We start from the raw sequence: 461,373 nt of genomic DNA on the forward strand, positions 1-461,373 counted from the left end.
ATAAACTTGCTTCTGCAGCCATTGAGGTTTGTCTGGCACTACAACAAATCGAAACGGCCATATCATCTTGGATGATTGCATAACATGGCTGTTTATATTCAAACTCTTCATAAGTATAAGGAAATTTCGCCTTTAACAACTCTTTGTTTGAATCAGTAATCTTTACAACATCTGTTAAAGATTGCTTTCTTAATTTCGGAAAAACATACGCTGGTCCAATCCACACACTGCTTAGTTGTTTATATTTATTTAAAATATTAAAGATTTCTGCTATTTCTATATTCGAACTTAATTGAATAGCCTGATCTAAATCATTTACCAAATTTCCATCTAAATCATTAGAATATCTAACTATTTTCCCGTACTTTGAAGTGCCAATATAAATACTTGGCGCATTATCATAAGGTAGTTCATTTATATGTGTTATTTGATTGAACTCATTGTGTTTATATAATACTTGAACATGACAATCTAAAAGCTCCATATCTGATAACAAATACATTCCTCCTAACATCGTATACAAATACCATTCATTATATTGGTGAGAAATTCCTTTATCTCATCACAAAAAAAGGATAGATCAACCAGAATTCTCTGATTGAGTCTATCCTTTTACGATTATCTCGCTACGACTGAAATTGTTCTTGTTGCACTTATATTCCCTTTAGAATCAATTGCATTTACAGAAACTTTAGTTCCAGCCTTTTGTTTTGGAATCGTTAATTTATATACCCCAGTACTATAAGACTTAGTTTTATAAACTTTACTTCCGATTTTCACCTGAATCGTTAAATATTTTTCAGCTGTTCCTTGGACAAGTGCTGATGTCGTATAAACTGCATTTACTTTTGGTAAATTTGGTCCGACTCTTGTCACACTTTTTATAGCTGCAGCACTGCTATTTCCAGAACTATCTTTTGCCGAAATCGATATTGATGTTCCAGCATTTGTAACAGGAATGGCAATTTTATAATTTCCATTTGAATAAGCTCTACCAGTATACGTATGTGTACCAATTTTCGCTGTAACAGTCGCATATGCTTCGCTTTTACCTGTGATATAAGCTGAATTATTATTAATTGTATTAACAACCGGTGTTGAAGGTGCTATTTTATCAACAACTTTAATCAATGTTGGATTACTAATAATACCATTGAATGTTGCTGTGATTGATAGGCTTGTTCCGGCTTTTTGTACTGGAATATTCACTAAAAACTTACCATCAGATCCTACTTCAGTTGTGCCAATTTGATCTCCGTTAGCACTCACTTTTATGACTGCACCTGGCTCAGAAGTTCCAGTTAATTGTTGATCTAGATTACTTACACTGCTAACTTTTGGTGCTGTCACTTTGAACCCTGTACGTGGTTGTTTTGTACTATACTGTGATGAAAGAGTTGTTCCTGGATAATAGAAGTTTACGATTTCCGAATAACTTTTACCCTGTTCACCCATATTTTTAGCACCGTATTGACTTAATCCAACCCCATGACCGTAACCTTTACCTTTGATAGAAATTGAACTAGATGATTCATTCATATCAGTCATTAAATAACTTTTTATATAGCTTAATCCAATTGCCGCCCTAATTTTAGATGCAGCAACATCTGTTAAATTTAAATGTTGAATTTTTATGTTTCCATTTGTATCTAATTCATCTTTTGCAATGAAATCTACACTTAAATTACCTTTTGTGACTCTACCACCTGATGATGGATTCGTTAAAGTTAATTTAGGTATTTTGACAATTTTAATTGTCTTACCTGAATAACCATTTGATTTCATCCATGTTTTAATATTCGTAGTAATCTGTTCATCTCGTTCACTAATCGTATTCCACCACGAATTTGAATCTTTTAAATCCTTGCCAGTTAAATCAATCTGTGTTTTGAATAGCGCAACTGACCAAGGTGTAGCACTATCATATGGATCATTTTTAATTGGAAAATATGGTAATGGTGAACTTCCCCAGGCATTTTCATTTGATTCAGTTTTTCCTCCATTACTCGATGAAAATACTGCATCGATTAACGAATTATTATATTTTAGTACTCGACTAAAAGTCTGATCAACAGCTTTTGAGCTATTTTCATTCCAAGTATATCCACCATAAACTTGGTAGCTAACTGTATCGTTAATCACTTTGTTTGCATTAACCTGTCTCATTGCATATGTTCTTGCAGAAATAGTTTGAGCCTTTAATGCTTCTAGATTCCATGAAGCAGGCATCTCAAATGGCACGACACCTTTCAGATAATCCTCCATTGGTAAAGTATTAATAGGACGAACATAATTGTTTTCATTAACAAATGAAAAATTTCCTAAATAACTTCTTCCATTAATAAGTAACGGAGATTCATATTGAAAAGGTACTAAATCAATACTTGTAAAATTTCCAAGCAATTCATCCCCTAAATAAAGGGCTACTCCATTAGACGTTATTTTTATTTTGTATTCAGTATTCGGTTGTAATCTGATACTTGAATTTTTTACAGCATAGCTATCTGTTGATTTCACTGTCACTTCATTTTTGTTTCCTAAATAATTAACTAACTTGACTGAAATTAGTGGTTCCATCTCTGCAGCGTTAACTTCAGAATTAAATGGAAATTGAGAAAAAATAATTGATAAAATTAAGCTAAAAGTAAATAATCTCTTCAAACCTTTTCTTCGCCTCTTCCTATGAAACTATCTTTTCCTAGTTTCTTTCTATTAATCTATTTATATGAAATTCCAAAATTATTGTAGCATATAAACAACTATGATTAAGTTTAATTAATATGATTGAAATATAATTGTAATGAATGTTTCAATCACATTAAAAAGAGCAAATAACGATTTATTTGCTCTTTTAACTATTACTTTTTTATTTAATTGTTACAGTACTTAAAGAAGGGACGAAATTAATCCATGTTTGACCTGGAGAAAATTCTATTTCTGTTCCTTCTAATGTAAATGGAATAATCCGGCCATCAACATTTTTCCATTGAATATTTTTATACTTACCATCAACTAAATAGTAGCCTTTTCCTCCACTTTTTAAGTCAACTGAACGACGTCCATATTTATCAATGAATTTGTGTGTAGATTCTACAATCAAAATATTTTTAATTTGTAGTTGCTTCCCATCAAGTGCATCCTTGGCAACTACACCATCTTGATATCGTTGGAAATGTTTATTCGCTTCAGTAAATTTATATGTTACATTATTATCCGGATTATAAGAGTACTTAATAAATACTTCATTTACACTATTCCAAGAACTATCAAAAGCGACTGGCTCTTGTGTAAAATCAAGTGGTGTTACTTTTTCAGTAAATGAATAATTTCTTTTTTCAACACCCTTTTCAATTCCTTCTTTTAAAATATAAGAGTTATGAGGTGCTTTCCTGCTTGGATCTCTCTTAAATAAAGTGCCATCATAAATTAAACCATTTAAAGAGTCAATCAATCCAGCGTCCATCATTTCTTTCGCTTTCGGACTATTACCATGACAAATAAATAATGCGTGATAACCGTTTGCTAAATCAATATAATAATCTCTTGCGCTACGAACTGGACCAATTTTAACGGGTATATTACTTTGAAATACAGCTAAAAATCTCGTGATATCACCTTCAGCCAAAACTTCATAGATAAGATCTGCTTTACCAAGACCACTCTGAGGTCTCGCTAAGTGAAAATTATTTACCATTACAGCTACCGGCCTTTGTTCACTTACCTGACTAATTGGTAAACCATTTAAAGGAGCAAATATCGTATCGATTTCTTCTTTATCAATAACTTCTTCATTTTTTGGTTCTTCTTTATTACCTTCATTTTTTACCGTCTTTACAGATTTCCCTTCGTGCTGACAACCAAATAAAAGTGTACTAATAGCGATGATACATAAGGTTTTTTTTAGCATTGTTATCCCCACATAATAAGCGTATTTTCTTAAATTGTATTAAAAAAAACTAAAAATAGATAGTGATTTATAAGAATTTTACAAAAATAAACCGATTGATACAGACAGATTTTTAGACTTTCTAATATAACCAATTCTAAAAGCAGAAGTAAGATAAATTATTGTTCTTAATTTACTGAATGATAAATATTGTATAAAGATAAATTTGATTTGAGGAGTTGACTTCCGATGATCGTAGTTCATTTTTATGATAAAAACGTTGAATTATTAAATCAACTGCGTAATAATGCCCCATCAGAGGGCGATCCCGTTGTTATTAAGGGTAGAAAAGGAACTATATTAAGTGTTCAGCCTATAAATGATAAACATGTTAATGTACTAGTTGAATTGGAAGTCATTAAGAAACCAACATTCACAAATGACCCGAAAAAGAAAAGAAGATAATATTCAAGTAAAGTAGTGGGGATCATAACCCACTATTTTTTTGAATTTATCTTCTTTTAGCATATCCATTTTTTATTTTCTTTTATTCTTCTTTTTTAGCTAGCCTTCAATTTAAAGAAATCACTCATATTTCCCGAAAGATCTTTTGCAGATACGGAAATATTTGTTCCTTTTTTAATAGGCATTGTCACTTTGATTTGATACTTTCCATATTTATCGGCTTTAGTCGTGTACGTTCTATTACCAACCTTCACAATAACTGTCGCATTTCCTTCTGCCTTACCAGTTATGATTTTTGAATTCGCACTAACCGTGTTAATTGTTGGAATATCAGGAGCTATTTCATCTTTTACCGTTACAGTTCCAGAAGCCGTGTACTGACCATTTTTACTAGTTGCAACGACAGTCAAATTTGTACCTGCCAATTGTAACGGTACATCAATAGCAAAATTCCCCGTCGTAGTAGCTTGACCGGTCGCGATGACTGTTTGGCCTGATAATACATTAATATTAGCCCCACCTTGCGTAAATCCATTTAGCTTTATATCTAAATTTGTAAATTTATTTACGAAAGGTGTTGTCATTGGTTTTGCTACATTATAAGTAGAACCATCTGACATTGAAATCGTGTATAGGTCTTCATTTAATGAAAACTGCGATACAGTATTTGGTGTAGAGCTAAGACTTGTAAAGTATTGAACATTATTTCCATTAGATTCAAAATCTAATTGTTTAAGTGGATACAGGTTATTAAACAGTGTTGATCCAAATCCTCTAATTGGGGATTTTTGTCCATAATATTCAACCAAATTTGATTGCACATGCTGTTTCATAGTCATTGAATTATTCAATAGAACAGTATTTGAATCAAGTGTTTGAGTTGGAACATTTTGACCTATATTAAAAACTTGATTTGTTTTATGATTAGCGTCAGATATGATTTCATCTTGAATTAATGTTACTTTCTTATTTTTCAAATATACAATTGTTCGATAAACTCGTACGCCGCTATAAATAGTATGTTCCCCCATGACAATAACATGTTCAGGCGTATCGATAAAATTCGTCATTTTTGCTTTACCTACATTACTTGAAGAAATAGGATATGACTTCCCATCAACTGTAACTACATTATGTGCAAAAGTCGATCGCAAGTATTTTTGATAAGCATCTTTTGTATCATAATTATATTTTCCGCTATCCGTAAATATTTCTTTCCCTTTTTGAGTAAGAATGAAAGATAAATCGTCGGCATGTTTATGTGTCGTACTAAAATTACTCGTTGTAAACAATAATGAAGTCGTATTTGCCCCCCATCCATCACGAATAACAGCTACGGAATTTGAAATATTACTAACTAATGAAGGCTGTTTTCCTTGTTTCCCTTTTGTCAGTACATATTCAAATTCAGGATCTAGTACTGAATAAGAAGTAGTTTTAGGTAATTTTGTTTGATCTGAATCTCCTAATCTAGGAATCGTAAAATTAGATAATACTAGTTTAGAAAACGCATTTTGTTCTTTTAAAAGAAATTGTGTAAGCTCAGCGTCCTCAGCGATTTTATTCATATCCTGAACAAGATTTAGGACGACTAAAAAGTATTGTGGGCTATGTTCCTTATGAAGGCCTTCTGGAGTAAAATCTCTCTTGATGTGGGTTTTTGTACGGTATACTGCATTACTCTTCCATTGAACACTAGTTGTTTCTTCTGGAAAATAAGAAGCTAACTCGAATAGTGAACGGTCTTGAAAGTAGCCATGATTTGTTTTTGAATTATAGTATTTAGAACTATTTAAGTAGGTACCGTGTTTTCTAAGAACTGTTTTTAAATACTGTTTACTCGAGTAAGTTACAATCGGTGAACTAATAAAATAATGATAGAAATACAATAAATTATTTGTCCTATTTGCTAGCGCATGCGCATTATATGTATATGAGTCTGTTGGTCTTGCTGGATTTCCATTTGCTTTCCAAAAGCTTTGAATTAAACTAAAGCCATAAGATAAATACTTAGGATCCTTTGTCACTTCATATGCATTTGTTAAGTAGCTTAATGTGTCTAAACTTTGATAATATAAACGCCATGTAGTGTTTTTGTAAGGGTCTTCTTTCCAATTAATCGCCTTATAAGGCTTATAAAAGGGATATTTTGGTGATACAAATATTTCTCCATTTAGTATGCGGTCGGCGTTAAGTACGGTATCCTTTGTAATACCACTTCTTTTTGTAAGAAAAATCTCTTTATCCACAATAGCAGCCGCATATGAATGAATTGAGCTGCCAATAAAAATAGCAACCGTTAACAATGCTATCGTAATCTTTTTCATAGTACCTCCAAAAAAATTAATCAATTAATCTATTAAGTATACAATGAAAAGTAAATAATCTTTTTTATTATTAAATTCTAAATATTACAAATATTTATTTTGCAACAAATACTATTCGCCAATTTACAACGATTTCTTCACACTCAAATCAAGAACAAAAAAAATCCAAACATTTTTAAAATGTTTGGATTTTTTGATTATATCGTTCCTTTTAGAAGAGACGCTACATTTCTAGCCGTTCTTTCGATATTGTTAAAAGCATTACCCATGATTTCTTCTATTGGTAATATTGCAGGGATTGTTGGGAAAATAGCGTCGATTCCATGATTATACAACTCTTCACTGCCATTTCCTAAACTCCCACATATTGCTATGACTTTTGCATTTGGTGGTGCACATGCAGCTGCTCCAACAGGGGCTTTACCAAAAACGGTTTGCCCATCCATTCTACCTTCTCCAACAATTACAATGTCAGCATCTTTACATACCTCTACGACATTTAAATGCTCGAGTACTAGCTCTATCCCTTTTTTTATGGATGCATTCGCAAATAACATCAGACCAGCTCCCATTCCGCCACCAGCGCCACTTCCAGGTATTGTTGCAACTTGCTTGCCTAAATAACTTTCAGCAAGCTTATAAAATTTCCCCATTGCTTGATCTAGTTCATCCAATTTATTAGCAGGAAGTCCTTTTTGTGGTCCAAATACATATGTTGCACCATTTTCGCCAATTAACGGATTCACAACATCTGCAGCAATTGTGATATTAACACCTGAAAGCTTAGGATTTCGATTGGTTGCTGACATAGAAGTAACTTTTAAAAGTGATTGTCCAGTCCCTTCAACTTCTCGACCATCTTGATCAAAGAATTGATATCCTAAAGCTGCTGCCATCCCAATACCACCGTCATTCGTCGAACTACCACCAACACCAATAATTAGTTCAGTAGCTCCTCGTTCAACAGCATATTCAATACATTGACCAACACCAAAAGAAGTTGTCTTGAAGGGATCTCGCTTTTCCTTTGGAACTAAATGAAGTCCACAAGCCTCTGCCATTTCAATATAAGCAATTCTACCATCATTCGAGAAGGCAATTTTAGCATGTACTTGCTCAAAAAGTGGACCGGTTACTGAAATAGTTTCTATCATCCCTTCTGTTGATGCAATTAATGCTTGAACTGTACCTTCACCACCGTCAGCAAGTGGTAATAAATGATAATCTGCATTTGGAAAAATAGATGAAAATCCTTTATGAATAGCTTCTGCCACTCCAGTTGCATCTAAACTTTCTTTAAAGGAATCAGGTAATATGACAACTTTCATTTATATTCCTCCCCCTTAAAGAGATGTTTTTAATTGATCTGTTAAGTTAAATTCTTCTCCATTTATTTCGATCGTTAGTGGAGGCCCTGATTGTTTAGTCACGGTGATTGATCTATGCGTTATTGTAAATGAAAGTACTGATCCTTGCCATTGAAACGGAAAAGATAACTTTTCCCATTCTGATGGTAATTTTGGGCTAATCTTTAAACGATTAATATCCATAGAGATATTTGCAAAACCGAAGATTGTTGCTAACCAATTTGCTCCAAGCGATGCAGCATGAAGTCCTTCATCAGATGACTTTGGATTAGGACCTAAATCAATTAAACATGCTTCTTGGAAAAAGCGATAAGAATTTTCTTGATCACCACAACGAGCAGCAACAATCGCATGAATTGCTTTACTTAATGAAGAATCATGAATGGTATGTTCTTCATAATATTGTAAATTCTTTTTCACAACCTCTTCCGGGAATAATTCCGGGAAAAGATACAATAGCATAACGACATCTGCTTGTTTTAAGATTTGCATTTCATTTACTTCTTGTCGAGAGTAATCAAGTAAGATCCCTTGACTACCTTGGCTTTGCTTATATGTTGTTAAATCAATTTCAGGTTTTGATAAGAACGTATCATCTTGAGGAATAATATTCTCATCATTTGGCTTAGGTAAGTATAATCTATTCAGAAAATCGGTCGCTTTCTGAATTAAATCAGTATCTACATCATTGAATTTTTCCATATACTGTAGCGCATGCTGCACATTGTAATACGCCATATAATTTGTATAAGCATTATTGTCAATATGCTCAGTATATTCATCTGGTCCTATCACATCTTTTATTGATAGCTGTCCATTATCTTCAGTAGCTCGACTGATCCAAAAACGTGCAGTTTCCTTTAATAATTCAAGACCTTCTTTTGCCATAAAACCTTCGTCTAATGTATTTTGGTAATACTGCACCACTGCATATGCAATATCAGCAACGATATGATGCTCTGCTAATGCTGATGCAACTTTTTGACGTTGACCCGTAATGATATTAATTGCAGCATATTCAGGAGTTTCTTCCTTACCTGTAAAGGCACTTTCCCATGGAAAAAGCGTCCCTTCGTATCCATTAGCAGCTGCTTTTTCTTTTGCTTCATTTATATGCAGATATCGATATCTTAGTAATTTTTTAGCTTTTTCTGGATCTGTGAATAAATGGAATGGTGCAATAAATATTTCTGTATCCCAGAAAACATGTCCTTTATATCCTTCACCAGTTAAACCTTTTGCCGCGACGCTAAAACGTTCATCATGGGCAGGTGTCATTACCTCAATATGATATAGCGAGAAATCGATCGCAAGTTGATCCATCTTTTCGTTCGTTGTAACGACAACTCGCTTTTGTTTCCAAAAATCCTGCCATTTAATCGTATTGCTATCTCTAAGATTGTCATAGCCTTCTGTTAAATATTTTTGAACTGTATTAACTGCTGCACTTGCCGGATCTTCACGTAACATATCATTAGAGGTATAAACTGAACTAATTTTTTCTAATGTAAAAGGCTGTTCAACAACAATTTCCTGCGTGATTGTACCCAATAATTGTCGATTTTTTGCCCCAAAGGAAATGTCACTTTCTTTTCCAAGTATGCAAGATGTTGCTACTGCAATTGTATGATTGCTTTCAGATGTTTTATAAATTCCCTGCATGATCCTTTTATCTAACACTCGTACATTTTCTTCATGTAGATGTTGTTTTCCGAAATTAGACCCTTGTGCATCTATTCCAGTGATGATTTTAATAGTAGCATTTCGATCTAAACTCACAACTTCTACTTTTGAAGCTAATAAATGTAAGTCATCCTTAGAAACAAATCGTTGAAATGTAAGCCTAAAACGTTCTCCACTTCTATTTTGCCATATTACTTCTCTTGTTAATTCTCCTGTTAACATGTTTAAACTACGATCATATGAAAGGACCGTTCCAGTTAACAATGAAAAGATTTCACCGTTTATTTCAATTTTCATCCCAATCACGTCAGGTAGATTTACAAGCTCGGTTGCTTCATTAGGAGTAAATTTATTATAAATACCAGCAATATACATGCCACGTGTTTGCTCTGCATAATGCTCTTCATGACTTGCACGTAGGCCAAGATATCCATTCCCTTGAGCCATTAAGCTTGCATATTTATTTATATAATGTAAATCAAATTGTTTTTCGTTTAATTCTTGTACTATATTCATAAAGTTACACTCTCACCTTTTTCAGCTGATTGATAAATTGCTTCTACTAGTTGTTGTATAGCATAACCTTGTTTTCCATCTGCTAACATGACATTCTTACCTAAACAACGATTAACAAAAGCACTCATACTTTTTGAATGGCGATCAGAATCTGCAGTCTCTCTTTTTAAAAGTGAAACAAGTTCTCCTTTTTCATCTGTATAAATCTCTGCTGGAAACATTATTGCACCAGCTTGATCTCCACAGAACTCGACATTCATTTCTGATTTTTCTTTTATATTTAAGGCAAAAGATGTTTCTAACTGTAACAAACTTCCATTCTCTAACTCAATATGTGAAAATAACGAGTCTTCTACTCCGAATTTGGTTGGATCCCATTTTCCGAAAGACCCTTCACTTTTCTTATTACCAATTTTTTGAAACGTTTTTGCAGTTACTTTTTTAATGTTTGGATAACCCAAAATGTAAAGGGCCGCATCAAGCATATGAATGCCTAAATCGATTAGTGGACCTCCACCTTGAATCTCTTTATTTGTAAAGCTTCCCCACCCAGGAATACCATTTCGTCTTAATGCCTTTACTTTTACAAAATAAATATCTCCAAGCATGCCTTCGTCTACTTTTTCTTTTAAAATGGTTACATCATCTGCGAACCGATGGTGAAAATCGTACGCAAGTACTTTTCCTTTTGCAATAGCCGTCTCATACATGATCCTTGCATCATCAGCTTTAATCGAAGGGGGTTTCTCACAAAATACATCGCAATCATTTTCTAATGCTTGCATGACATTTTCAAAGTGAAATAAATTTGGTGTACAAACACTGACTATATCTGGTTTCTCAATTGAATACATTTCTGCTGCATCCGTGTAATAGTTTGGAATGCCATTTCTTTCAGCGAAACTTTTTAATGATTCTTCATTTACACCACATACAGCTACAATTTCTAATTCATCTCTAGTTTTATAGTGAGCGACGTGTACGTTTTCTGCGATCTGTCCACCGCCAATAATAGCAACCTTTTTTTTCATCACTTTAATGCCTCTTTAATATGTTGTAGTGCTTTAATGTATTCTTCTTCTAAGTTATTTCCACGAACTCTACATTCAAATGTAACAAAACCTTCATAGCCGTCACTTTTTAATTGATCAAAGTGCTTTTTGAAATCTAATGCACCACTTCCTGGCTGGAAACGATGATTATCAGCAATATGAATATGTTCAACTAAATCTCTGTTTTGATGTAACGCTTCTGATATTCCATCTTCTTCAATATTCATATGATAAAAGTCTGCGATAATCTTTACGTTCTTTAACTGATTGTCTTCAATATATTTTCGTGCGTCTGCTAAAGTATTAATCATATGATCTTGATAACGATTTAAAGGTTCTAAGAAAATAGTAGTCCCAGTTTCCTCAGCAACTTTATCCAAGTATATTAAAGATTCAGTAACTGCTTTTCGATCACCTTCTAAACTTCTTGGCGATGACATTGGAGGCAAGCGGAATGTAAACATGCCCCATGCAGCAGGTACAACAATTCCTTTTCCACCGACTTCTTTTAAAGCGAATAATATATCTTTGATTTCATCTAAGCCTTTTAAACGTCGCTCTTCAATAAAATCACCAATCCAACCACTATATCCGCCACAAGCCGTTGTAACAGGTAAACCAGTTTCTGCGATTGCTACTTTTACTTCATCTAAATGATCAACTAAAAACTTACCATCTATTTCAAAGCCTTCAAATCCAGCCTTTTTTAAGTAGTTAAATTTTTCTTTAATATCTTCTGGGAAAAATGCTTGATTTTGAGTTCCTACTTTCATTGACTTTCACTCCTAAATGAAGGGGAGTGCATGAACACTCCCTTAAATTTCTCTCTTTTTATTCATATATTTTGCTTACACTTCTGATTTGTATTCCAAAATCATGCTGTTCTTATTTTGGAAAATGAACACCCATTTTAATGCTTAGTTCTGGTTTTTGGTCTACAAATTCCATATAAGACTCTGCTACTTCATTAAATGAAACAACTGGTTCAATTAAATCTTCGCAATTTAAATAACCATTCATTAATAATTCCCAACATGTATTTTCAATACGTTTTCTAGACCAACGTGGATAATCAGGATTCGGTTCACTACTACCACGAGAGAATACAATTTTTGCATTGTTAAAGTGAGCTTCACGACCAAGATTAAATCCTTCTGGGAAAGGTTTTGCAAAAGCAACGTAAGAAATTGTTCCTCCGTATGCAATACCTCTTAGAGCTGCTTGTAGCGCACCGGCATTCCCACTAGTTTCAATAATTGAATCCGCACCTAATTTATCAGTTAGTTTCTTAATTTCATAACCTAAATCACATTTTGTTGGATCGAAGCAATAGTCCGCACCATTCTTTAATGCTATATCACAACGATGACTAATTGGATCAACGCCGATTACAATACTAGCACCTGCTCTTTTTGCTAATTGAATCGCAATTTGACCAATTGCACCTAAACCAACGACTACTACAAAATCTCCTGCACGAACATTTGCATCACGTACGCCACTCATTGCAAATTGAGCTGGATCATAATAAACTGCATTCTTCCATGAAGATCCTTCTGGCATTTTACGTAGTTTATAGTTATCTACAGCATTTACAATAACCGTTTCCATTATTGGTCCATACGTACAAACTTGATCTCCAAGCTTGTACTCTGTAACGTCCGCTCCAATTTCACAAATACTGCCGACAACCATATTCCCTAGTTGAAACTCTCCAAAAACAATCCCACGTGCTGCACCTTCTGCTCGAGGCATAAACATTTTCCACTCTTCATTGAACTCTTCATCAATAAATGGACTAACTCCTCTAAAATCAACAACTTCTGTACCATGTTTTGGTGATGCGAATTCAACTTTAATTTTCACTTCATTTGCTTGTACTGGACGATCTTCATATTCCACTAACGCTGCTACTCTTGGTTCAACTGCTACTAATTTCTTCATCTATACTTCATCCTCTCAAGTAAACCTGTAAATTTTAACCTTTTACTCCGCCTTCAGTTAAGTTACCTTTAATAAAGCGCTCTGATAAAGCATACATTCCGACAACAGGTAATGCTGTTACTAAAGATGCTGCCATCATACGTCCCCATACATAATCTGGAGTACTAAATAAAGTATTTAATCCAATTGGTAAAGTAAAGTTTTCTGAACTCGATAAGAAAATTGATGCGAATAAATAATCATTCCATGCAATCATAAACGCGTATACAAATACTGAAACAATACCTGAAATTGATAATGGAATGATGATGTAGAAAATGATTTTTAAACGACTTAACCCGTCAATCATCGCCGCTTCTTCTAAATCTTCAGGAATTGTATCGAAATAACTCTTTAACATGAATATGGCCGTTGGTAATGTTTGAACGATCATCGTAATAATTAATGCCAGCCTAGTATCATATAGCCCTAAACCTGAAATGATTTTAAATAAAGGAACAACTAACAAAATGCCAGAGAACATGTAAACGGTATAAAAACTAGCATTAATTGTGACTCTTCCTTTGAACTTTAATTTTGATAAGGCATATGCTCCCAAAATACCGAATGCAACTGAAATTGAAGCTGCAATTAAAGCAACAATTAAACTATTTTTGAAATAGTTTATATACGGGAAAATTGTTGGATTAAAAATATCGATATAATGCTGAAATGTCCATACTTTTGGAAGTAATGTAGGACTCGTTGAAATTGCTTCTTTTGAACTCTTTAATGACGTCATCAGCATGATAAAGAATGGAAATAACATAACCCCTAAAAGTAAAATTAAACCAATATAGAAACCTGTTTTTTTCAATAATTTATTTTTCTTACTAGTTACTGCCATTTAAGTTCACCCTCTTTCTTGCTACGATAATTACAATAAATAGAATGATAAATAGGATTACAGAAATTGAACTTGCTTTACCTAAATCATTGAAAGCAAACGCCGTTTCGTATAAGTAAATCCCTAGAATATTTACTTTGTTTGTTAATAAGAAAACATCTGTAAACATGTAGAACATCCAAATAAAACGTAAAGTTAACACCGTTAATAATACAGGCATAATCGCGGGTAATGTGACAACTTTAAATTTTTGCCATAATGTAGCCCCATCAATATCTGCTGCTTCAAATAAAGACTTATCAATTGTTTGTAAGATCGCTAAGAACGAGATAAATGCATATGGGAAGTACTTCCATATCGCAAAAATAACGACTACTAAAAAGCTACTAACTGGGTTATCAAACCATAACGGTGCATTTTTAAAAATATGAAACACATCAGTACCTAAATAGTTAACAATTCCGTAGCTATTGTTAAACATATACTTCCATGCAAACACCAATGAAATCGAAGGTGTAACATAAGATAAAATAATTAAAGATCTTGCAGTTTTACGAAATTTAAACGGACGATTAAAGAATAAAGCGATTGCAAGTCCTAATCCAGTACTTCCAATAACTGTTAGAACTGTATACAAAATTGTCAGCCCTAGTGATTTATAAAACGCTGCATCTTTCATAATGTCTGAGTAGTTTTTAAAACCAACAAAATCTGCTGGTAATCTTGGATTAATTGGTTGATCGAAAAAGCTAATTTTTATATTAGATAACATCGGATATGCAACAAGCAGTAATACTAATAAAATAGCTGGTAAAAGAAGTACTAGCGCTAATTTAATATCCGATTTTTTTTTGGCAATCGTTTTCATAGGACCTCCTAAAGACAATCTAATCAATCATTTGATAGATGATTGTTGATAAAAGAAAAAGTTGTTTAAAAAGCAACTTAGCTTGCTTTTCAAGCGTTCGTTCTTCTTAAACAACTTCGGCATTCAAGAAATCATACTCTTATATACCTTGAATTGAATGAGTGATGATTTTTTATTTAAGTACTTCTTTTAATTTAGATTCTGCTACTTTAACAGCAGCATCTACACTTTGACCGCCAACTGTAATGGCATTAATTAGTTTAGCAACTGCTCCTGAGCTTGTTACATCACCCATTTTTAAGAAGTTCTTGTTATCCACAAGTCCGAAAACTTGAACATCTTCAAATGCACTTGCAATTTCCGTTGATAATTCACCGAATGAATTAACGACTTTATTTTCTTTGTACTCTGTGCTTTCAGTTACATCTTTATTTACTGGTTGAGAACCACCTGGAGACATTAATACTAATTTTGTATTGTTTTCAGGCTCTGCCATAAATTCTAAAAACTTCTCAGCAGCTGCTTTTTGATCATCTTCTAAACCTGAAGACACTGTGTAAGCAGAAACTGTTCCATATACTGCTTTAGATTTTTCAGTTGGAATAGCAAATCCAATATTATCAGTAGTGCCTTCTTCATATACTGAAGGAAGGATATATGTTGAATAGATAGCCATTGGTGTTGATCCGTTCATAAATGCATCTTTAACTTCAGTTACATCATTTGAACCTGGCATTGTATACCCTGATAATTCTTTATAGAAATTAAGTGCTTCTTTCATTTCTGGTGTATCTAATGCTAATTTGCCTTTTGCATTTAGCATATTTGCATTGTTAGATAATGCAAATTGAGAAAATGCCTGTTCAGAGAATCCACCTTCTACTGTTGGAATAGCAATACCGAATTTTTTATTTCCTTTATCCGTGAAAGCTTTTGCAACTTTTAAAATATCATCCCAATTTTTAGGCTCTTCAAAACCTTTGTCTGAAAGCATTTTTTTGTTATACCAAATACCTTGTACCCAACCACTAATTGGAACACCAGTAAAGTCTTTACCGTCTTCAGTTTTTAATAATTTTAAAGCACCTTCGTAATACTTATCTTCGCCCACTTTAGAGATAATCTTTTTAATAGATTCTTTATCAATTAATTCATCCTTGTCCATAACTTTTGCGTAGTCTTGGCCAACTTCGATCACTGCTGGAAGTTTTCCAGAGCTTGCTAACGTTACAACTTTCGTGTTGTAAGCATCCTCTTCTACAGGTACTTGTTTTACTTTTATACCTGGATTTGCTTTTTCAAATTTTGTAATTAAATCAGTGATGACAGCTAGACGTTCTTGTTCAACTGAAGAGTGCATAAATTCAATTGTTACTTTACCGTCTTCTTTTTTTCCACCACCGCAAGCTGTTAAGCCAATTGCTAACATTAAAACTAAGAACATACTTAAAGCTTTTTTCATTTGTTTCCCCTCCTAGTTTATTGGTTTTAACCAAAGGAACTGGTATGAATTCAAAGTGATGTTATCTTTAAATTCTTTAACTTCTCCAGTGATAATATTCATATATTTCCCATTCAAATTGCAGTTTACTTCTTCGCTCGATAAATTGTGAAGAATGAGTATGCTATCGTCTTGTTTTACACGCTTGATTGCAAAAATCTTTTCTCCTAAATCAAGTACCTCCATACTTACATTTGGATGGAACAATGATTCATCTTTACGAGCTTTTATCATTTTAGTTAGACCTGAAAACACTTTAAATCTAAGTGACTCTCCATTATTTAATTCTGTTAGGATTTCATCTAAATCGTATTTTTGACGATTAATCGATCGATTCATTCCAGTTTGTTCAACGCCTTTATAATCGTTTCTTGAACCTAGCATACTTTGAATGTAAACGGCTGGAACACCTGGGAAAGTTAATAGAATCGAATGTGCTAGCAAGAATCTTTTGACGCGCAAGTCATCACTATAAGATTGTTTATTTAATGCATCTAAGTAAGTTACATTAATTTCATATGGGCTTTCACTACCATCTGAATTCTTCTTATAATTTACTAATGCACCTTCTTGTTTTAAATCATTAACAAGTGATAAAATTTCTTCTTCCGCTATAATTCCTCTAATTGGATTTAATCCAATTCCATCATGTGAAGCTAGGAAATTGAAGAAAGTCGAATCTTTTCCAGAGCCACCCAGTTGTTTCGCCCAGTTTGTTAAAACGTTTCCATTTTCATTATGAAGTGAGTAAAGAACTAATGGTGGAAGTGGGAATTGATAAACCATATGCGCTTCATCATTTCCATTACCAAAATAAGAAATATTATCTAAGTGCGGTACATTCGTTTCAGTGATCATGACTGTACCTCTTGCAGCTTCGTCTAAAATATCGCGGAACAATTTAACGATTTCATGTGTTTTTTCAAGATGGATACATGACGTTCCTACTTCTTTCCACATATAACCAACCGCATCTAGTCTTACGTACTCTGCACCTTGCTCTAGATAGAATAGTAAAACATCAATCATATCTACTAATACTTGTGGATTACTAAAATTCAAATCAATTTGATCATCACTAAAAGTAGTCCATATATATTTTTCTTCGCCATTTGCTAATTTAAATTTTGAAAGTAACGGAAGAGCCCTTGGTCTTGTTACAGAGCTTAAGTCAATTGATGGATCCATTTCAATGAAGTAGTTATCATATTTAGGATTTCCTTTTAAATATTCTTGGAACCAATCGCTCTTAGCTGAAATATGGTTACATACATAATCAAACATGATTCTAGCTGAAGCTGATAAGTTTTCTACATTTGACCAATCCCCTAAAACAGGATTGACTTTTTTGTAATCAATAACTGAAAAACCATCGTCTGAAGAGTAAGGATAAAACGGTAAAATATGAACGATTTCAAACTTGTTTGCCAAATGCTCATCGAACATTTTTTTAAACGTTTCAAGCGTTGGGACACCAGTTTCACTAAATTGATCTCCATAAGTTATTAAAACAACGTCTGACTCATCCCAACCTTGTTTTCTTTGTCTCAAACCTTTATCTTTCGCTTCATTTAGCCTTTTTATAATCGCATTATAAATACTATTTATATCTTCATTTTCATAAATAAAAGTTAGTCTTTCTTTTAATTTATTCATACGATTCCTCCTTGTGGTATCGCTCCCACAATTTGATAAAAATGTTTATGGTACCGCTCCCAAATCAAATATATTATAGAAAGCGCTTACTGTCAATTTATAACTTTTAGAAAAAATACTATTTATTTTTAGTAAATAAATTTACTTTTTCAGAATAATAATTTGCAGAATTATTTTATTAAGGCATTATTTTTTTATTGCTACTTTTTGCAATTCTCCATATAATGAGTCCTAACAACGTATTGAATTTTTTTCTAAATGAATATATATAATTACTTATTAAAGTATTAACAAAAGTATTTTTACCGTATTATATTTAATTATACATTCAATGGACCTATTTATTATCAATATGTAAAAATAGATTACCTTCTATTTTATCAATATAGTTTCTTACGCAATAATTCCATTGTATTTAAGCAACATAAAGATTGTTTTTTTACCATTTTTATGGTAAAAATGGTAACGTTTTTATCGTTTATTATACAATGACATATGGAAAAATTAATATTTAGAGGAGAATACAAATTGGGCCCAACTATTTATGATATAGCTCGTGTAGCAAAAGTGTCTAAGTCCACTGTATCCCGAGTACTTAATAATAAAAGTAATATTTCAGAAGAAAGTCGAACGCGTGTGATGAAGGCAATTGAAGAATTAAATTACCAGCCTAGTAAATTAGCTAGAGCCCTTACATCATCCGGATTTGATGCAATAATGGTCATGTCCCGCTCTACTAAAACAACTGCCGGGAACACATTCTTCTCTGAAATTATTCACTCTATTTCTATGAGAGCAGAGGAAGAAAATTTTGATGTTATATTACAAACATCGAAAAATAGTAAAGATGAATTAGAAAAGTGTATTGCTAAAATACGTGGACGAATGATTAAGGGAATATTAATGTTAAGTTCGCCTGCAAACGAGGATTTCTTTAATGAACTAGACAAATATGACATACCGATTGTCGTAATTGGAAAACTTGAAGAAGACTTCCAAAATATTTATTCTGTTGATACTGACAACTTTAAGGATAGCTATGATTTAGTACAGCATTTGATTGACAATGGACATCGTGATATTGCATGTCTTCACTCATCATTGGACTATCATGTATCAATAGATCGTTTAGAGGGGTATAAAAAATGTTTAATGGATAATGGTATTCCACTTAGAACAGATCGAATCATTGATAGTGGTTATACGATGGAACAGGCTTATGATGCCTCAGAAAAATTATTAACATCTGATGAGCTTCCAACTGCAATTTTTGCGATAGATGACTTAAAAATCATAGGTTTATATAATACAGCTGCAAAACTAGGAATTTCAATTCCAAAAGATATATCCATAGTAGGATACAATAATGGCATTTTTTCACCACTACTATCACCACCTTTAACAGGTATTGAAGTCCCTATTATCAAATTAGGTGAAGTAGCTACTAACTTACTATTTTCAATCATTAAAAAGCAAGATGACCAGCAAAAACCCATTATTGTTCCTACAAAAATATTAGAGCAGAAATCAGTCACTACTATTCATTCATAATATAAAAAAAGGTTGCATATAAAAATGCAACCTTTCACTTTGTAAAATTTGCAGATAAAATACAAAAGCTAAGAGATTCTGACTGAATTGCAACCTATTTTACTGGTTATCTTTATATAATACTAAATTCGCATACTTTAAGAATCTGATTAATTTTATAAATACATAGAACATACCAATCAGAAAAACGATAAAGAAGAGTGGTCCAGCAGCAAAAGAAATATTTATTTCACTATTTCCATAAAACAAAATTCCCAAGAACGGAATGATTCCAATCACATTATAAAACATCATTAACTTTAATATTTTCTTTGATTTTATTTGGAGAGTAGCATCTTCAATTTTAATTGCCTCATGTTCAATCCCCTTAAATAAATAATAAACACAAAATAAATACAATGTTGTAATTGTTAAGGTAAAAATCAATGCAAATATTTTTTCATGTACAGCTTGGACATCATTTAATACATTGTTTAGTATTGATGAATGGTCAATAAAGGACTCTATGATTGAAAGGATAATTAATAATCTACTAGAATTCTTTACAAACGTAAAGTACTCACTAGACAGCGAATTAGCCAGACTATTTGCACCTAAATAAAAGAATATATATCCTATAAAATCAGGTAATACGTTCACATTTATCACATTAATATTAAAAAAGATAAAAATAAAACCAATAATCAATTGATTAAAACCCATGGAACCTCCTACTAATTAAACGTCGATTTTTTAGAGCCATACTGGTAGTATAATACTATATCTGGATGAGAGTAGGGATTTTTTGAGAAATACACATAAAATCATAAAAATATATACATTAATAACGGGAATCATTGCACTTTATATTTTATACACATATATAGATTTATCCTCTCAATCTACTATTATTACTAACTCAAAAACTTTTTCGATTGATCAGATAAGCCTTACAAAGCAACAGCAACTCTACGAAAAGAAACTATTAAACTTAGGTTTTTCGAAAAGTACAATTTCAGGTATGACAGATGAGGAAGTTCAACAATATGCTAGAATAAACGGTAAAATTGTTGATCAGATTGACCTATATTTAATCATTAAAGATGGAATTGAAGACCATATATCAAAAAAAGAATATCAAAACTATTTAACAAAACACAAAAACTATAATTTCTCATCTACTAAGCTTGAACGTATTAATTTAAAGCTAATTTACGAAGGCAATAATAAATTTATGTATATCACTGAGCACCATTTTGATTATAGTCCTACGAATCTATCTCCGATGAAAATCGAGCTTCAATATTATCCTAATTACACATTACTAAATACAGTCGGCAAACAATTTTATTGGACAGCATCAAGTTTTGATTCATCAAACGTTAAAAAGAGTAAAGTAAGTAATGCTAGTCAAAATGCGCCTATGCCAAATGGTACGGATGAAGAATTTGACTTTTTCGAGTCAGACTCACTTAGTACATTTTACTTTCCGAAATGGAAAAAACCGAACTTATTTGAAGATGTTGTAGGGTATCATTTCTTCACGATTTCTGAATTTGAAGTCCCAAAAGATATATTAATTGTCAGTGTCTTTATACAAGGTAACAATCCAAACTTATCTCAGCAATTACAATATGCATTTGAAGATAAATAACAATGAAACCATTCGGCAAAAATAATTAACTGGTTCAGTTTAAGCATTCAAAAAGATAATTAGATAAGTATAAAGAGGACCAAATCACATGATTTGGTCCTTTTGTTTTTATTGTGAAATCATATCACAGAAAACAACTTACTATTTGAAACTTGGCAACCCCTGCTCAAATACTAAGAAGTAACCTACAATTTTTGAATAAATATAAAATAGGTACTTAGAGTCTATTTAATACCACATGATGATTGGAACGGAAGGTGCTCGACTCCTATGGGAGATGCGGGACAGGTGAGACCCCGCAGGAGTGAATGCGACGAGGAGGCTCAGCGCACACCCCATGGAAAGCGAGCATCCTGAAGTGGAAATCAACGCCTTCTCTTTTTTAAAATTATAAAGTAGCGTCTCTTTGTCAAATAGACTCATAAGACAGCCCTTAAAATTCAAATTATATTGTTATTTTAGTTTTTAACATGTGATATTTTCATTTACTAAATTGCTGTGTTATTTAAAGTTTATATACTTATTTTTTTCCAAAGCTCAATTGCCAAGACACTCCAAATTGATCATTTACCCATGCAAATTTCTCGCTAAACGGATAAGCAGCTAAAGGCATTAATACCTCGCCATCTTGGCTTAATTTTTCAAATGCATTGTCTAATTCCTCTTCAGATTCACAAGTTACATAAAGTGATACAGAAGGTGTGAAGGTAAATTTATGCTTTACTGTACTATCAATACACATAAACTGTTGACCATTTAGTGTAAATGTAGCATGAATAACTTTTCCTTCAAACTCGCCCATATCTGCTCCATAGTGAGTAATATTGACTACTTCTGAATTATTAAATAAAGACATATAATAATTCATTGCTTCTTCAGCTTTACCTTCAAACATTAAGAAAGTCGTAATTTTTTGCATAGAAAACTCATACTCCTCTATTTTTATTTTACTATTCCACTTAATTTATCATTTAAAATTTTGAATACATTACTTATTGTTTCTTTTGGTACCTTACTAAATTGATCTCCTAGACTAATCTCACAATAACAGCAATTTTCGTCAATCGGTCTTAGATTACCTGTTATTCCAATATTAGTTTCCTCATAAACGTCAATTAATATTGATTTCACATTTTCGATTGGTGCTTCAAAATGTACATGGAACATATTAGACACAGGAATTGAAGGTAAAGTTGTCGTAGCTTTACATTCATTAAATAACCTAGCAAGCTCAATTGCATTTTCATAGTAAGTAGCCATTTTATGAATTCGCTTATCAAAATAATAATCAGCAGCAATAATATACGGATACAAACTGATTAAATCGCCACCATGGCGTCTTTTCCAAATCTTAGACTCCTCAATAAAGTCCTGATCTCCAGCAAGTATAGCCCCTGCTAGTCCACCAATTCCCTTATAAAAAGACACATAAACACTATCAAACAACTGACAAACTTCTGCTGCTGTCTTTTGATAGTATGGCAGTATTTCAAACAGTCTTGCGCCATCTAATTGCAGCTTAATTCCTTTCTCACGACAATATGTAGAAATCGATTCTAATACTTCAAAATCTGGCAATTGCCCACCAATCTCGCGTTGAGGTAATTCAATTAGTAAGCATGAAATATCTTCTTCTAATGATAAAACATCCTCTAACTCAATTAGTCTATTTTTATCCGCCAATAATATCGGCTCAATGTGATGTAATTCTTTTAATCCATCTTCCTCATGTATCTCCAAGTGACTCAGTGGATGATACGCAACTTTATGTATCCCATTTCGATCACACCATATTCTTAACGCTATTTGCTGAGCCATCGTACCACTCGGAAAAAATACCGCTGCATCTTTCCCTAAATAGGTAGCCATCTTTTCCTGAAAATCTTCAATGACTTTACCATTTCCATATACATCGCTTTCGTAATCTTCGTCATAACTACTTAGCGCCTCTTTTAACACCTGAAAATCTCTCGGTCCATGTCCAACTAATTGGTATTTTGTACGTTTAAAAGCTTCTAAAAATGCATTCTCAGTCATAGTAACTCTCCCTTTCATCTTGGGGAAACTAATTCTTTCCTACATATACGATTCTCCAAATTGATTACGAATTCCTTGCATTCAAACAACTAATATACTAAGTGATAAACCAAAAACCTTTCATTTTGATTGCGTTCATATAATCCCGGAATAATGATTTCTTTCTTCAATTCCAACGCAGTCTGGTATTCTAAAAAATAAATATATTCATCAGAGACATAATATAACACTACTTCAATTTCTCTTCTCGTTTTCTCTACTGATAACAATATATTTTTAATAATTTTCATGAAAATTTGTATAGAAAAAGGATTAAAAAAGTAAAAATGATTTTCTAAAGGTTGTATTTCATAATTCTCTGCCAAACAATGATAGAACTGAATTTTCTTATCATCTTTCTTTACATAATGTTTCTTATTTTGGATTGCCTCCAAATAAAACGTCTCATTCATTTCAATCCCAATAACTGACGAATTAAATAAGTAATGAATATAAAAATTTAATCGTCCCTTTCCACAACCGAAATCAACAATGCGATCGGTGCTTTTTAGTTCATACTGTTTGAATAAGATTTCTAGCGCAACATAAGGCGTAGGTTCATAACGATGATAATGCAAAGATTCATTAAACCCAACTTGCTCGCCTTCAGTTTTAATATTTAGTAATTCATCATAATACTTTTCTTTCATTTATTTCCTACCATCCAATTTCTTAAAATCTCTCTCTTTAAATCATAAAGGTTTTTAAGAAACTATCAAAGAGGAAAGAAAAAAAAGCGTGTTCATTAAACACGCTTTTTGATTATATAGAAAAGAATTATACTTTTAGACAGTTTGTAACGGCTTGTCTTTTACTGGTATTAATTTAAAATTACTACCGGCTCCAATATAAGATAATAATTGTAGATCCTCGTCTATGACTTTACCCACTACATTAACTTTCGGATCGCTCGGTAAATTGGTAAGTGTAATTTGCATTTCACCAGCATATCTACCATAAAGTTCATTGTCGATCGTTATTGATCCTCGTACTCGGTCAATTGTATTGTTAGGCAATAATTTTACATGACCAAATCTACCGTACAATCTAGATTCCATTGATCGAATTACGTCTCTAGCTGGGTCTTCTCGGTTCGTGTGAATTTCCTCTATACTTTTTAGAAGTGTTTGCTCTGATAGATCAGGTTTATAACGTAATGGAATATAATCCTTTGCTAAAGCTAGGTTTTCCATCGTTTCTTTCATTAAACTTATATCTCCAACAAGGACTTTATCGACATAGCAAGATTTAATTAATTCAAAATAGGCATGCAGTGGGATCGTTTCACGATGTTTCTCCAATGTTGGTAAGCCTTTATAAAGAGGACCTCTTTTTTCACTATCACCAGGAATAAAAGCCATAGTTGTAATACCACATTTTTTTAACCAACGGTTTTTCTCTATTAGATAACGCTTTGACAATCCTGTTTCTGGTCTAGGATAGAAATTATGCCACGCTTCCACATTTTCAATACACAAATCATTTTGTAGTAATGTCTCTAAAAATTCCTCGGTAATAGTACTAGCATTTAATGCTACTTTCATTTTTTTAGAAAGCTCCGAAATTTGTTTTTCTGATAAACCGTAATCAACTCTTAAACCAGCAACGCCCCAATTGACAAGTTCTGTTACAGAGGAGTAGTTTAAACCTAAGTACGATAACGATTTTGGTGAAATATCCGCAATTAGTTCCATTTGATGATCCTTAGCTTGTTGACCAAGTAGTTGTAAAAGCTCTTTATAAGTTGAAGGATCGTCTTCTGGTATATGAAGCGAAGTGAAAATAGATTGAAATCCACTTGCTTTTGCTGACTGGATCAATTGAAGATTCTTTTCTATATGATCTTTTGATAAATAGATTGAAATTCCAAGCATATGTTATCTCCCTTTCTATTAAAAAAAGGAGGTTTCGAAAAACCTCCTTTTTTGTTACAAGTTATCTGCCATTTCTTCTTTGAAACCGAACAAGTATGTGAAAATGAAACCAAAAGTGTATGCAATAACAATTCCAATAAAGTATAAGATATATTTATTATCTGCAATTAATGGAAGTAATGATAATCCTGATACACCTATACCTACTGAAGCTGTTTTCATTACAGCCTGGAATGCTCCACCAACTGCTGCACCAAGACAAGCAGTTAAGAATGGTCTACCTAATGGTAATGTTACCCCATATAGTAGTGGCTCGCCGATTCCTAAAAATCCAACTGGCAACGCACCTTTTATCACATTTTTTAAATTTTTATTTTTTGTTTTTACAAAAATCGCTATTGCTGCACCTACTTGGCCAGCACCAGCCATTGCTAAAATAGGAAGAATCGGAGTTACACCCATTGTATTAATAAATTCCATATGAATCGGTGTTAAACCATGATGTAGACCAACCATTACTAATGGTAAGAATGTTCCTGCCAACACAGCTCCTGCTATAGGTCCACCAATATCTAAAACACTGTTAATGCCACTTGTAATGCCATCTGATAAAATACCTGCTACTGGTTGAATTGCATATAGAGTTAATAATCCGACAATTAAAATAGTAATTAAAGGTGTTACAATAATATCAATTGCATTTGGCACAATTTTACGAACACGTTTTTCAATAACCGTCATTAGCCATGCAGCAAACATGACAGCAAACAAGCCGCCTCGACCAGGAATTAATGCTTCACCGAATATTTTAATCTCAGCTAGACCTGGATTAATAATTAATATCCCGGCGATTGCACCAAGTACTGGTGTACCACCAAATTCCTTTGCAGTATTTAGACCGACTAAAATACCTAAATATGCAAAGATACCACTACCAATCAGTAAAAGGATCTGCATCCAAGTTTGAGTTGGATCAACGCCTGCATTTTTAGCAAAGTTTGCAATTCCATTGATGATCCCAGAAGCAATTAAACCTGGAATCAGTGGAATGAAAATGCTTCCAATTTTACGTAGTATATTTTTAATTGGTGTATTATTTTTACCTTTAATTTCTGATTTTTTCTGTTCAGCTAGTCCATCGAACTTATTGTCTTCAGCAACTTCTCCAATTTTCAAACCCGTTTCTTTACTCATTTCATCCGCAACCTTATTTACAGTTCCAGGACCGACTACAATTTGTAAAGTATCATCCTCAATTACACCCATTACGCCATTAATCTTCTTAAGTAATGGGATATTTACTTTTTGGTCGTCCCTAAGTGTTAATCTTAATCGAGTCATACAATGAGCGACACTTTTAATATTATCTTTACCACCGATATGCTCAGCTATTTCTTTAGCTAAACGTTGTTCTTTGTTCATAAGTTCCCCTCCAGTTTCTTTATTTTTCTATTTACTAAACCGTTAAAGTTTTACGTACAAAACCATCTGCTTCTTTTAATTTCTGTAAAGCATCGTCATAATTACATTGAACTAAAATCATAACGATTGCAGCTTTCACATTTTTATTTGCTTGTTCATAGTATTTAGATGCAGTTTCATAATCGACATCTGTAGCTTCCATAATAATTCGCTTTGAACGTTCAATTAGTTTAATATTTGTTGATTGCATATCAACCATTAGGTTTTTATATACTTTACCAATCCCAATCATTGAAGCAGTAGAAATCATATTTAACACTAATTTTTGTGAAGTTCCCGCTTTTAATCGAGTTGATCCTGTTAAAATTTCGGGACCAGGCACTACTTCGATGCTAACTTCTGCAAATTTACTAATTTCAGAATTTTTATTACAAGCTACACTACCTGTACTTGCTCCAACTTCTTTTGCATATTTTAAACCACCAATTACATATGGTGTTCTACCACTTGCTGCAATTCCAATAACGATATCTTTATCATCTAATGAAACCTCTTTAAGATCGTTTACCGCGAAGTCTTCTCGATCCTCTGCACCTTCTACAGCAACTGTGAACGCTTTCAAACCACCTGCAATTAATCCTTGAACCATTTCTGTTTCTGTTCCAAATGTTGGTGGACATTCAACAGCATCCAATATACCTAATCGGCCACTTGTTCCAGCTCCGATATAAATTAATCTTCCTCCTTTTTTAAAAGATTCGATTACTTTTAAAACAAGACTTTCAATATTTTCTATTTCATTTCTTACAGCCGTTGGTACACTATGATCTTCCTCATTCATTGCAGTAAGAATTTGTTTTGTTGTCATCTCATCTAAATTAGATGTCTTATGATTCCTTTTCTCAGTTGATAAATTCTCTAACATCAAATCACCTTTCTTTCAAGAAAATGAAATTTCATTTCACACTTTTATTCTATTACTTTGAAATTAAATGTCAATGCTAATCATACATATTATGAAATTTTATTTCATTCTCATGTTTAATATACCTAAACCTCCTAATCTAGGATGCTCATTTTTTAGCATGGCATGCGGCAATCAGACTGAATTTAGTTTTAGTACTTTATCTACACGAAAAATAAAGAACTGTCATCACAACAGTTCTTTATTTTAGTTTCATATATTTTTTTATAGTGACCAGTTAATAAGTAACCCTGCTTGAGCTAACCCACCACCAAAACCATATAATAATACTTTATCTCCGCTTTGAAGTTTTCCATCAACAACCCCTTGATCTAGTGATAATGGAATTGTAGCTGATGATGTATTTCCGTAGTCCACTAAACTGTACAAGGTACGTTCAATTGGAAAATCACTTCTTTCACATATTGATTCGATCATTCTTAAATTCGCACTATGAGGTACAAACCAATCTACTTCGTTTAGTGATACAGCAGCATTTTCAACCACTTTAGTCATTCCTTTTGGCACTGAAGTAACCGCCCATTTATATACTTCACGACCATTTTGTACGATTTTATGACTATTGATTAACTCTTCTTCAAACATTTGATTCGATAAGTTTGTGCAATACAAGTGTTTACCTTTATCTCCTTCAGAACCTATATGTGAAGAAAGAAAACTAGGATTTTCTTCATCGTATTCTACTAGAACAGCTCCTGCACCATCTCCAAATAAAATACATGTAGTTCGATCTTCATAATCGGTAATTTTAGATAAAGTTTCTGCACCCACCACAAGAATTTTCTTATTTAATCCCGAAGTTACTAAACCATTTGCAATATACAATCCATAAGTAAATCCTGCACATGCAGCATTTAGGTCAATAGCTCCTGCATTCTTAATACCTAGTTTCGCTTGAATTACTGATGCTACGCTTGGTGTATTAAAATCCGGCGTTAATGTACAAACGATAATCATATCAACATCTTCTACTGTTTGATCATATCGTTCCATTAAATTTTTTACCGCCTTATAGCTTATATCACTAGTAAATTCATCTGGCTCTGCGATTCTACGTTCTTTTATTCCAGTTCGTTTTACAATCCATTCATCATTTGTTTCTACTATTTTTTCCAAATCATAGTTCGTAAGTTTCTTTTCTGGAACATACGAACCTATGGCAGTAATTCTAGCTTTTGATGTTAACATAGATTAGTCACCTCACTGATTTTTTTGTTTCACTTATTATAACACCAAATACTAGTAGTAGGTACTAATTTCGTTGAAAAATATTTACATAAATTTACTATATTTTTATGACTATTAAAATTGACTATCATTACGTAATGAAAACTCGACTGCATCTTCTGCATGAATTTTCGTTGTATCGTACACAGGGACACGACAATTCTCTTGAGAAATAAGAAGTGTAATTTCAGTACACCCAAGGATTACTGATTCTGCACCATGATCAATCAGCTTATCAATAATTTGTAAAAAAGCTTGCTTAGATTTTTCTTTAATGATCCCTAAACAAAGTTCCTCATATATAATGTCATGAATGATTTTACAATCTTCTGGTATAGGTACGATTACTTCAAGTCCAAATTGTTCAATCAGTCTACCTTTATAGAAATCCTGCTCCATTGTAAAAGCAGTACCTAGCAAAGCAACTTTTTTTCTTCCATCATTAACAATTAGTTTTGCTGTGGCATCCGCAATATGTAGTAGAGGAATAGAAATTGCAGCTTCTATTTCTTCAGCCATTTTATGCATAGTATTCGTACAAATGACAATACAATCCGCTCCGCTTATTTCGAGTTTACGCGCAATCTCTATCATAATTTCTGTAGCTTCTGCCCACTTTCCTTCATGTTGAAGAATCTTAATTTCTTCAAAGTCAACTGAGTACAATAAACTCTTTGCAGAATGATGTCCACCTAGCTTATCTTTTACAATTTGATTAATTATTTGATAATAAAGCAAAGATGATTCCCAGCTCATTCCTCCGATTAAACCAATTGTTTTCATAGGGGTTGCTCCTTCTCATATTTCTTTATTTATTATTTTCATTATTCGATTTCTATTAAAAATAACCTCTAACTTTTTATCGCTAGAGGTTGTCTTTTTATATACTATCGTCTCAATATGTTTGCTTCTTCACTAGATTCATGAAGTTTGCTAGAGACTTTATTTCCAATTTGATTAAAACTAATAATATATAAAGAATCAATAATGTTTAATTGTGCAGTTCTAGAAGCAATGCTTCCAATTCGATTGGCTTGCTCCATATCCGGTGTGCATAACTTAATATCTGCTTCTTTAAATAATGGAGATTTTCCCAACTTTGTAATGGCTAAAATCGTAGCTCCTTTTTTCTTAGCGAAGCGTGATAGTTCAAGTACATCTTTCGTTTGACCAGAGTTAGATATTGCAATAAATACATCTCCTTCTTCGAGATGTCCAACTATTGAAAGCATCATATGAAAGTCTAGATTCATTACCGAAAAGTAGCCTAATTTAGTAAATTTGTATGCACCGTCCATCGCAGAAACTGCGGAGCCTCCTACACCATAAAATAAGACTTTCTTTGCTTTTACGATGACGTCTGACGCTTTTTCTAGTTCTCTCTTATCAAGAGTTGAGACTGTAGTCTCGATCGCAGCTTTATTTACATATGTAACCTTATTAAATAAATCATATGGAGAATCTTTTTTTTCCATAACAGAAAAATCATTAATATTCATTTCAGCTACTGTTAAATCACGTACTAAGGCTAGTTTAAAAGCTTTAAAGCTTCCGATGCCGATCGTTTTACAAAACCTTACTACGCTCGCTTCACTTGAACCCGTATTGTTAGAAATATCTTTTGTTGTCAAATTTGGAACCATCTCAGCATGTTCCATGATATATATAGCAATCTTTTTTTCTGCTTGTGTAAACCGATCCATATGATTTTCAATTTTTGATAAAATTGTTAAATGCCTCATTTAAGAACACCTTTCTCTTCATTCCAAGTTATTTACTATTATGAACCAAAATTTCCTAAAATCATAATAATTTATGAAATAAGATTTCAGAATATTAGCATATGGATTTATCGTTTCAATCATGCTCCCCCAAATAGATGTATTGTTTGAGTAGTTAATTGTCAAAAAATTCCTACAAATGAATTTGTGTTTTCGTTCTTTTTTTTGTTAAAATAGAATTGAGTTTGTTGGAAATGATTAACATTCTAATTACTAAGGAGAGATTGACATGCCAATCGAAGTTTATCTTAATTTTAATGGAAATACACGTGATGCTGTAGAATTTTACGCTGAAGTTTTTGAAACAGAAAAGCCACAAATTATGACTTTTGGAGAAGCACCACAAAATCCAGACTATCCTCTTCCAGAAGAGTCTAAAAATTTAGTAATGCATGCAAGACTGGATCTTAATGGTAGCAGAGTAATGTTCTCTGATACGTTCCCTGGCAGACCTTTTGTTGAAGGAAACAATATAAACCTTTCTTTCCAAAGTAATAACGTTGAGGAAATCCAAGCTATCTATAATAAATTAAAAGAAGGTGGACAAGTTGGTATGGAGCTTCAAGAAACATTTTGGAGCAAATGCTACGGTAGCCTAACAGACAAATTTGGCATCCACTGGATGTTTAACCACGATAACGGCGAAGAAATGTAATTACATACATAAAAAGGATATGGAACCTTTCTTCTAGAAAAGTTCCATATCCTTTTATATTTAATATTAAAACTCAATGCTTTCTAAGTATAAACCACCAGGATCCGCTAAACTGCTTACTGAACCACGATCTTTTGAATGAATCATTCCACTAATTTCTTTAGCATCTCTTTTCCCAAGACCAACTTCAATCAGTGTACCAACAATTTTTCTGACCATATTGTATAAAAATCCATCTCCGCTAACTCTAATTTGAAGAAATCCATCTACTTTTTCAATTTCAATTGAATAAATGTTACGTACCATAGACTTTTTCTTAGATTTGGCGTTCGAAAAAGCAGTAAAATCATGTTCACCTAAAAAATGCTTCGCCGCTAACTCCATTTTGCTAATATCCAATGTTTCTTCAACGTGCATACTGAATCTTCGCATAAATGGGTTTGAATAATCCTCGTTCCAAATCTTATATAAATAGGTTTTGGCTTTTGAATTATATCGTGCATGGAATCGTTCTCCCTCAATTGATACATCAATTACACTTATATCTTGAGGTAAGTACCGATTTAAGTAATGTTTCATTTCTAACACAGGAATATTTTCAGCTATTTTAAAATTGGCAATCTGAGCAAATGCATGTACGCCTGCATCTGTTCTACTGCAACCGATTATTTCAATCGGTCTACCGATCATTTCTGATAATACATTTTCTATTTTCCCTTGAATTGTGCTCTCTCCACTACCTAGTCTTTGCCAACCTTTATATCTTCCACCATCATATTGAATGACTAATTTATAATTGTTCATTTATTTCTCCTTATCCTATGACAATATATATTCTACCATTGTTTCAATTTCACATTATAGAAATACATCGAACTCAATTACTTTCTACATCTCTTAACCAATGAAATAAATCGGCTTGTACTTTTATGTTAATCTTACCCGAGTTTTTATGAATCAAACCTTATCTATTCTATCTTAATAAAGGATTTTTTTATAGAGCACTTTTTAGTTATTCAAAATCGATATTTAAATTTATCATACTTTTATTATTTCCACGTCGCAAATGTAGCTTACCAAGAATACTAATAATGAATATAACTTATTAAATACCGGGGTGATTAAAATCGGCTTACTAAGAAAAGGGCTAACACAAGCTAACACGAACGAAAGAAACGATGAAAATGACAAACTCCGATCAAAACTCGAAAAGCAAATTGTTGCTGCAGAATGGCTTAAAGTTATTGCACAAGTTTTAGAAACGACGAGTGTAGAACAGCTATTTGCTCTAGATGAAACTCCAAATTCTCTAGATGGATTTGAAGGTAAAAATGAAATTTTGTCTGGGCTTTTAATTGGTACAATTGGACAGTTTGCAAGTGCGATTGGAGTCACTAAAGAATTATTCGCGACTGACCCAAATAGAATCATCAATATACAGAAGAATTTGCTTCTTGCTGATAATATACAATTGTTCGGTAGTATTATTGAGATATTAGGATCAGCAAAGGTTATTGATGATGAAATTCAGGGGGCAGCTGACATTACTTTTATTCCTTCTGATTAACCGTGACCAAAATATAAAAATTTGGTCTTTTTTATATATAAAGAATGATAAATAATCCGCTTCCATTTTGTGGATAAACAACCGACCCTCCTCGCTCGTATCTCACTTTAGGTCACTCGTCTCAATGAAAAAGATGATCCTTAATGATGGAAGGATCATCTTTTTTGTTTTTTTCATCTAATTGTTTAACTGATTTCCAATCTAGATGCCCTATACTTATGGCAGGCGAAGAACCACCTTGGCATATTAGCACAATTTAAGTCTGCAAATCAGTTAACTATTACTGAATTCATTCCTACTATATGGACGATCAAGATCAAATAACTTACGATATCTATCTTCATTCAAATAAAGCTCATTATGTGTTCCATTCATCATTATTTTACCTTTGTCTAAGAACAAAATATTATCTGCCATTTCAGCACCGATTAAATGATGGGTGATCCAAAGAACTGTCTTACCTTCTAACACATGAAAAATAGTATTGAGTAATTTTCTTTCTGTAATTGAATCTAAGCCAACAGTTGGTTCATCCAATATGACAACTGGCGTATTTTGAAGTAAGATTCTTGCTAAGGCGATTCGTTGACGTTCACCGCCTGAAAACCTCATACCCGTTTCGTGCATTGGCGTATCAAACCCATGTGGAAGTGATTCTATATAATCATGAAGCTCTACCATTTTAGCCACTCTTTTTACTTCTTCATTACTAGCTTTTGGATTCCCTAACCGTATATTGTTTAATACTGTTGTATCAAATAAATAAGGGTTTTGATTAAGTACTGACACAACCTTGGTTATGTTTTCTCCAAATAAATCACTCTTTATTTCATTAAGTGTAACGCTTCCCTCATTTGGTACTTCTACTCCTTCAATTAGTTTTAAAATGGTTGATTTCCCTGAGCCACTCGGGCCTAATAATGCTGTTTTTGTATTTGGTTCCAATTTAAATGATATCTGATGTAAGATACTTTCTCCCTTAAAATATTCAAACCTAACATCCTCAAACATTATATTTACTTGTTCACTAATTTCCCCGGTAAACGCTAGTGATGTAGATTCTATTTGATTTTCCTCAATACTCTCTAAACGATTAATTGAGTCATTGTATATAGTCATACTTGCAACTGAATTAGATAATGGAATAAATGCCTCAGTTAAAGGAAAAAGAACTAAAACGAATGCAGCGATTAGAGTTCTTGGAATATCCCCAACATGACTCTCATTTCCGACCCAATATAACATTAGTAAAACAAGGATCCCTACTATCATTTGAGCTAATAAATCTCGTTTTCTTCTAAAAGCTTTTTCTTGTAATTGAAGCTTTCTTAATACTTCATCACCATGCTCAAATTCTCGAATGTATTTTGATTGAAGGCCACTAAACATCCAATCACTAATCCCCATTACAGCATCGGTAAGACTTTTGTATAGAGTGTTCTTTTCACTTTTAATTTTTTGCGTTCTAGCTTTTTCCACTAGTAACGAAATAAAGGGAAGAATCACGATTAATACAAATGACACGAAACCTATTAATATTGCAAATGGAATGGAGAAAAACCCTAGAGCAATTATCGAAATTGCATAAATAAACAGTGCAGCCATTCCTGGAAATATTGTCTTTAAATAGATGTCCTGTAAATATTCTATATCATCAGCTAATATCCCTAAAATATCACCTGTTTTAAACTTTGATTTAATCTTAAGTGCAGAAGGTTCGAGAACACTAAATAACCTTGTTCTCATTTGAGATAAAATTTTTAAAATTGTATGATGCCCAATTAATCTTTCAATATATTTTGATACTGACCTTAAAATACCAAATGTTCGGACTGCAACAATTGGAACATATATCATTAGAATATTTTCTGGTTTCGTTGCCGCTTTTGAAATTAAAAAGCCTGACATAAACATAAGGGCAGCTGCCGAAAAAACAGTTACTGCGCTGATGACGATTACCACCAAAAATAAGCGTCGATTTTCTTTTATATATGGTAATACCCAACCATTTTTATTAAACATTCATTTTCCCTTCTAACTAGTAATTAAGTGATAGTAGTGCCCATTTTTAGTCATTAATTCTTTATGTGTACCAACTTCTATTAAATTACCTTCTTTCATAACTAGTATCAAATCCATATCCTTCATCCAATGAAGTCGATGTGTTGCTAAGAAGACTAATTTGTTTTCAAACAAAGTAAGCATTGTTTTTTTCAAATCAAACTCTGTTTCAATATCAAGGTGACTTGTGGGTTCATCTAGAAGTAGGATTTCCCTCTTTTCTAGAAATGCCCTCGCTAGTGCAATACGCTGGTTTTGACCACCGCTTAAACTCCTTCCACCTTCTCCAATTTTCTCTTCTAAACCGTTAGGTAATTCGTCTAATAATGTTGATAAACCAGCCTCTTCACATGCTTTTTTTACTTCTTCCATAGTCGCATTCGGATGATAAAAACGAATATTTTCGCTTAAAGTTTTAGAAAAAATATAGGGGTGTTGTGGAATATATAGTAATTGTTTTTGCCAATCTTTTAATTGCAAGTGTGAAAAGTCTTTACCTGAAATATTGATTTCGCCTTTTGAAGGTTCTAAAAATCCACCAATCAAATCAATAAGTGTCGATTTGCCCGAACCACTTTCACCAACAATTCCTATTTTCTGAAAGCCATTAAAACTCACGTTTATATCTTTCAATATGACTGGAGTATCTTTATCAATTTCTACCGTAATATCTTTTAATTTAAGAAAACTATGACTTTTCCAATCTTCAATCGTTGTATCTATAGAATCTGTAAATTCATGTTCCTCTAAAACAGCTTGCATCGCTTTACCAGCTTCTTGACCATTCAGAGTTGCATGATAATCCGTTCCAACTTCACGTACAGGTAAAAAATATTCAGGTGCAAGAATTAAAATTGTTAGTGCTGGACTAAAAAGAATTTCACCTTCAATTAATCGCAACCCTAAAAATACTGCAACTGTAGCAATTGAAAGCATCGTAAAAAGGTCGAGCGCAAATGACGATAAAAAAGCGACTTTTAAGGTACTCATCGTAGCTTTACGATAACGCTCACTCACATGATTAATTTGATGAATATGATTACGACTAATCCCTAAATATGTTAAAGTCTCTAGTCCTCTTAATGAGTCAGTAAAATGGTTTGATAAAAGTCGATATACCTTCCATTGTTTATCTGCTTTCTTCTTTGCGGCTAAGCCTAGTAAGATCATAAATACAATTAAAATTGGAAAAGTAACGATTAAAATAATGGCGGAAAGCTTATCAACGAAGAAAATATATAATACAACCAGTGGTGTAATAATTGCTAGGTTAATCATTTTAGCAGGAACAATTTCTAAATATTGTTTTAATTGAACTGATCCTTCCATTATTAATGTAACTATATTTCCAGTCCCATTTTTTTTAGTAAATCTAGGGCCGAGCTTAAAAAGCTTATCAAGAACTTTCATTTTTAATTCACTGACAGCAAGATCAGCAAAACGTTCAGAATACTTTTGTTTTATTGAATTGATAATATAACGACAAATAAAAGCGATAATGAAGAAAATAGTAGCGTAAAATATTTCGCTACTACTTTTCTCATTAAATAAACTGACAATTGCTTTTGAAAGCATATATGCTTGAACGATTATTGCAGTCCCTTGTACAACGGTTAACACGACTAATAGAATGAGTAATTTCGACATTCCATTATACTTAAGCAGATTTTTTCCCATTAATATGTCAAATCCTTCTCGTCTACACGTTTTCTAAACACATAATAACTCCAAATCTGGTATCCGAGTACAAATGGTAATAATGTACACGAAACAATTGTCATAACTTTTAATGAATACGGACCCGAAGATGCATTATAAACAGTTAAATCATATGCATTTTTTATGGAGCTCACCATCACTCTTGGAAACAATGCAGTAAATAAAGTACTAATTGTTAATGCAATACCTAAACCTGTCATTGCAAATGACCAACCATCTCTCTGTTTAGAGATAAAAAATGCCGCAAGTACATATGCTACAACGATGCATAAAATTAGTGGAACTGTAATATGAGCTCTAACTGTAAATAAATCAGTCTCAAAATATGATAAAACAGTAAATATGATTAGTGAAATAAGTACAGGTAAGATTAATTTACTAGCAAATGCTCGTGCACGAGACCTTAGATCTCCTACCGTTTTTAACGTTAAGAACAACACACCATGAAGTAAACATAATAGTGTAACTGTTACACCGCCAACTACTGAATAAGTATTTACATAGTCTGAAAAGCTAGCAGTTATATTCATATTTTTATCAATTGGCATTCCGCGTAGTATACTTGTAAATAAAACGCCAAATAAAAATGGTGGTAATAAACTTCCTAAAAAAATGACCCAATCCCATGTTTTTGCCCACTTAAGACTGTCAACCTTCCCTCTAAATTCAAATGCAACGCCACGACCAATTAAAGCAATCAATACGAATACAAATGGAATGTAGTACCCGCTAAACATTGTCGCATACCAGTGTGGAAAGGCTGCAAAAATTGCACCACCTGCAGTTAATAACCATACTTCATTCGCATCCCAAAACGGACCGATTGTATTAATTAAGATTCTTCTCTCTGTATCATTTTTAGCAAGTAACTTTGTAGATATACCTACGCCAAAATCGAAACCCTCTAAGAAAAAGAAGCCTATAAATAATATTGCTACAAGTAAAAACCATAATTCATTCAGTTCAATCATAGGATTGAAGCCTCCCTTGCAAATGGATCAACGTTTGATTCAATATCTATTTCACCGTGATCCGTTCCTTTCTTTATTTCCTTAACAAAGAGGTAAACTAAAACCGCTGCTAAAATTGCATACATTGTTGTAAATGTTGTTAAGGAGAAAATTAGTGATCCTTTTGTAACATTAGGTGAAACAGAAGCAGAAGTTGTCATTAATCCAAAGACTGTCCATGGTTGTCGTCCTACTTCCGTCATAATCCAACCAGCAGAGTTAGCAATAAACGGTAAAGATATTAAAAATATTGTAGCCTTTAGGAAGTAATTCTTTGACTCTAATTTCTTACGGTAGCTATATATTAAGCCCAAGCATGACATCAAAATCATTACCATACCTGCTCCAGCCATAATTCTAAAGCTCCAGAATGTCGTATTAACAGGTGGAATATAGTTACCTGGACCATATAATTTCTCATATTCGGCCTGCAATGTATTCATCCCAGGTACTTTACCTTCAAACTTTTCATAAGCAAGATAACTCAATAAGTAAGGAACCTCAACTTCATACTTATTTTCTTTATTTTTAGAATCAATTAATCCAAAAACCATCCAACCTGCTGGATCTCCACTATCTTCCCATAACCCCTCACTTGCAGCCATTTTCATTGGTTGAGACTCCATTAAATGCTTTGCCTGTGAATGACCACTAAACGCTATACCAATACCAGCAACTAAAGCAACGATCATTCCAAGGTTAAATGCCTTTTTAAATAATTCTGTTTCTTGCTTTTTTAATATTTTATATGCACTAACACCTGCAACAAATAATGAACCTGTCGCTAAGGCACCAGCAATAGTATGTGGAAACTCAACTATAAGTTGAGGATTTGTAATAAGGGCAAAGAAATCATTCATTTCTGCACGACCGTTATTAATCGTAAAACCTACAGGTTCTTGCATAAATGAATTTGCAGCCAATATCCAAAACGCAGACATTAACGTTCCAAAAAATACTAACCAAATACACATTAAATGTACTTTCTTATGAAGACGATCCCATCCAAATATCCAAATCCCTAGAAATGTCGATTCCATAAAAAATGCTAAAAGTGCTTCAATCGCTAAAGGTGCACCAAAAACATCACCTACAAAGCGTGAATACTCAGACCAATTCATGCCAAACTGGAATTCTTGAATAATACCTGTAACTACACCTACAGCAAAGTTAATTAAAAATAAGTGCCCAAAGAATTTCGTTAATTTTTTATAAGTTTCATTTTTACGATAAACGTACAATGTCTCTAGACATGCAACCATAAATGCTAAACCTATTGAAAGTGGTACAAATAAAAAGTGAAAAACCGTAGTCGAACCAAACTGCAATCGTGCAAGTTCTAACACGCTCACAATACTTCCTCCTTTATTATGAAACTTTTTCACAAAGTATCATAAGTTTAACTAAAATAATTAGAACAACGTTAGAGCAAATCATCTTCAATTTAGATCCTTTAACCACTTATGTTCTTATCTATAGTTTACTTCTGATATTTCGTCTTGCCTCAATATAATATGTCTACTTTTTGTCAGTTCGTTGTCTATTTTGTGACATTTTTCACAAATTTGTTGATATTTATAAATTTCCATATTGCTTAGCAATTAATCAATTAAACTTGTTGCTAGATTTTTTAAAAACATAAAAAGAACCACTCCACGATATGCGAAATGGTTTTTTATTCAGTTACTTTAAATTGTTAAACTTCAATTCAGAAAAAATCCATCCAATCTCTTCTCAATGTGCTGCTTTACTTTTAAATCTACCGCCTCTTACTTCAGCGATATCAGCAATTGCTAAAAATGCAGTTGGATCAATATCATCGACTAGATCCTTGATTTCTGCTTCTTCTAGTCGTGTAACAACACAAAAGATTACTTTTGTATCATCCCTAGAAAAAGCTCCTTCACCATTTATATATGTAACACCACGACCTAATCTTGATAGTATCGCTTCACCTATCTCAATACTTTTGTCACTAATAATCCAAACAGATTTTGATTGTTCTAAACCATCTACGACAATATCAATCGTTTTAAATGCAATAACATAGGCTAAAATTGAATACATTGCTCTATCCCATGTAAAAACATAACCTGCTGTTCCTAAAATAAATAGGTTGAAGATCAATATAATTTGACCGACTGAAAAAGGAATCTTTTGATTAATGATGATCGCCAGTATTTCAATTCCATCTAAGGCTCCACCATATCGAATTGCCAGTCCAACTCCAATACCAAGAATAATTCCTCCAAAAATTGTTGCAAGTAGTATATCGTCTGTAAATGGAGGTACAGGATGAAATCTTGACGTAAAATACGATAATACAATGATTCCGAAAATAGTTGAAAACGCAAAGGTTTTTCCTATTTGCTTATAACCTAAATAGAAAAAAGGAATATTTAAAACAAATATAAAAATTCCTAATGGTAAACCCGTTAGGTTTGAAATCATAATAGAAATTCCTGTAATACCTCCATCAATAACGTCATTAGGTACTAAAAAAATTTCTAATGCCACTGCTACGAGAATTGCCCCAACACACATTGCGATTGCATTCTTTAAAATCTTTACTTTTTTTGATTTTCGATTTGTAGGATTTATTTCTGTCATATACAGTTCCGTCCTGAGTATTTTTTTCTTTTCCAAATAAAACATATAGTTAATGTTCTCAAAAGTTCTCATTTTATTCTTTTCTAATTCTTGATCAATTAAAATCTCTTATAAAACTTCATTATGATATTTTAATAAAAGGCTCTGTTAAAAAAGAAGAATGCTGATTTCCATTCCAGGTACTTCGCTTTCCATGGGGCATGACCTTGAGCCTCCTCGGCAAGCCTCCGGGGTCTCAAGTTTCCCGCATCTCCCATAGGAGTCTTCGCACCTTCCATTCCAATTACTCTCGAACCGGCTATTCTCTTTTCATACTCTTAATATATTTAGCTAAAATCACCAATTAATATAAATAGAGCCTAAAAAAGAAAAACCTTAGTTAAGTTCTAAGGTTTTCTATCTTACTTAATCAAAATTTTCTATGACATTATTTAGTTTTTTAATTTGTTCCTCAACAGCTGTGTTTGCATTAATAAAGACTTGGTAGGTGTCGTTACCCCTTATGCCCACAAATTCATAACAAAGTATTTCTTGGTTTAACTTGTTTAATATGATGGCTTTTCTTTCCTCCATTATTTTCATATTAGAATTCACGCTTTTACGTGCTTCCTCAATCGAAATTCTAGGTTCTGGAATTTTTCTTTTCGTGTACGCTGCTAAATAGTTTTTAGCTGAAAATCCAACGATACTTCCATCATCTAACGCAATCTTCATTGTAATTAATTCCGGATAGATTCTTACACCATTAATATTTGAAACATACGTAAAAACACCAACTGTGTCATACTGTGAACTTTGGAAAAGCTCCATATTTGGATATTTATTTCTCTCTAAAAATTTCAATCCATTTAGAGAAGCTTTATTTAAATCAATTTTTTGCTTTCCGATTTCACGATTACTAATCACCCAAAGTGGATAGCCGCCTTTTTCCGTAATATCCATATAAGTTTCATTTTTCTGTTTTAGATCAGTAATTTCTAAACTATAATAATGATCCTCTAGCTTTTCTCCGGTATGACTAACTTTTATTTTCTCCGAACCATTTAATTCAAGAAACTTCCTCGCAATTTCTTTGGCTTGGCTTTTATTAATATTTTCACCTTTTACATTCGCAAGATTATTACGATTCACTTTGAAGTTTGTCAGAGCCGGGTCCATATTTGCATCCGAGTACGAAGCAACGCTACTTTCCACTGATTTAAATCCGTCAATTATGACATTATTTTTTGGATTTTGTTCTTTTGCGTATGCAAGCTCTACATCCATCCATCTTAATTTATCTTCAAAAACCAAATGCTGTACTTTTCTTAACTCACCTTGAATTTCTGCAGAATTTTCGTATAGCCTTTGAAGTGTATCATACTCTTTTTCACTTAATGGCTCCTTATCAAGATCACGAACAGCAGTCCGATAACTAAAATCACCAATATTACTTAAAAACTCTTCTGTTTTATTAATAGGTAATAATCTTAAAGGAAGTTGTCCTACATTTGAATGTGCTTGCGATGTGAGACCCCATACTTCTACTAGTGCAGGAGACAATGATGTTTTTGACTTCATTGCTAAAGTGTCACCAATCTTATCATGAAGTAAATCTACTTCATAAGTTAGTTCATGAAATGCTCGTTGATAATTATTTTCTGCCTGAATCTTAACGGCTCTTTTTTCATTGTGTTCTGAATAACCCCAAAAAGCTGTTCCAATTAGACCAATTGATAACACACCAATTAATATTCCTTTCAACATAGTACCTACCTCCTATCTACAAAAAATATGATTACCGATTGTTTTAATTTGTGGGCGACTCCAAATCCAAGCACTTGTTGCAGTTTTAGGATTAAAATAATAAAGTGCATTATCACTTGGATCCCATCCATTTACTGCATCTAATACAGCTTTCTTAGCAGTTTCATTTGGCGTTAAATAGATTTGACCGTCTGCTACTGCAGTGAACGCACCTGGTTCAAAAATTACACCTGAAACCGTGTTAGGGAAAGCTGAATTTCCAACTCGGTTTAATATGACCGCTGCTACTGCAACTTGCCCTATATATGGCTCACCTCGGGATTCCCCATACACTGCATTTGCCATTAACTGGATATCATTTTGTGAATACCCACTTGGTACGTTTGAACCAGCACTCGTGCCAGTTTTTTCATATTTTGTTGCTTTCACTAGCATTGCCTTTGTCTTCGCACCAGCAATCCCATCTACTGGAAGTCCAAAGTTATTTTGAAAGTTTCTTAGAGCCCAGTATGTGTTATAACCAAAAACACCATCTACTTTACTTGTATAATAGCCGTTATATTTTAGTCGTGATTGAAGTTCAATTACGTCTTCACCAACTGCGCCCATTTGGATCACTTGATTTGAAAAAGCACTTACCTTTACGATTTGATCATTGTCTAAAAAAAACAAAACGAAAATAATGAAATAAATCAACGGACCTTTTAAAAAAATTTGTTTCCGCATTTTATCCTCCTTAAAATTATGAGTCTATGTAAAAGTATTTTTTTCAAAACATTACCAATTTATGTAATTACCTTATAATGCTTTTGATTTTTCGGTGGAATTTAAAAAAATATACAAAAAAAGACCTCAATTTGCATCTTGAGATCTTGTTTATAATTAGGATGTTGATATAAATTCTTCAATTAAACTCTACTTATTTCATATATTCCTCTTTTAAGATACTGTATATTTCCAAGTCTACTATTCCTTTTCCTGACCATATTGTTGCTTGTCTAAGTGTACCTTCTTTTAAAAATCCATTTTTCTGTAAAACTTTTTTAGATAGTTCATTTTGTGGCATTACTTCTGCCTGAATTCTGTTTACGTTTCCTTCATTAAATAAAAATGCCAATAGTACACTTACCGCTTCTGTTGCAATTCCACAGCCCCAATATTCTTCAGCTAAATAATATCCTATTGTCACCATATTCACTTTTTGATTAAAATCTGATTCCTACTAACACATCGTTTGTAAATATTCCCCACTTAACTCTCGTTTTTTTACTGAAATCACGATCGAAATGTTCAATCATTTTTTTTACAGTTGCCTTATTATGCTTTGGAATAATACCACAGTACTTAAAAACAGCTTCATTATCATAAATTGCAAATAATGCTTCAAAATGGTCAACTTCGATTTTACATAATACGATTTTTTCTGATTTTAATACAGGTAGTTCATTAAAAATAACATTCATATTCATCTAGCACTCTCCACACCCAATAAAATGGTCATTTTGTTAAATACCATAAACTTCCATATAAATGATTATAATCGATTTTGAGTTTTAGGAGAGATAGAAGCACTTTAAGTTAGTTGACTTTGTCAACTAACCGTATTATATTATAGTTAATTGATATAAAATTCAAAATATTAAGGAGACTATCTATGGGTTCTATTCATTTTGTAGAGAAAATTCGTAAGTTTAACAGATTTTATGCAAATCAATTAGGTAAGATTGACCAGAAGATTTATCATAAACCTTTTCCTTTAACAGAAGCTCGGGTCATAACAGAAATTCATTATAGAAACGGTTGTACTGCAACGGAAATTCAAGAAAACTTAGGGATTGACCGTGGGTATTTGAGCCGTATTATTCAACGATTTGAAGATGAAAAAATTATGATCAAAAAGCAATCTACTAAAGACAAACGTCAATATAGTCTTTATTTAACCGAGCATGGTATCAATATTTATAATGACTTAGTTCAAAATGCAAACAGTGGTGTAGACACTATGATCAAAAACTTATCTGAGCAAAGCATTACTAAACTAGTTACTTCTATGGAAACAATTGAAACGATTTTCACAGAAAGTAGCTCTATCAAACCGAAAGTCAGTATTCGTCCTTTTTTACCTGGGGATTTAGGTAATGTTGCTTATCTACACGGAAAAATATATACGTCATCAACATTTCAATTTGGACAAATCTTTGAATATTACGTGATGAAGGGCCTAACAGATTTCCTCATAAATAATGATGGTGGAGAATTATGGGTCGCTGAAGTAAACGGAGAAATCGTAGGATCAATTGCGATTACTAAATTCAGTGATCAAATTGCACAACTTAGATGGTTTATTTTAGATGAAAACTATCAAGGAATGGGTATTGGGAAAAATCTAATTGAGACGGCCCTTGGCTTTTGTAGGGAACAGAAGTATGATCATGTATTTCTATGGACAGTTAGTACATTAGAAGCAGCTCGCCATCTCTATAAAAAGTATCAATTTACATTAACTGAAGAAAAACCTAATGATGAATGGACAGATACACTTTTAATTGAAGAAAGATGGGATTTAGATCTTACACATTGATTTATTTAAAATACCAAATTGGGCTACTCGCCCATTCGGTTTAGGTGGAGGAAACAATTCATTAGATAATCATTGTTGAGAAAAAGGCATTGCCCAGAAGCAATGCCTTTTTCTACTATGTATTAAAGAAAATTTAGCGTTATATATGATTTACTTGGATTCTCGGTACGTCAAATAAATGTATCCATACTCGTAAATAGCTGCACATCAATATCCTCAATTAGTGGAGATTTACGTCCAGAATATAACACCCATAATTCGTGTAGAGCACGTGTACATCCAACATAGAGTAGCTTTGCATCTTGTTTTGTGGCTTCGTAATGCTGTTCGTCTACATCCATAAGTAATACAGCATCAAATTCAAGTCCTTTCGCAAGGTATACCGGAACTACTGAAATGCCACCCTCATATTTGCGTTGTTTTGAGTGAATAAAGGTAGCAGTCATCCCTGATTCTGTCAGTGCGTCATGTAACAGAGCACACTCTTTTTCAGTACGACCAATGATCGCAATTGTATCCATTTTATTATGTTGAAACTGCTCGATGGTTTTAATAATCAAATTGGTCCGGTTCGTATCCTCTACTTGGATCATTTTTACTTTTTCGCCGCTCCTAAATACAGGATTAGCTAACCTAACAGGAATTTCTGCTTTTGAAATAATTTCATTAGCAAAGTGAATGATTTCCATTGTAGAACGATAGCTCCTGCTTAATTCGTAATATTTAACTTGATCATGATTGAAAATCTCTAAGAATTCGTCCCAACTTTTGATACCCTGATACTCATGAATGGCTTGCGATAAATCTCCCAAGATAGTAAATGAATTCCCTTGTGCCATCTGCTTTAATAATCCAATTTGAAAAGGTGAAAAATCCTGCGCTTCATCAATAATGACATGATGATATTTGTGCTGGGTTTCGATGCCATACAGACGGTTGTGAATATAGACAAGCGGAGCGAGATCCTCCAGGTCTACCACTTTCTTTTTGCAGTTCATTGTAGTCGTCTTCATAATCTCTGCCGGAATACTGTCTACAAGTGTTGATTTGTCAGTTAGTAGGGATTTATAGAATGAAAGAGCCGTATGCTTAGGCCATTGCTTCATATAGGAAGTTAGATACTGAGTTGCTTTTTTCTTTCGATCTTTTTTAATGTTCGTTTCTTCAATATTTTTGATCCCACCATCAATCCACTTTTTTATCCTCGCTACAATACGTTCTCTTCGTTTAGCCAATGGATAATGCGTGTATTCGTAACTAAACCATTGATGAAGTGTTTCTTTTTCGATTTTTATATTGTCCCATGGTTCAAAATCTCTGTCAGGAACAGCTGATGCTTCATATTTTTCTATGCAACGATCAATGTAGTCTTTAAAATGAATTGAGCCTTTCCACTTGCCAGGTGTATTTTCGTTTATTTTAGGACGGTCGACACCAGTAGTGAACCATTTATCCAGATTCTCTGAAGAATCTTTGGCAGCCACTTCATTGTCTAATATAGCTAAAGCCCAATCTGTAAATGTTGTTTGTTGAATACCACCTACTCCCAGCTCAGGAAGCACGTTAGAAATGTAATTGAGGAACATATTATTTGGTGCAAATATAATCATTTTTTCTGCACGTATCGTTTCACGATATTGATAAATTAGGTAAGCAAGACGATGCAGGGCAACGGTTGTTTTTCCGCTTCCGGCAACTCCTTGAATGATTAATGGAGTGTTTTTCGATGAACGAATAATATCATTTTGTTCGGATTGAATTGTTGAAACAATATCCTTTAAACGATTATCTTTGTTTTCGCTTAATCGATATAGTAGAAAATCATCAGTAACGGATTCATTTTGGCTGCCTTTTATATATGTATCTACAACGCGCTGGAGATTTTTTTTACGGATGACAATATTGCGCTTAAGATAAATTAAGCCTTCAATGATTCCTTCAGGAGAGTCGTAATAAGCGAGATCGTCTCCTCCTGTAAATGAGTAAAACATGCTAGCAACAGGTGCACGCCAATCAATAACCATCGGATCCTCGGTCTCTATGTCAGATACACCAATTTTTCCAATATAAAGTGGAACGGATTCCTTGCCTTCTTCTTGAAAATCCATTCGCCCAAAGTATGGCTCATTTATGGCTATCCGAAGGTTTCTACGATTTGTTTCTCGTATCCCTTCTAATACTTGTTCTGTTACATCACTCCCTGTATATATAGGGACACATTCAAGCTTAGTTAACTGCCGGTCAATTTCGTTCATAATTGTGTTTAACTGCTGAAGTTCTTCTTCATATGCTTGTGTTTCCATTTTTCCTAACCTCCCTACTTAAATAGAACACCGAATTTTCAGACGGAATGCAATTGTATCAAAGAGATGAGAGTAAAGTAAAGAGCTTATTAAAAGAAATAGTAAGAATAAAAGAATAAAAAGCTGCCGAAGCAACTCGTGATTCTTCATCTAGGCATTAGTTGAAGAAGAAATAATTATTTCTCTGTAAAAGGTTTCCAATTTTTATCTTTTTCATAAATAGAAGTTGGTTCACCTACTGAGTGAAAAAATGTTTTAGATACAAACTAAAACATACATCAAATACATTCCAGTCTATTTATATCTTTTCAATATTTTTCAAATTCAATAGTTTTGGAATTGTAGAGATATAGAAATGTAATGTGATTAATAAGATAAACTCAGAGTCCAAAATTAATATTCCCACAGTTCCGTATATTCCTCTAAAAAATAAAAAAGAATAAATAGCTACAGCTAATACAATAACTAAACTTAATGAAACGAAAACAAGTTTGGACTTAATCAATTTAAATAGTATTAAAATAAGTGTGCTCATAACTAGCGAAATACTTGGTACAAAAAATATAATTAATGAACCATCCATAAACAAAGGAAAATCAGTTTCAGGGCTTACTATAGTATAAGTTTTAAAAATCCCATATACTCCAATTAAAAAACTAAGTGCCAACCAGATTGGAAATATTCTTTTCACAATTCATTACTCCAAAGAAAACTAAAATTTTCTTTAATTTCTCTATTACTTAGCAAAAAATTTATTCCTCAAGCTATTGTGCTAAGCATGTGTTAGTCAATCTTTAAATAGTATAAATTAAAACTTTGGATTGCCGAATACACAAAAAGAATCGCTAAAATTAAGTATGTAATACTGTATCCTTTCTTTTTCAAAATATATTGTTCGATACAAAATAAGACGTTGATCAAAGCTATAATAATTTGGAAAAATGCGTTGTATAAATAATTTACACTACCTGAATGTAAGGAATAAACAAAGAATATAAATAGAGGAATTAACAAAATCAATTGTATTACGACAATTTTCTTTACCCTGTTTTTAAATAAGCTATTCCTAAGTTTGATAAAAATTGAATTCATAATAATCTCCTAAATATCATTTATATAATTTAATTAAATCACATTTGGCTACAAAACTATCACATAAGTTTGTAAATAATTTTCTTGTAAGAGTCTAGAGCAAACTAAAAAAGGATAGCCTTAGCTACCCTTAATCAACATATTTATTTTTCAACTGTTCCGAACCAATGCTCCCAATCACCATTAAAGCTAATGGCAAAAAATTGGTTAGAACTTTTGGTAAGCCCTCTGAAATGATTATATTTGTGTCAAAAAAATGATTTAGTCCTATAATAATTAGTTTTACTACTAATAATATTGTTCCTATTAGGACTACATTATCAAAGAACATTTTCCATTTCGGATACGCCAATTTCTTACTATCTCGAATTACTTTTTCTTTCAATTCATCGTCACTTCTCAACATTTCATCTATCGTAATACTGAATAGATCACTCAAATCAATAATAACTTCGATACTCGGATAGTTCTTACCAGTTTCCCATTTTGAAACTGATTGACGACTAACATGAATTTTTTCAGCAAGATCAGTTTGTGACCAACCTCTTTTTTCCCGTTCCTTTTTTAATCGTTCGCTAAAAATCATTTTATTCATCACCTTTCCTTATTTCCAGTATTGATGGAGTGCATAACAAAAGTAAAGATAGTTATAGGCGCAGCAAGGTGCAACCTATAGTTGCTTATAAAAAAACTAGCACTATCCGCATATTTTATTTGTCCTCATTTTTAAAAGTGCTGTACACAAAACACAGAAAAAATCTCCACTAATTTTGTGATTTATATTGTAAAACTCTATTTTATTATTTTAATACTACTTCCCCGTTTTTCACATCTGATCCATTATCAATAGTTCTTATTATACTAAACTCATAATTAGTTTTATGAAACTAAACAAAAAGACCACATACTAGATAAGTATGTGGTTAATAACCACTAGGGCTATTTTGTACAAAACAAATATTTTTATAGACCAAGATATTTCCCTAAAATCCCAAAAAAACCACCGTTAAACATTATGATTACTAAGGCTAATTTTATATTCATTGTCTTACGGGATATCCCAGGAATATTTTTTAGCACTAGAAAAATGAAACCAGCGATAATCCCTCCAGAGAGTCCATACATTAGTATATGTGAATAATGGAAGAATTCTGCGACAATCTCTGAGAGTAAGCTGGTATAAGCACTGAATACAATAAACGTAATAAACAGATCTAATCTCATTATATGAATCCCCAATCTTTAAATTTTTTTTCGCTTTACTCTTAGGAATAAATAATGGTGATCATAAAACATCCTGCGTTTAGACGATGTTCGATATAATATATTAATCTACCACCGAGTTGACATTTACATTCACTCCCCAAATGTATAGCTCTTTGTGATACGCTTAGATAAAAGGAAAAAAATGTCATTTTTATTATAACAATGTCTTTATATATAAGGGGGATCAATTTGAAATATTTAATTACGTTAATTGTCATCATCTCTACTTTTATAACGGGTTGTTCAAAGCAAATGGAAATTAAAGAACAAAATATAATTGTTGAAAAACTCATTGTTAAAGTAAATCATTATGAAGATTTTAAAGTTGTAAAGAATAATGAGAAAGTTAAAATGGTAAGAGAAATATTAAGTAAAGCTGATTGGGAACATGCAAAAGTTGATATGGTCCGTCCCGCTGATTACAGATTTATATTTCAATTTAAAAATCCAGATACTCAGGCAAAAGCAGTTTTATATGAGCTATGGATTAGTCCTAATAAAGATCAAGTAGAACTTGTTATAGATGCCGAAAGTAAATATGTTCAATTAGACAAGAAGAGTTCATCAGAAATTTTTAAAATCCTTACTGGTAGAAAGTTATAGCTTTAACAAATAGGAAGGATATAAAAAATCCACATAACTTCTTCCATTAACCTATCTGTTAAAATCAAAAAGGACTGCCAAAGCAGTCCATAGATTTCAAATAACTCATACAAAGTTTAATAGTTCATCTTATTCATAAATTTCATTTTTCCCTTTTGCCATGCTGCCGCATATTTTTTATGTATATTGACTATATTTAACTTCTTCCTTCTTTTCTTCAAAAGTATATTTCTTTTCAATAAATACTTGATGCCATAGCATGAATTGTAATACAGTCCATATTTTTCTACTATTATCTTTTTTATTTAGACAATGCTCTTCTAATAAAGTCATGATATAAAATTTATCAAATAAGTATTCTGTTTGACTTTCATGAATAAGGTTAATTGCCCAGTCATACAATCCGTTTTTTAGCCATTGACTGATTGGAACAGGAAATCCGAGTTTTTTTCGATTAATGACATGATTAGGAACGATTCCTCGCATTGCTTCTCTAAATAAATACTTTGTTGTGCCATTAGAAATCTTTAAAGAGACAGGTATTTTAGAGGCAACTTTAAATACTTCAGTATCTAAAAATGGAACTCGTAGTTCGACTGAGTTTGCCATTGTCATTTTATCGGCTTTTACTAATATATCTCCTCTTAGCCAAGTATGCATATCAATAAACTGCATTTGGTTGACGAGTGGTTCCTTCTTAACTAAGTTATAGTAAGGTTCTACTATTGAACTGTATTTCACTGAGTTGTCATGCTTTAAATAGATTTTCTTCTTTTCATTTTCTTCAAATATTTTTGCATTCCCAATATATCTTTCTTCCAAAGGGATGCATCCTCTTTCTATAAAGCTCTTTCCTCTCATTCCAATTGGCATAATAGTGGACAAATGTTTTAGCACACGTTTTAAGTTAGTTGGGAGATATTCAAACATTTTTAAAGAATCGGGTTCCTTATATATATTATAGCCACCAAATAATTCATCTGCCCCTTCTCCAGAAAGTATCACTGTTACATGTTTTCTAGCTTCCTTAGCTACAAAATACAGTGGTATTGCTGCTGGATCTGCTAAGGGGTCATCTAAATGCCAAATGATTTTTGGTAATTCTTCGATATATTCTTTTGGGGAAATAAACCGATGAATATTTTCAACATCTAATGCTAATGCTGACTCTTTTGCAACATCGATTTCACTGAAACCTTTATTCTCAAATCCTACAGAGAATGTTTTAAGTTTAGGATTTATTTGTCGAGCAATTGCAACGGTTGCAGTTGAATCAATACCCCCCGACAAAAATGCACCTACAGGAACATCACTTCTCATGTGCATAGCTACAGAATCTATTAGCACATCCCTTATCTCTTTGATCAAAACTTTCTTGGAATGAACTGCTTGAGCAAAGGATGGTTTCCAATAAGGTTTTATCATCATCTCTTGATACAGTTTTTTTATGAAATAAGTACCAGGTTCAATTTTCTTAACTTCGGAATAGATTGTACTTGGTTCTGGAACATATTGGAATGATAAGTAATGCTGTAATGCAATTTCATCTAATTTTAATAAGTTTCCATTCAAATCCTCTACTACTCTATCAATAACTTTACTTTCAGAGGAAAATACAATGTCATTTCCTGTTTCATAATAGTAGAGAGGTTTAATTCCAAATGGGTCTCGTGCTCCAAATAAGGTTAGTGTAATAGAATCCCATATTAAGAATGAGAACATTCCTCGAAGTTTTTGTAATACTTCTTCTTTCCACTCTATAAATCCATACAGTAATACCTCAGTATCAGAGTTCGTTTCAAAGTGATATCCCAATTTTTCAAGTTCTTTCTTTAACTGTTTATGGTTATAAATTTCTCCATTAAAAACAATCCAATATCTTTGATCTAAGGAATTTAATGGTTGGTGACCGTTTTCGATGTCTATAATACTCAATCGCTTAAATCCGAGTGATAAATATTCGTCATGATAATATCCTTCATCATCTGGTCCTCTATGATTCATTATTCTATTATATTCTTTAATTGATTTTCTATTAATTTTATCATTCCTACTTGAAGATAAAATTCCAATGAATCCACACATTATTATCTACCCCATTTATCATTCATATATTGCTCTATTTCTTAATAAGAGTAGTTTTTAAATGTTTCGAAACGATAAACAAATAAGGTAAAGTTGTAAACTTTATGAAACAAGTTGTGTCATTTCTATGACCGAAATATCGGTTTTATTTACTTTTCTAATAAAATAAAACTTTTTAGGTAGGAAAAATTTACTTTTAACTGAATAGGTTAATCTATTCGGACAAAAAATGCAGTCATTGGTTTCCATGCTTTAAGTTAGCTCATCTTATTAAAAAAGGAACTTTAGTAACTCCCTTTTATTCATTAATCTACTAATAAAATGAGAATAACTTACAACAAAAATGGATTTTATGATAGTTTTACAATATAATTTGACTATTCAGAATAAAATGAAATAAGAGAGTCTTACTCGATCCTTTTGATATGATTTTCTTTTTATTTCTAATAAACCTTTTATATAGGGAGTGATAGTTTTGGAATTAAACGATGTTTTACACGGGCACAAATCTATACGAGAATATGAAGATAAGGATGTCAGTCAAGAACTGTTGGAACAAATATTAGATGCTGGTATTCGCGCTTCTTCTAGTGGCAATATGCAATCTTATTCCGTTATTGTCACGAAAGACAAAGAACTGAAGAAAAAATTATATACCGCTCATATGGATCAATCAATGGTTATTGATGCTCCCATACTTTTAACTTTTTGTGCAGATTTTAATCGAATGAGAAAATGGCTTACACTGAATGATGCACCAGTACATTTTGATAATTTTATGAGTTTTATGATTGGTGCCATTGATGCGACTTTGGTAGCACAAAATTGTGCTTTGGCGGCAGAGAATGCTGGACTAGGACTTTGTTATATGGGCTCTACACTCGCAAATTGTAATCAGATTGGTGAGATCCTTAATTTACCACCAAATGTCGTGCCAATTGTGGGCTATTCCTTAGGCTATCCAAAAGAAAATCCTCCATTACGTGATCGACTTCCGCGTCATGGGTTAGTTCATTATGAACAGTACCATGATTATTCAAATGAAGAAATCCTTGAAATTTACAAGGAAAGAGATGAAAAGGGCTGGAAACGCTACATGGACATCCCTAAGCTAAAGGAAATGACAGAACAATTAGGGTTAAAGAATTTAGCTCAAATTTATACAATTGCCAAATATACGCAAGAATCTCATCATCAATTTTCGAAGACGGTTTTAGATTACTTGGAGAAACAGAATTATATGAATAATGAATGAAGAAAGTAAGAATTAAGTACATTCTCTATGAAAAAAGCCGATTTCCATAATTGGAAATCGACTTTTTGTTAGTTTAACTAAAATATCATAATCAATGCTGATGTGCATGCAATTTAGCAAAAATCCCATTCTCTTGTGAAAGTAGCTCTTTATGCGTACCATCTTCTGCAATTCCTTCATCAGTTATGACAAGAATACGATCAGCTTTTTTAATCGTACCTAAACGATGTGCAATAATAAGCGTTGTTCGATCTTTCGCTAGATCATTTAAAGCTTCTTGAATAATTGCTTCCGTTTCAGTATCAAGTGCTGAAGTAGCTTCATCTAATATTAAAATTGGCGGATTTTTTAAGAACATTCTAGCAATCGCCAACCTTTGCTTTTGACCACCAGAAAGCTTTAATCCTCTTTCACCTATTTGCGTTTCATACCCATCTGGTAATGAAGCAATTAAATCTGTCAGATGAGCTTTTCTAGCTGCTTCTTCTATTTCTTCCTGAGAAGCTCCTAATTTTCCATATGCAATATTTTCTCTCAGAGTACCTGTAAAAAGGAAAACATCTTGTTGTACTATACCAATATTTGAACGTAGTGATTTCTTTGTCATTTCACGAAGATCGATTCCATCAATTGAAATTGATCCTTCTAATACATCATAGAAACGTGGAATTAATGAACAAATTGTTGTTTTACCTGCCCCAGATGGACCAACAAAAGCGACTGTTTTCCCGGCTTCAATCGAAAATGAAATATTATTTAAGACCGTGCGTTTGTTTTCATAACCAAAAGTAACATTTTGGAAACGAATATCACCTTTTAATGAAGAAACTTCGATTGCATCTGGTACATCTTCAATATCTGGTTCTGAATCCATAAGTTCTGTAAATCGCTTAAACCCGGCCATTCCTTTTGGATATAACTCAAGAAGTGCACTGATTTTATCAATTGGCTTAAATAAGATGTTTAAATACAGTATGAAGGCAACTAACTCACCATAAGATAATATTCCTGTAAAACTAAGCCAAGCTCCAAAAACTAAGATGGCAAGCGTCATCAGTCGAGTTGAAACATATATTCCTAGTAGATTCCAGCTCATTACTTTATAAGCTTTCAATTTAGTTTTACGGAAAAATTGATTATTTTTGTTGAAACGCTTCATTTCGTATTGTTCATTTGTAAATGATTGGACAACTCTAACCCCTGAAACACTATCTTCCACTTGGGAATTTACATTTGCAATATTTCCATACATTTGACTCCAAGAAGCATTCATTTTCATGTTTGAATATGAAATCAACCATACAAGAAACGGTACAATGATGATGGCTACTAGTGCCAATTTCACATTAATTGCAAGCATAATCCAAAATGCACCGATAAACGTCATGATTGCAATGAATAAATCTTCAGGTCCATGATGCGCTAATTCTCCGATATCCATTAAGTCATTCGTAATACGGCTCATAATATGTCCTGTTTTTGTATTATCAAAGAAACGGAATGACTGACGCTGTACATGATTAAACAATTCACGACGCATGTCAGTCTCGATATTGATCCCTAACTTATGTCCCCAATAGTTAACAACAAATTGCATTCCCGAACTAATTAAATAGAGTGCAAGAAGTCCAACACTTACTGTAATGATTAAACTCCAATTTCCCTCAGGTAGAAGCCGATCAATAAACCACGAGACAGCAAGAGGAAATCCAAGTTCCATTAGTCCAACAAGTACCGCACAAAAAAAGTCTATATAAAATAGTTTTTTGTGTGGAATATAATATTTAAAAAATCGTTTTATCATAGAAATACTACACACCCCATCTCTGTTACATTTCATACTTTGGTAGATGATATTACATTATCACATGTAAAGTAAGTGTGCTATATAATCATCTAAAATGTGGAAATATGGAAAATTTAATATAGAGTGGGAAAAGTATTTTATATTAGAAGAAACCAGATTACGAGAATATTCATTGAGCTTGAAAAAAGCGTTGAAGATTCACTGTAGTATTCCAAATATATGTATCTGAGATGTAAACAAAAGCTTATGATTAAGCTATTTTTTCTTGTTAAAGAGATGTTTTATTTTATATACATTTTATTTATAATTACACTAACTATCGTGACAGGAGACAAACATCATGATCTTAGATGAATTAGCTACAAAAATAATTAATGAAGTTAAAAAACTAATCCATGAGGATATCATTATAATCAATACTAATGGAGTCATTATTGCAAGTACAGATCAAGCTCGCGCAGGTACTTTTCATGAGGGAGCATTGATTGCCATTAAGCAAAGAACAACTTTTATCATCACAACTGAAGATGAAAAACGATTAAAAGGTGTAAAGGCTGGAATCAATCTACCTGTCTTCTTTCAAAATGAAATCATCGGTGTAATTGGAATAACTGGTGAGCCAGATTTAATTTCGCCTTTTGGAGAAATGTTGAGACGAATGACCGAACTACTAATTAGTGAAAATTATTATACTGATCAAATCGAACTCACACAACGAGGGCTTGAAGCGTTCGTATTTGATTGGATCCAGCAAGACGAATGGGATGATTCTTTTTATGAGCGTGCACAAATGCTTAATATTGATTTAACGCTTCAAAGACAAATACTTATTTTTGAATGGGAGCATCAAAATAAGCTTTCAGATACAAGGCAAATTATTTTCGATTGGAATAACAGACAAACCGATGAATTATTTATTCGCTGGGGAAATAATCGTCTAGTTGTATTATGTAGAGTTGAGCAATCTTATACAAAATCGCAAAATCTTAATCTTGTCGAATCTATTCTGAATTACGTACAAAGTCGCTTACACTTAAAAATTGCGACTGGAGTAGGTCAACCAACCCAGCCTAAACAATTGGGTAAATCATATCATCAAGCAGTTCGGGCATTAAAAGTATCCAGTAAAACGAATTCAATAGTATTTGATGAAGATCTCACAATTGATTTGATTCTGCAAGATCTATCAAACGAAACGAAAAGTACTTTTATTGAAAGAACGATTGCACCTATCATTAACGAAAAAGAACTTTTTATTACAATTGAAGAATACATTAAACATAATCAATCATTAAAAAACACTGCACAATCATTGCATATTCATATCAATACACTACTTTATCGTCTGAATAAGATTACTGAATTAACCAACTTAAACCCAAGAGAAATCCACGATTTAAGCAAATTTTATATCGGAATTAACCTATTGGATGATTCTACAAAAAAACACCTATAACAGGTGTTTTTTCTATAGAAATCTCCATAGTAAGTACAACCTATTTCTATTTATACTTTAGATAAGATAATAGGGAGGGAATATTTATGGTGTCAAAAGAAATTGCTCAAAGGCTAATTGCAATTGTAGGTGAAGCAAACTTTGATGATTCTAAAATGGAAAGACTTGTTTATTCCTATGACGCAACACCGAATCTTCAATCCTTGCCGGATGCAATCATCAGTCCTCGTTCGACAAAAGAAGTATCGGAAATTATTAAAATCTGTAACGAAAACAAAATTCCAATTGTTCCTAGAGGTTCTGGTACAAATCTTTGTGGTGGCACATGTCCAACCAATGGTGGAATCGTTCTATTATTTAAGCATTTAAATAAGATACTTGAAATCGATGAAGAAAATTTAACGATTACTGTTCAACCAGGCGTGATTACACTTGATATGATCAATACAATAGAAGAAAAAGGATTGTTTTATCCACCAGATCCAAGCTCAATGAAAATTTCTACAATTGGTGGAAATATTAATGAAAATTCAGGTGGACTACGTGGCTTAAAGTATGGTGTAACAAGAGATTATGTCATTGCGCTTGAAATTGTTTTAGCAAATGGAGATATCATTAGAACTGGTGGAAAGCTCGCTAAAGATGTAGCTGGTTATGATTTTACTCGTTTATTTGTTGGCTCTGAAGGTACACTTGGGATTATTACTGAAGCTACTTTAAAATTAATTCCTATGCCTGAAACGAAAAAAACAATGCTAGCTCTTTACGACAGTTTAGAAGATGCTGCTAGAACAGTATCAAAGATTATTGCTAGTAAAATTATTCCAACCTCACTAGAATTTATGGACCAACCTACTTTAGAGGTTGTAGAAAATTTTGCTCAGATTGGCTTACCAACTGACGTGAAAGCAGTGCTATTAATTGAACAAGATGGTCCACAAGAAGTTGTTAACAGAGACATAGAACTGATAAAGAACATTTGTGAGAAAGAAAAATGCATCTCAGTGAGTGTGGCAAAAACTGAAGCCGAAGCAATTGCCTTAAGAACAGCTCGACGCTCAGCACTTTCGGCACTTGCTCAATTAAGACCAACAACTATATTAGAGGATGCAACAGTACCTCGATCAAAAATTGCAGAAATGGTTCAAGCAATAAATGCAATCGCGCAAAAGTATAACGTTAAAATTTGTACATTTGGCCATGCTGGTGACGGAAATCTACATCCTACCTGCCCGACTGATGCTCGCAACCATGAAGAAATGGAAAGAGTTGAAATGGCATTTGCTGAAATTTTTGAAAAAGCAATTGAATTAGGTGGAACCATTACTGGAGAGCATGGCGTCGGAATCGTAAAAGCACCCTATCTCGAATTAAAATTAGGAAAAGAAGGTATTCATGCTATGCTTGCTGTTAAAACGGCATTAGATCCTCATAATATTATGAATCCCGGAAAAGTATTTGCAAAAGATTCTAGAAAACGAATGGTGGTGTCAAAATGACAACACTACAAGAACAGCAAGAACTTCAAGAACAATTTAAAGTAAGAATGAATGAAGATGAGTTATTAAACTGTATGAGATGTGGATTTTGTTTACCAAGCTGTCCAACTTATATTGAATCGGGACAAAAAGAATCACATTCTCCTAGGGGTCGTATTGCACTAATGAAGGCAGTAACTGATGGCTTAATCGAACCTGATGAAGATGTTGAACGTACACTAGAACTTTGTCTAGGATGTCGAGCTTGTGAACCTGTTTGTCCGTCTGGTGTAAAATACGGTCATTTACTAGAAGAAGCAAGAGATATTATTGCACAACACAAAAAACATTCACTTCCTACTCGTGTTGTTCGTAAGTTTGTTTTCAAAGATTTATTTCCACACCAAAATCGCATGAGATTAGCAGTTGGACTTCTAGGTTTATATCAGCGAACAGGATTACAAAAAATTGTTAGAAAATCAGGTATGTTGAAGCTAATCCCTAATAATTTATCAGCAATGGAAAAAGTATTACCAACTGTTCCTTCAATGAAACAAATGAAATCACGCCCTGATTATTTACCAGCTATGCAATCGAAAATAAGCCGAGTAGCATTTTTCTCAGGTTGTTTAATGGATACTATGTTCTTAGAAACTAATAATGCCACTATGAAGCTTTTACAGTTAGCGGGCTGTGAGATTGTCATTCCAAATGATCAAGCATGTTGTGGCGCATTACATGGACATAGTGGTGAAAAAGACATTGCTAAGGAAATGGCTAAAAAAAATATTGCAGCTTTTGAAAACCTTGAAGTAGACTATATCATTACAAATGCAGGTGGTTGTGGTGGATTTCTTATTGATTATGATCACCTTTTAAAAGATGATCCAATGTGGAAGGACCGCGCATTATCATTTAAAAATAAATTAAAAGATATATCTCAAATTTTAGTAGAAGTAGATTTTCATAAAAAAGTAAAATTAAAGCTGCCTACTCAAATTATTACTTACCAAGATTCTTGTCACTTAAGAAATGTAATGAAAACTGCTTCCGCTCCAAGAATTCTTTTACAATCGATTGAAAACATTATTTATCATGAGATGAAGGATGCAGACCGTTGCTGTGGATCAGCCGGAATTTATAATATTGTTGAGTCGGAAATGTCTATGCAGATTCTAGACTATAAGATGGAACAAGTTAAACATTCACAAGCAACGACAATTGTTACAGCAAACCCAGGTTGCTTACTTCAAATGAAACTTGGTGTTGAAAGAGAACAACAAGCTCATAGAACTGAAGTCGTTCATATAGTTGATTTACTTTTACAAGCAACACAATATGATACTCAACAATAAAAAAACTCCTTTATAGTTGGTAACTATGAAGGAGTTTTTTTATCGTTTGTTTTAAATAAATAATAGTAGTCCGAGTTTAATCAACGTATTGAATTGTTTTATCTTATGCCTGAGTAGTAACGAACATAAATAGTATCTTACATCAAATTCATATCAGTTAAAATCATAAATATTGCTATTTTCATTTCATTTTTTGAATCTATTAAGTAAAGGTAATGAACCCAGAATGAAACGAAAAATTTTATGTAGATGTCGATTTTTGCCCGTAAATATTTTGTAAATTCAAACTAAAATGTATTTTGTTTTTAAAATTAGTGTGTTACGATTCACTTTGTGCTACTGGTTATTTTTACCAAAAAAGGGGGATACTTTCCATGTCTTGGTTTACAAAATGGGCCTTTAACAATAAAGCGGCCATATCTTTTTTATCAGTTCTCATTTTATTAGTTGGTGTCTTAAGCTATACCAAACTTCCAATGGAATTTTTACCAGCTGCAGACCAACCAGTTGTGTCAGTCATTGTAATGGGGCAAGGTACTGACTCAAAAACAATGGAAGAACAAGTAACAACTCCAATTGAGAACGCAGTGACTGGAGTAAAAGGTAAGAAACATATTTATTCAAGTACTAGTAACGGTTTTTCAAAAATTGATTTGTATTTTGAATCAGGTACAATCATGAAAGACGCAAAACAAGAGGTTCAAGAATCTTTAAGCAACATTAATTTACCTCAAGGTGTAAGTAAACCGACAATTGTTCAACTAAATACTTCTATGATTCCGATCGCTGACGTCTCTGTAACGTTCGACGATGGATTAACTCCAAATAATATCGATTTTGCAAATAAAAAATTAATTCCATTGTTTAAAGACATTAAAGGTGTAGCAAATGTTCAAACTTACGGAACAGAAAAATCATTCGTTTCTGTAAAAATTGATAATGCTAAAATGGCACAGAAGAAAGTATCTTTAGAAAGTGTTATGGGTATTCTTCGTGGTCAAAATTCAACGATATCAGTTGGAGAAAAAATTATTAATGAAAAAACTAGTAATATAAATGTTGTTGGAAAAATTGATCAACTCGACAAATTAAAGAATCTTTCAGTTGGTGAGAATGTAAAATTAAGTGAAATTGCCAATGTAGAAATAAAAAAGCCTGAACAAAATATTACAAGAGTCGATGGTCAGGACGGATTATTGTTAATTGTAACGAAAGATAGCCATTCAAACGCGGTAAGTATTACGAAGGAAGTAAGAGAAGCGACAAAAGAATTAAATAAGAAATATAATAACTTACATTCTTCAGTTATGATTGCAACTGCAGATATGGTAAAAACATCAGTTCATGCAATGATTAAAGAAGTATTACTAGGAGCATTGTTTGCAACGATCGTCATCATGATCTTCTTAAGAAATATTCGTTCTACACTGATTACTATTGTATCTATACCTCTTTCATTATGTTTAACATTATTTTTACTATCTCAATCTGGAATCACATTAAATGTTTTAACATTAGGCGGTGTAGCCGTAGCAGTTGGCCGACTAGTTGATGATAGTATCGTTGTTATTGAAAATATTTTTAGAAGAATGCAAAAGGAAAGTTTCTCAGTAGACATGATCATTGATGCTACGAAAGAAGTTGGAATCGCGATAACAGCATCTACTTTAACGACTGTTGCAGTATTTTTACCAATTGGGATCATCAGCACTGGTCTTGAAGATTTTGTACTGCCATTCGCCTTAACAATCACTTACTCATTATTAGCTTCATTACTTGTTGCACTGACTGTTGTGCCATTATTAGGTGCGTTCTTTCTTAAAAATGCTAAATTACCTGAACATAAGCCATCTGTTCGATATAAAAAATTACTTACTTGGTCGTTAAATCATAAATGGGTCGTAATCTTAGTCTCATTATTATTATTCGTAGGATCGATTGGTACTTATTTTGTAATGCCTAAAGGTGCTACAGATAACTCTTCTGCAGACTTTGTACAAACAACATTAACTTATCCTAGCGATACGCCAGTTGATACTGTAAAAGAAAATACACTTAAACTAGAGAAGTTCATCTTAGATCAAAAAGAAGTAAAAGGCGTTTTCACACAATTAGGTAGTAATGAAGATGCTGCAAAATATGGAGATGTCCGCTCTCCTACCCAAGCGATTTACTATATTACTTTAAAAGATAAAAAGGACACCGATCAGATCGTCAAAAAAATCAATGCTCAAAAGAATGGATATTCTGATGCAGAATTGCTTGCCGCAGCAACTACTATGTTTGGCGGTGCTAAAACACAAGTTACAATAGATATTGTTGGAAATGATCTAAACGCTCTAGAAAAAACGGCAAGTGAAATAAAAACGAAACTGGTAGATATAAATGGTGTTCAGAAAGTAACAACAAATCAAGAAGACAAAAAGACTGTCTATTCATTAGATGTCGATCCTACTAAAGGTAATGTCGAGCAATTATCTGGGCAACTATTTGCTATGCTAAATCGTACACCACTAGGAACAGTTTCGATTAATGACAAAACGACGAATGTATTTCTTGAACCGATTTTAGAACCAAAATCAAAGAACGATATAAATAATATCCCAGTCATGACGAAAACAGGTATGGTTCCCGTATCATCGATTGCTACTTTAAAAGAAGAAGAAAAACCTACTAATCTATTTCATAAAGATGGCGATACTTATTTAAGTGTAACAGCTGAAGTGAAGCCTAATAAACTATCAGAAATAAATCTAAATATAAACAAAGTTATTTTTGGAGATAAAAAAGCAAAAGGAATGGATATTCCAGATGATGTGAACATTTATATTGGAGGAGCACTTGCTCAGCAATCAGAAGACTTCTCAGATTTATATATGATCATGCTTGTTTCGATTGGATTAGTCTTCCTAATTATGATTATTACATTTAAAACATTCCGTGCCCCTATTGCTATTATGTGCTCATTACCATTAGCTGCTATTGGCGCTGTTCTTGGTCTAGTTATTAGCCGAATTGCTGTAGAACCAACAGCCCTATTAGGTGCACTTATGCTAATCGGTATTGTTGTTACAAATGCGATTGTATTATTAGATCGCGTAAAACAAAAAGAAAAGCACATGATTTTAAGAGAAGCAATCATAGATGCGGCGATTACACGTATGAAACCAATCGTAATGACTGCAGTCGCAACTGTGTGTGCGATGCTTCCACTATTATTTAAAAAAGCAGAAACTGGTAGTCTCGTATCTCAAAGTTTAGCAGTTGTTGTTGTTGGTGGGCTTACAGTCTCAACTCTATTAACATTAATTGTCATTCCAGTAGTATATGAATTATTACATTTTAGAAAATCAAAAAAACAACGTAACAATAAAGAAACAAATAAATCAGCTACTGTCTAAATTCACAAAAACCAGCTCTTTTATAGGGCTGGTTTTATTTTTTTTTATACTCAAATGCAGTCTAATAACAAAAAACAGCAAAAGAAACATGAACTAAATGCTTCTTTTACTATTGTCTATACTTATATATACTTTTCATATTTTGGTAGATTACGCTAAAACAAATTGGTTTGGAAGTCTAATAGAAGTTAGAATTTCAACCTCTGTAACCCTATCTTTTGCATATGAAGAGTTATTTAATACCTCGTGGTCAAGATACCCTGGATGGCACATAACTTCGACAGTCTGCCCATCTTGGACTTGTGTTACTATTTTCTCGAAATAGTCATAAGTCGCACCTTCACCATAGAATTCATGAAAAAATACATCACTAAATGGCGGTACACCTTCAATTGCATGATCTGAAACTCGCCTTACACTAAGGTTATACTTTTTTGATATTTTTTGAACAATAGGTAAAAATTTAGGTATAGTATGAACATGGTGATGACTATCGATATGCGTCAATGTCAGTCCTGATTCTAAAAATTTTTCAACCTGTGCTGTCCATTCTCTTTCAAGTTCTTCAAGTGATATATTTGATTCTAATATGTCTCGATTTTTTTTAAAGAATCCGGTTTGATCTACAAGAGTCGGTACATCTGGTAATATTGGTTTTCCACAAGTGAGAACTAGATGAATTCCAACTTTCAGATTAGGATTCTCTTTCGCTAAATCTATAGCGTGACTTACACCAGGCATATTCATCATCATCGTCGTAGAGTTTACGATTCCATTTTTATGAGCTTCAATAATCCCATAATTAATACCTTTTGAATAACCAAAGTCATCAGCATTTACAATTAGTTTAATCATCGAGTTTTCACCTCATTAAAAAATTGAGGTAAATGTGCTTTATGTGCTTCTAACATTTCATCAACAATTTGTTTTGCAACTTTATCTGAAGCAACTAGTGGGTTAATTGTTAACGCAAGGATTGCCTTGTTGTAATTCCCTTCAACGGCTGCTTCACAAGCAACTCGTTCGAATGATTTAATTTGTTGAACAAGTCCACGGACAGCAACAGGTAAATCTCCCATAACAATTGGTTTTGGTCCATCTTTCGTTATGACACAGCTAACTTCTACGGCCGAATCATTTGGAATGCTCGCAATCGAACCATTATTTTTGGTATTAACTGGCTGAATATCACCTTTATCATTATAAATTGATGAAATCAATCGAACTGCAGCATCACTATAATAAGCTCCTCCACGTTTTTCAAGTTGCGGTGGCTTAATTGAAAGATTCGGGTCCTTGTAAAGTTCAAATAAATCATCTTCCAATTTCTTAACGACTTCAGCACGTGTGCCATCAGTTTCTGCACTTTTAAGATCCTTAGCAACCATTTCCTGTGTTTTATAATAATAATTATGGTATGGACATGGTAGAACGCCTAATGCACTGATAAATTCTGGCTCCCAACCATATCCTTGAATATTCTTAACAAAGCTTGAATTTTCAGGATGAGTTAAGTATTCGATTACTTTGTCTTTTACACTCACTCCATCTACATATACATCTAATCCATAAACCATATGATTTAACCCGGCAAAATCAATACGAACACGTGAATGTTCTACGTCTAAAAGCTTTGCAATTCCCATTTCCATACCAATTGGAACATTACATAATCCAACTACTTTATGATGATCTGTATAACGCAGTACAGCTTCAGTTACCATGCCTGCAGGATTTGTAAAGTTAACAAGCCATGCATCTGGACAAAGCTCTTTCATATCCTTAACGATATCTAAAATAACTGGAATCGTCCGAAGACCTTTAAACAAACCTCCTGGGCCATTTGTTTCTTGACCAAGGACACCATATTTCAATGGAATTCTTTCGTCTTTAGCCCTTGCTTCGAGTAAACCAACACGGAATTGAGTTGTTACAAAATCTGCATCTTTTAATGCGGCTCTTCGATCTAGCGTTAAATGAACCTCCACGGGTAGCCCCGCTTTTTGAAACATTCGTTTAGCCAAATCACCTACAATTTCTAGCTTTTCTCTACCTTCCTCTACATCAACAAGCCAAAGCTCACGTAATGGTAGTTCATCATAACGTTTAATAAAACCTTCTACAAGCTCTGGTGTATAACTTGACCCTCCACCAATCGTGGTGATTTTAATTGATTTACTCATTATGTAACCTCCTTATGATTGACTATTCATATCCTTACGAAGATCTACTATTTCTCTTGCTAAATCTTTTAAAGTCATTGCTGTCATTAAATGATCTTGTGCATGGATTAGAATAATCGGAATGTCGAAATCCTCTCCTCCAGCTTCAGCTTGAATAAGCTGGGTCTGAAAATGATGTGCTTGACTAAATTCACGTTCGGCCTCTGAAAGCTTTTCCTGAGCCAATTCGAAATGTAAATCCTTTGCATCATATATAGCTTCCATTGCAAAGCTTCTAGCATTACCACTATGCAGTATTAATTGAAAGGAAAGGTTGTACAACTCTTCTTTTGTCACCTGAACTCCCGCCTCCTATTAGATTAAAAGATTCATAATGTCAATATCATGCCATAATGCACTCTCTTGAGACCGCTGAAAAACGCTTGTTTTCTAACTTGAATGGTGCAGTCCTCATCTATCTTCGCGACTAGAAAGACAAGCGATTTCATTCAGTCTGAAAATTTTATTTTGTTTAAACACCTAGAGCTTGCCATAGGGCAAGCTCCTGTATTTTATTTTTAGTTAGCTGCTGATTTTTCTGATTCAAAGTTTTGTTTATCCCACATTTTAAAGAATGGGTAGTAGATTGCAAATGAAATAGCAAGGTTAATTAATTGCATTGCAGCACCTCTCCAGTTACCACCAGTTGCAAGGTATCCACCAATAATAGGAGGAGTAGTCCATGGAATAGCAATTCCTGAAGTTTTTGGCGCAAAGCCTGTGGTCATTCCGATATAAGTTGTAACAACTAATGCCAATGGTGCTAAAATAAATGGGATTAATAACAGTGGATTCATTACAACAGGAGCACCAAAGGTAATTGGTTCATTAATATTGAAGATACCTGGTCCAATTGATAGCCTACCTAATTGCTTAGCATGCTGACTTCGAGCAAATAGTAACATCATGATAGCAAATGCAAATGTTGCGCCAGATCCGCCCATATAAATAAAGATATCAATAAACTGTTGAGTAATAACTTCTGGCATTTCTTTACCAGCTTGTAGAGCTAAACGGTTTGCATCAGTTGCTGCTAACCAAATCGGCCCCATAACTCCACCTACGATACTTGCACCATGTAATCCCGTTGACCATAAAAGTTGAATTAACAAAACAGCAATTAATCCACCAACTAAAGTCCCACCTAAAGCTCCTAACGGCTCTTGTAAAAGCTTTCCAACGACATTGTGTAAAGTTTCGAATGAAGTTTTTTCAATCAATAATCGAATAACCCATACAACAAGGATGACTAAAAATGCTGGAAATAACGCCACAAATGATTTACTTACACTTGGTGGTACACCATCTGGCATTTTAATAACAATATTTTTCTGGATAACCCAGCGATAAATTTCAGTTGAAAATAAAGCAATAATAATGGCAACGAACAATCCTTTACTACCTAAAAAGGCCATCGGTAATACGCCACCAACTTGAATTGCAGCATCTGCTCCCTCTGGCGTAAACATTGTAAAATAAGGAGTTGAAAGAATGAAAGCTGCAACTGAAACTGCACCCGCATTTAACGGATCCACCTTATAATGTTCCGCGAGTCGGTAAGCAATCCCGAATCCTGCAATTAGAGCCATAATATCAAAAGTAGCATTTACTGGATAAAGTAGCTTCGTTAACCAGTCAGCACCAAATGTATCTGCCATAAATTGTGGATAGCTATCTATTGGAATAAAGCCTAAAATCAAGAAAATAGATCCAACAATAATGAGAGGCATCGTTAAAATTAGTCCATCACGTAAAGCTTGTAAGTGTTTTTGACCCGCAATTTTGCCAGCAACTGGCATTACCTTCTCTTCTAACATTTGCGTAAATTTGGCCACACTAATCACCCCTATATTGAATTATGAACCTATTAGATTCTTTGCAAACTTTAAAACCTCCGCACCATTACACATCCCATAATGAACGGGATTAATGGCATCTACTGGAATTCCTTTTTCCTCACCGGTCTTTTTTAATTGAGGAAGTAGGTAACGAACTTGTGGCCCTACAAGTAGGACATCCGCATCATCAAGGTGATTTTTCACTTCATTTGCACTAACCGCCCAAATTTTAGCTTCAATTCCTTCTAATTTAGCAGCAGCCTCCATTTTGGTAACCAGCAAACTCGTTGACATCCCAGCTGCACAACATAATAATATGTTCATTCAATCCCCCCTTTCTCACACTTTAGAAAACACTTTCAAAAAGTAGCCAAATTATCATTCTCTTTCTATTCCTAGCAGAATAACTAGGTTTTAAATGACCCCTCTCTCTTTTGAAATTAATCTCAATAAATATATATTCACTTTTCTAAATATTAGGACAAATTAGAAATATTTTTTTGTTTCATTAACATATTTCAATAAAATCAATAAGAAACAATAATTAAAAAGTAAAAAAAGAGAAATCATTAAATGATTTCTCTTTTGCTAATTTATTTTACATCCGTTTATACATGCATCTGTTGATCTCTTTTCATTTTACGTGAAATTTCTTCGAATGCTCCTGAACCAAACACAACGCCAATTAAAATTAAGACAAATCCAATAACTTGTGTTAACACAATTTTCTCGCCTAAAAAGAGCGCTGCACCAATTAAAGAAAAGAACGGATTTAAGTTTATAAAGACAGAAGCTTCAGTTGTTCCAACTTCACCAAGTGCATAATTATAAAGCATATGACCAATCGCTGTTGCTATGATTGCAGACGAGAAGAAAACTGCCCATATTCCAGTTGAATGATGGAGCATGCTTGCCATTCCATTCGGTTCAACAATTTGACTGATTCCAAATAAAATAATTGATCCCATCACAAGCATATAACCTGTCATTAAGCGCGGGTCCAATGTTCTAGAAACCTTTTTAATTAAAACGAAGCTTGCAGCTTGAGCCAAAATTGCTAAGAATACATAGAAATCTCCGTGAGATATACCATGGAAGCCTTCACCGCTTTGTAAAACAATAAATGCAACACCAGCAAATCCAAATAGAACACCTAAAACCCTTACGAAAGTCAAAACACTACCCAAAAAGAAAACAGATAATAATGCTGTTAACAGTGGACCCATTCCTAGAATAAGTCCTCCATTAGAAGCTGAAGTTTGAGATAGTCCAATCGATAAAAAATAATGATGTGCAACAACATTAAGCAACATTGCAAAAAAGACGTATTTAAACTCCTTTTTTGTCAGTTTACGAACTTTTTTAAATAAAAATAGAATAATAAAGACACTGATTCCAGCTGTAAAAACACGAAATGCTGTCATCGTAACTGGCATAAAATTTGCCACTAAAATCTTTGTGGCAATAACATTTAATCCCCATACTACCATAATACAAAATAGGATGAGATAAATATGTTGCTTTTTCAACTTCTCCACTTCTTTCTATATAACGACTAATTAAAGAAAAAGAGAGAACACCAGAATGATGTTTCTCTCGCTTATTCAATGTTAAAAACGGACAGAAAAAATCTTAATTTTTCTGTCAGGAAATTTATTATACGTATCAATATAACACATTCCAAGCTCTCATGAATACGAATTCATCAATAAAATTAATTTTTTCTAGGAATATTTAATTTCCCGCACAAATATAAAATTAATTGTTTCAATTTGAAACACCTGTTAAATCATGTAAGTTTTTTCATATAATTAAAAATCAAAATTCATTGCAAACCAAAGAAAAAACCTAGAGGAACATTCCCTCTAGGCTTTGCTTCTTACTATATTTATTTTAATTAAATCCTACATTTCAATTTTCATTCACATGACCTATACAACCACAAGTCCATAATTGAATCTAATTCATCATTTAAATCCTGTCTTCTACAAAAAAGCTTATTAAGCTCTTCATAATCCATTTGCTCAGCTAACATTGCTAAATCTAATTCTTTAATTTTCGATTCAAGTCTTTCAATTTTAGCTAAAGTTTTAGCCTCGACTACTTCATCTTTAATTGGTTTATGATGAATTATGGGTTTCTTGTTTTTATCATTATTTTTTTGTGACTCTTTTGTCTCTTGTACCTGCTGTATTAATTGTTCCTTTTCATTTCTATAATCATCGTAGTTCCCAAGATAGCTTTTAAAAGTATTGCTCTCAACAGCTATCACTCGGTCTCCGATTTTGTTAATAAAATAGCGATCATGTGAAATAAAAAATATCGTTCCTTTAAAATCCTCAAGTGCTTCTTCAAATGTTTCGATTGATTTTATATCCAAGTGATTGGTAGGTTCATCAAGTATTAGTAAATTTATATCATGAAAAAGCAGCATTGCAAGCTTTAACCTAATTCTTTCACCGCCAGATAAGTTCTTTACTTTCTTGAAGACACTTTTCTTATAGAACATGAATTTTGATAGATACTCTCTTGCTTTACCTTCGACGATTGAATTATCTTCTCGAAAGCATTCAAGTACAGTGAATTCTTCATTTTTAAACGTTATTTTCTGTGGTAAATATGCCACCTTAACATTCGCACCTAACTCCACAACACCAGTATCAGGTTGCTCTTCACCTAAAAGCATCCGTAAAAATGTTGTTTTTCCACTTCCATTTGATCCGATGAGTCCAACTCTTTCACCAAATTGAACCATTAAATTTGTATCCTTAAAGATGACTTTATCTTCATAGCTTTTTGATAACCCTATCGCTTTAATTGTCTCCTTTCCTGATCGTTCCGTTGCTTTAAAATCTAATTTCATATTTTTCTTTTCAAATACCGGTTTGTCAATTCTGTCGATTTTATCGAGTTTCTTTTGTATACTGGCAGCTCTTTTAAAGAACTTGTTATTATCAGCTCTCATAGCCCAGTCTCTTAAATCTGTTACAGTCTTTTCCATGGCGTTAATCTTTTTTTGTTGTTCTCTAAAATGCTCAAATTGAATCCTCATATTTTCCTCTTTTTGACTAACAAAGGATGAATAATTCCCCTTATAGGAAATGGTTTCCATGTCCTCGACTTCTACAATTTTATTTACTACATTATCAAGAAAATATCGATCATGCGAAACGATTAGTACGATTCCTTTATAGTTCTTTAGATACCCCTCAAGCCATTCGATTGAATCCATATCCAAATGATTTGTTGGTTCATCAAGTAATAAAATATCAGGAACATTAATTAAGAGCTTCCCAAGCACTACTGTCGTTTTTTCTCCACCACTTAATAAATCAAAATTTTTATTTAAAAAGCTTTCACCGAATTTCAGACCTGTGCTAACCTTGCTTAATTTTTCTTCTCGTTCATATCCGCCCTTAATCTCAAACAGCTGAACTAAGTCACTATATTTATTTAGGGCTTTTTCCAAAGCTACATCTTCCAAATTCCGCATCTTTTCTTCCAATTCACGCATTTGTAACTCAATTGAATCAACTTCTTCAAACGCTAAGTTCAATACATCAACTACTTTTAAACCTTGAGGATAAACCGGCATTTGTTCAAGGTAAGCACATGTGGCGCCCCTAGACATGTTTATTAATCCTTCATCGTATCCATAACTCGAGGTTTGAGGATATCCAGGATAGTAATGCATGGGTTCAATTCCTGCGATTAATTTCAGAATTGTACTCTTACCGCTTCCATTTACCCCTACGATTCCAATCTTATCTCCTTCATAGGCTTCAAAACTTATATTTTTAAGAACAAGTGTAGCATCCATAAATTTTTTTATTCCATTTAATTTTAATTCAAACATACAAAATTCCTTCTTTCATCCATAATCTTGTTACGCCTTTTATGGACAAGATAAAGAAGAACTTCATTACTATTCAATTTTCAAAGCAAAAAAGACCATAAGAAGAGGATTACTTCTTACAGTCTTAACATTCTCATGAATATAATTTTTTTCACAGTATTTTAGCAAATCACGTGCGCATAAAAAAGCACACACTGATGCCGTATACTATAGACCAGGCTTATATATCGTTCCTGATTAGACATTTCTAAATAGAAATATCTCATAAAATTATAATCTCGATTTTAGTAAGTAAGTTATCTTCTAAATTGCCTTAATTCCATAAAGAGCATAACAAATAAACCTATATAAACAGGCTAATTTCCACTCATTACAAAATTCATATTAATTTTTAAATAAATTAATATTAGCAATTTGTTGGTTCCATAAACTTACTTCCCACCTCGAAATTTTTTATATTATCTCACTTTTCTATTTTTTTGTAAATAGGCGCTAAACAGTCATTTTCCAATTTGAGATCGCTAGCCAATATTCACGTTCTTTATAATCCGGTATTATTTTACCCACAAGTCTCCAAAAAGATCTGTCATGATTCATATGAACCATATGGCACATTTCATGAACGATTACATATTCAATCACATTTTGGGGTGCCATTGCAAGCCTCCAATTAAATGTTAATTGGCGATTCGAATCACATGTTCCCCAATTTTTTTTACTATCAGTGATACGAATAGCAGAAGGCTTTACTTTAAAATTACTTTGATAAAACTTGATGCCACTTTCTACTAATGTTTTACACTGCTGATAATAAAATCGTTTCAGAGCTTGCTTAATTTTTTCATCTTCAAGTTCCTTCACAAATATTCGTAACGTACCGTCTTCAAACTTTACGTAGTCTTGACCATTGGTTTCGTGTTGAAAAATTTGAATTGGATAGCTATTTCCTAAATAAAGAAACTTTTCACCATACTCATATTCTTTCTTTTGAGGTCCTTCGAAACGATCCTTCATCTCTTTTGAACTTTCTAAAATCCATGCCCATTTTTCTTCTATTAATTTAATTACGCTCTCTTCTATTGTCCCTTTTGGCGCACGAACTTCAACATTCCCATAAATATCTATATAAATCCCGATAGATTTACGCTTTTTGAAATTGATTTCAAAACTAATTGATTCACCTAAGTAAGTATGTATCATGACATCACCTTTAGTAACCGTTATTACCTTATTCTACAATCATTTATTACCAGTAAGTTAAAGAACTATTCTACTATTTCTGTATGAGCATCCTTATCTTCAATACAAAGATAGACTGCTCGTTGCTTTACTATTGTTCTATGAATAACTAATGCTGGGTTAATAAAGTTTCATTAGGTTATACAATTGCGGTCACTTTATCCTTAAAATCTATTAATCATACACCCTCTAATACCAAAAATAACTCATCTGGGTTTATAACACTGCATCCTTTAAAACGATTTTATTTTTTAAAATCCTATGAGTTTTAAAGTATGTGAATAAATAACATCCTATAATTACGATAACACTACCAATCCCTTGAATCCAGGACAGTTTTTCATCTAATATGAAAAACGCTAAAATGGCAGTGAAAATTGGATTGAAGTTTAAAAAAATACCCGCTGTGGTTGCACCTATTTTTTGAACACCAATATTCCAAAAAATCATGCATAGGACTGTCGAGATTACTCCTGTATATAGAATAGATCCAACAAATGCAGTATCAACTTTTGTAATCGTGAAATCACTAAGATTAAAAGGAATAAGAATGATCAATCCAAATAGCCCTGAATAAAAAGTAGCCATGATCGGCGATACGATTTTAGTTGCCCATCTACTACAAACTGAGTATAATCCCCAAATACACACTGCGATGAGCATAAACACGTCACCTACATTAAACTTCAATGAAAATATTAAATTTATATCACCTTTTGTCAGAACAAGTACTACTCCAAAAAATGATAAAAGCATAGAAAATAGTTGTAATACATTTAATCTCTCTTTTAAAAATACGGATGAAAAAATGGCGATTGAGATTGCATTTAAGGTTGAGATCAACCCTACATTAGTCGCAGATGTCTTTTCCAGAGCCCAAAATTGAAAAAGATTAAAAAGTGCAACACCTGTAATTCCCATTATAATTAATGGAAGGATAGCCTTACGCGGAGGAAAGAACTTCTTTTCTTTCCACAATACCAATGGTAAAAGAAACAAAATTGCAATTGCCCATCTTAAAGTTGTTAAAGTCATAGGAGAAGCATGACCAACAAGTGTTTTTCCAACTACAAAATTTCCTCCCCATATTAAACTAGTTAATAACAACAAAACCATATAAAATATCGGCACATCCCATTCCTCCACTCAAATTCTTTATCTATAATTCATTTAACCTAAATGAAACTTAATCTTTTAGTTACAATCTTTACATAATTTTATCATCACACTTGAATTGTTTTGTATAATGGTAAAAAATCAAAATAAAATAAAGTTTAGATATGTTATTATTGAATAAAATTAATTATTTATATAAAAATCGAGCCGATGACGGAATAATTGAAATGGAGTTGATGAAGGTGGAAACTTTCCAAAGTAAAGTGTTAGATGAAGTGGATTTAAAAATATTGGATAAGCTACAAACGGTATCACAAACTAGCAATACTGAACTTGCAAAGTATGTTAATTTGTCGCCACCTGCAACACATGCAAGAGTAAAGAGACTAGAAAGTGAAGGATATATAAAACAACAAGTCGCTATCTTAAATCAAGAAAAGCTTGGTTTTGATTTACTTTGTTTTATTTTTATTAACACAAATATCCATCAAGCAGATGAATTAGCTGTTCTGGAAAAAACATTAGAAGCGATGCCCGAAGTATTGGAGTGCCACTTATTAACTGGGGAGTATGACTATTTATTAAAAGTCGCCAATAAAGATCGAAAAGGCTTGGAGGGCTTTGTTCGAAAACTAAACAAACTTGGCATCACTAGAATTCAAACTAGTTTAGCTTTAAGAGAAATTAAATGTTCCACCACACTACCTTTAAATATAGGTGAAAAATAAATACTTACGATAAGTAACTGGGTTCATAAACTAGGGAAAAACTAAAAAAAGAACAGTTTTTATCAAAAGAAAAAGACATTGCTCAAGGGGCAATGTCTTTTCATCTTTTCTTAAATTAAAGCCGCGTTTGTCATTTTACTCATTATTAGCCCGCTGTGTCATAAATTTCTTTTCAACCTTTTTACCAACAAACCAAAGAATTAAAATAGCAAGCAAAACTAAAATCGTTTCCATAGGTTCTTCAATGAAATCATCTAAATCTTGCCCAATGAAACTAATGAGCAACAATGCAACCAGTTTACCCATAGTAAAACCAGATATATAAAAAATTGGTCTGATTTTAGACATGGATGCAAAAATATTAGTGATAAAAGAAGGGCAAAATGGGATACAAAACCAGAGGAATACTGGACCAAATCCACTATTATTCAACCATCCCATGCTAGTATTTTCTTTCTTTTTCTGAGGAATAAAGCTGTCAATCCACCTTGCACCAGTCTTTTTTAATAAGAAATACATTCCAGTAGTACCTAAAACACTACCCACGTATGTTGCTAAAAATCCCGTCCAAAACCCAAAAATATTAACGTTAGTGGCGCATATTGCTCCAAGTGGAATAATTCCCAAAAAAGAATCCACAAATGGAATCAGAAAAGCGATTAGAACACCTAGGTTTTCATGTATCCGTACGAAATGTTGTAATTGATGAAATGATATCCACTCGCCAATATGCAATTTCATTTAGGCTCTCCCTTCACTGAATCCATATTAATCATTTCTTTTCGTTACTAAACTAGTAAATTCCAAGATAATGATATTTCTAATTTTCTTTTTTATGCACCTCTCGAAAATTTTCTTTTATATAAAAAGAAGCACATTGTTATTGAATCGAAAGCACTCGAAAGGAATGATAGTTATTTTTCAAACAAATTTTTCCATCTTTTTTGCAAAAAAAAAGAACACTCCTTTTTTTATTTTACATTACAAATTTTACAATTGTATCCTTTTCTGTTCAATAATCAAATTTGGTAGATTTGTTGTTTACTAAACACATTCATATAAATGTGTCTGATAAATAGGTTCTAACATTTCAAACACGCCTGAAAGATCAGATCTTATGCAGAATGAAATAGCAATACAAAAAAAAGAGATGCGAATGACATCTCTAAAGTATCTACTATTTATTCTCCCTCTGAACCCAATCCGTCACCAAAATTAATATTTTATCTTTGGAAAAATGGCAAGTTTTATATAGTAATTCAATTCTTCTCCATATTATTAACCTGTTTCCAGGTTCGAACTAATCCATCTACAATTTCTTCAATAACTACCATATCTTTAAAATATCCTGTATGGCAGAATGGATTCCAACTAGTCAATAGTCCACCAATATTAACTTGTCTATCTTCAGTAACAGCATCACGATAGGTTTGATCAACGTCTCTTAAAGGATATCCTAACACATCATCTTTATCATAAAAATTAATCCACTCACCCTTCAAACCAGGATAGTATTGTTGAAGCTCTCTTGAAGGAATATTGATCGGGCGGTTAAAATTATGATACCGCAAACTCCAAAGTGGCAGCGCAGTCCCCAAAGAATAAAATAAGGTTAAAGTTTGTCCTTTTTCCAAAGGTGAGGATTCATTGACAATGCACGATACACTATTTCTTTTATATTGCAGATCATAGAAATAATTACTTGCAATAACTGAACCTAAGCTATGTGAAATGACGCATAAAGGAACATCATTTCCAGCTTTACTTGAGATTATATTTAAATGTTTACCGATTAATTCATGTACTCTTTCATAGTTTTGTCTAGAAGTCTCTACTTGTTGGTATGCAATAACATCACCTACATATTGTATAGTGAACTTTCTTAGTCCCTTAAAATCTAAATCGTTCGCCAAAACTACATTTTTATACAATTTATCCTCCCTTTCCTCAAAAACGGATGACCATTGTATAGGTTGAAATACTAGATAGGAGGAAGGGTCTGATATGATACATTCTAATTTTTGGGCGAATTTATTTTTAATCAAGACGATCATTTCATCAGCGAAGTCCTGCTTCTGATTCCCCATTCCATGAATAATTGCGATTCCCAGCTTCTTGTACATTTCTTCCCCCCTATTATGCTACTTGTCCACACTTTTAACTGATAAGCCCTTTTTAATATTTATATGATTAAGAAATAGAAATGTCATAATTGTTTTAGACGAGGAAAGACATTACATTATTAGAAGCTACCTCACGTCGTTCTATATTCAAATTGAGTTCTCTCTTTTCGAAGTGTTTCCTTCTTTTAAAAAACATAAATTTAAACCACAATATAAGAGAAAAGGTTTGGTTGGCTGAGTTCATCCTTCCCTTTTCTCTTTTTAAACGATAATTAGTGTGTCATTTCTGAAACTAACATGCTGTTTAGATTTTAAATATATCTCCACTAGAAACTTATATAATTAAACAACGCTTGAACCGATGCAGAAATTTTGATTTGACCTTCCTGAATAGGAGTCGTCGATGCACTCAATACAGCTGTTTGCATTGAGTATTGTGGTCTCAGTAATTGAACACTTTCTTCAACTATCCATTCCGGAACGCTATTGATGGTTAAACCTAGTGACTTAGCGATACTTTCCGCTTTGCTTTTTGCATTTAATGTTGCTTTTTGCAGAGCCTCAACATAGTAAGGTTCTGGATCTGAAACTTCAAAAGATACATTCCTCACAACATTTGCCCCATTTTCTGTCGCAACATCAATCACTTTTCCTACACTAGCAATGTCTTTAACAATAACCTTGAAAATATGGCTTACACGATATCCACGGAATATTTCTTGTGAATCTTGAAAATCAACAATACGATCGATTGAATATGAAGAAGTTTCAATATCCTGCTGATTGATTCCTATGTTTTTTAGTGCTTCAATGATTTGATTTGAAATGACAGCATTCTGTTGTTGGGCATTTTGTACTTTCATATCATCGACTATAACACCTAATAATAGAGACGACTGGTTAGGCTTTACAGTAACTTCTCCCTTACCAGTTACTCTAATTGAGTTATTTACACTATTATTATGACGAGTCGGATAAACTCTTTGATATTGAGGGTTTGAATAAGAATATCCCATACTTCTTGGAATTGAGTTTACTGATGAATAAATGTTAATCACTTCCTCTTATAAAATACATCTATGTTTCTGTGCCCAATTATTGTATGCCCTGTATTATTTTTAGGTGAATTTCATTACGCAAAAAAAAATTCCATCTCACTCGAGAGACTAGAACTTTCTTTTTTGAGCATAAACAATAAGAACTATCTCGTAAGACTTTTCGGTAAGGAAGTTTGTCAATTTCCACTCCAGGATGCTCGCTTTCCGCTTTCCGTGGGGCGTGCGCTGAGCCTCCTCGGCGCAATGCGCCTGTGGGGTCTCAGCTGTCCTGCTACTCCCACAGGAGTCGAGCACCTTCCGTTCCAATTGACTTCTTGAAAAACTATCTATTTTAAAATTAGAAAAACCGTATTCAGAAAGAAGAAAGTACTCTATTCCCACTATATATAAAACAAGACTTTTAATTTCCATTTAATACAATTCCTTTTTACTTTCTTCTCTAACCTTCCACAAGAGCTAAGTAATAACTGACTCTTCCATTGAATTCAACAATCAATATATCTTCTCTCTCTTTAGCGCTGTATATTTTTGCTCCTATTGGTAAGTTGTTTGCCATTCCATTTTTAAATGATTTATATGAAACGCTTGTAGATACTGAGGTAATTTTTCCTACTGATTTGTTCTTTGTCAATTTAAGTTCATTTACCCAATCAATATTGGTTTGATAAATTACCTTTTTCCATTGAAATATGTCAGCATGTCGATCAAGACGTAAAATTTCTTCTGCATTTGGATTTTTAGTGGTTACAGTTTTAGTTTCCGTATCGTCACAGCCAAATAAACTTAAAGAACAGATGATTCCAGTTAGAATGACTTTACACCTTTTCATATTGACGCCTCCCTTATATAGTAGATTTTATATAAATTTTCATTCTCCTTTAAAATCAAAGCTTAAAAAGTTCAAGAAAGATAAGCACCACACACTACATAAATTCAAACCCAATTTTATCAACAAACTAAAAAACCAAATCACTCTAAGATTTGGTTTCATCATTTCTATTCTATTTCTACTCTTTCTAATCAATAACGAACGAGTTATATACTTTGTTAACTTTCTCTATTCAATCCCCTAAGGTGAAGTAAAGAAAATTGCTGGGTCAAAAACGTTGGAGTATAAGGCATGTCATTTTGTAGCCAAGAAATTCAAGATGATGGTATTGTGAGTATATTAATAGAATTCCTTTTTACTGCATTTCGCTTTATACTCTTTTATGCATTACTTTAGAACAAAACAAATAATGCTTTTATCCTCATTAAAGTCCCAGTCCACAAAAATATCTACAACTGAGTCGTTAAAAATCTCTTCAAAGCGACCATCACGGTGTAGATATGACTTTTCAAGTTCATCCTTAGTGACCATCAGAGTCTGTTCAAACCCCTTCGCAATCAACGCCTTTTCAATTCTTACTAAAATTCCATCTCGTTTTACTAAGTAAATCTTTGGTGAAATAAAGTAGGCTTCTGTTTTTTCAGGTTTTTTTTGTACTAAAAAACTAATTCTATCAACTTCATTGATTAAAGGGTTCAAATCAATATTTGCACTTTGATTTGGGTCAACAATCTGAGTAATTTTGTTTTCAAATTCGACAGTAATCATACCTGTATTTTGAGAATAGTTCCAATCATGATAGAAGGATGCAATATCCTGTTCAAATTCCAATTCAAGAATCCCCTTTAATTGATTAATTACCGTATTCATGACGATAGAACGCGAAATATCAACATTATCACCATTTCCGTGCTCAAGCAAAGTAGATTCTAATGGAGACATAAATCCACGTATGTAAAAAACAAGAAACCTGTCATTTGCAAAAGCAAAACAGGATACAGGTCCTCGCCCAAAATTTTTTCTTAATAATTTACTAGTTAAGCTACTTATATCCATTAACTTTTGTTGCAGTGGTGATAATGACATCAATGCTTCAACCTCACTTTCGACAAAGGCAAAAAAATACTGCCTGACATTAGCTTGCCCGAGCAGTATCATCTTTATTTCTTTAATTAGTATATCCTTTGTTAAATATGAATATTAAATAACTTCTATTTCTATTAGGATCCCACATCATAAATAAATCTTCTATCGTTCGATTAAACATTTCTTCAAATAATTCTCGATGCTGATAATACCCTTTTTTTATCTCCCTAGCATTGGTAAATATTAATTCAGACTTACCCTTCTCAACTAGCAAATAATCTAGTGGATTCATGACGCCTTTAGATTCTATCGCACAGATATTTTGAGTATACTTAACGACCTTAAGCTCTCCTGGAATTTTATGAAACTTTGAGCCCACCTGTCGAACTAATTGAAATAACTTTCTCTCAAAACTGTCTTCTATCTTAACATCTGGATTAAAACTATTATTCACTAATAGTAAGATACCTGAATTAGAATGATAGTTCCAGTCTTGATAGAGGGTTTCAAAGGAATTTTCTAATATGTCTGATGCCTCCCTTAATAATTCTTCTGACAAGGTTGTAATGACTGTGGACCTGTATTTCGTTACTAAGTTATATTCTTGTTTGTTTGTTAAAATTTCCTCAGAAGGTGTCATAAAGTTACCAATATAAACATATAATCTGTTTGCTCGTAAAACCGCATAACAAGTTTCTGGACCTTTTCCAAATCCCCGCTTTATGATTTTACTAAAAATACTGCTAAGAGACACCAAATCTTCTTGTGTTGCAACCATTCAAATCCTCCTAATAAAAAATAAAAAGGCCTAACTTCACAAAAAGGAAGTTAGGCCACAGTTCAGACGACTAAAAAAATAGTTTCCACCATTTACCATTACATTTATTTAACGTTTATTTTATTTAAAATCATCATATTTACAGAATTAAATGACTAATGACTGCAAGACATTAGACAAATAATATATTACCACCATACTACATGGATAACAACAATTTTAAATGAAAAAATATGAAATACTAGCGATTCAATACGAACATACAGGCAATTTCACATGGACGGAGGATCCTTTTGCATCGCTTTCTATGTTTATATCTCCTTTGTGTTCTTTAATTATCTGTCGACTGACTAACATGCCAAGCCCTGTTCCATTTTCTTTTGTTGAAAAAAAAGGCTGGCCTATTTGTTTAAATATCTCTAGTGGAATACCGGGTCCTTGATCAATGATGCTGATATTAACTTGTCTACTATCAATGATGCTTCCATTTATTCGCAAAACTCCCCCATCAAGCATCGCCTCAATCGCATTTTTTATATAATTAATAAAAACTTGTTTTAATTGATTACTGTCACCTAGGATACACGTAGTTGTAAAATTGAACTCTTTTTCTATTTGAATATTGTTTAAGTTAGCTTGAGGAACCATTAATGTAATTACATGCTCTAATATATCTTGAAGATGTATTTTTTCATATTTTTGCTTTGTTGGTTTAGCAAGCACCATCAATTCTTTTAAGATGACTTCAATTCGATCTATCTCAGAAAAAATAATATCATAATAGAATTTATTACCATCGTTTTCTCCCATTAATAATTGTAAGAATCCTTTAATGGCTGTAATTGGATTTCGTATCTCATGGGCAATTCCAGCAGCTAACTGACCAGCAATCGCGTGTTTTTCAGACAAACGAGATAATTTATTAATTAGGGTATGATACTCTTTTTCACGTTCAATTGAAAGTTTATGTTTCTTTATAAACGTAATATCTTTTAGGACAAGATACGAACCGATAATATCCTTTTCAAAATAAATAGGCATAGCAGTAATATTAACATCAATAATCCTTCCTTCTTTTCCTTGTAACTGAGCATCAAAATTATCGAGTTTCTCCTGAGCTCTACATTTAAAAAAGGTATGTGTTTGATCTAAAAACTCTGTTACAAATAGCTTATGTAATGATGATTGTTGTAAATTTATACTTGAATAGCCCAAAAGTTGTTCACAATTTTCACTGGCAAATTCAATATTCCCTAGTAAATCAATTAATAAATATGCGTCATGATTTTTAGATAAGATGGAGAAGCCCTTATCCATTTTTGTATCTCTAAATTCGTTTAAAAGAACACTTTTCCGGTCGATTCCATGCGTATCGATAAGGAAGCCCCCCTCTTTTTATTTAAATGACATAAAAAAAGCCACAATAAGAGCAGATTAATCCTACTTCTTACTGTGGCTTTAAAATCTAGCATACTATTCTAGAATTCGTTACCGAAAAATATGAATTTATTAATACATTTTTTGATTTAGAATAGAGCATTGACCCTATATCCATATTAAATATAATATATTTTTAGAATTTTAGCAATAGTATATCGATAGACTCTTTTAAAATCAATCACTACATCTTTCAAAGCAGCATTATTCCACCCGATACACTTAACCAAGTCATCGAACTGAAAAACTACCATCACTAGAAATAACTTCTCCGGTAATCGCACGATACTGTTCAGATGCTAATAGTTGTGCGCGATTACTTGCTGTCTACCATAAGCCGCCTCCATCAGGTAAAAATTTGCACTAGAAACTGTAAAGAGTTATATTACCATTTTGTTTTTTGAATTCTTCAAGTTCTGCTTACGCTCCAAAAAATCCTTCTTGTATAAAACGTCGAGTAACCGCAACAGGCAATGAAAATGGGCAATGAATCTTAAATCGATTCATTGCCCATTTCTATTTACTGTTCTTCTTTGCCATCAAGATTCTTTGACTCAAATTGGTCCAACATTGCACGCACTTCGTCAGTTGTCTCTGTGTTCATTAATTGATTTCTTAGTTCACTTGCCCCTCGAAATCCACGGACATATATCTTAAAAAAGCGATGAAGAGCCTTGAACGAACGCTGTACCAAATTTGAATATTGATCATGTAGATCTAGATGCAATCTTAAGAGATCGAGCAATTCCTTACTACTATGATCCTTTGGCTCCTTTTCAAAGGCAAATGGATTATGGAAAATACCACGTCCAATCATAACCCCATCTATACCATATTGTTCAGCAAGCTTTAAGCCAGTTTGACGGTCAGGAATATCCCCATTGATCGTCAATAGTGTATTTGGTGCCACTTGGTCACGAAGTTTCTTTATCTCCGGGATTAGTTCCCAGTGAGCATCCACTTTGCTCATTTCATCTCTTGTACGCAGATGAATGGAAAGATTGGCAATGTCTTGTTTCAATATGTGAGTTAACCAGTCGCGCCATTCGTCTACCTCACTGAAACCAAGCCTAGTCTTTACACTTACAGGCAATCCACCTGCTTTTGCTGCTTGTATTAATTCAGCTGCAAGTTCTGGACGACGGATCAAGCCGCTTCCCTTCCCATGCTGTGTCACATTAGGTACAGGACAGCCCATATTGATATCCAATCCTCGAAATCCAAGTTCCGCCATACCAATACTCATTTGCCTAAAGAATTCAGGTTTATCTCCCCATATGTGGGCTACCATTGGTTGTTCATCTTCTGTAAAAGTCAAACGCCCACGCACGCTTTGTTTCCCCTCTGGGTGGCAATAACTCTCACTATTTGTAAACTCTGTAAAAAACACATCGGGTCTGGCTGCTTCACTCACTACATGACGAAAAACAACATCCGTTACATCTTCCATTGGCGCCAGTACAAAAAAAGGTCGTGGTAAATCACGCCAAAAATTACTACTCATATTTACATTCAAATCCTCTCATTTTGGGATACCAAGTTATCCTCTTATTCCAAAAGTAATAAAGTAAGAAATTTATGTTTCTAACTATTTTTTAACTGATTAATTAGTTGTATATCAATTGTCAATTAATGAAAGTGTTTCCTCCACTTTCATTCCCCATACGTTATAGTCATATTACTAGTATTAGTGGTACAGTATCACTGCTAGATCCTTTATTAATGAAATAAAAGGCAGCGCCCATAAGGGCTTGCTGCCTTACTTTAAAACAAGTTGAGCTACACATTCTACATGACTAGTGTGCGGAAACATATCAACAGGCTGTAAATATTTCACTTCATATGCTGAACTTAACACCTTTAAATCTCTAGCTAACGTTGAAGGATTACAAGATACGTAAACGAGTTTCTTAGGTTGTATCTTTAATACCGTCTTTAAAAATTCTTCATCACAGCCAGTTCTAGGCGGATCAGTTATGATTACATCTGGTTTCCATCCTTCTCTTAACCATTTCGGTAAAACTTGTTCTGCATGTCCAGCTTCGTAATGCGTATTTGTATAGCCGTGGCTTAAGGCATTTTGTTTCGCATCAATGATGGCTTCTTTTGTGATATCCATTCCGCGAATTTCTTTTGCGTCTTTTGCTAGCCATAGTCCAATTGTTCCTACGCCACAATAAGCGTCTACTACTTTTTCTGATCCGGTTAAAGCCGCTGCTTTTTTCACTTCATCGTATAGTTTTACAGTTTGTTCTGGATTCAACTGGAAAAATGCTCTAGCTGATAGTTCGAATGATAGATCACCAAGTTTTTCTTCGATGACTTCTTCTCCTGCTAAATAAACAGTTTCACGTCCAAAAATAACTGAAGTCATTTGATTGTTAATATTTTGCATTAAGCTTGTTACTTCTGGCATTCTCTTTTTAATTTCACTAATTAATTCAGCTTTTTGAGGAAATTCCTTTGCGCCAGTAACTAAAACTAATTGAATTTGACCAGTACGCAATCCAACTCTAGCTACAATCGTACGTATTACACCTTTATTTTTTCGTTCATTATAAACCGGAATATTTAATCGCGTTAAGATTTTCTTCACTTTTCCAGTTACTTTATTTAAATCTTCATGTTGAATTGGGCAATGGCCGATGTCTACAACATTATGCGAGTTTTGAGAATACAATCCAGCAATGATTTTGTTTTTTTCCAGTCCTGTTTGAAGCTGGCTTTTGTTACGGTAATTCCATGGATGATCCATTCCAATTGTTTCTCTAATTGGTGTTTTTTCTAATAAATCCTTCGCGTACTTTTCCATCGCTTGAACGACGATGTCTTTTTTATATCCAAGCTGACCTTCATATGAAGCATGTTGAATTTGACATCCACCACATTTATCATAAATTTTACAAGTCGGTTCTACTCGATCAGCTGATGCTTTTCGTATTCTTTGAATTTTACCCTCTGCAAAACCATTTCGTACATTTGTTACTTCAGCAACTACTTCTTCACCTGGTAAAGCACCTTTGATGAAAACAACTTGTCGCTTGAAATATCCAACACCTTCCCCATTAATACCAATCCGTTTAATTGTAATTGGGAAGCTTTGTCCAACCTCTAATTTATTTGTTAATTGATTACTCATTGTTTACAACTCCATTATTCTATGCTCTTCCAAAGATACAGTGCTGCATAGCTTCCATACGGTGAAGCTTGCTCTTTTACATATTCCATTATCTCTTTAGAAGGTTTTTCATCTAAATTTAACAGTTTTTGAAGTGCTATTTGAATACCTACATCTCCAACTGGAAAAATGTCTTTTCTACCTAAACCAAATAGGAGAAAGTTTTCGACCGTCCATGGTCCGACTCCTTTTAGTTTAAGTAACTCTTTTCCAATTTCTTCAGATGGTAGATCTCTATATTCTTCATGCCTTAAAGTTCCCTCACTCCAGGCTTTTGCGATTCCGATCATATATTCAGCTTTTCGAACGCTGAGCTGCAAATCCCTTAATTCTTCGAGTGTTAAAGATGCAATTTTTTCTGGAGAAGGAAAAAACCAAGCATTTTCAACTCGCTCTCCATACATTCGAACAAATCTCTTTGTTACTTGTATCGCAAAGCTTCGTTGAATTTGTTGATGAATAATACACGAAATCAAACATGCAAAAGGATCATTAGAAACGGTAATTGGTGTGTGTGCGAATTGGTCTATAAGAGGTGAAATGGTAGTCTGACTTAAATGATGGTGTAATTCTTCAAATTGAGTTTCCAATTGCAAAATAGTATAAACTTCTTCAAGAATTTTTTCTTTATTATGGTGCCCACTATTTATTTCAAACAATACTGGATCATCACTTATCCTTTTAACCTTTACAACTGCATAATCACCGTCAATATACAAAGGAATACTCAAGCGTTTCTCTGCCGAATGGACTGAGAAAGTAGGCTCATGTTCTAATCTTTTTAGAACTTCATCCCATTGATACGGTGTTTTTAATGCTACCTCTTCCTTCCACATATTCCGTTTCCTCCTTTAATACTCTGTTGAGTATTATAGCACAAGCTGAACAATCGAAGAAATTTCAGTATAAATAAAAAACTAATAAAAAAACTAGAGAATGCAATATCTAATTGAACGACAAAAAAAGCTTGGGGACTAACCAAGCTTTTTTGGGATTTAAGGGAATGTATTAGATGATATGTTTTTTATATAATGACTTATTTTGGAACATAAAAATATGGATTAAATCCGCTTCGTTCCATCATTAAATCATCCAAACTTCTAAAAGTGTAGCCTCTTTTATGTAAGGCGGTGATAACTTCATCCATTGCTTCTGCGTTATCCTTAGATACAGTATGCATTAAGATTACTGCTCCTGGATGAATGAGCTTCATTACATTATCATAAGCATATTTCCATCCACGTTGTTGATCGATTTTCCAATCTACATAAGCAAGAGACCAAAATATATTATCATACCCTGCTTTGTTAACAACTGCTAGTGTACGTTCACTAAAAATGCCTCGGGCAGGACGGAAATATTTCATATCGTCTCGTCCAGTTAATTCTTGATATGCCATTTTCACCTGTTCTAATTCCTGCAGAATCTTATCATCACTAATTGTTGTCATATCAGGGTGACTCCATGAATGATTACCGACAATATGACCTTCATTCACCATCCGCTTGACTAATTCCGGATTTGTTTTAATATAATGACCTGTAATAAAAAATGTTGCTGGTACATCATGCTTTTTCAACACATCTAAAAATTTTGGTGTAAAACCATTTTCATATCCATTATCAAAAGTTAAATAAATATCCTTTTTAGATGTATTGCCTAAATAGACCGAGCCGGTGTTTTCTAGCATCTTATTAAATGCTGCTCCGGCATCTGGAGGTACCTCATTCTTTGTACGAGCTATTCCCCAATGCTGTGGCGTATTACTATATGCAAACGTCGATAGTGGTGTTACCAAGAAAAAAGCGATACTTAAAGCAACATAGCTAACCAACTTTCTCAATTCATTCACCTCACTTTTTTGTAGTATTTGTAAATACGTTAGAAATATGAAAGAAATAAACTTTTTATCTTTGAAAACTAAATAGATGCTATTTCTTAGTCTCTACCAATACAAAAAAGCAATGTTATTCGATCGAATAACATTGCTTTTTATCAATATTTATTAAAATACTTTTTCAGCCATAGTTGCTAACTTTTGAAGAGAATCTTGATCAACTTCTTGATGCAATGAATTTCCATGAGAATCCATTGTTACAACCGCTTTAAAGTCTTCAACTTGAAGATGCCACATTGCCTCTGGAATACCAAATTCTAGTAAGTCGACACCTTTTACTTCTTTAATACATTGTGCGTAATATTGCGCTGCTCCACCAATTGCATTTAGATAAACACCACCATGCTCTCCTAATGCTTTTAATGTTTTTGCACCCATACCACCTTTACCAATTACTGCACGAATGCCAAATTTTTTCATGATATCACCTTGATATGGCTCCTCACGAATACTTGTTGTTGGTCCTGCAGCTTTAATTTGATAATTTCCGTCTGTGTCTTTTACAACTACAGGTCCACAGTGATAGATAATTTGACCATTTAAATCTACTGGAGAATCATGGTCATTTAAATGATGATGAATTGCGTCACGGCCAGTGTACATCATGCCACTAATAGAAACTACATCGCCAACTCGAAGCTCACGAATTTGTTCTTCAGTAATCGGAGCCACTAGTTTCACTTCACGTGGCTGTTCACCTGATTCATTCGCCTCATTAGTAAAGCTTATTTCTTCTCCATCACGATAAATCCATTCTGAAATTTCACCAGACTCCGCATTAATTTTCATACCTAAACGACGGAAAGCCCAACAATTATATGCTACAGATACAAAGAAACTTGCAGGTAGACGGTTGATTACACCAATTTTACAACCTAATAAAGTAGTTTCCCCACCAAAGCCCATCGTTCCGACACCAAGCTTATTTGCATTTTCTAAAATATATTCTTCCATTGCTTTAAGCTCTTCAATTGGATTCACGTCATCAGTTAAACGGAAGAGTTGATCCTTCGCAAGTTCGTACCCGCTCGTACGGTCTCCACCGATCCCTACTCCAATAAATCCTGCACTACAGCCTTGTCCTTGTGCTTGATATACACTGTGCAGAATACATTTACGAATTCCATCTAAATCACGACCTGCTTTACCAAGACCTTCTAATTCACAAGGAAGACTGTATTGAATGTTTTTATTTTCACATCCGCCCCCTTTTAAGATTAAGCGAATATCAATATAATCATTTTCATGTTGTTCGAATTTAATAACAGGTGTGCCTGGTCCTAAATTATTTCCACTGTTTTTACCAAACAACGAATCAACTGAATTTGGACGAAGCTTTCCGTCTTTTGTCGCTTGTTCCATTGCTGCAAAGATCGCTTTTTTTATTTCAAGTTGGTTTACACCAACTGGAGTTTTCACTTTAAATGTAGGCATACCTGTATCCTGACAAATCGGTGAAACGTCACCCTCAGCCATCATAATATTATTTGTAATCGTTTCCAATGCGATGGCACTTCTTGTACCAGCACTTTCATTAGCTTTTGCTTGTCGAATGGCTTTACGCACATCCTTCGGTAGGTTCGTTGATGTTTCGACAATTAACTGATATATACTTTCTTGTAACTGTTGCATACTGCTCCCCCTCAACCCTTTATAAAAAAGAAAGAATTTTCCCCTTTTCATTATAATACAATTTCTTATAAACGGTTGTATAAAACGTTCCATTCATGAAAAAAAGCCCATTGATATGGACTTTAATCTACTTGATTCACTTCACGACATTTACTCTCAATATCATCTAACACTGATAATAATTGGTCTAATTCATCTAAACTAATTTCTTCTGCTTCTAACGATTCAATTGTTTCCATAACTGAATGAAAACGTTCTTTAATGTATGATAATTGCTCAACTGAGTTTGCCACGAATCTACACTCCTCTTTTACATTTTACAACTTATTATACCCTTCTCTGTCTATATATCGTAGCATTTCGACATTTTTTTAAATTTATTTCTATACAATCCTCACTTTTCTTACTTATAATAGTTGAGGAAAAATCAATTTATACTATTTATCACTGATAGGTGCAAAAGCACCTGAAGGAGTTTTTTTATGAAAAATGTATTGCAACAAATTACACCTATTTATGATCCTTGGGAAGCATATATGGATGTAGAAGAGTATGGGAAAAACATACTAACAAATGTAGAATTTACAACCACAACCATCTGCAATATGAGATGTGAGCATTGTGCAGTAGGATATACATTACAACCAAAGGATCCTAATGCATTACCCATCGATTTAATACTACATCGTTTAGATGAAATTGAGCATTTACGTTGTATTAGTATTACTGGTGGAGAGCCGATGCTTTCAAATAAAATGGTTGATAACTATGTTGTACCATTATTAAAGTATGCTCATGAACGTGGTGTTCGCACACAGATTAATTCAAATCTTACATTAGATTTTGGACGTTATGAAAAAATAATTCCTTACTTAGACGTATTACATATTTCACATAACTGGGGAACAGTTGACGAATTTGTAGAAGCAGGATTTGCTATGATGGAACGTAAACCTACTTACGAACAACGTGCAAAACTATTTGATAATATGATTGAAAATAGCCGACGCCTAGTTGAAGCAGGCGTAATGGTTTCCGCTGAAACAATGTTAAATAAACGTACACTTCCTTATTTAGAAAAAATTCATCGTCAAATTGTAGAAGAGATGAAATGCCAACGTCATGAAGTACACCCTATGTATCCAAGCGATTTTGCAAGTAACTTAGAAGTACTAACTAAAGAGGAACTTCGAGAAGCAATTTCAACATTATTAAATGTACGCGACCAAGATACGTGGATGCTTTTTGGAACATTACCTTTTTATCCATGTAGTGATAACCAACAAGATTTAGAAATCATCCAGAAACTATATTCTAGTAAAAATGTTACATTACGTAATGACCCTGATGGACGCTCACGATTAAATGTAAATATATTTGATGGTAGCATTATCGTAACTGACTTTGGTGATGTGCCTCACTTAGGAAACATACAAGAAAATACATTACAACAAGCATATGATACTTGGTCAGCCTCAAAAACTGCTGCTGAATTAAGTTGTCACTGCCCAGCTGTTCAATGTCTTGGACCTAATATTCTTGTAAAAAATAGCTATTATCCAAATACAGATTTTACAATTAAAAAGACAAAGCTATCTAAATAATGAAAAAAGATTCCTTTTGGTAGAATGTGTTTCCACTACTTAAAAGGGATCTTTTTGTTTAGCGTTAAGAATCTTTGTTATCTTTTTATTTTTAATTTTTGTAATTGCTCAAAAATCAATGCAATAATCGTCCCAAAAACCAATCCATTACTAAAGATTGAAGCTAAAGTTGGCGATAGAGACGCGAATGAATCTAATGGTACAAACATTGCCCCAATGCCAATAAAAACAGAAACACTTACAATTTCATAAGCAATCTTTTTATTTTCAATAGCGTTTAACTCATTAAAGGCTAAAGTCAAAATGCTTGAAAACACAGGGAAAATTGCTGCATATCCAACTGCTTCTGGAATTGAAGATACAAAAGCGGTAAGAGGAGAAATTAGACTGATGATAATGATGATAATGGACCCATAAATAAACGGCATTTTTTTTGTTAATTTAGTGTTTTCAATAAAACCCGCAGTACCTGAAATCGGAACTGCACCAATAGCAGAAAATAAGCCCCCTAACAGATGGATCACCCCTGCCATTTTACCAGATGAATTGTATATATCTTCTTTAAAGCTAACACCTTGCTTTTTCATCACAATTTGTACAACCTTAATGGAAGCCAACATATTTGCTAACAATAAAAAAGTAATGACAATGATTAATACAATCATGTTTCCTTTAAAAGTTGGTTTTCCAAACGCAAATATTTCTGGTACTTTGAAAATAGAATCCACATGCTGAATCGAATTTGAAACGTCGAATACATAAAATAATACCCAACCTAAAATTAAACTAATCAGGATTGAAAACTGACCAAGCTTCGGGTGTTTTGATAAAAAGATTGAAAGAATAACGATAAAAGCTGACAAACCCAATACTTTTAAATTAACTGAGCTGTTCACTCTACTTAATCCATACATACCTTTTATGAATGAACCACTTAACTGAGCCACAAGTAAAATTAAATATGTACTGACAACGACAGGTGTTATCAAATTAGCGATTTTTTGAATAGAACCTAAAAAGCCTAATAGTAGGAAAATCAAACCGCTTAATAAAAATGCAAATTGTATAACTTGAAGTGTTTCAATATGTGACCCGTATAAAATAACCCCTAGACCTGCATATAGTGTGATTACACTCCACCATAACCCTGCTGGACCTTCTTGAATCGGTAATCTGTGACCTTTCCATGCTTGTAATATCCCAGCAATCCCCAGAACAAATAGTGTTCTTTGTACATATTCAACTGTTTCTATTCCGTTTAACCCGTACATGGAGGCAATTGAAATAGGAGCAACAATACTTCCTGCTAATATAAAAAGTGTCCATTGGACCGAAGATAAAATGTATTTCATTTTTTACACTCTCCCAATTAAAACTAAAAAAGAACAAACTTAAACTATAAAGTAGTAAGCCTGCCCTTCTTTTTTATGATCTATATTTTACTTTGGCTGAGACGTTGCAATATATCCAAACGAAACATAATCTTGTACTGGAATCCATGCACCGATTCCTTGAGAAACTACATTTTTAACTTGAAGTGTTTTTTTGTTCCCTTTTAAAATTAAGTAAACTTCTCCAAAGGTTACTTTACCTTTTTCATTTACAGCTGGAGCATATGTGTATAAATAACCAAGTTGTTTTGGTGGCACATTATACACTCTTTCGTTCTTTGTCCCAGCGCCAATCACCGTTTGAAACGCCAAAGGTAGCGTAGTTTTTTCTGAAGCTCTATGCATCATTAAATTGATGACATCGTCTGAATCACGTACTTTTGCAGTTAAGCCTCCACGAATAACATGTTGAGCGTTTTGATAATATTTAACGCGCTTATAGTTTTTTTCGCCACGATTATCAAGATAATTCGTATTTATTTTTTTGTACTGCCAATTTACAGTTGTTTCTTTTGATTCATAATTTAATGGCCATACTCCTAAAAAAATCTTTGCATTATATCCAACTGCAAACGGAGCTCTTCCGACTGAAGATTCATTAAACATACGAATCAGATTTGGATTTTCAATTTTTACATTGGAGGATTTAAGTAATTGCTTAGCAAATTCTCCTGGTTGTAACTCTGGTAAATCTTGAGAAGGATTTGGATAAGTATTTTCTTTCGACACATTTGCAGCAGAACCTGGGACATTTACTTCTCGTTTCGCCGCATCAGTATGTTGTAAATTTGTTAATAAAATAACTAAAAAAACTATATTTAACAGTATGAATGGCTTTATCCATTTAGACATATTCATGCCCCTTTCGGTATAAAGAAATTAATTTATTCTTAGCATGAACATATTTTGTAAATATATGTATTTGTGATTATTCACTTCTTCAAAATTACATGTCAAAAATTTGTTCTTACGTAGTAAGTTTTATATACAGTTTTTCGATTGGGATTCTAATTCGTTGCAAAATCGGACCAATACTAAACGTGATTAATAATGTTCCAATTCCAATCGGGCCATGTAACAGAAACGCAATGACTAAAGCAAATACTTCACCAATTGTCTTAGCTACTCCTAAACTAACACCAAATCGTTTATTTAAAGAGATCATTAAATCATCGATCGGACTTAAAGGAAATTTTGCTTGTAAATATATCGCAATACCTAATGTCATAGCGAAAATAGATAAAATTAATTGTAAATATCTTGTATATGTATTTGCAGCAAATATATGCTCCAGATCAATATATAACCATAAATCAAGAAACCTACCAATTAAAATAAATGTGATTGCAGCTAGCCAATCAGGTCTCTTCTTTTGTAAAAAAGCATTTACAAATAAAAGAATAGACGAATTAATAATAATCCATGTACCAACTGTTAACCCAAAAGTTGTCGATTCACCTACTGCTAATGCATCCCAAGCACTTGCCCCTTTTCCTGCTGTAATTGCTAAACTAATTCCCAATGTCAAAATTAATAACCCAATAACGTAAAATAATATCCTAGTTACTCTCAAGTATTACCACCTTCAATTCAATCTTTATAATAAATAGAAACCGATTCCCATAATAACATAGGCTCCTAAAAGTGTTAACCCTTCAAACCAGTTTGTGTCCCCATCATTCATTATTGCGATCGTTAAAAATACAGATGTTACCATTGAAACTAACTCGGGAATTGAGAAAATCAATGGCATTCTATGATCCATAAATAATGACAGTATAACTAATACCGGTGCGACAAACATAGCAATTTGAAGAGAGGATCCGACAGCTATTTCAACTGCTACCCCGACTCTATTTTTATAGGCCATAACAATTGCAGAAGCATGTTCTGCTGCATTACCTACAATAGCAACTACAATAATACCGATAAACAATTCTGTCCAGCCAAATTTTTCTCCAACTGTTGAAAAAGTATGAACTAAATTCTCAGAAACATATCCAACAGCTACTGTGGCAATCGCTAAAATAAAAATTGCTTTCCATTTTCCCCATTCGGCTGTTTCATGCTCCTCTATCTCTTCTTGTCCTTTCGTTACATATACCCCTCGGTGCGTAACAAGTTTAAAATATAAAGCTGCTAAATATAAAACCATTAAAATTATCGATACACCGACACTTAGTGTCATCGTATCTGCATTGTTCATTCGATCAGCAAAAATAGCCGGGATCACAAAAGCTAGTACAACTGCAAAAATTAATAAGCCTGAATTATGTCTAGCATCATACACATTAAAGCTTTGACGCTTGTACTTTAATCCCCCAACAAAAAATGAGAGCCCACCAACAAGCAACAAGTTTCCGATTACAGAACCTGTAAGGGAAGCTAATACAACCTCCACTAAACCTTCTCTCAATGCAAAAATAGCAATAATTAGTTCAACTGCATTTCCAAACGTCGCATTCAACAGTCCTCCTATACGTGGACCTGCTACAATTGCAAGACTCTCTGTAGCTCGACCCATAATACCTGCCAAAGCAACAATTGTCACACAATATATGACAAATAATATAATCTCATTCCAGTGCATGATACTCCCAAGAACAGATAGTGGAACACCGATAAATGAAATAATAAAAAACAAACGATGAGCCATATGTAACCTCCTAAAAAATATTGCTTACAACTATCATATGCAAAAGACACAAAAAAATAGGTTTAAATCAAAATCAATTAACAAAGACTTAAAAGAGAAGGCGGCTCACTTTGGTCAGATAAGCCTGATAGCAAGTTTCTAAAAAGATAAAATGTAAAGACGAATAAAAGCTGGTTATTAGATGCAATTTTATCTGTTTAACCCGTAGCTTGATCGTTGAAAGGAGTATTATGGTGATGCAAGAAAATATAATGAAGGTGCTAAAAGAAAAACAATTAGGAATTTTTACAACGATACGAGAGGACTTTCCACATAGTTGTTTTATGATTTTTTTCTTTAAAGGATTATCCCCTTATATCGCAACTCATAAAGAATCAAAAAAAGTAGACGATATAAAAAATAATCCCAATGTCCACCTACTAATCGGACATGATGGAAATCAATTAGACGATAATTTTGTAGAAATGTTTGCTAAAGCTGAAATAATAGAAAATGCAGATGCCAAAGAGAAGGTATGGACAGACGAATTATCTAAATGGATTAAAGGTCCAGATGACCCTAATTACATATTAATTCAAATGCACCCCGTTAAAGTTGGCTATGTAGATCAAGCAGGCGCGGAGCCAAACTTCATAACACTTTAACCAACGATAAAATGTATTTAAACCTTATCAACTACCGATAGGGTTTTTACTTTTTTTAAAACGCTCTTTTCTAAACTGGATTGTTGCTTTTAGAATTTGAGACGATAAAGACAAAAGTCTTGAAAGAGATTAAATAAAAAGGACATATGTCCTTTTTTTGTTTGTTCAATTATATTTTAATAAATATATCCTTTGGTGATCGATGGGAGAATTTATCATGCGTGAATTGGTAAACCAAGATTTATTAAAACATTATGTTACACAATATAAATTAGACGATATTTTCGAGAATCCAATCATTGAAGAAATGAAATTATTTCAATTTGATCAAGGCGATGTTATTTGTAGCAATGGACAGGTACTGGATCGTTTTTATATTTTGGTTGAAGGTAAATTAAAGATCTCTATCATTTTGCCGAACGGAAAGTCTTTATTGCTGCGGTTTAATAATCCGCTGGCGCTAATTGGGGATGTCGAATTTATCAATAACTCTGAAGTAAGAAGCAATGTTGAAGCCGTAAAAAGTAGTATATTGATTGGCATTCATAATAAATTACTACACGAAACTCAATCGAACAACCCAGACTTCTTAAAATTTCTACTTAAAAACGTAAGCTATAAATTATATACATTTTCTAATTCTTCTAGCTTAAATCTATTGTTCCCAGTCGAAAATCGTTTTGCGAGTTATCTTGCATCAACGCTATTAGACGATGCTGATTCATCGTTTGCAAATGAAATCAAATCATCTAAGCTTACTGAAATTGCTGAACTTTTAGGGACAAGCTATCGACATTTAAATAGAGTGGTAAATAAATTTTGTAAGGAAGAAATTATCGAACGTAAAAGAGGCAGTCTACTTGTAAAAAATAAAGAAAAACTCAAGTTGTTATCAAACGGGAGTATTTACGAATAACATGTAAATTTTATGGTCCTAGTATAGAAAATAGAGTAAACTTAGCCATTAAGCCTAAAAAGGAAGGATTATCTATAGAATTGAAGAATATGACTTATGTTTAGATTATCCCGCTTTGGAGGTTTTAAAATGGAAGAACAAATAATTGAGTGTCATGACATTACGCCGATATATCGTATTTTTGATATCGCAAAGGCGCAGGAGTTTTATATCCATTTTCTAGATTTCCAACTAGATTGGGAGCACCAGTACGAAGATCATTTCCCAATTTATATGCAAGTATCACGTGGTAATTGCGTGATTCATTTATCGGAACATCACGGTGATTGTAGCCCTGGCTCTGCAATTAGAGTAAAAGTAAATAACATTGAAGCACTACACTCAACTTTAAAAACGAAAAGCTATAAATATAATAAACCCGGTCTCGAAAAAACACCGCGGAATACAAAAGAAATAACAGTTATTGATCCTTTTTCAAATAAGATAACTTTTTTCGAAAGTTTGTAAATTCAGATTGAATCTCTATTTTTATACTTTTGTCTATACACTGAGACATTGACATTGTTCAATGTCTTTTCTAATTTACTTTCTTTTTATGAAATTTTTTATATAGGATAAAAAATAAACAAGCTCCTAAAATGGCACCACTCGAATCAATCAATACGTCTTGAATTAGTGGCGTTCGATCTGCCGTGAATGATTGATGGAATTCATCTGAAGCAGCATAAAGTATTGTTAACAATAGACCAATTATAAAGAATTTATGTTTATAAACACTTACTAGTCTTGTTGTAAAAAAAGCAAGTAAACAAAATACTGAAAAGTGGGCAATCTTTCGTATGAAGAACTCTACAAATCCTGCACTTCCTAGGTGTTCGATACTGATTTCTTTGCCAGCATATGTAAAATGTACAAAATCGAATTGCCCAACAAAATGATATATACCATTTAACTGATTTAATTGTGGCCTTATATCCTGATCTCCATACGGAGTCGATGATGAATAAAAAATACCACCTGCTATTAATAGAACGGGTAGCCAATAACGAATGAACTTATTTTCAAATAAAATGGTCCTCAACCCTTACTCTTATATTTTGAAGGCTATTTTCGAAAAGCCTATATATATTTATACACCTATAATAGTTCAAGTTTCTTTAATCGGTCAATTTCCGTTGTTTGATTTGCTTCATTTCACCTTGATAAATTTCATTGAAGTCCTTTATATCTTTTAATGAAAATGAGTGATACCGTTGATTTATCGATAAAACTATATGTATACTTAAATTTGGATATGATTAAATTTCAGTACTAGGAGTGAAAATGAATGCTCAATAAATATGAAAATATACATACTACTTTCGAAAAAATTGATGAAATTAACTTAACTAGTCGTACACCATTTATCCTTACTGTAAATTGGGATAATGTTAAATATGAGTTTTTAATTAGAGCGAACTCATCTTCAAATGAATTACTTGTATTTGGATCTGGTGCTTATGATCCGGCAAAAATGAAACCACCGATTTTCCAACGTCATTCATGGACTGAGCATTTTGATTCAAATATGATTTATTATAATGACCCAACTCTTTATTTAGGACAAATGAGTCTAGGTTGGGGACATGGTAATGATGATACATTTTTCTTAGAAAAAATAGCTAAAGTCATTGAAAAATTAATGACAAAAATGACTGTCAAAGCAGAGGATACATTATTCTACGGTTCTTCTGGTGGCGGGTTTATGTCAATGATACTCGCTGGATATATTAAAGGGTCAAAAGCATTAGTAAATAATCCACAAACGATTATTCCAAACTATTATCAAACACATGTTAATCGACTTTTAGAAGCTGCTCACCCCTCTCTACCAACTGAGGAATCAGCTAAAAAATACGTAACACGATTATATGTTCTAGAATTTTTCAAAGAGATTAATTATATGCCTTATATTTTTTACTTGCAAAATACAGCTTGTGACCATGACGTTGTAAAACACTTTATGCCATTTGTAAGAGGTCTTAATACATTAAAAGATACATTAACTTACAACCGTCTAACTGTAGAGATGTACTCTAATAAAGAACAAGGACATAATCCACTTGAATTAGAAGATACAATTTACTATATCAACAAGGTAAAAAATACAAAGTAAAAAATTACTTACAAAAAAACGCTTGGTACAATTGAAGTGCCCTCCAATTGTTAGATGTTGTCTAACAACAGGGGACTTCGATTCCAGGCGTTTTTACTTTTTTATTTAACATCAATAACAAATGTATAGGAAGCATCCCCATTAGACCAAGTAGCATTTACTTCAATGATGTACTTACCACTATTAGAAGGGAATGTAATTTTATTTCCTTCCATTGAGATGGATTTTCCCGACTGATCCCCTTCCCAAAAATTATATGTAAGCTGCGGTTTGGAATGGTTACTAAACACTATAGTTGCCTCTGAACCTTTTTCAACAGGTGATGCAATCAGTTCTTGTGCAATTTGATTAGGAGAAGCTGCATCAGCAATCGTTGCTTTTGTTGAAGTCCCCTCCTCAGTCGTCCAATGATATCCCCCTCTTTTTAATTCTATTTCTTTATTTTTTATTTTCGCTATCGCTTTGGGTGGTTCTGTATCAAATACTTTTGTACAACCTGCAACAATCATTAATAAGAGTACTAAAAAAATCATGTATGTTTTTTTCAATAGCCTACACCTCCTACACGATTAGACGTTGGTTTGCTGAAAAAAGTTTCACTAGAGCAACGATTTTTCGAAAAAGGTTTTTTTTAGTATGAAAAGAGTAGCTGGTTCGAGAGTAATTGGAATGGAAGGTGCGAAGACTCCTTCCTATGGGAGATGCGGGAAACTTGAGACCCCGGAGGCCAAGCAAGGTTGGCATGCTAAAACCACGACGTCCTGTCGTAACGCATGCATGATCCACATCGTGTGGACCCGGAGGCTCAGGGTCGTTACGCCCCATGGAAAGCGAAGTACCTGGAATGGAAATCAACATTCTTTTTTAACAGAACCTTCAAAAAGACAATATTAGAAAAGGAACCCTAAAAAGGATTCCTTCAAAATTAAACATTAACTAAATTATTTTCATCTAAAACATATTCATTGTAGATGCCTTCAAAATCTTGCTTCTCTGCGAATTTAGAAAAACGAATAATCTCTGGATCAATAGGGGTTAATTCGTCTTTGTATATATCCCAAATACTGCAAAGAATTTCAATGGATTCCATCGCATCAGTTTCTTTTATTTTTTTTAGTTTTACTAAATACCAATTTTTGAAGTAGTATTCAAAGCGTTTTTCCAAGTAATCATCTAGAACTTCATACTTTTTCAACGCTTCTATTCTTTGGTCTTCTAGGATTTTGAACTTTCTAAAGAAGTTTTTCGTAATTGTATTAACGGTCGAACCAGCAACTGCTGCATAGTAAATATGAATATCTAGGTTCATTAATTTTACATTTTGAGCATTTAATAATAATTCATGGAAGAATAGTGTATCCTGTCCTGCAGCACCAACTACCATTTGTAAATTATTATTCGTTATTAATGATTTTTGAACAAGTAACGCCTGGATACTTGCTGCTTTAAATGAAGAATCAACTAATACTTTTTTCGTGTTCCCTTTAATTTCATACTGTTGATTGTTTACATCCTTCACAGCATTTACATAATTCAAACGTACCTCGCGATCAGATACTCGATAAATATTGCCAACTACAAAGTCATAATTATTTTCTACTATTTCCTTGTATAATTTAGCATATCCATCATTAACAGCTTCATTATCAGGATCCAAGAAAGTGATATAATCAGTTGTACTCATTTCAACACCTTTATTACGTGGTCTTGAAGCCGTACCACTTCCACCATCATTATAGAAGTAAGTAGTGACGTTAGAATAGTCTCTTGCTATACGATTGATAATCATCGGTGTGTAAGAATCAGTAGAACCATCATCTACAATAATGATTTCCATATCGTCAAACATACTGCTTCTACGCAAGCTATAGAAACATTTATTTAATAAGTATTCGCCATTATTATAAGCTGGAATGATAACAGAGAACTTATATTGTTTAGTGCCTTTCTGAGCAACTTTAACTTTATTATTAAATTCAAAATGATCAACACTATAACCATTTTCAATTGCTTGTTCGCCATTCATTTCAAGTAAATTGTTTACGCTAAACAGTTCTGCCCAGAAAATTGTACGATACTTGTCCTTCATCGTAGAAACATAATCATGTTCAACACCATTTATAAGCGTTTCTCCATCGTAGAATCCTTCTTTTGTAATATAAGCACTGTTTGTATATTTAAAAGCATTGATCATATCCTCTAAATAATACTCATAATACTCTTTTTCTTCATGGAAAAATGCAACTAGATCATATTGAGACTTAATTGTTTCAGTAAAATCACTTGCTTTAAATAAATGTTTGTTTTCATACGTTTGATACTGAAACATTTCTTCAATTTTATCAGTTTTATCTTCAACTACTACTGCAACTGAACGTTCGTACGGTTTATGAGGAAAGCCAACAAATTGTAATAGTCTCTCTAATCTTTGGACAGTTGTCTCATGACTCATTACTTTTCGAATTCCCTGAACTTGGTGTTTATAAAGTTCATCAGTTGTATATCCATTTAAAATATGTCCAACTTCATTTGAGTCATGAACAATGAACACATTAGGGAACTTATTATTAATCGACATACTATAATTAGAAAGCATTAAGTTACCAAGTGCTTGCAATTCAAATACTCTGTTTGCAAACATTGTTGGGCTATATTTAACTGAGTTTAAGTTAAGCGACCAATCATATAACTTATGAATTCTCTGTAAATCTTCATGATTAATTGCAGGTGAAATATAATCTACATATTTTTTCGGGAAAAAATGTTGTTCTAAAAACAAATTATAATTTCGGTCAATTAGCTTTAATTTATATCCTGCATCGATTACACCATCAAAAATTGTTTGTGAATCTTTTTGTCTCTGTGGATATTTCAGATACCAAGATCCTGCAAAGAACACTTCTTTTTCTCTTCTACTTTTTCTAAATCCTACTGGATTATGGTACAGAGGATTTACACCGAATTTAAGAACATCCACATTTTGATTGTTGCAATCAGTCTTATAATTCTCTATTACTTCCTCTGCAGTCGTAAAGATGTAGTCAGCTTTTTGAGCAATTTCAATAAAGCGATCATAGTTAACAGGATCTTCTTTAGAATAAAATACACATTTAATACCATTTGATTTATATGTCTCAATAATTTGGAATAATTCATCTCTTAATGGACGGTTTTTTGCATTCGCAAGTCCCTTCCATTCATTATTTAATCCCTTCCAAGCTGAGGCAACAATAAATATATCTAATGTGTTTACATGCTCCATGTAATTATCTCTTGTAATATAAACGAAATTTGCAATACCGTTAAAGGAATTAAATAAAAACTCATCTGCGATAATCCCAATATTTGCATTAATTTGTGGATAGTATCTACTACCATTACTTACAGGAATTTTATCAATAATAGGTTTTACTTCATCATAATACCCAGTATCACTGTGTTCTTTTAGATACTTAATATATTCCCCTTTTTCCATTTCCGTCATTTTACGGTTAGTATTCGTGTTTGCCTTATTCGTTCCGCCTTTAAGCTTCTTTTTCAAGACCGGAATGATCTGTCCGTTATTAATTAATTGCACAGTTCTAATTGATTTTCTTACAACCTTTTTTAAGTTCATCAATAATGGACTATCCGTTTTCGGATCAATTTCAAGTGATCTCTTCACTTTTAGTTTGAAGTCAGAGCTCTTCTTTTGATTATCAGACAAAATTTCTCCCCCATTCAAATGGTTAATCAAGTTGTTGAGGTATTTTTATTTTTTCCTCTTTATTTTACTCTTATACAACAAAGCAAAGAGTGTATATTCATGTCTGTTTCTATAGTGATTATGAATTAATGTATTCAGCGATTATTTTGTCATACTCTTTAAGTTTACTTAGTTCATCAAATCTTGCAACTACTGGATAAGTAATCTTTACATAATCTTTATAATAATCCCAGATTTCACATGTAAGCTTTACAGATTCTAATGCTTCATTTTGTTTCACCAATTTTAATTTTTCTAAAATCCAGTCTTTAAAATAGGTCTCAAAGCGTTTTTCTGAATAAGCTTCCAATAAACCATGTTTGCTAAGGAAGTTAACACGAGGTTGTTGAACAATCATATATTTCCTAAAGAATTTAGAAGTAACTGTATTTACTACTGATCCTTCAACTTCTGCATAATAAATATGAATATCCTCGTTAACTAATTTAATTTTATTAGAATAAGTAACAAGTTCTTCAAAGAATAGAGAATCCTCTCCTGCAGCTCCTTCAACCATTAAAATATTATTGTCAGTAATTAATGATTTTTTAGCAATCAAAGCTTGGATACTTGCCACTTTAAAACCTGAATCCTCTAAAATTTTTGTCGTGTTTCCTTCAATCATCTCTTGACCGTCATTTACACTCTTCACTGCATTCACATAGTTCAAGCGCATTTCACGGTCCGAAACGCGATAAATATTTCCAACAACTAAGTCTACATCATTTGTTGTAATTTCTTTATATAATTTTGCATAACCGTCACAAACCGCTTCATTATCTGGATCTAAATAGATAACATAATCTGTAGTCATTAACTCAATCCCCTTATTTCTAGGACGTGAAGCACTACCACTTCCACCGTCATTAAAGAAGAAAGATTTTACATTATCATATTGTCTGCTTAGTCTTTTAACCATATTTAGCGTAAACTGGTCGGTTGAACCATCATCAATAAGCAAAATTTCCATTTCATTAAACATGCTGCTTCGCTTTAAACTCTGCATACATTTATTTAATAAAAATAATCCATTGTTATAAATTGGGATAATCATTGTTAGCTTATATGATTTATTTTTTTGTTCGCTTAAAGGTACAGGTTTTTCCTCAACTTCAAATGGATCAATACTGTAACCATTTTTTACGTCTATTGGATTGTCTAGCTTTAATAATGTCGAAGCCTTAAATGAGCTAGCCCAAAATAAAGTTAAATATTTATCCTTAACTTGATTCACGTAATTATGTTGGATTCCTTCTGTATGAAGATAAGAATCTTTCGTTATATAATCACAAAAAGTGTATTTAAAGCCATTCGCTAAATCTTCTAAATAAAACTCTCCATATTGGTATTCATCTTTAAAGAAGGCAATCATATCATACTGGGATTTTTTAGTTTCAGTTAACTCTGATTCTAATAATAAATCTTTATACGGATATGTTTGGTTACTGAACATACTTACAACATGTTCTGTTTTCTCTTCAGTGATGACTGCAATTCTTCTTTGAGGCATCTTTTCATCTAACTCTAACTTTGAACACAATTCATGAAAACGATCAAAAATCGTATCTTGTTTAAAGACGTTACGAACGCCAGCCATTTGATTTTCATAAATATCATTATCATTATAATTACTTAAGATTTCCTTAATTTCACTTTCCGAATATGCATTATAGACATTTGGAAATCGATTATGTATTTCAGAATGATAATTGGAAATTAGTGTGCTTCCGAGTGCCATGTAATGATGAAGATTACGATGGTACGAAAAGTATTTTTCTTTATTTTCATTATACAAAAAGATTGTCTGAAAAAACTTCAAATAGGAGTATTTATATTGTTCATTTATATTTGGTGCTAAATACTTTTGTAAGTCTTCTGGATAAACGTTAGATTCATTTTGGCTCAATTTCGTGTCATAAAGCACTACCTCATTTTGGCTTTTAACTGATCCGTTTATAAAGGTATTTAGAATTGTTTTTCGTTTCGTATTTTTAGGGTCCCAATATTCATATAAAGCAGACTTATTTTTATATTTGTGAAGTCTAGTCCCAATTGGATTATGGATTAGTGGGTTAATTCCCATTTTTAAAACATGTACATTTTGATTCATATTTTCAGACAAAATAGAATCTGCGTTTTTTTGCTGAATTGTAAAAACCGCGTCTACTTCCTTCATGACTAATTCAAGTCTCTTGTATAAGTCCGTATCATCTAAGGAATAAAAAACAACTTTTTTCGACTTACTTTTAAAATGCTGAATAATTTTAACTAATTTCTTACGAACCACATCTGATTTTGAACTTCCTAGTCCATTCCACTCTGCTGGTAAATTTTCTAAATCAAATGCAATTAATAATAAATCTGTTTCTTCAGAAATCGTTTGATAGTTTTGTTCCGTAACTCTTTTTGTTTTAGCCACTGGTTCATATGTATGAAAGAATGGATCATCTGAAAGAATTCCAAGCTTTACAGTATGTCTTAAATAATACTTACTACCATTACTCACTGGGAATTCCAGTAATAATTTTTTATGGTTACTATATGAATCACTTTTTAATGCTTCATTTTCATACTTTGCGTTAAATTCTTTTAACGTAAATCTAGGTTCAACTTTCACAGATGGTGAATTGAGTATCCATCTTTCTTCGAATCGTTTCTCTCTACTTTTTTCAAATATTGTACTTGTAGCTTTTTTTAGAATGTTTTTAGTTCTTCCAAAAATTGTATTACTCATCTTCTCACTCCTTTTTAAAACGGGTTAAGCAAGTAAGTAGCGATTTTATGAAAAAACACTCTAACTATTGACAAGCTGGTTGCTTGAATAAGTTCAATAGTTAAAGAGTGCAATTTCAGTACCATATATAAAAAAATTATCGTTAACTAGCCATGATGATATTTTGATACTTACGCTTTACTTTTTAAAAATATCAAAAAATCCTTTTTTTGTTTTAACATCATTTGTCATTAATAAACCATGATTGTTTTCTTTTAATTGTTCTGCTTTAAACTTTATGCGCTCTTCTGGTGTCATTTTTTGGTAATCAGCTAAGAATTTTTGATACTGTGCTGTTACTGGTAATACATCACCGTAATCTTTAATCTTACCATAATGAACCCATATCGCTTTTGTACAGAATGATTTAACTTGACCAAGTGAATGACTAATGAAGAAAATCGTTTTACCATTTTCTTTAAATTCATTCATTTTATCTAAACACTTTTGAGTAAATGTTGGATCCCCAACCGATAATGCTTCATCTATTACTAGAACATCAGGATCTATATTAATAGAAATTGCAAAACCTAATCGTGAACGCATTCCGCTCGAGTAGTTTTTAACTGGCTGATTAATAAACTTTCCAACTTCTGCAAATTCAATTACCTTTGGCGTTATTTCTTGAATTTGTTTTTTACTTAAGCCCATCATTAGGCCTTTTAGTTCGATGTTTTCTAATCCTGTTAATTGACCATTTAAACCTGCAGAAATTGCAATAAGAGAAGCAGTACCATTTACATATACGTCTCCTTCATTGGGCATCGTAACACCTGAAATTAGATTCGACATGGTACTTTTACCAGAACCATTTAATCCAATAATCCCAACAATTTCACCAGAATCAACTGAAAAAGATACATCACTTAAAGCGTAGTGGAAATCTCCACTTTCCTTTGAAGTAAATAAATCTTTTATTTTATCAATTTGTCTAGTGTACATCTTGTATTTTTTTGTTACATTTTTAAATTCAACTTTTGTACTCATAGGCATTCACCTTTACAGATAGTCCACAAAATTTCTTCTAAACTTAACATGTAATGTTGTTCCTAAAACTAACATTACTAATACTAAGCCCCAGAAATAAAGTGTTAATGGAGATAAGAAGATGCTAGTGTCATCATAAATTAATGCTGAACGATAGCCTTCTACTACATAATAAAATGGATTTAATTTCATTAAATTTAATAGAAACTCAGGAGCATTCGCACTTGGTTCCCATAAAACTGGTGTTAAATATAGTAACAATCTTGTTGTTTGTTGAATTAATAAATGAATGTCTCTCATCATTGTCGATAAAGTTGATGTAATAAAAGACAATGCTACTAAAAAACAAAAACTTGAAAAAATAAAGTAAAGTAATTCGAACAGGTGGATGTTACTAATTCCAACTGATAACGAAACAATCGCTAAACATAAAATCATTAATACTGCATGCGTATATAATTGAGCAACAATAACATATGTTGGCGTAATACTTAGAGGGAAATTCATCCGAGCAACTGTATTAATCCTTGCATAGATTGCATTAGAACCTTGCATGATAGATCCACTAATAAAGAACCATGGTATAAGTCCACATACCATCCATGTGAAATATGGAATGCCATGAACTGATGCACCCCCACGAATACCAAGACCAAAAGTTAGACCATATACAGCAATTTGGATAATTGGATTTAAAAATATCCATATACCGCCAAGAAAACTGTTTGCATAGAGCTTTTTAAGCTCATATGCAGACAGTCTACCTATCATATATACATTATTAAATTGTTCAGAGAATACGGTTTTTAACGAATTCATGCCATAACCTTTTTAGAATTTACTACTGTATATAAATTACCAAAGTTTACGAATTGCATTTTTCCCTCGTTTGTTTTCACGCAATTACGTGTATCAAATAATACTGGTTTTGCCATTTTTTCAGCTAACTCATCAGTATTCATTGTTTTAAATTCATCATGATCAGTAAGAACTAATAATAAGTGTGCGTCTGTTACCGCTTCGTCAGCTGATAATAATTTGAAAGTATCTGATTCAACATGTGGATCATGAACAGCACATTCTAAACCTTCGTTGCGAAGAATATCGATAATATCCATTGCTGGACTCTCACGCATATCATCAACGTTTCCTTTGTATGTTACACCAAACACAGCGATTTTTGGATTTTCAACTCCACTTACCATTTCTTTTACATTGCTAACTACGTACTCAGGCATTGAAACGTTAATACCACGAGCTAAGTTAATCATTTGAGCTTGTTCAGGTGCTTTTGCAACGATGAAGTAAGGGTCAACTGCTAAACAGTGTCCTCCAACACCAGGTCCTGGTGAATGTAAGTTAACACGTGGGTGTTTATTAGCCATTTGAATTACATCTAATACGTTGATTTCTAATACGTTACAAATTTTTGTTAACTCGTTTGCTAATGCAATGTTTACATCACGGAAAGTATTTTCCATTAATTTAGACATTTCAGCTGTTTTAGCATCAGTTTTAATGATTTCACCTTCAACAAATAAACCATAAACTTTAGCACCAGCTTCTGAACATGCCTCAGTAACACCACCAACGATACGGTTGTTATGAATTAATTCGTGTAAAATTTGACCTGGTAATACACGCTCAGGACAGTGTACTAAGAAAATATCTTCACCAACTGTAAAGCCAGCTGCTTCAACAAGTGGTTTAACATGATCATCCATACTACGTGGTGCGATTGTTGACTCAACAATAATCACATTACCTTTTTTAACAAATGGTAATACAGTTTCTGTTGCTTTCAGTACATAACTTAAGTCACATGATTTATACATATCGTCATTGTTAGGTGTTGGTACTGCGATAATGAAAGCATCAGCTTCTTCTGGAGTTAATGAAGCACGGAAGTTCCCTTTTTCTACTACATCTTTCACTACTTCGCCTAAACCTGGCTCTTCAATATGAATTTCACCATTATTTAATTTATTCACAACTTCTGGAAATAGGTCTACCCCTACAACTGTTGCTCCGTATTTAGCAAACATTGCTGATGTTGGTAATCCAATATATCCTAAGCCCATAGTACAAATTTTCATTTTAAATTCCCTCACATTCGATTTAGTTCATTGTCATAAAACGACAATTTTATGTGAAAATATAAGCATTTCGCCATATTACATTCTATCTCTAATCTACTTATACTTCAAATATTTTTATACTTAATTGTATTATGTTCATATAATTGTTAAATATCATGAATTAGTTTAACTTCCGATAAATGTCTATAAAGATTTTCTTTTCTTCATTCCAATTATATTTTTCACGAGCAACAAGACAATTTTGACTCATTTCATCCCTTAGCTCGGGGTGATCTAATAAATAATTTACCCCTTCTGCAATTGAATTAGGATCATGTGAATCAACACATATTCCTGTATTTTCAGCTTCTACAACTTTTTGTATTTCAGGGAAGCTACAAGCAATTGCTGGAACCCCACTCATCATATATTCAAAAAGCTTATTAGAAGAAGCAGAATAGTGGTTGAAATTAATATTATTTAATACTTGAAAACCTAGATACGCGTTTCGAGTATAGTTTAATAATTCATCTACCGGCACTTTTGAAATAAACTTTATACGATCATGTAATTTAAGATCGTCTACAAGTTTTAACAAATTGGGTTTTATTTTCCCATCACCGATAAAAACGACAATACCACGTTTAAATTGTGGCGTAGCCTGTACAATTTGTTCTAATCCTCTTCCTTTTTGTATTCCACCTTGATATAAAAGAATTGGTTCATCTTCTGAAATACCTACTAATTTATGTAGATTTACTGATTGATTCTTTTCAGGATGTGATACAAATGGATAGTTATGAATCACTTCAGGATAAGGGATATCGTAAAGTGCTTGAGTAAACTTAGCGCGAGTATCATTCTCATGAATCATAATATCAATGAACTTGATTAAAAACTTTTCAATTTTTCCAAAGATAGGATTTTCATAACCAGAACGACTTGATTGAACCTCATGTGAGTCATACACTAATTTCTTACGACGAAACAGTTTAGCACCTACAATTGCTTGCGGTAATGTATTTAAGTCATTTGCATGATAAATATCATAATTTTTACGTAAGCCGTATAATGTCATTTCTAATATTGAATAACCTCTTTTACTAGCAACTCTTACTACACGATGACTAAAGATCATCAATAACAATACAGTAACAATTGTAGCGATTGGAGAGGCATACAAGCATAGTAAAACTAAAACCAAAGATAAAATCTTAGTCACTAAATTAATAGTTGCAATTCCTTTTACAGCTTCAGCTATTGAAAACGGCCATCGTAAAATAAATGGTAAACGATCATTTACTCTGATGACGCTAAAACCTTCTTTTCTGTGTTCTTTTTTAGGTAAGTCTTTCATTTCAAAATTATGCAATGCAATTAAATCTACTTCGTACCCCGCTTCAACAAGTGCTGAGCATTCCCGTAATACACGTGCATCATTCGTAAAATGATTAAAGACAAATGCACAAACTTTTTTATTCATCGATGTCCTCCATCGCTTTTTCTAAAACAAGTATGTTCGTTTTCAAACGTAATTGTTCATATGCAAATTGATATCCATTTTGACCTAACTCTTGGCATAACTCATCATCTTTTGCTAGCTTCAAAATATTGTCAGCTAATTCGTCTACGCTATTTTCTTTTGAAACAATACCACAGTTTGATGTATGAATAATATCACTTGCATAACCAGAAACATCTCCAATTATCGGTTTTCTTACACACATATAATCGATAATTTTACCTGGCAAAACAGTTTTAAAAACATCCTTATCAACCAAACTTACATAAGCTATATCCGAATTTGCAACTAATCGTAATGTATCATTTCGCGATCTAGCTGATTGAAGATTAATATTGTTTAAATTCTTCTCTTTAATCACTTTTTCTAATTCATTCAAATGATAACCATACCCAACAATCGTAAATTGAATATTTGTTTCATCTTTTAACTTTTCTGCAACTTTTATTAACTTTTGGATATCTTGTGCTAATCCTAAATTCCCAGTATAAATAACAGTTTTTTTAGTATCATTAATCTTTTGCTCAACTTCAATACTGAGCTCTTCTTCAGTAAGCGAGTTAGGCATAAAGTATATTTTTTCTACTGGAACATTCTTATTTGTCATATAGTCAATAAAGCTTCTGCTATTTACAAAAATTTTAGTTGCTTTACGATATAATATGTCCTCAAGTTTAAAAGCAGTCGATAGTAGTAGTTTATTTGAAAACACTCCTACACCAATGATTGATTCAGGCCATAGGTCTCTAATATCAAGGATTAATGGTGCTTTCAATTTCCATTTTGCAATTAGTCCGGCCACTCCAACAAATATCGGTGGAGACGTGACAAAAACATAATCTACTTCTTTCTTATATCGAAGTATTTCGAGGATAAAACGAAACATAACCTCTAAATAAAGAAATAAACGTTTAATAATACTTGTTGAATGTTTTTTGACAAGAGGTTCAATTCGTATAACATCTTCCTCATTTAAATCACTGTCCCAAAATCGTTCATTTTCATATAATTCTTTACTGGGGTATCTAGGCTCTAAAGTTAAAACTTTTACATCATAACCTTTTGCATGCAACTCCAAATAAATATTTTTCATTCGGTTTGCTGCACTACCGATTTCAGGATAAAAATGTTGAGAAATTAAGAGTATTCGTTTCTTTGATGACATATCCGACAGCACCTCCTTTGCTTTGCAAAAGTCGAAAGTCTATCTTATTAGAAATCATATATTTACATTGTTCACCAAAATGCTACAAAACAAAATAATTTTAGCATAAATTGGGTAGATAATCCATTACCATTTGATTTCAAATGTAAATAGTTATTATGACAAAATTTAAAAACCAACCCACAATTAAGAACATGCAATTTGCTTTAACTAACAAATCTATTACTACTTTTTCATTATTTACCATGATTGGATTAATACTTGATAATTATGGTAAAATGTATAATAGATTGTAAGAATTACATAAATTGCAGCAAGTTAATTAGAGGAGATTCATTATGAAAAAAGTAGTTGTTACTGGTGGAGCTGGCTTTATCGGTTCTAACTTAGTACAAGCATATAAATCCCATGGATTTGAAGTAATAGTTGTGGATAATTTAACAACTGGCAAATTAGAAAATATACCAAATGACATAAAGTTCTATGAGATGGATATTCGTAACCCACAGTTTATAGAAATCATCTTGAAAGAACAACCGGATATCATAAATCATCATGCAGCACAAATTGACGTACAGTTCTCTATTCAAAATCCAATTGAAGATGCAAGTATCAATATCCTTGGTACGATTAACGTCCTTGAGTCATTAAGACAATTAAAAGAAATTAAAAACTGCAATTTAATTTACGCTTCTTCTGCAGCTGCTTATGGGAATCCATCGTATCTAGGAGTGGACGAAAAACATTCAACCAACCCAATTTCATTTTATGGCTCATCTAAACTATCACCAGAAATGTATATCAAAATATTTCATGATTTATATGCAATTCCATACTCCATTTTCCGATATGCGAATGTTTACGGTATTGGACAAGACCCTAAAGGTGAAGGTGGCGTCATCAGTATATTAGTCGATCGGATTGTAAACAATTCTCTTTTTACCTTATATGGTGATGGAGAACAAACAAGAGACTTCATATTCGTCCAGGATATCGTTAATGCAAATCTGATTGCTAGCGAGCATCCAATTAACGATACATGCAATATTAGTACAAATATACCGACTACCCTACATGATTTAATAAGAGTCGCTGAGGATGTCATTGAACGTAAAATTGAAATCGAATATGAAGAAGAACGACCTGGTGACATCAAATATAGTTATTTAACTTGTCAAAAAGCTGAATCACTTTTGTCATGGAAACCAAAATACACATTGCATGAAGGATTAAAAGCAACGATCAACCATTATAATAGTAGAAAAAAATAAAAAACAGGACATTGTCTACTCAATGTCCTGTTTTTTTACAGCTACACGTGTTACTTACTATAGTTTTTTAAGATTGCTTCTACGATGCGACGAGATGCCTCACCGTCTCCATATGGGTTAGATGCTTTTGACATTTTCGCATGTGCTTCACTATCTGAAAGAAGTTCGTCAGCTAAAGAGAAAATAACCTCTTCATCAGTTCCTGCAAGTTTTAATGTTCCAGCTTCGATACCTTCTGGACGTTCTGTCGTATCACGTAATACTAAAACAGGTACGCCTAATGAAGGTGCTTCTTCTTGAACACCACCTGAATCAGTTAAGATTAAATGAGATCTAGAAGCAAAATTGTGGAAATCAATTACATCTAATGGCTCGATTAAATGAATGCGCCCGTCTTCACCTAAGATTTCATTTGCAATTTCACGAACAACTGGATTCATATGAACTGGATAAACAACTTGAATGTCATTATGTTTTTCAACAAGGCGTTTAATTGCCTTAAACATATTACGCATTGGCTCTCCAAGGTTCTCACGACGATGAGCCGTCATTAATACTAAACGATCGTTTCCAACCGTATCAAGTACTGGATGTGAATACTCATCTTTTACTGTTGTTTTTAAAGCATCAATTGCAGTGTTACCAGTAATATATATTGTTTCTTCTTTTTTATTTTCTGCAATTAAGTTTTGTGCAGATTTAGTTGTCGGAGCAAAGTGTAAATCTGCCATTACGCCTGTTAATTGACGATTCATTTCCTCTGGGTACGGTGAGTATTTATCCCAAGTACGTAAACCAGCTTCCACATGACCAATCGCGATTTGATTATAAAACGCAGCAAGACTAGCAATAAAAGTTGTAGTCGTGTCACCATGTACTAAAACGATATCTGGCTTCACTTCTTGCATGATTTTATTTAATCCTTCTAATCCGCGAGTTGTTACGTCAATTAATGTTTGACGGTCCTTCATGATGTTTAAATCATAATCAGGTGTTATTTCAAAAATTTCTAGTACTTGATCAAGCATTTGACGATGCTGAGCAGTTACTGTCACAATTGATTCGATTTGTTCGGGATATTTTGCTAACTCAAGAACAAGTGGGGCCATTTTAATTGCCTCTGGTCTTGTCCCAAAAATTGTCATTACTTTTACTGTCATGTTCATTCTCCTTTTATGCAAAGAGTAAGTATTATGTAGTATATACTTACCTATCATAACTTACTTTGTTAAAAAATTACATTTTAAAAAAATTTTGTCTATTTTTATTCCTCATTATTACCAACAGATAAGTCTAAATGATTTCTAAGTTCCGCTATTACATAGTTACGTTCTTCATCTGGCACTTGTAAATAATAAATACCATCAATCTTAGTTCCCTTACCAGTAATTTGAATTTTATCAATATTACTTGCGGCCTCACGATAATCTTGTTGTATTGAAACCATTTCATTAAACGTTAAATTTGTAACGACATTCTCTTCAATTGCTTTTAAGATGTCTTGATAATTCCCTAAAGAAGATACACTTGCACCTTTTTTAATAACTGCTTCGATAACAAGACGTTGTCTTAATTGACGTCCAAAATCACCACGAGGGTCCATTTTCCTCATTCGTGCGAAGCTCAATGCTTCTTTCCCATTTAAGTGGATTGCACCTTTTTTAAAGTGAGTATTTTCGTACGTAAAATCTAAATCATTTACAACATCCACGCCATCTACTGCGTCTACAATGTCTCTAAACCCTTCCATATTAACTTCTAAATAGTAATCGATTGGTACATTTAAGAAATTTTCGACAGAATCTACCGTCATTTGTACTCCACCGAATGCATAAGCATGGTTTAATTTGTCTTGTTTCCCTTTACCAACGATTTCAGTTCGAGTGTCACGTGGAATACTTACCATCTTAGTCGTTTTCTTTTCTGGGTTAACTGTCAATAAGATCATAGAATCAGAACGGCCTTTATCACCTTTACGATGGTCTACACCCATTAATAGTATTGAAAAAGGTTGCTTCTTTTGAACACTAACTACCTCTTTACGTTTATCTGTTTTCTCTATATCCTTGTGAATTTTCTTTGATGTATTGTTAACATTATTGTAAATTGAGTAAGCATATATACCTACTCCAGCTGTAATAACAACTAAAATCAGTAAAAGACTTAATAACACTTTTTTAATTGTCGACATCTTTTTTTTCGAATGTTTTTCTTTTCTAGACAAGATGATTCTCCTTAAATTAAAATAATTTTAATATTTTGAACTATTGTCATTAACAATATTTTACTTTATCTGTCATAATCTGCATACTTTTATCTACAAAATTTAAAGTTATCAGATAAAATAAAACAACTCAATAAAATACGGTCATACACAATAGTACGACCGTATTGTAATTAAATCTTAATTTTATATTGAAAGTATTTAACGTTATCCAAATGTATCGGATCCCTTAAAAATATCACAATCTCGTATTCACCCTTTTGTGTTGGGTGATAATTCAATATTCTATTTGTCCCATACCATTGCTGATATAAGACTTCATTATTAAACTTTACATAATAAGCGATAGATAATTCTTCAAAATTTATATTTAGATCAACATTGTTTAGTTTATGAACAAACAAATCATTTTCATAAAGAACAACACTATCCTTCAGAATCACATCAAAAATGTCAGTTAAGTTTTTAGAATCCACTTCCTTAAAGATATGATCTAATTTTTGTAAGAATATTTCATAGTATTTATCTTCAAAATGATAAGGACTAAGTCCCCATCTATGGTCTACCGAACAATACAATTCTTCATTCGTCATATCTAGTACTATCATTTCATTAAAGTTTTCTTCAATAAATTGATAGTAATAATGTAAATATTTATTTTGTTTTTCAATTTGTTGTAGCTGATTCGAAAATTCACTAATCATTCCATCTTCATTTATATACTTTGTTTTCCATGCACCTTTGTGAATGATGATTTTATGAGCAGGAATATATTCTAATATAGTGTCGAAAAAAGCCTTAGCACTTTTTTCCCAAGTACTTAGTAAGTCTTCGTTTCGTACAATTTCTGTAAAATCATATTCATCGATTAGTCCTGACGCAACTAATTCATTTGATTTTGTAATGATACTATCATTTAATTTTAGTAAATTAAAACGTTCATCGATGAAATCAATCAGTATAAAATCAAATTTACTTTCACTTATTATTTGGAAAAAACTTTTTTCTATATCTTGTACAACACATTTTTTCTGAAAAGCAGATGTTAATTTGATTTTAGATTTATCTATTAGCAATGATTTAGACATCAAACTGATTAATGAAGTCCTAGCAAAGTAATGTGGAATTACATACTGATCGTTACTAAAATTAAATGCATCTCTTGTAATACAACTACCTAAAATAATTACATTCTTTTTCAAAGAGTTCGCCTACTTTTCATTTTTCAAGGAAAATATTCATCATTTGATTACACATATTAGTTAACGAGTAATTTTCCTTTACAAATGTTTTTAAATTATTATTAGTTGAGAAGTCATTTTCAGAAATGAAATTTATTGAATCTTCAATCGTCTCGAAAATATAATCTTTCGGGAAAACAACGTTTACACCTTCTCTTTTTAGTACCACTGGAAAAGCACCAGAAGCCATTCCTTCTATTGGAGCCATATGGAAACTTTCATAATCACTCACTGAAAGTACATATCCAATCTGTTTTAACCAGCTTGTTACATCTCCCCAACCTTCAAAATGCACGTTCTTTTTGAAGGGAGAGTTTTCTATCTTTCGAAACACTTCTTCATAAAACTCACGTTCAGCTTGATTATTCCAAACCCAACCGAATTCTTTTGGGTGTTTCCCTTTAATATATAATTGATATTTATTATTTCTTCTATATAATTCTTCAAAGATCTCGATTGCTCTATCTAATCGCTTTAATTTAGGAACAATTCCAATTATTCCTATGTTGTATTTAGCTTTTGATGATTTAACTTTCTCAAACTTTTCAGTTTGTACCCCGTTATATATAACCGTCATTTTTTCTCTAGGAATACTTGCAACACGATGAAACTCTTCATAAACATAAGGAGAAATAGCAATTATTTTATCAATTTTGTGATAATCAAATTGACTTGGATAAATTGTATTCATTTCAAATCTATGCATTCTTACAATTAACTTTTGATGTGGTTTTTTATGTTTTTGATACCACACAACATTGCCTAGGCCCCACTCACAAAAAAGAATATCAGCCCATTCGACTATTTCCAAGCTGGCTTGCTCGTCTTTAATCTCATGACCTTCCCATTTATCAATTTTCACCGACATATTTGGTGAGTGTTTAAAAAATTCTATAGCATCATTTAAAAATTTTAAATCATGCCCAATAAATGCTATTTTCATCCAAAATTACTCCTATATATTTATCTCGTCCAAAGTTTTTTTTGAAACATTACGTTTCTCTGCAAAGTTAAATTGATCAATATTAAAAAATCTCACACCATATTTAAACCAGTGTTTAAAATCACTATCGTTTTCTAAAGAGTTAATAAACATTTTAGGATTTATTAACTTTAATGATGTTTTGTTAATTAATGATGAATTAAATAAACCATTTGTTACAAAAGTATATGGTTGTCCATGATTTTTAACAATAATAGCATCATCAATATAAGTGGTCGTTAAATACAAATCTTTTAAATAATTTTCACCGTAATGATGACCGTATTGAACAGGAGCAACATGTGACGTATCAATTATTTGACCAATGTTTGAATAATGATGGATGTAATCAATTAAGAATGATTTAACTTGTCCATTATTATTTTTATTGAAAATCTCTAAATAGCCATCAAATATATCTAATAGTATGACTAACTTTTTATTTTCTAAAGATTGTTTATTAAAGATTGTCATCAGATTCTGATAATCCTCTTTACTTCTAACAATACCAATCATCGCTACTGAATCATCGCTCTTAGTATATGCAAAACCGATATCATCTAACATAGTTTGAATACGATTTTTATAGGTGTGATTTTCTAGTACATGGCGAAGTGATAATAGACGATTTTGATTAAAGAATTGCTCATCTTCAAAATAACGACTTATGATATCTTTCAATTCATCATAATTCGAAGAAGCAACAACTAAATCGCCAAACATATTATTTATTCCAAGTGATTCCGAACTAACAACAGGTGTATTACTAGCTAGTAATTCAAACACCCTTCTTGCAAACATTGTAGGTGAATCAATAATACTATTCACATTTAAAGCAATTTTATAGCCTTTATACGCTAAATCTATTTCATCACCTTTAAGTGTTCCAACAATGTGCTTTTTAAATTCTAATGGGAATTGGTTAGGAGAACTCGGGTTATTATAGTTTCGATCATAAATATCGATCCCATATTTACCTGAAATGCTAATCATATTATCCATAGCTTTTGTTCGTTCAGGGAATTTATCACCATAATATGCCCCAGCAAAAACTACTTTTTCAATTCTTTCAAATGATTCGATTGGATTGTGGTATTTTGGTTGTGCTGCAAATGGGAAAGAATATACATTCATTAACCCTTCTTGCTTATATAATTCTACTGAGTTTTGATCTGTCGTAAATACATAATCAAAATGTAAAGCTGTATTGATAAAAGCACTAAAATGGAATGGGTCCTCTTTATTCCAAAAGATTGTAGGAATATTATTTTCTTTGCACCAATAAACCAAATTAAGTAATTCTGAATTATCTCTCGGACCGCCAGTCCCAACTTTATTAGTCCAACTTCCATTATTACCTAACCATGCAGACTCACAAAAAAAGAGATCAGGTTGATTACTTTTTAGCTCTTCATACCAGTTCTCAGGTTTAATTTTCATAATATTAAATTCTGGTTCAAAACATCTTGTCGTAAATTCGTCAGCAATGAATGCTACATTTAAATCTTTAATTTTTTTCTTCTTTTTGCTTACATTCGATTTATGTTTCAGACTGGGCTTCTCTGCTAAGAACGTAATACTTTGCAGATTAAATTTACCTTTTCCACTAATTCTAATTGCTACCTTAATGTGATCGATATTATCTAAGACAATATTTTTCATATTGATTGTTTTATCAAATCTTGCTTTCGAAACATATCTAACACCATCTTTATAGATAGCAATGATATTAATTTCTACATTACATTTACCTTCAACGATTCCTATTGTTTTAATATGTCTATTTTTAACACTATTAGATACTAAAAAATCTAGCATTCTATCAATCTTGTCAGTATTTTTTAGGAACATATATTTAAACTCGTCATTTTTTAAAGTAGATGTAAACTGAACTCCTGTATCAGTTTTATCAACAGTTATGTTTTTTTCATTTGAAAAATCAGTTTTATCAAATACAAATTGTTCAAAAAAGTTAAAACTAATCCCTTTATAATCTGAATTCAAGTTATTTAATAAAATCTTCGAATTTTTCTTCAGTTCACCAAGACTGTTTAAATGTCTATCAATAAGTTCATTCAATCTATTCACCTACTTTTTAATTTTTCTACGCATGTCCCAATATTTAATGACAATATTTCCGAGCTTAGATTTCTTTAATTTATTGTATTTTTCATTTATTTTTTTTAATTCTTTTGTTTGTTTTATAATACTAGCTTGATAGTTTTCATTTTTCATTTCTAAATTGGAAATGACTTGATTAACTTCTAATAAAAACTCTTCTTGTTTAATAATGGTTTCTATATTTTGCAAAATATTTAATTCAAGGTCGTTTTCTAGTATTAGTATAGTGTTTTGCAAATCTACGATTTTATTTTCTAATAATTTTATTTCTGTTTCTTTAAAATTGATTTGCTTTAGCAAATCTTCTTTAACAGGTAAGTTATTTTGTTTTAACTTTTCTGTTAACATTTCACTACTTAAATTACTGACAACTACTTCTTTTAAATGATTTTTATTAATAGAAAGAGTGATATTATCTGTGTTACTCATGCTGCTAACTTCTCCCATTGTGTCACTCCTTATTCTTAGATATATATATAATTAAATGAGTTTATTCAATTTCTAATAAAGCCTTAATAAATAATAACATATCATTTTACCTATATCGAGATAATATTTATAAAAACGAACATGATAATATAACCAAAAAATGAATATGAGATTTTACCTACTTGAACAAATAAAAAAACTCACCATAATGGTGAGTTTTTTATTTAGTATAAATTTACTTTAATTATTTTATTTGTGCCGTCTTTAAAACGTAAATCGAAATTTAAAAAATTATTATCTCCCGTAACATAAAAATTACTAATTCCTTTACCATTTTCCGCATTCAAAATCGTTCTAAAATTAGCAACTTTATCTTTTGTAGAAAAACGTATTTGTTGAATTGGAATAGCTTTATTAAACACATTTGATTTATAACCCGCCAGTGGATTCTTAGATCCAATATATGACTGATATGTTGATTTATTGTCTAAATTGATGAGTTCAATCTGATTATTTTCAATTTTACTTGAAAGTAGAAATTGATTTTGAGCCTTCTGACTGAAATTCACATTTTCTCCAACATTAAATACTTTTGTATATGTATGTATCTTTTTTGAATTCATTTTGTCAAAAATTAAAATAGAATCTGTATTTTTCACATATAACATCACTCTGTTAATTGTAACTCCAGGATACAATTCATGTTTACCTACAACATATGAATAGTCGCTTTCTATATCTCCGTTTTGAATAACTGCTTGACCTATGTTCTCTTTCTTTATTTCATATGATTTATTATCAACAGTAATTGTATTATGGGCATACGTACTCGTCATATATTTTCGCATTGAATCATTTAATTCATAGTTGTATAAACCTGAATCAACGAAAAATTCAGTTTTACCTTTCATAAAAATGAATGATAGGTCATCTGCGTGTTTATGTACTGTTGAATGAAAAGCAGAAACAAAAAATAAATAAGATTGAAAATGATTTGATTCATTTCTAAAAACACTGATTCCGCTCTCTTTATACAATATATCTGTATATGGATTTGTTCCAATTGAACCATTTGATGCTAAGAATTTTAATTTATAGCCTCTTATATCATTTATATTATTATTAACAACATAACTATTTTTTGAATCACCATAAAGAGGAATCGTACCATTAGGCTGCAGAAGTGTTGCAAGTGAATCCTCTAACATGCCAATCTTATCTTCAACAAAAATCTTTGTATACTCTAAATCATCCAAAAGAGGCGAAATTTGTTTCAATAAATCCAGTACCACTATTTGATAACTGATACTATGCTCGTTAGTCACCCCTTCTTTTGTAATCAGTTTCTCGATATGTCTAATCAGTCTGTTCGTTGCAGTATCGTACCAAACTTTACTTTTCGATAATTCAGGGAAAAGTTTTGCAATTTCTAATAATGCTTGATCCTGGAAAATCCCGTGATTTGACTCCCAAACATAATTTTTTTGATCAGCTAAATAATTACCATGTTGTTCAATTAGAGACAAAACTTCATTATAAAATTTCTTATTATATATAGAAGAGTTTTGATATAGCTTTTCAAATTGAATTAAATAAACTGTCCTAATCGGTGTGCTATTTGTATACCATGCCCAAGGACTAGCAGCTTTTTTGGGATTTCCATTGTATTTCTTCCAACTACTAATAATTGATTCGGACTTTTTTAAATACTTAACATCATTTGTATACTCGTAGGCACTCAATAAATAACCAACATGCTCAAGACTGTGGAAAAATAGTTGCCATGTTCGATTATTATATGGGTTTTCCTTCCATGTTAAATCTTTTTGTAATTGATATACCGGGAATTGATTCCCTAAATAGATTTTATTCTCTAAAATTTGATTTGCATATGTAACAACTGTTTTTGATGGTTTTATTCTTTCTATGTATTTTATTGGTTCAGTAGTATTTTTCGATATTTCATTAGCTTTTAATGGCAAAGAGCCTGTCAATGAGATAATTGTAAAATAACTAATTAAGAACACGACCACTAACTTTTTTAATATCCCCATTTTTTCAACCCTTTCATCATTTCCTTATATGAGAATATCTCTACAATTCCATTAAAATTAACATGAAAGAAAGAAATACCTTTAAACTTATATCGTACCGACTATTGTACTTTACATAATTAATTTGGACTAATTCTCTGTTCACATTAACTTTATATATCTTTAAACGAAATTTAATGGAAATCAATTCTTTTGTAACGATTAAAATTTTTTATTTATTTTGATAAATTCTCCTAGCACTTTTTGAGTATTCTGTTATATAATAATTAGTAATTAAATATACTGTATTAATACAGAATAGGAAACAGAAAGAACAAAATAATAAGGAGTGTTGACAATGAGTAGAGAAGAGCGTAAAAACATGGTTCGTTTTTTAGAGCAAGCGAGAGGGCTATCATCTGAGGATTTAGTATTTATGACAGATGCAGATTTAGAACATATTTATAACTCAACTTACACATATATGTTACACCACGCGGAATAATAAATATTCATATAAAAACTAGGTAGATCCTGCAGCAGGATCTACCTAGTTTTTATTTAGGTTCTTCTAATAACCTTTTATTTTACAATAAACTTCTTTGTTAATGCTGTAAGAGACAGTGCTACTGTATTTAATTGCTGACTATTATTAAAGGTTAATTGCATTCGTTTCATTTGCTCATCTGAAGTATTCAACATTTCTTCAGCACTTGCTAATGTTTGTTGTGAAATTGAACCAAAATGTAATGTTGTTTCTTCCATTAAAGGAATTGTGTCTTTTAATTTTGATAGTTCCGTATGCATTTTTTCAATTTTATAGTTTATATCAGTAATTGTTGTTAATAAAGAATTAAATGCTAATCGAGATGCTTCAACTGTTTCTGTACTATTTTCTGTATCAATTGCAAGTAGATTAAATTCTTTTGTTGCATTTGACATCATATTGTTCATATTTGTTACTGATTCGGAAATATCCTCAGTAGCAGTTGAACACTGGCTAGCGAGATTTTGAACCTCACGTGCAACAACAGCGAAGCCTTTACCTGCATCCCCTGCTCTCGCTGCTTCAATTGAGGCATTTAATGCTAATAATTTCGTTTGATCTGCAATTGAACGAATCCATGTTACTACTTTTGTAATTTGCGAGCTATACCCAGAAACCTCATGAATCGTGCCGGCTACTTGCTTACACTTTTGTTGAATGTGTTGGAATGATTTTAATAATTCAGCTACATTTTCTTCGCCTTTTATGGCTGAATGATTCATATTCTTCGATGCATCCATTACTTTTTCCATTGTTTGTAATACACTAGAAGATTCGTCTTTCATATGAAGAAACATATTGCTATTATTAGTCGAACTAGCTGCCGTCTCTTCTGCACCCATTTTTACAATATTCATTGTTTCTAAAGAAGCCTTCGTATATTGAAATGAATGCTTTGCTGTATGTTGTAGCTCTTTACTAGTAGTCACTAAAGAAACTGTTGTAGCATCTATATTCGAAAGCATTTGACGCATTTGTTCAATCATACTTTTAAAGCTTTTTGTTAATGAAACGATTTCCGGGATATTTGAGTTAGTATCTACTTCAATCGTTAAATCTCCTGTTCGAACGACCCTCATTACATCCCTTAATTTTTCCAATGGCTTTATGATACTTCTCACTGCAAAGTATGTCATAACGATTGTCATCAAAATACAAATCAAAATTGACAACATAAAGATGTTTTTCATATCATCTAACATCCACATAAACGAACGATCATCAATTACAACTGCATAATATCCCTTTAGCTCACTAAGTTTTTCGAACGCATATGTATAAGACACTTCATGAAAATTTGTTTGGCCAACACCATGTTGACTTTTTTGAATCTCTTTCATTGCTTTATCAAGTATTTTTACGTCGCTATGTAAGTTGGCTTTATATGCCTTCACTTCTTTCGTTTCTTCTGATACAAAAAACGCTGATGCTTTTAATCCGTCTTGAGATAAATTTGCCATTTGATTCTTTACAACATTATTAATAGCTTTTTCAAAACCTTTCTCATCGCCAATATATCTATATTGAAGACTTTGAGAGATTTCTTTCATAATAGAAGCTTCTCGCTCAATTCTGCTATTCATTGTAGTAATAGTTGTTTCCTTGGCTTTTTGATAAGAAATAAAAGATACGACAGACATAGATAAAGTAATTAAAACAACAGTAAATAAAACTAAACGAGACTGAAGTGTAAATCGTTCAACAATCTTCTTTTTACGATTACTACTATCTTCCTTTTCTGTTCTTTGTTCATTCTCTTTTTTCACAATAACTTTTCTAAAAAAACTAAACAATGCTTCTTTTATTTTACGATTATCTTTTTTGTTTTGGTCTCGTTGAATGAATCTCTTTATAGTGTTTTTTACTGCGTCATTTTTCACCAATTCACACCACATTTCCTAATTTTATTACATAAACTCCTAATTTAAAGTATAATTTGACAATATTTACCTTATATAAATAAAGTGTAAAGTTAATGTGAATTTCAAAAAAAATGCCCCTATATATAGGAGCATTTTTTACTGGCTTATATACGAGCCCTTTCAATTAGAATAAACAGGCTCAAATCGATATCCTTTTCCTTTTATTGTTCTTATATATTTAGGAAAATTCGGGAGTTCTTCAATTTTAGATCGTAAACCATGGATATAAATATCAATCAGCCTTTTATTTTTATATACTGAGATGACTTCCATTAATTCTTCTCTAGTCACAATACGCCCTGCTTTTTTCACTAAATAGATCAAGATCGCAAATTCACTTGCATTTATGTCGACTCTATTTTTACTTCTATAAACTTCTTCTCTATTTACATAAATAGAAATGTTTCCAACATGTATAATTGTTTCTTTTTCTTCTATTTTATCTTGATAGCTCCTGCGCATAACAGCTTTAATTCTAGCTGATAAATCTCTAGGATGGATTGGATACTTAACATATTCATCTGCACCTGCTTCCATGCAAATTGCCGCTTCGAAAGTATCATATTGTTCTACTAATAATATAATGGGAACATTTGTGATCCGTCTGATTCTTAAAATCATAGGTATAAATTCATCTAAAACACGGCTTTTCTTTAAAATAAGACATCCCTTTAAAAATCCTAAATGTACCTCTTCTTTAAACTCCCTATATGGATAGGTACTTATTTTATACAAGTCAAATTGGTTACTTTGCAAAAGCGCACTTTCAATTTCATTTTTTTCCTGAACGATGACAACCTGCTCCACGCTTTTTCAACCCCTACTATTTTTTTGGAATAAACTATATTTTTATTTTTACAGTCATTGTAATGAATTCTTTTATAAAAAGGGGGACATTCATTATACATTTACAAATTCTTTACGTTCAGTTAAAAGCTAGTTAACTTTTGTGGAATATAGTAGGAAATGTAAGAAATAACAAACAACCACTTTTAGGGGGAAAACTTAAAATGAAATTGATCAAAAAACCTTTACTAGTATTATCAGCAGCAGCTCTTCTTTCATTAGCAGCTTGTGGAAATACAGATAAAACTGAAAGCGCGTCAGGTAAAAAGTTATCTGGAGATATCTTAATTGATGGTTCGTCAACAGTTGCTCCTATTATGGAAGCAGTATCTGAAGAATATACAGCAGCTCAACCAGATGTACATGCATCAGTTGGTATCAGTGGTACTGGTGGAGGATTTGAGAAATTTACAAAAGGTGAAACTGACTTAAGTAATGCATCTCGTCCAATCAAAGATGAAGAAGCTGCAATTGCAAAGGAAAATAACATTGATTATATTCAATTAGAATTAGCTTACGACGGTTTATCAGTAGTAGTAAGTAAGGATAATGATTTTGTAGATAAATTAACTGTAGAAGAGTTAGCAAAAATGTGGGCAGTAGATTCAAAAGTAAAAACTTGGAACGATGTAAACCCTGCTTGGCCAAAAGAAGAAATTAAGTTCTTTAGCCCAGGTACTGAATCAGGAACATTTGACTACTTTAAAGAAGCAATCTTAGACAAAGGTGATGTTCGTAAAGATACTCAAATGTCAGAAGATGATAACGTTCTAGTTACTGGTGTAGCTGGTGAGAAAAATGCGATTGGATTCTTCGGTCATGCTTACTATGAAGAAAACAAAGATAAATTAAAAGTTGTACCAGTTGTAAATCCTGAAACTGGTGAAGCTGTTGAACCAACTGAAGAAACAATTAAAGACGGTTCTTATGCGCCACTTTCACGTGAAATCTTCACTTATGTAAATAAAAAATCTTTAGAGCGTGCAGAAGTAATTGATTACCTAAAATTCGCAAACGAAAACGTACCAACATTAGCTGAAGAAGTTGGTTATGTACCTTTAGAAGATGAAAAATACGAAGATAACCTTAAAAAGTTAGACGAAGCTGCAAAAAAATAATTAAATTTAACTGAATTTAAGAGAGGTAAGGACCCGGATGAAGCCTTACCTCTTTCATTCTTGAAATTAGGGGGTTTTTAAAAATGTTAGTAACAAAAAAGATTTCGCCTGTTCAACAAGCGATTGCTGCCAATAAAAAGAAAAAAGTTTCAATGGATACAATCTTAGAAAAATTAATGCCAAAACTATTTTTAGTTTGTGCACTTGTTGCGATCTTTACAACATTTGGTATTGTTTTCACCTTACTTGCAGAAACAGTTCACTTCTTTGAAAAAGTATCGATTGTTGAATTTTTAACAAGTAAAGAATGGCATCCAACATTATCTGATCCAGATTATGGAATTTTACCACTTATATCAGGTACTTTATTAACGTCACTTATTGCAACGATTGTTGCTGTACCGATTGGTTTAACGTCAGCTATTTATTTAAGTGAATATGCTTCAGATAAAACACGACGAACAATTAAACCAATTCTTGAGGTATTAGCAGGCGTACCAACTATTGTTTATGGTTTTTTTGCATTAACATTTGTTACACCAATTTTAAAAGAAATCATTCCAACATTAGGTATTTACAATGCTTTAAGTCCAGGTCTAGTAATCGGTATTATGATTATCCCTATGATTACCTCTTTATCCGAGGATGCAATGAGTTCTGTTCCAAATTCACTACGTGAAGGTGCATATGGCTTAGGTTCAACAAAACTTGAAGTTTCTTTAAAAGTTGTCTTACCTGCAGCTATGTCAGGTGTAATCGCATCTTTTGTACTTGGAATTTCTCGCGCAATTGGAGAAACAATGATCGTATCTGTAGCTGGTGGTGCAAACCCAATTCTATCGTTTGATCCTACAAAAGCAGTACAAACGATGACTGCATTTATTGCACAAGTCAGTCAAGGTGATGTAGGTTACGGTTCGATTGGTTACTACAGTATTTACGCAGTAGGTACAACATTATTCATCTTTACATTAGTGATGAACGTAATTGCACATTTTATCTCGAAACGATTTAAAGAGGAGGTATAATCATGAATTTCATCGATCACAATAAAGTTTCTGCTAAAATTGGTAACCGATTAATAAAAAATAAAATAAGCTCACAAATTTTCTTCTTATCTACTATGTTTGGCTTATTCGTATTAGCAGTTTTACTTTACAGAATTGGTAGTCAAGGATTTTCATTTATAACACCGGATTTCTTCACAAACTTTGCTTCTCGTATACCTGAACGAGCAGGGATTAAAGCTGCACTTTATGGAACGATGTGGTTAATGGCAGTAGTCATTCCTGTTTCATTAGTTTTAGGTGTCGGAACAGCAATTTATTTAGAAGAATATGCAAAGAAAAACTTTTTAACTCGTTTTATTCAATTAAACATCTCAAATTTAGCAGGTGTGCCATCTATCGTATTCGGTTTATTAGGATTAACAGTTTTTGTTCGTTTATTTGGATTTGAACGCAGTATTTTAGCTGGTGGATTAACAATGTCACTTGTCATTCTTCCTGTTATTGTTGTTTCATCACAAGAAGCAATTCGTTCGGTACCTAACCAATTACGTGAAGCTTCATTTGCATTAGGTAGTACAAAATGGAAAACGATCTATCGCATTGTCTTCCCAACTGCATTGCCAGGTATATTAACTGGAAGTATATTAGCATTCTCACGTGCAATTGGTGAAACTGCTCCACTATTAGTGATTGGAGCCCTTTCTTATGTTGCATTCGTACCAACTGATATCTTCTCAGGATTCACAGTTATGCCAATTCAAATCTACAACTGGACTTCTCGTCCACAAGAAGCATTCCAATTTGTTGCAGCTGCAGGAATCATCGTGCTACTTGTTATGTTAATTGTTATGAATGGTGTTGCTGTATGGATTCGTAATAAATTCCAAAACAGATTCTAAATTTGCTCCCCCAGCAATTTTATAAATAAATAAAAACTCGGAGTCAATAAACTGATTCCGAGTTTTTTTATTAACCTAAGTCTACAATCGTTTTTCCATTAATAATTCGTTCACGAATTTGTTCACAAAGTTCATTTACTCTCTGTGAATGTTCTTCTTTACCTTCATATTTCATTTTTAATACATAATATAAAACATGATCTCTGCACTTTAAAAATGCAGGAATTCGACTATACCACTCTTCTTCTAAAACAAACTCAGTTTCATATCCCTTTCTAAGGATATCTAATTGTTTTTTAGCGTATGCAGAATTCTCTTCATAAGACTTTTTGCTTCCCCAAGCAGTATAGTAAAGGACAATCGCAATATCCGAAATAAAATAATTATATTGTAAATCGTCAAAATCAAAGGCAGTGATTTCTCCTTCTTCATTTACAAAAAAATTATGAAAGTGTAAATCACTATGGATTAATCCATACGCATATGTTTGTCTTGGATAATGACTCATTTCTTCTAATAGCGCTTTTGTATGTGGACCTAATTCTTCATGATTTAACATCACTTGAAGGTATGCTTCTTCATCCCAAGATTCTCTTGCGTTTGTAACTGGATAATTAACAGTTAAAGCATGTAATTTCCCTAGCGTTTTCCCTAATCTAAACATTAAATCGTCATTCCAAACGTTGGGGTTTGTTCGATCAACTAATTTTCCATCAGCCCATTCAAACATTGCTGCAAAAAAGCTAGTTCCATCACTAGCAATATGCTCTTCTACCAAATTCCCATTAAGTGATAATAAAGAGCCCGCGGCATTTGCACCATTTTCTCTTACATATTTTAAAAAGGTAAGCTCGGCTTCAATTTCATTTTTTTGACGATGCGAGGAGTGAGTTAGTCGCAATACCCTAGCTACTCCATCTTTTGTATGACCTTTAAAAATATAGTTTTCAAAATCACCTACCGGCTTCTCATCTACCTTGATTCCGAACCCTGATGCAGCATTATGTAATATTTCTTTCGTAAAAACTCTTTCTACAGTATGTTCCATTGTTTAATCCTCCAAAAAAACCTACTTTATGACTACTTTAATTAGTTCTAAATAATTAGGCTATATCCCTTCATTTTTTCTCTTTATTTATCAGAAAGTAATTAAGAGAAGTTGATTGGAGCAGAGTGCTCGACTTCCTTGGGAGTAGCGGGACAGATGAGACTCCGGAGGCGTGCCGAGGAGTCTCATCGCACGCCCCACGAAAAGCGAGCATCCTGGAGCGTAAATCAACATTCTTTTTTTAGTAGACTTTAAGTGGCGAAACTTTTTTCCTTCTTTAAAATATCTCTCTTTCTTTTACCTCAAATTCTTTTCGATATTCATTAGGAGTCATCCCTACCATTTTTTTAAATATTTTCCGAAAGTATTTATCGTCCTGGTATCCAATTTCTCCTGCTATTTCATATATTTTTAAGCGTGGAAATTTAAGTAATTCTTTTGCTTTATTCATTCTAATTCGTACGATATAATCTGATAAATTTTCACCGTAAATTTGTTTAAACTTACGCGAAATATATTCTCTACTTAAATAAAATTTCTCAGAAAACTCTTGAAGAGAGATTTCTTCTGAATAATGATTTTGTATATAATAAGCAATTTCTTCGATCGTATTAAGTTCTTTGGCTGGTCGTTCTATTTGATGTAAAAGTGAACTAACTCTTTCTCTTTGAGCTAGTAGGAAATCTTTTAGTTCAAAATGTCCTCGAATATTCCAATAAGCATCGATACTAATCTTATGTAAAGTTTGTATTGATTTTTTCGTAATCCATCTATTTAAAAATAACTCGAATTCCTGATGCCAATTTTCTAATTGAGCATATGAGAAATAATTGAATTCCTTTAGATGATTCACGATCCGATTTATAATTTCATCGAAAAATGAAATATCGTTTTTTTCCATCATTTTATCTAGTAATTTTAATAATTCGATAGCATTTAATCCTTTTTGTTCCTGTATGTTGGCTTTTAAATATACAGGGCATTCAATCATTTCAAGTAAATTGTATTCATGAATAATCTGCTTTGCTTCTAAATATGCTTCATGTAATTTTTCTACTTCGTACTGTCCACTATTTGAAATATGAAACGGAAAAGGAACAACTGTCATTAATATTTCTGATAGCCGTTTATTGAAATTTTCAATATGTTCCCCCCAATAGATCATACAGACCTCTTGTTTTGCATGAATATTTCTAAATGCGATACCCACATTCTTGTTTTGAAGAATTTCATTTACAACATTTAAAATAGCAAAATAACACAATTCCTCAGACCATATACCGATAAAAGCTTTTAAATTTCTTAATTTAATGACGGACACACGTGCAGATGTAATGGCTGTTTTCTCTACACCTGTTAGTAAATTCCCATCGTACTCGTTCCCAATAATGGCATTACTTAAATGTTGGTCTCGATAAAAAGGTAATATTTCATCCAATTTTCTTGTATGTTTGATTGATTCTCTACGTTGCTGTTCTTCTTTGTTCCATTCTTCAACGACTTTACTAATCGTTTCATTTAATGTGTCAGGATCGATTGGCTTTAATAAATAATCTGAAGCTCCATTTTGAATTGCTTCCCTCATAAACTGATAGTCTTCATATCCAGTTACAACAATGATTTTGCACTTTAATTTTTCTGACTTGATCCACTTTAATAATTCTCTTCCATCTAATTCGGGCATCATCATATCTGTAAAGATGATTTGTGGACGCTCACTAATGATAATGTCCTTAGCAATTCTTCCATTTTCAGCTTCAAATATTTCCGTTGTATTTATTTCATCCCAATTCGCTAATAATTTGATTCCTTCTCTTACATGGGTTTCATCATCAATAATTAACACTTTCATTTTCTATTGCTCCTCTATCTACATGTAGTGGCAAATAAATTGTGACAATAAAATGCTCATGCTGTTTACTCTCTATAAAAAACTTGCCTTTTTCGCCGTAATATAATTGGATTCGGTCATTAATATTCTTTAATCCAATACTTTCCTTTTGAGATTTCTCCTGATTCATCAGCGAAAACTGAATCTTCTCTAATTTTTTTTGATCCACTCCAACACCGTTATCCATTAACTTTATACACATCGTGTCAAAATCAAATTTACTAATCGAAATTTCTAGCATTCCTAAGTTTTGTTTCCGTTCAAAACCGTGCTTAAAATAATTTTCTACTAGTGGTTGTAACGTCATTTTCGGCATCCTTGTAAAATATAAATGTTCATCAACATTCAATTTAAATTCAAACTTCCCGTCATACCTTTCATTTTGTAGGGCTAGATAATCTTTAATATGATTAATTTCATCTACTACTCTGACGAAATCCTCGTTATTTCTCATGCTATATCTCATGATTTTTGAAAGTGATGTTAATAGCTTATATACTTTTTTTCCATCATTTTTCAAAGATAAAGTACCAATTGACTGCAATGAGTTGTATAAAAAATGTGGATTTATTTGTGACTGTAGTACTTTCAGTTGATTCGTTTTATTTTCTATTTGTAGTTTATACTCTTTTATGTATAAATCATTTATCTTCTCAATCATTGAAGTAAAGTGTTGACCCAGTTGTCCAAATTCATCATCACCAAGTGAATCAAAAGAAACAGCTAACTCTCCTTCTTCAATACGTTTTATATTCCGAATGAGTGTATGTATTGGGTTTGTAAATTTTACTGAAACGAGAATCGTAAGTACCGTAACAAAAAGTACAGAAATCGCACCAATTGTTATATTAATGATTAAAATTTTATTGGCATCTTGGTAAAGATTTGTATAAGGGATGCTCTTTATAATTGTCCATGTTTTCCCGCTGGCCTTAACTTGATCTGAAACGTAAACACCTTTGAAATGTTTGTTCTTACCTTCAAAATCATATTGGCCTTTCTCAACTTTCGTATTATTTATTTCCTTATACCAAGAATTGGTTAGCTTTTCCCCAATACGATTTCCGTTTGAGGAGTAAAATACACTTCCATCCTCGTCTAGTACATACAAATGCTCTCGATTTTTATCATATATACGATCAAAGATTTCTTTAATACGATCTAACCTAACATCAATTGAGAGAAAACCTAATAATTGATCTGTCGTAACATTCATCAAACGATAATGAAATGAAATGACTTGTTTAGCAGGTTTAACTCGAAAATCAGAAAGATCATTATAGCTTTTAATGTCATGTGTTGATTCAATTTCAACAAACTGTTCATCTTTCATTAGCGTCTTATAAATCGGGAAATCATTAAAGTTCAAGAGCTTACCTCTTCCGCTCACTTTTGCATTGTAGACTGAAAAATCATCTTTCCCCCGTTCGATATAAAGATGCATTTGTTCGATTTCTCTTCGGTTAAAATACAAGTTTAGTAGATTACGATTGATTTCAAATTGATTTTTGTCTATAAATTCTGTAGCGCCATTTTCTAATACTTCTAGATATGGACGGTTCGTGTAAATTGATAAAGGAATATTATTAATTTCCTCAAAGTAGTTTTTTAAATCACTTCCACTTTTGTTGATTAAAACATGATTATTTTTTACAAAACGATTAACAACTGAATTTTTTGTATAAATGTAAATAGATATGATTGAAATTCCAAATGGAATGATCGTAGCTGCTAAAAGAAAAATAATTAATTTAAAGCGTATTCCGCGTTTCAATATTTCACCACCTTATCTTCTATATTAAATTAAAAACTAAAAATTTAAAATAATTAGAAAAAAAGAAAGCTAATGATCCTACTCATCAGCTCTCTTTTTTATATTACTTCTTATATTTACTTTTCCATGTAGCATCAAATTCTTTTAGCATTTGCGTCGAACTAGATTGTTTTGCAATATACTTTTGAATTGAAGCTCCAAAATCATTCGTTGCACCATCTGGGAACTTGAACCAGTTCCAAGTTAATGTTTTACCAGCTGCAGAGTACTTTTGGATATCGTCTGCAATAGGTCCTAAGTTTGTACCTTTAATTGTTTTTAATGCAGGGATAAACTTGAATTTTTCAACGATGTACTTTTGTCCTGTTTTTGAAGTTACCATCCAGTTTAAGAACTTTTTAGCTTCAACTTTATTAGCAGAATTTTTATTTACAACCCAGTTATTTGGAACACCTACAGGTAATTTATCCATCGCTGCTTTATCGTTGTTAATTGGCATTGGTAAAACACCAATCTTCATGTTTTTCTTAATTCCATCAATTGTAGTTTGAGTCCAGTTACCTTGTTGCATCATAGCTGCTTCACCTTTTGCAAACTGTGTAACTTGTTTGTTGTAGTCTGTAGTTAATGGATTTTTATTACCATATTTAACAGTTAAATCTAGTAATTTAACCCACTCTTTAAACTTCTTATTATCTGAAATTTTTACTTTACCTGAATTTACATCTTTAATGAATTGATCAGGATTTGATTGTTGTGCAAATGGAATATTAAGTAAATGAATACCTAGGATCCACCACTCTGCATACCCTACAGAAAACGCTGTAATTCCTTTTGCTTTAAGCTTTTTACTAGCTGCTTCTAATTCAGAAATTGTTTTTGGCAAAGTTGTAATGCCAGCTTTTTTGAATAAATCTTTATTATAGATAAAACCATAACCTTCAGTATTCATTGGCATACCATAAAGTTTACCATTCATCGTCATAGGTTTTTCAGTACCTTTGTAAAGGTTTTTCACCCATGGTTCTTTTGATAAATCTTCTAATTTATCTTTCCATGTAACTGCTTCTTGGAATCCACCATTGTTAAAAATATCTGGCCCTTTTCCTTTCGCAAATTCCGCTTTAAGAGCTGCACCATAATCTGCTCCTCCACCAACAGTCGTTACTTTTACTGTTACGTTTGGATAAGCCTTATGGTAATCCTTTGCCATCGTTTCAAAATCTTTTGCAATTTCAGCTTTAAATTGGAAAACATTTAATGTAACTTTTTTACTACTTGTTGCTTGTGTTGTACTTTTTGCAAATGCGCCATTTGCACCGACTGAAGTTAATAGTACAAATGATGCTGATAGTGCAGCTACAGCTTTAATTGCTTTAATCTTCACTTTAAAACCCCCATTTTTTTAAAAAATATTATGAATACGTTTACATTATACTTGTAAAAGTTTTACTACATAGATAGTTAAAATTGACCTATTGGGTGGAAAAAATTGATGATATTTTCTAAGTCCAATATCACTTAATTGAACCACTCGTAATTCCTTTAATAATATGTTTTTGTGCTGCAAAGAAAAAGATTAGTAGAGGCGTAACCCCTAAAATTAAGCCAGCTAATGCTAAATGCCATTGCTTCATATAGGCACTGAAGAAATAGAAAGTAGATAAAGGAATGGTTCTTTGTTCCTCACCTAAGACTAGGGACGGCAATAAAAAGTCATTCCAGATCCATAGAGTATTTAAAATTACAATTGTGACTGTAATCGGTTTTAATAATGGGAAAACTACCTTCCAGAAAACCATAAAGGGCGAGCATCCATCAATAATTGCAGCTTCTTCTAATTCAATTGGAATTGTTTTAATAAAACCATGATATAAAAAGATAGATAAAGCAGAACCAAATCCTAAATACATCACAACCAATCCCCAATGACTTTCTATTAAATGTAATTTATCTCCCACTTTCATCAATGGAATCATGATTGATTGGAAAGGAATGACCATTGCTGATACTAATATAAAAAACAATACTGCTGATATTTTATTCTTTGTTCTAACAAGTTTGTATGCTGCCATTGAACAAAACACCACAATCACCAAGTTACTAGCAATTGTAATAATCAGTGAATTGAGAAGAGCTTTTCCAAAATGCATAATTTTCCATGCTTCTTTGTAATTCGAAATATCCAAGGACTTAGGTAAAGAAGATGTATTTGAAAGAATGTCCGCAAACGATTTGAACGAATTAACAATTACATAATAAAAAGGGACTAAGAATAACAATGCGATTAAGATAGCCAAAATTTCTAATGAAAATAGACTAAATGTATACTTTTCCTTTTTCATCACATCTCTACCTCCCTTTTCTTAGATAAATACACTTGAACAATCGTAATAACAGATACAACTACGAAAAACACAATTGCTTTTGCTTCTCCAATTCCGAAATTATTATTCGTAAATGCTTCTTTGTAGATATTATAAGCTAGCATTTCCGTCGATCCGAACGGGCCACCACCCGTCAAAGATAAATTCGTATCGAAAATTTTAAAAGACCAAGAGATTGTTAAAAATAAGCAAACAGTAACCGCTGGAGCAACCATCGGAATCGTAATTTTCTTTAAAACTTGAAATCTATTTGCTCCATCAATTTTAGCTGCCTCAATTAAATCATTTGGCACACCTTGCAATGCCGCTACGTAAATAACCATTATATAGCCTGCACCTTGCCAAACAGCGACTATGACGATTGCCCAAAATGCTCCATTAGCTGTCCCAAGCATCGCAGTCTCTAAAAATTTTAACTTTAATATACTTCCAAGCGAGATTAATCCCTGATTAAATATGAATTGCCAAATAAAGCCTAGTAATAAACCACCAATGAGATTTGGCATAAAAAAGATTGTTCGCAAAATATTCCGTGACTTTAATGCCTGCGTAACTAATAAAGCCAATCCAAACCCCACTATATTCGTTAAGATGACGGCAATTACAGTATATTTTGCTGTCAATTTAAAGGAAGCAATAAAAGCTAAATCATCCTTAAAAATATACTTATAGTTGTCTAAACCTACCATTTTTATATGTCCAGTAATTCCATTCCAATCAGTAAATGAATAATAGATACCCATTATAAAAGGAACCAATACAATTGCTATAAATACTAGATAAACAGGTCCTACAAAACTAAAAAAATTTAACGCTTTTTTTAATTTTTTTCCACCCGTTCTTTTCACCCTTTTATTACCTTCAATAACGGATTCACTTGAAACCTTGTTTGTTTCCAACATATAACCACCTCCAACTTCATCTTAATTTACCAACGAAATAGTGAAAACAGAATGGTTTGAACAATAGGGTGGAATATATTGACTAATATTTACTTTTCTATGAATCTACAAGAAATAGACTATTACAATATCGTTGATTAATAGCTCTTCTTAGCACATCATTAGCTACACGGAAAGTAGTTTCCTTGTGCGTAAGTCGACTAACACCCTTCTGAGTTAGTAAATAAATATGAAGTAAAAATCTTATATTGCAGTTTTCTGATCCCTTGATATTTCAGGTTGTATTTAAATCTGCTACATTATCAATCATTCTAAGGAGTAGTATTAGTACTTCAGGAAAAACAAATTTTATGACAATAGCCGAGAAAGATGGCAAATGCGGGTAAAGCAAATAGTAAAGGTATTTTCACAATTAAAATTGCACCCCAAAAAAAGGGTAGCAAACTAAGTGTATATTGTAAAAATGGGCTTGGGGCTTCTAGTTTCCCAACAATAACAATAGTAAAATAGTGTATAAAAAAATCTACCTTTTAAGGTAGATTTTTTTCATAACAATTAATCCAGACTTAACAAGTCTATTTTCTCTTTAAAATATTGCCAAAATTAACAGCTCTGTTACTACTTGCTTTATTAAATAATATTTATTTTAATAGTTAACTTGCCTTTTTTGTGTTATAAATTTGAATCCTTTTACCATTTTTTAATAAAAATGTAGTAAATTTGGGAATAACCTCGCTTTTTGTCATATATTATTTTAATATTATTGAAGATGAGGGAAATTATGAATTGGAATTATTTATTTTATGTAATATTTCTTTTCCTTATCTTCTTGATAATAAATAAAAAATAAAAGGAGGGAGAGATTAAGATGAAAGTTTTATTAAAAACTTCTGGGGGATTAACAAAGCAAGTTAAAGTGGGATTTAGTTGGACCACCTTCTTCTTCGGTTTTTTACCAGCGTTATTCCGTGGCGATCTAAAATGGGCTGTTATCATGCTTATAATTGAAGCTGTACTTGGGTCATTTACTTTAGGAATTGGTGCGTTCGTAGCCGGGATTGTGTTTTCATTTATTTATAATAAAATATACATAAGAGAACTAATTGAAAAAGGTTACCAACCTGCTAATGACGAATCAAGAGCTTTACTAGAAAATAGATTAATTATTTCTACAATTGCATAAACAAAAGGCTGACAAATAAATCATCTATTTTTTGTCAGCCTTTTTGTGAGATTGTTTTCGTTTTTATATTTATATATGATTACAGATTTATAACCTCTTAAGATGCACTCTTACTAATCTCAGTATTCTTCTGATCTCTTTGATAATTTACAATAATAATCCCCGCTGTTACCATCATCAAGCCAATAAATACTAGATAGGACAAAGCTTCATGAAGCATAAAGGAAGATAACATAACACCAAAAACAGGTACTAAAAATAAATACATTGAAACTTTACCAACCTGATTATATTTCATCACATTATTCCATAAAATAAAGCCCACAGATGATAAAAGTGATAAATAAAGTAACATACCAAAAGTTACTAAATTAAAATGAAACGGTAAAAACCCTGCAGCTATACCACCTATTAATAATAAGCCAAACGATCCCATCATCATTTGATAAGCAGTCAAATAAGCTACGTCCACCTTTTTTGCTGCTTCCTTTGCAAAAACATTTCCGTAACCGCCAAATGCCATCGCAATTAATAATAATATTTCACCTATACCTAAGTGCAACGAAAGTGTTCCTTTCGTTATATTTACAATAATTACACCAGCAAATCCAACTGTAACACCTAGTATTTTTTTGAATGATAATCGATCATTCTTATACATAAAATGTGCAGCTAGAAGTTGAAAGAACGAAGTAGTTCCTGCGATAATTGATCCTTGAACACCTGTTGAGTAACTTAGACCAATGTAAAATAGTACGTATTGTAAAAAAGTCTGAAACAGCCCTACTTTCCCAACAACTAGCACTGTACCCCGTTTAAATGTTAATTTACGACCGAGCAGCGTAAAAAATATTAATATTAAGATTGAAGCCAAGAAGAATCGATAGCCTGCAAATAGCATTTGCTCCCAAATATCAGTTTTCCCAATATCTAAATGTTCGTAACTAAGCTTAATAAATGGAAAAGCACTTCCCCATAAAAATGTTGTAATAATAGCTGAAGATATAACGCCAAATGGATGTGTAAAAAACTTTTTAGCTGTCACAGAATTCCCCTCCTTTTCTCTTCTATATTTGATACTAGAACGTTTATAGATCCTAATCCAATGTCAATCTTACTACATTTATAATTCTTTTTGATTAAATTTGCTTAATTTTTGACTTTTAAGCAAATAATTTCATCACACTTGTTGGAATATGGTAATATATATTTAATAAGAATTATTTTAATCTAGCCACATGATTCTTTTTCAACTTAGAAACTATATATTATGGAAATACCAACTTATAAAAGTATGCTGCTGTCCTAAGGACGGCAGCTTTCGTCGTTTTATAAGGGTAGTGAATTTGATTATTTTTCTCAATTGCATAAAAAGAAAGGGGTATTATTATGGAAGCAAGTACAAAAGTATCAAATATACAAAGTACATATGAAGCCGATCACGAAGCTTCATCTAATTTTCTTACAAAGCACGGTGAACTAATTGCCGCTTTAATTTCTGGGGTTTTAATATTAATTGCTTCATTCGTAAACGACAAGCATTCAACCTTCTCTATCTCGTTATATGTGTTGGCTTTTTGTATAGGAGGCTTCGCTAAAGCGAAAGAAGGTATTGAGGATACAATCGCTGAGAAAGAACTTAATGTTGAAATGCTAATGATTTTTGCAGCAATCGGTTCAGCTATTATCGGATATTGGACTGAAGGTGCCGTATTAATTTTTATCTTTGCTTTAAGTGGAGCACTTGAAACTTATACTTTAAACAAAACAAATCAAGAAATATCTTCTCTATTATCTTTACAACCTCAAACTGCCATTCGTATGAATGGAGAATTAGAAGAAGTTGTTAGCATAAAGAATTTAAATCTTGGTGATATGATTCTGATTAAGGCTGGGGAACGAATTCCAGCTGACGGTCAAATTATGAAAGGTGAAACATTAGTAGATGAATCAGCACTAACTGGAGAATCCATTCCGGTTGTTAAAACTTTAAAAGATGAAGTTTTCGCAGGTACAATTAATATTAAAGGTACTTTAGTTGTAGAAATTACGAAACATAGTGATGAAACACTTTTCCAAAAAATTATCAATCTTGTTCAAACAGCTCAAAGTGAAAAAACACCTTCTCAACAGTTTATTGATCAATTTGAAGGTGTCTACGTAAAAGGTGTTTTAGTCGCAGTATTCATTATGATGTTTTTACCTCATTTCCTTTTAGATTGGTCATGGACAACAACTTTTTATCGCGCAATGATTTTATTAGTAGTTGCATCACCTTGTGCATTAGTAGCATCGATTACACCTGCAGTGCTATCAGCAATTTCAAATGGTGCTAAGTCCGGTATCCTTGTTAAAGGTGGTATTCATTTAGAACGATTGGCCGTTTTAAAAGCAATTGCCTTTGATAAAACTGGAACTTTAACATTGGGAAAACCAGAAGTTACTGGATTTGAAATGATTAATAAAATGGACCGTGTTGAATTATTATCAATTATTGCTTCAATTGAACGTTATTCTACTCATCCACTTGCTGCAGCAATTGTTGATTATGCTACTAAACAAGGAGCTACTGTATCTACTTCTTTTGAACAGATTGATGATCATGCTGGTTTTGGTGTATCTGCAGTCGTAAATGGATCAACATATCGAGTTGGAAAAAAAGAATTTGTCACGGTAAAACATAATCCTTTTGTCCATTTTGAAGAACATGCTGAAAAAGAAGGAAATACTATTGTTTATGTAGGAACTGAAGACACTTTAATCGCAATCTTCTCTTTAAAAGATTTAGTACGAAGTGAAACAAAAAATGCATTAAAAACTTTAAATAAGTTAGGTGTCAAAACAGTTATGATTACTGGGGATTCAGAACAAACTGCAAAAGCTATTGCTGCTGAAAGCAAAATTAATGAATTCTTCGCTTCATGCTTACCTGATGAAAAAGTATCGATCGTTAAAAAACTGAAAGATCGTTATGGTCAAGTGGCGATGGTTGGTGATGGAATTAATGACGCTCCAGCCCTAGCTACTGCAAATGTCGGTATTGCAATGGGTGGCGGTACTGGTGTCGCATTAGAGACGGCCGATGTTGTATTAATGAAAAATGACTTAACAAAAATCTCAAAGGCCATTACATTATCAAAGCGTATGAATAAAATTGTTAAGCAAAACATCATTTTCTCATTAACAGTGATTACGTTTTTAATTTGTTCTAACTTTTTACAAATCATTGATTTACCTTACGGGGTTATCGGACATGAAGGTAGTACAATTTTAGTTATTTTAAATTCATTAAGATTATTGAGAAATTAATAATAAAAGCGCAAAGTACGATGATCTATACATTGTACTTTGCGCTTTTTTACTTAATGGTAATCGTTATGTCCGTTTGCTGAACCACTCGTTTTATGTTTTGGATGAGAACTACTTTTTTGTTTTTTGTTAGACTTATCATTATGGTTTTGTTTGTTATTACTCATGAACATTCCCTCCCTTATTTGAAGTCTTTTATAGTTTATCTAATCAATAAAAGACTACTCATGGAAGTTACGCCCAAAAATGTTAAACACGCATTTTTCTTTGCTTTAAATAGGCATTAATCTCTCCTCCAATTACTACGACCATGGCTGAAATATAAAACCAAATCATTAAAACAATTATGCCACCAAGGCTTCCGTAATGACCGGTGTAATCGCCGAAATTATCTACATAATATGCAAAACCAAACGACGAGATGATCCATCCAAGCGTTGCAAATAAAGAGCCAAAAAATACCTTTTTAACATGTACTACCTTACTTGGACCTATGGAATATAGGACGGTAAAAACTAGAAATAAAATAATAAAACTCAATGACCAACGGATAATACTCCAAGTATATAAAAATCGGTCAGAAATACCTAAAAACTCAAATAAGAACTCTGCAATAACTTTCCCAAACACTGGAATTAAAAGAGCAAATACGATTACAAACACCATAATTAAAGTTAATAAAATAGAAACTCCTCTTGTAACAAAGTAATTTCTTTTATCTTCTACGTCGTATGCATCGTTAAAAGCTCTAATAATTGCATTAATCGCATTAGACGATGCCCAGATTGTTGCAATTAACCCGAATGACAATACTCCACCGTGTGACTGTCCGATTATTAATTGTAAATTACTCCTTATAATCGCCATAGCATCTGGAGGAGCATATTGACTTAAAAATGCAAGAACTTCATCATTTGATATCGGTAAATAGATAATAACCTGCGTTAAAACCAATAGAAATGGAAAAAGAGATAGCATGAAGTAATATGCTAGCTCCGCTGAACGAGACACAATATCGTCTGCCATACACTTTTTCACTAAATCCCATACAAATGCTACAATCAAATTCTTTTTGCTAATCAAGTTTACACCTTCAATGTGTTTATTCTTTTGATGGAGTTGATGTAGATATACTCGATAATAAAACTGATTCAACTTTCTCTTCTACTTCTTCTGCATTCTCTTCATTAATGTCTTCAACACCTTCAAGAGTTGCAGCTAATTGCGCTTCTACTTCATCTTCCACTTTATCTTCAAATGGATCTACTCTTTTTTCTACAGGCTCATTAACAGCTTGCATCACATTTTCTACTTTCTCTTCTACTTCTTCTGCAGCGTCCCCAGATACTACCTTTGAAGCACCTTTAACCGTTTCAAACTTGTTGATTGTAGAGTCTTTAATTTCAATCCACTTATCTTTAACAAGTTGAACGTTATCTTCTAATTTTTCAACAGAATTCTGAACAACCTTCAGTTGAGAGCGAACTGCTCCTTTTACTAATTCTGGATCTTCTTTAATTTGATTTAATTTCTTCGTTACACTTTTACCTTTTCGTGAAATTTTTTCACGATTTTCTTTGTTCAGTAAAGTAACTCCTGCACCAATTGCGACTCCGACAAGAATATTGCGTAAAGCTTTGTTACGTTTTGACATTCTACATCCTCCTCTAAACAGTTAGTTGGTGTTGCTTTAAAATATGCTGAAGTAAATGTGAGCAGCCTTCCTCAACAATGTTATATACTTCATCAAAATTTCCCGTATAATACGGATCAGGTACTTCCTTCCATAATGAAGATGGTACGTAATCTGAAAGGAGTGATATTTCTCCTATAGAATTATTTCTTGCTAAATTCATTAAATCCTCTTTATTCTGTGCATCCATAGCAACAATATAACTAAAATATTTAAAGTCATTATCTGTCACTTTTCGAGCTTTCATACCATCGCAATTTATGCCTTTTTGACCTAGTAATTCCTTTGTTCCCTTGTGTGGTGGGTGACCAATATGCCAATCTCCAGTACCTGCAGAATCAATCACAAATTGTTTTTCTAACCCTTTTTCTGTCACTATCTGACGAAAAACAGCCTCTGCCATTGGCGAGCGACAAATGTTTCCTAAACAGACAAATAATACATGAATCATTTCGATGTCTCCTTCAAATTATTTACACTTTTTGCCAAAATTTAGCTGTTAGTTTCGATTTCATTCTACACTTTCTAATTTAAAAAGAAAAGGAAAGCTAAAGTGAATAATTTAACTTAAAATCAACAAGATTATACTCATAAAGAATATTTTCTAGTAAGTACACTGATAATTCATTGATTTAACCATAGCAATAGGGCTTACTTTCTTTTTATGCTTAAAATTTTTAACTTTAATCGTATAAAATGATTGTATTTTTAAAACACATTGACTATATTTAGTATTGACAACTAAATGTACGATGAACCACAAGGGGAGCCATGAGGCTGAGAGTGAATAGTATAACTATTCTTACCCTTCGAACCTGTTAGTTAATACTAACGTAGGGATGTGGCACGATGAAAAAGTAACCCTGGGATCATCATGCTACCAGTGTTACTTTTTTTATTTTTACCATTCCTCTCCCTAATTTACACTTCCTTTGAAAGAGTTATCCAAAACTCTATTCCAAAGTGCTTCATTTACAATGAGTGTTGTCAAAGAGAGATAAGGGGGAATCTTTTATGAGAAATTCAAAAATACAAATGATGGTTGAAATTGCTATGTGTGCAGCCTTAGCAATGGTTTTTGATTTACTGCCATTATTTAAAGCTCCACAAGGTGGATCTGTGTCGTTATCAATGCTTCCTGTTTTTTTAATCGCATTTCGATGGGGAATTAAACAAGGTTTAATAACTGGCTTATTACTTGCTGCACTACAATTAGTAACCAACTTTTATTTTGTTCATCCAATCCAAATATTATTAGATTACATCATTGCTTTTACTGGTCTAGGTTTAGCTGGTATTGTTTACAAACAAGTGAAAACTAATTTAACGAGTGGCAATAAAGTAGCTGTAACTATTTTTATTTTAGTAGGTACTTTTATTGGTTCACTAGTCCGTTTTATCTGTCACTATATTTCAGGAGTCGTGTTTTTTGGTTCATACGCTCCAAAAGGAACACCAGTATCATTATATTCTTTAGTTTATAATGCATGGTATATGGTTCCTTCATTTATCATTTGTGCAATCATTTTAATATTTTTACTTTCGACAGCTCCAGTTCTTGCAAATGTTAAAAAGAATCAAGCTGCTTAAGTTTCATCATTCATTTACTCATTACCCTACTCTTTCTTGAGTAGGGTTTTTTACTATTCTTGGCCGTTTTCAAAGCGAATTTGCAGGCAAAGAATAGATTCTACTGACTGACTGAAAACACTTGCCTCTCGAGTCGTAAAGCCTGATGAGTAGCGGGATTACCTTAAGGTAATGAGCACCGCAAGCAGGCGAAGCAACGAAGAAAGCGAGCGTTTGTCAGCAGTCTAAGTAAAATATTCATAAAATTATTGAACACTTTGTGAACTATAGTTATTTGCTCCAATCCTCCCTCATATAAATAAATACAGTAAAAAATATCAAAGGAGGTTTAAGCTTTGATTTATGACATCCTCATTTTCTTCATTTTTACGATTATTCTTTTAGGTGGTATTGGAGCATTTTTCATGCTATTAAAAAGTTCATTACAAGTGGACGATGAACATCTCATTGATGCTAAACCTCCCCATACTGAAAAAGGGGATCATTCTAATTGAAAAATTTGTAAAATCATTCATATAATGGATGGTTTTATTTTTTTTTGGAACATTATTTCCTATAAATCGTTAATTTTACTAATTGTTCACTTAGTTATCAAATATTACCATGACTATTTCTACTCAATATCATATATGATGGTTGTACATGATTATCGTAGACACCATGAACTCTTGACTTATCAGAGGAGGAATTTTAAATGGATACGCCCATCACAAAAACGACTGTAGATGTATTAAACAAACAATTAGCTGACTGGAATGTGTTATATGTAAAATTACATAACTATCACTGGTATGTTAAAGGAGGAGACTTCTTCACTTTACATGCTAAATTCGAGGAACTATACAACGAAGCGAGTATACATATTGATGAGCTAGCAGAGCGTGTATTAATAATTGGTGGAAAACCACTTGCTACTATGAGAGAATATTTAGATACTTCTGGGATTAACGAAGCTAACAAATTAGTGAAGGCAGAAGGAATGGTTCAAGATCTAATTCATGACTACCAATACTTAATAGAAGATTTAAAAGATGGCATGGAAATTACAGATTTTGAAAACGATTCTGTCACACATGATATGTTACTAGCAATTCGCGAACAACTTTCAAAACATGTTTGGATGTTAAATGCATTCTTAGGTTAATAAAAAACAGTGTATAACTTCATTGAATGATTCATCATTCTCTGTTGCTTACACTGTTTTTTCTATTATTACTTGTTTTCGTCTGTAAAAAAGATGGTTCTTTTCGTTTAAACAAACATTTGTTTAATTTATCTGGCCTCTTTCATATCCATTGTTAATATCGAATATATGACTTTTATTGGTTTTAAAAATCAAAAAACGATTGTAATGATACAACTTATAATGATTAGTGCAAAAGATTCTTACTGATTGAAAACAAAAATGCTATTTATCTCAATTTATTAATAGAATGTAAAGTATATTGTTCTATTCTATGAGTAAATCAACACATTCTAGTCGTAATTACCTACATGAACTAGGTGAAAGTGACTAGGGATTTCCACCTACCTATCCCATATATCCTATTATATTTTCCACAAAATTACATCAATAATCGACACGATTCTTCTTAATTCTCTATCACCTATTTATCACTTTATTTCCAATTACAACGAATTTCTTCTAACTAATTTAAGCTCTATTACTTCCTCTTCTTCCAGTATTCATCGCAAATTTTCAATGATTTTAATTATTACCCTCATCATTCCGACCCATTTTTTACCAAAGTCGAAATACAGAAAATAATGAAATTAGCTCAAAATACCTATAAGTTGTAGCAATTGTTTTAATATTGAAACATTTGCATAATATATATTATACTTATGAAAATTCTAAATAAACTAACAATTTCCTTACAATTACGCGAAAGGAGACTAATAATGTCAAAACCTCTTTTGGAAATTGAGCATTTAACAACATCATTTCGTATTAGTAATCAGTATTACCCAGCTGTAGATGATGTTTCGTTAACTGTTCACGAAAATGAAATATTAGCAATTGTTGGTGAATCTGGCTGCGGTAAAAGTGCTTTAGCTCTTTCAATTTTAGGCCTTCATCAAAATAAACGTACCAAGATGGAAGGTTCCATCAATTACAAGGGAAGCAACTTATTATCATTATCTGATAGTAATATGAATAAAATTCGAGGTAAAGAAATCGGAATGATTTTCCAAGAACCTCTTACTGCACTTAATCCATTAATGACAGTCGGTAAACAAATTGAAGAAAATTTGGATTACCATACAAACTTATCATCCTCACAAAAAAAAGAACGTGCTTTACAATTACTTGCTCAAGTTGGAATTCCAAAGCCTTCAATTACATATAAGCAATATCCACATGAACTTTCTGGTGGTATGAGGCAGAGGGTTATGATTTCTATTGCGATTGCCTGCAATCCATCGTTTATTATCGCGGACGAGCCTACGACTGCACTAGATGTAACGATTCAAGCACAAATATTGGATTTACTGAAAGAAATTCAAAAAGAAACAAAACTTGGTATTATCTTGATCACACATGATTTAAGTGTAGTTGCTGAGGTCGCTGATCGAGTAGCCGTAATGTATGCGGGTCAGATTATAGAAACGGGAACAGTTGAAGAAATTTTCAATCAACCTTTACACCCATATACTCGTTCTCTATTAAACTCTATACCTACTACTCATTCAAAAAATCAAAGACTTCATATTATCGAGGGTACTGTTCCACCTTTAGATAAATTACCAAGAACGGGTTGCCGTTTTAGTCACCGCATTCCGTGGATTCAATCTTATGCTCACGAGGAGCAACCAGGTTTACATGAAGTAACACCAAACCATTATGTCCGTTGTTCTTGTTATAAGCATTTTCATTTCAAGAATGAGAAAGGAGCACCGATTGTAAATGTCTCTATTAAAGGTTGAAGATCTAAAAGTACATTTTCCAATACGTGGTGGAGTTTTCAGAACAGTTGTTGATTATGTTAGAGCTGTAGATGGAATTTCATTTGAATTACGAGAAGGTGAAACATATGGTTTAATCGGTGAATCTGGTAGTGGTAAGTCGACTGCTGGTAAGGCGATTTTACAGTTAACAAAAGCAACTGGCGGAAGTATTGAGTTCGAGCAAAATGATCTAATTTCTTTAAGTAAAAAGCAAATGAGAGCATTTCGAAAAGAAATTCAAATGATTTTCCAGGATCCATACTCTTCATTAAATCCTAAGAAAAGAATCATAGATTTAGTTGCAGAGCCATTAAGAAATTTTGAAAAACTATCGCCTGATGAAGAGCGAGAAAAAGTACTTTACTATTTACAAAAGGTTGGATTACCTCCAGAAGCGCTTTTCAAATATCCACATGAGTTTTCCGGTGGACAGCGTCAACGAATTGGTATAGCTAGAGCTTTAACTTTACAACCAAAATTAATCGTTGCAGATGAGCCAGTTTCGGCCCTTGATGTTTCTGTACAAGCACAAGTACTAAACTTTTTACAGGACTTACAAGAGGAATTCAAATTAACTTATTTATTTATTGGTCATGACCTTGGTGTTATTCGTCATTTATGTGATCGAATTGGTGTTATGTATCGTGGAAGGCTTGTTGAAGAAGGAACAACAGAAGATATTTTATCTAACCCACAACATATTTATACAAGACGTCTGATTGCAGCCATTCCGGATATTCGCCCGGAAGTAAGAGCAGAAAAAATTAATGCAAGACAGGAAGTTCGAATTGAATATGAAAAGAACTCTTCTTCTTACTTTGATGCAAATGGCCGTCCTTTTGATTTAAAACCAATATCTGATACTCATCGAGTAGCACTTCCATAGAAAGGAGAAAGCTATATGTGGAAATTTTTACTTCGCAGAGTGCTCATTATGATTCCTCAAATGATTATTTTGAGTATATTAATTTTTGCACTCGCTAAAGCGATGCCAGGTGATGCTCTTACTGGTAAACAATTGGATCCAAAAGCATCTCCAGAACGTATCGCTGAGATTCGAAAGCAGATGGGATTAGATGATCCTGTGCAGGTTCAATATGTTAATTGGATAAAAAATGTAGTAAAAGGTGATTTTGGAATCTCTTACACGCATAAACTAGCTGTAACGGATGTTATCGGAGAACGAATTGGAAATACTGTATTACTTGCTCTTTGTGTTTTTATCCTTACATATATTTTAGCAATCCCACTCGGCATAATAAGTGGTCGATGGAATGATACCTGGGCAGACAAACTCGTCACCGGGTATAACTATATTGGTTTTGCAACACCATTATTTATCTTTGGACTTATCGTATTATTTATCTTTGGTTTTTATTTAGATTTATTCCCTACTGGCGGTAGTGTTGATCCGCAAATTGATAATGGAACTTTTGCTTATTATATGAGTAAACTTCAACATCTTGTCCTGCCTTCAATGGCCGGTGCCCTAATCTCTACAGTTGGAATTTCACAGTATTTACGTAGTGAAATTATAGATACGAAGGTCAAAGACTTTGTCAGAACAGCTAAGTCAAAAGGTGTTCCTGAATCTAAGATTTATTCAAGACATATTCTACGAAATTCATTTTTACCAATCGCTGCTTTTTTAGGTTATGAGATTACTGGTTTAATAGCTGGATCTATCTTTTTAGAATCAATTTTTGGTTACCCAGGAATTGGACAGCTCTTCATTAAATCTGTGATGCTTCGCGATTTTACAGTTGTAAACGCGCTTGTACTTATGACAAGCTTAGCAACATTATTTGGAACATTGATTTCTGACATCATATTAAGCATAGTTGATCCTCGTATTCGGATCGATTAAGGTAGGTGAAAATAATGGAATTGAAACTTGAAAATCAAAAACAACTAATAGAAAAATCAAAAAGTCCCTCTGGCTTTAGTGTCATCTGGTCAGAGTTCAAACGTGACCGAATGGCATTAGCGTCACTAATTATTTTGAGTCTAATCCTAATTACTGTTTATGGTGCATCGCTTATTTTAGACCAAGACCAAATTACGAAGGTAGACTTCCTATCAATCTATCAACCCCCTTCTTCACTACATTGGCTTGGTACTGATTATGGCGGACGTGATGTATTTGGACAATTAATTATTGGAACGAAAAACTCTTTTACAATCGGATTATTTATCACGATCATAACGAATATTCTAGGTTTATCATTAGGATTAATTGCTGGCTACTTTGGTGGTTTGGTTGATGGTATTGTCATGCGCATCATCGACTTTATCCTATCTCTGCCAACATTAATGTTAATCATAGTATTTGTAACTGTAGTACCAAAATTTACGATTCCTAATTTCGTGTTAATTATGAGTATTTTCTTATGGACAGGTAAAGCAAGGCTGATTCGCTCAAAAGTATTGTCTGAAAGTGAATTGGATTACATTGCAGCAGCGAAGGCTCTTGGAACACCTAACTGGAAGATCATATTAACTCATTTATTACCAAATGTAAGCTCACTGATTATTGTAGCATTTACCCTAAACTTAGCTGGAAATATCGGAATCGAATCTGGTCTTACCTTCTTAGGATTCGGATTACCTGAAAGCACTCCAAGCTTAGGTACACTCGTTGCATATGCAACAAACCCAGACGTTCTACAGAATAAATGGTGGATTTGGTTACCTGCATCGGGCATGATTTTAGTGCTCATGCTAAGTATAAATTTTATCGGTGAAGCGCTAAAGCGTGCAGCTGATGCAAGGCAAAGAAGAGGTTAAACAACTTTAAGGAGAGTGAAATTATGAAAAATGTAAAAAGCTTTTCAAAAGTATTAAGCGCAATGGCTGTTTCTATGTTAATCCTTTCAGCTTGTAAAGGTGGAGATGACAAGCCAACATCAGCTAAACCTACAGAAAAAGTAGAAACATCTGCATTTCCTGTAAAAGTAAAAAATGATAAAGAAGCAATTGCTGGTGGTGTGTTAAAGTATGGTTTAATTTCTGATACGCCATTTGAAGGTATTTTAAATACTGTATTTTATGAAGGTCAACCAGACTCTGAAGTATTACAGTTCTTTGATGAAGCACTACTTTCAACAGATGAGAACTATGTATATGATCAAGATGGTGCAGCTACATACGAGTTAAGTGAAGATAAAAAAGTAATCACTTTAAAAATTAAAGATAATGTAAAATGGCATGATGGTAATCCAGTAACTGCAGAAGATTTAGAATATGCTTACCTAGTAATTGGTAGCCCTAAATACACTGGTGTTCGTTACGATACACAAATGTCTATGATTGAAGGTATGGAAGAATATCACACAGGAAAAGCAAAAAACATTTCTGGTGTTAAAGTAATCGATCCACAAACGATCTCTATTACTTTTAAAGAAGCAAATCCATCAGTTCTAACTGGTTTATGGACTTACCCACTTCCTAAAAAATATCTAGGCGATGTGGCAATCGATAAATTAGTAGAATCTAAACAAATTCGTAAAGAACCAATCGGATTTGGTCCATTCAAAATTAAGAAAATCACTCCAGGTGAAGCTGTTGAATTCGAAGCATTTAAAGACTATTGGAATGGTGCACCAAAATTAGATGGCGTACTATTAAAAGTAGTTAACCCTACGATTGCAACTGCGTCATTAGAAAATGGTGATATTGATATTGCTTCAGTTTCTGCTGATCAATATGATAAAGCAAAATCATTAAAAAATATTCAGTTACTTGGTAGAACTGAGTTATCTTACTCTTATATTGGATTTAAATTAGGTCATTATGACGCGAAAAACGGTGTAAACGTAATGGATAATCCAAAATTCGCTGACAAACGTTTACGTCAGGCAATGGCTTATGCACTTGATAACAAATCAGTAGGTGAAAAACTTTATAAAGGGCTAAGATTCCCTGCAACATCTGTTATTCCACCTTCATTCCCGAAATACTTTGATAAAAACCTTAAAGGTTATGAATATGATCCTAAGAAAGCAAAATCTTTACTTGATGAAGCTGGCTACAAAGATGTAACTGGAGACGGATTACGTGAAGATCCAAACGGTAAAGAGTTCAAAATTAACTTTGCATCTATGAGTGGTGGCGATATCGCGGAACCATTAGCACAATTCTACTTACAAGCTTGGAAAGATGTTGGTTTAGATGTTCAATTATTAGATGGACGTTTACATGAATTCAACTCATTCTATGAAATGGTTGAAAAAGACGATCCAAAAATCGAAGTATTCGCAGCAGCTTGGGGAACTGGTTCTGATCCAGATCCATCTGGAATTTGGTCTAAAAATGCACCATTTAACTATGTTCGTTGGGTAAATGATGAAAATGATCAACTATTAAAAGATGGTATCTCTCCTAATTCTTTTGATGAAAACCACCGTCAAGAGGTATATAACAAATGGCAAGAGCTTGTAAGTGAAGAAGTACCATTAATCCCTACTCTATTCCGTTTTGGATTAGATGGAGTAAACAACCGAGTGAAAGGTTATGATATCACTCCTGGTCAAGGCTTCCAAGGTCATTTACAAGAAATCACTGTAACAAGTGAAGAATCAGAAAAAAATAAATAATCATGAAAAAAGGAAGAGTCGCTCTAAGCACTCTTCCTTTCTTTATAATTTTTAGACAAAGTACAAAAACTAAGAGATTCAGACTGATTGAAAACGTTTGTCTTTCGAGGCTCAGGAGCCGGATGAGGAACGGAGTTACCTTTGACGGTAATGAGTACCACAAGCAGGCGAAGCAACGAAGAAAGCAAGCGTTTGTCAACAGTCTGAAAAGGAAGAGTCGCTCTAAGCTACTCTTCCTTTCTTTATAACTTAACTAATCTTCTTATTTTCTTCAAGTTCAAACTTCTCAATTTTGTTCTTTGCCGAAAAATGATAATAGATTAAACAAATAATCATAAACGGTATACCACAGTATAAAGCAATTCGTTGTTCAGGAATAAACGCCAAGCTGACCATTACAACAACGTTAAGTACTAAAGCAACAATTGGTACCAATGGATAAAGTGGAGTTTTATATTTTAAATCCTCTACTTTTCCACCTTCTTGAATATATTTTTTTCTACCTAATAGATTTGATAAAGCAATGCTAGCCCAGATGAACACTGCTCCGAATCCAGCAATTGATAATAACCATAAATAAACTGTATCCTCTGCAAAAATTCCACATAATAGAGATAAACATCCAAATATCATACTGAAAATTAATGCGTTTAAAGGTACACCTTTTTTATTTAATTTACCTAAAGCTGGACTAACCATCCCTTTTTGAGCCATTGAATACATCATGCGTGAAGTTGCATATAATCCTGAGTTTGCAACAGATAATACCGCTGTGATAATAACAAAGTTCATAATATCTGCAGCATATGGAATGCCGATATTATCAAATACAACAACAAACGGGCTGTCTACTAAACCAGCTTTTTCCCATGGGAATAAACCTGCTAAAACGAACATTGATAAAATATAGAATACTAGAATTCTCCAAACAGTATTATTAATAGCCTTAGGAACTGCTTTTGCTGGATCTTCACTTTCACCAGCTGCAATACCTACTAGTTCACTTCCTTGGAACGAAAAGTTAACTGCAACCATCGTAACAATAATTGCTAGGATACCATTAGGGAATAAACCACCGTGGTCAGTAAAGTTTGTAAGCATCGGTGCCTTTGTACCTTCTACAGATACAATTCCAAACATTACAGCTGCACCTAAAATAATAAATACTACGATTGTAACTACTTTAATACTAGCAAACCAAAACTCTACTTCAGCGAAACTTTTAGTAGATAATGCATTAACTGCAAATAATAGTACACCAAACACTACACACCATATCCATGTAGATACATCTGGGAACCATCTCTTCATTAACATACTCACTGTAATAAGTTCTAAACCAATGGTCACTGACCAGTTTAACCATGACATCCAACCTACAACATAACCAGTTGATGGTGATACATATTTAGTAGCATATGTTTGATAAGATCCTGCATCAGGTAATCTTACTGCAAGCTCTCCAAGACATAGCATTGTTAAATACATTACTAGTCCACCTACTAAATAGGCAACGATTGCACCACCTGGCCCTGCTTCACTAATTGTTAAGCCAGATCCCATAAATAAACCTGTACCTATAATTCCCCCAAGCGCAATCATAAACAAATGTCTACTTTTTAGCTCTTTTTTTAACCCCTGTTCTTGTTGAAACATGAAAAATACCTCCCTTGACTGATAAATTGTTTCCATTTATTGAAATATTCTGATAGAAGTGGATATATTTTTCCTCTCATATTGGATAGAAGCAAGTTGACTCTATTCTATGAAGTACTCTATCGAATTTTTTCACAACAGTTGAAAGCGTATACATTATTATTCTCTCTAAATAATATTACAATTTAAAAAATATATTTTTTCATATTTTTTAAATTGTGTCAAATTTTGATAGATTAAGATAATAAGTGCCCCAGATGAAATATTCCCATCTGGAGCATAAATTAAGATTAAACCCAGCCACGGAAACGAGAAGCTTCCGCCATTTTACGAATACCAACCATGTAAGCCGCTAATCGCATATTTACTTGACGGTTTACTGAAGTTTGGTAAACACTATCAAATGAACGAACCATCTTATCACGTAACTTTTCTGCTACTTCTTCATCTGACCAATAATAGCCTTGATTGTTTTGAACCCACTCGAAATAAGAAACAGATACTCCACCAGCACTAGCTAATACGTCTGGAACTAATAAAATTCCACGCTCTGTTAATATTTTAGTAGCTTCTAACGTAGTCGGACCATTTGCAGCTTCCACTATAATCGAAGCTTGAATATTGTGAGCATTATCAATTGTAATTTGATTAGAAATTGCAGCCGGAACTAAAATATCACAAGGTTTCTCAAGTAATTCCTTATTTGATATAACATTTGTAAATAAGTTTGTAACTGTTCCGAAGCTATCTCTTCTATCTAATAAATACTCAATATCTAAACCATTTGAATCATATAATGCGCCAAGTGCATCTGAAATTCCAACTACCTTTGCACCAGCTTCAATCATAAATTTCGCTAAAAAGCTTCCCGCATTTCCGAATCCTTGAATAATGACACTAGCACCCTTTAATTCAAGACCTTTACGTTTAGCAGCTTCTTCGATACAGATTGTTACACCTTGAGCTGTAGCAGCTTCACGTCCTGCTGAACCACCTAACACAAGTGGTTTACCAGTAATAAATCCAGGTGAATCAAACTCTTGAATTCTACTATATTCATCCATCATCCATGCCATGATTTGAGGATTTGTGTAAACATCCGGAGCAGGAATATCTTTCGTTGGACCAACGATTTGACTTACTGCACGAACATATCCACGACTTAATCTCTCAAGTTCATATAATGACATTTTTCGTGGATCACAAATAATGCCACCTTTTCCACCACCATAAGGTAAATCAACAATTCCACATTTTAAGCTCATCCACATTGATAAAGCTTTAACTTCATCCTCATTTACCTCTGGATGGAAACGAATTCCACCTTTTGTAGGACCTACAGCATCATTATGTTGTGAACGATAGCCAGTGAAAATCTTCACTGAGCCATCATCCATTCGCACTGGAATTTGAACTGTTAAAAATCGTAAAGGTTCTTTTAATAATTCATAAAGTTCCTTTGAATAACCAAGTTTATGAAGTGCTTCAGAAATTACTTCTTGAGTAGACTCAATTAACTCTCTGCCTTCTTCTTTGATTTTCTTTTGAATTTCTAATTCTTTTTCATTTCCTGGGATAATAGTTGTCATTGTTCTCGCTCCATTTATACAGTGGCTTTATATTGGCTAAATACTTCGTTAATTTGCTGAATTGACCAGTCTAAATCTTCTTTTGAAATAATTAATGGTGGTGCAAAACGAATAACTGTATCATGTGTTTCTTTACATAATAAACCTTGTTTCTTCAATGCTTCACAATAAACACGTGCAGGTACATGAAGTTCAACACCAATAAATAATCCACGTCCTCTTACTTCTTTAATATGAGGATGATCAATTTCTTTTAATTTTTCCATAAAGTAATTTCCAAGCTCATTTGAACGTTCAGCTAATTTTTCTTCTTCTAGAACGTTTAAAGCTGCTACAGAAACTGCACAAGCTAATGGATTTCCACCAAACGTAGAACCGTGAGAACCTGGTTCAAATACACCTAAGATTGAACGATCAGCAGCCACACATGAAATTGGGAATACACCGCCTCCAAGTGCTTTACCTAAAATGTACATATCTGGAATAACTTCTTCCCAATCACATGCAAATGTTTTACCAGTACGGCATAAACCTGTTTGAATTTCATCAGCAATAAATAATACATTTTCTTGTTTACAAACTTCAGAAACTTCACGTAAGAAACCATCTCTAGGAATGTTAATTCCTGCTTCACCTTGAATTGGTTCAATTAATAGTGCAGCTGTATTTGGTGTAATTGCTGCTTTCAATGCTTCAATATCACCGTAAGGAATTAACTTAACTCCTGGTAAGAATGGGCCAAAGCCACGTTGGTAATCTTTTTCAGATGATAATGATACTGCAGCTAAAGTACGACCATGGAAGTTTCCAATACAAGCAATAATTTCTGCTTGGTTTTCTTCAACACCCTTTACATCATAAGCCCATCTTCTAGCAGCTTTTAAAGCAGTTTCTACAGCTTCTGCACCAGTATTCATAGGTAAGATCATTTCTTTGTTTGTTACCTTAGCAACCTTTTCATACCACTCACCCATGTTTTCACTATAGAAAGCACGAGAAGTTAATGTAACTTTATCAGCTTGATCTTTTAAAGCTTGGATAATTTTAGGGTGACGATGCCCTTGGTTTACAGAAGAGTAAGCACTTAACATGTCTAAATACTTATTACCCTCTGGATCTGTAACCCAAATACCTTCTGCTTTAGAAATAACTACTGGTAGTGGATGATAGTTATTTGCGCCGAATTGATTTGTTTGATCAATTATTTTTTGTGAGTAAGTTGTCATATGAGTTCCTCCATTATTTCTTATTAATTTTATTGTCTTACTTAATTATTTAGCAATTTCCATGCCAATTATGTCTAAAACTTCAAAATTCACAAAATGTACTCATTTAGATGCTTTTTCCATCATAAAACTGTTAACGTTTTCATAAAGCGCAAATTTTTTTTGCCTTAAAGTGCAAATTACATTAGAATATGCATATAATCTTTGCAGTGCAAAAAGATAAACTGTAAATTTTTGCATCAATTTTAAATCCAGTTTTAATCATATTAAAACCGTGGTTCTTTTCTAAGAGATCGTTATTTACTATAAGCAAATGCATAGCTAGAATACATCGTGCTTCATGCTGGATTGAATATCAAATCCTTTATTAGTTTCACAACCTTCTCTGCGAATGAAAAGAATCCAGTTTTTCGATCACTCCAAGAAAAGAGAGGTTTCAAATGAAAAAAGATAAAGATCCAAATTTAGTCGTCGATGAATTACTTCAACTAATATTAGAAGAAATTGACATCGGTATTCATGTAGTAAACCATGAGGGAAAAACGATTGTCTATAATCGAAAAATGATGGAAATTGAAATGATGAATGAAGAAGATGTACTTCACAAGAACCTATTAGATGTATTCACATTTCAAAACAATCAATCCAGCACTTTATTAGAAGCTCTTCAAAAAGGGAAAATACGCAAAAATATTAAACAATCATATTTTAATAATAGAGGAAAAGAAGTAACAACAATCAACGATACATATCCCATCATGAAAGATAATAAAATTGTTGGGGCAATTGAAATGGTTAGAGATGTAACCGAATTAAAACAATCAGTTCAAGATGGCATTATGCAAAATCGTAATACTCGATATACCTTTGAACAATTAATTGGTGAATCACCCTCATTTAAACTAATCATTGATGATGCGAAAAGATCAGCAAGAACTTCTTCTTCTGTTTTATTAATTGGAGAAACAGGAACAGGTAAAGAATTATTTGCACAAAGTATTCATAATGCTAGTCATCGATCCACTAAGCCTTTTATTTCACAAAACTGTGCTGCACTACCTGAAACTTTAATTGAAAGTATTCTATTCGGTACCAAAAAAGGAGCATTCACTGGAGCAATCGATAAACCTGGCTTATTTGAAGAAGCAAATGGCGGAACATTGCTTTTGGATGAAATCAATTCCCTTAGTCCTAATTTACAAGCGAAGTTACTTAGAGTACTTCAGGATCGAAAAGTCAGACGAATCGGTGATATGACTGAAAAAGAGCTTGATGTTCGTATTATTGCAACGATTAACGAAGACCCGATAGAAGCAATTGCTAATAACCACTTGCGAAAAGATTTATATTATCGTTTAAGTGTTGTATCACTTTTCCTCCCTCCTCTAAGAGAACGAAAAGAAGATATTCTTCTATTAGCAAATTTCTTTATTCAAAAATACAATCGACTATTTGGACATACAGTTACGAAGCTAGATGACCATGTAGCACAATTCTTTTTACAACATAACTGGCCTGGTAATATTCGCGAGCTAGAGCATATGATTGAGGGTGCAATGAATTTAGTTGAAGATGAAACAACTATTACCTCTTTTCATTTACCGACAAGATTTTTTAATGAAGTAAGTAGTATGAATAACAATCTAACTAAGCCCATGGATACATTACAGGTAAAAAAAACAAATAACGAGAACAAAGATAACCATTTTAATTTAAAAAGCACTTTATTAGATAAAGAAAAGCAACATATCTTAACGGTGCTAAGTGAGCAAAATGGGAATATTACAAAAGCTGCAAAAATATTAGGCATCTCTAGACAAAACTTACAGTACCGAATTCGTAAGTTTAATATTATAAATGAGAAATAATTTTTCTATTCATCTAAGGATGACAATTCGTAAAAATTCTATCGCCCAAACTTTCCGCGTCTGACCTGCATAGTGTAACTATGTAAGAGTTACGTTTATGAAAAAGGGGGTTTGAATAGATGTATAATGATTATCAATACCGCAGACCTTTCGGAGGCGGATTTGGTCGACCAGGTTTTGGCCGTCCTGGCTTCGGAATTGGACGTCCGTTTTACCCAGGATTCGTTGGAGGTTTAGCAACAGGTGCTTTATTAGGTACTTTAGCTGGAGGTTATGGATATGGCTACGGTTATGGATATCCGTCATACCCGTATTATCCTTATTGTCCTCCAGGTTATTATTGCTAGCACACTATTATCAAAAGAAACATAAAAAATATAAAAGAGAAGGAATATATCCTTCTCTCAGACTATTGACAAACGCTCGCTTTCTTCGTTGCTTCGCCTACTTGCGGTGCTCATTACCGTCAAAGGTAACTCCGCTCCTCATCCGGCTCCTGAGCCTCGAAAGACAAGCGTTTTCAATCAGTCTGAAACTCTTAGCTTAAATAATTTGTCTACAAACTGATTGAAGAAAACGTCCTTCTTTTTTTCATTTTATAATTGAATTGTTGAATAGCTCCCTACAATTTCTACAGAAAATCCAAGTGACTCTAATTCCTGTTTTACCCCAGGTAATAAAACATCATCATATCCCATTACGACATCTATAATGAAAAAATAATTACCTAATCCTGTTTTCATCGGACGAGACTCTATTTTGGAAAGATCTATTTGTCTCCATGCAAATGCCGATAATACTTGGTGAAGCGCACCAGCACGATTTTCCGGCATCATGATGACAAATGTAGCTTTTGTATGGTTTTTTTGAAAATAATTCGTTTCAACACTAGATTCTTCTTTTTGTAATACGATAAATCTAGTATGATTATACGAATTGGAATGAATATCACTAGCTACAATTTCTAGTCCATATTTCTTTGCTGCAAATTCGTTCGCAATGGCTGCGATACATTCCTGAGGTTGCTCGCTAACTAATTTTGCTGCAGCACTTGTAGAAGAAACTGGTTCTAATTTTGTATACTTATATTGATTATGTAAAAACGTGTGGCACTGAGCTAGAGCATGAGAATGAGAATAGATTACCTCAATATCTTTTGATCGATGAACCTGTCCTTTTGACATTAGTAAATGCTGTCTGATTGGTATGATAATTTCACCAACCATTTTTAATGGTTGTTCATGTACAAGATAATCTATTGTAGTCGTTACCGAACCTTCAACTGAATTCTCTATTGGTACAACCGCTAAATCTACTTCCCCTTCTGCTACGCTATCCATGCAGACAGGTATACTCGAATATGCTATATGTTCATCTGATGTAAAAACTGATTGAACTGCAACATGCGTGAAAGTTGCTTCCGGACCTAAATACGCTATCTTCATGCACTACACTCCTTTTAATTTTTAATTATACTAAAAAGATAATTTATTAAAAGTAAAATATTTTATATTTTCAATTAATATAAAAAAAAGCCATACACTTTAAAATGTACGGCATTTAGTATATTATAAACTACTTTTTCTAATCATTAATTTGGTTGAAACAACTACCTTTTTAGGAATCTTTCTGTTCATTAATCTTTCAAGTAAAAGATCAATTGCAGTTTCCCCCATAAGTTCTGAATATACTTTTACTGTACTTAAACTTGGAAAAAGATATTTTGAAAAAGTTAGATCATTCATTCCTATTATATTCACTCGGTCAGGAACTGCAATATTTGCTTCATGAAGCGCCCTTAGACATCCAATTGCCATCGTATCACATCCAACAAAAAATGCAGTTGGCAATTTCTCCCCATGATCTTGAATTGCTTTATTCATCAAATTAAATCCTTCTTCAGCTGAAAAATCACCTGTATACACATATTCCTTCTGAAACAAGCTTTTCTCTGCCAAGTAAGTTTTAAATATTTTTTCACGCGTAAACAAATCCTTAACGAAAGGGCGTTTATTACGTTCACGCCCACCAATATATCCAATATTTTGGTGTCCATGCGAAATAAAATGGTCTAATACCTTCTTTGTAGCACTTTCATAATCAGATACGACCGAATCATATATTTCTTCATTAGGGGATGAATCTACAAATATTATTTTTTTCGATATTTTTTTCAAAGTTTTAATTTGTTGCTCATCGAAATAACCTAATGCAACAATCCCTTGAAACTGTTCTTCCGCTAATCCTTTTTCAGTTCCTTGAAAGAACTTTGTAACATGAATTCCATGTTCTTCACATTTATTTTCAATACCGAATCGTATAGACATATAATGTAAATCATCTAATTCTTCATTCTCTGTATACCAATGAACGAGCGCGATCTTCGCTATATTCTTTTTTACTTTCGGTTTTTTTCTATACGATAGCTTTTCTGCAGTTTCAAAAACGCGCTGCTTCGTGTCATCACTTACAGATAACTCAGGATCATAGTTTAACACCCTTGAAACTGTAGCAATGGATACACCTGCTTTTTCTGCAATTTCTTTAATGGTCGTCATTTCTACTTTTCTCCTTGTACACTTCCGCTGACGTATTGTTATGATCAAACTTAAGTTATAATTCATGATGATCAATAAATGTTTGTGTTCATATAAAGTCTTATAGTTTGATATTGGTTTATTATCTTATATAGAAGTGTACCAGTCTTTCGCGAGATTTTTCAGGTGAAATATGGATATTTTTTTACATAATTATTATTTTGTGTAATTATTCACATTTTACATCCTGCTAAATCACTCTATTTTTTTTTAGGAAGGTTTTTAGTAAGGGAAAAGTCGTTAAGTGGGGGCTACCAAGAAAAAGTAAAATTGTGTTTAACTGTCATATATTATATCGATCTTGCACACTTTTTTCATCAATATAAAGATTTTATGATGACAGCTGTTAATGCTTCAATTGATGTAGATGACGATAATCCAACTTCATTAGGAATATTGCCACAAATTAATATATCCATACCGTGATGTATTCGATAGCCAGCTTCTTTTAAATAACGAATCGTGCTCTTAATATAATTCGTCCACCCATGAGGCTTCTCACCATCAAGCTCCTCTAATGAGAATTCAATGATCCCTAATTCTTCATAATTTAATGATACTAGTCTAATTTTATTCTTTTTATTTTTTGCGATTAAAACATACGTGCCAAAATTTTGATTTCCGTTATATTCTTTCGCATTTACTATTTCAATCAGTTCTTCATTGTGGCCAGATACAAAAAATATTCGATAATCGGAATCGTAATAACGCTTAAAAACTAATGCCAACTCATTAACATCCATTAACTTATCACTCCTTTAATCTACAAATATATTTTTATGATTGAAATACCTTGGTCAAGAAAATGGTTTTTTCAATCATTTGAAAAGGATAATAGAAAACAATCTTAGGATTATCCTACCCCCCATCAAGCTATTTTTCAATTAAAACTCTGTAATTTTTTACCTAATTTAACCATTATTTTACTTTGTTTATAGATCTGTCACATTTCGTTCTGTTTTGCTTCTTATAATAATTTTCACTTTTACGAATAATAGGCATTACCTTTATCCATCTCAATACAATTGCGAATGGATAGTAAAAAAAGAGTTATTTTTAGTACTAATTACCAAACAGTGAAAACTTCTAAATAATTAGTTGATTTAATTTCTGAGTGTCTAATAAACTGATAGAAAGGCATTAATTTTAGGAGGGAAACTAAATGTTTGGATTTGATACTGATTTAGATGCATTTAAGATCATTGCATTTGTCTTTCCAATTCTATTTATATTTGTTTTCGCCAGCATCTTTCTTACTCTTCTAAAAGTATTAAAACAATGGAATTATAATAATAAACAACCTAAGATAACTGTTCCGGCTACGCTAATTACAAAATCAACTAAGGTTATTCAGCATAAAAGAAATCAATATATCATGCCAAGTCCTACTTCTTACTCGCTAACATTTGAAGTTGAAAGTGGAGAAAGTATTGAGTTAAGTGTCGATGGTTTAATTTATGGTAAATTTATAGAAAACGAAACAGGTATTCTAACATACCAAGGCAACAGATTGATACATTTTGAACAGTAGTACATTCCATTACGAGGTGAAGCAATGAGAGTATTTGTTAGTGGGGCAACTGGCTTTTTGGGAAAGCATACGGTTAAGAGATTAAGTGAAATTGGATATGATGTAATCGCCTTTGGAAGGAACGAGCAAGCGGCAAATCTTTTTAAAACTATGGACAATGTCGTTTTTGTAAAAGGTGATTTAGAGGATAAGCAGTTATTAGCAAAATTAATAAAAGATGTCGATTTTGTTATTCACTGTGCTGCACTTGCAGCTCCATATGGACAATATGAACTTTTTTATAAAACAAATGTTGATGGAACACAAAATATTGTTGACGCCTCATTATCTTCAAACATAAAAAAATTTATTTATCTTTCTACACCAAGTGTCTACTTTACAAATGAAAGTCGCAAAAATGTGAGAGAAAATGATGAACTGCCTCAAAGTCATACCAATTATTACGCGAGTACGAAGCATATTGCCGATTTAATTGTTAAAGAAGCTGTGCTAAAAGGGTTACCTGCAATATCACTTAGACCTAGGCAAGTATTTGGACCATATGATCATACGATTTTTGGCAGACTAATAGATACAAATAAGAAACGTGGCGTCCCTCTAGTTAATAAAGGCAAGACCTTAATGGATTTTACATATGTTGATAATGTAGTAGACGTCATTATGTTAAGTTTAATGGCCGAGGATCAATTTATTGGAGAATTTTATAATATTACGAACGATCAACCAATCTACTTAATTGATGCACTTACATTGTTATATTCTTATTTAAATGAGGAGCTCAATACAAAGAAAATCTCTCCAAAGCTCCTTTCTTTTATCTCATCGAGTTCAGAAATGATAGCGAATATAACAGGTAAGCCACCTATTTTATCAAAACATGTTGCAAGCTTTTTAAGTTATGATTATACGCTCAATATCGATAAAATAAAAAATGATTTACAATATGCACCTAAGATTTCTTTATCAGAAGGTATGAGTCGATATGCCAAATGGTACATACAAGAAAATCAGTAAAAATACATAATAAGCATATGTGTTTTAAGTTCAAAGATGATCACAATAGTTAAAGTCATTTAAATTTACAATTTCTGTTCTAGCTATTACATTTCAATTAGAGCTATTAAAAATCTAAGGAGATAAAAAGATGACTTCTTTATTTTCTACATTTACGTTAAAAGGATTAGAATTAAAAAATAGAGTCGTATTGTCACCAATGGTTACAATCCGTGCGGAAGAAAAAACTGGAGAAGTAAATAATTGGCATCATGTACATTATCTTTCACGAATCATTGGCGGCGTTGGTCTTGTTATGCTAGAGTCTACAGCAATTGCATCAAATGGTATGACTCATCCTCGTGATTTAGGATTATATAATGATATTCAAGAAGAAAAGCTTACCAAACTCGTACAAGAATCTCATGCGCTTGGCGGAAAAATTGCCATCCAATTAAATCATTCTGGACGAAAAGCACCTGTTGGCGATAATCTCATTGCACCATCAGCAATTCCTTTTTATGAAGGTAATATTCCTCCAAAAGAGCTAACATATGATGAAATACAAGAAATGATTAATCACTTTAAAGATTCTACTGAACGTGCAGTTCGTGCAGGATTTGATGCAATTGAGCTTCATGCTGCACATGGTTATTTGGTTGAACAGTTTTTATCTCCATTAAGTAATCATCGTAATGATGAATATGGAGGTAGCTTTGAAAAGAGATTACGCTTTGCAACCGATGTAATTCATGCAATGAAAAGTGTAATGCCAGAGGATATGCCTTTAATAATGAGGGTATCTGCCACCGAATATGATCGTAATGGCTATGGAATAGAGGATATGGTTCAAATGTGTCAAGTGTTCAAAGAGCATGGTGTTGATATGATAGACGTATCTAGTGGTGGTGCTGTACCGTCTTTTCAACAAGAAGTATATCCAGGCTATCAATTACCACTTTCGAATGAAATAAAACAAAATGCGTTTATTCCAACAATTGCGGTTGGGAAGCTAGAAGAACCGCACTTAGCTGAGCATGCACTCCAAACAAATCAAGCAGACTTAATTGCAATTGCGAGAGGATTATTACGTAACCCTTACTGGGCAATTGATGCTGCATTGAAACTAGGCGCTAATCCGCCGATCGATCATTCATATACTAGCGCATATCCTGTATAATTTTATTTAATAGTTTAAGAATTATATAAAAAAGAAAAATAAGAAAAAGAAGATTACATAATAAAAATAATGTAACCTTCTTTCTTATTTTTTGGCATACAGTTGTTCGGAAATAATTTCGTTTTACTAATAGCTCTGAAACTAGCAATAAACTACTTTCGTTTTTGCAATATGGTCATGCAATGTCTTTCTATCTTTACGGAAAATCATAAATGAATCTACTAAATGAATAACCGTCATTCCTTCTGGTATAACCGGTAATTTGATACCACTCACTAAAAGAAAGATTGAACGCATTGTCATAATCTTAATATCTACATCTTCGCCTTCATCGGTAACGACTCTTATTCTTAATAATTTTTTCCCAATGGTTTGCCCGTTCCAAAAATAAGTGGGAATCACTATATCCAATACAATGATTGATACGATTAGAAAAATTGTATACAAAAATAAGGAAAAACTATCGAACATATAGTTCTTCAAAAATTCCTCATTAGTTAACCCAAATAGTAATAATCCTATTTTTGACAATGCAATACTTGCCATTCCATCAATCCATGATGCAAAAAACCTTCTTTTTCTACTCGATAATTCAAGATCCATATAAAGTTAACTCCTCCTTGTCGATCATACCCATAATACTGTTGAACCAAAGTAGATTAATCTATAAACACACTAAAAATGCTGAACTTAATTATGGTAAAAACGTATTACCATTAGAGAAAAACAGCACTTATAATGTAGAGTAATATACATCTGACAAGATCATTTTCATTATTTGATGAATTCATTATAACACTTCTTATTCTACCTAACTGCTTGTTAACACAATAAAAAAAGTCGCAAATGCGACTAATGATTAGATTTATTAATTATCTGAGTCTTCCCCAAAACCAATATACAAATTGTTCAATTTTAATAATAGAACGCCAATGTAGTCTTAATAAGTTTAAATCTTTGAAACTTGTCCACTTAGGAACCTCAATATTAGTGGATAATAGAAGCCCTCAGACTATTGATTCCATTCTCTAAATAAGCTTTTAAACAAGTTAACGTATATACCCAACCTTCTTTTTGTCCAATCATTTTAGCCACAACTTCTGGATCATCTTCTTTTAGACCTGATTCGATTACTTCAATGGTTGTATTTGTGTCAACTTCATTTAGCGTAATTGTAACAATTGTTTCTTGACCTTCTTCCCCCCATGAAAACACTATTTTTTTATTATCTTTGATTTCTATTACATTTATAGAACCTTCTGCATTGTACTCATCATACCTCAATGTAATTGTCATGTTTTGTTCCCATCTTTTTGAACTAGATGAAAACCAAAAATTTCCTATTTTTTCAGGGTCTACTATGGCTTCAAATACTTCATTAGTTGGCTTGTTAATTTTTAATTTAGTGATTATTTGAGTATTCATTTTAAACCATCCTTATATATATTTTGTTTATCTAGAATGTAGTATTCCAGGAACATAAATTCAATTTAAATCGGTTTTGTTTTTAGTTTCTGCTGCAAGCTTAATCCATTCTAATCGTCTATCCCAATCTGTCGCTAGCCTTGCCATCCACTCCGCTGTTGCTGATAGTTTTTCGGGTAATACTGAATATCTTACTTCCCTTCCAACGCGATCGGATGAAACGAGTTCAGCCCCGTTTAAGACTGTTAAGTGCTTGACTACTGCCTGACGGGAAACAGTTACCCTTTTTGCCAATGTCGTAGCTGTCGCCTGTCCCATTGTCGCAATAAGGTTAAGTAACTGACGGCGTGTTGGGTCTGCTAACGCAATCAGAACATCTTCGAAATCATTATTATTTGTGGATTCCATTTTATTTCTCCGCCTGCTTTCGCAACACTTCCAGTTGTTGAGCCCAACCTTTAACATTACCTTCAAAGAAATGTCTTCTTTCCTCTTCTGATGCCTCCAGACTAGCAAAGCCACTTTCAACTACACGAAGTAAAGTTCCTCCTTCCTTCGCTGATAATATAAATTCAACAAGTGTGGAATTCCCTTCTCGTGGTTCCTCTCCAGGGAAAGAACTTGCCCACCTGCAAGCAAGATATGTTGGTACTTCTGTATGTTCAATTAAAACCGGAAAAGAACCATATTTTGATGTTTCCGCTACAATACGTGATCCATCGACTTGTACTTTGTCAGGACCTGGTGCATCTCCAACCCACCATGCAGGTTGATTAACCAACTCCCATACCGTTTCAATTGATGCCTCAATGAAAATTTCTCTTTCTATTCGATCATTATTCATTTATTTTACCTCCTCTTTTACATATGCAACCTAATGGTAGCACATGATTCCTAAATGTGCAACTTCAAGGTTGCTTAAAATCCCAAAAAAATTACTCTCGGTTAAATTTAAATTTGAAAGCGACTAAATCCACTACCATTATTACCTTTTCATCAACTTAGTTATTCCATTAAAGCTCAAAGAAACCTATTTATAACATCGAGACTACAGTCAGTTAAATAAACAATATTGATATAATTCCTTAATTACACCTATTAGTAACCCCAAAAAAAGATGCTCTCCATTTCTACTTAAGAAAACAATGTTTTTTAAAAAACAAAAAAACTGCCGAAGCAGCTGTCTGAAATTGAACCAATTCATATTTTAGTTTTGAATGCTCCATATGATGGAACCATTCTCTTATCTCTACAGAAAATTTAGCTCCAACGCTCTAATTTTTTTAAGAATTTTTTTGTGTACATTTTATTAAGAAAGAACTTTTCAATTTTGTTCATATCTGAATCTTGAAACCTTTTTAAACTATGTGCATAAAATTCATCGAATGAAACATCTTTCTCCACCCATTCACCATTTTGATAACAATGGTGACAGAATTTTTCAGAAGGTGTCCCATCTTTTTCAGTTCCAAAGTCATTTGCCCCTTTCAGTGGCATACCACAGCTTTGACACAGGTTTGTTTTCGCCATTTTTAACTCCTCCAATTTTTAAAGTTTGATATATCGATTTTACTTACGTGTATAACCAAGATAGATGGCTTTGTTGTTCCAGTTCAAATTACTCTCACAATGACCTTCTTTTTCAAAAAAGGACACTAAATGGTGTCTTGTTATATATTTAAAGTACGATACTTTATGTGTCATGTCAAGCTTACCCTTGTTAAAAATTTTTTAGCCATGTACACCATTCACTTGAGAAAAGAAAATTAATACTGTTTGCGATTCAACTACGTGCAAAAAAAAGAGACTGCCGAAGCAGTCGATCGTTACTCTTTATTTGAGTTTACTAATGGTTTCCCTTCCTTATCTAACAATGGCGTAATACCTCCAGCATAGCCATCCCAACTAAACAAGTATTGAATTCCTGTTTCTCTATCCTCTAATATTTTATTCCCTGTCAGCTTACCTTCTTTATAAATTACTTTAAATCTTTTTTCTGATTCCTTTTCGAACATTTTATATACCCCCTACATTTTTGAATTACTCATGTCTGTTTTTATCTTCTATTGATTCCTTCTGATTCCTTCTAAAACTTAAACAGGCCAATCAAAAAAAGTCGCATTAGCGACTTTTGAGTGTGCAAAGCGAACTTGTGGCGCACGTATAAGCTATTACATTATTTTTTTATGTAGTGAAGCATAGCAAGTTGTCCTAATTTTTCTACTTTCGTTAATGAGTAATTTTGAGTAATATCATCCCCTGTATAAAGAGAGATTCCTTTTCCTAAAACAATAGGTGCAATGGCAAGTTGGAATTCATCAATTAAATTCTCTTTAAAAAACTCACGCGCTAAATAACCCCCACCAATTAACCATATATCTTTACCAGGTTTTTGTTTTAAATTGTTAATGAAAGTTTTGACGTCTTCATTAATAAATTGAGCATATTCATCTGATCCACTTAAAGAATTAGAAAAAACATAATTTTTATAATTACTGTAAGGATAATCTATATCAAATCCACGAATTACATCATATGTTCCTTTTCCCATAACAACAGTATCAATTCTTTCAAGCAATGAATTGTATCCAGAATCTCCTTCTACTTCTGTTTTTTCTAACCATTCTAATGTACCATCATTATTTGCAATATATCCGTCAATTGAAGTACCAATATATAAAATAATATTACGTTGTTTACTCATGCGAATCTCCCTTACTTTCTTAATTATCTGCGCACCGTTTCATAACTTAGCTTTTAGAATAAATACTAAATTAACTACAAACTTTATTACTCGCTCTGCTATTGTTTATTTTGCATTAGATAATTTGCCAAAAAGCGAAAGAATTAATTAGTCATGCTCTCATAACTTTATTAGGCATATATTAAATATTTAATCGTACACAGTCACAATTACGCCGTCCATATTATTACCCGAAATCTCATAATGCATTTGACTGTTTACATTAATCGATCTGCTTTGAGAAACTGGGTAATAGGTAATCTCGTATGATTTCCCATTTATTTTAGCAGAGATGTGTTTCTCTTCTTTTAGGTACTCTAAATATTCTTCTAAAGCAAAATTTTTTTCCTTCATAATCGCACTATGAGGGAAGCCTACATATCGGATATGCCACGGTTCAAATTGAATTCCTGTGACATTCGTTTTATCCTTTGGATAGCGTAGAACGAACCCGTATTTCCAAGCATTCTTCTCTATCCATTTTCCTTCAGCTGCTACAGCCATCTTCTCTTGAGTAGATCCTACATCAAGAGATAAGCCCAAGTTATGTTCACTATAGCCCGCTGGTAAGGCATAAGCAGAACCCATTTCTTGATAAAGTTTGTTTTGCTTCTCAAAGTCTCGATAGCCACTAGTTATGGAGAAATTACGAACCCCTTCATTTTCTGCAGCATTAATCATTTCTGAAAATTTATGCGCTATTTCCTCTGATAAATAGATATCGTTATCGATCACCCCAAAGTCCCTTGCCAATTCATTTTGATTAGATAAATTTATAACATCTGATTTAATACTTTCAGGGTGAACGGGATATTTACTGTTAACCAAAAGCAAGTTTCCCTGATAGATTTGTTCTTCTGCGATTTCTTTTTTGTAGGTGCTTTCGGAATTTCTATTCTCTATTTCATTGTACTCTGATTGATTATATTTTTGTATGACTACTCTCGGTTCAAAAAACGATTCAATTTTTATGAAAGGTAAAGTTAATAACATTAATAAAAACAATAAAAATCCCCACTTCTTCATTTTAACTAGCTTCCTCCTTATTCGTCTTTGCTTAAAAGAATAAGTAAAACTATTAAAAAAAAGAGTGGGGTAAATATTAAATTTTTCTTAAATCGTAAAATTGTCCTTCATTAAACTTCATTATTTATTTCACTTACCAGAGGTAAACGAACTTCAAATATAGTTTGTATTACGTTACTTTTAGCAGAAATTGATCCATTATGTTGCTCCACAATATTCTTTGCAATAAACAAGCCAAGACCTGTACCATCTTCTTGTTGAGTTCGTGCTTTGTCACCGGTATAAAACATATCAAAGAGATGCGGTAGCTCTTCTGGAGGGATCGTATTCCCGTAATTCACAACCTGAACAACCACTTCATCTCCATCAATAAATCCGTTTAAATCCACATATTGCCCTTCATTTCCATACCGTATTGCATTCGTCATCAGATTCTCGAACACACGGACAATCAAATCACCATCACCATAAATGGGTAAGTGGGTCGTACTATTCATTCGAGCAATTAAATGATTCTTTTCAAGTACAGGATACAATTCTTCCTTTAATTGATTCAGTAAGTCAGTTAAATTGATTCTCTTTTTTTCAACTGATATCATCCCATAATTCATTCTAGTGATCTCGAATAATTCATCAATTAACCTTTCTAATCGTTGAGATTTCGTAAAGGCAATTGTTAAGAAATGTCTTACTTGATCTTCCGTCAAACTTTTATCCTTTAGGATCAAATCTAAATATCCTAAAACAGAGGTAAGTGGGGTCCTTAAATCATGGGCTAAGTTTACGACAAGTTGTTCTTTACTGCTTTCTGAATAATCTCCTCGCAAAATCGCTTCTTCTAATTTTGCACTTGCCAAATTAATATCTTGAGCAATATCTCTAAACTCGTCATTTGAATGAATTTGTACCTTATGTTTAAAATCACCGCGAGCAAGGTTATGAATGCCGTTTGATATCTCTTTAAAATAAGTAGAGTAAGGCTTAGTAAGTAAAAAGAAGAACAGGAAAGATAGTAAGATAAATAGGATAAAAAAGATATTAAAGTCTCCGAATCTTCCTACCAAAATACGAAACTGTGCCATGGGATCTTCATAACGAACCATCACATGATAATAGAATTGAAGTCCTTTATAGAATAGATACGTTATGATTCCTGATAAAAACATACTTAAACCAAATAACAATACCATCTTTGAACGAAAACTGTGCATCATTTTAACCATTGAAGCTATACCCTACTCCCCATACCGTCTTGATCCATTTGTCTTTTCGTATATCTTCTTCAAGTTTTTTCCGAAGCGTACGTATATGAACCATAACTGTATTCCCACTTTCAAAATACGCTTCACCCCACACCTGTTGAAAAATATTTTCAACACTAAAAACTTTCTTCGGATGACTCGCTAATAAATATAAAATATCAAACTCTTTCGGGGTTAGCTCAATACTTACGCCATATTGCGTAACCGTACGTTGGTCAGGGGAAATAACTAATCCACCATATTCCAAACAGCTTTTATTTTCTGTTTTAGGCTGGTTTAGCTTCATAAAACGTCGGAGATGAGCATTTACACGAGCAACCAATTCGATTGGAGTGAATGGTTTAGTCATATAATCATCCGCTCCTATTACCAACCCCTGAACTTTATCAAAATCAGATGTTTTAGCACTTAAAAATATAATGGGCATATTATGCTTGTCACGAATAAGGCGTGTTACTTCATAACCATCCAACTTCGGCATCATAATATCCAAAATCAACAAATCGATTGACTGAGTTTCGACTATACGAACAGCCTCTTGTCCATCAAACACTTTCACAACATGATACCCTTCTTTTTCTAAATGGATCGCAATCAGATTTGCAATTTCCTCCTCATCATCAGCAATTAATATCGAAATATCTCTCATCTTTCCACTCCTAAGTAAAGTTAGCTATATATCAATTCTTATCTTATTTTTTATTATTTCATTTTTCAATTTCAAAATTATGAACTCACATTAACGGTTCAAATATTTACTAATAGACATTTATTTTTTCTTTATCTTACCATTTCTTATGTGAATGAACTGCCTTTACTTCAATCATATCATAATAGTTTTTCTCATATAAAAAAGAGGATATATGCTATGCATATATCCTCTTTTCATTCTGTCTTATTTTACCTTGCTAAGATAGCGGTAAATCGTTGCTTCAGATACTTTTAGTTTTTGAGCTAACTCACTTACTCCACCTTTTAAAAGGAATAGACCCGCTTCATTTAATTTTCGAACTACATCAAGTTTTTCATCAATTGATAATCTATCTGGAGACAAGTGATAGTCACTCAATACTTTCGTAATCATATTTTCTAGAACATCCTCAACAGTTTCATGAAGACTCTCAAAAACATCTGAGTTGTGTACCTTCAAAGGCTTTTGACCTTCATTTTGAAAACTAGTCATTATAAAATCATCTAAGTAAGATTTCACATTCTCTAGCACAGTTACATCAACATTTACACAAAGTACGCCAATAATCTCCCCGGTTTCATTTTTAATAAAATAACTAGAAGATCGACAAGTACGGTTGCCTTTTACACTTGCTTTATAATTAGTGATAAAATCAACTTCTTTATAAGCGCCCTCTTGCATTACTTTTAATACTAAGTCAGTAATTGGACCGCCTACTCTACGGCCACTGATTTCCCCATTTTCAATTGCAACAATAGAGTTTTCTGGGTTTGTTAAATCATGAAGTACAACTTCACAATGCTTCCCCATCACATTGGCAATAAATGTAACCATTGGGATATACATTTTTAATAATTCATTGTGACACTCATTTACTTGTCGCGATTGCTTAACTTCTACCTCACTCATTAACACATACCTTTAACTTTCTAACCGCTTGATCTAACCGTACCATAGCTTCTTCAATAGTTTTACGAGAGCAAGCATAATTTAATCTCATGAACCCTTTACCATTGGATCCAAAAACACGACCTTCATTGCATCCCAATTTTGCGTCTTTTACTAAAAATTTATTTAGTTCATCACATGTTAGGCCAAGATCTCTAAAGTCTAACCAACCTAAATAAGTTGCTTCTGTTACTTTCATTTTAACTTCTGGAATATGGTTCTTTAGATAATTGTGGATATACTCAGCATTACCTTTTAAATGAATAAGTAACTCATCTAACCACTCATCGCCTTCATTATAAGCAGCAATGACAGCTTCAATTCCAAATATATTTAAATTTTCTAAGCTTGCGCGAAGAATTGAATGGGTAAATTCTGTAAATAAGTCCGGATTCGGAATGACAGCTAATGAAGAAAATAACCCTGCGATATTAAACGTTTTGCTTGGTGACATGAACGTAATACTCATATTCGCAGCATCCTCGCTTATAGAGTAAAAAGGAATATGCGTGCCTTTTTCATACACTAAATCTGCGTGAATTTCATCAGCAATAATTATTATTTTATGCTTTTTACATACTTCAACTAATGCGTTTAGCTCTTCTCTTGACCACACTCTACCAACTGGATTTGCTGGACTACATAAAATAAGTAATTTTGTTTTACTCGTAATCTTCTTTTCTAAATCATCTAAATCCATGTAGTAGTAACCATCTTGTTCGATCAAAGGATTTTCGACTAAATTTCGGCCATTATTTTTCACGACACTAAAGAAAGGATAATAAACAGGTGGCTGAATAATGACTTCATCTCCAACCTTTGTGAATGCATCTATTGCTAAATTTAAAGCCGGAACAACACCAGGGACAGTCGTTAACCATTCACGATTAATCTTTGTACCAAAGCGCTTTGCACCCCAATTGATAGCAGCTTCAAAAAATTCCTCTGGAATATGCCCATATCCATAAATAGGGTGCTGTGCTCTTTTAGTAAGTGCCTCTACTATTGCTGGCGCACATGCTAAATCCATATCTGCGATCCATAGAGGAAGAACTTCTGTGCATCCAAATACCTGATCAATTGAATCCCACTTCGTACTGTTAGTATTCTTTCGGCTGATTTCTTCATTAAAATTAAATTTCACATTCATTCCCCCATTCACATATTTCTCTCTGATTCTATTTTATCTGAAAATACAACTAATGATAAGAATTTTTTATCACAATGATAATTTTTTATCTTACACGTCAGTAAAAATGAATTGTTGGTTGAATTAAATACTAGGATGCTCATTTTCCAACCAATTAAGATTAGCTTACAAGATTCACAGTTATAGGGACTTCACCGATTCAACTTCACCCACTTGATATAGTATACCCACGCCCATTAACTTTTTAATTAAACGTTTGTTTGATTTAAAAATCCTCTTTAAAATAAAAACAGGAAAGACATTATGTTCGTCCTTCCTGTTCTTCCTACTCATTTATGATGACAGTTTGAAACTCAAATAATTGATAAACATGATGTGTGATGGAGTATTCAAAAACTTTACCATCTGCTAGAAAAACAATTTGCTCTACTTCCATTACTGGGTCATGCTTATGAATATGTAAGTGCTGGATGTCTAGCGCATTCCCTTTAACCGCTCTTATGATTTTTTGAGCGCTTTTTATTTTTAAACCTAATTCTTCTTGGATGAATTGGTAAATAGATTTATTTACATGTTTCTCCGATAAACCTTGAATAACTGATATTGGCATATATATTTCTTCAAGGGCAAATGGTTTTCCGTCAATATAACGAACTCTCTTAATTTCGTATATAAAGCTGTTCGTTTCACAATTCAATAATGAAGCTAATTTTTCTGATGCCGGAATTACCTGAAATAATAAAACTTTAGAATTTACTCGTTTAGCTCCTACTTTTTGAGTTAAGCCAAAATGCTTTTTATCATTTCGATTTAATTGATGCACATTAAATAAAGGTGCTTCTTTTACAATCGTACCGTATCCACGTCTTTTTGCAATCAACCCTTCACTTACTAAAATGTCCATTGCCTTTTTAACTGTCATTTTACTACAATCATACTGCTCGGCTAATGTAAACTCGTCTGGAAGCATTTCACCTACTCCATACACTTGATTAGAAATTTTTTGCCGAATATCCTTAGCAATTTCGTTATATTTGCTCACTTCCAATGTTCACTCCTGTTTGTTGCATATAATGGTACAGTGCACCAATTAAATTTGAGTCATTTTCGAATGCACACTGTTCAACTGATATATCTAAGGTTGCATGCTTCCCTCTCATTGTTGCCAGTACTGCATTGAGTTGTTCAATTAATTCCTTACGGGCACTAATTGCTCCACCAATCAATATTTTCTCTGGATCAATTACATACGCTACATTAAAAATACCTACAGCTAAGTATTTAATAAATTTTCCAACCTCTATTTTAACTTCTTCATCACCACGATCAAAAAGTTCAAATACCTTTTTACCGTTAAGTGTTTTCCAGTCTATCCCTTTGCGTATTGCAACTGCATGAACTAAACTCGTCGTTGAAGCAACCTCGCTCCAGTTTCTGCCTAATGTTTCGGACATATAGTCCTTAACAAGCATACAACCAAATTCACCTGCATGGAGATTTTTCCCTCTACGCACTTTTTTATTTAGGACAACAACTCCACCAATACCAGTTCCAATTACAATACAAATAAAGTCATTTACGTCTTTTGCTGAACCAATCCATGCTTCGGCTAATCCTGCACAATTTGCATCATTTTCTAGTTCAACACGTAATCCTGTGCTTTCAAACAATAAATCTTTAATATTTGGACCATGAATATATGGAATGGCACTTGCCCCAGCGATGATACCAGTTTCTACATCTACTGCACCTGGCATACTTAATGCGATCCCTTCAATCTTTACTTTACGATTATATTCTTTTACTATTTTCGTCACTTCAGAGATAAAATTTTCAATTCCTTCTCTTGGTGTCGGGACAGAACTTTTTTCAACAAATCTGCCATCCTCTTTCATTAATGCATATTTTATTGCTGAACCGCCCAAATCAATGACTGCATAATGTTTCATTGTTTTGCTCTCCCTTTAAATAAGCTTATTAATCTTCAATAACAAGTTCATTACTTTCAGCAACTTGTTTAAACCAAAGTCCACTTTTCTTAATCGTGCGTTCAAAATGATTATTTAAATCTACTCGATAAAATCCATACCTGTTTTTGTATGCATTTAACCATGACCAATTATCCATAAAAGTCCATAGGTGATAACCAAAGCAATTTGAACCTTCGCTGATCCCTTTATGCAACCACTTTAAATGTTCACTAATAAACTCAATACGATAATCATCTTGCACAATTCCATTTTCATCCAAGAAACGCTCTTCATCTTGAACGCCCATTCCATTCTCAGATACATACCATGGGATATTGTTATAATTGTCTCTTAAGTTAATTGCGATATCATAAAGAGCTTTTTCATAGATTTCCCAACCACGGTAAATATTCATTTTCTTTCCTGGCATATCATAATTATCAAAAAATGACTCTGGCATAATTGGTTTTGATGGATCAACAGCAGTTTCTTTTGCTTTAATTCGACGTGGACTATAATAATTAACACCTAGAAAATCAACTGTATTTTCTTTCATTAGTCTGTGATCTTCAGGATTAGTAACAGGTAGTAAGTTATTTTCTTTTATTAATGAAATTAATTCTTCTGGATAAGTGCCTTTTATTGAGGGATCTAATAAGCTTCTGTTAAAGAGTAAATCTGCAATATTCGCTGCTTTCACATCATCTTGGTTTTGAGCATCTCTTGGGTAAGATGGTGTCAAATTAATTACAATTCCGATTTGCCCATTTTCTACTTTCACTTTACGAAACTCTCTAATGGCCATAGCACTTGAAATCATTGTATTGTAAGCAACTTGGACTGCACGCTTCATATCTACTATACAAGGATAGTGGAATTGATACAGATAACCACCTTCAACAGGAACGATTGGTTCATTATGAGTCGCCCATTTTTTCACTCTATCTCCAAACAACTCAAAACAAATACGAGCAAAACGACTATACGCTTCAACAACTTCGCGACTTTCCCACCCACCGATTTCCTGCATAGCAAAAGGCATGTCAAAATGGTATAAGCCTATAATTGGTTCGATATTCTGATTAATTAACTCATCTATTAAAGATTGATAGAAAGCGACTGCCTCTTCATTCACTACACCGTTACCATCAGGAATTAAACGTGACCATGAAATCGAAGTACGATAAGAATTAAAGCCAATTTCCTTCATTCTTTGAATATCTTCTTTATATGTAACATAAAAGTTAGACGCTTTTGTTGGACCAACTTGATTATAAAAACGATTTGGCTCTATTTCATACCAATGGTCCCAAATATTTTTACCTTTTCCACCTTCAAATGCAGCGCCCTCAATTTGAGTAGCAGAGGTAGCAGCTCCCCATAAAAATCCCTTTTCAAATGAATATTTCATCTTGATCACTCCTAATTTAGTCATCTTTCTTTCTACTATTATATTTGAGTGACGAATTAAAAGTATATACTTTTAAAAATTAAAGTATACTTATTTACTTTTCTACCATTTTCATCTCTTTAATATTCAATGACCATAAATCAGTATTTAGAATCGTTTCCGACTCCGTTATGTTTAGCCTTTTAGTAAATAAAGGACCATCTACTACAAATGTGTGGTACTCTCCGCCTTCACCCATAACGCATATTTCTTTTTGAATGAGTAGCTCTTTCAGTTCTTCAGTTACTGTTTGTCCAACAATGTTAGCCTCAAAATGCGACTCTCTTGCTCTACAGATAATCGCTTTATAGTTACTATTTAGCCATTCATCTAACAAGATTAATGATTCATTTTTATGAATCCAAACTGGAAATAGTGACTTTAACCCGCTTTTTATTGCGATTTCTTCATTCCATTTTTTATCTTCATCTACATATAAAGTACCGAATGCTACAGCAGTAATCTCTAATTCTTCCTTCATTTCCCTTAATCCATTTATAATTGATTGTTCATAATCACCAGCTGAATCTATCATAATAAGTGGTATCCCCAGTGCATCTGCCTGCATTTGTAAAAAAGGAAGTGGTGTACCGTGAGCATGATTTCGACCATCTTTTTTAGAAACCATTGAAAATAAACAAGCGACTTCTTGATTGCTTTCTATTAATCTATGTAATGCCAAACAGCAATCCTTTCCTCCACTCCATGAGATTGCAATTCTTTCAGCCATTTCACCATACCCCTTTTCACTTTTATATAATCTTGTATAATTAACTCTTGTATAATTAACTCTTGTATAATTAACTCTTGTATAATTAACTTAGAAACGTTTGAGGTGACTTCATGGATGCTTTAATTTATTTTATCATTGCAAGCTTCATTGCTACGACAGGGATTAGCTTTGTTGTACGTAACGCTTTAAAGAATATAGCAGTAAAACCAGATGAGAGTGCTAGTTTTCAATCAAAAATGTTTATTGGCGTAGCCGTTGTTGAAGCACTACCAATCTTGTTCATCATACTAGGCTATAACGGGATAGAATCTTCTACAATGAACAGTACATTACCTGCTATCTTAATTCTAATTGTAGCGGCTATTAATGCTTTTCTAATTAGAAGACAAAGTAAAGAATTACTAATTAATCATTCAACAAAAGAAGAAGCAAAGCCTCTTATTTCAGCTCTTGAAAAGATTAGCTATGCTTTAGTAACCGCCATTCCAATCGTAGGAATTGTTGCTTGTTTAATAAAATAAAACCTCCGATTTGGAGGTTTTATTTTATTAAACTTTTTACATACATCATGCCTTTTAATCCATAATCAAACCATTGCTTATGATCATATGGAATCTCAACCCATTCTTTCATCGGTTTACCACCCATCGGATCAAAGTTTTGTGTTCCTACTACTTTTAATGCTTCTTCAACATCCTCTTTTTTTAACTTTACGACAAGATTTGGTTCATTATAAAACGCAAAAATTTTCCCTTGTACTTTTAAACCTTTATGTCCAAAGATACTTCCTTTTGTTGCATCATAATCGTTGATGAATTCAGAACGAAGACTTTCAAAATGCTCAATTGTACCTGACACGATTCCTTACCTCCTTAATCATTTCAAACTATTAGTTAAAACAACCCTACCATTTCCTTAATATACCCTGTATAAATGCCATAACGAGAACTTATTAATCTTTATAACTTTTCAATATTAGCCAGAAAATATTGGTGAACTATAATAAGAGTATCACCAAATTATGCCATATGTAAGGAGGTATCTTGTATGTCCATTAATTTTCATGAAGAGCAAAATAAACTTAGTTATACCACCAGATTAGCAGATCAATCTTGGATTGATTTTATAAAGAATCATATTGATGTGAACGGTAAACAGGTTGTTGATATCGGCTGTGGAGGTGGTATTTATTCTAAAGCTTTGGCTATGTTAGGTGCTAAAGTAACCGCTGTAGATTTTTCAGAGGAAATGTTAAAGGGAGCCACTGAAAATTGTAAAGAACTCGAGAACATTACATTTTTACAAGGAAATGCCTACCATACAAATCTTACATCATCCAGCTTCGATATTATTTTACAAAGAGCTTTAATTCATCACTTGAATGATTTAGATGCATGTTTTAAAGAAGCAAATCGATTATTAAAAAAGAATGGTTTGCTCATTATTCAAGATAGAACCCCGGAGGATTGCTTACTACCTGGAGACCCTCACCACATTAGAGGTTACTTCTTTGAACAGTTTCCCAAACTGGAAAGCATAGAATCTTCACGAAGATATCCTTCGCAAAAAGTGATACAGGCTTTGGAATCGAATAGCTTTTATATCAAAACAGTAGAAAAACTCTGGGAAGCTAGACGACATTATCAAAACTTTGAACAATTAAGTAATGATCTACACCAAAGAACTGGGCGTTCCATACTTCATGAACTAACTAATGATGAGCTTAGTATGTTAATTCAAACTATACAAAGCAAATTGGATCATCAAACAGCTATCATTGAAAAGGACCGTTGGACAATATGGATTGCGATAAAGAAATAAGAAAAAAGGTAAGTACAATACTTGGTACTTACCTTCAGACTGCATATCTTAGTTTTAGTACTTCCCCTACAGCCTGAAGAAAGTACAATAAATCATATTTACCTTTTCTGAATGAGTTTTAATCTTTTATTTTCAGGCTGCTTAATCCAGTTCCGAACACCTTTTCCTGCAAATGGTTCATCATGATATCTTGGGATGATATGAAAATGACAATGAGGAATCGTTTGATTTGAAACCTTACCAACATTCCATCCTAAAGTATATCCATCTGGCGAGAATTGTTCATTTAAATAATCTTTTGCACTTTGTAACAATTCATAAGTACCGTTCCATTCTTCTAATGTTAAATCAAAAGTAGTCATACGATGTTTTTTAGGAACGATTACTCCACAACCTTCTAAAACGTCCTGCTCCAAATTATGTTGTAAAAAATAACATGTTTCATTTTCGAAAATGATGTTTTGTTCACGATCCTGTAGTGGATTACAAAACGGACAATTTACATCGTATGGCATTCTTTTCCCCCAACAATCATTCTTTATTAGCTTTACTTTGGTTTCACTATTTCTACTTTAGGTAATTTAATCGTTACTTTTGTTCCTTCATTTATTTTACTTGAAAAAGTGATGGTTCCATTCATGGCTTCTATAATACGAACTGAAACAGTTGTTCCTACTCCAGTGCCTTTTTCTTTCGTAGAATAAAATAAGGTTCCGATACGTGAAAGTTGTTCCTTGGTCATACCTTTACCATTGTCTTGAATGGTTATGACTGCTTTGTAACCATCATCATATAGTTTTGTATGGACATAACCGCCAGATTCTGTTGCCTCAATTGCATTTTTAATCAGATTAATCAGTGCCTGTTTTAATTGATTTTTATCAGTATGTAAATAAGGTTCAACTAAAATTTCACCTTTTAATTTTACATTTTGCTTCAATGCCAACGGCTCTAATAATGTTACGACATCTGAAACACTTTCTTTCAAATTCACTACTTCAACTTTATCAAATTGAGGCTTAGCAAAGTTTAAATAATCATTGATAATTCCTTCTGCCCTACCTAACTCGCTTAATACTAATGGCAAATACTCGCCAGTTTGCTTATCTTTATTTTGTTGCATTAACTGGAGGAAACCTTTTACGACCGTAAGTGGATTTCTTACTTCATGTGCAATAGATGCAGCCATTTCACTTAATGTGTTCAACTTCTCAGCACGCTGAATCTCTCTTTGCAAAAGCTTTTTTTCTATTAATATCTCATTTAGCTTTGCAGCTAGCGTGATCGCAACTAATTCAATTAATATAAATACTAAAATTAAACCAAATAGACGATAATCCGTTTTAAAGCTGACATTATTTAGAATTAAATATGTAAATAAAATGCAAAATTGAACAAGTGCTGGCCAAAATCCTATGGCCGCTGTTAATATAATTCTTTGCTTTGGTTTGAATTTCCAAAACCATCTTGATAATCCGAGTGCCCCTAATGATGACAATGTAATACTAACAATTCCAAAGAGAATTGCATCTCCACCTAACATGAGTCTTGCTAATAGGATTGATAAAAACGTTAACATACCCCATCTAAAACCACAGTATAGGAAAGCAATCGCTAAAGGTATATAACGCAAATCCCAAAATAGCCCATATGCGGGATACGGAAACGCCATACAAAGAAAGCCTGCCACTGCTTGAAACATACCAAAAAGATAAATTTTATCCTTATAACCATGATTTTCATAAATAATACTGTAAATTAATATTGGACTTAATATGATTAAGACATGTAATAAAAGTTTTTCAACTAACATGATTTTAGTCCTCGCTGATTGAAGTTTTTACACTATATGATAACAATCTTAATATTACGACAAAATTTCTAAATATCCTTTAATATTCGATAAAATCCCTAATATTTCCATATTATGTAATTCTCCATTTAATGTAAACGATAAGTTGAATATTTTCGGGACTTTGCTCACATAAAAGATGAGTTTATTTATTTAAACATTTATACTATAAATGCAAATAAAAAAAGTAATGAAAGGATTATTTATGAATAGAAGAGTCATTATCAATCTTGTGATCGTTACCTTTTTCTTTTTATTGATAAATTTTTATTTAGGAATTCACGGTTGGATTTATATAAATACAATATCAAAGCACGAATTACATACAGTAAGTAAACTAATATATTGGTCCATCTTTTGGTTAATTACTTTTGCCTATATTTTATCAAGGGTATTAAAAAAGCATCTCCCAAGACCTATTTTTAAGTTTTTACATCATATAGGTGCTTACTGGCTAGCTGTTATTTACTATTTAATCTTTATATTATTGATTTCTGATTTAATCGGTTGGTTGTTGTTAACATTTACGTCTCTCTCTTCAGAAAAACTAATTATAAGTTTAGGGACGACTGTCATACTCTCCATAGTTTTTCTGATTGTAAAAGGAAGAAGAAATGCATTAAATACACAATTCATTCATTATGATATTCACGTAGAAAAATCAAATTTACATTCGAAAGCACTTTCGATTGTTTTAGTATCTGATTTACATTTAAGCACACTCGTAACAAATAAAAGATTAGCGTTCTTAATCGATGAGATTAATAAACTATCTCCTGATTTAGTTTTAATCGCAGGCGATATCATCGATGAAGACATTACGCCATTTGTTGAAGAAAATATGGTGGAGACTTTTAAAAAATTAAAGCCATCAATAGGCACTTACGCTGTACCTGGAAATCATGATTATTACGGTGGCCATTTAGATTTACTTGTTGATCATTTAAATGACGCAGGGATTCATATTCTTTTAGACGAAAAAGAACTAGTTGAAAATAGTTTTTATATTGTTGGCCGAAAAGACTTAGCAAGTAAAAATAGGTTAGAATTACATGATTTATTCAAAGATATAGATCATACAAAACCAATTATCTTATTAGATCACCAGCCTTATCGATTAGATATTCCAACAAACTTAGGCGTAGACCTACAAGTATCAGGTCATACGCATCGCGGACAATTTAAGCCAAATCACCTTATTACACGTAAGCTTTACGAATTAGATTGGGGCTATTTGCAAAAGAATCTATCACACTTTGTCGTTTCTTCTGGATTCGGTACATGGGGTCCACCAATTCGTACAGGTAATCCATCTGAAATTGTCACAATTAACGTTACTTTTCAAGAAAGTAGTAATTGAAAAGAGCCTGAATATCTGAGCTGTTGTACTTTGTCTACAAATTGAAAGCACCTTTAAAGGTGCTTTTTTTTATATAAACAATATTCTTTTAGATATATTATGAGAATTTTCTTAGCTCATTCTTTGAAGTGATTCATAATAACCATTAGCTAGGAGCATGTTTTATACAAATATATTACAATTTTCTTATAAATTACGTTAATTTTAACTATAAATAATATTCTGAAAAGTGTAAAATGTTAAAGTATGAGTTTCTATTTTAGAATGGAGATTAAATGATGAAAAATACAGAGTACTACAATAATAGAAGTCGTCGAATTTATATTTTCTTCATGGCTACAATTGTTACACTGCTTACAATCGGAATAATTCTGTCTCCACTAACATTTAAGGAGCAACCTGTAGAGCTTATTACTCAAATTATCTTAATGTGTATTGTTATTTATGCTTTAATACATTTTGTAAAAACGGACAATACATTTTCAAAGGTTTTATTTACAACAATCGCTTCTTTATACGTGTATATAAAATTTTGGACCTACCCTGAAACATCAACAATGTATAGTTTTGTAGCGATTATTCCTATTTTTACAATCTTTTTATATAATCGTGTTGCATTTTATATCGGTTGGATATTAAATGTAATAATTGGTCCAACATTTGTTCTTTTTATCATTTTTACAAGTTTAAAAGATCGATTTACTTATATTGCTTTAGATCCAGTTGGAAATATTTTAGAGTTTTTAGCTATTCAGTTCATACTTTTATTTGTATTCTTGCAAACTGAAACGAAAGTTATTGAATTAGAAACATATCATAATGAAATTCAACAAGCGAAGCAACTAAATTCAATCGGGCAATTAGCCGCAACAATTGCTCATGAGATTCGTAATCCAATTACGGTTGTTAAAGGGTTTGTTCAACTTTTACAAAAAAAGAAATCTATGACTTCTGATGATGAATTCTATATTGAAACAATGCTAAAAGAATTAGAATACGCCCAAATTATTATTAATGATTATTTGTCTCTTGCAAAGCCACAAACCGAAACAATTCAAAAAGTAGAAATAAACCAAGAAATACTGAATATCACAGATTTATTGGCTTCAATGGCAAATAGCCAAAATATAGGGTTTCAGCTAAATTTAAATGAAATACTCACTACAAAAATTAATCCAATTGAGTTTAAACAAGTTCTAGTTAACTTAGTTAAAAATGCAATTGAATCAATGATTGAGCCTGGGTATATTACAATTAATTTAACCCGAGAAAATGACTATGCACTAATTGAAATGATTGATACTGGAATTGGGATGTCTCCTGAAACGATTGAAAAACTAGGAACACCTTTTTATTCTTTAAAAGAAAGAGGAACCGGAATCGGTTTAACAGTTTGTTATAATATCATCGAAAAATTTAAGGGGAGTATTGAGGTGTATAGTAAGGAAGGTAAAGGAACAACTTTTAGAATCTACTTACCAATTCACATTCTCGAATAACATCAAAAGCTCACTGAAAAGTGAGCTTTTGGTTTGTAAACTCTTAAAAATCCTTCGCCACTTGTGTCGCTTTTTGAATTGCTTGCTCTTTAATTTCAGCAGCACGATCAGGGAATGCATTTTGACCTTCTACAAAAATACCATTAAAGTCAGTAATACCGAAGAAACTCATAATGATACCAATATATCTGTGCCCCATCTCCATACCAGCTGCAGGACCTTCTGAATAAACCCCACCACTTGCTTGAATATGCAATGCTTTTTTACCGCCTAATAATCCTTGAGGACCATTTTCCGTATATTTAAATGTTTTTCCAGCAACACATACCGCGTCAATATAGCTTTTCATAACTGGTGGAAAAGAAAAGTTCCACATTGGCGTTACAAATACATATTTATCTGCCTCTACAAATTGAGTCACAATTTCATTTAATCTGCCAACCTTTGATTGTTCTCCAGAGGATAAAGTATCAAATCCTCCGCCAGATTGAAGTTTTCCCCAGCCAGAAAATACTTCTGCATCAATATTCGGAATTTGTTCATTATAAAGATCGATATGTACTACTTGATCATCAGGATGAGATGCTTTATAGCTGTCGATAAATGCACTTCCAACTGCCATACTATATGATGTAGTTTTATCATGTGGATGTGCTGTGATATACAAAACTGTTGCCATATAAATTTCCACCTTCCAATTTTTTTTGATTATCATAAGCAAATTTAAAACACTATACTATCTTTTGCATAAATAAAAATTCAATACTTCATTGATGAAAAAAAAACCATATCTCTTAACTAAGAGATATGGTTTTAGTTTCTTACATATTATTTCTTAAAAATACCAAATGGCTTACCAACTGGTAAAAACTCTCTACCAAAATGAACATTTAATACTGCTGCAGCTGAACCATAAAATGACATAATTGCTATACCTAATTCACTATAAGCAGCAAATGTATGTGTTGCATGTTCCATAATTCCTAAAGTGCTTAATGAAAGTCCGATAAATAAACAATCAATCAGTACAAAAATAATAAATAATACCTTATGAGTTTCCATTGCACCAATCGTCATAAAGATAGAGAAAATTAAATAACCAATAAATGCAAAACCTAATTGTTTTACATCAGCTGCTTTCGCTAATGTTTCACCAAAGCATCCTAATTGAATTAACCAAGTAGTGCCTACTGCAAGCCAGAAAAATGCATAGCCGCCAAATGCAGTAGCGCCGAATGTATTATTATGTTTAAAATCCTGAATACTTGCAAATAGTTGTGCAATCGCACCTAAGAATATCGCCCATGGTAAGACTAAAGAAACACCATCAGTAATACCTAACTTTTGTGTTGAAGCTACTAACGTAACCATTGCTAATCCAAATAAACCGATTGCTGATGGATCAGCTGTTGTTATTTTAACTTGCTGAATATTATCTTTCATTAATGTAAATCCTCCTAAATTTTTAAACAGACTAAACTATACTACTATAAAATTTGTGATATTAATATAACTTTTTTTTCATAACAGAACGATTCAATAAAAAAAGCACTTTCTTTTAAAAAAAGAAAGCGCTTTGCTTTATTATTTCTTATGTCTTGTGGCATATCCACATCTTTTACATAAATCTTCAACTGCACATCTTCTAGAAAATCCATCATAAATCGCTCTTGCACGTTCAGAATTTAATATATCCTCTAAAGACGTTTCATAAATATTACCTAATGGGATTTTCCCTTCACTATCTAGGCAACAAGGTACCACAGTTCCGTCAACTAATACGCCAATTTGATCCCTTAAGCCGTAACAGAAAACATTTTCATCGATAATATCGTTACCCATATCTGGCCACTGGAATTTTTCAGCCATATTTAAATACACATTATTACGTAATTTAATATTATGCGTTTCCTGTAATCTTTCACTTAAAGAAAAATCTAAGTTTAATTTTTCTTCTAATAAATTTAAGATATCGATATTTAATGTATTACTTGCCTTCAATTCTTCGCTATCCATATTCCATAATCTAATCGCACAAATCATATCACTTTTTTCATTTGCTTCATTAATGAAATTTGTAATATTTTCTACATAATCATGCAAATCCTTTGTTAAATCATTTGCCTCAAAGCTATGAAGTGAGAAATTGATTTGTCTTAATCCTTTAGATTCAATTAATAAATCTTTTACTTTATTAATTAACGTACCATTTGTCGTTAAATTCACTTTCAAACCATTCTCATGGCTAATATCTAAAAATCGTCCTAGCTGCTTATTTAAAAATGGCTCACCCATCAAATGAAAATAAATATGATCTGTATATGGTTTGACTGAATTAACAACATGTGTAAATGCTTTTTCATCCAAAAACTTTAAAGGGCGTTCTAACGTTGGGCTTGGACAAAAATTACATTTTAAATTACAAATATTCGTAATCTCTATATAAACCTTCTTAAATTTTCTCATTGAGCTCTCCTACTATTTGTTGATTATTTTATCTATATTCACGAATATCTTACTATCGTATAAAAATATCATACATTCTATCATACTACATTCTAATAAATATTGATAATTCAACATCCTGTACAATTTTTGCCAATCGAACAGAAAAAAATAGCCCCTTAGTTTCAACTAAGGGTTAGTTGTTTTGAACGCAACAAGTTCGAATCGTTTTGGATTAAAAAAGGAAAATATACCCATTTAGAATTTTCCATTTCGAAGTATAATCTTCCTAGTGACAAAATGTTACAATTTTCTTAATTTTTTATGTATAATAGGAGGATTTTATGAAAAAATTAGTTTCAATTGTTTGCGCAAGTTTGATTTCTCTTAGTATCTTGCCCATTCAAAGTAAGGCAGTTGTACAAAAAAAATTACCTGCGAAAGATGTATTAAATCTTGCTCTTCCATCAGAAGTATATCTAGACTCAACAATCACAACTGATAAAGCATCATTTGATGTGCTTGATGATGTGATGGAGGGATTATTCGTACTAGATAGCAAAAATGAAATAAAACCAGGTTTAGTAGTCAATTATAAAGTAAGTTCAGATTTAAAAACATATACTTTTTCACTTAGAAAGTCAAAGTGGTCAGATGGTACTCAAGTTACAGCTCATGATTTTGTTTACGCATGGCATAAAGTAGTTAACCCTAGAACGGCAGCAGAATATAATTTCCTAATGAGTTCGATAAAAAACGGAGACAAAATTATTGATGGAAAATTATCAGCTGATAAATTAGGCGTAAAAGCAATTGATAACCAAACACTTCAAGTTCAACTAGAAAATCCTACACCTTACTTTCTTTCGTTACTTGCATTCCCAACATTCTATCCACAAAAAGAGAGTTTCTCTAAAAAACATTCAGAAGACTATGGGGTAGCAGCATCAACAACTTTATATAATGGCCCATTTATTGTAAAAACTTGGAACTATAACAAATCAATTAAACTAGTTAAAAATTCATTTTATTGGGATCAAAAAGCAGTAAAGATAAAAGAAGTAAACTTATCAATTATTCCGGATGAAAAAACAATGTACTCTATGTATTCAAAAGGTAAGTTAGATCGAATTACACTGAGCAGTACACTTTACTCAACAGTTAAAAATAGAAAAGAGTTAAAGCAACAATTGGAACAAACTAGTTTTTATTTAAAAACGAATTTGAAAAATAAAGTATTAAACAACCATGATGTCCGAAAAGCACTTGCCTTAACGCTAGATAAATCAAAATTATCAGAAGGGACGTTTAATTCTCCATTAAATACATTGGTTCCTAAAGGCTTTAGTTATAATAAGGGGATTGATTTTTCTAGTATTAACCAATCAATTTTATTAAAAGATTCCCAAAAAGCGAAAGAATATTGGTACAAAGGTAAATCACAACTAAATCAAGAAACAATAAAATTGAACTTAATTGTAAGCGACTCTTCACTGAGCATCTTATATGGAAAGCGAATAAAACAGCAATTAGAATCAAATTTAGAGAACTTAGTCATCAATGTAAAGGCTGTACCATTTTATCAACTTTTAGATATGGATACTATGAAAGAGTATGATTTGATAATCTATGGCTGGGGGCCAGATTATGTGGATAGTTCTACATTTTTAAACTTGTTTACATCCAATAGTGCATTTAATTCATCAGGGTATTCTAATTCGACCTATGATAATTACCTTGATCTAGCAAACAAAGAAACTGATTTGGATGTGCGTTGGACATACTTCTTAAATGCTGAAAAGCAATTGTTAGATGATACCGTCATTATCCCTCTTTACCAAAGAGGCAATGGTGTTCTCCAAAGTTCGAAACTTAAAGGTATCTATACCGTTCCATTTATGAATACGACTACATTGAAATGGGCTGTAAAAAGCTAAATATTTGGCTAATGAGTTAGAAAAGCTTCCTTAAGTTAATAAGGGAGCTTTTTTATATTAGGTAAGTAGTCATTTTTTTGAATACATACTTAATCTTCTACAAACCTTACATGATACCAATGATCTAACCAAGTGTGCCAGAACCTACGTTTAATTCAACCCAGCCATTTTATTTCATGTTTACTTCAAAGAAAAATTATACAATACATTATAACTATATCCTTGAAGGTACTCAACATCCAGATAATATGTACCTTTTGCTAAATTTAAGCTACCAATTTTAACAAAGGCTTCATCCCCTACTTTCGTAGTAAATGTTTTCACTATTTTCCCTTTACTGTTTAATACTTTCACTTTGAAAGCTGTATCTTCAAGGCGTTTAAAGTTAAATGCTACTGTTTTACTCTTTGCTACATTAAACTTATAAAAGTCTTTATCTGTCTTTTGGTTTAATAAGCCATGATAAACAGTATTTGAACTAATTAGATTTGCCTGTTTGACAGAGTTATTTGCTTCTTTTTCAACACAGAAAATGAGTCCATATAGAGGACTCATTCAGGGCTGAACATTATATTGAAATATATAAAAAATATTGGTATAAAGTCTATTTTAATAAAAATTGATATAATACGTTTTCACTTTCGCCTTCGTAATATTCAACATCTAAATAATAGCTACCTTTTGCTAGTCTTATCTCACCTAGTTTTACGATTGATTCATTCCCTTTTTTAGTTGTATAAGTTTTAACGACTCTGCCTTTACTATTGATCAAATGAATCTTAAATGCAGTCTTTTCAAGACGATTAAAATAAATGCTTACATACTTAGTCGTAGAAGCATAAAATTTAAAAATATCTTTATCTGATTTCTCGGTTAATAACCCGTGATATTGTATATTTGCACTAATTGAATTTGCTTGTTTAAGCGTGTTATTTGACTCTTTTTCAAATTTTATACTTTCAATAAACGTTGTCACAAATCCGTATTTCTCATTTGAATAAACTCTACTATCACCTGAAACGGAAATATAATATGTTCCTGGCTTTAACTGTTTCGTAAATATTGATGAAAACGAGTATTGATCACTTGCTTTTACAACCTTGGCTTCGATCAAATGTCCTTTTTCATCTAAAAGTCTATAATTTAGATCTGATTTAACTGCAGCTGTGCCTTTTATGTTAATCAAACCTATATTGTTTGTCTTAAAACGAAATAAGTCACTCGTATCTAATTGATCAGTATAGCCGAGGTAGTATTGCCCAATTTTAATCGGAGTCGCTGTTTCGATCGTGTTATTTGTTTCAAACTCTACATCATCACCATAAAAACGCATCACATGTAATTGGTAAGGTAATTCTGTACCTGTTCCCTCATACACAAAAACCTTAATATAGTAATTTCCTTTTACTAATCCTTGACCAAATAATTCCTCTATTTTAACACCTTTATCCGCATAGTACGTTTCATACTCCTTACCACTTGCATCGTATAAGGTAACACCGATTTCAACTGAAGGATTTTGTTGCATACTAAAATACAATTCTCCATTTTTTTGCATATTGATTGAATAGTATTTTGCATCTCTTTGTTGGTTTAAAACACCCGATGTATATGACTCTGACAACTCATCTGAACTGTCAAAACTTAGTGGAATAGCGTTTAGGAATGTATCTGTATAGATTGATTCAGCTTTCGTCCAGCCAGAATTTACGCTGAAAAAAATAAAAAGTGCAATGATTAATGCGATTATTTTTTTTAACACTTTTATTCCCCCTAAGTTTCACTTACTTTTTTTAAAATTGGATTTAGTCTTGTAATATTTGGATAAAACTTATTCAAAAATAATAACGGTTAAAAATAGATAATATTAATGATTTTTCAACAAAAATCTTTCGACAAACACATGATTTATCTAATGTTTTTGTGGGAAAGTTTTACAATGGTCATATTTAATTCAAGTAAAATATGTTGACAGGTATTTGCAAACTGTAATATTATTTGTTCATCGCAAAACAAAAACTAGTTTGATTTTTAACTGCAGCAGTTGATAAAAAATTTTATAATATAAACCATTTAAAGCAATGATGAGAAATAGTAAAAATATTAAGTTCTTAAACAGAGAGTTCCCGGTTGGTGCGAGGGGCATAAGACAATATTTCGAACACATCTCTGAGCTGAGCACCGAACCCTTATTAGGTAGTAGACTGTTTCCGGAATCCTTTGCACCCGTTATCGTGCTAGAGTGTACGCATTCAAATGCTGTACTCGAAGAGGTTGGTATCGTGAGGTATCAATAAATAGAGGTGGAACCGCGTGAGTAATACTCCCGTCCTCTAGCTATACTATATAGCTAGAGGACGGGAGTTTTTTGTTTATATAAAATAAATACTATTTTAAGGAGAGAGAAAAATGAAAAACAAATATATTACAGCAATGATTGTGCTTATGATATCAATTTTAATCGTATCAGGTTGTGGTAAAGAAAAAAGAAAAGCAAATGAAGTAGTCCTTGGTTTAGACGATACTTTTGTTCCGATGGGTTTTAAAGATGATCAAGGTAAATTTGTAGGCTTTGATATTGATTTAGCAAAAGAAGTATTTAACCGTGAAAATATGAAAGTAACATTCCAACCAATTGATTGGTCAATGAAAGAAACTGAATTAATCTCTGGTAATATCGATACTATTTGGAATGGTTATTCAATTACTGACGAACGCAAGAAAAAAGTTAACTTCTCAAAAGCTTACTTAAGTAATAGACAGGTCATTATCACACTAGCAAATTCAAATATTCAATCCAAATCAGATTTAAAAGGTCAAATTGTCGGTATTCAAGAAGGTTCAAGTTCTTTAGAAGCTGTTAATAAAGAGAAAGACTTAGTAGATTCATTCAAAGATGGCAAGCCTGTATTATACGAAAACAATAACCAAGCATTAATGGACTTAGAAGCAAAACGAGTTGATGCTGTTGTTGCCGATGAAACATTAGCACGATACTACATGAATAAACGTGGCGAAAGTAAATACAAAATTTTAGAAGATAATTTTGGTGAAGAAGATTACGGAATTGGTGTTAGAAAAGACGATAAAGAATTACTAAATAAAATTAATAAAGAAATTGATGCAATGAAAAAAGATGGTACGTATGACAAAATTTATCAAAAATGGTTTGGCACATTGAAATAAAGGAGCATTCACAATGGAAACAATCATATCCTTAATTCCTTCAATGCTGGATGGACTTACAGTAACGCTAGAAATATTTATGATTACGCTAGCGTTATCCATTCCACTTGGAATTGTAATCGCACTTGGCAGATTATCACGAAATAAAGCACTTAGAACATTTATACAATCATATATCCTTGTAATGAGAGGAACACCTCTACTTTTACAATTAATTTTCATATTTTTCGGCTTACCTCTAATCGGCATAGTCTTTGATCGTTTTACTACGGTTATCATAGCTTTCACACTAAACTATGCTGCGTATTTTGGTGAAATATTTAGAGCTGGCATTCAATCAATTGATAAAGGGCAATATGAAGCTGCAGAAGTTTTAGGACTTAGCAAATCTCAAGCTTTCAAAAGAATTATTTTACCGCAAATGACAAAAAAAGTATTACCACCAGTATCGAATGAAGTCATCACACTCATTAAAGATTCTGCTCTTGTCTATGTTGTTGGACTTGATGATATGCTACGTGTCGCAAAAATCGCATCAAATACAAGTGCTTCATTAATACCTTTACTATTTGTCTCTGTTTTATATCTACTTTTAACCGCTATTTTAACGAATATCTTTAAGAGATTAGAAAATCGATTTTCGTATTATGAATAAGGAGGGACTTTCATGTTAAAAGTAAATTCATTAACAAAACGATTTGGAAAACAAACTGTTTTAAAAGAAGTCTCTTTTGAAGTAAATAAAGGTGAAATTGTCACTCTACTAGGTCAATCCGGAGCAGGTAAAACAACAATCCTACGCTGCGTTAATGGCCTAGAAAACTTTGATAGTGGAACATTTGAAATTGATGGACAAATCATTCAATCACAAAAAGATCTATTAAAAGTTCGAAAAGATGTTGGCCTTGTTTTTCAAAACTTTAATTTGTTTCCACATAAAACAGTACTTGAAAACATTATTGAAGCCCCAATACTAGTATTAGGCTTGAATAATGAAGAGGCTAAACGTCGAGCGCTTACTTTATTAGAGCAAGTCGGTTTAAGTCAAAAAGCAGATGCTTATCCTTTTGAATTATCTGGTGGTCAACAGCAACGTGTTGCCATAGCAAGAGCATGTGCACTTCAGCCAAAAATACTTTGTTTCGATGAACCGACTTCCGCTCTCGATCCAGAATTAACAAATGGAATAGCTTCTATTATGAAGAACCTTGCAGCAGAAGGAATGAGCATACTAGTGATTACTCACGATATGGAATTTGCTAAAAATGTCTCTACACGCACTTTAATCGTTAAAGAAGGAAACATCATTTCAGAAGACTGTTGACAAACGTTCGCGCCTCGAAAGACAAACGTTTTCAATCAGACTGAATCTCTTAGTTTTTGTACTTTGTTTACAAAAATGAAATCCTCCAATTGGAGGATTTTTTTAATGAAATAATTTACTAATAAACGAAAGTATCATGATAAATGCTACTATAAAACATAAGATGACAAGCCGCTTTTCCTGTTTGTTAGAAGAGTGCAATTCCATCTCCCCTTTTTATTTTTTCCCTTGAACATACTCTGCATCAAATAAAAATAGTTTAAATAAAAATAATAGCGAAGGAACTAGTAAGAGTAACCCTAATACAAATACAATAACTAACATCGTACCAGATGTTTCATTTGTATAGCCATTATAGATTGTAATATACGGGTCTAAAATATATGGTAGATGTGCAGCGCCGTACCCAAAAAATGCAAAAAAGAATTGTAGCATGACAAATATAAAAGCTACTCCATAATAGCGTTTTAACAATATTAGCAATGAAGCAACCAAGAAACATATTAATGATATTAAAAACATCCACCAATAACGGTCAATTATATTTTGGTAAAAGTGTAGATTGTTATCTCTTAAACCAACAAACACTAAGAAACTTGATAAAATAGTTGGAACTGTCCAAAACAGTGCATATTGTCTAACGATTGCTAATGCACCTTCATCTTTCGCTTTACTTGCATAATACGTTAAAAATGTAGCGCTTATGTATAGTACTGAAATGATTGCAATGATGACGACACTCCAGGAATAAATACTTGATAATAGTTTTACTGCCAGAAATTCTACTACTCCGTTTTTTTCAACGATATAGCCACCACCGGAAATTGTGAGAACCGTACATAAAGATGCAGGGATTAATAATCCAGTTGCTCCATATAAAAAAAGATATATTTTATTTTCCTTTGAACCATAATTCGAAAAAGCATAAAACGATCCACGAATTGCTAATAGCACTAAAGAAATACTTCCAGGTATTAATAAAGCCGTTCCATAGTAATACGCTACACTAGGAAAAAAGCCGATGATACCGACAAAGAAAAAAACAAAAAACACATTCGTTATTTCCCAAACTGGAGATAAATAGCGACTAATAATATTACTAATTAGATGGTCTTTCTTCGTAACTTTTCCATAGTAAGCGAAAAAACCCGCTCCAAAATCAATAGAAGCTACAATAATATATCCATAAAGAAAAGTCCATAACACAATAATTCCTAATAATTCAGTATTCATAGTTCACCCTCCTTTTTACATCATTTTTTGTTACGGTATGCTAACTCTTCTTCAGGTGGATTATGAATAAACATTTTTCGGATAACAATTGTACAAAAAATGCCTAGGAATAAGTACAAAGCGAAAAATAACCAAAACATACTACCTAATCCTTTTGCAGTAGTAGCACCTTCCGCTACTTTCATATATCCTCTTAATATCCACGGTTGACGACCAATTTCAGCAATCATCCACCCTAATTCAATATTGATCATCGCTAAAGGCCCCGTAAGAGCTAATCCGGTTAATAACAATTTATTATGCATCCAATTTTTTTTCTTAATTGAAAAAGCAACAAATAAAAAGGTCATAGAAATAATCAATCCAACAAATGTCATTTTAATATCAAATAAATAGTGAATATATAAAGGTGGTATTTCATCCTCTGGGAATTCATTTAGACCTGTAACTGGTGCGTTAAAATCAGAAAAAGATAGAAAGCTTAATAATTTCGGTATGCGAATCTCATATTTTACTTCATGTGTTTCATCATCTAACGTTCCAAATAAAACAAAGTCTGCTCCCTTTTCAGTTTCAAAATGCCATTCTATTGCAGCTAGTTTTTCAGGTTGATAATGAGCAAGAAATTTTGCGGAAATATCTCCAGTTACGCCAGTCAACACTGCAAAAATTAATCCCATTGTTGCTGCTAATCGAAGACCTTTCTTCGTGTAATCAGTAATTTTTCCTCTTAGCATTTGGATTGCAGCAATTGATGTTAAAATCAATGCAGAAGCAACATATGCTGTAACAATTACATGCAGTGTTTTAGACGGAGCTGCGGGATTAAACATAGCAGCAATCGGATCTACAGTTTTAATGACACCGTTCTGTAATGTAAACCCTTGAGGTGTATTCATAAACGCATTAACAGTTGTGATAAAAAATGCAGATAATGTTGAACCTAGTATGACAGGTATAATAATGAGCCAGTGATAGATTGGTTTTTTAAATCTGTCCCAAGTATATAAGTAAATACCAAGAAAAATCGCTTCAAAAAAGAAGGCAAATGTCTCCATAAACAATGGGAAACTGATCGCTTGGCCCGCAATTCGCATAAAGCTTGGCCATAATAAAGATAGCTGTAGACCAATACACGTCCCTGTTACTACACCTACTGCAACTGTAATGGTATACCCTCTTGCCCACCTTCTTGCCATAAGCGTATAATGTGGATCTTTTTTTAATATGCCAAGACCTTCAGCAATTGCAATCATTAAGGGTATTCCTACACCAATCGTCGCGAAAATAATATGAAATATTAACGTCATGCTCGTTAATAATCTACTGAGCGTTACATTATCCAACTCCATCTGAAATCCCCCCTACAATTTCTTATCATATTGTCTATGAAAGAAAATTATTCTAATCAAAAAGTTATGTTTCACCTACTAATATGTAGTTATTTTTACGAAAATACATTTGTTGGTATCTATAAAAGTATGGACTTATTACTTTAAAGGTATACGACAAAATATGACAAATCAAAGTCTTTCATAAATAGGTTTACAATAGAAAAAAGCTAATCTATAAAGATTAGCTTTCACTTTAAATAACGTATTCAATGAAACTATGAGTTATGTTACTAAACGAGTAATGCTCTTTTTCTTCCATGATACACGGTAGTATAAATATTGTAAGCCAAGACCTACGATAAAGGCAGCCGGATATCCAATCCAAATACCTTTCATCCCTAAATTTGTAAAATCGGACAGTAGATATGCAACCGGTACTTCAATTAACCAAATTGAAATGATACTAATAATAGTTGGCCACAGAACCGTTCCACTAGAACGCATTGTTGAAGTGATGATAAATGTATGTCCGAGTATTAAATAACTCCATAAAGTGATCATTAACAAGCTATTTGCAATGGATAATGTTGTTTGACTTGTTAAAAATAGCTGAAGAATTGGTTTTGTGAATAAATACATTAATAATATAATTACTCCACCAAGAACATAATTAAGAATCAAACCTACTTTAACAACTTGACTCAATCTATCATATTGCTTCGCGCCAATCGATTGGGCAGCAAAAATTGATACAGTAATGCTGATACAGAGCAACGGCATTTGTACATAACTAAGTAGTTGATTTACTACTCCATATGAAGCAGTTGCATCAGACCCATATTTATTTACGAAAGTAATGACCGCTATTTCAGACAGTGATAGAAAGATCATATTAATACTTGTCGGAATTCCGAGTTTACATAATAGTTTTAGGATTCCACTATCTATGCGCAGATATCTACTTGATTTAAAGTCTATTTGAATTAAATGTTGTTTTTTCTGTAAATACACTAGTAGTGCTAAAAAAGTTATGACTGTTGAAACAAGACTTGCATACGCCGCACCATATATGCCAAACTTCGGAATTCCTAACCACCCAAATACAAATGGCGGTAATAATACTACATTTAATATTGTACTAAGGACTAGGAAGTAGAATGGTGTTTTCGAATCACCCGTCCCACGCATGAGAGTCGTGTATACCGTATACAAAAACATAATTGGAATTGACCAAAATAATATTCTCGCGTATTTAACACTAACCTCTAATATATCCCCAGGAGTACCCATACCTTTTAAGATATCCTCTGTAAAAAAGCTCCCAATGATTGCAAGAACAATACCTAGTATAAAAGTAAAAGTTAACGTTGTACCAACAATTGACTTTAATCTTTCAGTTATTTTTGCGCCATATGCTTGCCCTATTAATATCGAACTACCAGATCCAATCCCAATCGCAAAAGATATTAATAGAAAAAATAATGGAAAGAATGCCGATATTGCTGCTAATGCGTTCTCCCCTAGCCAATGCCCCACAACGATCATGCTAAATACTTGGCCAATAGACTGTAAAATATTACTGAATAATAATGGTATAAGAAATACGACCATTGGACGTATTAGTGTGAGATTTTGTTTAGATGTGTTTACATCTACTGTACTCGCTTTTTCAGTTTGAATCATGAACCTCCCTCCTTATTTTATTTTTTCTGTATGATAGCCTCGCTCACCATATGGAGAAAGCTCATTTAACCATTTCTCCTCTAGTTTCTTCAATTCGCGCTTTGCATCAAAGTATGGTTCTTCCTTTACTTTTAGCGTTTCTAATTCTTCTATTATAAATTGATCTTTTCCAAATTCATTCCACTCTTTTTGTAGTTGCTTATTTGTAGAAGAACCCGCCTCTAATTCGAATTTCTTCCCATTTAAAGTTTTAAAATTCATTGTACTTCCAATAAAGACTTTACCATTCACCAAATTCTTAATTTGATAAACTCCACCTTGTGACTTTGTTTCTTTATATTGCATTTTTAATTCTTTTTTACGATTCATTATTATTAACCTCGCTTTTATTATTCTTTTAGCCAATATTGGCTTCCATCAGGTTTGCGATCAATAAAACCATACTCAATTAAATATCTTCTTAAGATCACATAATCATCGTAGATAGATGTTAGCACTTCATTAATCTCTTTTTCTTGATAGATTTTATTGGGATCAAAACGTTTCACAATCTCTCTTAGAACTACTAGCTTTTGTTTTTCCTTCAGTGGGAATTTTTTTAATGGTCCATTCATTCCTTCAGGAAAATATTTCTTCAAACTTTTTTCTCTTTCATCTTCAGTAATGTTATATCTTTCATCCACCATTTTTGCAGACTTATGCAGTGGTAAAAAACTTGGAGCATGCTGATCCTTTTCTTTCAAAAGCTCCATCAATACTAGATACAACTTAGCTTGACGTTCCTTTTCTTTTAAAACGAAACGGTGATTCCGAATTGTAGAAGCACTACCGATTCCTGTTTCCTTCTGAATGTCTGCGTCACTTTTTCCTAAATAAAAAAGTCGTAGAAGATGATTCTGATGCTCCGTTAATCCAGTTAGCTTCTTATCAAGCTGAATTAAATAATCAAAAACAGATTCGTGAATACTTTCAATATGAAGTTTCATATACTTTTCTGCTTCATAGAAGATTCCCTCTTCTTGATAAATAATTCCCTTTTCAATTTTTTTACTGCATAACAAACAAACATAATGTTCATTTTCATCTATATAACCTTTTTTAAGTTCTTCCAAATTAGCATTCCAAAAAACTTCTGCGTTCTCCATAAAACCAAACACAACCTTTATTTGTTTATTTATTTACAAACATATTATGATAAAGTTTATTGAATGTCAATTGCACATCATTTTTTATGATAAAAGAGAAACAAATACAAAAAGAGGCGTTAACATAAGCCTCTTTTCATTTAAGGTGCGTTCGTAAACTTTGTTGCTATTTAAAATTTCTTTGATTTCCACTCCAGGATACTCGCTTTCCGTGGTGCGTGCGATGAGCCTCCTCGGCTTTCCTCCGGGGTCTCATCTGTCCCCACTACTCCTACAGGAGTCGAACACCTTCCGTTACAATCAAACTCTATATTAAGATTCACTAAATACAACTTTTTTAATAGCAACAAACAATCTGACTCACAATTTCATAAAATTTTTCATTATAGAACTTTTTTAAAAAAGCAAATAACGACGTAATCATATATAATATAACTAATTATTAAAAGGAGATTAAAAATGAATTCACCATTATCGAACACAAAAGAAAGAATCATATCAATAGATATCATTCGTGGTTTTGCCTTAATTGGCATTTTTTTCGTCAATATACCTTCAATGTTCATGCCTGATTTTTACTATCATTTTGAATATGTTGGGATAGATCGTTTTATTAGATTAATATATGACATGTTTATTCAAACAAAGTTTTATACAATCTTTGCATTCTTATTTGGAGTAAGTGGATTTTATTTTATGAAGAGTATTGAAAATAAGGGGTTATCGCCATAACAAGTTTTTTAGTAGACGATTAGTTTGGATGCTTATTTTCGGAGTGATTCATATATTATTTTTATGGGCGGGAGATATTTTACATACATATGCGTTGCTCGGCTTTGTTTTACTATTATTCTATAAAAGTAGTGTAAAAAAAATGTTGATTTGGTCAGGTTGTTTGTTTTTAATATACTTTTCCCTAGAATCATTAGTTCATTTTGCGTCAGACAATTCTACTAACGAATCATCTAGTAATCTATTTACTGCTTTTAAAAATGAAAATGGTGAAGTAAATTATTATTATCAGTTTTTAGAGCAAATGAAAGAAAGATGGAATTTCTTCTTAAAATCCATTCCCTATGAGTTAAGTGTCTATCCTTTTGAATTTATTCCTATTTTTTTAGTAGGTATGGCAAGTGCAAAAGCTGGCTTATTTACTAACACATCTACTTATTTAAAAGGTATTAAAACAGTTCAATATTTAGTGTTAATTGCATTTGTACCTTTTTTTGTCTTAATGGTCCAAGAGTATGTTCATCACCAAATTACTTCAAGCTATTACGTATTCATAACTGGAAAGCTTTTAGCAACTTTCTATGTTTGTACCATATTAAGATTACTACAAAAGCCATTATGGGAAAAAAGACTTTCCTTCCTTGCACCGCTTGGTAAAATGGCATTTACAAACTATTTAACTCATTCTATTATTACATTGGCAATTGTTTCATTGTTCATTAAAGATACTTTTTCCATTGCTCTTTGGATACAGCCCTTATATGCTATTATCATCATCATCTTGCAAATACAGTTTTCTAAATATATCTTATCCAAGTGGAAATATGGACCACTAGAATATATTTGGAGAATGCTTACATATGGAAGAAATAAATCTACAAGCACTACAATTTCAAGAGAGATGTAGTTATAAAAAAGCATCCTAATTAATAGGATGCTTTTTAACTGTTGAAAAACGCTCGCTTTCTTCATTGTTTCCTTACTACATCTAAGGTAAATTAGCACCTAGTAAGATAAAGTTCAATCACTCTTATTTTAATTTTTTTAAGTTCTAAAGCATACTTAATTTAATGGAATACTTTTTCATTTCTATTTTTTAATAATAGCTCTTCCAATTGTTGTACAGGTAAAGGTCTGCTATAAAAATAACCTTGTCCTACATTACATGCATACTGCTTTAAGAATGTAACCTGCTCCTCTTTTTCAATTCCTTCTGCAATAACGTTAAAGTTCAAATTATGTCCCATATCTATAATTGTTTTTACCATTTCACCTTTATTTGAATGATTGATAATGTCATCTACAAATGACTTATCAATTTTTAAGCTATCAATTGGTAAATGCTTTAGATAACTTAGAGATGAATAGCCAGTACCAAAATCATCTATAGAAATCTGAACACCTATTTCCTTTAACTGATTTAAAACAATTGTAGATCGTTCAATATCCTGCATTATACTCTCTGTGATTTCTAGCTCAAGATAACGAGGATTTAGGCCAACTTCCTCTAATATTTGTAATACTGATTCTACAAAATTATCCTCTTGAATTTGACGCACTGAAATATTCACTGCAATTGGGATTGGATCAAATCCTAGTTCTTGCCATCTTTTATTTTGTAAACAAGCTTCTTTTAAAATCCATTTTCCCATTGGAACGATGAGTCCAGTTTCTTCTGCAAGTGGAATAAAATCAGCTGGAGAAATAATGCCATTTTCAGGATGATGCCAACGTATAAGTGCTTCTACACCAATAATTTTATTTGTTTCTAAATCAATTTGTGGTTGATAGTTAAGCGTTAGTTCGTTTTTCTCCATTGATTTTCGCAACCATTTTTCAAGGTCTAATTTACGAGATGTTAACTCAGCTAGTTTAGAAGAATAGAATTGATAATTGTTTTTTCCACGTTCTTTTGCTAAATACATTGCCGTATCAGCATTTTTAATCAAAGTCTCTTCATCTTCACCGTCAGCTGGGTACATACTAATTCCAATACTTGGTGTGACGAAAAATTCAAGATTCTCGATTTCTATCGGACTACCAAATTCACTTAAAATACTTTGTGCAACTTCAATTACCTGTTCTTGATCAATATCTTCTAGTAAGATGATGAATTCATCTCCACCTTGTCTAGAAACCATGCCTTTCCTATTAAAAGCAGACTCTAATCTGTTTGCTACTATTTGTAGTAATTGATCTCCAACTGAATGACCCTTTGTGTCATTAATAATTTTAAATCGATCTAAATCTAAGAACAATATGGCAAGTTTTTGACACTTTGTTTGATGTAAAACTTCATTTAAATACTTTCTAAACATATTTCTATTAGGTAGACCAGTAAGTCCATCGTAATATGCCATATGTTGAATTGTTTGTTCAGCTTTTTTACGATCAGAAATATCTCTTCCAACGATTTGTGTCGCAGCTCGTCCTTCATAAAATATCGGCATTGTTGTCATTTCAACCTCAATGCTCTCACCATCCAGGCGTTGTGCTTGAAATTCAAATCTCATTTTTTCTATTTGCTCATCTATTACAAGTTCGTTTTCTTTGATTTGTCTTAAAATATTAGGATGTATTAGTTTTGACGGAGGTTTCCCAATTAATTCTTTATGACTTGACGCACCATAAAGTCTATATCCGGCTTCATTAATATAATCAATTCGACCTCTACTATATACTGCAATTATGTCTGGTGACATTTCAACTAACGTTCGGTATTGGTCTTCACTTTCTTTACGGTTTGTAATGTCAAAAAGAACACTACTAAAATCTACTAATTTCCCTTTTTCGTCAACTGTTGGAATTCCTCGATCCTGTAGCCATCGTACTTCTCCATCACTACGAATAATTCGATAAATACTTGTAACTGTTTTTCCCCGTGAAAGCATTTTTTCACGTTCATCAAGTACATATAAATCTTCTGGATGAATTACTTTCTTCCATAATGATGAGTCTTCGTAGAATTTTTCTAAAGAATAACCATAAAGGTTTTCAATACCTGGTGTAATTAATAATGTATTTGTTTTCAAATCATGAGACCAAATCGCCACATCAAGTGTATCGAAAATGTGATCTAATCTTTGTCGATCCTTAAGGTGATCTGTTGAACCTTTGTCTTTCATTTTTAAAAATAAAACAACTAGGAGTAAAATGACTAAGATGAAGGCTGTATCTATCACAGCATGGGTTAAACTATCATGTAGAAGTAAAGTAGAAGCAAGTAATTCTAAGATGATTAAACTTCCTATTATGGAAACTAATTTAATGTTATATTTATCCTCTTTTATATTCATTTAATTCTCCTATATTATAGGTAGTCTCCTGAAAACATCCAATTTTACGACACTTTTCTTAAACATATCAAAAAAAGATGCTTATCACAACAAGATTATGCGGTATATAACATAAAGTTTTATAAACTGACACTGACCTTTGTAAGTACTTACAATATTTTCTATTTATTTAGAATCCAATTACTCATTTATAGCAACTCATCATTAACATTTATAGTCCATTCTATTCTATTACACTTGGACATCCACCGTACAATTGAACTATTTTCTTTTCATTTCATTGACAATTTGTTACATAACTTTACAATTAAATTAATTAATAATAGAATTTTCGACATTTTTGTAATATTAGTAAAAACTTTCTAATAAAAGCATTATTTACTATATATTTTTTATTGTTTATACTCAATCTTCATTTTAAGTCATAGGAGCGAAAAACATGACCAAAGATTCAAAAAACAAGTCAATTGATTGGTTAAAAGGAGTCCTTTCTAAACCAAATCAGTACGAAGCATCTATTAATGTACAGCACATCTCGTCCGAGGGTGCAGATGATCATTTAATAGAAGAAGCTGTAGCGATAGAGTCAAATACTCAAAAGCAACCTTTTTCAAAGGATAATCAAGATAAAGTCTCACTAGACTTAATTATTTCATTAGAAAATATGCTAAATGACCGCCAACTTACAATTTTTAAAAATAAAGATTTAGAGGATCAGTTATATACTGCTAATGAAATGATTAGCCGATTAAAACATGATCAAATGAAGAAGGATCAAATTATCCAAGAAAAAAACAAGGAAATTAGTGTAGTTGAAGGCAAGCTTACAAAGAAACAAATGAGCTATGATCAATTGATTGAAGATTATAAGGAATATCAAAATAATTCCAATAATGAATTTGAAAAAATGACAAATCAATTAGAAAAAGAAGTTCAAAAGTACAATAAATTAAATGATATCTCGACTAAAACACAATATCAAAACATGATTAAAATTAAAGACCTCGAAGAAAAAATTAGAGATTTAGAAATAGAAAATCAAAAATATGTTGAACAGTATCATAAAATACTTGATGAAAAGAACGAGTTAATGAAGACCATTAACGATTTTACTGAGCGCATGTCTTTTTCTTTCTCAACAAAACCTGCTACATCAGTGACTGTTCCAGAATAAAAGATTACAAGAGTTAGGAGGCAATCATGTCAATTTACCAAGGAAAACTAATTGAGCTTTTATCAATCAAACGAACAATTGATAAATCATTTTTACATATTAGATTAGTATTTAATGAAGAAGTTGAACTACTTTGGGAAATTGACAATGATACTGCTAATCTATTAGACTCCATTATTGGGGAAAATTATAAATATAGACTCTCTCTTCATAGTTCATTTGATCAGAATTCAAGACTGTTCAGTAGCTATTTGACTCGTACTTATATGGATAAGAGTGAAAAAATCAATTTTATCTGTTCCGAGGAGTATCATAAAAGACTACATGTAATCAAAAACATTGTTGATTTAGAATCTATATTTGAGTTACCTTACGTGTTTTCAAATCAAACAAAAAAAGTGGAAGAGACTAGCCCGCGTAACCACTATGCAATGGTCGGTTGGATTGCAGTTGCTATGCTTAGTCTCATTTCTACTATCCTCATAGGTTATATTAGTCATTCTTGTATTAATAAAACATTATTTTGTGAACAAACACCAGTTAAGGCTGAAAGTGTTGTTAAAGCTGATGAACTAAAAATAAAAGAAGAAGAAATACAAAAAATTAATAAACCGCAAAAACCTGTTATTGCGAAACCCACTATTCCAAGTATTACATTAAATAATGTAGTAACATACAGTATTCCAAAAGGAAGTGTGGCTCTTACTTTTGACGATGGACCCTCTAAATATTCTTCTAAGATTATTAATCTATTAAAAAAGAATAAGGCTGGTGGAACGTTTTTCTATATTGGACAAAACGTTAAACAGTTTCCGGATCAAGTTAAGTATGCACATTCAAATGGATTTTCAATTGGTAGTCATTCGATGAACCATCAGGATTTTACTACTCTAACTTATAAAAAACAAGAAAATGATATACTTCAATCAAGTAAGTTAATTAAGAATATTACACATCAAAATGTTACATTGTTTAGACCTCCGTATGGAGCAAAAAACAAGTACACTACTGATATAATGCAAAAATATGATTATAAAATGGTTCTATGGAATAAGGATACTGAGGATTGGAAAAACCGAGATGCTAATTCAATTCTTAAATATGTAAAGAGTAATTCGGATTCCGGTTGTATCATTCTTTTGCATGAATCAGAGTCTTCTGTAGAGGCTTTGCCGAAGATTATTGAGCATTTACAGTCAAAGAATTTGAAGATTGTTAGTTTAAAATAATACGAGTAACCTTTTAAAGGAAACTAATTTGAATGTTAATTAGTTTCCTTTTTTTGTTTGATTTGAATAGTAGGATACACTTGCAACCTTTATATCATTCATTTCTTTTATGAAGGAAGAAGTTTCTTGATTTCCACTTCAGGATGCTCGCTTTCCGTGGGGCGGGCGATGAGCCTCCTCGACGCATTCGCGTCTGTGGGGTCTCATCTGTCCCGCTACATCCACATTTGTAGAGCACCTCCGTTTTAATCTTCCTTACTAGTCAGAAATTTTCTCACAGTAACAAATTAATAGATCCTACTAGCCAAGCCTCTTGGATCTCGAATATCCGCTTTTCCCATATGTCTCAAGCAACTTTCTTTCCAACCATAATCTCTAAATATCAGTTTTTTTCTATAAAGAATTTATCATCTTACAAATTTCCTCTGCCTTTTTGCATTTCTCGTTACCCTAGCTCTGTATTGAATAAGCAGATTTTTCTCATACTGTATATATTATTACTTTTAATGGAGTGAGATTTGTTGGAGAGCAATCACAAGAGAGTTCATATATTCTTATTATTGATCGTTACTGCTGTTTTGATATGGTCTGTTATTAGACCATCGGGATATCTTATTTGGGTATTAGAAGTATTGCCTGCTGTGGTTGGTTGTATTGTAGTTTTGGTGGTTTATCATAAGTTTAAGTTTACTAATCTTTCATATGTGATTATTGTAATTTTATCAATTTTGACGTTTATTGGTGGTCATTATACTTACGATGATGTTCCTTTATTTAATTGGATTAAAGATGCATTTGATTTAAGTCGGAATCATTATGATCGTTTTGGACACTTTTTTAAAGGGTTTATCGCCATTGTAAGTAGAGAAATTTTAATACGAAAAACGTTATTAAAAAGAAATTGGATCGTTTGGTTAACACTTTCTATCTCACTATCAATTTCAGCTTTGTATGAAATTATTGAGTGGATTTATTCGGCTATTCGGTCTGGTCATAAGGAAGCGAAGCAATTTGTTGGAATGCAGGGAGATATTTGGGATGCACAGTGGGATATGAGTTTGACCTTAATTGGCTCCATTATTGCTTTATTAGTCTTATCAAAATTGCATAATAAATATTTAACACCTTTTCGAGATTAAAAAAGAGCCGAATCCTTCTGTCTAATAGACTTTGGATTCGGCTCTTGATTATTATTTAACTACTTTCTTTACTACAACACTTTGATTTTTCGCCGCATCAGTTAAAGAAATTAATAAAGTTACTCCACGTTTTTGTTTCGGAATTTTTACTTTGAAAGTTCCTTGTGTTGTTACTTTACCACTTGCAATTACTTTAGTTCCAACCTTAACTGTTACTGTTGAACCTTTTTCCCCTTTACCTGTGATCACTGTTGTACCATGAGTGATTGTTTGAGTAATAATAGGAGCTGACGGTGGCGTTCCATCCTTTACAACAACATTAGTTGCCGCACTTGTGTTACCTACTCCGTCTTTAGCAGTTACGCTTAAAACAGTACCTGTACGTTGTGCACTAATTTTAACCGCAAAAGCACCTTTCGAATTAGCTTTACCTGTAGCAATTTCTTTATTTCCAACTTTAATCGTAATATAAGCATATTTCTCTGTTGTTCCAGTTACAACTGTTGATTTATTGTAAACTGGGTTCACAACTGGTTTAGCAGGTGCCGTTGTATCAGTTGCCTTTTTAACAACTACTGCATTAACTGAAGTTGTTGTTGCACCAGCAGTTGCTGTAATAACTAATGTTGTACCAGCTTTTTGAGTAGCAATTTTAATTGAGAATGCACCTTTTGCATCTGCAGTTCCAGTACCAACAGTCTTATCTCCTGCTTTTACAGTTACAGTTGCATTAGCAATTGTTTTACCAGAAATAGTTTTTGATAAATCACTTACTTGGTCTACAGTTAAGTTTGTATTGTAAGCATATAATCCCCAAGTTACGCCTAATTCAGAAGCTTCACCTTTATAAGTGATGTGAGCAGAATCAGCTAAAACATTTTTCGCGTCTGTAGCAGATTTAAAAGTTACTTCTGGATTACCAGCGATTGGTGCGATCATCCAGTTTTTATCTGCAGATGGGTTTACGACACCTTGTTTTTCGATATAGTTCATTAATACTGTACGGTTTTCTTCAATTGTATCGATTACCACTTTTGCTTTTCCACCTTTTAAGCCTGGGAAATTTCCTCCACCACTTGCACGGTAGTTATTCGTAACGATAATAAATTTTTGATCTTCTTTTATTGGTTGACCATTAAATTCTAAATTTACAATTCGGCTTGCATTAGCATTTAATACATCACCGTTTGCTTTGTATTTTGCAGGTTTTGTTACATCAACTTGATACGTAACACCATCAATTACATCATAGTTATAACCAGGGAATGTGTTATCCACTAGTTCTTGTGCAGTGCTAGAAGCTGGATCGATTTGTTTAAATTGACCTGCACTCATTTCTAACCAATCTTTTACTTGTGCTCCAGTTAATTCTACCGCTTTCAATGTATTCGGGAATAAATATAAATCATTCGCAGATTTAATTGAAAGTTCACCTGTTTGGATACTCGTATAGTCATTTGCTCCGCCACGGCCTGATTTAAATGGTGCCGCTGCAGATAAAACAGGTACATCTTTATATTCAGGTAAGTTTTTAGCAATAAAGTCTTTTGCAAACCAAGTTTGTGCATTGTTTACAATTTGAATCGTAGGATCATCTTGTACACGTGCAAAGTAGCTGTACATTGGTGCGCTAGTCATACCAATTTTCCCACGAACGTAAGCTAAAGTTCCTTCATGGTACTCTTTAACAGCGTTTACAATTGCAGGATCCTCGTCAGCTAAGCTTTTCTTATTTACTGAATCATATACTGGACGTAATTGTGAACCCTTTGCTTCAACTTTTGTGTATTTACCATTTTCATCTGGCGTTAAAGTTAGTTTCATAACACCTAAATTGTTACCCCAGAAACCAGCTTCTACAGCAGGTACTCCGTTAATTGTTCCAATTGTGTTATCGATTCCTTCTTTACCATTAAACTCCGCAGCACCTGGGAAGTTCGTGTGTTTATGACCAAAAAGAATTGCATTAATTCCTTCAACCTTACTTAGGTCGTATACGGCATTTTCTGCATTTTCTAGACCAGCAGTTGCTACGTCACAACCAGAGTGAACAAGTGCTACAACAATATCAGCACCAGCAGCTTTTACTTTTGGAATAAATTCTTTTGCTGTTTTTACCATATCTTTTGCTGTTACTTTTCCAGTTAAATTGTCTTTGTCCCAATCCATAATTTGTGGAGGAGCAAATCCAATTACACCAACTTTTACTTTTTGTGCATTTCCATTTGCATCTTTAAATGTTTTATCTAAGATTACATAAGGTGTAAATTCATTTTCACCAGTTTTAGCATTATAAATATTTGCATTGATATATGGGAATTCTGCTTTACCAGTTACTTTTTTTGCATAATCTAAACCATAGTTAAACTCATGATTACCAAATGTAGCTACATCATATTTTTGTATATTCATAGCTTTAATCATCGGGTGCACTTCTGTATCAGATAAACCTTTTACTTTCGCTACGTAATCTGCCATTGGATTACCTTGAATTGTATCTCCAGCATCAAATAGAAGACTATTTTCACTTTCTTGTCTAGCCTTGTTAATTAACGTAGCTGTTTTTGTATAACCATAATCTAATACTGGTGTATCTTTGTAATAATCGTAAGCCATGATGTTATCATGTAAATCCGTTGTTTCTAATATCTGTAAATCAATTGCTGCAGGAGCTGATGTTTCTTCAGCTTTTACATTTGTAAACGGTGTCGCAATGGTAGCAAACGTTAATGCTGTTGCAACGATCTTACTGAAAGAACTTGATAATGTTACACGTTTATACATATTTATACTTTCTCCTTCTGATAACTATTTTGTGAAATATTACTATTTTCCCAACGCTTTAAATTATAACTTGCATTGATTATAATAAACAATTAATATTTTTAAAATATAGTTAAAATTCTATGAAGTTTTAATAGTAAGTATTGTAAACACTTACATTTACTGGTAAATATACCTTAATAAATAATTCGACATTAGAATCCATTTAATAGAATATATTTATATTAGAATATTCAAAATAAAACAAAAATTATTTTAGGTTTCCTAGTTTATTCTATTAATATGTAAATCTTTTAAGTTACCTTGTTAGTTTATAGATAATTGAAGTGGAAATATCCTCATCAATCACTTCACATTTGAAAAATTGATTTTTCTCTAAAAGTTGAATCGACTTTTCATTCTTTTCATTTACTATTCCTTCAATGCTTCGTAAATTTAAAACTTCAAAACCGAATTCTATTACAGTTTGTAATGCTTCTTGCATAAAACCTTTCCCTTGAAAAATTGGTGAAAGCTCATACCCAATTTCTCCTTTTAATTCATCCTTTGAAAAATTCCACAGACAGATTGTCCCAATTAAATCATTAGAATCTTTGAATGTGATAGCCCATAGAATCCATTTATTTTGTTCAATACCATCATTAATCATCTCAATATACTCTAGAGCATCCTCAATTGAATTCGCAATTGGTCGATCGATAAATTCTGATACGTTTTTATCAGAACGTAGTGCAAAAATCGCTTTTTTATCATCTTTATCCATTTGTCTTAAAATTAATCGATTGGTAGATAGATTAGGAAAAGGTGAAAATTGAATGTCATTCATGCTTGAACCTCCAATTAGTGCTTTTGCTATTGATTTTATCACTCATTCCATTATCAAATTCATTTATCTATATCACAAGGTCAATTTAAAAAGCATTACAATAAATTGTAATGCTACATTGTAATCCTTTTATCCAACATCTGTGGTTGTATGACTGAATATGAAATGGTAATGAAATTTACTTTTTATTAAATAACGATTTCATCATTGGTGGCGTCACAATTGTTGTAATAAGGATGACAATCACAATGACGGCAAATAAATCCTGGCTTAATAAGTCATTTTCAATACCAATTGCTGCGATAATTAATGCAACTTCACCTCTTGAAACCATTGCTGAGCCAATTCCTAAAGAATTTCTCCAAGAAAAGCCTGTTACTTTCGCTCCTAGAGATGATCCTATTAATTTCGATAAGATGGCAATTAAGCTTAACACGATAATGAATCCAATGTGATCCATAATTCCAGTAAACTGTACCGCAACCCCAATTGAAGTAAAAAATACAGGAACAAAAATAGAGTAGCTAATCGTTTCTACCTTTTCAAAAACTTCATGCTTAAATTCAGTAACACTTATCGCTACTCCTGCAATGTAAGATCCAATAATCGCTGCTACTCCAGTATATTCTGCTAAATATGCATAAATAAAACAAATGATTAGTCCTGAAGAAATAACTGTTTCCGTCACTCGCAAGCTTGAAAACTTCCTAAGAAAAAACGGTACAAATTTCCACCCTACAATAATCGCACAAACAAAAAATATTACTTTCTTTAAAATGACCTTCGTTAAATTTACGTCTCCACCTGCTAAACTCATTAAAAAAGCTAAAGCCAAGATAACAAGTATATCATCAATAACTGCTGCCCCTAATATAGTCGCTCCTTCACGAGACTTTAATCGATCCATCTCTTTTAGAACTTGTACGGAAATACTAACGCTTGTTGCTGATAGTAGCAAACCTAAAAAACTTGCTTGAATGGGAGTAAGATTCATATATATCCCTGTGAAATACCCTAAAGCAAACGGAATTAGAATTCCCCCGACTCCTACAGCTGCAGATGCTTTACCTGTTCGTTTAAATTCCTCTATATCGGTTTCTAATCCAGCAATAAACATTAGTAAAATAACCCCGATATTACTAATTTCTTTTAGCACTTCTGTATCTTCTATAAGACCTAATACAGTAGGACCTAAAACAATTCCTATTAAAAGCTTACCTAAAACTGAGGGCTGCTTTAATCGAACACTTAGATCCCCAGCTATTTTTGAAGCAATTAAAATTATGGCAAGTTGAAAAATAAGCATATAAATACCCACCTTTAATATTAGGTTTAATCCATTAATTTCACTATTTTAGAAAAACTATTTACATTAAGATTAACACCCTTAAATGTTACTGAGCATTCATCTACTACGTAATAGGATTTGGAAAAACTTCTAATAATATTCCATTTTTTTACCTTCAACTACTCATCACTTAGGTTTTTTCTATAAAAAAACTTTTTTATTATAACTTTTTAAATAAATGCTCTGAACCTGTTTACGAATGAGTTTCACATCGTTATACTAGTTTAGGCCGCTCAATCCTGAGCATAAAAATAATGAAAAAAATTAAATTTTTTTATTTTTTTTCAAACTTTTTTCACTAGGTATACGTCTTTAATATGTAGTACCTTCAGATACGTATCTAAAAAAAGGAGCTCTTTAATCATGAAGGGGAATTCAAATTTAGAAAAGGAACTTGTAGATTTTATCATGAATAATAAAGATGACTTTTATCGATTAGCATATGGTTATGTCAAAAACTCAAATGATGCAATTGATATATTACAAGATTCTATACAAAAAGCCATTTCCTCAAAAAACAATTTAAAAAAGGAACAATCTTTAAAAAGTTGGTTTTATAGAATTGTCATTAATACTTCATTAGATTTTTTACGAAAACAAAAAAGAGTTGTGGTAGTTGATGAAGAAACAATCCAGTCATATTCTTCTGGGACTAATGATCATTATACAAATATCGACTTAGAAAGATCACTAGAAGCACTACCTCCAAAATATAAAAGTGTCATTATCCTTCGTTATTTCGAAGATTTAAAAATAGAAGAAGTTGCAGAAATACTACAAGAAAGTCCAAATACAATTAAAACTCGATTATATAAAGCTTTAGAATTACTCCGAATTAAAATGAACTGAATTTCTTTTTAGGAGGTTAATTTGGGTGGATAAACAATTAGAAAAATTAAGATCAGACTATAAAAGCGTACCATTGCCTAATGATTTAGATGAGATTGTTAAAAATGCAATCCAACGTTCTAAGTCAAGACGACGCTTCCCGATCAAATCAGTTACCGGGCTTACTGCCGCAGCAGTATTCGTCCTTTCTTTAAATACAAGTCCAACATTTGCGAAGTCTTTATCAAATTTTCCAGTATTAAGAAATGTAGTTAAAGTACTGACGTTTACTGAATATACTGTTAACGAACCTACTTATAAAGCAAATATAAAAGTACCATCAGTTTCGAACTTAAAAAATAAAGATCTTGAGCAAAGTCTAAATCAGAAATATTTAAAAGAAAATCTAAAGCTGTATGAGGAATTTAAGAAAGAAATTTCATCTCTAGAGAAAAACTCCACAGAAGCACATCTTGGGGTTGATAGTGGATATGCAGTAAAAACAGACAATGACGACATTTTATCGATTGAAAGATACGTTGTGAATACAGCTGCCTCCTCTTCAACTACCATGAAATTCGATACGATCGATAAGAAAAAAGAAATTTTATTATCATTACCTATTCTGTTTAAAGACAAATCATATATAGACATCATTAACAAAAATATTAAGGAACAAATGATAGACCAAATGAATAAAGATGAAGGTAAAATTTATTGGATACCTGAAGCAAACCTTGACTATTCAATTGATCCATTTGTAAGCATTAAAGAAAATCAAAATTTTTATATTAATAAAGATTACAAATTAGTTATTTCATTTGATAAATATGAAGTTGCTCCTGGGTATATGGGCGTCGTTGAATTCATTATCCCGACCAACATTCTTGCAAATATATTAGTTGGCAACCATTACATTAGATAGATGTTTTAACTATTAGGAGCCTTTCTCATTTGAGATTTGGCTCTATTTTCGGCGATTTACAAATATAAATTAAGCCAATAAAAAAAGAGATGGCTTACATATAAATTTAAAAATGGGAAGGGGTTACTGGTAATGGTTAACACAATGATTACAGGAAAAAAAATTAAAACTATGCAACTTAATCGATCAATCATTTACGAAGTATTAATTCACAGAGGTTACAATCATGTCTAATTCAGTAAAAAAACAATTTCGCTATATGCCCGGTTTGGATGGTCTTAGAGCGCTAGCTGTACTATCTGTCATTGCATATCATTTAAATTTACCTGGAACCTCAGGAGGGTTCCTTGGTGTAACTGTTTTTTTTGTCCTTTCTGGCTATTTAATTACTGATTTATTAATAGCAGAATGGAGTATCACTAAGAAAATAGACTTGAAAAATTTCTGGCTTCGTCGAGCAAAGAGGCTGTTACCTGGTATGTTTACATTAATCCTTGTAGTCATTGCAACAGTTTCCATATTTCAGCCATCCCTCATTTCAAGCTTAAAACAAGATTCCATTGCGGCAGTATTTTATTACAGTAATTGGTGGTATATTTTTCATGATTTATCATACTTTGAATCATTTGGTCCACCATCTTTACTCAATCATTTTTGGTCCCTAGCTGTCGAAGAACAGTTCTATATTCTATGGCCGATTATTATTTTAATAGGATTACGTTTAATGAAGCGTAAGAGTTTACTATTCTTAGTAACGATCACTGGAGCGATTATTTCCGCACTGTTAATGGCATTACTATTTGTACCTGGAATTGATCCAAGCAGAGTGTATTACGGAACGGACACAAGAGCATTTTCTCTTTTAATTGGAGCAGCCTTGGCTATGATGTGGCCAAGTCAAAAGCTATCAAATAAAGTCTCTGCATCTGGTCGAATAACATTAAATATCATGGGCATTTTTGGTTTAATCATGTTTTTATGCATGGTTTGGAAGACAAATCAATACGACAGTTTCCTCTATCAGGGTGGAATGTTTTTACTATCAATCTCTACCGCTATGCTAATAGCCTCACTTGCTCATCCAGCAAGTATAATTGGTCGGGCGCTAGCAATGAGACCTTTAAAATGGATTGGGTTACGTTCTTACGGAATTTATTTATGGCATTTCCCTGTCATTATCTTATTTACACCAAAAATTGATACAGGTGAAATCTCATTTATAAGAGTCTCATTTCAAGTTATATTAATATTCGGTCTTGCCGCTTTATCTTACCGATTTATTGAAGACCCAATTAGAAAAGGGAAATTGGAATTAATTTGGGGAAAAGTACGTTCTGGCCAATTAAAAATGAAGGATATTTGCCTTAAACATCTTATTGTTATTAGTTCCTTTATTCTTTTAATTGCAATATCTAGTTTTGGAATATCATCACTTCCTGGTGCAAATGGAGCAAAGGCAAGTTCTGAAATCAAAGCGATTCAAAATTTACCAAAGCAATCATCACAAATTGTTGAAAAAGAGAAGATGAAACCTAAACCTCATAAAACTCCTATCGTTGATCGTGATGAACATACAACAAAGCCAAATCAACATAGTCAAATCGGTCATTCTACAAATAAACTGGTAACAAATAATAATAAAACAATAAAAAAGAAACAATCGATTACGATCATTGGGGATTCTGTTGTCATCAATGCAATACCTTATCTTCAAAAGTCTTATCCTTTGCTTAAAGCAGATGCAAAAATAGGTCGACAGTTTGCTGAAGCGCCTAAGATTATCCAACAATTACAGAAAACGAACAGCTTAGGTGAAGTAGTCATTATTGAATTAGGAACCAATGGTGCTTTTACAAAGAAACAGATGATATCCGTAATTAAATCCTTAGGTGACAGAAAAATACTATTTGTAAATACTCGTGTACCTAGACAATGGGAATCAATTGTTAATAAGAATCTAAAAGAAGTCTCAAGTAACTATTCAAAGAATACAAAGGTTGTAGATTGGTATAAAGCAAGTGCAAGTCATAATTCATATTTTTCATCAGACGGTGTACATTTAAAACCTGAAGGGGCAAAGGTATATGCGTCATTGATAAAAAATGCTATCGAATCATTTAAATAACAAAAAGTTGCCTTTCTAGTTGAAAGGCAACTCAGTCTGATCTGATCTCTTAGTTTTTATACTTTGTCTACAAAAAGGGTGCCTTTCTAGTTGAAAGGCACCCTTTTTCTTAATTAAACATTTTCTTCAATTCTTCTAACGTTAATTTACCTGCTTTTTCCACTGGTTTGTTTGATGTTGGGAAATATGGATTGATCGACATGAAATTCTTTTCTACGTAGTTGAAGTCTACAATATCCACTACTCCATCTTTATTAAGGTCCTCTTTTAGGTTAACTCCTGTTTCACCTGCACTATTTGCAACTAACTTTGCATCATAAATATCGATTACATTATCTCTGTTTACATCACCAGCAGCAGTAGTGTCCATGTACATGTCATAGTACATACCTTGTACTTTTCCATCAATTGTTTTACTTATTTTGATTTTTTTAGTGTATAGGAAATGGCCAGGAATATCGACTACTAAAGTATAATCATCTGCAACTGCAGGAATTTCAGTAATCGTCAACCAACCGCTATCAATAATTGAAGCATTATATTTCTTGCCTTTTTTATCAACAACATAAACTTTTGTACCAATCTTTGAATAATCCATATCATAATTATCTAAGTTTACAGCTTCACCATGGTAGTAACCTTCTAACATTGAGTGCTGAGAGATGAATTTAAATTTATCAGCATAAGTTGGTAATGTAAACTTCGTACCACTATTTGTTAGATACGATGATTCTTGAGAAAAGAATCCACTTTCTACAAAATAATTATGATCATCAATTACTTTTAAATTAATATCTAATAAATTAATATCACCATTAATTGAAACCGGTAATTTAGTCTTTTTATCAGAAATATCTACACCGAAAGTTGATATATTTGACCATGTGTTTGCAACTATTTCTGGCTTAGAAACACGAATAGTCCAGTTGTTTTTCTTAGCTAAATCTTCTAATTGTTTCGACACTTTAACATCTTCAACTTTATAATAAGTTGGAATATCGGCCGTAAGACTAGCACTTGTTAAATCTTTTGCATTATTTACCTTAAACGTATTAATAAACTCAGAACCAAGACTTACGCCTTTTGTAGTTGTATTAAATGTTGCATACTTATCACCTTTATTAATAATCGTAAACTCTGGGAAAGTCGGATTCCCTGCAGTCGCGTGATCATAAGTATACATTCTTATACTCGTCGGATAATTTGCATATTCTTCTGGTAATACCCCAAATTTAAAGTCGCCATTAGCAGTCGGGAAAAATTCTGCAGTTGGCCAAAATGAATCTTGGTAAGCATATACTTTATTTGCTTCTTGCGTGATGTCATGTCCTCTACTCTTTAGATAATCAATCGTATCATCATAAACATTACCATGTACCCAATATGCATGATAATCCTTGCCATCCATTGGATTATTTTCCGTTGTTAAATCCGCATCACTAATTTCATTAATTCCTGTTTTCTTATCAAATGTAACCTTTGGAGCTGTATTGTCGATTACCATATCATTATCGACTTTATACGTTTTTCCGTCTACCCCTGTACCAATATACGAAATAATATATTTTCCTTCTTTAAGTAATTCGTATTCACGAGATAATGGATTACTTGGATCACCTGTAAACAACTTTGCTGTACCAGAGAAAGCAAAAAATATAAAGTATTCGGTATCAACACTTAGATCTTCCATATCAGTAAACGTTCCATAATATCCAATAGGTTTTCCGTTTAAATCGCTAACGATCACATCCATAGATTTCATTTGACTATTTAATTTAAAAGTTGCAGATGTAAATGGTTCAATATATGGATGATAGTTACTTAAATCATTTGTTATAGCATGTTTGTAAAATTCTACTTTTTCAAATCCACTAGTTGAATAGCGTACATGGAAAGGTATTTGGTACTCCGCCGTTTTTGATTCATTTTCAATATGAATATATCCTTGATAAATACCGAACTCAGCATTATTTGGAATTGTTAAATTAGCATCAACATTTACACTTTCATTTCCATTTACTTCAATCGTAGATGGTAATTCTAATGTAACGCCACTTTTTCTAGCATCTTTTGATACACCATCAATTGTTAAAAATTCTACCCTTGAATGATATGTTTCCTTTTGACCACTTAGATTTTTAATACTAATCGATGTTGTTCTTTTTTGGTCTTCACTAGATTGTGCAATACTCCCGAAAGGTAGAGAACCAGAGATATCAGCGATTTCCTTTTTAAAACCATCTTGATCTAGTGTGATCGTTTTGTTTTGCACTTCAACTAATGTAGTATTATGAACTGCTTCATAAGCATCTACGCGTCCTGCCCCAACTTCATTTACATTGTAAATTCTTCCTTGTAATGGGTCTGCCGTATTCATAAGAGCCGCTTTTACATCAGCTACAGTATAACCTGGATGAGATTGTAATAATAACGCAGCTACTCCTGCTACATGTGGTGTAGCCATTGAAGTACCACTTAAACTAGCATATCCACTTGAATAGTCAGTTCCTTCTTCAGGGCTATTAATAAATTCAGGCACAGTTGATAACGTAGATACACCTGGTGCCACTACATCTGGCTTAATATCAAAGTTGTTACTCACTGGTCCACGAGAACTAAAATCAGCTAACACATCGCCAGTAGTCATATTGGATTGGAAGTCTGATAGTTTAATAGTTTCCGTTGGATTCGTTTTTAAACGATCTAGAATTTTCGTTCCATCTTCCTGTAACATTTTAAATGTTGGAACATACCCAAAGTTTTCACCTAAGAAATATGGAATGTCTCCATCGACATTGTTGTAAATTAATACAGCTACTGCTCCTTTTTCGTGAGCTCGTCTAATTTTTTCATCAAACGATAGATCACCACGAGCAATTAAGGCCACTTTTCCATTTACATCTTTATTTGTATAATTCTCTTCAGTTCCAATTCCAACTTCTACAACTTCATAATCCTTATCAATAATATTTAAATAATCTTTACCAAGACCATGTCCCATTAGCGTATTTGGTACAGAAATATCTCCTATGCTAGTAGTTACCGTAGGAATATCAGTTGGCACATCACTTGCACCAACAGTGATTGCTAGTGGAGAAGCTCCTGGTGATCCTAGCGTACCAGGATTTGGACCGGCGTTTCCTCCAGCAACTACTGGTACTACACCTTGTAATGCCGCATTATTTATTGCTACAGAAGTAGCACTTAAGGAATGATTACTACTATTACCTAAAGATAGATTAATAACATCCATACCATCTTCAACAGCTCTCTCAATACCTGCAATTACCCCTGAATCAGAACCTGATCCATAAGGACCTAATACGCGATATGCATACAAATCTACATTTGGAGCAACACCTGTCATTGCATATTCTACGTCATTTTTAGGGTTGGATGCGATTGTACCTGCAACATGTGTTCCATGTTCAGTTACAAACGAAGTTCCATCTATAGATTCGGGCATTCCTGATGCTTTTTGATCTGCGGGAGTTGATTCCATTGGATCAGCATCGTCATCAACAAAATCATATCCACCCTTATATACATCTTTTAAATCGGGATGATTATAGTCAATTCCAGTATCAAGAACACCTACTTTTATACCTTGTCCTTTTAGATCTTCATTGTGTAATCGATCTACTCCTATATGTGGAAGCGCTGGTGGTATTGTTTTTCCAGCTGATTTATCTAGTGTAGATAACTCATTTTTAGGCAAACGAACTTCATTATCCTTCCAAATTCGTTTAACAACACCTGTTTGAAGAAGTGTATTAATTTCATTCGTTGGAATTGTCATTGCCATTCCATTAAATACATTTTCATATGTTTGTTTAATATTAAATTGAGACGCTTGTTGGTCGAATGTCTTGTTCAATTTTTGCTTTGATGCCTTCTCATTGAAAAGCTCTGTTAAACGCTGCTTAAAAAATTCTTGTTCTCCTCGAATCTTTTGTTTTTTATCCTTTGCTGAACTTTTCGATCTTGATTGAGTCTCTTCAATTGTTGAAGTTTTAAGTTCAACAATAACATTCGCAGTCTTATCCTTTAATGATAATAAACTAGGATCGATAATAAAGCCTTCTTGTGGAGTTAATCTCTTAATAGATTGTCTTTGCTCTTCTGTTAATTCTTTTAAGATTGATTCTGCGGAATTTGATATTGCATATGATTTTTGTTGAGGCATTACGTAAGACGCGATAAAACTTGTAGCTAGTACACTTGTGACCATTACATTCAATATTTTTTTCCTTCTAGTAAACATCAACAACCGCTCCTTCTACTTACTTTTTTAAGCTAAAAATTGCAAACCGCGAACTAAGCAAACAAGTATATACCAGTAAAATAGTTTAATAGTCTAAACCTATTAAATGGTTAAAAATACCTGATGATATCTCATTCCCTACTTGTACATTAATAGTGTAAAATTAAATTACGAATAATTTGAAAACTCTACAATCAAATTGTACTTTAGCTTTTCATTACCGTAAATTGGGGGAATTACTGAATAAGTTTTTCTAAATTAAACCCTTTTTTCGACAAGTCTCCAACATGAGATTTGTCAAATCAGGACAATTGATACAGATAATTGTAGCCTCTTTTATTCGTAAATTACTATCGAACGATAAAAGATAAAAAATATTAGGGATTATCATCTTAAACTGGGGGGAATCTTGGTTTTCTATTACTCGAACTTAAAAATAAAGTTTTTCTAAAAGGAGAAATTTATGATGTATGAGGGGAAAATCATAAAGTTTTATCGTGAGAAATTTCAAATGACCCAAGAACAGTTAGGTAAAGGGATTTGTTCTGGTACACATATTAGTAAAATTGAACGATTACAAACTGAGTACGCACCTGAAATTATCACTCTGTTAGCAGAGCGTCTTAGTATTAACATTGATAGTGAAATCTTGAAACTTAAAAATATTAAAAAGCGCTTAGAACAGTGGCAAGATGTGATTATTAAGGAGTTATTTGAAGAAATGGATTTGATACATAATGAGCTCGAACAAGAAGATCTCATTCAAATCTCTAATTATATTCATCTCTATCAGTTACTCCGTGCTAGATATTTATTAATGCATCAGGCAGTAGATGAATCCTATCAAATTATTACTGACATACAAAAAAATGAACAAAAACTATCGTCTAATGAATCGAGTCTATTAAAGCATGTATTGGGTATATATTATTTAGCAAAACATGAAAATTTAAAAGCAATTCAAGTTTTAAAATCTATTAAAGAAACAGAGTACAATAATAAAGAATATTATTACCATCTTGCGGCAGCCTATCATTCACTTGAATTACCTGTTATGTCTTATTTTTACGCTGAAAAAGCACTTCAATTTTTCAAAGAACATAATAACTATCTTAGAGCAATTGATACCGAGATGCTCATGTTAATTCAAATAAAAGATGATGAAAACTTCAATGAAACAATCAAAGGATTTGAAAGTTTAATTCAAAGTTGTGATTTATGTAGTTCACCTGAGCGCAAAGCAAGAGTATGCCATAATTTAGCCTATGAGTATTTTAGAAGAAAGAAATATGATTTATCTAGTAAGTATTATTTGCAATCGATGACATTAAAGGATTCTGAATCAAGTAAATATCTACTATCATTAGAAGGCTATATTCGAAGCTCATTTTATGGGAATTTACTCTCCCAAAATGAATTATTACATTTAGTAAAAGAAGGAATAGAAAAAGCAGTACATAAAAATGAAATACTTTATATCCATCTGTTTAATCTGCAAATCTTATTAATTGAAAACAAGGAACATGAATATCACCAATACTTAAAAATAGAAGCTTTACCTATGTTTGAACAGTTTGGTTTTATGTATTTGATACAGCGTTCAAAAAGGGAACTTTTCAACTATTACTCCAAGATGAATCTTAATAATGAAGCTTTACAACTTGCTCAATTATTAATTAATGTTTAAAAATAAAAGGCATGTCACTCATAATTGTGTGACATGCCTGATTTATTTTATTTTACTTTTCAGAAGGCATTGCTTCTTCAAGAGCAAGATCCTTCGTATATAAATAATTTGCGTAATCTACACCAACGTATCTTATATGCCATGGCTCATAATGGTACTCTGTTGTATCTTGTTTGTTTTCAGGATAACGAATAATAAATCCATACTCGTGTGCATGCTCAGCTAACCATTTTCCTTCTTTTGTTTCAGCAAACTCTACTTCTAAAGCATTACCAAAGGATGGTGAAGAAACATCCATAGCTAGTCCTGTTTGATGTTCACTCGTTCCAGGAAAAGCACTGTATGCTTTTGTCCATTCTTCTCCGCGAGTTTCAAGATATTGATTATATAAAGAGACTTGTCGGTCATAAGAACGATAACCAGAAACAGCTGTTAACGTATTTCCATCGGCTAATGCTCCAGCAAAAAGATTTTCCAATGCCTTTGCAGCTTCACTTCTCATTCTAGTTTTTTCTTTTACTGCACCGTTTAAAGGAATTGATGGATATACTAAGTCTTCAGGTTCATAGCCATCTGGTAATTTTCTATTTTTATTAACTAGTACAAGATTTGAATCAATATTTAATACTTCTAATAATCCAGAATCATCTTTTTGTGAAGTTTGATCATAATCTGGAAAAGAGAGAGTATCATTATTTTTTACAATGTCAGTTTTTACATGGGTATTTTTCTTAATGACCATAGTTTTTTCGTTCTTATGACTATTTATTACAGTTGCTGTTCCAACTAAAAGCACAGTTGTAATTGATAAAGCTAAAATAGTTGTTCTGTTTTTTCTTCTACGATGTTTTCTTACGATAGACAATTTAGTTTCCTCCATATAGTCGAAGCTTAGATTTTAAGCCATAATCCCATTTCATGATGCAATTATTTACTATCCGTTAATGACAAAATTAGTCGGAATTTGTTGATTTAACATCATGATAATATCTAAACTGCTCTACATAGTCAATGATTTAACCGCATGTTACAAATATTTTACAAGTTGTTCTCATCTGCTTATCTCTCATATAAACAAAAGGCACTGTTAAAATCAATGTTGATTTCCATTCCTGGTGCTTTGCTTTCCATGGGGCGTAACGACTTGAGCCTCGGGTCCATACGACGTGGATATTCATGCGTTACGACAGGCCATCTTGGAACAAGGCTTTATTGAGACATTAGATAAGCACCAATTAGAATCTTCCATAGGGTCTTCACACCTTCCATTTTAATTACTCTCGAAACGGCTATTCTATTTTCAAACTCTTAAAGTATTTAGCTAAAGTCAACAATTAATAGTAACAGAGCCAAATAAAAAAACACTTCTTTAGAACTTACCTAAAGAAGTGTTTTTTTAATAATCATTAACTTATTAATCAAAATGTATTTTACAAGTCAAGAATGCAATCCGCCTTGTATACTAGGACGATTACGGTAATATCCGATTGGAATTTGAATCAAACTCGTTTTTTGTTCTTCACTTAATTTATAAATTTCATCACATAATTTTGCATCAAATCCTAAAAGTGGATGTCCCCCCATACCCAATGCAGTAGAAGAAAGTAATAAACGTTGGACCATCATACCTGCTTCCATATGCTGAATTCGATATCCTCTATAACCAAGTAAAGAATTAAAGTGTTTCTGATCTCCAACTACATGTAAACTGATTGGTACTTGGAACAAATTTACATTCGTACCAGACAATCCAGTTTGTAATTGGGGTCTAAAATCTCCAAGTTGAATTTGTGTTAATGAATGATTTAGGTCATCATAATAATAAGCACCATTTGGGATATCCTCAACATTATTTAAACACATGTACAATGATGGACGAGACCTACTATGACTATTTATTTGATCCAAATCATTTAAATACGAGAACGATTTTGTCGCTTCCTGGAGTATAGTTGCCAGATCTACTTTGCTTACCTTTTTTGAGATAAAATCCATATCAGGTGAAAATCTTTTTCTATTTATTAATAGTAGATCATAGGAAAGCCTATCTACTTTAGGTAAATTAAATTGCTTACTATCTTTTTGAATGTTTTTCTTTTCTTCAATATGTCGGAATATTTCCGTCGATTCGATCATTGAAGCTTCATTGACTTGAATTAGCTTAGGAAACGCTAAAATTTTCTTCGACTTAATAAAATAACGATGCTCAATTCTTGGCAGCTCTTTACACAATTCAGTAGCAGTGTTTATTGGTTCTACTGCATTTGTGTTTGAAAATAGGTTTGACGCTTCTATTGAAAGTGGGACAACACCGTAAATACTTTCTTCTTCTTCATTTAACCCAAGTAGATGATTGAGAGCTCGATCAAGAAACTGAAAATATACGCCCGTAGAAAATCCAAAACGTTTGGCTACTTCCAAAATTTGTCCGACTAGTACGCCCGCATCTAATCCTTGAAGACGGTAGGAAAAGTTATGATATTTAAAGAAGTTTTTCCAAAACATAGTCGAAACAAAAATAGCACCAAAGCAATTCGATACATCACATCTATTTCCTAAAGCGCTTGAGAGAAATGAATCAAAATTTCCTTCTCGTAACAAAACCAAATGATGCCTTGCAACGTCATAATGGTATACACCAGCAGCAACATCCTCGCACTTTAGATATACATATAATTCGTTTGGATATAGTGCCCCACCTGATGGAATAAACCTTCTATTTGACTGCATTAGACCCACTTCTTCATCAGAACCTGAAGCTAAAGTCGACTGACAAATTTGAGTTAGTCCGTATACATTCCATAGATAATGTCCTATTTTTAAAAGTTCAGGTTTTGTCATTATTTCCTGACCTTCAAGACGTAAAGGTATATTGTGACATAGTGGAACTGTGGGTAAATCTCTATAAAGCTTATAGGTAAGTGGGGCATCTTCCCAGTCTACTTCCCATTCTGTCGGGCTCTCCTTTTCAATGTCATAATGTAGATTGTATAGAAATGACGCTAAACTCATCATTTACCCCCTCATCACCTTCTATGGAAACGGATGTGGATTTGGATTTAGCTGTTTTAACGTAAGTGGTTTCTTTGCATATCCCATTTTTACAGGGACTTTCAACACTCTTTCAAGTCCTGTAATTCGCGTAAGATGATGTCCGAAAGTCATTGGTAGCATTCCAGGAATTAGTACTTTCACACAATATAAGCCATTCTTTCTAATTTCGGGTGTAGTTTGGTCAACTACGATGACGTCTAGATTCAATTGGCGAAACTTCTGAAGCATTTCCTTCAAATCTTCCGTTAAATCAGTGTGTTTAGTTTCCCACTTGAATTCTTCCGCAAATGTTTTTAAAGGACGATTTTCCTCCAATAAAAAGTTTAGTCTTTCCTCGGCTTTTGGTAATCCATACAACATTCCATGATCATCCATCTGCTGTACAAGTGCAGGGTTTTGGAGCATTTGCATATACTTATCTTGGTTTTCCTCAAATTTTTGATCTAGTGTCAACATCATAGCTGCCAATTCGTGCAATGCGCTTTTTACAGCCCTCACAGGGTCAAGATGAGCTCCGGCTGCACAAATAAGATTCAAGCCACGATCCTTTTTATTTTTTGCGATAGCTACAATACTTGGAATCCCATGTTCCATCGTTGAATTATATAAGTGTAGTTCGTATCCACCGACCGCACGGATACGTTCGACCATCAGATCTAGTTCTTGATCATTTGCAGAAGAAGGATCAATACGTGGAAGAGCCATCTTTGCATACCACGTTAAAAGAAATGAATCACGCTCTACCACTTCTGAAATCCCGTAAAAAATTGCCTCTTCTAAACTTCCTCCTAATGCACAACCATTAGAAGTTTCATATATATATCCCTGCCCACATCCTAAACTATAGTAGGAAAGTAATTCAGGAATAAGAATTGGTTTTTCTTTCAAAAATGAATAGCCCCAAACCCAATCCATTGAACGTTTCGGATCAAACTGTTTAAACGGATAACCATTCATATCATACTGTTCCTTCGAGTGAATTCCTACTGATTCAGGATTAAGAGCTCTATCTTTCAAGTTTTGATAACTGTCGTGAACAACAGTTTTTTTACCGCGAGGAGACAAACCACAATAACGTTCCAAACCTTCTAATATAGCCGTTAATTCGCTTATTTCATATGAATGCGTGCGGCCTGCAGTTCCTTCATCTCCCTGTATTAATGGCAGGTTTACAATTACATCTGCAAAAGGAGGTGATAAATCATACATTTTGTTATTTAGTAAACCAGTTCGCTCATCCAAATAATCCTTCGCTAATACTTTTTTTAATTCATCCATTGAACGACTACGAAAACTCCCATTGCTAATTTTCATGCTTGGTTTTAACGAAATACGAGCAGAAGTAGCGGAGTCATCAGCTAACTGCCCACATACAGGGCATAGCGGATTTGGTAAAAATGTGTGACTTGAGCTTTTCATTGTTTTTAGATTCATCAAGAATACTCGATTATCAAGGGTAGTTGCCTGCCCGTCTAACAGTCTTTCCACTTCAGCCCCAATTAAATAAGCCATTTGAAGAAGTCCGAACCTTGATGCCCATACATCCTGTTCATTCCCACCATCTCTAGCTAACGTCTGTTCTATTTCTCTCATTTCTCTTCGATCGCGACCACCCATCAGACGACGGTAATCAGCACATTTAAAGCAGCCATCTTTTCCTTTTCGAACTAAAGGGCCGATTACACCTTCTCCAAATGAAACAAAGCTTCGTAGCCACGGAATATTACTGAATCGTAGTTTTTCAATTGCCTGTTCCTGAACAGAGGAATCCCAAGCATCATCCAATAAAAGTACTAAACTAGCTGATTCAGGAATGTTGTCCTCTACTTTTGAGGCAAGAATGACCTCGTATTTATTAGAAAGTATTTCATGTACATATTTCGTTAATAAGCCTTCTCCAATAATCACTACGGTTGTTACCAACTAATTACACCTCCCGTAACAAGACACCATATACTCCTGACAGTTCCTCTGTATTAAATAGATCAATTTTTAAGTCAATGGCTATGAGCTGTTTGTTATTTTCTTTTAGTATTTTCATAGCATTTTTCAGTAGGTCAGTTTTCTCTTTTTCATCACATTTTGGAATGACCATGCTTTGTGAATTTTCATCAAATACGATGGAAGTTGAATGACTAATAGCATGAGAAGGCAGGTCAATCTGATCATTTTGTGACTCCATTAATGCCTGTTTTAAGGATTCTCGTAAAGCTAATGTTATATTTAGACCTACACTTCGATACCATTTATCATTTGTACAAACCCAGACGATGGGAAATCCAAAACGATCCTTTTCCAATGCAGTGACAGGATTCCCCTGCATTATATTTAATGATTTTAAATAATACTGACATTGTTTATCTTCAATGGCACCAGGCTCTAATGGCGTAAGAGGGTTAGCAAAATTAATTTGTTGGTTACTTAACTCTTCAGATAAATAGTTTTGTAATCCACGGCAAATACACTCAGCAAAAGTTTCTCCAGTTCCGATCCCAATAGATGCCTGTTCTTCTACTAAACTATTTTCGATATTTGGTGGTATAGATACTTTGTTTTTAACGAGAACACGAGCCAATTGTAATGAATACATCTCAATGCCGTTTAAGGCAGCTTCTCTTCTAGCTTCCTCATGTGTTAATGCAGTACATATACGACTTGGTAAGAGACTTACTGGACCTTCATTAAGTGGGTTTACAACCTGAATACGACATTGTGCTAATGGCAGTTGCTTTAAATTACCTTCATCCCAAGTATGAAAAATCCCAGATGTTTCTGATGTTAATTCACCAAAATAAAGGAATAAGTTACTTTGATTACCACTCTTACTGTTATTCTGTTCAACCCTTTGATCAAAGTCTTGAATAATCTCCGCTTTCACACGATCAGTTACTAAAGGATGCGGCAAAAATGTATGCCAGTTACCTTCTAACGTTTCTTGGTTAATGAGGAAAAATTGATTCATCTTTTCCGATGTATTCGTTTTCGTTATTTCTTTAAATAATTCAAATACAACTACATTCGCCAACATTGCTGAGGCTACTGAAGAAAACGGTTGTAACTTTTCTTTATTGATCAGCTCGTTTTGATGAATACTCCTCCACGCGGATTCAAAGCAGCCCTCAGAATCTAAACTTACTAATGGTCCTGCTAAAGCAATTTGTTGTAAACAAAGTGCCGGGATAAAGTTCTTCTTCTCCTCTTTACAAATCGTATTAAGCGATCGAATCTCCTCGACTTGATTCTCTTCTGTGACATAGACGATTGAATCATAAGATTCCACTAATTTATTCCAGGGCTTGCGATTTCTCTTTATGAACTTAACCTCAACTTCTACATCTTGTTTCCGTGCATTTTTTATTAATTCATTGATACGTTTTTTATTCGTTTTTTCAATATCAGTAATTAATAAATGAAACTTAGATAAACCTGATTCGAGTAATGCAGATACTAACGATACTAAAATTGCTCCAGTACCAATTGCCAATACTTTTGATTGGCGATAAATTTGAAAACGATATGCACCTGATTCTCCAAAACTATTTAAAAATTCAATTTGAGATCCATAAATTTTTTGAACACTTTCTGTTAATTGATGCGGGTGATCTTTGCTAACATCTCGAACAAACCCATTTTTGTATAATATTTCTGCTATTTCGTACACTCTATCCCGATATTGTGCTGGTAATCCGTTGGTTAACTCCCCTAAAGAGTGCTCTCCATTAAACATGGGTATGAGTTTTTCAATCCATTGAAAAATAGTACTACCTTCCATTTGAAATGAACTGATATTGTTGCGAAAATACACACTACCATTTTGATCAGGTATAAAAAAAGTATCTCGATTCACTTTCAGACGTGTAGAAGCATTCAATTTTGACAACCTATTCCCACCCCTTTTATCAGTGAGTTAATCATAAAATGTATTATTACTTTCATCATATTACTATGTATTTTTCATAACCCTTATGTCTAATCTTAAAGAGTAAAACCCCCACAAAAACTCGCGTGGGGGTAGGACTTTTTTTGAAACAAAATATTGATTAATGACCTCCGCAGCGACCACAATGACCGCCACAGCCACCGCAACGAGAACAACCAAAACAGTTAAAACAATTAAAGCAAGTAAAAAAGAAGCAAAAGAAACAACTAAAGCATCTAAAACAACGGCCACAGCCACCACATTGACGAGCCTGAGCCAAGTATTGGTTTTGATCCCAAGGTACTACTTCACTAGATTGAAATTCACCAAGGTTTAATCTTTGTAGTTCATTTTGAAAATCATTCATTTTAAAAACCTCCAAAATTATATTCACTTGAGAGCAAGATTAAAAAGACATAAAAAGTGGACAGATAAAAGGACATAAATATTTAGCGTAAAAAATCCCAAATCTTCAAGTCTCTCAACAACAAAATATGGAATATGCTTGGGCATTGTTACTAATCCATTTACCTATTTTTTGTAAAGACATTCGAAAGTAAAATTGATTATAAGGAAAAACAAACAGGCTCTGCTATATAGATTTTTCAAAATGGTTTAAGAACTAGTGTATTTCAGTCCAATAAAAAAACCTCACTTAATCCAGTGAAGTTTTTTCGCTATAACTCTATTAACTTAGTCTAAATTGTTCTAATTGCTTTTTCATTTCATCAGCAATTTGTCTTAAAGCTTTTACTTTTTCACTTGCAGTTAAGAAGTTCTTTTGTTGTTCAACTGTCGAAGCAGCGATTTCTTCACTTCCAGCTGCAGACTCTTCAGTAATTGAACTGATATTTTCAATAGACTCCATAACTCTAATACTTAATTCTTGAGAAGCTTCCATATCTTTGTTTAAAGATTCCAGTTGCTCAGCAATTTGTTGAACCTTTTCACTATTAAGCTGGAACGACTCAACAGTAATATCCATCGCTTCCTCTTGGCGAGTAACTAATTCAAGTCCTTCAGTCACTGAATCTTTTACCTTATTTACACCATCTTTAATTTGACTAACAGAATCAAATATTTTCATTGTTGCTGACGTTGATTGCTCAGCTAATTTTTTTACTTCTTCTGCAACAACTGCAAAGCCTTTTCCGGCTTCGCCTGCTCTAGCAGCTTCAATCGATGCATTTAAAGCTAAAAGATTTGTTTGTTTAGCAATATTCGATACAATACCCGTCATTTCAGTAATCTCTGAAGCAAACTCTACTAATTCTTGTACAGATTGTTCAATTACTGACATTGCTTTTAGATTATCATTTACGACCTGTTGTTGATCCTTCATTGCATTGCTACCAATTTGAATAGCCGACACTGCTTCCTCACCATATTCAGCTGATAGCTTTGTCCCTTTAAGTGTTGCGGTAAAGTTACGTTGCATTTCTTCTACTACCGTAACTGTCGTTTGAAGATCATCTGCAATCGTTTGACTTCCTATTGTTAACTCTTCTGTCGAAGAAGCTATTTGACTAACAATTTCTGTAAGCATATCATTATCTGATTCTATTTCTTTAGCTAACTGATCTACTCGTACACCTGAATCCTCAACAGATGTAACAATTCCACGAAGATTTTCAATCATACGCTTAAATGAATGATTTAAATCAGTAATTTCATCTTTACCATTTATTTCATTTAATTCTACGGCAAGATTTCCATTTGCTACTTCTTCTGCTAATCCACTCAGTTTCTTAATTGGACTTGAAATGCGTCGTGCCATCCAATAACTGAAAATAGCAGCAGCAATCGTTAATGTCGCACCACCAATGACTGCTAACAACCATGTAAATCGAATTTTTCCACTTAGATCAGCTGTTAACGTATCATATTGCTCAGTCGTAACTATATCTAACATATGAATATCATTTGAGATTCCTAGTGTTCTAATTGATTGACGTTTAACCTCTGGACTATTTTTGTCATTCATTGCTGTTTCAGAATTTTGTTTTAACTGTTCATATTTACTATTAATGCTTTTTAATAATCTCTTTTGGTCGTCTAGCTTTAAGCCTTTATTTAATGCTTTTATTTCTTGATCAATTGCCTGTAGTTGGTTCTCAACTTCCGCACGATTACTTTCTGACATTGAGAAAGAATAATTATTTAAAGCTTGTTGGCTTAGGATTACTGAACTTTTAAGTTGTTGAATGTTCATCATAGCAGGAACAATATCTTTATTTTTAGATTGCATGCCTGCTAATTGGACGATAATATACACAATTAATCCCATAGACAATAGTAAAGAAACCATTGCATTAAAAATTATTTTACCTTGCAATTTCATATCATTTTACCTCTATTCCTATTAATCTAAAGGAATTGTTATTTCCCCATTTGCTAGTTTTTGTTTAAGATCCTCAAAGATTTTTTCCTTCTCTGGATCAAGTGTAATAACACGAATTGGTGCACTACCAACTCCATCTTCTTTTAAACCGAATGTCATATTCTTTTCTGGAAACTTCCCATTTTCATCAATATAAGATTTAATAGCTGTTTGAATTGCAACATCTACATTTTTTAACATTGAAGTCACGACTGCTTTTTCAGCAATAAAAAACTGATCTGTATCTACACCTATTGCATATTTACTATTTTTTTGTGCTTCTTGTAATACACCAACACCCGTAAAGCCCGCAGCTGCATATAATGTATCTACATTCTTTTGTTTAATCATATCTCCAGCAATTTCTGCCCCTAAATCTGCTTTACCAAAGTCACCTGCGTACTCCGTCATTACGCTTGCTTTAGGGTTAGTAGCTTTTACGCCTTCAGCAAAACCTTTTTCGAACTTTTTAATAAGTGGCACATCCTCTCCACCAATAAAACCGACTACATTCGTTTTTGTTGTAAGACCTGCAATTGCACCAACTAAAAAGCTTCCTTCTTCTTCTTTAAAAGTAAGGCTTGTTACATTCGGTAGTTCAGACGTCTCATCTATTAATAGAAATTTTTGATTTGGATATTGTTTGGCGACTTTTTCTAAACTTTCTTTAACAGAAAAACCAAGTCCAACGACAAGTTCACAATCTTCCTTAACCAATTCAGTAAACCCTTCCTCGAAACTTAAATCTTCCGAAGGCTCACGATAATCAAAAAATATATCGTTCTCTTCTCTTGCTTTAATCAGTCCCGAAAAAGCAGCATCACTAAATGATTGGTCACCCAATCCAACTGAAGAAAGCATAATGCCTACTTTTAATCTTTTTTTGCTATCCGTTTCAACCTGTTTTGTTGAACAAGAGCATAATAACAATACTGCTACCATCATTAGTGCAATACCGCTTGTCCACTTCTTTATTTTTATATTCAAAATAAATCTCTCCTAACTAATCATATCGATGTCGAAAATTGTTGAAAATATAAGCACTAAAGAATTTTATCTATTTTTCGAATAATATAAAATCCCCCAAAAGCACTAAAAAACACCAAACATTTTACAGTTTGATGCGGAATGGAATTCCACTTATCTGTTTTCAAAATATTGATACTATTTAAGAATATGTTAGAAAATAACCAAATTCAGGATGCTTCCTTTCCATGAAGCTTGCACCGAGCAAACTTTTTTACCGAATACAAAGGAATTAATTATCATGTCCAAAGTCACATGATTACCTTAAAATAAAAATAAAAATTACATTAAATCGAATATATTTTGTGAAGGAAATCACATTAAAATTACTTTCTATTAAAGTGGTGAATAAAATGGACAAGGCAATTAACCGTAGATATCAAATCATTGATATTTTAAGTACACATGATAAATGGTTCAAATCTAAAGAAATTGCTAAAATACTAAATTGTACAGAAAAAACAATTCTGAATGATATTCAAATCATAAATTCTACCCTACCGATTGATTGGCATATCGATATAAAAAAAGGCAAGGGCGTTTACCTAAATATGCCATCTCATTCTACTTTTGATGAGGTACGTTCTTCATTTATAAAAAATTTCACTATAAATCAAGCATTAAGCTTCATTCTCATTAAAGAAATAAAATTTATAAGCGATTTAGGGAAAGCTCTTTATATGCAGCACACTTCAATATATAAAATACTAAGTCGTATCGAGGAAAAATTAAAATCTTATCATTTAACATTAAAACGGCTACCACTTTTTATTGAGGGCTCAGAATTTCAAAAAAGAGTACTTTGTTGCGATCTCTTATATAATCTTTATTCTCATACAAATTCTTGGTTATTTGAAACTTATACAGTTAGTGAGCTAAAGAATATCGTAACTAGGGTATCTGAAAAACATGAATTATTTTTATCACCACCTACAACATACAAATATGTTTATTACATTGGAACGATGATCCATCGAATTAAGCATAAACCTCTTTTATCGTTACATAAAGAAGCGATTTATCAGATAAAAAAGTCTATATTCTTTTCAGTTTCAAATGAAATTTGTGACCAAATTGAAAAATACTACAATCTGAAAATATCTCATGAGGAGAGGCTTGCCTGCTCATTATTTATTTCTGTATTACCTTCATACAGTCATAGTAAAATTGGACATTCTGAAGTCCTGAATTTATACCATTATCAAAAAAATACTTTTTATGAAGAGCTATATGTTTTTGTCGATATGTTGGGAAGTGAGTTAGGTTTTACATTACATATGAATAATGAATTTATTATTTCATTACAAAAGCAATTTAAGGATTTTACACTACTTATAAACTCTACAAAAATGAATAAACCCTCTAACACGATTGTCCAATATGTTCAAACAAATTATCGGGAATTATATCAAACTGTTAGACTAGTACTGAACAATTGGACTAGAAAATATTCCTATTTTGAGGCGACTAATGATGTTGTCGCTAGAATTACATTAACGATTCAAGCATCCATATTTAGGCAGAATATCAACAAGAATAGGATTTTACTATTAACAAGTGAGGGATATGGTTTACAACAATACCTAATGTCTAGACTTGAACAAGCATTCAGTAACAAAATTCAATTTGTAGAACTTAAACAAGGCGGATTTACACAAGAAAATCTTATTTCTTTGAATTTAGACTTAATCATATCTGATTTCCAACTTAATCTTGAAGGATTTCCAATCACATATATTCAATCAACATTAACCCAAAGAAATATTAGTCAAATTTCCAAGTTCATAAATTGATATTCACTTGATACATCCAGTTAAATAATCTTTATAATGATCCTAATCCTATTTATTAATGACAAATATTGTTATTGCTTGATTAAACTAGACCTTACATTTAAAAACATGTTATAGTTTCATTAAATTCATAATCAATTCACTCGTATAATCGTGAGGATATGGCTCACAAGTTTCTACCGGTTAACCGTAAATATACCGACTATGAGTGGTAACACAGCTTGTAGTTTATTATTACACGTGACTTTTTAAAAACTCAAAATGTGTTACTTCACTCAATCTAATTGTGGAGTAACATGTTTTGAGTTTTTTTGTATAGGATCCGTGTATTTGAACGGAAGCTTTGTATAAATAAGGGGGATAAATAAATGAAGTTACTAATAGATAAAATTGAAGCAGAAGGAACAGTTCTAGCAAATGATGTATTAAAGGTTGATGCATTTTTAAATCATCAAATGGATCCTTTTTTAATGAAAAAGATGGGAGAAGAATTTGCACGCTTATTTTCTTCTGAAAATATTACGAAGGTAGTTACAATTGAATCTTCTGGAATTGGTCCTGGATTAATGACAGCTTTGGCATTACAAGTTCCGCTTGTATTTGCTCGTAAGAAAAAGTCAATTACAATGCAGCAAGACGTTTACACTGCTAAAGTATATTCATTTACGAAAAAGGAAGAAAATGAAATTTCAATTTCACATAAGTGGTTAGAAGCAGGAGACAGAGTTCTCATTATTGATGACTTTTTAGCAAATGGTCAGGCTGCACTTGGACTGCTTTCGATCGTTGAAGAAGCAAAAGCCGAAGCAGTTGGTTTCGGAATTGTTATTGAAAAGTCGTTCCAAGAAGGTGGTAATCTTCTTCGCGAACGAGGATATCGTGTTGAATCATTAGCAAGAATTCAATCATTAAAAGACAATAAAGTGACTTTTGTTGAAGAGACATTGCATATTTAAATATTACACCATGTTAAGAATTAATCATTAGCCATTAAAAAAGAGGCATTGCTTGTAACATAAAACAATGTCTCTTTTGGGAAATGGATCATTTTACCACCAGTTACTACTGTGTGGTTTTTTTCGTTTGAATAATTGTAACATCAGAACTCCTACTCGTAGCTACGTATAATGCTCTATTTTCGAACAAGCGGAATCCGAACATCACATTTATTAACATTCATTCGTCCTACTTCTATCAATACCTGAAACTCGGCTAGACTCATCATTCGAATCAATAAGATCAATTTCGGAAACTGCACCTCTTCGATGATCATGACCCACTAGTCTTACAACCTGAAAGTTTCTTATTTTACACTTTATATGAAAAAAACAGTAAAAATGATTGTATACTTGTCCTATTTTCATAAAATGGAAGATTGTCCTATCTAGCTTAAAAAAACTGAACACTTCGTTTATAGTCATCAAACACAACCGTTCTTCTTGCTCATTTATGGTAACCCCTCTCGTCAACTTCTAAAGACAAGATTTTCCAAATCTTTTTTCTCACATACTTCTACAAAAAAAACCATGAACTTTAGTGTTCATGGTTCTTCAAAATGTGATTATGATTTTTTTAAGATTAAATAAACAAAATAAGGTCCACCAATTAGTGCAACGACGATCCCAGCAGGAATACCTTCTGGTTCAACTAAATTACGACCAACTGTATCCGCTACTAATAGCAAAAGTCCACCTATTAAGATTGCAATTGGAAGAAATAGTTGATTCCTTGGACCAATTAAACTTTTAGCCATGTGCGGAGCCATTAAGCCAATAAATGCAATTCCGCCTGTGATCGAAACTGCTGAAGCTGCTAAAGCTACTGCTGATAAAAGTAATATTACGCGTTCCTTTTCAAGAGATATCCCTACTCCGATCGCAACCGGCTCATTTAAGCTAAGTATATTTAGTACATTCGCTTTATATAAAGTAAATGGAATAAGGATAATTAGCCAAGGAAGGAAGGCCCATATAAACGGCCAATCCGTACCCCAAATACTCCCTGCCAACCATTTTGCAATAAAATCTACTTTTACACGTTCTGCAGATGAAATCAGTACAATCATAATACCCGATAATGCCATCGAGAATCCGATCCCAACTAGTACTAATCGTACCGGTTGAAGACCAGTATTTTTTTTATAAGAAAATAGATAGATAATTCCAGCCGTTAATAATGCACCAAAGAACCCAACAATTGGAATGACATAAACGAATGATCCCGCTTCAATTGGCATGTATAAAAAAAATATTGTTATAGCTACACCTGCTCCAGCATTGAAGCCTAAAATCCCTGGCTCAGCCATATCGTTTCGTGTAATTCCTTGTAAAATTGCACCAGATAAAGCTAGTGCCATACCAGCTAAAAAAGTGATAATCATTCGTGGTAATCTTATTGAAAATATAATAAATTCTTCTTTAAACGTACCATCACCTAAAAATGTTGGTAGTAGTCTACTATATGGAATTGCAGAATAACCCATTCCCATTCCAATGAACATTGTAATAAATATTAGTAGTGCAAGTACGATCAAAATGATTCGTTGTTTTCGAATGACTGCAGGTTGGATCATGAGAATTCCTTACCTCCTTTATGAACAATGATTAAGAAGAAAGGTAGGCCAATCATCGCAACGATTGCAGCAACCGGTGTTTCATATGGTATATTGATCGTTCTTCCAAGTGTATCCGCGAAAAGTAAAAATGTAGCTCCAAAAATAGCTGACATTGGCAAAATAAAACGATAATCTGTACCAACGAAAGCACGTACAATATGTGGTACCATTAATCCAAGAAATGCCATATTTCCAACTAAGGCAACTGAAGCACCTGCAAGTAAAATAATGATGACAAACAGAATTGCCTTGATCCTATTAATATTTTGACCTAAACCAATAGCTACTTCTTCATTTAAACTAAGTATTGTTAATTGTCTAGAAAGGAAAAGGGAAATTAAAATTCCTATGACTATAAACGGAACGACGATCTTAATCTGTCCCCATGAAGTACCGATTAATCCTCCAGACGTCCACATTGAGATGTTCTGAGAAATTTTGAAATAGATTCCTATTCCGTCTGAAATCGCATATAAAAATCCTGAAACAGCAGCCCCAGCTAGCACGATACGAAAAGGTGAAAAGCCTCCCTTTTTCATCGAACCAATACCAAAAACGATAAGAGAACCTACTGCCGCCCCGATAAAACAAGCAATCATAATCCCAAAATAATTAAGCGAAGGGAAAAAGGCAAGTGTAATGGCAAGTGCTGCATTGGCACCTGCAGTTAATCCAAGTAAGCCTGGATCAGCCAGTGGATTTCTTGTCATCCCTTGCATGATTGCGCCAGCAACTGCTAATGCAGCACCGACAAAAATCGCTGCAACCTCACGGGGTAAACGAATTTCTTGAATGATCGATATTTGCTGACTTTTTGCATTCGTAAAAATAGCTTTCCACACATCGCTAACAGTTGTATCTGCAGCTCCATATATAATCGATATTACAAACATGCTTAAAAAAATCAGTAATCCTAAAATGAGTTTAAAAAAGAATGGAATTGAACCTTTATTTTTTTTTGTCATTAATCTCTCATCTTTTCTCTAATAGAATGAAAGAGTAGGAATTCTTTTGTACTAGAATCCCTACTCTTTTTAGTTTAGTTAGCTAGAAATTTCTCTTTAAAGAAATCTAATTGCATATCTAGAGTAAGTGGATCATTGAAGTAGAATTCACTTCCATTTACTTCATATACATGTTGATTTTTAACAGCTGGGATATTCTTATAAGTTTCCGTTGTTTCTACTGAAGTATCTGTTTGATCAAATTTACTAAAGATCACATAATCTCCCATAAATTCAGGAAGTACTTCTAATGAAATCGCAAAATATCCAGGCTTTAGAGCATTTTCTTCAACCTTTTTAGGCATTTTTAATTTCATTTCTTGATAAAGAATTTCTGTACCGCGTCCCCAGTTATTTCCGTAAACATAAAGCTGCTTATCGAATTTTTCAATAACAGAAACAGTTGTATCAGCACCAATTTTCGCTTTGATGTCTTCACCAGCTTGTGCAGCACGTTCTTTAAAATCATCTACCCATGCTTGAGCTTCTTTTTCTTTATTTAGTAGTTTACCAATTTCAATGTGTTGAGTTAAATAATCTACTTTTCCATAAGTATAAACTACTGTAGGAGCAATTTCTTTTAATTTATCAATGTTTTTAACATTATCTAAACCAATAATTAAATCTGGATTTAATTCAATAATTTTTTCTAGACTTTCGTCTGTTACTTCTTCCGCGTCTTTTAATTTATCAGTCCAACGAGGATTAGCTTTTGACCATGCATCAACACCAACAATGTTAACACCTAAAGCCATTACATTACCTGCAAATGATGAAAGTACAACTACACGTTTTGGATCAGCTGGTACTTTAACTGGACCATTTTGAGATTCATATGTAATTGTTCCAGATTTTTTTGCGCTTTTACCTTTATCTTTGTCTGTTGAATTATTGCTACAAGCACTAATAATCAGTACGAAAACTAGTAGGAATGGTACTAAAAACTTCTTCATCAATTTATCCCCTTATAATAAGTTATATGTTATACACATAGGTTTGTTTGTTCTAGGATCTCTTCCTATTTCCGTATCAATCTGGAATACTTCTTTCAGTACCTCATGATTTATTACTTCTTCACAATTTCCTGCTTTTACGATTTCACCGTCTTTTAAAGCGATAATATAATCAGCAAAACGAGCAGCTTGGTTTAAATCATGTAACACCATTACAATAGTACGTTCTTGTTCTCGGTTTAATCTTTGAAGTAGTTCTAGAATCTCAAGTTGATGAGCCATATCTAAATATGTAGTTGGTTCATCAAGGAAAATAATTTCCGTTTCTTGAGCAAGCGCCATCGCAATCCATACTCTTTGACGTTGACCTCCAGAAAGAGAATCAACTGGTTGATACTTATAGTCTTGTGTGCCAGTCACTTCAAGTGCCCAGTCAATTACTTCAATATCCTTTTTTGTTAAACGTCCGAAACCACTTTGATATGGGAAACGGCCATATGATACTAATTCACCAACTGTTAATCCACTCGCACTCTCAGGTGTTTGAGGCAATATCGCCATTTTCTTAGCAAGTAATTTTGTATTTTCTGACGAAATATTTTCGCCATCTAAAATAATTGTTCCAGATTGATGTGAAATAATACGTGTAATCGCCTTCAAAAGGGTCGATTTTCCACATCCATTTGATCCAATAATTGTTGTAATTTGCTTATCGGGTATTTTTATATTAAGGTCTTTTACAATCAAACGCTCTCCATAGCCAATGGTTAAATCATCAGTATACAGACGTACCATAAATTGACCTCCATTCATTGAATATTATGAATCTACTGATAATGATTATCAGTTTCGCATCACTACGTAAATATAATCTTATTCTAAATTATTGTCAATATAGTTCGTAATTAATATTGAAAAAAGTGTGCGAATAGTTTATATTTATTGAGAATGATAATCAATCACGGAAACTTACTGGAGTGAAACGGTAATGACAATGGAAGCGCTTTTTGATGTAACAGTAATCGGCGGAGGTCCAGCTGGACTATACTCTGCTTTCTATAGTGGATTAAGAGAAATGAAAACGAAAATAATTGAGTTCCAACCACAATTGGGTGGTAAGGTTCATGTATATCCAGAAAAAATGATTTGGGATGTTGGCGGTCAGCCACCTATTCCTGGCGAGAAATTTATAAAGCAAATCGTCCAACAGGGGTTAACGTTTGATCCGACTGTTGTTTTAAATGAAAAAGTAGAAACCATTAATAAAAATGAAGAAGGCTACTTTGTCTTAGAAACTTCTTCAGGACAAAAACACCTTTCAAAAACTGTTATTGTAGCTGTTGGTAGTGGAATACTAAATCCTCAAAAACTTGAAATTGAAGGTGCGGAACGATTCGAAGTTTCAAATCTAAACTACACTGTAAAATCGTTAAAACGCTTTAAAGATAAAACTGTTATCATATCTGGCGGAGGAAATACAGCAATTGACTGGGCTAATGAATTAGAGCCTATTGCTAAAAAAGTCTATTTAACATATCGTAAAGAAGCCTTAAAGGGTCATGAAGCTGGTGTATCTCAATTAATGAATAGTTCTGTTGATTGTCTATTTAATACTTCCATTACTAAATTAATTGCCGGTATTAATAATGAAGAAATTGATCAAGTTGAACTTACTAATAATGAAACAAATGAAATATCACATTTACAAATTGACGAAGTAATCATTAACCATGGTTATGAACAAGATACTTCATTATTAAATAATAGTGAAATTCAAATTGAGATGATTCAGAACTACTATATTAAAGGAAATACTACAAGTGAAACATCTATTGAAGGACTGTTTGCTGCTGGTGATATTTTAATGCATGATGGTAAACTACAATTGATAGCTGGTGCTTTTCAAGATGCTGCAAATGCAGTGAATAAAGCAAAACAATTTATTCAACCTGATGCAAGTAGTGCAGCCATGGTTTCATCACACAATGATGTGTTTAAGCAACGTAATCGTGCCTTAATTAAACAAATGATGAGTTAAACTCAAACAAAGAATATAGAATAACTTAAAACGCATCCTCTTTTATTAGAGAATGCGTTTATTTTTTATAGTTATATTACTAAAGCTCAGAGATTCAGACTGACTGAAAAAGCTTGTCTTTCGAGGCGCAAGCCGGATGAGGAGCGGAGTTACCTTTGACGGTAATGAGCACCGCAAGCAGGCGAAGCAACGAAGAAAGCGAGCGTTTGGCAGGCAGTCTGAAAATGACTTATTTCCAAACTGTCTTATACTTTTTTCGATACTTAAGATCTTCTTCTTTTTCAATTAAATCCAATGCAAGATGTTTTATCTCTTCAATTCCTACCTCATCATATAAGTTTTTTAAACACTGAATGATATCAAAGCGAATTAGAGTACAGTTTTTCTCTTCTTTGCAATTTAGAAAACGATCTGATAAATGATGAATGACCATTTCTCTTTGTTCAGGACCAGCTAAACCCACTCTCCAAATCGTCTGCAAGGTATGCCTTGCTGTTACGAATTTTGGATCATAAGTTACTTTCCAAATGTTAGGAAAATCATTTGCGATTCTTTTTTCGGGATCACTAATTGCCAGGTTAGAAAGAAACTGTGCTGCTCTAGATCTTTGGTGGCTACCTTTATGCGTCAAATCTGCTTTTAACTTGTCCCACACTTCGTACGACCAATCTACCTTTTCTTTTGTAACTGAAATAATATAGTTAAATGCCTCATATTGTAGATTCTTATCAGTAGAATCAAGATTCTTAAAATAAGTTTGAATAGTTGAATCCATCGACTTCACCCCATGCGAAACTTTATTATCATGATTATTACAACCTCGTAAGAGATCCTGCGTATCCAAGTAGCTACTATCTTATCAAATAGTATGAGCCGAAGGAAAGATTTCACGAATTTTATTTTTCTTACAAGTTGTTTCCATCAAATTGCTACTCACTCACTAAAAAAATGTTAAGTGAGCATAAAAAAAAGACATTAGAATCACAATGACTCCATGTCTTAAAAATGATTTACTTTTCTCTAAAGTTCTAACCCTATAGAAATATATTTAACTTCTAAAAATTCTTCTATTCCGAAATGACCACCTTCTCTACCGAGTCCGCTTTCTTTATACCCTCCGAAAGGAACTTGAACAGCTGAAGGCAATGCATCATTTAATCCGATAATTCCGTACTCCAATGCTTCTGTTATTCTAAATGAACGGCTTAGGTTTTCCGTATACACATAAGCAGCTAGCCCATATACTGAATTATTGGCTCTTTCGATTACTTCTTCTTCAGTTTTAAACGTAGAAATTGGTGCAATTGGACCAAATATTTCTTCATTCATACACGCCATATCATCTGTGATATCCGACAAAATCGTTGGTGCATAATAAAAGCCTTCTAATTCAGTTGGTTGTTCACCACTAAATACAACTTTACCTCCGTTTTTAGTTGCATCCTCAACTAATATTTTGACTTTTTCAAATGCATCGCGATCAATTAATGGTCCAATATCGATACCTTCATCTAATCCATTTCCTACCTTTAACTTTTCTAGCTCTTTCTTGAAAAGCAATGTAAATTCTTCAGCCACTTTTTCATGAACATAAATTCTGTTCGTACAAATGCAAGTTTGACCTGCATTTCGAAATTTTGACTGAACCAGACCTACTGCTGCTTTTTGCAAATTTGCGTCGTCCATGACAATAAAAGGTGCATTTCCACCAAGCTCCAATGAAACTTTTTTAACATTTTCCGCTGCGTTTCTCATGAGTGTTTTTCCGACTTCAGTTGATCCAGTAAATGTAATCTTAGTTACTCTTGAATCTTTTAACCACGCTTCACCAATTTCTGAAGATTTGCCTGTAACGACATTCAGTACACCTTTTGGTATCTCTGCTTCATGTGCTAATTCAGCTAGCTTTAATGCTGTTAGTGGTGTTTGCGTCGCAGGTTTAATAACTGTTGTACACCCTGCAGCAAGGGCGGGTGCTACTTTTCTTGTAATCATTGCAGCTGGAAAATTCCAAGGCGTAATTGCGGCTACAACTCCAACTGGTTCTTTTCTTACCAAGATTCGCTTATTAGGCTGAGAGGCTGGAATCGTTTTCACCATAAATTCTCTTTCCTTCTTCTGCGTACCAAGATATAAATCCATTAGCATAAGCCATCTCTCCAAGTGCTTCCTTTAAAGGCTTTCCTTGTTCAAGCGTCATTAACTTAGCTAACTCTTCTTTGTTCTCATCAATTAGACGATGCCACTTCATCAGTAAATGTGAGCGTTCTTCAGCTGTCTTTTTCGACCAAATTTTAAAAGCTCTATGCGCAGCATCAACTGCTTGTTTTGCTTCAGTCGTACCACCAGTTGGAATTGCGCCTATTACCATTCCAGTTGCCGGATTTATTACTTTTGTAAATGAACCTTGATCATCACCAACCCAGTTCCCATCTATATACATTGGATAAATTTCATATTTTTCTTTTATTTGGCTCATAGATTTACCTCCAAATGTAATTCTGATGATAACACTGCCTCAACTGACTCACCTAAAATATAAAGACCTTCTTCCAGTTGTTCATCAGTAATCGTTAATGGCATTAATAAGCGAATGACATTCCCAAATATTCCAGCACTTAATAGCATTAGTCCTCTACTATTTGCTTCCTTTACAATTTTCCCAACAGCTACTTTATCAGGTGTTTTATCAGTATTATTTGTGACAATTTCCATCGCACACATTGCGCCGATGCCTCTAATATCACCAATTTGATCAAAACGCTGCGCCAATTGATGCATTTTCCTATTTACTTTATCTCCAATGATAACAGCTCGTTCATTTAAACCTTCATCTTTAATAATATCTAGAACAGCTAAGGCAGCCTGGCAACCAAGAGGACTTCCTGCGTAAGTGCCACCTAATTCCCCGCTCTCAGAAACTTCCATTATCTCTTTTCTACCGATTACACCACTAATCGGTACGCCAGCACCCATAGACTTTGAGATGGTAATTAAGTCCGGCTCAATTCCAAAATGTTCGATTGCAAAGTATTTACCTGTTCTCGCAAAGCCCGTTTGTATTTCATCAGCAACAAATAAAATGCCATATTCTGTACAAATTTCTCTTACTCTTTTCACAAAGTTACGATCTGGAACAATAAAACCACCTTCGCCTTGGATTGGTTCCATCACAACGGCTGCAATTGTTTCAGGCGCAACTTCAGAAATAAGAAACTGTTCAAATTGTTCAATCATAAATTGACTATATTCTTTTTCGCTCAACTGATCTGGACGGCGATAAACGTATGGATACGGAGCCTTATAAACCTCAGGTGCAAATGGACCAAAACCATACTTATATGGTTTGACCTTACTTGTCATCGTCATTGTCATCAAAGTTCTTCCATGAAACCCTCTAGTAAATGAAATGATTCCTTGGCGTTTTGTATACTTTCTCGCAATCTTCACTGCATTTTCGACTGCTTCTGCTCCACTATTAAAAAAAGCAACTTGTTTTTCAAAACTTCCAGGTGAAATCTCAGCTAGGCGTTCAGCAAGTTGAATATACGATTCATACATCATGACATTAAAACCAGTATGAATAAAATTCTCTGACTGATTTTGAAGCGCTCTAACTACTCTAGGATGAGAATGCCCCACATTTAAAGTTCCAATCGCACCCGCAAAATCAATGAATGTATTACCATCAATATCTTCTACAAGTGCTCCACTTGCACTCTTTACAAAGGTTTCACAATTATTACTAATCCCTTTTGGCACTGCTTTTTTTCTTCGCTCAAGTAACTCCATAGATTTTGGTCCAGGAATAGATGTTTGAATTTTAACGAATTTTCTTTTACTCATTTTTACACCATCCTATATATAGTCGGAGAATCAAAACTTTCTAGTCATTTAATTATTTAAGCTTCTTTTTTTAGTTATTATTTAAGTCACACTCATTAATCGGAACAATTTTAGTTCTTTTTATCAGTTTGTATCCGATCCAAAGTGCAAGAAAAAGAGGTAAACCAATATATGAAACAAGAACACCATTCCAGTCGATGGATTCTCCAGTAAATGCAGCATAGTTTTGTCCAAGAATGACAATCCCACATAGTGCAAACGCAAACAATGGTCCAAACGGATACCATTTAGCCTTATACGGTAAATCGTTTAAATCTCTCCCTTGCGCTACAAATGCTTTTCTAAAACGATAGTGACAAATCGCAATCCCGATCCACGCAATAAATCCAGACATTCCAGACGCATTTAATAGCCAAACATAAACAACTCCGTCACCATATAAAGAAGCTAAAAATGCGATTGTTCCGACTGCAGAAGTTACAATCAAAGCATTAACCGGAATTCCGCGCTTATTTAATTTACCAAGAAATTTTGGAGCTTTATTTTGTCGTGCAAGGTCCCATAGCATTCTTGCCGAAGCATACATACCTGAGTTTCCTGCCGACAATACCGCAGTTAAGATCACAGCATTCATAATTGATGCTGCAAAAGCAATTCCAGCTTTATCAAATACTAAAGTGAAAGGACTAACAGCAACATCACCACTTGCTAAATTTTCATTTGTATAGGGAATTAATAGACCAATTACAATAATCGATAAAACGTAAAATAAAAGAATGCGCCAAAATATTTGGCGAGCTGCACGCGGTATATTCTTATTTGGTTCTTCACTTTCTCCTGCCGCAACACCTAATAATTCTGTTCCTTGAAATGAAAAACCCGCCGCCATAAAAATTCCAAGTGTTGTCATAAATCCACCATGAAAAGGTGCGTCACCAATCGTAAAATTTTTGAATCCGACTGCTTCTCCACCAATGATTCCAAAAATCATTAAGAATCCTGCAATTAAAAAAACGATTACTGTTACAACTTTTATTAATGAAAACCAGTATTCTGATTCCCCAAAACCTTTAACAGAGAGATAGTTTAATAGAAATATGATTGCCAAGAACAATCCACTCCATAGAATTGAAGACGTTTCTGGGAGCCAAAATTTCATAATCATTGTTACTGCTGCCAATTCAGCAGCGATTGTAATTGCCCAGTTATACCAGTAATTCCAACCAAGTGCAAAGCCAAGCGCAGGGTCTACGAATTTTGTTGCGTAAGTGCTAAACGATCCTGCGACTGGCATATATGTAGCCATTTCTGCAAGGCTTGTCATTAAAAAATACACCATTATTCCAATTGCGATATAAGATACGAGAACACCACCAGGTCCAGCGTTGTGAATGGCACCACCACTTGCTAAAAATAAACCAGTTCCGATTGTTCCACCTAGTGAAATCATTGTTAAATGTCGAGGCTTTAATCCTCGTTTTAACTCACCTGTCACCGATGATAATTGATTCTTAGATTCAAGGACTGTTAATGTACTAACTGAATTTTTCATTACATTACCCCTTTTTCAGTCAACTTTTGAAACATAAGATTGAAATTACTTCTTTTCATATCATCAATTATTCGTATATTTTGGGATTCATTTATTAAACGACTTATGAAAACTACTATTTTCATTTGTTTTACCCTACGTATAAAACGCTTACAATTATTTTCATCTCTCAAATTATGATTCTACCTACATCATTTAATTAGAGAAAAATCGGAAGCAGTTTATCGCTTCCGATCCCCTATTTGGAGAAATCAAAATAATTTCTTTTTAATAATCTAGGCTGCTGCAATAATTCAACAAATTGTATTGTTTTCTCAAGCAACTTTGTATTAATTAGAAATAATTGCTCCTCAATTACGTTAACCGTTTCATCTGTTTGATACGTGATATAACATTCGTGACATTCAATACATGGTGTTTCCCGAATTTCAATTGCTTTTGTTCCGTCTGGAAGTTCCCAATATACAGTGTTTGTTGCCTCACTTATATTGACGGACTCGCACCATTGACATGTCTTCATTCAGCATCACCTTTTGCATTTGCACTTCCAACTAGTTCTTCATTACTTTGTACCTTAGTCATTTGTGCTTGGAATTTCTTTTCTTTTAATTCATCACGTTTTTCACGTTTATCTTTTAATGAAGCGTGTTCTGGATTCGTTGCATATGTTTTTCTAAGATCCATACGCTGCAACCCTTCAGGTACTAGATTGAATTTCGTTTCATTCATTAATCCTGCAATACCTGCATTAGAGCGTTTTTCATCCATATCAGGATAAATTTCTTTAAAATAAGCATCTGCTCTTCCTGGAACATAATTCTGTGGTTCTGGATACGTTGTGATAACGCCTTCAAAATTACGAAGAACAACTTTCTCTGCACTTTGTGAAATCATATAATTTGGCTGTAGGGAAATCTTTCCTCCACCACCAGGTGCATCAACTACGAATGTTGGAACCGCATAGCCGGAAGTATGGCCACGTAGACCTTCCATAATTTCCAATCCTTTAGAAACAGGAGCACGGAAATGACCAATTCCTTCTGATAAATCGCACTGATAAATATAGTACGGGCGAACGCGAATTTTAACTAGATCATGCATTAGCTTTTTCATAATCGGTACACTATCGTTAATTCCTGCCAAGATAACCGCTTGATTCCCTAAAGGAACACCAGCATTTGCAAGCATTTCACATGCTCGTTTTGATTCTTCTGTGATTTCAATTGATGTATTAAAGTGTGTATTTAGCCAAACTGGATGATATTTTTTTAAGATATTACAAAGATTCTCTGTAATACGTTGTGGGAACACAACAGGCGCTCTTGTCCCGATACGAATGATTTCCACGTGTGGAATTTCTCTTAGATTTTTTAAAATATATTCTAGGATATTATCATTAATTAATAAGCCGTCTCCACCTGAAATTAATACATCTCGAACTTGTGGCGTCTTACTAATATAATTAATAGCTGCATCAAGCTGCTTTTTTGGTACACCCATTCCAATTTGGCCAGAGAATCGGCGTCTTGTACAATAACGACAATACATTGAGCATTGGTTTGTTACTAAAAATAATACGCGATCTGGATACCTGTGAGTTAATCCTGGCACAGGAGAGTCCTCATCTTCATGTAATGGATCTTCTAAATCAAATCTTGTTTTGTTAATCTCTGAAGAAATAGGTACTGATTGCATACGAACCGGACAACGTGGATCATCTGGATTCATTAGAGAAGCATAGTATGGTGTAATGTTTAACGGAATCGTTTTTGTAGCAATTTTTACGCCATCTTCTTCTTCCGGTGTAATATTAATTACCTTTTTTAAGTCATCTAATGTCTTAATTGTGTTTGTTAGTTGCCAAACCCAATCATTCCACTGTTCTTCTGTTACGTCTTTCCACAAATCGATTTCTTTCCAATGTCTATTTGGAGCGTAAACTGCATTTACCATACGTACATCCCCTTTCGAATATTATAATTTTTATAAAGCAAGAGTCGTGCCAAAGTTTTACAAAATCTTTACATAAAAAAATAATAAACTCAATTTAACACTGAAAATTCTAACTTTTCAAACGTTTTATTTTTTTTTATTCTAACGAAATCTTATTCAAATTTGATAAATCCCTTTTAAATATTCAACTAAACATAAAAAACCGCCTAAATTTAGGCGGCTTATTTTATCGTCAAAGTATAAAATATGACGTTCAGATTCATCGAGGATATTTGCCTTTAGAAGCGTAAAACCTGATGTAGCTTGGCGTTACCATTGATTATAATGGCTCCGAATGCAGGTTATACAATAAGGAAATAATCGTTTTTTCAACAATATAAAACTGCCTATATTTTGGCGGCTTATACAGTTATATTTAGTTTTTGTATCTTATACTGAAGCGTTTGTCGCGGTATTTCAAGCAGTGCTGCAGCCTGCTGAATATTACCTTTCGTTTGAAGTAATGCTTGTTTAATGAGCGAAGCCTCCATTGCTTGCATCGCCATTCGTAATGGTTGTACTCCCTTTGTGTCAGTACTTTTTTTAATCTGTTGAAGTTGCATTGGCAGATGTTTGACTGTAAGCGTATGGCCCTCTGCCATAATCATCGCGTGCTCAATCGTATGCTTTAATTCGCGTACATTACCTGGCCAATTGTATTGATGAAATAACTCAAATACAGTATGTTCCACGTTTCTTACATTTTTTGAGAAGCGTTCATTAAACAGCTCAACAAAGTGAGATGTTAATAACTCAATATCAAAATTTCGTTCTCGTAAAGGTGGAATGAACAATGAAAAAACATTTAAACGATAATACAAATCTGGTCGCATTGTTCCGTTTTGGACACAATCTAAAGGAGATTCGTTAATCGCAGCAATGACACGAACATTTACTTTTCGAGTCTTTTGATCGCCAATTCGTCGAACGACTCCATCCTCTAATACTCTTAATAACTTGGCTTGAAGCTCTAAAGGCATAGAATTAAGCTCATCTAAAAATAATGTTCCTTCATCAGCCAACTCAAATAATCCCGCCCGGTCTAATGCACCAGTATAACTACCTTTTGTTGTCCCAAACAGTATACTTTCTAATAATGATTCGGGTAAAGCTGCACAGTTTTGAGCAATAAAAGGATTTTGACAACGACTTGAACAATGATGAATCGACTGTACAAATAGTTCTTTTCCAGTTCCAGTTTCTCCAACAACAAGTACTGCTGAATCAGCATTAGCTACTTTCTCAACTTGCATTTTAACCTCTAATAAAGCAGCGTCATTAGTCAATATATCTGAAATGGTATAAGAATGAGCTTGTTTCGTTTTACCTTGTTTAGTTTGTGACTTCATTCGAGCTTGTAAATCTAAAACCTTTTCTCCAAGCTTTTTAATCGTCGAATAGTCTTTTGCAATTTCAACAGCACCAATGAGATTATCATCTAGCATGATCGGAATCGTTGTATTAATTGTATCAATGAACTTGCCTTTTATGTTCTCATATCGCTGTGGCTGTTGTATGATTGGCTGCTTTGTCTCCAATACCTTGAGTAAGGTACTCGTTTCTTTCGTCAATGAAGGAAAGGCTTCAAGTACATGTTTCCCAAGAACATCTTCAACTGAAACGCCATCATTCTCGGCTGCAACTTGATTATAAAATATAGTCATTCCATTATTGTCGACAGCATGAATCGATTCATCGATACTGTTTAATATAGCACTAATCATTTCATTAGTTGGAATTGTTGAAATCATCATTCTCACCATCCTTTTACTGCCGAAAATTCAGCACTTTCATGCTCATTTTTCGGCAGTTCTACATTAAGAGACTATTTCTGAAAGATCTTTAACCCAAATGTTCATGTCTTCTAATTTATCGTAAATATAACAATTATTTGTCATTCTTCCAGTATACATGTACCCTAACTGATGGAAAGCAGCATTCATACCATAAGATAATGAGCGTGCAATTGTATAGGAACAATAGATTGATTGACTTACTAAGTCCTGTTCTAACTTTTTCATTATTTCTTTCATCAAACCATGTTTTCTATGCTCTACTAACGTTGCACAATTTGTAAGCTCTGCATTTCTTTGTGCAAAATCAATTTCAGCAGATGCCGCACTTACAATGATTCCTTCTTTTTCGTAAACCCAATAAATTGTATCCTCATCCATTGTTTTCTCTACATATGCAGCTTCGTTTAATGGGGTTGGATAAACCTGAAAAACTTGACCATATAAATTCGCGAGTTTTTTTGCATCTTTTTTATCAGCTCTTCTGAGGTGATAACCCTCTGGAATGATTTTCTCTTTCAACTTATCGCTCTTTAGAACTGCCTCTAATATGTCATCACCTTGAGACCAATAAAGACTATTTCTTCTATCTAGGCTATTGTATTTTGTTACAAAAAACGCATCGCTTCCCTGAAAATAACCTTTCACTAAAGCTTCAATCATATAACCTTTCTGCAAAAAAGAATAGAGATGTTCTTTTCTTGTTTTAATGATTAATTTAGTATACTGATATTCTTTCGCTAGCTTTTCGATTCTCTCAATCAGGTTTGATACATTCCCTAAGTAATAATCAATCCGAATTCTCTCATTGAAATGATCTAAAGCTCCCTCAAAATAAAAGTTCTCATGCTTCATTTTTATGATTTCATAATACTTCTTCGTTTTCATATTCTCCCTCGCCTTCATGCTGTTCTTGAACTTCACACCAGTCTATTAATGTACAGGCAATAATTTCAGCAGCTAAAAACATTTGATCTAAATCAATGAATTCATCTGGATAGTGAGCTACCTTTGTTTCACCTGGTCCAAAGACGATCATAGGAATATCTAAAACTTGCGTAAACAGTCCTCCATCTGTTCCCCATGGCGCTGCCTCTATGATTGGTTTTTGTTCTGTTATATGATGGTAATTATGCAGTAAAGTTTTGACCAACTCATTGTCAGCCTCAACAGAACCTGGAACCCATCTTGCTCCAAACCACTCTACTTCTACTGGATAATCTAAAAACCATTCATCAAGATTTCCGAGATTTTCTATCCATCTCTCAAACTCTTTTTTAGCATCTTCCATTTTTTCATTAGGAGCCACGCCATATCTACCTTCTAAAGTGACAAGATCTGATACAGAGGATGGCCAAGTACCACCATTGATTGTACCTATGTTGATCGGAATTGGAATTGGTACACCATCGTACAACGGGTCATCAATTCGATCATTTCGTAATTGTTCAAGTTTTTGAATTTGCTGAATAACCAGCAAGCTTTTTTCAATGGCGCTTACGCCTTCATATCGAGTGCCGCCATGAGCTACTTTACCTTTTACTTTCAATCTAAACCACATGGACCCTTGCTGCTTAATGAAAAACTTCATATTTGTCGGTTCAGGAATGATTACCCCATCTGCTTTATATCCGCGTAGGATTGCAGCCAATGTTCCTGCACCGCCACTTTCTTCCTCGATCACACTTTGAAAATGAACATCACCTTTTAGCGTAATGCCGCTTTGTTTAATTGCTTCAATTGCTAATATGAGGGCCACATTACCGCCTTTCATATCAGTTGCTCCACGTCCATATAGTTTATTGTCTTTTACAATTGCACCATAGGGTGGATATGTCCATTGTTGAATATTACCTTCAGGAACAACATCAATATGTCCATTTAAAATCATAGACTTACCACCACTCGTACCCTTTAGTGTCGCTACAACATTTGGACTTCCATCAAAGTTCTCTCTAGCGGAAATAAAATATGGATGATCCTTTATTTCTTCAATTGCAGGTTCCCATATATCTAAATCCAACTCAAGCTCTCTCAACTTTTCTACAACAATAGCCTGTGCTTTACTCTCATTTCCAGAAATGCTGTCTTCCTTTACTAATCGTTCTAATAGTTTGATAGTCTTATCTTTATTATTATTTATATAGTCTTGAATACTTTTTTTGTAACCCTTCAATGTACTCACCCTTTTCTACATAAATATTTTTAAGTCTTCAGTAATCACCAAATCTGTTCCGGTATTTTTTATTACATCATCAACAGTATATGGCTGCATTAATTCTTTAAGCACTAACTGATCGTTTTTAACCTCTATAACAGCCATTTCTGTAATAATTAAATCTACACAACGTTTAGATGTTAAAGGCAAACTACATTCTTTTACGATTTTCGGATTTCCCGCTTTATCTGTATGATTCATAACAACGATTACTCTCTTCGCCTTTTGTGCCAAATCCATCGCTCCACCTATTCCTGGAACCCTTTTACCTGGTACAATCCAATTTGCCAAGTCACCTTTTTCACTCACCTGTAAAGCACCTAATACTGTTAAATCCAGTAAACCTCTACGAATCATTCCGAATGCAGTCGCACTGTCAAAATAACTAGCACCGTCCAAAATCGTAATTGGAAAACCACCGGCGTTACAAAGATTCTCGTCTTCATTTCCTTTTTCCGGACTTGGCCCTATTCCAACTACGCCGTTTTCCGCATGAAACATAACGTGAACATCATCAGGTAAATGATCTGGAACAAGTGATGGGATTCCAATTCCTAAATTAACAATCATGCCATTATGAATTTCCTGTGCAGCTCGTTTTGCAATTTTTTGACGAAAGTCTATTCCCACGCCCATTTCCAGTTCACTCCCTCTGATTGAATAATATAGTTCACAAATACACCAGGTGTAATGATTTCCTCTGGGTTTAATGAGCCAAGAGGAACAATTTCTTCAGCTTCTACAATTGTTATTTCTCCTGCCGTAGCCATATGTGGGTTCATATTCCTAGCACTCTTGTCAAAAACTAGATTACCGAACGGATCAGCTTTCTTTGCAAAAATAATACTAACCTCAGCAGTTAACGCTTCTTCAATCAGAAATTGCTTACCTTTTACAGTTACTTTTTCTTTCCCATTTTCTACAATACTGTCTAGACCAACATCCACTAAAACGCCTCCAAGTCCCATTCCTCCTGCTCGAATGCGCTCCGCTAAAGTGCCTTGTGGTGAAAATTCAACATCTAACTTACCTTCTGTCATCAACTTCCCGGCAAAAGGATTAGAACCTATATGTGATGTAACGAGTGATTTCACTCTTTCATTACGTACCATTCGCCCGATACCGATATCTGGAAAACCAGCATCGTTACAAATTACATTGATATCTTTTACTTCACTTTCTAATAACCCTTGAAGTAAGGATGGAGGTGAGCCTACTCCTCCAAATCCACCGACCATAATTGTCATATCATCATGGAAATATTGAAGGATGTGGTCAATAGTTGCGATCTTTTTATACGTATTTTCTACTAGTTTCATCTTATTCCCCCTTAGTTGCATAGGTTAAACCCGATTGTTTTGCTTCCAATTCATATAAACTCTCGGAAAGAATCTGAAGTAGTTCATCTATTTCTTCGTAGGTTATCGTTAATGGTGGAGCAATCATAAAGGCTGAATCTTCTTTTCCATTGCTTCCTGCAACCGATGGATAAAGAAGCAAACCTTTATTGCTTGCATTTTGAATGAAAGAACTTGATTTCACGTTACCTTCCAATTCAACTCCAATTAATAAACCTTTTCCTCTTACATCACCGATTATTGAAGAATTCTCCTGTAAAGCTTCAAGTTTCTTTTTAAGATAATCTCCTTTTTCCTCAGCCGCTTTCACTAGATTATGTTTCTCGACATATTACGATGACAGCTAGTGAAACAGCTGCAGACAGTGGATTTGCACTAAATGTATGACCGCTCATAACCAGCTTTGAACCTTTCATAATAGGCTCGATCACTCTATCACTCGCAATTGTGGCAGCCATAGGCGTATATCCAGATGTCATTCCTTTCCCAAGTGTGACGATATCTGGTTGAACGCCCCAATGCTCCATCGCAAACATTTTTCCAGTACGACCAATTCCAGTCATCACTTCGTCAGCAATAAATAAAATATCATTTTTTTCACAAATTTCTTTTACTCTTTGATAATATCCATGTGGTGGAACTATTGCTCCTCCAGCAGCCCCAATAATTGGTTCAGCAATAAAAGCTGCAATATGCTCAGAACCAATCCTATTAATCGCTGTTTCCAACTCAGATGCACAAGCAGTATCACATGAAGGAAAAGCTAAATTAAGAGGACAACGATAGCAGTATGGTGGTGAAACGGATGGATAATCTTCCAACATAGGAACAAATCTTTGGCGTCGTAAAGGGTGCCCTGACATTGATAAAGCCCCTATTGTAATGCCATGATAGCTCATCCAGCGTGAAAGGATTTTGTTTTTTCCCTTTATACCTTTTTCTTGAAAATGTTGAATTGCAAGTTTCATAGCTGTTTCAGTTGCTTCCGTACCGCTGTTCACAAAAAAAGTCCAGTTCAAGTCACCCTGAGTGATATCACTTATTTTTTTAGCAAGCTTCTCAGCAGCTTCACTCGTAAACTGAGATCGGTAAACAAAGGATACTTGTCTTGCTTGCTCAGTCATAACGTCAATGATTTCATCGACTCCGTGTCCAATACCTACTGTAATTGCACCGGACGAACCATCTATGTACCGTTTTCCCTCTTTATCAAACAAGTACACGCCCTTCCCATGAGAGATCATAGGATAATGTTGACCAAGTAATGGTTTGATTAAATAGTCTCGATTCATCATTCCCCACCCTTTCACTAAATTCCCCAATATAATGAAATTAGCCAAACTAGAAAACCATAAATTTTTAAGAGAGGCTTATTTTAATATTCTTGTTATCTAAATATCTTCCTCTATATTTTTTAAAACGCTTACAAAACTAGTACACAAATATATAACAAATTAATATATCAAAATAAAACTCCCTGAATTGATATGAGGAGAAAATAAAATAAAAAAAGGAAAAGATTTGGGTTCCAGTACATCCCACTTTCTTTTCCTATTTCAAAGAATTATTTATTTTTAAAAAGCACCTATACCCATAAGCTCAAAGAAGCAAATATTCCCTTCTCTTAAACCTACTTTCCACTTTTTCATGAATTAAAATGATAATATCTTAGAATTAATATCGTTGTTATTGGTAATTTTTTTACTACTGAAAATATTATTTCAATAAAATCATTTTTTTACCTAATAGAGATCGTACTAATCTGTTCTCTAGAGTGAACAACCAACTACCTTACCGTTAATTTTAGGGAGACAGATTTGTCTCACTAATAAACTCGTGTACTAAGTAGTACCAAGAAGATGACACAATCATTAATTAGTAAGTGAACCTCTTAATCGTTTCTTTTAGTTCCTCTGCCTGAGACACTAATTCTTCAGCTAAATTATTAACATCTTGAATAAAACTTGTTTGCTCTTTTGCCGCAGCTGCAACTTCTAATGCGCCAGTTGATGTCTCTTTTGCGATCGCAGTTACTTCTTGCGATTGTCCTACTGTTTGTTCAATATGATTAAATTGCTGTTCAACAAGTGAAACGATATATGTTACGGCTTGAACAACCTCATCGATAGAATTCGTCATCGTAAGAATCGCTGTATTTGTTTCATTTCCTTTAAGAGCTTCTTCGTTTGCTAACTTTACTTGAAGAGAGATTAATTCAACTACATTCTTTACTTCATGTTGAATATTTAAAATTAAATTTGTAATCCCTTGAACGGCTTCTGCACTTTGATCTGCTAACTTACGAACTTCCTCCGCAACAACGGCAAATCCTCGACCATGTTCTCCAGCACGAGCGGCTTCTATTGAGGCATTTAGTGCTAATAGATTTGTTTGAGCTGCGATTTCACCTACGAAACCAATAATTTTCTCAACTTCCTTTGTATGTTTCTCTAACTGTTTTACAGAGTGTAGTGATTCCTCACTGCTTTTTTCCATCTCACGTACATCACTGACAAGTGAGTGTACAATAGCTTTACAATGATTTAATGTATTTACCATTTCAGTAGACAACTTTTCAGATTTGCGAGCTTTTTCCTGTACTTCGTTGGCGATTAACAAAACATCCTCTACAGAATTTGCCGTTCCTTGCATTGCATTGGCAGAGTAATCTGTTCCATTTGAAATCTCAGAAATAGTAAGCGTAATATTTCTTGATTGCTCAACCGCTATATTTGCCCCCTTTGTCATTTGTAGAACTTTTTCCTTTGTGCTTTCAAAATTCATATCGATATTACTTACAATATCCCGTATATTATGTTGCATTTCATTAAATGCTAGACTAAGAGACCGAATTTCATCATCAGTTTTTGGTACTGGAGCGTCTTCCCCAATATCTCCTTTTGCAGCCTTAGTTACAGCCGACTCTAGTAATTGCAACGGCTTCGTGATAAATCGTGTAGCTGCAAAATAAGCTAATACACCCGACCAAAAAACCCCTAATATCAATGTTAATACCATGAAAATTTGTTCACTGACGAAACTTGAAACATACTCATATAAAAAGTAAATGAAAAATCCACTGATTGAATATGTAATAATTGCAAGAATCGTCGTAAACATAGCTAGCCTTTTATTCAAACTAAATTTGTATTTTTTTCTCTCAACCATGCAAAATCATCCCCTAATTTTAACAAGTTCAATTACTATTGATATCAATTGAATCTAACTAAAGTTCACTTTGCCTAAAAGTCAGCTATTCAAGTGGTATTGAAAAAGAAATCACTGTGCCTTGTTCAGGCGCAGAACATATTTCGAGAAAACCACCAATACTTCTTGCTCGTTCTTCCATACTAAATAATCCAACTCCAGTTCGGTCCAAATGTGGTGTAAAACCTTTTCCAAAATCTGTAATACGGCCATGTAATTTTTGCTCATCTTCCCATATTTCAACAATTGCTTCAGATACATTTGCATATTTACCGATATTCGTTAATGCTTCTTGAACAATCCGATAAAGTGCAGTTTCCACACTCGGTTCCAATCGTTTACGAAGTTTACACTCAAATTTCACTTGTATATCATAGTACTGTTTGAAATTATCTATATATGTTCTGATAGCAGGAATAGCCCCAAAATCATCAAGTACTGACGGTCGTAAATTCCAAGCGAGTCCTCTCACTTCGCCAATGATTTCAGTAACTGTATTTCTAAGATTAATAAGTTCTGTAGGTTTCACTTCACTATCATCGATTAACCGATCCAATTGAATCGTAAGCCCAAATAAACTTTGTCCGATTCCATCATGAATTTCACTCGAAAATCGCTTCCTTTCCTCCTCTTGAATATACATAAGACGATTTACCATTCGTTTTATCTCTTCTTCAGCTTCCTTTAAGGCTGTAACCTCATTACGAATCGCTAAATATTGATAAGGCTTTCCATTTTCATCTAAAAAAGGCATAATCGTAGTGTTTACCCAATAAAAGGTATTATCTTTTGCTCTATTTTTAATGTCACCATGCCAAACCTGTCCCGAGCTAATTGTTTTCCATAGATCCATAAAAAAACTTTTTGAATGATACCCTGAACTAATTATGCGATGATTTTGACCTATCAACTCTTCTCTCGTATATTTCGTAATTTCACATGTCTTTTCATTTACGTACTGAATGATTCCACGATGATCAGTTACTACTACAATTGATGATTCATCAAGTGCAATTTTTACATCTGTCAATTGTTTGAGTATCTGTTTTAAAGTATTGCGAAATGATTGGTCGTCGATATAATCGTCAATTAGAGAAAAGTTGTCTTTTGTGATTTGTTCAATGATTTCAGAATGATAATGTAAACTAACATTATTCAAAGTCAAGCAACCCCTTTTGTAAGGCATAGCGCACGATATCTGGCCTTGAACGAAGCCCAATCTTATCCATAAGATTGCTTTTATGAGTTTCAACAGTTTTAACGCTGATGACCAGTTGTTCAGCAATGTCTTTATTGGAATATCCTCTAGCGATCCACACTAATATTTCTTTCTCGCGTTCAGATAAAATTTCGTAAGAACTTGTATGTCCCTCTTGCTGCATCTTTACTAAATACTCATTCATTAATCGTTTTGTTGCAGCTGGGGTTAAATAAGCGTTGCCTGTATATATTAATTGGATTGCATTTAGCAGTTCTTCATGGGGAGCACTTTTTAAAATATATCCAGAAGCACCTGCCTGTATTGCTCTGAACAAGTATTCATCACTATCATGCATCGTCAAAATTAGTATTCTAGTTTCTGGTAAATATTCTTTTAAAATTCTAGTTGCCGTTATTCCGTCTTTTCCCTTTTGGCATACTTAAATCCATTAACACAATATCAGGTGTTAACTCCTTTGCTTTTCGAATGGCCTCATCACCATCTGCAGCAACTCCAACGATTGAGATTCCATTTTTCTCATGTAGTAGAAGCTCTAGTCCAGTTCGTACAACAATATGATCATCTACAAGCAGCACACGTATCAAAGTGACCCCTCCTTAATTACATTCAATTAGTCATATATTCTTGTATCTTACTTTATTCACTACAATACATCGGGCAAATTGATGAAATTTTCAAGATTACTATACTCCTAAAAAAATTGACAGTCTAGTTGATTATAAAAAATTGGGACTTCTATCTGAATTTGATTTCGCTAAATTGGACAAACACTACTTTTGAATCAATAAGAACCAGCTTACTTCTAAGGGAATATCAGATAATTTGTTAGGGATTTTTTCCAATTAACATCAGAGTATCCCCTAATTATTACACTTTGATATTTAAAGTACACTTACATTAAAGGCGGAAAATCTTAGTCTTCGTGGTCATTTCAGCTGTTTTATGATGGGACGAAGAAATGAGACTGAGATTAAGAAAACGATGAATAAACGGGGGAGTAAAATTGGGACTTAAAAATCAGACAAAAGAAAAGGAACCACAATTAAAAGGAACATTAATTTGCGTGTTTGGAATCGGTATATTCATTTTTCTACTTTGGTTTGGATTCTACGCATTTTATTTACAACGTTAATTTGAAAGAGGTGTTAAGATGCATTTACATAAATACGAAAAAATTTGGTTAATATTTGGCATAGCCTCCTTAGTGTTATTTCTAACAATCATAGCAATAACCGCCTTTGGATTTCACCATCACCCTGCAACAGGTATGGACTTAATTGACCCTAACAAAGTGAAGGAAACCGCTCCTTTTGATCATCCGGGTGTAAATAAACTAAACGATGATACATATGAGGTTGTATTAATTGGTAAAACATTTGGATATGAACCTACTAAACTACAAGTTCCAGTAGGTAAAAAAATTGTTTTTAAGTTGACGAGTACAGATGTTATTCATAGCTTTTCAATTGTTCATACAAACGTAAATATGATGGTTGTGCCAGGACGTATTAATACAAAAGAATATACGTTTAAAAAAACTGGCAATTACTTAGTACTTTGCAATGAATATTGCGGGGCTGGACATCAATTTATGCAAACTACGATTGAGGTGGTAAAAGGTGAATAATAGGATCAATATAATAGACTCAAAATTAGCCTTAACAAATATTATAGTCGCCTATATTGCTTTTTTAATAGGTACATTCTGTGGACTATTACAAGTGTTTATAAGAAATAAAGCACTAGAATTACCGACTTGGTTAGACTACTATCAAGTTTTAACTGCACACGGCGTATTACTCGCATTAGTATTTACTACTTACTTTATATTCGGATTCCTCATTACAGGAATGAGTAAAACTTTAGGCGAGTTCGGCCCAAAGGTGCGTTTATTTTCTTGGATAGGATTTATCGTTATGACAATCGGTACCCTGCTTGCTGTAGTTATGATCTTATCTGGAGAGGCTTCCGTTTTATATACTTTCTACGCTCCATTAAAAGCAAGTGGATGGTTTTATGTAGCGTTAGCTCTTTTTGTAGTTGGTACATGGATTAACGGATTCTCGTTAATTGGACATTATATTGTTTGGAAAAAGAAACATAAAGGACGTTTAAGTCCACTATTTGCTTTTATGACGATTGCTACGATTGTTCTTTGGGTGATTGCTAGTTTAGGAGTAGCCGCCACTGTACTTTTTCAATTCATCCCTTGGGCATTTGGTTTGGTTGACACAATTAATGTCGAGTTAAGCCGATCACTATTTTGGTATTTTGGTCATCCTCTAGTTTATTTCTGGCTTTTACCTGCATACATGGCATGGTATGTCGTTGTTCCAAAAATTATTGGTGGAAAAGTGTTTAGTGATTCACTAGCAAGATTGTCCTTTATTCTATTTTTATTATTTTCAATTCCAGTTGGATTCCACCATCAACTACAAGAGCCTGGAATCTCAAGTTTTTGGAAATTTTTACAGACCGTCCTGACGTTTATGGTTATTATCCCATCTTTAATGACAGCATTTTCAATGTTTGCCACATTTGAGACAACAGGAAGGAAAAAAGGTGGTACAGGAATATTCGGTTGGTTTTTTAAACTACCTTGGAAAGACGTTCGTTTTACTTCTATATTTATTGCTATGTTTTTCTTCATTCCTGGAGGCGCAGGTGGAATCATTAATGCAAGCTTCTCTTTAAATGAGATCATTCATAATACACTTTGGGTGGTTGGCCATTTTCATATAACGGTCGGAACTCCTGTCGCAATGACTTTTTTTGGTTTAACATTTTGGTTAATCCCTTATCTTACGGGAAGAAAATTAACAAAAGTTGTACAAAAATTAGCCTTTATTCAAATCATTACATGGTCTATTGGTATGTTATTAATGTCAACAGCAATGCATATTTTAGGACTTTTAGGTGCTCCTCGCCGAACAGCGTATACTGATTATGCAAATCACCCTGCTACTCTTGAATGGTTTAACGGTATTTTATCAAATCATGTAACAGTTGCTATTGGAGGGTCAATTTTATTTCTATCTGCAATGTTACTAATCATCATTGTTTTGCAATCATTATTTACTTTACCAAAAGCAGTGGCAGAGGAAGATTTCGTCGAATTTCCAATTGCTGAAAGTGATGTAGAAAATACACCTAAAATATTAGAAAATTGGTGGCTATGGATTGGAATCGCGCTAGTTTTAATCGTAATTGCCTATTCAATTCCTTTAGGAAATATGCTGCAACACCATCATCATACACCAACAGGTTCTGAAGGATTTAAAACTTGGTAGGAGCTGATCTTATGTTCGTTTTGACGTTTTCTTTAATATTAGTGATATCTATTTGTATCACCATCTGGATTGAAATTGATATGATTGAAGAATAATTAGAAAAAGGCACGTTCATTAAAGAACGATGCCTTTTTTCATTCCACGACTTTATGATTAATAATCATTAATCAAAAAATCTTGGTAAATATTCTTTGTGGGCCTCAAGCATTTCATCTACAATAGCTACAGCCAATTTATCGCTAGCAACAAGTGGGTTAATCGTCAATGCAAGAATCGCTTTTTCACGACTTCCTTCTACTGCAGCCTCAATTGCTGTCTGTTCAAACGATTTTATTGTTTGAATCAATCCTCGAACTGGTACTGGTAACTCTCCAATTGTTAACGGAACTGGACCATCCTTTGTAATGACGCAACTGACCTCAACAGCACCATCATATGGTAAGCCTGATATTGCCCCTTTGTTTACAGTGTTCAAAGGTTGAATATCTCGAGTATCATTATAAATTGATGAAATCAAACGACATGCCGCGTCAGAATAGTAAGCTCCACCACGTTTTTCTAACTCAGGTGGCTTTATATCTAGCGTTTCATCTCTATATTTTTCAAATAGAGATTCTTCAATCTTTTGCACTACTTCTGCACGTGTTTCATTTGACTCAAAGTCTTTCAATGCTCTTTCCAGCATCTCAGATGTTTTGTAGTAGTAGTGATGGTATGAGCATGGAATAACATTGATTCCTTTTAGGAATTCAGGTGCCCATTCTTCTGCATCAATATTTTTTACAAAACTTGCATTAGCTGGATCCATGATCATTTCAAGTACTTTCTCTTTTACACTGACTCCATCTAGATAAACTTCTAAACCGAAAACCATATGATTTAGCCCTGCAAAATCAATTCGAACACGAGAGTAATCTACATTTAAAAGCTTTGCAATGCCCATTTCCATTCCAATCGGTATATTACAAAGTCCAATAAATCTCTTAATATTTGAATATCTTAACGCAGCCTCAGTCACCATACCTGCAGGATTTGTAAAGTTTATTATCCACGCATCTGGACACAGTTCTTCAACTTCTTTACAAATATCTAAAATAACTGGAATCGTACGAAGTGCTTTAAACAAACCACCTGCACCATTTGTTTCTTGACCTATTACACCATGTTTTAATGGAATTCTTTCATCAAGTGCACGAGCAGCCAATTGTCCAACACGGAGCTGTGTCGTAACGAAATCAGCATCTTTCAAAGCCTCACGACGATCATAAGAAAGGTGAATCTCAATTGGAACTCCAGCTTTTTTGATCATACGCTTTGCTAGGGCTCCAACTGTTTCTAATTTTTCACGACCTGCTTCGACATCAACAAGCCAAAGTTCTGTAACTGGTATTTTGTCATATCGCTTTATGATACCTTCAACCAGTTCTGGTGTATAACTTGAGCCTCCACCTATTGTCACAATCTTAAATTTCTTTGACATTATTTTAGGCCCCTCTCATACAAGTCAACGAACTCTTTTGCTAAGTCTTTTACGGTCATCGCATTCATCAAGTGATCTTGCGCATGAATCATTAAAAGTGAAATCTCTGTTGGATTTCCGCCAATCTCTGATTGAATAAGGGTTGTTTGAATATGATGTGCCTCATTTAAAGAATCGTTTGCTTCCTTTAATTTCTTACGAGCCAAATCCATATCCTGTCTTTTTGCTGCTTGAATCGCTTCCATTGCCGCACTTCGACCATTCCCACCATGTAAAATCAATGTGAAAATTTCTGTTTCATTCTTTACCATAAACGGACCTCCTTTCTCTTTCATGATCAATTCTGTCAGGAAATATCCTTATGGCCGCAAATTTTTCATGTTAAAAACCTTTTAGGTATTTAATATTATTTACTTTCAATCGACATAGATAAAAGAGAACTTCTCAATATTTTAATACAATTTATTATTTAATTTTATGGCTTGGTCGAGAATCGCTTCACCATCACACATTCCGTAACTAAACATATCAATAACGTCAACTGGTATATTGTTCTCACCACAGACACTTTCCATTTCTTCTAAAAGAAAACGAACTTGTGGTCCTAACAATAACACATCCGCCTCGATGAATTCTGAACGAACAACCGATTCAGAAACCGCCCAAATGCGTGCTGAAATCCCTCTTGACTCAGCAATTTTCTCCATTTTTGAAACAATTAAACTTGTTGACATGCCAGCAGAACAACAAAGTAATATATTCATGATGATTTCCTCTTTCTTTAGTAAACTTTTTAAACAACGTTTTTATCGGCAACCACTAATCGAGCAATACGATCGTAGGCAGCTAACGACTTTGGATTAGCAAATATACTAATAACGGATAGTAAGAATGGGACGCCTTGGAAAAGAAACATCGACAAAAATTTAAAGAAACTTCTAACAATTACTAAAAGACAATAAGCAAGTTTACCTTTTTTATGATTGATGTGTGTTAGTTTCAATCGAAAGATTCTTTTTCCGATTGTAGATCCTCTAAATAATAGGGTAGTTACGACATCGTAACAAAACCAGATAATAAGCGATTGTAGAAATGCTTCATTAAAGAGAGACATTACTTTTACAGTCGCATCAGAAGTTCCTGTTTCACCCATGGTTCTATTTATTTCAATCATCTTTGTTAAGACACCAGGAAAGTTTGCAAATCCTGTTAGTCGATAAACGATTGAAAGGAGGATTGAAACGATCACTGCATCGATGAGAAAAGCAACTATTCTTTTTAATCGAAACTGAGTAATTATTTTCTTGTTGTTATTCATCGTATGTTTTAGCATTTCATAATCAAGTGTTCCAATTCGTACGATCAGATTTAGCAATGAATAGGATAGTTGTCAGCCTTGAATAGTTTGACTATTTGAAGAAGACACTCTTTGATTATTACTTGCATTCTCCATTTCTAAGTTTTTCTTATCCCACATTTTAATGAATGGGAACCAAATTGCAAAGGCAACTGCAAAAGCAACTAATTGCATTACTACACCCATTATCTTACCACCCGTCATAAGATAACCACTGATAAAATATGGGGTTGTCCAAGGAATAATTGTACCAGTCGTATGTGGGAAAATGCCCATTGCCGTACCAAAATAAGTAACTGTTAATACTGCTATTGGTGCAAGCATGAACGGAATCATTAAGAATGGGTTTAAAACAATCGGAACACCAAACATAATTGGTTCGTTAACGTTAAAAATAGAAGGTCCGATTGCCAAGCGTCCAACTTTCTTAAGAAGTTTCGACTTTGCTAAAAACATCATATAGATTGCGACTGGTAACGTAGCACCAGATCCACCCATCCAGATCCCATTTTCATAGAATGTGTACGTAATGATATGAGGTAGTGCTTTCCCCTCTTTTACTGCTGCTAAGTTTGCATCCGCATTTGTAATCCAAATTGGCTCCATTACGGACGTGATGATTGATGAACCATGAATACCAAAACTCCATAATGTGTGTTCTAATAAACTAGCAATCAGTGTACCGATATAAGTTGAACCTAAAATCGTAAATGGCTTTGTAACAACCTCTTGGATAAAAGTTGCAAACGTTTCCCAACCAGTGTATGAAAACGCATATCGAAGAAGTAAGAAGAGTGTAATAATCACAAATCCAGGAATAAGAGCTGTAAACGAACGCGAAACCGTTGGTGGAACAGTATCTGGTAATGTGATGATTAACTTCTTTTGTAAGAAAAAACGATAAATTTCAGCAGTTATAATTGCAACAATTAAACCAAGGAATAAGTACTGAGCACTAAATAGATCAGGTGACCAAGCAGAAACACTTTCTTTATCAACCGTAAATGTGCTCATGATATTAACAATTAAATACCCCGCTAATGCTAAAACACCAGCTGGAACACCATCAATATTCTTTTTATCGACTTTGTAACTACTAGCAAGTGAGTATGCTACCCCAAATACAGCAATTAAAGCGATGATCCCCATTGTACCGTTATAAACGATGTCTCCAAATGCGTTCCAATTCTCCCCAAATACTTTGGACATAAAGTTTTGATACCATTCAGCTTCTAACCAAGCTACGATAATGAAGAATGAACCAATGATCATTAAAGGCATCGCAAACATAATACCGTCACGTAATGCAAGTAAATGTCTTTGGTTACCTATTTTTGAAGCGATTGGTAAAAATTTCTTTTCAAAAAATTTATTTTTCATTTGGATTTCACTCCTTTATTTATGGATCTTGGTATATCAGATCATCCCAACATACCAAGATCCTATTAGAATTTTTTCAACAATCTTTTAAGCTCTTTCTCTACTAAAGTCTGCAATAAATTAAAGTTTGATTTTTACAACAGTTGTGTAGTTACTATAAACTTTAGCTTTCCCAACAACAGTGTAAGCACGAACCTTTAAGTAGTAAGTTTTACCTTTCACTAGTCCTGTAGCAGTCATTGTTCCAGATGTAGTTGTTTTTGTAGTTTTACTTGCGAAATTGCTTGATGTTGAACGAACAATTTCATAACCTGAAACTCCACTTACTTTTGACCAAGTTAACTTAGCTGAAGTAGAACTAGCTTTTGTAGCTTTTAAACTTCTTGGTGTAGCAACCGCCCATTTAGCATAAAGTGTTTTACTTTCTACTACTCTATCAGTTGCAAAGTTCCAAGCTGTTTTTAACGACTCATCTTGGTACCATCCAGCAAATACAAATCCTTTTCTCGTTGGATTAACTGGCTTTGCAATTACAGCATTGTAAGTTCCAGTTTTTGCATTAACTACCGTTCCACCATTTGAATTAAATGAAACTTTGTGTGTTGCATTCTTAGAAACAGTACGTTCAAACGTCATAACGTGGCTGTCTGTTTCAAATCTAGGCTCTCCATCAATTGTCATTGCAGAGTATACAACCGTTGCAGTGATTTTAGCTGGATTATTTGTTTTATACGTAACCTGTCCTGTTTTGCTATCGACAGCTACATCGTCTGGTGAAGCAGATTCGTAACTAATTTGTATATTTTTGTTTCCATCCGTATTTAATCCTTTTTCAACCATTGCATTTTTTAACCATGTAGGATATGCAAAAGAATTTTTGTCAAGTTGAGTAGGTGCAATTTGTTCTGCCGATTTCTTAGGGTCAACAACTTTGATTGTATATGTTATTTTAGTTGGAGTTCTAAAGAATCCATCAATCACATATGCAGTTACTGTAGTTGTTCCTGGTTTTAATGCAGTTGCATAAGCACCGTAGTACTCTCCATTCACACTTAAATCGGTTGGACTTACGTTTCCTTCATCTCCGTAAGTTGCGATATTTCTTAAGTCGATCACTTGAGATACATTTGCATCAGCATTGATTTGTGTAGGTAATCCATTATTATATCCTGCTTGATCCCAAGAATTCGTAGACCAAGAAACATTTCTAACATATCCCTTTGTTTTAGCATCTAATTTTACAGAGTCACCCACGTTAATCGTAAATGTATGAGTATCTGCATTATATTTAGCATGAGGATTCATAGATGCAATATTTGTTGGATAAGCTAAGCTTTCTGTACCTTTATTTACAGGTGCAGTAACTTTTGATCCTAAATTATCTACGTATTCAGCATCCTCAGGGTTTTGCGTAATCCAATAAGGCATCGAGATGACAGTTGAAGATTCCATCGTTAAACTGTTACCGGAGTCAATCGTTCTTCTATCCATCGTTCCGAAAATGTTGGTGTTATACTTAGACATCATCACTTCATCACGTGGAATTAATTGGTCAACCATAAGATTTGGTGCTACATGAGTTACATCATTTCTGTTTGCGGATAATACATCAAAATTCATGAAATTGTTAGGGATACGAGACATGTACCATTCTGAACCTTTAAGGTCAACTTGTGCATTTCCGATATTAATCCCTTTAGCTTTCAATGCACCTAGAGAAGCTGCGTAGAAAGTTGTCATGAATGGGTTTTTCTCTCTCTTTTCATTTGTCCACCATTGGTTCATGCCTTCTAAAATTTCGTCACCGTTAAACTGATCAGCATGGTGAGATAATGTGTAGTATGCTAGTGCTTCTTCTTCCTCATCAGAATAGTTCATGTATGATTCGTGAGTTACTCCACTTACACCGATATCATCACCGTTATGAGCAGCAATACCAAAGTATCTTGATAGATATTGTAAAGTCATATCAAGCATTGATTTTGAGTTATGAGTTTTTGGATATCTTACTTCAAAATCATTGTGTTCATTTGCCTTTTGTGACGCTTTTACGCCGTTCATTACTTTGTATTCGTTTGCAAAATCAAGTGGTTCAATTACATCAATGCCTTGTGCCTTAAGGATTGCTTTTTCTTCAGGAGTATACGCTCCCAAATCCCTTGCAACTACAAGTGCTTGTAACTGTAATTGAGCATTTAATGGACCATCCTCATAGTCTGCGTCTCTTCCCCATGCATCCTTATTACCATCAAGGTATTCAGGGTTTAAATTTGCCCATCTAGTTGGAGCATTTGGAACGTTTAATCCATTTCCACGAATAGTTCCTTCATTGAAACGAGTTTCAGTAGGATTCTCACCATTTACAGTCAATTGGAAATAGTTGTTTAGAACTAATGCATTAGTATGGTTAATCATATTATTTTTAATTAACGCAGCTAGTTCTGGATCCACGTCTTTGAAAGCTTTATATGCTAAATCAAGTGTAAAATAATGTCCTACTAATTCATCTGTAGAAGTTGTTGCTTTGTAGACAACTTTATCCGAGTCTAAAGCTTTTGTATCTGCATCAATACCTTCGTTTTGAGAAGCAAAAATTTCTGTTAAACGTGGAGGTACTGCAACTGTGTCATAAGCTTTAAGTGCAGCATTCGTTCCATTTTTGAAAGATCCTGGGACATTATAGTAAACTGTATTTCCATTTACATCTGTTGCTTGTCCTGCCTTCTTTTTAATCCATGCATTATCCCAAGTTTCAGCTTCTGGAAGTGTAGCGCCATTGTTACTTGTGTTAACTTTATACGATCTAGCAAAGAAGCCAGCTGAAGCAGGTTTTTTTGTATGATCTAATGTATACTTACCATTTTCATCAACGTAAACAGGCTTTCCTTCGTTCTCTGCAAGCCACGCTTTTGCTTCATCGATCGTTTTAACGTTACCACCATAAGAGTTAACAACATAGACATAGTCGTTTACATTGTTTTTAGATGTAACTTTTAATTGTGTTCCAGAAATATAACCGAGCGTTACAATTGATTCAACTGCACGAATAGCAGATGCTTTTGCATCCTGTGTTCTTGAATCAGATTCGCCAAAGTGCTCTTTCATGTAGTTATATCTCCAGATTTCACCAGAAGCATACATTGTCGTCCAAAGACCATCATTGTCTGTATCATAGTTTCCTCTAGCTGCATCTTTATCACCAGTCATAAGCGCCTTAATCATATCTTCTTGCGAATTGAATCTCATATTACCAGATTGGAACCCATATCTGTCTGTATAGTTTCTAGAAATTTCAGTTTGTAGTAATGCTTTACCCATTAAGGACATTTGCTTTCTAACAATATGTGTTGCATTTCCTTTTTCACCTAGAATCCAAAGTCCATTATTACCATCAGGCATAATATTGGTAATCACTTCTTTTGCATTAAATGAAGCAGCCGCACCACTATTATTTGTACCAGAACCTGAAGATTCACCTGTTTGAGGTATATATCTTCCACCCTGTAAATATTGAATTTGATCTGCCGGAGATAAGTTAGGATCGTATAGTGTAATAGCATCTGAAACGATTCCAGTAATTACGCCATGTGGCCTCTCATCACCCAAAAGAATTTTATCATTCGACTTGATTAAAGTATCTTTTGAAATCAACCATTTTACGCCATTTTCTCCATCTACATAACCAACATAGTTTTTAGAAGGAAACTTCTTCCCAGATGGAGCAGTCGGAATATTGTTTACTTGCCAATTTGTTGTAGCAAGTGCTTCTGGAATATTAGAATCTCCTGCATTGTAATAGTAAACTACCTTTTCAAGATTTGTAGTTTGTTGCGTTTCAACAACTGTAACCGTAACACTAACTGTTGCAGGCTTACCATCCTTGTCTACTCCAGTACCAGTGATTTTTGCTGAACCACCAGACACCCCTAATATCTTGCCGCTGTAATCACCTTTTTTATTACCAACTAGATCTACATATGCCACATATGGATCAGAAGTTGTCCATTTTACTGGCTTCGTTGTATCTAATCCAGCTGGCATTGCACGAGTAATTTGAGTCGTATTCATATATATACTTGTACCAGTTGATACAGGAGCTACTGTAAACGATTGAGTTGAAACCGATGGAGCCGCTTTTGCAACGATATCACTATAATTACTAGCAAACATTGATGCCGCCAGTACTGAAGCTGGAATTGCTCTACCAAAAAGCCATTTATTTCTTTTCATTTATCTTCCTCCAAAGTAATAGTTTTTTTAACTCAAGGTCAATGTGTGACAAGTAAACATAATCAAATCTGTGTACTTCCAAATCAATTTATTTTCCTTCTACCTCCCCCGTACTTAGTGAGATGCCTTTACAAGAAAAATGTTGACTCTGCTGAGTTACCAAAAATAATATGTTCATCATCCCTTACTTCCAATTCGTAATCGCTTACAATTTGATAAGAAAGGAACAAATGATATCGCATAATTTATTTTGTTCTGCGTAACTATCATTCAATTAAACTCAGAGATTCGTACTCAAGTTTTTAATCCATATACGACTATCAATTATGACCCGTATTGAAACAAAATTTTCGAAATTTCATACTGAAAATCGTTGAAATTAGTAGATTTTAAAACCTTCTGTTTCGCTTCTGGGTGATCCATTAAATGTAGGAATAATCGACTTAGCTCCTTGTGTAAAAACAATTCACCAGCACGTAAATTAATTAAAAATAAGATTTGTACTACTTTCCCATCGATCGTCGGCGGATTCTTAAAAATAACAACACTTATTGAATCTTGAATCGCAACCATCTTTAATGCATGTGGTGCTGCAATTCCGTTTTGAAGAATCGTCGATATTTTCTCTTCACGATCAACTACTAAAGCAGGATAGTCAGGCGTTGCAAACCCTAGTTCAACAACACTATTTGCTTTTTCTTTAATGAAAGCTTTATAGTCAAGAGACTCTTTGCTTTCTTCTATATAGAACAATTCTCGATGAAACAGAGATAAAAGTGTTGGTTCATTTTCCTTCACTCTATTCGCTGGGTACTTTGTCAGTGTCCGACGAATTCTCTGAACATCTGTTTCTGTTAAGATTGGTGCAACTTGTATATATGGAATTGAAAGATTGTCAAACTGAATGGAAATCGATGAAACTAGTAAATCGTATGAATCTAAATCAACAAATTGCAGTTCGCTATATACAACGACATCAATTGTTGCTCCCTGAAAAAGGGTTTCAAGTTTCATTTTCAATAATTCAGCCGAACCTGCTCCTAATCCATAGGATAATAGAATTTTTTTATAAGAACTTAATTGCTTTTGCTTTTCCCTTTCCATATGAGCTGCTAAGTGCATTGTAAGGTAGCCCATCTCATCACTAGAAAGCTCGAATCCCCATATTTCCTTGATCATTTCAGAAAAATTTAAAGCAATCATGAACACATCGGAATATCTACTGTAAACATCATCTATCAATGGATTTGTCAGTTTTAAATTGAAATATAACCTTCTTAACAAAGGGTACATATGCATGATCAGCGTATCCATAAGCTGCTGATCACCTGAAAACTGTGTCAAGAATGTTTGATCTAATTTTTCTAAACACTTCTTAAGTTTTTGATTCAAATCAATCTTTTCTGCTTCTTCAATTTCATCCACACTGGATTTACCACTTATATGTGCGGCTAGATAGATAATCTCACTCTCAGGTAATACCACATGATATAATTCAGAAAGAATTTCACAAATTCTCTTGGATATATTCATAAATGATGGCTTGATGAGAGAAACATCTAACTTCTTTTCTTGATTAGGCAAAATAAAATTATGTTGTGTTACTCGAAACGCGAGCACTTGAATATGCAATAAAATGTTCTCAAATGCAAAATAACTTAATTTCAATTGATTATTTTGTACTTCTTCTCTCAATACAGTTCTAATTTCTACAAAAGGAAATACTTTTTCAAAATTTTGATAATTCGACTTTTTCAACAACCCTGCTTCTTTTTGACTTAAGAAATATGAAAACGCCCTTCTAAAATTTGTTTCCTCACCTAGTAAACGGACACCGTAACGTGATTTTGTTTCTACTTTTAAATCAAAAATTCGAACTTGCTTTTCAACTTCAATCATATCGCTAAAAACAGTCGATCTGCTGATCATTAAGCTATCAGCAAACATATCAATGGTTTGAAACTCCGTCGTTTGAATCAGAAGCATAATGATATTATTCACACGAACACGAGGTAAATCTGGGGCTAAAGCTCCTTCAATTTCTTTCATATACGTTTGAAGCTGTTCTTGATTTACTACATGAAGTAAATAACCTTCACCACGTTTTTTCTGAATCTCAAATCCAGACTTTTCACCAATTACATTTAATTCTTTCAATTCATTTCGTAAAGTCCGATTTGAAATGGCGAATTCTAATTCCAGTTCATGTGATGTTAGTGATTTTCCTTTTTGATACAAATATTGTAAGATTAGATCTCTTCGCATACATTACCTCACCACTCTAGATGCCGCTCTAGTATCTTAAGTTTACTTTCCACTAAATTTATTTAACAGTTTGATTTTTTCCAATAAAGTTCGCAATTTCAAACAAACACGACTAGAACGTAAATTTAAACCTACGTATAAACTCCCAATGTCATAATACAACTTAAGCCCTATCAGAAATACAGGAACATTTTACTAATTCAAATTTCTGAAAACATAAGCATTTAATCACCCTTTTGAAAAATTTGAATTATCAGGTACTTTATCACCTTTTTGTTATAAGCATTTCTTCACAGCTTGTTCACGATTCCTAAAGAAAGGTTCATCTTTTCAAATCCTACCAACACAAAATAGCGTCCCATATGATCGGGACGCTCCATTTATTTTGTACATATTCAATCTTCGAATCAGTTATACACCATAATACTTCGCAAACAGTTCTTTATTCCATTCATCTCCACCATCAACATTAGAACTCTTAAACACTGGTGGCTTCAAGCCAGCTTGATGGTATTTTTTTGCTAATAAAATTGAAATCGTTTGAGCAACAAAAGCTCCCACGATCGTAGAAGTTGCTCCCATGCCTGTGTTTGCTTCTTCTACATAAAAAGCAGCATCCCCAGGTCCAGTACAACTATCAATGACTACATCACTAAAGTCGTAAAGATATTTCCCACTACTGTGTCTGGATTTTGAACCTACAGGATGATTTGGATTTGTAAAAGCAATAACCTTTGCGCCACATTCCTGAGCCATTTTTGCAAGTTCAACAGTCATTCCATTTCTACCTGAATTAGATGCAATCACAAGTATATCCTTTGAGTTAATTTTGTATAAATCAAAGATTACTTTTGCATATACTTCTACGCGTTCAATTACAGTACTTTTTAATGGATGGTCATGTAAAAAAAACTCATTCGGCAAAATTGGAGACACTTGGGCAAATCCACCCGCTCTTACATAAAATTCTTCTGCAAACATATGTGAATGACCTGAGCCAGTAACTAGGAAGCGACCTCCATTTTGAATGGCATCAAAAATACATGTGGCCGCTTCTTCCATTTTTTGAATCTGTGTCGTATACAGTTTTTCAAGATTTGCCGTCACATATTGATAGTAGTTCTCCATTGTACCATACCTTCTTTAATTGATTTTAGTACCTCATAAATATATATGGGGACAAATTACCACCCATACTTCTTTTCGCTCCATTTTTTAATAATCAAATCCTGTTTCACAAAAACTAGACTATTTTTTTCGATATCTTTATCAATGATTGCACCAGCACCAAGAACACTATAAGCACCAATCTTACAACCAGGCATAATGATCGTATTCACACCTGTTCTGCAATAGTCCCCAAGATAAGCAGCATTTGAAAAATGTAAAGGTACTTCTTTCCGTCCATTCACAACGTGCTCAGTTTCTCCATCATCAAATCGTAATGTTCCACAAACCGTTGCTGCTCCGATATCCGTATGAATGCCAATTGCACCATAAAACTCGCCATAATGGTAAAGATATACCTTATCCATCACCAAACCACCAAGGAATTCAGCACAATGGTCGAAAATACAATGTGAACCGATTGTTACACCACTATATATGATGCAATAATTACGTATGATTGTTTGGTCACCAATCACAGCATTACCATTAAAAATGGCTCCGTTATCAATGACAGTATTGTCTCCCACAATCAGATTACCGTGAACGACAACTCGGTCACCGATCCTGGAGTTCTTGCCTAATTTTACATGGCCATTAATGGTTGCAGCTTTTGAAATCGTTGCACCCTCTGCTAGTTGGTTCTCTTGTAAAGCATTGCAAAAATGATTTACCATAAATTCATTCGCTTCTAACATATGCCAAGGCTTATCGATGTCAAAGAAATAACCACTACATTCGATCGCATGCAATTTATCTTTCTCAAGTGATTTTAATAGGGCAGCTTCTATAAATCTCTCTTTTGGAGCACCTACTCCTACTTTTACATCTGGAAAATAATCTGGTGTTCTTTTCACTTCATCTAGAAGTAACTCGTCAAAAAGAAACCCTGCGAATTGATGGGTAATACTGTCCCCACGATAGTGCGCACCGATGGACTTAACGTACCCATTTTCCATACTCGCACCAATCCAGTTTCTTGAGGACTCTTTTAATTTTTTTAACAAAACAGCAGGTTTTTTGGCATTCACTAACTTCTCGAGATCCTTTTGTTCAATAATGGTATCCCCATAGAGAACGAGAAAGTCCTTCGTATTAGAAAGTTTTTCTGCCCCTAAAACCAGACTTTCTGCGCTTCCTAAATTTGTTTGATTAGTCACAAATTTAATATTTTCTATATCATATAATAGATTTTCTAATTCTCGTCGATGTTCTTCATTTACAACAACAACGGTTTCTTCTACTCCCATTGCCACAATGGATTCAATATTATAGCGGATTAATGACTTTCCCGCGATTTTTAATGTAGTTTTGGAGCGAACTTCGCTAAAAGGAAACATTTTACTCCCTTTACCTGCCGCAAGAATAATTGCTCTTTTTACCATTCCATCACCTCGAATATAAAAGTTTTACTTATATTCCACCAATCTAAATTTATTTTTACCTGCCAAAAGATAAGGTAATAAATCTATTGCAAAAGGATGAACAAAACCAATGACATTATGCTCAACCGATGGTCCTAAGTCTTTCAATGAGATTTGTACTTCACCCTCATATTGTGCACTGCGATTATTCAAAACAGAAATTGTATACTGATCTCTTGGTGCACAATAGCAAGGAGGCACATCTATTCCTCTTGTATCCGTCGCTCGAATTAGATTTGCGGGTTGATCAACTCTTGAAATAAGCACCTGCTCTTGAATTTTCAGTTTTGTTTGTTGAGGAACATACTGATTAAAAATAATAGGAATCTCTAAATAATCCTGTTTGTAACATCTTGCCATATCAGAAAGCTCCGAAAGATCCGCAAACGAGTCTCCAATTAGCACATCATTAAATCCATTTGCAAATAACTCTAACATGGCAATATGACTAGGCAAAAAGCGATGTTTTTCAATCGTACAGACCCCATGACCTAAGTGGTGTAGATCTTTAGGTGAAAGCTGAGATGCAATAAACCCTCCGACCGGTACACCATATGAACCAAACAAATTGTTAATCGGGCGAATGTCTTCTAAAGACAATGCTGTATCTGGTAGCGGAAAAAAATTGTGACAAGCTGTTAGCTGTCCAATGTTTCCCTCTTTTTCAATTGTTTCTAAAAATTCCCGACACTCACGTAAAGCGCTTCCATTTATATTATTAGAAGAAGACATCGAAGCATTTACTTCTATTTGAATCTCCTGCTGATTTTTTGAAAGTATGGCAACTTCTCCATTCGTAAACCCTCCATCAATACGGAGTCTTGTGATGCCCATCTTTTGTAAAGCTGTTAGATTACTCAATGTACAACCAAGCTCTTTAAACACTTCATCATTTATATCAGCTGACACAGACATACCGAGTTCTTTACAGTAATTAAGTATTTCATTCCAAGTGTTTGCACTTACATTCTGAGCACCTTCAAAACCGTGATTATTTAAAATCAGTGAAACAAATACTTTTTTAAAACCAAATGCATTTGCCTTTTCCAAGTAATTTTTGATTTGATCCAAAGGGTAAAAATTGGGATATACACTAATTCCTATTTCACGCATTCTAAGTCCCCATTTCTTACTACTAATTAGTATTTACTTGTATTTGTGCACCAATAATAATTGCACCAAATACTGGATCATGAAGTGGTGTAGCCATCTCTACCTGCGGTAAAACCACGCTTAATTTCTCTTTTAACATTCCGAAATAATTGGATGATTTAGTCAGCAAGCTACCTGCAACAGAGAGACGGAATGTTTCTGTCCCCATTTGTCGACTGATTCCTACTACTAAACGAACTAGTTTCTCTAGTTCTCCTTCAACAATCGTATTAGCAGCCTGATCCCCTTTTACCCATGCTTCTAGAATAATTGGCGTACATGAAGCGATCTTATCAACCGGAAGTGTATCTTCAACATATAATAAGTCCATAAAATCTTCTGGAGAAGTCAACTGAAAATGAGCAAGTAACTGATCTGTAAATGATGTAGGTGAAATCACTTTGTCATACTCTTGCATAACAGCTGCAATCGCAAGTCGACCAATTTGAAAACCGCTTCCTTCATCACTGATTAATCCGCCCCATCCACCTGAGCGCACAATTTTCCCATTAGCATGAACTCCCACAACAATAGAACCAGTTCCAGCAATCATCAAAGCATCTTTTCGATCTCCGTTACCACCAACAAGTGCAATTTCTGCATCATTCACCACTTCTAATCGGCAAGTGAATCCACTTTCTCTTAAAGCAGTCAAATAGATTTCAACATCTTTTGGTCGGTCGACACCTGCAGAACCAAGTACTAGAATCGCATCTTGCAGTCGCTCCCCAAAACACTTTATTAATTCCTCATAAACTTCACGAAATACTGGTCTCAGACCTTCAACGCCGATGTTATTATAATTCGACATCCCAAAATTTTGGTCAAAAAGCGTTTCTCCATCTAATCGTTCTTTGACCATTACTCTTGTTTTTGTTCCTCCGCCGTCCATTCCAATAATCAATCTATTATTCATGAGTTGATGCTTCACCCTTTCCTTAATCAATTATTTTTATCTCAATTGTTGCAATAATTGTATAGTAAACTATGGTCTTTTTCTAGGAGGATATTTTCTACATAATACGGAAAAAAACCACTTATTAAAAAGTGGTTTCTTCCAGCTCAGCCACATTCTCAAAATGTGAAGTGTGAGTGGCCCAAATGATTTTAAGAAATAATAGTTTACAAGAATAACCCTCAAAAAGGTCTACCGAACTCGGTAGACCTTCTTGTTTCTAATTATTTTGATTCGCTAATCGTTTTATTAATAACATCAATCACATAGTTTTTTGTATTTTTACTTATCGCTCCACCATCACCTTTAAAGATCGTGGATTTGGTAGTGTCAGTTGGTTCAATGTGTACTGGCACTAGTGTCTGACCTTCGTTTAGATTAAAAGATTGAGTGAAATTCATTTCATTATAGGCAGTTACTTTTTCCCCGTTGATGGTAAGGTTAGCTCCTTTAACACTATTCCCTTTGACAGTTAAAGTCGAACCATTCACATCAATTTGGCTAACGACAAGTGGCTTATCAATCCAGCGTAAAATTGTATCTTGGACAACCATTTTGTTGCCACCTTGGTTTGAAACAACTATTTTCATATCAGTTCCAGTCGCACCGTAACCATAGTAACTAATATCATCATCTGATGGATCAGATGGTGTATGGTCCGTTAATCCTTCATGATCCCATGTATTGTCTCTCGTATATTTATAGGTAATTTCAGTTCCTTCCTCAAGCTCTACTGTATATTCCCAGTCAGGTGTAACGGCACCATTTCGGCTCATTGACCAGGCACCTGTATTCCATCCGTTTAAGCTGTTTGGAATATTCACTTGTGAAGATAATGGAGTATCATCCGGTGCATGCACCTTAAAAGTGACTTGTACCATGACAATATCAGGTGTAACACTTACTGTATTCGAATCCACATAGTTCCCAGCTTGGTCAAATACACGGATTTTGTAGTTATATGCTGTACCGTTTGCCACTTGATAATCACGGAAGGTTGTAGTATCTCCGCTTACTGTAGTAAGTAGTTGGTCGTCACGATAAATGACAGATTTATATGGTTGATCTGGCTGTTTAAGGTTCCAGATTAAGTTAACCTGACCAGACTCTTTTATCGGAGTATCCAAAGTCACTTCTTTAGCAGGAGGAGTTGTATCCAATGTACTCCGTGAATAATTCACTTCTTCTGTTGCAGTATATATCCATGTTTTACCTAAATCAGGAGTAAAGGACATGCGGTATTCATATGTCCCTACTTCCAATGGTGTAAAGCTACCTTGAAACTCATTAGCCTGATTTTCCTGAGTCTGACCATTATATAGAGCTTGATATGTTGTCCAAGTTGTTTGGCCTTTCATTCTTACTTGAAGCTCAGCTGTGACTCCTTCAGCTGGGCCTACTTCAGTTGCACCCGACAAGTAAAAAACTGCTTTAACATTAGAATCAAGCGCTAAATTCAGCTCTCCATTAGATAAAGCCGTCAGATTGGTCGCGCTAGCATTTCCAACATTATAATGTGGCACGAGACCAGCCGAGACTACAGGTTCAGATTCGTTGCCATTAGAATCTACAGCAGTCACTGCAAAATAGTAGGTACGACCATTATTCAAACCTGAAATTTCAATATTTGCGCTAGTAGTGTCTTTCACTTTTGTCCATAATCCACCAGCAATATTGGATTGGTAGACATTGAATTTTGTTCCAATCCCTGTCCAGTTTAAAGTAATCTGCTTAGAACCTGCTGTACCTATTACCTGTTTAACTGACTGTGGTTGTTTTACTTCATTTTTTGATATTAACATTCTTCCAGATTCAGCAGGTACGGTCAATGACAACTTACCATCCTTTGCTGTGGCAACGTAATTTTTATCTAATTGGTCTTCTAAACGAATTCCATTCGCAATCAGCCTTTTTGTATCGACTTCAACAGTTTGTGTAGTTTTCCCTCTGTTAATGATAATAAGGGCCGATTTTGTTCCCTTTGTCCGAACGTATGCTAACACATCGTCTTTTGCATAAATGTGTTGAAGATCTCCATAGCTAAAAAGATCGGAATCTTTACTACGAATTTGACCAATCGTTTGATAGTGTTTAATCAAATCTTGGTTTTCTTTTCCCCAAGGATACGTACGACGATCATCTGGATCCTTTGATCCTGTTTGACCTGCTTCATCTCCATAATAAATTGTCGGCGCTCCAGGGTAGCCCATTTGAAGAATAGAAGCCAACTTCAATCGTTTCAAGCCTTCATTGTAATTATAGTTAGGATCCTGTTCAGCTCTGTTATAAGTATCTGTTCCATTGCCTAACAGGAATACAGCGCGTGCAGTGTCATGAGACCCCATTAAGTTCATGAGTGCATAAAACGCTTCCTTAGGATAATCCTCTTGAACAGCTTGGAGTGAGTTTCTTGCATTTTCTGCATTACCGTTTTTTAAATAATCCAAAATAGCGCCTCGGAAACGATAGTTCATTACGGAATCATATTGATCACCTAAGAAGTACTTGGAAGCATCATCCCAAATTTCTCCCAAAATAAGTGGTTTTTCATTTTTTTGAAGAGTATTTCCGGATCCTTCCATATTCTTGGATTTCATTTGTTTTCGAAATTCCTGCCAAAATGAACTGTCCACTTCATTCGCTACATCTAAACGCCAACCGGAAGAACCTTGATCAATCCATGATTTACCTACAGAGTCCTTATCATACATAATATAATTGGCCAAAGCGGTGTTGTTAAGCTCACTAGGGTGATCGACTTTTGAACCTTCTTTTGATTCAAATACTGGGAGACTGTCATAGCCCCACCAACCTTCATACTTATAATGGTCTCCAGTAGAAACACCGTTTACTTTTTCATTTGGCACTTTAACATTTTCGATATGGAACCAATTTTCAAAACCGTACGGGCTAAAGGATTGGCCTTCAGAAAGAAGTTGTTTTTTCGCTTTCTCTTTGGCAGCTGCTTCCAACAATTTTTCATCATTCATTAAATTATAAACACGAGACCAATATTCATATGCGCCCACTGTTTTATATTTATTATAGCGGTCAAAATAGATTGAATCGTCAGAGACGTGGTTAAAAACGCCATCCAAAATCAGATGCATGTTACGTTTCGATAACTCTTTTGAGAAATCCTTAAATTCTTTTTCTGAGCCAAACATCGGGTCCACTTCTTTGTAATCTGTTGCATCATATTTATGGTTAGATGGTGCAAGAGCAATCGGATTTATATAGAGTGTGTTGACTCCTAGTGATTGAAGGTAATCAAGTTTGTCCTTAATCCCAGCAATATCCCCTCCATAAAAATCATTACTATATTCCCCGTCTCCAGTATATGAACCAGATCCTTGTTCATTAGGATTATCTGGTAAACTTGACCAAGAAGCGGGATGTTCGATTTGCTGGTTACCGCGAGCTCCGACCTTATCCTTTACATGGTCATTTGCCTTGTTTCCGTTATAAAAGCGATCTGGAAAGATTTGATAGACTACAGCTTCTTTCATCCAATCTGGCGTTTGATATTCAGGGTCATAAACAGTCAATTGGAAAAGACTTGCATTTTTACTTTCTGCTTTTCCAGTATGGCCTTCTTGAGTGTCTTCGCCATATTCTGCCGTTGTATCTTGATCTCTGACAAAGAATTTATACCCATGAATACCTTTGTCCGTCGGAGTGAACATAGCCTCCCAGTACTCAAGATCACCTTTGCCATTTGAGTTTGACCAACCTACATTCTTCATAGCCAGGACCTTTGTTGTGCCTGAATTATAGTTTTTTACATAAAGGCTCGCGCTTGTTAAGTCACCTTTCTTAGCCGATATCCGGAAGGTGACAGGTGTCTCTGCAGGAACAGCGCCAAATGGGTTTCGGTATACTTGGTCCCATGAATCATGATAGAGAGCATTCTGGTCGATCATGCCATCAGACCCTGTTGGTTTATAATCTGTATAAACTTCTTTTGTTTGATTATTATAGAAAAATGTAATAGTAGTTTCAGAGAGTACATTTAACTTCATATTAGAAGTAGGGTAGGACTCAGTCCAATCCTTGCCCAATACAATCTTGTATTCGTAAGTGCCACTTGGCACCTTTGTTGTGAAGGAATAAATATTTTTAAAATTATCATCGTTTAAAAAGGCTGTTGAGTCCGCTGGGCTCCAAGCCGATCCTGCATTAATTGCAGGTTGGATCGTTCCAACAAGACGAGGTTGTTTTTCTTCTGATAAAGGGGTGTAATGAGTACTGTCAGTAATTGAATGAGTGCTATCATTATAGTAGAAAGTGACATCTTTTTGTTCGGGCAGTATTAGTTTAATGTTGTTACCACCTGGATTTCCGCCTTCACCGTAATTTTCTGACCAGTTCCCACCAATGGCAATTTTATACTCATATTCACCGGCCGGCAAAGTACTAGTAAATGTATAGAGCCCATTACCTTTGTACACCATTTCAGTTTTGGCCGAAGATGGGTCCCAATCGCCTGGATTTCCTAACAATTTTTGAAAGCTTCCAACAAGTACAACTTGCCTAGCCGTCGTTTCTGTTGCTTTTGCAGTTCCAATTGTAAAAAGTCCCGGAAACATCTGGAGAACTAATCCGAAAATAATGACAATCGATAATAATGTTCTCTGTTTTCTCCTCATGAAAAAACCCCTTTCCTCTTTCTAAATTAGGAAAACGCTTATACAAAAGTTGCACCAAAAATATGTATGTAAGTAATGTCTGTTTTTTGGCAAGCGTTTGCATAACTTGTTTTCAGACTAATTATAACTTTTTATCAACTCAAATCAATAGGAAATCAGTTATAAATTCTAAATTTTCTGAAATTAAAACTATTTATTGACGGATTCAATTAAACTAGAAACAAATGTTTATTATTAGATAGTTGGAATAAAATTATATTTTCCTTAAATAGATCGTGGTTCCTTTTTGCAAAGCCTTGCTATAAGAAAATGAAAAGGCAACTCCCTAAAATATAGTTAGTTGCCTTCTTTTCAGATTTGTTGTGCTACGTACTCCACATGCGTATCTGCTCTACTAAAAAAATTATATAATTATATTGTTCACTTTTGGGTTTTGAAACGTGTTGTCTTATCCCAACCAATTGTTTTATTGTTAATTCTCGCTTTAATATATAATAATAAGCTTCTTACAAATAAATAAGTAAATAACTGCGCATAGGTAAAATACATGATCAAAGCGCTAAGTATATTAATTGGTTTATTTGTTTCTTCCGATATTTGAGCACTAAATAATTGGCATGTATAAACTGTATAGGCAACATACCACATAAATAATAATGGTAGGGAGTATTCAATTTTCATGAATCCGAATAGTCCTAAAATAAACCATCCGTATGACAATACTAAGAATACCCAAAAAACTACATAAACCAATAATTGATGTAATGAATGTACGATTAATTTCCCCGTCCAATAACTAGGCGTAGAAAAGACCTTTTCAAGTATATATAGATTCCCTTGTAACCAGCGTGTACGTTGTTTAATGTAAACTCCTAATGTTTCAGGTTCTTGTTCCCAAGTTACAGATTGGGGTACTATTGGCAATAAATAACCACTCTGTGTTATTCGTAAGGTTAGCTCTGCATCCTCTGCAATTGCGTATACATCATATCCACCAAGTTGTTCAATGACTGATCTTTTTACTAACATATTAGTACCTGTAAGAGAACCAGTTTTAAAAAGTAGCCATCTGCCAGATTGCATTAATAATTGAAATACTTGAAATTCGATAGAAATCATTCTAGTAAGCCAATTTTTTTGTTCATTCATTGTTTTTACATATCCAACTGCTCCAGCAGCATCTTTTGTATTTATCGCAGCCTCAACCAATAATGTTAAAGCACCAGGTTCGGGCTGATTGTCTGCATCGTAAATACAAAAATATTCCCCATCTGATATACTCAATCCATAATTTAATACACGAGATTTCCCCTTAGGTTCCCCTGGGGGCACCTTAATATGTTTAATATGATAGTAGGCTTTGTCGAACTCTTCTGCAATTTCACCAGTCTCATCACTTGAATTATCGTTTAATAGATAGACAGTTAATTTTCCCTGATAATTTATCTTTGCCATTGCAGATAAAGTATCTTTTATGACAACACCCTCATTATGAGCAGGAATCAAAATATCAACACTAGGATATTGAGTTATTTCCTGATTTCTGTTAATTTGAAATTTCTTTGAATTAGACCTATAAATTAAACCAGCTATTGTCAATACAGAGTAATATATTAATAAAATAATAAACAAAAAAGAAGAAATTAAAAGCATTGTCTTAACTCCGACAAGATGAACAACGATAAAAGTAGAAAAGCAAAGTGCTAAAAAACCAATAATTAAAATCAAAGTACTCATAGGGATAGCACCTCGCTTTCTATATTTTGACTGACTCAATCAATAACTGGTCATAAATTTTTTCATCGATCTTTTCAGTAAAATTCGAAAAGAATCGATTTTTCACTATATTTAAGCCTTCTTCGTTCGTATTTTGAATTAAGATTTTAATATTATTAGATGAAAACTGTCCAACTAAATCAAATTGATTTCGAACTGATTTTATAGCAGAAATAGAAATATCAAGTAAAATACTTTCAGAAATATTACTATTAACTTTTGAAAGATCAATGGAGATTAAATACCCAGTTTCATTTCTTCGTTGCATTGAATTTTTAATAATTTGTGCACGATTTTCAAATTCACTTTGAGTTAGTAATTTAGTATTTCCTATAAACTTTTCCAGCTCACTCATTTTATTGGTAAGTTCTATATTTTCATTAACAATATCTTTCAAATGATAACTTGATATATAGAGTAGGAATAAAACAGTCATAGTCGTAAAGTGTAGTAAAATTTGTTTACCTTGTTCAGCCGGTGACCAATGTTCTATAAATGCTAAAAATAAAAAATAAAAGATTGTAGCTAAGGTAATGACTACAAAATAAATAAAAGAAATACGTTTTGTTGATAAGCTATATATGATAGCACTTAAAATGATTACTGAAGTAAAAATAATTGTTTGAGCAGTAGTAGTAAATTGTATAAATACTATAAATATAATTACTTGTAGTAACCAAAATAAAGAAGACTTTTGGTATTTTTTCATATCAATCCCTCCTAACAAATTAACCTCATAATTCCAGAATTAGAAGTCACAAAATTCAACTATACAATAACTCTTCAAATAACTGGAAATTTTTAAAATATAAGACTTCAACAAAATAACGGTACTATCTAACTATTTTTTTGAAAAAATTCATTTTCATAATACCCCTTTATACCTAAACAATTTATACACCTTATATATATATCGTCATATAAAGCAAAATTTCTACTTATAAATGCCGAATTTGCATCAACTTAAACAAAAAGAACAACACTTCTAAAAGTGTTGTCTATTATTCGGTCCATATTTTACCGTAGAAAAACGTCCTAATCAATCGATGTAGTTTTTTTCCTCATTTTTTTTGATATGGTTTTATAAACTATTAAACATAGTAGTAATAAAAAGACACCAATCCATATTACTATTTTTTTCAATATATAATTTCGTTCATAATCACTTGAAATAAATGTTTTTTTTACTATAACTTTCCCGTGGGATGAAGTCAAAGTAATTTTAGGAATGGATACATGGTTCTCAGAGTTTTTTAAGTCCAACCATTCAGCATTAGGAACAGACTCCATAATATTAACAAGTTTTTTAAGGTTGCTTATTCCCAAATATGGATGGTAGTAACCTGAAATATAGGCATCTGAGAATTCTTTGTTATATAGAACTGTACTTCTAATATTATTTATAGAATTTTTATCTCCGTCTAAAACATATCCAACTGTCTCAGGCAATAGTTTCATGCCATAAAGAAAATGGGGTGTGGAATCATAAATTGGCGCATAGACTCCCTCCCACGTTTGATCGGTAAGTTGGACTTGGCCAATATAAGTTGAAAAATGTTTAGACAGTATTTTATACCCCATTTGTGACATAGAATAATGTGGAGCTTCAAAAGCAAGGGGATATAATTTATGTGCTACAAGCTCTTGAACACCACTTTGGATTGCTTCGGTAATATACTTTTTTTCATAGGCTTTTCCCTTGATTAAATAGCTTTGGTATTTCTGTTCAGTGCTAAAGTCATCTCTCACCTTTGCTAATTGACTCTGCTCCTGCATAATCGGTCTATTTTGTTTTACGTCCCAAAATTCAAAACCCTCACCAGTTTCTTCATTACTGTATTGATGCCTGTAGCCGTGCAAGATTATCGTTGCTCCATTGTTTTGCATATACTGTAAAGTTTTTACTAACTGCGGTGAATCGGAAAGGTGTACCTCTTCACCTGTTTTAGGGTTTAAATATACAGGTATAAGTGAAATCATGTAAGGGATCTGCTTATTTTTTAAATATTTTGCGATTTTCATGAGAACTTTGTAATCAGCTTTTGGATTTACATCCTCTAACCGTAAATACTTATGAAGTTGCTTCTCAGACGGTTGGTTAAAAAAGGAAAACAAAATTTCTCCAAGAGCCTTACCTATCGGATTAAATAAAGATTCAGCTCCTAAGTAGTAGGACTGATTCTTTTTTACCAACAGTGGGATATTCCCCCCCTCTATTTTCCTTCCTAGAAGTAAAATTTCAGCAGAGGTGTCAGGATTTATATTCACTATGATTCGATCCTCTGAGCATGGCATTTCTAAATGATTAGAAAGTAATGTAACAGAATTAATGAGCGTTTCACCATTTGTTTTAATAAAATTAAAGCGTTTGGAAGATTGTTCGATACTTCCTCCAATTATAAATACAGAACCTTTAAAATCATCAACAAATGATCCTACTTCGGGAGATAATTTTTTAGCAGTCAGATTGATATAAAATATGTAATTGAATGTACTTTTGTTAATGGTATCTAGTTTACTGTCTTCAATAATAGTAATGTTATTTGAAAAGTGACCTAATAAACTATCTAAAATTCTAACTTGTACAGTATCTTTGGGTTCATCTTTAGAGTATATAATTAATATATGTTTATTCTTGGGAGCTTCTGCGTTTACTATATTTAAATCTGATATACATAGTACAAAAACTAATAAATATATTAATTTTTTCACTTCTTTTTCCCCATCCTATCGATTCTCTTTCTAGTAATTCATTACATTTTTTATCTACATTTCACTGATTATAATAATCGTATTTACTATTTAGATAAAAAAAGGGGGGCGATTTCGTCTCCCCTCATTTTATCAGTATATAGTTTTCAATTCTTGTTTGGCAAGTAATGGAAAAAGATTATCAAAAATATGAGTGTTATACCCACTTTTTGTTTTTATAACATATCCACCATAATAAGGACTTTTTTTATCCGTTATTTCAAATTTTCTCATTCGCTGATAGACACTTTTTGCAAATTTTTGATCATTCATTTGTAATGCATAAAGAATCAGCATACCGTAAACAGCATTCGATTCATATTTAACTAACGGTCGCCGAGTAGCTCTGTCATATTGACCGAAGAGCATTTTATTTTTGATAAACTGTTCTTTTGTAAATGAGTAAAAAGAAGTTGAGTCTTTACCAGCCAATTTTAGAAAATAAGCAATATAAAGCTGCTCAATCATATTTACACGAGATTCGTTTTGATATGTTTTGGTAATAACATTGTAATTTTCTGAAAAAAACACTCCGTCATTTGGCGTATTTTTTAATAATGAATTCATGAGATTATACGTCTCAGAATCAATAAGGTTGTATTTTGACATATAATTTAGTGCAGTTGGGTCAACAAAAAATATACTTACTTTGTCGCTGCTTTTTTTATACTGTTCATCATAGAAATTTACTATATAACCATTATTTTTGTTATAAGTATTTATCGCATTGCATATGTTTTTGGCAGTTGTAATATACTTTTGAATATTCCATTTTTCTCCAGCTTTAAACAATGCATCTGCAATTCGCCAATCATCAACTAAAGCATTGGTTGTCACATTAGTGGTACCATCCTTTTCAAGTTTCCAATAAACAATTCCTGTTTCTTCCGAGATAAAATATTTATTTAGAGACTGATAGTAGGTTTCGAAAGTTTTACGGTCATTCTTTTGGACTAGATAAGTTAATTGTAAACCAATCGATTCAGAAAGTGCTTCTCTTCCAGCAGCAAGAGTTGGATTGGTTGAAGCCTCATCCTTTAAATAAGTAGCTAAAATACCATTTTTATTTACCATATTTGAACTAATAAATTTCTCTGTAGCCAATGTTACGTTTGATGATACGTATGTTTGTTTAGAGCAAGAGGCTTGTATATAAAAATTTGAAATTAATAGTATTACAAAAACTTTTTTCAAAGAAATCCTCCTAAATCATTCTAAATCCAAAAGTATCTGCGGTATAATACAAAACCCCTTTGTTAAAGAAAAAGGGTACAAAGCAGTAATATGGAAATATTAGGATCAGTGACCTAACAATCAACTTTTGTCACTATACTAACCTAAAACATTTTGTGCCACATCGAAATTCTATTTCAAAATTAACAGCGCACAACACTCTACATGACTAGTATGCGGAAACATATCCACCGGTTGAATCTGAACTGTTTCATATCCACCATCTTCTAATACACGTAAATCGCGTGCCAGTGTCGAAGGGTTACATGATACATAAACGACTTTACCTGGTTTCATATCAATAATTGTATTTAATAGCGCTTCGTCGCAACCTTTTCTAGGAGGATCGACTACTAGGACTTCCGCTTTAATGCCATGCTTATACCAATTTGGAATGACCTCTTCAGCTTTGCCAACTTCAAATTCCACATTTGTCATCTGATTAATTGTGGCGTTTCTTTTTGCATCTTCTATTGCTTCTGGAACAATTTCAACTCCGTAGACCTTTTTGGCTTTTTGAGCTAAAAATAACGATATCGAACCAATACCGCAGTAAGCGTCAATCACGGTTTCATTTCCATTTAAGTTTGCATACTCAAGGGCTTTGTCATAAAGCACTTTTGTTTGAGTTGGATTCACTTGATAAAAAGATCTAGCGGAAATTTCAAACGTTATATCACCGATTTTATCTTTTATTGTTTCACTTCCAAATAAAACAAACGTTTGATTTCCTAGAATGACATTTGTTTTCTCGTTATTTACATTTTGAATAATACTCGTAATGTTAGGATATTTCGCAACAATTTTTGAAACAAGCTCTTCCTTCTGAGGAAAATTAACTTTATTTGTTACTAATACTAACATTGATTCATTTGTAAAATGACCATAACGAGCCATAATATGGCGTAACATTCCTTTATGAGATAGTTCATTATAAGGCTCAATCTTTAATTCATCACATATGTCTTTTACATCTTGAATCATTTCGTCATTTTCTTTTCCTTGAATAAAACATTCATTCATCGGAATGATTTCGTGGCTTCTTTTTTGGTAAAACCCTACAACTAGTCCACCTTCAAGCTCACCGACAGGTACTTGCGCTTTATTACGGTAACTCCAAGGATTCTCCATACCTAGTACCGGATGAATAACGACATCTTCAAGCTTTCCAATACGCTTCATCACTTCTGTTACTTGTTTATATTTTGCATCGAGTTGTCCTTCATAACTCATGTGCTGAGTTTGACAACCCCCACATTGGTTATAAATTGAACAAACAGGCTCAACTCTTACAGGACTTTGGTTTTGTAATTCAACTATTTTTCCAAAGCCATATCCTTTACTTGTTTTGATGACCTTGATTGTTGCTTTTTCACCTGGAAGAGCATTTGGTACAAATATTGGATAACCTTCTACCTTAGCTACTCCATGCCCTTCATGAGTTAAATCAATAAATTCAACGTCAAGAAATTGATTTTTTTCTACAGGTAACACTCTTTTCGACAAGTCCCTTACCTACCTTTCAAATACTTATTCATTCAATTACTTATTCAAATAACTATTATACAAAACAAATAACCACGAGACTACCGTGGTTATTTTTACTAATATTTACTATTTATTGCTTGTTATGGTACGTAAATCTCTAAGTGATTATACAACATATCGACCGTACATGGTGTATCTCCACCATATTCACCATCAATATTTAGAAGTAATTTATCATCTGAAGTAAATTTCAAGTGACTAGCTCTAGTGTATAGCACATGATCGTTGTGTACATGCTGTCCACGTAATAACTGTGCACAAACTCGAATGATTTCAGCTATATTCGATTTCTTTAATACAAGTAAGTCAAATTGACCATCATTAATACTTGCTTCTGGAGCAATTTTTTCAAAACCACCTACAGAGTTTGTGTTTGATAATAAAAATAAGAAGGCTTCTTCATCAAATACTTTTCCATCATACTCAATTCTCAAACGAGTAGGCTTTACTCTTGGAAGCATTTCAATACCTTTTAAATAATAAGCTAGTTGCCCAAGAACCGTCTTTAGCTTACTAGGTACTTCATAAGTTAGTTCTGTTATTTTACCTGCAGCTAGAATGTTAACAAAATATTTATCATTAACTCTTCCTATGTCTAACGGAACTGTATTACCTTTCGTTATTACATCTGCTGCTTCCATAATTGAAACATTTACACCGATTGCTCTAGCAAAATCATTTGTTGTCCCAACTGGGATTAGTCCTAGCTTTGGTCGATACTCTTGTTCTGCCAAACCACTAATGACTTCATTTAGTGTTCCATCCCCACCACAGGCTACTACTAGATCAAATTTTCGCTCACATGCTTCTCGTGCTGCAATTGTCGCATCCCCTGCACCTGTTGTTGCGTGGCAAGAAGTTTCATATCCAGCCTGTTCGAATTTTTGTAACACTTCAGGAAGCTTTTTCTTAAAAATTTCACGACCAGAAGTAGGGTTGTAGATAATTCTTGCTCGCTTCATCATTAACCATCCTACTTTTTTATTTAAGTCCTCTACCCTCTATCGTAACCTAAAACGTTTTTGTAGTAAACTTTTTCCATTTCTCTAACTATTTTTACCTTTCTAAACTCTATTCAAACACTAAAAGATTTTAGATTTTTTCAAAGTATTTTTTGTTTTTTCCTTTGACCAAGAAGGAAAATATAACTGTTTTGGAAGCATCGAATAAAGTTAATCGTTTTCATTGATATATTTTATATGATTTTGAACAACTTAATACTAACATGTGTAATTTTTAATATTGTAAAACCAAATAATATAAAAGGAACGGTATGGATTATTGGAAAATCGCTCATTAGAACAGGTTGAATATTTAGCAGCCAAAAAATTAGCTGTATTTAGGAATAGTGTGATCAGATATCTGATGAGAGCTAGTATGGCAAGCATGTTTATTGGATTTGGTGTTATAGTAGCTTTTAAATCAGGTAACTTTTTTTATGTTGTTCATTCCCCATTCGCATATCCCATGGCTGCATTTACATTTGGTGTTGCAATTCTTTTAATAGCCTATGGTGGTGGAGACCTTTTTACTGGCAATACTTTTTATTTTACGTATTCTGCAATTAGAAAAAAGATGAAGTGGTCTGAAGTGTTTTTATTATGGTTGCTGTCCTATTTAGGTAATATTATAGGAGCTACTTGCTTTGCATTATTAATTTATCTAACCGGGCTATATAATGATGCTAGCGTTAACAGTTATTTGCTTAGTGTTGTAGAAAAAAAGATGCACGTTCCAACTAGCCAACTATTTTTTAGAGGTATCTTGTGTAATTGGTTAGTTTGTTTAGCATTTTTTATTCCTATGACCTTAAAAGAAGACATTTCAAAAATAATGACAATGCTACTTCTTGTATTTTGTTTCTTCATTTCCGGTTATGAGCATAGTATTGCAAATATGTGTACGTTTGCGATTGCTCTAGTCATTGATCATCCAGAGACAATTTCATTTAATGGTGTAATCCATAACCTCATACCAGTAACAATAGGTAATATTATTGGTGGCAGTATTTTAATGGGAGCCTTTTATTTCTATATTAATAAACCCTTTTTAGATCAAAATGATCTAAATTCAAAATAAAAACTACGAGTTTTCACTCGTAGTTTTTGTTTTTGAAAGGCTTCAAATTAACGTTTTTGAATTTCTTCCATCAGAATTTTATTTAATAGTGGCGGATTTGCTTGTCCTTTAGTCGCTTTCATCATTTGACCAACAAGGAAGCCAATCGCACGGTCTTTACCATTTTTAAAGTCTTCAATAGATTGAGGATTTGCATCCAATGTATCGATTACGATTGTACGAAGTGCGCCCTCATCAGAAAGCTGAACTAAGCCTTGTGATTTTACGATTTCGTTAGGGTCGCCACCTTTTTCAATTAACTCAGTGAATACTTTTTTCGCTATTTTTGATGAAATTGTTCCATCAGAAATTAATTTCACTAAGCTAGACAGATTTTCAGGTGTTAATGCAACATCACGTAATTCTTTTTGTGATTTATTTAGGTATGCTGATACTTCACCCATTAACCAGTTAGAAGCTAATTTTGCATCTGCCCCGTTCGTAACAGTTGCATCGAAGAAATCAGACATTTCTTTTGTTAAAGTTAAAACCATTGCATCATATGCTGGTAATCCTAATTGCTCAACATAACGTTTTTGACGAGCATCTGGAAGTTCAGGAATGCTATTTCGCACTCTTTCTTTCCATTCATCATCAATGTATAGTTCAACAAGATCTGGCTCAGGGAAATAACGATAATCGTCTGAACCTTCTTTTACACGCATTAAGATTGTCGTTTTTGTTGATTCATCATAACGACGTGTTTCTTGTTGGATAATTCCTCCTGATAGAAGAACCTTTTCTTGACGGATTTGCTCATGCTCAAGTCCTTTTTGTACGAAAGCAAATGAGTTTAAGTTCTTTAACTCAGCCTTTGTACCAAACTCTTCTTGACCGAAAGGACGTAACGAAATATTTGCATCACAACGAAGTGAACCTTCTTCCATTTTCACGTCAGAAACACCTGTAAATTGAATAATTGCTTTCAATTTCTCTAAATAAGCATAAGCTTCTTCAGGAGTACGGATATCTGGTTCAGATACGATTTCAATTAATGGCGTGCCTTGACGGTTAAAGTCTACTAAAGAATAACCTTCGTCAGTATGGTTTAATTTACCCGCATCTTCTTCTAAATGAACACGAGTAATTCCAATACGTTTCTTCTTGCCACCAACTTCAATTTCAATCCATCCATTCTCACCGATTGGTTTATCAAATTGAGAAATTTGGTAAGCTTTTGGATTATCTGGATAGAAATAGTTTTTACGGTCAAATTTTGTTTCTGTCGCTATTTCGCAATTTAAAGCCATTGCAGCTTTCATGCCATAGTTTACAGCCTCTTCATTTAACACAGGTAGTACGCCAGGATAACCTAGGTCAATTACACCTGTATTTGTATTTGGATCTGCACCAAACGCATTAGGGCTTGGTGAGAAGATTTTTGATTTTGTTTTTAATTCTACGTGTACTTCTAAACCAATTATCGTTTCAAAATTCATTCCCGCGCCTCCTTACAGTTGTGGTCTTTGCTTTGTAAAATCAGTTGCTTGCTCGTATGCATGTGCGACTCTGTAAATCGTAGACTCATCGAAATGCTTACCAATAATTTGTAAACCTAAAGGTAGACCTTCATGGAAACCACAAGGAATCGAAATTGCAGGAACACCAGCTAAGTTAATTGGAATTGTTAAAATATCATTTGCGTACATAGTCATAGGATCGCTTACTTTTTCGCCAACTTTAAAAGCAGGTGTTGGTGTTGTAGGACCAATAATTACATCATAATTTTCAAATACTTTCTCAAAATCATCTTTGATTAAAGTACGAACTTGTTGAGCTTTTTTATAGTATGCATCATAGTAGCCAGAGCTTAATGCATAAGTTCCAAGCATAATACGACGTTTTACTTCATCACCAAAGCCTTCTGCTCTAGTTTTCTTGTAAAGGTCGATTAAATTCTCTACATCATCAGCACGGTGACCATAGCGAATTCCATCAAAACGTGCTAGGTTAGCAGATGCTTCAGAAGAAGATAATAAGTAATATGTTGCTAAAGCATATTTAGAATGAGGTAAAGAAACCTCTTCCCACGTAGCTCCTAAACTTTCTAATAAGTTTAATGCTGCCATAACAGATGCACGAGCTTCCTCTCCTACACCTTCACCTAAGTATTCCTTTGGAACAGCAATACGAAGACCTTTTACATCTCCAGTAAGTGAGCTTAAGAATGATGGAACTTCAACATTTGCAGAAGTTGAATCACTTGCATCTAACCCAGAGATTGCTTGTAATAATAGTGCATTATCCTCTACGTTTCTAGTAATTGGACCAATTTGGTCTAATGACGAAGCAAATGCTACTAAACCAGAACGAGATACGCGACCATATGTAGGTTTTAATCCAACAACACCACAGAAAGAAGCTGGCTGACGAATTGAACCACCTGTATCAGAACCTAATGAGAATAAAACTTCACCTGCAGCAACAGAAGCAGCAGAACCACCGCTACTACCGCCTGGTACATACTCGATGTTCCAAGGGTTACGAGTTCCACCAAATGCAGAGTTTTCATTAGATGAACCCATTGCAAATTCATCCATATTTAATTTACCAATTGTGATTGCTTCAGCTTGGGCTAATTTCGTCACAACAGTAGCATCATAGATTGGATTAAAGTTTTCTAGAATCTTACTCGCACAAGTTGTACGAAGACCTTTTGTTACAATATTATCTTTTACACCAATTGGCATACCAGAAAGAATACCACGAGACTCGTCCCATGCTTTTTCATCAAGAGCTTTTGCTTGTAAACGTGCTTGCTCTTCGTTTAATGTTAAAAATGATTTAACATCTTGATCAACAGCAGAAATTCTTTCGTATGATTCATTTACTAACTCTTCTACTTTAATCTCTTTTGACTTTAACTTCTTATGTAATTCCGAAACTGTATATTCAAATAAAGACATTTTACGATTCCCCCCTTAATCTAATATTGACGGTACTTTAACTTGTCCATCTTGGTGATCTGGTGCATTTTTAAGCACTTCTTCGATTGCTAAACCTTTTGCAGGCTCATCCTTACGCATCACATTACGCATTGTTAATACATGTGTAGTAGGTTTTACATTTGACGTATCAAGTTCACCTAATTGCTCAGCAAAATCTAAAATTGCGCCAAGTTGCTTTGAAAATTTCTCAGCTTCTTCTTCAGTTACCGCTAAACGTGCTAAATGAGCAACGTGCTTTACTTGTTCCATTGTAATTTTTGACATTATTTTTGCACCTCCATAAATTTCGCACAACATACAATATACTGATAATACCAAATTTCCCATGTCTCGGGCAACATTCCACTTAAATCCAAGTAAAAATATATTTGGAAACTTAATGAAAACATTTACATTACATTTCTATTAATCAAACGTTTGTTTAAAATAGTTAAAATAATTCTAATTAGCTACTTCTATTCTAGTTAATTCAATTCCATATTCTTTAAAATATTCTATTGAATACTCATCAGGATAACCTTCATTATATACAACTCTAGTAACTCCTGCTCCATTAATCATTTTGGCACAAGCTCTACATGGAGCTGTAGTACAGTATATCGTCCATTCATCACTTTTCGTTTTTTGAATACCCGATTGTACAAGCTGATAAATTGCATTTTCCTCAGCGTGAAAAGCATCACATGGATAATCATCTGAATATTTTCCACTTTCAAGAATGCCCTTTTCACGAGCAACAAAACGTGGACAGCCCCCATCAATACAATGCTTAGCTCCTTTTGGATAGCCATTATAGCCAGAGGCAATGATTCGATTATCACATACAATAACCGCTCCTACCCTTCTACTACCACAAGTTGAACGAAGAGAAGTGATAAATGCTTGTCCTAAAAAATATGAATCCCAATCATCTCGAGTTCCTAAAGGAATCGAGTCAGCTAGTTGAATGATTTTCTGTAAAATTTGCATACTTCCCCTTCTCTCTGTTCATTTTAGTCTAAATAAAATTATATCATACGTTTGAGTTAAGGGATAAGAGCTATAGCTAGATAAGAATGCGTTAGTTGAATACACATCCAAGGCGATTCATTTCCTTGAGGCTTATCTTAAGCCCCCTAGCTTCACGCGATGAGAGTCATGAACGCTATACATCAGGATGTCGTGATTTTACCTTGCTTATCTTGATTGACCTGCAGGATCTTTAGCTTGCTGCATCTCCAACATGAGTCTGGCACCTTCCGTAGATATCAACCCCTGTCTTTATCGTTTCAAATCCCAAAAATTCTTTTAGATAAATGCCAAACAAAAAAAAGGCATGACCTTCTTGGATTGAATCCAAGAAGATCATGCCTTTGGTATATTCAGGATTAAAGCATTTCTGAAGTTGTTTTACCTTGCATGTGAAGTACTAAGTAGTCAGGGCCACCAGCTTTTGAATCTGTTCCTGACATGTTGAATCCACCGAATGGTTGGTATCCAACGATTGCACCAGTACATCCACGGTTGAAGTATAGGTTACCAGCATGGAAATCTTCACGAGCTTTTTCGATGTTTGCACGGTTGTTTGAAATAACAGCACCTGTTAAACCATACTCAGTGTTGTTTGCAATTTCTAAAGCATGATCAAAGTCTCTAGCTTTACAGAATGCAACAACTGGTCCAAAGATTTCTTCTTTCATTAAACGAGCATCTTCTTTAACGTCAGCAACGATTGTTGGTTTAATGAACCAACCAGTAGAATCGTCTCCTTCTCCACCAGTTACTACTCGTCCTTCTTCACGTCCGATTTGAACATAGCTCATTACTTTGTTGAATGCAGCTTGGTCATTAACAGGACCCATGTAAGTTGTACGGTCTTCTGGGTTACCAACTGTTAATTCGTTTGTTAATTCGATTGCACGAGCAAGTACTTGATCATACACATCTTGGTGAATAACAGCACGAGAACATGCAGAACATTTTTGACCTGAGAAACCAAATGCAGATGCAACGATTGATTTAGCAGCTAATTCTAAATCAGCTTCTTTATCAACTACCATTGTGTCTTTACCACCCATTTCAGCGATAACACGTTTTAACCAGATTTGACCTGGGTTAACTTTAGCAGCACGTTCGTAAATACGAATACCTACTTCTTTAGAACCTGTGAAGCTGATGAAACGAGTACGTGGGTGATCAACTAAGTAATCTCCTACTTCAGCTCCGCTACCTGGTACGAAGTTTACAACTCCAGCAGGTAATCCAGCTTCTTCTAATACTTCAAGGAACTTGTAAGCTACAACTGGAGTCGTACTTGCAGGTTTTAATAGAACTGTGTTACCAGTTACTACTGCAGCTACTGTTGTTCCAGCCATGATAGCGAATGGGAAGTTCCATGGAGAAATAACAACACCTACTCCTAATGGAATGTAGTTGAAACGGTTATATTCACCTGGACGGCTTTCTACTGGAATACCATCTTTTAATTGAAGCATTTGACGAGCATAGAATTCTAAGAAATCAATAGCTTCAGCTGTATCAGCATCTGCTTCATTCCAAGGTTTACCAGCTTCTTTTGTTAATAAAGCTGAGAATTCGTGTTTACGACGACGAATGATTGCTGCCGCACGGAATAAAATATCAGCACGAACTTCAGGTTTTACTTTTTTCCATGTATTAAAAGTTGTATCAGCAATTTGCATTGCTTTTTCAGCTAATTCACGGCTAGCTTTTGATACAGAACCAATTACTTCTTTATGATTTGAAGGATTTACAGAAACGATTTGTTCTTCTGTAAAGATACGCTCTCCACCAATTATAAGTGGATATTTTTCACCTAAATAAGATGAAACTTTTGCTAATCCTTGATTGTATTGTTCTTGATTTTCCTCTAAGCCAAAGTTTGTAAATGGCTCATGTTTGTAAGGTATAACCATTGAATAAATCCCCCTTTAATTTAAATAGCATACAATTCGAAAAATATAAAATTGAACTATTTTTCAAAATTAAATGCCAAAATTAACTTCTAAAAAAGCTCACAATAACATAATACATTATTCCTATATATACTTCAAATGGGAAACGCTTACAGATTTAGCGCCAAAAACAAAAAAAAGGAAGAGTCGAAATCTTCCTTTTAATTATAAATATGCACACTTGGTTCTTTCGCGTCTACCTCTTTTACGATTAAAGCTTCTTGCCCATTTGCCGAGAACACATTCGTCTCAACCTTTAGATATGAAGGGAAATGATCCATCATTAACCCAGCTACATATTGGGTAAAAGCAATAACTTCTGCCTTACTATAGAATTGCATAGGTATATCAATTTTTAGTTGTATTAATTCATTATCTTTATAAAATCCTGTGCCTACAACACCAGTATAATTAGGAAAATAATTTTCTATATCGGATTTAAAATTCACCATTTTCATTGCGTCATCTCGGTGATCTGCAGTTGCCGCAGATGATGGGAATAAATAATATTTTTCATTTATATTATCCCAACCACTAATCGTACTTTCATTTCCAGAAACTGATGCCTTTGCAACAAATGATCCAGGTACTACTGAAGATTGACTTTGTTGGCGGAATATAGCAAATGTAATTGGAATATCTTTAAACTCATCCATTTTACGTAATCTAGTTAAGATTTCTTGTGCCATTGCACGTCCTTGTTTTAACATGACATCCTTTTTAATTTCCATCTCTCTAGGATAACCATGCTCTTCCTGGTAGTAATAATACGAATTCATTGCAAGTCCAATTGCTACGCCTTCGATTTTGACTTCTTTACCGCTTTTTTTCAAGTAATCTTGTTCTAAAATATGATTTAAATAGATAGGAGCTGCTTTAGCTTTCGCATCTTCAGATTTAGCATTACTTTCAATTGGGTTCAGTCCATCGTTAACGACAGTAGCATTAACATTAATTTTTCTAGCTGACTTTTCTGCCTCTTTTAATTGGCCAGAAGTATATTTTCTTTTTAACCATGATTCAACCGTTTTTTTCTCAAGTAATTGGCCTTCTTGATATAAATAATCATCTGTAGAATACTGATCTTGTACAATTCGCATTAATCCCATTTCAAACTCATTTATATCAAGGCGGTTCTCAACATTCGATACAACTGCACCTCTAGTTTTACTAGGCTTAAACGGAAGGATCGTTTTATAATAATCATTTGAAATTGAATATCGGGGTATAATTGCGTCTTCCCCTTTTTTATTATTGCTGCTCTCTTGTACAACCTTATCTTCATTCTTTAATGATAACGAACATCCAGATAAGATGAGAGAAAAACAACATAGGAGTAGCCCTATTCGTGTTTTCATTTACTCACACCTCTTATTTATTAAGTGAACGACTTTTTATTAATTGATAATAAGAAGTTTGTCCTCTAGTTGCATGCTAAAAGAGTATTACTGTGGTTGAAGCTCCTTAATCATTCGCTCTTCATCCCAAACTTCAATATTTAGCTTACGTGCAGCATCAAGCTTTGAACCTGCTGCTTCACCTGCAATTACTAAATCAGTACTCTTACTAACACTACCAGCTACTTTAGCGCCAAGTGCTTCTAACTGCTTTTTAGCTTCACTTCTAGTCATCTGTTCTAGCTTACCAGTTAATACGACTGTTTTACCAGCAAAAAGAGAATTTGTATCTATATTTTCAATTAAAATCCCTTTATATTCAGTATTTACCCCAAGCGTTTTAAATGTTTCTATTAACTCTTTCACTTCATCTTTAGAAAAATACTCATTAATCGATTGAGCCATCTTATCACCAATCTCATTAATCGTTCTGATTTCCTCTACAGACGCTGCCATTAAATGATCAATTGAGTGGAAATGCTGTGCTAATGTTTTCGCTGCTTTTGCACCAACATGTCGAATTCCTAAACCAAATAATAATTTTTCTAATGAATTTTCTTTTGAAATCTGAATTGCCGAAATTAATTTATCCGCTGACTTTTCACCAAAACGCTCTAATGATAATAATTGTTCTTTTGTTAATTTATAAAGATCCGTAAAAGTAGTAATCAGTTTCGCTTCAAATAATTGCGCAACAACTCTTTCACCTAATCCATCAATATTCATTGCGTCACGGGATGCAAAATGAATTAACCCTTCTCTTATTTGTGAAGGACAAAATGGGTTTACACAACGAAGCGCTACTTCACCTGCAATTCTGACTAGTTCATGCTCACATGAAGGGCAATGAGTTGGCATAGAGAAAGGCTGTTCTTCGCCTGTGCGACGATCTAATAACACATTAACGACTTCAGGAATTATATCTCCAGCTTTGCGAATAACAACTGCATCTCCAATACGTATATCTTTCTCTTTAATTAAATCTTCGTTGTGCAATGAAGCACGCTTTACAACTGTCCCCGCCACTCGAACCGGCTCAAGAATAGCTGTTGGTGTTACCACACCAGTTCTTCCTACACTCAATTCAATATCAACTAGTTTTGTAATCACTTCTTCAGCTGGAAATTTAAATGCAATCGCCCATCTTGGTACTTTAGCAGTTGTCCCAAGCTTCTTTTGTGTAGAATATTCATCAACCTTGATAACAATACCGTCGATTTCATACGGTAATGTTGGACGCTTCTCTTTCCAGTTTTCAATGTATTCAATTACTTCATCTATTGAATTGCATGTTTTTCGAAATGTATTTGTTTTGAAACCAAGTTTTTGTAAATAGTCTAAAGCTTCACTATGCTTTTGAATTGAAAATTCTTCAGCATTTGGAATACCGTAAACAAAGAAAGATAAATCTCGCTTCGCCACTATTTTAGGATCTAATTGTCTTAAAGATCCCGCAGCAGCATTACGTGGATTTGCAAACAATTCTTCACCATTTTTCTCACGCTGTTCATTTACTTTTTCAAAGCTTGCTTTTGGCATGAACGCTTCTCCACGAACTTCCATCGTTACTGGCTCAGTAAGCTTTAAAGGAATAGCTTTGATTGTTTTTAAATTGTGAGTAATATCCTCACCCACACTTCCGTCTCCGCGAGTTGCTCCTTTAATGAACATACCATTTTCATAATGAAGTGAAACCGCTAATCCATCTATTTTCAATTCACAAACATAGGAAATTTGATCAACGTCCTGTTTTACACGTTGATCAAAATCTTTTAAGTCACCTTCATTAAAAGCATTTCCTAAACTTAACATTGGATAAGTATGAACTACTTTCTCAAACAAATCGATTGCCTGTCCACCAATCCGTTGAGTTGGAGAATCGGCAGTAACAAGTTCTGGATATTGCTCCTCTAAGCGAATTAGTTCATGTAGTAGCATGTCATATTCTGTATCTGGTACAGACGGATTATCTAATACGTGATATTCATAGTTGTATTGACTTAATTCACTTCTTAACTTCTCAATTTTATCAATAATGCCTTGATCCACGAGTTACCACTCCTTCTATGCTTTCGTAATTGGAGCAAATTTTGCTAATAAACGTTTTATACCTGTTGGACTTGGAAATGCAATATCCAGTTCCATTGCTTCGCCTTCACCCTTTACACTAACTACTGTACCAGTACCCCATTTACCATGAGAAGCCTTATCGCCTACACGCCATCCTAATGATTCCCCTCCTTTTGTTTTCATAACAGGTTTTGAGATCGAGCGTCGTTCTGTTGCAACCTTTTTGTTCGCACGATCTAATAATTCGTCTGGAATTTCATTAATAAATCGCGATTCTTGGTTCACACTTGTACGCCCATAAAGTGTACGTGTTTGAGCATTCGTTATATATAGTTGCTTTTCAGCGCGCGTAATTCCTACATAAGCAAGTCTTCGTTCCTCTTCCATCTCTTCTTCATCCATTAGAGAACGACTATGAGGGAAAATACCTTCTTCCAAACCAATTAAAAAGACTACTGGGAATTCTAACCCTTTCGCTGAATGTAGGGTCATTAAAATAACTTCATCTGTCGCTTCTTCTTCTTTATCAGCTTGATCAATATCAGACACTAAGGCTAAATCAGTTAAAAATGAAACTAGACTTTTGTCTTCACTGCTCTCTTCAAATGCATTTGTTACGGTTAAGAACTCTTCAATATTCTCAATTCGAGAAGCAGATTCAATTGTATTTTCATCTTTTAACATTTGAATATAGCCAGTTTTTTCAAGTACCTCTTCAACAAGCTCTGTAACTGATAAATACTCCTGCATTTGCTGCCAATTTTTCGTCATTTTATGGAACTCACCAATGGCATTTGTGATTTTCGCACTTAAACCAACAAAATCAATTTGCTCCAATGTATCAGATAGTGAAAGATCATTTGCAATACTATAATTAATTACCTTATCTACAGATGCTGCACCTACACCACGTTTTGGTACATTAATAATTCTCGAAAAACTAATTTCATCATTTGGGTTTGCGATAAAACGTAAATAAGCCAAAACGTCTTTAATCTCTTTACGATCATAGAACTTTACTCCGCCAACCATACGATAAGGAATGTTTGATTTGACTAAAACTTCCTCCATTGCACGAGATTGCGCATTTGTACGGTATAAAATGGCTACATCGCTTAGTTGATGTACGCGTTGGTTTTTCCATTCAGCTAGTTTCCCAGCAATAAAATGGCCTTCATCCTGTTCTGAAGCAGCTCTAAAATAATGGATTGGATTTCCTTGTCCATTTTCAGTCCATAATTTTTTAGGTTTACGATTTGAATTGTTTGTAATGACTGCATTTGCAGCATCTAGAATCGTTTGAGTAGAACGATAATTTTGCTCTAACAGGATCACTTGGGCATTATCATAATCCTTCTCAAATGAAAGAATATTTGAGATATCTGCCCCACGCCAACGATAAATTGACTGATCAGAATCACCAACAACACATATATTTTTATATTGCTCTGCAAGCATTTTTACAATCTTATACTGAGCATGGTTCGTATCTTGATACTCATCTACATGAATATATTGAAATTTCCTTTGATAATAGTGTAGAACCTCAGGTACACGCTCAAATAATGTAATTGTCATCATAATTAAATCATCAAAATCTAATGAATGATTTTTACGTAAGCGGTCTTGATAAGCTGCGTAAATTTCACCAATTACTTTTTCAAATGGCGTAAATGCATCTCTAGAATAATCAGCCGCAGTTTGTAATTCATTTTTCGCGCTACTGATTGACCCCAAAATAGCACGAGGATCAAATTTCTTTGCGTCTAGGTTTTTCTCTTTTAAGATGTTTTTGATAACAGTTAATTGATCTGTTGTATCTAAAATAGAAAAACTTCTATTAATCCCAATTCGATCAATATCTCTTCGAAGAATACGTACACACATTGAGTGGAAAGTTGATACCCAAATATCTTCTGCATCCTTACCAACTAGTTTATAAATACGCTCTTGCATCTCTCTAGCTGCTTTATTTGTAAACGTTATAGCTAATATATTCCATGGAGCGACAGTTTTTTCTCCAAGCAAATATGCAATACGATGAGTAAGCACTCTCGTTTTACCCGAACCGGCACCTGCCATAATTAAAAGAGGACCATTCACCGTTTTTACTGCTTCTTTTTGCATTGGGTTTAGTCCATGTAATAATTCTTCTGCTGTTTTCATTTATTTTGTCGCTCCTTTTTTTACAGCTTTCACCGTAAGTAAAGCCTCTTGTAAATTTTCATAAATAATGTTTCCAACTACAATTGTATCTGCATATTGACTTACTTCTTCCGCTTGTTTTTGAGTCGATATGCCTCCACCATAAAATAACTTTGTTTGACTTACAACCTTTGATACCTCTTCGACTACTTCGATAGGTCCAAATGTTCCGCTGTATTCTAAATAAAAAATAGGTAATTTAAGTAAGGTTTCTGCCACTTCTGCATAGGCAACGATATCTTCTATAGAAAGATCCGTATCAGACTTTGTTAGCTCAGCTGCTTTACAATTCTTATTTAATATACAGTATCCTTCCATTACTAATTCTTCTGCATGTATTAAGTGACCAAATTCCTTCATCGCTTGCTGGTGCATGCCAACAATCCACTTCGGATCTGTACTATTTAAAACAGTTGGGATAAAGTAAAAATCATATCCCGGGGTCACTGCTTCCAAATTCGAAACTTCAAGTATACAAGGAACTGCGTAGCGACGAATTCTTACTAAAAGTGATAATGTATCATCTAAAGTAACCCCATCAGTCCCACCTACTAGTATTGCATCCGTTCCCGATTCGCAAATTAGTTCTAATTCTTCATCTGTAATGTCCTTGTTAGGGTCTAATTTAAATATGTGATTCCATTGTGTATAATCGTACATTTTGTTCCTCCTCGATTTATTTCCATTCATTTCTTCATTTATTTTATTTATCTATTCTTGTCTTATTTTTCGTGTTTTAGATAGGTTAAGAAAACATAAATGTATTGTATCTTATTAAAAAGGAAAAGTAACCCTTCTTACCCTAAATTAGGAAGTGTTGAAAATTGTTTCCTCTGATAATGGAACAATTAAAGGGAAAAATGGTAATAAGTGATTTTCAAATAGAATTTAGTCACTGATTCTTATTATAAGGGGATTGTTAGGTTGAGACCAAATATTAGTTTAATGAATTCATTACTGCGAATTACAGCCGGATTGACTATTTTAGCTTATGGCACAGCAAAACTTTCAAAAAGAAGATGTAGTAATTCTGTACTCATTTTAATCATAATTGGCGCAATGAAAGTTGCAGAAGGAATTTTACGTTTTTGCCCTATGACTGCATTTTGTAAAAAATGTATGATAATGATGGAAAAACATAATGAGGAAGATTCTATCGAAGAATATATCCAACCTTCATAAAAATAGTTTATCAAAACTAATTATGAATGTATAGACGAAACAAGAACATTAGTTCTATCTCATGCAAAAAGGGGCGTCAAATGACGACCCTTTTTGTATTGCAAACGTACATTATTTAGTTATTTACTTTTACCGCTTTATGAGCTATATCATGACGATAGAATAAGCCAGTTGATTGGATGTTATTAATTTGATCATATACCTTGTCACATGCTTCATTAATGGAAGCTCCGCTATGGGCAACAATTAATACTCTTCCACCGTTTGTAACATATTCATTGTTTTCAAGCTTTGTACCAGCATGAAAGATCATCGTTTGATCACTAACTGCTTGAAGTCCGTTAATGACGGCACCTTTTTCAGGTACTTCCGGATATCCATTCGCAGCGAGTACTACACCAACAACTGCTTCCTCTGACCATTTCAGTTCAATTTCTTCATTATTTAAGATAGCTAGCATGACTTCTGCTAGATCACTTTCTAAACGAGGTAATACAACTTCTGTTTCTGGGTCACCAAATCTTGCATTAAATTCAATTACCTTTGGACCAGCAGTTGTTAACATTAGACCTGCATATAAAATACCTGTAAATTCACGTTCCTCTTGAATCATCGCTTCAGCAACAGGAAGGACAATTTCTTGTAAAGATTGCTCTACGATTGATTGAGGGATTTGCGGTACTGGTGAATATGCACCCATTCCGCCGGTATTCGGTCCTTTATCTCCATCGTAAGCACGCTTATGATCTTGAGCGATAACCATTGGATATACTTTTGTTCCATGAACAAATGACATTAGCGAGAATTCTTCACCTTCTAGATATTCTTCAATTACTACAGATGCACTTGCATCACCGTATTTATCATCTAAAAGCATATCATGAAGACTAACTACTGCCTCTTCAATTGTCATAGCAACGACTACGCCCTTACCAGCTGCCAATCCATCTGCTTTAATAACAATTGGAGCACCAATCTTTTCAACATATGATTTTGCATCCTCAAAGTTCGTAAACGTTTCATAAGCAGCAGTTGGTATATTATATTTTTTCATTAAATCCTTCGTAAAACTTTTACTACCTTCAATAATCGCTGCTTCTTTTGTTGGTCCAAAAATCTGTAAATTCTCTTTACGAAACTCATTTACGATTCCATTCATTAAAGGAACTTCAGGACCGACAATTGTTAAATCGATTTTCTCTTCTTTAGCAAAAGCGATTAAGGCTTCATGATCACCCTCATCAATATTGACAAGCTTTGCTATATCAATCATTCCATCGTTTCCTGGAGCAACAAATACATCTGTTACGTTCTCTGATTGATTTACCTTCCAAGCTATTGTATGCTCTCGGCCACCGCGACCAATGACTAATACTTTCATCTTGTCATCTCCTCATCTATTAATGTTTAAAGTGACGTACCCCTGTAAAGACCATTGTAATGCCGTATTCATCAGCTTTTTTGATTGAATCTTCATCGCGAATTGATCCACCTGGTTGTATGATCGCTGTAATACCTGCTTTAGCAGCTGCCTCAACAGTATCACTCATTGGGAAAAATGCATCAGAAGCTAAAGCAGAACCTTTTGCGTTTTCACCAGCTTGGTCAATTGCAATATTTGCAGCTCCAACACGATTCATTTGACCAGCACCCACACCAACAGTCATATGGTCTTTTGCTAATACGATCGCATTCGATTTTACATGCTTTACAACTTTCCAGCCTAGCTTTAAATTCTCCCACTCTTCATCAGTAGGTTGACGCTTTGTAGGTACTGTAATTGTTGCATCTTCAAAACCAAAAGTATCCATATCTTGACGAAGTAGACCACCATGTACAGTAGTTAATTTAGGTGCAAATGTTGGTTTCTTTTCGAAATCAACTGTTAATAAGCGTAAATTCTTTTTACTTGTAAGAATTTCTAATGCTTCTTCACTAAAAGAAGGAGCGATAATAATCTCTAAAAATAACTCATGTAATTTTTTAGCTGTTGCACCATCGATTTCATGATTAGCCGCAATAATTCCACCAAAAATTGATACTGGATCTGCTGCATATGCACGATCGTAAGCTACTTCAATTGTTGTTCCTTCTCCAACACCGCATGGATTCATATGTTTTACAGCTACAACCGCTGGGTTTGAAAATTCACGCACAATATTTAATGCTTCATTCGCATCATTAATATTATTGTAAGAAAGTTCTTTACCATGTAATTGAGTTGCATAAGCTATTGATGAAGTTGTTGGCATTGGTGCACGATAAAACGTTGCATTTTGATGAGGATTCTCACCATATCGTAAAGATTGCTTTAATTCATATGTCACTGTATAGCTCTCGGGATTTTCTTCCCCAACTTGCTCAGTTAAATAGTTCGAGATTAATGAATCATATGCCGCTGTATGACGGAATACTTTTGCAGCTAATCGACGATTCGTTTCAAGTGAAACAACTCTTTGATTAGCTAATTCTGTTAAAATCACATCATAATCAGTTGGGTCTACTACTACAGATACAAATTCATGATTTTTCGCTGCTGAGCGTAGCATTGTTGGGCCACCGATATCGATATTTTCAATTGCATCTTCAAATGTAACATCAGGTTTCATAATTGTTTCTTTAAATGGATATAAGTTTACACATACTAAATCAATTGGTTGAATACCAAGTTCATTCATTTGGCGCATATGCTCTTCATTCGAACGTACGCCTAAAAGTCCACCATGTATTGATGGATGTAATGTTTTTACTCGACCATCCATGATTTCCGGGAAATTCGTAACCTCGGAAATACCGATCACATCTAAGCCTGCTTCTTTTAATAATTGATAAGTACCACCTGTAGAAATAACCTCGAAATCTTGTTTTATTAATCCACTTACAAACTCAATGATACCTTGTTTATCTGATACGCTAACTAAAGCACGTTTTTTCATGTTATAAGCCCCCAAATGTAAGAATTCATTTCATCTTTTTAAATAGCATTCTATTGATTAAATAACTTCTTTAATGTATCCACATATAAAACATGCTCGATATCGTGCACCTTTTTTTCTAACGATTCTTTTGTTTCACCTTTATCAATCAAGATCTTTTCTTGTGCAATAATTGGACCAGTATCCATACCTTCATCAACATAATGTACCGTAACACCAGTCGATTCGACATTAGCAAGCAAAGCTTGACCGATTGCGTCTTTTCCAGGAAATAAAGGAAGAAATGAAGGATGAATATTAACAATTTTCCCGGGAAATGCGTCTAAAATTGTCGGACCAATCAATCTCATATAACCTGCTAAAATGATAAATTCGACATTTAGCTCTTTTAAATGAGAAATCACTTCTGCCTCGTAATGTTCTTTTGATTCATATTGTTTGGCAGTAAAGACAAACGAAGGAATATTTGCTTCTTCTGCTCTTTGTATACAATAAGCATTCTGACGATCACATACTAGCAATTGAATTGTTGCTTCTAATTCTCCGCTCCTAGTCGCATCAAGAATTGCTTGAAAGTTGCTGCCATTTCCTGAAGCAAATACGGCAATGTTTTTCATTACAGTGAACCCCCACCAAAAGTGACACCTTCACCTGCATTCGTTCTACCAATGATGAAAACTTTTTCATCAGATTCTTCTAATAGATTAATAATGTCATGTAAGTTTTCCTCTTTAATTGCCAGTACCATTCCAATTCCCATATTAAAAATATTAAACATTTCTTCGCGCTTTAGTTCACCAGTTTCTTCTAAAAGATCAAAAATTGGTTGGATTGGCCATGAACCATAGTCAATTTCTGCACCGATACCTTCTGGAAGCATTCTAGGAATATTTTCAATAAATCCTCCACCAGTAATATGAGCCATTCCATTAATCTCAAAGTTTTTCAGCACATTTAAGATTGGTTTTACATAAATTTTTGTAGGACGAAGTAATTCTTCACCTAATGTATGTCCAAGTTGATCAATGTGTTGATCAAGAGTGTATCCACCTTTTTCTAATAGCACTTTACGAACTAGCGAATAACCATTACTATGAATACCATTTGAAGAAATACCTAGAAGAATGTCACCTGCTTGAATATTTTGCCCTGTAACCAACTTAGATTTATCTGCAATCCCAACAGCAAATCCTGCTATATCATATTCATCTTCTGGATACATACCTGGCATTTCTGCAGTTTCTCCTCCAATTAAAGAACAACCTGCTTGAATACAACCTTCTGAAACACCTTTTACAATATGTTCAATTCTCTCAGGCACTGCTTTTCCTACAGCTAAATAATCAAGGAAAAATAATGGCTCTGCACCTTGAACAACTATATCATTCACACACATCGCGACTGCATCAATGCCTATCGTATCGTGACGGTCCATTTGGAATGCTAATTTTAATTTTGTTCCAACTCCGTCAGTTCCTGATACAAGTACCGGCTCCTTATGATTGAACTTGGATAAATCGAACATTCCTCCAAATCCACCTAATCCACCAAGTACTTCTTGACGCATTGTTTTTTGAACGTGTTTTTTCATTCTGTTGACTGCTTCATAACCAGCTTCAATATCTACACCAGCTTGTTTATATGCATTCGCCATGTGATGATTTCCCCTCTCGTTCCTCATAAATATATTCAAGAAAGGCGACGACTTTTGCTCGCCGCCTCTAATTTGTCTTAACGGTATTTCTATTAATTGTGAGAATGTACTAGCTCATTTTCATCATAAATCACTGTAGGATAGCATCCAGTAAAGCAAGCTGTACATTGACCTCTTGTTGGGCCTGCATGGTTTCGTCCAATTGCACCTAATAAGCCTTCTAAACTAATAAATTCTAAAGTATCTGCCCCAATTTCTTGGCACATTTCTTCTATTGATTTAGTGGCAGCAATTAATTCTTCTCTAGTAGATGTATCAATTCCATAATAACAAGGGTTCTTAATTGGTGGCGCACCAATTCGAACATGAACTTCACTCGCGCCTGCATCACGTAACATTTGTACGATTCGACGGCTTGTTGTACCACGAACGATTGAATCATCAACCATTACCACACGTTTTCCTTCAACAATCGAGCGCACTGGAGATAGCTTCATTTTTACACCTTGTTCACGAAGCTCTTGTGAAGGTTGTATAAATGTGCGACCTACATAACGGTTTTTAATTAAACCAATTTCATATGGTATGCCTGATTCTTCAGCATAACCAATTGCCGCTGAAATACTTGAATCCGGAACACCGATGACAACATCTGCTTCAATTGGAGCTTCATTTGCTAAAACTCGACCCATGTTTTTTCGAGCAGCATGAACATTGATATTATCAATATTGCTGTCTGGACGAGAGAAATAAATATATTCCATACTACAAATCGAATGTTCAACAGTTGAAGTAAATTGATCAGATTCGATTCCATCATCAGTAATGATTAGTAATTCACCTGGTTTAATATCACGAATATATTTCGCACCGACTACATCAAAGGCACATGTTTCTGAAGCCACTACATATGCATCACCAAGTTTTGCTAAAGCTAAAGGTCTAAACCCATTAGGATCAAGTGCAACATACATCGCTTCTTCTGTTAATACTAAATAAGCGAATGCTCCTTTAATCATACTTAAAGATGCTTTAATACGATCCTTTATTGGAGCCGAACCATTTCGCTTAATTAAATGTGCAAGTACTTCTGTATCTGAAGTCGTTTGAAAAATACTACCTTGCATTTCTAAATCTTTACGTAATCTTGAAGCATTTACTAGATTTCCATTATGAGCAAGCGCAATACTTCCTGTATGAGAATGAAATAAAAGTGGCTGAACATTTTCATAGCCTCTGCCGCCTGCAGTTGGGTAACGAACATGACCAATCGCAGCTTTTCCGTGCAAATCATTTAATTGACCTTTACTGAAAACTTCAGCAACTAATCCTTCTCCTTTTGCACCTTCAAGTTTACTTCCGTCAGAGACTACAATACCTGCACCTTCTTGGCCTCTATGCTGCAGACTGTGAAGACCATAGTAGGAGATTTGGGCAGCATCAGTATGCCCCCAAATTCCAAATATTCCACATTCTTCATTTAACCCTTTTATTTCAGCAAGCATGGGATCGCCTCTTTCCAAGACTGTTTTAATTCCTCAACAGAAGCATGAAGAACTGTTTCATTTTGTTGATTGCGGATCGTAACTGAAGTTTCTTCTGTAACTGTACCAATTAATTTCGCTTCAACCATCGCTTCAAATTGCGCCTTATGCTCTGGCTTAACAGAAAGTAAGAAACGAGATTGTGTTTCACTAAATAATGCAGCTACTTCATTACCTTCAATTGAAATATTTGCCCCTACACTTGTTGGACCAAATGTACTTTCAGCAATTGCAACACCAAGTCCACCTTCAGAGATATCATGAGCTGATGCAACAACACCTGCTTGAATCGCTGCAAGAATTTGTTCTTGTCGTTTTGACTCAACTGTTAAATCAATACTTGGTGCTTTACCGAAGATCTTTCCAGCATTTAAAAGCTTTTGTAGCTCACTGCCACCAAACTCTTCATTCGTTTCACCGATTACATAAATTAAATCACCAGCAGTTTTAAAATGCTGTGTTGTAATATGATCAATGTCCTCAATTAATCCAACCATCCCTACTACAGGTGTTGGATAAACTGCTTCGCCATTCGTTTCATTGTAAAGTGATACATTTCCACCGATAACAGGTGTACTTAATACATTACAAGCATCGCTCATGCCGTCAGTTGCTTTTTCTAACTGCCAGAAAATTTCAGGCTTTTCTGGATTTCCAAAGTTTAAACAGTCAGTTATTGCTAGAGGACGAGCACCTGAACAAATAACATTACGTGCTGCTTCTGCAACAGCAATTTTGCCACCAACTTCTGGATCTAAATATAGATAACGTGCATTACAATCTGTCGTCATTGCAAGAGCTTTTTTCGTATCACGAATTCGAATTACAGCTGCATCAGAACCAGGTGCCACTACAGTGTTTGTTCTTACCATATAGTCATACTGTCCGTAAACCCACTCTTTACTTGCGATTGTAGGTTGAGCTAGTAATTGTTTTAATGTTTCTTTTGAATCTTTCAACTCAGGAACATAGTTTTCCATCGCTTGGAACTCAGCATAATAAGCAGGCTCTGTAGATGGTTTATGATATACCGGTGCTTCTTCTGCTAAAGCGTCAACTGGTAATTCTGCAACAACTTCTCCGTTATGAAGTAATCGAAGCATTTTGTCATCTGTTACACGTCCAACAGATACAGCATGTAAATCATATTTTTCGAATAACTCTACAATTTCATTTTCTCTTCCTTTTTCTACAACAAGTAACATACGCTCTTGAGATTCAGATAACATCATTTCGTAAGCTGTCATACCCGCTTCACGCTGAGGAACTAAGTCAAGATTCATCTCGATACCCATACCAGCTTTTGAAGCCATTTCTGCAGATGAAGATGTCAGTCCTGCTGCACCCATGTCCTGGATGCCAACAAGCGCATCATTTTGAACAACCTCTAAACATGCTTCAAGTAATAGTTTTTCCATGAATGGATCACCCACTTGAACCGCTGGACGTTTCTCTTCAGATGCATCTGATAATTCTTCTGAAGCAAATGTTGCGCCATGGATACCGTCGCGACCTGTTGATGCACCAACGTACATAACAGTGTTTCCTACACCATGAGCTTGACCTTTTTTAATGTCTTTATGATTAATTAAGCCAACGCACATTGCATTTACTAAAGGATTTCCTTCATAACAAGGATCAAAATTTACTTCTCCGCCCACAGTTGGAATTCCAATACAGTTACCATAACCTGCGATTCCAGCCACTACTTCTTCGAATAAATACTTTACTCTAGGTGTTTCTAATTCACCAAAACGTAAAGAGTTCAGAAGAGCAACAGGTCGTGCACCCATTGAGAATACATCACGAATAATTCCACCTACTCCAGTAGCAGCCCCTTGGTAAGGTTCAATTGCTGATGGGTGATTATGACTTTCAATTTTAAATACAACTGCTTGCTCATCACCAATATCAACAATACCTGCACCTTCACCTGGTCCTTGTAAAACGTGCTCTCCACTTATAGGGAATTTACGTAATAGAGGTTTAGAATTTTTATAGCTACAATGTTCTGACCACATTACAGAGAATAATCCAAGTTCAGTATAATTTGGTCCACGACCAATAATTGATTTAATTAATTGGAACTCTTCATCTGTTAAGCCCATAGTGGCATAAATTCTTTCTTCTTCAATTTGCATTGGGTTTGGCTCAAGAAGTAACGACATGGTTTTCCCTCCAGTTTCTTACAATCGAACGAAATAGTTGAAGTCCATCAGCGCTGCCTAACAAAGTATCTACTGCACGCTCAGGGTGTGGCATCATTCCTAAAACATTTCCTTTTTCATTTACAATACCTGCAATATCATCTAAACTACCATTCGGATTATTTTGATAACGGAAAATAATCTGATTATTATTTTTAAGAGATTCATATGTTTCACTGTCGCAATAGTAATTTCCTTCACCATGTGCAATTGGTACAGTGATCACTTGACCTTTTTCATAACCAGTTGTAAACATTGTTTCATTGTTTTCAACAACTAATTCTACTTGGCCACACATAAATTTTAATTTCTCATTACGTCGAAGCGTTCCTGGTAAAAGACCTGCTTCTGTTAATATTTGAAATCCATTACATACTCCAAATACTGGTTTACCTTCAGCAGCAGCCTTTTTTACAGCTTCCATCACATTGGCAAAACCTGCAATTGCGCCAGAGCGTAAGTAATCACCATATGAGAAACCACCTGGTAATAAAATACCGTCAAATTCATCTAAATTAGTTGAATCATGCCATACGTATTCTACTTCTTCGCCTAATTCATCTTTTATTGCATGATACATATCTACATCACAATTTGAGCCTGGAAACACAATTACTGCAAACTTCACTGTGCGACTACCTCCTCTACCTCATAACGGTAATCTTCAATTACGATGTTTGCTAATAATTTTTCACACATTTCTTTTACTGAAGCATCTAAATCAGCTACATTTTTATCAATTAAAAGTTCCATATACTTACCGATACGAACATCATTTACTTCATTGAAATTCATGCTATGAAGCGCGTTTTTCACTGCGTTTCCTTGTGGATCTAATACACTTTCTCTTAATGTAACGAATACTCTTACTTTGAACATGATAATCCCCCTAAGCGTTTTAAAATTTCTTCGTATCCATCTGTTAAGTTCCCTAAATCTCTTCGGAACACATCCTTATCAAACTTTGCGTTCGTCTCTTTATCCCATAAACGGCAAGTATCAGGTGAAATTTCGTCTGCTAATAAAATTGAGCCATCATTTAACTTACCAAACTCTAATTTAAAATCGACTAATCGAACATTACATTCATTAAAATGATCAACTAATATATTGTTTACACGAAGAGCAATTTCTTTAATTGTTTGAAGTTCTTCAGGTGTCGCTAGTTCAAGTGATGCGATGTGATCTTCATTTACAATCGGATCTCCTAAGTCATCACGTTTATAGTAGAATTCAACGATTGGTTTAGCTAAAACCACACCTTCATCTAATCCCATTCGTTTAGATAAACTACCAGCAACAATATTTCGTACAACAACTTCTAAAGGAACAATTGTTACTCGTTTAACGAGTTGTTCAAGCTCTGATGTTTTTTCTACGAAATGTGTATCTATACCTGAATCCATTAACTTTGAAAATAGTAAGCTAGTAATCTCATTATTTAAACGGCCTTTACCAGCTATTTCTGCTTTCTTTTCCCCATTAAAAGCTGTCGCAGAATTTTTATACTTTACTCGTACAATTTCTGGATTGTCTGTAGAATAAATTCTCTTAGCTTTACCTTCATACAATAATTCTTGCTCTACCATGAAACATTGCCCCCCATAAATTTATATCTACACTTAATTGAATGTTAGCTATTTTTATTTTGTTTGGCTAAGGTCGAAAATGAATCCACCCTAGCCAAACGCATATTTCTTAATTTAATCCTAAGCGTTCAAAGATTGTATCTACTTGACTTAAATGGTAGCTATAGTCGAAGCAATCAGCAATTTCCTCTTTCGTTAATAATGAGGTAATTTTTTCTTCAGCTTCTACTAATTCTTTAAATTGTACTTGTGTTTCCCATGCTTCCATTGCTTTTGGTTGAACTGTATCATAAGCCTCTTCACGTGACATTCCTTTTTCGATTAGAGCAAGTAATACACGTTGTGAGTAAATCAATCCATACGTTCTATCCATATTGCGTTTCATGTTTTCAGGGAAAACAGTTAAGTTTTTCACGATATTACCAAAACGGTTTAACATATAGTTTAAAAGAATTGTTGCATCTGGTAGGATAATTCTTTCTGCTGATGAATGAGAAATATCTCTTTCATGCCAAAGTGACACGTTTTCATATGCTGTAATCATATGTCCTCTAATAACACGTGCTAACCCTGTCATATTTTCAGAACCAATCGGGTTACGCTTATGAGGCATTGCAGAAGAACCTTTTTGACCTTTAGCAAAGAATTCTTCTACTTCGCGTGTTTCACTTTTTTGTAATCCACGTACTTCAGTTGCAAACTTCTCGATTGATGTTGCAATTAAAGATAATGTCGACATATAGTGCGCATGACGATCACGTTGTAATGTTTGAGTTGAAATAGGTGCAGCTTGAATACCTAATTTCTCACATACATATTCTTCAACAAACGGAGGAATATTTGCATATGTTCCTACAGCTCCTGAAATCTTACCAACTCTCACACTTTCAGTAGCATGCTTGAAGCGTTCTAAGTTACGTTTCATTTCTTCCGTCCATAGAGCAAGCTTTAGGCCGAATGTAGTTGGTTCTGCATGAACACCATGAGTACGTCCCATCATTACTGTATACTTATGTTCTTTTGCTTTATTTTCAAGAATTCCAATAAAATTCTCTATGTCTTTAAATAAAATATCATTTGCTTGTTTTAATAAATACGAAAGTGCCGTATCTACTACGTCTGTAGATGTTAAACCGTAATGTACCCATTTACGCTCATCGCCTAATGTTTCTGATACTGCACGAGTAAACGCTACTACATCATGACGAGTTTCTTTTTCAATCTCATAAATTCTATTGATATCAAAAGAAGCATTCTCACGTAATACTTTTACGTCCTCTTTTGGAATATCACCTAATTCAGCCCATGCTTCACAAGCTAAGATTTCAACTTCTAACCAAGCTTTAAATTTGTTTTCTTCTGTCCAAATAGCTGCCATTTCTGGGCGTGAATAACGTTCAATCATACATTTACCTCCACTGGGTTCCTTTTCCAGATCCCTAACTCTTCTACTTTTTTCATTGCTTCTTCGGTTGTTGCTGCCATAATATTAATATGTCCCATTTTACGGCCTTTTTTACTTTCCTCTTTACCGTAAAGATGAACTTTTAAAGTGCTATCTTTCTTCATAACTTTTAATACTTCTTCAACATGTTCACCAAGTATGTTTACCATTACAACTGGTTTTAATAATTCAGTACTTCCTAAAGGTAAATTACATATTGCTCTAACATGTTGATTAAACTGTGAAGTCTCGCCCGCATTCATACTATAATGTCCTGAATTATGTGGACGTGGAGCTAATTCATTTACAAAAACCTGCCCATCGCTTGTAACAAATAATTCAATTGCCAAAACACCCACTAAATGAAATGAACTAGCAATTTTTTCTGCATATTGATCAACAGTGTTTTTTACAGATTCTGTTATGTTTGCTGGTACTGATGATGTATGAAGTATTTGATTAAAATGTACATTTTCTGCAATTGGGAAAGTATTTACATCCCCGTTTAAATTTCTTGCGACAATAATTGACAATTCTTTTTCAAAAGGTACCCACCCTTCAAGAATACATTGTTGTTTAGCAATTAAACTTAATGCTTCCTCAAAAGCTACCTCTGATTTTATTACGACTTGTCCTTTTCCATCATATCCACCCGTTGTTGTTTTCAAAACTGCAGGTAAACCAATTATTGAAATTGCTTCAAAAAATTGAGCCTCATTTTCTACTAAACGAAAAGGTGCAACCTGGATACCTAAATTTTGAATGGCAGTCTTCTCTGTTAACCTATTTCTCGTTAACTTCAATAACTCACTACCTTGTGGTAAATATGAATTTCCTTCTAAATATTCCAAAGCTTTTACATCTATATTTTCAAATTCATATGTTATAACGTCACTTAATTCCGCAAGCTGACTAATTGCTTGTAAGTCAGAGTATTCAGCAGTTATCTCGAAATCGGCAATTTGTCCACATGGTGAATTCGGCGTAGGATCTAAAACGGCAATTTTATATCCCATTTCTTTTGCAGAAAGTGCCATCATTCTACCTAACTGTCCACCGCCGATAATGCCAATTGTTTGTCCTGGTAAGATTACTTTTTTATTCATAGTAAAACACTACCTTCTGTCACTTCTTTTCGTGTGTTTTCACGACGGGATTCTAACGCTTGATAAACTTCTTGTTTATGAATACTAATAATTTGTGCTGCAAGTAATCCAGCGTTTGTAGCTCCTGCTTTACCAATTGCTACTGTTGCTACTGGCACTCCTCCTGGCATTTGTACGATTGATAGTAATGAATCTAATCCATTTAAAGCTTTAGATTGAACCGGTACGCCAATTACGGGTAATGTTGTTTTCGCAGCAACCATTCCCGGTAGATGAGCAGCCCCACCTGCGCCAGCAATTATTACTTGTATTCCTCTTTCTCTAGCTGTTTCTGCATATTCAAACATTAAATCTGGTGTACGATGAGCTGATACCACTCGTTTTTCATAGCTAATATTTAGTTCATCTAATACATCACATGCATTTTTCATTGTTTCCCAATCACTTGTACTTCCCATAATGATCCCAACTACCGGTTTCATCCATTTTCCCCCAAGTAAATTATCGCTGTTAATTTTTTCCACAAAAAAAGCCTAGAGTAGTATTATCTCTATGATGAGAAAGATAATCTACCTAGGCGCATACAAATAAACGTACACGTGTGATTAACTTCCCCTCATAGTCTAGTAATTTAAGGTTACTAGGTAGAAACTTTTGGGCCATATTCCCAACTTTATATGAGGTTTTGCTAAACTTCCTATATTTATAGTAACAATTAATGTTACCTTTTTCAATAAATATGAATATTTTATTTAAAAAATATTTTAATGTTCGTGTTTTGCTCTATTTTTATGTTCTATTTTACGTGAATATGATTGATTTTTACATTCTTTTCTCTAATACCTTCTTTTCTGGATTCAATTTAGTGAATTTGAAATAAGAATGCTCACTAATCAAATTATTAAAAAACTTACCACTTTGAAATTACTTATACATTACCTTAAAATCAGAAAGCTATCAACACAATAAAATTAAAAAGGCAAGACCGATGTGGTCTACGCCTTTTCAAACAATATATTTTTATTCAATTATACTTATAATTTCTTCAAGTATTTCCATTTGAATTTGATCAACTTTAGAAAAGTCCATGGCTTCTATATATATCGCTTCTAACTGATCCCGAAGGACTTTTACTTCTGCCAAGTAAGATATAGCCTCTTTCATTTTATCTTTATAGGACTTTGTCGTTCTTTCAATTTCACTTGAAAATTTCTCATCAGTCCCTGGTGTTATACATCTTTCATACATATCAATTATTTCATCATTTTTTCGATCTGGAAAGTATTCGTGTGGAGCAGTGCTATCAAAAATTGCTATGCTTTTTTCGGGAATTATCACCATATCTAGACTATTTGGATCGAAGCCGCAATGATAAATCTCAATATCAAACCCTCTTGATTCTCCTACTGATGCAATTTTCTTTAACATAGTAGATTTACCGGAACCTGCTCTACCTTTAATAAAATAACGTTTTTCAATGTCTTCTGTTAAATTTTGAATAAAATCAACTGCACCACTTGGAGTAGCTGCGCCTAGAAATCTATGCTTTATCTTAGGTTCTTTTGATACAGTATCATTACTAAAGAATAACTCATTTAGTTCATCAGTCAGTTTATTAGCTTCTTGAAAGTCCATATTAGATATATAAATTTCTTCTATTTCATCATGAGCCTTTAGTGCAGCAGAAAATGTGTCATATGCAGTTTGAAATTTCCTCGAAATCTCATCATTTAAAGATAATATTGCTTCTTTATGAACTGATAATTTTTTCGAGTTCCATGCGACACCTAGATTGACGTATTCTTCAATTACACCAGGAGCTTTCGGTTCAATTATATGGGGTGCGGTCCCATCAACTATTCCAATTTGAAATTCCGGGATAATAACACCGTCAACAGATTTGGTATCTGAAGAGCAATGTAAATATTCTATATTTATTCCTTTGTTAACGATGAACTCTCCAATTGATTTTATCAAGGTTGATTTACCTGTTCCTGGTCCACCTTTTAGAATATATAATTTGTTTAAATCCTCTAAAGCTGAGTCATAGAGATTATAAAATCCTTTTGCTGTGTTGCCACCTGCATAATAATTACGAATTTTCCCTCTCATCTATTCCCCTCCGTTCAATCTAACATATGTAAACTCTCTTAGAAGGGTGTTTGCCCAGTATTAATATTATTTACTCTTTACCTTAAAATATAAGACCATTGTTATTGTTTATTCAGGTATACATTCATTTTAGTGAAGCACGAAAAATTTCATTCGGTCATTATACTTGCCTCCTAAATTTCACTGGACCTCTCTCGGTTATAAGTAAAATAAGAACAAATACAAAAAAACATCAGCTTAATAGCTGATGTTTTTCATTTACCAGGCGACGTTCTACTCTCACAGGGGGAAACCCCCAACTACCATCGACGCTGAAGAGCTTAACTGCCGTGTTCGGTATGGGAACGGGTGTGACCTCTTCGCCTTAATCACCTGATTTATTTGTGGGTTTGTACCCTCAAAACTAGATAATGTCATTATCAAACTTGTTAGTTAAGTCCTCGACCGATTAGTATCAGTCAGCTCCACGTGTCACCACGCTTCCACCTCTGACCTATCAACCTGATCATCTCTCAGGGGTCTTACTAGCTTAACGCTATGGGAAATCTCATCTTGAGGGGGGCTTCATGCTTAGATGCTTTCAGCACTTATCCCTTCCACACATAGCTACCCAGCCATGCTCTTGGCAGAACAACTGGTACACCAGCGGTGTGTCCATCCCGGTCCTCTCGTACTAAGGACAGCTCCTCTCAAATTTCCTGCGCCCACGACGGATAGGGACCGAACTGTCTCACGACGTTCTGAACCCAGCTCGCGTACCGCTTTAATGGGCGAACAGCCCAACCCTTGGGACCGACTACAGCCCCAGGATGCGATGAGCCGACATCGAGGTGCCAAACCTCCCCGTCGATGTGGACTCTTGGGGGAGATAAGCCTGTTATCCCCGGGGTAGCTTTTATCCGTTGAGCGATGGCCCTTCCATGCGGAACCACCGGATCACTAAGCCCGACTTTCGTCCCTGCTCGACTTGTAGGTCTCGCAGTCAAGCTCCCTTATGCCTTTACACTCTTCGAATGATTTCCAACCATTCTGAGGGAACCTTTGGGCGCCTCCGTTACTCTTTAGGAGGCGACCGCCCCAGTCAAACTGCCCACCTGACACTGTCTCCGAGCCGGATAACGGCTCTAGGTTAGAATTTCAATACAGCCAGGGTAGTATCCCACCGACGCCTCCACCGAAGCTGGCGCTCCGGCTTCTCAGGCTCCTACCTATCCTGTACAAGCTGTACCAAAATTCAATATCAAGCTGCAGTAAAGCTCCACGGGGTCTTTCCGTCCTGTCGCGGGTAACCTGCATCTTCACAGGTACTATAATTTCACCGAGTCTATGGTTGAGACAGTGCCCAAATCGTTACGCCTTTCGTGCGGGTCGGAACTTACCCGACAAGGAATTTCGCTACCTTAGGACCGTTATAGTTACGGCCGCCGTTTACTGGGGCTTCAATTCAGAGCTTCTCCCGTAAGGGATAACCCCTCCTCTTAACCTTCCAGCACCGGGCAGGCGTCAGCCCCTATACTTCGCCTTACGGCTTCGCAGAGACCTGTGTTTTTGCTAAACAGTCGCTTGGGCCTTTTCACTGCGGCTCTCCCGGGCTTGCACCCAAAAGAGCACCCCTTCTCCCGAAGTTACGGGGTCATTTTGCCGAGTTCCTTAACCATAGTTCTCTCGCTCACCTTAGGATTCTCTCCTCGCCTACCTGTGTCGGTTTGCGGTACAGGCACCTATTTCCTCGCTAGAAGCTTTTCTTGGCAGCGTAGAATCAGGAACTTCGGTACTATATTTTCCCTCGCCATCACAACTCAGCCTTAACGATGTGCGGATTTGCCTACACATCAGCCTAATTGCTTGGACGCGCATATCCAGCAGCGCGCTTACCCTATCTTTCTGCGTCCCTCCATTGCTCAAACGGAAATCAGGTGGTACAGGAATATCAACCTGTTGTCCATCGCCTACGCCTGTCGGCCTCGGCTTAGGTCCTGACTAACCCTGGGAGGACGAGCCTTCCCCAGGAAACCTTAGGCATACGGTGGACGGGATTCTCACCCGTCTTTCGCTACTCATACCGGCATTCTCACTTCTAAGCGCTCCACCAGTCCTTACGATCTAGCTTCAACGCCCTTAGAACGCTCCCCTACCACTGATACCATACGGTATCAATCCGCAGCTTCGGTGATACGTTTAGCCCCGTTACATTTTCGGCGCAGAGTCACTCGACCAGTGAGCTATTACGCACTCTTTAAATGGTGGCTGCTTCTAAGCCAACATCCTGGTTGTCTAAGCAACTCCACATCCTTTTCCACTTAACGTATACTTTGGGACCTTAGCTGGCGGTCTGGGCTGTTTCCCTCTTGACCACGGATCTTATCACTCGTAGTCTGACTCCTATGGATAAGTCATTGGCATTCGGAGTTTGACTGAATTCGGTAACCCGTTGGGGGCCCCTAGTCCAATCAGTGCTCTACCTCCAAGACTCTAACACATAAGGCTAGCCCTAAAGCTATTTCGGGGAGAACCAGCTATCTCCGAGTTCGATTGGAATTTCTCCGCTACCCACACCTCATCCCCGCACTTTTCAACGTGCGTGGGTTCGGACCTCCATTCAGTGTTACCTGAACTTCATCCTGGACATGGGTAGATCACTCGGTTTCGGGTCTACGACCACGTACTATATCGCCCTATTCAGACTCGCTTTCGCTGCGGCTCCGTCTCTTCAACTTAACCTTGCACGGGATCGTAACTCGCCGGTTCATTCTACAAAAGGCACGCCATCACTCATTAACGAGCTCTGACTATTTGTAAGCACACGGTTTCAGGTTCTCTTTCACTCCCCTTCCGGGGTGCTTTTCACCTTTCCCTCACGGTACTGGTTCACTATCGGTCACTAGGTAGTATTTAGCCTTGGGAGATGGTCCTCCCAGATTCCGACGGAATTTCACGTGTTCCGCCGTACTCAGGATCCACTCAAGAGGGAACGAGGTTTCAACTACAGGGTTTTTACCTTCTTCGACGGACCTTTCCAGGTCGCTTCATTTACCCCGTTCCTTTGTAACTCCGTATAGAGTGTCCTACAACCCCAAGAGGCAAGCCTCTTGGTTTGGGCTATCTTCCGTTTCGCTCGCCGCTACTCAGGAAATCGCATTTTGCTTTCTGTTCCTCCAGGTACTTAGATGTTTCAGTTCCCTGGGTCTGTCCTCAGTACCCTATGTATTCAGGTAAAGATACTACTCCATTACGAGTAGTGGGTTCCCCCATTCGGAAATCTCCGGATCAAAGCTTACTTACAGCTCCCCGAAGCATATCGGTGTTAGTCCCGTCCTTCATCGACTCCTAGTGCCAAGGCATCCACCGTGCGCCCTTTCTAACTTAACTAATTTTAAAACTTAAATTAAACTTACGCAGTTTAATGAATGACATTATCTAGTTTTCAAGGTACAAATTGAGAGTGAACTCTCAAAACTAAACAAAACAATGAAGAAACATCTTTTCATGCATGAACCAACGGTTCATGATGTCTCCATAGAAAGGAGGTGATCCAGCCGCACCTTCCGATACGGCTACCTTGTTACGACTTCACCCCAATCATCTGTCCCACCTTAGGCGGCTGGCCCCTAAAAGGTTACCCCACCGACTTCGGGTGTTACAAACTCTCGTGGTGTGACGGGCGGTGTGTACAAGGCCCGGGAACGTATTCACCGCGGCATGCTGATCCGCGATTACTAGTGATTCCGGCTTCATGTAGGCGAGTTGCAGCCTACAATCCGAACTGAGAATAGTTTTATGGGATTAGCTCCACCTCGCGGTCTTGCAACCCTTTGTACTATCCATTGTAGCACGTGTGTAGCCCAGGTCATAAGGGGCATGATGATTTGACGTCATCCCCACCTTCCTCCGGTTTGTCACCGGCAGTCACCTTAGAGTGCCCAACTGAATGCTGGCAACTAAGATCAAGGGTTGCGCTCGTTGCGGGACTTAACCCAACATCTCACGACACGAGCTGACGACAACCATGCACCACCTGTCACTCTGTCCCCGAAGGGAAAGCCCTATCTCTAGGGTTGTCAGAGGATGTCAAGACCTGGTAAGGTTCTTCGCGTTGCTTCGAATTAAACCACATGCTCCACCACTTGTGCGGGCCCCCGTCAATTCCTTTGAGTTTCAGTCTTGCGACCGTACTCCCCAGGCGGAGTGCTTAATGCGTTAACTTCAGCACTAAAGGGCGGAAACCCTCTAACACTTAGCACTCATCGTTTACAGCGTGGACTACCAGGGTATCTAATCCTGTTTGCTCCCCACGCTTTCGCGCCTCAGCGTCAGTTACAGACCAGAAAGTCGCCTTCGCCACTGGTGTTCCTCCAAATCTCTACGCATTTCACCGCTACACTTGGAATTCCACTTTCCTCTTCTGCACTCAAGTTTCCCAGTTTCCAATGACCCTCCCCGGTTGAGCCGGGGGCTTTCACATCAGACTTAAGAAACCGCCTGCGCGCGCTTTACGCCCAATAATTCCGGACAACGCTTGCCACCTACGTATTACCGCGGCTGCTGGCACGTAGTTAGCCGTGGCTTTCTGGTTAGGTACCGTCAAGGTGCCAGCTTATTTAACTAGCACTTGTTCTTCCCTAACAACAGAACTTTACGACCCGAAGGCCTTCATCGTTCACGCGGCGTTGCTCCGTCAGACTTTCGTCCATTGCGGAAGATTCCCTACTGCTGCCTCCCGTAGGAGTCTGGGCCGTGTCTCAGTCCCAGTGTGGCCGATCACCCTCTCAGGTCGGCTACGCATCGTCGCCTTGGTGAGCCGTTACCTCACCAACTAGCTAATGCGCCGCGGGCCCATCTGTAAGTGATAGCCGAAGCCATCTTTCAATAAAGGAACAGGAGTTCCTTTATGTCATCCGGTATTAGCTCCGGTTTCCCGAAGTTATCCCAGTCTTACAGGTAGGTTGCCCACGTGTTACTCACCCGTCCGCCGCTAACCAGCAGGAGCAAGCTCCTACAAGTCCGCTCGACTTGCATGTATTAGGCACGCCGCCAGCGTTCGTCCTGAGCCAGGATCAAACTCTCCATAATAGTTAAGTTTAAATCTTGTATTGCTCAAAAAACTAATAATTGACGTTTTACTTCATGTTTTGTTTAGTTTTCAAAGTTCACTTTGTCGCTTCAGAAGCGACTTTAAACATCATAACATCTTATTAACATTTATGTCAACAATTTTTTATTCTGTTTTTTTGTTGTCCAAGTTGTTTCGTTGTGACAACATAAATAAATATACCATCTCGTCCATTCGATTGCAAGCTTTTATTTTACATTAATTTAATAAAACGAAAAATACTTAATGAATTAATTAGTTATTTATACAACTAGGTAAAAGTACAAGCATAAGCTATTCCTTCTCCATAGATTAGTACAAGAAAGGAGGAATTGTTATGCAAAGTAATGAAGCCCGTCAATTATGTAATAATTATAGAGGGCAGGTTGTACGCATTTACGATAAATCTGGAAAAGAGCACTATGGTAGAATTACTAAAGTCACTGATGATCAAGTATGGATTGAACCAATGGATCAACAGCGTCAAAACTCTAATTACTCTAACAATAGATCATCAAATCGCAGTAGAAATGACTTTAACAGAGAGAGATCAAACAGAAATTACTCGAATAGAGATTACTCAAATAGAAATTATTCAAACAGAAATAGCTCAGACAGAGATTACTCTAACAGAAACTATTCTAATAGAGATTATTCAAATAGAGACTACTCTAACAGAAACTATTCTAATAGAGATTATTCGAATAGAAACTACCGTCAAGATCAAAGATATAATAACAACTTTCGTGAGAGAGATAATTTTGGATGCGGATTCTTCGGATGTGGCTTTGGTGTATCTATAGCTATAGGCTTTATCGCGGGTATCGCTCTTGCTGCTTTATTCTTTTTTTAAAATGAAAAATAAATATATTATTTACCGAAAAGACCAAAAAATGGTCTTTTCTTTTTTCCTACACTTTAGCAGCTACAAAATAAATCCAGTTTAATAAACTTAAAATTGTGTTCAGTAAAAATTCCTGTCACCTTCATTAATAAGCAACTTAATAAAAAAAGAAAACAAAGATAAGTTTATACTACTTATCTTTGTTTTCTACATAAAAACACCCTATATCCTAATACATCTTTATAACGTAATATTAATTTTTGAAATTTGTGTAGTAATTCAATACCATCAGGTGGCAATTTATCGAAGGGTAATGAGTTCATTGGTTTTGTACTAGAGTTAACAATTGTTTCGCCTCGAATAATTTTGTATTCACTAAAACCTGCTCTGACTAAAGAATTCTCCCATTCTTTTACCGTTCTTGTTTTTGAAATTCCGTAAACGTCTTGTATATCCTTTTGTTCTCTAACCGTTAAAGGTTTCTCTGTTGTCATTTCAATCGCTAGAAAATATCCACCTTCTTTTAATACCCTTGCATATTCACTTAATGATTTATCTACATTTGTAAAGCTAGTTACGGACTCAGATATAAGAAAATCGTATACATTTTCTTGAAAAGGCAGTTTCTCTGCACTTGCTTGGAATAAATTTACCGGTATCTTGTTTTTATTAAATCGTTTTTTAGCTTTGATTAACATTCGATCGTTAATATCGATCGTATCAATGGAACATTTATATTTTTCATATAAGTATTGTGCTGTTTTACCAGTTCCACAGCCAACCTCTAACACAGAACTATTCGATTTAATCGGCAAAAATTTCACCATTTCTTTCGTTAAAACGAACCCACCTGGATGTGCATCCTCAATTCCCAATGTGGCGATTAAGTCAATATAGTTAAATTTTCCCATATTTGACCTCCTAACCTAATATGTTAAATTAGTCTATTCACCAATAACGTCATTGGTTTAATAATGTGAATACAATTCACATTTTTTTCTAAAACTTTAATACTTTTCCAATCAAATTATATATACGTTTATTTTAAATACTTTTAAATTAGCTGTTTAAAATAAAGAAGTATCATTAAACAACTTCTAAATTCAACATGTAATCTAATTAAAAATTTTCTTCGAAAATGAAGTATTTAATAGATCTTTTCATTTTTTTATATTACTTTATAAATACAAAAAAACATCAGCTTAATAGCTGATGTTTTTCATTTACCAGGCGACGTTCTACTCTCACAGGGGGAAACCCCCAACTACCATCGACGCTGAAGAGCTTAACTGCCGTGTTCGGTATGGGAACGGGTGTGACCTCTTCGCCTTAATCACCTGATTTATTTGTGGGTTTGTACCCTCAAAACTAGATAATGTCATTATCAAACTTGTTAGTTAAGTCCTCGACCGATTAGTATCAGTCAGCTCCACGTGTCACCACGCTTCCACCTCTGACCTATCAACCTGATCATCTCTCAGGGGTCTTACTAGCTTAACGCTATGGGAAATCTCATCTTGAGGGGGGCTTCATGCTTAGATGCTTTCAGCACTTATCCCTTCCACACATAGCTACCCAGCCATGCTCTTGGCAGAACAACTGGTACACCAGCGGTGTGTCCATCCCGGTCCTCTCGTACTAAGGACAGCTCCTCTCAAATTTCCTGCGCCCACGACGGATAGGGACCGAACTGTCTCACGACGTTCTGAACCCAGCTCGCGTACCGCTTTAATGGGCGAACAGCCCAACCCTTGGGACCGACTACAGCCCCAGGATGCGATGAGCCGACATCGAGGTGCCAAACCTCCCCGTCGATGTGGACTCTTGGGGGAGATAAGCCTGTTATCCCCGGGGTAGCTTTTATCCGTTGAGCGATGGCCCTTCCATGCGGAACCACCGGATCACTAAGCCCGACTTTCGTCCCTGCTCGACTTGTAGGTCTCGCAGTCAAGCTCCCTTATGCCTTTACACTCTTCGAATGATTTCCAACCATTCTGAGGGAACCTTTGGGCGCCTCCGTTACTCTTTAGGAGGCGACCGCCCCAGTCAAACTGCCCACCTGACACTGTCTCCGAGCCGGATAACGGCTCTAGGTTAGAATTTCAATACAGCCAGGGTAGTATCCCACCGACGCCTCCACCGAAGCTGGCGCTCCGGCTTCTCAGGCTCCTACCTATCCTGTACAAGCTGTACCAAAATTCAATATCAAGCTGCAGTAAAGCTCCACGGGGTCTTTCCGTCCTGTCGCGGGTAACCTGCATCTTCACAGGTACTATAATTTCACCGAGTCTATGGTTGAGACAGTGCCCAAATCGTTACGCCTTTCGTGCGGGTCGGAACTTACCCGACAAGGAATTTCGCTACCTTAGGACCGTTATAGTTACGGCCGCCGTTTACTGGGGCTTCAATTCAGAGCTTCTCCCGTAAGGGATAACCCCTCCTCTTAACCTTCCAGCACCGGGCAGGCGTCAGCCCCTATACTTCGCCTTACGGCTTCGCAGAGACCTGTGTTTTTGCTAAACAGTCGCTTGGGCCTTTTCACTGCGGCTCTCCCGGGCTTGCACCCAAAAGAGCACCCCTTCTCCCGAAGTTACGGGGTCATTTTGCCGAGTTCCTTAACCATAGTTCTCTCGCTCACCTTAGGATTCTCTCCTCGCCTACCTGTGTCGGTTTGCGGTACAGGCACCTATTTCCTCGCTAGAAGCTTTTCTTGGCAGCGTAGAATCAGGAACTTCGGTACTATATTTCCCTCGCCATCACAACTCAGCCTTAACGATGTGCGGATTTGCCTACACATCAGCCTAATTGCTTGGACGCGCATATCCAGCAGCGCGCTTACCCTATCTTTCTGCGTCCCTCCATTGCTCAAACGGAAATCAGGTGGTACAGGAATATCAACCTGTTGTCCATCGCCTACGCCTGTCGGCCTCGGCTTAGGTCCTGACTAACCCTGGGAGGACGAGCCTTCCCCAGGAAACCTTAGGCATACGGTGGACGGGATTCTCACCCGTCTTTCGCTACTCATACCGGCATTCTCACTTCTAAGCGCTCCACCAGTCCTTACGATCTAGCTTCAACGCCCTTAGAACGCTCCCCTACCACTGATACCATACGGTATCAATCCGCAGCTTCGGTGATACGTTTAGCCCCGTTACATTTTCGGCGCAGAGTCACTCGACCAGTGAGCTATTACGCACTCTTTAAATGGTGGCTGCTTCTAAGCCAACATCCTGGTTGTCTAAGCAACTCCACATCCTTTTCCACTTAACGTATACTTTGGGACCTTAGCTGGCGGTCTGGGCTGTTTCCCTCTTGACCACGGATCTTATCACTCGTAGTCTGACTCCTATGGATAAGTCATTGGCATTCGGAGTTTGACTGAATTCGGTAACCCGTTGGGGGCCCCTAGTCCAATCAGTGCTCTACCTCCAAGACTCTAACACATAAGGCTAGCCCTAAAGCTATTTCGGGGAGAACCAGCTATCTCCGAGTTCGATTGGAATTTCTCCGCTACCCACACCTCATCCCCGCACTTTTCAACGTGCGTGGGTTCGGACCTCCATTCAGTGTTACCTGAACTTCATCCTGGACATGGGTAGATCACTCGGTTTCGGGTCTACGACCACGTACTATATCGCCCTATTCAGACTCGCTTTCGCTGCGGCTCCGTCTCTTCAACTTAACCTTGCACGGGATCGTAACTCGCCGGTTCATTCTACAAAAGGCACGCCATCACTCATTAACGAGCTCTGACTATTTGTAAGCACACGGTTTCAGGTTCTCTTTCACTCCCCTTCCGGGGTGCTTTTCACCTTTCCCTCACGGTACTGGTTCACTATCGGTCACTAGGTAGTATTTAGCCTTGGGAGATGGTCCTCCCAGATTCCGACGGAATTTCACGTGTTCCGCCGTACTCAGGATCCACTCAAGAGGGAACGAGGTTTCAACTACAGGGTTTTTACCTTCTTCGACGGACCTTTCCAGGTCGCTTCATTTACCCCGTTCCTTTGTAACTCCGTATAGAGTGTCCTACAACCCCAAGAGGCAAGCCTCTTGGTTTGGGCTATCTTCCGTTTCGCTCGCCGCTACTCAGGAAATCGCATTTTGCTTTCTGTTCCTCCAGGTACTTAGATGTTTCAGTTCCCTGGGTCTGTCCTCAGTACCCTATGTATTCAGGTAAAGATACTACTCCATTACGAGTAGTGGGTTCCCCCATTCGGAAATCTCCGGATCAAAGCTTACTTACAGCTCCCCGAAGCATATCGGTGTTAGTCCCGTCCTTCATCGACTCCTAGTGCCAAGGCATCCACCGTGCGCCCTTTCTAACTTAACTAATTTTAAAACTTAAATTAAACTTACGCAGTTTAATGAATGACATTATCTAGTTTTCAAGGTACAAATTGAGAGTGAACTCTCAAAACTAAACAAAACAATGAAGAAACATCTTTTCATGCATGAACCAACGGTTCATGATGTCTCCATAGAAAGGAGGTGATCCAGCCGCACCTTCCGATACGGCTACCTTGTTACGACTTCACCCCAATCATCTGTCCCACCTTAGGCGGCTGGCCCCTAAAAGGTTACCCCACCGACTTCGGGTGTTACAAACTCTCGTGGTGTGACGGGCGGTGTGTACAAGGCCCGGGAACGTATTCACCGCGGCATGCTGATCCGCGATTACTAGTGATTCCGGCTTCATGTAGGCGAGTTGCAGCCTACAATCCGAACTGAGAATAGTTTTATGGGATTAGCTCCACCTCGCGGTCTTGCAACCCTTTGTACTATCCATTGTAGCACGTGTGTAGCCCAGGTCATAAGGGGCATGATGATTTGACGTCATCCCCACCTTCCTCCGGTTTGTCACCGGCAGTCACCTTAGAGTGCCCAACTAAATGCTGGCAACTAAGATCAAGGGTTGCGCTCGTTGCGGGACTTAACCCAACATCTCACGACACGAGCTGACGACAACCATGCACCACCTGTCACTCTGTCCCCGAAGGGAAAGCCCTATCTCTAGGGTTGTCAGAGGATGTCAAGACCTGGTAAGGTTCTTCGCGTTGCTTCGAATTAAACCACATGCTCCACCACTTGTGCGGGCCCCCGTCAATTCCTTTGAGTTTCAGTCTTGCGACCGTACTCCCCAGGCGGAGTGCTTAATGCGTTAACTTCAGCACTAAAGGGCGGAAACCCTCTAACACTTAGCACTCATCGTTTACAGCGTGGACTACCAGGGTATCTAATCCTGTTTGCTCCCCACGCTTTCGCGCCTCAGCGTCAGTTACAGACCAGAAAGTCGCCTTCGCCACTGGTGTTCCTCCAAATCTCTACGCATTTCACCGCTACACTTGGAATTCCACTTTCCTCTTCTGCACTCAAGTTTCCCAGTTTCCAATGACCCTCCCCGGTTGAGCCGGGGGCTTTCACATCAGACTTAAGAAACCGCCTGCGCGCGCTTTACGCCCAATAATTCCGGACAACGCTTGCCACCTACGTATTACCGCGGCTGCTGGCACGTAGTTAGCCGTGGCTTTCTGGTTAGGTACCGTCAAGGTGCCAGCTTATTTAACTAGCACTTGTTCTTCCCTAACAACAGAACTTTACGACCCGAAGGCCTTCATCGTTCACGCGGCGTTGCTCCGTCAGACTTTCGTCCATTGCGGAAGATTCCCTACTGCTGCCTCCCGTAGGAGTCTGGGCCGTGTCTCAGTCCCAGTGTGGCCGATCACCCTCTCAGGTCGGCTACGCATCGTCGCCTTGGTGAGCCGTTACCTCACCAACTAGCTAATGCGCCGCGGGCCCATCTGTAAGTGATAGCCGAAGCCATCTTTCAATAAAGGAACAGGAGTTCCTTTATGTCATCCGGTATTAGCTCCGGTTTCCCGAAGTTATCCCAGTCTTACAGGTAGGTTGCCCACGTGTTACTCACCCGTCCGCCGCTAACCTGCAGGAGCAAGCTCCTACAAGTCCGCTCGACTTGCATGTATTAGGCACGCCGCCAGCGTTCGTCCTGAGCCAGGATCAAACTCTCCATAATAGTTAAGTTTAAATCTTGTATTGCTCAAAAAACTAATAATTGACGTTTTACTTCATGTTTTGTTTAGTTTTCAAAGTTCACTTTGTCACTCGTAAGCGACTTAAATATCATAACACCCTCAAACGTTTATGTCAACGTTTGTTTAAATGTTTTTTTGTTTTGTTGTTAGTGTTTCGCAACAACATAAATTAATATAACAGTTAGCTGATCGGATTACAACCCATAAACTAAAAGTAATATTATTCAGAATAATCATTCGTCCTTTATCTAAAACATTTAGAATATGAATCTTCTATTATATAAATAATATCCTAGCTACTATCCATCTAGTGATATAAAGGAATATAAAAAATGCTCCTTATTCACATATAAATAAGAAGCATCTTTTAAATGGATCACTTTCACCACTAGTACAATAACTTTGCTCATAGATTATGCATATGTTGCAGCATCTAATTGATTTATTGGTGAAACAGCATCTATTAATGCTTCCTCCAACTCATTAGCATATTTTACTTTTTGATCTTTACTCCACCCAAATTCAGCTGACATATAAGTTATTACTGCATCTTTCCATTCATATACCCAATTTATATCAAAATACAAAGCACCTGTGCGGCGTATAAAAAAGTCTACAGGTTTTACGGTCATTTCATAATGCATTGCATAAATAAGTGGTATTAGAACATCTACTGGTAAATTATATTGTTTTAGTTCCTCTTGGTGTTTCCTAACTAACTGGAAAATCGTATCAACGTTTGATCCATAAAATTTCGCAAATTGTTCTGCTTGTTTACTTGTTAATCCAAACTCCTGACCTTCTTTAGATTTATTTACTATAAATGTAGTAAATCGTTTCGCACCACCTACATCCCCTCCAGAAATAGGCATATGTTTCGTTTCACTTTTTGGAAACGCACCACTATGTCCTTCTTTCCTCAATAAATCCGTCACATAGTCTATAACCATTTCTGCCATTTTACGATAACCTGTTAATTTTCCTCCCGCAATTGTGATTAATCCAGAATCCGATGTCCAAATTTCATCTTTACGTGAGATTTCAGAAGCATTCTTTCCTTCCTCATATATCAAAGGTCGAACTCCAGCCCAACTAGATTCGATGTCATTTTCTGTTATCTTCACTGTAGGGAACATATAGTTAATCGCATCAATAATATACTGACTATCTTCTTTCGTCATTTTCGGTAACGCTGCATCATCATTATAAAATGTGTCAGTTGTACCAACATAAGTTTTGCCACCACGTGGAATTGCAAATACCATTCGGCCATCTGGTGTATCAAAGTAAATCGCTTGCCCTAAAGGAAAGCGCGAATGATCAATTACTAAGTGTACGCCTTTTGATAATTGAAGTATTTTTCCTTTTTTAGATTGATCTTTTTCCCTTAATGTATCAACCCAAGGACCAGCTGCATTTACTATTTTTTTACCATACACTTCATATACTTCACCATCGAGTAGATCCACTACAATGACACCACACACTTTTCCATTCTTATACAAGAATCCATTTACTTTTGCATAGTTTACCGCTTTTGCTCCTTGATTAATCGCTTCCTTCATTACTTCAATTGTTAAACGAGCATCATCAGTACGATATTCAACATAATATCCGCCACCTTTTAATCCCTCTTGTTTAACAAGTGGTTCCTTTTTCATCGTTTCTTCACGATTAAACATTTTCCTACGCTCACTTCTTTTTACTCCTGCCAGAAAATCATAAACTCTAAGGCCGATTGAAGTACTGAAAGCACCAAAAGTACCTCCCTTGTGGAACGGTAGCAACATCCATTCAGGCGTAGTAACATGCGGGCCATTTTCGTAAACGATTGCCCGCTCTTTCCCTACTTCAGCGACCATCTTTACTTCCAATTGTTTCAAATAACGTAAACCACCATGAACTAATTTTGTTGAACGACTAGATGTACCTGCTGCGAAATCCTGCATTTCAAAGACAATCGTTGATAAACCTCTAGTAGCACCATCAAGTGCAATTCCAGCACCAGTAATGCCTCCTCCGATTACAATTACGTCTAACTCTTGTTTATTTACTCCAATTAATAGCTCTTTTCGTTGTTTACTAGAAAATTTCATGACTTTTGCCTCCTATGGTACGAAAAAAAGAGACCACAAACATCACTATAGAATTCGCTTCTATAGCGTGTTGTGGTCTCTCTCAATCTCCTACCGAATATTAACTTGTTTTCATCTTATCACTATCATATGTTATTTAAAAGCTTTTGTTGCTTCGATTGCCTTTTTCCAACCAGAATAAAGCTCTTCACTTACATTTTCATCCATTGTCGGTGCAAAACTTTGATCCATATTCCATTGTGATGCAATCGATTCTTGATTTTCCCAATACCCTACGGCAAGACCAGCTAAATAAGCAGCACCCAAAGCCGTAGTTTCATTTACTTCTGGACGTTCTACAGGAACAGCTAGAATATCACTTTGGAATTGCATTAAGAAATTATTTTTAACCGCTCCCCCATCTACACGCAGAGTTTTAAGCTCAATTCCAGAGTCTTTTTCCATAGCAAATAAAACATCCTTAGTTTGATATGCTAAAGATTCTAGCGTAGCACGAATGAAATGTTCTTTTGTAGTGCCTCGAGTTACTCCAAAGACTGCTCCACGTACTTCACTATCCCAGTATGGAGTACCCAGTCCTACAAATGCAGGCACTACATATACTCCTTCTGTAGATTCTACACGTTTAGCATACTCCTCACTCTGACTAGCATCTTTAAACATACGCATGCCGTCTCGTAACCACTGAATAGCTGAACCTGCAACAAAAATACTACCTTCTAATGCATATTCAACTTTTCCATTTAGACCCCAAGCAATTGTCGTTAATAATCCATGTTCAGATTTAACAGCTTTTTCACCTGTATTCATTAACATGAAACAACCAGTTCCGTACGTATTTTTAGCCATACCTTCACCGTAGCAAGCTTGACCAAATAGCGCTGCTTGCTGGTCACCAGCTACACCAGCTATCGGTATATTTTGGCCAAAGAAGTGGAAGTCCACTGTATGACCATACACTTCGGATGAAGATCGTACTTCCGGAAGCATACTTTTTGGAATTGTTAACATATCAAGAAGCTCTTCATCCCAGCTTAAATCATAAATATTGTACATTAATGTGCGAGATGCATTTGAATAATCAGTGACATGTACTGCTCCACCAGATAATTTCCAAACAAGCCATGTATCAATTGTTCCAAATAATAAATCTCCATTTTCTGCTTTTTCTCGTGCACCTTCAACATGATCTAAAATCCACTTTACTTTTGTTCCTGAGAAATAAGCATCAATTAAAAGACCTGTTTTTTCGCGAACCATATCGCTATAGCCTTTTTCTTTTAAATCATCACAAATGTCAACAGTTTGACGGGATTGCCAAACGATCGCATTATATACAGGTTTACCAGTATTTTTATCCCAAACAACTGTTGTTTCACGCTGATTCGTAATACCAATTGCAGCAATTTGTTCTGGTTTTACATCTGCTTCACTTAGACAAGTTGCAATGACAGCTAAAATTGAACCCCAAATTTCTTGTGCGTTATGTTCTACCCAACCCGGATGTGGAAAATGTTGTGTAAATTCTTTTTGTGCAACATGTACAATTTTGCCTTCTTTATTAAAAAGAATAGCGCGTGAACTTGTTGTTCCTTGATCAAGTGAAAGGATATATTTTTTCATTTTTATTCTCCTCCTTAAGCTACTTTACTATTATTACTATTATTAACTTTCATATTACTTGTCATATAAGAGATTGCTAGAATTACCACTGTAACAAAAATCACATAATATAATGCTACATTATTTTTACCTTCAAATATTACTTCGTAAAATAACCCCGCTAATGAACCACCTAATAATGGAGCTACAACTGGTATCCATGCATATTTCCAGTTCGATCCGCCTTTTCCTGCAATCGGCAGTAAAAAATGTGCAATTCGAGGACCTAAATCACGCGCTGGGTTAATTGCATACCCTGTTGTTCCACCTAATGATAAACCAATACTTACGATTAAGAAACCAACGATGAATGGATTTAATCCATCAGCAAACTTATTTGAACCGATTGCTAAAATACCAAATACTAAAATGAATGTACCAATAAGTTCACTTAATAAATTTGCAAAAGTATTTGGGATAGCAGGTCCTGTTGCAAATACACCTAATTTAGTACCTGGATCCTCTGTTTCCTTCCAATGCGGTAAGTAATGTAAATATACAATTGTTGCCCCAATCATTGCACCAATTAATTGTGCAGCAATGTATTCAGGTACTTGGCTCCACGGAAAAGAACCTTTAAAAGCTAATCCTAAAGTAACTGCTGGATTTAAATGCGCTCCACTAATACTTCCTACAGCATAGACAGCTACCGCTACTGCTAATCCCCAACCCAGTGTTATAACAATCCAACCTGAATCCTTAGCAAATGACTTCTTTAGACTTACACCTGCACAAACGCCTCCACCTAAAACAATCAACAAAGCTGTCCCAATTAACTCCCCTAAAAATGCTGACATAAAATCCCTCCACATTCAGTTTAAGTTGATGTTCGTGAGAGAGCTAAATTGAATGGCCATTCATATTTAAAGACGAAAAGACCCACAACTAAATTGTTTCTATAGAACTATAGAAACAACCAATTGTGGATCTCTTAATTTCTCCGTCACGTATATTAACTTGTCTTTTATGCTAACTCATTTATGAAAACGTTGTCAATCCTATTTTTCACATTTCTGTCACTTTTTTTGAAAATTTTTCCATAACTCTTTATCTGAGGTCGTAATTGCTGTTGCACCAGCATCTATAGCAGCCTTTACATCTTCAGTCGTCCGAATAAAACCACCTGCTAATATCGGAATACCTGTACGCTCCTTTACTTCTGTTATTACATTTGTTAAAGCACCTGGTAGTACTTCAATATAATCTGGTTTTGTTTTTTCTAACAAAGCAATACTTTTCTCCATCGCACTTGAATCAATTAAAAAAATGCGTTGTATCGCAACCACACCTTTTTGCTTCGCCTTTAAAATCACATTTGACTTTGTAGATAATAGCCCATATGGTTTAAACTCTTGGCATAAATATTCCGCTGCATAACCATCACTTTGCAAACCATGAATTAGATCGACATGTAAAAATACTTTCTTACCATGTTGCTTAGCAAGCGAGACTACGCTTTTCAGTTGGCCAATATGAATATCTAATATAACAATATATTCATATGAACTAGTTAGTAATTTTTCTAAATCCTTTATTTTTCTAACAGCTGGTAAAATTTTTTGTCCATGAAATACCATTCAAAAATACCCTCTATTTTTCATTTTTATTCTAATCGTACACAATTTTAGAAAAAAGAAAAGCCTGGACATCGAAATAATGATCGTTGTCCAAGCTTAATATTTCGTGTTTTATAAACTACTATTCTCTGAAATACGTTAAGAATAGAAGGAATACAACAAACAGTACATACATAATTGGATGAATTTTTTTCGCTTTTCCAGCTGCTAACATTGAAATTGGATAGAAGATAAATCCAACAGCAATACCTGTTGCAATACTGTAAGTTAACGGCATTGCGATAATTGTGAAGAAAGCCGGAACTGCTATCTCAAATTTTTTCCAATCAATTTGACCAATTGAAGATACCATTAGTACACCAACAACGATTAATGCTGGAGAAGTTACTGCCGCTGTTACTACACCTAATAGTGGTGCAAAGAATAATGCTAATAAGAATAATAATCCCGTAATAACCGCTGAGAATCCAGTACGTCCACCTGCAGCAACACCTGCAGTTGATTCGATATAAGAAGTCGTAGTACTTGTACCAAGAGTTGAACCAACTACTACTGCAGTAGCGTCAACCATTAATGCTTTTCCAGCTCTTTCAAGTTTATTATCCTTTAATAAACCAGCTTGATTTGCAACAGCAACTAATGTACCTGTTGCATCAAAGAAATCAACAATGAAGAATGTTAATACAACTGCAAACATTTGAGGTGAAGAGAATACATCTGGAATATGTTTAATTGCTTCACCAAATGTAGGTGCAATACTTGGAACTGGACCAACAACCGAAGAAGGTAAGTCAATAATTCCAAAAATCATACCAGCGATCGCAGTAATGATCATACCTAAAAATACGCCAGCTTTTACTTTTCTAGCCATTAAAATAACAGTGATCACTAAACCGAAAATTGTTAACAATACTGCTGGTTCATTTAATTTACCAAGTGCAACAAAAGTTGCTGGGTTACTTACGATAATACCTGAATTTTTTAAACCTACAAATGTAATAAAGAAACCAATACCGCTACCGATTGCTAATTTTAATTCAATTGGAATTGCATTAATAATTTGTTCACGAAGTCCTGTTAAAGAAAGGATAATGAATAAAATACCTGATACAAATACGCCAGCTAAAGCAGTTTGCCATGGAATTCCCATTCCAAGAACTACGTTAAATGCAAAGAAAGCATTTAATCCCATACCTGGTGCTAAAGCAATTGGATATCTTGCATAAATCCCCATTAAAATCGAACCGTATGCCGCTGCTAATGAAGTAGCAACAAAAATTGCTTCTCTATTCATTCTTAATGTTTCTGGAAAATCTTTTATATCTGATAAAGAAAGAATTGATGGATTTACGAATAAAATGTAAGCCATTGCTAGGAATGTTGTTAAACCAGCAATTGTTTCCTGACGAAATGATGTGCCTAACTTGTTGAACTCAAAATAATTACTAATACGTTCTTTCATGTGATCCTCCTAAGTCTATTAAGTCTTAAAAGTCGGTCTCTATTTTATAAATAGAAAAGGCGCTTTTACACAATTGGTAAAAGCGCCTATCACGAGCAGTTTCATTCTATATTTAATAACCTAGGGATAGTAGAATAATAGCTAAATAGTAGGTTAAAAATATAGAAATCATTACTTCGTAGTCCGCCATTTACGGTGGCAGGTAGAGACGCTAGTCCATATTCACTAGCTTATACGACAAGTTATGACAAATTATTTAATATTTACATCCTTATATTACAACCATCTAAACTACGTGTCAACAAAAAAACGAACATTTAAATTAAAATGTTCGTTTTCGTTCGTTTTTTCCAAATATTAGAATGTTATTCCCACTCAATCGTTGCAGGTGGCTTGCTCGTTACATCATACACGATGCGGTTTACATGCTTTACTTCATTAACAATACGAGTTGATGTATCAAGGTTTTTAGGACATCCCTTTAATTTAAATTGACCAAATTACAATACAATTATTTACGTTATTTTTATTAGTCAATTGTAGCAGGTGAAATAAGGAAATACAATTACAACAATGCCCCCAATAAAGTAACAAAATATGTAATTTTCTAATAATCCTTATAATTATTCTTCTATAAACGAACAATACCTCACCATTTCAATCAATACTACTAATAAATTTATCACTTTAGGTAAACAACAGTTTAAAACTAGTTATCCCAGACATATTAAAACGACTTTATGTACACAAGATAATGTATATAAAATTTAATTTCTTCTTATTGATGTTCATAACAATATACTTTCCCATTAAACCTTTTGGTATTTGATAAACAAAATGTTTTAACTTTATCAGATACTCGCTTCTCACAGATAACACATTTACTATTATCAATTTCGTTAGTTTTAACTTTATCGTTAATCGATTCAATGTGTTGAAGCCGAATAGATTGGTCACTAATGTTATGCTCATTCAGTTGATTGTATATGTGTTCAATTTCCTCATCAGAGTATACTTTAATGTTGGGATGTAACTTTAAGACATTAAGTTTTCTCATGATGTAATCGGAAAGTTCTGTGTCATAAACAATTATATCATTAGAGTGTATCTTTCTTAATTCTTCATTTACTTTAAAAATGCATCTCCTATTAAAGCTTACCATTGATACATATGTTAGTTCGTTTTTAGCATCAATTATAGATTTGATTGCTTGTATATGACCAAAATTTTGATTAAAAGGGTTCATCATTTTAAACTTGCCATTCACACTCCAACTTGATCGATTTCTATCACCATAAATAGTACCTTGATAATTCTTAGTTTCAATTACAAAAATTGCATATGGCGTAAAAACGACATGATCGATTTGGGAGTAACCAGACTTAGACTTTGAATTAACAATCATTAAATCACTTAAATACTTATAATTTTTAGCTAACTGGTCAAGTTGAATATTTATCTTATATTCCCCAATTTCTCCAATTCGAGTTGGCTCGACAATAGGCTTGTTACTTTTAGAAGTTTTCTTCTCTGTGGATTGCTGTTTTGTAGTATCATTGGTGAACTTTGAAAACAACTTTTTAAACATACAAAAGGCTTCCTCTCAAATATGTTATATATGTATTTTATTGCATATATTCTATCTCGTGTTCTTTAATCGCTTCTTCACAACTTCTTCGTTTTGCCATTTAACAATCTTACTTCTTACCCATCTAATATCATGACACTCAATATTAAATTTATCTGCTTGGGTTAAAGCAGGATTTGTATAAGTAGTAGTTGTAATAAATCGTGCCAGTATACAGCCATGATTTCTTTTTGATGAATTTAGTTCTCTTATTTCTTTAACTGTTATTTGATTACCAGATTCTATGTAATGTTTAATTTGAATTGCTTCTTCTGTCTTATGTGCTTTATTGTAAATAATCAAATCCACTCCACCATCAGCACCCTCGGACGTTAGACGTGGCTTGTAGCCTTTAGCTTTATAGTATAGATAACATAGTTGTTCAAATTCTCTCCAAGATAATTCTTCTAACGGTAAAGTTATTAGAACGTTATCTTCTCTCAAACCATTCGATTTATTAGGTACAGTTGGTTTTCTACTTGTTTTCTTTTTACTTAAAGTATCCCTTTTTTTCTTTTTGCTAGGTAATATATTTAAAACAACTAAATTTATAACTGGATATGAAAATATTATTGCAAGTATCATGTAATAATTAGAAGCATAATTTAGATACCAAAATAATCCTAAAGCTATTAATAACGTTAGTGATATTAGATCAGCAATTGCTTTCCGCTGTTTTTTATCCATTGAAATTTCCTTTCTATATAACCTCTTCTAGATTTATTTAACTAGAAATTGTTAAAATTTAGTGATTTTAAACTCCCACTACTATCTATCGGCAATTTAAAACCTAAATTCACTACATTTATCAATATAATATATTGGTAAATGTATTCTTTCTATTATATTTCATCAGCTTTTATTCAATTTAGTTGCTAATACACTTCTCCTTAGTGTATCAAATATACTATTTTTAATAGAATCTTATAAATAACTAAAATAATGAAGAAAGACTTTCTCTTTTTAATAATTTTGAGAAAGTCTTTTTCATTTGATTTTAATTTGTAACTCTTGCAATCCTAACACATCTATGTCTTCGATCAGTCTAACTAATTCATAAGGATTCATTTCAAACGTTTCTTACAACAAGAAATCGGTTGAAGTATAACTTACAATTTTAGAATCGCCTTCATTTGTTCAATTGAAAGTACCTCGTCCTTCTTACGATGTATCATTCTATGGCAGTTACTACAAACAGGAACTAAATCTGTTTTAGGATTAATAATAACATCTTCTTTAATTGTACTTAATGGATTAACATGATGTACTTCTATAAAGTCCTTTCCTCGCTCACCATAAGTCTTTTCAAAATTAAATTTACAAACAAAGCAATTTAACCCATGAATCTCTAAAGCCTTTGCACGATTAAATGGATTACGTTCATACCTTTTACCGTAATAATAAATACTTGCTCCATCCAAATGGTATTCTTCTTCTTCATAGAGTTCAGAATCTATGTCATGATTTGAAATATCCAACCATTTACTTTCAGAATTTTCGTATTCAACAAATAAGTCGTTTAAAACATCTAAAGAATCTTTTTGCCATGGATTAGCATTTGGTCTATCTTGTTTATAGTTAACTAATGTAACATCTTCAATTCTTACAGTAGGATTAATTTGACTTAACAAACTTACTCCAATTCTTTTTGCTTCGGTTAGAATACTTTTAGATAAATTACTTTCAACTTCTCTTTGTTTTACAACGATATTATCTTCAACAATATATACCATGTATTTGTAATTAATACTTTGTGAATCCCATAATGGTTCTACTTTTACAGTTATTATGTAATATTTAGTTTCAAGTCCTATTATATATTTTTTTGAAATCAAGTCACTATTAAATAACCTATAATCAAATATTGAACTTCCAGAAATTTTAGTTGGAGTATATGGTTCATATCCGTATTCTAACAATCTCTCAAATACCTTTTTTCGTTCATATTCACTAAACAAGTATTGATACTTTTCTTTAAGAATTAAAGCTTCTACTGTTAAATCAAGTCGTTTCAGTTCCCACAAGCTTGTAAAACCTTCCGAAGGAGTATTATTGGTAATAAACTTTCTTGCAACTGTAAGTCCACCTTCATTCGCCACCATTTGCTTAAATCTCGATGCATTATATCCTATATTTTTAGCATTTGTATAAATATTTAACATATCTTTATGAAATAAAATTTCCAATTCTTTACTCATATTAGCACTCCTTAATACTAAATTTGTATTCAAATAAAAATTTATGATTTTACTTTTATTAGTATTATTCTGTTGATTAATCAGCCAAAATTGAGAGTTAACCCACTCCATTTAACATGAATCCCTCAACACTATACAGAAATTCATAACTACTAAAAGTGGTAATTCGATACCAAACGACATTTTCCTTTTTTGATATGTCTTGAAGTTTCTTTTCAATTTTGCAATGAAATTAAAAGAAGCGGAAATCTACTTCTTAAATCAATTAAAAATAACGTGAGGTTTTCATTTAATTAAAACCTATATTTCTTTTCAAGTAACCAAGTGTCCTAAATTTCTATACTTTAATAAAAGGTACTTGTAATAAAAATTCCTTATAAAGACAAGGTTCATTTAAAATGATAGAATAATCTGTATACATATTTTGGAAATTTTGGAGGTGAAGTTATTAATATGGTTGAAGAGATATTAAAGGTAGAATACTTAGTAATCGTAGATACAAGTAATTCGTTTTGTGCTAACGAAAAGGCATTTAATAATTTACTTAGGACTAACTCAGATATTACTTTACAAAATGGAAAATTAAAATATAAAAATTTAGAAGTAGATTACAAAGTTCAAACAAAAAAGTTAGAAACACAAGGCGCAAGAACAGATAATAAAAGATTCTTTCATATTCATTTACTTTGTAATGGAGTATCTAATATTAATGTTTTCGAAGACTTGCTAAGAGTAGTTAGAGAATTACTATATAAGGCTAGTGATGCACCACAAATACTATGGGATGATGTGAGTTTTTATTACTCACGTAGAGCATATCCTATAATACATGAAATAGAAAATCTTATGAGAAAGTTAATTACTAAATTCATGTTAACAAATGTTGGGTTAGGATGGACTAAAGATAACATTCCAGAAGAGGTAAAGAATTCAGTTAGGAGTTCTAAAAAAGAGGAAACAGCAGATTACCTATATAAGACTGACTTTATTCAACTTGCAAATTTTTTATTTAAAGAATACTCCCCATTGACTGTCAACTCATTAATGGGAAAATTAAAAAAAGCTACTGATTTAAAGGAATTGTCTATAGATGAATTAAAGGATTTTGTTCCAAAATCCAATTGGGAGAAGTATTTTTCAGATTTAGTAGAATGTGAAGCAGAGTATTTAAATAAACGGTGGAAAAGACTATATGATTTAAGAAATCAAATTGCTCATAATAATATTTTGAGCAAAAAAGAGTACGAGGAAATTGTTAGAATCGTAGATGAGATTAAGGAAAAGTTAGAAAAAGCAATTAAAAGTCTTGATAAAATACATATCTCCAATTCGGATAAGGAAGTAGTGGCCGAGAATATTGCCAGTGGAACAAACGATGCATTTTATGAATTTATTAATGAATACAAAGCCTTAGAAACGACAGTGTATACATTGTCCAAAGCACATGGAAGTACATCAAGAATTTTTTCCAAAAATGCAAAACAACTTGTGGAACTTGGTATAATAGATGAAACAATTTATAGGGAAATCAATAATCTTAGATCAGTTAGAAATATTATAGTTCACCAACCTGAAGTTAACATAAGTCAAGAACATATTACTGAATGGTATAGAAGATGTGAATTACTTGTTGATAACCTTCTTGATATTTCCATTGAAAAGCTTACTGAAAGAATATCAATGGAGGAAATTGCCAGTAGTGAAATAGAGGATTGATTATAAAATGTTTGGTTAGTCTTTCAAAGATTGAAATAGAGTAGGTTGATGTTGGGAACAACTCAATAAAAACATTGTTTCATTGAGTTAAGTATAAAGTGTTAATTATAAAGTGTTAATTAACACTTTAATGTAAAACCCTTGAAAAAGTCAGTAAACAAAATTACTAACTTTTTCAAAGGTTCTATTAAACATTTTATAATTAATAATTATTAAATAGAATAATATCACGTGGTAAATTCATCAGATTTGATTTGATACACATAAAACAGTTCACCAAAATCATAGTTTACTTCACCAGTTCTATTAATCACTAGACCTTTATCTAAATCAAAATGCACCCAACTATGGTTATTTAAGTATGATTTTGCATATTCCATCAATTCTTTAATTTTTTTAACACTCGGAACTTTGTCTTTCCTCGATATTATTCTAATTACTTTCCATCCCTTTCTGGATAGAGCGTAGTATCTTTTACGTTCATCATTTACAAAACTTTCCCTTGTCTTATTTCCAAGTTTTATTTGAAGCCAATGTCCTCCAAAGTCACATTCTATATATAGTTTCTTCTCCAACTGAGCAATATCAAGTGAATAATTTTTATAGGGGTAGTTTAATTCACCTCCTATAACATTCCAGACATACAGTTGCTGTCTACTTACAGGAGCAGTTCCATTTTGGTAAAGTGTATGTTTTGCCTTTTTTAAAATATCTTCATTTTGCATCCCATACTCAACACCATACTTTTTTATCATAGTAACTTTTTGCTTTTCTCTTACTTGGTTGTCTAATGTCGGACTAACGTGACCATACCTTATCATGTTAGTGTTTTTAATTTTATTCTTAATCCCTTCGTTCTGTGCAGGTGCTTTTGTTCCGAATCGTTCAATGTTAGTATTTATCACCTTCTCTTGTACTGCTTGGTTTTTCATAACATTCTCAAAACCATACCTTTTAAAATTAGTTTCTTTTTGTTTCTGCCTTATAGAATCAACTTGATTAGTACTCTCTTTACCATATACCATTAAATTGCTTTCTTTAACCTTCTTTGGACGACAATCATAACAACAGTCTTTTTTTATAACTGCACTCTCATTTTGTTTCGAATAATCTTGGAACGTTTTTTCTACTTGCTTATAAACACCATCTGTTAGACAATAATCACAATATACTAAGATCTTTTTATTACATTTTTTGGGAAGGTCAATAAAACTAACTTTGAATATGTCACCATAATTAGTAAACTCATATCCCTTTTCTTCGTAGTAACTCCTATATCTTTGATGCCATTTCATTTCAATAGTTTGTGGCTGTATCAACAATAATAACACTCCAATCCTTCTAATAGATTCTAATTATCAAATATCGACTTCAAAATACTCAATATTTATCAAAATAATTTCTTGTAACTGACACGAAGGATTCCACTTTGCTTCATATTCTTCTATCTAATATAGACTGTCCTCCAACTGGATGCTTTGAAAGTATTGAAATAAGTCCTGTTCATCAACAGCAATTTCACAATTGATAAACTCTAGAATATCCTTTTCAACTTCATAATTAATTTCACTTCCTAATACTTCAACCAACAATTCCTTATTAAAATGATTTGAACTCAAGACTTCATTCCTCCTTTTTCACTAGTATTATCAAAAAATATGCAATTAATACATTTAGTTTTTTGTTACAAACTAATATTATTGACAAATGCCAAATAAAGTATTCAACTATTGAAAAAAATTTTTTGAATAAATAATAATAGCACTGAACAAGTTCAGTGCATAACTAACGCGGACAACGCTTCGCTATTGTCCTTGTTTACGAGTTGGAAGCAAGCTTCCAACTCGTTTTAGTGTAATCATTAAGGTGATAATATTATTTTTTCAGACAATGTATTCTATTTTCTGATTCTATTTTTAATATCTTTTTCTTTAAGGGTTTTGAAAAAAAGTCCTTATTTTCACTAGGTTTTCGACACCCTCTTAGGCAGTTTAATTGCCTAAAACTACAAGTGCCAATCACTTGCTGGTTCATCTACAATTGCATTTATGGGTGCTTCCTCAAAAACTTCACTTTCTAGATAACGTTTTAGTAGATCCCTCATTCTGATACTTGGAATATAGATTGTAATCGGCAAACCTTCTCTAATTCGGCTTCGCCATACCCATTGAATCAACTCAGACAATGCCCATGTATCTTGGATTATTTCTACACCATATTGGTCAAAGAATTTTTTTTCTATTGGATTTAAATATCTATTAACTAAATAAGCTAGACATTTTTTTTCCTTAAATTTGTTTGTCGCTCTTGAAGTCATGGGAACAAATCCATTAGCATATCCTTTTGGAGATACCATCTTTTCAATCTTCCCTTTATTTCTTTTATCCTCTTCACCTTTAACAGTCGTCCACATTACGTTTTCAACCCGCTCTTTATAGTTATTCATAAAGTAGTTCCTAGTGTTATCACTTAATATTTTTAGTAGCTTTTTATTTGAGGGTTTCTTTAACCAACTACTTGAAAGTGAGTAAGTTTTATCGCCAACTTCGTTGTATTTGCCCTCATAAACACTAATTAGTTCTTTCATTCGAATTTTATCCAGATGTTTACGTTGTCCATACGGAATTATTTCATAGCCATCTTCACTTGGTTGTACCGACAAGTATTTATACTTAATCTTATATAAATCATAGTAACTCTTCTGTAATTGCCCACTAAAAAGGTAGGTTAAAATAAAGACATTATTAAATGATAAAAAAATTTCACATGGGAAATTCCATATGAGAGCAGAGTTATCACAATACATTAAGTTATTGGTTAAAGCAATTTGTTTAATTCTATTATACTTGGTGTCATAGTTTTTCTTATCTTTGTTCCACTTAATATATTTTAATCCACTATCATTTTCAATAATATCGATAGCATTAGCATCTAATAATAAGGATAGGTCATCTTTTCTTAATGGAATTTGCTCAATAACATTTACTACTTCATCTAGTATAAGAGTGTAATTATTTTCTTTAAGTAGTTCCATCGTTTCTGATGTAGCCATCTGAAACAAAGCATGTGTAGTGCAAATATCTTTTCCCTTTCTTAATAACTTGTGAACATTATCAAGTTTAGTTTCTCCCTTTCGTGCTAGTGGCTCATGGAACACTCTGGTTGTTACAGCATTCTTTACCCTTTCAACTTCTTCTAGAAAAGGAGTTACATATATGAACTGATGTGTATAAGTTCTCATTTCATTCATATATTGAATTGCCCAAGAAGTCTTTCCACGACCACATGGAGCATCGATTACGTTAATTGTTGTATTTGACATTTTATACATTTAGCATTTCTCCTTTAAAAATTCATTAATGTTTTTCTTTAATTCATTTGATATTAAATAGTTCTTATTTTGTAGCCATCTACTTAGATGTTCTCTAGAAACACCGACAGTTGTAGCTATAAATTGAATTGAAGAACCGTAAGTAGTTATGTAGTTCTTAACAGAAACTCTTAATTGATAGTCTTTCAACATTCTTCACCTACTTTCTTGTATATGTGATGTTTGAAGCAAAAATAAAAGAACTCCCATCAAAATAGGAGTTCTAAAATAGTCCTTCATTATTAATACTGTTTTTGCTATATATGAGTTCCATATATTTGGCGGGAAGATCTATTTTCATTAAAAATGATCATTCATTTATACACATAATTTCAAATGAAATGTAAGAAGTGGCACTCGTATCGCTAAAGTTTGTTGACTGGGTTGCTGTGTGGGTGTACTTAGCCGAGTGTAACATATTGGCTATCGAGCATTACTGTAAAGTATGCCCCTCCTTAAAATGTAAGATATGATATTATCTTTATCTATTCAATTATTAAACTAAATTGTTGCTCTTTTCGCTCTGATAAGGGTGCTTTTACTAATTCCAGTAAGCTGTTCAACTTCCTTATAAGAATGTGTAACTAATAACTGTAGAGCATGTTGTATTTGTTTCTTACTAAACTTCTTAGGTCTACCTTCTCTGAAATCGTCACGTTGTTTAGCAATTGCTTTTCCCTCTTGTGTGCGTTCAACGATTAAATTCCTCTCCATCTCCGCAACAGCTAGTAAAGTTGTTAAAAAGAACTTCCCCATTGTAGTGTCCTCTAGTAAACCAACATTTAACACATGAACCCTAACACCTCTAGAGAATAAATCCTTTACAATCTCAATTCCTTCAACTGTGTTTCTCGCCAATCTATCTAATTTAGTGACAACTAGAGTATCACCTTTTTGTAATAGTGACAGAACCTCATTTAATTTAGGTCGGTCAGTTTTAGTTCCCGTGAATTTTTCCGAATAGATTTTGTCACAGTTCTCTTTTTCTAGTGCTTGTAATTGTACTTCTAATTCCTGTGACACTGTACTCACTCGACAATACCCATATTTCACTTATTAGCACCCCTATTAATCAATTTATTTTGACACTAAGTAATGACACCGATCGATACCTTGATATTACTACGTCGAAATTTAGGTGTCAATACTGTTAAGTTATGACACTAACATATTATGTCGAATAAATATTTTTTGAAAAAACTTCATAAAAGTGTTAAAAATAACCCTCTTACCATTGACGACTTTTATAATAAGTAGTAATATTACGTTAAATAATTAGTGTTAAAAATAACCCCCTTAATAAAAATGGGTAACTAAGGAGGAAATGAATCATGTTAATGCTTGAATTTATTGCAAAGCAAAAAGGAATAAAAAGTACGGAGATCGCTTCAATGCTAAACGTTACACCACAAACCGTATATAAGTGGTACAAGAAAATTAAATCTGTTCCAGATAAACATCTTAAAACAATTTCAAAGGAGTGGGATATTGATATGACAGTATTGAATCAAGAAGTTTCATCTGAAATGATTGGTGATTTTGAAAAGACTAGTACAAGTAATGAATTAAATTCATTATTAAATGAAACTAAAAATTTTAAAAAGCCGATTAAAGTTATTCTACAACCAGCTTCTAAAGAAGCGAAAATTAATTACAAGAAAACAATATTAAAAACTGTACCATATAATGTATTGCAAAAACATTTAACTAGTAAGCAAATTGATGAGTTAAAGGAAATATATAATGGCGAAGAGCCACAGGTATGGGCTGTAAAGGATGCAGACGATGGTGTAAATAAAAAGCAATATAAAAAAATATCTGTTGGAGATTTGGCGTTATTTTATGGGGATTGGCACTATTACTCTCAAATGGAAATTACGTATTTAATAGAAAGTGATACTTTAGGATTCGAATTGTGGGAAGATGCGGAATACGTAAATATTTACTTTGTCACTAACGTTGAAAGTATAAATGTCCCTGTAGAGTTAGTTAATAAAGCAATTTATCCAGATAAGCATCCAGATCTAAAAGATTACCGTAATGCTTTATTAAGATTTAGGGTTTTAGATGCTATTTCAAGTGAAGGCGTATTAGATGTATTAGACATAGATGTTACAAGCCACTTAATTGATTATACGGAAGAGGAGTTTAATGATGCTGTAATGCTTGATATTGGAGGGACATTAGACGTAATATCCAAACGTGCAAGCAGAGTTGAGCAAGGATACTTAAGAAAGAAATTATTTGGTAAAAAAGTATTTAGTAAATGTGCATGTTGTGGTGAGCAACTTCCAACTTCATTATTAATTGCTGCGCATATAAAAAAACGCTCACTATGTAGTACTGAAGAAAAGTTAAATTCTCGAATTGTAATTCCCATGTGCAAGTTTGGTTGCGACACCTTGTTTGAGGATGGTTTTTTGGGAGTTAATAGTAGCGGTGAATTTGTGAAAATTGATAACGTCAACTTTTTAAATATCACTCAACGAGTAAATGACTACATTGATAGTGTAGTTGGCAATAAGTGTAGTTACTGGGATAGTCACACCGAAGCATTTTTCAATTGGCATTTAGACTTCCACAGTGAAAAATAATTTAATAAATAAATGTAGAAGTCCCATAAATTAAGGGACTTCTACATTTTCAATTAGGTTATCTATTACGCCATGACTTACACAAGATAAGCATTGTATATTATATACCACTTAGTTCTTTAATTACTTCGTTATAAATTCTTTCTAGATAAATTTTTTCTTCTACGTCAGTAGTAATTTCATTAAATTTATTAAACGCATCGATCATTGTAATAGTATTATTTACAAGGTTAGAATTGTAATAATCTTTAGCTTTATCTCTAGATTCTTTACTTAGCTTTTTAGTTGAAGAATGGATTTTCTTAAATATCATAAATAACTGGTTTTCTGTAAGTTTACTATTCTTTACGTTTTTAATATGCTCTACTGTAATATCTTTCAAATCATTTATTTTTTCAGAAAAAGCCAACTTTTCTTCTACATTTCCAATACCTGTAGAATGGCTTATATTAAATACATGACTTGAAAGTCCACTAAAGCTTTTACCTTGATCATTAGATACGGTGTACCTTAATTCCAGTGAGAATGTACCCTCTTTAATCTCGTTGTTTGATACATAAACCCCAAAGTGAACTTCTCCTATATTAGGAATATTTATAGTATTATCTTGGCTGAAGAATATTTTGATTTCTGAATCTGTTAAATAGGCTTTTTCTAAATTAAATGACGTTTGATTTTTTTGTGAATATTTATGAAGTGAAATTAGTGTTAAGTAAATAGCAAGATGGTTATCGTAGTTATTATATCTAGTGGAAGTTAGTCCTCTTAAAAACCATTCATTTTTATGTCTAATTAATCTATATTGTTTTTTTAAGGAAGGCAATTTTTCGAAAAGTTGTGTTATATTATCTCTTAATAGGTCGTTGTAAGAATTTGAAATACAGAATCTTGAGAACTTACCCATATAAAAAGCAGTATCTAAAAAATCATATGAAAAATCATAGACCCCTGTAGCGTTGAAGTCCTCATTGTATTTCTCATTAATAAACCTCAATATTATTTCGTGGTCAGAAGATAAACCAATATATTCAATATTTTTTAACTCCTCGACGATATCTAGCTTTTCCTCATCAACTTTTTCAAAATAAGTTAGTAGTTTCTTAGAACCATTTATTAACAATTCTGATTCGGCATTAAAATCATTTAATGGGAATCTTTCACCAATTAGTTTGTCTAATTCCGTATCCCTTATTAAATGCTTTAAATCCTTGAATTGAGAGCGTGGTAAATTGGATTCACCTATAACCTCTACTTGGAATATATGTTTTTTCATTAAATACCTCCTAATAATAATATTTTAATAGCTAAATATTATCATAATTTGGATAATTTTGTAAAATAAGAAGATGCAATTTTAAGTCTAGTAAGGATGTGGGCTTAATAAAAGTACACAAAGAGTTCGAGAGTTGGTATTCTCGAACTCTTTGTGTATTTATACATGTACTTTTCTCTTGGGAGATAATATTTGTAAGATAGCTGATAGCATTATTTCATTTTTTATAATAATGATATTCAATTTTTCACGTGTCCTAGTTAAGTTTTGATACAACATTTTATCAATTGCATACGCTCCATTACTAACTGCATATGCGTTTAGTTTTTTATTTACATCATAATAGAAATGTTCGTCAATAAATACTGCTACATTATCATACTCTTGTCCGATTACAGCATGTGAATTCTGATTTACAGTACTTTGAAATGCGTCATACGAAACTCGATAATATAGTGAATTTGTGAAATTTATTACTTCCCAACCCTTATTAGAGAGGTTAATAGCATAGTTCTTAGCCGATTGATAGTCATTAAAGAATTGAAAATTTATATTTTTATATGATTGATTGGAATTAATTTTACTTAAATCGAAGAGATTTATTATGAACGATGCTATTTCTTTGTTGGTACGGATTTTATCAGTTAATGTATGAATTTGTTTAGCTAGATTATGTTCAATTGATAAACCTATATTTCGAAAGGATTCGGAATAAGTAAAACATTGAGCAGGATCATAACTAAATATACATTTGGCTTTTAAATGATTAACAATATTTTGTATTTTATTCAATTGTCCATCCTGTAGTCTTTGTGCTTCATCTACTATTAAAATATCGAAATAATGTGTGGGTATTCTATTAAAATCCTTAATGGATAGAATGTTCCACTGATAATTAGTTATCAGTGTCATATGTCCATCATTTAAATAGCCACAATGTACTACAAGAACATTTAATCCTTTGTTGATATAATGATTAGCTAAATCGTAAGTTAATAATGTCTTTCCAGTTCCTGGTTTACCAATAACTGAAACATATTCATCAGAGTTAGATGTAAAAAGTTTGATAATATCATTTTTTATATTATTTTGATGTTCTGTTAAAAAATACTCACCACTAATAAATTTGTCAGTTGAATTAAATGGAGATACTAAATAATTGGATGGTTTGAACAGACTATGTATATCCTCTATATCTTCAATCATTTGAGAATCTAATTTTGAAATTAGATTTTCCATTGAAGTAATATTTAGGGTGTTTGAATGGTCATATTCATATAGTTCCGCTGATTCTGTTACAAAGGTAAATGTATGAACAGGTTTACCTAAAAAATGTAAATAATATCTATTTTGAATTAGTTGCTTTTCAATTTTTTGTGGTGTACTTACTCTCTTTAGTTCGATATTTACTACGCTATTTGTACCGATCCTTAATAAATCAAACTGTTTGCTTACTTGATTTATCTTAAAACCTATATAAAAATTATCTAAGTTGCGTATTCCATTAACATTTAAGTGATTCAATAAGATAGACAGGTCTTCAATTTCTTCTTCATCAAACTCAATACCAAAGAGATTTAGATACTCCGTATTAAGTTCATTATTAAAATTTTCAAATGTTTCTACTAATGAATTTAGGTTAATATGCTTCATACTCAATACCTCCACTTAAGTATAACTTACAATAAATGTAATTTTTTGTAAATATATGTAACATTAGCCCTTATTTTATATTTTGCTACTGATTATTTTAGAGGGCTAATATCAAATTTATGAATTTTGATGAAATAATTACACTAAATTCATTTATTAATAATAGTTTCAATTAAGTAACTAAAACGAAAAACATTGTAGATATTCAATTTTAAGAAGCGTAAAAAGACCATTCTATAATTGAAGTGGTCTTAATTTTGTATACTTTTCTTCAATTAACTTAAAACAAATAAATGAAGTTATTTCTTTATAATCTTAACTCCCTTCAAAGGACTATTCATCCGACCAATATTCAAAATATCCTCTTGTTCCAACCCTCTTAAGTATTTAGACGTAATTTGCGTATCAAAATGCCCCATCAATCTACTTAAGCTATATATATCTATTCCATTCCTTAACTGCTTTTGTGCAAAGTAATGGCGACAGTCATGTGGCGAACAACGAACTTCTTTTCTAACGCCTGCATTTGCACAGTGTTCTTTAAGTATTTTATTAATTCGTGATCGTGATAATCGCAATGCTGACTGGTCAAGGAAATAATAATACTCTATTTCATCAATATTCTTGTGTTTAAACCGCTCTTTCTTCATTTGCTCATATTTCCTCATATATTTCCTCATAACCCTACTAATGTACACTAAGCGCTGTTTAGAGCCTTTTCCATGAATTAGAATATAACCACTGGCTATATCGTCTAACTTAATGTCACACAACTCAGAAACTCTTACACCAGTATCAAATAGCATAATTAAGATTAACTTGTCACGAACATTAGAATATGTTTCTTCTTTTACGTCATTTAATATCCTAGCCACTTCATCATCATTGAAAGTGACAATAACTGTTTTCTCTTCTTTTAAATTTCTAATACGCTTCATAGGATTGTCATGTTCATTAATAAATTCTTCATCTACAAGTTGCTGAAAGAACACCTTTAAGGTGGCAAGACTATTATTAATTGTTGAATTGCCCTCTTTACCTATACTTTGGCACTCTTGTACATATCTTTTAATATGAATCGATTTTACGTCCTCGATATTAGTCACACCTAGTCTGTAATCCATAAAATCCTTCCATCTGTTTAAACGATACAAGCACACATCGATATATGCTTTCTTACGTCCTACAATCTCTTGATTTAACTTAAACTCATCAATCATCTCAACTATTTTGGTCATAAAAAAACTCCCTTCTATTCGCTAAATAACGCAAATAAAAGAGAGTAATTTTAATTAGTCAATTGTTGCAGGTCGTATTAAACGATACTCTCGCAAATCGCTAAAACCCTTTTATATCATGGTTTCTAGCTTCATTACAAAATTTCGCACCTACTACTTATTCCCACTCAATCGTTGCAGGTGGCTTGCTCGTTACATCATACACGATGCGGTTTACGTGCTTCACTTCATTAACAATACGAGTTGAGATTTTTTGTAGTACATCCCATGGAATACGTGCCCAGTCAGCAGTCATTCCATCAATAGATGTAACTGCACGAATACCCACTGTGTAATCATACGTACGTTCGTCACCCATTACTCCAACACTACGGATATCAGGTAATACTGTGAAGTACTGCCAAATTTCTTTGTCCAGATCAGCTAATGCGATTTCTTCTCGTAAAATTGCATCAGATTCACGAACGATTTCTAATTTTTGATCAGTAATTTCACCAAGTACGCGAATACCTAATCCAGGACCTGGGAATGGTTGTCTCCAAACGATTGCATCTGGAATACCTAGTTCAGAACCAACTGCACGTACTTCATCTTTAAATAATGTGCTTAATGGCTCAATTAATGTAAATTGCATATCTTCTGGTAATCCACCAACATTGTGATGAGACTTAATTGTTTGAGCTGTAGCCGTACCACTTTCAATGATGTCAGTGTATAAAGTTCCTTGAGCTAAGAAATCCATACCTTCTAATTTAGCAGCCTCATCATCAAATACATAAATAAATTCGTTACCGATAATTTTACGTTTTTGTTCAGGATCTGAAACGCCAGCTAATTTTGATAAGAAACGTTCTTTTGCATCAACTTTAATTACATTCATATTGAAGCCTTCACTAAACGTCTTCATAACGCCCTCTGCTTCATCTTTACGTAGTAAACCATGATCAACGAAGATACATGTTAACTGATCACCGATTGCTTTGTGAATTAATACAGCAACTACTGAAGAATCTACTCCACCACTAAGTGCACAAAGTACCTTTTTGTCTCCAACTGTTTGACGAATATTTTCAAGTTCAACTTCAATAAAGTTTTTCATAGACCAATTCGCTTCACATTCGCAAATGTTGAAAACGAAGTTCTTTAATAAGTCATTACCATATTCAGAGTGACGAACCTCTGGATGGAACTGAACGCCATACATTTTTTTCGCTTCATTACTCATTGCAGCAATCGGACATGATGCACTTGTTGCATCTACTACGAAGCCTTCAGGTTGTTTCGTAACTTTATCACCATGACTCATCCATACTACATGATCATTAGGTAGATCTTTTAATAGCGCAGATTGCAATTGAATATTTAATTCAGCTTTTCCATATTCACGTTGGTCAGCTTTTTCAACTGTTCCACCAAAATGCTGAGTCATTAATTGCATACCGTAGCATATTCCTAAAATAGGAAGTCCTAATTCAAATATTGCTTTATCACAATAAAAAGCATTTTCACCATACACACTGTTTGGTCCACCAGAGAAAACTATTCCCTTTGCACCCATTTCTTTAATTTCCTCAGCAGTGATTGTATGAGGACGTAATTCACTATAAACGCCAAACTCACGTATACGGCGCGCAATTAGTTGGTTATATTGGCTTCCAAAATCTAGTACAACAATCGTGTCATGTTTTTGCAAAACGGTCACCTCATCTATAATATTGAATTAACGTATCAGTTGAACTGATACTATTTTTCCCAAAAAAATAAAAAAAAGCCGATTTTCTCCCTTTTGTACATGTGTAACATGAAAAAAGAAGGCAGAAAATCAGACTTATCGCTAAATAAAGTCATGCTGCCTTCATAGTCAGAGCATGTTACGGCGCTCCGGTAGAGACTCTCGACCCATATTGTCGAGGATATATGAAGAATATTGACGTATTTTGTATTATTGTCTCATTCTATCAACGTATATTTTACCGGTCAAGGTATTTCCATATAAATTTTTATGTAAACGCTATAAGTTGAAAAGAAAATCATATTGATGTATGATTTTCCTAACGAACGGTAGGTAGTTTTATAATTGCTTTTTTAAGGAGTGATTTACATGAAAAGTAATGCAACGGTTTTAAAAATACAGGAAGCTACAATTAAATTGTATGCAGAAAATGGTTATGAAAAAGCTACGATGACCGAGATTGCAAATGCAGTTGGCATTAAAAAGCCTTCCATTTATGCCCATTATGAAAATAAACAAGAAATTTTTCTAAGCATTATTGAAAACTTAAGTTCTGTGTATGTTTCAAAATTTAAACAAGAAATAGAAAAATACAATCATCTAACCGTTGAGGAACAACTTTACTCAGTTTTAGAAAGTACTCGAACTTTTTTTCAACATGAAGACTTAGGATTATTTCTAAAAAGAATGCTGTTATTCCCTCCTAAGGAATTAGAAGGGCATTTACTAAAACGCTACGAAGAGTTTGAAGATCAATTACTTCTTATCATCCGAGGACTATTTGAAAAAGGCATAAAAAATAATGAAATTCTTCATAACGATGTGGATGAGTTAGTAGATGCTTATATTCATTTATTAGATAGTTGTTTTATTCAATTGTTTGATCCTGATGAAGGACTCGTAAAGAAACGCTTAAAAGCTGCTTGGAGCTTTTTTTGGCGATCGATTGCAACGAAAAAGGAGAGATGAATGATGAGCTGGGTTTATTTAATCATTGCAGGAATATGTGAAATCGCTTGGGCTTTTGGACTTAAGTATTCAGATGGTTTTACAAATACGGTGCCTACTATTCTGACATTAATAGGAATTATCATTAGCTTTTATCTATTCTCAAAAACAATTAAAGTACTTCCAATTGGTACGGCATATGCTGTTTTTACCGGTATTGGAGCTGCTGGAACGGTCATTATCGGAATGGTATTTTTAAACGAAACAGCCTCACTCATGAAAATTATTTTAGTTATAACACTGCTATCAGGCATATTAGGCTTAAAATTAACAACAAAATCAGACCTTCAAGAAGATAAAGGAGCTGCATCATAAAATGGCATGGATTTATTTATTAATTGCTGGTTTAGGAGAAGTTGGTTTTGTTACTTTTATGAAGCTTTCCAACAATTTTAAAAAATTAAATTACTCTATTTTATGTGTTGTCTCTGGATGGATTAGTTTTTATTTACTTTCAAAAGCTTTAAAAGTCATCCCTGTTGGAACTGGGTACACAATATGGACCGGAATTGGTGCTGCTGGTTCGGTCATCATTGGAATGATGTTCTTTAAAGAATCCCGCGACTGGAAAAGACTTTTCTTTATTACGCTTGTTATAGCATCTGTAATTGGTTTAAAAGTAATCTCACCTCATTAAATGAAAAAATCCCTAATCTAAATAGCTTAGGGATTTTTTTTGCATTGTTTTAGCCACTTATAGACATCATGCCTTTTAAAGGACTAATTTAGAATGCGATTAGCTTGTAATTTCACTTCAACTATTTCATCTTCTTGATTACAATTTCACTTACAAAAAGTATGATAAGATGATAGTCCCTTTATAAACCCTTTATCAAAGCATTAAAAAAGCTTGCTCCATGTTTTGGGACCAACGATTCCATCCGCTGCTAATCCGTTCTTTAATTGGAAATTTTTAACTACTTTTTCTGTATTTGGACCAAATATCCCATCTGCTGTTATTTTAAGTTTTTGCTGAACTTTTTTTACAGTTGATCCTCTAGATCCCTCTTTTAATATTCCTTTATACGGAATAGAATCTTTTTGGCTAGTAGATATTGGTTTTTTAAGTGGATTTAAGATTTCTCTAACCTGTGCTTTGAAATCATTAAATTTTTCTGGATCATCCACAAATGGTTTTGGACAAAGTTTGTGTGTTACATCATAATGTCTAACAACATCATTTTCATCTAATTTATAAGCTTTACATAACGCAGCAATCACTGTTGCAGCTCTCTTTATTGTAGCTGATGAGATACTACCGTCTCTCTCAACACACATTTCAACGCCTACTGATAATAAATTAGCATTTGGGGCTAACTCTGGTACACCTCGAAATACTTCACCACGACTATTTCTTTCATACTGGTCGTTTGCATGATAAGCTACTTCATCAAAAGGTATAATACAAATTGCTTCATTAGGATCTACAAAAATATGGGCAGATGCATATGTTTTATTTTTTATAGCTGTACCATTAAAGTACCTTTGATGGTTTTCAGCACTCGCTCCAGGGTTAGCCGTCCAATGTAACACGATTTTTTTAATAGCTTTTAACTTTATAGACGGTCTTGTATATTTGTTGATTGTAATAAAGTCATTTTTCCAAAGTGCCATATCTAAAGCTCCCTCTTTATTTATTCAAGCATGATATACTTACTTTTTATGCTTGTACTCACATACTAATAAAATATTCAAAATGCAAAAATTGGTGACAAATAAAAAGAGGAGAGCATTTAGCCCTCCTTTGATTCCTTTTGTATTATTTTGTTTTAACTGGCTTTACATAAATTGCTTGTGACGAATGAATTGAAATACATCCGTCCAAATCTTTTTCATTTAGTAAGCCCAGATTTATGGCTGATTTTATTTTATCACCATCTGGTTTTTTAATAACTTGAACTAAATCAGTTAATTTTAGTTCCTCAAGTTTACTTACTGTTTCTGCGTCATTAAACTTCTCTTTCTTTCTAATGATTCGCTCTAATTTCAAATTATTGATCACAAACTCGCCTTTTTCATTCTCACCAAATTGATGATCAAGAAAACCATGAAATACTTTTTGTAATTGCTCCATTTGATTTTCAATGTTTTTTCTTTTTTTGACTCAAATCATAATACTCGTTTAACATAAGCTCTGTTATTCTAAAACTACTTTTTTTCCCCATTTCTTTTCACCACATTTCACAGTAGATAATTTAATTTTATTGTGAAAGAAGACAAGTTATGACTTGAAATAGGGATAATATATCAGTAAATTAACTAATGAAGATAAAAATATAAAAACTTATAAAAAGAAACACTTGAACGAAAATTTATATAAATTAACTCAAAAACTAAAAAAATGGGAAGGATACTAGATTATGTATATTAACATTAATCAAGTGAGTGGATTAAAACATGTTTATTGAGCCAATGTTATTACAAACTGCTGACAACCCATTTGATTCTGATGAGCATTACTTCGAATTAAAATCTAATGGTGTTCGATTACTACTGGAACGAGAAAATGGATTAAATAAACTTTACACAGAAAATGGTACGGAATTAACAGGTAGAATACCTGAACTAGATATTCTTGAATTAGATGATTGCTATTTAGATGGCGTACTCGTTTGTTACAACGACGGTAAAGAGGATTATGAAGCAGCTTTAAATCGAGTAAATACGATTCAAGAACATAAAATTATTCAAGGAAGTAAAGAGTACCCATTAACATACATCGTTTTTGATATATTACGAATTAGAAAACGAAATTTGATGAAAGAACCTTTATCAACTAGAAAACAAATTCTTGCCGACGAACTGAAAGACCAACAATTCATTAAAAAAAGCTTCTTTATTGAGTCAGACGGTATAGCGTTGTTTGAACAAATTAAAGAGCTTGGCCTTGAAGGAATTGTCGCGAAATCAAAAGATTCTTTTTATATACCAGCTCACCGATCTTTGAATTGGTTAAAAGTTATTAATTGGAAGTACAATGTTTACTACATTACAGGATATAAAAAACAAGGTATGGGATTATTAATCTCTGAATATAAAAACAATCAATTTGAAAATGTTGGCGTAGTAGAGTTTGGAATGAATAATGGACAAAGAAAAGCATTTTTCAGCGTTACAAAACATATAAAAACAGGCGAAGACAAAATCTACACCTATGTTGAACCTTTTATCAAATGTAAAATTAAAAATAGAGGTCAGTTAAGCAATGGCGAGTTAATTGATCCTATATTTGATGATTTTATCGTATAAATGAAGATACCCCCTTGATTATTCAAGGGGGATTTCTTTTTTAGAGTAATATAGTAAAACCCCGTAAACAGTGTTTACGGGGTTTTTATTAAGGGGATGATATTACATCATGCCGCCCATTCCCATGCCGCCCATGTCAGGCATTGCAGGAGCATTTTTCTCAGGGATGTCAGCTACAACAGCTTCAGTTGTTAAGAACATAGCAGAAACAGATGCTGCATTTTGAAGTGCAGAACGTGTTACTTTAGTTGGGTCAACGATTCCTTCTTCAATCATGTTTACCCATTGTCCGTTAGCAGCATTGAAACCAACGCCAACTTCAGCAGATTTTAATTTCTCGATGATTACTGATCCTTCTAAACCAGCATTTGTTGCAATTTGACGTACTGGTGCTTCAAGCGCACGTAATACGATGTTAATACCTGTAGCAACATCACCTTCAGCTTCAATTGCAGCAACTTTATTATATACGCTCATTAATGCAGTACCACCACCAGCTACAATACCTTCTTCTACTGCAGCACGTGTTGAGTTTAAAGCATCTTCAATACGTAATTTACGTTCTTTTAGCTCAGTTTCAGTTGCAGCGCCAACTTTAATTACTGCTACACCACCTGCTAATTTTGCAAGACGTTCTTGTAATTTTTCACGGTCAAATTCAGAAGTAGTTTCTTCTAATTGAGCACGAATTAAACCAATACGTCTTTGGATTGCTTCAGTTTCACCAGCACCTTCAACGATTGTTGTATTTTCTTTTGTTACAACAACTTTAGAAGCACGGCCTAATTGAGTAATATTAGTCGTTTTAAGATCTAATCCTAATTCTTCTGTAATTACTTCACCGCCAGTTAATACTGCGATATCTTCTAACATTGCTTTACGACGGTCACCAAATCCTGGAGCTTTTACAGTTACAGCATTAAATGTACCACGTAATTTGTTAACGATGATTGTAGCTTGCGCTTCACCTTCAACATCTTCAGCAATGATTAATAATGGTTTACCTTGTTGAACAACTTGTTCAAGAACTGGTAAGATTTCTTGGATATTTGTTACTTTTTTATCTGTAATTAAAATATATGGGTTTTCTAATTCAGCTACCATTTTATCTGAATTTGTAACCATGTAAGGTGAAGAGTATCCACGGTCAAATTGCATACCTTCTACTACTTCTAATTCTGTTGTGAAACCTTTTGATTCTTCAAGTGTAATAACACCGTCGTTACCAACACGTTCCATTGCTTCAGCGATTAAGTCGCCTACTTCTGGATCAGCTGAAGAGATTGCTGCAACTTGTGCAATAGACTCTTTGCCTTCAATTGGTTTAGAGATAGCTTTTAACTCTTCAAGTGCAACAGCAACTGCTTTTTCGATACCTTTACGGATACCCATTGGGTTTGCACCAGCTGTTACGTTTTTAAGACCTTCACGAATCATCGCTTGTGCTAATACTGTTGCAGTTGTTGTACCGTCCCCAGCAATTTCATTTGTTTTGCTAGCAACCTCTGCTACTAATTTAGCGCCCATGTTTTCAAACGCATCTTCTAATTCGATTTCTTTAGCGATTGTTACACCATCATTTGTAATTAACGGAGAACCAAATTTTTTCTCAAGAACTACGTTACGTCCTTTTGGTCCTAATGTTACTTTTACAGCATCAGCTAAAGCATCTACACCACGTAGCATTGCGCGACGTGCTTCTTCACCAAATCTAATGTCCTTTGCCATTAAAATGACCTCCTTAAAATTTTAAAAATTATTTTATAAACTAAGTATTTTATTTAATTAACCTATAATTGCAAGAATATCGTTTTCGCGAAGTACAAGGTATTCTGTACCACTGTATTTAACTTCAGTACCAGAGTATTTAGAGAAGATGATGCGGTCACCTACAGATACTTCTAAAGCAACGCGCTCGCCGTTTTCAAGTACACGTCCAGTACCTACTGCAACAACTTTGCCCTCTTGTGGCTTTTCTTGTGCACTACCTGGTAATACGATACCGCTAGCAGTTTTTTCTTCAGACTCAACAAGCTCAATTACAACACGATCACCTAATGGTTTTAACATGTGTAATACCTCCTCAATAATCTAATCATTATTTTTTAGCACTCATTAATATTGAGTGCTAACACAATTATTAGTTTAAATAATATCATGAGATTTTGCAAGTCCGAAGCTAGCACTTTTCTTGTCGAAATTTATTAATTTTAATTTACGTATTTTAAAGAAGTTTAATAAAAATATGTAAATACCTTTTAAGAACCATCTTAAACGAGTACAATAATGTACATGTTGTTATAAACCTTTGGGTTATGAAAATATCAACACAAAGGAGTTATCGTTTTGAAAACAAGAGATTTATGGATTTTATTAACGTATGTTTTGATTCAGTATTCTGGATTGTATGGTGTTCGTTTTCTATTAAATAGTAGTTTATATGAAGGCTTAGACAAAGAAACAGCCAAAATCGAAGCAGTGGGTTTATGGGGATGCATTAGTTTTATTACAGGTCTTCTAGTTATTTTAATTTTATTAAGAGGTCCAATCTCTATTGGAATAAAAAACCTTTCGTCTAGTTTTACGCTGACAATATTAAAATGGGCTTTAATTGGTTATGCTGTCACAATGTTTACTCAAATTGTGTGTAATCTCATTTTAATTTTAGTTTTTGATTTAGATAAAGGGTCAGAAAACACGCAGAACATTATTCAAATCGCTAAGCTAAACCCTGCCTTTATCGTCATTCCAAGTTTAATTGCACCGATATTGGAAGAAATCGTATTCCGTCGTATTATTTTTAAAAAGCTATTTGAACGTTTTCCATTTATTGTTTCTGCTGGAATTAGCTCAGTTATTTTTGCGTTCATGCACGGTGACCTGCCATTCTTTTTATCTTATTTTCTAATCGGATTTATATTTTGTTACCTATATAAACGAACAAATTCAATTTTAGTTCCAATTTTAACTCATATGTTCATGAACTCATTTGTCGTATTTCAACAAATTAAATTGTTTCATTTCATCTATTAAAAAAACCCCCATGGAAATGGGGGTTTTTAATTTACTTATTGTTGTAAGAAGTATGCTAATGTTTGTAACTCAACAGCTAAATCAATATGATGTATTCGAATATGTTCCGGAACACTAATACGTGCAGGCGTAAAATTCAAAATACCTCTTATATTTTTACCTTTTAAACGGTCTGCAATCGACTGTGCGACTTGAGCAGGAACAGTTAGAATGACGATTTGAATATCATCGTTCATTATTTCTTCTAATTTATCAAGATTATAGACTGGAACTCCACCTATTTCTGTTCCAATCTTCATTGGGTCGATATCAAACGCCATTTCAATCTTTGTATTATTGTTTTTTATAAAATTATAATGTAAAAATGCGGTTCCTAAATTCCCCACACCGATTAACGCTACTTTCATTACTTCGTGTTGGTTAAGCGCTTTCGAAAAAAATGTTAATAAATAATTTACATTATAGCCATACCCTTTTTTTCCTAAGGCACCAAAATACGAAAAATCTCTTCTAATTGTAGCGGAATCTACTTTTACTGCTTCACTTAACTCTGCTGAAGAAACTCTTTGTTTACCTGATAAAGACAAATTCTTTATAAAACGGTAATATAAAGGTAGACGTTTAGCAGTAGCTTGTGGAATTTTAATTTGTTCCGACTCCATTTTACAATCCCCCACTTACTGTTACTGTAATTCTTTTTACTATATTGTGTAAATAGCCTTCATTTTAGTAATAAAGTACTTGTTCTACTGTAAAATATACACTATATTTATGAATTTTGACAGTAAACAGTTTAATAGATAAAAAATTTTGCAATGAGGTGAAATATCTTGATCCTATTACAAGTTAATAATGTCTCCAAATATTTTGGTAGTGACATTATACTTTCAAATATTAAGTTAGAAGTTCAGACGAATGATCGAGTAGCAATTGTTGGTCGAAATGGTGCTGGTAAGTCTACTCTTTTAAAAATTATTGCCGGTGAAATATCTTATGATGGTGGAGAATTAATTAAACCAAAAGATGTCACGATTGGATATCTAGCTCAAAACTCTGGCTTACAAAGTGATCGCTCAATTTGGGAAGAATACTATTCTGTTTTTAGCCATTTGGTAGAAATGCAGGATAACATGAGAAAGCTAGAACATAAAATGACCCAAGAAGATGTTTATTCAAATCAAACAGTTTACGACAAAATTGTGAACGAATATGATCATCTTCAATTTACATTTAAAGAAAGTGGCGGATATCAATTTGAAGCAGATATTCGTTCAATTATTAGTGGTCTTGGCTTTTCAAATGAAGATTACAATACAAAAATATCATCATTAAGTGGTGGTCAGAAAACGAGACTGGCATTAGGTAAGCTATTACTAACAAAGCCTGATTTATTAATTCTGGACGAGCCTACGAACCATTTAGACATTGATACACTTAGCTGGCTTGAACGTTATTTACAATCCTACCCTGGCGCTGTATTAATCGTGTCACATGATCGCTATTTTCTTGATCAAGTTGTAAATATCGTTTATGAGATTTCAAACCACAAGCATCAAAGATATGTGGGGAATTATAGTAAGCATTTAGAACTTAAAGCTGCTCAATACGAACAAGACTTAAAACAGTTTGAGAAACAACAAGAACAAATCGCCAAGCTCGAAGATTTTGTTCAGAGAAATATCGCTCGCGCTTCTACTACTAAAAGAGCGCAAAGCCGTCGAAAACAACTAGATCGAATGGTCAGAGTAGATAAACCACAAGGAGACGAGTCTTCTGCCAATTTTTCTTTTACAATAGATAAACAAAGTGGAAATGATGTACTTAACGTTAGAGACCTTTTCATTGGTTACGACCGTGTACCGACTATAGATCAGTCAATGCAGTTTGTCCTTAATCGTGGAGATAGTGTTGCCCTAGTAGGACCAAATGGAGTTGGAAAATCAACATTACTTAAAACGATTATTGGCGATTTAGAAAAACTACAAGGCAGTATAGATTTCGGAGCAAATGTATTTATTGGTTACTATGATCAAGAACAAGCTAAATTAACATCGAACAAAAGAGTTCTTGATGAGTTATGGGATGATTATCCGTTAAAGACTGAACAAGAAATTAGAACAATCTTAGGTAACTTTTTATTCTCTGGAGATGATGTCACGAAAAATGTCTCATCTTTAAGTGGTGGTGAGAAAGCTAGATTGGCTCTTGCAAAGCTTATGATGAAAAAAGCAAATTTCTTAATTCTAGATGAGCCAACGAACCACTTAGATTTGGATAGTAAGGAAGTATTAGAAAATGCTCTACTAGATTACCCAGGAACAATCTTATTCGTTTCCCATGATCGATACTTTATGAACAGATTATCCACAAAAACATTTGAACTTGCAAAAGAAGGTTTGACTCCTTATTTAGGCGATTATGATTATTATTTATTCAAGAAAAATGAAGCATATGAAAAAGAACTGGCTGAAAAGGAAAACGCTGAAATTCAGATTCGTCAATCCAGTCATCAACCAGTTTCAGATTATCAACAGGATAAAGAATTAAAGAAAAAGCTACGCCAAACACAACGTCGTATAGAAGAGATTGAAAGTAGTATTTCAAATATCGAGAAAGAAATTGAACAGATCGAACTTGAACTGTGTAAACCAGAAGTTTACGGAGATTTCCAACTCGTACAAGAACTAACCACTCAGAAAAATGATCATGAAACAAATTTAATGTCTCTTATGGAAGAATGGGAGAACTTACAAGAATAAACAAAAAACGGATACGCGAAAAGCGATCCGTTTTTTATTTATCTACATGTTTATCCACAAATAATTTAGTATTTTTAAGCTTTTACACAGACTTATGCACATTATCCACAGTTATTGTCTAAAGTTATACACATTATTGTTCACATAATGTTATTAAGTTGTAAACAAACTAAAAAGACTTATCCACATATTTTGTTGAAAATGTGAATAAGTCTTTCTTACATGTTTTCTAAATCTAAACCTGGATTACCATTTAAAGACAAGCTTGATAGTTTTCCTTGTTTGAAACGAACATACGCAGCTGCACCAATCATAGCAGCATTATCAGTGCAAAGTGAAAGTGGTGGAATGACTAACTCTTTATCACTAAATATACTCATTTCTTTTTGTAATGAAGCACGTAAACCTTTGTTTGCAGCAACTCCACCTGCTAACAATACTTGTTTTACATCATATTCTTTTGCTGCTTGAATTGTTTTCGTAACAATTACTTCTACAACACTTTCTTGAAAGCTTGCAGCAACATCTTCTGGGGATATCTCCACTCCACGTTGTTCAGCATTGTGCATATAATTAATAACAGCTGATTTCAATCCACTAAAGCTGAAATCGTAGCTACCTTCCTCTAACCAAGCTCTAGGAAAAGGAATATTTGCACTTCCTTCTTGCGCCAAACGATCAATATGTGGACCACCTGGATAAGGAAGCTTTAATGTTCTAGCTACTTTGTCATAAGCTTCTCCAGCTGCATCATCTCTTGTTTCACCAATTACTTCAAATTCTCCGTCTTCTTTCATATAAACAAGCTCAGTATGCCCTCCGGAGACCACAAGTGCCAATAAAGGGAAATGCAATTCCTGTATAAGTCGATTAGCATAAATATGACCTGCAATATGATGTACACCAATTAGAGGTAAATCATGTGCAAAAGCAATTGCTTTCGCAGCATTAACGCCAATAAGTAAAGCTCCAACTAAACCTGGACCTTCTGTTACCGCAATCGCTGATAAGTCTGTGTATTCAACATTTGCTTTTGACATGGCCTCTTCTATAACTAATGTAATTTGCTCAACATGTAATCTTGAAGCAACCTCGGGTACTACACCACCAAATCGCTTATGGATATCGATTTGAGTTGAGACAATATTACTTAATATTTCATTACCATTCTTAATAACAGCTGCTGATGTCTCATCACAGCTAGTTTCAATAGCAAGAATTAAACAATTATCTTTTATGATCATTTATATTCACCCACATTACTAAAGCATCCTCATAATTATCTGTATAATAACTTTTACGAATTCCTCCATCTTGGAATCCAAGCTTACGATATAATCCCTTTGCAACATCATTTGAAACCCTTACTTCTAATGTTAATGTTTCCGCACCAAGTTCACGAGCAGTGTCCATTACTGCAAGAAGCAATTTTTCGCCAAGACCATTACCACGATACTCCGGCAATATAGCAATATTCGTTATATGACCTTCATCGATAATTACCCATAATCCACAGTATCCAATGATTTCTTTGTCAACCTCCGCTACAACATAATGAGCAAATTGATTTGTATGTAACTCATTATAAAACGCATCATATGTCCATGGTGTTGCAAATGACTTTTTTTCTATTTCCATTATTTGATTTAAATCTTCTTCTCTCATTTGTCGAAAAGCAACTGATGAAATCATAACATCCTCCTACTTTTCTTGGTCTGCTAACCAATTTGCTTCAGCTTCAGATAATCTTAAATACTCAGGTGCAAATTCATGCACAGATTCTTCCTTTTCCTCAAGACTACAGTTAAATAATTCACTTGGTCTTTGGTTGTTTAAATTATTCGTAGCAAATATTGCTCGTTCATTTAGTTGTTCAATAATGTAATCCTTATGAATCGCAACATCATTGCCAACGAAAAGAATTGGCTCATTCAGTGACTTTAATTTTTCCATCCAAACACTTCGATCTATATTACATTCGTTTAAAATACTTGAAGTTTCATTCCCTCTAAAATCATAAAGCCCTGTAAACAATAAATTTCTTCTCGCATCAAATATTGGACAAACTAGCCCTTCAAAGTAACGACCATTTGACGCCAATGCCTTTAAACTAGATACACCTACGATCGGTATATTTAATGAAAAAGCTAGTGTTTTCGCTACTGTAACACCAATTCTTACACCAGTGTACGATCCAGGTCCTTTTGCAACTACAATCTTTGTTAATTCCTTAGGTTTAATGTTACATTCCTTCATTAAAGCATCAATTGCAGGCATTAAACGTACGGAATGATTTTTATTTATAAATGTAATAGTTTCACCAATAACTGATTCATCCTTTAAAAGACTAATACCCATTACATTTGTTGAAGTATCAATTGCTAAAACGGTCATCTTTTATTAACTCCTTGCAAACAAATTCATACCTTGCTCCTTTAGGGAATAAAGTAATCATTCTACCATTTTCTTTATGTGTAATAACAATTTTCAAGAATTCATTTGGTAAGTAATCTGAAATTAAATGTGCCCATTCTACTACACAAACACCTTCACCCATAAAATATTCATCAAAGCCTAAATCCTCGTTACTTCCTTCTAAACGATAAACATCCATATGGTATAGTGGAATTCTACCTTTATATTCTTTTATTATATTAAATGTAGGGCTGTTAACTGTTCTTTTTACGCCAAGTCCTTTTGCAAATCCTTTCGTAAAAGTTGTTTTGCCAGCACCCAAGTCACCTTCTAATAAAATAACATCTTTCTGTTGAACTATTTCACCAAGAAAATATGCAATTTGCTGCGTTTCTTCCTCGGTATTTGTATGTAAAACAATTTCCAATTACTTCACCACCAAAAAATTCATACTCGTCTATTCTAACTTTGCCATATTATATCATTTCAAAACATTAAGGGATTGTCAAACAGTAATAATTCCTAATACTTAAGAATGTTACAAAATTTATAACGACTCTTCATTGCCTATTGAAACGATAATGCTGTTTTATATATAAAAAAAAACGAAACAAATTGTTTCGTTTTAAAATTCATATGTATGGCGGTCCCGACCGGGATCGAACCGGCGATCTCCTGCGTGACAGGCAGGCATGTTAACCGCTACACCACGGGACCATTTGGTTGCGGGGACAGGATTTGAACCTGCGACCTTCGGGTTATGAGCCCGACGAGCTACCAGACTGCTCCACCCCGCGATAATTTGGATACTAATTAATTTAGATCCTTAAAAAAATAAAACCAGGCGACGTTCTACTCTCACAGGGGGAAACCCCCAACTACCATCGACGCTGAAGAGCTTAACTGCCGTGTTCGGTATGGGAACGGGTGTGACCTCTTCGCCTTAATCACCTGATTTATTTGTGGGTTTGTACCCTCAAAACTAGATAATGTCATTATCAAACTTGTTAGTTAAGTCCTCGACCGATTAGTATCAGTCAGCTCCACGTGTCACCACGCTTCCACCTCTGACCTATCAACCTGATCATCTCTCAGGGGTCTTACTAGCTTAACGCTATGGGAAATCTCATCTTGAGGGGGGCTTCATGCTTAGATGCTTTCAGCACTTATCCCTTCCACACATAGCTACCCAGCCATGCTCTTGGCAGAACAACTGGTACACCAGCGGTGTGTCCATCCCGGTCCTCTCGTACTAAGGACAGCTCCTCTCAAATTTCCTGCGCCCACGACGGATAGGGACCGAACTGTCTCACGACGTTCTGAACCCAGCTCGCGTACCGCTTTAATGGGCGAACAGCCCAACCCTTGGGACCGACTACAGCCCCAGGATGCGATGAGCCGACATCGAGGTGCCAAACCTCCCCGTCGATGTGGACTCTTGGGGGAGATAAGCCTGTTATCCCCGGGGTAGCTTTTATCCGTTGAGCGATGGCCCTTCCATGCGGAACCACCGGATCACTAAGCCCGACTTTCGTCCCTGCTCGACTTGTAGGTCTCGCAGTCAAGCTCCCTTATGCCTTTACACTCTTCGAATGATTTCCAACCATTCTGAGGGAACCTTTGGGCGCCTCCGTTACTCTTTAGGAGGCGACCGCCCCAGTCAAACTGCCCACCTGACACTGTCTCCGAGCCGGATAACGGCTCTAGGTTAGAATTTCAATACAGCCAGGGTAGTATCCCACCGACGCCTCCACCGAAGCTGGCGCTCCGGCTTCTCAGGCTCCTACCTATCCTGTACAAGCTGTACCAAAATTCAATATCAAGCTGCAGTAAAGCTCCACGGGGTCTTTCCGTCCTGTCGCGGGTAACCTGCATCTTCACAGGTACTATAATTTCACCGAGTCTATGGTTGAGACAGTGCCCAAATCGTTACGCCTTTCGTGCGGGTCGGAACTTACCCGACAAGGAATTTCGCTACCTTAGGACCGTTATAGTTACGGCCGCCGTTTACTGGGGCTTCAATTCAGAGCTTCTCCCGTAAGGGATAACCCCTCCTCTTAACCTTCCAGCACCGGGCAGGCGTCAGCCCCTATACTTCGCCTTACGGCTTCGCAGAGACCTGTGTTTTTGCTAAACAGTCGCTTGGGCCTTTTCACTGCGGCTCTCCCGGGCTTGCACCCAAAAGAGCACCCCTTCTCCCGAAGTTACGGGGTCATTTTGCCGAGTTCCTTAACCATAGTTCTCTCGCTCACCTTAGGATTCTCTCCTCGCCTACCTGTGTCGGTTTGCGGTACAGGCACCTATTTCCTCGCTAGAAGCTTTTCTTGGCAGCGTAGAATCAGGAACTTCGGTACTATATTTCCCTCGCCATCACAACTCAGCCTTAACGATGTGCGGATTTGCCTACACATCAGCCTAATTGCTTGGACGCGCATATCCAGCAGCGCGCTTACCCTATCTTTCTGCGTCCCTCCATTGCTCAAACGGAAATCAGGTGGTACAGGAATATCAACCTGTTGTCCATCGCCTACGCCTGTCGGCCTCGGCTTAGGTCCTGACTAACCCTGGGAGGACGAGCCTTCCCCAGGAAACCTTAGGCATACGGTGGACGGGATTCTCACCCGTCTTTCGCTACTCATACCGGCATTCTCACTTCTAAGCGCTCCACCAGTCCTTACGATCTAGCTTCAACGCCCTTAGAACGCTCCCCTACCACTGATACCATACGGTATCAATCCGCAGCTTCGGTGATACGTTTAGCCCCGTTACATTTTCGGCGCAGAGTCACTCGACCAGTGAGCTATTACGCACTCTTTAAATGGTGGCTGCTTCTAAGCCAACATCCTGGTTGTCTAAGCAACTCCACATCCTTTTCCACTTAACGTATACTTTGGGACCTTAGCTGGCGGTCTGGGCTGTTTCCCTCTTGACCACGGATCTTATCACTCGTAGTCTGACTCCTATGGATAAGTCATTGGCATTCGGAGTTTGACTGAATTCGGTAACCCGTTGGGGGCCCCTAGTCCAATCAGTGCTCTACCTCCAAGACTCTAACACATAAGGCTAGCCCTAAAGCTATTTCGGGGAGAACCAGCTATCTCCGAGTTCGATTGGAATTTCTCCGCTACCCACACCTCATCCCCGCACTTTTCAACGTGCGTGGGTTCGGACCTCCATTCAGTGTTACCTGAACTTCATCCTGGACATGGGTAGATCACTCGGTTTCGGGTCTACGACCACGTACTATATCGCCCTATTCAGACTCGCTTTCGCTGCGGCTCCGTCTCTTCAACTTAACCTTGCACGGGATCGTAACTCGCCGGTTCATTCTACAAAAGGCACGCCATCACTCATTAACGAGCTCTGACTATTTGTAAGCACACGGTTTCAGGTTCTCTTTCACTCCCCTTCCGGGGTGCTTTTCACCTTTCCCTCACGGTACTGGTTCACTATCGGTCACTAGGTAGTATTTAGCCTTGGGAGATGGTCCTCCCAGATTCCGACGGAATTTCACGTGTTCCGCCGTACTCAGGATCCACTCAAGAGGGAACGAGGTTTCAACTACAGGGTTTTTACCTTCTTCGACGGACCTTTCCAGGTCGCTTCATTTACCCCGTTCCTTTGTAACTCCGTATAGAGTGTCCTACAACCCCAAGAGGCAAGCCTCTTGGTTTGGGCTATCTTCCGTTTCGCTCGCCGCTACTCAGGAAATCGCATTTTGCTTTCTGTTCCTCCAGGTACTTAGATGTTTCAGTTCCCTGGGTCTGTCCTCAGTACCCTATGTATTCAGGTAAAGATACTACTCCATTACGAGTAGTGGGTTCCCCCATTCGGAAATCTCCGGATCAAAGCTTACTTACAGCTCCCCGAAGCATATCGGTGTTAGTCCCGTCCTTCATCGACTCCTAGTGCCAAGGCATCCACCGTGCGCCCTTTCTAACTTAACTAATTTTAAAACTTAAATTAAACTTACGCAGTTTAATGAATGACATTATCTAGTTTTCAAGGTACAAATTGAGAGTGAACTCTCAAAACTAAACAAAACAATGAAGAAACATCTTTTCATGCATGAACCAACGGTTCATGATGTCTCCATAGAAAGGAGGTGATCCAGCCGCACCTTCCGATACGGCTACCTTGTTACGACTTCACCCCAATCATCTGTCCCACCTTAGGCGGCTGGCCCCTAAAAGGTTACCCCACCGACTTCGGGTGTTACAAACTCTCGTGGTGTGACGGGCGGTGTGTACAAGGCCCGGGAACGTATTCACCGCGGCATGCTGATCCGCGATTACTAGTGATTCCGGCTTCATGTAGGCGAGTTGCAGCCTACAATCCGAACTGAGAATAGTTTTATGGGATTAGCTCCACCTCGCGGTCTTGCAACCCTTTGTACTATCCATTGTAGCACGTGTGTAGCCCAGGTCATAAGGGGCATGATGATTTGACGTCATCCCCACCTTCCTCCGGTTTGTCACCGGCAGTCACCTTAGAGTGCCCAACTGAATGCTGGCAACTAAGATCAAGGGTTGCGCTCGTTGCGGGACTTAACCCAACATCTCACGACACGAGCTGACGACAACCATGCACCACCTGTCACTCTGTCCCCGAAGGGAAAGCCCTATCTCTAGGGTTGTCAGAGGATGTCAAGACCTGGTAAGGTTCTTCGCGTTGCTTCGAATTAAACCACATGCTCCACCACTTGTGCGGGCCCCCGTCAATTCCTTTGAGTTTCAGTCTTGCGACCGTACTCCCCAGGCGGAGTGCTTAATGCGTTAACTTCAGCACTAAAGGGCGGAAACCCTCTAACACTTAGCACTCATCGTTTACAGCGTGGACTACCAGGGTATCTAATCCTGTTTGCTCCCCACGCTTTCGCGCCTCAGCGTCAGTTACAGACCAGAAAGTCGCCTTCGCCACTGGTGTTCCTCCAAATCTCTACGCATTTCACCGCTACACTTGGAATTCCACTTTCCTCTTCTGCACTCAAGTTTCCCAGTTTCCAATGACCCTCCCCGGTTGAGCCGGGGGCTTTCACATCAGACTTAAGAAACCGCCTGCGCGCGCTTTACGCCCAATAATTCCGGACAACGCTTGCCACCTACGTATTACCGCGGCTGCTGGCACGTAGTTAGCCGTGGCTTTCTGGTTAGGTACCGTCAAGGTGCCAGCTTATTTAACTAGCACTTGTTCTTCCCTAACAACAGAACTTTACGACCCGAAGGCCTTCATCGTTCACGCGGCGTTGCTCCGTCAGACTTTCGTCCATTGCGGAAGATTCCCTACTGCTGCCTCCCGTAGGAGTCTGGGCCGTGTCTCAGTCCCAGTGTGGCCGATCACCCTCTCAGGTCGGCTACGCATCGTCGCCTTGGTGAGCCGTTACCTCACCAACTAGCTAATGCGCCGCGGGCCCATCTGTAAGTGATAGCCGAAGCCATCTTTCAATAAAGGAACAGGAGTTCCTTTATGTCATCCGGTATTAGCTCCGGTTTCCCGAAGTTATCCCAGTCTTACAGGTAGGTTGCCCACGTGTTACTCACCCGTCCGCCGCTAACCTGCAGGAGCAAGCTCCTACAAGTCCGCTCGACTTGCATGTATTAGGCACGCCGCCAGCGTTCGTCCTGAGCCAGGATCAAACTCTCCATAATAGTTAAGTTTAAATCTTGTATTGCTCAAAAAACTAATAATTGACGTTTTACTTCATGTTTTGTTTAGTTTTCAAAGTTCAAATGGAGCGGGTGATGGGAATCGAACCCACGACCGAAGCTTGGAAGGCTTCTATTTTACCATTAAACTACACCCGCGAAGATGGTCGGGAAGACAGGATTTGAACCTGCGACCCCCTGGTCCCAAACCAGGTGCTCTACCAAGCTGAGCCACTTCCCGTAATATGGCGCGCCCGAAAGGACTCGAACCCATAACCTTTTGATCCGTAGTCAAACGCTCTATCCAATTGAGCTACGGGCGCATATTGTGTTGTCACTTCGTTAGCGACTTTTATAGTATATAATAACTACTACTGGAAGTCAACATCTTTTTAAAGTTTATTTATCTTAAACTTAGTAAGCTTACTACGATAAGCTTCTGATGACTTCGTTAAGTTCTAACGGGAACTTTATCTATATTAAAGCACTATGAACACAAAGTCAACATAATTTAAAAGAAAAATTAACTTTTATTGAAATAAGTTATATTCACTAAATAGAATGTGACTTTGAAGTGCTTAGTTTACGAAGTTAGCGTTAATTTATGCAATGTACTCTAAAGAATTTACTTAGGGTTTGAGAAGAAACTATATTATAGAAGTAAATATTAAACAAACCTTAATCCACCCAATAAATCATTTGAATTATAGGTATTGGTACTGATCAAACAACTATAAAATACAAAAAAGACAATCTACATGCTGTAGATTGTCTGGTTATATACATATAAGATGCGGCCGAGAGGACTTGAACCTCCACGGAGAAACCTCCACTAGGCCCTCAACCTAGCGCGTCTGCCATTCCGCCACGACCGCAAATAAACAAAAAGTGAGCCATGAAGGATTCGAACCTTCGACCCTCTGATTAAAAGTCAGATGCTCTACCTACTGAGCTAATGGCTCGTAATAAAGATAATATTACAAGTATCACAATTACTACACTTTTGAATGACTTAGAAGTCTATTTGGTCGTGCTATCGCACTAGAGCATTGCTCATAAAAAAGATAATGGCTGGGCTACCTGGATTCGAACCAGGGCATGACGGAATCAAAATCCGTTGCCTTACCGCTTGGCTATAGCCCATTGATTAAACTACATGAATCAAACTACTATGAATTCGCTACATGAACCCGCTCCGCAGGATTTTCTTTATGTTGTATTGCTCTAACCTCTTGAATTACTCCTCAAGATAAAGACAATCCGACATCTGTAAAAGCAGAATTTAAAATTCGTACTTAAATGTCACATTTCAACATTTCTTACAAATAGGTAAATGGCTGGGCTACCTGGATTCGAACCAGGGCATGACGGAATCAAAATCCGTTGCCTTACCGCTTGGCTATAGCCCATTGATTAAACTACATGAATCAAACTACTATGAATTTGCTACATGAACCTGCTTCGCAGGATTTTCTTTATGTTGTATTGAATCCACCTCTTGAATTACTCCTCAAGATATACACAATCAGACACCTAAATGACAATAAATTAGCCACCCAAAATATTATCTCCAAAAAAAAGAAAAAATACTACAATATGTAGTAAATAATGGCGGTCCCGACCGGGATCGAACCGGCGATCTCCTGCGTGACAGGCAGGCATGTTAACCGCTACACCACGGGACCGTATAAAATTAAATGGTGGAGGATGACGGGCTCGAACCGCCGACCCCCTGCTTGTAAGGCAGGTGCTCTCCCAGCTGAGCTAATCCTCCGTAATATAAAAATGGTGACCCGTACGGGATTCGAACCCGTGTTACCGCCGTGAAAGGGCGGTGTCTTAACCGCTTGACCAACGGGCCTTATGTATGGCAGAGAAGAAGGGATTCGAACCCTCGCACCGCGTTAACGATCTACACCCTTAGCAGGGGCGCCCCTTGAGCCACTTGGGTACTTCTCTAAAATAATGGCTCCGCAGGTAGGATTCGAACCTACGACCACTCGGTTAACAGCCGAGTGCTCTACCACTGAGCTACTGCGGAATAATATAAATTATTCATCAACACTTTCTGGTAAGTGGTGACAAGTAATAATATAAACTATGAATATATAGCCTGTCAATACTATTTATAACTGTTTTAATGTACTTTTGCATATTCCACAAACAAACCGTTTCAAGTCAACTTTTCTCTTTCGTAAATACGTTTGCCCACATTTTGTACAAATGTAACGATACTTATAAGGTACAATCCTTTTTTTAGTTGTTGCCGTTAAAGGTTTGCAGTACCTTGGTGCACCAACCTGTTTTAATAAATCTTTAAAATCCTTGTCCTCATGCTTATATCCTTTTTTCATTATGTGTAGATGATAATGGCATAATTCATGTAAGATAATACCCTTTAATTCTTCAATTCCATGTTCTTGGAAATACAATTTATTTAATTCAACATTGCTTGTTTTTAATAAATATCGTCCACCTGTAGTTCGTAATCTAGCATTAAAAGTAGCTTGATGTAAAAATGGACGGTTAAAATGTTTCAATGATAATTCTTCAACTAATTTTTGTAGTATTTCGTTTTCCATCCTCATATCTTCCCTTAACTGATTCTATATTCCTTATTTCTTTTTGTATTAACTAATATACAACTCACATTTTTCTAGGTATCTGCATACATTAAACTTACAAATGAGAATTTCAAAGATCATAATCGTACAATTTATACTAAATGAGTTGCTCTTAGTAAATCTCTCTACAATGGCGTAAAATTTATGTTTAAATGAACAATTTCGTTATCCTTTTTATAAAGGTATTAGAAGGTTACCCCTCACTCATTTAATATGTCGCCCATCTCCAATTAAAAGATGGGCGAAGATTTTTAAGCTGGAGGTTTTTCATATGGTTATGCCAAGTTGGCTGAAAACCCAAATGCAAAAAGCTTTTTATGAAAAAAACCGCTATCAAATAAAATTATTAAATCAATGCTGGTTTTACTATCAAAAAATTAAGCTTTGACTGTTTCTTTTGATTCAATCGGAAGCATTGACAAGCCTACTCTTTGCTTTTTTTGATCTACTTCAGCAATCCAAACTTTTACTACTTGTCCGACAGATACTACATCTAATGGATGTTTGATAAATTTACTACTCATTCGTGATATATGAACAAGGCCATCATTTTTTAAACCGATATCTACGAATGCTCCAAAATCAACAACGTTTCTAACAGTACCTTCTAACTGCATGCCAATTTTCAAATCTTCTATATTTAGTACATCTTGTCGTAATAATGGTGCTGCTAATTCATCACGTAAATCTCTTTCTGGCTGCATTAAGGAATTTAATATATCTTTTAAGGTAATTTCACCAATATCTAGTTGGCTTGAAGTTTCTTCTATATTTAAAGCTTTTATTTTATCTTTTAATTCATTTGAGCCAAGTTGACTTGAAGACATATTTAATTGCTTCAATAATTTTTTAACCTGTCCATAGTTTTCAGGGTGAATACCAGTACGATCTAGCGGCTCGTCACCTTCAAGCACACGCAAAAAGCCTATACATTGTTCATATGTTTTCGCACCAAGGCGAGGTATTGTTTTCAATTCTTTTCTGTTTGCAATCTTACCTTTTTCATCACGATAGTTTACGATGTTTTTTGCAACAGTTTTTGATAAACCCGATACATATTGAAGTAGTGAAACCGAAGCGGTATTAACGTTAACCCCTACTTGGTTTACAGAAGTTTCAACAACAAACGTTAATGACTCGTTTAAGCTTTTCTGAGAAACATCATGCTGATATAATCCAACCCCAACAGATTTTGGATCAATTTTCACTAATTCTGCAAGAGGATCTTGTAAACGCCTTGCAATTGAAACCGCACTACGTTCCTCTACTTGCAGATTAGGAAACTCTTCTCGTGCTAATTCTGAAGCAGAATAAACACTTGCACCTGCTTCATTAACAATTACGTAGTAAATGTCTTTGTTTGTTTCCTTTAAAATCTCTGATACAAATAGTTCAGTTTCTCTTGAAGCTGTTCCGTTACCGATTGCAACCATTTCTATCTTGAATTGTAGAAGAATATCTTTTATCTTTGCAACGGCTTGTTCCTTTTTCTTCTGTTGAATTTCAACCTTTTCTCCTTTAAACGGATGTGGGTAAATGACATCTATTTTTAGAACCTTACCAGTCTCATCAACTACTGCTAGCTTACAACCTGTTCTAAATGCCGGGTCAACTCCAAGCACAACCTTTCCTTTTAAAGGTGGCTGTAATAGTAATGAACGTAAATTTTCTGAGAAAATGGTAATTGCTTGAGAATCAGCCTTTTCAGATAGTTCCTTACGTATTTCTCTTTCAATAGATGGTTGAATTAAACGTTTATATGCGTCTTCTACAACCTCCATTAAAATTGAACGAACAAAAGTTTCTTTTTTAATCACATTTCGCCCTAGAAAAGAAATGATATCTTCATATGGTGATTGAACTGAGATTTTCAGAATGTCTTCCTTTTCACCACGGTTCATGGCAAGAATTCGATGGGGTACAATTTTTGAGATAGGCTCTGAATATTCATAATACATTTCATACACTTTCTTCTCATCTTTATCCGCATCTTTGACACTAGCTTCTATTAAACCTTTTCTAAAAGTAGATTCTCTAATCCATTTTCGATAGTTCGCATCATCTGCAATCCATTCTGCAATAATGTCTTTTGCACCTTGGATTACATCATCAACTGTATGTACTTCTAATTCTTCATTTATATATTTTAAAGCTTCATCGGCTAATGAGCCCTCTTTTGGTAGCTGAAACAACCATTCAGCTATTGGTTCAAGACCTTTATCCTTAGCTACTGTTGCTCTCGTTTTTCTTTTTTCTTTAAATGGTCTATATAAATCCTCTACTTCTTGTAATTTAGAAGCGATTTGAATACTTTTTTGTAATTCTTCAGTTAGTTTTCCTTTTTCTTGGATTAAACGGATGACTTCTTCTTTTCTTGATTGTAGGTTCACTGCATATTCATATTTTTCAAGGATTGAATGAATTTGTACTTCATCTAATGAACCTGTTTTTTCTTTTCGGTATCGTGCAATAAAAGGGATTGTATTCCCTTCTTCTTTTAATTCAATAACAGTAGACACTTGTTGCGGTGAGATATTTAGTTCAGTTGCAATTTTTTTAACTAATTGCTGTGACATGATTACGACCTCCGATATCTAACTATTTTTACGTACTTAAATAACCCTTCCAAATAGAAAGGGTTACGAAGCAATTTTTATCATTATTAAAAAATATGTAGGAAAAGCTGCATTAAGCAACTTTTAAAAATCAACAAGTCCCAAACTGATTTGCAGCGCTTCGTCAACCTGATCCATCATTTCATCATCAAGATGAGTAATTTTATCAGTTAACCGCTGTTTGTCAATCGTTCGAATTTGTTCTAGTAAGATAACCGAATCACGTTCAAATCCATATTTCTTAGCATCAATCTCAACATGAGTTGGAAGTTTTGCCTTTTGGATTTGTGCTGTAATCGCAGCGACTATAACGGTAGGACTAAAACGGTTACCGATATCATTCTGTATTATGAGAACCGGACGAACTCCACCTTGTTCAGAGCCAACTACAGGGGAAAGGTCTGCAAAATATACGTCGCCACGTTTTACTATCAAGTGATTACCCCCCGCTAACTAAGCGCTCCACTTTCGAATCCGCTTCAGACTCAGCATAAAATGACTCAGAAGATATTAATAAGTTGATTTTAGCCATTTCCATGTATCCGCGTCGCATTTGTTCACGACTTTGGCGTCTTTTACGATCCTTCAAAAACATCTTAGTCGCTTGATAAATATATTCATTTCGATTACCGTTTTCTTGCTTTACTAATCCATCTAGTTCGCTTACTACGTGTTTTGGTAAACGTACTGTGATTTCAGTTGTCGCATTTAGTTCGGACAAGTTTCAGCACCTCCAGAATCAACTATTACCCATATATCTCCCTATATTACATCATACCATTAATTTCAAAGATTGGAAAGACACATATCTTCGTTTATCTTAACCAAATAAGCGTGTTTCATACTTTAATACATCAATTATCAAATTCATCTGATACTAGATAATTACTAATGAACCTTATTTTCCCATCTTTTTTGTATACTCTCGGAACTCTATTATTGATCAGACAAGTGACCTCATAATTAATCGTATTCATATGAGATGCAACATCTTCCGCACTCACAATTTTACCATTACTTTCCCCAATCAACGTCACTTTAGTCCCTACTGGATAATGTTTTGATAGCTTTATCATACATTGATCCATGCAAACTCGACCTACTATTTCTGCTTTTTCACCTTCTATAAGTACAGAAAAACCTTGCATATCTCTTAACCAACCATCTGCATATCCTACTGGGAGCGTAGCAACCCATTCTACATCTGATGTTTTATAAGTTGCTCCATAGCTTACTCCACTATTTGCTGGCAACTGCTTTATATGAGAAACTTTTGTGTAAAATGATAATGCAGGCTTTAAGCTAAACGGAATTTTTGTTTTCATTTCCAAAGATGGTGTTAGACCATACATGATGATTCCAACACGCACTGTATTAAATAAGCCCGTTTCTAATACTGCTGCTGCACTATTTGCACAATGAATTAAAGAAGGTGAAAAACCGCTGTCCTTAACCCATTCAATTGTTTCATAAAATCTATCTAATTGTTGTTGAAAATATGTTCGATCTAGTTCATCCGCTGTCGCAAAATGCGTAAACAACCCTTCAAGATTAATCGATGATTTTTTTAATAAAGTTGAAGCTTTTTCCCATTCAGCTTTTGTTTTTAGCCCTAATCTTCCCATTCCAGTATCAAACTTAATATGAATCGTTACTTCATCAGAATCTGAAAGATAATTTGTGATATCCTCTAGCCAATCAACATTATATGCTGTTAAAGTCAAATTATGTTTGATTGCTATATTTATATCCTGTGCTCTAGTTGCTCCTAATACTAAAATCGGAGCATCTATTCCAGCTTTACGAAGAAAAATCCCTTCATCAATAAATGCAACTAATAAACGTGTTGCACCTGACTTCAATGCTTGTTTTGCTACTTCTATATAACCATGTCCATATGCATTAGCTTTTAAAGCTACATATATTTCTTGATGATTAGGGTAAAGCGATACAATATTTTTAACGTTTTCTTCAATCGCATCTAAATTCACTTCAACCCATGTGTCGCGATAAAATGGCGTTTCTGACATAATTTACACTTCCTTATCGTTTTACCCTTGCTCTTTTTATATATGTGTAAAATTATTTGCTTAAATACAAGAAATGTCAACCTTTAACCTTTATACAAATAGTCTATTCCAATATAAAAAGGCGTGATAGTACTTCAATCACGCCTTTTCTCAAGTTTGTAAATATGATTATTTTGTTCCTGTTTGACCTACTGATTGAGCAACCTCAATTAATTCACTTTGCGTTAAGTTACTAGATACAATTGTAAAGTCTGTTCCTCCATGCGACCATGAAATCATTTTGTCTGAAAGTGCACCGACAGTATATCCTAAGTCAACTGGTTCACCACTGATCTCCATGACTGTACCAGTTTCTGAAATACGAGATTTTTCTTCAATTAAAGTAAATGATTTATCACCTTTATATGAAAGAATAACTTGAACACCACTTTCAGTCTTAACCTCTTGTTGGTCTTCTAAAGTTACTCCGTCCATTAATTTATTAGGGTATTGCGTTACTAATAAGTTAGAATCGTTATTAGTAGACGTTGGTACACTTAAACGTGCGCTTGTCATGTTTTTCTTCACATCAAATGCATCTTTATCAAACTTTGGATTGTATTTCACTTTATCAAATTGAACATCTAACACAACATTTTTATCAGAATCTAATAACTTAACTGACTCTGGTGTTAAACCTTTTTTATTAAACGTAATTTCTTGGGTAGGAAGTAATTGTTTATTTGTATAGTTCGTTTTCGTTTCAAATACATAACCTTTTTTAGTTGATTTGAAAGTAGCATCTTTATCTTGTACTAAATCATTTACTAATGATTCCGGTAAATATGGTTGGCTGCTGTTTGATGGCCAATCACTTTGGAAACGGTAACTTTTATTTAGTGCAGGTGTTAAGACAAATACGCCCTCTTTGTTTCGTAAAATAATTTGATTTTGGTCGCTTTTAGCATTTTTTAATTGTACTCGGTAATATGAAGGTTTTTTGTGCCAAATGACTACCTCATATTTTTGCGGATCATTTCCGTTATTAATTGTTAACGTAGCGTCCGCCTGATAACCACTCATTTTTTCCATCTTATTACTTAATGAACCTACAACATCTTCCCTCGATTTCTTACCACATGCAGCCATTGATAAAATCAACGTAAAGGCCAAAAGCATCGCTACAAGCTTTTTCTTCATCTCCCCAGCTCCTTTGTTCCTCTTATATTGTAAAAAGAGAATCTCATGCAAAGGCAATAGAATAAATGTGCGCGAGTAGCTAAGAAGTTTAACCTAGATTTATTCATGCACGTTGCAACCTTGCTTCTCCTATCCTCATAGAACTATATGAGGTCAAGCTCTAAAATATGCAGACTAGCATGACAAGCTAAACTAAAAAAATTACAAAATAAAAAACAGTCACAAAACTCGTAACTGTTCAATAATAAATTGTCTATAATTGCTGTAAAACTACTTGCGCAGCGGCATAATGCTCAGTGTGAGTAATAGATAAGAAAGGAATAAAAGGTAAATCAACTGATAGAACCGGTTTCCCTTTTTCATCATTTAGAATTTCTATATCATGAAAGCCAAGTTCTTTTCCAATCCCTGTACCGAATGCCTTCGAACAAGCTTCCTTAGCCGCGAATCTCCCTGATAAAAACTCCAATTTTCTACGCTCAGAGAGATTTTTATAAATTTCATATTCAGCTTCAGTTAAAATCCTATTTGCAAAACGTGGTTGCGATCCAATAATCTCTTTCATCCTTTCAATCTCTACTAAGTCCAATCCTATACCTACAATCATTACCTCACCCTTACTTTCACTTACTACGGTTTAAAATTAAAACTAGAATCATTTACAACTTCAACTGAAGGATGCCTTTTTAGATCCTCCATCAGTTTAAAAAGCGCATTATCTTTTTGTTTTGCTTCAATCATACAATCAATTTGCTTAACAGAGCCATATATTTCATTTAAAAAAGTAAGAAACATAGAAGAATCTACATAATCAGCGTGTGCTCTTATGTCTTTATCGTCCCTTGGACTTGATATATGCATTTTCATTGGTAGCTCAGAGACTGTCCAAGTATTGACTGCTCGCCCCCAATTTTCAGTCCATTGTTCGTTTACGTGATTCACCAAGTGATGGTGATAATCAAAAACAATCGGAACGCCTAGTTTTTCACATGCAAATAATGTTTCATCAAACGTAAACGCTGTATCATCATTTTCGAACATTAGCATCTTTTGGATTGGCGAAGGAACTGAACCAAAATTTTCCACCAACTGTTCTAACGACTTCTCTTTGTCATCATACCCTCCACCAACGTGTAATACACAACGATGCTCAGTATTTATTTTCATTGCCTTTAAAAGTTGGTAATGCATTTTTAACGTTTTAATTGATGACTTTAACAGTTCCTCATCAACCGAATTTAAAATAACGAAATGGTCAGGATGAAAATCAATTCTCATATTGTTTCTTAAAGCAAATTCCCCAAGCCGATTTAGCTCCTCTTTTAAAGGCTTCATAAAATTCCAATCCTTCAGCTCTTCATGATTAGCTAGAGGGATCAGCTTACTACTTAATCGAAAAAAAGATATATTATGTGCTTTATTGTGTTTAAGCAGTCGTAAACAATTATTGATATTTGTCTTTGAAATAAGTTCTAATTTTCTAATCGCAGCTTCTTTATCTTTTTGCTTTAAAAACTGTGCAAATGTCATCGTCTTTGATGGAGATGCATTTTGTAAATTCATACTCATTGCAACATAACCAAGTCTTACAAGCATATAAATCCAACTTTCTTACATTTTTCCTTAGTTTATGGAAAATACGTAAAATCACACCGTTTATTTTCAAAACAAAAAGGTACATGGATTACACCATGTACCTTCTTTTTAATATTATTTACTGCTATCTTGATGTCTACGTTGTCCGCCACGATTATTATCGCGAGAACCTGAACCTGAACCTGAACCTTCACTACGTTTGCTACGGAAGTTTCCACCACGGTTTCCGTCTCTATCGCCACGGCGACCATCTCCACGGCGGTCTCCACCACCACGACGATTATCTCCGCCACTACGTTTGTTTTCGCCACGACGGTATCCACCGCCACCGCCACTGCCACCGCGTCCACCGCGGTCACGTTTTACCATTGGTGGCTCATCAGTTAATCTGATTGGTGTTTCGTTTGGTTCTTTAGTTAACATTTTTAACGCTGCTGCTACAACACTCACAGAATCATGCTCTTCAAGTAATTCTTCAGCAATACGTTTGTAGAATGCTAAGTTATCACTTTCCATTGTTGAAGTTAATTTTTCAGCAATAATACGTTGCTGACTTTCAATCGCTTCATCCAATGTAGGTGCAGTCATACGTTCCATACGACGTTTAGTTGTACGTTCAATATTTTTTAATTGGTTAAACTCACGAGGCGTAATAAATAGCATCGCAATACCTGATTTTCCAGCACGACCTGTACGTCCAATACGGTGAACATAGCTTTCAGGATCTTGAGGAATATCAAAGTTATAAACGTGTGTTACACCAGAAATGTCTAATCCACGAGCTGCTACATCAGTTGCAACTAATACATCAATTGAACCAGCTTTAAATTTACGAAGTACTTGCTCACGTTTTGCTTGTGATAAATCACCATGAATACCTTCAGCTGCATAACCACGTAGGTTTAATGCTTCTGATAATTCATCAACACGACGTTTTGTACGACCAAAAATAATTGCTAATTCTGGTGTTTGAATATCTAATAAACGTGTAAGCACGTCAAATTTTTTCTTTTCTTGAACTTCAATAAAATGTTGTTCAATGTTAGGCATTGTAACTTCTTTCGCTTGAACTTTTACGATTTGAGGATTTGTCATAAAAGTTTCTGCAATGCGACGAATTGGGTCAGGCATTGTAGCTGAGAATAGAAGCGTTTGTTTATTTTCAGGAACTTCTTTTAAGATCGCTTCAATATCTTCAATGAATCCCATGTTTAGCATTTCATCTGCTTCATCTAAAACAACAGTATTTACGTTGTTAAGACGAATCGTACGACGATTAATATGGTCTTGAATACGACCTGGAGTTCCTACAATGATATGTGGGAATTTCTTTAATGAACGCATTTGACGGTTAATATCTTGTCCACCGTAGATCGGTAAGATTTTAACGCCTTTGTTCTGACCAATTTTGTGTAATTCTTCGCCAACTTGGATCGCTAACTCACGTGTAGGTGCAATAACAAGTCCTTGAACATGGTTATTATCTACATCAATTTTTTCTAGTAAAGGAATACCGAAAGCGGCTGTTTTACCAGTACCAGTTTGCGCTTGACCAATTACATCGTGGCCTTGTTTTGCTAATGGAATAGTCTGCGCTTGAATTGGAGTAGCTTCCTCGAAGCCTAATTTTTCAATCGCAAACAGGATTTTACTACTTAATCCTAATTCTTGAAATGTTGTCAATTTGGTTAATCTCCTTTGTATCTCAATTATATCTATAAAAATTATATGTTTCGTGACTGTTCACATTTGGAAGGTTCGTTTTTAGTGGAAAACAATGTCCGAAGTATCATGAAAAGGAAACAATATCTACTCATTATACGGACATTCCATCTAAAAAGCAAATGAAGTTATATTTTTTCAGTATGATTTTCATTCCTTCTTGCGTGGAAAACAATAGTCCAACTTCCTTAATTTTCCCATGTTTCCTCACTTTTAACATAGTAATCCAGCACATAAATATTTTGTGCCTGATCAATTCTTCCAAATTAATTGTCACTTTAAAAATATAATTAGTAGCAATACTTTTGTTACTAATTCTCCTTACTCGTTTGTTTCTAATAATGCATTAACGACTTCTTCTAATTTCATTCCTCTTGAGGCTTTCACTAAAACAAGATCACCCGGTTTAACTTCTTGTTTTAATATATCAATTAAATTATTTTTGTCATCAAAACTTTTTACCTTCGAAGAGTCCATTTGTTCAAATGCAGAAACTGCTGCAAACTTACTTAATGAACCATAAGTGTATAAATAATCAAATTGAAGCCTTACAACCTCTTCACCAATTTCTTCGTGAAAAGCAATTTCTTGATCACCTAACTCTAACATATCTCCAAAGATTACAAACTTTCTTTTATAGCCAGTTAATTCCGCTGCAAATAAAAGAGCCGCTTTCATTGAAGTAACACTAGCGTTATAAGCATCATTTATAATTGTTAGCCCATTTTTAGTTTTTAATAACTCCATTCGCATTTTCGTCATTTCTAGATTTTGCATACCTAATTGTATTTCTTCCCAAGTTAAAGAGAATTTTCTGGCTACTGCTATTGCTGCCAAAGTATTACTAATATTATGCTTTCCTAGTACACTCAATTTGAAACGAACATTATTTGATTTATTTATATCAAATTCACAACCTGATTCATTCATTTCAATAAAAGTAGGATAAAAATCATTCTGTTCATTAAAACCAAACGTTTCAATTGTATAAGAAGGCTGTTGATCTTTTGTACCATCCAATAATAATGGTTCATCTCCATTAATAACTAGTAAGCCCTCTTTTGAAAGTCCACTTGCGATTTCTAGCTTAGCTTTTGCAATACCTGCTCTAGAACCTAGTTCTTGCATATGAGACTCACCAATATTAGTGATAATTGCAGCATCTGGCTCCGCTAATTTTGATAAAAACTCAATTTCACCGAAATCACTCATACCCATTTCTAAAACAGCAACTTCTGTATCTTCATCCATCGAAAGAACTGTTAGTGGTAAACCGATATGATTGTTAAAATTCCCTTGTGTTTTATGTACTTTATATTTTGCTGAAAGGATGCTAGTCAAAATGTCTTTAGTAGATGTTTTTCCATTACTGCCTGTAATACCAACTATTTTACCATTCCATTCTTTTAAATACGATTTTGCTAATGCTTGGAGCGCTTCTAACGTGTCATCAACTAAAATAACAGAAGTATTAGTTGGCGCTTTTGTATATTTTTTTGAACATAAAATTGCACTTGAACCATTTTCTATAGCTTGAGGAAGGAATTCATGAGCATCAAATCTTTCCCCTATAATTGGTATAAATAATTTTCCATTTAAATCTCCACGTGAATCTGTTGAAACGCCATTAATTGATAGATCATTACCTACTAACTGACTTCCAGGTATCATCTTTACAATTTGTGATAAAGTACGCACGATTGCCATTGTCACCGACTCCTATCCGAAGTATTTCTATCTATTCATATGAAAACACTATTCAATCATGAATAGTGTTTTCAATTGTTAAATATTATATTTAATTTGTTGTTTTTGTTCGTGTCTTTCAATTCCTAAGTTAATTAATTTCTCAATTAAACTTGAATATGATAAACCTGAAGCTTGCCATAATTGCGGATACATACTAAATGGCGTGAAACCAGGCATAGTATTTACTTCATTCATTAATACTCCACCATCTTCAGTTACAAAGAAATCCGCACGAGTTAAACCAGAACCATCAATTGCTTTAAAAGCTACTTCGGCATAATGTTTAATCTTCTCATATGTTTCTTGTTCGATCGGTGCAGGAATGATTAATCCTGTTTCGCCGCTTTCGTATTTAGCACTATAGTCATAAAACTCTACTGAAGGTTTAATTTCTCCTACAACAGAACATTCAACTTTATCATTTCCTAAAACGGCAATCTCGATTTCACGACCAACGATATTTTCTTCAATAATGACTTTACGGTCAAATTGGAAAGCTTCTTCAAATGCGGCAACTAAAGATTCACGATTTTTCGCTTTACTGATCCCAACACTTGAACCTAAATTAGCTGGTTTAACAAAAACAGGATAACCTAATTCTTGTTCAACTTTTTCATAACAAGATTCAGCTGTTTCCTTCCATTCTGTTTTTAAGAAGTGAACATACTTCGCTTGTGGAATGCCAGCTTGAGCAAATAAATTTTTCATGATGACTTTATCCATACCTGCTGCAGATGCTAATACACCATTTCCAGCATAAGGGATATTTAATAATTCAAGTAATCCTTGAACTGTTCCGTCTTCACCATTTGGTCCATGTAATAATGGGAATATTACATCAACTGGTCCAGTAGATTCTTGATTTGATGCTGCAGGAATAATTGATGAAGTTAATGCAACAGGAGCTATTTCACTTACATGTTGATCTTCGTTTGAGAATTTTAAAGCAGCTACACTTTCTACTTTACCTTCTATTTGTTTACCTTGTAACCATTCGCCTTGTTCTGTTATATAAATTGGATACACATCAAATTTTGAGTGATCTAAAGCTGAAATAACGGCAAAAGCTGTTTGTAATGATACTTTATGTTCAGCAGACTTACCGCCATATAATAAACCTAACTTAATCTTCATGATGTTCCCCCTACTATTTTTTGCTCTTCCTATTGTACCACTTTCTCCCAAACTGTATAAGCTTTTATGGGTAGAAACCTATATTTCTTTACAACATATGCAATTAAGTTGGAGTTGTGATAGAAATACGATTAACTACTAAAGCAGATCACCCATAGAATTATTCCTATTGTTTTTCTCTGTTTACTCAAATAAAAAAAGGCCGCGTTTTATTGCGCTAGCCCTTGATTTTTTCTCTAAATGCTACTTTCTCATCAAGTGAACGATACATTACACCTGAAACGACTACTCCAGTACCTAATATGACAAATAGCCATAAACCTAGTTTCAGATCAAATAAGAATCCACCTAACAATGGACCAAGGAAACCACCAATAGTCCATTTCATACTTCCAACTGCCATATATGTTGCTCTAAGTTCTTCTGGAGCAATGTTTGCAACGAAAGTCATTTGAACTGGTGACATAACCATCTCACCAAATGTGTAGTAAGCAAAAATGATTCCTAGAATGAATAAAATTACCCATTTCCCAAATCCAATTGAAAGTAAAATTGGTGGTGCAAATCCAATTGATAATATGCCTAAACCAAATAATAATGTTCCGTAAAACATCGTTTTTCCAATTGAACGATTCGCTAAATAACTTGAAATCGGAAACTGTAGTAATACAACTAATAAACCATTAAGTGACATTAGAAATGGATACGGTGTCCACTCCCCAAAATGAGATTGGAAACTTTGTTTAAAATAAAGTGGTAGCATGCCTTCGATTTGTGAGAACCCCATAGAAATAATAATACCTGTAGCAACATAAAAAAGAAGTAATTTATCAGTAAGAATAATATTTACAACCTGTTTAAATGGTATCTTTGTGCCTGCCTTTTCATTACTCTTCACATTTCCAGCTGGCAATGTTTCTTTTAATAAAACGAATTGAGCAATACTATAGATACCCAATGCAGTTGCAGCGATGTAAAACAAACTGTCCTTCGAAAAAAATACAATAGAACTTCCAAGTAGAGGTCCTATAACAGTACCAAAATTACTACCAACTCGAAGTAGTCCATACGCTTCCGTTCTTTCTTCTGGTGCAGTCACATCTGCAACCATTGCAGAAGCAGCTGGATCAAAGAATGAATTACTGATTCCCAATAAAATTGAAAGGATTAAAAAAGCGGTATATCCTTCGACAAAAGAAAATGAAATAAGAATGATTGAAGAGGCAAGCGTTGAAAATACCATCATACGTTTACGACCATATATATCAGCCAATCTTCCACCAAGCATTGAACCAAATAATGATGCAATTGGCGAAATTGACATAATGAAACCAACCTTTAACATAGAATCAACTTTACCTTCTAGATATAAAGCAAAAAACGGCATCAGCATCATCATTGCGCTACTTGTAATGGTTTCTCCAATTACTCTAATCCACACATTCCGATCCATTCCTTTTAACTTCTTAAAAAATTCCATATAAACGACACCTCCTAGTACGTCTAAATCTTCATTATTAAATGTATATGTTATAAATCTTAATAATTCAACAAAATAAAAAGGGTGTTCAAATTGACTTTTTAGTCATTGAACACCCACTCTTTTTTAAGCTTGTTCTCTAGTTGAGACTGAAAACATCAATCCCAAAAATGTTCCTAGTAAAAATAATGTTGAACAAGAGCCCATTAATACAATGCTCACTGTTAAGACAACGTCAGTATGTACGTAACCGCTTCCAGTGAAATATAGTAAAAAAAGAATAAGACCAATTAAAAAGACAATACCTGAATATCGAGTATACGTTTCAACGATTTCATTATCAGTTCGCTTCATATAAATAACCTCCTGTAGTATTTTTGTTAAATGCAATACCTTAAATGTGACAACTTTGTGACACTTTTATATTAACACATATTTTTATTATTGTAACTATATTCTGAAAATATTTTAAAGAAAAGAAAAAGCCGAGATTTTTCATCTCGACTCATTCAATCTATTTGTTGATAAAAATACTTTTATAATTCCCATAACCTTCTTCGTCCATTTTGTCATAAGGAATAAATTTCAAAGCCGCTGAATTAATACAATATCTTAGCCCTTCTGGTCCTGGACCATCATCAAACACATGTCCTAAATGTGAATCGGCTTCTGAACTACGTACTTCAATTCGCATCATGCCATGACTATAATCTTTCTTTTCTTCAATTTCACCTTTTAAAATTGGTCTTGTAAAACTCGGCCATCCACAACCAGAATCAAATTTATCTAGTGAACTAAATAAAGGAATACCAGATACTATATCAACATAAATTCCTTTTTCTTTATGATCCCAAAACTCATTACGGAATGGAGGTTCAGTTGCATCTTCTTGTGTAACGGCATATTGAATTGGTGTAAGCTTTTGTTTCAGTTCTTCTTGACCTGTTTTCCAATGTTCTTTTATAAACTTTTGACGTCCAGACCCTTTATAATATAGCTGGTAACGAATCGGATGTTTTTTATAATAATCTTGATGATGTTCTTCTGCTTCATAAAATGGTTTAGCAGGTAAAACCTCTGTAACAATCGGCTTTTTGAAAACACCACTCTTTTCAATTTCTTCTTTTGATGTTAGCGCCAGTTGTCTTTGCTCTTCGTTATGATAAAAAATCGCTGTTTTATAGGAACTACCTCGATCATGGAATTGTCCACCTTCATCAGTTGGATCAATTTGACGCCAAAATGTTTCCAATAATTTTTCATAAGAATAAACTTCCGGATCAAAAGTAATTTGAACAGCTTCATAGTGTCCAGTTAAATGTGTACAAACCTCTTCATAAGTTGGATTCTCTTTTTCCCCACCTGTATAACCAGAAACTACTTTTATAATTCCAGGCTCCTTATCAAATGGTTTGATCATACACCAAAAACATCCACCTGCAAATGTAGCCAATTCATTCCCCATCTCGAATCCCTCCCAAATAATTGTCTTACTTAGTATTTACCATATTGAAGTGCTGATATAAATATTTTTGCTTGCGAATCTCCCCACACCGCTTGAAACAATTAAGATTTCTATGTAAACTAATACGATATTATATAGGAGGAACTACTATGTTTGAAGAGTTTAAAAAATTCGCATTAAAAGGTAATATTCTCGATTTAGCAGTTGGGGTTATTATTGGTGCAGCGTTCGGTAAAATTGTGTCTTCTCTAGTTGCTGATATTATGACGCCGCTTCTTGGATTAATCGTTGGGAAACGAGATTTTACCAGCTTAGTTTACCACGGAATAAAATATGGTTCATTTATACAATCTGTTTTCGACTTTCTAATCATTTCAATCTCTGTGTTCTTCTTCATTAGATTACTAAGTAAAATCTCTTTTAAGAAGAAAGAAATTGAAGAGGCTAAACCACCAGTACCTACAAAAGAAGAACAACTTTTAATTGAAATTCGCGACTTGTTACAAGAACAAGTAAAAAATCAAAAAGGCATGGACTCATGAAATATCTGAGTCATGCCTTTTATTCTTATTCATAATAAAAAACCTCGTACCATATTTAATATAATACGAGGTTAATAATTTATTAGAATCGGCCATATCCTAAGAAGTGTGAACGTACCCAGCTGCTACTTAAGCTGATTGTACCAATACCTTTACTTCCAGCATGAACCATTTTGTTACCACCAATATAAATACCCATATGAGAAGGGCCATTAATATAAGTGTTTTCTAAGAATACTAGATCTCCTGGTTGTGGAGAACTAATCTTTGTAGCCATATTCCAGTATGATTTTACGTTAGCACGTGAGAAACCATAACCATTATGCGAATATACATACCAAATAAATCCACTGCAATCGAATCCACTTGGAGACGTTCCACCAAATACATAAGGAACACCTTGGTATTGCATTGCAAAGTCTACAATTGCATTACCTGAAGCAATTGGTCCTTCATTTTCTGATGGGCCAGCATTGCCTGAAGCACTAGAGTTAGAGTCATCGCTATCATTCGATAGTTCAGCTAATTCAAGTGATTGTTGTTCTAACTGTCTTACTCTTACATCTTCTTTTGCATCTTGCAATTCTTTAACCGCAAGTTTTAATCTATATTCTGCAGATCTTAATGATTTTTCTTTTGCTGCTTGTGATTTAGATAAATCGCTTTCTTGAGCTACAAGGTCTTCTTTTGCTTTAACAAGAGATTCTTTTTTCTCGTTCACAAGTTGTTTTTCTTTTTCCACTTCAGCTTGTTCTGATTCTTGTTCTTTAATGATATCTTGGTCTGCTTCAAAAAGCGTTGTAATTGAATTTAAACGATTAAAGAAATCAACAATACCGTCAGAGTTGAATAGAACATCAGTTACTAAATTTACTTTTGGTTGCTTTTGCATCGCAACAAGACGATCTTCTAGCATTTCGTTACGCTTCTCGATACGGTCTTGTAAATATGTAATTCTAGCATTTTTATCTTGAATGATTTTTTGAGTCTCAGAGATTTCTTCTTTTTTAGATTGTATTTTTGCTTTAGTGTCTTTAATCTTTTGATCTATCTTTTTAACATCATTACTTAATTTTTTGAATTGTGATTGGAATTTATCTACTTCAGCTTGCTTTTTTTCTACTTTCGTTTCGGCATTTACCGAAGCATTCGGCGCTAAAGATACTAAAAATGTACCTGCAATAGCCAGCACTGTAAGTTTTCTTTTAAACATTTCAGCGTGTCTCCTCTCGCTTATCTACTAGGTATTTATATCATAGATTTGCGAAGGGAGTCGCTTTTGTTACAATATTGTAATATAAATGATAAATATGTCTTAATCTGTCGATAAACAAACATGCAATAGTTAAGAAACCGTAATAAAACTCTTCTATTATCTAATAGAAGAGTTTTCAATGTAAATCATGTCATTTTTAATTAAGTCTTTATACGTTTCACGTTGTACTACTACTCTAGATACACCGTCTTTTACAAATACTACTGCCGGACGACGAATACGATTATAATTATTAGCCATTGAATATCCGTATGCACCCGTACATGATACTGCTAATAAGTCATTACTCTCAACAACTGGTAATTCACAATCCCAAATTAACATATCTCCACTTTCACAACATTTACCTGCAATTGATACGACCTCTTTATTCTCATCATTTGCGCGATTAGCAAGCATTGCTTCATACTTTGATCCATAAAGTGCTGGGCGGATATTATCAGTCATTCCCCCATCAACAGAAACATATTTTCTTACTGAAGGTAGGTTTTTTGTTGCTCCAATCGTATAAAGAGTTGTTCCTGCTTCACCAACGATGCTACGACCAGGCTCTAACCATAATTCAGGAACTGGATACGATAATTCTTCACATTGTTGTTTAATAATAGAAGTAATTTGATCAATATGCTCAACGATTGATAACGGTTCGTCCTCAGAAGTATAACGAATCCCAAATCCGCCACCTACGTTTAATATTTCAGCTGTATAGTCTAATTCATTTTTTAGTGCATTTAAAAAGTTCATTAATATTTTAATTGCGTGAACAAACCCATCTGGTTCAAAAATTTGCGAGCCGATATGAGAATGTATACCTAACAGTTTTAAATTTGGTGAATCTAACGAAATGGCAACTGCTTCATTTGCCTGACCTGACGTGATATCAAAACCAAACTTTGAATCTTCTTGTCCTGTCATGACATATTCATGAGTGTGTGCTTCTACTCCAGGTGTTACACGTAATAAGATTGATACATATACTCCACGATTTTCGGCGATTGCTTGTAATACTTCTAACTCAAAGAAATTATCGACTACGAAACAACCAATTTTCGCATCTAAAGCTTCTTCAATTTCTTCTATTGATTTATTATTCCCATGAAAGTGAATTTTCTCAGGTGGAAATCCTGCTTGTATCGCTGTATATAGTTCGCCACTTGATACTACATCTAAACAAAACCCTTCTCTTTCAATTAAGCGGGCTTGTTCAATACAAAGGAAAGCTTTACTTGCATAAGCAACTTGATATTTTAATCCTGTCTCTTTTAATGCTTCTTGAAATTCTCTACATTTAGACTCAATCAATGCTTCGTCGTATATATATAAGGGTGTCCCATACTGTTCAGCTAGTTGAACTGTACTACAACCTCCGATTTCTAGATGTCCATTATGATCAACTCGACTATTACCATGTAAATACATTAATATTCTCCCTTCATAACTAAACACAAGTTCATTCACCAGAAGCCTTCAATGTATTAGTGTATTAAAAAAGGCACATGAAGGATATGTTCATGTGCCTATCACTTTTAAAATAAAAAGGATATTGCCAATCACATCTCTTCAATAGCTCTTCACAAATACAAGTGACAGTACTACATTTATTAAATGCAGTCCCAGCATTTTAGCGTGTGGCGCTCTAATGCTTCGGCATCGGATCCTTTTTCGTTTAGTCATCAAACCCACAGTTCTCTTAAACGATACTCATATACAATGCAACCTCTACGAATAGATTGTTTATTTATATTAGTCTATGTATAACACAGTCTAAAAATAGATGTCAAACCTTTTTAAAAAATAATCTGTAGTTTCATGTTTTTACTAATCATTTGGTCTACACAAGTTTTTCTTTTCAAAATATTATCTTTACTATAAAATATTAATTACGCGCTAAAAAAAGGTGATTAATATGAACTATCCAACGAATTTTAAAAAACATCATATAAAAAAAACAAGCCACTAACTTCATGTTAGTGGTTTTTCTTTTTTGTTGCCTTAGGACAACACTCTTAGCTTTAGTAGAAAAAATTGGTCAGAGGTGAATAGATTGCATTCAACCAAAATTGCATTACTTTCAATTTGTAGTAATTCTTTTATAGTTTTATTAAAATTAGCAGTTGGAATCATTACTGGTTCTGTAGCAATTATATCGGAGGCAATTCATTCTTTATTAGATTTGGTCGCTTCCGTTATCGCATTCTTCTCAGTAAAAATTTCGAATCGGCCACCTGACAAGGAACATCCTTATGGTCACGGTAAATTTGAAAATATTTCGGGTACTGTTGAAACGCTGCTCATTTTTATTGCTGGAATTTGGATTATCGTTGAATCTGTTGAAAAACTAATCCACCCTTCTCCTATAAAACTTCCTTTTATTGGTGTAATCGTCATGTTGCTCGGAGCATTCATTAATTGGCGAGTTGGGAAAAAAGTTCAAAAAGTAGGAGACGAAACGCATTCTGTCGCAATGCAATCAAATGCATTACATTTATTAACGGACGTCTATTCATCGCTAGGTGTTGCGGCTAGTTTAATATTAGTATCTCTTACAGGTTGGGTCGTACTAGATGCATTAATTGGTATTGGTATTGCTGTATATATAATGAAAGAATCTATCGAGCTTGGAAAGAAATCTTTTACGCCATTATTAGATACGGGGCTCTCTTCAGACGAAATTATACAAATTGAACAAGTTTTATTAAATTTCAAATCGCAATTTATTGAATACCATGATTTAAGAACAAGAAGATCCGGCGCTGAGGAACACATCGACTTTCATCTTGTTTTACCGTCTAGCATGAGCATTGAAGAAGCTCATCTACTTTGCGATAAAATAGAAGATGAGATCAAAAAAGTTCTAATTAATCCCCAAATTTTAATTCATGTCGAACCAGAAAATGAAATGGTTAGAAATGTAAAATAAGAAATAACAAAAAAGGCACATCTTTTTTAGATGTGCTTTTGTGCTTTTTCTATTAAATGATAATTTCATCTTTAGGCTGATGTTCATTTTCTTTAATTTTTTGTGCTCTCATCGTAATCATTGCATAACCGATTGCCATGATAATTCCAAAGATATAGCCACCTACTGTGAAAATGATAGTCCTTGAGTAGTAAGCCTTCGCACCATAGGTTTCAAGCATCCACCATTGTGCTCCAGTAAATATGATATCTTTAACAATCCAAGCTATAAACAAATATTGGAACAACTTGAACAGTGAAGGATGTTTATACAGCTTCTTACTTTCTTCTCTTTCTTGTCCCTGGATTGCGGCAATATCAATCATAAAGTAATATGGCAATGGCTTCTTTATCGCTAAAAGAATGAAGAATACCCCTATTAAGCCAATGTGGTAATACACATTATATAGAAGTAAATTATCTTTTGTACCTGCAATAAGATCCAATGCAGTACTAACACTCATTGTAGAAATAATAAAAATTCCAGTTACATTAAATTGTTTTGTATACCAAAAACGAAATAAAGTATATAAAATCCCAGGAATGGTTGGGACAATCATCGCCCAATAATCTCCAATATACGGCTTTAAAAGTTTATAACCTACTAGTGGGAGTACTAAATACAATATTAGATCGTAAATAATCAAATTACTTTCTTTTTTCATTTTTATAACCTCATTTTTCCATATTCTACTTTTGTAGTATTAGCGTTTTATTTATTTAAATTTGATTATAGCAAAAAATTCAAATGCAAACACTTTAGCTACAATCTTCATAAATGATAAGTTCTTTAAAGGTTATGATAATCCTTCTTCAATAGTTATTTGTGGTAGTTAACTTAAAACAAAAAAGAGAACATCCAAATATCATGAATGTTCTCTCCTATTTATCAAAATAAAGTGAAAGAGCCAGGTCCTGTTAATAGTAAACCAACTGATGTAGCAATAATGAGTAGATTATATTCAATACCATTGGCAGTAATCCAAAAACCATTTTTTAAGTGGACTTTTAAAATGGCAACTAACATAACCAGTATGATTAACCATGCACCAACTGTCGTGTACAAGCCTGCTGCAACAAGTAAGCCTCCTATTAGTTCCGCTGCTCCTGATAAAAATGCAAAAAATCCACCAGGTTTCACACCAATTGACTCTAACCATTGACCGGTTCCTTTAATTCCGTAGCCACCAAACCATCCGAATAATTTCTGAACGCCATGACCTGCCAATATAATTCCTAAAAAAAGTCGAATAACCAATAAGCCCTCATCTAGCATAGCTACACCTCAATCCCTTTAATTTGAGATATCTATTGCTCATTAAATAAATATTCTAAATTCGAGATAATTATGTTATTTATTGATAATTTCAAAAAACAATCAGTTTTCGCACTTTTTAAGAATAGAATACATTAACACTTCGTTTTCACATAAACCAAAGGAGAGCTTAATCATGAAAAAAGTCGTTCCAATCATTGTAATTAGTTCTTGGTTTATTTTGTTAATACTAGCTGTTCATTTTAATTTGTTCCAATTATCATTAAATGATATTAAACATTTTATTGAAGACTCCACAATTAACCCAATGATTTTATTTGTAGGTATTTTTTGCGCTCGAATTTTTTTATTCATCCCTAGTACAATGCTCATTGTCACAGGGAGTTTATTTTTTAATCCTATTGAAACAATCATCCTTTCAATGATTGGTATGTTCATAACTGAAACTATTATTTATGGTATCAGTAGAAGTATATTAAGTAATCATATTCAACACTATATGGTAACAAAATATCCAAAACTCAATAACGAGATTATTTCAAACGGTAAGAAATACTTATTTATTACTGTTGCAACCCCTTTAGCTCCCACAGATGGAGCTTGCTTTATTGCTGCATCAACCAAAATGCCATATTTTTCATATATCACAACCGTATTAGCTGGAACGATCCCAATCGTAACGCTATATACACTTTACGGTAACTTTCTAATAGCTGCACCATGGGTAACATTATGTATCTCAGCTCCAATCGTAATCATCTTAATTGTTTATATCTCCATTCGAAAAAAACAGAAAAACGAGCTTCACTATACTTCCGAAAACGAAAATGTATAAATTCAACTTTTATTATTAAATCATTTTAATTTTTTATTAATAAATCAATCATTCTCCAATCATATTTGTTCTATAATAAGTAAGTAGCATTCATTTTAATTTGGAGGTTTCTGATGGAAACAAATAAAATATTATCTTCACTATGTTATTTCAGTGTTTTTTTCGCACCATTCTTACTCCCAATCATTGTTTATTTCGTATCTAAAGATGCATTTGTTAAAACACATGCGAAACGATCATTATTTTCGCACTTTCTTCCATTTATCACGTTTGTAATCTTTTTTGTGCTATCATTCTTATCATTTAATTCGATTGAAACTACGTATGGATGGGTTATTTTTGCATTTGTGATTGTATTCATTATTAACTTTGTAGTATTTATTTGGAATATCATTCAAGGTATTAAAGTATTAGTTCATTAATTTTGAAATGGATATGTAATGAAAAAGATACACCATATTAGTGGTGTATCTTTTTCATTTATATTTTTAGCTACCTTACCCTGATAAAAATTCACGTGAGAGTAATATGTAATCAGGGTCTCCTGTAAACAAACACTTTCTGAAAAAGACTGCTTGTTTTGCAGAAAATCCGCTATGTTAAGAAGGATTTATTTTGTTATTTGCTCTATTCTTAAATTTTTAAAAACGAAAAAAAGATAGGCCAGAAGTTAATTCCAATCTATCTTTTTACTACTTTTTCTTTTTCTACATTATTTCTCAGGAAATTTCCTAATTCGACATGGAAACCTACAATATTATGCATTAGTCTCCTTGTGAAGTCATATATACTTCTTCTGAGTTGGACTTCTTCTTCAACAATTTTTTTATGAAAATGGAAAGTAAGAAGATAAAGGTTACAATGATTGAACTAGCTATTACTAATTGCGTTGGTGATAATGAAAATAATTTAGCTAAATATACAGAGTATGCAAGTAGCGATGAAGTTACTAATTTTGCTAACATTGCAATAAAGATAAATCTTTTAAAAGATACTTTACTAATGCCTGCCCCTACACAAATAATCTCATCTGGTAAGATCGGAATAATAAACATTAGTGTCAGTATAATCGTTTCATTTTTTGAAACATATTCCTGATAGCTTTTTAAGTGCTTCTCTTTTATTAGTTTTGAGACTAATTTTAATCCACCTATTCTTGCAATGAAATACATGACAATAATACCTAAAACTGAACCTAAAAATCCAAATATAGCTCCCTCGAACGAACCTAATACTGCACTTCCAGCAGGTAATGTTACTGCTTCAGGTAATGGTAATATAATTGGTTGTAAAAAGCATATACTGAAAAATAATAATTTCGCAGTTGATTTATGATCTATTAGTATTTGCTCAATTCCATACATATCTGCAAATACTAAAAACTTGGTTATATAGTAAATTAAAATAACAATTACAATACATAAAAGTACGACTGATAAAGCAATTTTTGTTAATTTTAATAGCTTAGTATTGTTTGATAATACTAGATACGCATCAAGGAAACAGATCCCGATAATTGTTAGCGTAAAAATTACTTTATATACGGTTACTATTGTAGGTAAAAAGTTAAATAATAAGTAAATAGCTAGTGAAGCTATAACGATGTGTATGAATAGTTCTTTCATTATATTTATATTGTTGTTCCGCAAATTTATTCAATCCCTCCTCAACTGTATCATTCTTTGTATGATGCCATTAATGTTGTCAGTATAGTTGTTATAATATATTATAGAGTGTATTTAACAGGTTGAAATGAACCTTAGCATGAATTTTTGTAAGACTTAAGTCTTATGAATATGTATTTTCACATCTATTATAGATAATTGACTACTTGTTGAGCAATTATTTAATGATATAGGATTGGAGTGATTTAATGTCTAGACAAAACTGGCAGTCTAGTAGCAAATACATTGCACTAGGTATCGCACTAGGAGCCACATTTGGAATTGCTTTTGACAATCTATCACTGGGTATTGGATTTGGCGTTGTCTTGGGTGCAGCATTTAGCTATATTTATAAAAAGAAATAATTACCTTAAAAAATAGAAACGGGAGTAAAGATAGGATTAAACCTACTTCTACTCCCGTTTTTTACAGTTAGCGCCGTTAAAGAAGATTATAATTATACTGTAGATTCATTACAATTATTCTACATTTAACTTAAAAATGCCTTTTTTCTTCAAAAAAAGCACTGTATAAAAAACTTTTTAACAATGTTATCGAAAACTTAATTGGTTTACTTTTTGTCAGATTGCTCCATTGAAATCTTTATATAAGGTCTTTAATTGAATAGATATTACCATTTATTAATTCTTCATTTAATAGTAAGTCAATCAATGCTTTGCCTACTACTTCAGGTGATCGTAGTTCTCCGTTCTTTTTATAGTCCAAAAATTTATTAATCTCAGCAAATGCGTCCTCTTTTGCTCCACGTATTACACATTGCATATCAGTATCCATTATTCCAGGATTAAACCCAATAATCTTGTGAGATTTATCATCCTTTTCTTGCTCAAGTCCTGCAACATTTGTGTGCATATTAATAGCCGCTTTTGTACTGTTATATACACTCCATCCATGAATTGAACGTTCAGCAGCACCTGAGGTTACATTTACAATTACGATTTCAAGGTTATAAGGTCTTAATTCCTTTAATAATAAATTATTAATAATCATTGGTGCTATGTAGTTTAGCTGTACTGCTTTTTCAATCAAGTTAGCATCTAAGAATCCTAATCGCTCAATTGGTTCAACCATCCCGGCATTATTGATTACATAAACTTTTTTAGGCTGTTTCATAATCAATTTCTGAATGATTCCTTTAAAGATTGTTTCAATTTCCTCCTTATTACAAAGATCTATTTGAAGGTGAGTATAAATATTATTTTTCATTTTTTCATAGTAATCTACATGATCATTCGTACTACGGGATAAGCCAATTACCTCAATGCTAGAGTGTACGAGTGTTTTCGATATTTCAAACCCTAGTCCCTTTGATGCGCCAGTCACAATTGCAATATCCATTTCATAACCCTCCGCTTTTTCTTTATCATTAAACATAAAAGGCTGATATCATTCATTAGATACCAACCTTAAAAAAATGTAAGCAAGTGTTTCGATTTCGATAAGAACTCACTTTATTAACTGCAATTCTTACATTACAAAAAAATAATTGTTACTTATATTTTAAAATACGACCACCTATAAAACAAATTAGAAAACAATTATAATTCGACTTCAAATAAGAAATATGAAAAAAGTGGAGTCAGACCAATGGTCACTCCACTTTTTATTTCATTCATATTAGAAATCAAAATTATCAGGGTCTGGGCCTACTCGGTGATTTTGATTTAAGGCATTGATTGTTTTCATTTCTTCTTTCGTTAATTCAAAATCAAAAATATTAGCATTCTCTTGAATTCTGTGCTCTTTAACTGACTTCGGAATGATCACAATTTCGTTTTGTAAATGCCAACGTAAAACGATTTGTGCAATTGATTTATCATGTGCTTTTGCTATTTTTAACAGTGTTTCATTTTCAAATAACTGTCCTTGCATTAGTGGAGCCCATGCTTCCACTTGAATTGAGTTTTCTTTTAAGAAGTTTCTTAATTCTACCTGACTTAATAATGGATGTAATTCAACTTGGTTAACCATTGGTTTGATTTCTGCAATTTCCAGTACATCTTGTAAATGATGAATTTGGAAGTTACTCATACCAATCGCCTTAACTTTTCCTGTTTTATAAAGTGTTTCTAGCGCTTTCCAAGATTCTACATATTTGCCTTTGACTGGCCAGTGAATTAAATAAAGATCTAAGTAATCAAGCCCTAGTTTCTTTAAGCTTAGTTCAAAAGCATCTAATGTTGATTGGTAGCCTAAGTCAGCATTCCATACTTTTGATGTAATGAATAAATCTTCGCGGCTTATTCCATTCTCTTCGATTGCTTCTTTAATTCCTTGACCTACTCCTTCTTCATTTCCGTAAATCGCTGCAGTATCAATACTACGATAGCCATTTTTAATAGCTGCTTTCACAGAATCGATGACAATTTGGCCATCTTTAACTTGGAATACTCCTAAACCAACTACTGGCATTTCAATTCCATTATTTAATTTCACTCGACTATTTAGATTATTCATTTTATATTTCTCCTTTATAAATTAGTTTTTACAGGAAAATGAGGAAGAACTTCTTCACCTAATTCTTGAATGACTTCTTCAGCAGGTCTTTGACTGTCAAACAATGCAAAGAATAGATGATTGACCCCAATTTCTTTATATATATTTAATAAATTAATTAATGCATTTCTACCAATTCGAAAACCTAATCTGATAGGTGTTGGGCCTTCGTTTGGATTTTCCGATAAATCTAAGTGCATCGGTTGAGTAAAGGGTTTAAATGTATCAGGGTGATACTGATGTATTTGATTTTAGACTATTTCTTTTTTCTAAAGATGCACTCCATAAACTTAGTAGCACTGCTCCAAATACCATTACGCCACCAATCCAAGGTGTATGAATAAACCCAATTGAATCAACAATCAATCCACCTACAAATGCACCAATTGCAATCCCAATATTAAAAGCTGCAATATTCAAAGCAGATGCGATATCAACAGCTGATGGAACATATTTTTCAGCTAATTGAACGACATATATTTGAAGTCCTGGAACGTTCATAAATGCTAATAAACCTAAGAAGAAAATTGTCACAATTCCTACGATTTTAAACGGTGCTGTAAACGTTAAAATCACTAACACGATTGCTTGAATGACAAACATCCAAGTTAATGCTTTTAACGGATTACGATTTGCGGCTTTTCCACCTATTGTATTACCAATAGCAACTGCGATCCCATAAACTAATAAAATGACACTAACCGAACTAGGAGCAAAACCTGTAACCTTTTCTAAAATTGGTGCTAAATATGTGAAAGCAACGAATGTACCACCATAACCTAATGCTGTAATTGAAAAAGCTAATAATAACGGACCATTTGTTAAAATTTTAAAGTTATCACTTAATTTTGATCGTGGAGCTTGTTTTAACGATTTAGGCACAAGAATCGAGATTGCAATAATTGCAATTAGACCTAATATCGCGACAGCCCAAAAAGTAGATCTCCAACCAAAATGTTGTCCAATAAATGTACCTAAAGGAACACCTGTAACAGTAGCAACTGTTAATCCTGTGAACATAAATGCAATTGCACTTGCTCGTTTATTCTCCGGTACCAAATCAGCAGCTATTGTTGAACCAATAGAAAAGAATACTCCGTGAGAAAACGATGTAATAATTCTAGCAACAAGTAGTAATCCAAAGCTTGTTGACATTGCTGCAACACTATTACCGACAATAAAGATTACCATCAACAACATTAAAAGCGTTTTTCTACTCATTTTGTTTGTAAGAGCAGTAATAATTGGTGCACCAAATGCAACCCCCATTGCATATCCAGATATTAATAATCCGGCTAATGTAATTGATATATTTAAATCGTCAGCTAAAGTAGATAACAGACCTACAGGAACAAATTCAGTAGTACCAATTCCAAATGCACTAATAGCTAAAGCCATTAAAGCCGGAGTTCCACCTTTATTCTCTTGAATATTTATCGTAGAAGTAGTTGAACTCATAAAAGAATCCTCCTTATTAAAAATTTTTTTGAAATAAATGAGCTAAAGAACACGGCGCCAGATATTATGTGTTCTCGTATGAATGATATACGCAATTATGAATCATATGAATCATAATGAGAAGTACGTACTTAAAAGTATGGTAGGCACTAAAAAGTAACCATTATTAAAATACAGTTAAAATGGTGATTTAGAAACATCTTGTGTTCAAATTAATGAGCACATTTGCCATTATGCGTGATAGTCATAGAAAAAAGAAGTATGCACTTTCAAGTGATATAGTTACTTTTTAGTAACATTTAAGTATTTAAAGTGTTTTCCTTGAAGAAATTTTCACAAAGAAAAAGAATACTACACACGTCGGACAGACAATGTTATGATATGTAAATCAATTTGACGATGGAAATTTAGCAAATTAAAGAAAGAAAAATAGATCATTTTTGGAGGAAACAGTATGAAAAAATATAGCATTCCTGTTGAAGCTTCATTGGATGTCATAGGAGGCAAATGGAAAGTTGTAATACTTTGTCATTTAATAAAAGGTAAAAAAAGAACAAGTGAATTAAAGCGATTGATGCCAGATATCACTCAAAAGATGCTAACTCAACAATTAAAAGAGTTACAGGTAGACAATATCGTAAATCGTGAAGTATTTAATCAAGTACCGCCAAAGGTTGAGTACTCTTTAACCGAATATGGATGGTCTTTAAAAGAGGTATTGGACTTACTATGTTGTTGGGGAGAACTTCATATTGAAAAGATGTATCCAAATAAATGTGATGTTTTGCTTTCACCAGTTGAAGAAGAAAAAGAAAATGCCCCTACATTTTAGTCGGGGCATTTCAGTCTGAATCTCTTAGTTTTAATACTTTGTCTACAAACAGCAAACATGGCTTTTTGATTATCCGAATGCAACTAATATTAAACCATCGCTTTCTTTCCCAAATCGGTGCTTAACACCTCTTGGAACAGTAATCATAGATCCTTCAGGGATGATGACTTCCTCTGACTCAGTCTCTAAGATAAAACTTCCTTTAAAAGCAATAATCATTTCGTCTACATTGTCATGCTGCTCGTATGCATATTCTTGAGGCTTAAGATTAATTAATAATAAACTTCCTTTTTGAAACTCTTTTAATACATGATCCTTATCCACTTCTAAAGTTGAACCCAGCTCAAAGATATTAGTTATTTTCATTTTATTTATCCCCTAATTTAGTATTGTTCACTATGCATTGCAATTTAAACACTTAGTCCAAACATAAAAAAAGAGAAAGCCTATGTCAAGTTTATGAAACAATGACAAGGCTCTCTCTTTTTATTTTTCTAAATTAATTTTAATTCTTTGTGCTTTACCAACCATTTTTTTATTTGAATCTAATACATCACTTGTCGTCAGTTCCACCCAATCAAGATTTGGTGTCGTTTTTTCTACAATAAACCCTAAAGCACCTTGCTTCGAAGCATTTGGTCCAATTTCTCCACCTAAATTCTCAATATAGAAGTCATCATGAAATGCTTTTACTTCATTATTGCTAGTTTTCAGATGAGATACTGGTCCAAAATTTACTTTTTCATTCGATTTGTTAATTAGTTCTACCTCTACCTTTAAAAATTTGAAGTTCTCATAGCTCTCGGTATAGTAATGAAAATAATCCATTAATGAATAGGTAGGCGAATTTTGTATAAGCTTAACATTTTTGATTTTCATCTCAACGGATCCAATTGTAAATGTCTTATTCAGAGAAGCCTTCCCTTTTAAGGTTATTTCTCCTTTTTCATCTTTTATCTTTTGTCCCAACTTTAACAAATTGGTATCATCTGAAACTTGTGGATTAGGTACATATATATCACTTAAAGATTTCGCTCTATTTTTTTCAATATTTGATGCAACTTTTGTCTGTTGGCTTTCGGTTTTTACATCGACATTATTTGCTTTTTGCATATCGCTACATGCAGATAACAACATAATACCCAGTAAAAGTGGAATATACTTTTTCACTGAAAGTCCCCCTTCATCCATTTCAACTATTTAAAGTAAAAGAGTTCCCATCAAACACATCATTCAATGGGATCAACTATTCAAATTTTCCTATTTGCCATTCTTTAAGATAGAAAAAATATTTTTTGCTTGGTCTGTATTATCGATTTTACCTGCAAAGTACTGACTACCAGGACCATATGCATAAACGTTTACGTCCTCACCAGTGTGTCCACCAGTTGTCCATCCGGTTACAGAGCGCGTATCAAAAATTGTTTCAATTGCATTATCAATCGTTACTAAGTCCTTCTTTTGTGCAGCCGCTTTAACTGACTGAATCTCTTCTGGCTTTAATGGAAGATCAATATATGATTTAAGCGTTTGTTCTACATCCGCACCTTTTACAATTTGTTCTGCCATAAAATCAGGCGTACGTTTTGCAGCAGAAATTGGTGCCCCAAACCAGTTATAGTCCCCTTTTGCACCAACTGAATAACCACCTGTAGAATGGTCAGCTGTTGCAACAACTAATGTATGCTTGTCCTTTTTCGCAAATGCAATCGCAGTTTTAAAAGCCTCTTCAAAGTCTTGCATCTCACTCATTGCTGCTACAATATCATTATCATGACCAGCCCAGTCAATTTGGCTACCCTCTACCATTAAGAAGAAACCGTCTTTATCTTTTACCAGTTTATTAATTGCAGTATTTGTCATGTCTTTTAATGATGGCATTGTTGCATCACGATCCATCATCTTAGGCATTCCACCAGGTGCAAATAATCCTAACATCTTCGGATTTTTATCTTTTAACATATCTTGTTTATTCGTAACATAAGAAAAACCATCTTTTTGGAATTCCTTCGTTAAGTCACGGTCAGCTCGTACAAAGTTAGTCAAACCACCGCCTAGCATAACATCAATTTTATGACCACCTTTAATCATTTCATCATAGTAATCATCAGCAATGGCATTCATGTTTTTTCGGCTTACATCATGTGCGCCATAAGAAGCAGGAGTAGCATGTGTTATTTCTGAAGTAGCTACTAGACCTGTTGATTTTCCTTTTTCTTTTGCAGCTTCGAGTACTGTCTTTACAGTAGAGCCATCATTATCCACACCAATTGCAGCATTATATGTCTTAATCCCAGCTGACATTGCAGTTGCTGCTGCTGCAGAATCTGTTACATTTTGTGCAGGGTCTTCTGGATAAGTCATTTGTTGCCCAACAAGATAATGGTCAAATTCAGTTTGTTCTACTACCTTTGTAGCAGGATTGTCTTTTAAATAACGATAAGCAGAAGTGTATGAAACGCCCATTCCATCTCCAATTAAAAAGATTACATTTCTAATTTCGTTTTTCTTTGTTACCTCTTTTGCTTGCACTTCATTATTTGCAAATGATCCAATCAAAGCACCACCTGTAATTGTAGAAAGTACAGCAACCGGTATAAATTTCTTTTTAAGTGTATTTTTTAACAAAAGAAAAACCTCCCACACATTTTTAATTTATTTACTATTTAACAGTAACTAAGATTTATTAATCTGTTGTTTAACTGTTGTAAACAGTAAATAAAAGAATATGTAGAAGAGGTAAAAAAATTAAAAGGTTTTAATATTAGAAACTTCTTGTATGAAGTGAAAATATGAAGTACTCCATAGGTTTCTAAGTCTCTTTCCCTTTAAGGAACTATTTAAAAAACATTAAAAATCGGATCGATCATTAACAATTTATTAACATTCTTAATACTTTTCACTAAAGTCTCATCTTTTCTTGGTAAATAAAAAAAGATTGAACTCACGCATGAAACTACATGTGTTCAATCTTTATTGATAATTACCTGAAAGTTTGTGCTTTTTAGTTAAAAAATGTTGCCCAAAGCAAGTAAGCGTTTAATAGTGCAATTACAGTTGCGATGATATATGCAACTACTTTTAGCCAACCCCTATTAACAAACGGGCCCATTTTCTTTGCATCACTTGTAAACATGACCAATGGTATTACTGCAAATGATAATTGTAAAGAAAGAATAACCTGGCTCAATATTAATAAATCGGTTGTTCCTTTCGCACCATAGAGATACGTTACAATTAAGGCTGGTGTTATGGCAATTAGACGCGTAATTAATCGTCTTAACCAAGGTGATAATTTAATATTCAAGAATCCTTCCATTACGATTTGGCCAGCTATCGTTCCTGTCAGTGTTGAATTTTGACCAGAAGCTAATAGTGCTAAGCCAAAAAATGTACTCGCTAGAGTGGTTCCTAATAATGGTGTAAGTAATTTAAATGCATCTTCAATTGATGCTACTGCAGTATGCCCTGTCTTATAGAACGTCGAGGCTGCTAAAATTAAAATTGCTGCATTTACGAACAACGCGATCATTAAAGCTACTGTAGAATCAATCGTTGCAAACTTAATCGCTTCTTTTTTACCTTCATTAGACACTTCAAATTTTCTTGTTTGAACAATAGAAGAGTGAAGGTATAAGTTATGTGGCATAACGGTTGCTCCTAAAATACCTAAAGAAATGTATAACATTTTTGGATCGGTAATAATTTGTGAGCTAGGAATGAACCCGTTAAATACTGCTTTTATATCTGGCTGTGACATCGTTAATTCAAATATAAAACAACCAGTAATTAAAATAATTAATGATATAACAAGTGCTTCAATATAACGGAAACCTTTATTTTGCAATAGCAGTACAATTAACACATCAAATGCTGTTATACAAATTCCATAAAACAAAGGTATATCAAATAATAAGTTTAATGCGATAGCCGATCCTATTAGTTCTGCTAAGTCACAAGCCGCAATAGCAGCCTCGCATAGTAACCATAAAACAAAAGAAACAGGTTTACTAAAGTGATCTCGACAGGCTTGAGCTAAATCTCTTCCAGTTACAATACCTAACTTAGCAGATAGTGATTGTAAAATAATTGCCATTAAATTTGAAATAAGAATAACTGATAAAAGTGTATAGTTAAACGCCGATCCGCCTGCCAAAGATGTAGCCCAATTCCCCGGGTCCATATACCCCACAGCCACTAAATAACCTGGGCCAGCAAAAGCCATAAACTTTCTTAAAGAACTCGCTTTTTTGGGTATCGGTAGCGATCGATGCACTTCTTGTAAACTTGGTTGTGTTTTTTCCCTTCTCCAACCTGAATCGTCATAATTAGATTTTTCCTGTGCTTTTTCTGACAAGTTTCCCACCACCTATTTTATTGAATATATCAAATAGTTTTTCCCTAGGGAAAGATTTTAAATTATATGCTGATTTTAACATAATAGTTCTTATTTGAAATAGAAAAATGAATTATTATAGTTTTTTAATGTTTGAAGTAATTTATTAGTTTTTTATGTGTTATTCATACAGAAAAAAAGCTATATTAAAACACGACTTCTACGATGTGAGATTTCAGTCTGAGTATCTTAGTTTTTGTACCTTCTCTACAAATTAAAACACCACTTTTAAGAAGTGGTGTTTTTCGATTGCCTATCTATGTTTTACGTGTTTTTGAAGTGAAAGATCTTGGTCATCTTCCTTAGGATTAATATATTTAATTGCGATAAATGCGCCAACAATGCCAAGTATCAACGATAAAATCATCATATAATTATCCGGACCTTTCATTAAGTACGCAAAGGCAGGCGGTCCCGCTGCAACACCAACAAAACGTAATGAACTATATAAAGAAGTAATTGTTCCTCTTTCTTCTTTTTCAATTCCTTCTGTTACTAGTGAATCTAAACTTGGTAAGGATAATCCTATTCCAATTCCGCAAAAAATAAGATTTAAAATCAGCAAAAAGATGTTTTTTGAAAATAGTGGTATGAGAAAAGACAGACTGACTATGATGAATCCAATATAAATACATCTTTTCATGATCGTTTTTTGATCACCAATTTTTTTACCTGTCATATAAGAGGTAAATGATAAGGCCGCCAAAGGAATGGCTAATATTAACCCCTTCATAACGCCGTGTATTTGATAACGATTTTCTAAAATAGATGAAAGATAAAAAAGCATGCCAAATAAAATAAACATTATGATGGCACCTAAAATGAAAATTGTGTAAAGCCAGCGTCCATTTCGTTTTAAAATCTTTCTTATTGATCGAACAAACTTTTTTACCGATTTTACCTTTTGTTTCTTTTTTTGTTTTGGTTGTTTTACAAAAATTGATATGAAAATGATGGCGATTGCACATAGAATTGGGATTGCAAAAAATGGTAAAAACCAAACAATAGACGCAAGTACAGAACCTAATATCGGACTCAGTACTTTTCCAAAGGTATTTGATGTTTCTACTAGTCCTAAGCCACAGCTTACCTCTTTTTCATCTTTAAACATATCTCCAACACAAGGAATGACAACTGGCATAGCACCAGCAGAACCAATACCCTGTATAATCCGTCCAATTATGATCCAAAGGAACGGATTTTCCATTTTCCAAGACGCCCATCCTGTTAGTACGCCACCTAACCCTGCTATCAGTAAACTAGGTATAATTACTTTTTTTCTTCCCCACTTATCGGACAAGTAGCCAGCAATTGGTATGAGAAGAATCGCAAAAATTGAATAAACAGTTATAATCATGGACACTTTAAAGCCCGTTACCCCTAGTTGTTTTTCAATTTTTGGTAGTACAGGAATTAGCATTGAATTTCCTAATGTCATTACTAAAGGTACACTGGAGAGTGCCCACAAACTCATTTTTTGTTTTTTGTCCATAATTCCTCCACCGCATTTAAAACAAATACTCATTACCTGCAATACAATTACTTTACCCTAATCCTTTCTTCTTACAGTTATAATATATTTCCAACAAAGTTCATGACGGTGTAAAACATAAAAAAATGGATATACAATCCAAACCTATTCATAATTTGTATAGTTTTTAGAAGTAGTAATAGATACTTACTTAACAAAAATTGTTAAATCTCCGTTTTACCTAATACATATAACCGTTCGCGATGGATAATATTATTGATAAGGTGATGAATCACCTACTAATTTCGATGTGGAGGGATTTTATCTTGAACATTCGTGAAGGACTCATCCCAACTGTACTTGGATCAGCTGTTACAGCTACTGGTTATGCACTAAAGCAAAAACGTGGGTCTAACAAAATGATTGCAAACACCGTTTTTGGTTTCGGTTTAGCCCACATTGTCCTAGGTGCAATAGACCTTGTAGAACATCGAAGCTAGAAAAAAGGAGAACATTTTGTTCTCCTTTTTGTTTAAACCGGATAATAAATAACCATATTTAAGCGTGTTAATGTTTCTCCAGAATTAAAATAAGTGTGTTCACGATCTGCTTTAAACTGAATTGAATCTCCTGCTCCTATAACATGGTCAGTGTCATTAACAGTCAAAGTCAATTCCCCTTCAAAAACTGTAATAAACTCCTCAGTATCTACTCCATGTGGACTTGCATTTAATATTCCGCCTTTTTCTAACTCTGCCGAATATACTTCAAATCTTCTTTTTTCGTCAAAAGGGAAAAATGGATATACTCTGTATTTTCCATTATCCTCCGTCAAGGCATGTATTTCATTTTTCCTAATCACCCTTGCTTCCGGTTGTGGATTTTCAATTAAAGAAGTAAATGATATTTTTAAACCATTTGCGATTTTCCAAAGTGTCGTAATCGTCGGGCTAGATTCGCCTCTTTCTATTTGTCCAATCATCGTCTTACTTACACCAGTTAATTCTGCAACTTTTTCCAAACTCAACTTTTTTTTCTCTCTATGACTTTTCAAATTTTTTGCAATGATTAAATTTAGCTCTTCCATTTAGAAAAACTCCTAACTTTTTATTGTGCGTTATAGTGTCCATAATGTATACTTTAGAATACAATACGTTATATAGACCATTTTGAACATTATAACATAATAAGGGAGAGGTTTTTATGCCAGTTCTTTCATTTTTACTTTTTGTTTTTGTCGCTTCATTTACCCCTGGGCCGAATAATATTATGGCAATGATCTTTGCGAATCGAAACGGATTCAGAAATTCGATTAGATTTTGCTTTGGTGTAGGGGTTGGATTCTTTATTACCATGTTAATTTGTAGCTATTTTAATTTAATACTACATTCTTTTATCCCAAAAATTGAACTATTTTTGACCATTTTCGGCTTTATTTATATGTTGTATTTAGCTTATAAAATTATGAATAGCAGCACTAATCAATCGAACAGTGACGATCGTAAGACTAGTACTTTTTTTACAGGGATGATATTACAATTTATTAACCCCAAAGGACTGATTTATGGGCTAACAGCTGTTTCATCATTTATTATTCCATATTACAAAACGAACTTCAGTTTAATTCTTGCCTCGTTTTTTCTAGCATTTGTCGGTTTCACTAGCACTGTTTGCTGGAGTGCTTTTGGGTCGGTCTTTCAAAAATTTTTATCAACATATAGGAAACAGTTCAATATTGTTATGGCATTATTGTTAGTTTATACTGCTGTTTCGATTATTCATTGATTATCATTTTGCAAAAAAAGCAGGTATTTTGAATACCTGCCTTTTTCTTTCATTTATAAGCTTTTTATGACAATATAATGTGTCTCAGGCTTTGCACCTAACCTTAGTGGGATACCAGTTGTACCATATCCATTGCTAACGATTTGTGTGATGCCATTTTGCATGTGTACTTTGCCTTTTTCATATGGACCAAACCCTAAAATACGAATCTGCCCACCATGTGTGTGCCCACTTAGCACTAAAGATATCTTATGCTCACCCTGTATCAGTTCCATTACTCTTGGATTATGACTAACTAGTAACTTAAATCCTGTTTCCTTTTTACCATGAAGCGCGCGATTGATATCAATATGTCCAGTATTCAGATCATCTACTCCAATTAATGTCCACTCAGTAAGTTGATGCTTCATAAGCGTTGCTTCGTTTTTTAGAATACGTACGTCAAATTTCTCGAAAATATCCATTAATCCATTCAGTCCATTTTCTTGATCATTATTTCCCCATACAAAGTAAAGTGGTCCAAGACTTTTTAATGTTTCGATATTGCTTTTAACTCTATGAAAGGGAACCCCCTTTTCAAGTAAATCCCCACCTATAATCACTAAGTCGACTTCATTTTTCAATTTTTGAATCATAGTCGGATGAATGAATCTCCTATGTATGTCTGAAATAAAGAAAATTCTTAACGGTTTATCAAGCAATGTATTTGAAAATAAAAATTCATGCTTTTTAATGATATTTAAATGAGCTTCCTTATACATGTAAAATATAAGAAGAATACAGAAAGCTGCAAATACTAGTATGCAATAAATCATCCCATGACCTCCTATAAAGGTGAAAATTTTAAATGTCATTAATAATGATTAAAAAATAAGGCTTTTTTCTATAGGGACGTCGCTATTTGGATTTAATTACATAAAAACAGAAGTCGATTACACCGGATGGTTCGAGATTTCTACGGGAGATGTTTTTACCATATTTATTATGAATGCAGACATAGAAAAATGCACCCTCATTTATCGTAAGATGCATTTTTATAAACAATATTCTATTTCACAGCAAGTATAGTTGTGGATTTTGTAGATACTTTTAGCCTTGTTTACTTTCTAAGGTTTTCCTCACCTTCTTTAAACCACCTTTGTATAAGTGCAATTACTAATAGACAAATTGGTATAAAAATCTGAAGTGGTATATGTAGATAGTAAGGTATGATTTCCAACCTTTCTCTGTCATGTTCAACTATATTCGGCGCAAGCCATAGTGAGCTTAGTAGAATGATTACCCCGATTGGGTAAATTAATTGTCCACTTTTTTTATATTAAATATGTCTGCAGATCCTGAAACTGCACAATAGAAAAATACCGTTATTTTAGCGAACCCCCCACAAACCATGAAGATCACAATAAATGAATCTAATCTTTGAAGAAAATTAACAATATTGATATAACTAATTGCTGTTAGAAGAGGAAAAAGGGTTCTTTCTAATACAGGAACTCCTAAAATCGCTATATTTTTTAATGTGAAAATCAGTAAGATTAAACCAGAAAAGATTAAAGCAGGCATGCCAACTTTTAATGCTTTTTCTTTTTTATTTAATAATGGCATCAACATAATAAATGTAACAACTTCACCAAATGGTAAGGTTAGTCCTTGTGGTATGGCTGCTTTTATAATAGGTACCCATCCATTTTCTAGAACCGGTCTTAGATTATTAATATCATATACTTTAGCGATGAACTCAAAGGTAATGATTAATACAATAATTATCATGATTAGTACAAAAATAACTTCATTTGTACGAACAATTGTTTCAATCCCTTTGTTAAGACCGTACATAATTAAAAACAACATTAGCATTCCGATTAAAATTAAGGATGATGAGTTAAATAGAGTCATGACCAAAAGTTCTTCAAATTTACGTAAAATGAGTGAAGCCATGTAGATAAAATAGATAATATATGAGAGTACTACAAGTTTTCCAGCATACTCTCCTAATATAATTTGAACATACTGGGTAAAAGGAATATCTGGATAGAATTCAAATAGTTTAGTATACACGTAATATAATAAACATCCTAAAATAAGAGAAAGTAATAAACCTATCCAAGCATCTTGTTTGGCTCTCGGAGCAAGAGCAACAAGAGATGCAGTACCAACCTCGAACAAAAACATCGTACAAAAAAATTGATAACCACTTATTACTATCTTCCTATTCATTTTAATACCTTCTTTTAGGGGAGTTATAACATACGTTTCAGTTATTATTACCTAACACTACCAGTATTATGAACTACTGCGTTTAATAGTCGATCAATCTTTTGCAATTTATACTCTGCTAACATTTGTATATTAATAAAATTATCAAGTGAGAGAATCTACAATTTATCCATAGATTTATAAAGCTTCTTGCGGACACTTTTCAAACTCATGTACAAGCATAAATTCCAATAGAATTTGTGATTGAACTTCATTCCAATTGTTTGAAATATATAAAGCTAATATTAGTATTTCATAGATTACTGTTAGGCAGAATACAAAATAAGATTGAGGGTAAAATAGGATAAACTTTCCTGTCTTGGAGGAACTATTTTATGAAAGCTGATCTATTACTTGAAAAAAACGAGATATCACTTAGAGAATTGTTATTCAATAGTTCAGACTTCAAGTTTAGTGATTTCGAAGCCGGTGAACGGCGTTATCGACTATTTTATTTGGAAACAATGATTGAGTCCGCTAAAGTACAAGACCATATTATCCGCCCATTGCTGACTAAAAAGAATGGAAGTGTCCGGGAAGCAGTCTCAATACTGGATTACAGCGAAACTGATCTTCTTTTAGATGCTTCTAAAGCTTTAGTTGAAGGAAAAACTGTAGTTCAAATAAACGGTGAAGCAAAGTTCTATTTACTAGGAACAGAACTAATTAAAGAACGCTCAGTAAACATTCCTATGAATGAACGTGCGTTACGTGGATCCCACGAAGCATTGAATGAAAACATCAATACGAACCTAAATATGATGCGTAAATTAATTGAAACACCAGATCTTGTTGTTAAATTTTTTCAACTTGGTCGTAGGTCTAAAACAAAAGTCGCCATACTGTATCTAAATTCTCTCGCTAACGAAGTTGTTGTAGCTGAGTTTGAACGAAGGATTGCGAATATAGATATCGATTACGTTGAAGCACCTGGTTTTATCCAAGAGTTAATTGAAAAGAAGAAATTCACTTTGTTTCCGAAAGTACTTGTTACCGAAAGAACTGACCGAATAAACTCCTACTTGATGGATGGAAAAATTGCAATTATGACTGACGGTTCGCCTGATTGCTTAATTGTACCGGTCTCGTTTTGGGCTTTCTTCCAAAGTCCTGATGATTACCAAATCGGTTGGCTAATTGGTAGTGCGATTAGATTACTTCGAATTCTTACTTTTATTCTTGCTTTTAGTTTACCGGGAATATACGTTGCTCTTGTTACTTTTGATCCCCGTATTGTTCCCTTTGAAATCGCGCTAACACTACAAAGTTCAATGCAATATATCGCGTTACCACCTGTACTCGAAGCAATCGTAATGCTATTAATACTTGAAATATTGCGAGAGGCAACTGTGCGGCTTCCAAGTCCTATTGCCCAAACAATCGGAGTAGTCGGCGGTATCGTTATTGGTACAGTAGTTGTTCAGGCTAATTTAATTTCTAATATGATGGTAATTGTCGTAGCACTTACAGGTATTGCGTCATTTAATATTCCTTCTTATGAAATGAGTAGTGCAGCCCGTATGTTAACATACCCGTTCATCATCATAGCTTCTTTTTTCGGGTTAATTGGACTAGAAATTTCATTTCTTTTGTTACTGACACACTTATCACGGCTAAACACAATGGGTATTCCATATTTTTACACTTGGTTCTCGGCAGATACGGTTAAGGATACACTTTTCAGATTTCCAATCAGAAGTTTAAAAAAACGCCCATTTGAAAGCATGGCAAAGGAAGCTACTAGACAGAAAGATCCAAGGGGGTAGACTGAATGATTCATTTAAAAAAGATTTCAATAAATCAACTAATCTGTCTGGTTATTCTTACTCAAGTCGGTGTTAGTGTTTTATCGATTCCTTATGCAGAATCCCGTCGAGCAGGCTACGACTCTTGGATGTCTATATTGGTTGGTGGTATGTTGGCACAAATAGCTATCATTATTATTTATCAACTAGGAAAACGATATCCTGAACAATCATTGCAACAATACATTTTCTCCATTCTTGGAAAGCCGCTAGGTTCGTTAATGAATCTGTTATTCGCATTATATTGCGCTCAATCTAGTATAATGGTCATCACATCTTATTCTGATGTACTTAATCGTTGGGTGTTATTTCAGACACCATTTTTCGTTATTGTTGGTATATCATTAATTGTTACGGCATATGTCGCTTCTTCAACGCTAGGTTCGATTGCTACAATTACACAATCAATATTGAATATGTTTCTGATTTGTTTTGTGATTATACTTGTAAGTGGAATGGGGAAAGGTGATTGGCGACATTTTATGCCTATTGGTTCACATGGTATTGGATCAATTTTAAAGGATTCAGTTCCTGCTTTTTGGGCATACGCTGGTTATGATCTTCTTTTGTATGTTTTTCCTTTTGTAAAATGCAATAAAAAGAAAGATATTTTCATTGCCATGTCAATTGCCAATGGAGTAACAACTTTATTTTACCTACTAATAACAATTTTAGTAATGTACAATTTTAGTGAAAGTCAGTTAAATACTATAACAGAACCAATGGTTTATATGCTTCGTAAATTCAGGTGGCCAGTTGTTCAAAGCCTTGATATATTATTTATGACAATTTGGTTGTCTGTCACTACAGTAACCGCATACGTTTATTTGTTTTTGTCCGCACGTTATTTTGCTTTTGTAAGAATTAAAGAAATCCGTAAACACTCATTTTTGGTATGGATCGTAGCACTTATATGTTTTACTGTTGGAATTTGGTTCTCGGACCGTCAGTTGCTCTTCAAATTCTCGGAATATCATAATAAAGCTACTATGATTATGATTGCTCTTTTTCCAACAATTTTTCTATTAATTTCCTATGTAAGAGAAAAGGTGGCGAGAGAATGAGAAAAGCTATGATTCTTCTGTTGCTTTTGCCACTTTTATCAGGGTGTTGGGATCGATTGGAATTGCGTAAACTGAATTTAGTGGACGTAGCTGGTTTTGATTTTAACGAAAAAAAAGGTGAAAATGAAATCTATTATATTGTTTCAAAGCTCACGAGTACTGGTCAAGGTTCTGGAGAGGCAATTTCACAGGTAACAAAACTCAAAGGAGCGAGTTTAGTCGAGTCAATCGGACAAGGGCAGTACACCGACCAAGCTCCTTTTTTAGGGGTTACTACAGGAACCTATTTATTAAGTGAGAGTTTCGCATCACATGATCCTGTTTCAGCACTTGACTTTTTACTCAAAACCCCCTATTCATCAATTAATGTCCCCGTAATTATTTTCGAAGGGGACATGGCAAAGTTTTTGGATACTGTGCCGAAAGCAAATAGTGAATTTACTACAAATCTGTACGATTTTAATAAGGCTTTAGAAAGGAATCATATTTTATCAAACGTTTCAATGATGAACTTGATTCTATCCAAAGAAGAACCATTGAAAGATCTTGCTATTCCATTAATGAAACAATCCGATATGGGAGTAGAGTTAAGTGGCGTACTTTTATTTCGTCAAGGTTTGAATACAGAAACTAAACTTAACAAAGAACAAGTTCAAATGATGGTATTAATGCAAGGGACAGGCGCAGGAAATCAAAGATATACCGGAAACATACCAGAAAAAGGTAAGGAACAACCTGCTACTGATAAAAATAAGCAAAACAATTACGCATTTTCTGTCAAAAATGAACATTCAAGAATCACATTTACATCCAAATCAAACAAATTACAGAAAGTAAAAGTAAATGTCCAATTAAAAATAAATGTATTTGATCTTGGAAAATCATTTCACCAGAATAAGCCCGATTACATAAACCACATGGAAAAAGAACTGAGTAACCATTTAAAAGATTTAGCTATTACTACAATTAAAACAATGCAAAAAGCCAATTGTGACGTTCTCGGTATTGGCATGGAATTAAAGGCACACCACCCTGATATTTGGAAATCTTTGGATTGGCGGAAAGACTATCCTCGCATGAAGATTGAACCCACTTTTGACATTCAGATTATTAATTCGGATGTTGAATAATATTGATATCTCTCTATCCTGTTATAGAAACTTCATTTTTCAATCATTGTTGAATTGTACAAAGAAAGAATTAATAAAAGAGGCTATAGTAAACTATGTGTTTACTTCATAGCCTCTTTATTTTTAATTTAACAAGAAAGCTTCTACCGGTATTGATTAGGTAAGGTAAGCTTAGCAAACAATCTTTTTTTCTTTCATTAAAACTACACTTTCATACCTCTCCAAAAAAAGTTTACGATTTCATTCGCCATTTCATCTATAGAATTGATGATAGAATGATTGTTCATATCTCTAAAATTTCCTACTTTTAAAATTGCAAAGAAGGCATGAGTTGCAAATTTTGAATTTCCCTGTGGAATTTCGCCTTTATTCATTGCATTTTCAATTGCATTTTCAATTACTTCATACATCTTTTCCTCAGCATAATTCATTTGAATCATTTGCTCATCTGTTAATGAAATTTTTGCATCTTTTATAAAAGTTTTAAGGTCAATATCAAAAGTGGCTTGTAGATGTATTTTTACAATTTCTAATAAATTATCTTTTAATGGTCTATCTATTGATAATATTTTTTTAATTCGGTCACTTATTCTGATCATCATTTGCACCATCGCATCGGTGAAAAGTTCAGCCTTTGTTGAGTAATAATAATAAACCGTCGCTTTAGTCACGTCACATTCTTTTGCAACATCATCCATTGAGACGAGTTGGTATCCTCTTTTTAGAAAAAGCTTTACTGCATTCTCTAATATAATTTCTTTAGTAGGCTTTTTTCGATCGCTCATATGTGGTCGCCCTAATGGTCGATTAGTTTGTCGCAAGGTACTTCTCTCCTAACTAATTAATTAGCTTAATTATAGCATATTAAAGTTCTTGATTAATTAACTTACCAGTATATATAATTAAAAAGAATGATATATACCAAATAGAAAGGTGGATCCACTAATGAAAAGACACCCATTCAATTCAGGGGGAAAAATGGTTGGAGGACAAAAATCTAGATGGCTAACTATTTCTCTATGGGTTTTATTAACGCTGTTTTTATCTATTTCATTTCCATCCGTAAATGAAGTAGAAGATAATAAAGCAGACAACTTACCTAAATCCTCTATGTCACAAAAAACTGATGAATTAATAAAGAAAGAGTTTCCTAACGAATCTGGTAATCCATTATTAATTGTTTGGCATAGGGATAATGGATTAAACGATCATGATTACCAAACAGTTCAATCACTTTATAAAGAGTTAAGATCAAATACGTTAGATAAACAGAAATCTCTACCTCCTTTTGATACATTGCCAAAACCTGCAATGATCAAGAGTGTATCAAAAGATGGCACTACTCTCATTACACCTATTTTCTTTGATGAAAAAGCAGAAGATGAGACATTACAAAATAACTTAAAGAAGCTCAAATCAATAGTAAACCGAACTAGCGGAGAAAATCCGTTTGTTAATAAACTTGATGATCCTGGGTTACATGTTCGCTTTTCAGGGCCTGTTGGTATTCAGACAGATGCAGTTAGCCTTTTCTCCCAGGCTGATATTAAATTACTAATATCTACAGTTTTACTTGTATTGGTATTTTTAATTCTTCTATATCGCTCACCTATCATGGCAATCGTTCCATTAATAGTTGTAGGTTTTTCTTATGGAGTTATCAGCCCATTATTAGGAATTTTAGGAGAAAAAGGAATTATTACAGTTGATTCACAGGCAGTATCCATCATGACCGTTCTTTTATTCGGGGCTGGAACAGATTATTGCTTATTCTTAATTTCTCGATACCGTGAATATCTACTTATAGAAGAAAGTAAATTTAAGTCATTACAACTCGCAATAAAAGAGTCTAGTGGTGCAATATCAATGAGTGCACTAACAGTTGTATTAGGTTTAGCAACATTACTATTAGCTGATTACGGTGCATTTCATCGTTTCGCTATTCCATTTAGTTTGGCAGTTTTAATCATGGGCATTGCAGCCATTACTCTTCTTCCTGCTATCCTTGTTATATTAGGAAGAGTCTCGTTTTTTCCATTTATACCAAGAACTACAGAAATGGAAATGAAACGAGCAAATAAAAAAGGCCAAACTCTGAAAACTAAAAAATCGAAAGTAAGCCTTAACCAAAAGATTGGAACATTAGTTACACGTAAACCATGGAAAGTCATACTTGTTTCAGTCGTTCTTTTAGGTGGGTTAACTCTATTTGTACCAAAAATTCAGTACACCTATGATTTATTAGAGTCTTTTCCTAAAGACATGCCATCTCGTGAAGGTTTTGATCTAATTTCCGATCACTATTCATCTGGTTTATTAGCACCTGTTAAAATTGTTGTTGATACAGAAAATAAAAGTATTCCTTTGAAAAAAGAGCTAGAAAAGCTTTCCTTTATTAAGAATGTAACTGATCCTCAAGTAGGTAAAAATAAGAAAAACCTACAACTATATGAGGTTTCTTTAACAGATAACCCTTATTCAAATAAGGGCATGGGGCGCATACCTCAACTTGAAAAACAATTAAAAAGCATGCTAACTAAATACAATATTTCTAGTGAAAATTATTGGCTAGGTGGAGAAACCGTTACAAATTTAGATACAAAAAATACAACTGAAAGAGATCAGAAAGTTATTATTCCAGTAATGATTGGACTCATTTCAATACTATTGCTATTCTATTTACGTTCAATAACGGCGATGGTTTATCTAGTTATAACGGTAATTTTATCTTATTTCTCTGCATTAGGTGCAGGCTGGCTTATACTTCATTACGGCTTAAATGTACCGGCAATCCAAGGATCAATTCCTTTATATTCATTTGTATTTTTAGTTGCCTTAGGCGAAGATTATAATATTTTTATGGTATCTGAGATATGGAAAAATAAAAAAGAACAAAACCATATCGATGCGATTGCTAACGGGGTTTCTAAGACCGGTTCTGTCATATCATCTGCTGGATTAATATTAGCTGGGACGTTCCTGGTACTGGCTACATTGCCAATACAGGTTTTAGTACAGTTTGGAATCGTTACATGCGTGGGTGTATTAATAGATACATTTATTGTCCGTCCACTACTAGTTCCAGCAATTACTACCGTGTTAGGCAAATATGCTTTTTGGCCTGGGGAACTTTGGAAGAAAAAAGAGGATCGTCAGGTTGTTGAAAAATCTAATTTCGTTTAATTGAAAATAAAAAAGAAAAGAGGCTTTAGTAAAAATTAATTTACTAATAGCCTCTTTTATATTATTAAGCTTTAATTGGTTTTCTAATTACTACACGCTCATCAATTTCACTTACATGAAAATCTTCTTTAGTTGGAATATTTTCATTTTCGAAATTCATCATACGATCCAACTCCCATTTAAGTTTTCTTTGATTCTGAATTTTGTTCAAAAATTATTCAACAGTTACAGATTTCGCTAAGTTACGTGGTTTATCAACGTCACAACCACGGTGTAATGCTGCATAGTAAGAAATTAATTGTAATGGTAGTACAGATAAGATTGGTGATAATTCTTCTTGTACTTTTGGTAGTACGAAGCGATCACCTTCCATTTCTAAACCTTCCATTGAGATGATACATGGGTTTGCTCCACGAGCTACAACCTCTTTTACGTTTCCACGGATGTTTAGGTTTACTGATTCTTGAGTCGCTAATGCTACTACTGGCGTACCTTCTTCGATTAAAGCAATTGTTCCGTGTTTTAATTCTCCACCAGCAAATCCTTCTGCTTGGATGTAAGAAATTTCTTTTAATTTTAGAGCACCTTCTAAACATACGAAGTAGTCAACGTTACGACCGATGAAGAATGCATTACGAGTAGTTGCTAAGAATTCAGAAGCAATTTTCTCCATTTCTTCTTTTTGACCACAAATAGATTCCATTGCATTTGCTACGATACCTAATTCTTTTACTAGGTTAAAGTTAACAACTTTACCTTTAGCTTTTGCTAGGTCATTTGCAACGATTGCTAATACTGCTAATTGTGCTGTGTAAGCTTTAGTTGATGCTACTGCGATTTCTGGACCTGCATGTAATGGAAGAGTATAGTTAGCTTCACGAGATAATGTAGATCCTGGAACATTTGTAATCGTAATTGCTTTATAGCCTAATTTGTTTGTTTGTACTAGTACCGCTCTACTATCTGCTGTTTCACCACTTTGTGAAATGTAGATAAATAATGGTTTTTCTGATAGTAATGGCATGTTGTAAGAGAACTCACTAGCAACGTGAACTTCTACAGGAACACCAGCCATTTTTTCGATGAATTGTTTACCTACTAAACCAGCATGGTAACTAGTTCCACAAGCTACGATATATAATCTATCAGCTTCTGCTAAAGCTGCTTTAATTTCGCTATCAATTTCAAGTTCGCCATTTTCATTTTGATACTTTTGAATGATGTTACGGATTACTAATGGTTGCTCATCAGTTTCTTTTAACATGAAATGAGGATATGTTCCTTTTTCAATGTCACTAGCATCAATTTCAGCTGTATATGGAGCACGCTCAATTTTATTTCCGTTTAAGTCCATTAATTGAACTTCGTCTTTTGATACTAAAATTACCTCTTTATCATGTAATTCGATAAATTGATCAGTAATTTGTAACATAGCCATTGCGTCTGAAGCAATAACATTAAATTCTTCACCAACACCTACAAGAAGTGGGCTTTTATTTTTTGCAACATAAATTACATCTTCATTTTGTTTATCTAATAATGCAATTGCATAAGAACCTTTTAAAAGCTTTAGTGTTGCTGTAAATGCTTCTAAAACTGTTAAACCTTTTTTGATATGAAGCTCTACTAACTGTACGATAACCTCTGTATCAGTATCGCTAGTAAAGTTAAAGTCATTTAAATAATCGTTTTTTAACTGTACATCGTTTTCAATAACACCATTATGAACAAGTGTAAAACGTTCAGTAGAACTTTGGTGAGGATGCGCATTACGTTTACTTGGTGCTCCGTGTGTAGCCCATCTAGTATGTCCGATTCCAACATGCCCGTCTGCCTTTGCTGGAATAGCTTCACGTAAAATTGCAATTCTACCTTTTTCTTTAAAAACTTCTACACCATTATCTGTTAAAAGAGAAATCCCAGCAGAATCGTATCCACGATACTCTAATTTCTCTAAACCTTTTAACAAAATTTCCTTAGCATTATCATTTCCAATATATCCAACGATTCCACACATAATATCTATTGCTTAGTAAGTCCTCAACAAGACGTACAAAAGTTGTCTAGGAATGGAATGCTGTTTCCCTAACCGTTTATTATTTAATTATTCGATTCCCTCGTCATGTTTAATAGCGGTAGAGGACTTACAAGCAATATCCACCTACCTTTCGTATTATCGCATTTAGCGAGTTCATTTTTATTATTATTTTTAAACGGTGTATCAGATTATTTACTTTTGTCCACTCGGTCACCCGAATGTTTTACATAAATAATTGCGGTTGTGATACATCAACCGGGAGTCATCCGCCGAAACTTCGATAAAACTCCACCTCGTCAACTACACATTTTCGTCCTGTGCAGTTCTGGCGCTTTGTTTAAACCTTTATTATTTCATATCCTCCTCTCATGTTAGGAAAACAATAAAACAACTATACTATAATTCAAAAGTCATGGTCAACAAAAATTTTTTTAGAAGTTTTGAAAGTATAGTCGCTTATATAACAAAAATATGCATAGACGGACACATTAGTGCTCGTCTATGCATATAAAATTTAATTTATTATTCGCCTACTTCTTCTTTTACAACAGATACAATTCTTTCAACAAATAACTTACATTCTTCTGCTGAAGGAGCTTCTGCCATTACACGAATTAATGGCTCAGTACCTGAAGGACGTACTAAAATACGACCATTACCATTCATTTCAGCTTCAACTTCTTCAATTGTTGCTTTAATTCGTTCATTGTTTAATGCTTCGTTTTTATCTGTAACACGCACATTGATCAATAATTGTGGATATTTTTTCATTTCTCCAGCTAATTGTGATAATGTTTTTCCAGTTTCCTTCATGATGTTTACAAGCTGAATAGCACTTAACATGCCATCACCAGTCGTAATATAGTCTAAGAAAATGATATGACCTGATTGTTCTCCACCTAGGTTAAATCCATTCTTTCTCATTTCTTCCATCACATAACGGTCACCTACACCAGTTACAGCACTTTTCATTCCATTCGATTCTACAGCTTTATAAAAGCCTAAGTTACTCATAACAGTCGATACAACAGTATTCTGCTTTAAGCGTCCTTTTTCATTTAAATGCTTAGCACAAATATACATGATTTGGTCACCATCAACGATATCACCATTCTCATCAATCGCAATTAAACGATCTCCATCGCCATCGAATGATAGACCTACATCGGCACCTTTTTCTTTTACTAATGCTGCAAGAGCTTCTGGATGAGTCGAACCTACACCATCATTTATATTAAATCCATTTGGATTTGTTCCCATTGTTACGATATCTGCTTCTAAGTCCGCAAAGATATAAGGTGCTAATGAAGACGTAGCTCCGTGAGCACAATCAAGAGCAACTAATAAACCAGAGAAATCCTCATCAATAGAATTTTTAAGGAATTGTAAGTACTTTTGACCACCTTCAAAGTAATCGCTAACTTGGCTAAGGTCACTGCCTGTTGGTCTCGGTAATTGATCTACTTCAGCATCCATCAGTTCTTCAATTTCATCTTCTTGCTCGTCTAATAATTTAAATCCATCAGGACCGAAAAATTTAATTCCATTATCCTGTACAGGATTGTGAGAAGCTGAAATCATAACTCCAGCCTGTGCACCTAATGCTTTTGTTAAATATGCAACACCAGGAGTCGAAATAACACCTAAACGCATTACTTCAGCACCGATTGATAGTAATCCTGCTACCAATGCTCCTTCTAACATATGTCCTGATACACGCGTATCACGACCTACTAAAATTTTTGGTTTCACATTATTTTTTGTTAAAACATATCCACCGCAACGTCCAATTTTATATGCTAATTCTGGAGTTAGCTCCTTATTTGCTACCCCTCTTACACCATCAGTTCCAAAATATTTACCCATTATGATTCTCCTTCTAATTCGATGATTGTCCTACTATTTCTGTATCCTTATCAGATTCGGCCGTATTCTTATCCGTTATTTCAACGGTCACAGTATCGTAATTCAATCGATAAATTACACCTCTTGGCGCACTAATCGATAGAGTTACTTCATGTGTACCGGCTTCTAAACCACTTACTTTTGCAGTGATAATAATATCTTTCGGATCTATTGCATTTAAATCTTCGTCAAATCCCCTTGCAGAGACTGTTACCTTACCTGAAGTTGGTTTCAAAATTTTATATGTAAAATTGTCATTTTCTCCAGTAAATTGAATTGGTATATCACTAAATTTTTGTTCTGTTTCTTCTGCTAATTCAACTACAACCTCTACTGTACTTGGATCAACTTTAAAAGCACCATCTGGTGTCGGAACGGTAATTTCGTATGTACCACTTTTATCAAATGATGATAAATCAACAGGCACCTGAATCGGTCCACTAAAATTATTTAACCAATCTTCAGATGCATATACCTTAACTTCATCAGTATTAGTTATCATACTTTTTAATTTTAAACCATCCTGTAAAGTACCATTTTCGATAATCTCAATCGGAAAATAAGCACTTTGTGAAACAATTGGGACTGTTACTTCAACATTCTTAGGGACACTACTGATTGTTAATTGTGTACCCTTTTTATTATATAGTTTCACAGGAAGTACCTGGCTAAACGTTTGATTTGCGTCTGATACGTCTATATCTACTCTTGCATATGAAACTTGGGCTACTTCCTCAGCAGATCCCACTATCTTTATTTCATTTGGTTTAATAATGGCGTCCTCTGCTTTATAGCCATGCTTAATTTTGTTTTCGTTTATATAAACAGCTTTTATTGAGACTACTTTTTCTACTTTTTCTTTGATCGTAACTGTAACAGTCCTTGGTTTAATTGTTGCTTTAATCTTTTCTGATAAATTGCGCACTTTTAAAGGTACTTCATATGTTCCTAATGCATAAGAAGTTAGATCAATGTAGACTTCAAAATCTCTTTTCATTTCAGCTGTTTTAACGATACTATTTGGACCATCTAACTGTACTGAAACAGTTTTTGGTATTCCATTTACGATTAGATTTTCCTGATCATAGATCGGTGTGACAGGAATATCTCTAAGTAGCTCTTTTTTATTCATCATTGGTAGATCAATAATATTGGAACTACTTGATTGTGGAACTAAATTAACAGACATAAAAAGTAATAAAGTAACTAATAATGCGATTCCTCTTAAAATCCAACGGTTATCCATAAAATTATCCATTACGTTTTACCTTCCAATTCCATTTTGATGTAGTGGACTCTTCTGGTGATTTTAGTTCCGTATTCAATAAATTAACTAGTTCATCTTTTGATAATTCTCTATATAAGTTCCCATTTCTAGCAACCGAAACAGCCCCTGTCTCTTCGGAAACGACAATGGTAATACTGTCTGTTACTTCACTAATACCAACTGCTGCTCTATGTCTTGTACCTAGCTCTTTGGAAATGAATGCACTTTCCGAAAGGGGTAGGTAACATGCTGCTGCAGTAATTTTTTCACCTTGAATAATAACTGCGCCATCATGTAATGGTGTATTTGGAATAAAAATATTTATGAGCAGTTCCGATGATAGATTAGCATTCAGTGGGATACCCGATTCAATATAATCCCCCATACCCGTTTGTCTTTCAAACGATATAAGAGCACCTATTCTTCGTTTTGCCATGTATTCTGTAGCTTTTGCAATGCTTTCCACTATGTCGGTTCTATCATTCGCACCACCAGGAGAAGTTCTTGAGAAAAAGCGACCTCTACCAAGTTGTTCTAATGCTCTTCTCAGCTCTGGTTGGAAGATAATGATCACAGCTAAGAATCCCCATGTTAGTGCTTGATCCATTAAAAATTGCAATGTATGTAAGCCAAATAAGCTACTTAATACTTTTACAACGATTATGATTGTAACACCTTTTAATAATTGAACAGCCTTTGTTCCTTGTATAATGATAATTAGCCGATAAATAACAAACCAAACTAATAAAATATCTAATCCATTTTGTAAGTATTGTAAGAAATTTATATGTAAAGAAGGCACCTTTTACCCTCCTAATTATTAATATTAAAACCCGTATCTTCAGTATTATACCATATTTTCGTTATACACAAAATTTGAGAATTATTAACTATCTTAACAATTATTTGAATATATGATATTTCTATGAAATATAAATGAAAAAAGCTAGCACATCATCATGCTAGCTTTTACAGTTATAACATATAATTCATTGTTTTATAATAATTTTTCTCCAAGTAATGATCCAATTAAAGCCACAGCCACGATTGCTGTTTTATTTTTTTCATCTAAGATTGGATTAACTTCTACAAATTCAATTGATGTAATGATATCTGCTTCAGATAACATTTCCATTGCTAAATGACCTTCTCTGTAAGTGATACCACCAGAAACAGGCGTACCAACACCAGGTACATGGATCGGATCTAAACCATCAAGGTCTAATGATAAATGTACACCGTCACAGTCTTTTAAGTGATCAATTGTTTCTTCCATCACTTTTGTCATACCTAATTTATCAACTTCATGCATTGTATAAACTTTAATGCCTAATTCTTTAATAATTGCTCTTTCACCTTCATCAAGATCACGAGCTCCTATAATGATTACATTCTCTGGTTTTACTTTAGGGAAGTAACCACCAATCTTCGTTAATAAATCATGTCCATGACCTAATGACACAGCTAGTGACATACCATGGATATTTCCAGACGGTGAAGTTTCTGCTGTATTTAAATCTCCATGAGCATCAAACCAAATTAAACCTAGATTATTATAGTGCTTTGAAACACCTGCTAATGTACCAATCGCAATACTGTGGTCTCCACCTAGTACTAGAGGCATTCTGTTACTTTTAATGACTTCATCAACTTCAACTGCAAGCTTCTCACAAGTATCTTTTACTGATTTTAAGTTTTTTAGATTATGTTCAAAGTGATCTTCTTTTACTAACGTACGGTCTACTAAAATATCCCCTAAATCTTCAACATTATATGAAAGATTTTCAATGCGTTCATGAAGCTGTGCATATCTAATTGCACTTGGTCCCATATCCACTCCACGTCTTGTTTGCCCTAAATCTAAAGGTACCCCAATAATCGAAATTTCTTTTTTCATGTTATTTCCCCCTATGTCAATTACGTAAGAAAACGCTTACTTTATTTTTTAAATAAAGAACCCTAAATTAGATTCTTAAAGTTATTAATTATATTAATAGTTTAAATCTTTTGAAACGAATGGGTCAACTCAACATTTTTTTGTATACATATGCATTTATCATCTCTATATTTTATGTTTTTAGACAACAAAAAACCTTAGTCAAAAGACTAAGGTTACACTTTATGTATATTGGTGGAGCCTAGCGGGATCGAACCGCTGACCTCCTGCGTGCAAGGCAGGCGCTCTCCCAGCTGAGCTAAGGCCCCGATATATATTTATACAGAAATGGAGCGGAAGACGGGGCTCGAACCCGCGACCCCAACCTTGGCAAGGTTGTATTCTACCACTGAACTACTTCCGCATATAAAAAAAAGTGAGCCATGAAGGATTCGAACCTTCGACCCTCTGATTAAAAGTCAGATGCTCTACCTACTGAGCTAATGGCTCGTAATAAATATTACGATCAATTTGAATGAAATTGTGTAAATAAAAAATGGCTGGGCTACCTGGATTCGAACCAGGGCATGACGGAATCAAAATCCGTTGCCTTACCGCTTGGCTATAGCCCAACAATAAATGGTGGAGGGGGACGGATTCGAACCGCCGAACCCACAGGGAGCGGATTTACAGTCCGCCGCGTTTAGCCACTTCGCTACCCCTCCGGTATTATTAAATTAAATGGTGGAGGATGACGGGCTCGAACCGCCGACCCCCTGCTTGTAAGGCAGGTGCTCTCCCAGCTGAGCTAATCCTCCGTAATATAAATGGTGACCCGTACGGGATTCGAACCCGTGTTTTACCGCCGTGAAAGGGCGGTGTCTTAACCGCTTGACCAACGGGCCATATGTATAAGTCTTTTCCAAGCTTCCAACCGGGCTCGAACCGGTGACCTCTTCCTTACCATGGAAGTACTCTGCCTGCTGAGCTATGGAAGCATAAAAAATGGCTCCGCAGGTAGGGTTCGAACCTACGACCACTCGGTTAACAGCCGAGTGCTCTACCACTGAGCTACTGCGGAATAATCAGAACCAAGCGACGTTCTACTCTCACAGGGGGAAACCCCCAACTACCATCGACGCTGAAGAGCTTAACTGCCGTGTTCGGTATGGGAACGGGTGTGACCTCTTCGCTATCATCACTTGATTCATTTGCTTATGACATTGATTATTATAACAAAATATCAATCAAAGTCAACATTTTTTGAAGATTTTTTTGGAAGTTCTTCCATTTTATACCTTCAAAACTAGATAATGTCATTATCAAACTTGTTAGTTAAGTCCTCGACCGATTAGTATCAGTCAGCTCCACGTGTCACCACGCTTCCACCTCTGACCTATCAACCTGATCATCTCTCAGGGGTCTTACTAGCTTAACGCTATGGGAAATCTCATCTTGAGGGGGGCTTCATGCTTAGATGCTTTCAGCACTTATCCCTTCCACACATAGCTACCCAGCCATGCTCTTGGCAGAACAACTGGTACACCAGCGGTGTGTCCATCCCGGTCCTCTCGTACTAAGGACAGCTCCTCTCAAATTTCCTGCGCCCACGACGGATAGGGACCGAACTGTCTCACGACGTTCTGAACCCAGCTCGCGTACCGCTTTAATGGGCGAACAGCCCAACCCTTGGGACCGACTACAGCCCCAGGATGCGATGAGCCGACATCGAGGTGCCAAACCTCCCCGTCGATGTGGACTCTTGGGGGAGATAAGCCTGTTATCCCCGGGGTAGCTTTTATCCGTTGAGCGATGGCCCTTCCATGCGGAACCACCGGATCACTAAGCCCGACTTTCGTCCCTGCTCGACTTGTAGGTCTCGCAGTCAAGCTCCCTTATGCCTTTACACTCTTCGAATGATTTCCAACCATTCTGAGGGAACCTTTGGGCGCCTCCGTTACTCTTTAGGAGGCGACCGCCCCAGTCAAACTGCCCACCTGACACTGTCTCCGAGCCGGATAACGGCTCTAGGTTAGAATTTCAATACAGCCAGGGTAGTATCCCACCGACGCCTCCACCGAAGCTGGCGCTCCGGCTTCTCAGGCTCCTACCTATCCTGTACAAGCTGTACCAAAATTCAATATCAAGCTGCAGTAAAGCTCCACGGGGTCTTTCCGTCCTGTCGCGGGTAACCTGCATCTTCACAGGTACTATAATTTCACCGAGTCTATGGTTGAGACAGTGCCCAAATCGTTACGCCTTTCGTGCGGGTCGGAACTTACCCGACAAGGAATTTCGCTACCTTAGGACCGTTATAGTTACGGCCGCCGTTTACTGGGGCTTCAATTCAGAGCTTCTCCCGTAAGGGATAACCCCTCCTCTTAACCTTCCAGCACCGGGCAGGCGTCAGCCCCTATACTTCGCCTTACGGCTTCGCAGAGACCTGTGTTTTTGCTAAACAGTCGCTTGGGCCTTTTCACTGCGGCTCTCCCGGGCTTGCACCCAAAAGAGCACCCCTTCTCCCGAAGTTACGGGGTCATTTTGCCGAGTTCCTTAACCATAGTTCTCTCGCTCACCTTAGGATTCTCTCCTCGCCTACCTGTGTCGGTTTGCGGTACAGGCACCTATTTCCTCGCTAGAAGCTTTTCTTGGCAGCGTAGAATCAGGAACTTCGGTACTATATTTCCCTCGCCATCACAACTCAGCCTTAACGATGTGCGGATTTGCCTACACATCAGCCTAATTGCTTGGACGCGCATATCCAGCAGCGCGCTTACCCTATCTTTCTGCGTCCCTCCATTGCTCAAACGGAAATCAGGTGGTACAGGAATATCAACCTGTTGTCCATCGCCTACGCCTGTCGGCCTCGGCTTAGGTCCTGACTAACCCTGGGAGGACGAGCCTTCCCCAGGAAACCTTAGGCATACGGTGGACGGGATTCTCACCCGTCTTTCGCTACTCATACCGGCATTCTCACTTCTAAGCGCTCCACCAGTCCTTACGATCTAGCTTCAACGCCCTTAGAACGCTCCCCTACCACTGATACCATACGGTATCAATCCGCAGCTTCGGTGATACGTTTAGCCCCGTTACATTTTCGGCGCAGAGTCACTCGACCAGTGAGCTATTACGCACTCTTTAAATGGTGGCTGCTTCTAAGCCAACATCCTGGTTGTCTAAGCAACTCCACATCCTTTTCCACTTAACGTATACTTTGGGACCTTAGCTGGCGGTCTGGGCTGTTTCCCTCTTGACCACGGATCTTATCACTCGTAGTCTGACTCCTATGGATAAGTCATTGGCATTCGGAGTTTGACTGAATTCGGTAACCCGTTGGGGGCCCCTAGTCCAATCAGTGCTCTACCTCCAAGACTCTAACACATAAGGCTAGCCCTAAAGCTATTTCGGGGAGAACCAGCTATCTCCGAGTTCGATTGGAATTTCTCCGCTACCCACACCTCATCCCCGCACTTTTCAACGTGCGTGGGTTCGGACCTCCATTCAGTGTTACCTGAACTTCATCCTGGACATGGGTAGATCACTCGGTTTCGGGTCTACGACCACGTACTATATCGCCCTATTCAGACTCGCTTTCGCTGCGGCTCCGTCTCTTCAACTTAACCTTGCACGGGATCGTAACTCGCCGGTTCATTCTACAAAAGGCACGCCATCACTCATTAACGAGCTCTGACTATTTGTAAGCACACGGTTTCAGGTTCTCTTTCACTCCCCTTCCGGGGTGCTTTTCACCTTTCCCTCACGGTACTGGTTCACTATCGGTCACTAGGTAGTATTTAGCCTTGGGAGATGGTCCTCCCAGATTCCGACGGAATTTCACGTGTTCCGCCGTACTCAGGATCCACTCAAGAGGGAACGAGGTTTCAACTACAGGGTTTTTACCTTCTTCGACGGACCTTTCCAGGTCGCTTCATTTACCCCGTTCCTTTGTAACTCCGTATAGAGTGTCCTACAACCCCAAGAGGCAAGCCTCTTGGTTTGGGCTATCTTCCGTTTCGCTCGCCGCTACTCAGGAAATCGCATTTTGCTTTCTGTTCCTCCAGGTACTTAGATGTTTCAGTTCCCTGGGTCTGTCCTCATTACCCTATGTATTCAGGTAATGATACTACTCCATTACGAGTAGTGGGTTCCCCCATTCGGAAATCTCCGGATCAAAGCTTACTTACAGCTCCCCGAAGCATATCGGTGTTAGTCCCGTCCTTCATCGACTCCTAGTGCCAAGGCATCCACCGTGCGCCCTTTCTAACTTAACTAATTTTAAAACTTAAATTAAACTTACGCAGTTTAATGAATGACATTATCTAGTTTTCAAGGTACAAATTGAGAGTGAACTCTCAAAACTAAACAAAACAATGAAGAAACATCTTTTCATGCATGAACCAACGGTTCATGATGTCTCCATAGAAAGGAGGTGATCCAGCCGCACCTTCCGATACGGCTACCTTGTTACGACTTCACCCCAATCATCTGTCCCACCTTAGGCGGCTGGCCCCTAAAAGGTTACCCCACCGACTTCGGGTGTTACAAACTCTCATGGTGTGACGGGCGGTGTGTACAAGGCCCGGGAACGTATTCACCGCGGCATGCTGATCCGCGATTACTAGTGATTCCGGCTTCATGTAGGCGAGTTGCAGCCTACAATCCGAACTGAGAATAGTTTTATGGGATTAGCTCCACCTCGCGGTCTTGCAACCCTTTGTACTATCCATTGTAGCACGTGTGTAGCCCAGGTCATAAGGGGCATGATGATTTGACGTCATCCCCACCTTCCTCCGGTTTGTCACCGGCAGTCACCTTAGAGTGCCCAACTGAATGCTGGCAACTAAGATCAAGGGTTGCGCTCGTTGCGGGACTTAACCCAACATCTCACGACACGAGCTGACGACAACCATGCACCACCTGTCACTCTGTCCCCGAAGGGAACGCCCTATCTCTAGGGTTGTCAGAGGATGTCAAGACCTGGTAAGGTTCTTCGCGTTGCTTCGAATTAAACCACATGCTCCACCACTTGTGCGGGCCCCCGTCAATTCCTTTGAGTTTCAGTCTTGCGACCGTACTCCCCAGGCGGAGTGCTTAATGCGTTAACTTCAGCACTAAAGGGCGGAAACCCTCTAACACTTAGCACTCATCGTTTACAGCGTGGACTACCAGGGTATCTAATCCTGTTTGCTCCCCACGCTTTCGCGCCTCAGCGTCAGTTACAGACCAGAAAGTCGCCTTCGCCACTGGTGTTCCTCCAAATCTCTACGCATTTCACCGCTACACTTGGAATTCCACTTTCCTCTTCTGCACTCAAGTTTCCCAGTTTCCAATGACCCTCCCCGGTTGAGCCGGGGGCTTTCACATCAGACTTAAGAAACCGCCTGCGCGCGCTTTACGCCCAATAATTCCGGACAACGCTTGCCACCTACGTATTACCGCGGCTGCTGGCACGTAGTTAGCCGTGGCTTTCTGGTTAGGTACCGTCAAGGTGCCAGCTTATTTAACTAGCACTTGTTCTTCCCTAACAACAGAACTTTACGACCCGAAGGCCTTCATCGTTCACGCGGCGTTGCTCCGTCAGACTTTCGTCCATTGCGGAAGATTCCCTACTGCTGCCTCCCGTAGGAGTCTGGGCCGTGTCTCAGTCCCAGTGTGGCCGATCACCCTCTCAGGTCGGCTACGCATCGTCGCCTTGGTGAGCCGTTACCTCACCAACTAGCTAATGCGCCGCGGGCCCATCTGTAAGTGATAGCCGAAGCCATCTTTCAATAAAGGAACAGGAGTTCCTTTATGTCATCCGGTATTAGCTCCGGTTTCCCGAAGTTATCCCAGTCTTACAGGTAGGTTGCCCACGTGTTACTCACCCGTCCGCCGCTAACCTGCAGGAGCAAGCTCCTACAAGTCCGCTCGACTTGCATGTATTAGGCACGCCGCCAGCGTTCGTCCTGAGCCAGGATCAAACTCTCCATAATAGTTAAGTTTAAATCTTGTATTGCTCAAAAAACTAATAATTGACGTTTTACTTCATGTTTTGTTTAGTTTTCAAAGTTCACTTTATCGCTCGTAAGCGACTTTCTTATATTAACATTTCACTTTGTTCATTGTCAACAACTTTATAAAATTTATTTAAATTCTTTTAAACAAGCTTTATTTCGTTTTGTTGACGACGCTTAATAATATAACACGCGCTTAAATGTAACGTCAACAATTTTATAGAATTATTTTTTAAAAAATTATCAAAGCGTTTTATAAAGGAAGTCTACTATAAACTTCAGTCAATATTGTTTTCTTTTGTATCAACTCAGATCTTACATTCTCATTAAAATGCTTTGTAGATAATTCCTGTTCTATTTCTTTAATGGAACGTAAAACCAGAGATTCTATTTCCAGTACATGTTCTTTTCTTAAAAGAATACCATACATCTCTCCACCCCTTTTCAAAACAATCACTTAGCAGATTTTTACTATTCTCTTGCCTTATTGGAATATGTAATATTTTTGATTTATAGCATACAAGCTTATTTGAGTTCATATCCTTTAACTAAGAACTTGTACAAGAAGGAAGGGGAGTTTATGCTTTTCTATTTTTATATCACCTCTAAAAGGAAATTAAAACAAATATCCTTAATAACTATTATTGCATTTTTTACAGCTTGCTTAGTTTATATACAAGCTCCTAAAACATTCTCTACCTTTTCGACGAGTAAAGGACCTATGGCGATCTATAAGGGTGATGCATCTAGAAAGAATATCGCTTTAACGTTTGATATTAGTTGGGGAGATGAAAATGCTGTTAAAGTATTAGAAGTATTAAAAAACCAGAGAATCAATAATGCAACTTTTTTCTTATCTGCATCTTGGGCAGAGAGACATCCTGAGATTGTTGAAACAATTGTCAAACAAGGACATGAAATCGGAACACTAGGATATCGATATAAAAGCTACACACAACTAACTACATTAGAAATGCAACGCGATTTAAATAATTCGGCTGAAGTATTTAAACGACTAGGCGTTAAAGACGTAAAACTGTTTAGACCGCCCAATGGAGAATTTAATAAAGAAGTCATTAAAGTAGCATCTCGATATAATCTTTCAGTTGTACATTGGAGTATAAATACTGAGGATTGGAGAAACCCAGGAACTAACCAAATTTTTGAAACAGTAAAGGAAAATACAAATCCAGGTGATATTATACTACTTCATGCTAGTGACTCTGCATTACAAACACCAAAGGCAATTCCGTTGATCATTTCCTATTTAAGAGATAAAGGATATAAAAATGTATCAGTCTCGCAGATGATATCAAATACGAAAACAAAAACGAAAGTTGTTAATTAAAGGATCTGTTCATATTTTTAAACGAGGATTGAGCGAGTCTGTATCCTAAACAACTCTATATAAAAAAAACTAATAAAAAAGCTAAGAGATATTTCTCTTAGCTTTTTAAAATTCTGTGTAAAGTTAATAATTGATATGTATTGCAAACAAATAATGGCACTGCCATTAAAATTAACCAAGATAGGTCATCTTGTCTTAATGCTGGAATCCATTCAACAATTGTTACAACAATCATAAAAAATAATGCCGGAATAAATGCGCCTTTGTTTGTTTCCTTACTTTTGATATATGCTACAACTAAACTACATACAAAAAGTATCACTGGGAATAAAATATAACCTACATACGAGTCCCCATCTTTAGCAAATTCGATTAATCGGAAGTACGCAAGATCAAATAGTGCAAACATAATTAACCCAATTTGAATGACATTCCAGACTTGAGGAGATTTAAAAAAGCCTAATCCGAATCTGTGAACTGTTAAATAAGCGAAAAATCCCATTTGGCTTACAGCACTGAAAACCAACCCTAATATAAATAACCACGATGCTTCCAAAAGTAACTTTGTAAATCGTAGATCCTGTAAATAACCGAAATACTCTTTATAACCGTAAAGCACACCTGTAATAATGGTACTAATTCCACCAACCAATAAGGTTGTAAAAAATAATCGAACAACTTTTCGACTCGTCATCTTTGCCATTCTATTCCTGCTCCCCCATACATTTAAAGCAAAACCGCTTTCATAATGATTAAACATTCTAACTTTATTTACTAAAAACTTACTTTTTAAACAAAATAAATACCCTAATAATTCTCAACATGTTTCTTACTTGGTATATGTAAAATCCATAACCAATACTATCATAAAAAACATGCTTAATAAATTAAAAGGGTAAAGATTCTGTCTTTATTTATTTAATACGATTTTTTCTACTACTTGTTTCGCAATATCTGTATATATTTTTCCTGTTGGATGATTTTGATCGTAAATTGATGGTGCGAAGTCTTCTTCATCCCAATCTGGTTGTTTTAATGGCAATTGTCCTAACAGTGTCGTTTGAAGCTCTTTAGCAAGCCTCTCTCCGCCACCTTTTCCAAAGACATATTCCTTTTCGCCAGTATTTTTACTTTCAAAATAACTCATATTCTCTACAACACCAATTACTTCATGGTTTGTTTTAAGCGCCATGACTCCCGCTCTTGCAGCTACTACTGATGCAGTAGGATGTGGAGTTGTTACGATGATTTCCTTACATGAAGGTAAAATACTATGAACATCTAGTGCTACATCTCCAGTTCCTGGTGGTAAATCTAGCAGTAAATAATCTAGATCGCCCCATTCAACTTCAGTAAAGAATTGCTGTAGCATTTTACCAAGCATTGGGCCTCTCCAAATAATTGGTGAATTGTCTTCAACAAAGAATCCCATTGAAATAACTTTTACACCGAAACGATCTACCGGTATGATTCGCTCTCCACGAATAACTGGTCTAGATGTAATCCCCATCATATCAGGCACACTAAAACCATAGATATCAGCATCGATGATACCAACTTTTTTACCTATTCTTGCTAAGGCAACTGCTAAATTTACAGAAACAGTTGATTTACCTACTCCACCTTTACCACTGGCAATTGCGATAAATTCAACTTTTTTATTATCTAATAGTGAAAGACTAGCTTCTTCTTGTCCTTCTTCACTTTGAGTGAATTGACTTTTCTCTTCATCAGTAAATTCTGTAAAACGGATACCAACAGTATCAGCGCCGTTTTGTTTTAACACTTGAACAATTTGTGTTTGAATTTGCATTTGTTCTGCTGTTCCAGTTTTAAATAATGCAACTTTAACACTAACATGATTTTTTTCTTCTTTAATTGAAATTTCTTTTACTGCATTTAATTCTAAAAAAGATTTATTTATGAAAGGTTCATTAATTGTTCCTAAAAGTGACAATACTTGTTCGTTAGTAATCATAATTACACCTCGTTATCTCAATATACTAAATAGTATAACACATGTGACATATATAGTCTTACGTAAATCTCTTTCTTAATAAAATGAAAACCACCGATTAATTCGGCGGTTCGTTTTTATCTGTATAATACCTTATTACTCCTCTGTATATTGCCGCTGCAAGCTGGTTCTGATACTCTTCATCTCGTAGTTGCTGGCTTTCTTCATAATTTGATAAAAATCCAACCTCAACGAGTGCACCAGGTACTTTTGAATACTTCATTAAATATACATGATTAATGATCTTCGCTAAACGGTGAGTATTGTTCAGGCTTTCTCTAAGCTCCGCTTGAACGTATTTAGCAAAGCGCTCATTTTCAATTAACGATCCATAATAAAATGTTTGCGCTCCTTTAGAAGAAGTTCCAGGTAAAGAGTTTAAATGCACTGATAAGTATAAGTCTGCATTAGAATTATTAATGATCTCTACTCTTCTTCTTAGGTCCATACTCTTTCTTCTACTGTAGCCCTTTAAGTCTTCTTCGGCTAAATCATAATCACCATCTCTTGTCATGATGACTGAAGCACCTTGCTCTTGTAAATAATCCCTTAGTTTATTCGTAATTGATAACGCAACAACTTTTTCAATTACATCACCACCAGAAGCCCCGCCATCAGGACCACCATGCCCTGCATCTAAAACAATTACTTTCCCATCTAGAGGTAATCCTTTTAATGTCCATGTTTTAGATGTCTTTTGCAATAAAGGTATACATAAAATTACAAAAACAAATGTCACTATAATTACAATTAAATGCCATCTCTTCATTTTTTCTCCCCCTGATTGTCCTATAAAAAATATATGGGACAACTAAGGAGAATATGACTTACTTTGATAAGCGAAGTCTATGTCTTCTTTCACCTTTTACATATCCGTCTAACCACCAGTTATGTAAAAAAGATTTACATTGATTAAATGGTTCAGTTTGAATATCATCTCTTCGACCAAAAACAGAAGAATAAAATAAATATGCTAACCATTCTGTTTCTTTCGCTGATCGTTTCTTTACACTTTCAATTGGCTCACCATAAAAGCCGAACCTACTATATCTAGCTCCAAGTAGATATGTCTCTACAGCTAGCTCAAAACAATAATCTTCCCTTGCTTTTCTTTGATGAGTATCCGCATCTATAAAATATGAAAATGAATCCTTTAATTGGGATTTTAGTTGCAAAATTTTCAATTCTTTTAATAAACTTTTTTCAAATGTAATTTGTTTAGCTCTTCTTTTTTCTCGAAAATTTGTAATAACATTCATGTTGAAACCTCCCCGTAGCAATAGTCTAAGACGAAAGGGGAATGTTCATTCAAAAAGTAGATACTTAATTTCTTCCATGTAAGAAGTAATAATTTTCATAAATCTTTATCGACAGTAAAAAGCCAATACTCTGAAGTAATTGGCTTTGCTTGTAGAAAAAGAGATTTGGACTGATTAAAAATGCTAGTCGTTCGTGGCCAAAGCCAAATGTGCAGCTTAAGTTACCTTCTGACGGTATTGGAGCAACACAAGCAGGCGAAGCAACGAAGAAGGCGATCGTTCGGCGGTCAGTCTGAATGGCTTTACTTAAATGATTTCATTCTCTGAAGTAGCATTCCATCACTAGTTGCATTTTCTCCATAAATAAAATGTGGCATATGATATTTCAAGTACGTACCGTATTTACTCTTTGTTTCCAACAATAATTCATCTACAAAATATGCTCCCTTTGTAATAGAATCTAAAAACAAACTTGTAACTCCAGCATAAACACCACAAGCTACTTGAAGATACGTAGCATTCGTTCCATAATTTTTAAATGCATACTCATTATTCATTACATTGTAAACAAATCGTTCTTTATCTTCATATACAAGCAGTACACCTACTAAATCTTCACCAGTTAAAGGTGCAGTTGAAGGATCAAGAAGCTTTTTATCAAAATCCATTATTTGATCGATATTATTTAAGTTTTCTCGAATTAAATTTGTTGTGTGCTCATTTACACGATACAGAAATCCACTTTCCAAATTAAATAGTTTTCCGATAATAAATACTTCTTCATGCGGCATCAAACAGCCGTAAAATTGTTTATCACCTAATGTTACTTTAAATTCCACCGAATAAACATTTTCATAAAGAAAAATTGGAATATCTTGTTTCACAAACATCGGAAAGCTAGTTACAGCTTCTTCTAAAAAACAAACTGGTGACCAAGTAGTGTAAATAGTATCTTTCTGAGCAACTGAGGGATTCTCATAAAAAGAATCATCATGTTCAACGATATAACATGCTTGAGGTTTTTCTGAAGGGTGTCGATTCATTAAATCAAGTGCCATCCACTGGACTATTCCTGGGTTCATTCCAGATCCAATAATAGCTGAGGTATTTTTGAATTTTCTTTTGTTTTCCTCAAAAATTCGCAAACGCTCTTTAAGTGGAAAACCATTTTTTATACTTTCATCTTCATCTACTATTTCACTTTCTAACGCAGTGTTCACATATTTAATTCCAAGCTCATTACAACACCTTAGCATTTCAACAGAATCCGCTCTTGAAACATCAATTACAAGCGACGTATTGGAATCAATTAAATGTTTGTTAAATGAAGCCAAATTATTTAAATTCATTTCATGAAATGTCACACGGTCCATCAAAACTGGCATAATGTTTTCAAAATAAGATACGTCTTTTTGTTTAAGATCAATTAAATGAAATCTTGCACCTTGTAAGATGGGATAAAGTGGATCATCTTGATCTTGAAAAGCTTTATTAAAAATCGATAGTACTGCTTTTGCTACGCCTCCTGAACTACCTAAAAGTGTAATAACTGCATTCTTGTCCATTTCTATCATATAAAACAACTCCATGAATTTGTTTAGTTCTTCGCATTACTTTACAATATGAATGCTTAGACAATAGTGTTTGGACAAGTATCATGAAAATGAGTTTTAAAATAACAGCAGTAACAAAAAAAATCAATAAAAATGACCCGTAACAAGATCGTTGTTAGGAGCCATTTTTCATTCATCATCATTTTTATTTCTCATCTGGTTTCTTTTCTTTCTCTTTTTCCTTTTCTTTTACTTCTTCTATACATTTTTTTATCTCTTCTTCTCTTTTCTTTTCTCTTTCTCTTTCTAACTCCCACTCCCTATCTTTTTCCTTTTCATCTATCGGTACCAAAGCTGTACTTCTAATTGGCGTATTCCCTCTCATAATTGGTCCAAATGCCAAGATTGAACGCCATTCATTTGGCGTTAGTGAGCCACGGTCGACCATAACAGATAAACTTAACTTTGTAGCAATTGAGGCGAACTGCAAGTTTGATGTTTCAAAAATTATTCTATTTCCATTACTTCTTTCTCTACTCGAAAAAATCTTCCTAGTAAATTCATTGCTCATTTGAATGGCTAAAGGATCAATTACACTTTCATAATAAGTATTCCATTCATTTTCATTATAAGATCCCTGAACAATTTTTTCGTTTGTATTAAAAAAATTATAAATGCGTCGTATCGCATCAAATGATCGTTGTGACTCTGGTACATAACTATCTGATTTAACCTGCTCTAATTCATAACTAGGTTCAGATATACCTACTTTTACGCCCGCTCCTGTTATCTTCATATAATTATTAACAAATTCTGTCGCATTTTTCTCCATTTCAGACTGATCAAGTACTTCTTTAAAGTTTAATAGCCATTTTATCAAATGATTTCCATTTGTCTTTTGTACAACCGTGTCATCAATTGTATCAACTAGATCTAGTAGTGGTAATAAAGCATCGTAAGGGGGATCACCAAATAAATCATGATCATTAAAGTCCTGTCTTAGATGAATAATATCATCATACGGTAATGTAATAACCCTACCAGTTTTAAAAGTAAATTTTAAAAATATTACACCTTGTTTGTTTTCCAACACTTCAATTTTCGTACAAGGTATTGGAAATATTTCAGATGGATAACCATATTCATTTCGCTTTATATATGCAAAGGCATTATTGTTTAATTCTAATTGAATCGCTAATTTCTCTTGAAGCATTTGCCCAGTCATAAATTGATTCGGTTCCTCAAGTACACTAAGGATCCATGGGTCTGGATTTACTTTACATTCTTTTATATTTTCTCGAATATGTTTAGCTGTAAGTTTTCCAATTGCCCTCGCTTTTGGCCTAATACACGCTCTAATCACATCACTTTTAAATAATTTATCTCCTAAAGTAAAAAAACCTTCACCATTATCATTAAGCAAATTAAAATGAGATATATCCGACGGGTAGTTCTTTTTACCAAGTATCTTTTCAATTAAGCCCAATTGCCACCACTCCCAACTATTAGATATAAAGTGTTAGGGATAAGGGTACATATAATAATCAATAAATTAAAATTTTTTAATTTTTATCTATTAAAATTATGACTTGGACAATTAGATTATTCCTTTTATATCATAAAAAGACTCTCAACCAAACAATAGTTGAGAGTTTTTTTAATCATCATGTTCCACAAAATGTTCGATATGGTTCGTTCGATTGCTCAGGTAATGTTGCAAAAGCACATTGTTCAGGTGAATGTGCAAAAGGTTTAGAGAGCGCACTAAGGAGCTGTGTCATCAAACTCAAATCTCCTTTTTCTGCGGCTTCTAGTGCAGCCTCCACTTTATGATTACGAGGGATTAGGGCAGGATTGCTCGTTCTCATTAATTGAGTTGATTCATCCTCTGTTTCCTTTTGACTGCTTTTTCTTGCTTGCCACTGTTCATTCCATTGTTCAAATTCTTGAGTCCCATAGAGTGTTGTGTCCTCTGGCTTACCAAAAGTTAAGGAAACAAATGTGTTTGTATAGTCTGCTTTATATTTTTGCATCATATTTAGAAGATCTTCAATGAGGGATTCATCCTGCTCTTCTTCGTTAAATAATCCTAGTTTTGCTCTCATTCCCATAAGCCAGTTTGAATGAAAGATCTCAATAAAATTCGAAACTTCAGCTTGGGCTAGTTTCACAGCTTCTTCTTGATCCTCATGAAGTAAAGGTAGTAAAGTTTCAGCAAATCTAGCAAGATTCCAACCTGCAATTAGAGGTTGATTTCCATAAGCGTAACGCCCTTGAGTATCTATTGAACTGAATACTGTTTCGGGATGATATGTATCCATAAAAGCACATGGTCCATAATCGATCGTTTCACCACTAATTGTCATATTATCTGTATTCATTACTCCATGGATAAATCCTACCAACTGCCACTTGGCGATTAATTTCGCCTGACGCTTAATCACTTCTTGAAGTAGTGAAAGATAACGGTTTGGATTATGTTCAATATAAGGATAGTGGCGCCCAATTGTATAGTCGGCTAGCGTCTTCAAATCCTCCATACTGCCCCATTTTGATGCATATTGAAACGTTCCTACTCGAATATGACTGGCAGCTACACGTGTTAATATAGCGCCTGGCAACAAAGTTTCACGTCTAATGACGTCTCCTGTTAAGACCACAGCTAAACTTCGTGTTGAAGGAATTCCAAGTGCATGCATTGCTTCACTTATAATATATTCTCGTAACATCGGTCCGATTGCGGCTCGACCATCTCCACCTCTTGAATATGGCGTTCGACCAGGACCTTTTAGTTGAATATCAACCCGCTCACCTAAAGAGTTAATTTGCTCTCCTATTAATATTGCACGACCGTCACCTAACATGTTGAAATATCCAAATTGATGACCAGCATAAGCTTGTGCGAGCGGCATTGCACCTTCTGGTATTTGGTTACCTGAAAGAACTTCAATCCCTTCAGCACTTTCTAATGCCTGGATATCTAACCCAAGGTCTTTAGCTAATGAATCATTGAGAACCACTAACTTTGGCGAACTAGTTTTGGTTGGATTGATTTTCGTAAAGAACATTTCCGGAAGTCTAGCATAGCTATTATCAAAGTTCCATCCAATATGGTGTTCATTTTTATTCGTCATCATATCTCCTCTTTATTTTATGCCTTTTTAAAATATATACTTCCTCTAAATATATCATACAAAAATACATGCTCATTTAATGAATGTTTGTTATCCATAGCATTTAGTGTTTTCTACTCAAAAGTTATTTATTCTCTAATCAATTCCTTCCACAAGTGTTAAATCAATATAAAAAAATCCCAACCCAAAAGGTTGAGAGCGCATTTTTATTTTCTTTATTCTAATAACCTTCAGTTAGCATTTGTTTAGCCTCAAAATACAATACTTGAATAAACTTCTTAGCATTTACTCTCGTATGCGGTGATGACGTAAGTGATGTTGCAAGCTTTAATTCTGTCATTCGTTGACGCACTGTTTCAAAGTCAAAAAATTTTGAAGCATAATTCTCAAATTTAGGATTCGCAAAGTCAGTAAGACCAATTGATACCATATGGTTTAATGATTGATTAATTGCACGACGAACACGTTGTTCGGATGCTTTCCTCTCTCTTTCTACATCCTCTTGTGTAGCACTCATACCTAATTTCTTTAAACTTATATGAGTATGAATATCCTTCAGAGTAGGGAATCCCGCCTCAAATGTAAGATTTGCTTCATATTCAAATATATAATTAATCATATCGAGTAGGTCCTTGCTGCCATTTTCTCCAGCTATGCCAAGCTCAGATAAAAGAACTTGTCCCCAATCTGTAATCTTCTTTTTCTCAGAAAGAGGTTTTTGATTATGTGATGAGTTCCATTCAAATACATTGCTAAGTGATTTTTGAATATCTAGTATAGATCGTTCTAATCTGATCCGTTCCATCACCTTTCTTATAACCGATATTACTTCAACTTTATTCAAAGGCTTTGTGATGTAATAATCTATTCCGAGAGAATATGCCTCTCCAATGAGCTCTTTAGATTCTACTTGAGAAATCATAATGATTTTCCCGTTAAAAGATGGCCCTATATTTCGAATCGTTTCAATTCCATCTTGATTTGGCATGAGCAAATCGATAAATAGAATATCTACTTTTCTTATTGCTAAAGTATGCGCATCTAGAAATGAACCATCTTCCGCTTCGCCAACAACTTCTCCCAACTCTTCGTCTTCTATAATTTGTGACAACATTGAACGAAATACTTCATCGTCGTCTGTGATATAAAAAAGCATAAACTCAACCTTTCTCGACTAGACTTCGAACCGGTAGTCGGATCATGAAAACACATTCGTGCTCTTTTTGACTAAGTGTTACTTTTCCTCCTAATTCCTCTGCCATTTCTTTTATATAAGATAGACCTATCCCTGTAGACGGTGTTCCATCGCCTCTATACTTTGAGGTGAATCCGGGTTTAAAAATAAGCTCGGTATATTTAGAAGGAACTCCAGGACCATTGTCACTCACTTTACATTCAATCCAATCGTCGTCAGCTTTATCAATTGTAATTATAATCGTCCCTATATTTTCAATTGCTTCAACTGCGTTAGCAACTAAATTGTTGATAAAAGATAGCATTAGGTAAATATGATAATTCGAATGTTTACCGTTTATTTTAGAAACAAACTCTATTTTCTTTCCTAGTAGTGCGGCATACTTCTGATTGCTTCTGATAATAATAAGCGCTAATTCATTTACATTCATATATTCTGGCAAGCTTTCACTTGAAATGAGCTTTGAAAGACCTGCAAAGATTCTCTGATTATCCTTTTTTATTTCATGTACTTCACCTGCGATTCGCAAGGCTTTTTTTCCCCACTCTTCAATTGGATACCCTTGATCATGATTAACTTGATTCATATTACGATATAAATGATAGGATTCCTTTGTGATTGTCTCTGCATTTTGTAGCGTCTTTTTCAAATAAACAGACTCAACATATAAATTGGAAAGGTGCATGAGCATATTCTCATTCTCTCTCCGGGTTTGCGATTCTTTTAATCTTAGTTCGTACAGTTTCATCATATTAATAAAAGCTAAAACAAAAAAGCTACGAAATATAGCAATAATAATAATTTTGTTTAATTCACCTACCGTAAGTTCTGAACCGATTCCAATCAGTTGGAGTATTAGCTCTAAAAGACTAGATGCAATTTCGATTGTTATGCCGAAAAATCCAATCAGTAAAGGATGTTGGAAACGATTTACTCTCAATAGGTAAAACAGAAAAGCATACATTAGATAGTAAAAAAACGTCGGGTATCTTATGGAGAATGAACTATCTAGGCTAAAGTCTGCCAAAACCACCCAGTCCAAACCAACACGAAAGATAAAAACGGCCGCTCCTACAAAAATCCCTAAAACAACGGGTGAAATTTTTCTAAAGTACAATAAAGAAAAAAAGAAAATAGGCGTTCCAAAACTGACACGAAATATATTATCGAATGGATGAAAATTTAATTCACCCGCAATCGGTACGATAATCATTAGCGCAATAACAATCCAGACGTCCTTGTCTTGAAGTTGATCTGGCTTCAATTCTGATACTCCCTGATTTTTGCCAAGAGTACTTCGTTTTGGATTTATAAACACAGTTGCCCTCCATACACTACGTAATTTAATAAGAAAATACAGCTTGTTCATTTAAACAAGCTGTACCGGTACTTTCTATACTATCCAATATAAGCGTTTGTTACAGCTTTAATAGGTCGATATTCAGGTTCCCACATGGCATTTCTTACAGCTTGTTCAATATCATCATGCAGAACGCGAGCTACACCATCGGCTACAGCTGCTTTTGCTACTTCTATCGCAACGACTTCAGAAATTTCACGAAGATTTTCAATTTGCGGAAGTAAAGGTGCACCTAATTTACTAACGTCAATCATCGAAGCCACAGCTTCTGCAGCCGCTGCAAACATTCCGTCAGTTATAATGCGTGCACGAGAAACATTCGTTCCAAGACCAAGCCCTGGGAAAATTAGAGCATTATTAGATTGTCCAATTACATAAACTGTTTTGTTATATGTGACATTAGGAAACGGACTACCAGTTGCCACTAAAGCTCTTCCCTCTGTCCACTGAATTAAATCAGCAGGTTTTGCCTCTGCAAGAGGTGTCGGATTAGACATAGGCATAATAACAGGTCTTTCAACATGTGCTGCCATTTCCTTCACGATTTCTTCAGTGAAAGCCCCTGCTACTGTTGAGGTACCAATTAAAATAGTCGGACGAACTTGACCAACAACTTCTGCTAAGCTTGCTCCTGAATTATTCTCATCTATTGGGCGCGCATATGGTCGCTGGAAGTCGTATAACTCCATATCCTCTGAAAGTAAACCATTTCGGTCAATACACCAAAATCTTCTATTAGCAGCTTCCCATGAAAGCCCCTCGCGTACCATTGCATCACGAACTTGATCGGCTATTCCAATTCCCGCTGTCCCCGCTCCAAACACGACAATACGATGTTCACTTAACGGAATATCAGAAGCACGTACTGCTGCTAACACAGCAGCTAACGAAACAGCTCCAGTACCTTGAATATCGTCATTAAATGTACACACACTATCTCGATACTTCTCTAATATATCTCGCGCATTTTGTGTACCAAAATCTTCCCAATGTAATAATGCATTAGGAAATCTTCTTACTACAGTACTCACAAACTTCTCAATGAAATCATCATAAATATCAGAACGCACCCGAGGATGGCGATTTCCAATATAAAATGGGTTGCTTAAAAGCTCTTCACGATCTGTACCCACATCTAATATGACAGGAAGTACTCTCGCAGGATCGATTCCAGCAGCAGCTGTATAAACGGCTAATTTTCCAATTGCGATATTGATGCCGCCAACTCCCCAGTCACCTATTCCTAAAATACCTTCTCCATCGGTAATAACAACTAAATCAATATCTTCTGCACTAGCACCAAAATTATCAATTGCTTGTTCAATGCCATCAAAATCATTGATTGATAAATACATCCCGCGAGGTCTGCGATATTCATTACTAAAACGTTTGATTGCCATACCAACTGTTGGAGTATAGACAATCGGAAGCATTTCAGGTAAATGATCTGTCAACACACGATAAAATAATATTTCATTTCGGTCATGTAAAGCCGATAACGTAACATTTTTATGCAAATCAGTCGGTTGCGAAGAAAATTGCTCGTAAGCGCGTCGTGCTTGCTCATCTAAAGACAATACTGCTGGTGGCAGTAATCCTGTTAGTCCTAATTCCTTTCGCTCCTCTTCAGTAAAAGCAACGCCTTTATTTAACAACGGGATAGCCATTAGTTCGGCACCACGTAAGGTAGTTTTTACTTCCCCGTTAGAATCTACCTTAAATTTATACATATAATCCCTTCCTTTTTTCCAATCATCATTCATTTTTTAAATTTTTATATGAACCCATTAAGTAGATTTAATTTATGTTAAGCAAAAAAAGGGCTTTTTCGCCCTCTTTTACTAATTCAGTTCATTACTGTCTATCTAATAGAGATGCACCCGCAATACCTGGGTGAGTCATTTCATAAGGATCTAGAATTAAATCAAGTTCTTCTTCTGTTAACACATCATATTTTAAGCATAGCTCACGAATCGGTTGACCAGTTAAAATTGCTTCTCGTGCAATTCGAGCCGCAACTTCATAGCCAATATGCGGATTAACAGCAGTGATGATCCCTACGCTCTTTTCTACATATTCTTTTACTCTTTCTTCATTCGCTTCAATGCCCGTTAAGCAGTAATCTGTAAATGCACGGAATGCATTATTCATAATATTGATTGATTGAAGTAAGTTGAAAACAAGTACTGGCTCCATAACATTTAGTTCTAATTGACCTGCTTCAGATGCTAAACAAATTGTATGATCGTTTCCAATTACTTGAAATGCCACTTGATTAATAACTTCAGCCATAACTGGGTTTACTTTTCCAGGCATAATTGAAGAACCAGGTTGACGTGCAGGTAATGTAATCTCTCCTAAACCTGCTCGAGGACCTGATGCCATTAATCGTAAATCGTTCGCAATTTTAGACATGTTCATCATACATACTTTAAGTGAAGCTGATACTTCCGTGTAAGAATCTGTATTTTGAGTTGCATCTACAAGATGTTCTGCACCTACAAGCGATAAACCACTAATTTCAGCAAGATGTTTTACAACAAGCTCAATATAGCGTGGATCAGCGTTCAAGCCTGTTCCTACCGCTGTTGCCCCCATATTTACTTCATATAAGTGCTGGCGTGATTGCTTAATACGTTTGATATCGCGAGCAATTACTCGAGCATAAGCCTCAAACTCTTGACCTAAACGAATTGGAACAGCATCCTGCAAGTGAGTACGACCCATTTTGATGACATGGTCAAATTCTTTTGCTTTAGACTCAAAAACCTCATGCATATATTCCATTGTTTTTAATAATTTTTCTAGCATATTTAAAGTTGCAATGTGAATTGCAGTCGGAAAAGCATCGTTTGTAGATTGTGACATATTTACATGGCTATTGGGACTAATACAGAAATAGTCTCCTCTTTCTTTACCAATCAATTCTAGAGCACGATTGGCAATGACTTCATTCGCATTCATGTTCATAGAAGTACCCGCACCACCTTGAATTGGGTCTACAATGAAATGATCATGCCATTTGCCATCAATAATTTCTTGAGCTGCATTTACAATGGCCATAGCATTTCCTTCATAAAGGCGCTTTGTTTCCATATTTGCAAGAGCTGCCGCTTTTTTAACAATAGCCAAAGCTTTAATTAATTCTTCATGAATTTTATATCCTGTAATCGGAAAGTTTTCAACAGCACGTAATGTTTGGATTCCATAATAAGCATCCGCAGGCAATTCTTTTTCCCCTAGAAAATCTTTCTCTAACCGAATATTTGGTTTAGTTTCACTAAATGTCATCGTACTCTTCTCCAATCTTTACGCAACTTTCGATTCCTTAACAGAATTCATATATTGCTGCGCTTTATCTTTATCAAATTCGCCTTCCCATTTCGCCATCGTAATGGCTGCTAATGAGTTTCCTAATACGTTTACAGCTGAGCGAATCATATCTAAAATACGGTCTATTCCCGCAATTAATGCGATTCCCTCTAATGGTAATCCCATTGAACCTAGTGTTGCCAGTACAACAACGAACGATGCACCTGGAACACCTGCCATACCTTTTGAGGTTAACATAAGTACAAATAATAATGTAACTTGTTCAAAGAAGGACATGTGTATATTATACATCTGTGCAACAAAAAGTGAAGCAAGTGCTTGATAAATTGCAGAACCAGTTAAGTTAAATGTATATCCAGTCGGAATAACGAATGAAACAATTGCTTTCGGACAGCCAAATTGCTCCATTTTTTTCATAATGTTTGGAAGCACTGCTTCAGAACTCGCTGTTGTAAATGAAAGGATCAGTTCTTCCTTTAAAATTTTAATAAGCGTAAAAATATTTGTTCCTGCCATTTTTGCATTAATACCTAAAATGACAATTGCGAAAAACAGAACAGTTAAATACACAGCTAATACAAGTTTTCCTAGCGGAAGCAATGTACTTACGCCGAACTTAGCAACCGTTACAGCTATTAACGCAAATACCCCAAATGGAGCAGCCTTCATTACTTGGTTTGTTACCCAAAACATTGCTTCTAATACACCTTCAAAGAAATGTAATACTGGCTTACCTTTGTCTCCAATTGCAGCAACCCCTAAACCAAATAGAACTGAGAAGAAAATAATCGGTAAAAGGTCACCTTGTGACATAGATTCAAACACATTCTTTGGAAAAATATGAACAATCGTCTCTGCGAAGCCTTTGTTTTGTGTAGCAGTAGCTGTTTGTTCATATGCGGATATATCTCCTTTTTGTAGATGATCCATATCGATTCCTGTACCAGGATGGAACAAGTTAGCAGCCAATAATCCAATTCCTAATGCAATCGTTGTAATTACTTCGAAATAAAGTAGCGTTTTACCACCAAGTTTTCCTAACTTTTTTATATCACCCACACCTGCAACTGCAACAATCAGTGCTGCTATTACAATCGGCATAACAATCATTTTTATTAAGTGAATGAAAATATCACCAATCGGTGCAATATAAGCTATTGCTGTTTCGTTTCCGTAAAATATAGCCCCAACCACGATTCCTAATATAAGAGCAACAAAAATTTGCGTAGCTAATCCAAATTTCTTCATGAACATCCCCCTTGTGAACGCTTTCAAATTGAAATAATTAATACTTAACTAAGTCTAAAAGCAAAACTACAAAACAATACAGAAACCTACAGATTGATTCGAAAAAATTTTGAGGAACAAAAAAGCCCAACCAGTTGGTTGAACTTACTAGAATATTTCGTATATCATTCACGTATTTATAATAAACATACTGATTCTAAATGAAAAAAGCTCTTCTCCACTGAGTGGAAAAGAGCTTTGTAAAAATAAAATTAACGTTTTGAGAACTGAGGAGCTCTACGTGCACCTTTAAGACCGTATTTTTTACGCTCTTTCATACGTGCATCACGAGTTAATAATCCAGCGCGTTTTAAAGTTCCGCGGTATTCAGGATCAACTTGTAATAATGCTCTAGAGATACCGTGACGAATTGCACCAGCTTGACCAGTGTATCCACCGCCGTTAACGTTTACTAGAATATCATAGCTACCTAAAGTTTCAGTTGCAACAAGTGGTTGTTTAACAACTTCTCTTAATGCAGCGAATGGGATGTAATCTTCAAAATCACGACCGTTAATGATAACGCGTCCTTCGCCAGGAACTAAACGTACACGAGCTACTGAGCTTTTACGACGTCCTGTGCCATAGTATTGTACTTGTGCCATGTGAATGCCTCCTTTTATAATTATCCGCGAAGTTCGTAAACTTCTGGTTTTTGTGCTTGGTGTGGATGCTCGTTACCAGCATACACGTGTAATTTTTTAACTTGAGCACGTCCAAGACGTCCTTTTGGAAGCATACCTTTAACAGCTAATTCAAGCATTTTAACTGGGTAGTTAGTACGCATTTCTAAAGCAGTACGCTCTTTTAAACCACCAGCATACATTGTGTGACGGTAGTAAATTTTGTTGTTTAATTTATTTCCTGTTAATTCAACTTTCTCAGCATTGATGATGATTACGTTATCACCTGAGTCAATGTGTGGTGTGAAAGTTGGTTTGTGTTTTCCACGAAGTAAAGCAGCTACTTCAGTTGCAAGACGACCTAAAGTTTTACCTTCAGCGTCAACAACGAACCACTTACGTTCAACTTCGCTAGCTTTTGCCATATAAGTTGTGCGCATTCTATTTTCCTCCTAATACAATATACTTAAAGTAAAATTGTTTTTATTGTTTATCTTAACACGACTGGTTCCGGGGCTAATCGTGGTTTCTTAAAACAATACCGTATTTAATATTAAACAATCTACCTTCTAATGTCAAGCAAATGTTACACCAGGATTAGTTGTTATAATCTACTTTCCATAAAAATAATCCATGTGGCGGTGAAGTCTTGCCAGCAAAGCTTCGATCACGCGCTTCTAAAGCGATTTTCACACTCATTACATCGCGTTTTCCTTGCCCCACTTCGAGTAATGTTCCAACAATTATTCTTACCATATTATAAAGAAAACCATTTCCGACAAGCTTAATAACGATTCCTTGTTCTTCTTTCGTAATCGTTCCTTCATAAATTGTCCGAACCTTATCTTTTATATCAGTATTTGAAGCACAGAATGAACTGAAGTCATGGGTTCCAATTAAGTATTGAAGTGCTTCCTGCATCTTCCCAAAATCTAGTTCGTATGGGAAAAAATAATGTTGGTTTCTCGAAAAAATATTTTCTTCTGTTTCATTCCAAATAACATATCTGTATTCTTTTTGAACAACATCAAAGCGTGAATGAAACGTCGGTTCTACGATCGTAACTGACTTAATATATATATCCTTTGGTAATTGTGCATTTAATGCCTTTTTCCATTGGTCTGGTTCGAGATTATATTCACTATCAAAATGAATAACTTGTCCAACTGCATGTACTCCTGTGTCTGTACGACCAGAAGCGTGGATACGTATTGGCATTCCTTTATGCATCCTAGTCAGTACTTTTTCAATATCTGTTTGAACAGTACGTTGATTAGGTTGAACTTGATACCCATTAAAAAGTGTACCTTCATATGCGATTATACATTTTATACGATTCATTTCACTTCTCCATTACTTACGTAAAAACAATAATAATAAAAATAGAATGACTAAAATAACAAGACATAAAGTATCACTCATTTTCCACTTCATAATCCGAAACTTAGTTCTTCCTTCTCCACCTTGATATCCTCTGGCCTCCATCGCAATAGCTAAGTCCTCAGCCCTCTTAAAAGAATGAATGAATAATGGTACTAGTAATGAAACTAATGCCTTTAGACGCTCTTTTATAGGTCCTGAAGAAAAATCTACACCTCTTGACGACTGAGCCTTCATAATCTTTTCAGTTTCCTCCATCAAAGTCGGAATAAAACGTAACGAAATTGACATCATTAAAGCCATTTCGTGAACAGGCAAACCAAATCGCTTAAAAGGATGGAATAATGATTCTAAACCATCAGTTATTTCGATTGGTGTTAGTTGTTAAAGTTAGTATTGTTGTAATTGAAACTAGAAGGAAAAATCGGACTGATATAAAAATCCCTTGAATGATTCCTTCTTTATGAATTTCTAACCAACCATACTCATATAATAGTGGTCCTTCTTTATTTGTAAATACATGAAGAATAAACGTAAATAAAACTAACCACCAAATTGTTTTAAGACCTCTTATATAGTAGCTCATAGGTACTTTTGACAATAGAACTGAGGTCATCACAAATACGAATAAAATAGAATACGTTATTAAATTATTTGCAAAGAAGACAATAAAAATAAAAAGGAACATCGTCAGAAGCTTAGCTCTTGCATCTAAACGATGAATCAGCGAATCAATTGGTATATATTTACCGATAATTAAACCATTCATGTAGTTTCCCCATTGTAAAGATTTGCTATATAATCTGCAAGTTGCTCTAATGTTAAACTAGTAGCTTGTTTCTCGATCCCTAATCTATGATTTAATTCTTGATGGAATTTTAATGATAAAGGGATTTGTAATCCGATTGCTTCTAATTCCTTCTCATATGAGAATACCTCTAACGGGCTTCCTTTTAAGTATGTAGTGCCCTTTTGAAGCACATGAATCGTATCAGCGTATCTTGCAGCATCTTCCATGCTATGTGTCACTAAGATGATTGTAAGGCCATTTTCTTTATGTAATTGATAAAACATATCCATAAGCGCTTTTTGGCCACTAGGATCAAGTCCAGCAGTTGGCTCATCTAATACAAGTACATCCGGCTCCATCGCTAATACGCCAGCAATGGCAATTCTCCTCATCTGTCCACCACTTAACTCAAAAGGTGACTTAAATAAGTAATCTTCGTTTAATCCTACTTTTTCGATTAAGATTCTAGCTCTTTTTTTTGCTTCTTCTTCTGAAACACCAAAATTCATAGGTCCAAAACAAATATCTTTTTCTACTGTTTCTTCAAATAATTGTTGTTCTGGAAACTGAAAAACTAATCCCACTTTTTTACGTAGTGATTTTAATTTCTTATTTTTTTTATCTGAATTGAGGGTAATATCATCTATTCTAGCTATCCCCTCAGTAGGTTGTAAGAGGCCATTTAAATGTTGTAGAAAAGTTGATTTACCTGAGCCTGTGTGACCTATTACAGCGTAGTAAGAACCATCAGGAATGGAAACATCTATTTCATGTAATGCACGATACGAAAAAGGCGTATTAGGCTGATAAGTATATCCTACTTTTTCAAAAGTAATTTGCATAATTCGCTCACCAAACTTTCTTGCGCTAAATGGTCTTGCTTAATAGGTAAACCCTTGTCTACTAGTAGCTTAGAAAGGTTATTTGTAAAAGGAGATGCTAATCCAAGTGATTCTAATGAATACTCGGTTGTTAAGAGTTCCTCAGGCGTCACACTTTGAACTAGATGACCATCATGCATGATTAGTATACGATCAGCGTGTACTGCTTCTTCAATGTCATGTGTAATCGATATAACAGTCATATTAATGTCCTTATGTAGGTTACGGATCGTTTCAATCACTTCTTTACGTCCAAATGGATCTAACATAGAAGTTGCCTCATCCAAAATTAAAATACTCGGTTGTATAGCAAGAGCACCTGCAATGGCAACTCTTTGTTTTTGGCCACCAGAGAGGGAATGTGGCTCATGTAATTTAAATTCCATCATATTAACGATATTTAACACTTCTTGAACTCTGCGATCCATTTCGGCCTTTTCAATGCCATGGTTTTCTAATCCAAAAGCTATATCATCTAATACAGTTGTTCCAACAAACTGATTATCAGGATTTTGAAAAACCATCGCTATTCTTTTTCGCACGTCCCATATCGTTTCCTCAGCTAAAATAATTTCATCATCTATTGTAATAGTACCTTCTTCAGGAAGAATTAGACCATTTAATAATTTAGCTAAAGTTGACTTACCTGATCCATTTCTCCCTACAATCGCGATCCATTCATTTTCTTTTATTTCGAAAGATACTGAGTGAACTGCATTTGTTTGAGCATTTGGATATTTAAAGGATATATTATCTACTTTAATACTATCTTTTCTCATGATTTCACCTATAATTCTTGTTTGTTTATAGATATATAATAGTCTAAAAGTAAATATAAAAAAAGGGCAACGACATGTTTACAATAAACGTCGAGCCCTTTAGTAACGAATATTAAACTAATTCGATAACAACCATTGGTGCTGCGTCTCCACGACGAGGACCAATTTTAGCGATACGAGTGTATCCACCTTGGCGCTCAGTGTAACGAGGAGCAACGTCAGCGAATAATTTTTGTAATGCGTCTTGACCAGTCTCAACGTTAGCAACTTCATTACGGATGTAAGCAGCAGCTAGACGACGAGCGTGTAAGTCTCCACGTTTACCTAAAGTAATCATTTTTTCAACAACAGAACGTAATTCTTTCGCACGAGTTTCAGTTGTTTGAATACGTTCGTTGATGATTAAGTCAGTAGCTAAGTCACGTAACATAGCTTTACGTTGTGAACTAGTACGTCCTAATTTTCTGTATCCCATTTCTAGTTCCCTCCTTTGTAGGTAGTATCAAAATTGGGTCATATAGACTAGATGAAGAGAACGCCTCTCCCTTTATCAAAGCAACAGTCAGTCTTCTTTACGTAGGCCTAAACCTAATTCTTCTAACTTGTGTTTCACTTCTTCTAAAGACTTACGACCTAAGTTACGTACTTTCATCATGTCTTCTTCTGTCTTATTAGCAAGCTCTTGTACTGTATTAATACCAGCTCGCTTTAAACAGTTATATGAACGAACAGAAAGATCAAGTTCTTCAATCGTCATTTCAAGTACTTTATCTTTTTGATCTTCTTCTTTTTCGACCATGATTTCTGCATTTTTAGCTTCGTCAGTTAAACCTACAAAAATGTTTAAGTGTTCAGTTAGAATTTTTGAACCAAGTGCAATTGCATCTTTAGGTCCAATACTTCCATCAGTCCAAACATCAAGTGTTAACTTATCGAAATTTGAAACCTGTCCCACACGTGTATTTTCTACTTGGTATGTGACACGAGACACTGGAGTATAAATCGAGTCGATAGGAATAACACCTATTGCTTGATCCTCTCTCTTATTACCATCTGCAGGGATGTATCCACGACCACGTCTAGCAGTTAGACGGATACGAAGATGAGCATCTTTAGCAAGAGTCGCAATATGAAGATCTGGATTCAGAACTTCAACATCGCTATCATGCGTAATGTCAGCTGCAGTAATCGGTCCTTCACCGCGTACATCAATTTCTAATGTTTTGTCTTCCTCTGAATAAATCTTCAGAGCAAGTTTTTTCACATTAAGAATAATTGTTGTAACGTCTTCTACAACTCCTTCAACTGTAGAAAACTCATGTAACACACCATCAATTTGAATAGCGGTTACAGCGGCACCAGGAAGTGAGGATAAAAGGATACGACGTAAGGAGTTACCTAGCGTTGTACCATATCCACGCTCAAGTGGTTCAATAACGAATTTACCGTACTTGGAATCGTCACTGATCTCAACCGTTTCGATTTTCGGCTTTTCGATTTCAATCATTTTATAAACCCTCCTTCAAAACGTCGAAACCCTCGGTTAGACAATAATGCTAACCGAAAGTCCCCATTAGGCAGTTCCTAATTGTGCACAACAAGAGATGTCTGTTAATATTTGCCAAACATATATCATAATCCATTATAGACAATTTTTGAAAACTTATACAGACAAATTATACACGACGACGTTTTGGTGGACGGCATCCGTTATGTGGAACTGGAGTAACGTCTCTGATAGCAGTTACTTCAAGACCAGCAGCTTGAAGAGCACGGATAGCAGCCTCACGACCAGCGCCAGGACCTTTAACCGTTACGTCAAGAGTTTTTAAACCATGTTCCATAGATGCTTTCGCAGCTGTTTCAGCAGCCATTTGTGCAGCAAAAGGTGTAGATTTACGAGAACCTCTGAATCCTAATGATCCTGCACTTGACCATGAAATCGCGTTACCATGAACATCAGTAATTGTTACGATAGTGTTGTTGAAAGTTGAACGAATATGAGCTGTACCAGCTTCAATATTCTTTTTCACACGACGTTTACGTACGTTTGTTTTACGTGCCATGTTGAATACCCTCCTTTACTTAAATATTATTTCTTTTTATTCGCTACTGTACGGCGTGGGCCTTTACGAGTACGCGCATTGTTTTTAGTATTTTGACCACGAACAGGTAAGTTACGGCGGTGACGGATACCACGGAAAGAACCAATTTCGATTAGACGTTTAATGTTTAAAGAAACTTCACGACGAAGATCCCCTTCAACTTTTAACTTATCAACTAATTCACGAATTTTACCTAATTCTTCTTCTGTTAAATCACGCACACGTGTTTCTTCTGAAATTCCAGCTTCAGCTAAGATTTTTTCAGAAGTTGAACGACCGATACCGTATACATAAGTTAAAGAAACTACCACGCGTTTGTCGCGGGGAATGTCTACACCAGCAATACGAGCCATTTAGGTGCACCTCCTTCTTTATTAACCTTGTTTTTGTTTATGTTTTGGATTTTCACAAATTACCATTACTTTACCACGTCTGCGAATAACTTTACATTTCTCACAGATTGGTTTTACTGATGGTCTCACTTTCATGATTTAAACCTCCTTGTAGATTACGGAGTGCATAATTATTATTTAAAACGGTACGTAATACGACCACGAGTTAAATCATATGGAGATAGTTCAACAGTTACCTTGTCACCAGGAAGAATTCGAATGAAGTTCATACGAATTTTACCAGAAACGTGTGCTAGAACAACATGACCATTTTCTAATTCAACTTTGAACATCGCATTCGGAAGTGTTTCCGTAACGGTACCTTCAATTTCAATTACATCATCTTTCGCCATTAGGGCATTCTCCTTTCTTCAAATCAGTAGCTTGCTGTAGGCAAACATACGCTTAGGAATATTAAGCCAAAGTGCTCTGATATGTTGGAGATTAATTGGCCTACATAAGTAAGAAAATCTTTCTGTCAGTAGTATAGGATTAAACCTATTACCAATCGCTTGTAGATCCTATATAATATCAATCGTTCCAATCAAAGCTAAATTAATGCTTTTATTCATAGTAATTAGTTTTGACGAAACGACAAAACGTCATACACGTGGAACGACGATCTCTCATTCGTTTTTCTAAACTAACTCTTTTAAAAGATTATCAATGTCTACAAAAACTTTGCTAATCTCTTGGTCACCTTCAATTGTTTTCACATAACCAAGGTTATTGTAGAAATCAAGTAAAGGTTGAGTTTGTTTAATATTTACTTCAAGGCGGTTTGCAACAGTTTCTACATTATCATCCGCACGTTGATAAAGTTCTCCACCACATTTAGAGCAGATCCCTTCTTCAGCTGGAGGATTGAAAATTAAGTGATATGTCGCTCCACACTCTTTGCAAATACGACGTCCTGTTAAACGATCAATTAATAGTTGTTGGTCTACATGAATGTTTAACACGAAGTCTAATTTACGATTCATTAATTTCAGTGTCTCTTCTAGTGCTTCAGCCTGCGCAACTGTTCTAGGAAAGCCATCCAATAAAAAACCGTTTTGGCAATCATCTTTAGCTAATCGTTCACGTACAATTCCAATTGTTACTTCATCAGGAACAAGTTGACCTTGATCCATAAACGATTTTGCTTTAAGACCTAGTTCTGTGCCATCTTTAATAGCAGCACGGAACATATCACCTGTAGAAATATGAGGAATATCATACTTCTCTACTATTTTCTCAGCTTGTGTGCCTTTGCCTGCACCAGGAAGTCCCATTAATATTAAATTCATGGTTGATCCTCCTCAAAATTAGGTGAGCAAGAGGGAAATTTACGACTTCCCTAACGCTCGTTATTTTATAAAGCCTTTGTAGTTTCTCTTTACAAGCTGACTTTCTAATTGCTTCATTGTTTCTAACGCTACTCCGACAACGATTAGTAAACTTGTTCCTCCAATTTGAGCTGAAGGTGGTAAGTTTGCAATTTTACCAAATGCAATTGGTAATAATGCAATGAAAGCTAAGAAAATTGATCCCACAAACGTTAAGCGATATAAGACTTTGATTATATATTCTTGTGTGCTCTTACCTGGGCGAATGCCTGGGATGTAGCCACCTTGCTTTTGTAAGTTTTCAGCCATTTGTTCAGGGTTAGCCTGAACAAAAGTATAAAAGTATGAAAAAGCAATAATTAAAATTAGATAAAATGCCATACCCCATGGATTATTATAAGTAAATACTTTTTCAATCCAATCAGTCACACTGTTATTTGGTAAGAACGATGCGATTGTTGATGGAGTTATTAAAAATGAAACAGCGAAGATTACCGGAATAACCCCAGCACCATTAACTTTTAATGGCAAGTGAGTAGATTGTCCTCCGACATAGCTATTATTTCCATTGTTACGTTTTGCGTATTGAATCGGAATTTTACGAGTTGCTTGTTGGATGTAAATAACAGCAACAATAACTAGTAGTAAAACCAAAACAACTAAGCCAACTTTAACAATGTTTAAAAATAGCTCATCTCCAGCACCTTTAAATTGTTGCTGATAGATTTGTGAAATTGTAGTTGGAATAGCAGCAACTATACCTGCAAAGATGAGAATTGATATACCGTTCCCCACACCTTTAGCAGTAATCTGCTCACCTAACCACAATAAGAAAGCTGTACCAGCTGTTAGTACAGTTGCAATATATAGGTAGGTAGACCAACCAGCATTTTCAATTAACATTCCGCCTGTAACATTGTTCATACTGATCGATAATCCAATAGCTTCAATAAAACCTAAAATTATTGTGATATATCTAGTCAGTTGAGTCAATTTACGTCGACCAATCTCACCTTGCTTCGACCATTCAGTTAACTTTGGAACAACGTCCATTTGAAGTAACTGAATAATGATCGATGCTGTAATGTAAGGCATTATACCCATTGCAAAAATCGAGAACTGTTTAAGAGCTCCACCACCGAATGTATTTAGTACCCCAAAGATACTCATTGAGCTATCTTGGGAAGCAAGCACATCAGCGTTGACGTTTGGAACAGGTATAAACGTTCCAATACGAAATACAATTAACATTAATAACGTGAAGAGAATCTTTCTTCTAATATCTGCAACGCGCATAAAGTTAGAGATTGTCCGGAACATTAGATCACCTCAGTTTTTCCACCAGCTGCTTCGATTGCCTCTACTGCAGTAGCTGAGAACTTATGAGCTTTAACAGTAAGTTTAACTTCTAACTTACCTTTACCTAAAATTTTAATACCAGCTAATTCTTTACGAACGATACCAGTTTCAATCAGTAACTCAGGAGTTACTTCAGTTCCGTTTTCGAAGCGGTTTAACGTTTCAACATTAACGATTGAGTATTCTTTACGGTTGATGTTAGTGAAACCACGTTTTGGTAAACGACGGAATAAAGGAGTTTGACCACCTTCAAATCCAAGACGCACACCGCCACCTGAACGAGCGTTTTGTCCTTTATGACCTTTACCAGCAGTTTTACCAGTACCAGATCCGATACCACGACCGATACGTTTCGATACTTTACGAGAACCTTCTGTAGGTTTTAATTCATGAAGTTTCATTAGGGCACCTCCTTACTTATTCATGTTTCATTAAATTTCTTTTACAGATACAAGGTGAGAAACTTTGTTAATCATCCCACGCATTGCAGCGTTATCTTCTTTAACTACAGTTTGGTTAGTTTTTGTTATACCTAACGCACGAACTGTTGCGATTTGGTCTTGTTTACGACCAATAACACTACGAGTAAGGGTAATTTCTAACTTTTTAGCCATCGTTATCCCTCCTTATTAACCTAGTAATTCTTCTACAGATTTACCGCGTAATTTTGCAACTTCATCCGCACGTTTAAGGTTGCTTAATCCTTCGATTGTAGCACGTACAATGTTCACTGGTGTGTTAGAACCAAGAGATTTAGATAAGATATCATGTACTCCAGCAAGTTCTAATACCGCACGAACAGGACCTCCTGCGATAACTCCAGTACCGGCAGAAGCAGGTTTTAAGAATACTTCACCAGCTCCAAAACGACCTGTAATTACGTGAGGAATTGTAGTTCCAACGATTGGTACATTAATTAGATTTTTCTTAGCATCTTCAACAGCTTTACGGATTGCATCAGGTACTTCTTGAGCTTTACCTGTACCAAAACCTACATGACCGTTTTTGTCACCAACAACAACTAATGCAGCGAAACGGAAACGACGACCACCTTTTACAACCTTTGCAACACGGTTAATCGTAACTAGGCGTTCTTCAAGCTCTAATTTATTAGGATCAATGCGACGCATGTATGTCCCTCCTTCTTTTATTAAAATTGTAAACCAGCTTCACGAGCAGCTTCAGCTAAAGCTTTTACGCGACCATGATATAAGTAACCACCGCGGTCAAATACAACTACAGTAACACCTTTTTCAGTAGCACGTTTAGCAACTAAATTACCAACTAATTTTGCTGCCTCGATATTACCAGTACCATTTATAGTTAATTCTTTATCTAAAGTTGATGCACTTGCTAATGTTACACCATTAACGTCATCAATGATTTGAGCATAGATATGGTTGTTTGAACGATAAACGTTTAAACGTGGACGTTCTTGAGTACCAGATAATTTAGTACGTACACGAGCATGTCTCTTTTTACGTACTGCATTTTTATCAGTCTTTAAGATCATCTTGGTCACTCCTTTCTCTTATCTAGTTAGATTACTTCGCAGTTTTACCTTCTTTACGACGAACCATTTCGCCTTCATAACGAATACCTTTACCTTTGTAAGGCTCTGGTGGACGTACTTGACGGATGTAAGCAGCAAGAGCGCCTACACGTTCTTTGTCGATACCTTTGATACTGATTTTAGTATTTGAAGGTACTTCGATTTCAACACCATTTTCAGGAGTGATTTCAACTGGGTGAGAATAACCAACGCTAAGAACAAGTTTGTCACCTGTTTTAGTAGCACGGTAACCTACCCCAACTAGTTCAAGGTTACGAGTATAACCATTAGTTACACCTTCAACCATGTTTCCTAAAAGGGCACGAGTTGTACCATGAAGAGCACGGTGCTCTTTGTTATCAGTTGGACGTACAACTGTTAATACGTTCTCGTTAATATCAATTTGCATATCTGAACTAAAAGTACGAGTTAACTCACCTTTAGGTCCTTTTACTGTAATAGTATTGTTGTTATTAGTAAGAGTAACTCCAGCAGGAATTACAAGTTCTTTTTTACCAACACGAGACATTCACTACACCTCCATTCTCTCTGTCGTTTATTACCAAACGTATGCTAAGATTTCGCCACCAGTTTTAGCTTGACGAGCTTCTTTATCTGTCATTACACCTTTTGAAGTTGAAAGAATTGCAACACCTAAACCATTAAGTACGCGTGGTACTTCATCAGCTTTTGCATAAACACGTAAGCCAGGCTTAGAGATTCTTTTTAATCCAGTGATAACACGTTCGTTGTTTACACCATATTTTAAGAAAATACGGATGATACCTTGTTTATCGTCTTCAATGTACTCAACGTCACGGATGAAACCTTCACGTTTTAGAATTTCAGCAACTTCCTTCTTTAGGTTAGAACCTGGGAATTCTAATTTCTCGTGACGTACCATGTTCGCATTACGAATGCGAGTAAGCATATCTGCAATAGGATCTGTCATGACCATGTTCAGATAACCTCCTTCCTAATATCTATAAAATTACCAACTAGCTTTTTTAACGCCAGGGATTTGTCCTTTATATGCAAGTTCACGGAAACAAATACGGCAAAGTTTAAATTTACGTAAAACTGAGTGTGGACGTCCGCAACGTTCGCAACGTGTATACTCTTGTACTTTAAATTTCTGTTCGCGTTTTTGTTTCGCAATCATTGATTTTTTAGCCACGTTTTCGCCTCCTCTTCTTTAGCGCTGGCTTTCATTATTTTTGAAAAGGCATTCCGAATAATGTTAGCATTTCACGAGCTTCTTCATCAGTTTTTGCAGTAGTTACAATAACGATGTCCATACCACGTACCTTATTTACTTTATCATAATCGATTTCTGGGAAGATTAATTGTTCTTTAACACCTAAAGTGTAGTTTCCACGGCCATCGAATGCTTTTTTAGAGATTCCACGGAAGTCACGTACACGTGGTAATGTTACAGCAACTAATTTTTCAAAGAATTCGTACATACGCTCGCCACGTAATGTAACTTTAGCACCGATAGGCATTCCTTCACGTAAACGGAATTGAGCGATTGATTTCTTAGCTCTAGTAACAAGAGGTTTTTGACCCGAGATTAGAGTTAATTCTTCAACAGCAGTATCTAACGCTTTTGAGTTAGAAACAGCCTCACCAACACCCATGTTGATAACGATCTTTTCAATTTTAGGTACTTCCATAACTGATTTATAGTTAAACTTGCTCACTAGAGCAGGAGTAATTTCTTTTTGATATTTCTCGACTAGGCGGTTCATTCAGTTGACCTCCTTTCATAAATTTCTATTATTTATCAAGTAATTCGCCTGATTTTTTAGCAATACGTACTTTTTTACCATCCACTAATTGGTAACCTACGCGAGTAGGTACTCCAGTTTTTGGATCTAATGCCATGACATTAGAAACATGGATTGGTGCTTCTTTCTCGATGATGCCACCTTGTGGGTTAGCTTGAGTAGGTTTTGAGTGTTTTTTAATGATGTTAACACCTTCAACTAGTACGCGGTTATTCTTTGGAAATGAAGCAAGGATAACGCCTTGTTTTCCTTTGTCTTTGCCAGAGATAACTTGAACTTTATCACCTTTTTTTACATGCATCTTCTTCGTGCACCTCCTTATAAGGCTTTCTGAAGTATTTATTGTAGTACATTAATTATAGTACTTCTGGAGCTAATGATACGATTTTCATGAAGTTGCTATCACGTAATTCACGTGCAACTGGTCCGAAAATACGAGTACCACGTGGGCTCTTATCATCTTTAATGATAACAGCTGCGTTTTCATCAAAACGGATGTAAGTACCGTCTGGACGACGAACACCGCGTTTCGTACGAACGATAACGGCTTTAACTACATCACCTTTTTTAACAACGCCACCTGGTGTTGCTTGTTTCACTGTACATACGATGATATCACCGATGTTAGCAGTTTTACGTCCTGAACCACCTAATACTTTAATAGTAAGTAATTCACGAGCGCCTGAATTGTCAGCAACTTTTAAACGAGATTCTTGTTGGATCATGTCAAATTGACCTCCTTTCGGATTAGGTATATTATCCGATCATCTATTAGATAATAACAGCTTCTTCTACAATTTCAATTAAACGGAAACGTTTTGTAGCTGATAATGGACGAGTCTCCATGATTTTTACGATATCGCCAACTTTTGCTTGGTTTAGCTCATCGTGCGCTTTATACTTCTTAGAATATTTAACGCGTTTTCCGTATAGCTTGTGTGTTTTATAAGTTTCAACTACAACCGTAATTGTCTTATCCATTTTATCAGAAACTACACGTCCTGTGTAAACTTTACGTTGGTTACGTTCGCTCACTGTGCAAACCTCCCCTCATGATTAGTTGTTAGAGTTGATCTCTCTTTCACGTACTACAGTTTTCATACGAGCAATACCTTTACGAACCTCGCGGATACGAGCAGTGTTCTCTAATTGTCCTGTAGCTAATTGGAAACGAAGGTTGAATAACTCTTCTTTAAGAGATTTCACTTTTAATTCAATTTCAGCAGTAGTAAGATCGCGAATCTCATTAGTTTTCATTAGAATCACCACCATTTGTTTCGCGTTTTACAAACTTACATTTAACTGGTAATTTGTGAGCTGCTAAGCGTAGAGCTTCACGTGCAATCTCTTCAGATACACCAGCGATTTCGAACATAATTTTTCCTGGTTTAACAACTGCTACCCAACCTTCAGGAGCACCTTTACCGCTACCCATACGAACCTCAAGAGGTTTTGCTGTGTAAGGCTTAGAAGGGAAGATCTTAATCCATACTTTTCCGCCACGTTTCATGTAACGAGTCATTGCACGACGCGCTGCTTCAATTTGACGGTTAGTAATCCAAGAAGCTTCAGTTGATTGTAAACCGAATTCACCGAATGCTACTTCAGTACCACCTTTGGCACGTCCACGCATTTTACCACGATGCTCTCTTCTATATTTAACACGTTTAGGCATTAACATAATTAATTTCCTCCTTCCTCAGAAGCTTTCTTTTTTGTAGGAAGAACTTCACCTTTGTAGATCCATACTTTTACGCCAAGTTTACCGTATGTTGTATCTGCTTCTGCAGTTGAATAGTCGATATCTGCGCGTAATGTATG

At 34.2% G+C, this 461,373-nt stretch carries 381 protein-coding genes, 23 tRNA genes, 12 rRNA genes, 10 pseudogenes, 6 riboswitches and 1 other annotated feature (2 of these 433 only partly in view); of the genes and pseudogenes, 86 read left to right on the forward strand and 340 right to left on the reverse strand.

What is annotated here, in order from left to right:
- The 4 genes and pseudogenes from ABID96_RS17975 to ABID96_RS17985 form a co-directional block, all read right to left on the reverse strand.
- On the reverse strand, positions 1-496 hold the 5' portion of the coding sequence (locus ABID96_RS17975) for a GNAT family N-acetyltransferase (protein WP_192603930.1). Its footprint begins 182 nt before the window's first position; 496 of the gene's 678 nt are visible here — the first part of the coding sequence; the start codon lies at positions 494-496; the stop codon falls past the left edge of the window.
- Positions 497-618: 122 nt separating this feature from the next.
- The gene (locus tag ABID96_RS20840) at positions 619-1,350 is read right to left on the reverse strand and encodes an Ig-like domain-containing protein (protein WP_483301379.1); all 732 of its coding nucleotides are present in this window, start codon (positions 1,348-1,350) and stop codon (positions 619-621) included.
- A gap of 36 nt (positions 1,351-1,386) precedes the next feature.
- A pseudogene (locus ABID96_RS20845) lies at positions 1,387-2,577 on the reverse strand (SpoIID/LytB domain-containing protein); the annotation flags it as partial.
- 289 nt (positions 2,578-2,866) lie between these two features.
- On the reverse strand, positions 2,867-3,907 hold the full coding sequence (locus ABID96_RS17985) for a DUF3048 domain-containing protein (protein WP_377896983.1): 1,041 nt from the start codon (positions 3,905-3,907) through the stop codon (positions 2,867-2,869).
- 228 nt (positions 3,908-4,135) lie between these two features.
- Between ABID96_RS17985 and ABID96_RS17990 the strand changes: the two genes are divergently transcribed.
- Positions 4,136-4,351, forward strand: a complete 216-nt coding sequence (locus ABID96_RS17990; protein WP_192603928.1) for a hypothetical protein — start codon at positions 4,136-4,138, stop codon at positions 4,349-4,351.
- A 95-nt stretch (positions 4,352-4,446) separates the two neighbouring features.
- Here the strand turns inward: ABID96_RS17990 and ABID96_RS17995 are convergent, their stop codons facing one another.
- The 10 genes from ABID96_RS17995 to ABID96_RS18040 all read right to left on the reverse strand — a co-directional run bounded on the left by ABID96_RS17995 (position 4,447) and on the right by ABID96_RS18040 (position 18,151).
- Positions 4,447-6,678, reverse strand: coding sequence for a heparinase II/III family protein (locus ABID96_RS17995; protein ID WP_192603927.1), 2,232 nt, complete (start codon positions 6,676-6,678; stop codon positions 4,447-4,449).
- A gap of 197 nt (positions 6,679-6,875) precedes the next feature.
- Positions 6,876-8,006 carry a glycerate kinase gene (locus ABID96_RS18000; protein ID WP_192603926.1) on the reverse strand — a complete coding sequence of 377 codons (1,131 nt, stop codon included), beginning with the start codon at positions 8,004-8,006 and terminating at the stop codon, positions 6,876-6,878.
- Between the two features lie 15 nt (positions 8,007-8,021).
- A complete protein-coding gene (locus ABID96_RS18005; protein WP_192603925.1) occupies positions 8,022-10,244 on the reverse strand; it encodes a glycoside hydrolase family 65 protein in 2,223 nt (740 codons plus the stop codon).
- On the reverse strand, positions 10,241-11,275 hold the full coding sequence (locus tag ABID96_RS18010; RefSeq protein WP_192603989.1) for a Gfo/Idh/MocA family protein: 1,035 nt from the start codon (positions 11,273-11,275) through the stop codon (positions 10,241-10,243). The genes ABID96_RS18005 and ABID96_RS18010 overlap by 4 nt, the downstream gene beginning before the upstream one ends.
- Positions 11,275-12,069 (reverse strand): sugar phosphate isomerase/epimerase family protein, encoded by a 795-nt coding sequence (locus ABID96_RS18015; RefSeq protein ID WP_192603924.1) that lies wholly within the window; start codon positions 12,067-12,069, stop codon positions 11,275-11,277. The genes ABID96_RS18010 and ABID96_RS18015 overlap by 1 nt, the downstream gene beginning before the upstream one ends.
- Positions 12,070-12,181: 112 nt before the next feature.
- On the reverse strand, positions 12,182-13,240 hold the full coding sequence (locus ABID96_RS18020) for a zinc-dependent alcohol dehydrogenase (RefSeq protein ID WP_192603923.1): 1,059 nt from the start codon (positions 13,238-13,240) through the stop codon (positions 12,182-12,184).
- Positions 13,241-13,274: 34 nt separating this feature from the next.
- Positions 13,275-14,126 carry a carbohydrate ABC transporter permease gene (locus ABID96_RS18025; protein ID WP_192603922.1) on the reverse strand — a complete coding sequence of 284 codons (852 nt, stop codon included), beginning with the start codon at positions 14,124-14,126 and terminating at the stop codon, positions 13,275-13,277.
- Positions 14,113-14,994 (reverse strand): carbohydrate ABC transporter permease, encoded by an 882-nt coding sequence (locus ABID96_RS18030; protein WP_192603921.1) that lies wholly within the window; start codon positions 14,992-14,994, stop codon positions 14,113-14,115. Before ABID96_RS18030 ends, ABID96_RS18025 begins: the two co-directional genes overlap by 14 nt.
- A 172-nt stretch (positions 14,995-15,166) precedes the next feature.
- Positions 15,167-16,456 (reverse strand): ABC transporter substrate-binding protein, encoded by a 1,290-nt coding sequence (locus tag ABID96_RS18035; RefSeq protein WP_192603920.1) that lies wholly within the window; start codon positions 16,454-16,456, stop codon positions 15,167-15,169.
- A gap of 12 nt (positions 16,457-16,468) precedes the next feature.
- Positions 16,469-18,151, reverse strand: a complete 1,683-nt coding sequence (locus ABID96_RS18040) for an alpha-amylase family glycosyl hydrolase (RefSeq protein WP_192603919.1) — start codon at positions 18,149-18,151, stop codon at positions 16,469-16,471.
- Positions 18,152-18,679: 528 nt separating this feature from the next.
- Here ABID96_RS18040 and ABID96_RS18045 point away from each other — a divergent pair.
- Positions 18,680-19,702: a LacI family DNA-binding transcriptional regulator gene (locus tag ABID96_RS18045; protein ID WP_192603918.1), complete on the forward strand. Its 1,023-nt coding sequence runs from the start codon at positions 18,680-18,682 to the stop codon at positions 19,700-19,702.
- 99 nt (positions 19,703-19,801) lie between these two features.
- Here the strand turns inward: ABID96_RS18045 and ABID96_RS18050 are convergent, their stop codons facing one another.
- Complete coding sequence (locus ABID96_RS18050) at positions 19,802-20,404, reverse strand: hypothetical protein (RefSeq protein ID WP_192603917.1); 603 nt, start codon at positions 20,402-20,404, stop codon at positions 19,802-19,804.
- Between the two features lie 82 nt (positions 20,405-20,486).
- Between ABID96_RS18050 and ABID96_RS18055 the strand changes: the two genes are divergently transcribed.
- Complete coding sequence (locus ABID96_RS18055) at positions 20,487-21,335, forward strand: hypothetical protein (protein ID WP_192603916.1); 849 nt, start codon at positions 20,487-20,489, stop codon at positions 21,333-21,335.
- Positions 21,336-21,855: 520 nt separating this feature from the next.
- On the opposite strand, the gene ABID96_RS18060 is transcribed toward ABID96_RS18055, so the two are convergent.
- The 9 genes from ABID96_RS18060 to ABID96_RS18100 form a co-directional block, all read right to left on the reverse strand.
- Positions 21,856-22,254 (reverse strand): VOC family protein, encoded by a 399-nt coding sequence (locus ABID96_RS18060; protein WP_192603915.1) that lies wholly within the window; start codon positions 22,252-22,254, stop codon positions 21,856-21,858.
- Positions 22,255-22,277: 23 nt separating this feature from the next.
- Positions 22,278-23,372 carry a threonine aldolase family protein gene (locus ABID96_RS18065; RefSeq protein ID WP_192603914.1) on the reverse strand — a complete coding sequence of 365 codons (1,095 nt, stop codon included), beginning with the start codon at positions 23,370-23,372 and terminating at the stop codon, positions 22,278-22,280.
- Between the two features lie 89 nt (positions 23,373-23,461).
- On the reverse strand, positions 23,462-24,061 hold the full coding sequence (locus ABID96_RS18070) for a methyltransferase (protein WP_192603913.1): 600 nt from the start codon (positions 24,059-24,061) through the stop codon (positions 23,462-23,464).
- A 135-nt stretch (positions 24,062-24,196) separates the two neighbouring features.
- Positions 24,197-25,285 (reverse strand): DUF871 domain-containing protein, encoded by a 1,089-nt coding sequence (locus tag ABID96_RS18075; protein ID WP_192603912.1) that lies wholly within the window; start codon positions 25,283-25,285, stop codon positions 24,197-24,199.
- 54 nt (positions 25,286-25,339) lie between these two features.
- Positions 25,340-26,707 carry a PTS transporter subunit EIIC gene (locus tag ABID96_RS18080; RefSeq protein ID WP_192603911.1) on the reverse strand — a complete coding sequence of 456 codons (1,368 nt, stop codon included), beginning with the start codon at positions 26,705-26,707 and terminating at the stop codon, positions 25,340-25,342.
- A gap of 34 nt (positions 26,708-26,741) precedes the next feature.
- Complete coding sequence (gene murQ / locus ABID96_RS18085) at positions 26,742-27,632, reverse strand: N-acetylmuramic acid 6-phosphate etherase (RefSeq protein ID WP_192603910.1); 891 nt, start codon at positions 27,630-27,632, stop codon at positions 26,742-26,744.
- A 264-nt stretch (positions 27,633-27,896) separates the two neighbouring features.
- Complete coding sequence (locus ABID96_RS18090; protein ID WP_192603909.1) at positions 27,897-28,880, reverse strand: ketoacyl-ACP synthase III; 984 nt, start codon at positions 28,878-28,880, stop codon at positions 27,897-27,899.
- A 114-nt stretch (positions 28,881-28,994) separates the two neighbouring features.
- Complete coding sequence (locus ABID96_RS18095; protein WP_192603908.1) at positions 28,995-29,702, reverse strand: aspartate/glutamate racemase family protein; 708 nt, start codon at positions 29,700-29,702, stop codon at positions 28,995-28,997.
- Positions 29,703-29,806: 104 nt separating this feature from the next.
- Positions 29,807-30,661, reverse strand: a complete 855-nt coding sequence (locus tag ABID96_RS18100) for a MurR/RpiR family transcriptional regulator (RefSeq protein ID WP_192603907.1) — start codon at positions 30,659-30,661, stop codon at positions 29,807-29,809.
- A gap of 268 nt (positions 30,662-30,929) precedes the next feature.
- Here ABID96_RS18100 and ABID96_RS18105 point away from each other — a divergent pair, with 268 nt between their 5' ends.
- Complete coding sequence (locus ABID96_RS18105; RefSeq protein WP_192603906.1) at positions 30,930-31,355, forward strand: VOC family protein; 426 nt, start codon at positions 30,930-30,932, stop codon at positions 31,353-31,355.
- 66 nt (positions 31,356-31,421) lie between these two features.
- On the opposite strand, the gene truA (ABID96_RS18110) is transcribed toward ABID96_RS18105, so the two are convergent.
- Positions 31,422-32,159, reverse strand: coding sequence for a tRNA pseudouridine(38-40) synthase TruA (truA, locus tag ABID96_RS18110; protein ID WP_192603905.1), 738 nt, complete (start codon positions 32,157-32,159; stop codon positions 31,422-31,424).
- 313 nt (positions 32,160-32,472) lie between these two features.
- On the opposite strand from truA (ABID96_RS18110), the gene ABID96_RS18115 reads away from it, so the two are divergent.
- Positions 32,473-32,922 (forward strand): hypothetical protein, encoded by a 450-nt coding sequence (locus ABID96_RS18115; protein WP_192603904.1) that lies wholly within the window; start codon positions 32,473-32,475, stop codon positions 32,920-32,922.
- A 273-nt stretch (positions 32,923-33,195) separates the two neighbouring features.
- Here ABID96_RS18115 and cydC read toward each other — a convergent pair whose 3' ends face one another.
- The 8 genes and pseudogenes from cydC to ABID96_RS18155 all read right to left on the reverse strand — a co-directional run bounded on the left by cydC (position 33,196) and on the right by ABID96_RS18155 (position 43,537).
- On the reverse strand, positions 33,196-34,944 hold the full coding sequence (gene cydC / locus ABID96_RS18120) for a thiol reductant ABC exporter subunit CydC (protein ID WP_192603903.1): 1,749 nt from the start codon (positions 34,942-34,944) through the stop codon (positions 33,196-33,198).
- A gap of 12 nt (positions 34,945-34,956) precedes the next feature.
- Positions 34,957-36,660, reverse strand: a complete 1,704-nt coding sequence (gene cydD / locus ABID96_RS18125) for a thiol reductant ABC exporter subunit CydD (protein WP_192603902.1) — start codon at positions 36,658-36,660, stop codon at positions 34,957-34,959.
- Positions 36,660-37,673 carry a cytochrome d ubiquinol oxidase subunit II gene (cydB, locus tag ABID96_RS18130; RefSeq protein ID WP_192603901.1) on the reverse strand — a complete coding sequence of 338 codons (1,014 nt, stop codon included), beginning with the start codon at positions 37,671-37,673 and terminating at the stop codon, positions 36,660-36,662. Before cydB ends, cydD begins: the two co-directional genes overlap by 1 nt.
- On the reverse strand, positions 37,670-39,064 hold the full coding sequence (locus ABID96_RS18135) for a cytochrome ubiquinol oxidase subunit I (protein WP_192603900.1): 1,395 nt from the start codon (positions 39,062-39,064) through the stop codon (positions 37,670-37,672). The genes cydB and ABID96_RS18135 overlap by 4 nt, the downstream gene beginning before the upstream one ends.
- 382 nt (positions 39,065-39,446) lie before the next feature.
- Positions 39,447-40,322, reverse strand: a complete 876-nt coding sequence (locus tag ABID96_RS18140) for a YitT family protein (RefSeq protein ID WP_088002231.1) — start codon at positions 40,320-40,322, stop codon at positions 39,447-39,449.
- A 405-nt stretch (positions 40,323-40,727) separates the two neighbouring features.
- Positions 40,728-42,068, reverse strand: a complete 1,341-nt coding sequence (ypeB, locus tag ABID96_RS18145) for a germination protein YpeB (protein ID WP_192603899.1) — start codon at positions 42,066-42,068, stop codon at positions 40,728-40,730.
- 12 nt (positions 42,069-42,080) lie between these two features.
- Positions 42,081-42,794 carry a spore cortex-lytic enzyme gene (gene sleB / locus ABID96_RS18150; protein ID WP_192603898.1) on the reverse strand — a complete coding sequence of 238 codons (714 nt, stop codon included), beginning with the start codon at positions 42,792-42,794 and terminating at the stop codon, positions 42,081-42,083.
- Positions 42,795-42,987: 193 nt separating this feature from the next.
- Positions 42,988-43,537: pseudogene (locus ABID96_RS18155) on the reverse strand (GNAT family N-acetyltransferase).
- 185 nt (positions 43,538-43,722) lie between these two features.
- On the opposite strand from ABID96_RS18155, the gene ABID96_RS18160 reads away from it, so the two are divergent.
- The gene (locus ABID96_RS18160; protein ID WP_192603897.1) at positions 43,723-44,649 is read left to right on the forward strand and encodes a bifunctional helix-turn-helix transcriptional regulator/GNAT family N-acetyltransferase; all 927 of its coding nucleotides are present in this window, start codon (positions 43,723-43,725) and stop codon (positions 44,647-44,649) included.
- A gap of 170 nt (positions 44,650-44,819) precedes the next feature.
- On the opposite strand, the gene ABID96_RS18165 is transcribed toward ABID96_RS18160, so the two are convergent.
- The 4 genes from ABID96_RS18165 to ABID96_RS18180 form a co-directional block, all read right to left on the reverse strand.
- Positions 44,820-46,952 carry a HelD family protein gene (locus tag ABID96_RS18165; protein ID WP_192603896.1) on the reverse strand — a complete coding sequence of 711 codons (2,133 nt, stop codon included), beginning with the start codon at positions 46,950-46,952 and terminating at the stop codon, positions 44,820-44,822.
- A 298-nt stretch (positions 46,953-47,250) separates the two neighbouring features.
- The gene (locus tag ABID96_RS18170) at positions 47,251-47,643 is read right to left on the reverse strand and encodes a hypothetical protein (protein ID WP_192603895.1); all 393 of its coding nucleotides are present in this window, start codon (positions 47,641-47,643) and stop codon (positions 47,251-47,253) included.
- Positions 47,644-48,174: 531 nt separating this feature from the next.
- A complete protein-coding gene (locus ABID96_RS18175) occupies positions 48,175-48,630 on the reverse strand; it encodes a helix-turn-helix domain-containing protein (RefSeq protein WP_192603988.1) in 456 nt (151 codons plus the stop codon).
- 377 nt (positions 48,631-49,007) lie between these two features.
- Positions 49,008-49,268, reverse strand: coding sequence for a hypothetical protein (locus ABID96_RS18180; protein ID WP_192603894.1), 261 nt, complete (start codon positions 49,266-49,268; stop codon positions 49,008-49,010).
- Positions 49,269-49,499: 231 nt separating this feature from the next.
- Between ABID96_RS18180 and ABID96_RS18185 the strand changes: the two genes are divergently transcribed.
- Positions 49,500-49,913, forward strand: coding sequence for a YhfM domain-containing protein (locus ABID96_RS18185; protein ID WP_483301197.1), 414 nt, complete (start codon positions 49,500-49,502; stop codon positions 49,911-49,913).
- A 177-nt stretch (positions 49,914-50,090) separates the two neighbouring features.
- Here the strand turns inward: ABID96_RS18185 and asnB are convergent, their stop codons facing one another.
- Positions 50,091-51,998: an asparagine synthase (glutamine-hydrolyzing) gene (gene asnB, locus ABID96_RS18190; RefSeq protein ID WP_192603893.1), complete on the reverse strand. Its 1,908-nt coding sequence runs from the start codon at positions 51,996-51,998 to the stop codon at positions 50,091-50,093.
- 466 nt (positions 51,999-52,464) lie between these two features.
- Here asnB and ABID96_RS18195 point away from each other — a divergent pair, with 466 nt between their 5' ends.
- On the forward strand, positions 52,465-53,253 hold the full coding sequence (locus ABID96_RS18195; protein ID WP_377896986.1) for a nitroreductase family protein: 789 nt from the start codon (positions 52,465-52,467) through the stop codon (positions 53,251-53,253).
- A 91-nt stretch (positions 53,254-53,344) separates the two neighbouring features.
- Here the strand turns inward: ABID96_RS18195 and ABID96_RS18200 are convergent, their stop codons facing one another.
- Positions 53,345-55,057: an ABC transporter ATP-binding protein gene (locus ABID96_RS18200; RefSeq protein WP_192603891.1), complete on the reverse strand. Its 1,713-nt coding sequence runs from the start codon at positions 55,055-55,057 to the stop codon at positions 53,345-53,347.
- 343 nt (positions 55,058-55,400) lie between these two features.
- Between ABID96_RS18200 and ABID96_RS18205 the strand changes: the two genes are divergently transcribed.
- The 4 genes from ABID96_RS18205 to ABID96_RS18220 all read left to right on the forward strand — a co-directional run bounded on the left by ABID96_RS18205 (position 55,401) and on the right by ABID96_RS18220 (position 62,750).
- Entirely contained in the window at positions 55,401-56,516 is a 1,116-nt protein-coding gene (locus ABID96_RS18205; protein WP_192603890.1) for a CdaR family transcriptional regulator, read from the forward strand.
- 86 nt (positions 56,517-56,602) lie between these two features.
- Complete coding sequence (gene glcD / locus ABID96_RS18210; protein WP_192603889.1) at positions 56,603-58,015, forward strand: glycolate oxidase subunit GlcD; 1,413 nt, start codon at positions 56,603-56,605, stop codon at positions 58,013-58,015.
- Entirely contained in the window at positions 58,012-59,349 is a 1,338-nt protein-coding gene (locus ABID96_RS18215) for a (Fe-S)-binding protein (protein ID WP_192603888.1), read from the forward strand. The genes glcD and ABID96_RS18215 overlap by 4 nt, the downstream gene beginning before the upstream one ends.
- A gap of 374 nt (positions 59,350-59,723) precedes the next feature.
- The gene (locus ABID96_RS18220) at positions 59,724-62,750 is read left to right on the forward strand and encodes an efflux RND transporter permease subunit (RefSeq protein WP_192603887.1); all 3,027 of its coding nucleotides are present in this window, start codon (positions 59,724-59,726) and stop codon (positions 62,748-62,750) included.
- Positions 62,751-62,900: 150 nt separating this feature from the next.
- On the opposite strand, the gene chbG is transcribed toward ABID96_RS18220, so the two are convergent.
- The 9 genes from chbG to ABID96_RS18265 all read right to left on the reverse strand — a co-directional run bounded on the left by chbG (position 62,901) and on the right by ABID96_RS18265 (position 73,021).
- Positions 62,901-63,605 (reverse strand): chitin disaccharide deacetylase, encoded by a 705-nt coding sequence (gene chbG / locus ABID96_RS18225; RefSeq protein WP_192603886.1) that lies wholly within the window; start codon positions 63,603-63,605, stop codon positions 62,901-62,903.
- On the reverse strand, positions 63,602-64,933 hold the full coding sequence (locus ABID96_RS18230; protein WP_192603885.1) for a 6-phospho-beta-glucosidase: 1,332 nt from the start codon (positions 64,931-64,933) through the stop codon (positions 63,602-63,604). Before ABID96_RS18230 ends, chbG begins: the two co-directional genes overlap by 4 nt.
- Before the next feature lie 12 nt (positions 64,934-64,945).
- Complete coding sequence (locus ABID96_RS18235; protein ID WP_192603884.1) at positions 64,946-65,269, reverse strand: PTS sugar transporter subunit IIA; 324 nt, start codon at positions 65,267-65,269, stop codon at positions 64,946-64,948.
- Between the two features lie 221 nt (positions 65,270-65,490).
- Positions 65,491-66,807, reverse strand: a complete 1,317-nt coding sequence (gene celB, locus ABID96_RS18240) for a PTS cellobiose transporter subunit IIC (protein ID WP_192603883.1) — start codon at positions 66,805-66,807, stop codon at positions 65,491-65,493.
- A gap of 21 nt (positions 66,808-66,828) precedes the next feature.
- Positions 66,829-67,134 (reverse strand): PTS sugar transporter subunit IIB, encoded by a 306-nt coding sequence (locus ABID96_RS18245; protein ID WP_192603882.1) that lies wholly within the window; start codon positions 67,132-67,134, stop codon positions 66,829-66,831.
- Between the two features lie 284 nt (positions 67,135-67,418).
- On the reverse strand, positions 67,419-68,348 hold the full coding sequence (locus tag ABID96_RS18250; RefSeq protein WP_377896987.1) for a DMT family transporter: 930 nt from the start codon (positions 68,346-68,348) through the stop codon (positions 67,419-67,421).
- Between the two features lie 380 nt (positions 68,349-68,728).
- A complete protein-coding gene (abc-f, locus tag ABID96_RS18255) occupies positions 68,729-70,666 on the reverse strand; it encodes a ribosomal protection-like ABC-F family protein (protein WP_192603880.1) in 1,938 nt (645 codons plus the stop codon).
- 492 nt (positions 70,667-71,158) lie between these two features.
- Positions 71,159-71,866, reverse strand: coding sequence for a M48 family metallopeptidase (locus tag ABID96_RS18260; RefSeq protein ID WP_192603879.1), 708 nt, complete (start codon positions 71,864-71,866; stop codon positions 71,159-71,161).
- A 255-nt stretch (positions 71,867-72,121) separates the two neighbouring features.
- A complete protein-coding gene (locus ABID96_RS18265) occupies positions 72,122-73,021 on the reverse strand; it encodes a DMT family transporter (protein WP_192603986.1) in 900 nt (299 codons plus the stop codon).
- Positions 73,022-73,257: 236 nt separating this feature from the next.
- Between ABID96_RS18265 and ABID96_RS18270 the strand changes: the two genes are divergently transcribed.
- Positions 73,258-73,749, forward strand: a complete 492-nt coding sequence (locus ABID96_RS18270) for an Lrp/AsnC family transcriptional regulator (RefSeq protein ID WP_483301381.1) — start codon at positions 73,258-73,260, stop codon at positions 73,747-73,749.
- 135 nt (positions 73,750-73,884) lie between these two features.
- On the opposite strand, the gene ABID96_RS18275 is transcribed toward ABID96_RS18270, so the two are convergent.
- The 13 genes from ABID96_RS18275 to ABID96_RS18335 form a co-directional block, all read right to left on the reverse strand.
- Complete coding sequence (locus tag ABID96_RS18275) at positions 73,885-74,490, reverse strand: TVP38/TMEM64 family protein (protein WP_192603878.1); 606 nt, start codon at positions 74,488-74,490, stop codon at positions 73,885-73,887.
- Positions 74,491-75,008: 518 nt separating this feature from the next.
- Positions 75,009-75,872 carry a PGAP1-like alpha/beta domain-containing protein gene (locus ABID96_RS18280; protein WP_192603877.1) on the reverse strand — a complete coding sequence of 288 codons (864 nt, stop codon included), beginning with the start codon at positions 75,870-75,872 and terminating at the stop codon, positions 75,009-75,011.
- Between the two features lie 326 nt (positions 75,873-76,198).
- Positions 76,199-76,930, reverse strand: coding sequence for an SIMPL domain-containing protein (locus ABID96_RS18285; protein WP_192603876.1), 732 nt, complete (start codon positions 76,928-76,930; stop codon positions 76,199-76,201).
- A gap of 439 nt (positions 76,931-77,369) precedes the next feature.
- Positions 77,370-77,759, reverse strand: coding sequence for a hypothetical protein (locus ABID96_RS18290; protein WP_192603875.1), 390 nt, complete (start codon positions 77,757-77,759; stop codon positions 77,370-77,372).
- A 387-nt stretch (positions 77,760-78,146) separates the two neighbouring features.
- Positions 78,147-78,845 (reverse strand): Na-translocating system protein MpsC family protein, encoded by a 699-nt coding sequence (locus tag ABID96_RS18295; RefSeq protein WP_192603985.1) that lies wholly within the window; start codon positions 78,843-78,845, stop codon positions 78,147-78,149.
- An 82-nt stretch (positions 78,846-78,927) separates the two neighbouring features.
- Positions 78,928-79,623, reverse strand: a complete 696-nt coding sequence (locus ABID96_RS18300; RefSeq protein WP_192603874.1) for a Na-translocating system protein MpsC family protein — start codon at positions 79,621-79,623, stop codon at positions 78,928-78,930.
- 249 nt (positions 79,624-79,872) lie between these two features.
- Complete coding sequence (locus tag ABID96_RS18305; protein WP_192603873.1) at positions 79,873-80,940, reverse strand: ATP-binding protein; 1,068 nt, start codon at positions 80,938-80,940, stop codon at positions 79,873-79,875.
- Positions 80,941-81,580: 640 nt separating this feature from the next.
- The gene (locus ABID96_RS18310; protein ID WP_192603872.1) at positions 81,581-82,564 is read right to left on the reverse strand and encodes a tRNA dihydrouridine synthase; all 984 of its coding nucleotides are present in this window, start codon (positions 82,562-82,564) and stop codon (positions 81,581-81,583) included.
- 255 nt (positions 82,565-82,819) lie between these two features.
- Complete coding sequence (gene rlmD, locus ABID96_RS18315; protein WP_192603871.1) at positions 82,820-84,199, reverse strand: 23S rRNA (uracil(1939)-C(5))-methyltransferase RlmD; 1,380 nt, start codon at positions 84,197-84,199, stop codon at positions 82,820-82,822.
- Positions 84,200-84,213: 14 nt separating this feature from the next.
- Complete coding sequence (locus ABID96_RS18320) at positions 84,214-85,074, reverse strand: DNA-3-methyladenine glycosylase family protein (protein ID WP_192603870.1); 861 nt, start codon at positions 85,072-85,074, stop codon at positions 84,214-84,216.
- 200 nt (positions 85,075-85,274) lie between these two features.
- Positions 85,275-86,081 carry a delta-lactam-biosynthetic de-N-acetylase gene (gene pdaA, locus ABID96_RS18325; protein WP_377896988.1) on the reverse strand — a complete coding sequence of 269 codons (807 nt, stop codon included), beginning with the start codon at positions 86,079-86,081 and terminating at the stop codon, positions 85,275-85,277.
- Between the two features lie 162 nt (positions 86,082-86,243).
- Positions 86,244-87,767, reverse strand: a complete 1,524-nt coding sequence (locus ABID96_RS18330; protein ID WP_192603869.1) for a fumarate hydratase — start codon at positions 87,765-87,767, stop codon at positions 86,244-86,246.
- A gap of 122 nt (positions 87,768-87,889) precedes the next feature.
- On the reverse strand, positions 87,890-88,060 hold the full coding sequence (locus ABID96_RS18335) for an SE1561 family protein (RefSeq protein WP_088002123.1): 171 nt from the start codon (positions 88,058-88,060) through the stop codon (positions 87,890-87,892).
- 189 nt (positions 88,061-88,249) lie between these two features.
- On the opposite strand from ABID96_RS18335, the gene yfkAB reads away from it, so the two are divergent.
- Positions 88,250-89,371: a radical SAM/CxCxxxxC motif protein YfkAB gene (yfkAB, locus tag ABID96_RS18340; RefSeq protein ID WP_192603868.1), complete on the forward strand. Its 1,122-nt coding sequence runs from the start codon at positions 88,250-88,252 to the stop codon at positions 89,369-89,371.
- 77 nt (positions 89,372-89,448) lie between these two features.
- Here yfkAB and ABID96_RS18345 read toward each other — a convergent pair whose 3' ends face one another.
- The 4 genes from ABID96_RS18345 to cax form a co-directional block, all read right to left on the reverse strand.
- Entirely contained in the window at positions 89,449-90,723 is a 1,275-nt protein-coding gene (locus ABID96_RS18345; RefSeq protein ID WP_192603867.1) for a purine/pyrimidine permease, read from the reverse strand.
- A gap of 87 nt (positions 90,724-90,810) precedes the next feature.
- On the reverse strand, positions 90,811-91,614 hold the full coding sequence (locus ABID96_RS18350) for a YfkD family protein (protein WP_192603866.1): 804 nt from the start codon (positions 91,612-91,614) through the stop codon (positions 90,811-90,813).
- A gap of 115 nt (positions 91,615-91,729) precedes the next feature.
- On the reverse strand, positions 91,730-92,335 hold the full coding sequence (locus tag ABID96_RS18355; RefSeq protein ID WP_192603865.1) for a YczE/YyaS/YitT family protein: 606 nt from the start codon (positions 92,333-92,335) through the stop codon (positions 91,730-91,732).
- A gap of 24 nt (positions 92,336-92,359) precedes the next feature.
- Positions 92,360-93,418, reverse strand: a complete 1,059-nt coding sequence (gene cax / locus ABID96_RS18360) for a calcium/proton exchanger (RefSeq protein WP_192603864.1) — start codon at positions 93,416-93,418, stop codon at positions 92,360-92,362.
- A gap of 236 nt (positions 93,419-93,654) precedes the next feature.
- Between cax and ABID96_RS18365 the strand changes: the two genes are divergently transcribed.
- The 3 genes from ABID96_RS18365 (at position 93,655) to ABID96_RS18375 (ending at position 95,485) form a co-directional block, all read left to right on the forward strand.
- The gene (locus ABID96_RS18365; RefSeq protein WP_192603863.1) at positions 93,655-94,062 is read left to right on the forward strand and encodes a pyridoxamine 5'-phosphate oxidase family protein; all 408 of its coding nucleotides are present in this window, start codon (positions 93,655-93,657) and stop codon (positions 94,060-94,062) included.
- Positions 94,063-94,279: 217 nt separating this feature from the next.
- Positions 94,280-94,978 (forward strand): Crp/Fnr family transcriptional regulator, encoded by a 699-nt coding sequence (locus tag ABID96_RS18370; RefSeq protein WP_192603862.1) that lies wholly within the window; start codon positions 94,280-94,282, stop codon positions 94,976-94,978.
- A gap of 129 nt (positions 94,979-95,107) precedes the next feature.
- Positions 95,108-95,485 carry a glyoxalase superfamily protein gene (locus ABID96_RS18375; RefSeq protein ID WP_192603861.1) on the forward strand — a complete coding sequence of 126 codons (378 nt, stop codon included), beginning with the start codon at positions 95,108-95,110 and terminating at the stop codon, positions 95,483-95,485.
- Positions 95,486-95,555: 70 nt separating this feature from the next.
- Here ABID96_RS18375 and ABID96_RS18380 read toward each other — a convergent pair whose 3' ends face one another.
- Positions 95,556-96,059 carry a VanZ family protein gene (locus ABID96_RS18380; RefSeq protein ID WP_192603860.1) on the reverse strand — a complete coding sequence of 168 codons (504 nt, stop codon included), beginning with the start codon at positions 96,057-96,059 and terminating at the stop codon, positions 95,556-95,558.
- A 246-nt stretch (positions 96,060-96,305) separates the two neighbouring features.
- Between ABID96_RS18380 and ABID96_RS18385 the strand changes: the two genes are divergently transcribed.
- Positions 96,306-97,133 (forward strand): glycosyl transferase family 2, encoded by an 828-nt coding sequence (locus ABID96_RS18385; RefSeq protein WP_192603859.1) that lies wholly within the window; start codon positions 96,306-96,308, stop codon positions 97,131-97,133.
- Between the two features lie 101 nt (positions 97,134-97,234).
- Here the strand turns inward: ABID96_RS18385 and ABID96_RS18390 are convergent, their stop codons facing one another.
- The 8 genes and pseudogenes from ABID96_RS18390 to ABID96_RS18425 all read right to left on the reverse strand — a co-directional run bounded on the left by ABID96_RS18390 (position 97,235) and on the right by ABID96_RS18425 (position 109,403).
- Positions 97,235-97,681: a hypothetical protein gene (locus tag ABID96_RS18390; protein ID WP_192603858.1), complete on the reverse strand. Its 447-nt coding sequence runs from the start codon at positions 97,679-97,681 to the stop codon at positions 97,235-97,237.
- Between the two features lie 377 nt (positions 97,682-98,058).
- Positions 98,059-100,839: a glycosyltransferase gene (locus ABID96_RS18395; RefSeq protein WP_377896990.1), complete on the reverse strand. Its 2,781-nt coding sequence runs from the start codon at positions 100,837-100,839 to the stop codon at positions 98,059-98,061.
- A 118-nt stretch (positions 100,840-100,957) separates the two neighbouring features.
- Entirely contained in the window at positions 100,958-103,612 is a 2,655-nt protein-coding gene (locus ABID96_RS18400; RefSeq protein WP_192603857.1) for a glycosyltransferase, read from the reverse strand.
- 204 nt (positions 103,613-103,816) lie between these two features.
- Positions 103,817-104,638 (reverse strand): annotated as a pseudogene (tagH, locus tag ABID96_RS18405) (teichoic acids export ABC transporter ATP-binding subunit TagH); the annotation flags it as partial.
- A 12-nt stretch (positions 104,639-104,650) separates the two neighbouring features.
- Positions 104,651-105,457, reverse strand: coding sequence for an ABC transporter permease (locus ABID96_RS18410; RefSeq protein WP_192603855.1), 807 nt, complete (start codon positions 105,455-105,457; stop codon positions 104,651-104,653).
- Positions 105,454-106,734, reverse strand: a complete 1,281-nt coding sequence (locus ABID96_RS18415) for a nucleotide sugar dehydrogenase (protein WP_192603854.1) — start codon at positions 106,732-106,734, stop codon at positions 105,454-105,456. Before ABID96_RS18415 ends, ABID96_RS18410 begins: the two co-directional genes overlap by 4 nt.
- A gap of 163 nt (positions 106,735-106,897) precedes the next feature.
- A complete protein-coding gene (locus ABID96_RS18420) occupies positions 106,898-108,199 on the reverse strand; it encodes a glycosyltransferase (protein WP_192603853.1) in 1,302 nt (433 codons plus the stop codon).
- Positions 108,192-109,403, reverse strand: a complete 1,212-nt coding sequence (locus ABID96_RS18425) for a glycosyltransferase family 4 protein (RefSeq protein ID WP_192603852.1) — start codon at positions 109,401-109,403, stop codon at positions 108,192-108,194. Before ABID96_RS18425 ends, ABID96_RS18420 begins: the two co-directional genes overlap by 8 nt.
- Positions 109,404-109,741: 338 nt before the next feature.
- Between ABID96_RS18425 and ABID96_RS18430 the strand changes: the two genes are divergently transcribed.
- Positions 109,742-110,674 carry a GDP-mannose 4,6-dehydratase gene (locus ABID96_RS18430; protein ID WP_192603851.1) on the forward strand — a complete coding sequence of 311 codons (933 nt, stop codon included), beginning with the start codon at positions 109,742-109,744 and terminating at the stop codon, positions 110,672-110,674.
- 50 nt (positions 110,675-110,724) lie between these two features.
- On the opposite strand, the gene wecB is transcribed toward ABID96_RS18430, so the two are convergent.
- From wecB to ABID96_RS20855, 8 genes and pseudogenes are all read right to left on the reverse strand, one after another.
- Positions 110,725-111,840 carry a non-hydrolyzing UDP-N-acetylglucosamine 2-epimerase gene (wecB, locus tag ABID96_RS18435; protein ID WP_192603850.1) on the reverse strand — a complete coding sequence of 372 codons (1,116 nt, stop codon included), beginning with the start codon at positions 111,838-111,840 and terminating at the stop codon, positions 110,725-110,727.
- 98 nt (positions 111,841-111,938) lie between these two features.
- Complete coding sequence (gene tagU, locus ABID96_RS18440) at positions 111,939-112,865, reverse strand: polyisoprenyl-teichoic acid--peptidoglycan teichoic acid transferase TagU (RefSeq protein WP_192603982.1); 927 nt, start codon at positions 112,863-112,865, stop codon at positions 111,939-111,941.
- 206 nt (positions 112,866-113,071) lie between these two features.
- Complete coding sequence (locus ABID96_RS18445; RefSeq protein ID WP_192603849.1) at positions 113,072-114,100, reverse strand: DUF6270 domain-containing protein; 1,029 nt, start codon at positions 114,098-114,100, stop codon at positions 113,072-113,074.
- Between the two features lie 16 nt (positions 114,101-114,116).
- Positions 114,117-115,082 (reverse strand): glycosyltransferase family 4 protein, encoded by a 966-nt coding sequence (locus ABID96_RS18450; protein ID WP_192603848.1) that lies wholly within the window; start codon positions 115,080-115,082, stop codon positions 114,117-114,119.
- 12 nt (positions 115,083-115,094) lie between these two features.
- Entirely contained in the window at positions 115,095-117,200 is a 2,106-nt protein-coding gene (locus tag ABID96_RS18455) for a CgeB family protein (protein ID WP_377896991.1), read from the reverse strand.
- A 9-nt stretch (positions 117,201-117,209) separates the two neighbouring features.
- On the reverse strand, positions 117,210-117,689 hold the full coding sequence (locus ABID96_RS18460; protein WP_192603847.1) for a hypothetical protein: 480 nt from the start codon (positions 117,687-117,689) through the stop codon (positions 117,210-117,212).
- 206 nt (positions 117,690-117,895) lie between these two features.
- Complete coding sequence (locus ABID96_RS20850; protein ID WP_483301384.1) at positions 117,896-118,708, reverse strand: heparinase II/III domain-containing protein; 813 nt, start codon at positions 118,706-118,708, stop codon at positions 117,896-117,898.
- A gap of 78 nt (positions 118,709-118,786) precedes the next feature.
- Positions 118,787-119,725 (reverse strand): annotated as a pseudogene (locus ABID96_RS20855) (heparinase II/III family protein); the annotation flags it as partial.
- A gap of 337 nt (positions 119,726-120,062) precedes the next feature.
- On the opposite strand from ABID96_RS20855, the gene ABID96_RS18470 reads away from it, so the two are divergent.
- Positions 120,063-120,209, forward strand: a complete 147-nt coding sequence (locus ABID96_RS18470) for a BH0509 family protein (protein WP_088002071.1) — start codon at positions 120,063-120,065, stop codon at positions 120,207-120,209.
- Positions 120,210-120,286: 77 nt separating this feature from the next.
- On the opposite strand, the gene ABID96_RS18475 is transcribed toward ABID96_RS18470, so the two are convergent.
- Both ABID96_RS18475 and ABID96_RS18480 read right to left on the reverse strand, forming a co-directional pair.
- Positions 120,287-122,131, reverse strand: a complete 1,845-nt coding sequence (locus tag ABID96_RS18475; protein WP_192603845.1) for a methyl-accepting chemotaxis protein — start codon at positions 122,129-122,131, stop codon at positions 120,287-120,289.
- 162 nt (positions 122,132-122,293) lie between these two features.
- Positions 122,294-122,980 (reverse strand): winged helix-turn-helix domain-containing protein, encoded by a 687-nt coding sequence (locus tag ABID96_RS18480; protein ID WP_192603844.1) that lies wholly within the window; start codon positions 122,978-122,980, stop codon positions 122,294-122,296.
- A gap of 203 nt (positions 122,981-123,183) precedes the next feature.
- Here ABID96_RS18480 and ABID96_RS18485 point away from each other — a divergent pair, with 203 nt between their 5' ends.
- The 3 genes from ABID96_RS18485 (at position 123,184) to pstA (ending at position 126,046) form a co-directional block, all read left to right on the forward strand.
- Entirely contained in the window at positions 123,184-124,137 is a 954-nt protein-coding gene (locus ABID96_RS18485) for a PstS family phosphate ABC transporter substrate-binding protein (RefSeq protein ID WP_192603843.1), read from the forward strand.
- Between the two features lie 83 nt (positions 124,138-124,220).
- Complete coding sequence (gene pstC / locus ABID96_RS18490; protein WP_192603842.1) at positions 124,221-125,165, forward strand: phosphate ABC transporter permease subunit PstC; 945 nt, start codon at positions 124,221-124,223, stop codon at positions 125,163-125,165.
- Positions 125,166-125,167: 2 nt separating this feature from the next.
- Positions 125,168-126,046, forward strand: coding sequence for a phosphate ABC transporter permease PstA (gene pstA / locus ABID96_RS18495; protein WP_192603841.1), 879 nt, complete (start codon positions 125,168-125,170; stop codon positions 126,044-126,046).
- Positions 126,047-126,116: 70 nt separating this feature from the next.
- Here the strand turns inward: pstA and ABID96_RS18500 are convergent, their stop codons facing one another.
- The 6 genes from ABID96_RS18500 to ABID96_RS18525 all read right to left on the reverse strand — a co-directional run bounded on the left by ABID96_RS18500 (position 126,117) and on the right by ABID96_RS18525 (position 134,048).
- Positions 126,117-127,094: a phosphotransferase enzyme family protein gene (locus tag ABID96_RS18500; RefSeq protein ID WP_192603840.1), complete on the reverse strand. Its 978-nt coding sequence runs from the start codon at positions 127,092-127,094 to the stop codon at positions 126,117-126,119.
- Between the two features lie 277 nt (positions 127,095-127,371).
- The gene (locus ABID96_RS18505) at positions 127,372-128,946 is read right to left on the reverse strand and encodes a response regulator transcription factor (protein ID WP_192603839.1); all 1,575 of its coding nucleotides are present in this window, start codon (positions 128,944-128,946) and stop codon (positions 127,372-127,374) included.
- Complete coding sequence (locus ABID96_RS18510; RefSeq protein ID WP_192603838.1) at positions 128,927-130,759, reverse strand: sensor histidine kinase; 1,833 nt, start codon at positions 130,757-130,759, stop codon at positions 128,927-128,929. Before ABID96_RS18510 ends, ABID96_RS18505 begins: the two co-directional genes overlap by 20 nt.
- A 103-nt stretch (positions 130,760-130,862) precedes the next feature.
- Positions 130,863-132,146, reverse strand: a complete 1,284-nt coding sequence (locus ABID96_RS18515) for an ABC transporter substrate-binding protein (protein WP_192603837.1) — start codon at positions 132,144-132,146, stop codon at positions 130,863-130,865.
- A gap of 130 nt (positions 132,147-132,276) precedes the next feature.
- Positions 132,277-133,104, reverse strand: coding sequence for a carbohydrate ABC transporter permease (locus tag ABID96_RS18520; RefSeq protein ID WP_192603980.1), 828 nt, complete (start codon positions 133,102-133,104; stop codon positions 132,277-132,279).
- Positions 133,104-134,048: a carbohydrate ABC transporter permease gene (locus ABID96_RS18525; RefSeq protein WP_192603836.1), complete on the reverse strand. Its 945-nt coding sequence runs from the start codon at positions 134,046-134,048 to the stop codon at positions 133,104-133,106. Before ABID96_RS18525 ends, ABID96_RS18520 begins: the two co-directional genes overlap by 1 nt.
- 868 nt (positions 134,049-134,916) lie before the next feature.
- On the opposite strand from ABID96_RS18525, the gene ABID96_RS18530 reads away from it, so the two are divergent.
- Entirely contained in the window at positions 134,917-135,231 is a 315-nt protein-coding gene (locus tag ABID96_RS18530) for a DUF2628 domain-containing protein (protein ID WP_192603835.1), read from the forward strand.
- 97 nt (positions 135,232-135,328) lie between these two features.
- On the opposite strand, the gene ABID96_RS18535 is transcribed toward ABID96_RS18530, so the two are convergent.
- Entirely contained in the window at positions 135,329-136,276 is a 948-nt protein-coding gene (locus ABID96_RS18535) for a DMT family transporter (RefSeq protein WP_192603834.1), read from the reverse strand.
- 344 nt (positions 136,277-136,620) lie between these two features.
- Between ABID96_RS18535 and ABID96_RS18540 the strand changes: the two genes are divergently transcribed.
- On the forward strand, positions 136,621-138,540 hold the full coding sequence (locus ABID96_RS18540) for a heavy metal translocating P-type ATPase (protein WP_192603833.1): 1,920 nt from the start codon (positions 136,621-136,623) through the stop codon (positions 138,538-138,540).
- Between the two features lie 249 nt (positions 138,541-138,789).
- On the opposite strand, the gene ABID96_RS18545 is transcribed toward ABID96_RS18540, so the two are convergent.
- From ABID96_RS18545 to ABID96_RS18555, 3 genes are read right to left on the reverse strand one after another with little or no spacing between them, the layout of a single operon-like run.
- Positions 138,790-139,605: a YihY/virulence factor BrkB family protein gene (locus ABID96_RS18545; protein WP_192603979.1), complete on the reverse strand. Its 816-nt coding sequence runs from the start codon at positions 139,603-139,605 to the stop codon at positions 138,790-138,792.
- Positions 139,606-139,642: 37 nt separating this feature from the next.
- Complete coding sequence (locus ABID96_RS18550; RefSeq protein ID WP_192603832.1) at positions 139,643-140,194, reverse strand: hypothetical protein; 552 nt, start codon at positions 140,192-140,194, stop codon at positions 139,643-139,645.
- A gap of 13 nt (positions 140,195-140,207) precedes the next feature.
- Positions 140,208-140,684, reverse strand: coding sequence for a low molecular weight protein-tyrosine-phosphatase (locus ABID96_RS18555; RefSeq protein ID WP_088002036.1), 477 nt, complete (start codon positions 140,682-140,684; stop codon positions 140,208-140,210).
- Between the two features lie 301 nt (positions 140,685-140,985).
- Positions 140,986-141,090, forward strand: a riboswitch (TPP riboswitch).
- A gap of 157 nt (positions 141,091-141,247) precedes the next feature.
- Between ABID96_RS18555 and thiT the strand changes: the two genes are divergently transcribed.
- The 8 genes from thiT (at position 141,248) to opp4A (ending at position 149,367) form a co-directional block, all read left to right on the forward strand.
- Positions 141,248-141,823 carry an energy-coupled thiamine transporter ThiT gene (thiT, locus tag ABID96_RS18560; protein ID WP_192603831.1) on the forward strand — a complete coding sequence of 192 codons (576 nt, stop codon included), beginning with the start codon at positions 141,248-141,250 and terminating at the stop codon, positions 141,821-141,823.
- 335 nt (positions 141,824-142,158) lie between these two features.
- Positions 142,159-142,317: a hypothetical protein gene (locus tag ABID96_RS18565; RefSeq protein ID WP_192603830.1), complete on the forward strand. Its 159-nt coding sequence runs from the start codon at positions 142,159-142,161 to the stop codon at positions 142,315-142,317.
- A 200-nt stretch (positions 142,318-142,517) separates the two neighbouring features.
- On the forward strand, positions 142,518-142,967 hold the full coding sequence (locus ABID96_RS18570; RefSeq protein ID WP_192603829.1) for a Dps family protein: 450 nt from the start codon (positions 142,518-142,520) through the stop codon (positions 142,965-142,967).
- A gap of 758 nt (positions 142,968-143,725) precedes the next feature.
- The gene (locus ABID96_RS18575) at positions 143,726-144,751 is read left to right on the forward strand and encodes an ABC transporter ATP-binding protein (RefSeq protein ID WP_088002030.1); all 1,026 of its coding nucleotides are present in this window, start codon (positions 143,726-143,728) and stop codon (positions 144,749-144,751) included.
- Positions 144,732-145,658: an ABC transporter ATP-binding protein gene (locus tag ABID96_RS18580; RefSeq protein WP_192603828.1), complete on the forward strand. Its 927-nt coding sequence runs from the start codon at positions 144,732-144,734 to the stop codon at positions 145,656-145,658. Before ABID96_RS18575 ends, ABID96_RS18580 begins: the two co-directional genes overlap by 20 nt.
- A gap of 15 nt (positions 145,659-145,673) precedes the next feature.
- Complete coding sequence (gene opp4B / locus ABID96_RS18585) at positions 145,674-146,639, forward strand: oligopeptide ABC transporter permease (protein ID WP_192603827.1); 966 nt, start codon at positions 145,674-145,676, stop codon at positions 146,637-146,639.
- Between the two features lie 14 nt (positions 146,640-146,653).
- Positions 146,654-147,559: an ABC transporter permease gene (locus ABID96_RS18590; RefSeq protein ID WP_192603826.1), complete on the forward strand. Its 906-nt coding sequence runs from the start codon at positions 146,654-146,656 to the stop codon at positions 147,557-147,559.
- 23 nt (positions 147,560-147,582) lie between these two features.
- Positions 147,583-149,367: an oligopeptide ABC transporter substrate-binding protein gene (opp4A, locus tag ABID96_RS18595; protein ID WP_192603825.1), complete on the forward strand. Its 1,785-nt coding sequence runs from the start codon at positions 147,583-147,585 to the stop codon at positions 149,365-149,367.
- A gap of 249 nt (positions 149,368-149,616) precedes the next feature.
- On the opposite strand, the gene ABID96_RS18600 is transcribed toward opp4A, so the two are convergent.
- The 3 genes from ABID96_RS18600 to ABID96_RS18610 all read right to left on the reverse strand — a co-directional run bounded on the left by ABID96_RS18600 (position 149,617) and on the right by ABID96_RS18610 (position 153,838).
- On the reverse strand, positions 149,617-151,023 hold the full coding sequence (locus ABID96_RS18600) for an amino acid permease (RefSeq protein ID WP_192603824.1): 1,407 nt from the start codon (positions 151,021-151,023) through the stop codon (positions 149,617-149,619).
- A 290-nt stretch (positions 151,024-151,313) separates the two neighbouring features.
- Entirely contained in the window at positions 151,314-152,612 is a 1,299-nt protein-coding gene (locus ABID96_RS18605; RefSeq protein ID WP_192603823.1) for a Glu/Leu/Phe/Val family dehydrogenase, read from the reverse strand.
- A 14-nt stretch (positions 152,613-152,626) separates the two neighbouring features.
- Positions 152,627-153,838 carry an ornithine--oxo-acid transaminase gene (locus ABID96_RS18610; RefSeq protein ID WP_192603822.1) on the reverse strand — a complete coding sequence of 404 codons (1,212 nt, stop codon included), beginning with the start codon at positions 153,836-153,838 and terminating at the stop codon, positions 152,627-152,629.
- 440 nt (positions 153,839-154,278) lie between these two features.
- Between ABID96_RS18610 and ABID96_RS18615 the strand changes: the two genes are divergently transcribed.
- Positions 154,279-155,706 (forward strand): sigma-54 interaction domain-containing protein, encoded by a 1,428-nt coding sequence (locus tag ABID96_RS18615; RefSeq protein WP_192603821.1) that lies wholly within the window; start codon positions 154,279-154,281, stop codon positions 155,704-155,706.
- A 119-nt stretch (positions 155,707-155,825) separates the two neighbouring features.
- Positions 155,826-156,053, forward strand: a complete 228-nt coding sequence (locus ABID96_RS18620; RefSeq protein WP_088002012.1) for a spore coat protein — start codon at positions 155,826-155,828, stop codon at positions 156,051-156,053.
- Positions 156,054-156,302: 249 nt separating this feature from the next.
- Here ABID96_RS18620 and pheA read toward each other — a convergent pair whose 3' ends face one another.
- The 3 genes from pheA to ABID96_RS18635 form a co-directional block, all read right to left on the reverse strand.
- Positions 156,303-157,151 carry a prephenate dehydratase gene (pheA, locus tag ABID96_RS18625; protein ID WP_192603820.1) on the reverse strand — a complete coding sequence of 283 codons (849 nt, stop codon included), beginning with the start codon at positions 157,149-157,151 and terminating at the stop codon, positions 156,303-156,305.
- Between the two features lie 123 nt (positions 157,152-157,274).
- Positions 157,275-158,264 (reverse strand): LacI family DNA-binding transcriptional regulator, encoded by a 990-nt coding sequence (locus tag ABID96_RS18630; protein WP_192603819.1) that lies wholly within the window; start codon positions 158,262-158,264, stop codon positions 157,275-157,277.
- Between the two features lie 356 nt (positions 158,265-158,620).
- Positions 158,621-159,046 (reverse strand): GHMP family kinase ATP-binding protein, encoded by a 426-nt coding sequence (locus ABID96_RS18635; protein ID WP_192603818.1) that lies wholly within the window; start codon positions 159,044-159,046, stop codon positions 158,621-158,623.
- A gap of 419 nt (positions 159,047-159,465) precedes the next feature.
- Here ABID96_RS18635 and ABID96_RS18640 point away from each other — a divergent pair, with 419 nt between their 5' ends.
- From ABID96_RS18640 to ABID96_RS18650, 3 genes are all read left to right on the forward strand, one after another.
- Complete coding sequence (locus ABID96_RS18640; protein ID WP_192603817.1) at positions 159,466-159,834, forward strand: DUF2500 domain-containing protein; 369 nt, start codon at positions 159,466-159,468, stop codon at positions 159,832-159,834.
- Between the two features lie 24 nt (positions 159,835-159,858).
- Positions 159,859-160,848, forward strand: a complete 990-nt coding sequence (locus tag ABID96_RS18645; RefSeq protein WP_192603816.1) for an NAD-dependent epimerase/dehydratase family protein — start codon at positions 159,859-159,861, stop codon at positions 160,846-160,848.
- 130 nt (positions 160,849-160,978) lie between these two features.
- Positions 160,979-162,007, forward strand: a complete 1,029-nt coding sequence (locus ABID96_RS18650) for an NADH:flavin oxidoreductase/NADH oxidase (protein ID WP_192603815.1) — start codon at positions 160,979-160,981, stop codon at positions 162,005-162,007.
- A gap of 141 nt (positions 162,008-162,148) precedes the next feature.
- Here the strand turns inward: ABID96_RS18650 and ABID96_RS18655 are convergent, their stop codons facing one another.
- The 16 genes from ABID96_RS18655 to ABID96_RS18730 form a co-directional block, all read right to left on the reverse strand.
- On the reverse strand, positions 162,149-162,610 hold the full coding sequence (locus ABID96_RS18655; protein ID WP_192603814.1) for an RDD family protein: 462 nt from the start codon (positions 162,608-162,610) through the stop codon (positions 162,149-162,151).
- 384 nt (positions 162,611-162,994) lie between these two features.
- A complete protein-coding gene (locus tag ABID96_RS18660; RefSeq protein WP_192603813.1) occupies positions 162,995-163,432 on the reverse strand; it encodes an SRPBCC family protein in 438 nt (145 codons plus the stop codon).
- Positions 163,433-163,492: 60 nt separating this feature from the next.
- Positions 163,493-163,897: an ArsR/SmtB family transcription factor gene (locus ABID96_RS18665; protein WP_377897082.1), complete on the reverse strand. Its 405-nt coding sequence runs from the start codon at positions 163,895-163,897 to the stop codon at positions 163,493-163,495.
- Positions 163,842-164,276 (reverse strand): SRPBCC domain-containing protein, encoded by a 435-nt coding sequence (locus ABID96_RS18670; RefSeq protein ID WP_192603811.1) that lies wholly within the window; start codon positions 164,274-164,276, stop codon positions 163,842-163,844. Before ABID96_RS18670 ends, ABID96_RS18665 begins: the two co-directional genes overlap by 56 nt.
- A 416-nt stretch (positions 164,277-164,692) precedes the next feature.
- Positions 164,693-164,962 (reverse strand): zinc ribbon domain-containing protein, encoded by a 270-nt coding sequence (locus ABID96_RS18675; protein WP_088001990.1) that lies wholly within the window; start codon positions 164,960-164,962, stop codon positions 164,693-164,695.
- 296 nt (positions 164,963-165,258) lie between these two features.
- The gene (locus ABID96_RS18680) at positions 165,259-165,447 is read right to left on the reverse strand and encodes a DUF6440 family protein (protein ID WP_192603810.1); all 189 of its coding nucleotides are present in this window, start codon (positions 165,445-165,447) and stop codon (positions 165,259-165,261) included.
- A 161-nt stretch (positions 165,448-165,608) separates the two neighbouring features.
- Positions 165,609-166,136, reverse strand: coding sequence for a dihydrofolate reductase family protein (locus ABID96_RS18685; protein WP_192603809.1), 528 nt, complete (start codon positions 166,134-166,136; stop codon positions 165,609-165,611).
- A gap of 189 nt (positions 166,137-166,325) precedes the next feature.
- Positions 166,326-167,201, reverse strand: coding sequence for a VanY-A/VanY-F/VanY-M family D-Ala-D-Ala carboxypeptidase (gene vanY / locus ABID96_RS18690; protein ID WP_192603808.1), 876 nt, complete (start codon positions 167,199-167,201; stop codon positions 166,326-166,328).
- Between the two features lie 110 nt (positions 167,202-167,311).
- Positions 167,312-168,424, reverse strand: a complete 1,113-nt coding sequence (locus tag ABID96_RS18695) for a HAMP domain-containing sensor histidine kinase (RefSeq protein ID WP_192603807.1) — start codon at positions 168,422-168,424, stop codon at positions 167,312-167,314.
- Positions 168,417-169,112, reverse strand: a complete 696-nt coding sequence (gene vanR / locus ABID96_RS18700) for a vancomycin resistance response regulator transcription factor, VanR-F/VanR-M family (RefSeq protein WP_192603806.1) — start codon at positions 169,110-169,112, stop codon at positions 168,417-168,419. The genes ABID96_RS18695 and vanR overlap by 8 nt, the downstream gene beginning before the upstream one ends.
- Before the next feature lie 246 nt (positions 169,113-169,358).
- Positions 169,359-170,063 (reverse strand): helix-turn-helix transcriptional regulator, encoded by a 705-nt coding sequence (locus ABID96_RS18705; RefSeq protein WP_192603805.1) that lies wholly within the window; start codon positions 170,061-170,063, stop codon positions 169,359-169,361.
- Positions 170,056-171,246, reverse strand: coding sequence for a MalY/PatB family protein (locus ABID96_RS18710; RefSeq protein ID WP_377896995.1), 1,191 nt, complete (start codon positions 171,244-171,246; stop codon positions 170,056-170,058). The genes ABID96_RS18705 and ABID96_RS18710 overlap by 8 nt, the downstream gene beginning before the upstream one ends.
- Positions 171,247-171,577: 331 nt before the next feature.
- Complete coding sequence (locus ABID96_RS18715) at positions 171,578-172,294, reverse strand: GntR family transcriptional regulator (protein ID WP_192603803.1); 717 nt, start codon at positions 172,292-172,294, stop codon at positions 171,578-171,580.
- Positions 172,281-173,201, reverse strand: a complete 921-nt coding sequence (locus tag ABID96_RS18720; protein ID WP_192603802.1) for an ROK family protein — start codon at positions 173,199-173,201, stop codon at positions 172,281-172,283. The genes ABID96_RS18715 and ABID96_RS18720 overlap by 14 nt, the downstream gene beginning before the upstream one ends.
- A 28-nt stretch (positions 173,202-173,229) precedes the next feature.
- A complete protein-coding gene (locus tag ABID96_RS18725) occupies positions 173,230-174,633 on the reverse strand; it encodes a glycoside hydrolase family 1 protein (protein WP_377896996.1) in 1,404 nt (467 codons plus the stop codon).
- A gap of 94 nt (positions 174,634-174,727) precedes the next feature.
- Positions 174,728-175,402, reverse strand: a complete 675-nt coding sequence (locus ABID96_RS18730; protein ID WP_192603800.1) for a Dph6-related ATP pyrophosphatase — start codon at positions 175,400-175,402, stop codon at positions 174,728-174,730.
- Positions 175,403-175,515: 113 nt separating this feature from the next.
- Here ABID96_RS18730 and ABID96_RS18735 point away from each other — a divergent pair, with 113 nt between their 5' ends.
- Positions 175,516-175,926: a hypothetical protein gene (locus tag ABID96_RS18735; RefSeq protein ID WP_192603799.1), complete on the forward strand. Its 411-nt coding sequence runs from the start codon at positions 175,516-175,518 to the stop codon at positions 175,924-175,926.
- A 19-nt stretch (positions 175,927-175,945) separates the two neighbouring features.
- On the opposite strand, the gene ABID96_RS18740 is transcribed toward ABID96_RS18735, so the two are convergent.
- Positions 175,946-176,263, reverse strand: coding sequence for a hypothetical protein (locus tag ABID96_RS18740; RefSeq protein WP_192603798.1), 318 nt, complete (start codon positions 176,261-176,263; stop codon positions 175,946-175,948).
- 189 nt (positions 176,264-176,452) lie between these two features.
- On the opposite strand from ABID96_RS18740, the gene ABID96_RS18745 reads away from it, so the two are divergent.
- Entirely contained in the window at positions 176,453-177,226 is a 774-nt protein-coding gene (locus tag ABID96_RS18745; protein ID WP_192603797.1) for a class I SAM-dependent methyltransferase, read from the forward strand.
- A 98-nt stretch (positions 177,227-177,324) separates the two neighbouring features.
- Here ABID96_RS18745 and ABID96_RS18750 read toward each other — a convergent pair whose 3' ends face one another.
- Together ABID96_RS18750 and ABID96_RS18755 are read right to left on the reverse strand one after the other, a co-directional pair.
- On the reverse strand, positions 177,325-177,741 hold the full coding sequence (locus ABID96_RS18750) for an HIT family protein (RefSeq protein ID WP_192603796.1): 417 nt from the start codon (positions 177,739-177,741) through the stop codon (positions 177,325-177,327).
- A gap of 32 nt (positions 177,742-177,773) precedes the next feature.
- Positions 177,774-179,039: an ATP-binding protein gene (locus tag ABID96_RS18755; RefSeq protein ID WP_192603795.1), complete on the reverse strand. Its 1,266-nt coding sequence runs from the start codon at positions 179,037-179,039 to the stop codon at positions 177,774-177,776.
- Between the two features lie 244 nt (positions 179,040-179,283).
- Here ABID96_RS18755 and ABID96_RS18760 point away from each other — a divergent pair, with 244 nt between their 5' ends.
- Entirely contained in the window at positions 179,284-180,438 is a 1,155-nt protein-coding gene (locus tag ABID96_RS18760; protein WP_192603794.1) for a metallophosphoesterase, read from the forward strand.
- A 278-nt stretch (positions 180,439-180,716) separates the two neighbouring features.
- Positions 180,717-181,937, forward strand: coding sequence for an ATP-binding protein (locus ABID96_RS18765; protein ID WP_192603793.1), 1,221 nt, complete (start codon positions 180,717-180,719; stop codon positions 181,935-181,937).
- A gap of 43 nt (positions 181,938-181,980) precedes the next feature.
- Here ABID96_RS18765 and ABID96_RS18770 read toward each other — a convergent pair whose 3' ends face one another.
- The 3 genes from ABID96_RS18770 to ABID96_RS18780 all read right to left on the reverse strand — a co-directional run bounded on the left by ABID96_RS18770 (position 181,981) and on the right by ABID96_RS18780 (position 184,403).
- Positions 181,981-182,616, reverse strand: a complete 636-nt coding sequence (locus tag ABID96_RS18770) for an FMN-dependent NADH-azoreductase (protein ID WP_192603792.1) — start codon at positions 182,614-182,616, stop codon at positions 181,981-181,983.
- A 149-nt stretch (positions 182,617-182,765) separates the two neighbouring features.
- A complete protein-coding gene (locus tag ABID96_RS18775) occupies positions 182,766-183,380 on the reverse strand; it encodes an acetate uptake transporter (RefSeq protein ID WP_192603791.1) in 615 nt (204 codons plus the stop codon).
- A gap of 141 nt (positions 183,381-183,521) precedes the next feature.
- The gene (locus ABID96_RS18780) at positions 183,522-184,403 is read right to left on the reverse strand and encodes a radical SAM/SPASM domain-containing protein (protein WP_192603790.1); all 882 of its coding nucleotides are present in this window, start codon (positions 184,401-184,403) and stop codon (positions 183,522-183,524) included.
- Positions 184,404-184,726: 323 nt separating this feature from the next.
- On the opposite strand from ABID96_RS18780, the gene ABID96_RS18785 reads away from it, so the two are divergent.
- Entirely contained in the window at positions 184,727-186,319 is a 1,593-nt protein-coding gene (locus tag ABID96_RS18785) for a peptide ABC transporter substrate-binding protein (protein WP_192603789.1), read from the forward strand.
- A gap of 180 nt (positions 186,320-186,499) precedes the next feature.
- Here ABID96_RS18785 and ABID96_RS18790 read toward each other — a convergent pair whose 3' ends face one another.
- Together ABID96_RS18790 and ABID96_RS18795 are read right to left on the reverse strand one after the other, a co-directional pair.
- Positions 186,500-186,874 (reverse strand): hypothetical protein, encoded by a 375-nt coding sequence (locus tag ABID96_RS18790; RefSeq protein WP_192603788.1) that lies wholly within the window; start codon positions 186,872-186,874, stop codon positions 186,500-186,502.
- Positions 186,875-186,923: 49 nt separating this feature from the next.
- Complete coding sequence (locus ABID96_RS18795) at positions 186,924-188,081, reverse strand: hypothetical protein (RefSeq protein WP_192603787.1); 1,158 nt, start codon at positions 188,079-188,081, stop codon at positions 186,924-186,926.
- Between the two features lie 310 nt (positions 188,082-188,391).
- Positions 188,392-188,656: a binding site (T-box leader), on the forward strand.
- Between the two features lie 72 nt (positions 188,657-188,728).
- Here ABID96_RS18795 and ABID96_RS18800 point away from each other — a divergent pair.
- Genes ABID96_RS18800 through ABID96_RS18810 form a run of 3 tightly spaced genes read left to right on the forward strand, consistent with a single transcriptional unit; the run spans position 188,729 to position 190,829 of the window.
- On the forward strand, positions 188,729-189,505 hold the full coding sequence (locus tag ABID96_RS18800; RefSeq protein ID WP_192603786.1) for an amino acid ABC transporter substrate-binding protein: 777 nt from the start codon (positions 188,729-188,731) through the stop codon (positions 189,503-189,505).
- A gap of 13 nt (positions 189,506-189,518) precedes the next feature.
- Positions 189,519-190,160 carry an amino acid ABC transporter permease gene (locus ABID96_RS18805; RefSeq protein ID WP_192603785.1) on the forward strand — a complete coding sequence of 214 codons (642 nt, stop codon included), beginning with the start codon at positions 189,519-189,521 and terminating at the stop codon, positions 190,158-190,160.
- 12 nt (positions 190,161-190,172) lie between these two features.
- On the forward strand, positions 190,173-190,829 hold the full coding sequence (locus ABID96_RS18810) for an amino acid ABC transporter ATP-binding protein (protein ID WP_192603784.1): 657 nt from the start codon (positions 190,173-190,175) through the stop codon (positions 190,827-190,829).
- Positions 190,830-191,045: 216 nt separating this feature from the next.
- On the opposite strand, the gene ABID96_RS18815 is transcribed toward ABID96_RS18810, so the two are convergent.
- The 5 genes from ABID96_RS18815 to ABID96_RS18835 all read right to left on the reverse strand — a co-directional run bounded on the left by ABID96_RS18815 (position 191,046) and on the right by ABID96_RS18835 (position 196,224).
- Entirely contained in the window at positions 191,046-192,062 is a 1,017-nt protein-coding gene (locus tag ABID96_RS18815) for a cytochrome d ubiquinol oxidase subunit II (protein WP_192603783.1), read from the reverse strand.
- Between the two features lie 20 nt (positions 192,063-192,082).
- Positions 192,083-193,414 (reverse strand): cytochrome ubiquinol oxidase subunit I, encoded by a 1,332-nt coding sequence (locus tag ABID96_RS18820; protein WP_192603782.1) that lies wholly within the window; start codon positions 193,412-193,414, stop codon positions 192,083-192,085.
- 264 nt (positions 193,415-193,678) lie between these two features.
- Positions 193,679-195,007, reverse strand: a complete 1,329-nt coding sequence (locus ABID96_RS18825; protein ID WP_192603978.1) for an MATE family efflux transporter — start codon at positions 195,005-195,007, stop codon at positions 193,679-193,681.
- An 84-nt stretch (positions 195,008-195,091) separates the two neighbouring features.
- Positions 195,092-195,448: a GIY-YIG nuclease family protein gene (locus tag ABID96_RS18830; protein WP_192603781.1), complete on the reverse strand. Its 357-nt coding sequence runs from the start codon at positions 195,446-195,448 to the stop codon at positions 195,092-195,094.
- Between the two features lie 20 nt (positions 195,449-195,468).
- Positions 195,469-196,224, reverse strand: a complete 756-nt coding sequence (locus tag ABID96_RS18835; RefSeq protein WP_192603780.1) for a DUF2087 domain-containing protein — start codon at positions 196,222-196,224, stop codon at positions 195,469-195,471.
- A 459-nt stretch (positions 196,225-196,683) separates the two neighbouring features.
- Here ABID96_RS18835 and ABID96_RS18840 point away from each other — a divergent pair, with 459 nt between their 5' ends.
- Together ABID96_RS18840 and ABID96_RS18845 are read left to right on the forward strand one after the other, a co-directional pair.
- Positions 196,684-196,956: a DUF418 domain-containing protein gene (locus tag ABID96_RS18840; RefSeq protein WP_377896998.1), complete on the forward strand. Its 273-nt coding sequence runs from the start codon at positions 196,684-196,686 to the stop codon at positions 196,954-196,956.
- Positions 196,957-196,999: 43 nt separating this feature from the next.
- Positions 197,000-197,863, forward strand: a complete 864-nt coding sequence (locus tag ABID96_RS18845) for a DUF418 domain-containing protein (protein WP_377896999.1) — start codon at positions 197,000-197,002, stop codon at positions 197,861-197,863.
- A gap of 160 nt (positions 197,864-198,023) precedes the next feature.
- On the opposite strand, the gene ABID96_RS18850 is transcribed toward ABID96_RS18845, so the two are convergent.
- On the reverse strand, positions 198,024-200,252 hold the full coding sequence (locus ABID96_RS18850) for an EAL domain-containing protein (protein WP_192603778.1): 2,229 nt from the start codon (positions 200,250-200,252) through the stop codon (positions 198,024-198,026).
- Positions 200,253-200,691: 439 nt separating this feature from the next.
- Here ABID96_RS18850 and ABID96_RS18855 point away from each other — a divergent pair, with 439 nt between their 5' ends.
- From ABID96_RS18855 to ABID96_RS18865, 3 genes are all read left to right on the forward strand, one after another.
- On the forward strand, positions 200,692-201,426 hold the full coding sequence (locus tag ABID96_RS18855; protein ID WP_192603777.1) for a hypothetical protein: 735 nt from the start codon (positions 200,692-200,694) through the stop codon (positions 201,424-201,426).
- 26 nt (positions 201,427-201,452) lie between these two features.
- Positions 201,453-202,655 (forward strand): polysaccharide deacetylase family protein, encoded by a 1,203-nt coding sequence (locus tag ABID96_RS18860; protein WP_192603776.1) that lies wholly within the window; start codon positions 201,453-201,455, stop codon positions 202,653-202,655.
- Between the two features lie 518 nt (positions 202,656-203,173).
- A complete protein-coding gene (locus tag ABID96_RS18865; protein ID WP_192603775.1) occupies positions 203,174-203,794 on the forward strand; it encodes a DUF2238 domain-containing protein in 621 nt (206 codons plus the stop codon).
- Between the two features lie 51 nt (positions 203,795-203,845).
- On the opposite strand, the gene ABID96_RS18870 is transcribed toward ABID96_RS18865, so the two are convergent.
- The 3 genes from ABID96_RS18870 to ABID96_RS18880 form a co-directional block, all read right to left on the reverse strand.
- Complete coding sequence (locus tag ABID96_RS18870; protein ID WP_192603774.1) at positions 203,846-206,578, reverse strand: bifunctional 2',3'-cyclic-nucleotide 2'-phosphodiesterase/3'-nucleotidase; 2,733 nt, start codon at positions 206,576-206,578, stop codon at positions 203,846-203,848.
- A 298-nt stretch (positions 206,579-206,876) separates the two neighbouring features.
- Entirely contained in the window at positions 206,877-207,404 is a 528-nt protein-coding gene (locus tag ABID96_RS18875; RefSeq protein WP_192603773.1) for a GNAT family N-acetyltransferase, read from the reverse strand.
- Positions 207,405-207,582: 178 nt separating this feature from the next.
- Positions 207,583-208,710: a cation:proton antiporter gene (locus ABID96_RS18880; RefSeq protein WP_192603772.1), complete on the reverse strand. Its 1,128-nt coding sequence runs from the start codon at positions 208,708-208,710 to the stop codon at positions 207,583-207,585.
- Between the two features lie 405 nt (positions 208,711-209,115).
- On the opposite strand from ABID96_RS18880, the gene ABID96_RS18885 reads away from it, so the two are divergent.
- The 3 genes from ABID96_RS18885 to ABID96_RS18895 all read left to right on the forward strand — a co-directional run bounded on the left by ABID96_RS18885 (position 209,116) and on the right by ABID96_RS18895 (position 212,630).
- Positions 209,116-209,601 carry an RNA polymerase sigma factor SigV gene (locus tag ABID96_RS18885; RefSeq protein ID WP_192603771.1) on the forward strand — a complete coding sequence of 162 codons (486 nt, stop codon included), beginning with the start codon at positions 209,116-209,118 and terminating at the stop codon, positions 209,599-209,601.
- Positions 209,602-209,626: 25 nt separating this feature from the next.
- Positions 209,627-210,505: an anti-sigma-V factor RsiV gene (gene rsiV / locus ABID96_RS18890; RefSeq protein WP_192603770.1), complete on the forward strand. Its 879-nt coding sequence runs from the start codon at positions 209,627-209,629 to the stop codon at positions 210,503-210,505.
- Positions 210,506-210,731: 226 nt separating this feature from the next.
- Positions 210,732-212,630 carry an acyltransferase family protein gene (locus ABID96_RS18895; RefSeq protein WP_192603769.1) on the forward strand — a complete coding sequence of 633 codons (1,899 nt, stop codon included), beginning with the start codon at positions 210,732-210,734 and terminating at the stop codon, positions 212,628-212,630.
- A 109-nt stretch (positions 212,631-212,739) separates the two neighbouring features.
- On the opposite strand, the gene ABID96_RS18900 is transcribed toward ABID96_RS18895, so the two are convergent.
- Positions 212,740-216,894 carry a S8 family serine peptidase gene (locus ABID96_RS18900; RefSeq protein WP_192603768.1) on the reverse strand — a complete coding sequence of 1,385 codons (4,155 nt, stop codon included), beginning with the start codon at positions 216,892-216,894 and terminating at the stop codon, positions 212,740-212,742.
- Positions 216,895-217,360: 466 nt separating this feature from the next.
- Here ABID96_RS18900 and ABID96_RS18905 point away from each other — a divergent pair, with 466 nt between their 5' ends.
- A complete protein-coding gene (locus ABID96_RS18905; protein WP_192603767.1) occupies positions 217,361-218,581 on the forward strand; it encodes a helix-turn-helix domain-containing protein in 1,221 nt (406 codons plus the stop codon).
- Positions 218,582-218,633: 52 nt separating this feature from the next.
- Here the strand turns inward: ABID96_RS18905 and ABID96_RS18910 are convergent, their stop codons facing one another.
- The 7 genes from ABID96_RS18910 to ABID96_RS18940 all read right to left on the reverse strand — a co-directional run bounded on the left by ABID96_RS18910 (position 218,634) and on the right by ABID96_RS18940 (position 228,879).
- Positions 218,634-219,446: a M15 family metallopeptidase gene (locus tag ABID96_RS18910; RefSeq protein ID WP_377897000.1), complete on the reverse strand. Its 813-nt coding sequence runs from the start codon at positions 219,444-219,446 to the stop codon at positions 218,634-218,636.
- A gap of 572 nt (positions 219,447-220,018) precedes the next feature.
- A complete protein-coding gene (locus ABID96_RS18915) occupies positions 220,019-221,593 on the reverse strand; it encodes a SagB/ThcOx family dehydrogenase (protein ID WP_192603766.1) in 1,575 nt (524 codons plus the stop codon).
- Between the two features lie 21 nt (positions 221,594-221,614).
- On the reverse strand, positions 221,615-223,558 hold the full coding sequence (locus ABID96_RS18920) for a TOMM precursor leader peptide-binding protein (protein ID WP_192603765.1): 1,944 nt from the start codon (positions 223,556-223,558) through the stop codon (positions 221,615-221,617).
- Between the two features lie 4 nt (positions 223,559-223,562).
- Positions 223,563-225,515 carry a putative thiazole-containing bacteriocin maturation protein gene (locus ABID96_RS18925; protein ID WP_192603764.1) on the reverse strand — a complete coding sequence of 651 codons (1,953 nt, stop codon included), beginning with the start codon at positions 225,513-225,515 and terminating at the stop codon, positions 223,563-223,565.
- Between the two features lie 160 nt (positions 225,516-225,675).
- Positions 225,676-225,921, reverse strand: a complete 246-nt coding sequence (locus ABID96_RS18930; RefSeq protein ID WP_192603763.1) for a heterocycloanthracin/sonorensin family bacteriocin — start codon at positions 225,919-225,921, stop codon at positions 225,676-225,678.
- Between the two features lie 321 nt (positions 225,922-226,242).
- Positions 226,243-227,895: a methyl-accepting chemotaxis protein gene (locus ABID96_RS18935; protein WP_192603762.1), complete on the reverse strand. Its 1,653-nt coding sequence runs from the start codon at positions 227,893-227,895 to the stop codon at positions 226,243-226,245.
- A 21-nt stretch (positions 227,896-227,916) separates the two neighbouring features.
- Positions 227,917-228,879: a BMP family lipoprotein gene (locus tag ABID96_RS18940; RefSeq protein ID WP_192603977.1), complete on the reverse strand. Its 963-nt coding sequence runs from the start codon at positions 228,877-228,879 to the stop codon at positions 227,917-227,919.
- Between the two features lie 434 nt (positions 228,880-229,313).
- Between ABID96_RS18940 and ABID96_RS18945 the strand changes: the two genes are divergently transcribed.
- Positions 229,314-230,753, forward strand: coding sequence for a BglG family transcription antiterminator (locus ABID96_RS18945; RefSeq protein ID WP_192603761.1), 1,440 nt, complete (start codon positions 229,314-229,316; stop codon positions 230,751-230,753).
- 123 nt (positions 230,754-230,876) lie between these two features.
- Positions 230,877-230,978, forward strand: a riboswitch (purine riboswitch).
- A gap of 143 nt (positions 230,979-231,121) precedes the next feature.
- Entirely contained in the window at positions 231,122-231,709 is a 588-nt protein-coding gene (locus ABID96_RS18950; protein ID WP_192603760.1) for a xanthine phosphoribosyltransferase, read from the forward strand.
- A 605-nt stretch (positions 231,710-232,314) separates the two neighbouring features.
- Here the strand turns inward: ABID96_RS18950 and ABID96_RS18955 are convergent.
- The 4 genes from ABID96_RS18955 to ABID96_RS18970 all read right to left on the reverse strand — a co-directional run bounded on the left by ABID96_RS18955 (position 232,315) and on the right by ABID96_RS18970 (position 236,119).
- Positions 232,315-233,325: a FecCD family ABC transporter permease gene (locus ABID96_RS18955; protein ID WP_192603759.1), complete on the reverse strand. Its 1,011-nt coding sequence runs from the start codon at positions 233,323-233,325 to the stop codon at positions 232,315-232,317.
- Complete coding sequence (locus ABID96_RS18960; RefSeq protein ID WP_088001883.1) at positions 233,322-234,332, reverse strand: FecCD family ABC transporter permease; 1,011 nt, start codon at positions 234,330-234,332, stop codon at positions 233,322-233,324. Before ABID96_RS18960 ends, ABID96_RS18955 begins: the two co-directional genes overlap by 4 nt.
- Positions 234,333-234,406: 74 nt before the next feature.
- Complete coding sequence (locus ABID96_RS18965; protein WP_192603758.1) at positions 234,407-235,324, reverse strand: iron-hydroxamate ABC transporter substrate-binding protein; 918 nt, start codon at positions 235,322-235,324, stop codon at positions 234,407-234,409.
- Between the two features lie 12 nt (positions 235,325-235,336).
- Positions 235,337-236,119, reverse strand: a complete 783-nt coding sequence (locus tag ABID96_RS18970; protein WP_192603757.1) for an ABC transporter ATP-binding protein — start codon at positions 236,117-236,119, stop codon at positions 235,337-235,339.
- Positions 236,120-236,312: 193 nt separating this feature from the next.
- Here ABID96_RS18970 and ABID96_RS18975 point away from each other — a divergent pair, with 193 nt between their 5' ends.
- Positions 236,313-237,362, forward strand: a complete 1,050-nt coding sequence (locus ABID96_RS18975; RefSeq protein ID WP_192603756.1) for an NAD(P)/FAD-dependent oxidoreductase — start codon at positions 236,313-236,315, stop codon at positions 237,360-237,362.
- A 229-nt stretch (positions 237,363-237,591) separates the two neighbouring features.
- On the opposite strand, the gene ABID96_RS18980 is transcribed toward ABID96_RS18975, so the two are convergent.
- The 15 genes and pseudogenes from ABID96_RS18980 to ABID96_RS19050 form a co-directional block, all read right to left on the reverse strand.
- Positions 237,592-238,137 carry a hypothetical protein gene (locus ABID96_RS18980; RefSeq protein ID WP_192603755.1) on the reverse strand — a complete coding sequence of 182 codons (546 nt, stop codon included), beginning with the start codon at positions 238,135-238,137 and terminating at the stop codon, positions 237,592-237,594.
- 245 nt (positions 238,138-238,382) lie between these two features.
- Positions 238,383-239,805: pseudogene (locus ABID96_RS18985) on the reverse strand (NAD-dependent succinate-semialdehyde dehydrogenase).
- 32 nt (positions 239,806-239,837) lie between these two features.
- Positions 239,838-241,208, reverse strand: a complete 1,371-nt coding sequence (gabT, locus tag ABID96_RS18990; protein WP_192603754.1) for a 4-aminobutyrate--2-oxoglutarate transaminase — start codon at positions 241,206-241,208, stop codon at positions 239,838-239,840.
- A 70-nt stretch (positions 241,209-241,278) separates the two neighbouring features.
- Positions 241,279-242,760 (reverse strand): amino acid permease, encoded by a 1,482-nt coding sequence (locus ABID96_RS18995; protein ID WP_088001867.1) that lies wholly within the window; start codon positions 242,758-242,760, stop codon positions 241,279-241,281.
- Positions 242,761-242,998: 238 nt separating this feature from the next.
- Positions 242,999-243,280, reverse strand: coding sequence for a YokU family protein (locus tag ABID96_RS19000; RefSeq protein ID WP_192603753.1), 282 nt, complete (start codon positions 243,278-243,280; stop codon positions 242,999-243,001).
- Complete coding sequence (gene kamA / locus ABID96_RS19005; protein WP_088001863.1) at positions 243,277-244,713, reverse strand: lysine 2,3-aminomutase; 1,437 nt, start codon at positions 244,711-244,713, stop codon at positions 243,277-243,279. Before kamA ends, ABID96_RS19000 begins: the two co-directional genes overlap by 4 nt.
- Before the next feature lie 401 nt (positions 244,714-245,114).
- Positions 245,115-246,500: a sigma-54 interaction domain-containing protein gene (locus ABID96_RS19010; RefSeq protein ID WP_377897083.1), complete on the reverse strand. Its 1,386-nt coding sequence runs from the start codon at positions 246,498-246,500 to the stop codon at positions 245,115-245,117.
- Between the two features lie 69 nt (positions 246,501-246,569).
- Positions 246,570-247,433: a putative beta-lysine N-acetyltransferase gene (gene ablB / locus ABID96_RS19015; RefSeq protein WP_192603751.1), complete on the reverse strand. Its 864-nt coding sequence runs from the start codon at positions 247,431-247,433 to the stop codon at positions 246,570-246,572.
- Complete coding sequence (locus ABID96_RS19020; protein ID WP_192603750.1) at positions 247,411-248,721, reverse strand: peptidase; 1,311 nt, start codon at positions 248,719-248,721, stop codon at positions 247,411-247,413. Before ABID96_RS19020 ends, ablB begins: the two co-directional genes overlap by 23 nt.
- 15 nt (positions 248,722-248,736) lie before the next feature.
- Entirely contained in the window at positions 248,737-249,399 is a 663-nt protein-coding gene (locus ABID96_RS19025; protein WP_192603749.1) for a 3-oxoacid CoA-transferase subunit B, read from the reverse strand.
- A complete protein-coding gene (locus ABID96_RS19030) occupies positions 249,384-250,082 on the reverse strand; it encodes a CoA transferase subunit A (RefSeq protein WP_192603748.1) in 699 nt (232 codons plus the stop codon). Before ABID96_RS19030 ends, ABID96_RS19025 begins: the two co-directional genes overlap by 16 nt.
- A gap of 1 nt (position 250,083) precedes the next feature.
- Positions 250,084-251,413: pseudogene (locus tag ABID96_RS19035) on the reverse strand (aspartate aminotransferase family protein).
- Positions 251,414-251,996: 583 nt separating this feature from the next.
- On the reverse strand, positions 251,997-253,289 hold the full coding sequence (locus ABID96_RS19040) for a methyl-accepting chemotaxis protein (protein WP_192603746.1): 1,293 nt from the start codon (positions 253,287-253,289) through the stop codon (positions 251,997-251,999).
- A gap of 85 nt (positions 253,290-253,374) precedes the next feature.
- Entirely contained in the window at positions 253,375-254,454 is a 1,080-nt protein-coding gene (locus ABID96_RS19045) for a PAS domain-containing sensor histidine kinase (protein ID WP_377897085.1), read from the reverse strand.
- A gap of 25 nt (positions 254,455-254,479) precedes the next feature.
- Positions 254,480-255,134, reverse strand: a pseudogene (locus tag ABID96_RS19050) (response regulator transcription factor).
- Between the two features lie 419 nt (positions 255,135-255,553).
- On the opposite strand from ABID96_RS19050, the gene ABID96_RS19055 reads away from it, so the two are divergent.
- From ABID96_RS19055 to ABID96_RS19065, 3 genes are read left to right on the forward strand one after another with little or no spacing between them, the layout of a single operon-like run.
- Positions 255,554-255,682 carry a cytochrome C oxidase subunit II gene (locus ABID96_RS19055; RefSeq protein ID WP_377897001.1) on the forward strand — a complete coding sequence of 43 codons (129 nt, stop codon included), beginning with the start codon at positions 255,554-255,556 and terminating at the stop codon, positions 255,680-255,682.
- Between the two features lie 18 nt (positions 255,683-255,700).
- A complete protein-coding gene (locus ABID96_RS19060) occupies positions 255,701-256,177 on the forward strand; it encodes a cytochrome c oxidase subunit II (protein ID WP_088001842.1) in 477 nt (158 codons plus the stop codon).
- Positions 256,170-257,840 (forward strand): b(o/a)3-type cytochrome-c oxidase subunit 1, encoded by a 1,671-nt coding sequence (locus ABID96_RS19065; RefSeq protein ID WP_377897002.1) that lies wholly within the window; start codon positions 256,170-256,172, stop codon positions 257,838-257,840. Before ABID96_RS19060 ends, ABID96_RS19065 begins: the two co-directional genes overlap by 8 nt.
- A gap of 163 nt (positions 257,841-258,003) precedes the next feature.
- Here the strand turns inward: ABID96_RS19065 and ABID96_RS19070 are convergent, their stop codons facing one another.
- From ABID96_RS19070 to ABID96_RS19155, 18 genes are all read right to left on the reverse strand, one after another.
- A complete protein-coding gene (locus ABID96_RS19070) occupies positions 258,004-259,320 on the reverse strand; it encodes a 6-phospho-beta-glucosidase (protein ID WP_192603743.1) in 1,317 nt (438 codons plus the stop codon).
- Positions 259,320-259,631, reverse strand: coding sequence for a PTS lactose/cellobiose transporter subunit IIA (locus tag ABID96_RS19075; RefSeq protein ID WP_192603742.1), 312 nt, complete (start codon positions 259,629-259,631; stop codon positions 259,320-259,322). Before ABID96_RS19075 ends, ABID96_RS19070 begins: the two co-directional genes overlap by 1 nt.
- Before the next feature lie 141 nt (positions 259,632-259,772).
- On the reverse strand, positions 259,773-260,084 hold the full coding sequence (locus ABID96_RS19080; RefSeq protein WP_192603741.1) for a PTS sugar transporter subunit IIB: 312 nt from the start codon (positions 260,082-260,084) through the stop codon (positions 259,773-259,775).
- 29 nt (positions 260,085-260,113) lie between these two features.
- On the reverse strand, positions 260,114-260,653 hold the full coding sequence (locus tag ABID96_RS19085; protein WP_192603740.1) for an RDD family protein: 540 nt from the start codon (positions 260,651-260,653) through the stop codon (positions 260,114-260,116).
- A gap of 57 nt (positions 260,654-260,710) precedes the next feature.
- Complete coding sequence (celB, locus tag ABID96_RS19090) at positions 260,711-262,057, reverse strand: PTS cellobiose transporter subunit IIC (protein ID WP_192603739.1); 1,347 nt, start codon at positions 262,055-262,057, stop codon at positions 260,711-260,713.
- A gap of 120 nt (positions 262,058-262,177) precedes the next feature.
- On the reverse strand, positions 262,178-266,287 hold the full coding sequence (locus ABID96_RS19095; RefSeq protein ID WP_192603738.1) for an InlB B-repeat-containing protein: 4,110 nt from the start codon (positions 266,285-266,287) through the stop codon (positions 262,178-262,180).
- 324 nt (positions 266,288-266,611) lie between these two features.
- On the reverse strand, positions 266,612-268,552 hold the full coding sequence (locus tag ABID96_RS19100; protein WP_192603736.1) for a BglG family transcription antiterminator: 1,941 nt from the start codon (positions 268,550-268,552) through the stop codon (positions 266,612-266,614).
- Between the two features lie 411 nt (positions 268,553-268,963).
- Positions 268,964-269,680 carry an SIS domain-containing protein gene (locus ABID96_RS19105; RefSeq protein ID WP_088001832.1) on the reverse strand — a complete coding sequence of 239 codons (717 nt, stop codon included), beginning with the start codon at positions 269,678-269,680 and terminating at the stop codon, positions 268,964-268,966.
- 56 nt (positions 269,681-269,736) lie between these two features.
- Positions 269,737-271,104, reverse strand: coding sequence for a sugar phosphate nucleotidyltransferase (locus tag ABID96_RS19110; protein WP_192603735.1), 1,368 nt, complete (start codon positions 271,102-271,104; stop codon positions 269,737-269,739).
- A gap of 24 nt (positions 271,105-271,128) precedes the next feature.
- Entirely contained in the window at positions 271,129-272,256 is a 1,128-nt protein-coding gene (locus ABID96_RS19115; RefSeq protein WP_192603734.1) for a MupG family TIM beta-alpha barrel fold protein, read from the reverse strand.
- 22 nt (positions 272,257-272,278) lie between these two features.
- Positions 272,279-273,211: an N-acetylglucosamine kinase gene (locus tag ABID96_RS19120; protein WP_192603733.1), complete on the reverse strand. Its 933-nt coding sequence runs from the start codon at positions 273,209-273,211 to the stop codon at positions 272,279-272,281.
- Positions 273,212-273,474: 263 nt separating this feature from the next.
- Positions 273,475-277,899 carry a pullulanase X25 domain-containing protein gene (locus ABID96_RS19125; protein ID WP_192603732.1) on the reverse strand — a complete coding sequence of 1,475 codons (4,425 nt, stop codon included), beginning with the start codon at positions 277,897-277,899 and terminating at the stop codon, positions 273,475-273,477.
- A 420-nt stretch (positions 277,900-278,319) separates the two neighbouring features.
- Positions 278,320-279,636 carry a glycosyltransferase family 2 protein gene (locus tag ABID96_RS19130; RefSeq protein ID WP_192603731.1) on the reverse strand — a complete coding sequence of 439 codons (1,317 nt, stop codon included), beginning with the start codon at positions 279,634-279,636 and terminating at the stop codon, positions 278,320-278,322.
- Between the two features lie 19 nt (positions 279,637-279,655).
- Complete coding sequence (locus tag ABID96_RS19135; protein WP_192603730.1) at positions 279,656-280,384, reverse strand: hypothetical protein; 729 nt, start codon at positions 280,382-280,384, stop codon at positions 279,656-279,658.
- Between the two features lie 326 nt (positions 280,385-280,710).
- Complete coding sequence (locus ABID96_RS19140) at positions 280,711-282,387, reverse strand: DUF2334 domain-containing protein (RefSeq protein ID WP_192603729.1); 1,677 nt, start codon at positions 282,385-282,387, stop codon at positions 280,711-280,713.
- Positions 282,388-282,519: 132 nt separating this feature from the next.
- The gene (locus ABID96_RS19145) at positions 282,520-283,620 is read right to left on the reverse strand and encodes a glycosyl hydrolase family 8 (RefSeq protein ID WP_192603728.1); all 1,101 of its coding nucleotides are present in this window, start codon (positions 283,618-283,620) and stop codon (positions 282,520-282,522) included.
- A 171-nt stretch (positions 283,621-283,791) separates the two neighbouring features.
- On the reverse strand, positions 283,792-285,165 hold the full coding sequence (gene rlmD / locus ABID96_RS19150; protein WP_192603727.1) for a 23S rRNA (uracil(1939)-C(5))-methyltransferase RlmD: 1,374 nt from the start codon (positions 285,163-285,165) through the stop codon (positions 283,792-283,794).
- Positions 285,166-285,287: 122 nt separating this feature from the next.
- Positions 285,288-286,172 (reverse strand): diacylglycerol kinase, encoded by an 885-nt coding sequence (locus ABID96_RS19155; RefSeq protein ID WP_192603726.1) that lies wholly within the window; start codon positions 286,170-286,172, stop codon positions 285,288-285,290.
- Between the two features lie 316 nt (positions 286,173-286,488).
- On the opposite strand from ABID96_RS19155, the gene ABID96_RS19160 reads away from it, so the two are divergent.
- A complete protein-coding gene (locus ABID96_RS19160; RefSeq protein ID WP_192603725.1) occupies positions 286,489-287,286 on the forward strand; it encodes a formate/nitrite transporter family protein in 798 nt (265 codons plus the stop codon).
- 47 nt (positions 287,287-287,333) lie between these two features.
- Here the strand turns inward: ABID96_RS19160 and gatB are convergent, their stop codons facing one another.
- The 9 genes from gatB to pcrB form a co-directional block, all read right to left on the reverse strand.
- Positions 287,334-288,764, reverse strand: a complete 1,431-nt coding sequence (gene gatB / locus ABID96_RS19165; RefSeq protein ID WP_192603724.1) for an Asp-tRNA(Asn)/Glu-tRNA(Gln) amidotransferase subunit GatB — start codon at positions 288,762-288,764, stop codon at positions 287,334-287,336.
- Positions 288,765-288,776: 12 nt separating this feature from the next.
- Positions 288,777-290,231 carry an Asp-tRNA(Asn)/Glu-tRNA(Gln) amidotransferase subunit GatA gene (gene gatA, locus ABID96_RS19170; protein WP_192603723.1) on the reverse strand — a complete coding sequence of 485 codons (1,455 nt, stop codon included), beginning with the start codon at positions 290,229-290,231 and terminating at the stop codon, positions 288,777-288,779.
- Between the two features lie 15 nt (positions 290,232-290,246).
- Positions 290,247-290,537: an Asp-tRNA(Asn)/Glu-tRNA(Gln) amidotransferase subunit GatC gene (gene gatC / locus ABID96_RS19175; protein WP_088001805.1), complete on the reverse strand. Its 291-nt coding sequence runs from the start codon at positions 290,535-290,537 to the stop codon at positions 290,247-290,249.
- 177 nt (positions 290,538-290,714) lie between these two features.
- Positions 290,715-291,242: a deoxycytidylate deaminase gene (locus ABID96_RS19180; RefSeq protein WP_192603722.1), complete on the reverse strand. Its 528-nt coding sequence runs from the start codon at positions 291,240-291,242 to the stop codon at positions 290,715-290,717.
- 398 nt (positions 291,243-291,640) lie between these two features.
- Positions 291,641-293,188: an L-glutamate gamma-semialdehyde dehydrogenase gene (gene pruA / locus ABID96_RS19185; RefSeq protein ID WP_192603721.1), complete on the reverse strand. Its 1,548-nt coding sequence runs from the start codon at positions 293,186-293,188 to the stop codon at positions 291,641-291,643.
- 200 nt (positions 293,189-293,388) lie between these two features.
- Positions 293,389-294,585: a CamS family sex pheromone protein gene (locus tag ABID96_RS19190; protein WP_192603720.1), complete on the reverse strand. Its 1,197-nt coding sequence runs from the start codon at positions 294,583-294,585 to the stop codon at positions 293,389-293,391.
- A gap of 87 nt (positions 294,586-294,672) precedes the next feature.
- The gene (ligA, locus tag ABID96_RS19195) at positions 294,673-296,673 is read right to left on the reverse strand and encodes an NAD-dependent DNA ligase LigA (RefSeq protein ID WP_192603719.1); all 2,001 of its coding nucleotides are present in this window, start codon (positions 296,671-296,673) and stop codon (positions 294,673-294,675) included.
- Positions 296,674-296,688: 15 nt separating this feature from the next.
- Positions 296,689-298,860, reverse strand: a complete 2,172-nt coding sequence (pcrA, locus tag ABID96_RS19200) for a DNA helicase PcrA (RefSeq protein ID WP_192603718.1) — start codon at positions 298,858-298,860, stop codon at positions 296,689-296,691.
- Positions 298,861-299,559, reverse strand: coding sequence for a heptaprenylglyceryl phosphate synthase (pcrB, locus tag ABID96_RS19205; protein ID WP_088001793.1), 699 nt, complete (start codon positions 299,557-299,559; stop codon positions 298,861-298,863).
- Between the two features lie 264 nt (positions 299,560-299,823).
- Between pcrB and ABID96_RS19210 the strand changes: the two genes are divergently transcribed.
- Entirely contained in the window at positions 299,824-300,081 is a 258-nt protein-coding gene (locus ABID96_RS19210) for a YgaP family membrane protein (protein ID WP_377897005.1), read from the forward strand.
- Between the two features lie 115 nt (positions 300,082-300,196).
- On the opposite strand, the gene purD is transcribed toward ABID96_RS19210, so the two are convergent.
- From purD to ABID96_RS19290, 16 genes are all read right to left on the reverse strand, one after another.
- Complete coding sequence (purD, locus tag ABID96_RS19215) at positions 300,197-301,462, reverse strand: phosphoribosylamine--glycine ligase (protein ID WP_192603717.1); 1,266 nt, start codon at positions 301,460-301,462, stop codon at positions 300,197-300,199.
- Between the two features lie 19 nt (positions 301,463-301,481).
- A complete protein-coding gene (purH, locus tag ABID96_RS19220) occupies positions 301,482-303,017 on the reverse strand; it encodes a bifunctional phosphoribosylaminoimidazolecarboxamide formyltransferase/IMP cyclohydrolase (RefSeq protein WP_192603716.1) in 1,536 nt (511 codons plus the stop codon).
- Positions 303,018-303,067: 50 nt separating this feature from the next.
- Positions 303,068-303,634, reverse strand: coding sequence for a phosphoribosylglycinamide formyltransferase (gene purN / locus ABID96_RS19225; RefSeq protein WP_192603715.1), 567 nt, complete (start codon positions 303,632-303,634; stop codon positions 303,068-303,070).
- Positions 303,634-304,671, reverse strand: a complete 1,038-nt coding sequence (gene purM, locus ABID96_RS19230) for a phosphoribosylformylglycinamidine cyclo-ligase (RefSeq protein ID WP_192603714.1) — start codon at positions 304,669-304,671, stop codon at positions 303,634-303,636. Before purM ends, purN begins: the two co-directional genes overlap by 1 nt.
- Positions 304,672-304,763: 92 nt before the next feature.
- A complete protein-coding gene (gene purF / locus ABID96_RS19235; protein ID WP_192603713.1) occupies positions 304,764-306,176 on the reverse strand; it encodes an amidophosphoribosyltransferase in 1,413 nt (470 codons plus the stop codon).
- Positions 306,161-308,383, reverse strand: a complete 2,223-nt coding sequence (gene purL / locus ABID96_RS19240) for a phosphoribosylformylglycinamidine synthase subunit PurL (RefSeq protein ID WP_192603712.1) — start codon at positions 308,381-308,383, stop codon at positions 306,161-306,163. The genes purF and purL overlap by 16 nt, the downstream gene beginning before the upstream one ends.
- Positions 308,367-309,050 carry a phosphoribosylformylglycinamidine synthase subunit PurQ gene (gene purQ, locus ABID96_RS19245; RefSeq protein WP_192603711.1) on the reverse strand — a complete coding sequence of 228 codons (684 nt, stop codon included), beginning with the start codon at positions 309,048-309,050 and terminating at the stop codon, positions 308,367-308,369. Before purQ ends, purL begins: the two co-directional genes overlap by 17 nt.
- A complete protein-coding gene (gene purS, locus ABID96_RS19250; RefSeq protein ID WP_088001776.1) occupies positions 309,047-309,301 on the reverse strand; it encodes a phosphoribosylformylglycinamidine synthase subunit PurS in 255 nt (84 codons plus the stop codon). The genes purQ and purS overlap by 4 nt, the downstream gene beginning before the upstream one ends.
- Positions 309,289-310,011 (reverse strand): phosphoribosylaminoimidazolesuccinocarboxamide synthase, encoded by a 723-nt coding sequence (purC, locus tag ABID96_RS19255; RefSeq protein ID WP_192603710.1) that lies wholly within the window; start codon positions 310,009-310,011, stop codon positions 309,289-309,291. Before purC ends, purS begins: the two co-directional genes overlap by 13 nt.
- Before the next feature lie 109 nt (positions 310,012-310,120).
- Positions 310,121-311,416 carry an adenylosuccinate lyase gene (gene purB / locus ABID96_RS19260; RefSeq protein WP_088001772.1) on the reverse strand — a complete coding sequence of 432 codons (1,296 nt, stop codon included), beginning with the start codon at positions 311,414-311,416 and terminating at the stop codon, positions 310,121-310,123.
- Positions 311,413-312,561, reverse strand: a complete 1,149-nt coding sequence (gene purK / locus ABID96_RS19265) for a 5-(carboxyamino)imidazole ribonucleotide synthase (RefSeq protein WP_192603709.1) — start codon at positions 312,559-312,561, stop codon at positions 311,413-311,415. Before purK ends, purB begins: the two co-directional genes overlap by 4 nt.
- The gene (gene purE / locus ABID96_RS19270) at positions 312,558-313,043 is read right to left on the reverse strand and encodes a 5-(carboxyamino)imidazole ribonucleotide mutase (RefSeq protein WP_192603708.1); all 486 of its coding nucleotides are present in this window, start codon (positions 313,041-313,043) and stop codon (positions 312,558-312,560) included. The genes purK and purE overlap by 4 nt, the downstream gene beginning before the upstream one ends.
- 117 nt (positions 313,044-313,160) lie before the next feature.
- Positions 313,161-313,262: riboswitch (purine riboswitch) on the reverse strand.
- 319 nt (positions 313,263-313,581) lie between these two features.
- Positions 313,582-314,673: a PRK06851 family protein gene (locus ABID96_RS19275; RefSeq protein ID WP_192603707.1), complete on the reverse strand. Its 1,092-nt coding sequence runs from the start codon at positions 314,671-314,673 to the stop codon at positions 313,582-313,584.
- 260 nt (positions 314,674-314,933) lie between these two features.
- Positions 314,934-315,049: ribosomal RNA gene (gene rrf / locus ABID96_RS19280) — 5S ribosomal RNA — on the reverse strand.
- 52 nt (positions 315,050-315,101) lie between these two features.
- Positions 315,102-318,042 (reverse strand): 23S ribosomal RNA (locus ABID96_RS19285).
- Positions 318,043-318,193: 151 nt separating this feature from the next.
- Positions 318,194-319,743: ribosomal RNA gene (locus tag ABID96_RS19290) — 16S ribosomal RNA — on the reverse strand.
- The 16S, 23S and 5S rRNA genes sit together here, the layout of an rRNA operon.
- Before the next feature lie 356 nt (positions 319,744-320,099).
- Between ABID96_RS19290 and ABID96_RS19295 the strand changes: the two genes are divergently transcribed.
- Positions 320,100-320,615, forward strand: a complete 516-nt coding sequence (locus tag ABID96_RS19295) for a hypothetical protein (RefSeq protein ID WP_192604591.1) — start codon at positions 320,100-320,102, stop codon at positions 320,613-320,615.
- A gap of 185 nt (positions 320,616-320,800) precedes the next feature.
- On the opposite strand, the gene ABID96_RS19300 is transcribed toward ABID96_RS19295, so the two are convergent.
- The 13 genes and pseudogenes from ABID96_RS19300 to ABID96_RS19360 all read right to left on the reverse strand — a co-directional run bounded on the left by ABID96_RS19300 (position 320,801) and on the right by ABID96_RS19360 (position 337,281).
- Positions 320,801-321,517: a class I SAM-dependent methyltransferase gene (locus ABID96_RS19300; protein WP_192604590.1), complete on the reverse strand. Its 717-nt coding sequence runs from the start codon at positions 321,515-321,517 to the stop codon at positions 320,801-320,803.
- A gap of 314 nt (positions 321,518-321,831) precedes the next feature.
- Positions 321,832-321,947, reverse strand: a 5S ribosomal RNA gene (gene rrf, locus ABID96_RS19305).
- Positions 321,948-321,999: 52 nt separating this feature from the next.
- Positions 322,000-324,939, reverse strand: a 23S ribosomal RNA gene (locus ABID96_RS19310).
- A gap of 151 nt (positions 324,940-325,090) precedes the next feature.
- Positions 325,091-326,640: ribosomal RNA gene (locus ABID96_RS19315) — 16S ribosomal RNA — on the reverse strand.
- Between the two features lie 432 nt (positions 326,641-327,072).
- Positions 327,073-328,755, reverse strand: coding sequence for a glycerol-3-phosphate dehydrogenase/oxidase (locus tag ABID96_RS19320; protein ID WP_192604459.1), 1,683 nt, complete (start codon positions 328,753-328,755; stop codon positions 327,073-327,075).
- Positions 328,756-328,887: 132 nt separating this feature from the next.
- Positions 328,888-330,378: a glycerol kinase GlpK gene (gene glpK / locus ABID96_RS19325; RefSeq protein WP_192604458.1), complete on the reverse strand. Its 1,491-nt coding sequence runs from the start codon at positions 330,376-330,378 to the stop codon at positions 328,888-328,890.
- A 14-nt stretch (positions 330,379-330,392) separates the two neighbouring features.
- Positions 330,393-331,214, reverse strand: coding sequence for an MIP/aquaporin family protein (locus ABID96_RS19330; RefSeq protein ID WP_142283149.1), 822 nt, complete (start codon positions 331,212-331,214; stop codon positions 330,393-330,395).
- Positions 331,215-331,433: 219 nt separating this feature from the next.
- The gene (locus ABID96_RS19335; protein WP_192604457.1) at positions 331,434-331,994 is read right to left on the reverse strand and encodes a glycerol-3-phosphate responsive antiterminator; all 561 of its coding nucleotides are present in this window, start codon (positions 331,992-331,994) and stop codon (positions 331,434-331,436) included.
- Positions 331,995-332,115: 121 nt separating this feature from the next.
- Entirely contained in the window at positions 332,116-333,444 is a 1,329-nt protein-coding gene (locus tag ABID96_RS19340) for an NCS2 family permease (RefSeq protein WP_088004250.1), read from the reverse strand.
- A 171-nt stretch (positions 333,445-333,615) separates the two neighbouring features.
- A riboswitch (purine riboswitch) is annotated at positions 333,616-333,714 on the reverse strand.
- A 107-nt stretch (positions 333,715-333,821) separates the two neighbouring features.
- Positions 333,822-333,911: pseudogene (locus tag ABID96_RS19345) on the reverse strand (GMP synthase (glutamine-hydrolyzing)); the annotation flags it as partial.
- A 323-nt stretch (positions 333,912-334,234) separates the two neighbouring features.
- Complete coding sequence (locus ABID96_RS19350) at positions 334,235-335,044, reverse strand: nuclease-related domain-containing protein (protein ID WP_192604456.1); 810 nt, start codon at positions 335,042-335,044, stop codon at positions 334,235-334,237.
- 51 nt (positions 335,045-335,095) lie between these two features.
- The gene (locus ABID96_RS19355) at positions 335,096-335,770 is read right to left on the reverse strand and encodes a restriction endonuclease (protein WP_192604455.1); all 675 of its coding nucleotides are present in this window, start codon (positions 335,768-335,770) and stop codon (positions 335,096-335,098) included.
- A 422-nt stretch (positions 335,771-336,192) separates the two neighbouring features.
- Positions 336,193-337,281: an HNH endonuclease gene (locus ABID96_RS19360; protein WP_192604454.1), complete on the reverse strand. Its 1,089-nt coding sequence runs from the start codon at positions 337,279-337,281 to the stop codon at positions 336,193-336,195.
- 453 nt (positions 337,282-337,734) lie between these two features.
- Here ABID96_RS19360 and ABID96_RS19365 point away from each other — a divergent pair, with 453 nt between their 5' ends.
- A complete protein-coding gene (locus tag ABID96_RS19365; RefSeq protein WP_192604453.1) occupies positions 337,735-338,997 on the forward strand; it encodes a HEPN domain-containing protein in 1,263 nt (420 codons plus the stop codon).
- Positions 338,998-339,224: 227 nt separating this feature from the next.
- On the opposite strand, the gene ABID96_RS19370 is transcribed toward ABID96_RS19365, so the two are convergent.
- The 5 genes from ABID96_RS19370 to ABID96_RS19390 form a co-directional block, all read right to left on the reverse strand.
- Positions 339,225-340,319: a DUF7487 domain-containing protein gene (locus tag ABID96_RS19370; RefSeq protein ID WP_192604452.1), complete on the reverse strand. Its 1,095-nt coding sequence runs from the start codon at positions 340,317-340,319 to the stop codon at positions 339,225-339,227.
- Between the two features lie 126 nt (positions 340,320-340,445).
- Positions 340,446-340,616: a hypothetical protein gene (locus ABID96_RS19375; protein WP_192604451.1), complete on the reverse strand. Its 171-nt coding sequence runs from the start codon at positions 340,614-340,616 to the stop codon at positions 340,446-340,448.
- A 386-nt stretch (positions 340,617-341,002) separates the two neighbouring features.
- Positions 341,003-342,328 carry a hypothetical protein gene (locus ABID96_RS19380; protein ID WP_192604450.1) on the reverse strand — a complete coding sequence of 442 codons (1,326 nt, stop codon included), beginning with the start codon at positions 342,326-342,328 and terminating at the stop codon, positions 341,003-341,005.
- Positions 342,329-342,517, reverse strand: coding sequence for a hypothetical protein (locus tag ABID96_RS19385; RefSeq protein ID WP_192604449.1), 189 nt, complete (start codon positions 342,515-342,517; stop codon positions 342,329-342,331).
- Between the two features lie 351 nt (positions 342,518-342,868).
- A complete protein-coding gene (locus ABID96_RS19390) occupies positions 342,869-343,420 on the reverse strand; it encodes a recombinase family protein (protein WP_192604448.1) in 552 nt (183 codons plus the stop codon).
- 278 nt (positions 343,421-343,698) lie between these two features.
- On the opposite strand from ABID96_RS19390, the gene ABID96_RS19395 reads away from it, so the two are divergent.
- Entirely contained in the window at positions 343,699-344,961 is a 1,263-nt protein-coding gene (locus ABID96_RS19395) for a hypothetical protein (RefSeq protein ID WP_192604447.1), read from the forward strand.
- Between the two features lie 100 nt (positions 344,962-345,061).
- On the opposite strand, the gene ABID96_RS19400 is transcribed toward ABID96_RS19395, so the two are convergent.
- The 4 genes from ABID96_RS19400 to guaA all read right to left on the reverse strand — a co-directional run bounded on the left by ABID96_RS19400 (position 345,062) and on the right by guaA (position 350,818).
- The gene (locus tag ABID96_RS19400) at positions 345,062-346,234 is read right to left on the reverse strand and encodes a hypothetical protein (protein WP_192604446.1); all 1,173 of its coding nucleotides are present in this window, start codon (positions 346,232-346,234) and stop codon (positions 345,062-345,064) included.
- Between the two features lie 159 nt (positions 346,235-346,393).
- The gene (locus tag ABID96_RS19405) at positions 346,394-347,887 is read right to left on the reverse strand and encodes an ATP-binding protein (RefSeq protein WP_192604445.1); all 1,494 of its coding nucleotides are present in this window, start codon (positions 347,885-347,887) and stop codon (positions 346,394-346,396) included.
- A gap of 299 nt (positions 347,888-348,186) precedes the next feature.
- Entirely contained in the window at positions 348,187-349,125 is a 939-nt protein-coding gene (locus ABID96_RS19410; protein WP_192604444.1) for a tyrosine-type recombinase/integrase, read from the reverse strand.
- A 157-nt stretch (positions 349,126-349,282) separates the two neighbouring features.
- Positions 349,283-350,818, reverse strand: coding sequence for a glutamine-hydrolyzing GMP synthase (gene guaA, locus ABID96_RS19415; protein WP_483301252.1), 1,536 nt, complete (start codon positions 350,816-350,818; stop codon positions 349,283-349,285).
- Positions 350,819-350,963: 145 nt separating this feature from the next.
- Positions 350,964-351,066: riboswitch (purine riboswitch) on the reverse strand.
- A gap of 160 nt (positions 351,067-351,226) precedes the next feature.
- On the opposite strand from guaA, the gene ABID96_RS19420 reads away from it, so the two are divergent.
- Genes ABID96_RS19420 through ABID96_RS19430 form a run of 3 tightly spaced genes read left to right on the forward strand, consistent with a single transcriptional unit; the run spans position 351,227 to position 352,502 of the window.
- Positions 351,227-351,826, forward strand: a complete 600-nt coding sequence (locus ABID96_RS19420; RefSeq protein ID WP_192604442.1) for a TetR/AcrR family transcriptional regulator — start codon at positions 351,227-351,229, stop codon at positions 351,824-351,826.
- A gap of 3 nt (positions 351,827-351,829) precedes the next feature.
- Positions 351,830-352,180: a DMT family transporter gene (locus ABID96_RS19425; protein ID WP_192604441.1), complete on the forward strand. Its 351-nt coding sequence runs from the start codon at positions 351,830-351,832 to the stop codon at positions 352,178-352,180.
- A 1-nt stretch (position 352,181) separates the two neighbouring features.
- Positions 352,182-352,502 (forward strand): DMT family transporter, encoded by a 321-nt coding sequence (locus ABID96_RS19430; RefSeq protein ID WP_192604440.1) that lies wholly within the window; start codon positions 352,182-352,184, stop codon positions 352,500-352,502.
- A 203-nt stretch (positions 352,503-352,705) separates the two neighbouring features.
- Here ABID96_RS19430 and ABID96_RS19435 read toward each other — a convergent pair whose 3' ends face one another.
- Together ABID96_RS19435 and ABID96_RS19440 are read right to left on the reverse strand one after the other, a co-directional pair.
- Positions 352,706-353,479 carry a peptidoglycan recognition protein family protein gene (locus ABID96_RS19435; RefSeq protein WP_192604439.1) on the reverse strand — a complete coding sequence of 258 codons (774 nt, stop codon included), beginning with the start codon at positions 353,477-353,479 and terminating at the stop codon, positions 352,706-352,708.
- Positions 353,480-353,624: 145 nt separating this feature from the next.
- Complete coding sequence (locus ABID96_RS19440; protein ID WP_377897006.1) at positions 353,625-353,939, reverse strand: hypothetical protein; 315 nt, start codon at positions 353,937-353,939, stop codon at positions 353,625-353,627.
- A 323-nt stretch (positions 353,940-354,262) separates the two neighbouring features.
- On the opposite strand from ABID96_RS19440, the gene ABID96_RS19445 reads away from it, so the two are divergent.
- Entirely contained in the window at positions 354,263-355,114 is an 852-nt protein-coding gene (locus ABID96_RS19445; RefSeq protein WP_192604437.1) for an ATP-dependent DNA ligase, read from the forward strand.
- Positions 355,115-355,216: 102 nt separating this feature from the next.
- On the opposite strand, the gene groL is transcribed toward ABID96_RS19445, so the two are convergent.
- The gene (gene groL / locus ABID96_RS19450) at positions 355,217-356,842 is read right to left on the reverse strand and encodes a chaperonin GroEL (RefSeq protein ID WP_088004199.1); all 1,626 of its coding nucleotides are present in this window, start codon (positions 356,840-356,842) and stop codon (positions 355,217-355,219) included.
- Between the two features lie 57 nt (positions 356,843-356,899).
- Entirely contained in the window at positions 356,900-357,184 is a 285-nt protein-coding gene (gene groES / locus ABID96_RS19455) for a co-chaperone GroES (RefSeq protein ID WP_192604436.1), read from the reverse strand.
- Between the two features lie 276 nt (positions 357,185-357,460).
- On the opposite strand from groES, the gene ABID96_RS19460 reads away from it, so the two are divergent.
- Positions 357,461-358,147: a CPBP family intramembrane glutamic endopeptidase gene (locus tag ABID96_RS19460; protein ID WP_192604435.1), complete on the forward strand. Its 687-nt coding sequence runs from the start codon at positions 357,461-357,463 to the stop codon at positions 358,145-358,147.
- Positions 358,148-358,182: 35 nt separating this feature from the next.
- On the opposite strand, the gene ABID96_RS19465 is transcribed toward ABID96_RS19460, so the two are convergent.
- Positions 358,183-358,809, reverse strand: a complete 627-nt coding sequence (locus ABID96_RS19465; RefSeq protein ID WP_192604434.1) for a redox-sensing transcriptional repressor Rex — start codon at positions 358,807-358,809, stop codon at positions 358,183-358,185.
- 168 nt (positions 358,810-358,977) lie between these two features.
- On the opposite strand from ABID96_RS19465, the gene ABID96_RS19470 reads away from it, so the two are divergent.
- Positions 358,978-360,906, forward strand: a complete 1,929-nt coding sequence (locus ABID96_RS19470; RefSeq protein ID WP_192604433.1) for an ABC transporter ATP-binding protein — start codon at positions 358,978-358,980, stop codon at positions 360,904-360,906.
- 218 nt (positions 360,907-361,124) lie between these two features.
- Here ABID96_RS19470 and tsaD read toward each other — a convergent pair whose 3' ends face one another.
- The 22 genes from tsaD to ABID96_RS19580 form a co-directional block, all read right to left on the reverse strand.
- A complete protein-coding gene (gene tsaD / locus ABID96_RS19475) occupies positions 361,125-362,150 on the reverse strand; it encodes a tRNA (adenosine(37)-N6)-threonylcarbamoyltransferase complex transferase subunit TsaD (RefSeq protein WP_088004191.1) in 1,026 nt (341 codons plus the stop codon).
- Positions 362,134-362,598, reverse strand: coding sequence for a ribosomal protein S18-alanine N-acetyltransferase (gene rimI, locus ABID96_RS19480; protein WP_192604432.1), 465 nt, complete (start codon positions 362,596-362,598; stop codon positions 362,134-362,136). The genes tsaD and rimI overlap by 17 nt, the downstream gene beginning before the upstream one ends.
- A 9-nt stretch (positions 362,599-362,607) precedes the next feature.
- The gene (tsaB, locus tag ABID96_RS19485) at positions 362,608-363,300 is read right to left on the reverse strand and encodes a tRNA (adenosine(37)-N6)-threonylcarbamoyltransferase complex dimerization subunit type 1 TsaB (protein WP_192604431.1); all 693 of its coding nucleotides are present in this window, start codon (positions 363,298-363,300) and stop codon (positions 362,608-362,610) included.
- A complete protein-coding gene (tsaE, locus tag ABID96_RS19490) occupies positions 363,281-363,748 on the reverse strand; it encodes a tRNA (adenosine(37)-N6)-threonylcarbamoyltransferase complex ATPase subunit type 1 TsaE (RefSeq protein ID WP_088004185.1) in 468 nt (155 codons plus the stop codon). The genes tsaB and tsaE overlap by 20 nt, the downstream gene beginning before the upstream one ends.
- Positions 363,749-363,962: 214 nt before the next feature.
- Positions 363,963-364,038, reverse strand: a tRNA-Asp gene (locus ABID96_RS19495).
- 3 nt (positions 364,039-364,041) lie between these two features.
- Positions 364,042-364,118 (reverse strand) — tRNA-Met (locus ABID96_RS19500).
- Positions 364,119-364,160: 42 nt separating this feature from the next.
- Positions 364,161-364,276 (reverse strand): 5S ribosomal RNA (gene rrf / locus ABID96_RS19505).
- Positions 364,277-364,328: 52 nt separating this feature from the next.
- Positions 364,329-367,268: ribosomal RNA gene (locus ABID96_RS19510) — 23S ribosomal RNA — on the reverse strand.
- A 151-nt stretch (positions 367,269-367,419) separates the two neighbouring features.
- Positions 367,420-368,969 (reverse strand): 16S ribosomal RNA (locus tag ABID96_RS19515).
- 82 nt (positions 368,970-369,051) lie between these two features.
- Positions 369,052-369,125, reverse strand: a tRNA-Gly gene (locus ABID96_RS19520).
- Positions 369,126-369,130: 5 nt separating this feature from the next.
- Positions 369,131-369,207, reverse strand: a tRNA-Pro gene (locus ABID96_RS19525).
- 5 nt (positions 369,208-369,212) lie between these two features.
- Positions 369,213-369,289: transfer RNA gene (locus ABID96_RS19530), tRNA-Arg, on the reverse strand.
- Between the two features lie 469 nt (positions 369,290-369,758).
- A tRNA-Leu gene (locus ABID96_RS19535) sits at positions 369,759-369,841 on the reverse strand.
- A 14-nt stretch (positions 369,842-369,855) separates the two neighbouring features.
- Positions 369,856-369,928, reverse strand: a tRNA-Lys gene (locus ABID96_RS19540).
- Between the two features lie 106 nt (positions 369,929-370,034).
- Positions 370,035-370,109: transfer RNA gene (locus ABID96_RS19545), tRNA-Gln, on the reverse strand.
- A 191-nt stretch (positions 370,110-370,300) separates the two neighbouring features.
- Positions 370,301-370,375, reverse strand: a tRNA-Gln gene (locus ABID96_RS19550).
- A gap of 200 nt (positions 370,376-370,575) precedes the next feature.
- Positions 370,576-370,651, reverse strand: a tRNA-Asp gene (locus tag ABID96_RS19555).
- A gap of 13 nt (positions 370,652-370,664) precedes the next feature.
- Positions 370,665-370,740 (reverse strand) — tRNA-Val (locus ABID96_RS19560).
- Between the two features lie 12 nt (positions 370,741-370,752).
- Positions 370,753-370,827, reverse strand: a tRNA-Glu gene (locus ABID96_RS19565).
- 7 nt (positions 370,828-370,834) lie between these two features.
- Positions 370,835-370,925 (reverse strand) — tRNA-Ser (locus ABID96_RS19570).
- Between the two features lie 7 nt (positions 370,926-370,932).
- A tRNA-Asn gene (locus ABID96_RS19575) sits at positions 370,933-371,007 on the reverse strand.
- Positions 371,008-371,092: 85 nt separating this feature from the next.
- Positions 371,093-371,548: a SprT family protein gene (locus tag ABID96_RS19580; protein WP_192604348.1), complete on the reverse strand. Its 456-nt coding sequence runs from the start codon at positions 371,546-371,548 to the stop codon at positions 371,093-371,095.
- A 319-nt stretch (positions 371,549-371,867) separates the two neighbouring features.
- On the opposite strand from ABID96_RS19580, the gene cmpA reads away from it, so the two are divergent.
- Entirely contained in the window at positions 371,868-371,978 is a 111-nt protein-coding gene (cmpA, locus tag ABID96_RS19585; protein ID WP_088003988.1) for a cortex morphogenetic protein CmpA, read from the forward strand.
- Here the strand turns inward: cmpA and ABID96_RS19590 are convergent.
- The 13 genes from ABID96_RS19590 to msrB form a co-directional block, all read right to left on the reverse strand.
- A complete protein-coding gene (locus tag ABID96_RS19590) occupies positions 371,968-374,166 on the reverse strand; it encodes a Tex family protein (RefSeq protein WP_192604347.1) in 2,199 nt (732 codons plus the stop codon). The two genes, cmpA and ABID96_RS19590, sit on opposite strands and share 11 nt — an antisense overlap.
- Positions 374,167-374,289: 123 nt before the next feature.
- Positions 374,290-374,640, reverse strand: a complete 351-nt coding sequence (gene ndoA, locus ABID96_RS19595; RefSeq protein WP_056476047.1) for a type II toxin-antitoxin system endoribonuclease NdoA — start codon at positions 374,638-374,640, stop codon at positions 374,290-374,292.
- Positions 374,641-374,644: 4 nt separating this feature from the next.
- Complete coding sequence (locus ABID96_RS19600; protein WP_069033898.1) at positions 374,645-374,926, reverse strand: CopG family ribbon-helix-helix protein; 282 nt, start codon at positions 374,924-374,926, stop codon at positions 374,645-374,647.
- Between the two features lie 133 nt (positions 374,927-375,059).
- Positions 375,060-376,235 (reverse strand): alanine racemase, encoded by a 1,176-nt coding sequence (gene alr, locus ABID96_RS19605; protein ID WP_192604346.1) that lies wholly within the window; start codon positions 376,233-376,235, stop codon positions 375,060-375,062.
- Between the two features lie 168 nt (positions 376,236-376,403).
- Positions 376,404-377,414 (reverse strand): LolA family protein, encoded by a 1,011-nt coding sequence (locus ABID96_RS19610; RefSeq protein WP_192604345.1) that lies wholly within the window; start codon positions 377,412-377,414, stop codon positions 376,404-376,406.
- Between the two features lie 253 nt (positions 377,415-377,667).
- Positions 377,668-378,021 (reverse strand): holo-ACP synthase, encoded by a 354-nt coding sequence (acpS, locus tag ABID96_RS19615; protein WP_088003976.1) that lies wholly within the window; start codon positions 378,019-378,021, stop codon positions 377,668-377,670.
- Positions 378,022-378,044: 23 nt separating this feature from the next.
- The gene (gene uvsE / locus ABID96_RS19620; protein ID WP_192604344.1) at positions 378,045-379,010 is read right to left on the reverse strand and encodes a UV DNA damage repair endonuclease UvsE; all 966 of its coding nucleotides are present in this window, start codon (positions 379,008-379,010) and stop codon (positions 378,045-378,047) included.
- Positions 379,011-379,124: 114 nt separating this feature from the next.
- Positions 379,125-380,693 carry a degradosome RNA helicase CshA gene (gene cshA / locus ABID96_RS19625; protein ID WP_192604343.1) on the reverse strand — a complete coding sequence of 523 codons (1,569 nt, stop codon included), beginning with the start codon at positions 380,691-380,693 and terminating at the stop codon, positions 379,125-379,127.
- Between the two features lie 360 nt (positions 380,694-381,053).
- Positions 381,054-382,439, reverse strand: a complete 1,386-nt coding sequence (locus tag ABID96_RS19630; RefSeq protein ID WP_192604342.1) for a UDP-N-acetylmuramoyl-tripeptide--D-alanyl-D-alanine ligase — start codon at positions 382,437-382,439, stop codon at positions 381,054-381,056.
- Positions 382,440-382,517: 78 nt separating this feature from the next.
- The gene (locus ABID96_RS19635) at positions 382,518-383,618 is read right to left on the reverse strand and encodes a D-alanine--D-alanine ligase (RefSeq protein WP_142283145.1); all 1,101 of its coding nucleotides are present in this window, start codon (positions 383,616-383,618) and stop codon (positions 382,518-382,520) included.
- 214 nt (positions 383,619-383,832) lie between these two features.
- The gene (locus tag ABID96_RS19640; RefSeq protein WP_192604341.1) at positions 383,833-385,095 is read right to left on the reverse strand and encodes an MDR family MFS transporter; all 1,263 of its coding nucleotides are present in this window, start codon (positions 385,093-385,095) and stop codon (positions 383,833-383,835) included.
- A 126-nt stretch (positions 385,096-385,221) separates the two neighbouring features.
- Positions 385,222-385,449, reverse strand: coding sequence for a hypothetical protein (locus ABID96_RS19645; protein ID WP_088003963.1), 228 nt, complete (start codon positions 385,447-385,449; stop codon positions 385,222-385,224).
- 160 nt (positions 385,450-385,609) lie between these two features.
- Positions 385,610-386,560 (reverse strand): peptide-methionine (R)-S-oxide reductase MsrB, encoded by a 951-nt coding sequence (gene msrB / locus ABID96_RS19650; protein ID WP_192604340.1) that lies wholly within the window; start codon positions 386,558-386,560, stop codon positions 385,610-385,612.
- Positions 386,561-386,709: 149 nt separating this feature from the next.
- On the opposite strand from msrB, the gene mscL reads away from it, so the two are divergent.
- Positions 386,710-387,102, forward strand: coding sequence for a large conductance mechanosensitive channel protein MscL (gene mscL, locus ABID96_RS19655; RefSeq protein ID WP_192604339.1), 393 nt, complete (start codon positions 386,710-386,712; stop codon positions 387,100-387,102).
- 82 nt (positions 387,103-387,184) lie between these two features.
- Here mscL and ABID96_RS19660 read toward each other — a convergent pair whose 3' ends face one another.
- Positions 387,185-388,315 carry a C40 family peptidase gene (locus ABID96_RS19660; protein WP_192604338.1) on the reverse strand — a complete coding sequence of 377 codons (1,131 nt, stop codon included), beginning with the start codon at positions 388,313-388,315 and terminating at the stop codon, positions 387,185-387,187.
- Positions 388,316-388,474: 159 nt separating this feature from the next.
- A complete protein-coding gene (gene lysA, locus ABID96_RS19665) occupies positions 388,475-389,797 on the reverse strand; it encodes a diaminopimelate decarboxylase (RefSeq protein WP_192604337.1) in 1,323 nt (440 codons plus the stop codon).
- A 137-nt stretch (positions 389,798-389,934) separates the two neighbouring features.
- Positions 389,935-390,108, reverse strand: a riboswitch (Lysine riboswitch).
- 314 nt (positions 390,109-390,422) lie between these two features.
- Here lysA and ABID96_RS19670 point away from each other — a divergent pair.
- Positions 390,423-391,298 carry a cation diffusion facilitator family transporter gene (locus ABID96_RS19670; RefSeq protein WP_192604336.1) on the forward strand — a complete coding sequence of 292 codons (876 nt, stop codon included), beginning with the start codon at positions 390,423-390,425 and terminating at the stop codon, positions 391,296-391,298.
- A 52-nt stretch (positions 391,299-391,350) separates the two neighbouring features.
- On the opposite strand, the gene ABID96_RS19675 is transcribed toward ABID96_RS19670, so the two are convergent.
- On the reverse strand, positions 391,351-392,001 hold the full coding sequence (locus tag ABID96_RS19675; protein WP_192604335.1) for a VC0807 family protein: 651 nt from the start codon (positions 391,999-392,001) through the stop codon (positions 391,351-391,353).
- 224 nt (positions 392,002-392,225) lie between these two features.
- The gene (locus tag ABID96_RS19680; RefSeq protein WP_192604334.1) at positions 392,226-392,612 is read right to left on the reverse strand and encodes a DoxX family protein; all 387 of its coding nucleotides are present in this window, start codon (positions 392,610-392,612) and stop codon (positions 392,226-392,228) included.
- 175 nt (positions 392,613-392,787) lie between these two features.
- Here ABID96_RS19680 and ABID96_RS19685 point away from each other — a divergent pair, with 175 nt between their 5' ends.
- Positions 392,788-393,447 carry a TVP38/TMEM64 family protein gene (locus ABID96_RS19685; protein WP_192604333.1) on the forward strand — a complete coding sequence of 220 codons (660 nt, stop codon included), beginning with the start codon at positions 392,788-392,790 and terminating at the stop codon, positions 393,445-393,447.
- Between the two features lie 113 nt (positions 393,448-393,560).
- Positions 393,561-393,869 (forward strand): magnetosome magnetite crystal formation protein family, encoded by a 309-nt coding sequence (locus ABID96_RS19690; RefSeq protein WP_088003945.1) that lies wholly within the window; start codon positions 393,561-393,563, stop codon positions 393,867-393,869.
- 342 nt (positions 393,870-394,211) lie between these two features.
- Here the strand turns inward: ABID96_RS19690 and ABID96_RS19695 are convergent, their stop codons facing one another.
- On the reverse strand, positions 394,212-395,096 hold the full coding sequence (locus ABID96_RS19695; RefSeq protein ID WP_377897008.1) for a TVP38/TMEM64 family protein: 885 nt from the start codon (positions 395,094-395,096) through the stop codon (positions 394,212-394,214).
- Positions 395,097-395,320: 224 nt separating this feature from the next.
- On the opposite strand from ABID96_RS19695, the gene ABID96_RS19700 reads away from it, so the two are divergent.
- Positions 395,321-395,476, forward strand: coding sequence for a glycine zipper domain-containing protein (locus ABID96_RS19700; RefSeq protein WP_167374482.1), 156 nt, complete (start codon positions 395,321-395,323; stop codon positions 395,474-395,476).
- Positions 395,477-395,714: 238 nt separating this feature from the next.
- Here the strand turns inward: ABID96_RS19700 and ABID96_RS19705 are convergent, their stop codons facing one another.
- The 4 genes and pseudogenes from ABID96_RS19705 to ABID96_RS19720 all read right to left on the reverse strand — a co-directional run bounded on the left by ABID96_RS19705 (position 395,715) and on the right by ABID96_RS19720 (position 399,086).
- Entirely contained in the window at positions 395,715-396,470 is a 756-nt protein-coding gene (locus ABID96_RS19705) for an SDR family NAD(P)-dependent oxidoreductase (RefSeq protein WP_192604332.1), read from the reverse strand.
- A gap of 279 nt (positions 396,471-396,749) precedes the next feature.
- Positions 396,750-397,589 (reverse strand): aldo/keto reductase, encoded by an 840-nt coding sequence (locus tag ABID96_RS19710; protein ID WP_192604331.1) that lies wholly within the window; start codon positions 397,587-397,589, stop codon positions 396,750-396,752.
- Positions 397,590-397,603: 14 nt separating this feature from the next.
- Positions 397,604-397,873, reverse strand: a pseudogene (locus tag ABID96_RS19715) (LLM class flavin-dependent oxidoreductase); the annotation flags it as partial.
- Positions 397,854-399,086 (reverse strand): MFS transporter, encoded by a 1,233-nt coding sequence (locus ABID96_RS19720; RefSeq protein ID WP_192604330.1) that lies wholly within the window; start codon positions 399,084-399,086, stop codon positions 397,854-397,856. The pseudogene ABID96_RS19715 and the gene ABID96_RS19720, both read right to left, overlap by 20 nt.
- A gap of 454 nt (positions 399,087-399,540) precedes the next feature.
- Here ABID96_RS19720 and ABID96_RS19725 point away from each other — a divergent pair, with 454 nt between their 5' ends.
- A complete protein-coding gene (locus ABID96_RS19725) occupies positions 399,541-399,918 on the forward strand; it encodes a winged helix-turn-helix transcriptional regulator (RefSeq protein WP_192604329.1) in 378 nt (125 codons plus the stop codon).
- 69 nt (positions 399,919-399,987) lie between these two features.
- Here the strand turns inward: ABID96_RS19725 and ABID96_RS19730 are convergent, their stop codons facing one another.
- The 5 genes from ABID96_RS19730 to ABID96_RS19750 form a co-directional block, all read right to left on the reverse strand.
- The gene (locus tag ABID96_RS19730) at positions 399,988-400,284 is read right to left on the reverse strand and encodes a cupin domain-containing protein (RefSeq protein ID WP_192604328.1); all 297 of its coding nucleotides are present in this window, start codon (positions 400,282-400,284) and stop codon (positions 399,988-399,990) included.
- Between the two features lie 120 nt (positions 400,285-400,404).
- A complete protein-coding gene (locus tag ABID96_RS19735) occupies positions 400,405-401,088 on the reverse strand; it encodes a DUF4352 domain-containing protein (protein ID WP_192604327.1) in 684 nt (227 codons plus the stop codon).
- 90 nt (positions 401,089-401,178) lie between these two features.
- Positions 401,179-402,546 (reverse strand): alkaline phosphatase, encoded by a 1,368-nt coding sequence (locus ABID96_RS19740; RefSeq protein WP_192604326.1) that lies wholly within the window; start codon positions 402,544-402,546, stop codon positions 401,179-401,181.
- A gap of 376 nt (positions 402,547-402,922) precedes the next feature.
- Entirely contained in the window at positions 402,923-404,275 is a 1,353-nt protein-coding gene (locus ABID96_RS19745) for an Nramp family divalent metal transporter (protein WP_192604325.1), read from the reverse strand.
- A 292-nt stretch (positions 404,276-404,567) separates the two neighbouring features.
- Positions 404,568-405,806: an MFS transporter gene (locus tag ABID96_RS19750; RefSeq protein ID WP_192604324.1), complete on the reverse strand. Its 1,239-nt coding sequence runs from the start codon at positions 405,804-405,806 to the stop codon at positions 404,568-404,570.
- A 305-nt stretch (positions 405,807-406,111) separates the two neighbouring features.
- Between ABID96_RS19750 and ABID96_RS19755 the strand changes: the two genes are divergently transcribed.
- The gene (locus ABID96_RS19755; RefSeq protein WP_088003923.1) at positions 406,112-406,285 is read left to right on the forward strand and encodes an asparagine synthase; all 174 of its coding nucleotides are present in this window, start codon (positions 406,112-406,114) and stop codon (positions 406,283-406,285) included.
- 32 nt (positions 406,286-406,317) lie between these two features.
- Here the strand turns inward: ABID96_RS19755 and ABID96_RS19760 are convergent, their stop codons facing one another.
- The gene (locus ABID96_RS19760; protein ID WP_192604323.1) at positions 406,318-406,872 is read right to left on the reverse strand and encodes a helix-turn-helix domain-containing protein; all 555 of its coding nucleotides are present in this window, start codon (positions 406,870-406,872) and stop codon (positions 406,318-406,320) included.
- 116 nt (positions 406,873-406,988) lie between these two features.
- Between ABID96_RS19760 and ABID96_RS19765 the strand changes: the two genes are divergently transcribed.
- Entirely contained in the window at positions 406,989-407,570 is a 582-nt protein-coding gene (locus ABID96_RS19765; protein ID WP_192604322.1) for a LysE family transporter, read from the forward strand.
- Between the two features lie 53 nt (positions 407,571-407,623).
- On the opposite strand, the gene ABID96_RS19770 is transcribed toward ABID96_RS19765, so the two are convergent.
- Both ABID96_RS19770 and ABID96_RS19775 read right to left on the reverse strand, forming a co-directional pair.
- Positions 407,624-408,385, reverse strand: coding sequence for a metallophosphoesterase (locus tag ABID96_RS19770; RefSeq protein WP_192604321.1), 762 nt, complete (start codon positions 408,383-408,385; stop codon positions 407,624-407,626).
- A 481-nt stretch (positions 408,386-408,866) separates the two neighbouring features.
- A complete protein-coding gene (locus tag ABID96_RS19775; RefSeq protein WP_192604320.1) occupies positions 408,867-409,787 on the reverse strand; it encodes a GerAB/ArcD/ProY family transporter in 921 nt (306 codons plus the stop codon).
- 374 nt (positions 409,788-410,161) lie between these two features.
- Here ABID96_RS19775 and ABID96_RS19780 point away from each other — a divergent pair, with 374 nt between their 5' ends.
- Genes ABID96_RS19780 through ABID96_RS19790 form a run of 3 tightly spaced genes read left to right on the forward strand, consistent with a single transcriptional unit; the run spans position 410,162 to position 413,825 of the window.
- The gene (locus ABID96_RS19780) at positions 410,162-411,592 is read left to right on the forward strand and encodes a spore germination protein (protein WP_192604319.1); all 1,431 of its coding nucleotides are present in this window, start codon (positions 410,162-410,164) and stop codon (positions 411,590-411,592) included.
- Positions 411,593-411,597: 5 nt separating this feature from the next.
- On the forward strand, positions 411,598-412,695 hold the full coding sequence (locus ABID96_RS19785; protein WP_192604318.1) for a GerAB/ArcD/ProY family transporter: 1,098 nt from the start codon (positions 411,598-411,600) through the stop codon (positions 412,693-412,695).
- Positions 412,692-413,825 carry a Ger(x)C family spore germination protein gene (locus tag ABID96_RS19790; RefSeq protein WP_192604317.1) on the forward strand — a complete coding sequence of 378 codons (1,134 nt, stop codon included), beginning with the start codon at positions 412,692-412,694 and terminating at the stop codon, positions 413,823-413,825. Before ABID96_RS19785 ends, ABID96_RS19790 begins: the two co-directional genes overlap by 4 nt.
- 203 nt (positions 413,826-414,028) lie before the next feature.
- Here ABID96_RS19790 and ABID96_RS19795 read toward each other — a convergent pair whose 3' ends face one another.
- Positions 414,029-414,646, reverse strand: a complete 618-nt coding sequence (locus ABID96_RS19795; protein WP_192604316.1) for a TetR/AcrR family transcriptional regulator — start codon at positions 414,644-414,646, stop codon at positions 414,029-414,031.
- Between the two features lie 124 nt (positions 414,647-414,770).
- On the opposite strand from ABID96_RS19795, the gene ABID96_RS19800 reads away from it, so the two are divergent.
- On the forward strand, positions 414,771-417,008 hold the full coding sequence (locus tag ABID96_RS19800; RefSeq protein WP_192604315.1) for an MMPL family transporter: 2,238 nt from the start codon (positions 414,771-414,773) through the stop codon (positions 417,006-417,008).
- Between the two features lie 214 nt (positions 417,009-417,222).
- Here ABID96_RS19800 and glmS read toward each other — a convergent pair whose 3' ends face one another.
- From glmS to ABID96_RS19885, 17 genes are all read right to left on the reverse strand, one after another.
- Entirely contained in the window at positions 417,223-419,025 is a 1,803-nt protein-coding gene (gene glmS, locus ABID96_RS19805) for a glutamine--fructose-6-phosphate transaminase (isomerizing) (RefSeq protein WP_088003892.1), read from the reverse strand.
- 543 nt (positions 419,026-419,568) lie between these two features.
- Positions 419,569-420,912: a phosphoglucosamine mutase gene (gene glmM / locus ABID96_RS19810; RefSeq protein ID WP_192604314.1), complete on the reverse strand. Its 1,344-nt coding sequence runs from the start codon at positions 420,910-420,912 to the stop codon at positions 419,569-419,571.
- A gap of 13 nt (positions 420,913-420,925) precedes the next feature.
- A complete protein-coding gene (locus ABID96_RS19815) occupies positions 420,926-422,209 on the reverse strand; it encodes a CdaR family protein (protein WP_192604313.1) in 1,284 nt (427 codons plus the stop codon).
- Positions 422,202-423,020, reverse strand: coding sequence for a diadenylate cyclase CdaA (gene cdaA, locus ABID96_RS19820; RefSeq protein WP_088003885.1), 819 nt, complete (start codon positions 423,018-423,020; stop codon positions 422,202-422,204). The genes ABID96_RS19815 and cdaA overlap by 8 nt, the downstream gene beginning before the upstream one ends.
- Before the next feature lie 195 nt (positions 423,021-423,215).
- On the reverse strand, positions 423,216-424,115 hold the full coding sequence (rocF, locus tag ABID96_RS19825) for an arginase (protein WP_192604312.1): 900 nt from the start codon (positions 424,113-424,115) through the stop codon (positions 423,216-423,218).
- A gap of 232 nt (positions 424,116-424,347) precedes the next feature.
- Positions 424,348-424,423 (reverse strand) — tRNA-Ala (locus ABID96_RS19830).
- A 20-nt stretch (positions 424,424-424,443) separates the two neighbouring features.
- Positions 424,444-424,518 (reverse strand) — tRNA-Gly (locus ABID96_RS19835).
- A 13-nt stretch (positions 424,519-424,531) separates the two neighbouring features.
- A tRNA-Lys gene (locus ABID96_RS19840) sits at positions 424,532-424,604 on the reverse strand.
- Positions 424,605-424,651: 47 nt separating this feature from the next.
- Positions 424,652-424,726 (reverse strand) — tRNA-Gln (locus ABID96_RS19845).
- Positions 424,727-424,734: 8 nt separating this feature from the next.
- Positions 424,735-424,819 (reverse strand) — tRNA-Tyr (locus ABID96_RS19850).
- Positions 424,820-424,836: 17 nt separating this feature from the next.
- Positions 424,837-424,912, reverse strand: a tRNA-Val gene (locus tag ABID96_RS19855).
- A 10-nt stretch (positions 424,913-424,922) separates the two neighbouring features.
- Positions 424,923-424,999: transfer RNA gene (locus tag ABID96_RS19860), tRNA-Glu, on the reverse strand.
- 20 nt (positions 425,000-425,019) lie between these two features.
- Positions 425,020-425,092, reverse strand: a tRNA-Thr gene (locus ABID96_RS19865).
- 8 nt (positions 425,093-425,100) lie between these two features.
- Positions 425,101-425,175 (reverse strand) — tRNA-Asn (locus ABID96_RS19870).
- Between the two features lie 9 nt (positions 425,176-425,184).
- Positions 425,185-425,300: ribosomal RNA gene (rrf, locus tag ABID96_RS19875) — 5S ribosomal RNA — on the reverse strand.
- A gap of 125 nt (positions 425,301-425,425) precedes the next feature.
- Positions 425,426-428,365 (reverse strand): 23S ribosomal RNA (locus tag ABID96_RS19880).
- Positions 428,366-428,516: 151 nt separating this feature from the next.
- A 16S ribosomal RNA gene (locus tag ABID96_RS19885) occupies positions 428,517-430,066 on the reverse strand.
- Between the two features lie 601 nt (positions 430,067-430,667).
- On the opposite strand from ABID96_RS19885, the gene pdaB reads away from it, so the two are divergent.
- On the forward strand, positions 430,668-431,435 hold the full coding sequence (gene pdaB / locus ABID96_RS19890) for a polysaccharide deacetylase family sporulation protein PdaB (RefSeq protein ID WP_192604267.1): 768 nt from the start codon (positions 430,668-430,670) through the stop codon (positions 431,433-431,435).
- A gap of 97 nt (positions 431,436-431,532) precedes the next feature.
- On the opposite strand, the gene ABID96_RS19895 is transcribed toward pdaB, so the two are convergent.
- The 40 genes and pseudogenes from ABID96_RS19895 to rpsC all read right to left on the reverse strand — a co-directional run.
- Positions 431,533-432,129 (reverse strand): KinB-signaling pathway activation protein, encoded by a 597-nt coding sequence (locus tag ABID96_RS19895; protein WP_192604311.1) that lies wholly within the window; start codon positions 432,127-432,129, stop codon positions 431,533-431,535.
- A gap of 216 nt (positions 432,130-432,345) precedes the next feature.
- Positions 432,346-433,413 carry an Mrp/NBP35 family ATP-binding protein gene (locus ABID96_RS19900; protein WP_192604268.1) on the reverse strand — a complete coding sequence of 356 codons (1,068 nt, stop codon included), beginning with the start codon at positions 433,411-433,413 and terminating at the stop codon, positions 432,346-432,348.
- A 97-nt stretch (positions 433,414-433,510) separates the two neighbouring features.
- Positions 433,511-434,221 carry an N-acetylmuramoyl-L-alanine amidase CwlD gene (gene cwlD, locus ABID96_RS19905; protein WP_192604269.1) on the reverse strand — a complete coding sequence of 237 codons (711 nt, stop codon included), beginning with the start codon at positions 434,219-434,221 and terminating at the stop codon, positions 433,511-433,513.
- A gap of 58 nt (positions 434,222-434,279) precedes the next feature.
- A complete protein-coding gene (locus ABID96_RS19910; protein WP_088003865.1) occupies positions 434,280-434,711 on the reverse strand; it encodes a DUF2521 family protein in 432 nt (143 codons plus the stop codon).
- Positions 434,712-435,013: 302 nt separating this feature from the next.
- Positions 435,014-436,285, reverse strand: coding sequence for an S-adenosylmethionine decarboxylase related protein (locus tag ABID96_RS19915; RefSeq protein WP_192604270.1), 1,272 nt, complete (start codon positions 436,283-436,285; stop codon positions 435,014-435,016).
- A gap of 184 nt (positions 436,286-436,469) precedes the next feature.
- Complete coding sequence (locus tag ABID96_RS19920; RefSeq protein ID WP_192604271.1) at positions 436,470-437,750, reverse strand: phage portal protein; 1,281 nt, start codon at positions 437,748-437,750, stop codon at positions 436,470-436,472.
- A 178-nt stretch (positions 437,751-437,928) separates the two neighbouring features.
- Positions 437,929-439,398, reverse strand: coding sequence for a protein adenylyltransferase SelO (locus ABID96_RS19925; protein WP_192604272.1), 1,470 nt, complete (start codon positions 439,396-439,398; stop codon positions 437,929-437,931).
- 220 nt (positions 439,399-439,618) lie between these two features.
- Complete coding sequence (locus ABID96_RS19930) at positions 439,619-440,554, reverse strand: response regulator (protein ID WP_192604273.1); 936 nt, start codon at positions 440,552-440,554, stop codon at positions 439,619-439,621.
- Between the two features lie 4 nt (positions 440,555-440,558).
- A complete protein-coding gene (locus tag ABID96_RS19935; RefSeq protein ID WP_377897086.1) occupies positions 440,559-441,857 on the reverse strand; it encodes an ATP-binding protein in 1,299 nt (432 codons plus the stop codon).
- A 134-nt stretch (positions 441,858-441,991) separates the two neighbouring features.
- Positions 441,992-443,683, reverse strand: coding sequence for an NAD-dependent malic enzyme (locus ABID96_RS19940; protein WP_192604275.1), 1,692 nt, complete (start codon positions 443,681-443,683; stop codon positions 441,992-441,994).
- Positions 443,684-443,807: 124 nt separating this feature from the next.
- Positions 443,808-445,244, reverse strand: a complete 1,437-nt coding sequence (gene aspA / locus ABID96_RS19945) for an aspartate ammonia-lyase (RefSeq protein WP_192604276.1) — start codon at positions 445,242-445,244, stop codon at positions 443,808-443,810.
- 18 nt (positions 445,245-445,262) lie between these two features.
- Entirely contained in the window at positions 445,263-446,534 is a 1,272-nt protein-coding gene (locus ABID96_RS19950; RefSeq protein WP_088003851.1) for a cation:dicarboxylate symporter family transporter, read from the reverse strand.
- 251 nt (positions 446,535-446,785) lie between these two features.
- On the reverse strand, positions 446,786-447,178 hold the full coding sequence (rpsI, locus tag ABID96_RS19955) for a 30S ribosomal protein S9 (RefSeq protein ID WP_056467505.1): 393 nt from the start codon (positions 447,176-447,178) through the stop codon (positions 446,786-446,788).
- A gap of 20 nt (positions 447,179-447,198) precedes the next feature.
- Positions 447,199-447,636 (reverse strand): 50S ribosomal protein L13, encoded by a 438-nt coding sequence (gene rplM / locus ABID96_RS19960; protein WP_088003849.1) that lies wholly within the window; start codon positions 447,634-447,636, stop codon positions 447,199-447,201.
- 157 nt (positions 447,637-447,793) lie between these two features.
- A complete protein-coding gene (gene truA, locus ABID96_RS19965) occupies positions 447,794-448,537 on the reverse strand; it encodes a tRNA pseudouridine(38-40) synthase TruA (RefSeq protein ID WP_192604277.1) in 744 nt (247 codons plus the stop codon).
- Positions 448,538-448,549: 12 nt separating this feature from the next.
- Positions 448,550-449,345 (reverse strand): annotated as a pseudogene (locus ABID96_RS19970) (energy-coupling factor transporter transmembrane component T family protein).
- Positions 449,342-450,208 (reverse strand): energy-coupling factor ABC transporter ATP-binding protein, encoded by an 867-nt coding sequence (locus ABID96_RS19975; protein WP_192604279.1) that lies wholly within the window; start codon positions 450,206-450,208, stop codon positions 449,342-449,344. The pseudogene ABID96_RS19970 and the gene ABID96_RS19975 overlap by 4 nt, the downstream one beginning before the upstream one ends.
- Complete coding sequence (locus ABID96_RS19980; protein WP_088003841.1) at positions 450,184-451,026, reverse strand: energy-coupling factor ABC transporter ATP-binding protein; 843 nt, start codon at positions 451,024-451,026, stop codon at positions 450,184-450,186. Before ABID96_RS19980 ends, ABID96_RS19975 begins: the two co-directional genes overlap by 25 nt.
- Positions 451,027-451,138: 112 nt before the next feature.
- Positions 451,139-451,501 carry a 50S ribosomal protein L17 gene (rplQ, locus tag ABID96_RS19985; protein ID WP_192604280.1) on the reverse strand — a complete coding sequence of 121 codons (363 nt, stop codon included), beginning with the start codon at positions 451,499-451,501 and terminating at the stop codon, positions 451,139-451,141.
- Positions 451,502-451,588: 87 nt separating this feature from the next.
- Positions 451,589-452,533 carry a DNA-directed RNA polymerase subunit alpha gene (locus ABID96_RS19990; protein ID WP_088003837.1) on the reverse strand — a complete coding sequence of 315 codons (945 nt, stop codon included), beginning with the start codon at positions 452,531-452,533 and terminating at the stop codon, positions 451,589-451,591.
- A gap of 169 nt (positions 452,534-452,702) precedes the next feature.
- A complete protein-coding gene (gene rpsK, locus ABID96_RS19995; RefSeq protein WP_088044540.1) occupies positions 452,703-453,092 on the reverse strand; it encodes a 30S ribosomal protein S11 in 390 nt (129 codons plus the stop codon).
- A gap of 26 nt (positions 453,093-453,118) precedes the next feature.
- A complete protein-coding gene (gene rpsM / locus ABID96_RS20000) occupies positions 453,119-453,484 on the reverse strand; it encodes a 30S ribosomal protein S13 (RefSeq protein ID WP_192604281.1) in 366 nt (121 codons plus the stop codon).
- 21 nt (positions 453,485-453,505) lie between these two features.
- A complete protein-coding gene (gene rpmJ, locus ABID96_RS20005) occupies positions 453,506-453,619 on the reverse strand; it encodes a 50S ribosomal protein L36 (RefSeq protein WP_000868344.1) in 114 nt (37 codons plus the stop codon).
- Between the two features lie 38 nt (positions 453,620-453,657).
- Complete coding sequence (gene infA / locus ABID96_RS20010) at positions 453,658-453,876, reverse strand: translation initiation factor IF-1 (protein ID WP_056467475.1); 219 nt, start codon at positions 453,874-453,876, stop codon at positions 453,658-453,660.
- A gap of 285 nt (positions 453,877-454,161) precedes the next feature.
- On the reverse strand, positions 454,162-454,812 hold the full coding sequence (locus ABID96_RS20015) for an adenylate kinase (protein WP_192604282.1): 651 nt from the start codon (positions 454,810-454,812) through the stop codon (positions 454,162-454,164).
- Between the two features lie 60 nt (positions 454,813-454,872).
- Positions 454,873-456,171 (reverse strand): preprotein translocase subunit SecY, encoded by a 1,299-nt coding sequence (gene secY / locus ABID96_RS20020; protein WP_192604283.1) that lies wholly within the window; start codon positions 456,169-456,171, stop codon positions 454,873-454,875.
- The gene (gene rplO, locus ABID96_RS20025; protein WP_192604284.1) at positions 456,171-456,611 is read right to left on the reverse strand and encodes a 50S ribosomal protein L15; all 441 of its coding nucleotides are present in this window, start codon (positions 456,609-456,611) and stop codon (positions 456,171-456,173) included. The genes secY and rplO overlap by 1 nt, the downstream gene beginning before the upstream one ends.
- Positions 456,612-456,641: 30 nt before the next feature.
- On the reverse strand, positions 456,642-456,824 hold the full coding sequence (gene rpmD, locus ABID96_RS20030; RefSeq protein WP_088003827.1) for a 50S ribosomal protein L30: 183 nt from the start codon (positions 456,822-456,824) through the stop codon (positions 456,642-456,644).
- 15 nt (positions 456,825-456,839) lie between these two features.
- Positions 456,840-457,340, reverse strand: a complete 501-nt coding sequence (gene rpsE, locus ABID96_RS20035) for a 30S ribosomal protein S5 (RefSeq protein ID WP_088044546.1) — start codon at positions 457,338-457,340, stop codon at positions 456,840-456,842.
- Between the two features lie 20 nt (positions 457,341-457,360).
- Positions 457,361-457,723, reverse strand: a complete 363-nt coding sequence (rplR, locus tag ABID96_RS20040) for a 50S ribosomal protein L18 (protein ID WP_192604285.1) — start codon at positions 457,721-457,723, stop codon at positions 457,361-457,363.
- 31 nt (positions 457,724-457,754) lie between these two features.
- The gene (rplF, locus tag ABID96_RS20045; RefSeq protein ID WP_192604286.1) at positions 457,755-458,291 is read right to left on the reverse strand and encodes a 50S ribosomal protein L6; all 537 of its coding nucleotides are present in this window, start codon (positions 458,289-458,291) and stop codon (positions 457,755-457,757) included.
- A gap of 30 nt (positions 458,292-458,321) precedes the next feature.
- A complete protein-coding gene (gene rpsH, locus ABID96_RS20050) occupies positions 458,322-458,720 on the reverse strand; it encodes a 30S ribosomal protein S8 (RefSeq protein ID WP_088003819.1) in 399 nt (132 codons plus the stop codon).
- Positions 458,721-458,753: 33 nt separating this feature from the next.
- Positions 458,754-458,939 (reverse strand): type Z 30S ribosomal protein S14, encoded by a 186-nt coding sequence (locus tag ABID96_RS20055; RefSeq protein ID WP_069716795.1) that lies wholly within the window; start codon positions 458,937-458,939, stop codon positions 458,754-458,756.
- Positions 458,940-458,973: 34 nt separating this feature from the next.
- Positions 458,974-459,513: a 50S ribosomal protein L5 gene (gene rplE, locus ABID96_RS20060; RefSeq protein WP_192604287.1), complete on the reverse strand. Its 540-nt coding sequence runs from the start codon at positions 459,511-459,513 to the stop codon at positions 458,974-458,976.
- Between the two features lie 28 nt (positions 459,514-459,541).
- The gene (gene rplX / locus ABID96_RS20065; RefSeq protein ID WP_088044551.1) at positions 459,542-459,853 is read right to left on the reverse strand and encodes a 50S ribosomal protein L24; all 312 of its coding nucleotides are present in this window, start codon (positions 459,851-459,853) and stop codon (positions 459,542-459,544) included.
- 55 nt (positions 459,854-459,908) lie between these two features.
- The gene (gene rplN / locus ABID96_RS20070) at positions 459,909-460,277 is read right to left on the reverse strand and encodes a 50S ribosomal protein L14 (protein ID WP_107904046.1); all 369 of its coding nucleotides are present in this window, start codon (positions 460,275-460,277) and stop codon (positions 459,909-459,911) included.
- A 46-nt stretch (positions 460,278-460,323) separates the two neighbouring features.
- On the reverse strand, positions 460,324-460,587 hold the full coding sequence (rpsQ, locus tag ABID96_RS20075; RefSeq protein WP_192604288.1) for a 30S ribosomal protein S17: 264 nt from the start codon (positions 460,585-460,587) through the stop codon (positions 460,324-460,326).
- 21 nt (positions 460,588-460,608) lie between these two features.
- Positions 460,609-460,809 carry a 50S ribosomal protein L29 gene (rpmC, locus tag ABID96_RS20080; RefSeq protein ID WP_088044553.1) on the reverse strand — a complete coding sequence of 67 codons (201 nt, stop codon included), beginning with the start codon at positions 460,807-460,809 and terminating at the stop codon, positions 460,609-460,611.
- Entirely contained in the window at positions 460,799-461,233 is a 435-nt protein-coding gene (rplP, locus tag ABID96_RS20085) for a 50S ribosomal protein L16 (protein ID WP_192604289.1), read from the reverse strand. The genes rpmC and rplP overlap by 11 nt, the downstream gene beginning before the upstream one ends.
- A gap of 2 nt (positions 461,234-461,235) precedes the next feature.
- Positions 461,236-461,373: the end of a 30S ribosomal protein S3 gene (rpsC, locus tag ABID96_RS20090; RefSeq protein WP_192604290.1), read on the reverse strand. Its footprint extends 522 nt past the window's final position; only the last 138 of its 660 coding nucleotides appear in the window; its start codon lies off the right edge, out of view — the gene reads right to left on this strand; its stop codon occupies positions 461,236-461,238.

This window comes from Gottfriedia sp. OAE603, from assembly GCF_040543965.1.
Lineage (GTDB): Bacteria > Bacillota > Bacilli > Bacillales > Bacillaceae_G > Gottfriedia > Gottfriedia solisilvae.

What these genes read in the sequence shown, in the direction of transcription:
- ABID96_RS18345 (WP_192603867.1), bottom strand. Translation starts at nt 90,723, where the DNA reads ATGAAATACATTTTATCTTCGGTCCAATGGACACTTTTTATATTAGCA.
- ABID96_RS18785 (WP_192603789.1), top strand. Translation starts at nt 184,727, where the DNA reads ATGAAAAAATTAGTTTCAATTGTTTGCGCAAGTTTGATTTCTCTTAGT.
- secY (WP_192604283.1), bottom strand. Translation starts at nt 456,171, where the DNA reads ATGTTCCGGACAATCTCTAACTTTATGCGCGTTGCAGATATTAGAAGA.
- ABID96_RS19440 (WP_377897006.1), bottom strand. Translation starts at nt 353,939, where the DNA reads ATGGAGCAATTACAAAAAGTATTTCATGGTTTTCTTGATCATCAATTT.
- ABID96_RS19815 (WP_192604313.1), bottom strand. Translation starts at nt 422,209, where the DNA reads ATGGATAATTTTATGGATAACCGTTGGATTTTAAGAGGAATCGCATTA.
- ABID96_RS18530 (WP_192603835.1), top strand. Translation starts at nt 134,917, where the DNA reads ATGAAAGTTTTATTAAAAACTTCTGGGGGATTAACAAAGCAAGTTAAA.
- ABID96_RS18555 (WP_088002036.1), bottom strand. Translation starts at nt 140,684, where the DNA reads ATGATTCATGTATTATTTGTCTGTTTAGGAAACATTTGTCGCTCGCCA.
- ABID96_RS18275 (WP_192603878.1), bottom strand. Translation starts at nt 74,490, where the DNA reads ATGAAATTGCATATTGGCGAGTGGATATCATTTCATCAATTACAACAT.
- ABID96_RS18695 (WP_192603807.1), bottom strand. Translation starts at nt 168,424, where the DNA reads ATGGTTAAAATGATGCACAGTTTTCGTTCAAAGATGGTATTGTTATTT.
- rplM (WP_088003849.1), bottom strand. Translation starts at nt 447,636, where the DNA reads ATGCGCACAACTTATATGGCAAAAGCTAGCGAAGTTGAACGTAAGTGG.
- ABID96_RS18815 (WP_192603783.1), bottom strand. Translation starts at nt 192,062, where the DNA reads ATGAATACTGAATTATTAGGAATTATTGTGTTATGGACTTTTCTTTAT.
- ABID96_RS19350 (WP_192604456.1), bottom strand. Translation starts at nt 335,044, where the DNA reads ATGTTTAAAAAGTTGTTTTCAAAGTTCACCAATGATACTACAAAACAG.
- gabT (WP_192603754.1), bottom strand. Translation starts at nt 241,208, where the DNA reads ATGAGTAAAAGAAAATTCGTTAAAATTCAAACATCTATTCCTGGACCA.
- truA (WP_192603905.1), bottom strand. Translation starts at nt 32,159, where the DNA reads ATGAACAATTATAAATTAGTCATTCAATATGATGGTGGAAGATATAAA.
- ABID96_RS18470 (WP_088002071.1), top strand. Translation starts at nt 120,063, where the DNA reads ATGAGTAGAGAAGAGCGTAAAAACATGGTTCGTTTTTTAGAGCAAGCG.
- ABID96_RS19400 (WP_192604446.1), bottom strand. Translation starts at nt 346,234, where the DNA reads ATGAAAAAACATATATTCCAAGTAGAGGTTATAGGTGAATCCAATTTA.
- ABID96_RS18265 (WP_192603986.1), bottom strand. Translation starts at nt 73,021, where the DNA reads ATGGTTTTGTTGTTATTAACTAGTTTAATATGGGGAGGAAATTTTGTA.
- ABID96_RS19465 (WP_192604434.1), bottom strand. Translation starts at nt 358,809, where the DNA reads ATGGAGTCGGAACAAATTAAAATTCCACAAGCTACTGCTAAACGTCTA.
- ABID96_RS18105 (WP_192603906.1), top strand. Translation starts at nt 30,930, where the DNA reads ATGCCAATCGAAGTTTATCTTAATTTTAATGGAAATACACGTGATGCT.
- purF (WP_192603713.1), bottom strand. Translation starts at nt 306,176, where the DNA reads ATGCTTGCTGAAATAAAAGGGTTAAATGAAGAATGTGGAATATTTGGA.
- ABID96_RS19785 (WP_192604318.1), top strand. Translation starts at nt 411,598, where the DNA reads ATGATTCATTTAAAAAAGATTTCAATAAATCAACTAATCTGTCTGGTT.
- kamA (WP_088001863.1), bottom strand. Translation starts at nt 244,713, where the DNA reads ATGGTAAATGCAGTTTACGCTCCAAATAGACATTGGAAAGAAATCGAT.
- rpmC (WP_088044553.1), bottom strand. Translation starts at nt 460,809, where the DNA reads ATGAAAACTAATGAGATTCGCGATCTTACTACTGCTGAAATTGAATTA.
- ABID96_RS18765 (WP_192603793.1), top strand. Translation starts at nt 180,717, where the DNA reads ATGAAAAATACAGAGTACTACAATAATAGAAGTCGTCGAATTTATATT.
- ABID96_RS18485 (WP_192603843.1), top strand. Translation starts at nt 123,184, where the DNA reads ATGAAATTGATCAAAAAACCTTTACTAGTATTATCAGCAGCAGCTCTT.
- gatB (WP_192603724.1), bottom strand. Translation starts at nt 288,764, where the DNA reads ATGAATTTTGAAACGATAATTGGTTTAGAAGTACACGTAGAATTAAAA.
- ABID96_RS19320 (WP_192604459.1), bottom strand. Translation starts at nt 328,755, where the DNA reads ATGAAATTTTCTAGTAAACAACGAAAAGAGCTATTAATTGGAGTAAAT.
- purK (WP_192603709.1), bottom strand. Translation starts at nt 312,561, where the DNA reads ATGAATAAAAAAGTAATCTTACCAGGACAAACAATTGGCATTATCGGC.
- celB (WP_192603739.1), bottom strand. Translation starts at nt 262,057, where the DNA reads ATGAAAAATAAATTTTTTGAAAAGAAATTTTTACCAATCGCTTCAAAA.
- ABID96_RS19430 (WP_192604440.1), top strand. Translation starts at nt 352,182, where the DNA reads ATGGCATGGATTTATTTATTAATTGCTGGTTTAGGAGAAGTTGGTTTT.
- ABID96_RS18540 (WP_192603833.1), top strand. Translation starts at nt 136,621, where the DNA reads ATGGAAGCAAGTACAAAAGTATCAAATATACAAAGTACATATGAAGCC.
- mscL (WP_192604339.1), top strand. Translation starts at nt 386,710, where the DNA reads ATGTTTGAAGAGTTTAAAAAATTCGCATTAAAAGGTAATATTCTCGAT.
- ABID96_RS19040 (WP_192603746.1), bottom strand. Translation starts at nt 253,289, where the DNA reads ATGGTTGAGAGAAAAAAATACAAATTTAGTTTGAATAAAAGGCTAGCT.
- ablB (WP_192603751.1), bottom strand. Translation starts at nt 247,433, where the DNA reads ATGAAAACGAAGAAGTATTATGAAATCATAAAAATGAAGCATGAGAAC.
- ABID96_RS19610 (WP_192604345.1), bottom strand. Translation starts at nt 377,414, where the DNA reads ATGAAGAAAAAGCTTGTAGCGATGCTTTTGGCCTTTACGTTGATTTTA.
- ABID96_RS19680 (WP_192604334.1), bottom strand. Translation starts at nt 392,612, where the DNA reads ATGCTAGATGAGGGCTTATTGGTTATTCGACTTTTTTTAGGAATTATA.
- ABID96_RS19705 (WP_192604332.1), bottom strand. Translation starts at nt 396,470, where the DNA reads ATGGATATTGCAATTGTGACTGGCGCATCAAAGGGACTAGGGTTTGAA.
- rplP (WP_192604289.1), bottom strand. Translation starts at nt 461,233, where the DNA reads ATGTTAATGCCTAAACGTGTTAAATATAGAAGAGAGCATCGTGGTAAA.
- ABID96_RS18010 (WP_192603989.1), bottom strand. Translation starts at nt 11,275, where the DNA reads ATGAAAAAAAAGGTTGCTATTATTGGCGGTGGACAGATCGCAGAAAAC.
- ABID96_RS18750 (WP_192603796.1), bottom strand. Translation starts at nt 177,741, where the DNA reads ATGCCATACGATGTAAATTGTCCGTTTTGTAATCCACTACAGGATCGT.
- ABID96_RS18025 (WP_192603922.1), bottom strand. Translation starts at nt 14,126, where the DNA reads ATGGCAGTAACTAGTAAGAAAAATAAATTATTGAAAAAAACAGGTTTC.
- ABID96_RS19730 (WP_192604328.1), bottom strand. Translation starts at nt 400,284, where the DNA reads ATGAAAATAACTAATATCTTTGAGCTGGGTTCAACTTTAGAAGTGGAT.
- ABID96_RS18705 (WP_192603805.1), bottom strand. Translation starts at nt 170,063, where the DNA reads ATGAGTGAGGTAGAAGTTAAGCAATCGCGACAAGTAAATGAGTGTCAC.
- ABID96_RS18940 (WP_192603977.1), bottom strand. Translation starts at nt 228,879, where the DNA reads ATGATGGTAGCAGTATTGTTATTATGCTCTTGTTCAACAAAACAGGTT.
- rplF (WP_192604286.1), bottom strand. Translation starts at nt 458,291, where the DNA reads ATGTCTCGTGTTGGTAAAAAAGAACTTGTAATTCCTGCTGGAGTTACT.
- ABID96_RS18095 (WP_192603908.1), bottom strand. Translation starts at nt 29,702, where the DNA reads ATGAAAACAATTGGTTTAATCGGAGGAATGAGCTGGGAATCATCTTTG.
- ABID96_RS18600 (WP_192603824.1), bottom strand. Translation starts at nt 151,023, where the DNA reads ATGTTTCAACAAGAACAGGGGTTAAAAAAAGAGCTAAAAAGTAGACAT.
- rocF (WP_192604312.1), bottom strand. Translation starts at nt 424,115, where the DNA reads ATGAAAAAAGAAATTTCGATTATTGGGGTACCTTTAGATTTAGGGCAA.
- ABID96_RS18080 (WP_192603911.1), bottom strand. Translation starts at nt 26,707, where the DNA reads ATGAACAAAGAACAACGTTTAGCTAAAGAAATAGCTGAGCATATCGGT.
- ABID96_RS19115 (WP_192603734.1), bottom strand. Translation starts at nt 272,256, where the DNA reads ATGCGTGAAATAGGAATTAGTGTATATCCCAATTTTTACCCTTTGGAT.
- glmM (WP_192604314.1), bottom strand. Translation starts at nt 420,912, where the DNA reads ATGGGTAAATATTTTGGAACTGATGGTGTAAGAGGGGTAGCAAATAAG.
- ABID96_RS18035 (WP_192603920.1), bottom strand. Translation starts at nt 16,456, where the DNA reads ATGAAAAAAGCTTTAAGTATGTTCTTAGTTTTAATGTTAGCAATTGGC.
- ABID96_RS19000 (WP_192603753.1), bottom strand. Translation starts at nt 243,280, where the DNA reads ATGAAGACATGTCAATGGTGCGAGTCCGTCAATATAAGTGAGGCAACA.
- ABID96_RS18015 (WP_192603924.1), bottom strand. Translation starts at nt 12,069, where the DNA reads ATGAAAGTAGGAACTCAAAATCAAGCATTTTTCCCAGAAGATATTAAA.
- ABID96_RS19275 (WP_192603707.1), bottom strand. Translation starts at nt 314,673, where the DNA reads ATGAGAGGGAAAATTCGTAATTATTATGCAGGTGGCAACACAGCAAAA.
- ABID96_RS19590 (WP_192604347.1), bottom strand. Translation starts at nt 374,166, where the DNA reads ATGTCACAGCAATTAGTTAAAAAAATTGCAACTGAACTAAATATCTCA.
- ABID96_RS19380 (WP_192604450.1), bottom strand. Translation starts at nt 342,328, where the DNA reads ATGTATAAAATGTCAAATACAACAATTAACGTAATCGATGCTCCATGT.
- ABID96_RS18305 (WP_192603873.1), bottom strand. Translation starts at nt 80,940, where the DNA reads ATGGATAAGGGCTTCTCCATCTTATCTAAAAATCATGACGCATATTTA.
- ABID96_RS17990 (WP_192603928.1), top strand. Translation starts at nt 4,136, where the DNA reads ATGATCGTAGTTCATTTTTATGATAAAAACGTTGAATTATTAAATCAA.
- ABID96_RS18350 (WP_192603866.1), bottom strand. Translation starts at nt 91,614, where the DNA reads ATGTCTAAATGGATAAAGCCATTCATACTGTTAAATATAGTTTTTTTA.
- ABID96_RS18245 (WP_192603882.1), bottom strand. Translation starts at nt 67,134, where the DNA reads ATGAACATATTATTATGTTGTGCAGCTGGGATGTCAACGAGTTTGCTG.
- rpsI (WP_056467505.1), bottom strand. Translation starts at nt 447,178, where the DNA reads ATGGCACAAGTACAATACTATGGCACAGGACGTCGTAAAAGCTCAGTA.
- chbG (WP_192603886.1), bottom strand. Translation starts at nt 63,605, where the DNA reads ATGATTAAACTAATTGTAAATGCTGATGACTTTGGTTATTCAAAAGGT.
- ABID96_RS18885 (WP_192603771.1), top strand. Translation starts at nt 209,116, where the DNA reads ATGAAGGGGAATTCAAATTTAGAAAAGGAACTTGTAGATTTTATCATG.
- asnB (WP_192603893.1), bottom strand. Translation starts at nt 51,998, where the DNA reads ATGTGTGGATTCATTGGAATTTTATCTTCAAGTAGGAATGATAAAATT.
- ABID96_RS18060 (WP_192603915.1), bottom strand. Translation starts at nt 22,254, where the DNA reads ATGCAAAAAATTACGACTTTCTTAATGTTTGAAGGTAAAGCTGAAGAA.
- ABID96_RS18610 (WP_192603822.1), bottom strand. Translation starts at nt 153,838, where the DNA reads ATGACAACTTACTCACAAAAAATAATTGATCAAACAAATCAATTCGGC.
- ABID96_RS18790 (WP_192603788.1), bottom strand. Translation starts at nt 186,874, where the DNA reads ATGAGTCCTCTATATGGACTCATTTTCTGTGTTGAAAAAGAAGCAAAT.
- ABID96_RS19105 (WP_088001832.1), bottom strand. Translation starts at nt 269,680, where the DNA reads ATGGAGAACTACTATCAATATGTGACGGCAAATCTTGAAAAACTGTAT.
- ABID96_RS19950 (WP_088003851.1), bottom strand. Translation starts at nt 446,534, where the DNA reads ATGAAGAAATTTGGATTAGCTACGCAAATTTTTGTTGCTCTTATATTA.
- gatA (WP_192603723.1), bottom strand. Translation starts at nt 290,231, where the DNA reads ATGTCTTTATTTGAATATACAGTTTCGGAATTACATAAGAAGTTAAAG.
- ABID96_RS17985 (WP_377896983.1), bottom strand. Translation starts at nt 3,907, where the DNA reads ATGCTAAAAAAAACCTTATGTATCATCGCTATTAGTACACTTTTATTT.
- ABID96_RS18655 (WP_192603814.1), bottom strand. Translation starts at nt 162,610, where the DNA reads ATGGATCTTGAATTATCGAGTAGAAAAAGAAGGTTTTTTGCATCATGG.
- ABID96_RS18850 (WP_192603778.1), bottom strand. Translation starts at nt 200,252, where the DNA reads ATGAATATAAAAGAGGATAAATATAACATTAAATTAGTTTCCATAATA.
- groL (WP_088004199.1), bottom strand. Translation starts at nt 356,842, where the DNA reads ATGGCAAAGGACATTAGATTTGGTGAAGAAGCACGTCGCGCAATGCTA.
- ABID96_RS19710 (WP_192604331.1), bottom strand. Translation starts at nt 397,589, where the DNA reads ATGAATAATCTAAATAGTCGAGTGAAATTAAATAATGGAATTGAAATG.
- ABID96_RS18860 (WP_192603776.1), top strand. Translation starts at nt 201,453, where the DNA reads ATGTCAATTTACCAAGGAAAACTAATTGAGCTTTTATCAATCAAACGA.
- rplR (WP_192604285.1), bottom strand. Translation starts at nt 457,723, where the DNA reads ATGATCTTAAAGACTGATAAAAATGCAGTACGTAAAAAGAGACATGCT.
- cmpA (WP_088003988.1), top strand. Translation starts at nt 371,868, where the DNA reads ATGCCAAGTTGGCTGAAAACCCAAATGCAAAAAGCTTTTTATGAAAAA.
- ABID96_RS18935 (WP_192603762.1), bottom strand. Translation starts at nt 227,895, where the DNA reads ATGAAATTGCAAGGTAAAATAATTTTTAATGCAATGGTTTCTTTACTA.
- ABID96_RS18220 (WP_192603887.1), top strand. Translation starts at nt 59,724, where the DNA reads ATGTCTTGGTTTACAAAATGGGCCTTTAACAATAAAGCGGCCATATCT.
- ABID96_RS18420 (WP_192603853.1), bottom strand. Translation starts at nt 108,199, where the DNA reads ATGAATAAAAAAGTTTGTGCATTTGTCTTTAATCATTTTACGAATGAT.
- ABID96_RS18200 (WP_192603891.1), bottom strand. Translation starts at nt 55,057, where the DNA reads ATGATAAAACGATTTTTTAAATATTATATTCCACACAAAAAACTATTT.
- ABID96_RS18810 (WP_192603784.1), top strand. Translation starts at nt 190,173, where the DNA reads ATGTTAAAAGTAAATTCATTAACAAAACGATTTGGAAAACAAACTGTT.
- ABID96_RS18290 (WP_192603875.1), bottom strand. Translation starts at nt 77,759, where the DNA reads ATGAAAAGGTGTAAAGTCATTCTAACTGGAATCATCTGTTCTTTAAGT.
- ABID96_RS18450 (WP_192603848.1), bottom strand. Translation starts at nt 115,082, where the DNA reads ATGAAAATAGCATTTATTGGGCATGATTTAAAATTTTTAAATGATGCT.
- ABID96_RS18270 (WP_483301381.1), top strand. Translation starts at nt 73,258, where the DNA reads ATGAAGGTGGAAACTTTCCAAAGTAAAGTGTTAGATGAAGTGGATTTA.
- ABID96_RS19075 (WP_192603742.1), bottom strand. Translation starts at nt 259,631, where the DNA reads ATGGTAAAGAATGAAACAGAAATTTTCACATTGATTTTACATGGTGGG.
- purH (WP_192603716.1), bottom strand. Translation starts at nt 303,017, where the DNA reads ATGAAAAAACGTGCTTTAGTTAGCGTATCAGATAAACAAGGTATCATT.
- ABID96_RS18975 (WP_192603756.1), top strand. Translation starts at nt 236,313, where the DNA reads ATGACAATGGAAGCGCTTTTTGATGTAACAGTAATCGGCGGAGGTCCA.
- vanY (WP_192603808.1), bottom strand. Translation starts at nt 167,201, where the DNA reads ATGAAGAAGTGGGGATTTTTATTGTTTTTATTAATGTTATTAACTTTA.
- ABID96_RS18160 (WP_192603897.1), top strand. Translation starts at nt 43,723, where the DNA reads ATGGGTTCTATTCATTTTGTAGAGAAAATTCGTAAGTTTAACAGATTT.
- ABID96_RS18030 (WP_192603921.1), bottom strand. Translation starts at nt 14,994, where the DNA reads ATGAAAACGATTGCCAAAAAAAAATCGGATATTAAATTAGCGCTAGTA.
- ABID96_RS19085 (WP_192603740.1), bottom strand. Translation starts at nt 260,653, where the DNA reads ATGCTAAAACATACGATGAATAACAACAAGAAAATAATTACTCAGTTT.
- ABID96_RS19125 (WP_192603732.1), bottom strand. Translation starts at nt 277,899, where the DNA reads ATGAGGAGAAAACAGAGAACATTATTATCGATTGTCATTATTTTCGGA.
- ABID96_RS18590 (WP_192603826.1), top strand. Translation starts at nt 146,654, where the DNA reads ATGGAATTGAAACTTGAAAATCAAAAACAACTAATAGAAAAATCAAAA.
- rlmD (WP_192603871.1), bottom strand. Translation starts at nt 84,199, where the DNA reads ATGAGTAATCAATTAACAAATAAATTAGAGGTTGGACAAAGCTTCCCA.
- purB (WP_088001772.1), bottom strand. Translation starts at nt 311,416, where the DNA reads ATGATTGAACGTTATTCACGCCCAGAAATGGCAGCTATTTGGACAGAA.
- ABID96_RS18180 (WP_192603894.1), bottom strand. Translation starts at nt 49,268, where the DNA reads ATGAGATTAGATCTGTTTATTACGTTTATTGTATTCAGTGCTTATACC.
- rpsK (WP_088044540.1), bottom strand. Translation starts at nt 453,092, where the DNA reads ATGGCACGTAAAACAAACGTACGTAAACGTCGTGTGAAAAAGAATATT.
- ABID96_RS19435 (WP_192604439.1), bottom strand. Translation starts at nt 353,479, where the DNA reads ATGGCACTTTGGAAAAATGACTTTATTACAATCAACAAATATACAAGA.
- ABID96_RS19095 (WP_192603738.1), bottom strand. Translation starts at nt 266,287, where the DNA reads ATGAAAAGAAATAAATGGCTTTTTGGTAGAGCAATTCCAGCTTCAGTA.
- cydB (WP_192603901.1), bottom strand. Translation starts at nt 37,673, where the DNA reads ATGATTGAACTGAATGAATTATGGTTTTTACTTGTAGCAATATTATTT.
- ABID96_RS18300 (WP_192603874.1), bottom strand. Translation starts at nt 79,623, where the DNA reads ATGGTTGCAACACAAGAAGATTTGGTGTCTCTTAGCAGTATTTTTAGT.
- ABID96_RS18430 (WP_192603851.1), top strand. Translation starts at nt 109,742, where the DNA reads ATGAAAAAAGTAGTTGTTACTGGTGGAGCTGGCTTTATCGGTTCTAAC.
- ABID96_RS18660 (WP_192603813.1), bottom strand. Translation starts at nt 163,432, where the DNA reads ATGAATACTCAAATAATCACTAAATTAAAAATTAACAAGCCAACTAAT.
- ABID96_RS18400 (WP_192603857.1), bottom strand. Translation starts at nt 103,612, where the DNA reads ATGAGTAATACAATTTTTGGAAGAACTAAAAACATTCTAAAAAAAGCT.
- ABID96_RS19775 (WP_192604320.1), bottom strand. Translation starts at nt 409,787, where the DNA reads ATGAATAGGAAGATAGTAATAAGTGGTTATCAATTTTTTTGTACGATG.
- ABID96_RS18175 (WP_192603988.1), bottom strand. Translation starts at nt 48,630, where the DNA reads ATGATTTTTAGCGAACGATTAAAAAAGGAACGGGAAAAAAGAGGTTGG.
- ABID96_RS19110 (WP_192603735.1), bottom strand. Translation starts at nt 271,104, where the DNA reads ATGGTAAAAAGAGCAATTATTCTTGCGGCAGGTAAAGGGAGTAAAATG.
- ABID96_RS19765 (WP_192604322.1), top strand. Translation starts at nt 406,989, where the DNA reads ATGCCAGTTCTTTCATTTTTACTTTTTGTTTTTGTCGCTTCATTTACC.
- ABID96_RS18410 (WP_192603855.1), bottom strand. Translation starts at nt 105,457, where the DNA reads ATGAATTCGTTAAAAACCGTATTCTCTGAACAATTTAATAATGTATAT.
- rpmJ (WP_000868344.1), bottom strand. Translation starts at nt 453,619, where the DNA reads ATGAAAGTGAGACCATCAGTAAAACCAATCTGTGAGAAATGTAAAGTT.
- ABID96_RS19990 (WP_088003837.1), bottom strand. Translation starts at nt 452,533, where the DNA reads ATGATTGAAATCGAAAAGCCGAAAATCGAAACGGTTGAGATCAGTGAC.
- ABID96_RS18205 (WP_192603890.1), top strand. Translation starts at nt 55,401, where the DNA reads ATGATCTTAGATGAATTAGCTACAAAAATAATTAATGAAGTTAAAAAA.
- ABID96_RS19700 (WP_167374482.1), top strand. Translation starts at nt 395,321, where the DNA reads ATGTCTAGACAAAACTGGCAGTCTAGTAGCAAATACATTGCACTAGGT.
- ABID96_RS18735 (WP_192603799.1), top strand. Translation starts at nt 175,516, where the DNA reads ATGGATGCTTTAATTTATTTTATCATTGCAAGCTTCATTGCTACGACA.
- ABID96_RS18630 (WP_192603819.1), bottom strand. Translation starts at nt 158,264, where the DNA reads ATGACGACCATTAAAGAAATTGCAGAAAAAGCAGGTGTATCCATTGCT.
- ABID96_RS18640 (WP_192603817.1), top strand. Translation starts at nt 159,466, where the DNA reads ATGTTTGGATTTGATACTGATTTAGATGCATTTAAGATCATTGCATTT.
- ABID96_RS19925 (WP_192604272.1), bottom strand. Translation starts at nt 439,398, where the DNA reads ATGACGAATAAAAATGAACACCATATTGGATGGAACTTTGATAATAGC.
- ABID96_RS19330 (WP_142283149.1), bottom strand. Translation starts at nt 331,214, where the DNA reads ATGTCAGCATTTTTAGGGGAGTTAATTGGGACAGCTTTGTTGATTGTT.
- ABID96_RS18720 (WP_192603802.1), bottom strand. Translation starts at nt 173,201, where the DNA reads ATGAAACATTATGCAGTCATTGATTTGGGCGGTTCAGCAATAAAATAT.
- gatC (WP_088001805.1), bottom strand. Translation starts at nt 290,537, where the DNA reads ATGTCAAAAATTACAATGGAACAAGTAAAGCACGTTGCTCATTTAGCA.
- pruA (WP_192603721.1), bottom strand. Translation starts at nt 293,188, where the DNA reads ATGGTTATACCTTACAAACATGAGCCATTTACAAACTTTGGCTTAGAG.
- truA (WP_192604277.1), bottom strand. Translation starts at nt 448,537, where the DNA reads ATGAATCGTATAAAATGTATAATCGCATATGAAGGTACACTTTTTAAT.
- ABID96_RS18165 (WP_192603896.1), bottom strand. Translation starts at nt 46,952, where the DNA reads ATGGAAACACAAGCATATGAAGAAGAACTTCAGCAGTTAAACACAATT.
- ABID96_RS18635 (WP_192603818.1), bottom strand. Translation starts at nt 159,046, where the DNA reads ATGGATGTTAATGAGTTGGCATTAGTTTTTAAGCGTTATTACGATTCC.
- ABID96_RS19930 (WP_192604273.1), bottom strand. Translation starts at nt 440,554, where the DNA reads ATGCTTTTTTATATCACAGACGACGATGAAGTATTTCGTTCAATGTTG.
- tagU (WP_192603982.1), bottom strand. Translation starts at nt 112,865, where the DNA reads ATGTCGACAATTAAAAAAGTGTTATTAAGTCTTTTACTGATTTTAGTT.
- ABID96_RS18730 (WP_192603800.1), bottom strand. Translation starts at nt 175,402, where the DNA reads ATGGCTGAAAGAATTGCAATCTCATGGAGTGGAGGAAAGGATTGCTGT.
- ABID96_RS19645 (WP_088003963.1), bottom strand. Translation starts at nt 385,449, where the DNA reads ATGAAGCGAACTGATAATGAAATCGTTGAAACGTATACTCGATATTCA.
- aspA (WP_192604276.1), bottom strand. Translation starts at nt 445,244, where the DNA reads ATGACATTTAGTGAAACTAAACCAAATATTCGGTTAGAGAAAGATTTT.
- ABID96_RS18995 (WP_088001867.1), bottom strand. Translation starts at nt 242,760, where the DNA reads ATGAAAAATTCAGTTAGTACATTAACAGTCCTTGAATCTAAGAATCAA.
- ABID96_RS18875 (WP_192603773.1), bottom strand. Translation starts at nt 207,404, where the DNA reads ATGAATGACATTCAATTTTCACCTTTTCCTAATCTATCTACCAATCGA.
- ABID96_RS18570 (WP_192603829.1), top strand. Translation starts at nt 142,518, where the DNA reads ATGGATACGCCCATCACAAAAACGACTGTAGATGTATTAAACAAACAA.
- ABID96_RS18775 (WP_192603791.1), bottom strand. Translation starts at nt 183,380, where the DNA reads ATGAAAGATAATATTCAGCAAGTTAAAATAACAACAGCTGATCCATCA.
- ABID96_RS19725 (WP_192604329.1), top strand. Translation starts at nt 399,541, where the DNA reads ATGAAAAAATATAGCATTCCTGTTGAAGCTTCATTGGATGTCATAGGA.
- murQ (WP_192603910.1), bottom strand. Translation starts at nt 27,632, where the DNA reads ATGTTAGAGAATTTATCAACTGAGAAAAGGAATCATAAGACATCTAAT.
- ABID96_RS18835 (WP_192603780.1), bottom strand. Translation starts at nt 196,224, where the DNA reads ATGGAGAACGCAGAAGTTTTTTGGAATGCTAATTTGGAAGAACTTAAA.
- purC (WP_192603710.1), bottom strand. Translation starts at nt 310,011, where the DNA reads ATGGTAGAGCAAGAATTATTGTATGAAGGTAAAGCTAAGAGAATTTAT.
- ABID96_RS18215 (WP_192603888.1), top strand. Translation starts at nt 58,012, where the DNA reads ATGACAACACTACAAGAACAGCAAGAACTTCAAGAACAATTTAAAGTA.
- ABID96_RS19135 (WP_192603730.1), bottom strand. Translation starts at nt 280,384, where the DNA reads ATGAAAAAATACCAAAAGTCTTCTTTATTTTGGTTACTACAAGTAATT.
- ABID96_RS18070 (WP_192603913.1), bottom strand. Translation starts at nt 24,061, where the DNA reads ATGAAAGAAAAGTATTATGATGAATTACTAAATATTAAAACTGAAGGC.
- ABID96_RS19180 (WP_192603722.1), bottom strand. Translation starts at nt 291,242, where the DNA reads ATGCAAATTTTACAGAAAATCATTCAACTAGCTGACTCGATTCCTTTA.
- rpsM (WP_192604281.1), bottom strand. Translation starts at nt 453,484, where the DNA reads ATGGCTCGTATTGCTGGTGTAGACATTCCCCGCGACAAACGCGTGGTA.
- sleB (WP_192603898.1), bottom strand. Translation starts at nt 42,794, where the DNA reads ATGCGGAAACAAATTTTTTTAAAAGGTCCGTTGATTTATTTCATTATT.
- ABID96_RS18525 (WP_192603836.1), bottom strand. Translation starts at nt 134,048, where the DNA reads ATGTTGGAAACAAACAAGGTTTCAAGTGAATCCGTTATTGAAGGTAAT.
- purE (WP_192603708.1), bottom strand. Translation starts at nt 313,043, where the DNA reads ATGAAACCGGTAGTTGGGATCATTATGGGAAGTACAAGTGATTGGGAA.
- ABID96_RS18680 (WP_192603810.1), bottom strand. Translation starts at nt 165,447, where the DNA reads ATGTTCGAAAAGGAATCAGAAAAAAGATTTAAAGTAATTTATAAAGAA.
- cax (WP_192603864.1), bottom strand. Translation starts at nt 93,418, where the DNA reads ATGGCTCATCGTTTGTTTTTTATTATTTCATTTATCGGTGTTCCACTA.
- glpK (WP_192604458.1), bottom strand. Translation starts at nt 330,378, where the DNA reads ATGAAAAAATATATCCTTTCACTTGATCAAGGAACAACAAGTTCACGC.
- rplN (WP_107904046.1), bottom strand. Translation starts at nt 460,277, where the DNA reads ATGATCCAACAAGAATCTCGTTTAAAAGTTGCTGACAATTCAGGCGCT.
- ABID96_RS18650 (WP_192603815.1), top strand. Translation starts at nt 160,979, where the DNA reads ATGACTTCTTTATTTTCTACATTTACGTTAAAAGGATTAGAATTAAAA.
- ABID96_RS19030 (WP_192603748.1), bottom strand. Translation starts at nt 250,082, where the DNA reads ATGAAACTAGTAGAAAATACGTATAAAAAGATCGCAACTATTGACCAC.
- ABID96_RS18005 (WP_192603925.1), bottom strand. Translation starts at nt 10,244, where the DNA reads ATGAATATAGTACAAGAATTAAACGAAAAACAATTTGATTTACATTAT.
- purN (WP_192603715.1), bottom strand. Translation starts at nt 303,634, where the DNA reads ATGAAAAACATTGCCGTATTTGCTTCAGGAAATGGCAGCAACTTTCAA.
- abc-f (WP_192603880.1), bottom strand. Translation starts at nt 70,666, where the DNA reads ATGTTTGAATTAAAATTAAATGGAATAAAAAAATTTATGGATGCTACA.
- pheA (WP_192603820.1), bottom strand. Translation starts at nt 157,151, where the DNA reads ATGAAGATAGCGTATTTAGGTCCGGAAGCAACTTTCACGCATGTTGCA.
- ABID96_RS18330 (WP_192603869.1), bottom strand. Translation starts at nt 87,767, where the DNA reads ATGCAACAGTTACAAGAAAGTATATATCAGTTAATTGTCGAAACATCA.
- ABID96_RS18945 (WP_192603761.1), top strand. Translation starts at nt 229,314, where the DNA reads ATGGACAAGGCAATTAACCGTAGATATCAAATCATTGATATTTTAAGT.
- ABID96_RS18365 (WP_192603863.1), top strand. Translation starts at nt 93,655, where the DNA reads ATGCAAGAAAATATAATGAAGGTGCTAAAAGAAAAACAATTAGGAATT.
- pcrB (WP_088001793.1), bottom strand. Translation starts at nt 299,559, where the DNA reads ATGTACGATTATACACAATGGAATCACATATTTAAATTAGACCCTAAC.
- ABID96_RS19640 (WP_192604341.1), bottom strand. Translation starts at nt 385,095, where the DNA reads ATGGAATTTTTTAAGAAGTTAAAAGGAATGGATCGGAATGTGTGGATT.
- cwlD (WP_192604269.1), bottom strand. Translation starts at nt 434,221, where the DNA reads ATGAAGAGATGGCATTTAATTGTAATTATAGTGACATTTGTTTTTGTA.
- ABID96_RS19070 (WP_192603743.1), bottom strand. Translation starts at nt 259,320, where the DNA reads ATGTCAAAGAAATTTAAGATTGTGACAATAGGTGGAGGCTCAAGTTAT.
- ABID96_RS19445 (WP_192604437.1), top strand. Translation starts at nt 354,263, where the DNA reads ATGTTTATTGAGCCAATGTTATTACAAACTGCTGACAACCCATTTGAT.
- ABID96_RS19790 (WP_192604317.1), top strand. Translation starts at nt 412,692, where the DNA reads ATGAGAAAAGCTATGATTCTTCTGTTGCTTTTGCCACTTTTATCAGGG.
- ABID96_RS18965 (WP_192603758.1), bottom strand. Translation starts at nt 235,324, where the DNA reads ATGAAGAAGTTTTTAGTACCATTCCTACTAGTTTTCGTACTGATTATT.
- rpsE (WP_088044546.1), bottom strand. Translation starts at nt 457,340, where the DNA reads ATGCGTCGCATTGATCCTAATAAATTAGAGCTTGAAGAACGCCTAGTT.
- ABID96_RS19760 (WP_192604323.1), bottom strand. Translation starts at nt 406,872, where the DNA reads ATGGAAGAGCTAAATTTAATCATTGCAAAAAATTTGAAAAGTCATAGA.
- ABID96_RS18840 (WP_377896998.1), top strand. Translation starts at nt 196,684, where the DNA reads ATGAATTCACCATTATCGAACACAAAAGAAAGAATCATATCAATAGAT.
- ABID96_RS19895 (WP_192604311.1), bottom strand. Translation starts at nt 432,129, where the DNA reads ATGACGAGTCGAAAAGTTGTTCGATTATTTTTTACAACCTTATTGGTT.
- groES (WP_192604436.1), bottom strand. Translation starts at nt 357,184, where the DNA reads ATGTTAAAACCATTAGGTGATCGTGTTGTAATTGAGCTTGTTGAGTCT.
- ABID96_RS18040 (WP_192603919.1), bottom strand. Translation starts at nt 18,151, where the DNA reads ATGAATAAATTAAAAGAAAGACTAACTTTTATTTATGAAAATGAAGAT.
- ABID96_RS18760 (WP_192603794.1), top strand. Translation starts at nt 179,284, where the DNA reads ATGAATAGAAGAGTCATTATCAATCTTGTGATCGTTACCTTTTTCTTT.
- ABID96_RS18425 (WP_192603852.1), bottom strand. Translation starts at nt 109,403, where the DNA reads ATGTCATCAAAGAAACGAATACTCTTAATTTCTCAACATTTTTATCCT.
- purL (WP_192603712.1), bottom strand. Translation starts at nt 308,383, where the DNA reads ATGTCGTTACTTCTTGAGCCAAACCCAATGCAAATTGAAGAAGAAAGA.
- pstC (WP_192603842.1), top strand. Translation starts at nt 124,221, where the DNA reads ATGTTAGTAACAAAAAAGATTTCGCCTGTTCAACAAGCGATTGCTGCC.
- acpS (WP_088003976.1), bottom strand. Translation starts at nt 378,021, where the DNA reads ATGATTGTAGGTATAGGATTGGACTTAGTAGAGATTGAAAGGATGAAA.
- ABID96_RS19900 (WP_192604268.1), bottom strand. Translation starts at nt 433,413, where the DNA reads ATGATTACTAACGAACAAGTATTGTCACTTTTAGGAACAATTAATGAA.
- ABID96_RS18100 (WP_192603907.1), bottom strand. Translation starts at nt 30,661, where the DNA reads ATGAGGCATTTAACAATTTTATCAAAAATTGAAAATCATATGGATCGG.
- pcrA (WP_192603718.1), bottom strand. Translation starts at nt 298,860, where the DNA reads ATGAAAACAGCAGAAGAATTATTACATGGACTAAACCCAATGCAAAAA.
- ABID96_RS18830 (WP_192603781.1), bottom strand. Translation starts at nt 195,448, where the DNA reads ATGAATCGTAAAAAAGAATTAAAAATGCAATATAAAGAAACAAAGTCA.
- msrB (WP_192604340.1), bottom strand. Translation starts at nt 386,560, where the DNA reads ATGGGGAATGAATTGGCTACATTTGCAGGTGGATGTTTTTGGTGTATG.
- ABID96_RS18230 (WP_192603885.1), bottom strand. Translation starts at nt 64,933, where the DNA reads ATGAGTAAATCAATTAAAATCACCACGATTGGTGGAGGGTCAAGTTAT.
- yfkAB (WP_192603868.1), top strand. Translation starts at nt 88,250, where the DNA reads ATGAAAAATGTATTGCAACAAATTACACCTATTTATGATCCTTGGGAA.
- ABID96_RS20015 (WP_192604282.1), bottom strand. Translation starts at nt 454,812, where the DNA reads ATGAATTTAATATTAATGGGACTTCCTGGTGCAGGCAAAGGCACACAA.
- ABID96_RS19025 (WP_192603749.1), bottom strand. Translation starts at nt 249,399, where the DNA reads ATGGGCGTGGGAATAGACTTTCGTCAAAAAATTGCAAAACGAGCTGCA.
- ABID96_RS18950 (WP_192603760.1), top strand. Translation starts at nt 231,122, where the DNA reads ATGAAGTTACTAATAGATAAAATTGAAGCAGAAGGAACAGTTCTAGCA.
- ABID96_RS19675 (WP_192604335.1), bottom strand. Translation starts at nt 392,001, where the DNA reads ATGAAAAAAGAAAGTAATTTGATTATTTACGATCTAATATTGTATTTA.
- ABID96_RS19780 (WP_192604319.1), top strand. Translation starts at nt 410,162, where the DNA reads ATGAAAGCTGATCTATTACTTGAAAAAAACGAGATATCACTTAGAGAA.
- ABID96_RS18895 (WP_192603769.1), top strand. Translation starts at nt 210,732, where the DNA reads ATGTCTAATTCAGTAAAAAAACAATTTCGCTATATGCCCGGTTTGGAT.
- ABID96_RS18500 (WP_192603840.1), bottom strand. Translation starts at nt 127,094, where the DNA reads ATGGAACATACTGTAGAAAGAGTTTTTACGAAAGAAATATTACATAAT.
- lysA (WP_192604337.1), bottom strand. Translation starts at nt 389,797, where the DNA reads ATGTATTTACATGGTAATAGTCGAGTTGATCATAATGGACATCTAGAA.
- ABID96_RS19100 (WP_192603736.1), bottom strand. Translation starts at nt 268,552, where the DNA reads ATGCGAAGAGATCTAATCTTACAATATTTGTATCAAAAAGGAAAATCA.
- ABID96_RS18295 (WP_192603985.1), bottom strand. Translation starts at nt 78,845, where the DNA reads ATGTCATTATCACCACTGCAACAAAAGTTAATGGATATAAGTAGCTTA.
- ABID96_RS18665 (WP_377897082.1), bottom strand. Translation starts at nt 163,897, where the DNA reads ATGTTAAAGGTTGGGCTCAACAACTGGAAGTGTTGCGAAAGCAGGCGG.
- ABID96_RS18915 (WP_192603766.1), bottom strand. Translation starts at nt 221,593, where the DNA reads ATGAGTTTAGCGTCATTTCTATACAATCTACATTATGACATTGAAAAG.
- ABID96_RS18755 (WP_192603795.1), bottom strand. Translation starts at nt 179,039, where the DNA reads ATGTTAGTTGAAAAACTTTTATTACATGTCTTAATCATATTAAGTCCA.
- rplO (WP_192604284.1), bottom strand. Translation starts at nt 456,611, where the DNA reads ATGAAACTTCATGAATTAAAACCTACAGAAGGTTCTCGTAAAGTATCG.
- ABID96_RS18900 (WP_192603768.1), bottom strand. Translation starts at nt 216,894, where the DNA reads ATGTTTACTAGAAGGAAAAAAATATTGAATGTAATGGTCACAAGTGTA.
- ABID96_RS19750 (WP_192604324.1), bottom strand. Translation starts at nt 405,806, where the DNA reads ATGGACAAAAAACAAAAAATGAGTTTGTGGGCACTCTCCAGTGTACCT.
- ABID96_RS19630 (WP_192604342.1), bottom strand. Translation starts at nt 382,439, where the DNA reads ATGGCAATCGTGCGTACTTTATCACAAATTGTAAAGATGATACCTGGA.
- ABID96_RS18970 (WP_192603757.1), bottom strand. Translation starts at nt 236,119, where the DNA reads ATGGTACGTCTGTATACTGATGATTTAACCATTGGCTATGGAGAGCGT.
- opp4A (WP_192603825.1), top strand. Translation starts at nt 147,583, where the DNA reads ATGAAAAATGTAAAAAGCTTTTCAAAAGTATTAAGCGCAATGGCTGTT.
- ABID96_RS19770 (WP_192604321.1), bottom strand. Translation starts at nt 408,385, where the DNA reads ATGATTTATTGCATACTAGTATTTGCAGCTTTCTGTATTCTTCTTATA.
- tsaD (WP_088004191.1), bottom strand. Translation starts at nt 362,150, where the DNA reads ATGATCATAAAAGATAATTGTTTAATTCTTGCTATTGAAACTAGCTGT.
- ABID96_RS18000 (WP_192603926.1), bottom strand. Translation starts at nt 8,006, where the DNA reads ATGAAAGTTGTCATATTACCTGATTCCTTTAAAGAAAGTTTAGATGCA.
- ABID96_RS18960 (WP_088001883.1), bottom strand. Translation starts at nt 234,332, where the DNA reads ATGACAAAAAAAAATAAAGGTTCAATTCCATTCTTTTTTAAACTCATT.
- ABID96_RS19425 (WP_192604441.1), top strand. Translation starts at nt 351,830, where the DNA reads ATGAGCTGGGTTTATTTAATCATTGCAGGAATATGTGAAATCGCTTGG.
- ABID96_RS18745 (WP_192603797.1), top strand. Translation starts at nt 176,453, where the DNA reads ATGTCCATTAATTTTCATGAAGAGCAAAATAAACTTAGTTATACCACC.
- ABID96_RS19410 (WP_192604444.1), bottom strand. Translation starts at nt 349,125, where the DNA reads ATGACCAAAATAGTTGAGATGATTGATGAGTTTAAGTTAAATCAAGAG.
- glmS (WP_088003892.1), bottom strand. Translation starts at nt 419,025, where the DNA reads ATGTGTGGAATCGTTGGATATATTGGAAATGATAATGCTAAGGAAATT.
- ABID96_RS19365 (WP_192604453.1), top strand. Translation starts at nt 337,735, where the DNA reads ATGGTTGAAGAGATATTAAAGGTAGAATACTTAGTAATCGTAGATACA.
- ABID96_RS19130 (WP_192603731.1), bottom strand. Translation starts at nt 279,636, where the DNA reads ATGAGTACTTTGATTTTAATTATTGGTTTTTTAGCACTTTGCTTTTCT.
- ABID96_RS19720 (WP_192604330.1), bottom strand. Translation starts at nt 399,086, where the DNA reads ATGAGTTCAACTACTTCTACGATAAATATTCAAGAGAATAAAGGTGGA.
- ABID96_RS18855 (WP_192603777.1), top strand. Translation starts at nt 200,692, where the DNA reads ATGACCAAAGATTCAAAAAACAAGTCAATTGATTGGTTAAAAGGAGTC.
- rplQ (WP_192604280.1), bottom strand. Translation starts at nt 451,501, where the DNA reads ATGGGATACAGAAAATTAGGACGTACTAGTTCACAACGTAAAGCTATG.
- ABID96_RS18685 (WP_192603809.1), bottom strand. Translation starts at nt 166,136, where the DNA reads ATGAGTAAACAACGTAATATTATTTTATATATTGGTACTTCAATTGAC.
- rpmD (WP_088003827.1), bottom strand. Translation starts at nt 456,824, where the DNA reads ATGGCTAAAAAGTTAGAAATTACCCTTACTCGTAGTGTTATTGGTCGT.
- ABID96_RS19800 (WP_192604315.1), top strand. Translation starts at nt 414,771, where the DNA reads ATGAAAAGACACCCATTCAATTCAGGGGGAAAAATGGTTGGAGGACAA.
- purS (WP_088001776.1), bottom strand. Translation starts at nt 309,301, where the DNA reads ATGTTCAAAGTAAGAGTATTCGTTACATTAAGAGAAAGTGTATTAGAT.
- ABID96_RS18645 (WP_192603816.1), top strand. Translation starts at nt 159,859, where the DNA reads ATGAGAGTATTTGTTAGTGGGGCAACTGGCTTTTTGGGAAAGCATACG.
- ABID96_RS18310 (WP_192603872.1), bottom strand. Translation starts at nt 82,564, where the DNA reads ATGAGTAGTAATTTTTGGCGTGATTTACCACGACCTTTTTTTGTACTG.
- ABID96_RS18460 (WP_192603847.1), bottom strand. Translation starts at nt 117,689, where the DNA reads ATGGGAGAAGTTAGCAGCATGAGTAACACAGATAATATCACTCTTTCT.
- purM (WP_192603714.1), bottom strand. Translation starts at nt 304,671, where the DNA reads ATGGCGAATGCATATAAACAAGCTGGTGTAGATATTGAAGCTGGTTAT.
- ABID96_RS18930 (WP_192603763.1), bottom strand. Translation starts at nt 225,921, where the DNA reads ATGAATGATTTTCAAAATGAACTACAAAGATTAAACCTTGGTGAATTT.
- ABID96_RS19660 (WP_192604338.1), bottom strand. Translation starts at nt 388,315, where the DNA reads ATGTTTAAAAGAAAACTTACAGTGCTGGCTATTGCAGGTACATTTTTA.
- wecB (WP_192603850.1), bottom strand. Translation starts at nt 111,840, where the DNA reads ATGAACATGACAGTAAAAGTAATGACAATTTTTGGGACAAGACCAGAG.
- purD (WP_192603717.1), bottom strand. Translation starts at nt 301,462, where the DNA reads ATGAAAGTATTAGTCATTGGTCGCGGTGGCCGAGAGCATACAATAGCT.
- ABID96_RS18370 (WP_192603862.1), top strand. Translation starts at nt 94,280, where the DNA reads ATGCGTGAATTGGTAAACCAAGATTTATTAAAACATTATGTTACACAA.
- ABID96_RS19975 (WP_192604279.1), bottom strand. Translation starts at nt 450,208, where the DNA reads ATGCAAATTACTTTTGAAAAAGTAGGATATACTTATCAGCCTAATACG.
- ABID96_RS17995 (WP_192603927.1), bottom strand. Translation starts at nt 6,678, where the DNA reads ATGAAAAAGATTACGATAGCATTGTTAACGGTTGCTATTTTTATTGGC.
- ABID96_RS19080 (WP_192603741.1), bottom strand. Translation starts at nt 260,084, where the DNA reads ATGAATATATTACTTTGTTGTTCTGCTGGCATGTCAACAAGTTTAATT.
- ABID96_RS18320 (WP_192603870.1), bottom strand. Translation starts at nt 85,074, where the DNA reads ATGTGGAAGGAAGAGGTAGCATTAAAAACACCGTATCAATGGGATGAA.
- ABID96_RS18260 (WP_192603879.1), bottom strand. Translation starts at nt 71,866, where the DNA reads ATGATACATACTTACTTAGGTGAATCAATTAGTTTTGAAATCAATTTC.
- rplE (WP_192604287.1), bottom strand. Translation starts at nt 459,513, where the DNA reads ATGAACCGCCTAGTCGAGAAATATCAAAAAGAAATTACTCCTGCTCTA.
- ABID96_RS18955 (WP_192603759.1), bottom strand. Translation starts at nt 233,325, where the DNA reads ATGATCCAACCTGCAGTCATTCGAAAACAACGAATCATTTTGATCGTA.
- ABID96_RS18615 (WP_192603821.1), top strand. Translation starts at nt 154,279, where the DNA reads ATGAAAAAAGATAAAGATCCAAATTTAGTCGTCGATGAATTACTTCAA.
- ABID96_RS18550 (WP_192603832.1), bottom strand. Translation starts at nt 140,194, where the DNA reads ATGTCAAAACGTAACAAAGCTTTACGCAATATTCTTGTCGGAGTCGCA.
- ABID96_RS19980 (WP_088003841.1), bottom strand. Translation starts at nt 451,026, where the DNA reads ATGAGAAAAGATAGTATTAAAGTAGATAATATATCCTTTAAATATCCA.
- ABID96_RS19405 (WP_192604445.1), bottom strand. Translation starts at nt 347,887, where the DNA reads ATGAAGCATATTAACCTAAATTCATTAGTAGAAACATTTGAAAATTTT.
- thiT (WP_192603831.1), top strand. Translation starts at nt 141,248, where the DNA reads ATGAGAAATTCAAAAATACAAATGATGGTTGAAATTGCTATGTGTGCA.
- ABID96_RS18780 (WP_192603790.1), bottom strand. Translation starts at nt 184,403, where the DNA reads ATGAGAAAATTTAAGAAGGTTTATATAGAGATTACGAATATTTGTAAT.
- ABID96_RS18800 (WP_192603786.1), top strand. Translation starts at nt 188,729, where the DNA reads ATGAAAAACAAATATATTACAGCAATGATTGTGCTTATGATATCAATT.
- ABID96_RS19155 (WP_192603726.1), bottom strand. Translation starts at nt 286,172, where the DNA reads ATGATGAAGCGAGCAAGAATTATCTACAACCCTACTTCTGGTCGTGAA.
- ABID96_RS19915 (WP_192604270.1), bottom strand. Translation starts at nt 436,285, where the DNA reads ATGATAGAAATGGACAAGAATGCAGTTATTACACTTTTAGGTAGTTCA.
- ABID96_RS19395 (WP_192604447.1), top strand. Translation starts at nt 343,699, where the DNA reads ATGTTAATGCTTGAATTTATTGCAAAGCAAAAAGGAATAAAAAGTACG.
- ABID96_RS18880 (WP_192603772.1), bottom strand. Translation starts at nt 208,710, where the DNA reads ATGCTTATTTTTCAACTTGCCATAATTTTAATTGCTTCAAAAATAGCT.
- ABID96_RS18140 (WP_088002231.1), bottom strand. Translation starts at nt 40,322, where the DNA reads ATGACAGAAATAAATCCTACAAATCGAAAATCAAAAAAAGTAAAGATT.
- ABID96_RS18580 (WP_192603828.1), top strand. Translation starts at nt 144,732, where the DNA reads ATGTCTCTATTAAAGGTTGAAGATCTAAAAGTACATTTTCCAATACGT.
- ABID96_RS18020 (WP_192603923.1), bottom strand. Translation starts at nt 13,240, where the DNA reads ATGAAGAAATTAGTAGCAGTTGAACCAAGAGTAGCAGCGTTAGTGGAA.
- ABID96_RS19360 (WP_192604454.1), bottom strand. Translation starts at nt 337,281, where the DNA reads ATGAGTAAAGAATTGGAAATTTTATTTCATAAAGATATGTTAAATATT.
- ABID96_RS18820 (WP_192603782.1), bottom strand. Translation starts at nt 193,414, where the DNA reads ATGGAGTTGGATAATGTAACGCTCAGTAGATTATTAACGAGCATGACG.
- uvsE (WP_192604344.1), bottom strand. Translation starts at nt 379,010, where the DNA reads ATGCTTGTAAGACTTGGTTATGTTGCAATGAGTATGAATTTACAAAAT.
- cydD (WP_192603902.1), bottom strand. Translation starts at nt 36,660, where the DNA reads ATGGGAAAAAATCTGCTTAAGTATAATGGAATGTCGAAATTACTCATT.
- ABID96_RS18905 (WP_192603767.1), top strand. Translation starts at nt 217,361, where the DNA reads ATGTATGAGGGGAAAATCATAAAGTTTTATCGTGAGAAATTTCAAATG.
- cydC (WP_192603903.1), bottom strand. Translation starts at nt 34,944, where the DNA reads ATGTTTAATAAAAATGGTTGGGTATTACCATATATAAAAGAAAATCGA.
- ABID96_RS18520 (WP_192603980.1), bottom strand. Translation starts at nt 133,104, where the DNA reads ATGAAAAAGGAAAAGTATACATTTAGTCTATTTTCATTAGAAATTTTG.
- ABID96_RS18575 (WP_088002030.1), top strand. Translation starts at nt 143,726, where the DNA reads ATGTCAAAACCTCTTTTGGAAATTGAGCATTTAACAACATCATTTCGT.
- ABID96_RS18050 (WP_192603917.1), bottom strand. Translation starts at nt 20,404, where the DNA reads ATGGGTTTTAATCAATTGATTATTGGTTTTATTTTTATCTTTTTTAAT.
- glcD (WP_192603889.1), top strand. Translation starts at nt 56,603, where the DNA reads ATGGTGTCAAAAGAAATTGCTCAAAGGCTAATTGCAATTGTAGGTGAA.
- ypeB (WP_192603899.1), bottom strand. Translation starts at nt 42,068, where the DNA reads ATGTTGAAAGGAATATTAATTGGTGTGTTATCAATTGGTCTAATTGGA.
- infA (WP_056467475.1), bottom strand. Translation starts at nt 453,876, where the DNA reads ATGGCGAAAGATGATGTAATTGAAATTGAAGGTACCGTTACGGAAACA.
- opp4B (WP_192603827.1), top strand. Translation starts at nt 145,674, where the DNA reads ATGTGGAAATTTTTACTTCGCAGAGTGCTCATTATGATTCCTCAAATG.
- ABID96_RS18805 (WP_192603785.1), top strand. Translation starts at nt 189,519, where the DNA reads ATGGAAACAATCATATCCTTAATTCCTTCAATGCTGGATGGACTTACA.
- ABID96_RS19580 (WP_192604348.1), bottom strand. Translation starts at nt 371,548, where the DNA reads ATGGAAAACGAAATACTACAAAAATTAGTTGAAGAATTATCATTGAAA.
- rplX (WP_088044551.1), bottom strand. Translation starts at nt 459,853, where the DNA reads ATGCATGTAAAAAAAGGTGATAAAGTTCAAGTTATCTCTGGCAAAGAC.
- ABID96_RS18670 (WP_192603811.1), bottom strand. Translation starts at nt 164,276, where the DNA reads ATGAATAATGATCGAATAGAAAGAGAAATTTTCATTGAGGCATCAATT.
- ABID96_RS18090 (WP_192603909.1), bottom strand. Translation starts at nt 28,880, where the DNA reads ATGTTAACATCAAAAGCTAGAATTACTGCCATAGGTTCGTATGTTCCA.
- ABID96_RS18280 (WP_192603877.1), bottom strand. Translation starts at nt 75,872, where the DNA reads ATGTACAAGAAGCTGGGAATCGCAATTATTCATGGAATGGGGAATCAG.
- ABID96_RS18505 (WP_192603839.1), bottom strand. Translation starts at nt 128,946, where the DNA reads ATGAAAGTGTTAATTATTGATGATGAAACCCATGTAAGAGAAGGAATC.
- tsaB (WP_192604431.1), bottom strand. Translation starts at nt 363,300, where the DNA reads ATGACCGTTTTAGCAATTGATACTTCAACAAATGTAATGGGTATTAGT.
- ABID96_RS19120 (WP_192603733.1), bottom strand. Translation starts at nt 273,211, where the DNA reads ATGAATAATAGATTGATTATTGGAATGGACGGCGGAGGAACAAAAACA.
- ABID96_RS18770 (WP_192603792.1), bottom strand. Translation starts at nt 182,616, where the DNA reads ATGGCAACAGTTTTGTATATCACAGCACATCCACATGATAAAACTACA.
- ABID96_RS19940 (WP_192604275.1), bottom strand. Translation starts at nt 443,683, where the DNA reads ATGTATAAATTTAAGGTAGATTCTAACGGGGAAGTAAAAACTACCTTA.
- ABID96_RS19910 (WP_088003865.1), bottom strand. Translation starts at nt 434,711, where the DNA reads ATGAATGTTATTACAAATTTTCGAGAAAAAAGAAGAGCTAAACAAATT.
- ABID96_RS18980 (WP_192603755.1), bottom strand. Translation starts at nt 238,137, where the DNA reads ATGGATTCAACTATTCAAACTTATTTTAAGAATCTTGATTCTACTGAT.
- ABID96_RS18385 (WP_192603859.1), top strand. Translation starts at nt 96,306, where the DNA reads ATGCTCAATAAATATGAAAATATACATACTACTTTCGAAAAAATTGAT.
- ABID96_RS19060 (WP_088001842.1), top strand. Translation starts at nt 255,701, where the DNA reads ATGCATTTACATAAATACGAAAAAATTTGGTTAATATTTGGCATAGCC.
- vanR (WP_192603806.1), bottom strand. Translation starts at nt 169,112, where the DNA reads ATGAGAGATATTTCGATATTAATTGCTGATGATGAGGAGGAAATTGCA.
- ABID96_RS18620 (WP_088002012.1), top strand. Translation starts at nt 155,826, where the DNA reads ATGTATAATGATTATCAATACCGCAGACCTTTCGGAGGCGGATTTGGT.
- ABID96_RS18075 (WP_192603912.1), bottom strand. Translation starts at nt 25,285, where the DNA reads ATGCTTGGAATTTCAATCTATTTATCAAAAGATCATATAGAAAAGAAT.
- ABID96_RS18415 (WP_192603854.1), bottom strand. Translation starts at nt 106,734, where the DNA reads ATGAAAATTTGTACTATGGGCTTAGGATATATTGGATTACCAACATCA.
- ABID96_RS19300 (WP_192604590.1), bottom strand. Translation starts at nt 321,517, where the DNA reads ATGGGAAAATTTAACTATATTGACTTAATCGCCACATTGGGAATTGAG.
- ABID96_RS19685 (WP_192604333.1), top strand. Translation starts at nt 392,788, where the DNA reads ATGAAAAAAGTCGTTCCAATCATTGTAATTAGTTCTTGGTTTATTTTG.
- ABID96_RS19355 (WP_192604455.1), bottom strand. Translation starts at nt 335,770, where the DNA reads ATGGATAAAAAACAGCGGAAAGCAATTGCTGATCTAATATCACTAACG.
- ABID96_RS19190 (WP_192603720.1), bottom strand. Translation starts at nt 294,585, where the DNA reads ATGAAAACACGAATAGGGCTACTCCTATGTTGTTTTTCTCTCATCTTA.
- ABID96_RS18825 (WP_192603978.1), bottom strand. Translation starts at nt 195,007, where the DNA reads ATGGTCGTATTTCTTATACCATTATTATTCAGTAATATTTTACAGTCT.
- ABID96_RS18375 (WP_192603861.1), top strand. Translation starts at nt 95,108, where the DNA reads ATGGAAGAACAAATAATTGAGTGTCATGACATTACGCCGATATATCGT.
- pstA (WP_192603841.1), top strand. Translation starts at nt 125,168, where the DNA reads ATGAATTTCATCGATCACAATAAAGTTTCTGCTAAAATTGGTAACCGA.
- ABID96_RS19295 (WP_192604591.1), top strand. Translation starts at nt 320,100, where the DNA reads ATGCAAAGTAATGAAGCCCGTCAATTATGTAATAATTATAGAGGGCAG.
- alr (WP_192604346.1), bottom strand. Translation starts at nt 376,235, where the DNA reads ATGTCAGAAACGCCATTTTATCGCGACACATGGGTTGAAGTGAATTTA.
- ABID96_RS18870 (WP_192603774.1), bottom strand. Translation starts at nt 206,578, where the DNA reads ATGTATAAACGTGTAACATTATCAAGTTCTTTCAGTAAGATCGTTGCA.
- rpsH (WP_088003819.1), bottom strand. Translation starts at nt 458,720, where the DNA reads ATGGTCATGACAGATCCTATTGCAGATATGCTTACTCGCATTCGTAAT.
- ABID96_RS18065 (WP_192603914.1), bottom strand. Translation starts at nt 23,372, where the DNA reads ATGACTGAGAATGCATTTTTAGAAGCTTTTAAACGTACAAAATACCAA.
- pdaB (WP_192604267.1), top strand. Translation starts at nt 430,668, where the DNA reads ATGCTTTTCTATTTTTATATCACCTCTAAAAGGAAATTAAAACAAATA.
- ABID96_RS19335 (WP_192604457.1), bottom strand. Translation starts at nt 331,994, where the DNA reads ATGGTATTTCATGGACAAAAAATTTTACCAGCTGTTAGAAAAATAAAG.
- rimI (WP_192604432.1), bottom strand. Translation starts at nt 362,598, where the DNA reads ATGATTTCATCAGTTGCTTTTCGACAAATGAGAGAAGAAGATTTAAAT.
- ABID96_RS18675 (WP_088001990.1), bottom strand. Translation starts at nt 164,962, where the DNA reads ATGGCGAAAACAAACCTGTGTCAAAGCTGTGGTATGCCACTGAAAGGG.
- ABID96_RS18605 (WP_192603823.1), bottom strand. Translation starts at nt 152,612, where the DNA reads ATGACAACTATTATCCCAGGAAATGAAAAAGAATTAGAAATTCAAAAG.
- ABID96_RS18725 (WP_377896996.1), bottom strand. Translation starts at nt 174,633, where the DNA reads ATGAAATATTCATTTGAAAAGGGATTTTTATGGGGAGCTGCTACCTCT.
- ABID96_RS19690 (WP_088003945.1), top strand. Translation starts at nt 393,561, where the DNA reads ATGGAAACAAATAAAATATTATCTTCACTATGTTATTTCAGTGTTTTT.
- ABID96_RS19420 (WP_192604442.1), top strand. Translation starts at nt 351,227, where the DNA reads ATGAAAAGTAATGCAACGGTTTTAAAAATACAGGAAGCTACAATTAAA.